At 70.0% G+C, this 453,412-nt stretch carries 421 protein-coding genes, 16 tRNA genes, 3 rRNA genes, 1 other RNA gene, 6 pseudogenes and 1 riboswitch (2 of these 448 running past the window's edge); of the genes and pseudogenes, 219 read left to right on the top strand and 228 right to left on the bottom strand.

Going from position 1 to position 453,412, the window contains the following annotated elements:
• From otsB to OG828_RS27445, 3 genes are all read right to left on the bottom strand, one after another.
• A protein-coding gene (gene otsB / locus OG828_RS27455) for a trehalose-phosphatase (protein ID WP_328502604.1) crosses the window boundary here: on the bottom strand, positions 1–463 show its 5' portion. The gene continues 374 nt to the left of window position 1, outside the view; the window shows 463 of its 837 coding nt (coding positions 1–463); it begins with the start codon at positions 461–463; its stop codon lies off the left edge, out of view.
• A gap of 107 nt (positions 464–570) precedes the next feature.
• Entirely contained in the window at positions 571–798 is a 228-nt protein-coding gene (locus tag OG828_RS27450; RefSeq protein WP_328362349.1) for a DUF3263 domain-containing protein, read from the bottom strand.
• 41 nt (positions 799–839) lie between these two features.
• On the bottom strand, positions 840–2,057 hold the full coding sequence (locus tag OG828_RS27445; RefSeq protein WP_328372211.1) for an extracellular solute-binding protein: 1,218 nt from the start codon (positions 2,055–2,057) through the stop codon (positions 840–842).
• 175 nt (positions 2,058–2,232) lie between these two features.
• Between OG828_RS27445 and OG828_RS27440 the strand changes: the two genes are divergently transcribed.
• The 3 genes from OG828_RS27440 to OG828_RS27430 all read left to right on the top strand — a co-directional run bounded on the left by OG828_RS27440 (position 2,233) and on the right by OG828_RS27430 (position 5,449).
• Positions 2,233–3,177: an ROK family protein gene (locus OG828_RS27440; protein WP_328502603.1), complete on the top strand. Its 945-nt coding sequence runs from the start codon at positions 2,233–2,235 to the stop codon at positions 3,175–3,177.
• Positions 3,177–4,388 (top strand): N-acetylglucosamine-6-phosphate deacetylase, encoded by a 1,212-nt coding sequence (gene nagA / locus OG828_RS27435; RefSeq protein ID WP_328502602.1) that lies wholly within the window; start codon positions 3,177–3,179, stop codon positions 4,386–4,388. Before OG828_RS27440 ends, nagA begins: the two co-directional genes overlap by 1 nt.
• 131 nt (positions 4,389–4,519) lie before the next feature.
• Positions 4,520–5,449 (top strand): 1-phosphofructokinase family hexose kinase, encoded by a 930-nt coding sequence (locus OG828_RS27430; protein ID WP_328502601.1) that lies wholly within the window; start codon positions 4,520–4,522, stop codon positions 5,447–5,449.
• 3 nt (positions 5,450–5,452) lie between these two features.
• On the opposite strand, the gene OG828_RS27425 is transcribed toward OG828_RS27430, so the two are convergent.
• Positions 5,453–6,430 carry a carbohydrate-binding protein gene (locus OG828_RS27425; RefSeq protein WP_328502600.1) on the bottom strand — a complete coding sequence of 326 codons (978 nt, stop codon included), beginning with the start codon at positions 6,428–6,430 and terminating at the stop codon, positions 5,453–5,455.
• 118 nt (positions 6,431–6,548) lie between these two features.
• Positions 6,549–8,207, bottom strand: a complete 1,659-nt coding sequence (gene cdgB / locus OG828_RS27420) for a diguanylate cyclase CdgB (RefSeq protein ID WP_328362336.1) — start codon at positions 8,205–8,207, stop codon at positions 6,549–6,551.
• A gap of 315 nt (positions 8,208–8,522) precedes the next feature.
• Here cdgB and OG828_RS27415 point away from each other — a divergent pair, with 315 nt between their 5' ends.
• Positions 8,523–9,107, top strand: coding sequence for a flavin reductase family protein (locus OG828_RS27415; RefSeq protein WP_362940520.1), 585 nt, complete (start codon positions 8,523–8,525; stop codon positions 9,105–9,107).
• A gap of 27 nt (positions 9,108–9,134) precedes the next feature.
• On the opposite strand, the gene OG828_RS27410 is transcribed toward OG828_RS27415, so the two are convergent.
• Entirely contained in the window at positions 9,135–10,010 is an 876-nt protein-coding gene (locus OG828_RS27410; RefSeq protein ID WP_328504947.1) for a sigma-70 family RNA polymerase sigma factor, read from the bottom strand.
• Between the two features lie 242 nt (positions 10,011–10,252).
• On the bottom strand, positions 10,253–10,681 hold the full coding sequence (gene arfB, locus OG828_RS27405; protein WP_328362334.1) for an alternative ribosome rescue aminoacyl-tRNA hydrolase ArfB: 429 nt from the start codon (positions 10,679–10,681) through the stop codon (positions 10,253–10,255).
• A 171-nt stretch (positions 10,682–10,852) separates the two neighbouring features.
• Between arfB and OG828_RS27400 the strand changes: the two genes are divergently transcribed.
• The gene (locus OG828_RS27400; RefSeq protein ID WP_210577841.1) at positions 10,853–11,428 is read left to right on the top strand and encodes a TerD family protein; all 576 of its coding nucleotides are present in this window, start codon (positions 10,853–10,855) and stop codon (positions 11,426–11,428) included.
• A 135-nt stretch (positions 11,429–11,563) separates the two neighbouring features.
• Here OG828_RS27400 and OG828_RS27395 read toward each other — a convergent pair whose 3' ends face one another.
• Complete coding sequence (locus tag OG828_RS27395; RefSeq protein WP_328502599.1) at positions 11,564–12,433, bottom strand: alpha/beta fold hydrolase; 870 nt, start codon at positions 12,431–12,433, stop codon at positions 11,564–11,566.
• A 70-nt stretch (positions 12,434–12,503) separates the two neighbouring features.
• On the opposite strand from OG828_RS27395, the gene OG828_RS27390 reads away from it, so the two are divergent.
• Complete coding sequence (locus tag OG828_RS27390; RefSeq protein WP_328440015.1) at positions 12,504–13,070, top strand: GNAT family N-acetyltransferase; 567 nt, start codon at positions 12,504–12,506, stop codon at positions 13,068–13,070.
• Here OG828_RS27390 and OG828_RS27385 read toward each other — a convergent pair.
• Together OG828_RS27385 and OG828_RS27380 are read right to left on the bottom strand one after the other, a co-directional pair.
• Complete coding sequence (locus tag OG828_RS27385; RefSeq protein WP_328502598.1) at positions 13,050–13,787, bottom strand: hypothetical protein; 738 nt, start codon at positions 13,785–13,787, stop codon at positions 13,050–13,052. The genes OG828_RS27390 and OG828_RS27385 overlap by 21 nt on opposite strands.
• A gap of 99 nt (positions 13,788–13,886) precedes the next feature.
• Positions 13,887–14,387 carry a hypothetical protein gene (locus OG828_RS27380; RefSeq protein WP_328362321.1) on the bottom strand — a complete coding sequence of 167 codons (501 nt, stop codon included), beginning with the start codon at positions 14,385–14,387 and terminating at the stop codon, positions 13,887–13,889.
• A gap of 38 nt (positions 14,388–14,425) precedes the next feature.
• Between OG828_RS27380 and OG828_RS27375 the strand changes: the two genes are divergently transcribed.
• Positions 14,426–15,835, top strand: coding sequence for a M1 family metallopeptidase (locus OG828_RS27375; protein WP_328502597.1), 1,410 nt, complete (start codon positions 14,426–14,428; stop codon positions 15,833–15,835).
• Between the two features lie 59 nt (positions 15,836–15,894).
• The gene (ku, locus tag OG828_RS27370; RefSeq protein ID WP_443060189.1) at positions 15,895–16,917 is read left to right on the top strand and encodes a non-homologous end joining protein Ku; all 1,023 of its coding nucleotides are present in this window, start codon (positions 15,895–15,897) and stop codon (positions 16,915–16,917) included.
• Between the two features lie 22 nt (positions 16,918–16,939).
• Here the strand turns inward: ku and OG828_RS27365 are convergent, their stop codons facing one another.
• Positions 16,940–17,452: a GNAT family N-acetyltransferase gene (locus tag OG828_RS27365; RefSeq protein WP_328502596.1), complete on the bottom strand. Its 513-nt coding sequence runs from the start codon at positions 17,450–17,452 to the stop codon at positions 16,940–16,942.
• Between the two features lie 74 nt (positions 17,453–17,526).
• Positions 17,527–18,174, bottom strand: coding sequence for a pentapeptide repeat-containing protein (locus tag OG828_RS27360; protein ID WP_328504946.1), 648 nt, complete (start codon positions 18,172–18,174; stop codon positions 17,527–17,529).
• Between the two features lie 219 nt (positions 18,175–18,393).
• Here OG828_RS27360 and OG828_RS27355 point away from each other — a divergent pair, with 219 nt between their 5' ends.
• Positions 18,394–19,557: an NAD(P)-binding protein gene (locus OG828_RS27355; protein ID WP_328502595.1), complete on the top strand. Its 1,164-nt coding sequence runs from the start codon at positions 18,394–18,396 to the stop codon at positions 19,555–19,557.
• A gap of 79 nt (positions 19,558–19,636) precedes the next feature.
• On the top strand, positions 19,637–20,617 hold the full coding sequence (locus OG828_RS27350; RefSeq protein WP_328502594.1) for a zinc-binding dehydrogenase: 981 nt from the start codon (positions 19,637–19,639) through the stop codon (positions 20,615–20,617).
• Positions 20,618–20,708: 91 nt separating this feature from the next.
• On the opposite strand, the gene OG828_RS27345 is transcribed toward OG828_RS27350, so the two are convergent.
• Both OG828_RS27345 and OG828_RS27340 read right to left on the bottom strand, forming a co-directional pair.
• Positions 20,709–23,849 carry a Tat pathway signal protein gene (locus OG828_RS27345; protein ID WP_328502593.1) on the bottom strand — a complete coding sequence of 1,047 codons (3,141 nt, stop codon included), beginning with the start codon at positions 23,847–23,849 and terminating at the stop codon, positions 20,709–20,711.
• Positions 23,850–24,293: 444 nt separating this feature from the next.
• Positions 24,294–25,697, bottom strand: coding sequence for an NAD(P)/FAD-dependent oxidoreductase (locus OG828_RS27340; RefSeq protein ID WP_328502592.1), 1,404 nt, complete (start codon positions 25,695–25,697; stop codon positions 24,294–24,296).
• A gap of 93 nt (positions 25,698–25,790) precedes the next feature.
• Here OG828_RS27340 and OG828_RS27335 point away from each other — a divergent pair, with 93 nt between their 5' ends.
• The 4 genes from OG828_RS27335 (at position 25,791) to OG828_RS27320 (ending at position 28,034) form a co-directional block, all read left to right on the top strand.
• The gene (locus OG828_RS27335; RefSeq protein ID WP_443062517.1) at positions 25,791–26,639 is read left to right on the top strand and encodes an aminoglycoside phosphotransferase family protein; all 849 of its coding nucleotides are present in this window, start codon (positions 25,791–25,793) and stop codon (positions 26,637–26,639) included.
• A 9-nt stretch (positions 26,640–26,648) separates the two neighbouring features.
• Positions 26,649–27,125, top strand: a complete 477-nt coding sequence (locus tag OG828_RS27330) for a GNAT family N-acetyltransferase (protein ID WP_328502590.1) — start codon at positions 26,649–26,651, stop codon at positions 27,123–27,125.
• 135 nt (positions 27,126–27,260) lie between these two features.
• Positions 27,261–27,337: transfer RNA gene (locus OG828_RS27325), tRNA-Thr, on the top strand.
• A 406-nt stretch (positions 27,338–27,743) separates the two neighbouring features.
• Complete coding sequence (locus tag OG828_RS27320; RefSeq protein ID WP_328362291.1) at positions 27,744–28,034, top strand: hypothetical protein; 291 nt, start codon at positions 27,744–27,746, stop codon at positions 28,032–28,034.
• Positions 28,035–28,076: 42 nt separating this feature from the next.
• Here OG828_RS27320 and OG828_RS27315 read toward each other — a convergent pair whose 3' ends face one another.
• Positions 28,077–28,706 (bottom strand): proteophosphoglycan 5, encoded by a 630-nt coding sequence (locus OG828_RS27315; protein ID WP_328502589.1) that lies wholly within the window; start codon positions 28,704–28,706, stop codon positions 28,077–28,079.
• A 105-nt stretch (positions 28,707–28,811) separates the two neighbouring features.
• Complete coding sequence (locus tag OG828_RS27310) at positions 28,812–29,795, bottom strand: helix-turn-helix domain-containing protein (RefSeq protein ID WP_328502588.1); 984 nt, start codon at positions 29,793–29,795, stop codon at positions 28,812–28,814.
• 134 nt (positions 29,796–29,929) lie between these two features.
• Between OG828_RS27310 and OG828_RS27305 the strand changes: the two genes are divergently transcribed.
• Positions 29,930–30,982: a methyltransferase gene (locus OG828_RS27305; protein ID WP_328502587.1), complete on the top strand. Its 1,053-nt coding sequence runs from the start codon at positions 29,930–29,932 to the stop codon at positions 30,980–30,982.
• A gap of 59 nt (positions 30,983–31,041) precedes the next feature.
• Here OG828_RS27305 and OG828_RS27300 read toward each other — a convergent pair whose 3' ends face one another.
• Together OG828_RS27300 and OG828_RS27295 are read right to left on the bottom strand one after the other, a co-directional pair.
• Positions 31,042–31,725, bottom strand: a complete 684-nt coding sequence (locus OG828_RS27300; protein WP_328502586.1) for an SDR family NAD(P)-dependent oxidoreductase — start codon at positions 31,723–31,725, stop codon at positions 31,042–31,044.
• 29 nt (positions 31,726–31,754) lie between these two features.
• A complete protein-coding gene (locus OG828_RS27295) occupies positions 31,755–32,813 on the bottom strand; it encodes a methyltransferase (RefSeq protein ID WP_328502585.1) in 1,059 nt (352 codons plus the stop codon).
• A gap of 336 nt (positions 32,814–33,149) precedes the next feature.
• On the opposite strand from OG828_RS27295, the gene OG828_RS27290 reads away from it, so the two are divergent.
• The 4 genes from OG828_RS27290 to OG828_RS27275 all read left to right on the top strand — a co-directional run bounded on the left by OG828_RS27290 (position 33,150) and on the right by OG828_RS27275 (position 35,308).
• Positions 33,150–33,458 (top strand): hypothetical protein, encoded by a 309-nt coding sequence (locus tag OG828_RS27290; protein WP_155058054.1) that lies wholly within the window; start codon positions 33,150–33,152, stop codon positions 33,456–33,458.
• A gap of 211 nt (positions 33,459–33,669) precedes the next feature.
• On the top strand, positions 33,670–34,035 hold the full coding sequence (locus OG828_RS27285; protein WP_328362273.1) for a hypothetical protein: 366 nt from the start codon (positions 33,670–33,672) through the stop codon (positions 34,033–34,035).
• 323 nt (positions 34,036–34,358) lie between these two features.
• The gene (locus OG828_RS27280) at positions 34,359–34,694 is read left to right on the top strand and encodes a hypothetical protein (protein ID WP_328362270.1); all 336 of its coding nucleotides are present in this window, start codon (positions 34,359–34,361) and stop codon (positions 34,692–34,694) included.
• A gap of 269 nt (positions 34,695–34,963) precedes the next feature.
• On the top strand, positions 34,964–35,308 hold the full coding sequence (locus OG828_RS27275) for a hypothetical protein (protein ID WP_246886026.1): 345 nt from the start codon (positions 34,964–34,966) through the stop codon (positions 35,306–35,308).
• 79 nt (positions 35,309–35,387) lie between these two features.
• Here the strand turns inward: OG828_RS27275 and OG828_RS27270 are convergent, their stop codons facing one another.
• The 3 genes from OG828_RS27270 to OG828_RS27260 form a co-directional block, all read right to left on the bottom strand.
• Positions 35,388–35,729 carry a hypothetical protein gene (locus OG828_RS27270; RefSeq protein WP_328502584.1) on the bottom strand — a complete coding sequence of 114 codons (342 nt, stop codon included), beginning with the start codon at positions 35,727–35,729 and terminating at the stop codon, positions 35,388–35,390.
• 266 nt (positions 35,730–35,995) lie between these two features.
• Positions 35,996–36,289, bottom strand: a complete 294-nt coding sequence (locus tag OG828_RS27265) for a hypothetical protein (protein WP_328362262.1) — start codon at positions 36,287–36,289, stop codon at positions 35,996–35,998.
• Positions 36,290–36,535: 246 nt separating this feature from the next.
• Complete coding sequence (locus OG828_RS27260; RefSeq protein ID WP_328362259.1) at positions 36,536–37,027, bottom strand: hypothetical protein; 492 nt, start codon at positions 37,025–37,027, stop codon at positions 36,536–36,538.
• A gap of 363 nt (positions 37,028–37,390) precedes the next feature.
• Here OG828_RS27260 and OG828_RS27255 point away from each other — a divergent pair, with 363 nt between their 5' ends.
• The 6 genes from OG828_RS27255 (at position 37,391) to OG828_RS27230 (ending at position 42,720) form a co-directional block, all read left to right on the top strand.
• Entirely contained in the window at positions 37,391–38,140 is a 750-nt protein-coding gene (locus tag OG828_RS27255) for a hypothetical protein (protein WP_328362256.1), read from the top strand.
• A gap of 62 nt (positions 38,141–38,202) precedes the next feature.
• A complete protein-coding gene (locus tag OG828_RS27250; RefSeq protein WP_301981997.1) occupies positions 38,203–38,475 on the top strand; it encodes a hypothetical protein in 273 nt (90 codons plus the stop codon).
• Between the two features lie 91 nt (positions 38,476–38,566).
• Entirely contained in the window at positions 38,567–39,808 is a 1,242-nt protein-coding gene (locus OG828_RS27245) for a wax ester/triacylglycerol synthase domain-containing protein (RefSeq protein ID WP_328502583.1), read from the top strand.
• 23 nt (positions 39,809–39,831) lie between these two features.
• Complete coding sequence (locus OG828_RS27240; RefSeq protein ID WP_328502582.1) at positions 39,832–40,110, top strand: acyl carrier protein; 279 nt, start codon at positions 39,832–39,834, stop codon at positions 40,108–40,110.
• Positions 40,107–41,327 carry a beta-ketoacyl-[acyl-carrier-protein] synthase family protein gene (locus OG828_RS27235; RefSeq protein ID WP_328502581.1) on the top strand — a complete coding sequence of 407 codons (1,221 nt, stop codon included), beginning with the start codon at positions 40,107–40,109 and terminating at the stop codon, positions 41,325–41,327. The genes OG828_RS27240 and OG828_RS27235 overlap by 4 nt, the downstream gene beginning before the upstream one ends.
• A gap of 55 nt (positions 41,328–41,382) precedes the next feature.
• Complete coding sequence (locus tag OG828_RS27230; protein WP_328502580.1) at positions 41,383–42,720, top strand: wax ester/triacylglycerol synthase domain-containing protein; 1,338 nt, start codon at positions 41,383–41,385, stop codon at positions 42,718–42,720.
• Here the strand turns inward: OG828_RS27230 and OG828_RS27225 are convergent.
• On the bottom strand, positions 42,656–44,632 hold the full coding sequence (locus OG828_RS27225; protein WP_328502579.1) for a heavy metal translocating P-type ATPase: 1,977 nt from the start codon (positions 44,630–44,632) through the stop codon (positions 42,656–42,658). The two genes, OG828_RS27230 and OG828_RS27225, sit on opposite strands and share 65 nt — an antisense overlap.
• A 134-nt stretch (positions 44,633–44,766) precedes the next feature.
• Here OG828_RS27225 and OG828_RS27220 point away from each other — a divergent pair, with 134 nt between their 5' ends.
• The 4 genes from OG828_RS27220 to OG828_RS27205 all read left to right on the top strand — a co-directional run bounded on the left by OG828_RS27220 (position 44,767) and on the right by OG828_RS27205 (position 47,975).
• Complete coding sequence (locus tag OG828_RS27220; protein ID WP_328362239.1) at positions 44,767–45,201, top strand: ArsR/SmtB family transcription factor; 435 nt, start codon at positions 44,767–44,769, stop codon at positions 45,199–45,201.
• A 110-nt stretch (positions 45,202–45,311) separates the two neighbouring features.
• The gene (locus OG828_RS27215; RefSeq protein WP_328362236.1) at positions 45,312–46,448 is read left to right on the top strand and encodes an ABC transporter ATP-binding protein; all 1,137 of its coding nucleotides are present in this window, start codon (positions 45,312–45,314) and stop codon (positions 46,446–46,448) included.
• 235 nt (positions 46,449–46,683) lie between these two features.
• Complete coding sequence (locus OG828_RS27210; RefSeq protein ID WP_328362233.1) at positions 46,684–47,130, top strand: hypothetical protein; 447 nt, start codon at positions 46,684–46,686, stop codon at positions 47,128–47,130.
• Positions 47,131–47,234: 104 nt separating this feature from the next.
• Complete coding sequence (locus tag OG828_RS27205; protein ID WP_328502578.1) at positions 47,235–47,975, top strand: nucleotidyltransferase family protein; 741 nt, start codon at positions 47,235–47,237, stop codon at positions 47,973–47,975.
• A gap of 134 nt (positions 47,976–48,109) precedes the next feature.
• Here the strand turns inward: OG828_RS27205 and OG828_RS27200 are convergent, their stop codons facing one another.
• From OG828_RS27200 to OG828_RS27175, 6 genes are all read right to left on the bottom strand, one after another.
• Positions 48,110–49,747 carry a DoxX family protein gene (locus OG828_RS27200; RefSeq protein ID WP_328442411.1) on the bottom strand — a complete coding sequence of 546 codons (1,638 nt, stop codon included), beginning with the start codon at positions 49,745–49,747 and terminating at the stop codon, positions 48,110–48,112.
• A 123-nt stretch (positions 49,748–49,870) separates the two neighbouring features.
• Positions 49,871–50,812, bottom strand: a complete 942-nt coding sequence (rlmB, locus tag OG828_RS27195; RefSeq protein ID WP_328439992.1) for a 23S rRNA (guanosine(2251)-2'-O)-methyltransferase RlmB — start codon at positions 50,810–50,812, stop codon at positions 49,871–49,873.
• 100 nt (positions 50,813–50,912) lie between these two features.
• Positions 50,913–52,313 carry a cysteine--tRNA ligase gene (cysS, locus tag OG828_RS27190; protein WP_328439991.1) on the bottom strand — a complete coding sequence of 467 codons (1,401 nt, stop codon included), beginning with the start codon at positions 52,311–52,313 and terminating at the stop codon, positions 50,913–50,915.
• Positions 52,314–52,442: 129 nt separating this feature from the next.
• Positions 52,443–52,934 carry a 2-C-methyl-D-erythritol 2,4-cyclodiphosphate synthase gene (ispF, locus tag OG828_RS27185; RefSeq protein ID WP_328502577.1) on the bottom strand — a complete coding sequence of 164 codons (492 nt, stop codon included), beginning with the start codon at positions 52,932–52,934 and terminating at the stop codon, positions 52,443–52,445.
• Positions 52,924–53,676, bottom strand: coding sequence for a 2-C-methyl-D-erythritol 4-phosphate cytidylyltransferase (gene ispD, locus OG828_RS27180; RefSeq protein ID WP_328502576.1), 753 nt, complete (start codon positions 53,674–53,676; stop codon positions 52,924–52,926). Before ispD ends, ispF begins: the two co-directional genes overlap by 11 nt.
• A 294-nt stretch (positions 53,677–53,970) precedes the next feature.
• Positions 53,971–54,453 carry a CarD family transcriptional regulator gene (locus tag OG828_RS27175; protein WP_003953493.1) on the bottom strand — a complete coding sequence of 161 codons (483 nt, stop codon included), beginning with the start codon at positions 54,451–54,453 and terminating at the stop codon, positions 53,971–53,973.
• A gap of 624 nt (positions 54,454–55,077) precedes the next feature.
• On the opposite strand from OG828_RS27175, the gene OG828_RS27170 reads away from it, so the two are divergent.
• The gene (locus OG828_RS27170; protein WP_328502575.1) at positions 55,078–55,743 is read left to right on the top strand and encodes a copper chaperone PCu(A)C; all 666 of its coding nucleotides are present in this window, start codon (positions 55,078–55,080) and stop codon (positions 55,741–55,743) included.
• Positions 55,744–55,863: 120 nt separating this feature from the next.
• Here the strand turns inward: OG828_RS27170 and OG828_RS27165 are convergent, their stop codons facing one another.
• Both OG828_RS27165 and OG828_RS27160 read right to left on the bottom strand, forming a co-directional pair.
• Positions 55,864–56,544, bottom strand: a complete 681-nt coding sequence (locus OG828_RS27165) for a response regulator transcription factor (RefSeq protein WP_015659563.1) — start codon at positions 56,542–56,544, stop codon at positions 55,864–55,866.
• Complete coding sequence (locus OG828_RS27160; protein ID WP_328439987.1) at positions 56,541–57,821, bottom strand: sensor histidine kinase; 1,281 nt, start codon at positions 57,819–57,821, stop codon at positions 56,541–56,543. Before OG828_RS27160 ends, OG828_RS27165 begins: the two co-directional genes overlap by 4 nt.
• A 235-nt stretch (positions 57,822–58,056) precedes the next feature.
• Between OG828_RS27160 and phoU the strand changes: the two genes are divergently transcribed.
• The 3 genes from phoU to OG828_RS27145 all read left to right on the top strand — a co-directional run bounded on the left by phoU (position 58,057) and on the right by OG828_RS27145 (position 59,418).
• A complete protein-coding gene (gene phoU, locus OG828_RS27155; RefSeq protein WP_328502574.1) occupies positions 58,057–58,758 on the top strand; it encodes a phosphate signaling complex protein PhoU in 702 nt (233 codons plus the stop codon).
• 121 nt (positions 58,759–58,879) lie between these two features.
• A complete protein-coding gene (locus OG828_RS27150) occupies positions 58,880–59,044 on the top strand; it encodes a hypothetical protein (RefSeq protein WP_301982014.1) in 165 nt (54 codons plus the stop codon).
• 125 nt (positions 59,045–59,169) lie between these two features.
• Positions 59,170–59,418, top strand: a complete 249-nt coding sequence (locus tag OG828_RS27145) for an SCO4226 family nickel-binding protein (RefSeq protein ID WP_328502573.1) — start codon at positions 59,170–59,172, stop codon at positions 59,416–59,418.
• Positions 59,419–59,455: 37 nt separating this feature from the next.
• Here OG828_RS27145 and OG828_RS27140 read toward each other — a convergent pair whose 3' ends face one another.
• Positions 59,456–59,902 (bottom strand): VOC family protein, encoded by a 447-nt coding sequence (locus tag OG828_RS27140; protein WP_328502572.1) that lies wholly within the window; start codon positions 59,900–59,902, stop codon positions 59,456–59,458.
• A gap of 165 nt (positions 59,903–60,067) precedes the next feature.
• Here OG828_RS27140 and OG828_RS27135 point away from each other — a divergent pair, with 165 nt between their 5' ends.
• Positions 60,068–60,265 carry a hypothetical protein gene (locus OG828_RS27135; protein WP_328362199.1) on the top strand — a complete coding sequence of 66 codons (198 nt, stop codon included), beginning with the start codon at positions 60,068–60,070 and terminating at the stop codon, positions 60,263–60,265.
• 64 nt (positions 60,266–60,329) lie between these two features.
• Positions 60,330–60,956, top strand: a complete 627-nt coding sequence (locus tag OG828_RS27130; protein WP_328502571.1) for a dihydrofolate reductase family protein — start codon at positions 60,330–60,332, stop codon at positions 60,954–60,956.
• 103 nt (positions 60,957–61,059) lie between these two features.
• Here the strand turns inward: OG828_RS27130 and OG828_RS27125 are convergent, their stop codons facing one another.
• Positions 61,060–61,821, bottom strand: a complete 762-nt coding sequence (locus OG828_RS27125; protein WP_328502570.1) for a phosphoglyceromutase — start codon at positions 61,819–61,821, stop codon at positions 61,060–61,062.
• 190 nt (positions 61,822–62,011) lie between these two features.
• Between OG828_RS27125 and OG828_RS27120 the strand changes: the two genes are divergently transcribed.
• Positions 62,012–63,262 (top strand): MDR family MFS transporter, encoded by a 1,251-nt coding sequence (locus tag OG828_RS27120; protein WP_328502569.1) that lies wholly within the window; start codon positions 62,012–62,014, stop codon positions 63,260–63,262.
• A 181-nt stretch (positions 63,263–63,443) separates the two neighbouring features.
• Positions 63,444–63,710: a hypothetical protein gene (locus OG828_RS27115; RefSeq protein ID WP_328362187.1), complete on the top strand. Its 267-nt coding sequence runs from the start codon at positions 63,444–63,446 to the stop codon at positions 63,708–63,710.
• A gap of 22 nt (positions 63,711–63,732) precedes the next feature.
• On the opposite strand, the gene OG828_RS27110 is transcribed toward OG828_RS27115, so the two are convergent.
• The 4 genes from OG828_RS27110 to OG828_RS27095 all read right to left on the bottom strand — a co-directional run bounded on the left by OG828_RS27110 (position 63,733) and on the right by OG828_RS27095 (position 67,223).
• Positions 63,733–64,590, bottom strand: a complete 858-nt coding sequence (locus OG828_RS27110) for an MBL fold metallo-hydrolase (RefSeq protein WP_328439979.1) — start codon at positions 64,588–64,590, stop codon at positions 63,733–63,735.
• 89 nt (positions 64,591–64,679) lie between these two features.
• Positions 64,680–65,474: an alpha/beta hydrolase gene (locus OG828_RS27105; protein ID WP_328362181.1), complete on the bottom strand. Its 795-nt coding sequence runs from the start codon at positions 65,472–65,474 to the stop codon at positions 64,680–64,682.
• A 14-nt stretch (positions 65,475–65,488) separates the two neighbouring features.
• Complete coding sequence (locus OG828_RS27100) at positions 65,489–66,325, bottom strand: alpha/beta fold hydrolase (protein WP_328502568.1); 837 nt, start codon at positions 66,323–66,325, stop codon at positions 65,489–65,491.
• 76 nt (positions 66,326–66,401) lie between these two features.
• Positions 66,402–67,223 (bottom strand): alpha/beta fold hydrolase, encoded by an 822-nt coding sequence (locus OG828_RS27095; protein ID WP_328502567.1) that lies wholly within the window; start codon positions 67,221–67,223, stop codon positions 66,402–66,404.
• 272 nt (positions 67,224–67,495) lie between these two features.
• On the opposite strand from OG828_RS27095, the gene OG828_RS27090 reads away from it, so the two are divergent.
• Positions 67,496–68,476: a helix-turn-helix domain-containing protein gene (locus tag OG828_RS27090; protein WP_328502566.1), complete on the top strand. Its 981-nt coding sequence runs from the start codon at positions 67,496–67,498 to the stop codon at positions 68,474–68,476.
• Between the two features lie 69 nt (positions 68,477–68,545).
• Here the strand turns inward: OG828_RS27090 and OG828_RS27085 are convergent, their stop codons facing one another.
• Entirely contained in the window at positions 68,546–68,971 is a 426-nt protein-coding gene (locus OG828_RS27085; protein ID WP_328362169.1) for a DUF2000 domain-containing protein, read from the bottom strand.
• A 49-nt stretch (positions 68,972–69,020) separates the two neighbouring features.
• Between OG828_RS27085 and OG828_RS27080 the strand changes: the two genes are divergently transcribed.
• Positions 69,021–69,902 (top strand): helix-turn-helix transcriptional regulator, encoded by an 882-nt coding sequence (locus OG828_RS27080; protein ID WP_328502565.1) that lies wholly within the window; start codon positions 69,021–69,023, stop codon positions 69,900–69,902.
• On the opposite strand, the gene OG828_RS27075 is transcribed toward OG828_RS27080, so the two are convergent.
• From OG828_RS27075 to mshA, 3 genes are all read right to left on the bottom strand, one after another.
• Complete coding sequence (locus OG828_RS27075; RefSeq protein WP_328502564.1) at positions 69,805–71,466, bottom strand: glycosyl hydrolase family 28-related protein; 1,662 nt, start codon at positions 71,464–71,466, stop codon at positions 69,805–69,807. The genes OG828_RS27080 and OG828_RS27075 overlap by 98 nt on opposite strands.
• Positions 71,467–71,597: 131 nt before the next feature.
• Positions 71,598–72,098: a YbjN domain-containing protein gene (locus OG828_RS27070; protein ID WP_328502563.1), complete on the bottom strand. Its 501-nt coding sequence runs from the start codon at positions 72,096–72,098 to the stop codon at positions 71,598–71,600.
• Positions 72,091–73,428, bottom strand: coding sequence for a D-inositol-3-phosphate glycosyltransferase (mshA, locus tag OG828_RS27065; RefSeq protein WP_328362157.1), 1,338 nt, complete (start codon positions 73,426–73,428; stop codon positions 72,091–72,093). The genes OG828_RS27070 and mshA overlap by 8 nt, the downstream gene beginning before the upstream one ends.
• 169 nt (positions 73,429–73,597) lie before the next feature.
• Between mshA and OG828_RS27060 the strand changes: the two genes are divergently transcribed.
• The 3 genes from OG828_RS27060 (at position 73,598) to OG828_RS27050 (ending at position 77,413) form a co-directional block, all read left to right on the top strand.
• A complete protein-coding gene (locus tag OG828_RS27060) occupies positions 73,598–74,446 on the top strand; it encodes a class I SAM-dependent methyltransferase (protein ID WP_443062436.1) in 849 nt (282 codons plus the stop codon).
• Positions 74,447–74,694: 248 nt separating this feature from the next.
• Positions 74,695–75,783, top strand: coding sequence for a C40 family peptidase (locus OG828_RS27055; protein WP_328502562.1), 1,089 nt, complete (start codon positions 74,695–74,697; stop codon positions 75,781–75,783).
• A 319-nt stretch (positions 75,784–76,102) separates the two neighbouring features.
• A complete protein-coding gene (locus OG828_RS27050; RefSeq protein WP_328362151.1) occupies positions 76,103–77,413 on the top strand; it encodes a PP2C family protein-serine/threonine phosphatase in 1,311 nt (436 codons plus the stop codon).
• Between the two features lie 107 nt (positions 77,414–77,520).
• Here the strand turns inward: OG828_RS27050 and OG828_RS27045 are convergent, their stop codons facing one another.
• The 3 genes from OG828_RS27045 to OG828_RS27035 all read right to left on the bottom strand — a co-directional run bounded on the left by OG828_RS27045 (position 77,521) and on the right by OG828_RS27035 (position 79,273).
• Positions 77,521–77,853 carry a DUF2516 family protein gene (locus OG828_RS27045; protein WP_210577780.1) on the bottom strand — a complete coding sequence of 111 codons (333 nt, stop codon included), beginning with the start codon at positions 77,851–77,853 and terminating at the stop codon, positions 77,521–77,523.
• Positions 77,854–77,993: 140 nt separating this feature from the next.
• Complete coding sequence (locus OG828_RS27040) at positions 77,994–78,659, bottom strand: hypothetical protein (protein ID WP_328362148.1); 666 nt, start codon at positions 78,657–78,659, stop codon at positions 77,994–77,996.
• A gap of 74 nt (positions 78,660–78,733) precedes the next feature.
• Positions 78,734–79,273 (bottom strand): helix-turn-helix domain-containing protein, encoded by a 540-nt coding sequence (locus OG828_RS27035; protein ID WP_328502561.1) that lies wholly within the window; start codon positions 79,271–79,273, stop codon positions 78,734–78,736.
• Positions 79,274–79,515: 242 nt separating this feature from the next.
• Between OG828_RS27035 and OG828_RS27030 the strand changes: the two genes are divergently transcribed.
• The 6 genes from OG828_RS27030 (at position 79,516) to OG828_RS27005 (ending at position 87,040) form a co-directional block, all read left to right on the top strand.
• A complete protein-coding gene (locus tag OG828_RS27030; protein ID WP_328439966.1) occupies positions 79,516–79,983 on the top strand; it encodes a GntR family transcriptional regulator in 468 nt (155 codons plus the stop codon).
• A gap of 4 nt (positions 79,984–79,987) precedes the next feature.
• Positions 79,988–80,926 (top strand): ABC transporter ATP-binding protein, encoded by a 939-nt coding sequence (locus tag OG828_RS27025; protein WP_165256977.1) that lies wholly within the window; start codon positions 79,988–79,990, stop codon positions 80,924–80,926.
• Complete coding sequence (locus tag OG828_RS27020) at positions 80,923–81,978, top strand: ABC transporter permease subunit (RefSeq protein WP_328502560.1); 1,056 nt, start codon at positions 80,923–80,925, stop codon at positions 81,976–81,978. Before OG828_RS27025 ends, OG828_RS27020 begins: the two co-directional genes overlap by 4 nt.
• Before the next feature lie 113 nt (positions 81,979–82,091).
• Positions 82,092–83,000 carry a S8 family serine peptidase gene (locus tag OG828_RS27015; RefSeq protein WP_328502559.1) on the top strand — a complete coding sequence of 303 codons (909 nt, stop codon included), beginning with the start codon at positions 82,092–82,094 and terminating at the stop codon, positions 82,998–83,000.
• 11 nt (positions 83,001–83,011) lie between these two features.
• Complete coding sequence (locus OG828_RS27010) at positions 83,012–85,531, top strand: S8 family serine peptidase (protein WP_328502558.1); 2,520 nt, start codon at positions 83,012–83,014, stop codon at positions 85,529–85,531.
• A gap of 132 nt (positions 85,532–85,663) precedes the next feature.
• The gene (locus OG828_RS27005; RefSeq protein WP_328502557.1) at positions 85,664–87,040 is read left to right on the top strand and encodes a VanZ family protein; all 1,377 of its coding nucleotides are present in this window, start codon (positions 85,664–85,666) and stop codon (positions 87,038–87,040) included.
• Here the strand turns inward: OG828_RS27005 and OG828_RS27000 are convergent.
• Together OG828_RS27000 and OG828_RS26995 are read right to left on the bottom strand one after the other, a co-directional pair.
• On the bottom strand, positions 86,928–87,476 hold the full coding sequence (locus OG828_RS27000) for a DUF2269 domain-containing protein (protein ID WP_328502556.1): 549 nt from the start codon (positions 87,474–87,476) through the stop codon (positions 86,928–86,930). The two genes, OG828_RS27005 and OG828_RS27000, sit on opposite strands and share 113 nt — an antisense overlap.
• Positions 87,477–87,644: 168 nt before the next feature.
• Positions 87,645–87,983: a winged helix-turn-helix transcriptional regulator gene (locus OG828_RS26995; protein WP_328362127.1), complete on the bottom strand. Its 339-nt coding sequence runs from the start codon at positions 87,981–87,983 to the stop codon at positions 87,645–87,647.
• 49 nt (positions 87,984–88,032) lie between these two features.
• Here OG828_RS26995 and OG828_RS26990 point away from each other — a divergent pair, with 49 nt between their 5' ends.
• Positions 88,033–88,926 carry an NAD(P)-dependent oxidoreductase gene (locus OG828_RS26990; RefSeq protein ID WP_328502555.1) on the top strand — a complete coding sequence of 298 codons (894 nt, stop codon included), beginning with the start codon at positions 88,033–88,035 and terminating at the stop codon, positions 88,924–88,926.
• Here the strand turns inward: OG828_RS26990 and OG828_RS26985 are convergent.
• Positions 88,895–89,395, bottom strand: a complete 501-nt coding sequence (locus tag OG828_RS26985) for an HAD domain-containing protein (protein ID WP_328439960.1) — start codon at positions 89,393–89,395, stop codon at positions 88,895–88,897. The genes OG828_RS26990 and OG828_RS26985 overlap by 32 nt on opposite strands.
• A gap of 228 nt (positions 89,396–89,623) precedes the next feature.
• Between OG828_RS26985 and OG828_RS26980 the strand changes: the two genes are divergently transcribed.
• Positions 89,624–90,469, top strand: a complete 846-nt coding sequence (locus OG828_RS26980; RefSeq protein WP_328439959.1) for a nitroreductase/quinone reductase family protein — start codon at positions 89,624–89,626, stop codon at positions 90,467–90,469.
• Positions 90,470–90,516: 47 nt separating this feature from the next.
• On the opposite strand, the gene OG828_RS26975 is transcribed toward OG828_RS26980, so the two are convergent.
• From OG828_RS26975 to OG828_RS26960, 4 genes are all read right to left on the bottom strand, one after another.
• Positions 90,517–92,553, bottom strand: coding sequence for a HelD family protein (locus tag OG828_RS26975; protein WP_328502554.1), 2,037 nt, complete (start codon positions 92,551–92,553; stop codon positions 90,517–90,519).
• A gap of 57 nt (positions 92,554–92,610) precedes the next feature.
• Positions 92,611–93,219, bottom strand: a complete 609-nt coding sequence (locus OG828_RS26970) for a TetR family transcriptional regulator (RefSeq protein WP_328502553.1) — start codon at positions 93,217–93,219, stop codon at positions 92,611–92,613.
• A gap of 63 nt (positions 93,220–93,282) precedes the next feature.
• On the bottom strand, positions 93,283–95,481 hold the full coding sequence (locus OG828_RS26965; protein ID WP_443062435.1) for a phosphotransferase family protein: 2,199 nt from the start codon (positions 95,479–95,481) through the stop codon (positions 93,283–93,285).
• A 264-nt stretch (positions 95,482–95,745) separates the two neighbouring features.
• The gene (locus OG828_RS26960; RefSeq protein ID WP_328502552.1) at positions 95,746–96,618 is read right to left on the bottom strand and encodes a winged helix-turn-helix domain-containing protein; all 873 of its coding nucleotides are present in this window, start codon (positions 96,616–96,618) and stop codon (positions 95,746–95,748) included.
• A 194-nt stretch (positions 96,619–96,812) separates the two neighbouring features.
• On the opposite strand from OG828_RS26960, the gene OG828_RS26955 reads away from it, so the two are divergent.
• Positions 96,813–96,986 carry a hypothetical protein gene (locus OG828_RS26955; protein ID WP_328362105.1) on the top strand — a complete coding sequence of 58 codons (174 nt, stop codon included), beginning with the start codon at positions 96,813–96,815 and terminating at the stop codon, positions 96,984–96,986.
• Here OG828_RS26955 and OG828_RS26950 read toward each other — a convergent pair.
• Together OG828_RS26950 and OG828_RS26945 are read right to left on the bottom strand one after the other, a co-directional pair.
• Positions 96,977–97,735, bottom strand: coding sequence for an HAD family hydrolase (locus OG828_RS26950; RefSeq protein WP_443060187.1), 759 nt, complete (start codon positions 97,733–97,735; stop codon positions 96,977–96,979). The two genes, OG828_RS26955 and OG828_RS26950, sit on opposite strands and share 10 nt — an antisense overlap.
• Positions 97,735–98,610 carry a GntR family transcriptional regulator gene (locus OG828_RS26945; RefSeq protein WP_328362099.1) on the bottom strand — a complete coding sequence of 292 codons (876 nt, stop codon included), beginning with the start codon at positions 98,608–98,610 and terminating at the stop codon, positions 97,735–97,737. Before OG828_RS26945 ends, OG828_RS26950 begins: the two co-directional genes overlap by 1 nt.
• Positions 98,611–98,808: 198 nt before the next feature.
• Here OG828_RS26945 and OG828_RS26940 point away from each other — a divergent pair, with 198 nt between their 5' ends.
• Entirely contained in the window at positions 98,809–98,997 is a 189-nt protein-coding gene (locus tag OG828_RS26940; RefSeq protein ID WP_210577753.1) for a hypothetical protein, read from the top strand.
• A 36-nt stretch (positions 98,998–99,033) separates the two neighbouring features.
• Here the strand turns inward: OG828_RS26940 and OG828_RS26935 are convergent, their stop codons facing one another.
• On the bottom strand, positions 99,034–99,942 hold the full coding sequence (locus OG828_RS26935; RefSeq protein ID WP_328439952.1) for a winged helix-turn-helix domain-containing protein: 909 nt from the start codon (positions 99,940–99,942) through the stop codon (positions 99,034–99,036).
• 221 nt (positions 99,943–100,163) lie between these two features.
• Between OG828_RS26935 and OG828_RS26930 the strand changes: the two genes are divergently transcribed.
• Entirely contained in the window at positions 100,164–100,349 is a 186-nt protein-coding gene (locus tag OG828_RS26930; protein WP_210577751.1) for a hypothetical protein, read from the top strand.
• A 241-nt stretch (positions 100,350–100,590) separates the two neighbouring features.
• Here the strand turns inward: OG828_RS26930 and OG828_RS26925 are convergent, their stop codons facing one another.
• Both OG828_RS26925 and OG828_RS26920 read right to left on the bottom strand, forming a co-directional pair.
• Positions 100,591–101,841: a GNAT family N-acetyltransferase gene (locus OG828_RS26925; protein ID WP_328502550.1), complete on the bottom strand. Its 1,251-nt coding sequence runs from the start codon at positions 101,839–101,841 to the stop codon at positions 100,591–100,593.
• A gap of 73 nt (positions 101,842–101,914) precedes the next feature.
• Positions 101,915–102,523 carry an RsiG family protein gene (locus OG828_RS26920; protein ID WP_328502549.1) on the bottom strand — a complete coding sequence of 203 codons (609 nt, stop codon included), beginning with the start codon at positions 102,521–102,523 and terminating at the stop codon, positions 101,915–101,917.
• Positions 102,524–102,691: 168 nt separating this feature from the next.
• Between OG828_RS26920 and dtd the strand changes: the two genes are divergently transcribed.
• The gene (gene dtd / locus OG828_RS26915) at positions 102,692–103,117 is read left to right on the top strand and encodes a D-aminoacyl-tRNA deacylase (RefSeq protein WP_328362084.1); all 426 of its coding nucleotides are present in this window, start codon (positions 102,692–102,694) and stop codon (positions 103,115–103,117) included.
• Here dtd and ygfZ read toward each other — a convergent pair.
• The 6 genes from ygfZ to OG828_RS26885 form a co-directional block, all read right to left on the bottom strand.
• Entirely contained in the window at positions 103,114–104,079 is a 966-nt protein-coding gene (gene ygfZ / locus OG828_RS26910) for a CAF17-like 4Fe-4S cluster assembly/insertion protein YgfZ (protein WP_328502548.1), read from the bottom strand. The genes dtd and ygfZ overlap by 4 nt on opposite strands.
• Positions 104,080–104,097: 18 nt before the next feature.
• On the bottom strand, positions 104,098–104,535 hold the full coding sequence (locus tag OG828_RS26905) for a Fur family transcriptional regulator (protein ID WP_210577745.1): 438 nt from the start codon (positions 104,533–104,535) through the stop codon (positions 104,098–104,100).
• A gap of 32 nt (positions 104,536–104,567) precedes the next feature.
• Positions 104,568–105,143 (bottom strand): FABP family protein, encoded by a 576-nt coding sequence (locus tag OG828_RS26900; RefSeq protein ID WP_210577744.1) that lies wholly within the window; start codon positions 105,141–105,143, stop codon positions 104,568–104,570.
• 226 nt (positions 105,144–105,369) lie between these two features.
• The gene (locus OG828_RS26895; protein WP_328502547.1) at positions 105,370–106,257 is read right to left on the bottom strand and encodes a hypothetical protein; all 888 of its coding nucleotides are present in this window, start codon (positions 106,255–106,257) and stop codon (positions 105,370–105,372) included.
• Complete coding sequence (locus OG828_RS26890; protein WP_328502546.1) at positions 106,254–107,180, bottom strand: hypothetical protein; 927 nt, start codon at positions 107,178–107,180, stop codon at positions 106,254–106,256. The genes OG828_RS26895 and OG828_RS26890 overlap by 4 nt, the downstream gene beginning before the upstream one ends.
• Entirely contained in the window at positions 107,177–107,905 is a 729-nt protein-coding gene (locus tag OG828_RS26885; protein WP_328502545.1) for a hypothetical protein, read from the bottom strand. Before OG828_RS26885 ends, OG828_RS26890 begins: the two co-directional genes overlap by 4 nt.
• Positions 107,906–107,975: 70 nt before the next feature.
• Here OG828_RS26885 and OG828_RS26880 point away from each other — a divergent pair, with 70 nt between their 5' ends.
• On the top strand, positions 107,976–108,338 hold the full coding sequence (locus OG828_RS26880) for a DsrE family protein (protein WP_328362065.1): 363 nt from the start codon (positions 107,976–107,978) through the stop codon (positions 108,336–108,338).
• A gap of 286 nt (positions 108,339–108,624) precedes the next feature.
• Here OG828_RS26880 and OG828_RS26875 read toward each other — a convergent pair whose 3' ends face one another.
• The 8 genes from OG828_RS26875 to OG828_RS26845 all read right to left on the bottom strand — a co-directional run bounded on the left by OG828_RS26875 (position 108,625) and on the right by OG828_RS26845 (position 113,755).
• A complete protein-coding gene (locus OG828_RS26875) occupies positions 108,625–108,885 on the bottom strand; it encodes a DUF3099 domain-containing protein (RefSeq protein WP_301982087.1) in 261 nt (86 codons plus the stop codon).
• Between the two features lie 83 nt (positions 108,886–108,968).
• Positions 108,969–109,259 (bottom strand): DUF1416 domain-containing protein, encoded by a 291-nt coding sequence (locus tag OG828_RS26870; RefSeq protein WP_210577738.1) that lies wholly within the window; start codon positions 109,257–109,259, stop codon positions 108,969–108,971.
• A gap of 31 nt (positions 109,260–109,290) precedes the next feature.
• Positions 109,291–110,130 carry a sulfurtransferase gene (locus OG828_RS26865; RefSeq protein ID WP_328362058.1) on the bottom strand — a complete coding sequence of 280 codons (840 nt, stop codon included), beginning with the start codon at positions 110,128–110,130 and terminating at the stop codon, positions 109,291–109,293.
• 124 nt (positions 110,131–110,254) lie between these two features.
• A complete protein-coding gene (locus OG828_RS49610) occupies positions 110,255–110,335 on the bottom strand; it encodes a putative leader peptide (RefSeq protein WP_355172694.1) in 81 nt (26 codons plus the stop codon).
• Positions 110,336–110,533: 198 nt separating this feature from the next.
• A complete protein-coding gene (locus OG828_RS26860; RefSeq protein WP_210577736.1) occupies positions 110,534–111,274 on the bottom strand; it encodes an LmeA family phospholipid-binding protein in 741 nt (246 codons plus the stop codon).
• 193 nt (positions 111,275–111,467) lie between these two features.
• Positions 111,468–112,577, bottom strand: a complete 1,110-nt coding sequence (locus tag OG828_RS26855) for a hypothetical protein (RefSeq protein ID WP_328502544.1) — start codon at positions 112,575–112,577, stop codon at positions 111,468–111,470.
• Between the two features lies 1 nt (position 112,578).
• Entirely contained in the window at positions 112,579–112,833 is a 255-nt protein-coding gene (locus OG828_RS26850; protein WP_210577734.1) for a MoaD/ThiS family protein, read from the bottom strand.
• A gap of 37 nt (positions 112,834–112,870) precedes the next feature.
• Positions 112,871–113,755: an alpha/beta hydrolase family protein gene (locus tag OG828_RS26845; RefSeq protein ID WP_328502543.1), complete on the bottom strand. Its 885-nt coding sequence runs from the start codon at positions 113,753–113,755 to the stop codon at positions 112,871–112,873.
• 184 nt (positions 113,756–113,939) lie between these two features.
• Between OG828_RS26845 and OG828_RS26840 the strand changes: the two genes are divergently transcribed.
• The 6 genes from OG828_RS26840 (at position 113,940) to OG828_RS26815 (ending at position 119,546) form a co-directional block, all read left to right on the top strand.
• Positions 113,940–114,728 carry a winged helix-turn-helix transcriptional regulator gene (locus tag OG828_RS26840; protein ID WP_328362045.1) on the top strand — a complete coding sequence of 263 codons (789 nt, stop codon included), beginning with the start codon at positions 113,940–113,942 and terminating at the stop codon, positions 114,726–114,728.
• A 95-nt stretch (positions 114,729–114,823) separates the two neighbouring features.
• Complete coding sequence (locus OG828_RS26835; RefSeq protein WP_210577731.1) at positions 114,824–115,849, top strand: LacI family DNA-binding transcriptional regulator; 1,026 nt, start codon at positions 114,824–114,826, stop codon at positions 115,847–115,849.
• Positions 115,850–115,985: 136 nt separating this feature from the next.
• Complete coding sequence (locus tag OG828_RS26830; protein WP_328362039.1) at positions 115,986–117,116, top strand: S1C family serine protease; 1,131 nt, start codon at positions 115,986–115,988, stop codon at positions 117,114–117,116.
• Positions 117,117–117,125: 9 nt separating this feature from the next.
• Positions 117,126–117,308, top strand: coding sequence for a hypothetical protein (locus tag OG828_RS26825; RefSeq protein WP_328362037.1), 183 nt, complete (start codon positions 117,126–117,128; stop codon positions 117,306–117,308).
• 64 nt (positions 117,309–117,372) lie between these two features.
• Complete coding sequence (locus tag OG828_RS26820) at positions 117,373–118,110, top strand: response regulator transcription factor (protein WP_328362034.1); 738 nt, start codon at positions 117,373–117,375, stop codon at positions 118,108–118,110.
• Positions 118,107–119,546, top strand: coding sequence for a sensor histidine kinase (locus OG828_RS26815; RefSeq protein ID WP_328502542.1), 1,440 nt, complete (start codon positions 118,107–118,109; stop codon positions 119,544–119,546). Before OG828_RS26820 ends, OG828_RS26815 begins: the two co-directional genes overlap by 4 nt.
• On the opposite strand, the gene OG828_RS26810 is transcribed toward OG828_RS26815, so the two are convergent.
• Complete coding sequence (locus OG828_RS26810; protein WP_328502541.1) at positions 119,543–121,033, bottom strand: sensor histidine kinase; 1,491 nt, start codon at positions 121,031–121,033, stop codon at positions 119,543–119,545. The two genes, OG828_RS26815 and OG828_RS26810, sit on opposite strands and share 4 nt — an antisense overlap.
• Complete coding sequence (locus OG828_RS26805; RefSeq protein WP_328502540.1) at positions 121,020–121,700, bottom strand: response regulator transcription factor; 681 nt, start codon at positions 121,698–121,700, stop codon at positions 121,020–121,022. The genes OG828_RS26810 and OG828_RS26805 overlap by 14 nt, the downstream gene beginning before the upstream one ends.
• 128 nt (positions 121,701–121,828) lie before the next feature.
• On the opposite strand from OG828_RS26805, the gene OG828_RS26800 reads away from it, so the two are divergent.
• Both OG828_RS26800 and OG828_RS26795 read left to right on the top strand, forming a co-directional pair.
• Positions 121,829–123,295, top strand: coding sequence for a glycosyltransferase family 39 protein (locus OG828_RS26800; protein WP_328502539.1), 1,467 nt, complete (start codon positions 121,829–121,831; stop codon positions 123,293–123,295).
• 416 nt (positions 123,296–123,711) lie between these two features.
• On the top strand, positions 123,712–124,569 hold the full coding sequence (locus OG828_RS26795; RefSeq protein WP_328502538.1) for a hypothetical protein: 858 nt from the start codon (positions 123,712–123,714) through the stop codon (positions 124,567–124,569).
• Positions 124,570–124,646: 77 nt separating this feature from the next.
• Here the strand turns inward: OG828_RS26795 and OG828_RS26790 are convergent, their stop codons facing one another.
• Complete coding sequence (locus tag OG828_RS26790; protein WP_328502537.1) at positions 124,647–127,964, bottom strand: tetratricopeptide repeat protein; 3,318 nt, start codon at positions 127,962–127,964, stop codon at positions 124,647–124,649.
• Positions 127,965–128,125: 161 nt separating this feature from the next.
• Between OG828_RS26790 and OG828_RS26785 the strand changes: the two genes are divergently transcribed.
• Complete coding sequence (locus OG828_RS26785) at positions 128,126–130,189, top strand: pectinesterase family protein (protein WP_328502536.1); 2,064 nt, start codon at positions 128,126–128,128, stop codon at positions 130,187–130,189.
• Between the two features lie 12 nt (positions 130,190–130,201).
• Here the strand turns inward: OG828_RS26785 and OG828_RS26780 are convergent, their stop codons facing one another.
• Together OG828_RS26780 and OG828_RS26775 are read right to left on the bottom strand one after the other, a co-directional pair.
• Positions 130,202–131,404, bottom strand: a complete 1,203-nt coding sequence (locus tag OG828_RS26780; protein WP_328362010.1) for an LmeA family phospholipid-binding protein — start codon at positions 131,402–131,404, stop codon at positions 130,202–130,204.
• Positions 131,405–131,486: 82 nt separating this feature from the next.
• Positions 131,487–133,295: a bifunctional metallophosphatase/5'-nucleotidase gene (locus OG828_RS26775; RefSeq protein WP_328502535.1), complete on the bottom strand. Its 1,809-nt coding sequence runs from the start codon at positions 133,293–133,295 to the stop codon at positions 131,487–131,489.
• 122 nt (positions 133,296–133,417) lie between these two features.
• Between OG828_RS26775 and mshD the strand changes: the two genes are divergently transcribed.
• Complete coding sequence (mshD, locus tag OG828_RS26770) at positions 133,418–134,344, top strand: mycothiol synthase (protein ID WP_328362005.1); 927 nt, start codon at positions 133,418–133,420, stop codon at positions 134,342–134,344.
• A gap of 99 nt (positions 134,345–134,443) precedes the next feature.
• Here mshD and OG828_RS26765 read toward each other — a convergent pair whose 3' ends face one another.
• Genes OG828_RS26765 through OG828_RS26745 form a run of 5 tightly spaced genes read right to left on the bottom strand, consistent with a single transcriptional unit; the run spans position 134,444 to position 138,848 of the window.
• The gene (locus tag OG828_RS26765; protein WP_328502534.1) at positions 134,444–135,079 is read right to left on the bottom strand and encodes an ABC transporter; all 636 of its coding nucleotides are present in this window, start codon (positions 135,077–135,079) and stop codon (positions 134,444–134,446) included.
• On the bottom strand, positions 135,067–136,578 hold the full coding sequence (locus tag OG828_RS26760; protein ID WP_328502533.1) for an ABC transporter permease: 1,512 nt from the start codon (positions 136,576–136,578) through the stop codon (positions 135,067–135,069). The genes OG828_RS26765 and OG828_RS26760 overlap by 13 nt, the downstream gene beginning before the upstream one ends.
• Positions 136,575–137,435: an ABC transporter ATP-binding protein gene (locus OG828_RS26755; RefSeq protein ID WP_328439934.1), complete on the bottom strand. Its 861-nt coding sequence runs from the start codon at positions 137,433–137,435 to the stop codon at positions 136,575–136,577. The genes OG828_RS26760 and OG828_RS26755 overlap by 4 nt, the downstream gene beginning before the upstream one ends.
• On the bottom strand, positions 137,432–138,259 hold the full coding sequence (locus tag OG828_RS26750) for a zf-HC2 domain-containing protein (RefSeq protein WP_328502532.1): 828 nt from the start codon (positions 138,257–138,259) through the stop codon (positions 137,432–137,434). Before OG828_RS26750 ends, OG828_RS26755 begins: the two co-directional genes overlap by 4 nt.
• Before the next feature lie 46 nt (positions 138,260–138,305).
• On the bottom strand, positions 138,306–138,848 hold the full coding sequence (locus OG828_RS26745; RefSeq protein ID WP_210582547.1) for an RNA polymerase sigma factor: 543 nt from the start codon (positions 138,846–138,848) through the stop codon (positions 138,306–138,308).
• A gap of 135 nt (positions 138,849–138,983) precedes the next feature.
• Between OG828_RS26745 and OG828_RS26740 the strand changes: the two genes are divergently transcribed.
• The 10 genes from OG828_RS26740 (at position 138,984) to pstB (ending at position 149,687) form a co-directional block, all read left to right on the top strand.
• Complete coding sequence (locus tag OG828_RS26740) at positions 138,984–139,391, top strand: GntR family transcriptional regulator (RefSeq protein ID WP_328361989.1); 408 nt, start codon at positions 138,984–138,986, stop codon at positions 139,389–139,391.
• Complete coding sequence (locus OG828_RS26735) at positions 139,388–140,254, top strand: ABC transporter ATP-binding protein (RefSeq protein ID WP_328439932.1); 867 nt, start codon at positions 139,388–139,390, stop codon at positions 140,252–140,254. The genes OG828_RS26740 and OG828_RS26735 overlap by 4 nt, the downstream gene beginning before the upstream one ends.
• The gene (locus tag OG828_RS26730) at positions 140,251–141,234 is read left to right on the top strand and encodes an ABC transporter permease (RefSeq protein ID WP_328502531.1); all 984 of its coding nucleotides are present in this window, start codon (positions 140,251–140,253) and stop codon (positions 141,232–141,234) included. The genes OG828_RS26735 and OG828_RS26730 overlap by 4 nt, the downstream gene beginning before the upstream one ends.
• Positions 141,235–141,546: 312 nt before the next feature.
• Entirely contained in the window at positions 141,547–143,778 is a 2,232-nt protein-coding gene (locus tag OG828_RS26725) for an RNA degradosome polyphosphate kinase (protein ID WP_210582543.1), read from the top strand.
• Complete coding sequence (locus tag OG828_RS26720; protein ID WP_328502530.1) at positions 143,759–144,889, top strand: CHAD domain-containing protein; 1,131 nt, start codon at positions 143,759–143,761, stop codon at positions 144,887–144,889. The genes OG828_RS26725 and OG828_RS26720 overlap by 20 nt, the downstream gene beginning before the upstream one ends.
• A gap of 37 nt (positions 144,890–144,926) precedes the next feature.
• Positions 144,927–145,349: an NUDIX hydrolase gene (locus OG828_RS26715; RefSeq protein WP_328502529.1), complete on the top strand. Its 423-nt coding sequence runs from the start codon at positions 144,927–144,929 to the stop codon at positions 145,347–145,349.
• Positions 145,350–145,570: 221 nt separating this feature from the next.
• Positions 145,571–146,695, top strand: coding sequence for a phosphate ABC transporter substrate-binding protein PstS (pstS, locus tag OG828_RS26710; protein WP_328502528.1), 1,125 nt, complete (start codon positions 145,571–145,573; stop codon positions 146,693–146,695).
• A 103-nt stretch (positions 146,696–146,798) separates the two neighbouring features.
• The gene (gene pstC, locus OG828_RS26705; protein WP_328361970.1) at positions 146,799–147,800 is read left to right on the top strand and encodes a phosphate ABC transporter permease subunit PstC; all 1,002 of its coding nucleotides are present in this window, start codon (positions 146,799–146,801) and stop codon (positions 147,798–147,800) included.
• A complete protein-coding gene (gene pstA, locus OG828_RS26700; RefSeq protein WP_328361968.1) occupies positions 147,797–148,858 on the top strand; it encodes a phosphate ABC transporter permease PstA in 1,062 nt (353 codons plus the stop codon). The genes pstC and pstA overlap by 4 nt, the downstream gene beginning before the upstream one ends.
• 52 nt (positions 148,859–148,910) lie before the next feature.
• Positions 148,911–149,687 carry a phosphate ABC transporter ATP-binding protein PstB gene (gene pstB / locus OG828_RS26695; RefSeq protein ID WP_328361965.1) on the top strand — a complete coding sequence of 259 codons (777 nt, stop codon included), beginning with the start codon at positions 148,911–148,913 and terminating at the stop codon, positions 149,685–149,687.
• A gap of 208 nt (positions 149,688–149,895) precedes the next feature.
• Here pstB and OG828_RS26690 read toward each other — a convergent pair whose 3' ends face one another.
• Entirely contained in the window at positions 149,896–150,894 is a 999-nt protein-coding gene (locus OG828_RS26690; RefSeq protein ID WP_328439926.1) for an inorganic phosphate transporter, read from the bottom strand.
• Between the two features lie 9 nt (positions 150,895–150,903).
• A complete protein-coding gene (locus OG828_RS26685) occupies positions 150,904–151,524 on the bottom strand; it encodes a DUF47 domain-containing protein (RefSeq protein WP_210582535.1) in 621 nt (206 codons plus the stop codon).
• Positions 151,525–151,751: 227 nt separating this feature from the next.
• Between OG828_RS26685 and OG828_RS26680 the strand changes: the two genes are divergently transcribed.
• Complete coding sequence (locus tag OG828_RS26680) at positions 151,752–152,108, top strand: metal-sensitive transcriptional regulator (protein ID WP_246886631.1); 357 nt, start codon at positions 151,752–151,754, stop codon at positions 152,106–152,108.
• Positions 152,109–152,204: 96 nt separating this feature from the next.
• Here OG828_RS26680 and OG828_RS26675 read toward each other — a convergent pair whose 3' ends face one another.
• Both OG828_RS26675 and OG828_RS26670 read right to left on the bottom strand, forming a co-directional pair.
• Entirely contained in the window at positions 152,205–152,381 is a 177-nt protein-coding gene (locus OG828_RS26675) for a hypothetical protein (RefSeq protein ID WP_328361954.1), read from the bottom strand.
• Positions 152,382–152,516: 135 nt separating this feature from the next.
• Entirely contained in the window at positions 152,517–153,350 is an 834-nt protein-coding gene (locus OG828_RS26670) for a hypothetical protein (protein ID WP_328439925.1), read from the bottom strand.
• 497 nt (positions 153,351–153,847) lie between these two features.
• On the opposite strand from OG828_RS26670, the gene OG828_RS26665 reads away from it, so the two are divergent.
• On the top strand, positions 153,848–155,413 hold the full coding sequence (locus tag OG828_RS26665) for an FAD-binding oxidoreductase (RefSeq protein ID WP_328502527.1): 1,566 nt from the start codon (positions 153,848–153,850) through the stop codon (positions 155,411–155,413).
• Between the two features lie 114 nt (positions 155,414–155,527).
• On the opposite strand, the gene OG828_RS26660 is transcribed toward OG828_RS26665, so the two are convergent.
• The 6 genes from OG828_RS26660 to OG828_RS26635 all read right to left on the bottom strand — a co-directional run bounded on the left by OG828_RS26660 (position 155,528) and on the right by OG828_RS26635 (position 161,410).
• Positions 155,528–156,238 carry a phosphatase PAP2 family protein gene (locus tag OG828_RS26660; protein ID WP_328502526.1) on the bottom strand — a complete coding sequence of 237 codons (711 nt, stop codon included), beginning with the start codon at positions 156,236–156,238 and terminating at the stop codon, positions 155,528–155,530.
• 280 nt (positions 156,239–156,518) lie between these two features.
• A complete protein-coding gene (locus tag OG828_RS26655) occupies positions 156,519–158,879 on the bottom strand; it encodes an excinuclease ABC subunit UvrA (protein ID WP_328502525.1) in 2,361 nt (786 codons plus the stop codon).
• A 120-nt stretch (positions 158,880–158,999) separates the two neighbouring features.
• Positions 159,000–159,413, bottom strand: a complete 414-nt coding sequence (locus tag OG828_RS26650) for a VOC family protein (RefSeq protein ID WP_328502524.1) — start codon at positions 159,411–159,413, stop codon at positions 159,000–159,002.
• Positions 159,414–159,423: 10 nt separating this feature from the next.
• Entirely contained in the window at positions 159,424–159,870 is a 447-nt protein-coding gene (locus OG828_RS26645) for a helix-turn-helix transcriptional regulator (RefSeq protein ID WP_328502523.1), read from the bottom strand.
• A 19-nt stretch (positions 159,871–159,889) separates the two neighbouring features.
• Positions 159,890–160,903 carry a C40 family peptidase gene (locus OG828_RS26640; protein WP_328372186.1) on the bottom strand — a complete coding sequence of 338 codons (1,014 nt, stop codon included), beginning with the start codon at positions 160,901–160,903 and terminating at the stop codon, positions 159,890–159,892.
• Between the two features lie 63 nt (positions 160,904–160,966).
• A complete protein-coding gene (locus OG828_RS26635) occupies positions 160,967–161,410 on the bottom strand; it encodes an ATP-binding protein (protein ID WP_210582528.1) in 444 nt (147 codons plus the stop codon).
• Between the two features lie 137 nt (positions 161,411–161,547).
• Between OG828_RS26635 and OG828_RS26630 the strand changes: the two genes are divergently transcribed.
• From OG828_RS26630 to OG828_RS26600, 7 genes are all read left to right on the top strand, one after another.
• Positions 161,548–162,402 carry a helix-turn-helix domain-containing protein gene (locus OG828_RS26630; protein WP_328502522.1) on the top strand — a complete coding sequence of 285 codons (855 nt, stop codon included), beginning with the start codon at positions 161,548–161,550 and terminating at the stop codon, positions 162,400–162,402.
• Positions 162,403–162,413: 11 nt separating this feature from the next.
• Complete coding sequence (locus tag OG828_RS26625) at positions 162,414–162,599, top strand: DUF397 domain-containing protein (RefSeq protein WP_328502521.1); 186 nt, start codon at positions 162,414–162,416, stop codon at positions 162,597–162,599.
• On the top strand, positions 162,592–162,825 hold the full coding sequence (locus OG828_RS26620; protein WP_328361930.1) for a DUF397 domain-containing protein: 234 nt from the start codon (positions 162,592–162,594) through the stop codon (positions 162,823–162,825). Before OG828_RS26625 ends, OG828_RS26620 begins: the two co-directional genes overlap by 8 nt.
• A gap of 4 nt (positions 162,826–162,829) precedes the next feature.
• A complete protein-coding gene (locus tag OG828_RS26615) occupies positions 162,830–164,119 on the top strand; it encodes an RNA polymerase subunit sigma-70 (RefSeq protein ID WP_328502520.1) in 1,290 nt (429 codons plus the stop codon).
• A gap of 130 nt (positions 164,120–164,249) precedes the next feature.
• Positions 164,250–165,017: an SDR family NAD(P)-dependent oxidoreductase gene (locus OG828_RS26610; protein ID WP_328439918.1), complete on the top strand. Its 768-nt coding sequence runs from the start codon at positions 164,250–164,252 to the stop codon at positions 165,015–165,017.
• Between the two features lie 85 nt (positions 165,018–165,102).
• Positions 165,103–165,291 carry a toxin-antitoxin system HicB family antitoxin gene (locus OG828_RS26605; protein ID WP_328361919.1) on the top strand — a complete coding sequence of 63 codons (189 nt, stop codon included), beginning with the start codon at positions 165,103–165,105 and terminating at the stop codon, positions 165,289–165,291.
• Positions 165,288–165,593 carry a hypothetical protein gene (locus OG828_RS26600; RefSeq protein ID WP_328502519.1) on the top strand — a complete coding sequence of 102 codons (306 nt, stop codon included), beginning with the start codon at positions 165,288–165,290 and terminating at the stop codon, positions 165,591–165,593. Before OG828_RS26605 ends, OG828_RS26600 begins: the two co-directional genes overlap by 4 nt.
• A gap of 34 nt (positions 165,594–165,627) precedes the next feature.
• Here OG828_RS26600 and OG828_RS26595 read toward each other — a convergent pair whose 3' ends face one another.
• Entirely contained in the window at positions 165,628–166,386 is a 759-nt protein-coding gene (locus OG828_RS26595) for a PIG-L deacetylase family protein (RefSeq protein ID WP_328504944.1), read from the bottom strand.
• Positions 166,387–166,487: 101 nt separating this feature from the next.
• Between OG828_RS26595 and OG828_RS26590 the strand changes: the two genes are divergently transcribed.
• A complete protein-coding gene (locus tag OG828_RS26590; protein ID WP_328361914.1) occupies positions 166,488–166,904 on the top strand; it encodes a hypothetical protein in 417 nt (138 codons plus the stop codon).
• A 25-nt stretch (positions 166,905–166,929) separates the two neighbouring features.
• Here the strand turns inward: OG828_RS26590 and OG828_RS26585 are convergent, their stop codons facing one another.
• Entirely contained in the window at positions 166,930–167,856 is a 927-nt protein-coding gene (locus tag OG828_RS26585; protein ID WP_328502518.1) for an oxidoreductase, read from the bottom strand.
• Positions 167,857–167,945: 89 nt separating this feature from the next.
• On the opposite strand from OG828_RS26585, the gene OG828_RS26580 reads away from it, so the two are divergent.
• The 7 genes from OG828_RS26580 (at position 167,946) to OG828_RS26550 (ending at position 175,973) form a co-directional block, all read left to right on the top strand.
• Positions 167,946–168,551: a TetR/AcrR family transcriptional regulator gene (locus tag OG828_RS26580; RefSeq protein WP_328361908.1), complete on the top strand. Its 606-nt coding sequence runs from the start codon at positions 167,946–167,948 to the stop codon at positions 168,549–168,551.
• Positions 168,552–168,853: 302 nt separating this feature from the next.
• Complete coding sequence (locus OG828_RS26575) at positions 168,854–169,162, top strand: hypothetical protein (protein ID WP_210582519.1); 309 nt, start codon at positions 168,854–168,856, stop codon at positions 169,160–169,162.
• A 191-nt stretch (positions 169,163–169,353) separates the two neighbouring features.
• Entirely contained in the window at positions 169,354–170,193 is an 840-nt protein-coding gene (locus OG828_RS26570; protein ID WP_328439914.1) for a hypothetical protein, read from the top strand.
• Entirely contained in the window at positions 170,183–171,502 is a 1,320-nt protein-coding gene (locus OG828_RS26565; RefSeq protein WP_328439913.1) for a hypothetical protein, read from the top strand. The genes OG828_RS26570 and OG828_RS26565 overlap by 11 nt, the downstream gene beginning before the upstream one ends.
• The gene (locus OG828_RS26560; protein WP_328361899.1) at positions 171,499–173,064 is read left to right on the top strand and encodes an SCO6880 family protein; all 1,566 of its coding nucleotides are present in this window, start codon (positions 171,499–171,501) and stop codon (positions 173,062–173,064) included. The genes OG828_RS26565 and OG828_RS26560 overlap by 4 nt, the downstream gene beginning before the upstream one ends.
• 6 nt (positions 173,065–173,070) lie before the next feature.
• A complete protein-coding gene (locus OG828_RS26555) occupies positions 173,071–174,492 on the top strand; it encodes an ATP-binding protein (RefSeq protein WP_328361896.1) in 1,422 nt (473 codons plus the stop codon).
• Between the two features lie 20 nt (positions 174,493–174,512).
• Positions 174,513–175,973 (top strand): TraM recognition domain-containing protein, encoded by a 1,461-nt coding sequence (locus OG828_RS26550; protein ID WP_328502517.1) that lies wholly within the window; start codon positions 174,513–174,515, stop codon positions 175,971–175,973.
• Between the two features lie 2 nt (positions 175,974–175,975).
• Here the strand turns inward: OG828_RS26550 and OG828_RS26545 are convergent, their stop codons facing one another.
• From OG828_RS26545 to OG828_RS26525, 5 genes are all read right to left on the bottom strand, one after another.
• A complete protein-coding gene (locus OG828_RS26545; protein WP_328439910.1) occupies positions 175,976–176,518 on the bottom strand; it encodes a GNAT family N-acetyltransferase in 543 nt (180 codons plus the stop codon).
• 69 nt (positions 176,519–176,587) lie between these two features.
• Positions 176,588–176,704: ribosomal RNA gene (gene rrf, locus OG828_RS26540) — 5S ribosomal RNA — on the bottom strand.
• Between the two features lie 70 nt (positions 176,705–176,774).
• Positions 176,775–179,898: ribosomal RNA gene (locus tag OG828_RS26535) — 23S ribosomal RNA — on the bottom strand.
• Between the two features lie 277 nt (positions 179,899–180,175).
• Positions 180,176–181,703: ribosomal RNA gene (locus OG828_RS26530) — 16S ribosomal RNA — on the bottom strand.
• The 16S, 23S and 5S rRNA genes sit together here, the layout of an rRNA operon.
• Positions 181,704–182,269: 566 nt before the next feature.
• The gene (locus OG828_RS26525; RefSeq protein WP_328361887.1) at positions 182,270–182,818 is read right to left on the bottom strand and encodes a MarR family winged helix-turn-helix transcriptional regulator; all 549 of its coding nucleotides are present in this window, start codon (positions 182,816–182,818) and stop codon (positions 182,270–182,272) included.
• A gap of 110 nt (positions 182,819–182,928) precedes the next feature.
• Between OG828_RS26525 and OG828_RS26520 the strand changes: the two genes are divergently transcribed.
• On the top strand, positions 182,929–184,212 hold the full coding sequence (locus tag OG828_RS26520) for an MFS transporter (protein ID WP_328502516.1): 1,284 nt from the start codon (positions 182,929–182,931) through the stop codon (positions 184,210–184,212).
• Between the two features lie 87 nt (positions 184,213–184,299).
• On the opposite strand, the gene OG828_RS26515 is transcribed toward OG828_RS26520, so the two are convergent.
• A complete protein-coding gene (locus OG828_RS26515) occupies positions 184,300–185,937 on the bottom strand; it encodes an ATP-binding SpoIIE family protein phosphatase (protein ID WP_328361883.1) in 1,638 nt (545 codons plus the stop codon).
• A gap of 215 nt (positions 185,938–186,152) precedes the next feature.
• Complete coding sequence (locus OG828_RS26510; RefSeq protein WP_328502515.1) at positions 186,153–187,529, bottom strand: NAD(P)/FAD-dependent oxidoreductase; 1,377 nt, start codon at positions 187,527–187,529, stop codon at positions 186,153–186,155.
• 379 nt (positions 187,530–187,908) lie between these two features.
• On the opposite strand from OG828_RS26510, the gene OG828_RS26505 reads away from it, so the two are divergent.
• Both OG828_RS26505 and OG828_RS26500 read left to right on the top strand, forming a co-directional pair.
• The gene (locus tag OG828_RS26505) at positions 187,909–188,664 is read left to right on the top strand and encodes a TetR/AcrR family transcriptional regulator (protein ID WP_328361881.1); all 756 of its coding nucleotides are present in this window, start codon (positions 187,909–187,911) and stop codon (positions 188,662–188,664) included.
• 325 nt (positions 188,665–188,989) lie between these two features.
• On the top strand, positions 188,990–190,927 hold the full coding sequence (locus OG828_RS26500; RefSeq protein ID WP_328502514.1) for a sigma-70 family RNA polymerase sigma factor: 1,938 nt from the start codon (positions 188,990–188,992) through the stop codon (positions 190,925–190,927).
• Between the two features lie 3 nt (positions 190,928–190,930).
• Here the strand turns inward: OG828_RS26500 and OG828_RS26495 are convergent, their stop codons facing one another.
• Both OG828_RS26495 and OG828_RS26490 read right to left on the bottom strand, forming a co-directional pair.
• Positions 190,931–194,557 carry a BTAD domain-containing putative transcriptional regulator gene (locus tag OG828_RS26495; RefSeq protein ID WP_328502513.1) on the bottom strand — a complete coding sequence of 1,209 codons (3,627 nt, stop codon included), beginning with the start codon at positions 194,555–194,557 and terminating at the stop codon, positions 190,931–190,933.
• 629 nt (positions 194,558–195,186) lie between these two features.
• Positions 195,187–197,289 (bottom strand): asparagine synthase-related protein, encoded by a 2,103-nt coding sequence (locus tag OG828_RS26490; RefSeq protein ID WP_328361875.1) that lies wholly within the window; start codon positions 197,287–197,289, stop codon positions 195,187–195,189.
• Positions 197,290–197,971: 682 nt separating this feature from the next.
• Between OG828_RS26490 and OG828_RS26485 the strand changes: the two genes are divergently transcribed.
• The 4 genes from OG828_RS26485 (at position 197,972) to OG828_RS26470 (ending at position 203,359) form a co-directional block, all read left to right on the top strand.
• Positions 197,972–199,396, top strand: a complete 1,425-nt coding sequence (locus OG828_RS26485; RefSeq protein WP_210582409.1) for an MFS transporter — start codon at positions 197,972–197,974, stop codon at positions 199,394–199,396.
• Positions 199,397–199,618: 222 nt separating this feature from the next.
• Positions 199,619–200,830: an L-2-hydroxyglutarate oxidase gene (gene lhgO, locus OG828_RS26480; protein ID WP_328504943.1), complete on the top strand. Its 1,212-nt coding sequence runs from the start codon at positions 199,619–199,621 to the stop codon at positions 200,828–200,830.
• 441 nt (positions 200,831–201,271) lie between these two features.
• Positions 201,272–202,042, top strand: a complete 771-nt coding sequence (gene trmB, locus OG828_RS26475) for a tRNA (guanosine(46)-N7)-methyltransferase TrmB (RefSeq protein ID WP_328361871.1) — start codon at positions 201,272–201,274, stop codon at positions 202,040–202,042.
• A 24-nt stretch (positions 202,043–202,066) separates the two neighbouring features.
• The gene (locus OG828_RS26470; protein WP_328502512.1) at positions 202,067–203,359 is read left to right on the top strand and encodes a PrsW family intramembrane metalloprotease; all 1,293 of its coding nucleotides are present in this window, start codon (positions 202,067–202,069) and stop codon (positions 203,357–203,359) included.
• 330 nt (positions 203,360–203,689) lie between these two features.
• On the opposite strand, the gene OG828_RS26465 is transcribed toward OG828_RS26470, so the two are convergent.
• From OG828_RS26465 to OG828_RS26440, 6 genes are all read right to left on the bottom strand, one after another.
• Positions 203,690–204,733 (bottom strand): M23 family metallopeptidase, encoded by a 1,044-nt coding sequence (locus OG828_RS26465; RefSeq protein ID WP_328439904.1) that lies wholly within the window; start codon positions 204,731–204,733, stop codon positions 203,690–203,692.
• An 11-nt stretch (positions 204,734–204,744) separates the two neighbouring features.
• Positions 204,745–204,902: riboswitch (cyclic di-AMP (ydaO/yuaA leader) on the bottom strand.
• Positions 204,903–205,126: 224 nt separating this feature from the next.
• The gene (locus OG828_RS26460) at positions 205,127–205,435 is read right to left on the bottom strand and encodes a hypothetical protein (RefSeq protein ID WP_328361864.1); all 309 of its coding nucleotides are present in this window, start codon (positions 205,433–205,435) and stop codon (positions 205,127–205,129) included.
• Between the two features lie 121 nt (positions 205,436–205,556).
• A complete protein-coding gene (locus OG828_RS26455) occupies positions 205,557–206,195 on the bottom strand; it encodes a hypothetical protein (protein WP_328502511.1) in 639 nt (212 codons plus the stop codon).
• 234 nt (positions 206,196–206,429) lie between these two features.
• A tRNA-Met gene (locus OG828_RS26450) sits at positions 206,430–206,506 on the bottom strand.
• 55 nt (positions 206,507–206,561) lie between these two features.
• Complete coding sequence (locus OG828_RS26445) at positions 206,562–207,683, bottom strand: alginate lyase family protein (protein ID WP_443062516.1); 1,122 nt, start codon at positions 207,681–207,683, stop codon at positions 206,562–206,564.
• Between the two features lie 199 nt (positions 207,684–207,882).
• Positions 207,883–209,013 carry a dihydrofolate reductase family protein gene (locus OG828_RS26440; protein ID WP_328502509.1) on the bottom strand — a complete coding sequence of 377 codons (1,131 nt, stop codon included), beginning with the start codon at positions 209,011–209,013 and terminating at the stop codon, positions 207,883–207,885.
• A gap of 81 nt (positions 209,014–209,094) precedes the next feature.
• Here OG828_RS26440 and OG828_RS26435 point away from each other — a divergent pair, with 81 nt between their 5' ends.
• The 3 genes from OG828_RS26435 (at position 209,095) to OG828_RS26425 (ending at position 211,460) form a co-directional block, all read left to right on the top strand.
• Positions 209,095–209,607, top strand: coding sequence for a MarR family winged helix-turn-helix transcriptional regulator (locus tag OG828_RS26435; RefSeq protein WP_328361849.1), 513 nt, complete (start codon positions 209,095–209,097; stop codon positions 209,605–209,607).
• 109 nt (positions 209,608–209,716) lie between these two features.
• Positions 209,717–210,352: a GTP cyclohydrolase II gene (locus tag OG828_RS26430; RefSeq protein ID WP_328439900.1), complete on the top strand. Its 636-nt coding sequence runs from the start codon at positions 209,717–209,719 to the stop codon at positions 210,350–210,352.
• Positions 210,353–210,431: 79 nt separating this feature from the next.
• Entirely contained in the window at positions 210,432–211,460 is a 1,029-nt protein-coding gene (locus OG828_RS26425; RefSeq protein ID WP_328502508.1) for a helix-turn-helix domain-containing protein, read from the top strand.
• A 176-nt stretch (positions 211,461–211,636) separates the two neighbouring features.
• Here the strand turns inward: OG828_RS26425 and OG828_RS26420 are convergent, their stop codons facing one another.
• Together OG828_RS26420 and OG828_RS26415 are read right to left on the bottom strand one after the other, a co-directional pair.
• Positions 211,637–211,816, bottom strand: a complete 180-nt coding sequence (locus tag OG828_RS26420) for a hypothetical protein (protein ID WP_328439898.1) — start codon at positions 211,814–211,816, stop codon at positions 211,637–211,639.
• A gap of 123 nt (positions 211,817–211,939) precedes the next feature.
• The gene (locus tag OG828_RS26415) at positions 211,940–212,302 is read right to left on the bottom strand and encodes a hypothetical protein (protein ID WP_328361839.1); all 363 of its coding nucleotides are present in this window, start codon (positions 212,300–212,302) and stop codon (positions 211,940–211,942) included.
• 312 nt (positions 212,303–212,614) lie between these two features.
• Here OG828_RS26415 and OG828_RS26410 point away from each other — a divergent pair.
• Together OG828_RS26410 and OG828_RS26405 are read left to right on the top strand one after the other, a co-directional pair.
• Positions 212,615–213,612: pseudogene (locus tag OG828_RS26410) on the top strand (acyl-CoA desaturase).
• A 111-nt stretch (positions 213,613–213,723) separates the two neighbouring features.
• On the top strand, positions 213,724–214,131 hold the full coding sequence (locus tag OG828_RS26405) for a DUF5994 family protein (protein ID WP_328439896.1): 408 nt from the start codon (positions 213,724–213,726) through the stop codon (positions 214,129–214,131).
• A gap of 38 nt (positions 214,132–214,169) precedes the next feature.
• Here OG828_RS26405 and OG828_RS26400 read toward each other — a convergent pair.
• The 6 genes from OG828_RS26400 to OG828_RS26375 all read right to left on the bottom strand — a co-directional run bounded on the left by OG828_RS26400 (position 214,170) and on the right by OG828_RS26375 (position 222,610).
• A tRNA-Lys gene (locus tag OG828_RS26400) sits at positions 214,170–214,242 on the bottom strand.
• A 109-nt stretch (positions 214,243–214,351) separates the two neighbouring features.
• Entirely contained in the window at positions 214,352–215,887 is a 1,536-nt protein-coding gene (locus tag OG828_RS26395) for an amino acid permease (protein WP_328502507.1), read from the bottom strand.
• A gap of 63 nt (positions 215,888–215,950) precedes the next feature.
• Positions 215,951–219,022, bottom strand: a complete 3,072-nt coding sequence (locus OG828_RS26390; RefSeq protein ID WP_328502506.1) for an FG-GAP repeat domain-containing protein — start codon at positions 219,020–219,022, stop codon at positions 215,951–215,953.
• A gap of 211 nt (positions 219,023–219,233) precedes the next feature.
• Positions 219,234–221,378, bottom strand: coding sequence for a DEAD/DEAH box helicase (locus OG828_RS26385; RefSeq protein ID WP_328502505.1), 2,145 nt, complete (start codon positions 221,376–221,378; stop codon positions 219,234–219,236).
• 216 nt (positions 221,379–221,594) lie between these two features.
• Complete coding sequence (locus tag OG828_RS26380) at positions 221,595–222,149, bottom strand: hypothetical protein (RefSeq protein WP_328502504.1); 555 nt, start codon at positions 222,147–222,149, stop codon at positions 221,595–221,597.
• Positions 222,150–222,259: 110 nt separating this feature from the next.
• Positions 222,260–222,610 carry a metallopeptidase family protein gene (locus tag OG828_RS26375; protein ID WP_210582374.1) on the bottom strand — a complete coding sequence of 117 codons (351 nt, stop codon included), beginning with the start codon at positions 222,608–222,610 and terminating at the stop codon, positions 222,260–222,262.
• A 104-nt stretch (positions 222,611–222,714) separates the two neighbouring features.
• Between OG828_RS26375 and OG828_RS26370 the strand changes: the two genes are divergently transcribed.
• Both OG828_RS26370 and OG828_RS26365 read left to right on the top strand, forming a co-directional pair.
• Positions 222,715–224,301 carry a metallophosphoesterase family protein gene (locus OG828_RS26370; RefSeq protein WP_328439892.1) on the top strand — a complete coding sequence of 529 codons (1,587 nt, stop codon included), beginning with the start codon at positions 222,715–222,717 and terminating at the stop codon, positions 224,299–224,301.
• Between the two features lie 80 nt (positions 224,302–224,381).
• Positions 224,382–224,454, top strand: a tRNA-Glu gene (locus OG828_RS26365).
• A gap of 315 nt (positions 224,455–224,769) precedes the next feature.
• On the opposite strand, the gene OG828_RS26360 is transcribed toward OG828_RS26365, so the two are convergent.
• The 8 genes from OG828_RS26360 to OG828_RS26325 all read right to left on the bottom strand — a co-directional run bounded on the left by OG828_RS26360 (position 224,770) and on the right by OG828_RS26325 (position 235,737).
• Positions 224,770–226,527 carry a class I adenylate-forming enzyme family protein gene (locus tag OG828_RS26360; RefSeq protein WP_328439891.1) on the bottom strand — a complete coding sequence of 586 codons (1,758 nt, stop codon included), beginning with the start codon at positions 226,525–226,527 and terminating at the stop codon, positions 224,770–224,772.
• Positions 226,524–228,338, bottom strand: coding sequence for a CoA transferase (locus tag OG828_RS26355; RefSeq protein ID WP_328439890.1), 1,815 nt, complete (start codon positions 228,336–228,338; stop codon positions 226,524–226,526). Before OG828_RS26355 ends, OG828_RS26360 begins: the two co-directional genes overlap by 4 nt.
• Positions 228,335–229,156 (bottom strand): class I SAM-dependent methyltransferase, encoded by an 822-nt coding sequence (locus OG828_RS26350; RefSeq protein ID WP_328439889.1) that lies wholly within the window; start codon positions 229,154–229,156, stop codon positions 228,335–228,337. The genes OG828_RS26355 and OG828_RS26350 overlap by 4 nt, the downstream gene beginning before the upstream one ends.
• A 323-nt stretch (positions 229,157–229,479) precedes the next feature.
• Positions 229,480–231,048 carry a class I adenylate-forming enzyme family protein gene (locus tag OG828_RS26345; protein WP_443060289.1) on the bottom strand — a complete coding sequence of 523 codons (1,569 nt, stop codon included), beginning with the start codon at positions 231,046–231,048 and terminating at the stop codon, positions 229,480–229,482.
• A gap of 1 nt (position 231,049) precedes the next feature.
• Positions 231,050–232,420: an FAD-dependent oxidoreductase gene (locus OG828_RS26340; RefSeq protein ID WP_328502503.1), complete on the bottom strand. Its 1,371-nt coding sequence runs from the start codon at positions 232,418–232,420 to the stop codon at positions 231,050–231,052.
• Positions 232,417–233,391, bottom strand: coding sequence for a UbiA family prenyltransferase (locus OG828_RS26335; RefSeq protein ID WP_328502502.1), 975 nt, complete (start codon positions 233,389–233,391; stop codon positions 232,417–232,419). The genes OG828_RS26340 and OG828_RS26335 overlap by 4 nt, the downstream gene beginning before the upstream one ends.
• Positions 233,392–233,503: 112 nt before the next feature.
• On the bottom strand, positions 233,504–234,646 hold the full coding sequence (locus tag OG828_RS26330; protein WP_328439884.1) for a DegT/DnrJ/EryC1/StrS family aminotransferase: 1,143 nt from the start codon (positions 234,644–234,646) through the stop codon (positions 233,504–233,506).
• Positions 234,643–235,737 carry a DegT/DnrJ/EryC1/StrS family aminotransferase gene (locus tag OG828_RS26325; RefSeq protein ID WP_328439883.1) on the bottom strand — a complete coding sequence of 365 codons (1,095 nt, stop codon included), beginning with the start codon at positions 235,735–235,737 and terminating at the stop codon, positions 234,643–234,645. The genes OG828_RS26330 and OG828_RS26325 overlap by 4 nt, the downstream gene beginning before the upstream one ends.
• Before the next feature lie 299 nt (positions 235,738–236,036).
• Here OG828_RS26325 and OG828_RS26320 point away from each other — a divergent pair, with 299 nt between their 5' ends.
• The 6 genes from OG828_RS26320 to OG828_RS26295 all read left to right on the top strand — a co-directional run bounded on the left by OG828_RS26320 (position 236,037) and on the right by OG828_RS26295 (position 241,881).
• Positions 236,037–237,113, top strand: a complete 1,077-nt coding sequence (locus OG828_RS26320) for a Gfo/Idh/MocA family protein (protein ID WP_328439882.1) — start codon at positions 236,037–236,039, stop codon at positions 237,111–237,113.
• Position 237,114: 1 nt separating this feature from the next.
• The gene (locus OG828_RS26315; protein ID WP_328502501.1) at positions 237,115–238,020 is read left to right on the top strand and encodes a sugar phosphate isomerase/epimerase family protein; all 906 of its coding nucleotides are present in this window, start codon (positions 237,115–237,117) and stop codon (positions 238,018–238,020) included.
• The gene (locus OG828_RS26310; RefSeq protein WP_328502500.1) at positions 238,017–239,300 is read left to right on the top strand and encodes a M20/M25/M40 family metallo-hydrolase; all 1,284 of its coding nucleotides are present in this window, start codon (positions 238,017–238,019) and stop codon (positions 239,298–239,300) included. The genes OG828_RS26315 and OG828_RS26310 overlap by 4 nt, the downstream gene beginning before the upstream one ends.
• A 63-nt stretch (positions 239,301–239,363) precedes the next feature.
• Positions 239,364–240,491 carry an Ldh family oxidoreductase gene (locus OG828_RS26305; protein ID WP_328502499.1) on the top strand — a complete coding sequence of 376 codons (1,128 nt, stop codon included), beginning with the start codon at positions 239,364–239,366 and terminating at the stop codon, positions 240,489–240,491.
• Positions 240,488–241,438, top strand: a complete 951-nt coding sequence (locus OG828_RS26300) for a Gfo/Idh/MocA family protein (protein ID WP_328361783.1) — start codon at positions 240,488–240,490, stop codon at positions 241,436–241,438. Before OG828_RS26305 ends, OG828_RS26300 begins: the two co-directional genes overlap by 4 nt.
• Complete coding sequence (locus tag OG828_RS26295) at positions 241,435–241,881, top strand: DUF6917 domain-containing protein (protein ID WP_328361780.1); 447 nt, start codon at positions 241,435–241,437, stop codon at positions 241,879–241,881. Before OG828_RS26300 ends, OG828_RS26295 begins: the two co-directional genes overlap by 4 nt.
• Positions 241,882–241,945: 64 nt before the next feature.
• Here the strand turns inward: OG828_RS26295 and OG828_RS26290 are convergent, their stop codons facing one another.
• The 3 genes from OG828_RS26290 to OG828_RS26280 form a co-directional block, all read right to left on the bottom strand.
• Positions 241,946–242,479, bottom strand: a complete 534-nt coding sequence (locus OG828_RS26290) for an EF-hand domain-containing protein (protein WP_328361778.1) — start codon at positions 242,477–242,479, stop codon at positions 241,946–241,948.
• Between the two features lie 195 nt (positions 242,480–242,674).
• Positions 242,675–243,934, bottom strand: a complete 1,260-nt coding sequence (locus OG828_RS26285; protein WP_328439877.1) for a nucleotide sugar dehydrogenase — start codon at positions 243,932–243,934, stop codon at positions 242,675–242,677.
• 49 nt (positions 243,935–243,983) lie between these two features.
• Positions 243,984–244,292, bottom strand: a complete 309-nt coding sequence (locus OG828_RS26280; protein WP_328502498.1) for a hypothetical protein — start codon at positions 244,290–244,292, stop codon at positions 243,984–243,986.
• 221 nt (positions 244,293–244,513) lie between these two features.
• Here OG828_RS26280 and OG828_RS26275 point away from each other — a divergent pair, with 221 nt between their 5' ends.
• The 7 genes from OG828_RS26275 to OG828_RS26245 all read left to right on the top strand — a co-directional run bounded on the left by OG828_RS26275 (position 244,514) and on the right by OG828_RS26245 (position 251,964).
• On the top strand, positions 244,514–245,380 hold the full coding sequence (locus tag OG828_RS26275; protein WP_328502497.1) for a GNAT family N-acetyltransferase: 867 nt from the start codon (positions 244,514–244,516) through the stop codon (positions 245,378–245,380).
• Positions 245,381–245,782: 402 nt separating this feature from the next.
• Positions 245,783–246,463, top strand: coding sequence for a putative adhesin (locus OG828_RS26270; RefSeq protein ID WP_328502496.1), 681 nt, complete (start codon positions 245,783–245,785; stop codon positions 246,461–246,463).
• A 668-nt stretch (positions 246,464–247,131) separates the two neighbouring features.
• Positions 247,132–247,206 (top strand) — tRNA-Asp (locus OG828_RS26265).
• A gap of 25 nt (positions 247,207–247,231) precedes the next feature.
• Positions 247,232–247,305 (top strand) — tRNA-Phe (locus tag OG828_RS26260).
• A gap of 124 nt (positions 247,306–247,429) precedes the next feature.
• Positions 247,430–251,407, top strand: a complete 3,978-nt coding sequence (gene hrpA / locus OG828_RS26255) for an ATP-dependent RNA helicase HrpA (protein ID WP_328502495.1) — start codon at positions 247,430–247,432, stop codon at positions 251,405–251,407.
• Between the two features lie 94 nt (positions 251,408–251,501).
• A tRNA-Asp gene (locus OG828_RS26250) sits at positions 251,502–251,576 on the top strand.
• 196 nt (positions 251,577–251,772) lie between these two features.
• Positions 251,773–251,964 (top strand): DUF6274 family protein, encoded by a 192-nt coding sequence (locus tag OG828_RS26245; protein ID WP_246886582.1) that lies wholly within the window; start codon positions 251,773–251,775, stop codon positions 251,962–251,964.
• Between the two features lie 432 nt (positions 251,965–252,396).
• Here the strand turns inward: OG828_RS26245 and bldC are convergent, their stop codons facing one another.
• Both bldC and OG828_RS26235 read right to left on the bottom strand, forming a co-directional pair.
• Positions 252,397–252,603, bottom strand: a complete 207-nt coding sequence (bldC, locus tag OG828_RS26240) for a developmental transcriptional regulator BldC (RefSeq protein WP_003949541.1) — start codon at positions 252,601–252,603, stop codon at positions 252,397–252,399.
• Between the two features lie 576 nt (positions 252,604–253,179).
• The gene (locus OG828_RS26235) at positions 253,180–254,022 is read right to left on the bottom strand and encodes a hypothetical protein (protein WP_210582362.1); all 843 of its coding nucleotides are present in this window, start codon (positions 254,020–254,022) and stop codon (positions 253,180–253,182) included.
• A gap of 222 nt (positions 254,023–254,244) precedes the next feature.
• On the opposite strand from OG828_RS26235, the gene OG828_RS26230 reads away from it, so the two are divergent.
• Together OG828_RS26230 and OG828_RS26225 are read left to right on the top strand one after the other, a co-directional pair.
• Complete coding sequence (locus tag OG828_RS26230) at positions 254,245–255,342, top strand: Leu/Phe/Val dehydrogenase (protein WP_328361755.1); 1,098 nt, start codon at positions 254,245–254,247, stop codon at positions 255,340–255,342.
• Between the two features lie 303 nt (positions 255,343–255,645).
• A complete protein-coding gene (locus tag OG828_RS26225) occupies positions 255,646–255,897 on the top strand; it encodes a DUF3073 domain-containing protein (protein ID WP_210582359.1) in 252 nt (83 codons plus the stop codon).
• Positions 255,898–255,984: 87 nt separating this feature from the next.
• Here OG828_RS26225 and purM read toward each other — a convergent pair whose 3' ends face one another.
• From purM to purS, 7 genes are all read right to left on the bottom strand, one after another.
• Positions 255,985–257,061 (bottom strand): phosphoribosylformylglycinamidine cyclo-ligase, encoded by a 1,077-nt coding sequence (gene purM / locus OG828_RS26220; protein WP_328361750.1) that lies wholly within the window; start codon positions 257,059–257,061, stop codon positions 255,985–255,987.
• Positions 257,062–257,095: 34 nt separating this feature from the next.
• On the bottom strand, positions 257,096–258,622 hold the full coding sequence (gene purF / locus OG828_RS26215) for an amidophosphoribosyltransferase (protein ID WP_210582355.1): 1,527 nt from the start codon (positions 258,620–258,622) through the stop codon (positions 257,096–257,098).
• A gap of 57 nt (positions 258,623–258,679) precedes the next feature.
• A complete protein-coding gene (locus OG828_RS26210) occupies positions 258,680–259,564 on the bottom strand; it encodes an META domain-containing protein (protein WP_328502494.1) in 885 nt (294 codons plus the stop codon).
• 69 nt (positions 259,565–259,633) lie between these two features.
• Positions 259,634–260,431, bottom strand: coding sequence for a maleylpyruvate isomerase family mycothiol-dependent enzyme (locus OG828_RS26205; RefSeq protein WP_328502493.1), 798 nt, complete (start codon positions 260,429–260,431; stop codon positions 259,634–259,636).
• Between the two features lie 516 nt (positions 260,432–260,947).
• The gene (purL, locus tag OG828_RS26200) at positions 260,948–263,206 is read right to left on the bottom strand and encodes a phosphoribosylformylglycinamidine synthase subunit PurL (RefSeq protein WP_328502492.1); all 2,259 of its coding nucleotides are present in this window, start codon (positions 263,204–263,206) and stop codon (positions 260,948–260,950) included.
• Positions 263,203–263,883 carry a phosphoribosylformylglycinamidine synthase subunit PurQ gene (gene purQ / locus OG828_RS26195; RefSeq protein WP_328361734.1) on the bottom strand — a complete coding sequence of 227 codons (681 nt, stop codon included), beginning with the start codon at positions 263,881–263,883 and terminating at the stop codon, positions 263,203–263,205. The genes purL and purQ overlap by 4 nt, the downstream gene beginning before the upstream one ends.
• Positions 263,880–264,143: a phosphoribosylformylglycinamidine synthase subunit PurS gene (gene purS, locus OG828_RS26190; RefSeq protein ID WP_328361731.1), complete on the bottom strand. Its 264-nt coding sequence runs from the start codon at positions 264,141–264,143 to the stop codon at positions 263,880–263,882. The genes purQ and purS overlap by 4 nt, the downstream gene beginning before the upstream one ends.
• Before the next feature lie 279 nt (positions 264,144–264,422).
• Here purS and OG828_RS26185 point away from each other — a divergent pair, with 279 nt between their 5' ends.
• The 8 genes from OG828_RS26185 to OG828_RS26150 all read left to right on the top strand — a co-directional run bounded on the left by OG828_RS26185 (position 264,423) and on the right by OG828_RS26150 (position 268,903).
• Positions 264,423–264,740 (top strand): histone-like nucleoid-structuring protein Lsr2, encoded by a 318-nt coding sequence (locus OG828_RS26185; protein WP_210582341.1) that lies wholly within the window; start codon positions 264,423–264,425, stop codon positions 264,738–264,740.
• 137 nt (positions 264,741–264,877) lie between these two features.
• A tRNA-Gly gene (locus tag OG828_RS26180) sits at positions 264,878–264,949 on the top strand.
• Positions 264,950–265,029: 80 nt separating this feature from the next.
• Positions 265,030–265,102: transfer RNA gene (locus OG828_RS26175), tRNA-Gly, on the top strand.
• Between the two features lie 129 nt (positions 265,103–265,231).
• Positions 265,232–266,191: an ABC transporter ATP-binding protein gene (locus OG828_RS26170; RefSeq protein WP_328439869.1), complete on the top strand. Its 960-nt coding sequence runs from the start codon at positions 265,232–265,234 to the stop codon at positions 266,189–266,191.
• Positions 266,192–266,217: 26 nt separating this feature from the next.
• Entirely contained in the window at positions 266,218–266,961 is a 744-nt protein-coding gene (locus OG828_RS26165; RefSeq protein ID WP_328372182.1) for an ABC transporter permease, read from the top strand.
• A gap of 17 nt (positions 266,962–266,978) precedes the next feature.
• On the top strand, positions 266,979–268,202 hold the full coding sequence (locus tag OG828_RS26160; protein WP_328502491.1) for a sensor histidine kinase: 1,224 nt from the start codon (positions 266,979–266,981) through the stop codon (positions 268,200–268,202).
• Positions 268,199–268,807 carry a response regulator transcription factor gene (locus tag OG828_RS26155; protein WP_210582251.1) on the top strand — a complete coding sequence of 203 codons (609 nt, stop codon included), beginning with the start codon at positions 268,199–268,201 and terminating at the stop codon, positions 268,805–268,807. Before OG828_RS26160 ends, OG828_RS26155 begins: the two co-directional genes overlap by 4 nt.
• Positions 268,808–268,830: 23 nt before the next feature.
• Positions 268,831–268,903 (top strand) — tRNA-Gly (locus tag OG828_RS26150).
• A 45-nt stretch (positions 268,904–268,948) separates the two neighbouring features.
• Here the strand turns inward: OG828_RS26150 and OG828_RS26145 are convergent.
• The 6 genes from OG828_RS26145 to ffs form a co-directional block, all read right to left on the bottom strand.
• Positions 268,949–269,848: a phosphoribosylaminoimidazolesuccinocarboxamide synthase gene (locus OG828_RS26145; RefSeq protein ID WP_328439867.1), complete on the bottom strand. Its 900-nt coding sequence runs from the start codon at positions 269,846–269,848 to the stop codon at positions 268,949–268,951.
• Positions 269,849–269,919: 71 nt separating this feature from the next.
• Positions 269,920–271,419 carry a N,N-dimethylformamidase beta subunit family domain-containing protein gene (locus OG828_RS26140; protein WP_328502490.1) on the bottom strand — a complete coding sequence of 500 codons (1,500 nt, stop codon included), beginning with the start codon at positions 271,417–271,419 and terminating at the stop codon, positions 269,920–269,922.
• A 214-nt stretch (positions 271,420–271,633) separates the two neighbouring features.
• The gene (locus OG828_RS26135; protein WP_443062515.1) at positions 271,634–273,661 is read right to left on the bottom strand and encodes a hypothetical protein; all 2,028 of its coding nucleotides are present in this window, start codon (positions 273,659–273,661) and stop codon (positions 271,634–271,636) included.
• 363 nt (positions 273,662–274,024) lie between these two features.
• Positions 274,025–275,275, bottom strand: coding sequence for a phosphoribosylamine--glycine ligase (gene purD, locus OG828_RS26130; RefSeq protein WP_328502488.1), 1,251 nt, complete (start codon positions 275,273–275,275; stop codon positions 274,025–274,027).
• Between the two features lie 143 nt (positions 275,276–275,418).
• Positions 275,419–277,776, bottom strand: coding sequence for a DNA polymerase III subunit gamma and tau (locus tag OG828_RS26125; protein ID WP_328502487.1), 2,358 nt, complete (start codon positions 277,774–277,776; stop codon positions 275,419–275,421).
• Between the two features lie 56 nt (positions 277,777–277,832).
• Positions 277,833–277,931: signal recognition particle sRNA small type (ffs, locus tag OG828_RS26120), an RNA gene on the bottom strand.
• A gap of 72 nt (positions 277,932–278,003) precedes the next feature.
• Between ffs and OG828_RS26115 the strand changes: the two genes are divergently transcribed.
• Positions 278,004–278,091 (top strand) — tRNA-Ser (locus OG828_RS26115).
• A 151-nt stretch (positions 278,092–278,242) separates the two neighbouring features.
• On the opposite strand, the gene OG828_RS26110 is transcribed toward OG828_RS26115, so the two are convergent.
• Both OG828_RS26110 and OG828_RS26105 read right to left on the bottom strand, forming a co-directional pair.
• Positions 278,243–278,713: a DUF5990 family protein gene (locus OG828_RS26110; protein ID WP_328361705.1), complete on the bottom strand. Its 471-nt coding sequence runs from the start codon at positions 278,711–278,713 to the stop codon at positions 278,243–278,245.
• A gap of 92 nt (positions 278,714–278,805) precedes the next feature.
• On the bottom strand, positions 278,806–279,000 hold the full coding sequence (locus OG828_RS26105) for a hypothetical protein (RefSeq protein ID WP_328502486.1): 195 nt from the start codon (positions 278,998–279,000) through the stop codon (positions 278,806–278,808).
• 12 nt (positions 279,001–279,012) lie between these two features.
• Between OG828_RS26105 and OG828_RS26100 the strand changes: the two genes are divergently transcribed.
• Entirely contained in the window at positions 279,013–280,542 is a 1,530-nt protein-coding gene (locus tag OG828_RS26100) for an FAD-dependent monooxygenase (RefSeq protein WP_328502485.1), read from the top strand.
• Between the two features lie 51 nt (positions 280,543–280,593).
• Here the strand turns inward: OG828_RS26100 and OG828_RS26095 are convergent, their stop codons facing one another.
• The 6 genes from OG828_RS26095 to OG828_RS26070 all read right to left on the bottom strand — a co-directional run bounded on the left by OG828_RS26095 (position 280,594) and on the right by OG828_RS26070 (position 285,270).
• Positions 280,594–281,256: an arsenate reductase ArsC gene (locus OG828_RS26095; protein WP_328439861.1), complete on the bottom strand. Its 663-nt coding sequence runs from the start codon at positions 281,254–281,256 to the stop codon at positions 280,594–280,596.
• Positions 281,249–281,917 carry an arsenate reductase/protein-tyrosine-phosphatase family protein gene (locus OG828_RS26090; RefSeq protein ID WP_328442406.1) on the bottom strand — a complete coding sequence of 223 codons (669 nt, stop codon included), beginning with the start codon at positions 281,915–281,917 and terminating at the stop codon, positions 281,249–281,251. The genes OG828_RS26095 and OG828_RS26090 overlap by 8 nt, the downstream gene beginning before the upstream one ends.
• An 82-nt stretch (positions 281,918–281,999) precedes the next feature.
• Positions 282,000–283,451, bottom strand: coding sequence for an FAD-dependent oxidoreductase (locus OG828_RS26085; protein ID WP_328502484.1), 1,452 nt, complete (start codon positions 283,449–283,451; stop codon positions 282,000–282,002).
• A 72-nt stretch (positions 283,452–283,523) separates the two neighbouring features.
• A complete protein-coding gene (trxA, locus tag OG828_RS26080; RefSeq protein ID WP_328502483.1) occupies positions 283,524–283,847 on the bottom strand; it encodes a thioredoxin in 324 nt (107 codons plus the stop codon).
• A 17-nt stretch (positions 283,848–283,864) separates the two neighbouring features.
• On the bottom strand, positions 283,865–284,860 hold the full coding sequence (trxB, locus tag OG828_RS26075; RefSeq protein ID WP_328502482.1) for a thioredoxin-disulfide reductase: 996 nt from the start codon (positions 284,858–284,860) through the stop codon (positions 283,865–283,867).
• Entirely contained in the window at positions 284,857–285,270 is a 414-nt protein-coding gene (locus OG828_RS26070; protein WP_328439858.1) for an arsenate reductase ArsC, read from the bottom strand. Before OG828_RS26070 ends, trxB begins: the two co-directional genes overlap by 4 nt.
• A 103-nt stretch (positions 285,271–285,373) precedes the next feature.
• Between OG828_RS26070 and OG828_RS26065 the strand changes: the two genes are divergently transcribed.
• The 3 genes from OG828_RS26065 to OG828_RS26055 are packed head-to-tail and all read left to right on the top strand — an operon-like array spanning position 285,374 to position 287,559.
• Entirely contained in the window at positions 285,374–285,688 is a 315-nt protein-coding gene (locus OG828_RS26065) for an ArsR/SmtB family transcription factor (protein ID WP_328361683.1), read from the top strand.
• Positions 285,689–285,724: 36 nt separating this feature from the next.
• Complete coding sequence (locus tag OG828_RS26060) at positions 285,725–286,507, top strand: aquaporin (RefSeq protein WP_328361680.1); 783 nt, start codon at positions 285,725–285,727, stop codon at positions 286,505–286,507.
• The gene (locus OG828_RS26055; RefSeq protein ID WP_328502481.1) at positions 286,504–287,559 is read left to right on the top strand and encodes an ArsO family NAD(P)H-dependent flavin-containing monooxygenase; all 1,056 of its coding nucleotides are present in this window, start codon (positions 286,504–286,506) and stop codon (positions 287,557–287,559) included. Before OG828_RS26060 ends, OG828_RS26055 begins: the two co-directional genes overlap by 4 nt.
• 60 nt (positions 287,560–287,619) lie before the next feature.
• Here the strand turns inward: OG828_RS26055 and OG828_RS49605 are convergent.
• Both OG828_RS49605 and OG828_RS26050 read right to left on the bottom strand, forming a co-directional pair.
• Positions 287,620–288,228: pseudogene (locus OG828_RS49605) on the bottom strand (TIGR02391 family protein); the annotation flags it as partial.
• A gap of 308 nt (positions 288,229–288,536) precedes the next feature.
• Positions 288,537–288,914 carry an ArsR/SmtB family transcription factor gene (locus tag OG828_RS26050; protein WP_328502480.1) on the bottom strand — a complete coding sequence of 126 codons (378 nt, stop codon included), beginning with the start codon at positions 288,912–288,914 and terminating at the stop codon, positions 288,537–288,539.
• A 107-nt stretch (positions 288,915–289,021) separates the two neighbouring features.
• Between OG828_RS26050 and OG828_RS26045 the strand changes: the two genes are divergently transcribed.
• From OG828_RS26045 to OG828_RS26015, 7 genes are all read left to right on the top strand, one after another.
• Entirely contained in the window at positions 289,022–289,375 is a 354-nt protein-coding gene (locus OG828_RS26045) for an ArsR/SmtB family transcription factor (protein ID WP_328439854.1), read from the top strand.
• A complete protein-coding gene (locus OG828_RS26040) occupies positions 289,375–290,508 on the top strand; it encodes an MFS transporter (protein ID WP_328502479.1) in 1,134 nt (377 codons plus the stop codon). Before OG828_RS26045 ends, OG828_RS26040 begins: the two co-directional genes overlap by 1 nt.
• 141 nt (positions 290,509–290,649) lie before the next feature.
• The gene (locus OG828_RS26035) at positions 290,650–292,023 is read left to right on the top strand and encodes an FAD-dependent oxidoreductase (RefSeq protein ID WP_328502478.1); all 1,374 of its coding nucleotides are present in this window, start codon (positions 290,650–290,652) and stop codon (positions 292,021–292,023) included.
• Positions 292,024–292,051: 28 nt separating this feature from the next.
• A complete protein-coding gene (locus tag OG828_RS26030) occupies positions 292,052–292,525 on the top strand; it encodes an ArsI/CadI family heavy metal resistance metalloenzyme (RefSeq protein ID WP_328502477.1) in 474 nt (157 codons plus the stop codon).
• 7 nt (positions 292,526–292,532) lie between these two features.
• Positions 292,533–293,780, top strand: coding sequence for an MFS transporter (locus OG828_RS26025; protein ID WP_328502476.1), 1,248 nt, complete (start codon positions 292,533–292,535; stop codon positions 293,778–293,780).
• Positions 293,781–294,201: 421 nt separating this feature from the next.
• Positions 294,202–294,675 (top strand): hypothetical protein, encoded by a 474-nt coding sequence (locus tag OG828_RS26020; RefSeq protein WP_328502475.1) that lies wholly within the window; start codon positions 294,202–294,204, stop codon positions 294,673–294,675.
• Between the two features lie 64 nt (positions 294,676–294,739).
• Positions 294,740–296,161, top strand: coding sequence for an ATP-binding protein (locus tag OG828_RS26015; RefSeq protein WP_328502474.1), 1,422 nt, complete (start codon positions 294,740–294,742; stop codon positions 296,159–296,161).
• Between the two features lie 45 nt (positions 296,162–296,206).
• Here OG828_RS26015 and OG828_RS26010 read toward each other — a convergent pair whose 3' ends face one another.
• On the bottom strand, positions 296,207–296,716 hold the full coding sequence (locus OG828_RS26010; protein WP_328502473.1) for a hypothetical protein: 510 nt from the start codon (positions 296,714–296,716) through the stop codon (positions 296,207–296,209).
• Positions 296,717–296,903: 187 nt separating this feature from the next.
• The gene (locus OG828_RS26005) at positions 296,904–297,068 is read right to left on the bottom strand and encodes a hypothetical protein (protein ID WP_328502472.1); all 165 of its coding nucleotides are present in this window, start codon (positions 297,066–297,068) and stop codon (positions 296,904–296,906) included.
• 221 nt (positions 297,069–297,289) lie between these two features.
• Here OG828_RS26005 and OG828_RS26000 point away from each other — a divergent pair, with 221 nt between their 5' ends.
• Positions 297,290–298,093, top strand: coding sequence for a polysaccharide deacetylase family protein (locus OG828_RS26000; RefSeq protein ID WP_328361649.1), 804 nt, complete (start codon positions 297,290–297,292; stop codon positions 298,091–298,093).
• A gap of 37 nt (positions 298,094–298,130) precedes the next feature.
• Here OG828_RS26000 and OG828_RS25995 read toward each other — a convergent pair whose 3' ends face one another.
• The 4 genes from OG828_RS25995 to OG828_RS25980 form a co-directional block, all read right to left on the bottom strand.
• The gene (locus OG828_RS25995) at positions 298,131–300,629 is read right to left on the bottom strand and encodes an Hsp70 family protein (protein WP_328502471.1); all 2,499 of its coding nucleotides are present in this window, start codon (positions 300,627–300,629) and stop codon (positions 298,131–298,133) included.
• Positions 300,626–301,048, bottom strand: coding sequence for a hypothetical protein (locus OG828_RS25990; protein ID WP_328502470.1), 423 nt, complete (start codon positions 301,046–301,048; stop codon positions 300,626–300,628). The genes OG828_RS25995 and OG828_RS25990 overlap by 4 nt, the downstream gene beginning before the upstream one ends.
• Before the next feature lie 4 nt (positions 301,049–301,052).
• Positions 301,053–303,002, bottom strand: coding sequence for a hypothetical protein (locus OG828_RS25985; RefSeq protein ID WP_328502469.1), 1,950 nt, complete (start codon positions 303,000–303,002; stop codon positions 301,053–301,055).
• A gap of 285 nt (positions 303,003–303,287) precedes the next feature.
• Positions 303,288–303,965, bottom strand: coding sequence for an SDR family NAD(P)-dependent oxidoreductase (locus OG828_RS25980; RefSeq protein ID WP_328502468.1), 678 nt, complete (start codon positions 303,963–303,965; stop codon positions 303,288–303,290).
• A gap of 122 nt (positions 303,966–304,087) precedes the next feature.
• Here OG828_RS25980 and OG828_RS25975 point away from each other — a divergent pair, with 122 nt between their 5' ends.
• The 3 genes from OG828_RS25975 (at position 304,088) to OG828_RS25965 (ending at position 306,431) form a co-directional block, all read left to right on the top strand.
• Positions 304,088–304,777, top strand: a complete 690-nt coding sequence (locus OG828_RS25975; protein ID WP_328502467.1) for a TetR/AcrR family transcriptional regulator — start codon at positions 304,088–304,090, stop codon at positions 304,775–304,777.
• A gap of 108 nt (positions 304,778–304,885) precedes the next feature.
• Entirely contained in the window at positions 304,886–305,107 is a 222-nt protein-coding gene (locus OG828_RS25970) for a hypothetical protein (RefSeq protein ID WP_328361632.1), read from the top strand.
• Between the two features lie 310 nt (positions 305,108–305,417).
• A complete protein-coding gene (locus tag OG828_RS25965; RefSeq protein WP_328502466.1) occupies positions 305,418–306,431 on the top strand; it encodes an ABC transporter substrate-binding protein in 1,014 nt (337 codons plus the stop codon).
• Positions 306,432–306,438: 7 nt separating this feature from the next.
• On the opposite strand, the gene OG828_RS25960 is transcribed toward OG828_RS25965, so the two are convergent.
• From OG828_RS25960 to OG828_RS25930, 7 genes are all read right to left on the bottom strand, one after another.
• Entirely contained in the window at positions 306,439–307,452 is a 1,014-nt protein-coding gene (locus OG828_RS25960) for an AraC family transcriptional regulator (protein WP_328502465.1), read from the bottom strand.
• A gap of 271 nt (positions 307,453–307,723) precedes the next feature.
• On the bottom strand, positions 307,724–308,947 hold the full coding sequence (locus OG828_RS25955) for a magnesium and cobalt transport protein CorA (RefSeq protein WP_328502464.1): 1,224 nt from the start codon (positions 308,945–308,947) through the stop codon (positions 307,724–307,726).
• Between the two features lie 86 nt (positions 308,948–309,033).
• Positions 309,034–310,767, bottom strand: a complete 1,734-nt coding sequence (locus tag OG828_RS25950) for a copper resistance CopC/CopD family protein (protein WP_328502463.1) — start codon at positions 310,765–310,767, stop codon at positions 309,034–309,036.
• 103 nt (positions 310,768–310,870) lie between these two features.
• Positions 310,871–311,632 carry an SDR family NAD(P)-dependent oxidoreductase gene (locus OG828_RS25945; protein ID WP_328502462.1) on the bottom strand — a complete coding sequence of 254 codons (762 nt, stop codon included), beginning with the start codon at positions 311,630–311,632 and terminating at the stop codon, positions 310,871–310,873.
• Positions 311,629–312,108, bottom strand: a complete 480-nt coding sequence (locus OG828_RS25940) for a cupin domain-containing protein (protein ID WP_328502461.1) — start codon at positions 312,106–312,108, stop codon at positions 311,629–311,631. Before OG828_RS25940 ends, OG828_RS25945 begins: the two co-directional genes overlap by 4 nt.
• Positions 312,105–312,716: a GNAT family N-acetyltransferase gene (locus OG828_RS25935; protein WP_328502460.1), complete on the bottom strand. Its 612-nt coding sequence runs from the start codon at positions 312,714–312,716 to the stop codon at positions 312,105–312,107. Before OG828_RS25935 ends, OG828_RS25940 begins: the two co-directional genes overlap by 4 nt.
• On the bottom strand, positions 312,709–314,769 hold the full coding sequence (locus tag OG828_RS25930; protein ID WP_328502459.1) for a penicillin acylase family protein: 2,061 nt from the start codon (positions 314,767–314,769) through the stop codon (positions 312,709–312,711). Before OG828_RS25930 ends, OG828_RS25935 begins: the two co-directional genes overlap by 8 nt.
• Positions 314,770–314,847: 78 nt before the next feature.
• On the opposite strand from OG828_RS25930, the gene OG828_RS25925 reads away from it, so the two are divergent.
• The 4 genes from OG828_RS25925 to OG828_RS25910 are packed head-to-tail and all read left to right on the top strand — an operon-like array spanning position 314,848 to position 317,241.
• Complete coding sequence (locus OG828_RS25925) at positions 314,848–315,570, top strand: siderophore-interacting protein (RefSeq protein ID WP_328361609.1); 723 nt, start codon at positions 314,848–314,850, stop codon at positions 315,568–315,570.
• Between the two features lie 24 nt (positions 315,571–315,594).
• A complete protein-coding gene (locus tag OG828_RS25920) occupies positions 315,595–316,221 on the top strand; it encodes an HhH-GPD-type base excision DNA repair protein (protein WP_328502458.1) in 627 nt (208 codons plus the stop codon).
• A gap of 55 nt (positions 316,222–316,276) precedes the next feature.
• The gene (locus OG828_RS25915) at positions 316,277–316,942 is read left to right on the top strand and encodes an HdeD family acid-resistance protein (RefSeq protein WP_328439832.1); all 666 of its coding nucleotides are present in this window, start codon (positions 316,277–316,279) and stop codon (positions 316,940–316,942) included.
• Positions 316,939–317,241, top strand: a complete 303-nt coding sequence (locus OG828_RS25910; protein WP_328502457.1) for a hypothetical protein — start codon at positions 316,939–316,941, stop codon at positions 317,239–317,241. The genes OG828_RS25915 and OG828_RS25910 overlap by 4 nt, the downstream gene beginning before the upstream one ends.
• A 282-nt stretch (positions 317,242–317,523) precedes the next feature.
• On the opposite strand, the pseudogene OG828_RS25905 reads toward OG828_RS25910, so the two are convergent.
• Positions 317,524–317,601: pseudogene (locus tag OG828_RS25905) on the bottom strand (helicase HerA-like domain-containing protein); the annotation flags it as partial.
• Positions 317,602–317,762: 161 nt separating this feature from the next.
• Between OG828_RS25905 and OG828_RS25900 the strand changes: the two are divergent.
• Together OG828_RS25900 and OG828_RS25895 are read left to right on the top strand one after the other, a co-directional pair.
• Entirely contained in the window at positions 317,763–318,059 is a 297-nt protein-coding gene (locus tag OG828_RS25900) for a type II toxin-antitoxin system VapB family antitoxin (protein ID WP_003999914.1), read from the top strand.
• A gap of 89 nt (positions 318,060–318,148) precedes the next feature.
• Complete coding sequence (locus OG828_RS25895) at positions 318,149–318,790, top strand: LytR C-terminal domain-containing protein (protein WP_328361597.1); 642 nt, start codon at positions 318,149–318,151, stop codon at positions 318,788–318,790.
• A 43-nt stretch (positions 318,791–318,833) separates the two neighbouring features.
• On the opposite strand, the gene upp is transcribed toward OG828_RS25895, so the two are convergent.
• Complete coding sequence (gene upp, locus OG828_RS25890) at positions 318,834–319,469, bottom strand: uracil phosphoribosyltransferase (protein WP_210582303.1); 636 nt, start codon at positions 319,467–319,469, stop codon at positions 318,834–318,836.
• Positions 319,470–319,561: 92 nt separating this feature from the next.
• Between upp and OG828_RS25885 the strand changes: the two genes are divergently transcribed.
• The 9 genes from OG828_RS25885 (at position 319,562) to OG828_RS25845 (ending at position 325,056) form a co-directional block, all read left to right on the top strand.
• On the top strand, positions 319,562–319,747 hold the full coding sequence (locus OG828_RS25885) for a hypothetical protein (RefSeq protein WP_210582305.1): 186 nt from the start codon (positions 319,562–319,564) through the stop codon (positions 319,745–319,747).
• Between the two features lie 231 nt (positions 319,748–319,978).
• Entirely contained in the window at positions 319,979–320,518 is a 540-nt protein-coding gene (locus OG828_RS25880) for a tRNA adenosine deaminase-associated protein (RefSeq protein ID WP_328372179.1), read from the top strand.
• A 65-nt stretch (positions 320,519–320,583) separates the two neighbouring features.
• On the top strand, positions 320,584–321,066 hold the full coding sequence (locus OG828_RS25875; RefSeq protein ID WP_328361590.1) for a nucleoside deaminase: 483 nt from the start codon (positions 320,584–320,586) through the stop codon (positions 321,064–321,066).
• An 84-nt stretch (positions 321,067–321,150) separates the two neighbouring features.
• Positions 321,151–321,235, top strand: a tRNA-Ser gene (locus OG828_RS25870).
• A gap of 144 nt (positions 321,236–321,379) precedes the next feature.
• On the top strand, positions 321,380–321,559 hold the full coding sequence (locus OG828_RS25865; RefSeq protein ID WP_328361587.1) for a hypothetical protein: 180 nt from the start codon (positions 321,380–321,382) through the stop codon (positions 321,557–321,559).
• The gene (locus tag OG828_RS25860; protein WP_328361584.1) at positions 321,556–321,849 is read left to right on the top strand and encodes a Dabb family protein; all 294 of its coding nucleotides are present in this window, start codon (positions 321,556–321,558) and stop codon (positions 321,847–321,849) included. The genes OG828_RS25865 and OG828_RS25860 overlap by 4 nt, the downstream gene beginning before the upstream one ends.
• A gap of 205 nt (positions 321,850–322,054) precedes the next feature.
• A complete protein-coding gene (locus tag OG828_RS25855) occupies positions 322,055–322,927 on the top strand; it encodes an RNA polymerase sigma factor SigF (RefSeq protein ID WP_328372178.1) in 873 nt (290 codons plus the stop codon).
• A gap of 278 nt (positions 322,928–323,205) precedes the next feature.
• Positions 323,206–324,108, top strand: a complete 903-nt coding sequence (locus OG828_RS25850; RefSeq protein ID WP_328361581.1) for an RNA polymerase sigma factor SigF — start codon at positions 323,206–323,208, stop codon at positions 324,106–324,108.
• A 192-nt stretch (positions 324,109–324,300) separates the two neighbouring features.
• Complete coding sequence (locus OG828_RS25845; protein WP_328502456.1) at positions 324,301–325,056, top strand: hypothetical protein; 756 nt, start codon at positions 324,301–324,303, stop codon at positions 325,054–325,056.
• A gap of 24 nt (positions 325,057–325,080) precedes the next feature.
• Here the strand turns inward: OG828_RS25845 and OG828_RS25840 are convergent, their stop codons facing one another.
• Entirely contained in the window at positions 325,081–325,275 is a 195-nt protein-coding gene (locus tag OG828_RS25840) for a hypothetical protein (RefSeq protein WP_328361575.1), read from the bottom strand.
• A 196-nt stretch (positions 325,276–325,471) separates the two neighbouring features.
• On the opposite strand from OG828_RS25840, the gene OG828_RS25835 reads away from it, so the two are divergent.
• From OG828_RS25835 to OG828_RS25820, 4 genes are all read left to right on the top strand, one after another.
• Positions 325,472–325,975 carry a MarR family winged helix-turn-helix transcriptional regulator gene (locus OG828_RS25835; RefSeq protein WP_328502455.1) on the top strand — a complete coding sequence of 168 codons (504 nt, stop codon included), beginning with the start codon at positions 325,472–325,474 and terminating at the stop codon, positions 325,973–325,975.
• Positions 325,976–325,988: 13 nt separating this feature from the next.
• Positions 325,989–328,502 (top strand): MFS transporter, encoded by a 2,514-nt coding sequence (locus OG828_RS25830; protein ID WP_328502454.1) that lies wholly within the window; start codon positions 325,989–325,991, stop codon positions 328,500–328,502.
• 107 nt (positions 328,503–328,609) lie between these two features.
• Positions 328,610–329,431: a YceI family protein gene (locus OG828_RS25825; RefSeq protein WP_328361567.1), complete on the top strand. Its 822-nt coding sequence runs from the start codon at positions 328,610–328,612 to the stop codon at positions 329,429–329,431.
• A gap of 95 nt (positions 329,432–329,526) precedes the next feature.
• Positions 329,527–329,997, top strand: a complete 471-nt coding sequence (locus OG828_RS25820) for a PPOX class F420-dependent oxidoreductase (RefSeq protein WP_328361564.1) — start codon at positions 329,527–329,529, stop codon at positions 329,995–329,997.
• Positions 329,998–330,015: 18 nt separating this feature from the next.
• On the opposite strand, the gene OG828_RS25815 is transcribed toward OG828_RS25820, so the two are convergent.
• From OG828_RS25815 to OG828_RS25775, 9 genes are all read right to left on the bottom strand, one after another.
• On the bottom strand, positions 330,016–330,450 hold the full coding sequence (locus OG828_RS25815) for a VOC family protein (protein WP_328361561.1): 435 nt from the start codon (positions 330,448–330,450) through the stop codon (positions 330,016–330,018).
• 45 nt (positions 330,451–330,495) lie between these two features.
• Positions 330,496–331,266 carry a TetR/AcrR family transcriptional regulator gene (locus OG828_RS25810; RefSeq protein ID WP_328502453.1) on the bottom strand — a complete coding sequence of 257 codons (771 nt, stop codon included), beginning with the start codon at positions 331,264–331,266 and terminating at the stop codon, positions 330,496–330,498.
• Between the two features lie 143 nt (positions 331,267–331,409).
• Positions 331,410–332,897: an MFS transporter gene (locus OG828_RS25805; RefSeq protein ID WP_328502452.1), complete on the bottom strand. Its 1,488-nt coding sequence runs from the start codon at positions 332,895–332,897 to the stop codon at positions 331,410–331,412.
• 66 nt (positions 332,898–332,963) lie between these two features.
• Positions 332,964–335,117 (bottom strand): ArnT family glycosyltransferase, encoded by a 2,154-nt coding sequence (locus tag OG828_RS25800; RefSeq protein WP_328502451.1) that lies wholly within the window; start codon positions 335,115–335,117, stop codon positions 332,964–332,966.
• Positions 335,114–336,607, bottom strand: a complete 1,494-nt coding sequence (locus tag OG828_RS25795) for a bifunctional glycosyltransferase family 2/GtrA family protein (protein ID WP_328502450.1) — start codon at positions 336,605–336,607, stop codon at positions 335,114–335,116. Before OG828_RS25795 ends, OG828_RS25800 begins: the two co-directional genes overlap by 4 nt.
• Before the next feature lie 14 nt (positions 336,608–336,621).
• Positions 336,622–338,280: a HAMP domain-containing sensor histidine kinase gene (locus tag OG828_RS25790; protein ID WP_328502449.1), complete on the bottom strand. Its 1,659-nt coding sequence runs from the start codon at positions 338,278–338,280 to the stop codon at positions 336,622–336,624.
• Entirely contained in the window at positions 338,277–339,017 is a 741-nt protein-coding gene (locus OG828_RS25785; RefSeq protein ID WP_185806597.1) for a response regulator transcription factor, read from the bottom strand. The genes OG828_RS25790 and OG828_RS25785 overlap by 4 nt, the downstream gene beginning before the upstream one ends.
• Before the next feature lie 243 nt (positions 339,018–339,260).
• Positions 339,261–340,136 carry a DUF2797 domain-containing protein gene (locus OG828_RS25780; protein ID WP_328502448.1) on the bottom strand — a complete coding sequence of 292 codons (876 nt, stop codon included), beginning with the start codon at positions 340,134–340,136 and terminating at the stop codon, positions 339,261–339,263.
• Between the two features lie 58 nt (positions 340,137–340,194).
• The gene (locus OG828_RS25775; protein WP_328502447.1) at positions 340,195–340,569 is read right to left on the bottom strand and encodes an HGxxPAAW family protein; all 375 of its coding nucleotides are present in this window, start codon (positions 340,567–340,569) and stop codon (positions 340,195–340,197) included.
• A 129-nt stretch (positions 340,570–340,698) separates the two neighbouring features.
• On the opposite strand from OG828_RS25775, the gene OG828_RS25770 reads away from it, so the two are divergent.
• Entirely contained in the window at positions 340,699–341,205 is a 507-nt protein-coding gene (locus OG828_RS25770) for a MarR family winged helix-turn-helix transcriptional regulator (RefSeq protein ID WP_328439818.1), read from the top strand.
• A 202-nt stretch (positions 341,206–341,407) separates the two neighbouring features.
• Complete coding sequence (locus OG828_RS25765; RefSeq protein ID WP_328502446.1) at positions 341,408–341,983, top strand: hypothetical protein; 576 nt, start codon at positions 341,408–341,410, stop codon at positions 341,981–341,983.
• Positions 341,984–343,524: 1,541 nt separating this feature from the next.
• On the opposite strand, the gene OG828_RS25760 is transcribed toward OG828_RS25765, so the two are convergent.
• Positions 343,525–343,597 (bottom strand) — tRNA-Arg (locus OG828_RS25760).
• 193 nt (positions 343,598–343,790) lie between these two features.
• Positions 343,791–343,881 (bottom strand) — tRNA-Ser (locus OG828_RS25755).
• 169 nt (positions 343,882–344,050) lie between these two features.
• Here OG828_RS25755 and OG828_RS25750 point away from each other — a divergent pair.
• Together OG828_RS25750 and OG828_RS25745 are read left to right on the top strand one after the other, a co-directional pair.
• Entirely contained in the window at positions 344,051–344,524 is a 474-nt protein-coding gene (locus OG828_RS25750) for an SSI family serine proteinase inhibitor (protein ID WP_328502445.1), read from the top strand.
• Between the two features lie 330 nt (positions 344,525–344,854).
• Entirely contained in the window at positions 344,855–349,591 is a 4,737-nt protein-coding gene (locus tag OG828_RS25745) for a hybrid sensor histidine kinase/response regulator (RefSeq protein WP_328502444.1), read from the top strand.
• A 114-nt stretch (positions 349,592–349,705) separates the two neighbouring features.
• On the opposite strand, the gene OG828_RS25740 is transcribed toward OG828_RS25745, so the two are convergent.
• Complete coding sequence (locus OG828_RS25740; RefSeq protein ID WP_328502443.1) at positions 349,706–350,284, bottom strand: TetR family transcriptional regulator; 579 nt, start codon at positions 350,282–350,284, stop codon at positions 349,706–349,708.
• 128 nt (positions 350,285–350,412) lie between these two features.
• On the opposite strand from OG828_RS25740, the gene OG828_RS25735 reads away from it, so the two are divergent.
• Complete coding sequence (locus tag OG828_RS25735; protein ID WP_328361516.1) at positions 350,413–351,723, top strand: MFS transporter; 1,311 nt, start codon at positions 350,413–350,415, stop codon at positions 351,721–351,723.
• A 152-nt stretch (positions 351,724–351,875) separates the two neighbouring features.
• Here the strand turns inward: OG828_RS25735 and OG828_RS25730 are convergent, their stop codons facing one another.
• Positions 351,876–352,277, bottom strand: coding sequence for a hypothetical protein (locus tag OG828_RS25730; protein WP_027741163.1), 402 nt, complete (start codon positions 352,275–352,277; stop codon positions 351,876–351,878).
• A 65-nt stretch (positions 352,278–352,342) separates the two neighbouring features.
• Positions 352,343–353,352: pseudogene (locus OG828_RS25725) on the bottom strand (IS5 family transposase).
• A gap of 34 nt (positions 353,353–353,386) precedes the next feature.
• Between OG828_RS25725 and OG828_RS25720 the strand changes: the two are divergent.
• Together OG828_RS25720 and OG828_RS25715 are read left to right on the top strand one after the other, a co-directional pair.
• Positions 353,387–353,764 (top strand): annotated as a pseudogene (locus tag OG828_RS25720) (transposase); the annotation flags it as partial.
• A 79-nt stretch (positions 353,765–353,843) separates the two neighbouring features.
• On the top strand, positions 353,844–354,695 hold the full coding sequence (locus OG828_RS25715) for a maleylpyruvate isomerase family mycothiol-dependent enzyme (protein ID WP_328502441.1): 852 nt from the start codon (positions 353,844–353,846) through the stop codon (positions 354,693–354,695).
• Between the two features lie 335 nt (positions 354,696–355,030).
• Here the strand turns inward: OG828_RS25715 and OG828_RS25710 are convergent, their stop codons facing one another.
• Entirely contained in the window at positions 355,031–355,501 is a 471-nt protein-coding gene (locus OG828_RS25710; RefSeq protein WP_328502440.1) for an AAA family ATPase, read from the bottom strand.
• A 115-nt stretch (positions 355,502–355,616) separates the two neighbouring features.
• Between OG828_RS25710 and OG828_RS25705 the strand changes: the two genes are divergently transcribed.
• The gene (locus tag OG828_RS25705; RefSeq protein WP_328502439.1) at positions 355,617–356,153 is read left to right on the top strand and encodes a GNAT family N-acetyltransferase; all 537 of its coding nucleotides are present in this window, start codon (positions 355,617–355,619) and stop codon (positions 356,151–356,153) included.
• 71 nt (positions 356,154–356,224) lie between these two features.
• Here the strand turns inward: OG828_RS25705 and OG828_RS25700 are convergent, their stop codons facing one another.
• Positions 356,225–357,868: a long-chain fatty acid--CoA ligase gene (locus OG828_RS25700; RefSeq protein ID WP_328504942.1), complete on the bottom strand. Its 1,644-nt coding sequence runs from the start codon at positions 357,866–357,868 to the stop codon at positions 356,225–356,227.
• 332 nt (positions 357,869–358,200) lie between these two features.
• Here OG828_RS25700 and OG828_RS25695 point away from each other — a divergent pair, with 332 nt between their 5' ends.
• Complete coding sequence (locus OG828_RS25695) at positions 358,201–359,322, top strand: IS630 family transposase (RefSeq protein WP_328499797.1); 1,122 nt, start codon at positions 358,201–358,203, stop codon at positions 359,320–359,322.
• On the opposite strand, the gene OG828_RS25690 is transcribed toward OG828_RS25695, so the two are convergent.
• The 7 genes from OG828_RS25690 to OG828_RS25660 all read right to left on the bottom strand — a co-directional run bounded on the left by OG828_RS25690 (position 359,319) and on the right by OG828_RS25660 (position 365,639).
• Positions 359,319–359,867 carry a SigE family RNA polymerase sigma factor gene (locus tag OG828_RS25690; protein ID WP_210573748.1) on the bottom strand — a complete coding sequence of 183 codons (549 nt, stop codon included), beginning with the start codon at positions 359,865–359,867 and terminating at the stop codon, positions 359,319–359,321. The two genes, OG828_RS25695 and OG828_RS25690, sit on opposite strands and share 4 nt — an antisense overlap.
• 274 nt (positions 359,868–360,141) lie before the next feature.
• Positions 360,142–361,305, bottom strand: a complete 1,164-nt coding sequence (locus tag OG828_RS25685; RefSeq protein ID WP_328439800.1) for a lipid-transfer protein — start codon at positions 361,303–361,305, stop codon at positions 360,142–360,144.
• Positions 361,302–361,748, bottom strand: a complete 447-nt coding sequence (locus OG828_RS25680; RefSeq protein ID WP_328439798.1) for a MaoC/PaaZ C-terminal domain-containing protein — start codon at positions 361,746–361,748, stop codon at positions 361,302–361,304. The genes OG828_RS25685 and OG828_RS25680 overlap by 4 nt, the downstream gene beginning before the upstream one ends.
• Positions 361,736–362,962 carry an acyl-CoA dehydrogenase gene (locus tag OG828_RS25675; protein ID WP_328502438.1) on the bottom strand — a complete coding sequence of 409 codons (1,227 nt, stop codon included), beginning with the start codon at positions 362,960–362,962 and terminating at the stop codon, positions 361,736–361,738. The genes OG828_RS25680 and OG828_RS25675 overlap by 13 nt, the downstream gene beginning before the upstream one ends.
• A gap of 1 nt (position 362,963) precedes the next feature.
• Positions 362,964–363,869, bottom strand: coding sequence for a bifunctional MaoC family dehydratase N-terminal/OB-fold nucleic acid binding domain-containing protein (locus OG828_RS25670; protein ID WP_328504941.1), 906 nt, complete (start codon positions 363,867–363,869; stop codon positions 362,964–362,966).
• A gap of 47 nt (positions 363,870–363,916) precedes the next feature.
• Positions 363,917–365,092 carry an acyl-CoA dehydrogenase family protein gene (locus OG828_RS25665; RefSeq protein WP_328502437.1) on the bottom strand — a complete coding sequence of 392 codons (1,176 nt, stop codon included), beginning with the start codon at positions 365,090–365,092 and terminating at the stop codon, positions 363,917–363,919.
• Between the two features lie 223 nt (positions 365,093–365,315).
• Positions 365,316–365,639: a hypothetical protein gene (locus OG828_RS25660; protein WP_328502436.1), complete on the bottom strand. Its 324-nt coding sequence runs from the start codon at positions 365,637–365,639 to the stop codon at positions 365,316–365,318.
• Positions 365,640–366,005: 366 nt separating this feature from the next.
• Between OG828_RS25660 and OG828_RS25655 the strand changes: the two genes are divergently transcribed.
• The 3 genes from OG828_RS25655 to OG828_RS25645 all read left to right on the top strand — a co-directional run bounded on the left by OG828_RS25655 (position 366,006) and on the right by OG828_RS25645 (position 368,825).
• Complete coding sequence (locus OG828_RS25655) at positions 366,006–366,872, top strand: bifunctional DNA primase/polymerase (protein ID WP_328502435.1); 867 nt, start codon at positions 366,006–366,008, stop codon at positions 366,870–366,872.
• A gap of 238 nt (positions 366,873–367,110) precedes the next feature.
• On the top strand, positions 367,111–367,779 hold the full coding sequence (locus tag OG828_RS25650) for an RNA polymerase sigma factor (protein ID WP_328502434.1): 669 nt from the start codon (positions 367,111–367,113) through the stop codon (positions 367,777–367,779).
• On the top strand, positions 367,776–368,825 hold the full coding sequence (locus OG828_RS25645; RefSeq protein ID WP_328502433.1) for a CU044_5270 family protein: 1,050 nt from the start codon (positions 367,776–367,778) through the stop codon (positions 368,823–368,825). Before OG828_RS25650 ends, OG828_RS25645 begins: the two co-directional genes overlap by 4 nt.
• Before the next feature lie 288 nt (positions 368,826–369,113).
• On the opposite strand, the gene OG828_RS25640 is transcribed toward OG828_RS25645, so the two are convergent.
• Entirely contained in the window at positions 369,114–369,572 is a 459-nt protein-coding gene (locus OG828_RS25640) for a hypothetical protein (RefSeq protein ID WP_443062434.1), read from the bottom strand.
• A 173-nt stretch (positions 369,573–369,745) separates the two neighbouring features.
• The gene (locus OG828_RS25635) at positions 369,746–370,300 is read right to left on the bottom strand and encodes a GNAT family N-acetyltransferase (RefSeq protein WP_328502431.1); all 555 of its coding nucleotides are present in this window, start codon (positions 370,298–370,300) and stop codon (positions 369,746–369,748) included.
• Positions 370,301–370,673: 373 nt separating this feature from the next.
• Between OG828_RS25635 and OG828_RS25630 the strand changes: the two genes are divergently transcribed.
• On the top strand, positions 370,674–370,850 hold the full coding sequence (locus OG828_RS25630) for a hypothetical protein (RefSeq protein ID WP_328361303.1): 177 nt from the start codon (positions 370,674–370,676) through the stop codon (positions 370,848–370,850).
• Between the two features lie 136 nt (positions 370,851–370,986).
• Here the strand turns inward: OG828_RS25630 and OG828_RS25625 are convergent, their stop codons facing one another.
• The 4 genes from OG828_RS25625 to OG828_RS25610 form a co-directional block, all read right to left on the bottom strand.
• On the bottom strand, positions 370,987–371,328 hold the full coding sequence (locus tag OG828_RS25625) for a hypothetical protein (RefSeq protein WP_328439786.1): 342 nt from the start codon (positions 371,326–371,328) through the stop codon (positions 370,987–370,989).
• 219 nt (positions 371,329–371,547) lie between these two features.
• A complete protein-coding gene (locus tag OG828_RS25620; protein WP_328439784.1) occupies positions 371,548–371,850 on the bottom strand; it encodes a hypothetical protein in 303 nt (100 codons plus the stop codon).
• A 232-nt stretch (positions 371,851–372,082) separates the two neighbouring features.
• Positions 372,083–372,169, bottom strand: a tRNA-Ser gene (locus OG828_RS25615).
• 63 nt (positions 372,170–372,232) lie between these two features.
• Complete coding sequence (locus tag OG828_RS25610; RefSeq protein WP_328502430.1) at positions 372,233–373,705, bottom strand: S1C family serine protease; 1,473 nt, start codon at positions 373,703–373,705, stop codon at positions 372,233–372,235.
• Between the two features lie 294 nt (positions 373,706–373,999).
• On the opposite strand from OG828_RS25610, the gene OG828_RS25605 reads away from it, so the two are divergent.
• From OG828_RS25605 to OG828_RS25595, 3 genes are all read left to right on the top strand, one after another.
• The gene (locus OG828_RS25605; protein WP_328502429.1) at positions 374,000–374,827 is read left to right on the top strand and encodes a glycerophosphodiester phosphodiesterase; all 828 of its coding nucleotides are present in this window, start codon (positions 374,000–374,002) and stop codon (positions 374,825–374,827) included.
• A gap of 129 nt (positions 374,828–374,956) precedes the next feature.
• Positions 374,957–375,595 (top strand): ATP-binding protein, encoded by a 639-nt coding sequence (locus OG828_RS25600; protein WP_328361288.1) that lies wholly within the window; start codon positions 374,957–374,959, stop codon positions 375,593–375,595.
• Between the two features lie 110 nt (positions 375,596–375,705).
• Entirely contained in the window at positions 375,706–376,671 is a 966-nt protein-coding gene (locus OG828_RS25595) for a DUF5926 family protein (RefSeq protein WP_328502428.1), read from the top strand.
• A 267-nt stretch (positions 376,672–376,938) separates the two neighbouring features.
• Here the strand turns inward: OG828_RS25595 and OG828_RS25590 are convergent, their stop codons facing one another.
• Both OG828_RS25590 and OG828_RS25585 read right to left on the bottom strand, forming a co-directional pair.
• Entirely contained in the window at positions 376,939–377,472 is a 534-nt protein-coding gene (locus tag OG828_RS25590) for a hypothetical protein (protein WP_328502427.1), read from the bottom strand.
• Between the two features lie 56 nt (positions 377,473–377,528).
• Complete coding sequence (locus OG828_RS25585; protein WP_328439780.1) at positions 377,529–378,194, bottom strand: bifunctional DNA primase/polymerase; 666 nt, start codon at positions 378,192–378,194, stop codon at positions 377,529–377,531.
• Between the two features lie 490 nt (positions 378,195–378,684).
• Here OG828_RS25585 and OG828_RS25580 point away from each other — a divergent pair, with 490 nt between their 5' ends.
• The 4 genes and pseudogenes from OG828_RS25580 to OG828_RS25565 all read left to right on the top strand — a co-directional run bounded on the left by OG828_RS25580 (position 378,685) and on the right by OG828_RS25565 (position 384,459).
• The gene (locus tag OG828_RS25580; RefSeq protein WP_328361277.1) at positions 378,685–380,205 is read left to right on the top strand and encodes a PP2C family protein-serine/threonine phosphatase; all 1,521 of its coding nucleotides are present in this window, start codon (positions 378,685–378,687) and stop codon (positions 380,203–380,205) included.
• Positions 380,206–380,287: 82 nt separating this feature from the next.
• The gene (locus OG828_RS25575; protein ID WP_328502426.1) at positions 380,288–381,760 is read left to right on the top strand and encodes an aminopeptidase P family protein; all 1,473 of its coding nucleotides are present in this window, start codon (positions 380,288–380,290) and stop codon (positions 381,758–381,760) included.
• Between the two features lie 21 nt (positions 381,761–381,781).
• Positions 381,782–383,160: pseudogene (pdxR, locus tag OG828_RS25570) on the top strand (MocR-like pyridoxine biosynthesis transcription factor PdxR).
• 69 nt (positions 383,161–383,229) lie between these two features.
• A complete protein-coding gene (locus OG828_RS25565; RefSeq protein WP_328502425.1) occupies positions 383,230–384,459 on the top strand; it encodes an MFS transporter in 1,230 nt (409 codons plus the stop codon).
• Here the strand turns inward: OG828_RS25565 and OG828_RS25560 are convergent.
• The 3 genes from OG828_RS25560 to OG828_RS25550 form a co-directional block, all read right to left on the bottom strand.
• On the bottom strand, positions 384,431–385,267 hold the full coding sequence (locus OG828_RS25560; protein ID WP_328502424.1) for a triphosphoribosyl-dephospho-CoA synthase: 837 nt from the start codon (positions 385,265–385,267) through the stop codon (positions 384,431–384,433). The two genes, OG828_RS25565 and OG828_RS25560, sit on opposite strands and share 29 nt — an antisense overlap.
• Before the next feature lie 8 nt (positions 385,268–385,275).
• Positions 385,276–386,205 carry an intradiol ring-cleavage dioxygenase gene (locus OG828_RS25555; protein ID WP_328502423.1) on the bottom strand — a complete coding sequence of 310 codons (930 nt, stop codon included), beginning with the start codon at positions 386,203–386,205 and terminating at the stop codon, positions 385,276–385,278.
• An 82-nt stretch (positions 386,206–386,287) separates the two neighbouring features.
• Entirely contained in the window at positions 386,288–386,848 is a 561-nt protein-coding gene (locus OG828_RS25550) for a GNAT family N-acetyltransferase (protein WP_328502422.1), read from the bottom strand.
• Between the two features lie 175 nt (positions 386,849–387,023).
• Between OG828_RS25550 and OG828_RS25545 the strand changes: the two genes are divergently transcribed.
• Positions 387,024–388,016, top strand: coding sequence for an esterase/lipase family protein (locus tag OG828_RS25545; RefSeq protein ID WP_328502421.1), 993 nt, complete (start codon positions 387,024–387,026; stop codon positions 388,014–388,016).
• Positions 388,017–388,028: 12 nt separating this feature from the next.
• Here the strand turns inward: OG828_RS25545 and OG828_RS25540 are convergent, their stop codons facing one another.
• Positions 388,029–388,475 carry an ATP-binding protein gene (locus OG828_RS25540; RefSeq protein ID WP_328361253.1) on the bottom strand — a complete coding sequence of 149 codons (447 nt, stop codon included), beginning with the start codon at positions 388,473–388,475 and terminating at the stop codon, positions 388,029–388,031.
• A 237-nt stretch (positions 388,476–388,712) separates the two neighbouring features.
• Between OG828_RS25540 and OG828_RS25535 the strand changes: the two genes are divergently transcribed.
• From OG828_RS25535 to OG828_RS25495, 9 genes are all read left to right on the top strand, one after another.
• Positions 388,713–389,525 (top strand): hypothetical protein, encoded by an 813-nt coding sequence (locus OG828_RS25535; protein ID WP_328502420.1) that lies wholly within the window; start codon positions 388,713–388,715, stop codon positions 389,523–389,525.
• A 182-nt stretch (positions 389,526–389,707) separates the two neighbouring features.
• Complete coding sequence (locus tag OG828_RS25530; RefSeq protein ID WP_328361248.1) at positions 389,708–390,442, top strand: YcnI family copper-binding membrane protein; 735 nt, start codon at positions 389,708–389,710, stop codon at positions 390,440–390,442.
• A 103-nt stretch (positions 390,443–390,545) separates the two neighbouring features.
• Entirely contained in the window at positions 390,546–391,196 is a 651-nt protein-coding gene (locus OG828_RS25525) for an SCO family protein (RefSeq protein WP_328361245.1), read from the top strand.
• The gene (locus OG828_RS25520; protein ID WP_328502419.1) at positions 391,193–391,648 is read left to right on the top strand and encodes a copper chaperone PCu(A)C; all 456 of its coding nucleotides are present in this window, start codon (positions 391,193–391,195) and stop codon (positions 391,646–391,648) included. Before OG828_RS25525 ends, OG828_RS25520 begins: the two co-directional genes overlap by 4 nt.
• Positions 391,649–391,663: 15 nt before the next feature.
• Positions 391,664–393,580: a copper resistance CopC/CopD family protein gene (locus tag OG828_RS25515; RefSeq protein WP_328439758.1), complete on the top strand. Its 1,917-nt coding sequence runs from the start codon at positions 391,664–391,666 to the stop codon at positions 393,578–393,580.
• Between the two features lie 9 nt (positions 393,581–393,589).
• Positions 393,590–394,876: an iron uptake transporter deferrochelatase/peroxidase subunit gene (gene efeB / locus OG828_RS25510; protein WP_328502418.1), complete on the top strand. Its 1,287-nt coding sequence runs from the start codon at positions 393,590–393,592 to the stop codon at positions 394,874–394,876.
• A gap of 70 nt (positions 394,877–394,946) precedes the next feature.
• Positions 394,947–395,879 (top strand): prephenate dehydratase, encoded by a 933-nt coding sequence (pheA, locus tag OG828_RS25505; protein WP_328361233.1) that lies wholly within the window; start codon positions 394,947–394,949, stop codon positions 395,877–395,879.
• Positions 395,880–396,562: 683 nt separating this feature from the next.
• Positions 396,563–397,840, top strand: a complete 1,278-nt coding sequence (gene serS, locus OG828_RS25500) for a serine--tRNA ligase (protein WP_328439754.1) — start codon at positions 396,563–396,565, stop codon at positions 397,838–397,840.
• A complete protein-coding gene (locus OG828_RS25495) occupies positions 397,837–398,640 on the top strand; it encodes an HAD family hydrolase (protein ID WP_328439752.1) in 804 nt (267 codons plus the stop codon). Before serS ends, OG828_RS25495 begins: the two co-directional genes overlap by 4 nt.
• A 120-nt stretch (positions 398,641–398,760) precedes the next feature.
• On the opposite strand, the gene OG828_RS25490 is transcribed toward OG828_RS25495, so the two are convergent.
• The 6 genes from OG828_RS25490 to OG828_RS25465 all read right to left on the bottom strand — a co-directional run bounded on the left by OG828_RS25490 (position 398,761) and on the right by OG828_RS25465 (position 403,013).
• Positions 398,761–398,848, bottom strand: a tRNA-Ser gene (locus OG828_RS25490).
• A gap of 270 nt (positions 398,849–399,118) precedes the next feature.
• Complete coding sequence (locus tag OG828_RS25485) at positions 399,119–399,358, bottom strand: SGM_3592 family protein (protein WP_210573628.1); 240 nt, start codon at positions 399,356–399,358, stop codon at positions 399,119–399,121.
• Positions 399,359–399,495: 137 nt separating this feature from the next.
• Positions 399,496–400,215, bottom strand: coding sequence for an ABC transporter permease (locus OG828_RS25480; protein WP_328439748.1), 720 nt, complete (start codon positions 400,213–400,215; stop codon positions 399,496–399,498).
• Positions 400,216–400,226: 11 nt separating this feature from the next.
• Positions 400,227–401,138 carry an ABC transporter ATP-binding protein gene (locus OG828_RS25475; protein WP_328361217.1) on the bottom strand — a complete coding sequence of 304 codons (912 nt, stop codon included), beginning with the start codon at positions 401,136–401,138 and terminating at the stop codon, positions 400,227–400,229.
• The gene (locus OG828_RS25470; protein WP_328361214.1) at positions 401,135–402,043 is read right to left on the bottom strand and encodes an ABC transporter permease; all 909 of its coding nucleotides are present in this window, start codon (positions 402,041–402,043) and stop codon (positions 401,135–401,137) included. The genes OG828_RS25475 and OG828_RS25470 overlap by 4 nt, the downstream gene beginning before the upstream one ends.
• The gene (locus OG828_RS25465) at positions 402,033–403,013 is read right to left on the bottom strand and encodes an ABC transporter ATP-binding protein (RefSeq protein ID WP_328442401.1); all 981 of its coding nucleotides are present in this window, start codon (positions 403,011–403,013) and stop codon (positions 402,033–402,035) included. The genes OG828_RS25470 and OG828_RS25465 overlap by 11 nt, the downstream gene beginning before the upstream one ends.
• A gap of 257 nt (positions 403,014–403,270) precedes the next feature.
• Here OG828_RS25465 and OG828_RS25460 point away from each other — a divergent pair, with 257 nt between their 5' ends.
• The 8 genes from OG828_RS25460 to OG828_RS25425 all read left to right on the top strand — a co-directional run bounded on the left by OG828_RS25460 (position 403,271) and on the right by OG828_RS25425 (position 410,803).
• Complete coding sequence (locus OG828_RS25460; RefSeq protein ID WP_328502417.1) at positions 403,271–404,113, top strand: M24 family metallopeptidase; 843 nt, start codon at positions 403,271–403,273, stop codon at positions 404,111–404,113.
• Positions 404,110–405,867, top strand: coding sequence for an SDR family oxidoreductase (locus OG828_RS25455; RefSeq protein ID WP_328502416.1), 1,758 nt, complete (start codon positions 404,110–404,112; stop codon positions 405,865–405,867). The genes OG828_RS25460 and OG828_RS25455 overlap by 4 nt, the downstream gene beginning before the upstream one ends.
• Positions 405,864–406,742, top strand: a complete 879-nt coding sequence (locus OG828_RS25450) for a metal-dependent hydrolase (protein ID WP_328502415.1) — start codon at positions 405,864–405,866, stop codon at positions 406,740–406,742. The genes OG828_RS25455 and OG828_RS25450 overlap by 4 nt, the downstream gene beginning before the upstream one ends.
• Positions 406,739–407,725, top strand: coding sequence for a MerR family transcriptional regulator (locus OG828_RS25445; protein ID WP_328502414.1), 987 nt, complete (start codon positions 406,739–406,741; stop codon positions 407,723–407,725). The genes OG828_RS25450 and OG828_RS25445 overlap by 4 nt, the downstream gene beginning before the upstream one ends.
• A 122-nt stretch (positions 407,726–407,847) precedes the next feature.
• Positions 407,848–408,396: an RNA 2'-phosphotransferase gene (locus tag OG828_RS25440; protein ID WP_328361198.1), complete on the top strand. Its 549-nt coding sequence runs from the start codon at positions 407,848–407,850 to the stop codon at positions 408,394–408,396.
• A 13-nt stretch (positions 408,397–408,409) separates the two neighbouring features.
• Positions 408,410–408,868 (top strand): hypothetical protein, encoded by a 459-nt coding sequence (locus OG828_RS25435; RefSeq protein WP_328361195.1) that lies wholly within the window; start codon positions 408,410–408,412, stop codon positions 408,866–408,868.
• A gap of 40 nt (positions 408,869–408,908) precedes the next feature.
• Positions 408,909–409,811 (top strand): LLM class flavin-dependent oxidoreductase, encoded by a 903-nt coding sequence (locus tag OG828_RS25430; protein ID WP_328439739.1) that lies wholly within the window; start codon positions 408,909–408,911, stop codon positions 409,809–409,811.
• 104 nt (positions 409,812–409,915) lie between these two features.
• Positions 409,916–410,803, top strand: a complete 888-nt coding sequence (locus tag OG828_RS25425; protein WP_328502413.1) for an HAD hydrolase family protein — start codon at positions 409,916–409,918, stop codon at positions 410,801–410,803.
• 51 nt (positions 410,804–410,854) lie between these two features.
• Here the strand turns inward: OG828_RS25425 and OG828_RS25420 are convergent, their stop codons facing one another.
• From OG828_RS25420 to OG828_RS25405, 4 genes are all read right to left on the bottom strand, one after another.
• Positions 410,855–411,907, bottom strand: a complete 1,053-nt coding sequence (locus tag OG828_RS25420) for a M23 family metallopeptidase (RefSeq protein WP_328502412.1) — start codon at positions 411,905–411,907, stop codon at positions 410,855–410,857.
• 161 nt (positions 411,908–412,068) lie between these two features.
• Positions 412,069–415,566: a thiol reductant ABC exporter subunit CydD gene (gene cydD / locus OG828_RS25415; protein WP_328502411.1), complete on the bottom strand. Its 3,498-nt coding sequence runs from the start codon at positions 415,564–415,566 to the stop codon at positions 412,069–412,071.
• Between the two features lie 69 nt (positions 415,567–415,635).
• Positions 415,636–416,655 carry a cytochrome d ubiquinol oxidase subunit II gene (gene cydB / locus OG828_RS25410; protein WP_328502410.1) on the bottom strand — a complete coding sequence of 340 codons (1,020 nt, stop codon included), beginning with the start codon at positions 416,653–416,655 and terminating at the stop codon, positions 415,636–415,638.
• Between the two features lie 20 nt (positions 416,656–416,675).
• Positions 416,676–418,184, bottom strand: a complete 1,509-nt coding sequence (locus OG828_RS25405; RefSeq protein WP_328361177.1) for a cytochrome ubiquinol oxidase subunit I — start codon at positions 418,182–418,184, stop codon at positions 416,676–416,678.
• A 324-nt stretch (positions 418,185–418,508) separates the two neighbouring features.
• Here OG828_RS25405 and OG828_RS25400 point away from each other — a divergent pair, with 324 nt between their 5' ends.
• Positions 418,509–419,744, top strand: a complete 1,236-nt coding sequence (locus tag OG828_RS25400; RefSeq protein WP_328502409.1) for an MFS transporter — start codon at positions 418,509–418,511, stop codon at positions 419,742–419,744.
• Between the two features lie 45 nt (positions 419,745–419,789).
• On the opposite strand, the gene hisC is transcribed toward OG828_RS25400, so the two are convergent.
• Positions 419,790–420,869 carry a histidinol-phosphate transaminase gene (gene hisC, locus OG828_RS25395; protein ID WP_328361171.1) on the bottom strand — a complete coding sequence of 360 codons (1,080 nt, stop codon included), beginning with the start codon at positions 420,867–420,869 and terminating at the stop codon, positions 419,790–419,792.
• 442 nt (positions 420,870–421,311) lie between these two features.
• On the opposite strand from hisC, the gene OG828_RS25390 reads away from it, so the two are divergent.
• From OG828_RS25390 to OG828_RS25380, 3 genes are all read left to right on the top strand, one after another.
• Positions 421,312–422,424, top strand: a complete 1,113-nt coding sequence (locus OG828_RS25390; RefSeq protein ID WP_328361168.1) for a LacI family DNA-binding transcriptional regulator — start codon at positions 421,312–421,314, stop codon at positions 422,422–422,424.
• Positions 422,425–422,609: 185 nt separating this feature from the next.
• Positions 422,610–423,707: a metallophosphoesterase gene (locus OG828_RS25385; protein ID WP_328372171.1), complete on the top strand. Its 1,098-nt coding sequence runs from the start codon at positions 422,610–422,612 to the stop codon at positions 423,705–423,707.
• 193 nt (positions 423,708–423,900) lie between these two features.
• Positions 423,901–424,770, top strand: a complete 870-nt coding sequence (locus OG828_RS25380) for a hypothetical protein (RefSeq protein ID WP_328439725.1) — start codon at positions 423,901–423,903, stop codon at positions 424,768–424,770.
• A 95-nt stretch (positions 424,771–424,865) separates the two neighbouring features.
• On the opposite strand, the gene thiC is transcribed toward OG828_RS25380, so the two are convergent.
• Positions 424,866–426,674 carry a phosphomethylpyrimidine synthase ThiC gene (thiC, locus tag OG828_RS25375; RefSeq protein ID WP_328502408.1) on the bottom strand — a complete coding sequence of 603 codons (1,809 nt, stop codon included), beginning with the start codon at positions 426,672–426,674 and terminating at the stop codon, positions 424,866–424,868.
• Between the two features lie 253 nt (positions 426,675–426,927).
• Between thiC and OG828_RS25370 the strand changes: the two genes are divergently transcribed.
• Positions 426,928–428,496, top strand: coding sequence for a YibE/F family protein (locus tag OG828_RS25370; RefSeq protein WP_328502407.1), 1,569 nt, complete (start codon positions 426,928–426,930; stop codon positions 428,494–428,496).
• Between the two features lie 140 nt (positions 428,497–428,636).
• On the opposite strand, the gene OG828_RS25365 is transcribed toward OG828_RS25370, so the two are convergent.
• From OG828_RS25365 to OG828_RS25350, 4 genes are all read right to left on the bottom strand, one after another.
• Positions 428,637–429,074 carry an SsgA family sporulation/cell division regulator gene (locus tag OG828_RS25365; protein ID WP_210573555.1) on the bottom strand — a complete coding sequence of 146 codons (438 nt, stop codon included), beginning with the start codon at positions 429,072–429,074 and terminating at the stop codon, positions 428,637–428,639.
• A gap of 98 nt (positions 429,075–429,172) precedes the next feature.
• Positions 429,173–430,069 carry an IclR family transcriptional regulator gene (locus tag OG828_RS25360; protein ID WP_443062433.1) on the bottom strand — a complete coding sequence of 299 codons (897 nt, stop codon included), beginning with the start codon at positions 430,067–430,069 and terminating at the stop codon, positions 429,173–429,175.
• 199 nt (positions 430,070–430,268) lie between these two features.
• On the bottom strand, positions 430,269–430,481 hold the full coding sequence (locus OG828_RS25355) for a DUF5326 family protein (protein ID WP_030189024.1): 213 nt from the start codon (positions 430,479–430,481) through the stop codon (positions 430,269–430,271).
• A 179-nt stretch (positions 430,482–430,660) separates the two neighbouring features.
• Entirely contained in the window at positions 430,661–430,978 is a 318-nt protein-coding gene (locus OG828_RS25350) for a cupin domain-containing protein (protein WP_095756014.1), read from the bottom strand.
• Positions 430,979–431,038: 60 nt separating this feature from the next.
• Between OG828_RS25350 and OG828_RS25345 the strand changes: the two genes are divergently transcribed.
• From OG828_RS25345 to OG828_RS25325, 5 genes are all read left to right on the top strand, one after another.
• Positions 431,039–431,419 carry a phage holin family protein gene (locus tag OG828_RS25345; RefSeq protein ID WP_328361144.1) on the top strand — a complete coding sequence of 127 codons (381 nt, stop codon included), beginning with the start codon at positions 431,039–431,041 and terminating at the stop codon, positions 431,417–431,419.
• Positions 431,420–431,426: 7 nt separating this feature from the next.
• A complete protein-coding gene (locus OG828_RS25340; RefSeq protein WP_328439719.1) occupies positions 431,427–431,918 on the top strand; it encodes a low molecular weight protein-tyrosine-phosphatase in 492 nt (163 codons plus the stop codon).
• A gap of 11 nt (positions 431,919–431,929) precedes the next feature.
• Positions 431,930–433,069, top strand: coding sequence for a cystathionine gamma-lyase (locus tag OG828_RS25335; RefSeq protein WP_328504939.1), 1,140 nt, complete (start codon positions 431,930–431,932; stop codon positions 433,067–433,069).
• A 230-nt stretch (positions 433,070–433,299) separates the two neighbouring features.
• Positions 433,300–434,205, top strand: a complete 906-nt coding sequence (locus OG828_RS25330) for a LysR family transcriptional regulator (RefSeq protein WP_328439717.1) — start codon at positions 433,300–433,302, stop codon at positions 434,203–434,205.
• 88 nt (positions 434,206–434,293) lie between these two features.
• A complete protein-coding gene (locus OG828_RS25325) occupies positions 434,294–434,776 on the top strand; it encodes an NUDIX hydrolase (protein ID WP_328361135.1) in 483 nt (160 codons plus the stop codon).
• 15 nt (positions 434,777–434,791) lie between these two features.
• On the opposite strand, the gene OG828_RS25320 is transcribed toward OG828_RS25325, so the two are convergent.
• Together OG828_RS25320 and OG828_RS25315 are read right to left on the bottom strand one after the other, a co-directional pair.
• Entirely contained in the window at positions 434,792–436,315 is a 1,524-nt protein-coding gene (locus OG828_RS25320) for a globin domain-containing protein (RefSeq protein WP_443062432.1), read from the bottom strand.
• 396 nt (positions 436,316–436,711) lie between these two features.
• Complete coding sequence (locus OG828_RS25315; protein ID WP_328439714.1) at positions 436,712–437,344, bottom strand: HAD family hydrolase; 633 nt, start codon at positions 437,342–437,344, stop codon at positions 436,712–436,714.
• 221 nt (positions 437,345–437,565) lie between these two features.
• On the opposite strand from OG828_RS25315, the gene OG828_RS25310 reads away from it, so the two are divergent.
• Complete coding sequence (locus OG828_RS25310; protein ID WP_328502405.1) at positions 437,566–438,432, top strand: GNAT family N-acetyltransferase; 867 nt, start codon at positions 437,566–437,568, stop codon at positions 438,430–438,432.
• 64 nt (positions 438,433–438,496) lie between these two features.
• Here OG828_RS25310 and OG828_RS25305 read toward each other — a convergent pair whose 3' ends face one another.
• The gene (locus OG828_RS25305) at positions 438,497–439,705 is read right to left on the bottom strand and encodes an MFS transporter (RefSeq protein ID WP_328502404.1); all 1,209 of its coding nucleotides are present in this window, start codon (positions 439,703–439,705) and stop codon (positions 438,497–438,499) included.
• Between the two features lie 142 nt (positions 439,706–439,847).
• Here OG828_RS25305 and OG828_RS25300 point away from each other — a divergent pair, with 142 nt between their 5' ends.
• Both OG828_RS25300 and OG828_RS25295 read left to right on the top strand, forming a co-directional pair.
• Positions 439,848–440,306: a MarR family winged helix-turn-helix transcriptional regulator gene (locus tag OG828_RS25300; protein ID WP_328502403.1), complete on the top strand. Its 459-nt coding sequence runs from the start codon at positions 439,848–439,850 to the stop codon at positions 440,304–440,306.
• Positions 440,307–440,336: 30 nt separating this feature from the next.
• The gene (locus OG828_RS25295; protein ID WP_328504938.1) at positions 440,337–440,789 is read left to right on the top strand and encodes a GNAT family N-acetyltransferase; all 453 of its coding nucleotides are present in this window, start codon (positions 440,337–440,339) and stop codon (positions 440,787–440,789) included.
• Between the two features lie 60 nt (positions 440,790–440,849).
• Here the strand turns inward: OG828_RS25295 and OG828_RS25290 are convergent, their stop codons facing one another.
• The gene (locus tag OG828_RS25290; protein WP_328502402.1) at positions 440,850–442,235 is read right to left on the bottom strand and encodes a serine hydrolase domain-containing protein; all 1,386 of its coding nucleotides are present in this window, start codon (positions 442,233–442,235) and stop codon (positions 440,850–440,852) included.
• Between the two features lie 70 nt (positions 442,236–442,305).
• The gene (dnaB, locus tag OG828_RS25285) at positions 442,306–443,781 is read right to left on the bottom strand and encodes a replicative DNA helicase (protein ID WP_328361115.1); all 1,476 of its coding nucleotides are present in this window, start codon (positions 443,779–443,781) and stop codon (positions 442,306–442,308) included.
• A 454-nt stretch (positions 443,782–444,235) separates the two neighbouring features.
• On the opposite strand from dnaB, the gene OG828_RS25280 reads away from it, so the two are divergent.
• Positions 444,236–445,579, top strand: a complete 1,344-nt coding sequence (locus OG828_RS25280) for an MATE family efflux transporter (RefSeq protein ID WP_328439705.1) — start codon at positions 444,236–444,238, stop codon at positions 445,577–445,579.
• Between the two features lie 149 nt (positions 445,580–445,728).
• On the opposite strand, the gene rplI is transcribed toward OG828_RS25280, so the two are convergent.
• The 4 genes from rplI to rpsF form a co-directional block, all read right to left on the bottom strand.
• Entirely contained in the window at positions 445,729–446,175 is a 447-nt protein-coding gene (gene rplI, locus OG828_RS25275; protein ID WP_328361109.1) for a 50S ribosomal protein L9, read from the bottom strand.
• 18 nt (positions 446,176–446,193) lie between these two features.
• A complete protein-coding gene (gene rpsR, locus OG828_RS25270; protein WP_003949403.1) occupies positions 446,194–446,430 on the bottom strand; it encodes a 30S ribosomal protein S18 in 237 nt (78 codons plus the stop codon).
• Positions 446,431–446,487: 57 nt separating this feature from the next.
• The gene (locus OG828_RS25265) at positions 446,488–447,090 is read right to left on the bottom strand and encodes a single-stranded DNA-binding protein (protein WP_328502401.1); all 603 of its coding nucleotides are present in this window, start codon (positions 447,088–447,090) and stop codon (positions 446,488–446,490) included.
• Between the two features lie 78 nt (positions 447,091–447,168).
• Positions 447,169–447,459, bottom strand: a complete 291-nt coding sequence (gene rpsF / locus OG828_RS25260) for a 30S ribosomal protein S6 (protein WP_016644628.1) — start codon at positions 447,457–447,459, stop codon at positions 447,169–447,171.
• A gap of 263 nt (positions 447,460–447,722) precedes the next feature.
• On the opposite strand from rpsF, the gene OG828_RS25255 reads away from it, so the two are divergent.
• The 3 genes from OG828_RS25255 to OG828_RS25245 all read left to right on the top strand — a co-directional run bounded on the left by OG828_RS25255 (position 447,723) and on the right by OG828_RS25245 (position 450,420).
• Positions 447,723–448,034, top strand: coding sequence for a hypothetical protein (locus OG828_RS25255; protein ID WP_210573517.1), 312 nt, complete (start codon positions 447,723–447,725; stop codon positions 448,032–448,034).
• Between the two features lie 167 nt (positions 448,035–448,201).
• Complete coding sequence (gene femX, locus OG828_RS25250) at positions 448,202–449,323, top strand: peptidoglycan bridge formation glycyltransferase FemX (RefSeq protein ID WP_328361095.1); 1,122 nt, start codon at positions 448,202–448,204, stop codon at positions 449,321–449,323.
• 65 nt (positions 449,324–449,388) lie between these two features.
• A complete protein-coding gene (locus tag OG828_RS25245) occupies positions 449,389–450,420 on the top strand; it encodes an alanine racemase (RefSeq protein ID WP_328361092.1) in 1,032 nt (343 codons plus the stop codon).
• A 79-nt stretch (positions 450,421–450,499) separates the two neighbouring features.
• Here the strand turns inward: OG828_RS25245 and OG828_RS25240 are convergent, their stop codons facing one another.
• Complete coding sequence (locus tag OG828_RS25240) at positions 450,500–452,017, bottom strand: glycosyltransferase family 87 protein (protein ID WP_328502400.1); 1,518 nt, start codon at positions 452,015–452,017, stop codon at positions 450,500–450,502.
• 121 nt (positions 452,018–452,138) lie between these two features.
• Positions 452,139–453,412, bottom strand: partial view of a transglycosylase domain-containing protein gene (locus tag OG828_RS25235; protein WP_328502399.1) — the final stretch only. The gene runs 1,414 nt beyond the window's last position; the window shows 1,274 of its 2,688 coding nt (coding positions 1,415–2,688); the start codon falls outside the window, past its right edge; the stop codon is at positions 452,139–452,141.

The raw sequence follows: 453,412 nt of genomic DNA, 5'->3' as shown, positions 1-453,412 counted from the left end.
GGCGCGTGTGCACGGCGACGGCCTGGCCACCCTTCTCCTCGACCCAGGCGTTGGTCCCGTCCAGAAGCGGCGGCAGCTCCGCGCGGACGGCGGCGACCCCGGGATGCGCCGGAGGGGCGGTGACGGCATCAGTGACGGCATCCCAGCGCTCGGCACCGTAGTGGCCGAGGACCACGAGATGTTCCAGCCCGGCAACCCCGGAGAAGCCGCCGTACCGGACGGCGACCTCCGCCGGGCGCCCGGTGATCACCGCAACACCGGCCACCTTCGGCGCCAGCGCGGCCAACACCGGCACCGCCCCCGGATGCGCCCGCGCCCGCTCCGGATCCGCCACGATCGGCGCGAGCGTCCCATCGAAGTCAAGAGCGATCATCGCCGCGCCGGGCCGCTGGAGGATAGCGGCGAGACCGGCGCGGCCGGCTTGGGTGACGGGGGTCGACAAGGAATCCGCGGGGCTACCCATAGGGCAACCCTATCCAGAGAGGCCGACTGCAACGCCCCTTTAGGGGCGCGGGGAACTGCGCGACCAGCCCCCACCGCCCCGCAGACGAACACATGCCGACGGACCCCTCACCGTTCCGCCCGCCGCGCATCCCGCACCCGCCGCAGCCGATTCACGGTCACCGGGTCATGAGCAAGCGCCCGAGGGTCATCCAGCAGCGCATTCAACAGCTGGAAATACCGCACCGGCGCCAACCCCAGCTCCTCCCGTATCGCCCGCTCCTTCGCCCCCGGCCCCGGAAAACCCCGGCGCTCGAGCGCAAGGATGTCCCGCTCCCTGCGGCCCAACTGCTCCATACCCCGCACGCTATCCCCCGCCACTGACAGCGGAGCCGGCCTCACTCGGAGCTCGCGGCCGAATCCGCCGTCGCCTGCAACTGCTTCAGCACCGCCGACGGATTGCCGCCGGATGCCACGGCCTGCCCGATCCGCTCCTTGACGGCCGCGCTGACCTCGGCCCAGGAGGTCTTGCCGACGGGATACAGCTCGGAGAGCGGCAACTCGTCGAGGAACGGCTTGAGATCGGCGTCCTGCTTCGCCCCCGTCATCGTCGCGGACGCGTCCGTCGTGACCGGCAGCAGGTCGTACTCACGCGAGAAGTCCAGCACGTTCTTCTCGTCGTACACGAAGTCGAGGAAGTCGCCGACCTCCTCGGCGTGCCCGTTCTTCTTGAACGCCGTCATCCAGTCGGCGACCCCCATCGTGGCGTCGCTCTCACCGTCGACGCCGGGCATCGGCACCATGCCGAACTTCACGCCCTGCTTCCCGGCGATATGCATCAGCGAGGGGTGCCCGTTGAGCATGCCGACGTCCCCCTTGGCGAACGCGGCGAACGCGTCGGCGCGGTTCAGCTCGCCCGGCGCGACGGGCCCGGTCAGGCCCTTGTCGACGAGTTCGTCCTTGAGCCAGGTGAAGGTGTCGACGTTCTGCGCGGAGTCGATGCCGTAGGTGCCGTAGCCGTCGGTGTAGCCGCCCCCGCCGCTGAGCAGCCACTGCATCGTCTCGGCCTGCGCCTCCTCCGGCCCCAGCGGCAGGGCGTACGGGTACTTCACCCCGTCCGCCTTCAGCGCCGCGGCGTCGGCGGCGAGCTCGTCCCAGGTGGTCGGCGGGGTGAGGCCGGCCTTCTTGAAGAGGTCCTTGTTGTAGAACAGCAGCCGGGTGGAGGCGGCGAAGGGCATGCCGTACTGCATCCCGTTCACCTGCCCCGCCTTCGCGAGCTGGGAGGCGAAGCCGGCCTGGGTGGCGATGGAGAGCAGGTCGTCGGCGCGGTAGAGCAGGCCCTTTTCCGCGTAGTCGGCGTACGCGCCGATCTGCGCCATGTCCGGGGCCTTGCCGGCGTCGGCGAGCTCCTTGACCTTGCGGTCGACGTCGTTCCAGGAGTAGACGCTGACCTGGATCTTCACCCCGGGGTGGGCGGCCTCGTACTCCTCGACCAGCTTGCCCCAGTACTTCTCGGAGCTGTTGGCCGCGCTGTCGCCGTAGTCGGCCGCGACCAGCTTCAGGGTCACCTCGTCCGCGTCGTCGCCGAGGCCGCAGCCGCCGAGCACCGCCGTCATGCCCAGAGCGGACACCACCGCGATCGCCCCTGTCCTCTTCCGCCCCTGCACAGCTCTCCTGCCCCACCTTCGCGATCGCGCGTCACCATCGCGAAAACTTTCGATACGTAGCCATAAGGTCTACACCACGCAAGTGGACTAGACCTCTTGCGGGTCCACGGGCCACACTGTCCCCGTGAGACATGTCATCGCCCTCGACGTGGGCGGCACCGGGATGAAGGCCGCCCTGGTAGGGGCGAAGGGCGAGCTGCTGCACCGGGCCCGCCGCGCCACCGGCCGCGAGCGCGGACCCGGGGCCGTCGTCGAGCACATCCTCGACTTCGCCGCGGAGCTACACGCGTACGGCGACCAGGCCTTCGGCGAGCCCGCGGCCGCCGCCGGAGTCGCCGTCCCCGGCATCGTCGACGAGGAACACGGCATCGCCGCCTACTCGGCCAACCTCGGCTGGCGCGACGTACCCCTGCGCGACCTGCTCACCGCCCGCATCGGCAACGTCCCCGTCGCCCTCGGCCACGACGTCCGCACCGGCGGCCTCGCCGAGGGCCGCATCGGCGCGGGCCAGGGCACCGACCGCTTCCTCTTCGTCGCCCTCGGCACCGGCATAGCGGGCGCGATCGGCATCGAGGGCCGCGTGGAGTCGGGCGCGCACGGCTTCGCGGGCGAGATCGGCCACATCGTCGTACGACCGGCAGGGGCCCCCTGTCCATGCGGTCAGTGCGGCTGCCTGGAGCGGTACGCCTCGGCGGCGGCCGTGAGCAGCGCATGGGCCGACGCCTCCGGAAACCCCGACGCGGACGCGGCGGACTGCGCCAAGGCCATGACCTCCGGCGACCCCAAGGCCCTCGCCATCTGGCAGGACGCCATCTCCGCCCTGGCCGACGGCCTGACCACCGCCCTCACCCTGCTGGACCCCCGCACCCTCATCATCGGTGGCGGCCTGGCCGAGGCGGGGGAAACGTTGTTCACACCGCTGCGGGACGCGGTGAAGCAACGCGTGACCTTCCAGAAACTGCCGGAAATCGTCCCCGCGGCCCTTGGGGACACGGCTGGTTGCCTCGGTGCCGGACTCCTGGCCTGGGATCTCCTAGACACAACTGACCGCACGGAGGTAACGACCTGATGGCAACCCCCTCAGGGGCGCGGGGAACTGCGCGACAAGCCCCCACCGGCCCGCAGCCCGCGACGGCGAAGGCCCCCCTCGTCCTGTCCGGTGCCAACGTGGTCATGCCCACAGGAACCGTCAAAGACGGCTCAGTAATCGTCGACGGCACGCGAATCGCCGCAACGGCCCCGGAGAACGCCCAGGTAATCGACGTAACCAACCACTGGCTACTCCCCGGCTTCGTCGACATCCACAACCACGGCGGAGGCGGAGCCTCGTTCACCTCAGGCACCCCGGACGACGTAGTCACCGGCATCCACACCCACCGCCTGCACGGCACCACCACCCTCGTCGCCTCCACCGTCACCGGCGACATGGACTTCCTGGTCCAGCGCGCGGGCCTGCTCAGCGAACTCGCCGAGCAGGGCGACATCGCCGGCATCCACTTCGAGGGCCCGTTCATCTCCCCGTGCCGCAAGGGCGCGCACTCCGAGGAACTGCTGCGGGACCCGGACCCCGCGGAGGTCCGCAAACTGATCGACGCGGCGCGCGGCAAGGCGAAGATGGTCACGCTCGCGACCGAACTCCCGGGCGGCATCGACTCCGTGAGACTGCTGGCCGAGCACGGCGTCATCGCGGCGATCGGCCACACGGACGCGACGTACGAGCAGACGGTGGAGGCGATCGAGGCGGGCGCGACGGTCGCGACGCACCTCTTCAACGCGATGCCGACGCTGGGACACAGGTCGCCGGGCCCGATCGCCGCGCTCCTGGAGGACGACCGCATCACCGTCGAGCTGATCAACGACGGCACGCACCTCCACCCCGCCTCCCTCCAACTCGCCTTCCACCACGCGGGAGCGAGCCGCGTGGCGTTCATCACCGACGCGATGGACGCGGCCGGTTTCGGCGACGGCCGCTACATGCTCGGCCCGCTGGAGGTCGAGGTCAGCGAGGGCGTGGCCCGGCTGGTGGAGGGCGGCTCGATCGCCGGCTCCACCCTCACCCTGGACCGCGCCTTCAAGCGCGCGGTGACGATCGACCGCCTCCCGGTGGAGGACACGGTCACGGCCCTGTCCGCCAACCCGGCCAGGCTGCTTGGGATGTACGACACGATCGGCTCGCTGGAGCCGGGCAAGTACGCCGACCTGGTGATCCTCGACACGGACTTCGAGCTCAAGGGCGTCATGCGCAGGGGCGAATGGGTAGTGAATCCCCAACTGGGCTGATCCGTCCGGCAGTCAGCGAGACGGTGGCCGACCCGGGACTGGGCTCGGCGGCCGTCTCTTTGGCATGATCTGACATCCGGACAGACAGACGGCACGCGGCATTCCGCATCCATCGGGGGAGGTCGGCCCAGGTGATCCTCACGGTCACGCTGAACACCGCTCTCGACATCACCTACCGCGTACGGGCACTACGGCCGCACACCTCGCACCGGGTGACCGAGGTGACCGAACGCCCGGGAGGCAAAGGCCTCAACGTGGCCCGCGTACTCGCCGCCCTCGGCCACGAGGTGACGGTCACCGGCTTCACGGGCGGCGCGACGGGCCGCGTCGTCCAGGACCGACTCACCACCACACCGGGCCTGGTGGACGCCCTCGTCCCGATCTCCGGCCCGACCCGCCGCACGATAGCCGTCGTGGACGAACAGACCGGCGACACGACCCAGCTCAACGAGCCCGGCCCGGTCATCACCCCCGCCGAGTGGTCCGCCTTCCAGGAGGCATACGAGGATCTGCTCCCGTCGGCCTCCGCGGTGGCCCTGTGCGGGAGCCTGCCGCCGGGCGTGCCGGTGGGCGCGTATGCGGGACTGATCCGGGACGCGAGGGCGGCGGGCGTCCCGGTCCTCCTCGACACCAGCGGTGAACCGCTCCGCCGCGGAGTCGCCGCCCGCCCCGATCTGATCAAGCCCAACGCCGACGAACTCGCCGAACTCACCGGCTCCCACGAGCCGTTCCGCGCCACGCAGGACGCCCGCCGTCGCGGCGCCCACGCGGTCGTCGCGTCGCTGGGCCCGGAGGGACTGCTCGCGGTGACTCCGGAGGGCCGCTGGCGCGCGGCCCCGCCCGCCCCGGTGCACGGCAACCCGACCGGCGCGGGCGACTCCGCGGTCGCGGGCCTGCTGTCGGGCCTCGTCGAGCACTTGCCGTGGCCGGACCGACTGGTCCGGGCGATCGCCCTGTCGGCGGCGACCGTCATGGCGCCGGCGGCGGGCGAGTTCGACCGAAGGGCGTACGAGGAGCTGGTGGGGCGGGTGGCGGTGACCGGGGAGGTCAGCGCGGCCTGACGATCAGGACTTGACCCAGCCCTCGACCAGCCACACCTGGTCGAGGAGGGCGTCGCACTGGTTGCCCTGCTCGCAGGAGATCTTGATGGTGTTGGTGCCCTTGTTGAGCTGGACGTAGTTGTACGTCTTCGTCCAGCCCTTCTCGAAGTCGCCCTCTGGAGCGCCTGCCCAGTTCTTCAGCTCGACGCCCGTGGTCGAGGGCGTGCCGTTGACCGTGAGGGTGGCGTTCTGGTCCTTGCCCGGGACGCTGTAGCCCGTGTACAGCGTGTACTTGCCGGACTTCGGGATGCCGTTGACGGTCCACGTGACCGAGGCGCCGACCGCGTTGAAGCCATTGACGTAGACGCCGCCGTCGGCCTTGGCACCCTTGACGTCCGACGCCAAGATCGCTCCGCCGCCCAACTGCAAGGCCTTGGCGTCGCGCGTCGGCAGCTCCACCTCGTTGCCGGCGTCGCCGCTCGCCGACTGGCTCGGCTCCGCGCTCTGCTCGGCGGACGGCGAGCTGGAGGCACCGCCGCCGTCGGCATTGTCGTCGCCGTCGCTGTTCATCATCGCCAGGCTGATCCCGATCACGACCGCGGCGACCACCGCGACCGCGCCGATCAGCAGCCCCTTGGTGTTCGGGCCGCGCCCGCGCCCACCGCCGCCGTCGCTGTACGACGGCTGCTGCGGAGACGTGGGACCCCCACCGCCGGGGAACGTCTCCGGCGCGGCGTAGTGGGCGCTCGGCTGGCCGTACGCGCCCTGCTGCTGGGGCACGGTCTGGCCGTACTGCGCGGTGGGTGCCGTGGGGGCGGGTGCCTGCTGGCCGTAATGGCGCTGGCCGACCGAGCGCGCCGCTCTGTTGACGGAGCCGACGGAGCCGGGGTAGCCGTAACCGCCGGAGGGCGGCTGGGCGCCGTTGGCCTGACCGTCGGCGTAGAGATAGCCGAACGGGTCGTCGTCCTCGGGCGTGCTCGCGCCGTTGTTGCCGGGCGTCATCCCTAGGTCTCCTCAACAGGTGCGGTGCGGATGCAGTGCATGGGTCAGAATGGCGAGCCTACCCGCTCCGCGAGGCCCAAACGGGTGACTCCGGTCGCATCAACTCACTGACCTGGAGTCATCCGGCGCGTCTGTGCTGTTTGGGACGCGATCGTTTCTCGACGTACATCCGCTCGTCAGCGGACTTCAACACCTCGTCCGCCGTCATCCCGCAGTGTGCCCACCCGATTCCGAAGCTGGCGCCGACCCGCATGGCGCGGCCGTCGACCCGGATCGGCTGGATGATTTCGCTGCGCAGCCGGGCCGCGAGGTCCGCCGCGTCCGCGCTCCCGAGGCCGTCGGCGAGGACGACGAACTCGTCACCGCCGAGCCGGGCGACGGTGTCGCCGTCGCGGACGCCGCGGGACAGCCGCCTGGCCACCTCGATGAGCACCGCGTCGCCCGCATTGTGCCCGAACCGGTCGTTGATCGACTTGAAGCCGTCGAGGTCGCAGAAGAGGACCGCGAGCCCCTTGGTGCCGTCGTCGTGCTCGCCCTCGGGGGCGACGGTGTGCACGTGGTGGTCGTAGGCGTCGTAGACATCGATGCCACCGCCCGGGCGGAAGTCGAAGCCGTGGCCGTTGGCGTCGTAGGCGGGATGACCGAAGGCCGCGTCGACGGGTTCGAGGGCGCCGGGGTGGGTGGGGCGCTGGCAGAGGCGGGAGGAGAGCCGGGCGCGCAGCTCGGCGGAGTTCGGCAGGCCGGTGAGGGAGTCGTGGGAGGCGCGGTGGGCGAGCTGGAGCTCGCGGCGCTTGCGCTCCTCGATCTCCTCGACGTGGGTGAGGAGAAAGCGGGGGCCGTCGGCGGCGTCGGCGACGACGGAGTTGCGCAGGGAGACCCAGACGTACGTCCCGTCGCGGCGCCCGAGCCTGAGCTCGGCCCGGCCGCCCTCGGCCGAGGTCCGCAGCAGCGTGCCGATGTCCTCGGGATGGACGAGGTCGGAGAAGGAGTAGCGGCGCATCGCGGAGGCGGGGCGGCCCAGCAGACGGCACAGGGCGTCGTTGGTCCTCAGGATCCGGCCGTGCTGGTCACCGCCCATCTCGGCTATGGCCATGCCGGAGGGGGCGTACTCGAAGGCCTGCCGGAAGCTTTCCTCGCTGGCTCGCAGGGCCTGCTGCTCCCGTTCGAGCCTGACCAATGCCCGCTGCATATTCGCGCGTAGACGTGCGTTGCTGATGGCGATGGCGGCCTGAAAGGCGTACATCTGCAGGGCCTCGCGGCCCCAGGCGCCGGGCCGGCGGCCGTTGCGCGGCCGGTCCACGGAGAGCACGCCGATCAGTTCGCCGCACGAGCCGCCCTGGATACCCGGGGTGTGCATGGGCGCGAAGAGCCGGTCGGAGGGGTGCCACTCGTCCTCGAAGCGGGGCGCGGGCCCGTCGGTGTACCACTGCGGTACGTCGTCGTCATCGAGGACCCAGCCCTCGGTGTGCGGGATGAAGACCAGGTCGCCCCACTGCTCGCCCATGCTGAGGCGGCGCTCCCAGGACTCGCGCGAGCCGACACGGCCGGTGATGAGCGCCTCGGCGGCGGGGTTGCCGGCGAACGCGGCGACGACGAGATCGCCGTCCGGCCGGACCAGGTTGACACACGCCAGCTCATAGCCGAGGCCGGTCACGACGCCGTCGGCGACGGTCTGCAGTGTGTCGGCGAGGCTGCGTGCCGTGTTCATGTCCGCCATGACCTGGTGCAGCTGTCGCAGGGTCGCAAGACGGACGTACGGCTCCGACTCGGTCTCCATGCTCGCCCTCCCCCCGAGACCTCGGCAGCGAATCAAGGGTTCTCTTCGGCGGTTTCTTGATCAGTGGTGCCCTTGCAGCTTCCCGCCACTGAATCACAGCGCGCTGCTCACTCGGTACACAGGGTCAACAATTAATGGCTCTTGTGACTCAAGTCACAGCGAAACATGAACAATTGAGCGGTGTTTCTGCGATTTTCCTGTGCGTTTACCGACCGCAAATTTCGCACCTCTGTGGAGATTAGGTATCTGGTCCTAGGACCTGGTTCGGGCTGACGCCCGATGTGCCCCGCACCGGCCGGAGACTAGCGTTTCCGCGTGCTGAACACTCCCCCTGCCACCACCCCGCCCGTCCCCGTCCCTCGCGCCGGGCATGCTGAGGGGGTGAGCAACGACGAGTTCCGCGCAGCCATGTCCCGGCTGGCCGCGGGCGTGGTCCTGGTGACCGCACAGGAACCCCCGCTCGACCCGGACGACCCCATGTCGCCGAAGGTCGAGGACGTCGGCATGACCGCGACGGCCTTCATGTCGGTGTCCCTCGACCCGCCCCTGGTCCTGGTCAGCCTGCGCGACGGCTCCCGCATGGACGACCTGCTCGCCGAGCAGCCCCTGTGGGCGGTCTCGGTCCTCTCCGAAAGCCAGCGCCACATCGCCGGCCGCTTCGCCATGAAGGGCCGCATCAGCGACCGTCTGCTCTTCGAGGACATCCCGTACGTCCGCGGCGAGGCGACCGGCGCTCCCCTGGTGGGCGGCGCCCTCGCGACCCTGGAGTGCCGTACGGAACAGCGGGTACCCGCGGGCGACCACACGCTGGTGATCGGCCGGGTGCTGACGGCCGCCGTACCGAGCGCGGACGGCGGCCCGCTCGCGTATTTCCGGGGGCGGTACCGGCAGTTGGGGTGACGTCACACGTAACGCAGGTCACACAGCTCACACATCCAGGAGCGTGATGTCGAGGTCGGCGGCGCGGGCGGGGTCGGTCGTGATGTCGATCGCGGTGATCCGGTCGTGTGCGACCGTGAAGCTGAGCGCCCGCACCGGGCGGCCGTCCACGAGGACGACGATGCCGACGTTGCCGCCGATCAGGGCGGGGCGGGTGATCAGGGCGGGCTGTGCCAGGGCGGCCTGCGAGTAACGGGACGCCGAGGAAGCGACCGCCACGGCACCCGAGTTCACGCCGACCTCGGACCGCGCCACGACATCCGGGTCCAGCACCTCCACCAGCGCGTCGAAGTCGCCGTCCCGCGCGGCGGCCAGGAAGGCGTCGACGACCCGCCGCTGCCGTACCAGATCGGTGTCCGGGGCCTCTGCGCCTTGCACCCGCCGCCGGGCGCGACTGGCCAGCTGCCGGGCCGCGGTCGGCGTCCGCCCCACGATCGTGGCCACCTCGTCGAACGGCACCGCGAACAGGTCGTGCAGCACGAACGCCAGCCGCTCCGCGGGCGACAGCGTCTCCAGTACGACCAGCAGCGCGACGCCCACCGAGTCCGCGAGCAGCGCGTCCTGCTCCGGGTCCGGTGCCGTGTCCGCGGGGACGGGCGGGCCGGAGTCCAGTGGCTGTTCGGCGCGGGACTTCCGGGTGCGGAGCATGTCGAGGCAGACCCGGCCCACCACCGTCGTGAGCCAGCCCCGGAGATTGTCGACCCGACTGGTGTCCGACCGGCTCAGCCGCAGCCACGCCTCCTGCACCGCGTCCTCCGCCTCCGCCCGCGAGCCGAGCATGCGGTACGCGACCGCCCGGAGGTGACTCCGGTGCGACTCGAACCGCTCGGCGAGAAACTCGGTGCTGTGCGGCGCGTCGGTCATGGTCGGGGTCCCCTCGTACGGATCGCGGTCGGTCGACACGAACATGACGGAGGGGGTGGGGGAAACGTGACACGGGGAGGGGGAGCTGGTGTGTCACGCCGACCGGCTCGGGACCGGGAGAGCGGCCGACCGGCTCAGGACCGGCCGTGGGCGCCGACGGCTCGGGACCGGCCGGGCGGCTGACCGGCTCGGGACGGGAGAGCGGCCGACCCGGCTCGGGACCGGCCATGCGGCCCGTCGGCTCAGGACCAGTCCCGCCCCGATCGTCCCCGCTTCGTGTCCGACCGTGCCTTCTTCTGCCGCAGCCGCCGCTCGTTGATCCCGCGGGGGATGCGCGTCGGCCGCCGCGGCTTGGGCGGCGGCGCGGTGGCCTCGGCGAGAAGCGCCGCGAGGCGTACGGCCGCGGTCTCGCGGTTGCGCCACTGGGACCGGTGCTCGGAGGACCGTACGGTGATGACCCCGTCGACGAGCCGGGCGGCCAGCCGCTCCAGGGCCCGCTGCTTCCACACCTCGGGCAGCGCCTCGGTCTTCGCCAGGTCGAAGCGCAACTCCACCTGCGAGTCACTCGTGTTGACGTGCTGCCCGCCCGGACCCGAGGACCGCGAGAAACGCCACATGAGCTCGGCCTCGGGAAGCGAGACGGAGCCGCGAATGGGATAGGGACCGGACATGGCTCCATGGTCGCCGCTCTGTCCGGTCCACGTCACCCGAATATCCGGAGCGTTCCGGCCATCCCAGGTAAAGAAAGTAAAGCCACCTGGAACCTCGCGTACGCTCCCGGCGTTGGTAGGGGTAGCTGTAGCGTTCTTGCCGTACGTAAACGAGGGAAGGGACTCCCAACAATGGCTGTAAGCCTGTCCAAGGGTGGCAACGTCTCGCTCACCAAGGAGGCTCCGGGCCTGACCGCCGTCACCGTGGGCCTCGGCTGGGACGTCCGCACCACCACCGGCACGGACTTCGACCTCGACGCCTCGGCGATCGCGGTCAACCCGCAGGGCAAGGTGTATTCCGACGCCCACTTCATCTTCTTCAACAACAAGCAGACGCCGGACAACACCATCGTCCACACCGGCGACAACCGCACGGGCGAGGGCGCGGGCGACGACGAGGCGATCAAGGTCAACCTGGCGGCCCTCCCGGCCGACATCGAGAAGATCGTCTTCCCGGTGTCCATCTACGACGCCGAGAACCGCACGCAGAACTTCGGCCAGGTGCGCAACGCCTACATCCGCATCCTCAACGAGGCCGGCGGCGCCGAGATCGCCCGCTACGACCTCTCGGAGGACGCGGCCACCGAGACGGCCATGGTCTTCGGCGAGCTCTACCGCAACGGCGCGGAGTGGAAGTTCCGCGCCGTCGGCCAGGGCTACGCCTCGGGCCTGGTCGGCATCGCCCAGGACTTCGGCGTGAACGTCTGACGGACGCCCTGTCTTACGGAGCCCCCGGCCTTTCGAGGCCGGGGGCTCCGTCGTCGGCGCGTACGGCGCCCCTCAGCCGAACCGACACTCAGCCCGACCGACCCTCAGCCGACCGACACTCAGCCCGACCCACCCTCAGCCGACCTCGTCGAGGATCTCGCGCAGCTTGCGCGCGAAGGCCTCGGGCTGCCCGGCGTAGCCGAACTCGCCGCCGAGGAAGCCGCCGTGGTGGCTGGGGAACACCGTCGCCTGCTGACCGAGCAGCTCGGCCGTCGCAACCGAGGTGCGTCCGGTGAAGGTGTCCTCGGACTCCTCGCCCACGGCGATCACGATCCGCGTCGGCGCCGCGGTGAGCGCGTCGACGTCGGGCCGGTAACTGCTGACCGCCCAGGACCGGTCGGACAGCAGCGGATCGTCACGAGTGCCGTCATCCTCGGCCGGCATCCCGAAGGCAGCGGGATCCGGCGCGGGCTGGGCGAAGTAGTCGTCGGTGAACTCGCCCTGCCACGACGTCATCACGATGAAGGCCGCCATGCCGGCACCCCAGCCCTTCTCCTGGTACACATCCCGGAAGCCGGCCCGGGCGCGCTCGGCCGCCTTGGCGTCGGGGAGCACCTCAATGAGCGGCGGCTCGTGCGCCACCAGGGTGGTCACGTCCTCGGGGTAGGCCGCCACCAGGGCGAGCGCGGTCACCGCACCGCCGCTGCTCGCGAACATCTCGACCGGGCCCGCGCCGAGCGCCTCGATGACGGCGTGCACATCGGCGGCCTGGATCTGGGGTACGTGGTCGACGCGGCCGTCCCTGCGGGTGCTGCGGCCGAGACCACGCGGGTCGTAAGTGATCACGGTGCGGTCGGGAAAGTGCGACGCCAGCACACCGAACCCGCTGGCGTCCATCGGCTGGCCGATCATGAACAGCGGTGGACGTCCGCCGACGGGCGGCAGCGGTCCGTGGACGTCGTACGCGAGGTCGACCTCGGGAGTCTTGAGCATCTGCGTAGCCATAACCGTGTAGACCCGGTCCGCACCGAGAACTCATCGCCGCCAAGTCCCGCGGCGCTCATACGATGGTCCGGTGCCTGACACGGTCGTACTACACGCTGACGCGACACCGTCGCTGCCCGCCCTCGTGCTGCGCCCCTGGTGCGTCGACGACGTCCCCGCCCTGGTCGAGGCGGGCCGGGATCGCGCCCTGCGGCACTGGACGAGTCTCGCCGTGGAGAACGAGGCCGACGCGCTGAGGTGGGTGCGAGGTCAGGAGCAGGGCTGGGCAGCCGGTGACCAGTTCGGCTTCGCCGTGCTGGAGACGCAACCCGGAGCAGATCAGCGGCAGTTGGCCGGGCATGTGGTGCTCAAGGACGTGGCTGTTGGGAAGCCGTCGGCCGAGGTGGGCTACTGGACCGCGGCGCACGCTCGTGGACGCGGAGTGGCGCCCCGGGCGCTGGAAGCCGTCACCGGGTGGGCGTTCGGGCACCTGGGTACCGACCACCTCGTACGTCTGGAGCTCCTGCACCAGGTGGACAACCTGGCCTCGTGCCGGGTGGCGCACAAGAGCGGCTACGACTTCGACCGGCTGCTGCCCGCCGCGCCGCCGGCCTTCCCGCTCGACGGTCATCTGCACTCACGGGGCAGGGGCGACTGAGAGGCGTTGCAGGCAGTGGCGGTACAGCTGCCAGGCCACGTAGGACATGACCGGGATCACGACGGTGGGCACGAGCCACCAGGGCAGGCCGAGCCACAGGCTGAGGAAGCCCGCGCCGGCGCAGAGGACGCCCAGGGTGATGAGCAGCCACTTGCCGTACGGGCGCCAGGTGAAGGGCTCGGGATCGCGGGGCCGGGTCAGCCGTACCGCGCCGAATCCGAGCGCCACGGCCGCCAGGAGGCCTGCGAACGTGCCGATGGCGGCTGTCATCTGGGCCTCGTCGCGAGGCGCGTCGGCGGTGTTCTGCCGGGCGTCGCCCTTGGTGATCGTCATGATGTCGCCGCGCCAGACGGTGCCCGTGATCCGTTCGCCCGGCCGAAGCCGCTCCAGCACCGGCCCTGGATCACCGAAGGCCACTTCGTGGTTCCAGAACGGAGCGGCGTACAGGATCGCGGTGTAGGAGACCCGCCTTCCGCGGCTGTCGATCTCCGTGTCTTTCACGGTGAAGGTGACCGTACGCAGACAGTCCTCCGCCCGCTGCGTCGCCGCCCGGTCAGGGCACTGCTCGGCCGCCCCGTAGTCCCGGTGGCGCCCGACGTCGGAGGGCAGCCAGACGGCGAAGGCGAGGTAGCAGAACAACGCCGGGATCAGCGAGGCGACGATCAGCGCCCCGCCCTTGCCCGTCCCGTTGATCGTGTCCGTACGCGTTGTTGTCACGAGGCCAAAGCTTCTCTGGCCGGAAGGCGGAAGGCAACGGGCTCAGTGGGCAACCCTCCGCGCTTCTCCTTTCCGTGTTCCGGCAATCGCCGCCGCGGCTCACCCCACCCGCGGGAACTTCGCCTGCAAGGTCCAGATCGCCGGGTTCTCCGCCAGGTCGTCGTGCAGATCGCACAGGTCGGCGATCAGGTCCTGGAGGAAATCGCGGGCCTCGCGCCGCAGCTCGGCGTGGGAGAAGCTCAGGGGTGGCTCCTCCGCCGGCATCCAGTCGGCCTCGATGTCCACCCACCCGAAGCGGCGCTCGAAGAGCAGACGGTCGGTGGACTCGGTGAAGTCGAGTTCCGCCCGCTGGGGGCGGGAGGCCCGGGAGCCGGCCGGATCCCGGTCGATGCGCTCGACGATGTCGCACAGCGCCCACGCGAAGTCGAGCACGGGCACCCATCCCCAGGCTGTGGACAACTCCCGGTCCGCCTTGGTGTCGGCGAGATAGACGTCCCCGCAGAACAGATCGTGCCGCAGCGCCCGGACGTCCGCGCGCCGGTAGTCGGTCTGGGGCGGATCGGGGAAACGGGTGGAAAGGGCGTAGCCGATGTCGAGCACGTACGCGATGGTGTCACGGCCCGCCTAGGATCCTTGACGTGTCCCGATCCGTACCCGTTGTCCCGACCTGCGCACTTGCCCTGCTCGCCCTCGCGTCGACCGCGTGCGGCGGCGGAGTCGTCGGCACCCCCGGCGGCTCGGGCCTCGGCGACCCGTACTTCCCGAAGGCGGGCAACGACGGCTACGACGTCACGCACTACGGCCTGACCCTCGGCTACGTCCCCGAGACGCAGCACCTCACCGGCACCGCCGAGATCACGGCGACGGCCACCCAGGACCTCTCCGCCTTCAACCTCGATTTCGAGGGCCTGGACATCGAATCGCTCACCGTGGACACCGAGCCCGCCCGCTGGAACCGCACCGGCCAGGAACTGACCGTCCGCCCGCGCCACGACCTGGACGACCAGGACACCTTCCGCATCACCGTCCGCTACTCCGGCACCCCCGAGACGATCACCGACCCGGACGGCTCGGAGGAGGGCTGGCTGCCCACCGAGGACGGCGCCCTGGCCCTCGGCGAACCGACGGGCTCCATGGCCTGGTTCCCCGGCAATCACCACCCGTCCGACAAGGCGGCGTACGACATCGAAGTCACCGTGCCGAAAGGGCTGCACGCCGTCTCCAACGGGGAACTGACCGACGAGACGACCAGGGACGGCCGTACGACCTTCACCTGGCACACCGCCGAGCCCGTGCCGAGCCACGCCGCCACGCTCGCCGTCGGCCGCTACGACATCAGCCGCACCACCGTCGCGGACGCCCTGCCGGCGTACACGGCCGTGGACCCCCGCCAGACCAAGGCGAGCCGGGAGGTGCTGGGGCGGCTGCCCGAGATCATGGAGTGGGCCGAGGACACCTTCGGCCCGTACCCGTTCTCCTCCACCGGGGCGATCATCGAGCGCGAGGACGACATCGGCTACGCCCTGGAGACCCAGAACCGGCCCGTCTTCCCCGGCGCCCCCGACACGGAACTCCTCGTCCACGAACTCGCCCACCAGTGGTACGGCGACTCCGTCTCCCCCAAGACCTGGCGGGACATGTGGCTCAACGAGGGCTTCGCGACCTACGCAGAGTGGCTGTGGCAGGAGGACCACGACGGCGAATCCGCCCAGCAGATCTTCGACCAGCTCTACGCCGGCGACTACTACGACGACCCCGAGGACAACGAGGCGATCTGGGCCTTCCCGCCCGGCAAGCCGACCGACGCCGCGCACATCTCCGACCCCCCTGTCTATGTACGCGGCGCGATGGTCCTCCACAAGATCCGGGAGACGGTCGGCGACGACACGTTCTACGAGATCATCCAGGGTTGGGCCGCCACTCACCGCCACGGCAACGCGGACACCGACGACTTCACGGCGTACGTCGAGCGGCGGGCCCCGGGTCAGGACTTCACGCCGGTCTGGGAGGAGTGGCTGTACGGCGAGGGCAGGCCGGACCAGCCCTGACGTCATACGATGGGAATCTCCCGTAAACAGTGACAAAAGGGTGCGGAGGGGTGCTGCACGTGCGATCCATCTGGAACGGCGCCATCTCGTTCGGCCTGGTCAGCATCCCGATCAAGCTGGTGAACGCCACCGAGAGCCACTCGATCTCCTTCCGCCAGATCCATACGGAGGACGGCGGCCGTATCCGCTACCGCAAGGTCTGCGAACTGGAGGACCGCGAGGTCACGCAAGGGGAGATCGGCAAGGCGTACGAGGACGCGGACGGCTCGCTCATCCCGATCACCGACGAGGACCTGTCCCACCTTCCGCTGCCCACCGCCAAGACGATCGAGATCGTGGCGTTCGTGCCGAACGACCGGATCGACCCGCTCCAGATGGACGCCGCGTACTACCTCGCGGCGAGCGGCGCCCCGGCCGCCAAGCCCTACACGCTGCTGCGCGAGGCACTCAAACGGAGCAACAAGGTCGCCATCGCGAAATTCGCCCTGCGCGGGCGGGAGCGGCTGGGCATGCTGCGGGTGGTCGACGACGCGATCGCCATGCACGGGCTGCTGTGGCCGGACGAGGTCCGCGCCCCCGAGGGCGTCGCCCCGGACACCGGAGTCACGGTCCGCGACAAGGAGCTGGACCTCGCGGACGCCCTGATGGACACCCTCGGCGAGGTCGAGCTCGAGGACCTGCACGACGAGTACCGCGAGGCCGTCGAGGAGGTCATCGCCGCGAAGGCCGCCGGCGAGGCGCCGCCCGAGGCCCCCGAGCCCGCGAAGGGCGGCAAGGTCCTGGACCTCATGGCCGCCCTGGAGAAGAGCGTCCGGGACGCGAAGGAGTCCCGCGGCGAGACGGCGGAAGAGGAACCCGCCCAGGTCAAACGCCTCCCGTCCCGCAAGACCGCCCGCGCCGCTCCCAAACAGCCGGCCGGCAAGAAGTCGACAGCGGCCAAGAAGACGGCCGCGAAGAAGACAGCCTCCGCGAAGAAGACGACGGCCAAGTCGACGCAGGGCGCGAAGAAGTCCACGGCCTCGAAGAGCACGGCGAAGAAAACGCAGGCCAAGAAGACGACACCCCGAAAGCGCACGGCCTGAGCGGACCGGACGGCTTGAGGGACTACAACTCCTTGCGCAACACCGCACACGGACGAGCGAGCCGGCGGTCCTCGCGGCGGCCGATGATCTCGTAGCCCAGGGTCGTCCAGAAGGCGAGCGCCTTGGGGTTGTTGTCGAGGACGGCCAGACGTACGCCGCTACGGCCGCCGGTGCGGAAGCGGTCCTCGACGAGGGACGCCAACTGACGTCCATACCCCCGGCGTTGCGCCGACGCGTCCACCATCAGCAGGCCGATCCAGGGGTCCGGGTCCGCCGGGTCGGGATGGTGCGCCAGCGTGATCACCACCCCGACCAGCTTCCCCTCACTCCTCGCCAACAGCACCTCCACGTCCTGATTCGCCAACTCGTCCGCCACGGACGCCGCCACCTGCTCCGGACGGATGTCGTCGGGGTCTGGGAAGTCGCCGCTGAGCGCCTGGAACTCGTGGTTGGAGGCGTACAGGGCGGTGAGTTCGGTGAGGAGGGGGGCGGGGATGTCGTGGTCGGGGGTGAGCGGGAGGGGGGTGAGGATCACGGGCGCAGGGTATCGGCCGCCTCATTCCCCGAAGGGAATCGTCCGGGGAATCGGACGAGATCGCCCCTGTGCCGTCACCCCTCCACCCGGATCCCCAGCTCCCCCGCCAACGCCCCCGCCAGATCCAGCAGTTGACCCGTGCTGATCACCGCCCCCGACAGTTGGCCGATCCCCCGTGCGATGCCCAGCTCCGCCGCTTCCCTCAGGTCGACGTCCAGCAGCGTCGCCGAGGTGAAATCCGCCTCCTTGAGGACGCAGCCGGGGAATTCCACGCGCTCCAGGCGGGCGCCGCCGAAGTCGGGTTCGACCAGGACGCAGTTCTCGAAGACGACGTCTCTGAGGCGGGCGGCGCGCAGGTTCAGGTAGTCGATCTTGCCGCCGCGGATGACGACGCGTTCCAGGACGGCGCCGTGCAGTTGGGTTCCGCCGAGCCGGGCGTCCACTACTTCGACGTCGCGCAGGGTCGACTCCGCGAGGTTCGTGCCGACGCCGCGCGGGGCGGTGAGGACCGCGTCGAGGAAGCGGGCGTGGTGCAGCCGTGTCTCGTCCAGGGCGCAGCCCGTCAGCGCGCAGTCCATGAAACGGGCGCCCCCGCCGTCCTGCCCGGCGAGGTCGGACTCCCGGAAGTCCAGCCCGTCGTAATCCCCGTCCGGCTCCAACTCCCCGTCCCCGAACGGCTCCAGCGCCGGCAACCGCACCTCCGGCCGCCGCGCCCCCTTCACGGCCCCAGCCTTCTTCGCCACGCCCTGCCTCCCGTCACTCACGCACCACACCGCACCGTCCGTACCGCGCCCGTATCACCCCCCATGCTGCACCCGGCCACTGACAATCCTCCCTGACCTGCAAAAACCCCACCCCAGCAGCCTGCCATGTCACATTCCGGCCCCCTCCGACCGTCGTACTCCCAGAAAGGCGACCCAACCAGAGGGAGACCCCCAGCCATGCACCGCATCACCGTCATCGGCGGCGGCTTCGCCGGACTCACCGCGGCCATCACCGCCGCGGAGGCGGGCGCCAAGGTCACCGTGCACGAAGCGCATCACACCCTCGGCGGGAGAGCGCGGACCGCGGAGGGGCCGTACCGGACGAACGAAGGCCCGCACGCCCTCTACAGCGGCGGCCCGCACTGGGCCTGGCTCCGGCAGCGCGACCTGATCGGGCCGCTCGCGCCCATCCCGCCCCTGGAGGCGGCCCGGCTGCGGCTGAAGCACCACGGCGTGCTGCGCCGCACCCCACCGTTCGCGATGCTCAAGCTGCTCCGCCACAGCGCGCAACGGGCGCCTGTCGACGTCGACTTCATGACGTGGGCCGAGCGGGAGGCGGGTGAGGAGGGGGCTCGCGCCGCCGCGCACTACTCCGCCGTCGCGCTCTTCCATCACGACCCCGGCAGTCTGTCGGCCGCCTTCGTGCAGGAGCGGCTGCGGCGTGCCACGAAGCTGCCTCCGGAGGCGCACTATCCGCGCGGCGGCTGGGCCACGCTCATCGACCGGATGGCCTCGCGGGCGTGGAATATGGGTGTGCGGATGGAGACGCTGTCCCGCGTCGACACCCTGCCGACCGACACGCCCGTCGTCGTCGCGACCTCCCTCGACTCCGCTCGCCACCTGCTGAAGGACGACTCCCTGACGTGGACGAGCGGGCGTACGGCTCTGATCGACCTCGCGGTGCGGACCCGGCGCGGGGACGCCTTCGTCGTCTCCGACCTGGACTCCCCCGGCTGGCTGGAGCGGTTCACCGCGCAGGACCGTTCGCTGGCGCCGGCCGGTGAGCAGCTCATCCAGGGGCAGATCCCGATCGCTCCGCACGAGTCCCGGGCCGACGGCATCGCCCGTGCCGAGCGGCTGCTCGACATGGCCTTCGAGGGCTGGCGCGAGCGCGTCACCTGGCGGCGCGAGGCCGTGGCGAACGGCCGTACGGGCGCCGTCGACCTGCCCGGCACCAGCTGGCGCGACCGGCCGGCCGTCGACCGCGGGGCCGGCGTCTATCTCGCGGGCGACCAGGTCGCCGCGCCGGGCGTGCTGTCCGAGGTCTCCTTCAACAGCGCGCTCACCGCGGTGTCACTGGCCCTCGGCCGCCACAACACCCTTGACCTCAAGCAAGCTTGAGGTTGAAGAGTGGGCGCCATACCGAGCGATCGAATCGCCGTACGGGTCGATCACAGAGCGATCACACGAGGAGCGCGCCATGCACGCCATCCGCCTGCACACCTTCGGCCCGGCCGAGAACCTCACCTACGAAGAGGTCCCGGACCCGCTGCCTGGCCCGGGCCAGGTCCGTATCGCCGTGAAAGCGGCCGGAGTCCACCTCCTCGACACCGCCCTGCGCGAGGGCATGCGAGGGCCCGCGCCCGAAGCCTCGTCCCTGCCCACCATCCCCGGCCGCGAGGTCGCCGGTGTCATCGAGTCCCTCGGCGAGGGTGTCGCGGCGCTGTGGCTCGGCAAGCGCGTGGTCGCCCACCTCGGCTTCGCGCCCGGCGGCTACGCCGAACTGGCCGTCACCGATGTCGACCGCGTCCACGAGATCCCCGAGCGCCTGGACTTCGCGCAGGCCGTCGCCATGATCGGCACGGGCCGTACGACGATGGGAATCCTGCAGTTCACCGAGCTCGGCCCCGACTCGGTGGCCGTGATCCCCGCGGCGGCCGGCGGCATCGGCACCCTGCTCGTGCAGTACGCCCGGAACGCCGGCGCCACCGTGATCGGCCTCGCGGGCGGCCCGGAGAAGGCAGCCCGCGTGCAGGCGAACGGCGCCGACCTCGCCGTCGACTACAAGGACCCCGCCTGGCCGGACAAGGTCCGCGCCTACCTCGGGGGAGGATCCGCCACCGTCGTCTTCGACGGAGTCGGCGGCGACGTCGCCCGCGCGGCCGTCGACCTGCTCGGACCCGGCGGACAGCACATCGTCTTCGGCTGGTCCGGCGAGGGACTTCACGACGGCAGCCCGTACATCGTCGAAGGCGTGACCGAGCAGGTCCTCGGGCCCGTGATGATGCAGAAGGCGGGCGGCCCCAACCCCATACACACCCTCGAACTACGCGCCCTCACCGAGGCCGCCGAAGGCCGCCTCATCCCGGCCGTACACCGCTTCCCGCTCGCCGAGGCCATCGCCGCGCACCGCGCGCTGGAGAACCGCGGGACCACCGGGAAGGTCGTACTGGAGCCATGAGCGGGAGGAAATCCGTCGCAGCTGTGTGGGCATGAACGCCGAGGGGCGGCCACGGAGAACCCGGGCCGCCCCCTCATGCCACCGCGTCAGCTCACTTGACGACCGCCTTCGTCGCCTTGCTCACCGCAGACCCGTCCTTGTGACCCGTGCGGTGCGCGATCACCTTCACGGTGATCTTCTTGCCCTTCTGGGCCGACTTCAGCACCAGCGTGGACTTGGTGGCCCCGCTGATCACCTTGCCGTTCGCGTACCACTGATACGAGTAGGAGGTCGGGCTGAGATTCCACGTTCCCTTGGACGTCTTCAGCGTCTTGCCGACCTTCGCCGTCCCGCTGATCACCGGCAGCTTGGTCGCCTTGGGCGCGTCCCCCTTGGCGACGGTCACCGCCCCCGAGGTCGCCGTCCCGCTCTGCCAGCCGCTCCTGACCGCCGTGACGGTCACGGTCAGCTTCTTGGCGACCACCGAGGAGGCGATGGTGTACGTCTTCGCCGTCGCCCCGGATATCGCCTGGCCGTTCGCCTTCCACTGGTACGTGTACGACGTCGGAGCCGCCGACCAACTTCCCGGATCCGCCGTGACCTTGGCGCCCACCTTGGCCGTGCCGGTCACCTTGGGGGCGCCCGTGTTGGTCAGCTGGGGCTCGGTCACCGTGAAGGTGCCGCGCGGGTACTCGCAGCACGTGGTGAACACGCTGACGTTCCAGTCGCCGGCCGCCGCGCCGGTCAGGTCGACGGTCGCCGTCACCGACCGGTTGTCGGCAGCCACCGAGTCGGCGGTGGCGGTGATCGTCTTACCGCTGCGAGTGAGCCTGACCTTGGTGTTCGCGCCGAGCGCGGTACCGGTCACCGTGAGCTTGACCTTGCTCTCGCCGACCCCGGTCGTGGGGCTCAGACCGGTGACGCTCACCCTGTCCGGCCCGCACAGCGTCGAAACGCAGGCCAGCTTGGCGCTGTAGGAGGTGGCGGACGCCGTCTCCGGCAGGCCGAGCACGAACAACGAGGGCGCGGCTCCGCTGGTGCCGCCCCCGGCCGAGCACGCGTAGCCGGAACTCGTCCAGGAACAGCCGTTGTTCCACTTCGCGTTGTAGAGCGCGGGCACCGCCGTCGCGGTAGCGCCCGTGGTGTCCGTGATCTCGGCGTCGAAGCGGTCGAACCCGGCCGTCGGCAGCACCGCGCACACCGCGCTGTGCTGCTCGTCGAGCGTGCCGGTGACCGGCCCGTAGCCGTAGGACACCGACGGGACCTTGGTGCACTCCGGCGCCGGACCGGCCGCGGTCGCGACGCGCAGGGCGTCCAGGCGGTACGCGGGCGCCGCCTTCAAGGTGGCCGGGGTCTGCACGAGAACCTGGTGGGTGGTGGAACCGGTCACCGCGCAGGAGCGGTTGCGGTAGGAGCACTCGGAACTGCCGTCACCGCCGAACACGGCGATGTTGGCGGTGCCCAGGGCGTCCCGGACGTCCATGTGCAGGACGTCGGTGGCCGCGTCGGTGGTGACCTGGTGGCAGTTCACGGTGCCGGGCTCGCCGTACGCGGCGCCGAGGGACGGGCCGCCGACCTTGCCCACGGCGGTCGTCGCGCAGCCCGCCGAGGAGGCGCTCGCGGTCACGTCACGCCGGGCGAGGGTGTACGTGGCGGCCAGGTCCCGGCCGGTGACCAGCACGGTGTGGGCCTGGCCCGGGGTCAGCGAGCAGACGGTCCAGCCGTTGGTGGTGGCCGTACGGTCGCAGACCTTCTTGCCCGTGGCGTCCAGCACGGAGAACTTCGCCGGTACGCCGCCGGAGGCGCCGATCAGCTGGAAGAGCTCCGCCCCCGTGTGGGCGTCCGCGGGAATGGTCAGGCACTGGGAGAAGACACCGTCACCGGTGCCGAAGGCGGCCTCGGCCCCGTCGGCGGTGAAGCTGCCGGCGGGCAGGACCGGGCAGTCGTTCGCCGCGTCGGTGCGGTGGAAGGCGATCGTGTACGGGCCGGTGGCGTCCTCGCCGACGTTGTCGGTGTGCACCAGCGCCCGGTAGGGGGCCGTGCCGGTCAGCGCGCAGTTCCCGTCGGCCAGTTCCGTACCGCTGCACTGCACGGTGCCGTCCCGGTCGACGACCTCCACCTCGGCATCCACACCGGATGCGGCGATCGGGGTGAGCGCGGCGATCCGCGCGCCCTGCGGGGCGTCCAGCGTCAGGCAGTCGTACTGCCCCACCGTGCTCAGCTCACCCCGGTACACGCCGGTCTCAGTGGCCACGCATCCGGCGTCGGAGGCGCGGTCGAGGACGACCAGGTCGTCGCTGTTGTAATCGGGGTAGTCGAAGAGGGGCCTGCCGAGAACCGCGGTGTAGGTGCCTGCGGCAGGCAGCCGGCACGGGTCGGTCTGCTGGCAGGCGATCTTCCCGACCGCGTCGTAGACGAGGACGGGGCCCGCGGAGTACTCGTCGACCTCGTGGACCAGGTACCGGCCGGCCTTGCCGACGGTGAAGGTGAAGCAGGGGTTGGTCTGGAAGTCGAGGCCCTCAGCAGGTCCGAAGGGACGCACGGGCGCGGCCCGGCAGCCCTGCGGGTCGGACAGCGAGCGCACCCTGACCGCGTACCCGGCGGGGAAGCCGTTCTCCGAGTCGGTCACCTTGGAGATCACCCGGTAGGGGCCCTCTCCGGGCAGCACACAGCTGAGGGTGCTCTCGTCGTCAGCCGTGATGCGCGGGCAGATGCGGGCCCCGGTCGAGTCGGTGATCCACGCGACGATGCCGCCGTAGACCTCCGTGGCCCGGTCGAGCAGGACGCGCTCTCCCGGCTCGCCCTCGAAGGCCTGGCAGTCGATCTCCAGCGGGCCCACCGAGGTCCGGCCGGGCGTCGACACGTCCCAGGCGGTGCTGACCGGGTCGTAGCAGCCCTCGGTGGCCGAGCTCAGCGGGACGACGGTGAACTCGGCGTCCGTCAGGTCCGACCAGCCGCTGTTGGCGATCTTGAGGGTGTAGTCGCCGGACGCGGGCACGTCGCAGCGGCCGCCCTCGGAGAACTGCTCGTCGTAACAGTCGACTTCGGTGCCGTCCGCGGCGAAGAGCTGCGCGTTCGGGCTGTCGCCGTAACCGTCGGACAGCAGGTAGCGGCCGGCCGCCGGGGCCGACATGGTGAAGCAGACACTTTCCCCGACCGGGATGGTCGCCTTGTTGACGGCGTCCCCCGGGTCACCGAACGGCGCGAGCACGAGCGGCGCGCAGTCCCCGTCAGCGGCAGCAGCGGGGCTCACCGCTGTCAGGGTCAGAAGTGAAGCGAGCAGCGAGACGAGTGCGGCGAAGACGGCCGGGACGACAGCTGCCCGCCCCCGTCTCGCCGATCGCCGGAAACCGGCGTCGGACAAGGATCCCCCCTGGATCAGTGGTCGTTGGGGCGATAGTGGCACACGCGACTGACAATGCCTCCCTGAGTTTCCCGGGGGCGCCAGAAACCGTTATCTACGCGGCAGAAACCGTTATCGGCAGAACCGCTGCTCCCTCAGTGCCGCCCCACTCGCTGCCCAGCCGCGCAGCCCGCGGGCAGCCGAAGCCGCGCAGCCTGCGGGCATTCGTGCCGCCTAGGGCGGCACGGGTGGGCGCAGGCGGCACCCCGTCAGCGCCGGGCTGCGCGACCCACCCCCGCCCAGCCCCCACGCACGGTCACCGCCCCGCAACCCGCCCCGCACGCCTCCGCCCGCTCACCGCCCCGCAACCCGATCCGCCCACCGAGCCAGCCGCGACGTCTCCCCGCTCCGCATCATCGCCTCCCGCCGATCCGCCGCCCGATACGTCGCGTACATCCCCTGCACCCCCAGCCAACGCAACGGCTCCGGCTCCCACTTGCGCACCTTGTGTCCGACCCACGGCAGATCGGTGAGCTCGGTCCGCCCGCCCTGCCCCGAGTCCTGCTGCACCAGATCCCGCAGTGTCCGCGCCGCGAGATTCGCGGTGGCGACGCCCGAACCGACGTAACCGCCCGCCCAGCCGATCCCCGTCGACCGGTCCAGCGTGACGCCGGCGCACCAGTCGCGCGGCACGCCCAGCACCCCCGACCAGGCATGCTCGATCCGCACTCCGGCCAGCGACGGGAAGAACCGCACGAGGATGTCCCGCAGCGCCTCGATGGTCGTCTCCTGCGTCCGCCCGTCGTTGTCGGTCCGCGATCCGAACCGGTACGGCACCCCACGCCCGCCCAGCGCGATCCGCCCGTCGGCAGTGCGCTGCGCGTACATATAGGCGTGCGCCATGTCGCCCAGCGTCTCCCGCCCGTCCCAGCCGACCGACGCCCACTGCTCGTCGGTGAGCGGCACGGTCGCGATCATCGACGAATTCATCGGCAGCCAGGTCCGCTTCTGACCCTTGAGGCCGGCCGTGAACCCCTCGGTGCAGCGCAGCAGATACGGCGCCCGGACCGTCCCGTACGGCGTCACCGCGTGCTTCGGCCGGATCTCCGTCACCGGCGTCCGCTCGTACACGCTCACCCCGAGCGCCTCGACGGCCGCCGCCAGCCCCTTCACCAGCTTGACCGGATGCACCCGCGCCCCATGGGGCGTCCAGCTCGACCCGACGGCATCCATCACCCGGATCCGCTCGGCGGTCTCGCGGGCGCCGTACAGCTCGCGGTCCTTCTCGCCGTACGACAGCTCGCGCTCGTGGAATGCCTTCAGCCGCGCCAACTGGGCTGGCCCGAGGGCGACTTCGAGGACCCCGCCGCGATGAATGTCCGCGTCGATCCCTTCCGCCGCGGCGACCTCGACGACCTCGCTCACGGTGTCGTTCATGGCCCGCTGCAGTCGTACGGCGCCCTCGTGGCCGTGCAGTTTCGCGTACCGGTCGCGCCCCGCGATCCCGTTGTACAGCCACCCGCCGTTCCGCCCCGAGGCCCCGTACCCGCAGAACTTCTGCTCCAGGACGGTGATACGCAGGAACGGCGCCGCCTTCTTCAAGTAGTACGCCGTCCACAGTCCCGTATAACCGCCGCCGACGATCACGACATCCGCCGACGCGTCACCGGCGAGCGGCTCCCGCACCGCCGGGAGTCCGTCGTCCGCGTACCAGAAGGAGATACCGCCGTTTGTGGCACCGCTCGCCGAGCTGCTCATGGCGAGGACATTAATTCGCGTGAGCCGGTTCCCCCACGCCAGTACGGTCACAAGGTGGTCGACATTCCGCAGGAGCTCGCCGCGTCACAGCAGATGTACAACGGGGAAGCTGGCCGCGCCTTCATCGCCGGACTCCCCGACCTGACGGCCGCCTTCCTGGCCCGCTGGCAGCTGACGGTCGACGGCCGGCCGATGCACGGGGTCGGTGCCCTGGTCGTGCCCGTCGTCCGCGCGGACGGCACGGCAGCCGTCCTGAAGCTGCAACTCCTCGACGAGGAGAGCGAGGGCGAACCGGTCGCGCTGCGCATCTGGGACGGCGACGGGGCGGTACGGCTCCTCGACCACGACCCGGCCACCGGCACGATGCTCCTCGAACGCCTCGACGAGAACCGCATGCTGTCGCACCTCGACGACACCCGCGAGGCCGTGCTGATCATCGCCCGGCTGCTGGCCCACCTGACGTCCGTCCCCGCACCGCACGGCATGCGCCGGCTCGGCGACATCGCGCAGGCCATGCTGGGCCAGACCCCCTGGGCGCTCCAGCGGATCCCCGACCCGGAGGCCCGCCGCCTGGTCGCCGACTGCGCAGCCGCCGTACGCGAGGTCGTGGACGAGCCCGGCGACCGCCTCCTCCACTGGGACCTGCACGACGAGAACGTCCTCGCCTCCGACCGCGCCCCCTGGCTCGCGATCGACCCCAAACCACTGTCCGGCGACCCCGGCTTCGAACTGTGGCCCGCCCTCGACAACCGCTTCGACGCCGACGACATCGTCTGGCGCTTCGACGCGATGACGGACGTCCTCGGCCTGGACCGGGCACGCGCGCGTGCGTGGACCCTGGGCAGGCTGCTCCAGAACGCCCTCTGGGACATCGAGGACGAACGCCCGCTGGAAGAACGGCAGTTGGAAATCGCCAGGCGCCTGCGGAACCACCCTGGCTAACCTCGCCCCATGATTCGCCCCGCGGCACCCGCCGACATCCCCGTCATCCACACCCTGATCCGCGAACTCGCCGAGTACGAGAAGGCCCCGCACGAGGCCAGGGCCACGGAACAGCAGCTCCACGACGCCCTGTTCGGCGACCATCCCGCCGCCCACGCCCACATCGCCGCCGATGACACGACCGGCGCACCGGTGGGCTTCGCCCTCTGGTTCCTCAACTTCTCCACCTGGCGCGGCGTCCACGGCATCTACCTGGAAGACCTCTACGTCCGCCCCACCGCCCGCGGCGCCGGCCACGGCAAGGCCCTGCTCACCGAACTGGCCCACCTGTGCGTGACCCGCGGCTACGGCCGCCTGGAATGGTCCGTCCTCGACTGGAACCGCCCCGCGATCAACTTCTACGAGTCCCTGGGCGCCCGCCCCCAGGACGAGTGGACGGTGTACCGACTGACGGACGAGGCCCTGACGAAGCTGGGCACGGCCTGACCGGCAGATCCCCCGATCGCGGCATCCCGCTACGCAGCGTCCTGACACCGCTACACGCCACGAACCTCGTGGCTTGGAGAAACGCGCTCTGTGTACAGTGGTGCCGCCTTCGCGTACGGCATCGTTGTACGCGATGCCTCCTTAGCTCAGATGGCCAGAGCGGGTCACTTGTAATGATCAGGTCGTCGGTTCGAGTCCGACAGGGGGCTCCATGAAGATGGACAACCAGCCCGCAGGGCTCGAGACCTCGTAGCCTCGGCCACAGGCCCTGCGGGCCGGCCGCCGCAAGGCCGGTGAGCCCCTGGACTCGTCGGCGTCGAAGCGGTTGTCGAGGGCAGGCCACGGGACCCTCTCCCGAGTGCCGCCCCCGGACCCCCGGCCACCGGCACCACGACGACATGGATGGCCGCTCAGAGGGGTCTGGCAGCATCGGGCCCATGGACTACTGGCCCTACCCGCCGGCTGAGGCGGACCGTCTCGATCCCTTCGACAGCGAGCGCACCGAGACGCAGTACATCCTCTTGCGGCCACCGGCCCACATCGGCGTTCACGGATCCCGCCTGGTTCGGCCACCGCGATCTGCACCTGTACATCCCGTGGGGCTACAAGATCCTGCGGATGGCACAGAAGGTGGCCGTCCACCGCCACGGTGACCTCGTACGGGAATGGCCGGTCCTGCACCGCGACTCTCGCGTCGACCCGGTGAACCCGCCCGCCGGCGAGACGCTGTACCTGGACAACTGGCGGCGCGGCGTCTGCGGATACCGGATCCTGACGTCGCCGACCGAGATGACCGCCGCCGAGGACGCGTACGACTACGCCGCCGCGACGGAGATGGCCCGCGCCGCCTCGCGCGCCGAGGGCCGCGCACTGGTGGTGTACATGTACGACGCCGTGGACTGGCACTGAGTACGGGCGACGTCGCCGTCGCCGCACAGGCCCGTGTCACGCTCAGGCAGCCAGGAACTCCCGGGCCGCCGCCGCCCCCGCCGCGGCGTCCCAGCCGCCCTTCCCGATCACGGCCGTCACATGCGCCTCCGTCACGGCGCCGTCTGCCGCGATGAGTGCGTCGATGGCGTCCGTACGAGGCGCCGCCCCGCCGAGTCCCGGCGCGTCCTGGGTGAACTCGACGACGCTCTTGTGGGTGCGGTCGGCATTCAGGGCGGGCAGGCCGACGCTGAGGAAACCGTCCGTGAGGTCGTACTCGGCGCGCTGCCACCGGGTGCCGTCGAAGCCGTAGACAAAGCCCACGTACTCGTCCGTCGCCATCACCTGTGACACCACCGGCCGCCACCAGTCGGGCGCCCCCGCGAGCAGGTCGGTCTCGTCCTCGCCGAAATACTCCGCGGCGGGGCCGTAGTACGTCTCCGAATACTCATGGTCGTTGCCCAGCATGACGGCGCGGCCCTCGCCGACGTGGTGCAGGTCCACCCAGTTGCCGCCGCCGTCGTCGAAGTGCCAGACGGAGCCGCGCGCGTAGCACCCGTCTGCCCACCCTCTGGCCGCCAACAGCGCGGCGAATGCCGCCCAGCGGCCCCGCATCCGTGCCGGCGCGGGCAGGTCGAGCGTCACAAGCCCCATGGTGGAGTCCACCTCTCTCTCCAAGTCTGCCGTCGTCCCGGGAACGGTTCGGCCACGCCCATTCAAGCGCGCACCTCTGACAGTCGCCCTCGGTCCACTGCCGGGTCAGCTTTCGGCCGGGCTGGTCGAGGCCGCGTAATCGGCGGGTGTCCGGCCGTAGTGCTTTTTGAAGGCGCGGATGAAGTGGCTGCTGTCGGCGAAGTGCCAGTGGGCGGCGAGTTCGGAGACGGTCAGCCGCCGACCGGACGGGGCGGAGAGGGCGAGGCGGGCTTCTTCCAGCCGCCGCTCGCGGATGTAGGCGGCCACGGACTCTCCCGAGGCGGCGAACGCCCGCTGCAACGTACGTAGGGAGACGTTGAGTTGGCTCGCCAGCATCGCCGGAGACAGTTCGGGATCGGCGAGATGGCTGTCGGCGAGGTCCTTCGCGGCCTGGGCGAGCGCGGGAGCCAACCGGGGCTCCGCATCGTCGAACTGCCCCTGCACCACCGCCTTGGCCAGCTCGATCAGGGCGCTGTGGGCGGCGTGCACACCGGCCGGGCCGAGGTCGGCGATGTTCTCGTGGACCATGTTCGTGTGGGCCACCAGCAGACGCACCTCGGCCGAGTCCGCCGGCCCGGTGATGATCCGGTCCCCGAGAAGGGGGCTGAGCCTTGCGGCGGGCAGAGCGAGGATCTTCGTCGTCGTGTGCGGCGTCGTCTCGAACGCGTAGGGCCGTACGAAGTGCCGGAGGCGGAACTGCCCGGCCGAAACCGTGTGTCGGCCAGGATCGGGCGGGTCGTCCAATGTCCATCTGCCGCGCCGCACCACGTGCATCACCACCGCATCGTGATCGTCACCCGGGGTGCCCGCGAGGGCCGACACACTGCGGACATCGGCGATGGCCACGTCACGCACCTTGGCGGCGCGGCCCTTGACGCGGAGGTCACCGATCGTGGCCGGACTGAAGCTCGGCAGTTGGAAGACATCGCCGATCTGCGTCTCCCATACGTCCCGTAAGGCGTCGAACCCGCGCGCCCCGACGCCCGCGCTGGTGGAGTCCAGTAAGAACGCCCCGCGCGACCGCTCGGCCTTTGGTGCAGCGTTGTTCATCGTCTACCTCCATGCACCCCGACAACGTTGTCCCGTGGCGCGGATGTTCCGTCCTGATGCCGCTGTGGTTCAAGGTCGTGCCGCGCCGACCTTTCTAAGCTTCGTCGGAAGGAGCAAACCCCGGGAGGTTCCGGGTGCTTCACGCACATGAGGACAAAGAGGAGAGCGCGCTGATGAACCCGCCGATGCCGAAGCCGGTAGACGTCATGTTGCAGATGACGGGAGGCTTTCAGGTCTCCCAGGCCGTCTACGTCGTGGCCAAGCTGGACCTGCCGACGATGCTGGACGAGGCCGGGGGCCCGCTGACGGTGAGCGAACTGGCGGAGAAGTCCGGCGCGCAGGCCGAGCCCCTGCGCCGTCTGCTGCGCACGCTCGCCTCGATGGGGGTGTTCGTCCTCGACGGCGATCGAGTGTCCCTGACGCCCATCGGCGCGACGCTGTCCCGCAACGCCGCCGACTCGGTGCACGCGGTGACGCTCATGTGGATGGAGACCCACTACGCACCGTTCAGCGATCTGCTCCACACGCTCAGAACGGGCGAGCCCGCCTCGGACCACTACCTCGGCAAGCCCTTCTTCGACTGGCTGACCGAAGACCCGGCCCGAACGCAGCAGTTCAGCGAAGCGATGGCCGCGGTCACCAACGGTTTCCGCACCGGCATGTTCGACGACTACGCACTGCCCGCCGGTGAGCTCGTCGCCGACCTCGGGGGAGCCGACGGCACCGTCCTGGCCGAACTCATCAAGGATCTGCCCGACCGCCGGGGGATCGTCTTCGACCTCCCCGCGATGACGCCGGCGGCGCGGTCCAACATCGCCGCCCGGGGGCTCGACGGCCGGGTCGAGGTCGTCGCCGGTGACTTCTTCGACAGCGTGCCGTTCGCGGACATCTACGTACTCAGCTACATCCTTCACGACTGGGACGACGCCGCCGCCGTCCGCCTGCTCCAGTCAGTGGCCAAGGCCGGTGGGCCGGATGCCCGGGTGCTGATCTTCGAGACCGTGATGCCGGACGGCGACGAGCCGCACATGGCCAAGGCGATCGACCTCACCATGCTCGCCATGGGCACCGGTAAGGAACGCACCCGGGCGGAGTACGAGGCGCTGCTGAACGCCGCCGGCATCAGCATCGACAGGGTCGTGCCGACGTCGACTCCCTACTCGATCATCGAGGCGACGATCAGCTGAACACGAGCGCAGCCAGGGCGCGGCGGCCCTGGCTGACGGAACTCCGGGCGGTCAGCACGTCACCACGGGACGACCCCGTCGGCACCGAGAAACTGGCCGGTCGGCCCGTCCGGGCCGAGGAGAGCAACCTTGGCGACGATCGCGGCCGCTTGGGCCGGCGGCTGGCCCACCTGACCGCCCATCATGTCGGTCGCCGTCAGACCGGGGTCGACGCAGTTGATCCGCATAGCCGGATATGCCTTGGCGTACTGGACGGTGAACATGTTCAGGGCCGCCTTGGAAGCGCGGTACACATCCTGCGGGTAGGCGTTGAACTCGTCGTCCGGATCGGCCGATTTGGCCAACGAACCAATGCTGCTGGTCACGTTGACGACCGCCGGCCGCGCCGACTCCGCCAGGAGGGGCAGAAAGGCCGTCGTGACGCGTACGGCACCGAAGACATTCGTGTCGAAAACCTGGTGCACGAGGTCGGACGTGAGGTCCCCGATGTGCGTCGGCGGCTCCAGCAGGCCCGCGTTGTTGACCAGTACGTCGAGTCGGCCGATGGTCGCGGCGGCGGCTCGTGCGGAGGCGTCGTCGGTGACGTCGAGCGATACGAATCGCCCGCCCAACTCGCCGGCGGCGCGCTCGCCTCGGGCCTTGTCCCGACAGCCCATCCATACGGTGTGACCCTCGGCAATAAGTGCTCGGGCGGTCTCGTAGCCGATTCCCCGATTGGCGCCGGTGATGAGGATTGTTGACATGGCATTCCCCTGAACTGTGAACCCGGTGGTCAGACGGCCTCGAGTTCCATGGCGTGGTAGCCACCGCCGACGGGGTAGGTCCTGCCGCGGCGCCAGCCGGTGGCGGCGAAGAGCGCGTCGAACTCGTCCAGGTCTCGTTCGATGCCGCCCGTCACGCACAGCATGGTCACGTCCGCGATGGTGGCGAAGTCGGGCTTGCCGATCTCGTTGTCGACGAGCATTTCCACGACCAGGGCGCGCCCGCCTTCGTGCGCCGCGGAACGGCAGTTGCGCAGGATCGTCGTACAGCGCTCGTCGTCCCAGTCGTGGAGCACGGTCTTGAGGAGGTAGAGATCCGCGCTGGGCACCTCGAGGAAGAAGTCGCCCGGCACACCGGCGAAACGGTCGGACAGGCCCCGCCGTTCGGCCTGCCGGCTCGCATCCTCGATGGCGTGCCGCAGGTCGAGTACCTGGCCGTGCAGAGCGGGATTGGCCTCCATGAGTGCCAGTACGAGGTGTCCGTCCCCGCCACCGACGTCGACGGCGGTGGACAGGCCCTCGGTGTCGGCCTCGGCCAGGATGCCCTGGGTCACCATGCCGGCCAAGTCGCGCATGGAGTCGGCGAACAGCCGGGCCTCGTCGGCTTTCTCCGGCCGCGCGTAGTAGTCGAATACGTCCGCGCCCAATGCCTTCTTCGCCTGGCTCGCGCCCTGCCGCACCGCCTCGGGGAACAGGCTCCAGGGCTGCCAGTGCGACTCACCGGCCTGGATCAGCACCAAGGAGCGCAGGGAGCCCGGCACATCGGTACGCAGCATCTGGCCCCGCCCGGTCAGGCCGAAGCGCCCCGCCCCTTCGTAGCTGAGCACTCCAAGCGACGCGGCGGCGCGCATCAGACGGAAGGTGGATCGCTCATGGCTGCCCTCGCGCTCGGCCACCTCCTTCGCCGTGCGTGCTCCCTCGGCAAGGTGGTCGGCGATGTTGAGTTCGGCAACCGCGTGCAGTGTCTGCAGGATCGCCCCGCCGGCGATCATCTGCATCAGGCTCGCGACATCCGCCGCCGGGTCGCCGGCGGCCTCGTCCGTTGCGGGTGTCGTGGTCAGGTCGGTCATGGAAGTCGTACCTCGTGCCTCTCGTGTCGCAGAGGCCTGCAATTCTGTTCGGGTCGGTGTGGGGGGCGCTTGCAGATGAGCGACACATCAATGGGATTTCCGTGCCTTACGACCCTGTGAACTCCTGGCCGATCTTCAGACCTTCGTCAATTAAGCCCGCGTCAAGCCCTATTGAGCCGACTCGCCACAGCACAAGATCCCTCGCACACCCTTATATCCCCGTCGGGACACGGGATATCACCGGTGTGGAATAGCGTAGATCGCTACTGCTAGTGTTCGTTCAGTCACAGTAGGCAATCAGCCTCGACGTACATGTAGTGAAAGACCGAGGGTTCCATGCGCAAGCTTCAGCAGGTCATGATCGTCGCGGCGGCGGCCGGCAGCCTGACCGCCGTCGGTGCCGGTGCGGGTGCCACTGCCGCCTACGCCGACGGTGGCGGCCACGGCCACAAGTCCGACCGGCCGCACGTGTCCCACAAGCAGGCCCCCACCCGGGCGCAGGTGTCCGTCACCGACCTCTACCGGCCGTACCAGGAGTGCAGCCCGCAGACGGTGGCCGAGGGCGACCTCCCGATCGGCCTGCTCGGTCTCGCCGAGACCTTCGACACCACCTGCGGCCAGTTCAACAACGCCTTCACTGACTGAGGTCGGCGGCACAGTCGTGCGCGACGCCCTCACGGGCCCCGAAGCACCAGTGCCGTCAGCAGGCCGGCCCTTCACTTCGTAAGCGAATTGGACCCCAGCGCCCGGACATCGGCCGGACGCCGGGGTCCGCCTCTCCGACACCCCAGGACCCGGCGCGGCCGGTTCGCGGCGCACGACGCCCGGGGCACCCCTCACCAAGGAGACGCAACACATGTTCAACGGAAAGAAGATCGCGGCCGTCTCGGGGATTCTCGGCGGCCTCGCCATGACCTTCGTCGGCGTCACCCAGGCCCACGCGGCAGGAGGCCCGGGCGTCTGCGCACTCGACGCCGAGGGCAACATCGTCTGCACCCAGCGGATCGTGGGTCAGACGCCCGAGGGTGACGGGTTCACCATCCGTCGGAGCGTGAACTGCCAGCCGACGCAGCCCCTGACCCTGCCCGCTCCCGGCCTGCTGAACAACGGGCAGACACGGATCGGGCCGCACATCACCTGTGCCGACCCGACGTCCGAGGCGCCGGCCGTCGACACCAGCAGCGACAACCGCACGCCGCTGCAACGCCTGCTGGGCGGCTGACGCCCCGTCAGCCTCCTCAACTCCCCTACGGCGGATGGCCGGACCAGGTCGACCTGGTCCGGCCATCCGCCGTTTCGGCAAACGGGTGACCGCGCCCCACCGCCCGTGACTCCCCCTCGGGGAACCGTCGTTGCCCCAACAACACCAGCTCTCTCACCCCTCTCCGAGCGCACGGCAATAGGCGAACGAAAGGGGTGCCTCGGCATGAGCCGACACGACACACAGAAGGGCAATAGATCCCAAATTGCTACGGTTCGCGTGTATATGCTCACACTAAGTAGTCAAGCCAGGGCTTCACGCCCCGGAAAGAAAGGGTCAATTCAATGCGCAAGTTTCAGCGCGTTGCGGTCGTAGCCGCAGCGGTCGCAGGGCTGTCCGCCTTCGGTGCCGGCGCCGGCACGGCCTCCGCCCACGAGGGCGGCTGGGACGGACCGGACATCACCGCGGTGGCCACCTCGCAGGCCAACGCCGTGGCCACGTGGGGCGCTCCGCACGGAAAGCACTCCGCTCCGCACCGGGCTGCCGCGCCGGAGGCCGCTCCCCAGGCCGCCGCTCCCCAGCCTGCTCCGCAGGCCGCCCCCCAGGCCGCTCCGTACGCTCCCCAGTACGCCGCGCCGGAGGGCTTCGGCGAGTACTCCACTCCCTACATCGCCAAGTAAAGAAGCGCCGAGAGTTCGATGCGCGAATTTCAGGGCACTGCGATTGTCGCCGTAGGCCGTTTCCCAGGCATATAGCATCGGAGCGTCACGGCAGGCGCATCGAATTTCATCGGACACTTTATGCACATCACACGATGTGAAGGCAGCCCGGACGCGCGGCAGACCCACCAGGGTGCGCGCCCGGGCTGCAGCAATGCCATCGCCGGACGCAGCTGATATCGCGCCGGGCGATGGCTCTGGCATTTCGGATCCGCAAAGGAACGCAGCACATGATCGGTCGACAGAAGATCGCAACCATCTCGGGGCTCGTCGGAACCCTCGCCGTGATCTACGGCGGCGCCGGGCAGGTGTACGCCGCAGTGCCCTCGAATGATTGCAAGACCTCCGCCCAGGGCGACATCACGTGTGTTCGCAAGAGCGAGAACGTCCACAAGGGCAAGGACGGCACTGTCGTCCAGCAGAAGCACGACTGCTCGACGGTCGAACGGCCGCGCTTGGTGTTCCCCCAGCACGGGGTGGGGAACAGCGGGACCACGAGGGTCGGGCCGGTCGTGGAGTGCTCCAACAATGTGCCGCTGCCCAAGGGGTTCAAGCTGCCTAAATTCGATTTCTGAGGCGCGATCGAAAAATGCCGGACCGGGATGTTCTCCCGGTCCGGCATTTTGCAGGGGAAGGGATCAGCCCTTACTGCCCCTACTTGCCACCGAAGGTGTTGTTGCAGCCCATGGACGAGCCCAGGCCGGTCTCCTGCGCGCCCGGGTTGCCCTCACCGTTCAGCAGGTTGCCGGCCGCACCGTCGAGGATGCCGACCTGGCCGAGGACGCTGACGTTGGCGTCGTGCGACTTGCAGGACGTGCTCTGCGCGACGTTGAGGGTCGGGCTGCTCTTGCGGCCTTCGTGATGCTTGCCGTGGTGGCCCCGGTCACCCGAACTCCAGCCGCCCGGGCCCCCGTCGGCGTGGGCGGTACCGGCGCCCAGGAGCCCGACGCCCCCGAGGGCGGCGACCAGAACGGCGGCCTTGCGGAGCTTGTGCATGTTCATCTCCGATGGAGTGAAGTGGTGCGATCCGTAACAGATCGACTTCGTACGGTTACAGAGGGTAATAAGAAGAATTTTGGAGCACTCAGCGGCACGCCGAATTCAGGCAATTCTCACCACCTTGGCCGATTCCGGTGAATTCCCTTTGCTTAATAATAAATAGCAATTTCACTACTACATGAAAAAGGCCCCGGCACCGAGCCTGAGACTCGATGCCGGGACCTGCTTTCCGGCCGTCGGCCGCCTGTGCGACCGTCGCGCGATTAGAACGCGCTGTTGTTGCAGCCCATGGACGAGCCCAGGTGCGTGTCCTGGCCGCCCGAGTTGCCCTCGCCGTTGAGCGCGTTGCCCAGCAGGCCGTTGAGGACGCCGACCTGGCCGAGGACGTCGAGGTTCAGGTCGTGCGACTTGCAGTTGGAGCTCTGCAGGACGCTGAACTTGCCCCCGTCCTTCTTGCCGTGACCGTCCTGGCCGTTGGCGGCGGCGGTGCCGGCGCTCAGGATCCCGACGCTGCCGAGGGCGACGATCACGACGGCGGCCTTGCGAAGCTTGTGCATGTCATCTCCGGTGGAGTGAGGTGTGGGTGCGATCCGCGAAAGATCGACTTCGTACAGTTACGGGAGGTTAATACGAAGTATCCCGAAATGTCCGGCGACGCGCCGGGTTTCGTGATCGCGCGGCAGAAGCACCCTGACGCCCCATCACATACGAACGGGCCCTTACGAGGTCGATCCTCGAAGGGCCCGTTGCGGGTCGATCAGCTGCCGTTCGGTCTGCTCAGGCGGACGGCCGCCTGTGCTGCCCTATCGCGTGGTGGTGGCGCGGGCGTGAGCGAGGGAGTTCGCCTGGCTGTTGGTCTGGCCGCAGTCGATGCCGCGGTTCTCGGCGGCGGCGAGTACGGCGACCGGGACAGCCGCGTTGAGCAGGGACTGCGGGCTGCACTCCTGGGACGGGCGGAAGAGGTTGGTCTGGCCGACCTCACCCTGCCCCGGGCCCGTGTGCGGAGCTGCCTGCGGGGAGATGTTCGGGCTGAGCTTCGGGTTGAACTGGGGGTTGACCTGCGGGCTGACATCGGCGCCCCGCGTCGGCAGCGCCATCCGCCGCGGGGCCGACGAGCCGGAGTTCTGCGACGTGGCCTGGGCGGAGGTCATCGAGGTGGCCTGGGCGTCCTGCTGCGAAACGGGCGGCGGAGCACCGTTGTACGCCACAGGGGCGGAGTGGCTGGGACCGGCACCGACGGCGGACAGACCTCCGGCTGCTGCGACGACGAGCGCGACCTGCTGAAGCTTGCGCATGAAACCTCGGCCCTTCATTGACCTGTGCACGGAACGTATTGCGTTGCTGATGACCAGTGCGGCTGTTGCTGGAACGAGCCAAGTGCGGCGTCAGTCACGTGAGTCGGGGTGTGGTCACCCATTTGCTGCGGCCCGAAAAACAGAACCGATAATCCGACCGATGGCAAATGAGTGACGGCTTTTCTCACCCCGTGACCAGGCCGGGGGAAATTTCGTTGCCAGCTGAGAGAGGGCAGCGATCATGAATCAGCCCAGGAGTTACCCCTGTTAGGGCGCAGCACGAACATCAGACTGATCGCACGCAAGACTGCACTGAATACAACGGATTTTCCCTGTACAGGTAATGAAGGGCCGAGGGGTTCCATGCGCAAGCTTCACAAGGCCGCGCTCGTCGTAGCAACGGCCGGCGGTCTGTCCGCCATCGGCGCCGGCGTCAGCCACGCCGACTCTCCCGGGTACGGCGGTTACACCGCGGCGCCTCCACCCCCGTACTACCCGGCACCTCAGTACTACGCCCCGGCGCCCGCGCCCCAGTACCAGGCGCCGCCGCCGCAGTACTACGCACCGGCACCCGCCCCGCAGTACCAGGCGCCCCCGCCGCAGTACTACGCGCCCGCGCCCGCCCCGCAGTACCAGGCGCCCCCGCCGCAGGCCACGGCGGTGGCCCGTTCGCAGGGCACGGCGGAGGTCAGCGGTCCGCAGTCCTACGCCCAGCCGGCGCCGCAGTACGCACCGCCGGCGCCCGCCCCGGCCCCGCAGCACAGCGGTCAGGCCTCCGCCGTCGCCACCTCGACCGGCAACGCGCAGGCCTCCAGCTCACCGCACGGCTCGCAGCACGCGCAGCGGCCGGAGGTCGTACCGCAGGTCTCACCGCAGACGGCGCCGCAGGTCACGCCGAAGGTCGCCCCGCAGCTCGACGTACCCCAGGTCTTCGAGCCGGAGCCCGCGCCGCGCGTCGCCCCGCAGGTGAACCCGCAGTTCAACCCCGAGGTGAACCCGCTCATCAACCCGCTGATCGCGCCGACCGGCGGCACACCGCAGGTGCCCGGGCTCGGCCTCGGTCAGGTCGCGGCGCCCCCCGTGGGTCAGTTGGGCCTGCCCCGACTCGGCTGATCGCCGCACCGCAGTTCGTCATTCCGCTCGTTCAGTTCATCCGCTCGTTCAACGGAGAAGAAATGCGCAAGCTTCAGAAGGCCGCTCTCGTGGGCGCCGTCCTCGGCAGTGTCGGCTCCTTCGGTGTCAGCCCTGCCGTCGCCCACGGGCCGGGCAACGACTTCGACGTCAACCAGAGCATCGAGTGCCGCTCGCACGACATGAACATCGACATCCTCGGCAGCATCGGCGCCATCAACGGCGCGCTGGGCAACGCGCTCAACGGCGAGGGGAACCCGGGTGCGCAGCCCACCGACCTCGGTTCGGACATGGGCTGCAACAGCGAAGCGTTCTGAGCAGACGGTTCGAGGCGATCGGCCTCGCAGTCCAACGCCCGCACCGTCACGGTGCGGGCGTTGGACGAGGAAGGGTAGGGCGACCTAGCGCATGAGACTGTCCTGTGCCGACGAGATGCTGCTGTTCAACGGGTGTCCGGGAGTTGTCGGCCTGGCGGCGGTCTTCGCCGGTGAGCAGCCCGATGTGGCGCGGGTGCGGGCGCGCGTCACCGAGCGGTGGGCGCATCTGGAGCGGATGAACTGTGTGCTCGACCGTCCGGAAAGCGGCGGCGGGCGCGCGCGGTGGGTCGTACCGGGACCGTTCGACCCCGACGTCCATGTCGTCCTGGCCCGGCACAAGGTGGACGACCTGTGGGCGCAGAGCGTGGACCGGCCGCTCGTCGGCGGGGTGCCGCCCTGGCGGCTGTACGTGGTCCCGGACGCGGCGTACGGCGGTTTCGCCCTGGCGCTCGTGGCGCAGCATGTGCTGCTGGACGGGCGCTCGCTGGCCACGTTGATGCGTTCGTTGATGGACAGTCCTGGAGCGGTGCGGGCGGCTGCCCGGCCGGCGCCGCTGTCGCGTGCCGGGCTGCGAGCTGTGGGCCGGGAACTCCGGGTGATGACGGCCGCGGGGCAGGCCCTGCCGATGCCGTCGCCGGGGCGGACGTACTCCTCGGTCGCGGTGAGCGCGCTGCCGGCGCAGACGGTCCGGGCCGCCCGTCGGCAGCCTGCCGACGGGCGGGGCTCGACGTTGAACGAGCTGCTGGTGGGCGCGGTGGCCGGGGCGATGCGGGATCAGTACGGTCCGGTACGGCGGTGGCGGCAGCGGGATGAACCCGTGTACACGGCTGTGCCGTGTGATCTGCGCAGCCGGGCCGATCCGGGCGAACTGGGCAATGCCCTCACGGTGATTCGGGTGCCGTTGCCCGTCGATGTGGACGGGCCCCTGGCGCGGCTGCGGGCGGGGCAGGCCGCGCTGGCCGCGGTTCCCGCACGGGCCGCCGTGCACGCCTCGGTGCTGTTTCCCGCCGCGGAAGCGGCACGGCGGACCGGCCCTTGGGTGACCAGACTTCTCACCAGCCGTGGTCGCCACTCCTGCTTCGCGGCGACCGCGACCACCGCCGTCAAGTGGCCCGGCGGCCCCAGCACGTTCCGGGGCCACGCGCTCGTGCGCACTGTGGGGCTGCCGCCCCTGCACCACCCGGGCACCGCCAGCTTCGCCCTGGCCCAGGCAGGGGACGCGGTCACGTTGACCGTGGTGTGCAACCTGCGCCCGGACGACGCGCGACGGCTCGCCGACGCGGTCGTCACGGAGTTTGAGACATGGGCTCGTACCTCGACGCCATCACTGTGAGCACCAGGAAACGGAGACGCTGCATGGACGTGGAACATGTGGACGTATGGGAAGCGCTGCGACCGCTGTGTGCGCGGGTGATGTCGGTGCCGGTGGAGGCGGTCCTGCCGCAGGCCCGGCTGGTGGCCGATCTGGGCGCCGACAGTCTGGACATCACCGAGCTGCAGGCGGCGTCGGAGGACGAGTTCGGGGTGTCCCTGCGCGGAACCGACACCTCCGGGGTGTCCACCGTGGGTGATGTCGCCGACCTCATCGTGAGGCTGCGCACCCACGCCGGCCACGGCCCCCTCGCCGCCCGGTGACGCCCGGCCACGCCGTCGCCGTCACGGGCCTGGGGGTTCGCTGCGCGGCCGGAGCGACGCCGGCCGCGCTGTGGGCGAGTCTGGTGGAGTGCCGTTCGGCGATCTCGCTGCATGCCTTCGACGAGAAGGGAGCAGACGAGGGAGCCGTCGTATACCCGGCGGGTCCGATGACCGACTTCGACCCGAGCGGACAGCTGACGCCCAAGGAGGTGCGGCGGGCGGACCGTTCGGCGCAGTTGGCGGTGTGTGCCGCCGTGGACGCCGTGGAGGATGCCGGGGGGCTGCATGTGCCGGCGGAGCGGCGGGCGGTGGTCACCGGGACCGGCTACGGCGGGGTGATCAGTCAGGAGAACGGCATCGGGCGGCCCGATGTGCTGTACGCGTCGCGGCTGATGCACAACGCGGGGGCGTACTGGGTCAGCGCCAAGCTCGGTATCACCGGCCCCAGTCTGACGGTCTCCACCGCCTGTGCCTCCGGGACGCATGCGGTGGGTGAGGCACTGCAGATGATCCGGGCGGGGGGCGCGGACGTGGTGGTGGCGGGGGGACACGAAGCTCCGCTGACCCCTACGACCGCGCTTGCCTTCGGCCGGTCCGGTGCGATGGTCACGGATTGCGAGGAACCCGCGTCCGCGTCACGGCCGTTCGACGAGGGGCGGCGGGGCTTCGTCCTCGCCGAAGGGGCGGCGTTCCTGGTGCTGGAACGGCTGGACCTGGCCCGCGCGCGGGGCGCCCGGATCTACGCCACGCTCACCGGGTACGGGCGCACCTCCGACGCCTACCACCTCACGGCACCGCATCCCGACGGCGCCGGTGCCCGGGCGTGCATGGAGCAGGCGCTCGCCGACGCGGGGACGACTGCGGACGCCGTCACCCATGTCAACGCGCATGGCACCGGCACCCAGTTGAACGACCTCGCGGAGGCGCAGGCCATCACCGCCCTGTTCGGCCCGGGTGGGGTGCCCGTGACCGCCCCCAAGGCGGTGACCGGGCATGCGCTGGGGGCGGCGGGAGCGGTGGAGGCCGTGATCGCGGCCTGGTCGGTGCGTGAAGGGCTCGCCCCGCCGACCGCCCATCTCACGCGGCTGGACCCCCGATGCGAACTGGACGTGGTCACGGCCGAGCCACGCAAGATCCCGGACGGCCCGGTGATCAGCAGCAGTTTCGCGTTCGGCGGCCACAACGCCTGTGCCGTGTTCGACTCGCCCGACGGTTGATCGACCGAGGCGGGGGCCCGGGCAGCTGCACCACCAAGGAAAGAGGCTGTGGAACATGAGGCTGTCGGCCTTCGACGAGGGGCACCTCCGCAATGGGCTGCCGGGGACGATCGGCATCGCCGCGGTGTTTCCCGGAACGCCGTTCGACCTGGAGCAGGTGCGGTCCCGAGTCCGCGAGCGATGGGGCGAACTGGACCGGATGAGCCAGGTGCTGCGGCCTCCCGCCGGGCCGGCGGCGCTGTCGGGCCACCGGTGGTCGGCCGCCCGGCCCTTCGATCCCGCCGCGCACATCACCGCCACTGACCAGGACCTGGACTCCCTGCTCACCGCGGGCGTCGGGCACCCGCTGCCGCCCGAACGGCCACTGTGGCGACTGCTGGTGGCCCCGCACGCCACCCCGGCGGGCGAGCACGCCATCGTGCTGCTCGCCCATCACGCACTGCTGGACGGCAGATCCCTGGAGACGCTCTTCCGGATGCTGATGGACGACGCCGCACCGCCGTCCGCGCTCGGACCGGCTACGGCAGCGGGGCGCCCGCGCATCAAAGCGGCCACCGTGCTCCGGGAGTTGCACCGCATCGGGGTCCCCAGCCAGCCCCTTCCTCCGACGCCCGCCGACGGCATGCGGCCGTCGGTGGCCATGGTCGGCCTCGACCCGCAGACCATGCGCACGGCCCGCCGCCAGCCGTCCGGCGGGCGCGGAGCGACACTCAACGAACTGCTCCTGAGCGCCTACGCCGGCGCCCTCCGCGCCTGCTACGGGCCCCTGCGCTCCTGGCCCAAGGGGCCGACCCCCCTGTACGCCACGGTGCCGGTCGACCTGCGGACCCGGCACAGCGCGGGGCAACTCGGCAACGGCGTCACCGTGCTGCGCATCCCGCTGCCCGTCGACATCGCCTCCCCGGTGGAACGTCTCCAGGCATGCCAGGACCTGGTCGCCGCGCTGCATCACCGCTGCGACGCCCACCGCGCGATCCTGCCCGCGCTGCAGGCCTCCGCGCGGACCGTGCCGTGGCTGGCCGAGGTGATGGCCAAGCGCCTGGCGCGCCCCGAGATCACCACCAGCCTGTGCACCGCGTTCAAGTGGCGGGACAGCCCCAGCCGGTTGTACGGCCGTCCCCTGGCGCGCATCGTTCCGCTGCCGCAGCTGTCCCCGCCGGGCACGGCGAACCTCTGCCTCGTCCACACCGCCGACGCCTACACCCTGACCGTCGTCAGCCATCTGCGGGCCGGCGACGCCGAGATGATCGGCGCCGCCGTGGCCCAGGAGCTGCAAGCGGTGGCGGCGTCCGGAGCCGCCCCCTCCCCGCGTCGTACGGAGCCGCGGCTCAGCGCCCCGACTCACGCTCCGCCCGCTGCCACGCAGCCTCCCGCAGCAGCCGCAGACCGTTGAGGCCGACCAGCACGGTCGACCCCTCGTGCCCGAGCACACCGAGCGGCAGCGGCAGCGTCCCCGCCAGGTCCCAGGTCACCAGCACCGCGATGAACACACCGGCGACCACCAGGTTCTGCACCACCAGCTGCCGTGCCCGGCGCGAGAGGGCGATCACCGCGGGCACCGTGGTGAGTTCGTCTCGGACGATCACCGCGTCCGCCGTCTCCAGCGCGAGATCCGAACCCGCGCGCCCCATCGCGACGCCGGAGTGAGCGGCGGCGAGAGCGGGGGCGTCGTTGACGCCGTCGCCCACCACCATCACCTTGCGGCCCGCGGCCTCCAGCTCCTTCACCGCGGCGACCTTGTGCTCGGGGAGCAGCCCGGCGCGTACGTCGTCGATGCCGACCTCGGCGGCCACGTGGGCGGCGGCGCGCGGGTTGTCGCCGGTGAGCAGCACGGGCTTGGTTCCGGTGAGGGCCGCGAGGGAGGTGATCGTGGCCGCCGCGTTCGGGCGCAGGCGGTCGGCGATGCCCAGCACTCCGGCCGGGGTGCCGTCGACCGTCACCAGGACCGCCGTACGGCCGTCGTCCTCCAGTCGCGCGACCAGGGCGGCCGTGTCACCTGTGTCGTTCAGCAGGCGTGCGGGGGCGCCCACGGCGACGGTGCGGCCGTCGATCCCGGCGGTCACCCCGACGCCCGGTGTGGAGTCGAAGTTCTCGGTCTCCGGCAGCGTGAGACCGCGTTCGCGGGCCGCGGCCACGATGGCGCGGGCCAGCGGGTGTTCGCTGGGGTGCTCGGCGGCTGCGGCCAGGGTGAGCAGGGCGGATTCGTCGAGGCCGGAAGCCGGCAGGGGGGTTACGTCCGTGACGCGCGGGGTGCCCTCCGTGAGGGTGCCCGTCTTGTCGAGGGCGACGGTGTCGACCTGGCCCAGGCGTTCCATCACCACCGCCGACTTGACCAGGACACCGTGGCGTCCGGCGTTGGCGATCGCGGACAGCAGCGGCGGCATGGTGGAAAGAACGATCGCGCACGGCGAAGCGACGATCATGAAGGTCATCGCCCGCAGCAGTGAGCCGGTGAGCGCGGCGCCGAGGGCGAGCGGTACGAGGAAGACGGCGAGGGTGGCAGCGACCATGCCGACCGAGTAGCGCTGTTCGACCTTCTCGATGAACAGCTGGGTGGGGGCCTTGGTCTCGGAGGCCTCCTCGACCATCCGGACGATCCGGGCGATCACGGAGTCGGAGGCGTCCCGCTCGACGCGGACGCGCAAGGCACCCGTGCCGTTGAGGGTTCCCGCGAAGACCTCGTCGCCGGGCTCCTTGGCGACCGGCAGTGGCTCGCCGGTGATGGTCGCCTGGTCGACCTCGCTGGCTCCGTCGAGCACGCGGCCGTCGGCGCCGACGCGTTCGCCGGGGCGTACGAGGACGATGTCGCCGACCCTCAACTCCTCCACGGCGACGGTCTGTTCGCCGCCGTCGGGGGTGAGGCGGGTCGCCGTGGCGGGGGCCAGGTCGAGCAGGCCGCGGACCGAGTCGGCGGTGCGGGCGGTGGCCAGGGCCTCCAGGGCGCCCGAGGTGGCGAAGATGACGATGAGCAGGGCGCCGTCCATGACCTGGCCGATGGAGGCGGCGCCGAGGGCGGCGACGATCATCAGCAGGTCGACGTCGAGGGTCTTGTCCCTGAGGGCCTTGAGGCCTTCCCAGCCGGGCTCCCAGCCGCCGGTGGCGTACGACAGGGCATAGAGCGGGCCCCAGGTCCAGGCGGGGGCGCCGGCCAGCTGGAGCGGCAGCGCGAGCAGGAAGAAGGCGGTGGCCGCGACGGCCCAGCGGGCCTCGGGGAGGGCGAGGACGCGGGTGCGGCGGCGGATGGCTTCCGGCGGCCGCGGCGGCGCGGTCCGGTCCGCCGTCGGCTGGGTGAGGGTGGAGGGCATGGGCGCGGGTGTCCTTCACGAGGGCATGACGAGGGGGCGGTCGGCCGTGAGTCCGGCGCCGCTGTTTTCACCGTACAGGATTATATGAAGACCCATTCATACGTTCATGGATGGGCGTCCGTAGGATGAAGACCATGGGCCACGGAACGGACGCCAAGACCTCTGCCACGGCACGGGAACGCCTCGAAGCCGTGGGCGCCGCAGACGTCGCCACCACGCTGCAGGCCCTCGCCACCCCGTCACGCCTGCGGATCCTGGCCCGGCTCCAGGAGGGCCCGTGCGCGGCCACCGAGCTCGCGGACGCCGTGGGCATGGAACAGTCCGCCTGCTCGCATCAGCTGCGGCTGCTGCGCAATCTGGGGCTGGTGACGGGTGAGCGGCGCGGCCGGTCCGTGATCTACGCGCTCTACGACAACCACGTGGCCGAATTGCTCGACCAAGCCCTCTATCACGTGGAGCATCTGCGGCTGGGGTTGCGGGACGCTCCGGCGGAGGTCCTCGAAAATTTCGGCGAAGTTCACACCGGTCCAGGTACTGACAGACCAGGTGAACGCCAGGTACCGTCCTGACCCAGTTCACTTATGTGGACTACACCACAACGGAACCACCCGTAGTGGCACCACCTTCCTACAACGGATCGTCCGGCACGTTCCTGCCGGTAGAAGGGGGCCCATTCACCATGGCCACTGTCTCGTTCGAAAAGGCGACCCGGATCTACCCGGGCACCGAGAAGCCCGCCGTCGATGGTCTGGACATCGAGGTCGGCGACGGCGAGTTCCTCGTCCTCGTCGGTCCCTCCGGCTGCGGCAAGTCCACCTCGCTCCGGATGCTCGCGGGGCTCGAGGACGTCAACTCCGGCGCCATCCGCATCGGCGACCGCGACGTCACCCACCTCCCGCCGAAGGACCGGGACATCGCCATGGTGTTCCAGAACTACGCGCTCTACCCGCACATGACGGTCGCCGACAACATGGGCTTCGCGCTCAAGATCGCGGGCGTCAACAAGACGGAGATCCGCCAGAAGGTCGAGGACGCGGCGAAGATCCTCGACCTCACCGAGTACCTCGGCCGCAAGCCGAAGGCCCTCTCCGGTGGTCAGCGCCAGCGTGTCGCCATGGGTCGCGCCATCGTGCGTGAGCCCCAGGTGTTCCTCATGGACGAGCCGCTGTCGAACCTCGACGCCAAGCTCCGTGTCTCCACGCGTACGCAGATCGCGTCGCTGCAGCGCCGTCTCGGCATCACCACCGTCTACGTCACCCACGACCAGGTCGAGGCCATGACGATGGGCGACCGCGTCGCCGTGCTCAAGGACGGTCTGCTCCAGCAGGTCGACTCGCCGCGCAACATGTACGACCGCCCGGCCAACCTCTTCGTCGCCGGCTTCATCGGCTCCCCCGCCATGAACCTGGTCGAGGTCCCGATCACCGACGGCGGTGTGAAGTTCGGCAACAGCGTGGTGCCCGTCAACCGCGAGGCGCTCAGCGCCGCCGCCGACAAGGGTGACACCACCGTGACCGTCGGTGTCCGCCCCGAGCACTTCGACATCGTCGAGCAGAACGGCGGCGCCGCGGCGTCCCTGACGAAGGACAGCGAGGACGCCCCGGCGGGCCTCGCCGTCTCCGTGAACGTCGTCGAGGAGCTGGGCGCCGACGGCTACGTCTACGGCAGCGCCAAGGTCGACGACGTCCTGAAGGACCTGGTCGTCCGTGTCAGCGGGCGTGCGGTGCCGGAGAAGGGCGCAACGCTGCACGTCGTGCCGCGGCCGGGCGAGACCCACGTGTTCTCGACCTCCACGGGCGAGCGTCTCACCGACTGACGCACTGACGGCTCGCGCCGAGGACAGGAAGTACAACCCCGGGTAATTCACCCAGGTTGACGAAGAGGGCCCCGCAGAGCGCTGCGGGGCCCTTCTCGTTGTCGACAAATACCCCGGCAGACCGGTCATTTCGAGTGCCGTACGTCAACGCCGTGCCCGATTCGAGGCGGTTCTCTATCCCCCGAACCGGTGACTGAATGTCGCCAAATCATTACCGGACGCTACCCTCACTCGCGTGAAGCACTCCACTACTCAACAGACGCGACGCGGCCGGGGCCCCGCCCGCCGGATCGGCCGCTCCCTCGCCCTCGTCCTGCCCGTCGTCCTGGTTCTCTCCGGGACCCTCGCGGTCACCCGAGTCAACTGGTCGGGGACCTCCTCGAGCTCGGTGCTCACCGCGTCCTCCGAGGACCTGGCCGCGCCGGCCAAGAAGCGCGCCCCCCAGGAGGTGCTGCGCCGGCAGCTCCTGACCGAACTCCAGGAGAAGGACCCGGGCATCGCGCTCACCCACCTCCAACAGGCGGTCAACGAGCGCCCGTCCCTGGCCAAGCACTGCGCCTCCCTCGCCCGCGAACTCGGCCGCGCCGCGGTCCGCGTCTACGGCGCGAACCGGGCCCAGTCCTTCTCCCGCCCGGTCTGCGACACCTCGTTCGCCTCGGGGGTCGCGGGGGCGCACAGCTGAGAGTCAGTGGTTGCCGCCAGAAGCGGCGCACGGGGAGCCGTAGGGGCGCGCCGGTGTCGAGCAGCGCAAAATAAGGGGCGCGGGACGCGACGTACAGTTCGGTCATGACCGATCCGAACGCCGCGTCTCGCCCTGTCCAGGCCGTCGTCCTGGCCGGGGGCCAGGGCTCCCGGCTGCGCCCCTACACGGACGACCGGCCCAAGCCGATGGTCGAGATCCCCGGAACGGGGACGCCGATCATCGGCCATCAGCTTGTCTGGCTCGCCGAGGAGGGCGTCACGGACGTGGTGGTCAGCTGCGGCCACCTTGCCGACGTCCTGCAGAAGTGGCTGGAGTCGGCGGAGCTTCCCGTGCGGGTCACGACCGTCGTCGAGACCGAGCCGCTCGGGCGCGGCGGGGGCCTGAAGTATGCCGCCGCGCACCTTCCCCATCCGGACCAGCACTGGTACGCCACCAACGGCGACATCTGGACCCGGTTCTCGCTGCGTGACATGGCCGACTTCCACGCCGAGCGGGACGCCATAGCGACGCTCGCGCTGGCCCGGCCGCGGATTCCGTGGGGGGCGGTGCGGACGGACGGGTTCGGTCACATCACGGACTTCATCGAGGCGCCGCCGTCGACGTTCGAGATCAATGCGGGGGTGTACGTGTTCTCTCCCGAGTTCGCCGGGATGTTGCCGGAGCGGGGGGATCATGAGCGGACGACGTTTCCGCGGTTGGCTCGGGAGCGGCGGTTGGCGGGGTTTCCTCTTCCGCAGGGGGCGTATTGGCGGGCCATTGATACGGCGAAGGATTTGACCGAGGCTGCGAAGGAACTCCGTGGGCTGCGGGGTGGGGGCCTCTAGGTCGTTCGTCGGGTGCGGGTTTGTGGGGGCTTGTCGCGCAGTTCCCCGCGCCCCTAAAGGGGCGCTGTAGTCCCCGTATGACGAAGGGGTCCCGCGTATTTCGCGCAGGACCCCTTCTCGTATGACAGGCCTCTCTAGCCCAACAGGCCGCCCACCAAGCCCGGTTCCTCGGGGGTGGTGTCTCCGCCGCCTCCGGTGCCGCCCGGGGTGCCGGTGGTGCCGCCTGAGGTGGGGCCCGTGCTGGTGCTGGGGGCCTCGTCGGCTGGGGAGGACTGTTGGGGTGGGGCCTGGCCGGCGGTGCCCTGGGTTTGGCTGGGGGAGCCGGGGAGGGTGCCGGTGTCTCGGGTGGCGTCGGGGGTGGTCGCGGCGTCGGAGGGGCTGGCCGTGCCTGAAGTGGCGCCCTGGGTGGGTGGGTTGGAGGCGCTCGGGGTGCGTTCCTGGGCGCTGGTGCCGGGCTTCTTCGGGAGCGGGGAGCCCGGGAGTTCGTTGCGGGGTGCCTCGCCGGGGCCGGGGACGACCACGCGGTCGGCGTCGCGGACGGCGCCGCCGAGCAGGGAGCCGACGAGCAGGGTGAGGCCGATGACGACGGTGGCGATGAGGGCGCCGCGGCGCAGGACGTACTGGCGCAGCTCCCAGATGTCGGCGCGGGGGCCGAGACGGCGCCAGGCGCCGCCGGCGAGGCGGCCGTCGATGGAGTAGACGGGGGCGCCGGCGATGATCAGCGGGGACCAGGCGGCGAGGTAGATGATGTCGGGGGCGTCGTAGGCGGGGACGCTCTTCCAGCTGACGGTGACGAGCAGCGCGGCCGACAGCAGCGCCCCGACGACCGCGGCGACCCGCTGCCAGCAGCCCAGGACCGTGAGGACGCCCACGATGACCTGGAAGAAGGCGATGACCAGGCCGGAGCCCACGGGGTGCTCGAGGGCGAACTGGCGCAGCGGCTCGGCGACTTCCCACGGGTGCAGGGTGTTGAGCCACTTGGTCATGGAACCGCGTTTGCCGCCGTCGAAGTAGACGGGGTCGCAGAGCTTGCCCATGCCGGCGTAGATGGAGATGAAGCCGAGGAAGATGCGCAGCGGGAGCAGGACGACGCCGAGGTTCATCCGGCGGCCGGGGTAGTAGGCGTGCCGGGCCGGGTCGTCGCCGTGGCGCTTGCTCGGCGCGTCGGTGTCCGGCTCGTCGTCGTCCTCGTAGCCGTGGTCCTCGTCGAACCGCTCGCGCTGGTAGGCGGGTTCGTCGTAGGCGCTGCCGGCCGAGCGCATCTGGGGCAGGAGCCGGGTCTCGCCGGCGTCGGGGCTGCCGCGCTGGGCGCCGACGATCGGGGTTTCGAGGGTCTGCTCCGTGAGGTCGTCGCCGTAGCCGTGCCGGTAGCCGCCCTCGTCGATGCGCGGGATGACCTGGGTGGCTCCCGCGGCGTCGGAGGCGGGCTCCTCGCCGTGCCGGACGCTGCCGCCGCGCACCGCCTGGAGCAGCCGGTGCGCGCCGGTGTCGTCCGGGTCGGACTTCCCGCTCCAGACGACGGGGGCGCGGCGGCGGGCGCCCGGGGCGGAGGCGGCGGGGATGCGGGCGGTGTCCTCGGTGGCGCTCAAGTGCCGTGCGACCCGCGGGGATTGAGTCCGCCGGGTCGAGGCTCCCAACTGCACGCGGAAGCTCACATGATTGACGATGACCTGCGCCGGATCGCTCGGCACCTTCACCATGCTCAGCGCGGGAGCGTCGTCGTATCCCGACGAGCGGTCCCCCGTGGGTGTGCGGGGTGTTCTGGTGTCCACACTCAACTAACCGAGTGACATGGAGTTAGGACACTGCTTTGACTCGCCGGAAGTGTCCGGACCGCGTCAAGGTTGTCCTGGACGCCGGGATTACCCCGCACGGGCGAGCCCGTGAACGGGTGTTCAGACCCGGCGCCGGGCCGCCTCGTACAGCACGATGCCCGCCGCCACACCGGCGTTGAGCGACTCGGCGCCGCCCGGCATCGGGATCCGTACGCGGAAGTCGCAGGTTTCGCCGACGAGTCGGGACAGGCCCTTGCCCTCGCTGCCGACGACGATGACGACCGGGCCGCCGAGGGCGTCCAGCTCGCCGATCTCCACCTCGCCGTCGGCGGCGAGGCCGACGACCGTGATGCCCGCCTTCTTGTACGACTCCAGGGCGCGGGTGAGGTTCGTGGCGCGGGCGACCGGGGTGCGGGCGGCGGTGCCCGCGGACGTCTTCCAGGCTCCGGCGGTCATGCCGGCCGCGCGGCGCTCCGGTACGACGACGCCGTGGCCGCCGAAGGCGGAGACGGAGCGGACGACGGCACCGAGGTTGCGCGGGTCGGTCACGCCGTCGAGGGCGACGATGAGCGGGTCCGCGCCCGCGTCGGCGGCCGCGGCGGCGAGGTCCTCGGGGTGGGCGTACTCGTACGGCGGGACCTGGAGGACCAGGCCCTGGTGGTTGAGGCCGTTGGTCATGCGGTCCAGTTCGGGGCGCGGCGCCTCCATGAGGTGGATGCCGCCGCGCTCGGCCGCGAGCTGGAGTGCCTCGCGGACGCGCTCGTCGTTGTCGATGAACTGCTGGACGTACAGCGTGGTGGCGGGCACGCCCTCGCGCAGCGCCTCGTAGACGGGGTTGCGGCCGACGACCAGCTCGGACGCCGACTTGCCGCCGCGGCCGCGGGGCGCGGGACGCCGTACCGACTGCTTCGCCTTTGCGGTGGCGACGCGGTTCTTCTTGTGTCCCTTGCGCATCTCGGCGGGCGGGGTGGGGCCCTTGCCTTCCAGGCCCCGGCGCCGCTGGCCGCCACTGCCGACCTGCGCGCCCTTCTTGCCGGACATGCGGCGGTTGTTGGCTGCCATGACCTACCTGTCTGTTCTCGGAGCACGCCGGAGCATGCGTATGTGCGTCTATGCAGTGTGCCGCCCGGACGGCCGGGCGGCACAATCGATCAAGAAAGGCTCAGCGCGGACCGAGCGTCCAGCGCGGGCCCGTCGGGCTGTCCTCGATGACCAGACCCGACTGGTTGAGCTGGTCGCGGATGGCGTCGGCGGTGGCCCAGTCCTTGCGGGAACGGGCCGCTTCACGCTGGTCGAGGACCAGGCGTACGAGGCTGTCGACGACGCCATGGAGATCCTCGCCCCGGTCGCTCTCCCCGGCCCAGTGCGGGTCGAGCGGGTCCAGGCCGAGGACGCCGAGCATGGCGCGGACCTCCGCGAGGCGGGCCACGGCGGCTTCCTTGTCGTCGGCCGCGAGCGCGGAGTTGCCCTGCCGAACGGTGGTGTGGATGACGGCGAGCGCCTGCGGGACGCCCAGGTCGTCGTCCATCGCCTCGGCGAAGGCGAGCGGCACCTCGGGAGCGGGGTCCACGGCTCCCCCGGCCAGGTCGACGACGCGCTGCACGAAGCCCTCGATCCGCGCGAACGCCGACTCGGCCTCGCGCAGGGCCTCCTCGCTGTACTCGATCATCGAGCGGTAGTGCGGGGTGCCGAGGTAGTAGCGCAGGACGATGGGCCGCCACTGCTTGACCATCTCGGAGACCAGCACCGAGTTGCCGAGCGACTTCGACATCTTCTCGCCGCTCATGGTGACCCAGGCGTTGTGCAGCCAGTACCGGGCGAACTCGTCGCCGTAGCCCTTGGCCTGGGCGATCTCGTTCTCGTGGTGCGGGAAGATCAGGTCGATTCCGCCGCCGTGGATGTCGAAGGCGGAGCCCAGGTACTTGTGGGCCATCGCCGAGCACTCCAGGTGCCAGCCGGGGCGGCCCCGTCCCCACGGCGTCTCCCACGACGGCTCGCCGGGCTTCGCCGCCTTCCACATGGCGAAGTCACGCTGGTCCCGCTTGCCGGTCTCGCCCTCGCCGGAGGGCTGGAGCAGGTTGTCCAGCTCCTGGTTCGACAGCTGGAGGTACTCCGGGAACGACCGCACGTCGAAGTAGACGTTGCCGTCGGCCTCGTAGGCGTGTCCACGCTCGATGAGGCCGCGCATCATCTCGACCATCTCGGTGATGTGGCCGGTGGCGCGGGGCTCGTACGTCGGCGGCAGGCAACCGAGGGCGTTGTAGCCGTCGTTGAACGCGCGCTCGTTCTCGTAGCCGATGGACCACCAGGGGCGGCCCTGGTCGGCGGCCTTGGCGATGATCTTGTCGTCGATGTCGGTGACGTTGCGGATGAACGTGACGTCGTAGCCGCGGTACTGGAACCAGCGGCGCAGGATGTCGAAGTTCAGGTAGGAGCGGACGTGTCCGATGTGCGGTGCGGCCTGCACGGTGGCGCCACACAGGTAGATCGAGACACAGCCCGGCGTGAGCGGGGTGAAGTCACGGATCTGCCGGGCGTTGGTGTCGTACAGGCGAATAGTCACGGTGTCCAGAGTAGTAGGCGGTGAGGGGTGTGCGGGAACGTTGTCGGGTGCGGGCCGGTGGGGGCTGGGCGCGCCCACGCGGCGGAGCCGCATATCGATACAGCCCCGCGCCCCTTTAGGTGGGACCAGTCAGCCCCTCTTGACCACCAACGCCGTTGCCACTGCCATCAAGCCCTCGCCCCGACCCGGAAACCCCAGCCCGTCCGTCGTCGCCCCCGACACCGACACCGGTGCACCCGCCGCATCCGACAGGATCTTCTGGGCCTCTTCCCGGCGCTTGCCGATCTTCGGCCTGGTGCCGACCAGCTGGACCGCGATGTTGCCGATCTGGAAGCCGGCGTCGCGGACGATGCGGGCGGCCTCGGCGAGGAGGGTGATTCCGGAGGCGCCGGACCACTCGGGGCGGCCCGTGCCGAAGTGCTGGCCCAAGTCGCCCAGCCCGGCGGCCGAGAACAGCGCGTTGCAGGCCGCGTGGGCGACGACGTCCGCGTCGGAGTGTCCGGCCAGGCCCGGGCCCTCGCCCTCCCACTTCAGGCCGGCGCACCACAGGTCGCGGCCGTTCTCGAAGGCGTGGATGTCGGTGCCGATGCCGACCTGGGGAAACGGTGCCTCAGAAGCCATCGTTCAGCCTCCTGCGGGCGAGGACGGCCTCCGCGAGGACGAGGTCGAGGGGGCGTGTGACCTTGAAGGCCTCCTCGTGGCCGGGCACGACGACGACCCGCGACCCCAGGTGCTCGACCATGCTCGCGTCGTCGGTGACGTCGTCCGTCACCGTCTCGTGTGCCCGGACCAGCGTCGCCCGGTCGAAGCCCTGCGGTGTCTGCACGGCGCGGAGACGGGAGCGGTCCGGCGTGGCGACGACCGGCTCGGGGTCGCCGGGCGCCGGCGCGGGCTCGACCTGCTTGACGGTGTCGGCGAGCGGAAGGGCGGGCACCACGGCCGGCGCGCCTTCGCGGACCGCCTCGATCACGGCGTCCACCGTGTCCACGGGGACGAGCGGCCGGGCCGCGTCATGCACCAGCACGATGTCGTACTCGGGGGGCAGGGCGTCCAGGCCCAGCTTCACCGACTCCTGGCGGGAGTCGCCGCCGGGCACGACGAGGAAGTCCGTCCGCTCCGGCAGCGCATGGGCGTCCAGCATGGACTTGACCTCGCCGGCGCCCTCCGGCGGAGCCACGACGACCACGAGGGAGACAGCACGGGACGCGGCCATCGCGCGCACCGCGTGGATCAGCATGGGGGTGCCGCCCAGCGCACGGAGTGCCTTGGGGGCGCCCGGACCGAGGCGTACACCCCGACCTGCGGCCGGAATCACGGCCGCGGTGCGTGCGGACGCGGGCGAAGGGCGCGAATCGTCAGACATCGGTTCCTGTCAGGTTTGTGTGCTCGGCCTACTTGGGTATGGCCACACCGTGCCGGGCGCGACGCCTTGACCGGAACCCTTCCGTGACCCCGGTCGAGCCAGCTGCCCGGGCCCGGCACGCCAAGTACGGGGGTCCCCTTCCTCGGCGTACGGATTGCGTACGACATCACCGCGCGGTGTCCGCGGCAGCGCTGGGCGCGAACATGCCGCAGCGCCCGGCGACAGAACATACGTCATCGGGCACCGCGGCATTTCCATGTGACTTGAGGCAGTACGGCGTGGTTGTCGCCTGCGTCAGGACGCGAGGACCTCGTCGAGCAGGGCCTCGGCCTTGTCCTCGTTCGTGTTCTCCGCGAGGGCGAGTTCGCTCACCAGGATCTGGCGGGCCTTGGCGAGCATGCGCTTCTCACCGGCGGAGAGTCCACGCTCGCGCTCACGACGCCACAGGTCACGTACGACTTCCGCGACCTTGATGACATCGCCGGAGGCGAGCTTCTCCAGATTTGCCTTGTAACGACGAGACCAGTTCGTGGGCTCCTCGGCGTACGGCGCGCGCAGCACCTCGAAGACCCGGTCCAGCCCGTCCTGACCGACCACATCACGCACGCCGACGAACTCCGCATTGTCCGCTGGCACACGCACCGTCAGGTCACCCTGGGCGACCTTCAGCACCAAGTAGGTCTTGTCCACGCCTTTGATCTGGCGAGTTTCGATGGCCTCGATCAGCGCGGCCCCGTGATGGGGATAGACCACGGTGTCGCCAACCTTGAACGTCATGTGACAGGTACCCCTTCCGTGGCTATCCAGAGTAACACGGAAACGGCGGGTTCTGAATGGCGTTTTCGCAGGTCAGGGCATATCTCGGGGCTTGACAACAGCAACAGGAACGTGCTTCGCGGGCCGAGTGGAAGAAGGTATTCGCAGGTCGGAGCGGCTCTCCGGGGGAAGTGAAACGCGTACGTTACACACATCCGGAGGCCCCTCCAAGTGGACGAACGTCCCCATATGTCCGGTTCCAAGTGCTCGACTTCCGCTACTCCGTTCGGTGCCTGGAGTGGGGTACGCGACGAATCCGGAATTGATCACAGGGGACCGGCGCGGCGGTCGGTGATCAATTCTCTGGGCGGCCGCGCATTCCTTCACGGAAAGTTTGTGCACCGGTGGTTCGACTATGCCGTCGCGATCTCGGCCACTTATGTGAATGGCCGACGAGTGCCGGTGCAAAGTGACTCGTGAGTCACTTCCGCGAGTACGCCGACCGCCGCCCGGTGAGGGAAGCGGGGCTCTTGGGGAGGGTCGGGTGCGGTCGCGCGGGAACGGGTCGGTAGCCTAAGGCCGCTGACAGACACTTAGGGCGGATTTACGCGCCCGCCCCGTTCGAGTCAAGGAGTTGCCGCCGCCGTGAGCAGCAGCCTTCGACGCGGCGCCCTCGCCGCCGCCGCCATCGCGTTCTCGATCGCCTCGCTCTCCGCGTGCGCGGCCGGCAACAACGCCCAGACCCTGGGGGTCAAGCCGGACAACGCCGCCACGACCGTCGGGGACATCAAGATCCAGAACGCCGTGGTCATCACCCAGCCCGCCGAGGAGTCGACCGGCCCGGCGGCGATCTCCGCGACCGTGTTCAACAGCGGCAACACGGCGCAGACGCTCGACTCCATCACCGTGGAGGGCGCCGGCACCGCCGAGCTGACCGCGGCCAAGGGCAAGAACCTCTCGATCCCGGCCGGGGGCTCGCTGCTCCTCGGCGGCGAGAACAACGCCTCCGCCGTCCTCACCGGCAGCCGCGAGGCCATGAAGGACGGCGACGCCCAGAAGGTCACGTTCACCTTCTCCACGACCGGCGACGTGAGCCTGGAGGCCTTCGTCGTCCCGGCCGAGCACTACTTCTCCAGCTGGGGCCCGACCGAGGTCCCGGCAGCGCCGGGCGGCTCCGGGAAGCCCGGCGAGGGTGCCTCGGGCTCGCCCTCCGGGTCGGCCTCCCCCTCCGGCGACGTCACTCCGAGCGACGCCGCCTCCGGGAGCGCCACGCCCACCGGGTCCGCCTCGGACGAGGCCGCCGGCCACTGAGCAGCCGTACGACGATGAAGGGCGGGACCTCGCTGGAGGTCCCGCCCTTCATCGTCGTACGAACGCGGTGGTGCGGCTCGAGTGCGCCGGGGGCCGTCCGTCGGCGCCGGCCACCTCGGTTTACGGCTCGAACTTGTAGCCCAGGCCACGCACCGTCACCAGGTACCTGGGCGCGCCCGGGTCCGGTTCGATCTTGGCGCGGAGGCGCTTGACGTGGACGTCGAGGGTCTTGGTGTCGCCGACGTAGTCGGCGCCCCAGACGCGGTCGATGAGCTGCATGCGGGTGAGGACGCGGCCGGCGTTGCGCAGGAGCATCTCCAGGAGGTCGAACTCCTTGAGGGGGAGGTCGACCTTGGAGCCGGAGACCGTCACGACGTGGCGGTCCACGTCCATACGGACCGGGCCCGCCTCCAGGGCGGCCGGGGTCACCTCCTCCGGCTCGCCGCGGCGGCGCAGGACGGCCCGGATACGGGCGACCAGCTCGCGCGACGAGAAGGGCTTGGTGACGTAGTCGTCGGCTCCTATTTCCAGGCCGACCACCTTGTCGATCTCGCTGTCCTTGGCGGTCACCATGATGACGGGGACGTTGGAGCGTCCGCGCAGCTGACGGCAGACCTCGGTGCCGGGGAGGCCCGGCAGCATCAGGTCGAGGAGGACGAGGTCGGCGCCGTTGCGCTCGAACTCGTCGAGTCCGTCGGGCCCGGTGGTCGCGACGGCGACCTCGAAGCCCTCCTTGCGGAGCATGTACGACAGGGCGTCGGAGAAGGACTCCTCGTCCTCGACGACGAGCACTCGGGTCACGGAAGGACCTCCGGGGCGGGAAGCGGTTCGTACTGGGATGAATCAGGGGAATCAGAGGACGGGACGGCGGGTGCGGACTGTCCGGCCTCGTCGTCGAGGGCGGAGTGCTGCGTCGCACGGTCACGGGCGACACCCGCCTCCGGCAGCCGCAGGGTGAATGTGGAGCCCTGTCCCTCGGAACTCCACACCGAGACCTCCCCACCGTGCGAGGCGGCCACGTGTTTGACGATAGCCAGCCCGAGGCCCGTACCGCCTGTGGCACGGGAGCGGGCGGGGTCGACGCGGTAGAAGCGCTCGAAGACGCGCTCCTTGTCCTTCTCCGAGATACCGATGCCCTGATCGGTCACGGCGATCTCGATATGGGCACCGCCTGACGCGGTCACCTTACGGGCGGCTATGCCGACGCGGGTGCGGGCGGGCGAGTAGTTGACGGCGTTCTCGACGAGGTTGCCGAGGGCCGCGGCGAGCTGGCCGCGGTTGCCCCAGAGGTGCAGGTCGGCGGTCCCGCCGGCGGCCATGGTGATCTGCTTGGTGCCGGCCGCGTGCCGGCAGCGGTCGATGGCCTCGGCGACGAGTTCGTCGACGCGGACCGGCTCGGCGTCCTCCAGCGGGTCGTCGTTCTGCACCCGGGAGAGGTCGATGAGTTCCTGGACCAGGTTGGTCAGGCGGGTCGCCTCTATCTGCATACGGCCGGCGAAGCGCTCCACGGCCTCCGGGTCGTCCGAGGCGTCCATGACGGCCTCGGAGAGGAGGGAGAGAGCGCCCACCGGCGTCTTCAGCTCATGGCTGACGTTCGCGACGAAGTCGCGCCGTACCGCCTCGATGCGTCTGGCCTCGGTGAGGTCCTCGACCAGGAGCAGTACGAGGCGGGAGCCGAGGGGCGCGACGCGCGCGGAGACGGCCAGGGCCTCGCCCCGGCCGGTTCCTCTCCTCGGCAGGTCCAGCTCCACCTGGCGTATCTCTCCGTCCCGCCGGGTGTCGCGGGCCATCTGCAGCATCGGCTCCACGGCGAGCTTGCCGCCGCGGACCAGGCCCAGGGCGTACGCCGCCGAGCTGGCCTTGACCACGGCGTCCCCCTCGTCGAGGACGACGGCCGAGGAGCGCAGCACGGACAGCACCGTGTCGACGCCCGGTGGCAGGACCGGGTCGGTGTGCAGAGAGGTTCTCGTGGGTCGCTTCTGGTCGCGTTCGCTCCAGCGGAACGCCAGCATGGCGATGACACCGGTGAGCACACCGGCGATCGCTGCCGCTGCGGCGACCGCCGCGTTCACGTCCATGCATCCAGGTTAGGCATGGGATAGTCCATGCCCACAGCCATCGGAGTGCGACCTCGAACACTCGTCGCCCAGAGTTCACCTTGGAGCTAGGGTTGGTTCATTTGGGGTGGCGAAAACGGACGCGTACGGGCCGGAACGTGGAAGCGTGGGGTGCGAAGCGCCGGTTTCAGCAGAACCTGATGCACCGGGCCCGGCCCCCGGCTGCCACTGAAACAGACGTACGAGAGGAACCCTGATGCGGGACGCGTACCACGAGGAACTCGACTCGATCGGTGACGGTCTGGTCGAGATGGCCCGGCTGGTCGGATCAGCGATCGGGCGCGCCACGACGGCGATCCTCGACTCCGACCTGAAGCTGGCCGAGAGCGTCATCGAGGGCGACAAGAAGGTCGACGAGCTCCAGCACGACCTCGAGGCCCGGGCCATAGCCCTGCTGGCGCGCCAGCAGCCGGTGGCGACCGACCTGCGCATTGTCGTCACCTCGCTGCGGATGTCGGCCGACCTGGAGCGCTCGGGCGACCTGGCCCAGCACGTGGCCAAGCTGGCCCGGCTGCGCTTCCCGGAGCGCGCGGTCCCCCACGACCTGCACGCCACCATCCTGGAGATGGGCCAGCTCGCCCAGCGCCTGATGGCGAAGGCCGCCGAGGTCATCATCACCAAGGACGTCGACCTGGCGATGCAGCTCGAGCAGGACGACGACGAGATGGACCTGCTGCACCGCACGCTCTTCCAGCACCTCCTGGACGAGAAGTGGAAGCACGGCATCGAGACCGCCGTCGACGTCACCCTGCTCGGCCGCTACTACGAGCGCTACGCCGACCACGCCGTGGCCGTCGCCAAGCGCGTCGTGTTCCTGGTCACCGGCGAGCACGCGGACGAGCTCCAGTCCGACATCCAGCCGGACATCCAGCCGGTGACGGGCGCGGAGGGCTCCTGAGACTCCGCACGGGGGCCTGAGGCTTTCGCACGGGGGCGTGCGTCAGAGCCTCCGTGCGCCGTTGATGCGACCGGCTGGGCGGGCATGGAATGGGCACAGGCTCCAGCCTTGAGGAGGGACCATGGCCGAATCCCCCAGCATCTCCGGTACGACACCCGACCCCACCCAGGAACGTCCGACCGAGCAGCCCGCCGAGATCAAGAGCCTGACCTTGATCGGCGCGTGCGGCTGCGGCTCGGGCTGCCAGTGCGGATGCCAGTCCGGCAATCCGTGCCAGTGCGGCTGACCGACCCGTTCTTCGCAGGGGCCCCGGCATCGCGCCGGGGCCCCTGCGCTGGTTGGTACGGCCGTACGGGCGCAGCATGGAGGAAGAGCACGCGCAGCGCACGGGCGAGAAGGAGGTGCGAGGCCATGGCTCAGTTCATGGACGTACACACCGGGATGAAGGGCATTACGGCCGAACAGCTCAGGGAGGCCCACCAGGCGGACCTCGCCATCGAGAAGGAAGAGGGCGTCCACTTCGAGCGGGCCTGGGCGGACCCGGAGTCCGGCATCGTCTACTGCCTCTCCGAGGCGCCTTCGGCCGAGGCGGTCCAGCGCATTCACGAGCGGGCGGGGCACAAGGCGGACGAGGTCCACAGGGTTCCGCTGTCGATCTGACGGCCAGTGATGTGAGGGGCCGACCTTTGGCGGTCCCTCACATCACCGGCGCCCCGATGGCGAGCAGGTTCCCCTCGCTGTCCCGGAACCACGCACCGCGTTCGCCGCGTGCGCCGGTGCTCGGGTAGTTGCCCTCGACTTCGAGGATGCCGTCCACGGTCCGCCCGCCGCCGTACAGCGCGGGCATCTCGACGTCCTCGAACTCCACGCCGCGCGCCTTGAGTTCGGCGACGACCGCCTCGATGTCGTCGACCTTCCACGCCATCTGGGTGAAGGTGCCGGGTGAGGATCCCGCCGACTCGAACACGATGAACTCCACACCACCGGTCCGGTACTTCAGCCCGCCGGGCCGCTCCTCGACGGGCTCAAGACCGAGCCGCTCGGAGTAGAAGCGCCGCGCCCGCTCCAGATCCCGCGCGGGCAGCCGGGTCGCCGGTGTCGCACCGGCCAGCAGGTTCGTGTGATGCGCGTCCGCTGCGTCCATACGTCCACTGTGCCGCGAGCGGGGCGGGAATGCCGTACGAACGGGGTGGTGCTACCTGCACTCGCGACTCGGTAGGGCACTCCATGGTTCGGGCGTGCGGACGGCGACATCGTAGAACCCAGCAGGTCCCCGAGGCCGGCAGTCCTCCTCCGGAAGGAACCTCCCATGAACTCGCTGCTCTCCACACAGACCAGCCCGACGACGGCCGACCTTCCTGAGGCCCCCGAACTCGCCCTCCTGCTCACCGCCTGGGACCAGGCCCACCCCACCCTCCCCGACCCCGAGTGGCGCCACCTCCTGGACGAGATCGTCCACCCGCGCACCACGGAGGCGTTTCAGCGCTTGGCGGAGGCGGCGGCTTGAGCCCGTACAGCGGCGGCTGCGCCTCCAGCGATGAGTTTGGGCGGTGGCGCGGGTCTGCCCTGGTATGACTCGGATCATCGCTGACATCTCGGTGTCCCTCGACGGCTTCGTCACCGGGCCCGACCCCGGCCCGGACAACGGTCTGGGCACGGGCGGTGAGGCTCTGCACACCTGGGCGTTCTCCGACGACCCCGACGACCGCCGGGTTCTGGGGGAGGCGACCGCCCGATCGGGCGCCGTCGTCCTCGGCCGCAAGCTATTCGACGTGGTCGACGGGCCGGGCGGCTGGGACGACACGATCGGCTATGGCGCCGGCGAGGTCGGCAAGCCCGCGTTCGTCGTCGTGACGAGCTCGCAACCCGAGGCGGTGCGGCTCACCGGCCTCGACTGGACGTTCGTCACCACGGGTCTGCCCGACGCTGTCGCCGTCGCGCGCGAGCGTGCCGAGGCGGCGGCGTCGGACAGCGGCAAGGATCTCGACGTGGTCCTCATGGGCGGCGGCGCCACCGTCCGCTCGGCGCTCGCCGCAGGGCTGGTCGACGTACTGACGCTGCACCTCGCGCCCGTCGTGCTGGGCGCCGGGACGCCACTGTTCACCGGCGGACCACCGCGGATGCTGGCGCAGCGGAGCGTGACAACGACGTCGACCGCGACGCACCTGACCTACGACGTCCTGGAGGTGATCCGCTGACCACCGTCGACGTCGATGAGATCGCCTTGGGCAGCACCGCCGCGCGTGCGATCGGGCCCCCGAATCGCGCCATATGCGCAGGTCGGGGGCATGATCACAAACCCTACTTCTTCTTCCCCTGATTCTTGACCGCCTCGATGGCCGCCGCAGCCGCATCCGGGTCGAGGTACGTGCCGCCGGGGTTCACCGGCTTGAAGTCGGCGTCGAGTTCGTACGACAGCGGGATGCCCGTCGGGATGTTCAGGCCCGCGATGTCCGCGTCGGAGATGCCGTCGAGGTGCTTGACGAGGGCGCGCAGGGAGTTGCCGTGGGCCGCTACCAGGACCGTGCGGCCGGTGAGGAGGTCGGGGACGATGCCGTCGAACCAGTACGGGAGCATGCGGACGACGACGTCCTTGAGGCACTCCGTCTGCGGGCGCAGCTCCGGCGGGAGGGTCGCGTAGCGCGGGTCGTCGAACTGCGAGTACTCGGCGTCGCGGTCCAGCGGCGGCGGGGGCGTGTCGTACGAGCGGCGCCACAGCATGAACTGCTCCTCGCCGAACTCGGCGAGGGTCTGGGCCTTGTCCTTGCCCTGGAGCGCGCCGTAGTGACGCTCGTTCAGGCGCCAGGTGCGGTGGACCGGGATCCAGAGGCGGTCGGCGGCCTCCAGCGCGAGCTGCGCGGTGCGGATCGCGCGCTTCTGGAGGGACGTGTGTACGACGTCGGGCAGCAGACCGGCGTCCTTGAGCAGCTCACCGCCGCGGACTGCCTCCTTCTCGCCCTTCTCGTTGAGGTTGACGTCCACCCAGCCGGTGAACAGGTTCTTCGCGTTCCATTCGCTCTCGCCGTGGCGGAGGAGGATCAGCTTGTACGGTGCGTCGGCCATGCGTCCGAGCGTAATCCAAGGCTTTGATCGCTTGTGCGGCCGCCCGCGGACCGGACGGTTGACGGGATCTGTTAATTGAGTGGCCGCGCGCGACAGCGCCCTCGTAAGTTGTGCTCACCGCCTGAGCCGCTTACAGCCGATACAGCCGATTGCAGCCGCTTACAGTCAGCTGACTTCCGTGGGGGACCCGATGTCGCTCGCCTCTCTGAGACGCGCCGCCCGAGAATCCGTCTCCGGACTCCCCCGCGAGTTCTGGTGGCTGTGGACCAGCACCCTCGTCAACCGGCTCGGCGGCTTCGTCGCCACCTTCATGGCGCTGTACCTCACCCTCGACCGCGGCTACTCCGCCTCGTACGCCGGTCTGGTCGCCGCCCTCCACGGACTCGGCGGCGTCGTCTCCTCCGTCGGCGCCGGCGTGCTGACGGACCGGCTCGGGCGGCGGCCGACCTTGCTCGTGGCGCAGGCGTCCACGGCCGTCTCCGTCGCGCTGCTGGGGTTCATGCACCACCCCCTCGCCATCGCCGCCGTCGCCTTCCTGGTCGGCATGGCCAGCAACGCCTCCCGGCCCGCCGTGCAGGCGATGATGGCCGACATCGTCCGCCCCGAGGACCGGGTGCGGGCCTTCTCCCTCAACTACTGGGCCATCAACCTCGGGTTCGCCGTCTCCTCCATGGCGGCCGGCTTCATCGCCGAGTTCAGCTACCTCGCCGGCTTCCTCATCGAGGCGGGCATGACCATGATCTGCGCCATCGTGGTCTTCCTGAAGCTGCCGGAGTCCCGCCCCGAACGCACCGCGGCCGAGAAGGCGGCGGACGACACCGGCCTCGGCACGGTCCTGCGCGACGGCCGCTTCATGGGCGTCGTCGGCCTGTCCTTCCTGATCGCCCTGATCTTCCAGCAGGGCATGGTGGGCCTGCCGGTGGCGATGGGCGAGGCCGGATTCACGCCGGCCGACTACGGCCTGGCCATCGCCGTCAACGGCGTCCTGATCGTCGTCCTCCAGATCCCGGTCACCCGCTACATCGAACACCGGGACCCCGGACGCCTGCTCGTGATCTCCGCCCTCCTCGCCGGCTACGGCTTCGGCCTCACCGCCTTCGCCGGCTCGGTCGGCGTCTTCGCCCTCACCGTCTGCGTCTGGACCCTCGCCGAGATCGTCAACGCCCCGACCCAGACCAGCCTCGTCGTCCGCCTGTCTCCGGTGCACGGCCGCGGGCGCTACCAGGGCATGTACACCATGTCCTGGGCGGTGGCCTCCCTCGTCGCCCCGCTGATGTCCGGCGTCGTCATCGACCGGTGGGGGGCGGAGTGGTTGTGGGGGCTGTGCGCGGTCATCGGGACGGTGACGGGGCTCGGGTACGGCGTCCTGATGCGGCGGCTTCCGTCCCAGGACCCGGCGCCGGAGGCGTCCGCCGCGAAAACAGAGGTCAGCACGGCCTGACCTCCTCCGTCCGGTAGGCCGTCAGGTGATCACGGCACTACTCTGGCCGCGACGAGCAGGAGCTGTCCTTCAAGTAGAGGTCTACCCCTGCTCGGGATCTTCGGTGCCGACGCCTCGGGGAAGTGCAACGTCCTCGCCGCTCTCGCCGACATGCGCAACGCGGTACTCAACTCTCTACGAGGTGGACTTCGTCGCGGCATACGGCATCCGCTGGACCTACGGCTACGAGCTCGGCACGACCCGCGTGGAGGCCGAGTGGCTGCACGCCTACCCTCGCGGGCGACGTCAGGTCTGGCTCGACCGGGACGCTTCCCGCGATGCGGAGTACGACTTCCCCGGCGGCCGGATCCAGGACCGGGCACGCTTGGCCCGTACGACCCGGGCGAACGCACTCTTCCTCTCCCATGCAGGCACCGACAACCACCCACAACTGACCTCGAGCGCATGAACTCCGCCTGGGCGCAGGACCGTCAGACCACGGTCAGATGTGCACTGCCGCGGGGCAGCCACGTGAACGCCTTTCCGGACTCGGCGGAAGCGGCGGAAGCGGCGGACTCCAGCTTCGCGGTGAGGGCTTCGGGACCCTCTCGGAAGTGCTGCCAGCCTTCGTAGTGGACCGGATGGACGGTGTGGGGGCGGATGGTGTCGCACAGGTCCAGGGCATCGGCGGCGGTCATGGTGTAGCGGGCGGGGCCGGTGAGGGGGAAGCGGACGCCGCCCAGGTGGAGCAGCACGGTGCCGGGGCGCAGGGCTGCGGCGGTCTTGCGGACCGCGGGGTACAGGACCGTATCGCCGGTGATCCACAGCGGCCCGTGATGCTGTCCGGGCCAGGTGAGGGCGAATCCGACGACGGCTCCGGCGACGGGGCGGCTGAAGGGCGGGCCGTGCCGGCAGGGAGTGGCGGTGACGTCGATGGGCGGGCGGTCCGGCGCCTCCAGCCGGGTCGTATGTCCGGCCCTCAAACCCTGTGCGGCTCTCAATCCCCGTACGGGACCCAGCCCTTGTCCGGCTCTCCGTCCCCGTACGGCTCCGTTCAGCCTGCGTGCCCCCGCCCGGGTGGTCACCACGGTGCCGGCACCGGCGAGCATGGCCCGTCCGGCGTCGTCGAGGTTGTCGGCGTGGTGGTCGTGGGTGAGCAGTATCGCGTCGACCGGTCCGACGTCGTCGGGAAGCACGGCCGGGCCGGTGAGTTTGCGGGAGGACGTGCCCCAGCCGAACGCGTACGTGCGACCGGGTGGATCGAACGTCGGGTCGGTCAGCAGCCGCCAGCCGGCGAACTCGATGAGGACGGTGGGGCCGCCGATGTGAGTGAACCGGACTTCCGTCATTGGGCTCCGCCTCCTGTGGCTTGAGCGCTCTGGGCCCCTCCCGCCGCCGACTCCGGACGGACCGCCCGTCCGAAGTCGGCCGGCGTGTGTCAGGAGTGATCGAGGGCCCAGCTCAGGGCATGGTCGGCGATCTCCTCCCAGCCCTTCTGGGCGGGCATCAGGTGGGATCGGCCGGCGTACTCGACGACCTCGGTGACGGTGGTGTTCGACTTGTAGTGCTTGGCATTGGACCGCTGGACCTTCGGTGGCATCAGATGGTCGTTCTCGCCCGCGATGAACAGCAGCGGCGCCCGGTCGTCGTTGTGATAGTTGACGTACGTGTCGGCGTGGCCGGGCTGGATGTTGGCCAGCACGTTGTCCCAGAAGACGTGCCCGGATGCGGGGACGTGGTAGCGCTCGTACAGGGCGCGGGCCTCGTCCTCGGGGAAGGTGTTGGTGAAGGCGTACCGCCACTGGTCGAAGGTGAGTCCGACCGCCTTGTGCCGGTTGGCGGGGTTCTTCAGCACGGGGAAGGCCGCCTTCAGCTGGGAGAACGGGACCGTGACGACGCCTTCGGTGGGTACGGAGTTCATGGCCACGCCGGCGCTGCCGTATCCGTGGTCCAGCAGGATCTGGGTGATCGCCCCGCCGGCGGAGTGGCCCATGATGATCGGCTTGGTGTCGAGGCCGTCGATCAGCTTCTCCAGGGACGCGACGACCGCGGGGACGGAGAGTTCCTCGATCGGGGTGGGGTCGGCGTTGAGGGCCTCCACCTCCGCCTCGAATCCGGGGTAGGCGGGGGCCAGCACCCGGAAGCCCTGGGACTGGTAGCGGGTGATCCAGTGCTCCCAGCTGCGCGGGGTCACCCAGAAGCCGTGGACCAGGACGACGGTGTCGGGTTTCATGAGCCTTCGCTCCTTCAACGGGTCGCGGCGTAGGCCGCGTTGATGATGCGGGCGGCGGCGTCCGGGTGGGACATCATGACCACGTGCGAGGACCGGATCTCGGTCACCCTGCTGCCGGCGCGCTTGGCCATGAACCGCTGGGCGGCGGGCGGGATGACCTTGTCCTGGGTCGGGATCAGGTACCAGGACGGGATCGACTTCCAGGCCGGGGCACCGCTTCCGCCGCTGAGGCCCTCGACGGAGCCGGGACGCTGGGTGGCCGCCATCAGACGGGTCCTGGAAGCGGGCAGATCGGCGGCGAACACCGCGCGGAACTTCTCGGGTGCGATGTAGCCGTCGGTGCCCTCGCCGCCGGGCAGCGGGTAGGGGCGCGGGACGAGAGCGGTGCCCAGCTCACTTCCGGGGAACTGCTGTGCCAGCTGCAGCGCGCTCTCGCCCTCGTCGGGCGCGAACGCCCCCAGATACACCAGGGCCTTGACGTTGGCGTGGCCACGCGCGGCATTGGTGATGACGACGCCGCCGTAGGAGTGGGCGGCCAGGATCACCGGGCCGGGAATGGTGTCGAGGAACCTGGAGATGTAGGCGGCGTCGCCCGCGGTGTCACGTAGCGGGTTGGCCGGGGCGAGGACCGGAAAGCCGGACTTCTGCAGCAGTGCGATGGTGTCGTCGAAGCCGGAGGCGTCGGCGAACGCGCCGTGTACGAGCACGACGGTCGGCTTCGGCCCCTTCGCCCCGGCCTGCTCGGCCTGCGTGGGTCTCTGGGACGTCGCCTGTGCGGAGACCGCCCCGCCCACGATGAGAACGACGGCGGCCAGTGCCGTCAGCAGTCGGCGCAGTGCAGGAACACGCATGAAGAACCCTTTCGAAAAGGAGGGTTGGAGTGCGCTGAGCTGTCCGCGGGTGCCGTGATGTTGCTGGTGGCGGGGATCAGGAGGCCAGGAACGCGAGCAAGTCGGCGTTGAACTCGTCCTTGTACGCGCCCACCAGTCCGTGCGGTGCGCCCGGATAGACCTTCAGCCTCGCGTCTTTGACGATCTTGGCCGACTCCAGGCCGCCGGCCACGATCGGGACGATCTGGTCGTCGTCGCCGTGCGCGATCAGCGTGGGTACGTCGAAACGCTTGAGGTCCTCGGTGAAGTCGGTCTCGGAGAACGCGCGGATGCAGTCCAGGGCGCCCTTGAGTCCGACCTGCATGCTCCACATCCAGAACGAGTCGCGCAGGCCCTGCGAGACCACCGCCCCGGGCCGGTTGAAACCGAAGAAGGGCAGGCTGAGTTCGGCGTAGAACTGCGACCGGTCGGCTGCCACACCCGCGCGGATGCCGTCGAACACCTCGATCGGCAGCCCCTGGGGATTGGCGTCCGTCTTGAGCATGAGGGGCGGGACCGCGCCCAACAGGACCGCTTTGGCGACCCGGGCGGTGCCGTGCCGGCCGATGTAGCGGGTCACCTCGCCGCCGCCGGTCGAGTGTCCGACGAGTACGACGTCGTGCAGGTCGAGGGTCTCGATCAGCCGGGCGAGATCGTCGGCGTACGTGTCCATGTCGTTGCCGTGCCACGGCTGCGCCGACCGGCCATGGCCGCGGCGGTCGTGGGCGATCGCGCGGTAGCCGTGCGAGGCGACGAGGTGCAGCTGGTCGTCCCAGGTGTCGGCGTTCAGTGGCCAGCCGTGGCTGAACACGACCGGCTGTCCGCTGCCCCAGTCCTTGTAGAAGATCTCCGTGCCGTCGTTTGTGGAGATGAAGCCCATGGCAATGCTCCCGACTTCGGGGGGTCTGCGACTCGGGCGATCCTGTCAGCGCCGCAGGAGCGGGTGTTTACCGTGCGCGCCGCGTTCTGTTCCCTGCCCGCCATGCCGCAGGGGGTGCTGCCTGAGCCGCCGGGACCGGGCGACCGTGTTCCAGGCGCATCTCCACGGGTTTGAGGATCCACACATTTCGACCACAAGTAGGGGCGGAACGTGGAGAATTCGAGGAGACGGCCCGGCAGTGCAGATGTCGCTGCGGCCGACCTGGGGGGATCATGCTGGTCCTGGACACGACGCATTTACCGGCCGCCGACCGTATCGACGCCTTTCACGCCGTCGCTGCCGGGGAGAGCGGCAGTTGCTCGATCGAGCACGAGCATCCCGAGGTCGGTATCTGGAAAAAGCTGGAGGTCTGGAGCTTCGGCCCGTTGACCCTGTTCGCCACGCACGGCTCGGGCATGCGTATCTGGCGCACCCCGCGGCACGCCCGATTCGACTCCCTGGACACCGTCTCGATCATCACCCAGAGCCAGGGCACGGGTGCCTTCACCTGGAACGGCCACCAGCAGCGCGTCGGCCGCGACGCTCTGGCGCTGGCCCACAAGACGGCCGGTTACGAGTACGAGTGGGCCGGCAGCGGGCTGTCCGTCGCGTTCATGGTCGACGCCGACCGCCTCGGCCTGCCCGAACAACTGGTCCGCGCCGCGATCCCCCTCCTGCACCACAGCCGGATCGGACCGTTGCTCCTGCAGCACATCCGCGGCCTGCACCACGACGCCGACCGGCTGAGCACCGAACCCGGCGCCGAGGCCCTGGCCTCCGCCACCCTGGACCTCACCCGCGCCGTCATCGCGTCGGTGGCCGCCGACGAACGCACCCGCCGTTCCGTCGCGGAGGACACCCTCCTCACCCGCGTCCTCGCTTACATCCGCGCCCACCTGGCCGATCCCGGCCTCACGCCTCAGCGCATAGCCGCGGCCCACAACATCTCCGTACGGACCCTCTACCGGCTGTGCGAGGACGGCGGTCTCAGCCTGGAGAAATGGATCGTCCGCCGCCGTCTGGAAGGCACGCGCCGAGATCTGGCCGCGCCCGAGCACGCCCACCGCACGATCGGCGCCGTCGCCCGCTCCTGGGGCTTCACGAACCCGTCCTATTTCTCGCGCCGCTTCCACCAGACGTACGGCGCCACACCCCGAGAATGGCGGCAGCTCGCTCACCATCGGGCCGCACTCCCGAGACCTGATGAGCCCTAGACGCAGCCCTGGGCGGCTGGCGCCCCTCCCCCTGAGGGGCGCGGGCAAGGGGACCAGGTCCAGGAGACCTCAGGGATGCATCCGCGCCCCCTTCACCGCCTTGTCCACCGCGTTCCGCGGCCCGTACACCGCCAGCCCCACCAGGTCCAGCTCCCCGGTCGGCACGGCGCGCACCGCCGCCCGGTTGTCGCGGTCGTTGCCGGTGGCGAAGAGGTCGGAGGTGAAGAGCGCGCGTGGGAGGGAACGGGAGAGCACGCGCGCGTGGGCTGCCGTCAGGGTCTCCTTGGTGGCCTCGAAGACCAGGACGGGCTGGCGGAACATCGGCAGGTACCGGACGCCGTCCGCGTCCTCGTAGGGCTCGCCGATCACCTCGGGGACCTGGGTGCCCAGGCCGCTGACCAGGAACGCGGTGACGTTCAGGCGCTGCCAGGGCTCCAGGTCGTCGCGCAGGAGGACGGCGATCTTCGTGTCGAAGCGAATCGGCTCAGTGCTCATGCTTCGAGACTGCCGATCGTCGTACGCCATCGTCTTGTACGTTCTTTGCATGGCCACCCGGCGTGACATCTCCGCCTGGCGTCCGCACATCCCGGGCGTCGTCGAGGTCTTCCACGCGCACTTCACCGAGTACGCCTATCCGATGCACGTCCACGAGGCCTGGACGCTGCTCATCGTGGACGACGGCGCCGTACGGTACGACCTCGACCGGCACGAGCACGGCACCCCGCACGACACGGTGTCCCTGCTGCCGCCGCACGTCCCGCACAACGGCTCCCCCGTCACCCCGCACGGCTTCCGCAAGCGCGTCCTGTACCTCGACGCGACCCATCTCCCCGACGACCTCATCGGGCCCGCCGTCGACTCGCCCGACCTGCGCGACCCCGTGCTCAGGCAGCGTGTGGGCCAACTGCACTCCGCGCTCGCCCATCCCGGCGACGAGCTGGAGGCCGAGAGCAGGCTGACGCTCGTAGGAGACCGGCTGCGGACCCATCTGCGGGCGCGCTCGGCCGTCGGGGAGCGCCGTGACCCCGCCCTCGCCGGCGACCTGCGTCAACTCCTCGACGCCCGCGTCACCGACGGCCTCACCCTCGACGAGGCCGCCCGCCTGCTGCACGCCCACCCCGCCCACCTGGTACGGGCGTTCAGCACCGCCTACGGCATCGCCCCGCACCAGTACCTCAACTCCCGCCGTGTCGACCGCGCCCGCGCCCTGCTGCTGCGTGGCGCGAGCCCGGCCGAGACGGCCACCGCGACCGGGTTCTACGACCAGGCCCATCTGACGCGGCACTTCAAGAAGCTGGTCGGGGTGACCCGGGCCGCTATCGCCTCAGCTACCGCATCAGCGCGCGCTGAGCGTCGTACAGATTGCGCGGCCGTACGGCGTCCGTGGTGCCGTACAACTCAAGGCGGGAGTGCAGGTCGCCGGTGAAGTCGGGAACGTCGATCTGGTCGAACTCGCGCACCTCGTTGATGCCGACCGTGGCGGACCAGGGGGCCAGGCCGTCGATCTTCATCAGGCCCGCGCGGCCGTTGGTCACCCGGATGTTCCAGTGCGTGAAGCGGGCGCCGAACAGCGGGCCCGCGGTCGCGTCGCCGCCGTGCCGGCCGGTGTTGTCGACGGTGATGTCGGTGCGGACGTTCGCGAAGGGCAGGCCGCGGTGGCTGTCGAAGGTGCCCATCCCCATGTCGCCTCGCGACCAGACGTTGTACGACGACAGGCCCTCGACGTTGATGCCGTGCAGCTGGGTTCCTGTCGGGGCGGGGGCGGTGCGCCGGTCGATCGTGAAGTCCTCGACGAGGTTGTCGTGCGAGCCCTCGCGGCAGAAGTACGGGTGATGGGCGCCCCGGCCCGACACGCGCGTGCGGCGAAGTGTGCAGGCGGAGGCCGCCACCAGGCCGAAGCCGTTGTCGACGTGATGGACCGTCACGTCGTCCACCCAGCAGTCGTAGGCGCATTGAAGTACGACGCCGTTGTGCCCGTTGTCCAGCAGGTGCGGCTGCTGCGGGGTGTGCGCCGCCTCCAGGGTGAGGCCCTCGACACCGGCGCCCGTCAACTCCCTTACGTGCGTGGTCAGTCGGGGGTCCCACTCCGGGCGTACGTCGAGAGGGAGCGGGCGTTCGAGGGTGACCTTGTGGCCGCGGACGTGGGCGATGCGGACGGGCCATTCGTAGGGGACGTACGAGGTCAGCTTCGTCTTGTCCTCCCAGGGGTACGCCTCGGGGCCGGGGCCGCCGCCGCACATGTGCTTCAGGAGTGTGTGGTCGGGGTCGTCGGCGAGGCGGAGGAGAACGAGGGTGCCGGGGCGGAGCTTCGACGGGTCCGCCACGGTGACCGTCCAGGAGCCCTGGCGGGCGGGGGCTACGGTCGTCAGCGTCCGCCACTCGTCGCGCTTGTTGCCGGTCCACCCTTCGAAAGGCCAGGTCTTGGCACGGATGGCGGCTGTGAGTGACTCCCAACGGGCCGTCGGGGCAAGCCAGATCAGGCCTCCCGCCCATGACCACGACGACTTGTCGCCGCCGTAGCGCGATCCGTACACGCCGATGAGTTCGGTGAGGTTCTTCGTCGCGTACAGCGTCGTACGGCCGCTGCCGGCGCCGCGGAGGACCACGTTCGAGTGGCCGATGCGGATGACGTCGTCGATGCGGAAGGTGCCGGGCGGGATGGACACCGTGCCACCGCCGGCCCGGCCGGCAGCGGCGATGGCACGGTTGATCGCGGGGGCGGAGTCGGTCGTGCCGTCCGCCACGGCGCCGTACTTCCGGATGTCGGCGACGACCGGGCGGCGCGGGAAGCGGGTCGCTCCGCGGTGGCAACCCGCGCGGCCGATGTACGGGATCTGCGGGTGAGTGAAGGGGGTTCGGGTGAACTCCCGCCAGAGGGCGTGGACTTCGGCGGCTTGTGCCGTGCCGCCGGTGGCGGCGGTGGCTGCCACCGCTGTGGCGGCGGCGAGCAGAGTGCGTCGTGTGACTCCCGTTCCGTGCTGATGGATCATGGCTGATCGTCCTTCCATGCGGCTCTTCATGGATGTGAACGACGTTCAGATCTGCGTCGGCGGTGAGCATGACACGAGACCCCTGCACCGGGAAGAGGTCGTGCAGGGGTTAGTTAGTCCGGACCTTGAGATCAGTCAGTGGGTCGCTGGATCAGATGCATGAACGCATCCAGATTGCGGGTCGACTCGCCGCGCGACACCCGCCACTCGTACTCCTTGCGGATCGCGGACGCGAAACCGAGCTCCAGGAGGGTGTTGAAAGAGCCGTCCGCCGCCTCCAGGACCTGGCCGAGCAGCCGGTCGACCTCGTCCGGGGTGACGGCGGAGAGGGGGAGCTTGGCGGTGACGTAGATGTCGCCGAGCGGGTCGACGGCGTAACTGACGCCGTACAGCTTGAGGTTGCGCTCCAGGAGCCAGCGGTGGACGCCGCCCTCGTTCTCGTCGGGGTGGCGGACGACGAAGGCGTTGAGGGAGAGGGAGTGGCGGCCGACGAGGAGGGAGACGGTCGTGGAGAGCTTGCGGGTGCCGGGGAGTTTCACGACGTAGTTGCCGGGCTCGGGGCTCTCCCACTCGAGTTCGGCGTCTTTCAGGAAACCCTCGATGACCTGCGCTGCCTTCGGTACCTCAGCCATGGTGGGAGCGTACGCGACGGCGGTACGACTGGGTCGCCGCCGTGTAGACGTCCGCCGTGGCGGCCGCCGCGGTGTCCCAGCCGAAGAACTGCGCGTGCCGGGCGGCTGCCGCGCCCATGCGTCCCGACAGCGCGGGGTCGTCGGCGAAATCGCCCAGCACGCGCGCGTAGTCGACGGGGTTGTGTCCCTGGACGAGGAATCCGGTACGTCCGTCCTGTACCGCCACCGGAAGGCCGCCGACCGCTGCCGCGAGCACCGGCGTGCCCGCCGCCTGCGCCTCGATGGCGACCAGGCCGAAGGACTCGCTGTAGGACGGCATGACCAGCACGGAGGCAGCCCGGAACCAGTCCGCGAGCTGGTCCTGGCCGACGGGCGGGCGGAACCGTACGACATCCGCGATCCCGAGCCGGGCGGCCAGCTTCTGCAGGCCCTCCGGCTTGGCGAGCCCGCTGCCGCTGGGGCCGCCGACGACGGGGACGAGGATGCGGGAGCGCAGCTCGGGGCGCTCGTCGAGAAGGACGGCGACCGCGCGCAGCAGTACGTCGGGGGCCTTCAAGGGCTGGATGCGGCCCGCGAAGAGCGGGATCAGGGCGTCCTGCGGGAGGCCGAGGCGGGCGCGGGCGGCGGCGCGGCCACCGGCCGGGCTGAAGCGTTCGAGGTTGACGCCGGGGTGGACCACGGCGACCTTGCCGCGCTCGGCGGCGTAGTGCCGTACCAGCTCCTCGGCCTCTTCCGCGGTGTTGGCGATGAGCCGGTCGGCCGCGGTGACGATCTGGGTCTCGCCGATGACGCGGGCGGCGGGCTCGGGGGTGTCGCCGTCGGCCAGGTTGGCGTTCTTGACCTTGGCCATGGTGTGCATGGCGTGCACCAGGGGGACGCCCCAGCGCTGGGCGGCGAGCCAGCCGACATGGCCGGAGAGCCAGTAGTGCGAGTGCACGAGGTCGTAGTAGCCGGGGCGGTGGCCGGCCCAGGCCTGCATGACGCCGTGGGTGAAGGCGCACAGCTGGGCCGGGAGGTCTTCCTTGGCGAGGCCTTCGTAGGGGCCCGCGTCGACATGGCGGACGAGGACGCCGGGGGCGAGTTCGACGGTCGGGGGGAGGGCGGCGGTGGTGGCGCGCGTGAAGATCTCCACCTCGATGTTGATGGCTGCGAGGCGCTGCGCCAGCTCCACGATGTAGACGTTCATGCCGCCGGCGTCGCCGGTGCCCGGCTGGTGGAGCGGTGAGGTGTGCACGGAGAGCATCGCGACACGGCGGGGACGGCGGTGCAGCCGCAGCCGCGGGTGCGCGGCCGGGGAGCGCCGTCCGAGCCTGCTGACGTACTGGCTCACGTGGCGTTCCTCCTTGTTCCGGGCATGCCTTCGGGAGGACGTGCGGGCCCTCCAGAGGAGGAACACCGGACGATGGCACTCCATTTCCTGTTCCGGGTTCTTTGCCGAATCATTACCGGTGGTCGCTCAACCGTTCGAGGTCGATGTGCGTTCACATACCCTCGTAGCTATGACCTCCCGCGCGACGGCCCTCCCCCACTCTCGACTTCGCTCGAGCGGGGGGACCCCCATCGTGGGAACAGTGACGCGCGGGACCACCAACCCGAACCGGCTCCGCCGCATGGACCGCTGGATCGCGGCCACGCACGGTGCCGCACTGCGCCGCAGCGCCGACGCCGTCGCGGTCGACCTCGGCTACGGCGCGGCCCCCTGGACGGCCGTCGAACTGCTCGGCCGCCTCCGTACGGTCGCCCCACGCGCGCGGGTCGTCGGCGTCGAGATCGAACCGGCGCGGGTCGCGGCGGCACGGCCGTACGAGCGCGAGGGGCTGGTGTTCCGGCACGGCGGGTTCGAAATTCCCATCCCTCAGCGGCCGTTGCTCGTCCGCGCCGCCAACGTGCTGCGCCAGTACGACGAGGACGAGGTCGCGGGGGTCTGGGAGCGGCTGTGCGCCCGGCTCGCGCCCCGGGCGAACGGCTCGGGCGGCGGACTGCTCGTCGAAGGCACCTGCGACGAGATCGGGCGGCGGCATGTGTGGGTGGCGCTCGGTCCGGAGGGGCCGCGCACGGTGACGTTCGCGACCCGACTCGGCTCCCTGGAGCGGCCGTCGGACCTCGCCGAGCGCCTCCCGAAAGCGCTCATCCACCGCAATGTCCCCGGCGAACCGGTCCATGCCTTCCTGCGCGACTTCGACCGCGCCTGGGCGGCTGCCGCGCCCTACGCCTCCTACGGCGCCCGCCAGCGCTGGATGCGCGCGGTCCGGGATCTGACCGCCGACTGGCCGGTGACGGACGGGCCGGTGCGCTGGCGGCAGGGTGAAGTGACCGTGCGCTGGGCGGCGTTGGCGCCCAGGTTCTGACGGTTCCGGGGTGCGGGACCTGACGGCTTGGGGCACAGGACCGGACAGGTTTCCCTCTCGTTTCCCCGCGCGGCCGGACGAGCGGGAACGATCTCCGGGAGTGGTTCGTCTCAAAGGCGGGGAGATCGTCGTAGCAGCGGTTGAACGGGGGGAGAGAGTCCTTGCCTCTGTCGTTTTGTGCCCTCTCGTGGCACGATCCCCCGGGTGTCCGTAAGTTACTGACGGTAAATCAGTTTGGGGGCAGTGGTATGGGTACGGGCAAGCGGGGCCTGATCTCGGCGGCCGTGACCGTGGTCTGTGCGGTCACCGTGCTGGCGGCAGCACCCAGCATGGCATTCGCCGCACCGACCCCCACGCCGACTCCCCCGGCGTCCGCGTCCGCTTCCTCGACTCCCGTCACGAACGCGGAGCTTGAGGTCGTCCGCGAGAAGATCGACAGGCTCTACCGCGAGGCCGCCGCCGCCACGGACGCGTACAACGCCGCGGAGGAGAAGGCCAAGCAGCAGTCCGCGGAGATCGTCGGCCTGGCCAACAAGATCGTCCAGGGCCAGGCGAGGCTGGACGACCTCAAGAAGCGCGCCGGCGCGGCGGCCCGCGCCCAGTACCGCAGCGGCGGGCTGCCGGACGAGGCGCATTTGATGCTCAGTGACAACCCTCAGCAGTTCCTCGACGGCGCGGGCCGTGTACTGCAGGGCGAGCGCGCCACCAAGGCCCTGATCCAGGAAATGACCCGCACCCAGCAGGACTTGGAGCAGTACGCCAAGGACGCCTCCGCCCAGTGGAAGAAGCTGGAGGCCAACCGCAAGGCCAAGGCGACCGCCCAGAAGAAGATCAAGAAGCAGATCGCGGCGGCCGAGAAGCTCGAGTCCGAGCTGGAGAAGGACGAGAAGAAGCGCCTCGCCGAGCTGGAGCGCCAGGCGGCGTACGAGGCGCAGACCGCCTGGCTCGACACCGGCGTCCTCGACGACGTGCAGGGCAAGGCCACCGCGGCGGGCAAGAAGGCGGTCGCGTACGCGACGGCCCAGGTCGGAAAGCCGTACGAGTGGGGCGCCGAGGGCCCTCAGACGTACGACTGCTCGGGCCTCACCTCACAGGCCTGGCTCGCGGCCGGCGATGTGATTCCGCGCACCTCGCAGGAGCAGTGGAAGCAGCTGAAGTCGGTCGACGTCAAGGACATGCTCCCCGGCGACCTCATCATCTACTTCGACGACGCCAGCCATGTCGCGATGTACATCGGCGACGGCGCGATCGTCCACGCCCCGCGGCCGGGGCGGACGGTGACGATCGCGGGCGCCGGGTCGATGCCGATACTCGGGGTGGTGCGGCCGGGGGCGTGAGGTTTCGTCGGGCAAGTCCCTCGCCGCTCACGTACGTACGGATGTGTAACAGTCCGTCCGTTTCGTGACTCGCACCACGTGATCTGGCCCACCCGGCACGGCCGTTCAAACATCCGCGGACGTGACCTTCGTCATCCCCGTCTCGTGGTCGCCCTGTCCAACTGCGGTACGGAAAGCGGCATATGACAGCGGCCGAGTGCCGAGCGGCGTGCGTCACACCATTCCTTTACGGCGTCGACAACCGCTATGGTCCCGGTCGGTGGGAGGACTTCCTCGTCCCCCGGCCATGCCCTCGGGGGGAGGGAAGGAACCCAACACAATGCCCGTACCCGTACCGCGGCAGAGAGCAGTCCCGGCCGTGGAAAGTGGTCAGGCGCCGGCCGCGTCCACAGTGCGCGGCCCCTCCAAGCAAGAGGCCCCGCGCACGGCAGAGCCGGTCGACAACTCGAGCGGCAGTGCCGCGAACCTGACCCTGCTGGTGATCGAGGACGATCCCGGCGGCTCGCCGATCGTGCCCGAACTGCTCGATTCCTCCGGCAAGCCGATCCGCATCCGCACGGCCCGCAATCTCACCGAGGCCGAGCGGCTGCTGACCGACGACGTCCACTGCATCCTGCTCGACCTCGCGCTGCCCGCGCCCGGCCGGGCCGATGACGAGGACGAGCTGGCCGTACTCAAGCACGTCCTCGAGCTCGCGCCCCGGCACGCCGTTCTCGCGCTGACCGCGTCCGGCGACACCGAGCGCGCCACCGAGGCGGTCCGTGTGGGCGCGCAGGACTACCTCTTCCGGGATGAACTGGACGGCCGGCTGCTGAGCCGGGCGATCCGGTACGCCGTGGAGCGGAAACGTTCCGACACGGCCGAGCGGCGGCTCGCCGAGGGCCGGATGCGGGCGCAGGAGAACCGGCGCCTGGAACGCGGCCTGCTGCCGACGCCGCTGCTGGAGGGCTCCTCGCTGCGGTTCGCCGCGCGATACCGCCCGGGGCGCTCGCGGGCGCTGCTCGGCGGTGACTTCTACGACGTCGTCCGCACGCCGGACGGCACGGTGCACGCCATGATCGGCGACGTCTGCGGGCATGGCCCGGATGAGGCGGCGCTCGGCGTGGAGCTGCGGATCGCCTGGCGGGCGCTGACCCTGGCGGGGCTGTGCGGGGATGAGCTGCTCGGCACGTTGCAGCAGGTGCTGGAGCATGAGCGCGCCGACGAGGAGATCTTCGCGACGCTGTGCACGGTGGATATCGCGCCGGACGGGCGGCGGGCGGGGCTGTGCCTTGCGGGGCATCCGGCGCCGCTGGTCGCTCGGCCGGGGCGGCCCGCGCGGTTGCTGCCGCATGACAACAACGGGCCGGCGATCGGGCTGCTGCCCGGTGCGCGGTGGCCGCGGACGCAGGTGGAGCTGGGGCGGGAGTGGAGCCTGATGCTCTACACCGACGGGCTGATCGAGGGGCATGTCGGTGAGGGGCGGGAGCGGCTCGGTCAGGACGGGATGGTGTCGCTTGTCCGTCGGCAGCTGTCCGAGGGGTTGGGTGGGGAGGCGTTGTTGCGGGCGGTCGTCAATGAGGTGCGGGCGCTCAATGGGGGCGAGTTGACTGACGACGTGGCGGTGTTGCTGCTCGACCGGGCGGGGTGAGCGGGGACTCGCCGTTCAGCTCCGCTGGTACGCCGTCTATCGGTCCGTTGTGGCTGGTCGCGCAGTTCCCCGCGCCCCTGACGGGGCGCTCACTCCCCCGGAGCTATTCAGCGGCCGCCGTTGTACGGGCCGTACGGGCCGTCGCTGCTTGAGCCCCTCCTCGGGCGGCCGCCTCCGGGGAGGCTGCGGATTGCCGGGCGGACGTCGACCATGTACACGATCGTGGCGATGAGGCCGATGATCGGCAGGAACGACAGGATGTTGAAGATCAGGTTCACCACGAAGGCGATCCCGAGGATGATCAGCCAGAACGGCTTGGTCTGCTTGTCGGCCGCGCGGTAGGCGTCCTCGCGGCGCGTGACGGCGTCGAAGAGAGCGAAGCCGCTGAAAAGGATCAGGGCGACGCTCAGCAGCCACATGAACCCTGCGAACCCCTGCATCAGCACAACGTCCACCACCCGAATCGGTTAGTCCCTACGCGGTCACCGTACCCGCAACCGGAAAGCCGCTACCCGCAGAACGGGCCGAGCACTCCAGGAGTGCCCGACCCGTTACGACCCGTCCGTCTTCTCCGCCTGCCTTACTTGGCCGGCGGCGTCGTCTTCTTGGCCGTGGTCTTGCGGGCGGCCGGAGCCTTCTTCGCGGCGGGCTTCTTCGCCGGGGCCGGCTCGGCCTTGGCCTCGGCGGGCTTCTCGTCGGCCTTGGGCTGGCCGGCTTCCTTGACCTCGACCGGCTCGGCCTTGGGCTCGACCGCGACGGCGAGCTCCTCGATCTCCTCGGCGGCCTCGCCGCGCCAGGTCTTCACGGCCTGCTCGCCGTGTTCGGCGACCTTCTCGTAGGTCTCGCGGGCCTTGACGGCGTACTCGGCGGCGACGCCGACCGAGCGCAGCGCGATGTCCTGGGCGGTCTCGCCGAGCTTCTTCAGGTCGGCGTCGAGGGTGCTGCCGAGCTTCTTGATGTCGGCGTCCAGCGAGCCGATGAACTCGTTGACCTTGGTCTGGACGTTCTCCTGCGTGCCCTTGACCTTGGCGCCGACCTCCTTGGCGCGGGTGGTGGCCTGCTCCTGGACGGACTTCGGGTCGGTGTTGCGTACGGCCTCGATACGGGCCGGCGCCTCGGAGCGCAGCTGCTCCACCAGGGAGGGCACCTTCTTGGCCTGCTGGAGGGCCAGGTCGGCGGTGCCGGCGGCGAAGTAGAGCGGGGTCGGGTCGCTGAGGGTCTTACGGAGGTCGTCGGTGATGGCCATGGTGATGGTCCTCCCGGGTCGCGTGCTTGAGGGTTTTGGGTCCCGCGGGTCAGTCGGCGTGGTGCTGGGTCACGTCAGCCCGCCGACTGCTGCGGGGCGGCGTCGCTGCCGCCGGCCTTGCGGGTGCCGCGTACGGCGGTGTCACCGTGCGGGGCGTCGTCATCCTGCACGTCGTCGTCCGCTATGTCCTGGAGGTCCGCGTCCATGTCCTGAGGGACCGCGCCGGCCGCCTCGTCGCGGCCTTCCTCCACCGTGGTGCCGGTCTCGAACCCGTTCTCCTTGCGGAAGGACTCGTAGACCTGGAGCAGCACCTGCTTCTGCCGCTCGTTCAGCGTGGGATCGGCGAGGATGACCGCACGGGTCTCCACCTCGTCCCGGTCCCGCTCGGCGTCGAGGATCCCGGCCCGCACGTACAGCGTCTCGGCGGAGATCCGCAGCGCCTTGGCGACCTGCTGCAGCACCTCCGCGCTCGGCTTGCGCAGCCCGCGCTCGATCTGGCTCAGATACGGATTGGACACCCCGGCGGCGTCGGCGAGCTGCCTGAGCGACAGCTGCGCATTGCGCCGCTGCTCGCGCAGGTACTCACCGAGATTGCCGACGTTGAGCGATGCCATGTCCCCACCTTGCACCACCCCCGCTAACTATTGCAAGCACCCGCTTGCAAAAGTGCGCCACACCACGCCCGTTCGGCCGTGTGACTGCTCGCGATTACTCCGTGATCACGGCGTCAGGCACGCTCTGGGCGACCATCAGCAACCAGCGAAAGCAGCCTCCCGCCCGCTTCTCCTCGTCCCCGGTCGGCATTGACAAGCGCCCTCACACCCCTCCATCATCATTCCACTAATCAGATAGTGGAATGATGGTGGTGATCGTGGAGTACCGCATCGACAGGCGGAGCGGGGTCCCCGCCTTCCAGCAGATCGTGCAGCAGACCAAGCAGGCCCTCCGGCTGGGCGTACTCGTGCCGGGTGACCGGCTGCCCACCGCCAAGGAGGTCGCCGCGACCAGCACGGTCAACCCGAACACCACCCTCAAGGCGTACCGCGAGCTGGAGCGCGAGGGCCTGGTCGAACCGCGACCGGGCCAGGGCACCTTCGTACGCCGCACGCTGGGCCGCCCCGAGACGGGCACCGACTCGCCGCTGTACGTGGAGCTGGTGGCGTGGATGTCGAAGGCGGCCGGGGCCGGTCTGGAGCAGGAGGACGTGGCCGCGCTGGTCGCGTCGGCGATGGAGAAGCAGTACGCCGCCGGGAACGTGGCGGCAACGGGGTCCACGACAACGGGGTCCACGGGGGCCACGACAACTAGGAGCACAGGTGAGTGAAGGTATGTACGCGGGGGAACCGGCGATCGAGGCGTACGGGCTGGGGATGCGCTACCGGCGGGGCTGGGCGTTGCGGGACTGCTCCTTCCGGCTCCCGGCGGGACGGATCTGCGGCCTGGTGGGACCCAACGGGGCGGGCAAGACCACGCTGCTGAGCATCGCGGCCCATGTCCTGCAGCCGACGAACGGCTCGATCAGCCTGTTCGGTGAGGCTCCTGGCTCGGTGGAGTCCGGTCGGCGCACAGCGTTCCTCGCCCAGGAGAAGCCCCTGTTCCGCCGCTTTACCGTGGCGGAGACCCTGCGTCTGGGCCGGGAGCTGAACCCCGGCTGGGACCAGCGCGCCGCCGAGGGCATCATCCGCGCGGGCAACGTGCCCTTCGACGCGAAGATCAGCACCCTCTCCGGAGGCCAGCGCACCCGCGTCGCCATCGCCCTCGCCTTCGGAAAGAGCCCCGACCTGCTGATGCTCGACGAGCCGATGTCGGACCTCGACCCGGTCGTGCGCCACGAGATCATGGGCACCCTCCTAGCCGAGGCCGCCGAGCGCGGAACCACCGTGCTGATGTCCACCCACGTCCTCGCCGAACTGGAGAACGTGTGCGACTACCTCGTTGTCGTCTCCGGCGGCGGAGTGCGCCTCGCCGGTGACGTGGACGAGCTGATGTCCGTGCACACCCTGGTCACGGGCGCCAAGGAGGGTGACGGCATGCCTCCCGCCCTCGCCCTCGGGGGCCACACCCTCGTCGAGTCCCGGACCAGCGGACGGCAGTTCACCGCGCTCATCCGCCCCGACGGCCCGGTCACCGGCCCCTGGGACATAAACGCCCCGAACATGGAGGAACTCCTGCTCGCCTATCTCCGCTCACCCGACGCACCACCGCTGATCACCCCCACCGCCCAGGTCCACGGCCAGGGGTTCGGCACCGGGGCGGTGGCGGCATGAGCACTTTCACCCGCGGCTCGACCAGCACCTCGACCGGCTCCACGAGCGACGGCAAGAACGGGACCATGAACGCGACCACCACGGAGGCCAACCGGCGCCCCCGACTCAGCGGTATGACCTGGCTGGTCTGGCGCCAGCACCGGGCCGCGTTCTGGACGATCCTCGCCGCCACCGCGCTCTCCGTGGCCTGGATCGTCTACCAGCGCGGCCAGCTGGTCGACTTCCTCGACGGTTACGGCTATCCCGGCAAGAGCCTCGACGAGGCGGACGGCAGCTTCGAGCAGTACGACGACGCGTTCTCCTTCGTCTCCACGGGTCTCCAGGCGATACCCATCCTGCTCGGTGTCTTCCTCGGCGCCCCGCTCATCGCGGGCGACCTGGAGAACGGCACCTCCAAGCTGGTCGCCGCCCAGTCCATGAGCCGGACCCGCTGGCTCGCCACGAAGCTGGCGCTGGCCGGACTGGTGGTCGTGGTGAGCACGGGCGTGTTGTCGGCGGTGTTCGGCTGGTGGTGGAACCCCGTCAAGTCCGAGATCACGGTCATGGACTGGATCTCGGGCGCCGCGTTCAACACGACGGGTCCAGTGCCTGTCGCCCTCACCCTCTTCTCCGTCTTCGGCGGGGTGGCGATCGGGGTGGTGCTGCGACGCACGCTGACGGCCATGGTGGTCACCTTCGGTTTCACCGTCGTCCTCCAGCTTGTCTGGGGCTACTTCCAGATGTCGCTCGGCAACGTCGTCACGGTCACGACGAACAAGGGTGTCACAGGCGAGAACGCGTACCCGTCGCTCCCCCACGGCGCCTACGAAATCGATCAGTCGTATGTCACCGGCAGCGGGGATCTGGTGAGCTGGGGCACCTGTTCGGAGTCGCAGACCGACGCGGCACGGCAGGTGTGCCTGGACAAGGCCGATGTCGTGGGCTGGTCGGTGGACTACCTCCCGATGTCGCAGATGAACGCCATGCAGTGGTTCGGGGCGTCGATTCTGTTCGCCCTGACCGCCGGTGTCGTGGCGTTCCTCTTCTTCTGGGGTCGTAAGCGGCTCGTCTGAGTTCGTACGCCCCGCGCCCCTTTGCGAAGGGGCGCCTCTTTCCCCCTCTGTTTCCTTGTCCCGTCCGCCGGGCTGCTTCGCCATGCCCGAAGGTCCGGAGAGAAAGGCATGCCTTGAAGCACCGTAAGAGGCGAGCGAGTGAGGCTTCCGCTCTCGCCGCGCTCGTCGCCGCCGCCCTTACCGCGGCCCTGCTCGGTGCCCCGGAATCCGGGGCCGCACAGTCCGCCGGCGGTACGGCAGGTACGGCAGGTACGGCAGGTGCCCTCGGCAAGACCAGGACAGTCACCCTCGTCACCGGTGACCGGGTCACGCTGGACGCCACCGGACAGGTCACCGGTGTGCGGCCCGGCAAGGGTCGGGAAGGCACCGCCTTCCGCATAGCGCGGAGCGCCGACCGCACCTACGTCGTCCCGCGTGACGCCGAGCGGCTCCTCGCGAACGGCACCGCCGACCGGCGGCTGTTCGACGTGACGCAGCTGGTCAAGTGGGGTTACGACGACGCGGCCCGCCCCGACCTCCCGCTGATCGTGACGTACGTCAAGGGCCGCACCCTCACGCCGAGCACGCTGTCCGCCGCCGGCGCCCGGGTCAGCCGGGACCTGTCCAGCGTCAACGGGGACGCGCTGAAGGCCCGTAAGTCCGAGGGTGCCGACCTGTGGGAGACGCTCACCGGCAGCGGGGGGACGGCGCGGGAGAGGTCGGCCGCCGCCGACCGGGTCGAGAAGATCTGGCTCGACGGGAAGGTCGAGGCGGCCCTCGACCGGAGCACCGCCCAGATCGGCGCCCCCGAGGCCTGGGCGGCCGGGTACGACGGCACGGGCGTCAAGGTCGCCGTGCTGGACACCGGGGTCGACGGCACGCACCCGAATCTGAAGGGCCGTATCGACGCGGCGAAGAACTTCTCCGAGGCGGCGGACACCGTCGACCGGGTGGGTCACGGCACGCATGTGGCGTCCACGGTCGCGGGGTCCGGCGCGCACTCCGGGGGAAGTACAAGGGGGTCGCGCCGGGTGCCCGGCTGATCAGCGGCAAGGTGCTCGACGACGAGGGCTTCGGCGAGGAGTCCGGCGTCATCGCCGGTGCGCAGTGGGCCGTCGCGCAGGGCGCCGAGGTGGTCAACCTGAGCCTGGGCGGCCCCGACAGCCCCGGTGACGACCCCCTCGAACAGGCGGTGGACGAGCTGTCCGCCGCCTCCGGCGCCCTCTTCGTGATCGCCGCCGGCAACGATGGCCCCGCCGCCGGCACCGTCGGTTCGCCGGGCAGCGCCGCCGCCGCGCTCACCGTGGGCGCGGTGGACCGCACCGACGCGATGGCCGATTTCTCCAGCCGCGGCCCGACGGCGGACGGTTCCCTCAAGCCCGACCTCACCGCCCCCGGCGTCGACATCGTCGCCGCGAAGGCCGCCGAGGGCACGGAGGGCGACCCGGCCGCCGACGGCTACGTCTCGATGAGCGGTACGTCGATGGCGACCCCGCATGTCGCGGGCGCCGCCGCGATCCTCGCCCAGCGCCACCCCGACTGGACCGGTGAGCGCATCAAGGCCGCGCTCACCGCATCCGCCAAGCCGACCGCCGGTGTCTCGGCGTTCGCGCAGGGCACGGGCCGTACGGACCTCACGCGAGCCCTCGACCAGCAGCTCACCACCAACCCGGCCACCCTCGGCTTCCCCGCCCAGCAGTGGCCGCACACCGACGACCAGCCGGCCACGAAGACGGTCACCTACCGCAACGACGGCGACCGCCCCCTCACCCTCGACCTGAGCACCGAGGCGTACGGCGAGGACGGAAAGCCCGCCGCCGAGGGCATGTTCGAGGTCTCACCGAAGCAGCTCACGGTTCCGGCGGGCGCCACCGCGACCGCCCAGGTCACCGCCGACAGCCGCGCGGGCACGGCCGACGGCTCCTTCGGCGGCGTGCTCACCGCGACGGACGGCGCGGGTACGACCGTACGGACCGGCATCGGCGTACACCGCGAGATCGAGTCGTACGACCTGACGGTCAAGCATCTCGACCTGCAGGGCAAGCCCGCCAGGCGTTCGGAGACCGAGGTGAAGGGCCTGGACAACGAGATCGGGCAGATCTACTCCGACGACACGGACGGCGAGTTCACCGTACGGCTGCCCAAGGGGCGTTACAGCCTCGAAGGCCGGATCGACACGGGCGCGACCCCCGACGCCGACTCCAACGAGCTGGCCCTCCTCCTCAACCCGAAGTTCTCCCTCACCCGTGACACCACCCTCGTCATGGACGCCCGCGAGGCCAAGCCGGTCCGGATCACCGTGCCGGACAGCAGGGCCAAGCACACCGACGCCACCCTCAACTACGGGTTCGAAATCGGCGGGGACCGGTACTTCTCCACGTACACCATGGGCGACTTCGGCAGGCTGCGCGTCGGTCAGTTCGGGGCCCGGCTTCCGGCGGGCGAGGCGTTCGCGCAGTACAACGGCACCTGGACGCGCGGCAGTACGCACTACCGGCCGACCTGGAACCGTACCGGCGACCTGTCGGGCTTCACCGCGAACCTGAAGCGCGGGCAGTTCGCCAAGGTCACGTTCGCCGCCGGTGCGCCCGCCAGGGGCAAGACGGCGACGTTCGTCGCCGCGCCGATGACTCCGGTCGGCCAGTCGGTCGACTTCAACCCCGACACGCGCTCGCTGCCGGGCGCTTTCACCGAGTACGTCCTGCCGGGCGTGCGGTGGCGGTACTCCGTCGCGCAGATCGGAGGCAAGGGCGCGGACGGCGAACCGGTGTGGGAGGCCCGCCAGTGGGTCGCGAAGCCCCGTTCGTACAGCGCGGGCAGGCAGTACACCGAGCGCTTCAACACCGGCGTCTTCGGCCCGCACCTCACCGGCCCGCTGACGGACGGCGCGGACCGCCCCGGCGCGGTCCGCGTCGGCGACACCTTCCTCGCCTACCTCCCCCTCTTCTCCGACGGCGCCGGCCATATCGGCGACTCCCCGTACAGCAGGGCCAGGAGCACCCTGTACGCGGGCGGCACGCAGGTCTTCGCCGTGGACACGCCGCTGACCGGCGTCTCGTACGAACTCCCCGCTGCCAAGCGCTCGTTCCGTCTCACCACGGACGTCTCCCGCCCCACCACGCTGTCCTCGGTCAGCACCCGGGTCACCGCCGAGTGGACCTTCACCTCCGCGCACGTCACCGGTGTCGAGCAGCGGCTGCCGCTGTCGGTGGTCCGCTTCACGCCCCGGCTGTCCACGGAGAGCACGGCCAAGGCGGGTACGCGTTTCTCTGTCCCGTTCACGGTCGAGGGCGCGGCCACCGCGCGCACCGCCCGCAAGTTGGCCTTCTCCGTCTCGTACGACGACGGCCGGACCTGGCACCCGGCGAAGGCGGTCGAACGGCAAGCGCCTCGACCTGCGTCACCCGGCGAAGGCGGGCGCGGTCTCTCTGCGCGTGACGCTCACGGACGCGGCCGGCAACACCCTGAAGCAGACGATCCACCGGGCCTATCGGACCGTCAAGTAGGCCTCTGTACACGTGTGTTGGTTGGACGCCCGGGTCGGCTTCGGCCGGCTCGGGCGCTCTTGCCGTGAACGGGACCCGCTGACCGTCGGAAAGTGAGAGGGGCCGGAGGGGAGGAGGGGAGCAGCGCCCGTATCTACCCCTGCGGCGGCCCGGAAAGCCTCTATACACACGGCGTATAGACGCTGTGTATAGTGCGCGCCATGACGGAGACCTACCTGCTGTCGATCCGCACGGCAGCGCTGCTCTTCCCGGCGATCGCCTTACTGACGTTCGTGCCGACGGCGATCGTCCTCTACCGGCGGCACGGCGTCATGACCCGCTGGCGGGTGCTGTCGGTGTACGGCGGCGCGTACTACGCGCTCTCCGCCTTCTGCATGACGGTCGTGCCGCTGCCATCGCCGTCGGTGGACGTCTGCGCGGCATACCCGTCCTTCCGTGAGCCGCAGTTGACGCCAGGCACCGCCTTCGCCGACATCTGGAAGGAGGCCCACCACCGCGTCACGCTCGACGCGCTCGTGCTGCACAACTCGGCCGTCTGGCAGACCGCGTTCAACCTGCTCCTGCTGCTGCCGCTCGGAGCGTTCGTAAGGATCCACTTCCGGCGCGGGCTCGCCGCGGCCACGATCACCGGATTCGCGGGATCGCTGTGCCTCGAACTGACCCAGTACAGCGGGCTGTGGGGTCTCTACGCGTGCCCGTACCGCCTCTTCGCCGTCGACGATCTCATCGTCAACACGGCGGGCGCGGCCCTCGGCTGGGCGGCCACCGGACCTCTTGCCCGGGCCCTGCCCGACCTGGACAGCCTGGACGACCGCGCGCTCGCCCCGCTCGCCACCGGCAAGGTCCCCTTCGGCCGCCGCCTGGTCGCGCTGCTGCTGGACGTGACGGGCGTCGGCCTGCTCACCAGCGGCGTCGCGGGCGTCGCGTACGTCGTGCTCGGTGCGGAGACCGTGCTGTGGGTGCCACCGGTCGTCCTCGGACTGTGGTTCGTCGTCGTACCGTGGCTAACGGGCGCGACGCCGGGCAAGCACGTACTGCTGCTGCACCTGGTCACGGCCGACGGCGGACGGCCAGGGCCCGCCCGGCTCGTCCTGCGCGCCGCGCTGCTGGGTCCGCCGTTCGCGGTCGTATGGCTCGCCGCGGGGGCGATCCTTCCCGACTACGCGGCCTCCCCTGCCGACGCCTCCGCGCTCATCGAGATCGCGGGCCAGGTCGGCTACCGGGACGTGGCCTACAGCCTGGCCGCGGATCCGGTCGCCGGGCTCGTCCTGCTGCTGTCCCCGGCCGCCTGCCTGGCTGTGATCGGCGCCTACGCGAGGGCGGTACGCCGCCACCCCGAGGGCCTCGGCCTGCACGAGCTCCTCTCCGGCGTCCGCAACCGCGCCCTCCCGCACGCGCGGGCGCGGGAGGGCGCGGGGACCTACCGCAGCGCCGAGATGTCTGCACCGTTTGAGGAACACCGCACTAGGCAGCCTGGCGAGCCCGCTCGGCGCTCACCGGAGGCCGGACGGCCGCCCGCGCATTCCGGCCGCGCTTGGTCAGACCCCACGGCTTCAGGATCGAGATCACGGTCATGAAGACGTAGGCGGACAGGGAGACGATCGGCCCCATCACGATGTCGGTGGTGTCGGGCACGGACCCGGTCTCGGCGACTGCCGTGACCGTGGCGCCCAGGCCGGGGCGCAGGGCGAAGGCGGTGGCGGTGATCGTGGCCAGGGTGAGCCAGAACTTGACGTAGACCCAGCGGTGCCGTGCGAGCCCCCACTGGGTGCCCAGGGACAGCAGCAGGCCGGTGAGGAGCGTGAGGAACGCGGCGGGAAGCAGCAGCCAGTCGGCGAACAGCTTCATGGCCCGGACGGATGCCTCGGCGGTCACCGCGGACCCGGTGGTGATCGCGGTGACCGCCAGCGCGAGCAGCCCGAGCGTGAGCCCGAGCCAGCTCGCCGAGGCGACGACATGGACGACGACGGAAGCCCGGCGTGCGGGACGGCTCAGCTTCAGGCTCTGGTTCATGTGAAACACGGTGCCGGGCGGGGACGGCGAGGTCGTCCGACAGCGGGAGTAACCCCGCGTACTAGCGTCGGCGTACCGGAGAGGCCCCTCCCACCCTGTCCCGGAGTACCCACAAAAAAGTGGGTACTTGGCAGCGCGCGGCCCTCGGGCGAGGCTGAAGTCGCGAGGTCAGGAGGCGCGGAGCCGGTCCAGGCGGCGGTGGCCCCAGTCGGAGAGGGGAGCGAGGAGTTCGGAGAGTTCACGGCCGAAGTCCGTCAGGGAGTAGACCGTCTTCAGCGGGAGTACGTCGTGCACCTCCCGGTGCACCAGACCGTCCGCCTCCATCTCGCGCAGCGCCTGGGTCAGCACCTTCTCGGTGAGCCCGGGCAGCCGGCGCCGCAGTTCGCCGGGCCGCTGCGGGCCTGATTCCAGCAGCCACAGCAGGGTCGGCTTCCACTTGCCGTCGATCACCGCGATCGCGGCGGTCACTCCGCACACATTCGTGTCCTGAGCACGGCTGCGCGTCATCCTCGCCCCCTTTGTCATCAATTACCGCACATTTTACGGGAGTTGAAGCATGTCTACATACGACGACCAGTCCGCCGTCACCGTCCTCGGTCTGGGTCCGATGGGCCGGGCCCTGGCCGGTGCCTTCGTCGACGCCGGTCTGCGGACCACCGTATGGAATCGCACCCCGGGCAGGGAACGGGAGCTGGTCGAGCGCGGGGCGTCGGCGGCCGGGTCGGCGGAAGAGGCGGTGGCCGCGAGCCCGCTCACCGTGGTCTGCGTGGTGAACTACGACGCCTCCGACACGATCCTCCGCGAGGACGCCGTCGCCGCCGCCCTCAAGGGCCGTACCGTCGTGAATCTCACCGCCGACACGCCGGCCCGCGCCCGGGACACGGCGGAGTGGGCCGCCGCGCACGGCATCCGGTACCTGGACGGCGCGATCATGACCGCCACGCCGGACATCGGAACGCCCGAGGGCGTCTTCATCCTCAGCGGCCCGAAGGAGCTCTACGACGAGCACCAGCCCACCCTCTCCGCCCTGGGCGGCACCCACACCCACCTCGGCGAGGACATCGGCCGCGCCGCCGCCTACGACATCGCCCTGCTCGACATCTTCTGGACGGCGATGGCGGGCTACGCGCACGCCCTCGCGGTGGCCCGCGCCGAGGGGATCACCGCCCGTGAGCTGGCGCCCTTCGCGCAGGGCATCGGCGCGATCCAGGGGCCCCTGTTCACCGAGTTCGCCGCCGACGTCGACAACGGCACCTACTCCGGCGAGATCAACCCCATCACCTCCGCCGCCTCCACCATGGCGCACATCGTCCACACCGCCGAGGGGCACGGCATCGACGCGAGCCTGATGCGCGTCACCGAGGGCCTGGCCCGCCGCGTCATCGCCGAAGGGCACGGCACGGACAGCTTCATGCGCGTCACCGAGCTTCTGGGCCGCACCGCCCGCTGACCCACCGCCGCAGCACCCGGAAGTCCGCGTCGGTCAGCCCGTACCGGTGATCCACACGATGCAGCAGCGCCCGTACGGGGTGATGGGCGGCCACCCACTCCCGGTCCACGTCGGTGATCTCGTCGTCGACCCAGACGAAGGGCCGCCCGTCCGCCCACGCGACCAGCGGCCGGGTCTTCCAGTGCAGGCCGCGCGGCTTGCCCTCGCCACCGCCCGGCCAGTCGACCAGCGGCAGCGGGGGCAGGCCGAGCCAGGGCGCCAGGCACTCGTTGGCGTCGTCCATCCAGGTCGTGGCCCACACCAACTCGCAGTCCAGCGCGGTGAGCCGGGCCCCGAGCCCGGGATCGACGCGGGGCAGCAGCGGATGGCCGGCGCCCTCCGGCAGCGCGAACCGTGCCTCGTACTCCGGGTAGGGCCAGGTCGCCCCGAACGGGATCAGCGTCCCGTCCACATCGAGGAAAAGGAGCATCGTTCAACAGGATCGGACAAATGCGCTTGCCGCGCATCCTCTCCCCCGGTTAACGTCCCGTCCATGACTGCCGGGTCGGCCTTGTGCCGTGAGCGAGTTGGGTGCCCGGCCTCTGAGTGAGGCCGGCGCGGGCGAGAGGCCCGCCGCTTCTTTTTCTTCGCCGTATCTCCCGCCCATGCGATCCGCATGGGACATCAGCGATCGAGAAAGAAGTGAGAACACCGACGCATGCCCAATGACTTCAACCAGCAGATCATCGACGAGTTCCGCGCCAACCACGGCGCGGTCGGCGGCTACTTCGAAGGCGCCCGCCTCCTGCTGCTGACCACCACCGGCGCCCGCACCGGCGCCCCGCACACCACCCCCCTCGGCTACCTCCCCGACGGCGCCGAACGCGTCCTGGTCATCGCCTCGGCCGGCGGCTCCTCCCGGCACCCCGCCTGGTACCACAACCTCCGCGCCAACCCCCAAGTCACCGTCGAGAGCGGCGCGTTCACGTATCCCGCGCGGGCCGTCGTCCTGGCGGGCGAGGAACGCGACCAGGCCTTCGCGCGGGCCGTCGAGGCGGAGCCGGGCTGGGCGGCGTACCAGGAGAAGGCGGGCCGCGTGATACCGGTGGTCGCCCTTTACGAGATCGAGCAGGACGGCCCGCCGAACATCAGGGCGGGCTCCCTCGGCGAGGCGATCAAGGTCATCCACGACGGCTTCCGCCGTGAACTCGCCCTGATCCGCAAGGAGATGGCCGACGGCGCCGCCCTCGGCGCCCAGCTCCGCGTCAACTGCCTCACCTTCTGCCACGGCCTGCACTACCACCACACCGCCGAGGACATGGGCATGTTCCCGGTCCTCGCCGACCGGCACCCCGAGGCCGCCCCTGTCCTGGCCCGGCTGCGGGAGGAGCACGAGCGGATCGCCGAGCTGGTGGAGGAACTGCGCGCCGCCGTGTCCGCCGGGTCGGACGCGGGGTCCGCTCACGCGGAGGTGGAGCGGCTGGCGACGGAGCTGGAGGAGCATCTGACGTACGAGGAAGAGGAGTTGATCCCGCTGCTGAGCGCTCCGCTGGAAACGCCGTGATGCGCGCGCGGGCCGGTGGGGGCTGGTCGCGCAGTTCCCCGCGCCCCTTACGGGGCGCACTGCCGACCGGCCTCGAAGGGCAACCGGCGCTCGTGTACCACCTCCAGGCGCGACACCGCCCGGGTCAGGACGACGTACAGCCGGTGCAGGCCCCGCTCCTCCGCCTCCGCTATCGTCGCGGGCTCGACGGCGACGACGTGGTCGTACTCCAGCCCCTTGACGAGGCTCGCGGGTACGACGGAAACCCGGGCATCCTCGATCCCGGCCGCACCGAGCGCCGACCGCACCCGGTCCACGTCCACATCGGCGGCGACGACTCCGATGGACCCTTCGTGGTCGAGCGCGCTCCGTACCGCGTCCACGACTGCCCCCGGACGATCACCGGACGCCGCCTCCCGAAAGCTCAACTCCCCGTCGCCACGCAGCGATCGGGCGGGCGGCAGGTCCACATCCAGCCGTGCCAGGAGCCGGTTCGCCAGGTCTACGACGGCCTGCGGCATCCGGAACCCGGTGGTGAGCGGCACCACGGCGGCGTCCGGTTTTCCGAGGTGTGCGAGGAGCGCGGGCCAGGACCGCGCGGCCCACGGCGTGGTCCCCTGCGCGAGATCCCCGAGCACGGTCAGCGACCCGAAGGACGCCCGGCGGGCGATGGCCCGGCACTCCATCGGGGAGAGGTCCTGCGCCTCGTCGACGACGAGATGGCCGTACCCCTCGGGATGCTCCATGAGCCCGGCGACCTCGTCGAGCAGGACGAGATCGGCGGCCGACCAGCGTGCGCTCTTCCAGGAACGCGGCGGTCGCGCCCACAGCAGTGCCTTCTGCTCGTGGGTGTCGAGCACCCCGTCGGCGGCCCCGGCCAACGCATCGGCGTCGGTGAGGAGTTCGGCGACGACCTCCTCGGGCCGCACCCGCGGCCATACGGCGTCCAGGCACTCGCCGATCGCCCGCGCCCGCTCGATCTTCCGCACCCAGGCGCCCGGCACCGCCCCCGCACGCCGCTCCGCCTGCGCCCGAATACGCTCCACGATCCGCGTCCGCACCCGCTCCCGTCCGATGACGTACGGCGGCTGCTCGGCCCGCACGCCCGCGACGATCCGCTGGAGCTCATCGCCGGACACCCGCCACCGGTACGAACCGTCCGGAACGGCAAGGGAGTCGGCGCTCTCGACCGACACGCGCGCGTACAGCGCCCGCCGCAGGACATCGGCCATCCGGGCGTCGTGCTTGAGGAGGGCGGCGGCCGGCTCGTCCCTGCCGCTCACCGGATGCCGGGCGATCTCCTCGACGAGCGTGGACTGCCGTACGCCGGTCTCGCCGAGGGCCGGCAGCACTTCGGAGATGTAGGAGAGGAAGGTGCGGTTGGGTCCGAGGATGAGCAGCCCGCCGCGCCGGATGCGCTGCGGGTGGGTGTAGAGGAGATAGGCGGCGCGATGGAGGCCGACGGCGGTCTTTCCTGTCCCCGGAGCGCCCTGCACGCACACCGACCGGGCGAGATCACCTCGTACGAGGTCGTCCTGCTCGGGCTGGATGGTCGCCGCGATGTCCCGCATGGGCCCGACGCGGGGGCGCTCTATCTCGCGGGTGACGATGCCGCTGACGCGCTCCTCGCCGCGCCCGAGGTGCTCGTCCTCCAGCCCGGTCAGGTCGGCGGAGTCACCGCGGCTGCCCGGCGCCCAGCCGAACCGCCGCCGGACCAGCACGCCCTGTGGATCACGGCCACTGGCCTGGTAGAAGGCACGCGAGACGGGCGCGCGCCAGTCGACGACGAGGGGCGGGACGGCGGGGTGCTCGGTGATCCGCAACCGCCCGATGTGATAGTGCTGCCCGCCGTGCTCACTGTCGGTCCGGAAATCCAACCGACCGAAGAACAGGGGTCCTTCAGGCAGTTCCCGCATCTCCTTGGCCCGGCTGCGCAGCCGGTACCCGAGCACTTCGGCGTCGGCACCGGAGGCGGAGACGTCCTCGCCGGTGACGACATGGTCCTGGGCGCCGTCGACCATGGCGGCGAGGGCGGTACGGCAGCGGTCGTGGTGGGCGCGTTCGCGGTGGAGGGAGTCCTGGAGGGCTGGGTCGGGTGACGTCATTCCAGGAAGCGGACCGGAATAACGCAACCGAGTAACATTTCTTACTAGGTATCGAACTCAGGCGAGATACGGAAACGCGTCTTCCAACTGCGCGAACGCCCGCTCGGCGGCCGCGACGGCATCCCGCCGCACCTCCTCCACCGGCTCCCCTCCCCTGATCCGCCGCCAGTTCTCCTGCGCGAGGATCCGCCGCACGGCCACGATCTGCCCCGCGGCCAGCCGAGCGTCCAGGTCACCGCCGAGCGCCTCGGCCAGCGCGGCCTCCGCCCGCTCCAGATGGCCGTACATCCCCGCGACCAGGGCCGGAGTCCCGTACAGCAGCGCATGGAACGCCACCACCTGGGGATGGTCGTTCATCCCGGTGATGGGATCACCCCGCTCCAGCCCCTCCAGAAAGTGCCGCCGCAGCGCGGCAAGGGGCGCCTGCTCGCCCTGACCGACAACCCGCGCGGCCTCGTCCTCGTGATCGGCGATCCGGTACAGGACGAGGTCCTCCTTCGCCGGGAAGTACCGGAACAGCGTCGGCTTGGAGATCTCGGCCGCGGCGGCGATCTCCGCCACGGAGACGGCATCGAAGCCCTTCTCCAGGAACAGTCGGATGGCGATGTCCGACACGGACTGATACATCCGCCGCTTCTTGCGCTCACGCAGGCCGATCTCGCTCATGGGGTGAGCCTACGCATCGCGGCGGCGGTGACCTCAGGGCGCGACGCCCTGCCGGGGCGCCTCCTAGACCAGGGCGCGGGCGAGATAGGGGTTCGCCGTCCGGCGGTCGGGCAGGCCCAGCAAGCCCTTGGCGGCAGCCAGTGTCATGGCGTAGGAATCCACGGCACGGCGTACGTTGGGAGCATCCAGGCTCGCTCCGGTGACCAGCCGGTCGAGGTCGATGTACGCGGACCGCACGATCTCGATCCACCGGTACACACGCCAGTCCTTGCGCCAGTCACACGTGTACTCCGGGGGCAACAGGCGCTCCCACAGCCGGAACATCCGGTCGCGGATCTCCGGCCTCGTCGGGGTGAGGTGCATGTGCCGGACGAGGTCGTAGAGCGGATCCCCGACCACCGCCATCTCCCAGTCGATGATGGTCAGCGCCAGGCGGTCGTCGCGGCGGACCAGGTTCCAGGGGTTGAGGTCGCCGTGCAGCAGGGCCGGCTTCCGGTCGGTCACCTCGTGACGGGACAGATTCTGCCGCAGACCATCCGCGTCGGGCAGCCCCAGCTGCCGGGCCAGTTGCTGGGATTCCTTCGGCAACTCACTGACAAGGAAGAGGAGTTGATCGGTCAGCCAGCGGTGGAACCCGCCTTCGCCGGCCGCGGGGTCGACCCGTTTGTAGTCGACCTCCGTCAGCGCGACAAGCTGGCGGACGAGCCCGTCGGCCTCATGGGGCAGCAGGCCGTGCACGGGGTGGCTGGGGGGCCGCCCGATGTCATGGGGCCCGACATACGTGTGAATGATGAAAGGGTCACCGGGATAGCCCCGACCGAGCGCGAGCGCCCTCGGCGCCGCCACCTGCGCGGGCGATTCCTCGATGGCCCGCAGCACGGAGTGCTCGCTGAGAAAGCTGCGTTCCCGGCGGCAGACGCCCCGCAGCCTGCGCCGTACGACGACGGGAAACTCGATGTCCGGCACCCGGACCACCGTGTTCAGATGCGCGGTCCCCTTGAACACCTGGCCCGCCGGAGCGGCCCCTTCCGCCATCAGGGCATCCGTCACGGCGGAATCCGGGAATTCGGGGTGCTCGGGAAGTCGTCGGTCCGGCTCCCAGGTGAAGGCCTGGGCGATCAGGTCCCGGCCCCCACCGACGCGCTGGTTCCGCGACGCCAGCCACCGGAAGAGGGCGCCTTCGATCTCCTCCTTGCTCGGCACCTTGCCGAGCCGGAGCGGTACGGCCGCCGCCTCGAGGGCCCGGTGCACCTCCAGCGTCGCCTCGTCCAGGCTGTTCTGAGTGAAGGATTCCTCCAGCGACCGCGCGGCGCGCATCACGTCCGGGTAGACCGACTGGGCCAGCTCGAAGGCGAGGTAGTTGCGCAGATCCCGGGCCAGGCCGTTGACCGCGGCGGGGCGGGTCTCCTGCATCGCCTCCGCCCAGGCGTCGACCACCTCGGTCCGCTGATGGGACGGGTACCGCATGCGCACTAGATGCGTCGCGAGGTCGTGCAGCGGATCGCCGTAGGTCGCCAGCTCCCAGTCGACGCAGATGAGGGGCGGTTTTTCGGCGGCGGAAGCATACGGAAGGATCAGGTTGTCCCGGTGGAGGTCCGCGTGGAGCAGGCTGTACGGTCGCCGCGCCATCGCGGGGACCCGCTCGGCCAGGCGGACCATGGCGTCCTCAGGGACTCCGAGCGCCGCGAACAGTCCACCGAACTCAGCCCAGTTGGGCCGTCTGATCTGCTGGTCCGCGAGGTGCGCCAGGGTCTGCAGAAAGCCCTGGCTGTCCAGATGGTTGGTGGGCCAGGCTTTCGGCAGCGGCGGCAGGTCAGTGCGCCGCACCTGGGTCATCTGGGCGAGGAGGCCGGCCAGTGCCTTGATGAGCAGTGTGTCGACGGGCTTGCCATTGCCGCAGACGCTGGAGAGTGGAACACCGTCCACATAGCTGTGGATCGCGAAGCCGTCCCGTTTGACGAGGCACTCCGGAACGTGCGGCAGAACCCCTTGGATGGCATTGAGGACCGCTGCCTCGTTCTCCCAGGTCCTGATCACCACGGGCAGCACCTCGGCACGCCGGATCCGCACAGTCACGGACGTACCGGTGTCACGACGCAGCAGCCGCGCCATGGTTTCAGGGAGTGGCAGCACGTAGTTCTTGTTGTGGTGCCCGCTGATGGCCTGCCCTAACTGCGCGGCGTGCTCCACGAGCTGCCCGTACGCAGCGTCGGGCGTGGCACGCTCCCCGAGAAAAGGACGGGGACGAGGCGGTGCGGCCACGGGCTGCTCCGGGTACGAGAGGGAACGTATGGCAAACGGTAAGCACGGTGGTGGCATCGCGCACCACAGAATGACCCCTGTACGGCCATGACGGGCGCAATCCACCCATCTGCACGAGACCTGCACGAGCCCGTTCGGAGCTGGCTGGTTCTGCCTCTTGATACGTAAGAAGGCGAGCGTTTGCTCAGTCGGTGCGGGCATGCTAACAGCACTTGGCGGGAGCCGATCTCGCGCCCCTCTCGAGCGTGCTTCGAGAGCTGACGGTCACTCGGACAGCAGCGTCCAGACCGACTCGAACCAGGACTCCATGCTTTCCACGAACACGGATCCCGGCGAGTTCTGGTCCGTGTCCTTCACGTGGTGGGTCAGCGTGGCTCCGAGACCGAGGACGTCGAGGGCGTCGATTTCTTCGTCGCCGATCACCACCGGACGCCGGGTGATCCCGTACAGGCCGTGCAGCGCCTCCACTCCATTGAGCAGATAGAGCTTGAACGTCGGTGTCAGCGGCGCATGCCGTATCTGCACATCGACGGACGGCACCAGCTGCTCGGCGTGCAGTTCCCTCAGGACGTTGCGCAGCGAGTCCGTGTGCCGCTCCGTGATGGCGCGCAGGCGGGCCTGCAGCCGCGGCGTGTCCTCGTCGACGTCCAAGGCCTTCGGATAGGGCAGTTGCAGGGTCGTGGACGGCAGAAGCATGCGCAGGGCGATGCGTTCGGGACGGATGAAGCCGGCCCGGATCCGCTCCGCCTGAAGGCGAATGTGCGCATCGAGGGACTCTGAGGTCAACGTGTAGACGTCCAGGGTGACTTCGGGCCGTTCGAACGCCTCGCTGATGAAGGGGCCCAGCGTCGCACCGTGTCGCGACCGGGTCGCCTTGGCGGCCGTCGACTGGATGCGCTGTGTGTTGATCACGCGCGTGCCACTGCCCTGTCGCGGGTCGATCCATCGCTCCCCCGCGAGTTCGCGCAGCGCCCGCTGCACGGTGTCCCGGGAGACACCGAATTCCTCGGCGAGATCGCGCTGTGACGGCAGGAAGGACCCAAGGGGGTAGGTCCCGTCCGTTATCCGGCTGCGGAGCTCGTCGGAGACCTTCTGGAACTCCTTGCCGCCACCGTCACCGGTCTGCTGTGCGTCCACATCTGGACCGTACCACTCCCGGTCCGCCGACAAACCATGGTCCGGTCAACTTGGCGGCCACATTAGCCCGTTGGTTAAGGGATCAATCGGACCGGGCAGACCACCTTCAAGTCAACCAGTCCAATTGGATGGCTAGTTGGCGCCAACCTGGAAGTGGAAGGGAGGTGGGGGGCACAATGTCGTTCCATGTGGTCATGGGGCTCTTGGAGTTGTACCTCGGGCAGCGGGCACAGGCGCAGCTCGGCATCGTCGGCGTGCTGCTCCTGTTCCTCGTCGGCGTGGGGATCCGGGCGCGGCGCTTCGGACTGGCCGTCGGGGCCGCGGCCGTGTTCGTGGTGCTGATGACCAGGCCTGACTCTCAGGCCTGATCCCGCACCGCATGCAGCACCGGAAACAGCGACTGCACGATCGACGTGGCTCCGGCCTCCCGTAGCAGCTTCGCCTTGCGGTTGTTACGCGCGTAGCCGAGGAACGGGACGCCGGCGCTGCGGGCGGCGAGGTAGTCCGAGGGGGTGTCGCCGATCATCAGGGCGGCGGACGGGGCCGCGCCCATCACCGTGAGGGCGCGGTTGAGGCAGTCCGGGTCCGGCTTGAGGCGGTGGAGGTCCCGGGTGCGGCCGTAGATGTGGGGGGCGAAACAGGAGGCCAGGTCACGGCCTTGGAGGTACGTGCTGACCACGCGCGGGGAGTTGTTCGTGGCGATGGCCAGGCGGGTGCCCATCGCCGTCCACGTGCGGATCAGCACGTCGGCGTACATGGTGGGCATCGCCGAGGACACGGCCCGCAGTTCCTCCAAGGTGAGACGTTCCTCCAGCTCGGCGACCAGGTCGCTGCCGGGGTGCCGAAGGTCCACGGCGCGCAGGACGACATGCGGGTCCAGCGACTCGCGCTCGGCCTCCGTGACCAGGCCGTGCAGTCCACGGCCCTCCAGCCAGTCCACCAGTTCCACCGCCACGCGTTCCGCCGAGTGCCCGGCGAACAGCCGGCAGACGGGGCCGTCGAAGTCCCAGAGCACGACCCGGGCAGGTTTGATCAGCTCCCGGAGCTCTTCCAGCTGCTCCGCGTCGGTCTCGTTCTCTGCTGCCACCGGATCGGTCTGCGTCGTATCAGAAGTCACTAGGGAAGTGTCAGGTCCGTGGTGATGGTTTCCCAGAGGGCGTCGAACCACTTCTGGGATTCCTCCACGAATGCGGCGTCGCGCTGACCGGCCCGCCGGACGAAGGAGAAGAGGAGGGATTCGGTGCCCAGGGTGTCGTACATGTCGAGGGTGCCGGAGTCCGTGGGCTCCTCGCGGCGCGTGATCATGTAGTACGCGATCAGCGCCTCGGCCTCGTTGAGCAGGTACAGCTTCACCGGCGGGGTGAAGGGCAGCGCGCGGAAGGTGACGTGCACGTCGATGCCGTGCGTGGAGCGCAGGGCCAGCAGGTTGTGCCGCAGGACGTGGCCCTGGGCGTTGCGCATCGACAGCCAGCGGTCGTGCACCGACTCGTCGTCGCCGTCGACCGGCGCCGGGAACGCGAGCGTGATGTCCCGGGAGGGCAGCAGGATGCGCACGTCGATCGACTTTGGGCGCACCCTCCCCTCATGGATCCGGTGCAGCGGCGAGCTCAGGGCCAGCATCAGGGTCTCGGCGGTCAGACATGCCGCGTCGATGCGCACGTGCGGCTGCGAGAACGCGTCCGCCAGACGTGGTGCCAACCCGACCATCGTCGGCTGGGGCTCGCCCAGCACCGGGGCCGGCTCGGCGACACGGGGCGGGCTGCCCTTGCTGACGTTGCTCAGGAGACCGTCGTCCTGGAGCGCCCGGAGGGCCTGGCGCACGGTGCCGCGCTCCACGCCGAACTCCTCGGCGAGGTCGGCCTGGGTGGGCAGGCGGTCGCCCGCCTTGAGTTCTCCGGCGCGGATCCGCTCCCGCAGGGCGTCGGCGATCTCCTGGGGCGACATTCTGTTGCCGTTCACGTTCACTGCCACGTTCTCCTGGGTCACGACCAAACGCTACAACTGCGATCCATCTAGGGGGAGTTGTCTGCGAGTTGTTTATGAGTAGGTACCAACTGGGGACAACATAGTCAGAGATGGTCGCCAACTTAACCAAGTTGGCGGAAGTTTTGCCTCCCCATCCCGGGGACGCCACCCACGCACCCCCCACCGCTCGTCCCGCCGCCCAGGAAGCCCGAAGGGGGAAACACCGTGCCTGCCCTCGCCCTCATCTCCGCAGTGTTCGTCGTCGGCTTCGAACAGATGGTCCAGTGGAAGTACGGCGCCACCGGCATCCTCGGACTGCTGCTGCTCACCATCGGTATCAAGGCCAAGAGCCCGGCGCTCAGCTCCATCGGCGCCGTCATGCTCGCCGTGCTGGTCTCGGGGCCCGCTCTATGAGGTCGGACCACACCGCGGACCATCCTGTGGGAGACGTCAGCTCGTGAGCACCAGCTCCGAACTGATCGTCTCCCACAGTGCGTTGAACCACAGCTGGGACTGCTCCACGAACGTGGTGTCACGTAAGCCGCCGCCCTGCTCGAAGGCGAACAGCATGGACTGGGAGCCCTCGGCGTCGTACATCTCCAGGTGCTCGTGCTCGATCTCCTGCTCGCGTCGCGTGAGCGTGTAGTACGCGAAGAGCGCCTCCGTGTTGTTGAGCAGGTACAGCTTCACGGGCGGGGTGAAGGGCAGGGCGCGGAACGAGACGTCGACGTCGATGCCGTGCGAGGAGCGCAGGGCCAGCAGGTTGTGCTGGAGGACCTGGCCCTGGGCGTTGCGCTGGGAGAGCCAGCGGCGGTGCACGTAGTCGTCGTCGGTGGGATCCACGGGCGCCGGGAAGGCGAGATCGATGTCGCGGCTGGGCAGCAGGACCCGGACGTCGACCTTGGCCGGTTTCAGCTGCCCGGTGTGGATCTGGCGCAGTGGCTCGCCGATGGCGAGGGTGAGGTTGATCGAGGTGAGGCAGAGCGCGTCGATCTCGACATGCGTGCCGGCGAACGCGTCCGCGATGCGGGGGGCCAGCGCCACCATCGTGGGCAGGGGCGGGGCACCCGGGCCGACCAGCACCCTGCTCAGGTCGGGTGCGACGGTGGCCGGGCTGCCCTTGGAGACGTTGGTGAGCAGGTGCTCCGACTGCAGGATGCGCAGCGCCTGCCGTACGGCCCCTCGCTCGACGCCGAACTCGTCGGCCAACCTGGCCTGCGTCGGCATGCGTTGGCCCGGCTGCAGCTCACCCGACCTGATGCGGGCGCGCAGCTCGTCGGCCACCTGTTGATGTGACTTGGGTGGCGCCTGTGACCTCGCCCGTCCATTGACGGCGGCGTGTTTCGGGTCCACGACCAAACAGTACAACTTCTCGCCATCTTACGTCAGTTCAAAGAAAGGTGGTTATGAGACGCTTCCAAGCGGAGATAAGTACAGTGGAGTTGGTCACCAACTTGAGCAACATGGTCAAGACTTCAAGGGGTTGGCCACCAGCGTCGGATCCTTCGACCAGGTGGACGGTCCTCAGCAGGGTTCCGCCTCACCGTCCCAGGGCCACCCGTCCCGAAGGAGGGACCGACATGCCGCTCGCCGCCATCGTCCTCGCCGCTCTCGCCGTCGCCTTCGAGCAGCTCATCGAGTGGAAGTACGGCCCGATGGGAATCATCGGCTTCGTCGCACTGGCCGTAGGGATCAAGGCCAGGAACACCGTCTTCGGCGGTATCGGCGCGGTCATCCTCGTGATGCTGCTCGCCCAGCACGGCTGAGCACCACGCAGGCCGCCCCGTCCAGGATCGACTGACCGGGCTCCCTTCCGGAGGGGAGCCGGGAGCCCGGACAGTCCGCACCAAACGCACAGCCACAACTGAACACCGACAACTGAACAGCAGCGACAGCTGCACACACCAGCACAGCCACAACTGAAGAGCTCCACAGCAGAGGAGCACCCAACAACTGAAGAGCACAGCTACGGATGAACGGTCAGTCGTCGTCGGCAGGAAGGAGACCTCAGAACATGTCCGGGCACCAAGGCCGCCTGGACGTACGCAGCAGGGCGTCGGCCATCTTGGCGGCGCCCGCTCGTTCTTCCTGGACCCGTCCCAGCGCGGCAAGCCGCACGGCGGACTCGTCCCCCAGCCACAGGGCCGCCAACTCGCCGACATCGAGCGCGAGTTCGGCGGAGGCGGTGGTGGGCGCACAGCCGGCCCCGTCCGGCGAGGCATCGAGACGGTACCGCCCGCCGCTGAACCCGCCCGCATCCCGTACGTCGACGACGAGCGACCCCTCCCCCTGGTACGTCCGCGCCTCCAGGGCCCGTACGACATCGAGGATCCGCACCCACAGCCAGTCCGACTGCCCGGCGATCCGGGCGGCACGCGGATCGGGGAGCAGGAACGGAAGCAGATCGTCCGGGGCCCGCCAGCCGCTCTTCACCGTCGTGATCCAGTCGATGGAGCAGAGGTAGCGCCACAGGGCCCGTTCGGCCCCCGGGGTGGTGGTGATCAGCCAGTCCACCTGGGCCGTGTTGTGCGGCTGCTTGTCGTGCCAGTTGTCGTCCGACCGGTACGACACCAGCCCCTCGACCTCGCCGGCCGCCGACCGGTACACGGCGAAGTGGGGCTCGGTCCACGACTCGTCGAAGCGTACGGCGCCGGTGTTGAGCTGCCACCACAGGTCGTCGCGGCTGACGGCACCGGGCTGACTCCGCCGCAGCCGCTCATGCAGCTCGGGGCCCAGCTTGCGGACCTCGTCGCCGTCGACGAGGTCGATACGCCCGCCGTCCTCCGGCCCCGCCCACCGCGGGTCCAGGCCGGCCCGCGCCACATCGACCGTCCACTCGCTCATCCAGGTGGCGGGCCCGAAGCCGTACCGCCCGTAGATCGGATACTCGGCGGCGATCAGGGTCGCCACCACATCGCCCCGCTCCTTCGCCGCGGCGAGATCCCGGGCCATCATCCGGGTCAGCAGACCCCGGCGCCGGTGAGTGGCGGTGACGGTGACGGCCGAGATGGCATCGGCCGGGACCGGCGTACCACCGACCGCCGTCAGCTCCTGCGCGAACGACCGGAACGTGGCGACACACCGGCCCCCGTCGAAGCCCCCGAGAAAACGCCCGGCTTCGAACCGACGGCGACGGACCTCGACCTCCTCCTCCGGCGGCGTAGGCCGCCGCAGGAACCCGGTGTTCACCGCGCGCAGCCAGTCCGGGAACTCGGCTTCGGTGATCGGACGGACGTCGATGTCGGCGCGGCGGGTCATGGGATCACGGTAGGCATACGACGGTGAGGGTGTCGCGGGGTTTTACCCGCGCCCCTTTGCCCGCACCCCCGCGTCACGTCAGCAGGTCGTCCACCTGCGCCTCGCCCTCCCGGTACCGGCGGGCGATCTCGCCGCTGCAGTCGTCGGCGGTGCGCTGGAGGCGCTGCCGGCGGTGCGAGACCTGCTGCTCGTAGCGGACGAGGCGGCCCATGGCCGTGTTGAGTTCGAGGTCGGTGCGGGCGCCGAGGTCGGAGAGTTCGACCTCGGCGAGCATCTCGGCGGCCAGCTGCCGGTACTCCTCGCTGTACGGCGTCCCCAGCGTCACATGGCGGGCGGAGGAGCGGTGGCGGGCCGGAGCGTCGGTGAGGATCTCCGGGAGCCGGTCGACGACGGACGCCTGCCCCGCCGGGCCGCGCCGTGCCAGTTCCGCCCGCAGGATGTCGATGCGGCCCTGCAGCAGCCGCCGTACATAACTCAGGTCCGCCTCGTCCCGCTGGGCGTCGCGGCGCAGTGTGCGCAGCTCCGGCAGGCTCAGCGCGGCCAGCTCGGGCTCGGCCGGCTCGGTGGCCAGCTGCGGCCACAGGCCCGGGCTCGGACTGTCGGTGCGCTGCGTGGGCGGCCGCAGACGCGCGACGTCCGCCGCGCTGACCGTCGGCGGCTGCCCCGTACTCGGTGTGCTCATCTGCCTCAACCGTCCCCTCGACCGGCGTGTGGAAGCATCGTGCCACCCCAAGTGGCCAGTATGTGAACGAGTGCCCCCGATCAGCCCCAGATGGGGGGATTAAGGAGCGATACGCAGGAGCATGCGGCCGCCCGCGGGCCACTCGTGACCGCAGGGCATCATGGGTGCATGCGTGCAGTGGTGCAGAGGGTCGACGGCGCGAGCGTCGTCGTGGACGGCGAGACGGTCGGGGAGATCATCGGCGAGGGACTGTGCGTCCTGGTCGGCGTCACCCACGAGGACACCAAGGAGAAGGCCGCCCAACTCGCCCGCAAGCTCTGGTCGATCCGCATGCTGCAGGACGAGAAGTCGTGCAGCGACATCGACGCCCCGCTCCTCGTCATCAGCCAGTTCACGCTGTACGGCGACGCCCGCAAGGGCCGCCGCCCCACCTGGAACGCCGCCGCCCCCGGCGACATCGCCGAGCCCCTCGTCGACGAGGTCGTCGCCCAGCTGCGCGCCCTGGGCGCGACGGTGCAGACGGGCCGTTTCGGTGCGCGGATGCGGGTGAATCTGACGAACGACGGCCCGTTCACGGTCCTGCTCGAAATCTAGGGCTCTACGACCGCTTCCTGCGCCGCGGCCGTCGTATCCGCCATGAGCCGCGCATCCACCGGCACGTTCCGCTTCACCAGCGCCAGCGCGACCGGCCCCAGCTCGTGATGGCGTACGGACGTGGTCACGAAACCGATCTTGCGCCCGTCGGGCCCGTCGTCCGCGAGCCGGATCTCCGTGCCGTGCGGCGGCAGGTGCACCTCGCTGCCGTCCAGGTGGAGGAAGACCATACGGCGCGGGGGCTTGCCCAGGTTGTGCACACGGGCGACCGTCTCCTGGCCGCGGTAGCAGCCCTTCTGGAGGTGGACGGCCGTGCCGATCCAGCCCAGCTCGTGCGGGATGGTGCGGTGGTCGGTCTCGAAGCCGAGGCGGGGGCGGTGGTGCTCGACGCGGAGGGCCTCGTACGCCAGGATCCCGGCCGCCGGGCCGGCCTTCTCGGCGTACGACTCCAGGTCCGCGCGGGGGAGGAAGAGATCACGGCCGTACGCCGTCTCGCGTACGACGACGCCGTCCGGCACCTCGGCGATCGAACCGGCGGGCACATGGACGACAGCGAACTCGCCCGTGCGGTCGGCGACTTCGACCCGGTAGAAGAACTTCATCGACTCCAGGTACGCGATCAGCGCCTCCTGGGTGCCGGGCTCGACGTGGGCCCAGGTCGTCGATCCGTCGTCGACCAGGTACAGCGCGTGCTCGATATGGCCGTGCGCCGACAGGATCAGCGCTTCGGTCGCCTCGCCCGCGGGCAGGTCGGTGACGTGCTGGGTGAGCAGCAGGTGCAGCCAGCTCAGCCGGTCGTCGCCAGTGACGGTGACGACACCGCGGTGCGAGAGGTCGACGAAGCCTTGGCCGTCGGCGAGGGCGCGCTGCTCGCGGAACAGATCGCCGTAGTGGGCGGCGACGCCTTCGTCCACGCCCTCGGCGGGGACGGCGCCGGGCAGAGTCAGCAGAGGGCTCTTCATAGGACCCAGCCTACGACCCTACGAATTGGTAGTTGAATTCTTGAGCGTGCAGTCGCGGCACCGGCCGAAGATCGCGAAGTGCTTCATGTCCGTGTCGAAGCCGAACGTCTCGCGCAGCTTGGCGGTGAACTCGGCGGCGACGGAGACATCGGCCTCGATGACGTTCGTGCAGTCGCGGCAGACGAGGTGGATGTGGTGGTGCCGGTCGGCGAGGTGGTACGTGGGCGCCCCGTGCCCCAGGTGGGCGTGGCTGACCAGCCCGAGCTCCTCGAGCAGCTCCAAGGTCCGGTACACCGTCGAAATGTTGACCCCCGACGCCGTCTTCCTCACTTCCACGAGGATGTCGTCGGGGGTCGCGTGCTCAAGGGTGTCCACGGCTTCGAGCACGAGTTGCCGCTGCGGGGTCAGCCGGTAGCCGCGCTGCCTCAGATCGCTCTTCCAGTCGGTGCTCACCACACCGTCGAGTCTAGAGCCACTTCGGAGAAGCCCTACTTGAAGAAGGCGATCCCGTCGTCAGGCATGTCGTCCGGGAGGGCCTTGGCCCAGCGTTCGACGTCCTCGGGGGTGACGACCTTCTTCAGGTGCGCCGACATGTAGGGGCGCAGCTCGACCTCGGGGGTCTGCTTCTCGCCGACCCACATGAGGTCGCTCTTCACATAGCCGTAGAGGCGCTTGCCGCCGGTGTACGGGCGGGAGGCGCCGGTCCGTGCCACCGCGTCCGTCACGAGGTCGATCTGGGGCTTCTTCTCGGCCAGGTCGCCGTACCAGATCTCGACGACGCCGTCGTCGCGGACCATCGTGACCTCGACCTTGCGGTCGGCGTCGATGCGCCAGTAGCCGGTCTCGGACTCCAGCGGACGGACCTTGTTCCCGTCGTTGTCCAGCACCCAGGTGTGGGACCGGTACTCCAGGAAGTCCCGGCCGTCATGGCTGAAGGAGACCTCCTGGCCGAAGTTGCACTTCTCGGCGCCCGGGAAGTCGTGCACGCCTGCGCCGGCCCAGTCGCCGAGCAGGAAGGCAAGGGGGACCAGGTCCTTGTGGAGGTCGGACGGGATCTCGATCATGAGCGGGGCAATTCCTCGGTGGGGGTCAGCGCTGGCCCTGGTACAGCTTCTTCACGGTCAGCCCGGCGAAGGCGAGGACGCCGACGCAGACAAGGGCCAGCAGGGCTTCGAAGAAGATCACCACGGAATGCTCCTCAGTGAGCGAGAGTACGCGTTGCACAAGACCGGGCCCCAGCTTACGCGGCCGGGGCCCGGCTCTCTCCGTGAGGTACGCCCCTCGCGGGGATCAGGCGAGCAGCTGGCTCTGCAGCATCACCGTCTGCTGGAACGGAACCGCCTCGGCCCCGCCCTTCCGGGACTGGACGATCACGGCGAGGACGTCACCCGCGGCCAGGTACGCATGCCGGACGTGCTCGGCGCCGTACGGCTTCGTCTCCGTGTACACCGAACGCTGGATCTCGTCGACCGGCTCCACCCGCGGGAAGTCCTCGTCGACGACCGACGCCCCGGCGCCGCGCAACAGACGGTCGTGGCCGCTGGTCGCGAACAGCACGTCCGCCACGGCCGCGGTGTCGAAGCGGAGGAGGTAGATCCGCGTGTGTGTGCCGTCGCCGGTGGTCCAGCCGCGGGCCGCGATGTGCCTCACGCCGTTGTCGGTCAGCTCCTGCGCGAACTCCGCACGCTCCTCCTTCTCGTACGCCGCCAGGAAGTCCTTCGTCGCCAGCCAGCCGTCCTCGCCGCGCAGCGCCTTGTCCTCCTCGGCGCCCCTGGGGGCGGGCAGCACGAGGGTCCGCAGATCGGCGTGGTGCGCGCCGGCCTTGTTGGCCTGGGCGAAGGGCTCGGGGCTGCCGGAGGGCAGCGGCGGTCTCTCCAGCCGCGGGTAGTCCCACCGGCCGTCCGACTCCGTCGCCAGTCCCGGTACGTCCGTCCGCTCCATCCGCGTGATCCCGTACGCCACCGACGCCCCGACCGCCGCGAAGACCACCACGGCGGCGGTCCAGCGCAGTACGGCACGCAGGACCCGGCGGTCCTTGGGAGCGGGGGGTACCGGGGGTGGGCCGTAGGGCTGGAGCGGGGTGAGGGGCGGGGCCGCGGGGGGCGGCGGGGGCAGGAGGGGCTGCGGCTTCTCCATGACGGATTCCGTCGGTTCCGTGGTCCTGGGCTGCTCGGTCATACCGCCTCCCCCGGTTCGGCGATGCGGTCGAGCTGCTCGGCGAGGAGCATCGCGACTCCCTTGGTGTCGAGTGCCTTGACGCCGTCGGCGGTGGCGGTGACCAGGACGTCGCCCTGGTAGGCGGAGCAGTACATGGCCTCGAGGTCCGAGTCGTCGTCCTCGGGCGGCAGGAAGCAGTGGGCGTTCTTGTGGCCCTTGACCTCGGGGCCCTTGCGGAAGATGTCCAGGGCGTCGAGGAACTCGTTCTGGTACGTGGCCAGGTCCCGCACGGCCGCCCGGCTCTCCATCTGCGCCAGCACGATGCTCACTGTGTAGACGTCGAGGTTCTCGCTGTGGGAGTAGGGCTCCTGGCTGAGGTAGCTGCGCATCGCCATGCCCTTGACGCGCTGCCGGTCGATCTCCTTCTCCAGCTGCCTGCGCTGGGTGCGGGGCAGGTCGGCGAGCGCCTCCTTGCGCAGGGCGGTCGCCTGGGCGCCGCCGAGCTCGGCGTCGGAACCGTACTCGCCGAGGTCGGGACCGCGGGTCCAGCTGCCGGTGGTGCCGTACGGCACGAGCAGACCGGCGAGCCCCTTGACGGTGGCCGCCTTATCGTCCCCGGCCGTCGTGGTCTTCGGGAACGTCCAGACGGGGGCGCCTGCGGCACGGTCGGCGTCGTTCACGGTCACCGCGGTGTAGCCGACGCCGGTGACGAGGGCACCGGCGACGACGAGGGAGCCGGTCACCGCGGCGATACGGCCCCGGAGGAAGGGCTTCTTGGCGGGCGACGGTGCGGAGACCTCGTCGGGAGGGCCGGGCTCGACGGGAGGGCCGGACTGGACGGGAAGGCCGGACTCGACGGCCGGCGCGCTCGGAACCGGCTCGTTCTGAACCGGCTCGTTCTGAACCGGCTCGTTCTGAACCGGCTCGTTCTGGTGCTCGGTCACAGCCGCTCCATCTGCCGCTTTGCGAGGTCCATGATCGTCTTCTTGCTGATCGGCTCGGCGCCGTAGACCCACATCTCCATGGCGATGTCGCCGCGCCAGGCGTGGGCCTCCGCGCTGTACACCGGCAGGTAACCGGCCTCGCGCTCGGGCTCGGTGTAGACGTACGCCATGCCGTTCCCGGTGCCGGGGAGGGTCCAGCTCTCGTTGGCGCCCTCGGCGTCCGCCCAGTGCTGGCTGTTGTCCACCGAGCCGGCGGCCGCGAGGGCCTCCTCCTGGCGGAACTGGATCAGCCGGATCTCCACCGTGGTCGTACCGGACTCCCAGCCGGTGACGGCCGCCCGGCGGAACTCCTCGCCGATGAGGTCGCCGAACTTCCGGTCCGGCTTCTCGTAGGTGTCGGCGTAGGCGGCCAGGTCCATCCAGCCGTCGCCGGGCAGCCAGTCGGCGTCCTGCGCGCCGGCCGGCTTCTTCAGCAGCAGCTTGCGCAGGTCGCCGTCGGTCTTCACTCGGCGGTCCTGGGCGGCGGACAGCGGCTCCGGTTCCTCACCCCTCGCCTGCGGCAGCGTCGGCTGGGAGAGCGAGGGCAGTTTCGTCGGCTCGCGGTCCGCCTGCACGAGGTAGCCGGTGCAGGTACCGGCGACCAGGCCGAGGGCGGCGGCGCCTGCGATCAGCAGGGCCGTACGGCGTAATTCCAAGACGTCCCCCCACAGAACGTAAGTGCGCATTCCTTATGCGCGCTCACAGGGACTGTTGGTCAGCCGACGGAGTTGTAAGGGCGTTGATTACGATTCGGGCATGGCGAAGAAGCTCGTGATCAAGGTGACGGCCGGGGCGGATTCCCCCGAGCGGTGCTCGCAGGCGTTCACGGTGGCGGCGGTGGCTGTCGCCAGCGGTGTCGATGTCTCCCTCTGGCTGACCGGGGAGTCCGCGTGGTTCGCCCTCCCCGGCCGCGCCGCCGACTTCGAACTCCCCCACGCCGCCCCACTCCCCGACCTCCTCGACTCCCTCCTCACGGGCGGCCGCGTCACCCTGTGCACCCAGTGCGCCGCCCGCCGGGACATCACGGAGAAGGACGTCATCGAGGGCGTACGGATCGCGGGGGCGCAGGTGTTCGTACAGGAGGCGCTGGGGGAGGAAACACAGGCGCTGGTGTACTGACCTGCATCGATTTCGCCCCCGCCGCCCCTACCCGTCCCATCCCCCAGGGGCTCCGCCCCTTCAACCCCGCCAGGGGGCTCCGCCCCCTGAACCCCCGCGGGGCTCCGCCCCTGCACCCCGCCAAGGGCTCCGCCCCCTGGACCCCCGCGGGGCTCCGCCCCTGCACCCCGTTCGGGGGCCAGCCCCCGGACCCCCGCTCCTCAAACGCCGGAGGGGCTGATTTTCCGCGGCGGGGGCGAGAATCATCGACGTGCGCCACCGCGCCGCGCAGCAACCGACCCCGTTCCTACTGCCGTCGCCGTTTCCCGTCCAACTCGTCCCACCACTCGTCGGACTTCGGATCGCCGGACGGATCGTCCCACCAACGGTCCTCGGGGCCACGGCGGTTGGCGACCATCGCGGCGAGGGGCGGGATGACCATCGCCACCACGCACATGCCCACGGCCACGGGGATCGACCAGAGGCGTACGACTCCCCACGCCAGGACGAAGAGGGCGATGCAGGTCCCCATCATGGCGAAGTAGAGGTGTCGTCGCCGCGCGTACATACGACCAGGGTAGGCCCGGGCACGCGGAAGGGCCGTACCCCCGGTGTCCAACCCGTGGGTACGGCCCTTCCGTCGGTCGTGGTTCAGACCGCGATCGCTACCTCCGCCAGACCGCCCTGCTGGGCGACGACGGTGCGGTCGGCGGTGGCGCCGCCCGGGACCAGGGCGCGGACGGTCCAGGTGCCCTCAGCCGCGTAGAAGCGGAACTGGCCCGTCGCGGAGGTGGGGACCTCCGCAGTGAACTCGCCGGTCGAGTCCAGCAGACGGACGTAGCCCGTCACCGGCTCGCCGTCGCGGGTCACCTGACCCTGGATGGTGGTCTCACCGGGCTTGATCGTCGAGGCGTCGGGGCCGCCGGCCTTCGCTCCACACATGCTGTTCTCCTGAGATCTCGAAGGTCGGGGCTTACTTGTTGGCGCCGAGCTCGATCGGCACGCCGACGAGGGAGCCGTACTCGGTCCAGGAGCCGTCGTAGTTCTTGACGTTCTGCACATCGAGCAGCTCGTGCAGGACGAACCAGGTCAGCGCGGAGCGCTCACCGATACGGCAGTAGGCGATGGTGTCCTTGGCCAGGTCGACGTTCTCCTCGGCGTAGAGCTCCTTGAGCTCCTCGTCCGACTTGAAGGTGCCGTCGTCGTTGGCGTTCTTCGACCACGGGATGTTGCGGGCGGACGGGACGTGGCCCGGACGCTGCGACTGCTCCTGCGGCAGGTGCGCGGGGGCGAGCAGCTTCCCGCTGAACTCGTCGGGCGAGCGGACGTCGACCAGGTTCTGCGAACCGATGGCGGCGACCACGTCGTCACGGAAGGCGCGGATGGACTTGTCCTGCGGCTTGGCCTTGTAGTCGGTCGCCGGACGCACCGGCACCTCCTCGACCAGCTCGCGGGCGTCCAGCTCCCACTTCTTGCGGCCGCCGTCGAGCAGCTTGACGTTCTCGTGGCCGTAGAGCTTGAAGTACCAGTAGGCGTACGAGGCGAACCAGTTGTTGTTGCCGCCGTAGAGGATCACCAGCGTGTCGTTGGCGATGCCCTTCGCCGACAGGAGCTTCTCGAAGCCCTCCTGGTCGATGAAGTCACGGCGTACCGGGTCCTGGAGGTCCTTCGTCCAGTCGATCCGGATGGCGCCTCGGATGTGGTTCTTCTCGTACGCGGACGTGTCCTCGTCGACCTCGACGATCGCGATGTTCGGGCTGTCGAGGTTGGCCTCGACCCAGTCTGCGTCGACCAGGACGTCGCTGCGGCTCATGCTCTTTCTCCTCCGGGGCAGTTGCGGCGGGGCGTGCGAGTGAGAGGGGCGCGCGGTCCAGGAGCCGGACGGCGCACGAATGCCCTGGGCAGGGCGCGGGGAATGCGGAAGTCTGCGCTTCCGCTCAGAAAGCGCGACAGAGCATGGCGGCGACGCGGCACAGGTCTACTGCCCGCCGCTTCGTGAGGTCCGCCTGACGCTTCATGGGCTTGAGCTTAGGGACGGACGGGTGGGCATGTCACCGGTGTGTCGTATTTTGAGACGCGATCGTCCGGGATGTGGGATGCGGTGAGTGAAGGGACGGATCCGGAAGGGATTCCGGGTGCGCGTATCCCTCGTCACATCTGCGGTACGGACGTCCGCGTCTCGCTCTTCGGACGGCCTGGTGATGGCCGCTGACGTCCTACCCGGCGAGCCGGACGTTCGAACCCTTCACCCCGATCTCCACACCGTCCTGCGCGGCCTGGACCCGGTCCAGCTGGATGCCGCCGGGCAGGTCGTCGATCTGCTGCTCGAAGTCGGTGATCTCCCTGACCTCGTTCTCCGCGGTCCGGACGCCGCCGAACGACGGGAGCTTCTCGGCGCGCACCTTCACGGTGTTGTCGCCCTCGACCGTGACGGTGCTGAGGACGGAGACCGGCTCGGGCAGCTTCGTGCCGAGCACGGTCGCCTCGACCGAGACCTTGATCTTGCCGTTGCCGCCGTCGGAGAGGCCGACGATGTTCGCGGTGACGCCGGGGGCGATCTCGGTGGGCTCCGACTGGGCGGTCTTCAGCAGCTCGGCGTAGGAGATGGTCGCGGTGCCGGTGGCGGTGGCCGCGGTGGCGGAGCTGTAGTCGCCGGAGAACTCGACGCCCTTCATGTTCGCCTGGAGATCGCCGATGGTGATCTTCTCGGCGCTGTCGCCCGCCGGGGCCTCGTAGTTCTTGATGCCGATCTCGACATCGTCCAGTTCGCCGCCGAGGACCTGGGTGAGGAAGGGGAAGCCCTTGATGGAGACGTCGGGCTTGGCGGCGAGGTTCTCCGTGGTCTGGAGCTTGCCTGCGGCCTCGTCCTCGGCGAAGTTCACGGCGAGGCGGTCGGCGGCTACGAAGAGGCCGCCGAGGATCACGACGACGATCAGCAGTATTCGCAGTGCGCGCATGTTCGGGGTTCCCCCACCTCGGCGGTCATCAAGGACGACGGTCACGGTCACTGACGACCGGGTGGCCGTCCTGCGCGAGAGTAACCCCCGGGCAAGGGGTGAGCGGGGAATTGTCGATCAGCTGTGACAGTCGGTCAGGTGTGACGGTCACTCAGGCCGGGCAGTCGCTCAGGTCGGACAGGAGCGACGCCGCTCAGCCCAGCGCCCGCCCCAGCAGGTACACCGCCGGTGCCGCCGCCGCCAGCGGCAACGCGACCCCGGCCGTGAAGTGGACGAAGCGGGACGGGTAGTCGTAGCTCGCGACCCGGTGGCCGATCAGGGCGCAGCCGCCCGCGGCCGCGCCGAGGAACGCGCCGTTCGAGCCCAGGCCCGTCATGCCGCCCACCGCGATGCCCGCGCCGGCCGCGGCGAGGAGGGAGACGATGACGGACGCCGGGGTGGGCAGGGGAAGAACCCGGGCCAGGATCGCCACGGCCACCGCCGCGGCGCCGACCGTGACCGCATCCGTGTCGGCCGCGAAGTAACCGGCCGCGATGATCGACAGCGCCGCCGCGGCGACGGTAGCCATCAGGCCGTACATCCGCTCGTCCGGCTCGGCGTGCGACCGCAGTTGCAGAACCAGGGCCAGCAGCACCCACACACCGAGCGTGCCGAGGATCGCCGCGGGCGCGCGGTCGGCCGCCACCAGCGCGACATCCGCGGTCAGCGCCCCCGCGAACGCCAGCGCGATGCCCTGCCGGGCGGGCCACATCCCGTTCAGCCGGAACCAGCCCGCCGCCGTCACCGCTTGCAGCACGACAAGCGGTACGAGCACCGCGTACGACCCGATGGCCGCCGTCCCGGACAGCAGCAGCCCCAGCAACGCCGTCAGCGCCGCCGGCTGCATCCCCGGCTCGATGATCGGCGAACGCCCCTCCAGGCGGGCCCGCTGAGCATCGGTGATACGGGGGTTCCCGACGAGGGTGGCGGGACCGTAGGAGGGCTCTTCGTCGGCGGAGGTCTCGGCGGCACCGACCTCGAGCCCGCCGGGCGCACTCGCGCCACCGCTTTGGGCAGCAGTGCCGGGCTGGGCAGGGCCCGCAGCGCCGGGTGCCGTGTAAGCAGGGGCGTACTGCTCCTGCCCCTGCGGCGGCACGTACGCGCCCGGCACCTGCGTGTCCCAGGTCTGCCCTTGCCACTGCTGCGTGTACTGCTGGCCGGCGTGCGGATCCTCGTACGCCTGCTGCCAGTACGGGTCGTACCCCTGCGGGTACTGCCCCTCGTAGGAACCTTCGTAGGCACCCTCGTGCGGCTGGTTGGTCATCTCACCCTCCTGCGAACGGCGGAAGCACCTCGACCGTCCCGCCGTCGACCAGCCGTACCGTCTCATGCCCGCGGGTGCCTACGGGGTCACCGTCGATGAGGAAGGAGCATCGCCGCAGGACGCGCGCCAGTTCGCCGGGGTGTCGCGCACGCACAGCGGCGAGCGCGTCCGCGAGGGTGTCCGCGTCGTACGGCTCCTCGGCGACCCCGGCCGCGGCCTTCGCGGCGGCCCAGTAGCGCACCGTGACCTTGGGCATGCGGTTCCTCAATCAGTCGGTCGTCAACAACGTCAGGCTAGCCCGCCTTCGCCGCCGCCCAGTCCCCGATCCGGGTCAGCAGTTCGTCCGCCGCCGCGTGCTCGGCGTGGCCCATGCCGGGCTCCAGCCAGAGTTCGCCGTGGTCACCGGCGGCCGCGGCCAGCATGTGGGGGTGGTCGACGGGAAAGTAGCCGTCGATGTCGCCGTGGACGATGAGGAGCGGCGTGGGCGCGATGTGCGGGACCGCCTCGACCGGGGAGAGGGGGACCGGGTCCCAGCCGCCGTGGTAGATCCGCGTCCGGAGTCCGTAGCGGGCGGCCAGCCGGCCCTCGCGGCGGGTCACCAGCCAGTGCACGCGCCGCATCCGGGGCGTGCCCCGGTAGTACCAGCGGGCGGGAGCGCTCACCGAAACCACCGCGTCCGTTCCCGCTTCCGTGCGCCCCTCGTGCTCCAGTCCGGCCGCTGCCGCCGACGTGCCGTACAGCGCCGCGTGCCGCAGCACCACCGAGCCGCCCATCGAGAAGCCGACCGTGACCACGCGCGTGTGCCCGAGCTCGCGGGCCCAGGCGACCGCCGCGGCGAGGTCGTGCACCTCGCGGTCGCCGACGGTGGAGACGCCGCCGGACCGCCCGTGGCCTCGGAAGGAGAAGGTGACGACCGCGCCGTGCTGTGCGAACGCATGTGCCACGCGTCGCACATGCGGCTTGTCCACATCGCCGGTGAAACCGTGCGCGACGACGAACACCACATCACCGGAAGGTGGCGCCCCGGCGTCGTATACGAGCCCGCCCGGCTCGTATACGGCGTCGATCGTCACCCCGTCGAACGTGCGCAGAAACGTACGCAAAGACCCCGCCGTGTCCGTCTCGGATGCCGGACGAACGGTGGAACGTGCCACATGACCTGCCATGCCAGCCCTCATGTGGGCTATTCTGCTGGACACAGGACTCGGGCAGCGTAGCCCCCGGGTCCTTTTGTGCTTTCGGAAGCGTTGTATACGAAGCGGGAAACTCCAGGTGACCGCAGGTGTACGGGGCCTTTCGGGATCGCAGAGCAGGTGACGTACCGCACAACGTCCTCGCAGGGACCGAGGAGGAACCAGACGTATGAGTTCTCTGCTGCTCCTGACCAATGCCCTTCAGCCGTCGACCGAGGTGCTCCCCGCTCTCGGGCTGCTCCTGCACAACGTGCGGGTCGCCCCGGCCGAAGGCCCCGCCCTCGTCGACACCCCAGGTGCCGACGTCATCCTGATCGACGGCCGCCGGGACCTTCCGCAGGTGCGCAGCCTCTGCCAGCTGCTGCGCTCCACCGGCCCCGGCTGCCCCCTCATCCTCGTCGTCACCGAGGGCGGCCTCGCCGCCGTCACCGCCGACTGGGGCATCGACGACGTGCTCCTCGACACCGCCGGTCCGGCGGAGGTCGAGGCGCGGCTGCGGCTCGCCATGGGCCGTCAGCAGATCGTCAACGACGACTCCCCGATGGAGATCCGCAACGGCGATCTGTCGGTGGACGAGGCGACGTACTCCGCCAAGCTCAAGGGCCGGGTGCTCGACCTCACCTTCAAGGAGTTCGAGCTCCTCAAGTACCTCGCGCAGCACCCGGGCCGTGTCTTCACGCGCGCCCAGCTGCTCCAGGAGGTCTGGGGCTACGACTACTTCGGTGGCACCCGGACGGTCGACGTCCACGTACGACGCCTGCGTGCCAAGCTCGGACCCGAGCACGAGTCGCTGATCGGGACCGTCCGGAACGTCGGTTATCGATTCGTTACGCCGGAGAAGGCGGACCGCTCGGAGCGCTCCTCCGACGAGGCGAGGGCCAAGGCGGACCAGTCAAAGCCGGAGGATGCGGACGAGACGGCCTCCCTGGACGCCACCGAGGTCACGGCCGAGGCATAGCGGACCTGTGGGCGGGCTCGCCCGCCCACAGGGACTGCCCGGACAGGCGTCTTTACGCCCTGCCCAGAGCGGGTCCATCCGCGTAGACTCCGCGCGTGGCCAAGGTGACTCGGGATGATGTGGCACGACTGGCGGGTACCTCCACCGCGGTCGTCAGCTATGTCATCAACAACGGACCCCGGCCGGTTGCCCCGGCCACGCGCGAGCGTGTCCTCGCCGCGATCAAGGAGCTGGGCTACCGGCCCGACCGGGTCGCCCAGGCCATGGCGTCGCGGCGCACGGACCTCATAGGCCTGATCGTGCCGGACGCGCGCCAGCCCTTCTTCGGGGAGATGGCGCACGCGGTCGAACAGGCCGCGTCCGAGCGCGGAAAAATGGTGCTCGTCGGGAACTCCGACTACATCGCCGAGCGCGAGGTCCACTATCTGCGGGCCTTCCTCGGCATGCGCGTCTCCGGCCTGATCCTGGTCAGCCACGCGCTGAACGACAACGCGGCCGCCGAGATCGACGCCTGGGACGCCCGGGTCGTGCTGCTGCACGAGCGCCCGGAGGCCATCGACGACGTCGCCGTCGCCACGGACGACCTGGGCGGCGCCCAGCTCGCCGTACGCCACCTCCTGGAGCACGGCTACGAGTACGTCGCCTGTATGGGCGGCACCGCCGAGACCCCCGCGGTCGGCGACCCCGTCTCCGACCACGTCGAGGGCTGGCGGCGCGCGATGGACGACGCCGGGATCTCCACCGAGGGACGGCTGTTCGAAGCGCCGTACAACCGCTACGACGCCTACCACATCTCCCTCGACATCCTCTCCGGGCCCAAGCGCCCGCCCGCGATCTTCTGCTCCACCGACGACCAGGCGCTCGGCCTGCTGCGCGCGGCCCGCGAGCTGCGCATCGACGTGCCGGGCGAGCTGGGCGTCATCGGCTTCGACGACATCAAGGAAGCGGCCTTCGCCGACCCGCCCATGACCACCATCTCCTCGGACCGCCCGGCCATGGCACGGGCTGCGGTGGACCTGCTCCTGGACGACGGCCTGCGGGTGGCGGGTTCGCGCCGCGAGCGGCTGAAGGTGTTCCCTTCGCGGTTGGTGGTACGGCGGTCCTGTGGCTGTGAGGCATGACGGGCCCTTGATGAGGGTTGTCTGAGAGACCTCGCCAAGCTGCGAGAGCGGCCTTTACATCGGGCGAACGAGGTTCTCGCACCGTTCTCAGCAAGCACTCAGCGGGCTCTCATCGAGCGGCGACAAGCTCTGAGACATGACCGAGAGCATCCGCCGCAGCGGCGAGTACGAGAACCCCAGCGAGGGCGACCAGCAGTCGACGTACGCCCAGCAGCACGCCTCCTCCCCCGTCGACCCCGAGTGGCCGCCTCCGCCGGCGTACCAGCCGCCGGTCACGCCGGCGCAGGCCGCGCATGCCTCGGCTCCGGCCGGGTTCGCGGCGGACGGTGCGGGTCAGGGTGGTGACGGCGGGGGCACGGCGGTCTTCACGGCCGTGCCCGCTCCTTCTGCTCCGAGGAAGCGGCGCACCCGCGGCCCCTTCGCCCTCCTCGCCGCCGTGGCGATCGTCGCCGCGGCCATCGGCGGCGGTACGGCATACGGCATTCAGGAGCTGACCGGCACCGACACGGTGACCTCCTCCAGCGCCACGACCAACGTCGTACCGTCCAGCCAGAAGGGCACGGTCGCCGGGGTCGCCTCGGCGGTCAGCCCGAGCATCGTCGAGATCAACGCCACCTCCAACGCCGGTGAGTCCACCGGCTCCGGCGTGATCATCACCAGCGACGGCGAGATCATCACCAACAACCACGTCGTCTCCGGCGCCTCCTCGATCAAGGTGAGCACCAGCGACGGCAAGACCTACACCGCGAAGGTCGTCGGCACCGACAGCAAGAAGGACCTGGCGCTGATCAAGCTGGAGGACGCGTCCGGTCTCAAGGCGGCGACCCTCGGCAACTCGGACGGGGTGCAGGTCGGCGACACGGTCGTGGCGATCGGCTCCCCCGAGGGCCTGACCGGCACGGTCACCAGCGGCATCGTCTCCGCGCTCGACCGGGACGTGACGGTCTCGACGGACGAGAGCCAGGGGCAGCAGGGCGGCGGCAGCGGGCAGTGGCCGTTCGAGTTCGGCGGCCAGCAGTTCAACGGCGACACCGGCTCGTCCACGACGACATACAAGGCGCTCCAGACGGACGCGTCCCTGAACCCCGGGAACTCCGGCGGCGCCCTGATCGACATGAACGGCAACATCATCGGCATCAACTCGGCGATGTACTCCGCCGCGGACGCGACGTCCTCCAGCGCCGGCAGCGTCGGCCTCGGCTTCGCCATCCCGATCAACACCGTCAAGTCCGACCTGGCCACGCTGCGCGCGGGCTCCACCGACTAGGAGTACGGCATGATCAAGCAGGTTTCCCACACGCTGACCGGTGCCGACCCGGCCGGTTTCGCCCTGGCCGTCGAGGTGGCGTACGCGCTGCACGCGCCGGTGCCGCGGGCGCCGGAGGTGGCGGCGAGCGGCGCCCGGACCCGCCGTACGGCGTCCGCGTCCCGCACCCGCCGCCGTACCGTACGGGGCTGAAAGCGTGCGACGCTGAGATCCGTGAGCCCCACGTCCCACCACATCCTCTGAGGAACCCGAGCCCATGAGCCCCGCCGATGGCGACCGTGACCCCCAGCGCATCCTGATCGTCGACGACGAGCCGGCGGTACGCGAAGCACTCCAGCGCAGCCTCGCCTTCGAGGGGTACGGCACGGAGGTCGCGGTCGACGGCGCGGACGCGTTGGAGAAGGCGACGCTGTACAAGCCGGACCTGGTGGTCCTGGACATCCAGATGCCGAGGATGGACGGCTTGACGGCGGCACGTCGCATCCGCGGTGCCGGCGACACGACCCCGATCCTCATGCTCACGGCCCGCGACACGGTCGGCGACCGCGTGACCGGCCTCGACGCCGGCGCCGACGACTACCTCGTCAAGCCCTTCGAACTCGACGAACTCTTCGCCCGCGTCCGCGCGCTGCTGCGCCGCAGCTCGTACGCGGCCGCGGCCGGGGCGGGTGCCGCCCAGGACGACGAGGCGTTGACCTTCGCCGACCTGCGGATGGACCTGGCCACGCGTGAGGTGACGCGGGGTGGGCGGCCGGTGGAGCTGACCCGCACCGAATTCACGCTCCTGGAGATGTTCATGGCACATCCACGCCAGGTGCTGACCCGCGAGCAGATCCTGAAGTCGGTCTGGGGCTTCGACTTCGAGCCGTCGTCCAACTCCCTCGACGTGTACGTGATGTACCTGCGTCGGAAGACCGAGGCGGGCGGCGAGCCCCGGCTCGTGCACACGGTGCGTGGGGTGGGGTATGTGCTGCGCCAGGGTGGCGCCGAGTGAGCAAGGTGGTACGGCGGTTCCGGTCGCTGCCGATCCGAGCGCGACTGGCGATGCTGGTGGCGGCGGCGGTGGCTTTTGGGGTGGCGGCGGTTTCCGTTACTTGCTGGTTCATCGTGCAGGGGAAGTTGTACGAGCAGGTCGACGACGATCTCAGGAAGGCGTCGATGAGGATGCCCGGGCAGCTCCAGGACGCCCTCACCAGCTGCACCGAGACCCCGTATGGCACTGGGGTCTTCCGGAACACCTACTCCCAACTGGTCCAGGAAGACGGGACCGTCTGCATCCTCCAGGACTCCGCGGCAACGGTGAAGGTCGCTGGGGCCGACAAGGACAAGATCAAGGACGGGGACACCGACAAGATCTACTTCCGCAACGGTACCGCCGGGGACGGCACCGATGTGCGTGTGCTGGTCCGCCCGCTGGGCGCCATCACAACCTCCACCGGGGAGCCCGGACCCAACGTCGGGCTCGTCGTTGGCGTATCCCTCAACAGCACCCAGAAGACACTCAACGAGCTCGCCCTGATCCTTCTTCTCGTCTCCGGCGTAGGAGTGGTCGGCGCCGGAGCCGCCGGCCTAGCCGTTGCCCGCGCAGGCCTGCGCCCCGTCGACAAGCTAACCGAAGCCGTCGAACACGTAGCCCGTACCGAAGACCTGACCGTCCGCATCCCCGTGGAGGACGACGCCGAAGACGAAGTCGCCCGCCTCTCCCGCTCCTTCAATTCGATGACGTCCTCCCTGGCCAGCTCCCGCGATCTCCAACAGCAGCTCATCGCGGACGCCGGCCACGAGCTCCGGACCCCCCTCACCTCCCTCCGTACGAACATCGAACTCCTCACCCGCAGCGAGGAAACGGGCCGCCCGATCCCGGAGGCGGACCGCAAGGCGCTGATGTCCTCGGTGAAGGCACAGATGACCGAACTGGCTGCCCTGATAGGCGACTTGCAGGAACTGTCCCGCTCGGAGGGGCAACGGGGCGAGCGCGTACAGGTGATCTCGCTGGAGGACACGGTGGAGTCGGCCCTGCGCCGCGCACGGCTCCGTGGCCCGGAGCTGACGATCACGGCGGACCTTCAGCCCTGGTACGTACGGGCGGAACCGGCCGCCCTGGAACGCGCCGTCGTCAACATCCTCGACAACGCGGTGAAGTTCAGCCCCGAGGGCGGCACGGTCGAGGTCCAGCTCGCGTCCGGCGTCCTCACGGTCCGCGACCACGGCCCCGGCATCCCCGCCGAGGAACTCCCCCACGTCTTCGACCGCTTCTGGCGCTCCCCGAGCGCACGGGCGCTGCCGGGCTCGGGGCTGGGCCTGTCCATCGTGGCACGGACGGTGCAGCAGGCAGGCGGCGAGGTGACGCTGGGCCACGCCGAGGGCGGCGGCACCATCGCGACCGTACGACTGCCGGGGGCACCGACGCCTCCGCCGGAAGTGCCTTAGCCGGTTCTGGAGGCTCGCGGAAGGCGTAGCTCGAAGCATGCTCCGAGGGTCCGGGGGGTGAGAGTGAGGGTGCCTCGGTGGCGGTGGGCCAGGTCGCGGGCGATGGCGAGGCCCAGGCCGGTGCCGCCGTGGTCGCGGGCGCGGGCGTCGTCGAGCCGGACGAAGCGTTCGAAGATGCGCTCGGCGTCCCCGGGGGGCACGCCCGGTCCGTCGTCGTGCACCGTGAGGACGACCCAGTCGTCCTGGTTCCGGACGGTGATCTGGATGCGGTGTGCTGCGTGCCGGGCGGCGTTGTCGATGAGGTTGCGCAGCAGCCGTTCGTATTCGTCGGGGTTTCCGTGTGCGTGTGCGGGGGCGGTGCCGTCGCAGGTGAGGGTCAACGGCCTTTCGCCGAGGGGGTATTGCTCGGTCAGCCGGGAGGCGAGGGCTGTCAGGTCGACGGTTTCGGGGTCGGCTGTGGGGGTGCGGGTGTCGAGGCGGGCGAGGAGCAGCAGGTCTTCGGCGAGGGCCTGGAGGCGGCGGGTCTGTCGTGCGGCGGTGGTGGCCGCGGCGGGCCAGTCGGTGCGGTCCGGGTAGGCGAGCGCGACTTCCAGGCTGGCCAGCAGTGTGGTGAGGGGGCTGCGTAGTTCGTGGGCGGCGTCCGCGACGAAGCGGCGTTGCTGGGCGGCGGCGTCGTCGAGGCGTTGGAGGGTGGTGTTGATGGTGGTGGCCAGGGCGGTGATCTCGTGTCCCGTGGCGGGGACGGTGACGCGTTCGCGGGGGTCGCTCGCGGTGACCGAGGCAGTGAGGACGCGGATGGCTTCGACCGGCCGCAGCGCGATGCGGACGGTGAAGTACGCGATGGCGGCGATCAGTACGAGGCCGACGAGACCGGCCCGCAGCAGCAGGTCGTCGGTGGTGCCGGCGATCTCCTCGGCTGTGTCCGGGAGCACCACCACATAGGCCCGCAGCGTGGCGTCGGCGGTGACGCCCAGGGCGGCGGCCTTGTCCTTGCCCAGTTCACCGGCCCAGATGTCGTTGTACAAGACCAAGTAGGTCTTGCCGGCCAAGTCGTATCCGTACAAGGGGTCGTAGTCGCGGCGCTCCGGTATGCGGAGGGGCCGCATCGTATAGCCCCCGCCGTCACCGTCATCCGGTGTCGGGGCGGAGAGCGCGGGTGGGGCGGGCAGCACATGGCGGGCGCGGGGATCGAAGTCCTGCATGGCTCCGCCGGTGGCGACAGCGGTGCGTCGGCCGGTCGCGACGACCTCGTACGGCGCGGCGCTTCTGGGACCGGGAACCGAACCGTCCCTCAGCTGGTCGACGAGAGCGGCGAGATTCCGCTCGGCACGTTCTTCGGCGATGGCCATGCTCTCGCGGTAGACCTCCTGGTGCACCCACCAGCCGATGCCGACCAGGACAACGGCGGCGGCCAGCGCGGCGGCCAGAGCCGTACGGGCTCGTACCGAACGCGGCCACCAGCGGCGTCGCGGCTCAGTCGCGTTCACGGTCGTCCACCAGTCGGTAGCCGGTACCCCGTACGGTCTGCAGGGACTGCCGGTCGAACGCGGCGTCCACCTTCTTGCGCAGCGCGCTGACGCGCGCCTCCACCAGGTTGGGATCCCAGGCTTCGTCGGGCCACGCGTGATAGAGCAGATCCGATTTGGAGACCGCCTGGCCCGCCCGGCGGGCCAGCAGCTCCAGCACGGCGAACTCCCGGGGGGTGAGGTCCACCCGGGTCCCGGCCCGGCGGCAGACCCGGCCGGCGACATCCAACGACAGGTCGCCCACGGCAAGGACGGGCGGGGCGACCGCGGCGGCTCGTCTGACCAGGGCCCGCAGCCGTGCGACGAGCACCACGTAGGAGAAGGGTTTGGCCAGGTAGTCATCGGCCCCCGTGTCCAGGGCCTCCGCCTGATCCCAGTCCCCGTCCTTGGCGGTGAGTACGAGGACGGGGGTCGCGTTGCCCTCCCGGCGCAGTTGGGCGCAGACCTTGTAGCCGTTGAGTCCGGGCAGCATCAAGTCCAGGACGACCAGGGCGTATTCGCCGGTCCGGGCCATCCACAGTCCCTGCCGGCCGTCATGGGCGAGGTCGACGCTGTAGCCCTCGGCGGTCAGACCGGTGTGCAGGGTGTGGGCAAGGTCCACCTCGTCTTCGACCACCAGGATGCGCATGCCGTGCAGCCTTCCACAGCGCCGGCCCGCCTTCCTGATCGTCCGGTCAGGTTGGATCAGCATCCGGTCAACGAGGTCCCGGCACGCTGGCGGAGTTTTCCCGCCGCTGCTGAAAGGCCCTGTCGCCCATGTCCGTTGATGAACGTGCGCCCGTCCTGGCCAGGACCGTTTCCCCTCCCGTTCTTCCCGCCCGTCGACCATCACCGGGCCCGGCCAAAGCCGTTGTCGTCATCGCGCCCTTCGCGCTGACCGTCGCTCTGGGGCTCTGGGGTATCCGCAGGCAGAACACCATGTGGGGGGACGAGTCCGTCACCTACCAGCTCGCGCACCGCGACCTTTCGCAGATATGGCACACCGCCCAGCACATCGACCTGGTCCATGCCCTCTACTACGCCGTGATGCATGAGGTCTTCGGTCTCTTCGGCGGAGGGCTGCTGACGTTGCGGCTGCCGTCTGTGCTGGCGATGTCCTTGGCAGCGGCCGGAGTCGGGCTTCTGGGGCTCCGCCTGGCGGGACCCCGTGCCGGGCTGCTGGCCGGGCTGGTGTTTCCGCTCCTTCCCCAGGTACAGAAGTTCGCGCAGGAAGGCCGCTCGTACGCGATGGTCTGTGCCCTGGTCACCTGGGCCACCTATGCGCTCGTGGCCGGCGTCTCGCATCGGGCCCGGTGGCGGTGGGCGGTCTACGGCTCCACCATGCTGCTGGCCTGTCTGCTCCATGAGTTCGCGGTCCTCGCCCTGCTCGCGCACGGCGTGACACTGGTCGTCTCCCGTGTTCCACGACCGGTGCTGAGGGCGTGGGCTGTGGCTGCCGCGGGCGTTGTGGCCGGGCTGTTGCCGCTGGCGATCTACAGTGCGGGGCAGTCGGAGCAGGTGTCCTGGATCGGCGTACCGGTACGGCTTGAATATTTCCTGGTGGTGGCGGTGGTGGGCGTGGTGTGTGCCCTGGCACCCCTGGGAGTGAGGGGGCCCATTCGGCTTTCTGTGCTGGCTCTGCCGATTCTTGTGCTTCCGGGCCTTCTGCTGCTGATCGCCTCACTGGTCAAGCCCCTTTTCGTCGACCGGTATGTGCTCTTCAGCAATATCGGAATCGCGTTGCTGCTGGGCGCCTTGATGGATTACTTCCACCGGCGGCAGCTCTCTTCCCGCATCGCGTGGATCGCGGCGGTTGCCGTACTGGCCTCGCTCGTCCAGCCGAGCCTGTCGCTGAGGACGCCCCAGAGCCGAAGCAACAACGTCACCGCCATCGCCGCCGCCGTACGGGAGGAGGGGCGTCCCGGCGACGGGCTGCTCTATCTCTCCGGCCGCCACCGGATCTTGACCGCGGCCAACCCCGAGGACACCCGATTCCTGACAGATCTCGCCCTGGCACAGGACCCCGTCTCGTCGAACACACTTGCAGGTGTCGAGCTTCCCGCCCAGGAAATAGCGGCACGCATGCTGGAGTTCGACCGGATCGTCGCGGTCCGCGCGGCGGGTGCGCACTCGTCGGCCGACCCGCGGGAGGAAGCGAAGACGAGCACCCTGCGGCGCCACTTCCGCGAGTACGGAACAACTCATGTCAACGGGGCGCGAGTCACCGTCTATGTGATGAGGTGACCGCGACTGGTCAGGGCCTGCCGTGCGAGCACTTGACGCCCTCCACGAACGCCGACCAGGACGACGCCGCGAAGACCAAGCGACGCGCTCATGTGGTGATGCAGCCCGGCAGAGAAGGGCAGCACCTGAAGCCTCACGTTGGGCCTGAGGCAGCGGCACGATCGCGACGTTCCGGCTGTCCGGGCACGTCCACGCCGCCACCAGAAACGCCCTGACAGGACGGCCGGGTCCCAGACGGAGACCGCTGATCTCGGGGCTACTTTCGGCCATGCCCCAGCCCTCAGAAGTTGCTAAAGATTCAATCACCCCTGTTATCTTCCGATCGCTTCTGATGCTGCTGGGTCCCCTGTGACGCCTCGTGCTCACTGCTGCCGGCATCGCCCCCACTTCACGATCAGAAGAGCAGGAGCATGCCCATGAGCCGTGCGCTCACGTCTGTCCTGAACAAGGCCGCCCTGACCGCCGCCTCCGCCGCCCTCGCCCTCACCGCCGTCGTCACCGGTGCCGGCACCGCCCAGGCCGGACCGGCCGGTGCGCAGAACGTCCGTGGTGTCGATCCCGGTGACACCGACCTGATGCTGGACCGGCTCTGCGGTCAGGAGGCGAGCCTGACGGGGGTCTATGGCGCCCTCAACGTCGAGACCGGGGAGTTCAAGACGCGGGACGAGTACCTGAACGACGTCATCCCGCTGTGGGAGCCGATCGGTCCGTGGGAGACCTTCCGGGGCTGGTGCGGTTACGGGCAGGCCTCCACCTGGTCCATCAAGGGCGAGCCCGTGCGCACCTCCGAGTGGACCGGCAACCACGGCACGACGGAGGACAAGGTGACCTTCGTCAGCGGCTACAGCACCAAGACGTCCGTCAAGAAGAGCGTCGGCGCCAACATCAGCCTCTCCCTCGCCAAGAGCATCTTCTCCGGCACCGCGGGCGGCAGCTTCAGCTACGAGTGGGGCTGGGAGAAGACCTCGTCCTTCGAGCGGCGGAGTGAGAAGTCCATCCCGCCGTGCACCCAGGTCGCGACGACCTGGACGCCGTACCAGCGCGTCGTCCGCGTCAACCCGGTCTTCTACGTCGAGGACTACGAGTGGAACAAGACCGGCGACGACCGCGTCACCGCCCACACCTGGCGCGGCCGGGACGCGAGCTGGAAGACGGTCTACTCGCACGGCTACTACATCGACGGCATCTCCGACAAGCTCCTCCCCAACGGCCAGCCCGACGGCCGTGAGGACAAATGGCAGGAGAACCTCGACCCCAAGTCCTGCGCCAAGTAAAGGAAACCGACGCGCAGGCAACCAGGGCGGTTCCTCTCATCCATGACGGCGGCCGCGCTGCATCGCGCGGCCGCCGCCTAGTCGGTACGGCCGAGGCGTTCGAGCACCCACCGTCTGCCTTCCTGGAGCCAGGAAGCGTCCGGCGAGGTCTTGAGGCTCTCGTCGTAGCAGGCCAATGACTCCTCCAGGCGTCCGAGTGCCGCCAAGGCGACCCCCTTCATCCCCTCGGCTCTGGCCGCCATGGCGTCATCGGGTGCCGCAGCGAGGGCGCGGTCGGCGCAGGTGAGTGCTTCCTCGTGCCGTTCCAGCTCACTCAGCGCCAAGCACTTCTTGTACCAGCAGGCCGCCGCCCCCGCGTCGAGCGCGATGGCGCGGTCGTAGCAGGGCAGGGCCTCGTCCTGACGGCCGAGCGCACACAGGACGTCGGCCTTGTTCTGCCACGCCTCCGGCAGCTCGGGGTCCAGCTCGATCGCCTGCTCGTAGCAGGCCAGCTCCTCCTCGTCGCGCCCGTGCAGCGCCCGGTGGATCGAGCCCTTGTAGACCAGCACGCCGGCCCAGTCCTCACCCGTCCGCCGAAGTTCCTCGCAGCACTCCCCGGCCCGCTCGTACTGCCCGAGATCGAAGGCGGCCCGCAGGATGTTCCAGCGCACGTCCCGGTCGTCCGGGTCGATCTCGGCTGCCTGCTCCAGAACCTCCATGGCCTCGGCCGGACGTCCCAGCACCAGCAGCACGCATCCCTTCTCCAGGAGGGCCGGGACGTAACGGGGCGCGACGGAGAGAGCTCGGTCCAGGTCCACCAGCGCGTCGGCCTGCCGGTTCTGCCGCCGCCGCAGCAGGGCCCGGCCGAAGAGGCAGTTCTCCGCGCGCGGCCGCAGCTCCAGAGTGCGGGCGTACGCCTGCTCCGCTTCCTCGAGGCGGCCCAGGTCCCGCAGTGCCACCGCCTTGCCGTTCCACAACTTCCCGTCGTCGGGCCAGATCGCCAACCCCTCGCTGTAGCAAGTGAGTTGGTCCTCGCTGCGGCCCAGCTCACCCAGGACCCAGCCGGTGCTCACCCACGCGCCGACATCTGTGGGATCGAGCTCCCGCCATCGCTCGAAGCAGGGCAGGGCCTCCTCCAGGCGGTCGAGCTTGTTCAGGATTCCGCCCTTCTGTTCCCACAGCGTGGGCTCGTCCGGCAGGGCTTGCGTGGCACGGTCGATCCACGCGAGCGCCTCGTCGGGCCGGTCCAGCTCCCGCAGGGTGACGGACTTCCACTTCCAGGCCGCGGTGTAGTCCGGAAGGAGCTCGACGGCACGGTCGTAGCAAGGCAGGGTCTCCTGCAAGCGCCCGAGCGCATACAGGGCCCCGGCCTTGCTGAACCACGCCCAGGACGAGTCCGGATCGAGCTCGAGCGCACGCTCGTAGCAGGCCAGCTCCTTCTCGTCGTTCCCGTGGAGATCGGCGTGTATCGCCCCTTCGTACACCAGCAGGTCGACGGTGTCCCCGCCCAGCAGCCGTGCCTTCTCCATGTACTCCAGGGCCTGCTCGTAGCGCTCCAGCCGGTAGGCCGCGCGCATCAGGTTCGACCAGACACCCGCGTCGTCCGGCTCCATCTCGGCCGCCCGCTTCAGGACCTCGACGGCCTCAGCCGGACGTGACAGATCCAGCAGCGCGACCGCCTTGTTGTAGTGCGCTTTGAAAAAGCGAGGGGCGATGCTCAGCGCCCGGTCGAGGTCCACCAGCGACTCGGCAGGCCGATTCTGCCGACTTCGCAGCAGGGCCCGGTCAAGCAGAAAGTTCTGGTCGCGCGGCCGCAGCTCCAGGGCCCGGCCGAACGCCTCCTCCGCTTCCCCGAAGCGGTCCAGCTCCTGCAGGGCGCCCGCCCTGCCTCCCCAGGCATGAGCCATGTCGGACCGGAGCTCCAGAGCACGGTCGTAGCACGCCAGAGCTTCCTCGCTCCGCTCCAGGCTGCGGAGAAGGTTCCCCCTGTTCAGCCACGCGCTCGGCTCGTCCGGGTTCAGCTCGACGGTGCGGTCGTAGGCGGCCAGCGCTTCGTCGGCCCTGCGCAAGCCGCCCAGGGACATGCCGCGCACCTGCCACAGCTTGCTGCGGACGACGTCGCGGTCCCCGTTCTGCTCGGCCGTCTCCAAGCCCTGCTGCACCGCATCCAATGCCTCGTCGTAGCAGTGCAGTTGGTGCAGCCCCACCGCTTTGGACAGCCAGCCCTCGGCGGTGAGCCGCGCCGGCTTCGAGGGCGCCGGTGCCGGGCGGTCCAGCACCTCCCGGTACACCCCGTCCAGCAGCTCGCGCACCGCGGCGAAGTCCGGCGGTCGGTTCTCCCGTTCCGGCTCGGTGCACGCGCGGATCAGCTGGTAGAGCCGGGTACGGCGGGTGCGCAGGCCGGCGGTGCGGTCGATGTACGCCTTCGCCCGCCCGTTCCCGGGCGGCAGCGCGCCGGTGACCATCTGGAAGAGCACCACGCCGAACGCGTACACGTCGGCACGGGTGTCCAGCACGGCTCGGGGGACGAACTGCTCGGGGGCCATGTAGCGCGGCGTGCCGGCCACCGTCGTGTACAGCGCCTGCGCGTCCGCCGGCAGCTCGCCCAGGCCGGGAAGACCGGCCTCGCCGGACTCGAAGGCACGGGCCAGTCCGAAGTCGGTCACCCACAGCGTCTCGTCGCCGGTCAGCAGGCAGTTCGCCGGTTTAACGTCCCGGTGCACCAGGCCCAGCTGGTCGTGGGCGTGGCGCAGCCCGTCGCACAGGTGCCGGGCGAACCGCAGCGCCTTCGCGGGCGGCAGCGCGCCGTCCGCCAGCAGCCCGGCCAGATCGCCGCCCTCGGCGTATTCGGTGACCACACAGGGCAGGTTCTCGATCCACTCCACGTGGTCGGCAGGGGCGACGTGCCGGTGCGGGGGCAGCCGTACCCAGGTCAGCGCTTCGCGCTCGAACCGGGCCCGGTCCGCGTCGCTCCACAGCAGGCGGGTGTCGTAGGTCTTGAGCACCTTGCGCTCGCCGGTGTCGCTGCTGCGGACCACGTACACGACGCCGAATCCGCCGCGGCGCACGTCCAGCACGGTCCAGTGGCCGACGTGCCGGTGACTGCCGAGGCGCTGGCCGACCCGGAAGTTCTCCCGCGCGTGCTGGTCGGGCCTCATGCCGTGCAGGCCGGCCTCGGCAGCCGCACAGTCCGGGTCGATGGACAGGGCCTGGACGTAGGCGCGGCGCGCCATCCCGGTACGTCCGAGTCCGCGCAAGGCGCCGGCAAGCTCGACGTGCGCCACGGCCCGGTCCGGGCGCAACGCCACGGCCTCCCCCAGCAGCCGCCCGGCCTCCTCGAACCGCCCGGCGGCGAGCGCAGCGCGGCCCAGGGCGACGAAGCGTTCGTAGTCGGGTTCGGCGTCGATGGTGTCCATGGCCCTGTACCCCCGCTGTGCTGTCATGTTTTCCGCGGTCCTGCAAGAGGACCGCACCCCAAGTCCTGTGCCAAGTAAAGGGTTTCGACCCGGCAACCTTTCCCTGCGGGGCGGCAACCGATCTCTCGGACCCCATCCCCCCGCACGGAACGGATCGCCGTATGAGTGAGAAGCACAGCAAGCCTCGTCACCGCAGAAGCCGTAAGGCCTTGGCCGTCGGTGTCCCGCTCGCCCTCACCGCCGCCGGGAGCCTCGCCTACGGAACGGACCTCGGACTCTTCGGTGAGGACGTGCAGAGCACGGCCTCCGCCGCCGCGCCCGCCTGGGCCACCGCTACCGCCGACGGCTTCGCGTCGGTCAACTCCCTCGGACAGAACGGGACTTATGGCGGACGGGACGGCAAGACCGTCACCGTGAAGACGCTTGCGGACCTGGAGAAGTACGCGACCGCCGCCGAGCCGTACGTCATCGTGGTCGCGGCGACCATCACCATGAATCCCGTCGGGAAAGAGATCAAGGTCGCGTCCGACAAGACCATCGTCGGGGCCGGGACCTCGGGGCACATCGTCGGCGGTGGCTTCTTCCTCGGGTCCGGGGTTCACAACGTGATCATCCGGAACCTGACGATCCGGGACGCCTACCAAGGCATCTGGAACGACAAGGACCACGACTTCGACGCCATCCAGATGGACGGCGCCCACCACGTCTGGATCGACCACAACGATCTGCGGCACATGGCCGACGGGCTCATCGACGTCCGCAAGGACAGCACCAACGTCACCGTGTCCTGGAACAAGCTCAGCCAGAACAACAAGACCTTCGGCATCGGCTGGACCGAGAACGTCAAGACGGACATCACGATCCACCACAACTGGATCCGCGAGACCGAGCAGCGCAACCCCTCGACGGACAACGCCGCTCACGCGCACCTCTACAACAACTTCCTGGAGGACGTGGCCGGGACGGACATCAAGTCCTCGTACGGCAACTACGCGCGCGGCGCGACCAAGATGGTCCTGGAGAACTCCTCCTTCCAGGGCGTCAACAACCCCGTCATCAAGGACAGCGCCGCGAGCCTCGTGCAGCGCGGGAACGTCTTCTCCGGGACCAGTGGACGCAACGAGAGCGGAGGCACCGCCTTTGATCCGAAGACCTATTACGGGTACACGCTCGACCAGGCCGCGGACGTACCGAGCCTCCTCAAGTCGGGTGCCGGGCCCCGCAGTTCCATCGGCACGACGAGCGCCTCGACGACCGCTGCCGCGGCGACCACCCTCACCGTCGCCGCCGACGGGTCCGGCCAGTACCGGACCGTCCAGGCCGCCGTGAACGCCGTACCCGCCGACAACGCCTCCCGGGTCGTGATCTCGGTGAAGCCGGGGACGTACCGCGAGGTCGTCAAGGTCCCGGCCGACAAGCCGCACGTCACCATCCAGGGCAGCGGCGGCAGCCGTAAGGACACGGTGATCGTCTACGGCAACGCGGCCGGGATGCAGAAGCCGGACGGGTCGGGGACGTACGGCACTCCGGGCAGCGCGACGCTGTCCGTCCAGTCGGACGACTCCCAGGTCCGCAATCTGACCGTCACCAACGACTTCGACGAGGCCGCGAACCAGTCCCTCTCCGGCCACCAGGCGGTCGCCCTGCTGACCCAGGCCGACAAGGTCGTCCTCGACTCGCTGATCGTCAACGGCGACCAGGACACGCTGGAGCTGGAGACCGCCGCCAAGGACAAGCTCGGCCGGGTCTACGTCAGCAACTCCTACATCAGCGGCAACGTCGACTTCATCTTCGGCCGGGCCACGGTCGTCGTCGACAAGTCCGTCATCACGCTGAAGAAGCGCTGGAACGGTACGTCGGCCGGGTATGTCACCGCCCCGAGCACGCCGGCGAACCGCAAGGGCATCCTCATCAACCGCTCGGCGGTCAACGGCGACGTCTCCGCGGCCTCCTTCTTCCTCGGCCGCAACTGGCACCCGGGCTCAGACACCACCGTCGACCCGCAGACGACCGTACGGAACTCCACGCTGAGCGCCGCGATCAAGTCGGTCCCCTGGTCCGACATGGGCGGCTTCTCCTGGAAGGACGACCGGTTCGCCGAGTACAAGAACACCGGCCCGGGCGCGGGCGCCGCGAGCAGCGACCGGCCGCAGCTGACCGACACCCAGGCCGCCGGCCAGGAGGTCGCGGACTGGCTCGGCGGTTGGACGCCGACCGCATCGTGACCCCCATGGGATTCACCCAGAACTTACCTGGCCGATGGACAGCCCCGACCCCTCCAGCCGCACCCTGATCCCGTCCTCCTCCACCCGCACGTCCCGCAGCCGCAGTTCCCCGCTCGGCGGCTTCGGGAGTTCGAAGCCCAGCGACAGCTGGTCGGCGAGAACCGGGCGGGTCAGGCGGGGCAGGGCGTCCAGGAGGGTGGGGTCGAAGCCCAGCAGCTTCAGGAGCTGAGGGTGGGCGAGGGCGAGGTCGATGAGGTTGAGGCTCATCGCCTGGCGGGCGAAGCGCGCGGAGCCGGTCAGCTCGGCGAGCTTGGAGTCGTCGCTCAGGGCCTCGCGTACGGCGGAGTCCGGCACGCCCAGGCGGCGTACGACCGCCGGGACCGACAGCAGCGCCTTCGCCTTGCGCGTCTCGCGGGTGAGGCGGGCCGCCGCGTCGGAGGTCAGATGCAGGCCCTCCGAGGCGGCGGTGCCCGGGCGGTACGTCGCCAAGTCCCCGATGTCCAGGCGCATTCCGCCGATGTGCGTCGCGATCCCGCGGTCGCCCTCACGCTGGATGCGGGCCTCGGCGCGCAGCCGCAGGTCGTGTCCGGCGACCGGCAGCGTGCCGCGTGCCCGGACGCGGTCGTGGCCCTCACCGGTGAACGTCACCTGGGACGCGCCCAGTTCACGGTTGAGGTCGGCGAACGACAGCAGTACGTCGCCGTCCAGCTCGGGGACGCTCGCGCCGCGCACGGCCGTCGGGCCGTCGGCGTCCAGTCGTACGTCCTTCGCCGTCGCCGACACCTGCGCCAGCGAGACCCGGTCGGCGGCCACGTCGGGCACGGTCACCTTCACCGAGTCCAGGCGCTCGTCGGCGAGTTGGGTGACGAAGGGGAAACCGCTGATCTCGACTTCGGGCGCCGCCGCCAGGTCGAGACGGTCCTTGAGGGCGTCCGCCGCCTGGCGCTCGGCGTACAGCAGGGCCCAGCGGTCGGCGAGGGTGAGGCAGGCGGCGAGGGCGACGATCCCCACCACCGCCTTCATCCCGAGCGAGAGGCCCGCGAAGCGGCCCCGCCTGCGCCGGCCGTTACGGCGGTGGTTGGGCGGGGACCACTCGTCTTCCTCTTTCTCCTCGGGCTCATGGAGGAACTCCTCCATAGGGCCGTCGTCGAGAGCGGCCAGCTCTTCGTACGGGTTTGAACGATAATGCGTCGCTATGTGGTGGGGGGTACGCATCGAGCCATCCGAACATGCGTACCGGCCCCACCCGCAACCTCTACCCCAGGTATGCGATGTACCTCACGATTTACCTCGCGTTCTACTTCACGATCGTGATCCGGTCCGCCTTCGGCGGCTCGATCGGGTCCGTGGCCGAGGAATTGGCCGTCAGGTACTTCTCCAGAGCGGTCAGGTCGTCCGCGCCGACCAGGTCGTTCGTGCCCTGGCCCAGCGTCGGGAACCCGTCGCCGCCGCCCGCGAGGAAGCTGTTCGTCGCGACGCGGTAGGTGGCGGCCGGATCGACAGCCGTGCCATTGAGCTTGATCGAGTCGGTGACGACACGGTCGGCGCCGGTCTTCGTCAGGTCGAGCGTGTACGTCAGCCCGGACGAGGGCTGGAGGATCTTCGGCGACGCGGTGTTCACCCCGCTCACCTGCTCCTTCAGCACCTGGATCAGCTGGGTGCCGGTGAAGTCCTGCAGATTCACGGTGTTCGCGAACGGCTGCACCGTGAAGCCCTCGGCGTACGTCACCACACCGTCGCCCTCGGCGCCCTTGGCCGCATAGGTCAGCGGTGCCCGGACACCGCCCGGGTTCATCAGCGCGAGGTCGGTCTCCGCGTCCAGCTCCTTGCCGTACGCCAGCTGCGCGTCGGCGATGAGGTCGCCGATCGGGGACTCCGTACCGGAGTTGCTGATGTCTGCGGAGATGTGGCCGATCGCGCGGTTGCCGATGGGCGCGGCGAGGGTGTTCCACTTGGCGATCAGCTCGGTCATGTCCGTCGCCTTGGGGACGGTCCGGGTGACCACGTGGTTCGCGGACTTGACGGCCGTACGGGCGATGTCACCCGTCCACCGGTCGTACGTCAGCGTGGTGTCCGTGTAGAGGCGGCCGAAGGACGCGGCCGAGGTGACCGTGCGCGGCTTGCCCGACGGGTCGTTGATCGTGCACGCGTACGCGGCGTGGGTGTGCCCGGTGACCAGCGCGTCCACCTGCGGGGTGATGCTCTTGGCGATGTCGACGATCGGACCGGAGATGCCGTCGCCGGCGCCGGGCGAGTCGCAGTCGTAGTTGTACGCCGACGAGGCCGGGGCCCCGCCCTCGTGGATGAGGGCGACGATGGACTTCACGCCCTGGCGCTGGAGCACCTTGGCGTACTTGTTGATCGTCTCGACCTCGTCCTTGAACTTGAGGCCCTTGACCCCCTCGGCGGAGACGACACCCGGGGTGTCCTCCAGGGTCACGCCGACGAAGCCGACCTTGACGCCGTTCTTCTTCCAGACCCAGTAGGGCTTGAGGATCGGCTTGCCGGTCTTCTCGTCCAGGACGTTCGCCGCGAGGTACGGGAAGTCGGCGCCCTCGAACTCCTCGTCCGCGTAGCAGCCGTCGGTGGGGTGGCAGCCGCCGTTCTGCAGCCGGGCCAGTTCCCTGGCGCCCTCGTCGAACTCGTGGTTGCCGACGCTCGTCACATCGAGCTTCAGCTTGTTCAGCGCCTCGATGGTGGGCTCGTCGTGGAAGAGGCCCGAGATCAGCGGGGAGGCGCCGACCATGTCGCCGCCGGCCGCGGTGATCGAGTACTTGCTGCCCTTGCGCGCGTCCCGCAGATGGGTCGCGAGGTACTCGACGCCGCCCGCGTCGATCGTCGACGTGGTGCCGTCCTCGTGCACCTCGGTGACCCGGCCCGAGGAACCGGACGGCGGCTCCAGGTTGCCGTGCAGGTCGTTGAAGGACAGCAACTGGACGTCCTGGTAGCGGCCGGGCAGATGGTGGCCGGCCCCCTTGCTGTCCGGTGCCGCCCCGGCCGGTATCGCCGCGAGGAGCGCACCGGCGGTCGCCAGTCCCGCCGCTGCTGCGAGAAGGGCGTGGGTACGGCGTCTGCGGCGGTGGTGCGGCTGGGATGTGGCTGGCATGCGCTCCCCTGTGGGTCTGCTGAGGTGAGTGTGGTTCCGTAGGGCGGCAGCCTAAAGTCAACGCGCGTAGCGCGACAGGGTTTTCGGTGTTACAACCTGGTTGCCCCCGTACCCTCGTACTCATGACCAGCGACGACACGGCCTACCCGGCCCTCTCCCGCGCCATCGAGACCTACTCCGTGCTCTCCCCGGAACAGACCGAATCCGTGCTCGCGCTGCTGGCGGAGGCCGCGGACCACGACGGGCGGCAGGCGGTGTCCGAGCAGGGGCGGCTGTATCTGCGCGGAGGAGCCCGTGAGGGCATCGCCCATCTCCTCCTCACCGTCGGCGACGAACTCGTCGGCTACGCCCAGTTGGAGGACACCGATCCGGTGGAGGCGCCGGCCGCCGAACTGGTCGTCCATCCCGCGCACCGCGGGCACGGGCACGGACGCGCGCTGGGCTCGGCGCTGCTTGCCGCGTCCGGGAAGCGGCTACGGGTGTGGGCGCACGGCGGTCACTCGGCGGCGCGGCATCTGGCTCAGGTGCTGGGGCTGACCCTGTTCCGTGAACTGCGCCAGATGCGGCGGCCGTTGACCGATCTCGACCTGCCCGATCCGGTCCTCCCGCCCGGCGTGACCGTCCGCACCTTCGTCCCCGGCCAGGACGACGCCGCCTGGCTCGCCGTCAACGCCGCCGCCTTCGCCCACCATCCCGAGCAGGGCTCCCTCACCCAGCGGGACCTCGACGACCGTAAGGCCGAGCCGTGGTTCGATCCCGCCGGGTTCTTCCTCGCGGAGCGCGAGGGCGAGGTGATCGGCTTCCACTGGACGAAGGTCCACGCGGCCGAAGGGCTGGGCGAGGTGTACGTCGTGGGCGTGCGCCCCGGCGCCCAGGGCGGCGGCCTGGGCAAGGCCCTGACGACGATCGGGCTGCGTCACCTCGCGGCGCAGGCCCTCCCGACCGCGATGCTGTACGTCGACGCCGACAACAAGGCGGCGGTGTCGGTGTACGAGCGGCTGGGCTTCGTCACGCACGAGACGGACTTGATGTACCGCACGGAGACCTGACGTGCGGGGCGCTGTGCCGGTCGGGTGCCGGTGCCGTGAACGGCGTCGGCTCCGTGACCGGCGTCGGTCCCGTGACCGGCGTCGGTCCCGTGACCGGCGTCAGAAAGCGGCCCGCACCCCACGCCTGCGCACCGGCTCCGTCCCGCACAACCCCCACACCACCACCGCACCGGCCAGCACCATCCCCCACCGGTCGTGCGCGGCCGCCCACCGCTCGTCGGTGACGGACACGAACAGGGCCCAGTCGTCCGGCAGGAGGAGCGGGGTCAGGGCGGCGGACGCGAGCAGGGTCGCCGCGACCAGCGTGCCCGGGGTGGGTTCGTCGGTGCGGTGTACCGCTGCCGCCGCCACTGCCAGGGCCACGGCGAACACCGCGCCCGCCTCCAGCGTGACGTCGGCGAGCGGAGGACGGAGCGACCCGGGAACCAGCAGCACCGCTCCCACCCACCACGCCCCCGCCGCCGGTGCGACGAGCACCGCCCGCAGGGCGTGGCGAATCCAGCGGCGGGTCGGCACCGGTGCCGTCGTGTGCCGGGCGGGGTCGTCCAGGACGAACGCGAGCCCGAGGGCGAAGGCCAGGACGGCGCCCCGGAGGAGGAGCAGAGCCCACCAGGCGTTCAGGCCGAACAGCCGGGGCAACCCCGCGAGCAGCAGTCCCGCCGCCGCGGAAGCGCCCAGCACCCGCCACGGCAGCGCGCGCAAGACCGGCACCACCAGCGCCGTCACTCCTCGCACGAGTCCGCGCCCTTCGGTGCGTCGACGCCCAGCAGCTGGGCGACCCGGCTGGTCTTGACGTCCGGTGAGGTCAGTTCGGCCCAGTTCGCCTTCACCTTCGCGGTGACGGTGTCGCGCGGCTGCTCCAGCAGTTCCCGTACGACGTCGGTGTGACCGGACGTCATGGACAGCGGATCGGTCGGCGACAGGACGATCGCGGAGCCGGACACGCTGTCGTCCACGCGGACGTCGCGCAACGACTGCATCGGGTCGTCCGCCCAGCCCAGCGCCAGCCACATGACGGTGACCATGCGGCCGTCGCATATCCCGCCCGCATCCTTCTCGGTGCCCGTCACCAGCACGGAGGCGACCGCCGCCGAGAACTCGGGGACGCGGTTGCCGCCCCAGCGGGTGCCCACGGTGACCTGGTCCGGGGTGGCCGAAGGATCCAGCGCGGAGTCGCCGTCCAGGCCGTAGCGGGCGTCGATCCGCTGCCGTATGAGGAGTTCGCGGTCCTGCGCGCCGGCGCCGGCCAGCGACTTGACGTGGTCCACGACGTCCGCCCAGGTCTCCGTCCGCGGCACCCACTCCGGGAAGGCGCAGTACGTCGAGCCGTCGTGCCGTACGCAGGTCTGTTCCTTCGCCGGCGTCACCGAGACCCGCTCCCGGGCCGCCGTCAGCTCCGGTGAGATGTCCCGTGCCTGGGCGACGGCGCCGGTCAGCGTCAGGAGCACCGCCGCGGCCAAGGCACCGGCGACGATGGCCTTGCGGCCGCCGCTGATCAGCACCGCGGCCAGCACCGCGCACAGGACCAGCCCCGCGAGATACAGCGCGTGCCACGCGGCCGGTCGGCCCAGCAGGTCGGACGGGAGCGTGTTGGTCGTGCTCTCGCCGACCACGGGCGCCAGCCATCGCGTGCCCTGCCCGCTTCCGGTGGGGGCCGCGATCATGACGTAGAAGAAGAGGAAGAAGACCGCCGCCAGCGGGGCCGCCACCACCGACGCCACCAGCCGTGCCATCAGCACCCCGATCGTGCCGAGCAGCAGCACCGTCAGCGGCCCGACGAGGAGTTCCGCCGGAGAACCGTGCCCTATGGCGCCCGGCTTGAGCGCCTGCCAGGTGAACTGGCCTCCTACACAGAGCGCGGTGAGGAGGGCCGCCGGGACCACGGACAGCGCGTGGGCCGCCGTGCGCTGCCAGGGCAGCAGCACCAGCACCCCGAAGTGGCGTTCCGTGTCCTGCCGCCTGGATCTCAGCACCGCCAGGTTCGCCGTCATCAGCACCGCCAGGGCGACCAGCAGCGGTGCGCCCTGCGTGGCGCGGTCGGCGTCCTGGAGCGCGGGGAAGGCCTCGCGGTCGGTGTAGACGATCCAGGCGATGTACGCGGTGAAGGCCAGCAGCACAGGGCTGCTCAGCATCAGTTTCCGCGCCTCGAAGCGGGCGAGGGCGAACACGGCCGCCCAGGTGTGACGCGGCTCGGTGGTCACGGCGGGCGGGGCCGCCTGCAGCACGGTGCTCACGCGGCCACCTCCGCGTGCTCGCCGTCGAGGGAGAGGAGGTAGCCGTCCTCCAGGGTGGGGTCGAGGAGTTCGGCGCCGGGGGGCGGGTCGCCCACATTGCGGTATGTCCCCATCCCCGTCCGCCAGCCCGCCTTCGCGCCCGGCGCGCGCTCCGCGCTGCTCCACACCCGGCCGGCCGCTCGTGCGGTCAGCTCGGCGGGGGTGCCGTCGAAGCGGATGGTGCCGCCCGCCATGACCAGGACCCGGTGGCAGAGCATCGCCACGTCCTCGGTCTGGTGGGTGGAGAGCAGGACCGTACGGCCTTCTCCGGCCGTGGCGATCAACTCCCGGAACCGCATGCGCTGTTCGGGGTCGAGGCCGACGGTCGGCTCGTCGAGGACGAGGAAACCGGGGTCGCCGACGAGCGCGGCGGCCAGTGCGACCCGCTGCCGCATACCGCCGGACAGCTTCTTGATCCGCTTGCCGCGTACGTCGGACAGATCGACGCACTCCAGCACCCGCCGCACCTCCCGGTGCCGTGCGGCGCGGTCGGTGAGCTCCTTGAGGATCGCCACGTAGTCGACGAACTCGAAGGCCGTGAAGTCCTGGTGGAAACCGGGGGTTTGGGGGAGGTAGCCGAGGTTGCGGCGGACCTCCTGGCGGCCGGATGTGGTCGACGGGTCCTGGCCGAGGACCGTGAAGGCGCCGCTGTCGGCGGGGACCGCGGTGGCGAGCACCCGCAACAGGGTGGTCTTTCCCGCGCCGTTGGGGCCCAGCAGGCCCGTCACACCCGGCGTGAGCCGCAGCGCGACGTCGTCCAGGGCGCGTGTGCCGCCGTAGCGGAGGCTGAGCCCGGAGGCGGAGACGGTGGGGGTCATGCGGGGCTCCCGTGGAAGAGGTCGAAGCGGTCACGGAGGAAGAAGAGGAGACCGGCGGCGAGTACGGCGACGGCGGCCGCCGTGCTCTGTCCGGCCGCGGTGAAGGGCGCGAGCGGGCCGTCGGCCGTCGCCTCCGCCACCAGCAGCAGCGCGATCCAGCCCCCGCCGACGAGGGACGGCGCGAGCACCGGCCCCAGCCGCGGGGTCAGCGCGAGACCGGTCGCGGTCAGCGCGAGCGCGGGCAGCAGCCAGGCGAGGGCACGCAGGCCGTATGCCGGGAGGGCGAGCGTCGCCAGTCCGTTGAGGGCGAGTCCGGCGGTGAGCACGGCGACCGTCCGGATCATCAGCAGCCGGAACCCGTGCAACGGGGAGACGACGGCCATCTCGTACGTCGGGTCCAGCGCGGGCCCGTACGACACCGCGACCCCGGCAAGGGGCAGCAGCGGAGCGAGGGCGAGGAACAGCGTGGGCGAGTCGGTGACCGGGGACAGGTTCGTCACCAGCACGGTCAGCACGAGCAGCGCGAGGACCGAGCCCAGCCAGGAGCCGCGCATCACCGGCGTCGCCGTGAGCAGCCGCGCCGTGTGATCGGGCACCCCGAGGCGCACCAGCAGCGCCTCGAACCACCCCGGCCGGGGCACGTCCAGCTCGGCGTCCAGCCGCTCCCAGCCGGCGTCGAGCGCGACCGGGTCGCTGACCTCGGCGAGCACGGCCCGGCAGGGGGAGCAGGCGGTGAGGTGGGTGTCGGTGGACCAGAGGGCGGGGGCGGTCAGCTCGCCGCGGGCGTACGACCGTAGATCTTCTTCAGGTACGTGCCAGGTCATGCGGACACCTCCTCGATTCGTGTGCGGGCGTGCGGGGTTACCTGCGTCATGCCAGCGCCTCCCGCAGTTGCTTGCGGGCACGCATCGCCCGCGTCTTGACCGTGCCGGGCGGAATCCCCAGCACGACGGCGGCCTCGCGGGTGGTCAGCCCGTCGATGACCGTCGCCTGGAGCACCGCGCGCAGCTCCGGTGAGAGCCTCACCAGCGCACCCGCGAGGTCCCCGTGCTCGACCCCCGCGAGCACGCGCTCCTCCGCGGACGCCTCGTCCCGGTGCCGCAGCCGCGTCAGCGCCTGCCGCAGCCGGCCGCGCGCCCCGTCGCCCCGCAGCGCGTCGACCAGCCGCCGCGACCCGATGCGCCACAGCCACCCGGCCACATCCCCGTCCTCCCGGTAGCGGGCCTTGCCCCGCCACACCGCGAGGAACGTCTCCTGCACGACGTCGTCGACTATCCCGGCGTCGGCGCACCGGCCGCGCAGCCGGGCGGCGAGCCAGGGTGCGAACCGCCGGTACAGCTCCTCGAAGGCGCGCCGGTCCCCGTCCGCCGCGATGGCCCGCAGCAGATCCCCGTCGCTTCTCGTTTCGCTCACGTCTCCTCATCGCACCGGCGTCCCGGATCGGTTCACACCCTCGCCCATGACATTCCGGCAGACGTTTCCGGCTTGACTTTCGGGATCACCTTCCACCACCCTTTCACTACTCAATTAGTGAAAGGGGGTTCTCCCATGGTCGAGTACCGCATCGACCGGCACAGCGGCGTGGCCACCTACGTCCAGATCGTCCAGCAGACCAAGCAGGCGCTCCGCCTGGGCCTGCTGGAGCAGGGAGACAAGCTCCCCACGGCCCGCGAGGTCGTCGAAGCCACCGCCATCAACCCCAACACCGTCCTCAAGGCCTACCGCGAACTGGAGCGGGAGGGCCTGGTCGAGGCACGCCGGGGCCTGGGCACCTTTATCCGCCGCGGACTGAGCACCACCCCCGCCGACTCCCCCCTGCGCGGCGAGCTGGACGCCTGGGCGGACCGGGCCCGCGAGGCGGGGCTCGGACGGGAGGACGTGGCCGCACTCTTCACCGCCGTACTCGACTCACACTTCGCCGCAGGCGAGAAGCACCTCCAGGGAGACCCGTCATGACCGACACGGCCATAGAGGCAGCCGGCCTCGGGAAACGCTTCGGCAAACGCTGGGCGCTGCGTGACTGCACCGTCCGGCTGCCCACCGGACGCGTCTGCGCGGTCGTCGGCCCGAACGGCGCCGGCAAGTCGACACTGCTCGCCCTCGCCGCCGGACTACTGGCGCCCACCGAGGGCACCGTGAGCGTCCTCGGCGGAACTCCGGCTGCGGCACGCGCGCGTGTCGGCTACGTCGGCCAGGACAAGCCGCTGTACCCGCAGCTCACGGTCGCCGAGACGCTGCGCATGGGCGCCGACCTCAACCCCGGCCGCTGGGACCTGCCCGCCGCCGAGCGGATCGTGGCCGCCGGCGACCTCGACCCCAAGTCCCGCGTGCGCTCCCTCTCCGGCGGCCAGCGCACCCGTGTCGCGCTCGCTCTCGCGCTGGCCAAGCGGCCCGAACTGCTGCTCCTGGACGAGCCGATGGCCGACCTCGACCCGCTGGCCCGGCACGAGCTGATGGGCGTCCTGATGTCCCAGGCCGCGCAGTACGGCACCACGATCGTGATGTCCTCGCACGTGGTCGCGGAGCTGGAGGACTCCTGCGACCATCTGCTGCTGGTCGGCGGCGGCCGGGTCCGGCTCGCGGGCGAGCTCGACGAGCTGCTTCAGGTGCACACGCGCGTGTCGGGTCCCGCCGACACGTCCCTCGCCGCGCACCACACCGTCGTCGAGTCCCGTACCACCGGCCGCCAGCTCACCGCGCTGCTCCGCCCGTCGGGCCCGCTGCCCGACGACATGCGCGCCAGTGCCCCGTCCCTGGAGGACCTGGTCCTCGCCTACCTCCGCAACCCGCAGGCCGACAGCCAGGAGACCCCCGCGTGACCGCCCTGACCGCCCCCGCCCCGACTCCGGCGCCCGCGCCCCACTTGCTGCGCTGGCTGATACGACTCCACCGGCCCGCCCTGTACATCTGGGCGGCACTCATCGTCGTCACCACCGCCACGCTCCTGTGGCTGGGCGGCCCGCTCACCGACGACGCGGCGGTGGCCTGGCGGGAGTACAGAGCGTGCGGGACACCGCCCTGTGTGACGTACGACCAGGACGCGATCGTCCTCTACAAGGACATCTACAACTTCGCGACCATCGCCGTCCTGGCACTCCCCTTCCTGGTCGCCGCCTGGGCGGGCGCCTCGCTGATCGGCCGTGAACTGGAGAACGGCACCGACCGGCTGGCCTGGACCCAGTCCGTCTCCCCCGCCCGCTGGCTCGCCGCCAAGCTCGCCGCACCGGCCGTCCTGGTCACCGCCGGCACCGGACTGCTCGTCCTCCTGCACCATCTGGCCTGGTCGGCGGGGCGGGGCGAGATCGACACCGCCAAGCCCTGGTACGACTCGGCCACCTTCTACGCAGGCGGCCCCATCAGCGTCGCCCTCGCCCTGGCCGGTCTCCTCGTCGGCGCCCTCGCGGGCCTGGTCCTGCGCCGCTCACTCGCCGCGCTCGGCGCCGGCGCGGTCGCGGTGGCCGCGCTGTGGCTCGCCATCCAGCAGGCGCTGCCGCATCTGTGGCCGCCGGCCACACGGCTCAGCAGCCTGCAGCAAGGCCCGTGGGGTGAGGGCATGGCGGCCGGCCACGGTCTGGTGACCGCGTCCGGCGACCGGATCGCCGACCCCCAGTGCGGCGGCTCGTTCGTCCCGACGTGCAAGGTCACCCTGGAACGCCTCGACGCGACCAGCTACTACAACGACTACCACCCCATTTCCCACTACTGGCCCCTCCAGCTCACCGCGACGTCCATCGTCCTCGTCGTCGCCGCCGCAGCCACCTTGATCGCGTTCCGGCTGGTCAAGCGCCGTACCGGCTGAAGAGCCCCGATGCGCATACGTCCCCGAGAGCGGGTAGGGGACGTATGCGCGGGGCTTCGCGCCGCCCCTCGTACGGAAACCCGGGGGACGTAGACCCCCGGGAGCCGCCCCCCGCTATCCCGCACGTCATGTCGCCGTAACCATTGGTTCAGGCGGGCTTGCGACGCTCAGCGAATGAACCGAGCCGTGCCAGAGCCTTCGACGCCCGAGGAGGGCCGTGCGAGGAACGGGGAGAGCAGACTGGCCGTCGCCGCCCTGCCTCCCGCGTCCTCCGACGCGCCCGTAGCGCTCCCGGCGCGGAACAATGGGTTCATGAGTCAGCCGAACACCCAGGCACAGGTCCAGCACGCCCAGCCGTCCGTGGGTTCCATAGCCGCGCACCGGCCACACACGGTGTCCGCCGCGGTGTCCGACCTGGAACCCGACATCGATGCCGACCTCGACGCCTACGAGGAGGCCCCGTACGACGGGCCGCAGCTGCCCCAGGGCCGCTTCCTCGACCGGGAGCGGAGCTGGCTCGCGTTCAACGAGCGGGTCCTGGAGCTCGCCGAGGACCCGAACACGCCGCTGCTGGAACGGGCCAACTTCCTGGCGATCTTCGCCTCCAACCTGGACGAGTTCTTCATGGTCCGGGTCGCCGGTCTGAAGCGCCGTATCGCCACCGGCGTCGCCACCCGGTCCGCCTCGGGACTCCAGCCCCGCGAGGTGCTGGAGATGATCTGGGCCCGCTCCCGCGAGCTGATGGCCCGGCACGCCGCCTGCTACCACGAGGACGTCGCCCCCGCGCTCGCCGAGGAGGGCATCCACCTGGTCCGCTGGGCCGAGCTGACCGAGAAGGAGCAGGCGCGTCTCTTCACCCTGTTCCGGCACCAGATCTTCCCGGTCCTCACGCCCCTCGCGGTCGACCCGGCGCACCCCTTCCCGTACATCTCCGGCCTCTCGCTGAACCTGGCCGTCGTCGTACGCAACCCCGTCACCGGCCACCGCCACTTCGCGCGCGTGAAGGTGCCGCCGCTGCTGTCCCGCTTCCTGGAGAGCTCCCCCGGCCGGTACGTCCCCATCGAGGACGTCATCGCCGCGCACCTGGAGGAGCTGTTCCCGGGCATGGAGGTCCTGGAGCACCACGCCTTCCGGCTCACCCGGAACGAGGACCTGGAGGTCGAGGAGGACGACGCCGAGAACCTCCTGCAGGCCCTGGAGAAGGAGCTCATGCGGCGCCGCTTCGGGCCTCCGGTGCGCCTGGAGGTCGAGGAGTCCATCGACCGCGAGGTGCTCGACCTGCTGGTGCGGGAGCTGAAGATCAGCGAGGCCGAGGTGTACCCGCTGCCGGGCCCGCTCGACCTCACCGGCCTCTTCCGCATCGGCGGCATCGACCGGCCCGAGCTGAAGTACCGCAAGTTCGTCGCCGGCGTCCACCGCGACCTCGCCGAGGTCGAGTCGGCGTCCGCGGCCGACATCTTCGCCGCGCTGCGCAACCGGGACGTGCTGCTGCACCACCCGTACGACTCCTTCTCCACCTCCGTGCAGGCGTTCCTGGAGCAGGCGGCCGAGGACGACGACGTCCTCGCGATCAAGCAGACCCTGTACCGGACCTCCGGCGACTCCCCGATCGTCAACGCGCTCATAGACGCCGCCGAGGCCGGCAAGCAGGTCCTCGTCCTGGTCGAGATCAAGGCCCGCTTCGACGAGCACGCCAACATCAAGTGGGCGCGCAAGCTGGAGGAGGCCGGCTGCCATGTCGTCTACGGCCTGGTCGGCCTGAAGACGCACTGCAAGCTGTCACTGGTGGTCCGCCAGGAAGGCGACACGCTGCGGCGGTACTGCCACGTCGGCACCGGCAACTACCACCCGAAGACGGCCCGCCTCTACGAGGACCTCGGCCTGCTCACCGCCGACCCCCAGGTCGGCGCGGACCTGTCCGACCTGTTCAACCGGCTGTCGGGATACTCGCGCCGCGAGACCTACCGACGGCTGCTGGTGGCCCCCAAGTCCCTGCGGGACGGCCTGATCGCCCGGATCGACAAGGAGGTCCAGCACCACCGTGCCGGACGCCCCGCGTTCATCCGGATCAAGGTCAACTCGATGGTGGACGAAGCCGTCATCGACGCCCTGTACCGCGCGTCCCAGGCGGGCGTGCCGGTCGACATCTGGGTACGCGGCATCTGCGCGATCCGCCCCGGAGTGGCGGGCCTCTCGGAGAACATCCGGGTCCGCTCGATCCTCGGCCGCTTCCTCGAGCACTCCCGGGTCTTCGCCTACGGCAACGGCGGCGAGCCCGAGGTGTGGATCGGCAGCGCCGACATGATGCACCGCAACCTCGACCGCCGCATCGAGGCCCTGGTGAGGGTCACCGACCCGGCTCACCGCGCCGCGCTCAACCGGCTCCTCGAGAACGGCATGTCCGACACCACCTCGTCCTGGCATCTCGGCCCGGACGGCGAGTGGACCCGGCACGCGCTCGACGCGGACGGCCAGCCCCTGCGGAACATCCAGGAGATGCTCATAGACGCCCGGAGGCGCCGGCGTGGCACAGCAACACCTTGAACCGACGGACCCCACGGCCGGGCTGACCGGGGACGCCCTCGCGGGCTATCTGCGCGCCCAGGCCACGGAGTTCCTCCGTGCGCTGCGGCTGCACCGGGAGACCGGAGGCTCGTCCAACGGATCCAGCGCGGGCTCAGGATCGGAGGAGGCCGTCGACGCGGCGCGCGCCCTGCGCCGCTCGGCCCGCCGCATCAGCGGCAGCCTGCACACCTTCCGCCCCCTGCTCGACCCCGACTGGGCCGAGGCCATCCGCCCCGAACTGGCGTGGCTCTCCGGCACGCTGGCGATGGAACACGCGTACTCGGGCCGCCTGGAGCGGCTGCTGCTGGCGCTGCACCGCCTGTCGGGGGCGGTCGGCCTGCCCGGACAGCCGTCCGACGCCACCAGTGGCGTAGCTGCGGGCAGTCGTGCCGCTGGGGCGGCGCCCGTCCCAAAGAAAGCGGCACATACCGACGCCGGTCCCCCCAGCGGCCAGCCCACAGAACGCGGCAACCTGACGGTAGGCGCCGCCAAAGCAGGCGCCCTGCTGGAACGCCAGCTCACCCTCGCCCGGACCCGGGCCCACTCCACGGCCCTCCAGGCCCTCGGCTCCTCCCGCTTCCACGCGGTCGCCGACCACATCGCCGTACTGGCCAGCGACGTCCCGCTCACGCCGACCGCCCCCACCGCCGACCTCCGCCCCCTCGCCGCCGCGGCCGAGGAGCGCCTCACCGACGCGATCACCGCGCTCCCCCTGGTGACGGCCGGCTGCCCGTACAACGCGGAGGCGCTGATCCACGGCCTCTCACCGGACCCGGCCCCGCACCCGCAGGACGCCCCCTGGCACCAGGTCCGCCTGCTGCTGCGCCTGCACCGCTACGCCCTCGAGGTCCTGCACGGCGAGAAGGCACCCGTGGACGCCCGCCTGCTCACCGCGGGCCAGGCCCTCAACCGGCACCGCGACGCCTCGGAGGCGGCAGCCGCCGCGGCCGCCGCGGCACGCACCCCGCGCATCGCCCCGGCGACGGCGTACGCCCTCGGCGTGCTCCACGCCGACCAGCGGCACGAGGTGGAGGCGGCACGTTTCACGTTCCAGCAGTCATGGCAGAAGCAGGCCGTCGGCACGGCCTGACCCGCACGCGCATCCTCGAGGAGGCGGTGGAGCCCCGGTGACTCACACGAACGACGGCGTCGTCCAGGCGGCCGGCTGCGTCCTGTGGCGCCGTTCGCCGGTGGACGGTGAGCTTGAGATATGCCTCGTGCACCGACCAAAATACGACGACTGGTCCCACCCCAAGGGCAAGCTGAAGCGCGACGAGGAACCGCTCGCGGGCGCCGTACGGGAAGTGGCGGAGGAGACGGGCTACAGCGCGGTGCCGGGCGCCGAGCTGCCCACCGCCCACTACTTCACGGCCGGCCGTCCCAAGCAGGTGCGCTACTGGGCGGCCGAGGCGGGACCCGGCACCTTCACCCCCAACGACGAAGTGGACCGCCTCCTGTGGCTCTCCCCGACGGCAGCCCGCGACCGGCTCACCCAGCCGAGGGATCGCACCCTCGTGGACGCGCTGTTGGACGCCCTTCGCCTGGCATAGTCCGGAATCGCCCCGTGTCCTCAACGTAAGCCTTCCGTGACCTAACCACACCGACGGCAGGGGTTCACCCTCCGTTCATTTTCAGCCATTGGCGGCTTCACCTGATCTGCCTAATTTCGGCCTTACCTGATGACGGGTGCGCCTCGATTACGCACCCGTTTCAACCAGTCTTTCGCACGCCGCCGATTCAGGACGGCGGCTCCTGGAAGGAATTTCCTCAAGTGAAGCTTCAGCGCAAGAACCGGCGGGCTCTCGCTCTCGGCGCGATCGCGTTCTCCGGCGCCCTGGCCCTCACGGCGTGCGGCTCGGACGACACCGGCACCAGCAACGGCGGCGACGCCTCCGCGACCGCCAACGCCGGTTCGATCAAGTGCGAGGGCGCCAAGGGCCAGCTGCTCGCCGATGGCTCGTCCGCGCAGAAGAACGCTATCGACGCGTGGGTCAAGCAGTTCGCGGCCGCCTGCCCCGGCGTCCAGATCAACTACAAGGGCGGCGGCTCCGGCGCCGGCATCACCGCGTTCAACCAGGGCACGGTCGCCTTCGCCGGCTCGGACTCCGCGCTGAAGCCCGAGGAAGTCACCGAGTCCAAGAAGGTCTGCTCCGGCGGCCAGGGCATCGACCTCCCGATGGTCGGCGGCGCGATCGCCCTCGCGTACAACGTCGAGGGCGTCGACGACCTGGTCCTGGACGCGAAGACGATCGCCCAGATCTTCAGCGGCAAGATCAAGACCTGGGACGACGCGGCGATCAAGAAGCTGAACCCCGACGCCCAGCTCCCCAGCACCAAGATCCAGGCGTTCCACCGCTCGGACGAGTCCGGCACCACGGACAACTTCACCAAGTACCTGGGCGCCGCCGCCAAGGCGGACTGGACCTACGGCGACGGCAAGGCGTGGGCCGCTCCGGGCGGCCAGGCCGCGTCCGGTTCCTCCGGTGTCGCGCAGAGCGTCAAGCAGACCTCCGGCGCGATCAGCTACATGGAGGAGTCGTACGCCAAGGAGATGTCGACCGTCGCCATCGACACGGGCGCCGCTGAGCCGGTCAAGCCCAGCTCCGACAGCGCCACGGCCGCCATCGCGGACGCCGAGGTCGTCGGCACGGGCAAGGACCTCGCGCTCGAGATCAACTACAACACCAAGGCCGACGGCGCCTACCCGATCACCCTGGTGACCTACGAGATCGTCTGCGACAAGGGCAACAAGTCCGACACCCTGCCCACCGTCAAGTCGTTCCTCACCTACATCGCCAGCGAGGACGGCCAGGGCATCCTCGCCGACAACTCCTACGCTCCGATCCCCGACGAGATCATCGCCAAGGTCCGCACCACCATCGCGGGCCTGAGCTGACCTGAGCGTGCGGCCCGGTCCCGCCAGGGGCCGGGCCGCACCGTCCGGTGCACCGCCGCCATGGAGCCGTACGCCAGTGTGGCTCCGCAGACCGGAGAACCCGATGGACATAGCCACACAAGACACACCTCCTCCCGCACCCCAGCCGACCGAGGCCGAACGCAAGCGTGCCGCCCGCGGTGCCACTCGCCCCGGAGACCGGGTCTTCCTCGGTCTCGCCCGAGGGTCCGGCATCTTCCTGCTGGCGATCATGGCCGCGATCGCGATCTTCCTGACCTGGCGTGCCGCCATCGCCATCAGCAAGAACGACGGCAACTTCCTCACGACCTTCGAGTGGAACACCGGCACGCAGCCGCCGGTCTTCGGCATCGCGGTCCTGGCCTACGGCACGGTCGTCTCCTCGATCATCGCCATGGCCATCGCGGTCCCGATCGCCGTCGCCATCGCGCTGTTCATCACCCACTACGCCCCGCGCAGGCTCAGCGGCCCCATCGCGTACGTGATCGACCTGCTCGCCGCCGTACCGTCCATCGTGTACGGCCTGTGGGGCGCCCTGATCCTCGTACCGCAGATGGACGGCCTCTTCGGCTGGCTGAACGACTACTTCCGCTGGACCGGCATCTTCTCCTGGGAAGAGGGCCCCGCCCGCTCGATGCTGACCGTCGGCATCCTGCTCGCGATCATGATCCTGCCGATCATCACGAACGTCAGCCGTGAGGTCTTCAACCAGGTCCCGCAGATGCACGAGGAGGCGGCGCTGGCCCTCGGCGCCACGCGCTGGGAGGTCATCCGCATGTCGGTGCTGCCCTTCGGCCGCTCCGGCGTGATCTCCGCCTCGATGCTCGGCCTCGGCCGCGCGCTCGGCGAGACGATGGCCGTCGCCACCGTGCTCTCCCCGGACTTCCTGATCCACGGCAGCCTGCTCGACCCGGGCGGCGGCACCTTCGCCCAGAACATCGCCGCCAAGTTCCCCGAGGCGGACGAGTTCGGCCAGGACGCGCTCATCGCCTCCGGTCTGGTCCTGTTCGTCATCACCCTGCTGGTCAACGGCGCGGCGCGCATGATCATCGCCCGTCGCAAGGAGTTCTCGGGGGCCAACGCATGAGCACCACCGCCATCAACAACAAGCGCCGCGGCTCGCTGCAGGGTGACCGGCTGCCCAAGTGGTTCCCGTGGGCGCTGGCCGCGGGCTCCCTCGCCGTCTCCGTCGGCCTCTCCCTGGCCACCGGGATCGAGAGCAAGATCCAGTGGGGTCTGATCGCCGCGATCCTCTTCGTCCTCGGTACGTTCGTCATCGCCGGACGGGTCGAGGGCAGCCGCCAGGCCAAGGACCGCATCGCGACCTCGCTGGTCTGGGTCGCCTTCCTGCTCGCCGTGGTGCCGCTCGCCTCGCTGATCTGGGCGACCATCGAGCGCGGTACCAAGGTGCTCGACGGATACTTCCTCAGCCACTCGATGGGCGTCGTCGCCGACACCGAGCCGGGCGGCGGCATCTACGCCGCCATCATCGGCACCCTCGAGCAGGTCGGCATCGCCACCCTGATCGCCGTGCCGGTCGGTGTGCTCACCGCGATCTACCTGGTGGAGTACGGGCGCGGCAACCTCGCCCGGGCCGTCACCTTCTTCGTCGACGTGATGACCGGTATCCCGTCGATCGTCGCCGGTCTGTTCATCCTCAGCCTTCTGCTCATCTTCGACATGGGCTTCTCCGGCTTCGCCGGCGCGCTCGCGCTGACGATCCTGATGATGCCGGTCGTGGTCCGCTCCACGGAGGAGATGCTCAAGCTCGTCCCGAACGAGCTGCGCGAGGCATCCCTGGCGCTGGGCATCCCGAAGTGGCGCACCATCCTGAAGGTGGTCCTGCCGACCGCGATCGGCGGTATCACCACCGGCATCATGCTGGCGGTGGCCCGTATCGCCGGTGAGACCGCGCCCGTACTGTTGCTGGTGTTCGGCAACCCGTTCATCAACAACAACCCCTTCGAGGGTGCGCAGGCGTCGCTGCCGCTGTACATCTACCAGCAGTTCAAGAACAGCGCCGGTTCGGGTGCGGCATACGACCGTGCCTGGGCCGCGGCCCTCACGCTGATCGCCTTCGTGATGATCCTGAACCTGGCAGCCCGCGGCATCGCCCGCTGGAAGGCGCCGAAGACCGGTCGCTGACGCGGCCATACAGCGACCGATCTCAGATTTCCCGAAAGAAGCAGTGATACCCATGGCCAAGCGAATCGACGTAAGCGGGCTCAACGCCTACTACGGCTCCTTCCGCGCCATCGAAGACATCTCGATGACCGTCGAGCCCCGTTCCGTAACCGCCTTCATCGGCCCCTCCGGCTGCGGCAAGTCCACGTTCCTGCGCACGCTCAACCGCATGCACGAGGTGACGCCGGGCGGCCGGGTCGAGGGCAAGGTCATGCTCGACGACGAGAACCTGTACGGCGCCGGGGTCGACCCGGTGTCCGTGCGGCGCGAGGTCGGCATGGTCTTCCAGCGTCCGAACCCGTTCCCCACGATGTCGGTGTACGACAACGTGGCGGCCGGCCTGAGGCTCAACGGCTCGTACAAGAAGTCCGCACTGGACGACGTCGTAGAGAAGTCCCTCAAGGGCGCCAACCTCTGGAACGAGGTCAAGGACCGCCTGAACAAGCCGGGGTCGGGCCTGTCGGGTGGTCAGCAGCAGCGTCTGTGCATCGCGCGGGCGATCGCGGTGGAGCCGAACGTGCTGCTGATGGACGAGCCCTGCTCGGCCCTCGACCCGATCTCCACCCTCGCCATCGAGGACCTGATCGGCGAGCTGAAGGAACGCTTCACGATCGTCATCGTGACGCACAACATGCAGCAGGCGGCCCGGGTCTCCGACCGCACCGCCTTCTTCAACCTCGCCGCCGTCGGCCAGCCCGGCAAGCTCATCGAGATCGACGACACGGAGCGCATCTTCTCCAACCCGTCGGTCCAGGCCACCGAGGACTACATCTCCGGCCGCTTCGGCTGACAGACCCCTCGCGGTGCTGCATGGCGGTGCCACCGCGAGGCCGATAAGGGCCCGCTCCCCGGGTTACCGGGGGGCGGGCCCGTCGTCGTTGTTGATTGAGCTGCGGGCATTCGTGCCGCCTGGGGCGGCACGGGTGGGCGCAGGCGGCACCCCGTCAGCGCCGGGCTGGCGCGACCCACCCCCGCCCAGCCCCCACCCACAGGCACCGCTACAGAAACGCCAGGTTCACAACCCCATACGCCCCCGCGGCCACCACCGCGGCCGCCGGCATCGTGATGAACCACCCCAGCACAATGTTCTTGGCGACACCCCACCGCACGGCGTTCACCCGCTTCGTCGCCCCGACCCCCATGATCGCCGACGTGATCACATGCGTCGTGGAAATCGGCGCCCGGAACAAGAACGCCGTAGTGAACATGATCGACGCCCCGGTCGTCTCCGCGGCGAACCCCTGCGGCGGATCCAACTCAATGATCTTCCGCCCCAGCGTCCGCATGATCCGCCACCCCCCGGCATACGTCCCGAGCGACAGCATCACGGCGCACACGATCTTCACCCACACCGGAATCGGATCGCCGTAGTCCTCGACATCGGCGATGACCAGCGCCATCACCACGATGCCCATGGTCTTCTGCGCATCCTGCAGACCGTGCCCCAGGGCCATCCCCGCCGCGGACACCGTCTGCGCTATCCGGAACCCGCGCTTGGCCTTGTGCGGATTCGAGCGCCGGAAGATCCACATGATCGCCGTCATCACCAGATATCCGACCACCAGCCCCACCACCGGCGACACGAACATCGGAATGACGATCTTCTCCAGCACCCCGTCCCAGTAGACGGTCGTCCCACCCGCCAGCGCGGCCCCCACCATGCCGCCGAACAACGCATGCGAGGACGACGAGGGCAGCCCGTAGTACCAGGTGACCAGATTCCAGGTGATCGCCCCGATGAGCGCGGCGAAGAGGATCCCCATCCCCTTCGACCCCTCGGGTGTCTGAATCAGCCCTTCACTCACGGTCTTGGCGACCTCGCTGCCCAGAAAGGCACCGGCGAGATTCATCACGGCCGCCATCGCCAGCGCGGCCTTGGGAGTCAGCGCACGCGTCGACACCGACGTGGCGATGGCGTTGGCCGAATCGTGGAAGCCGTTGGTGTACGTGAAGAAGAGCGCGACCAGGATGGTCACGACCAGTGCGAAGGTGTCCATGGCGTGGGCTCAGGACTCCTTGACGGCGATGGTCTCCACCGTGTTCGCCACATGCTCGAACGCGTCGGCCGCCTCTTCCAGCACATCCACGATCTGCTTGAGCTTCAGCACCTCGATCGCGTCGTACTTGCCGTTGAAGAGATGAGCAAGAAGCTTTCTGTGGATCTGGTCGGCCTGGTTCTCCAGCCGGTTGACCTCGATCCAGTACTCCGTGAGGTTGTCCATCGTCCGCAGACTCGGCATCGCCTCGGCCGTCAGCTCCGCCGCCCGCGCCAGCACCTCGATCTGCTGCTCGACGCCCTTGGGCAGTTCCTCCACGTTGTAGAGGACGACGAGGTCGACGGCCTCCTCCATGAAGTCCATGATGTCGTCGAGGCACGAAGCGAGTTTGTAGATGTCCTCACGGTCGAACGGCGTGATGAACGAGGAGTTCAACTGGTGGAAGATCGCGTGTGTGGCATCGTCACCCGCATGTTCCGCGGCCCGCATACGCTCTGCGATCTCGGCCCGGCCGGCGGTGTCCGCCCCGAGCAGTTCCATCAGGAGCTTCGAGCCCGTCACGATGTTGTCCGCGGACGCGGCGAACATGTCGTAGAAGCTCGTCTCCCTGGGGGTCAGACGAAAGCGCACGTGGGGTCCTCAGGATGCTTCGGTTTCGGACAGGCTGATGCTAGGCACATCATCCGGCCATGGCTAATGGGCCGTCCCCCAGTGTCACCCATCGCGCAAACTGATCCGCACAGGGGCGTACCAAGGCTTCGGTCCTGGCTTCTGCCTGCGGCATTGGCCAACAGCCCTATACCCAGCAAAGTTCGGTACGATATACCCAGTAGGGGTATATGTGTCTGGAGGACGCGATGACGACCACCGAGGCCGGCGCGGGAGTGCCCTCCGAGGCCACCCCGGCCGTGGTCACCGACCACGACCGCGGGATCCACGGCTACCACAAGCAGAAGGACGAGCACCTCAAGCGCCTGCGCCGGATCGAGGGCCAGATCCGCGGCCTGCAGCGCATGGTCGACGAGGACGTCTACTGCATCGACATACTCACGCAGGTGTCCGCCTCCACCAAGGCCCTGCAGTCCTTCGCCCTGCAGCTCCTGGAGGAACACCTGCGCCACTGCGTCGCCGACGCCGCAGTCAAGGGCGGCGAGGAGATCGACGCGAAGGTAGAGGAAGCAACAAAGGCAATCGCCCGCCTGCTACGCACGTGACCTTTGTCGCGTACGTGATGGTTCCCCGCGCCCCAAAGGGGCGCGGGGAACTGCGCGACCAGCCACAACGAACCCGCAGAGAACAACCGCCCCCCGCTACACGCCCCTGTCGCGCTCACGCGCTTCGGCCACTTTCAGCACCTCGTCGATGCTCTCCAGGCTGAGCCGGTCCTCCGCGGCGGACGCCGCGATGATCAGGTCTCCGCACAGCTCGATCTCGGCGAGGGCCACGTGGTCCTGAACTGCCGTACCGCCGACCGGAGCCACGTGCATCACCTCTTCTCTGCCGTCACCGACTTCCTAGAGTAGGGAGCGGCCTACACAACGCGCATGGCACGGAAGGGCTAGTTCTTGACGCCCGTCATGCTTCCGCGCACCTTTCCGCACGGCTTCCCCGTAGGCCCCCGCTCACTCCTCGGCGATCTTCCCGGCGTAGATGTCCCCGGCCGCCGGCAGTTCTACGTCGACGGGGGCCCCGAAGTCGTACAGCAGCGTCGTCGAGGCGACCGCGACGGTGTTCTGCTGCTGTCCGTTGACGAAGCTGAACCGGTGCCGGATCTTGCGGATGCGCCCCTGTTCGTCGAGGTAGACGTCGAACGGCACGGTGGCCCGGGCGAACCCTTTCGCCGCCGCGGTGAGCGCTTCCTGGTTTCCTGCCGAGGCCGCCTGCGCCGCCTGAGCGAGATCGGCGGTGCCCCGGTAGTGCCGTACGGCGGTCCCCGCGACCTCGGTCTCCCCCACATATGTCGCCGTCCGCGTCCCGCGCAGCAGCTCGGCGGCGGCGAACGGGTCCGTGGCGCCGCCGGTGACGAGGTTGCCGTCGGAGAGCGTGGCGGTGTCCACACGCACCCATTTGTCGGCGGGCACCCCGGCCCCCCGGTTCTTCATGAACAGCGCGCCGGGGGCGAGGAGCTCGGTGATCGACCGGTGTTCCCGGCTCCCCGCCGGATCCTGCGGAAGCAGTACCTTCAGCCGCCCGAGCTGGCGGGAGAAGTCGTAGACCCCTTCTCCGCGGATGGTGACGCGGGTCCCGCCGGTGGCCATCTCCATGGATGTACGGGCCTGGGCGCTGCCGGCGTCCACCAGCCGGTCGGCGGCCCGGTGCAGGGCCTCGACGGGATCGGCGGCCGCGCGCGCGTCCTCCGCGGCGGCTCCGCCGGAACACCCGGTGGCGCAGGCGCAGACCATGAGTCCCGCGACCCCCGCCGCTGTCCGCCACTGTCGCCGCTGCCGCTCCGCCATCGCCTGCCTACCCCCAGCCGCTACGTCCGTCCCGGGCCCCTTGTCGTTCCGGATAACGACGCGTCGGTGGCCTCGTCACGCCGGCCGAACGCGGACGGCGAGCAGAGAAACCGTTTACCCAGGCTGGGTACGGTGGAGGACGTGGCGCAGCACGAAGGCCTGAATTCCCGCCAGGCACACCCGGAACATCGGACAACAACGGTTGACCAAGGCAAGTTCTGCACAGCGCGGTGCAGCTGCGGCTGGCGCGGCCCGGCCCGCAGAGCCCGCAGCATGGCCAGGACGGACGCGGAGGGGCACGCGAACGCACCCAGGTAGGAGCGCAACGTGTAGTGACACTGTTGACGCTGTTCCGGCGCGTCGGCCCGTACTCCGGCATCCTGTGACCTGTGACCTGTGACCTGTGACATGACCGCGTTCTTGTCACAGACGGCCCGCTGTGGAACCCGAGACTCCGGGGCCCCGTCTCGCTCCACGGAAGCCGACGGGAGGCGCACATGGAACGGCGTACGTTCATCGGAGGCGGCGCGGCCGCGCTCGCAGGGTTGACGACAGCCGCGTGCAGCGGCGGGGGCACCTCGGGCGCGGCCCGCACCACCAGCGCCGCCACCACGGGCATGTCCACGTCCACCTCCACCGGCGCCGTACCCCCCGCCGCGAAGAACTGGTCCGGCCTGGCCGAGGACCTGGACGGCACCCTGGTCCGCCCCGGCGAACAGCAGTGGAAGGCGGCCCACCAGCTCTACAACACCCGCTTCGACAGCTTGAAGCCGGTCGCGGTGGCGTATGTGGCGCACGCGGACGACGTCCGTACGGCCCTCGCCTACGCCCAGGCCCACGACCTCAAGGTGGCGATCCGCAACGGCGGCCACTCGTACGCGGGCTGGTCGTCCGGCGACGGCCGGCTGATCGTCGACGTGTCGAAGCTCAGCCGGGTCCGCGCGAGCGGCGGTACGGCCGTGGTCGGCGCCGGCGCCAAGCTGATCGACGTCTACCGCGCCCTCACGGCCAAGGGCGTGACGGTCCCCGGCGGCTCGTGCCCGACGGTGGGAATCTCGGGCCTCACCCTGGGCGGCGGCCATGGCGTGGTCTCCCGGGCGTACGGCCTGACCTGCGACAGCCTTACCCGGGCGACGCTGATCACGGCGGACGGCAAGCAGCTGACAGCCAACGCCTCCGAGAACAAGGACCTGTTCTGGGCGCTGCGCGGCGCGGGTAACGGCAACTTCGGTGTCGTGACGGAGCTGGAGTTCAAGACCCACCCGGCGCCGCAGGGCGTGTCGGCGTACATGAGCTGGCCGTGGTCGAAGGCGGCGGCGGTGGTACGAGCCTGGCAGGCGTGGGGTCCCAGCCAACCCGACGAGATCTGGTCCTCCCTGCACCTGGCCAACGCGGCGGGCGGCACCCCGACCATCTCCGTCGCGGCGTTCTCCCTCAGCACCTACGGCGAACTGCAGAACGCGGTGGACCGACTGGCCGACCGAATAGGCTCCCCGGCCACCAGCGTCTCCCTCAAGCGCCGTTCCTACGAGGCCTCGATGGAGCTCTACGCAGGCTGCTCGTCCTTCGCCTCGGACGCCCAGTGCCACCTCCCCGGCTCCACCCCCGGCCGCTCCCCCGAGGGCGCCCTGAACCGCGAGACATACGCGGCGAAGTCGGCCTTCTTCGACGCCTCACTCCCCACGGACGGCATCCAGCAACTCCTCTCCCAACTGACCGCGATCCGAGGAGGCGCCGCCAGCATCCAGCTCACGGCCCTCGGCGGCGCCGTCAACCGCGTCTCCCCCACCACCACAGCCTTCATCCACCGCCGCTCCCGCATGCTGGCCCAGTACGTCGCCTCCTGGCGAGCCGGCACCTCCGGCACAACATCCCAGACCTGGCTAACGGCGGCCCACACGGCAATGCAGCCCTACGCCTCCGGCGCGGCCTACCAGAACTACACAGACGCAAGCTTGAGAAACTGGCGCAAGGCGTACTACGGCGACGCAGCCCCCCGCCTCCAGCAACTGAAGAGGCAGTACGACCCAAAGAGGTTCTTCACATACCCACAGGCGCTCTAGCCAGCCAAGCTGCGGGCATGCGTGCTGCCTGGGGCGGCACGGGTGGGCGCAGGCGGCACCCCGTCAGCGCCGGGCCGCGCGACCCACCCCCGCCCAGCCCCCACGCCGAGGCAGCTACGCAGCGAGGTCCCGCTCAGCCGCGTCCGCCGACTCACTCCGCGCCCCCGGAATCACAGCTTGCTGCTCAGTCCCCGCGGCTCTCCCCCGCCCCCTGATAAGCCAAGACGCCCTGCCCGACCCCTCAGCCGCCTTCATCACCGGCGTAAGCAAAGCCATGGCCAGCGGCGACAGCAAAAGCACCACAGCCGTACCGAGCGCAAACCCACCCACGACGTCCGTCGGATAGTGCACGCCCATAAGAACCCGGCAATACCCCTCGACAAAGGCCAGCAAGATCCCCGCAACACCGAATTTCCGGTTCGCGACGAACAGCCCGACCCCCATGGCCATGGCAATCGTCGCGTGATCGCTCACAAAGGAGAAATCGGTCTTCCCGTCCACCAGAACGTCCAGCCCCTGATGGTCGAGAAACGGCCGACGCCGCTCCACAAATCCCCGTATCGGCACATTCACGAGCACCGCGATCCCCGCAGCGAGCGGCGCCCACACCAACGCGGCGACAGAAGCCGCAGCATCCTCGCCACCCCGCCGCCGCACAGCCCACCAGCACCAGAGCACCAGCAGCACCATCGCGATCAGGAGCCCGAACTCGCCGAGGAATTCCACACCCCGGTCGAACCACCGGGGCGCGTCCTTGGCCAGGCCATTGATGTCGTAAAGCAGCTCGACGTCGGGGTTCGACCCGGATTCGGCGAGTCCAGCCATGGTGCACGGCCCCTTCGTCGTCTCTCCCCGGCGTACCTGTGCGCACGCCGAACCGCCACCCCCGTGGATGTAGATCCGCTTCCGCCAGACGTCCGCTCGGCTACGTCACCAGGAACGCACGGCTCCTGTTAATACGTTCCACACTCCACCGAATGATCACGCAGACGTTATCGAAGAGAGACTCATCACCGCAGCTCAGGGGGGTGGTTGACGCTCAGTTCAGGGATCGGTTCAGGCCAATTCGGCCAGGGCTTCCCATTCCGCTCCGACCGCTCGCCGGTCAGCCTCCGACGTACTCCGCGAGGTGCTCACCAGTGACGGTGGAGCGATCCGCGACGAGATCGGCGGGGGTGCCCTCGAACACGATTCGGCCACCGTCGTGCCCGGCACCGGGTCCGAGGTCGATGATCCAGTCCGCGTGCGCCATGACGGCCTGGTGGTGCTCGATGACGATGACGGACTTGCCGGAGTCGACCAGCCGGTCGAGAAGGCCGAGCAGCTGCTCGACGTCGGCGAGGTGGAGGCCGGTCGTCGGCTCGTCGAGGACGTAGACACCGCCCTTGTCGCCCATGTGCGTGGCCAGCTTGAGCCGCTGCCGCTCGCCGCCGGACAGCGTGGTGAGCGGCTGGCCGAGGGTGAGATAGCCGAGCCCGACGTCGGCGAGCCGGTCGAGGATGGTGTGCGCCGCGGGCGTACGCGCCTCACCGGCGCCGAAGAACTCCTCGGCCTCGGTCACCGACATCGCCAGCACCTCGCTGATGTCCCGCCCGCCGAGCCGGTACTCGAGCACCGACGCGTCGAACCGCTTGCCCTCACAGTCCTCGCAGGGCGTGGCGACGCTCTGCATGATCGCCAGGTCGGTGTAGATGACACCGGCGCCGTTGCAGGTGGGACAGGCGCCCTCGGAGTTGGCGCTGAACAGCGCAGGCTTCACGCCGTTCACCTTGGCGAAGGCCTTGCGGATCGGTTCGAGCAGTCCGGTGTACGTCGCCGGGTTGCTGCGCCGGGAGCCGCGGATCGGCGTCTGGTCGACCGCCACCACACCCTCGTCGGCGGGGACCGAGCCGTGCACGAGCGAGCTCTTGCCGGAGCCGGCGACGCCGGTGACGACGGTCAGCACCCCGAGCGGGATGTCGACGTCGACGCCCTGGAGGTTGTTCGCGGTCGCACCGCGGATCTCCAGCGCGCCCTTCGGCGTCCGCACCGTCTCCTTCAGCGCGGCCCGGTCGTCCAGATGGCGCCCCGTGATGGTGTCGGAGGCCCGCAGCCCGTCGAGGGTGCCCTCGTAACAGACGGTGCCGCCCGCCGTACCGGCGCCGGGGCCGAGGTCGACGACGTGGTCAGCGATCGCGATCGTCTCCGGCTTGTGCTCCACGACGAGCACGGTGTTGCCCTTGTCCCGCAGCCGGAGCAGCAGGTTGTTCATCCGCTGGATGTCATGGGGGTGCAGCCCGATGGTCGGCTCGTCGAAGACATACGTCACATCGGTGAGCGAGGACCCGAGATGGCGGATCATCTTGACGCGCTGCGCCTCACCGCCGGACAGCGTGCCCGCCGGCCGCTCCAGCGAGAGATAGCCGAGGCCGATCTCCACGAACGAGTCGAGGCTCTGCTGCAGCGCGGTGAGCAGCGGCGCCACCGATGGCTCCTTGAGACCGCGAACCCATTCGGCCAGGTCACGGATCTCCATCGCGCAGGCGTCCGCGATGCTGATCTTCCCGATCTTCGACGACCTGGCACCCTCGCTGAGCCGGCTGCCGTCGCACTCGGGGCAGGTGGTGAAGGTGACGGCCCGCTCCACGAACGCCCGGATGTGCGGCTGCATCGCCTCCTTGTCCTTGGACAGGAACGACTTCTGGATCTTGGGGATCAGGCCTTCGTAGGTGAGGTTGACGCCGTTGACCTTCACCTTCCTCGGTTCGCCGTAGAGGAATTCCTGCATCTCCCGCTTGGTGAACGTGCGGATCGGCTTGTTCGGGTCGAGGAGGCCCGACTGGGCGTAGAGCCCCACCGTCCACTGACTGTCCGACTTCCAGCCCGGGATGGTGAACGCGCCCTCGGCCAGCGACTTGGAGTCGTCGTAGAGCTGCGTGAGGTCGATGTCGGTGACCTTGCCCCGGCCCTCGCACCGCGTGCACATCCCGCCCGTGCGCTGGTACGTCGCCTTCTCCGCCTTGGTCTTGCCGCCCCGCTCCACGGTGATCGCGCCGGCCGCCTTGACCGTCGCGGTGTTGAACGAGTAAGCGCTGGGCGGCCCGATGTGCGGCTTCCCGAGCCGGCTGAACAGAATCCGCAGCATCGCGTTCGCATCGGTGGCGGTACCGACCGTGGACCGCGGATCGGCACCCATCCGCTGCTGATCCACGCTGATCACAGTCGTCAGCCCATCGAGCACATCGACCTCGGGCCGCGCCAGATTCGGCATAAAGCCCTGCACGAACGCGCTGTACGTCTCATTGATCAGCCGCTGCGACTCCGCCGCGATCGTGTCGAAAACCAGCGAACTCTTCCCCGACCCGGACACCCCGGTGAACACCGTCAACCGCCGCTTCGGTATCTCAATACTGACGTCCTTGAGATTGTTCTCCCGCGCACCATGCACACGGATCATGTCGTGAAGGTCAGCAGCGTGAGGCGTCATCAGGTCTCCAAATCAAAGGACGGTACGACAAGCGCCCCTTCAGGGGCGCGGGGAACTGCGCGACCAGCCACAACGAAACCCGCAGCCAACCGACAACCAGAGCCCTCAGCTCAACTCACTTCACTTCGATTCCTGGATGCGCACCATGTTCCCCGCGGGATCGCGAAACGCACAGTCCCGAACCCCGTACGGCTGCTCAGTAGGCTCCTGAACAACCTCCGCCGCCTCACTCCCCTGCACCTTCTCAAACGCACCGTCGAGATCGTCCGTAGCCAGCAGAATCCACCCGTACGTCCCCTTGGCCATCATCTCGGCGATGACGCGCCGCTCCTCCTCGGTGATCCCGGGATCGGCGAAAGGCGGCGCCAGCAGAATGCACGTGTCCGGCTGCCCGACAGGCCCCACCGTGATCCACCGCATCGTGCCCTGTCCGACGTCACTGCGGACCTCGAATCCAAGGGCGTCCCGGTAGAAGGCCAGCGCCGCCTCCGGGTCGTCCTGCGGAAGGAAGCTCGTGTGAATGGTGATGTCCATGGACGTCACGCTAGCGGCGGCTCACCGGCGCCGCTTCTCGATTCCTGACAGGCCTGGTCACTTGTTTCGCCACGCACGCCGGCAGCCCTTCCGTCGCGCTCGCGGCGAGCCGCCGGTAGGTGCTGGGCGGCATGCCGACCAACTCGGTGAAGCGCGTACTGAAGGTGCCCAGCGAGGCACAGCCGACCTCGAAGCAGACCTCGGTGACGCTGAGATCGCCGCGGCGCAGCAACGTCATCGCGCGCTCGATGCGCCGGGTCATCAGATAGCTGTACGGCGACTCCCCGTACGCGGCCCGGAACTCCCGGCTCAGATGCCCCGCCGACATGTGCGCACCGCGCGCGAGCGCCTCGACGGCCAGCGGCTGCGCGTACTCGCGGTCGATCCGGTCACGGACCCGGCGCAGCCGCGCGAGATCGCGGAGCCGCTGTTCCGGAACGGGTGGGGGGCTGGTCACATCCGAGAGCCTACGACGCTCATCCCTGCCCCGTCAGCGCCAGCGCCTTCCCGCCGTCCTCGGTGACCCGCGTCGCCCCGAAGTAGTCGGGGGTGTCGATCGGGTCGAACCGGATCACGGCCCCCGGCCGGGGCGCGTCGATCATGTACCCGCCGCCGACATAGATCCCGACGTGCCGGATGGCCCGGGAATTGGTGAGGTCGTCCGAGAAGAACACCAGGTCCCCGGGGAGCAGCTCCGCCCGCGAGGGATGCGGCCCGGCGTTGTACTGATCGTTGGCGACCCGGGGCAGCGTGATCCCGACGCTCTCGTACGCTGCCTTGGTCAGCCCGGAGCAGTCGAACCGCCCTCCCTGGTCGGCGGTCCCGTTGCCGCCCCACAGATAGGGCGTGCCGAGCTTCTTCTGGGCGTAGTAGATGGCGCCGGCGGCCTGCTTGGAGGGGTCCACCCGGGAGACGGGCGCCGCGAAGCTCTCCTCGAGGGTCGTGATGGTCTTCACGTAGTTCTGGGTCTCCGCGTACGGCGGCACACCCCCGTACTTGATGACCGCGTACGCGCCCGCGTTGTAGGCGGCGAGCATGTTCTTCGTCGGGTCGCCCGGCACGTCCTTCACATACTTCGCGAGCGAGCAGTCGTACCTGGCAGCCGACGGAATCGCGTCGTTCGGATCCCACACATCCCGGTCCCCGTCCCCGTCCCCGTCGACGCCGTGCGTGGCCCAGGTCCCGGGGATGAACTGCGCTATCCCCTGCGCCGCCGCATGGCTCTGCGCCTTCGGGTTGAACCCGCTCTCCTGATACAGCTGGGCGGCGAGCAGTGCGGGATTGATCGCGGGGCACATGTTGCCGTACTTCTGCACGAGCGGCTGATAGGCGGCAGGCACGGCCCCCTTGGCGAGCGTCTTCGCGCCCCCACCAACCCCGTTGGCCAGGTTCCCGGCGACGATGTACACGCCGACGACGAGCAGCATGACGAAGCTGAGCCCGGCCGCGAGCGCGGCACCCGCCACGATCCATGCCTTACGCACCGTCAACCGCCCCTCGCCGCCCGGGATTGCGCCCACGTCAGTGTAGAGACTGCCCCGAAGGACGTCCCACTACGTTAGGTCACCCCACTGACACTCGGCCCACAGCAGCTTCCCGCCCTTGGACGCGCCGAGCTCCCGCAACACGGACGCGCCTACGGAGTCGGCACACGCGCGTACGAGGTGCAGGCCGCGTCCGGATTCGGCATCGTCCGGCGGTACGGCGACGGTGGCGCCGTCGGTCGTGAAGCCGGGCGGGACGCGGGGGTCGGTGTCCCATACGGCGACCCGGAGGCGGTCGGATTCCATCGGGCGGACGCGGAGGGCGTAGGGGCCGGTGGTGTGGAGGTGGGCGTTGGTGAGGAGTTCGGAGGCCATGAGTTCGGCGGTGGGGATGACGTGGGTGAGCCCATGGGCGGCGAGGACGGTACGGAGGGTGGCGCGGGCGATGCGAGGGGCGCGGGGATCGTGCGGGAGGTGGAGGGTGTAGGTCCAGGGCGGGGATACGGTGGACATGGAAGTCTCCGATCACTGAGGGGAGTTGGGGCCTCACTACGAAGGTAGCGGGCTCCGGATATATTCTTCTCCGAAACCCGGGGATAATAAAAGCATTCACCCGTGTAGGTGACGGCAGTGCGCAGGGAGAGACGGGGATGCCCGTGAGGACCAACCCGACGGGACGTCAACTCCGGCTTGGCGCCGAGCTGCGCAAGCTGCGCGAGCGCGCGGGCCTGACCTCAACGCAGGCCGCGGAGTTGCTCGGCATGAAGCAGGCGCAGGTCAGCAACATGGAGACCGGCCGACTCGGGGTGAGCGCCGAGCGCGTACGCACGCTGGCCTGCCACTACGACTGCCCGGACAAGGCACTCGTCGAGGCGATCGCCGGAATGACCGGCGACCGGAAGCGCGGCTGGTGGGAGGAGTACCGCGAGCAGCTCTCCCGTCCGCTGCTCGATCTGGCCGAACTGGAGCACCACGCCCGGTCGTTGCGCGACTTCACCACGGCCCGCGTTCCCGGGCTGCTCCAGACACGCGAGTACGCACTCGAGATCTTCCGTCAGGCGGTCACCGAACTCTCCCCGCCCGACATCGAGCACCGCCTGTCGTTCCGCATCAAGCGCCAGGCGATCCTCTTCCGCGAGGAAGAACCGACACCGTACGAGGCGATCATCCACGAGGCCGCTCTGCGCATGAAGGTCGGCGGCCCCACGGTTGCCCGCCAACAGTTGCAGCACCTGCTCGACATGAATGACCGGGACCACGTGACCCTGCGCGCCGTCACCTTCGACGCCGGGGCCTTCCCGGGATCCGGCCAGTCGATCCACTACGCGCGCGGCCCGGTACCGCAGCTGGACACCGTCTATCTCGACCAGGCCCACGGCCTCGCCTTCCTCGATGCCGAGGCACAGTTGCACAAGTACCGCACGCTGTTCGACCGGATCGAGGCTGTCGCGCTCGGCCCGGAGAAGACCCAGGACCTTGTCCACAACGTGATGCGAGAGCTGTGAAGGACATGCCCATGAACCCGCGCTGGCAGAAGTCGTCGTACTGCTCCGAGGGCGCCTCCTGCCTCCACGTCGCCACCGCCACCGAAACGATCCACCTCACCGAAAGCAGCGACCCCACCCGCGCGATACTCACGGCCACCCCCACCGCCTTCGGCGCCCTTCTCCTCGTACTCAAGAAGGAAACCGCCCGTGTCTGACATCCCCCCGAACCTCACCTGGGAACGCGCCGCCCCACCCGACGCCACCGGCCCCGGACCCTGGATCGAGATCGCCTTCGGCGAGGGCGACGACGGTGACGCGCCCGTCTACATCCGTGAGACCAGCGCCCCGGACAACGTGGTCACCACCAACCGCCGCAAGTGGGACGCCTTCGTACTCGGCGTGCAGGCGGGCGAGTTCGACCACTTCGTAGAAGACGCGTAGACGGATGACGGCGCGCTGCCAAGCCTGCGGGCGGACGATCGACAGCACCGGCGGACCGGGGCGGACCGCGTCGTACTGCTCGCAGGCGTGCCGGCAGCGGGCCTACCGCGAGCGGCGGCGGCCGGCCGGTGTTCCCGCGCAGGAGCTGGTGTCGGACATCGGGGAACGGCTGACCCGGCTGCGTCTGGAACCCGCACTCGCGTTCCAGGCCGACGTAGAGGCCCTGTCACCCCGCTTCGCCCAGCTGCGGCGTCTCGCACGCGAGGCCGGCGAGGCGGTCGAAAACGTCACACCCACCGACGTGACGAATTCCGGCGAGGACGACACCCTCACGGCGCTCATCGAGGCCCACCGCCGCGAACTCCGCGTCCACTGTTACCGCCTGCTCGGCTCGTACGACGAGGCCGAAGACCTCACCCAGGAGACGTTCCTACGGGCCTGGCGGGCCCGCGAGACGCTGGACGGCGTCGACAACCCGCGCGCCTGGCTGTACAAGATCGCCACCAACGCCTGCCTCGACTTCCTGCGCAAGCAGAACCGGCGCCCGACGCCGTACGAACCCGTACCCGGCATGGACTCCGGAGACGGCCCGCCACCCCCGCGGCTCCCGTGGCTGCAGCCGTTCCCGGACGATCAGCTGCCCGAGGCCCCCGCGCCGCAGCACGAGCCCGACGAGCAGGCCGTGGCGAGCGAGACGCTCGAACTGGTCTTTCTCACCGCCATCCAGCAGCTCCCGCCCCGCCAACGGGCCGCGGTGATCCTGCGCGACGTCGCCGGATGGTCGGCCCAGGAGACCGCCGAACTGCTGGACACCAGCGTCCCCTCCGCCAACAGCGCGGTCCAGCGCGGCCGTTCGACGCTGCGGCAGGCGTTGCCGGGGCGGCGCGAGGACTGGTCGGCCCCCGCTCCCGGCGCCGAGGACCTGGCGCTGCTCCAGCGCTACCTGGACGCGTTCGCCCGGACCGACATCGACGCCATGGTCGAGCTGGTACGCGAGGACATCGTGCTCACCATGCCGCCGAACCCGTTCTGGTTCACCTCGCGGGACGCGATGTTCGCCTTCGTACGGCCGAACCTCGACCCCGCGTCGCCGATGTTCGCCGGGCATTGGCGGGTCCTGCCGGTGCGGGCCAACGGCCAGTTGGCGGTCGCCGGCTATCTGCAACGGCCCGGGACCACCGTGTTCCGGGCGCAGCTCATCGACGTACTCCGGGTCGCGGACGGTCGTATCGCCCAGATCACCACCTTCGAACCGCATCTGTTCCCCGCGTTCGGACTGCCGATGACGCTCTGATGGCGCTCTGATGGCGCTCTGATGGCGCTCTGAGGATTGATTCCGCGCTGCCGCGATGAGTTTTCCCGGCCCGCACGTCCCACGGAGTGACGGGCGCACCCGGCGCCCTCAGTCACGGAGGCGGAGAACCATGCTGAAGAACAAGGTCGCGGTCGTCTACGGCGGAGCCGGTTCCCTCGGCGCGGGCGTCGCGAAGGCGTACGTACAGGCGGGGGCGCGGGTGTTCCTGGTGGGCCGTACGGAGGACACGCTGCGGAAGGCCGCCGCCGAGGCCGGTGCCGAGTACGACGTGCTCGACGCGCGGGACGAGGACGCCGTCGAGGCCCATGCGACGTCGGTCGTCGAGCGGGCGGGGCGGATCGACATCTCCGTCAACCTGGTGCCGCGGGGCGACTTCCAGGGCGTACCGCTGACCGAGATGTCGGTCGAGGACTACACGCGTCCGGTGACGCAGGGGATCACCTGCCAGTTCATCACCGCGCGGGCCGCGGCACGCCGGATGGCCGCACAGGGCTCGGGCGTGATCCTCTCCCTGGACAGCGGGTCCGCCAACGGCAGCCCGATGATGGGCGGCACCGCCGCGGCCGACGGCGCGATCGACGCGCTGATCCGCCAGCTCGCCCAGGAGGTCGGCCCGGCCGGCGTCCGTGTCTGCGGGATCTGGACGGCGGGCGTCACCGACAGCCTGACCCCCGAGAAACTCACCGCGGCGGGCGCCCCGGCCATGGACGAGGCCGCGGTGGACGGCATCCGCTCCCACCTGGACAGCCTGCGGATGACGAAGCGCTCGCCCCGGATCGCGGACATCGCCGCCCTGGCGACGTTCCTCGCCTCCGACGCCGCTGCCGCCATCACGGGTACCTGGATCAACGCGACCGCCGGAATGTTCGCGAGCTGACCGGGCAACCGAGTCGCCCTGGACTTCGAGCCACACGGCATCGGCGTACGCCGCAGCCTTGGTACGACTCCAGTATGATTCGGGTATGACCACGAAGATCACCGTGTCGCTCTCCGACGAAACCGCAGGTTACGTTCGCGCTTACGCACCCGACGGCAATGTCTCCGCGTTCATAGACCGCCTCATCCGACGGCAGATCACACTGGACGCGGCGAGGCAGCTCGCTGCGGCCGGTTACAGCCCGGACCTGGACGGCGAGGGCGACGCGTGGTGAACAGGGGTGACATCTGGCAGGTCAAGGGCGCCCAAGGTGAACGTGCTGTCTGCGTCGTCAGCCTCGACGGGCTCGACGAGACCTTCGGCGCCTGCCTGGCCATCGCCCTGCATCCGCCTGGTGCCTACCCGGACACGATCATGTCCGTGCATCTGAACGCCCCCGTCGAAGCCGTCGCCGTGGCTCTCAACATCACGCAGCTCAAGACTGCACGCTTCCACGACGGCACTTTCCTGGGAAACATCGGCCCGGACGCCCTGGCCCGCATCGACCAGGCCCTGCGCGCAGTCCTCGATCTCTGACCGGAACCGGCGATGCGGCCGTCAGCTCCGTTGCTCACGCCGTCAGCTCCGTCTGGGCCGGCGCGCTGGAGACGGTGTCGTGGCGGATGTACCACTCGGTGGACAGGAACCGCTCCCGGACGGCCGCCGGGAAACCGGCGAGCAGGCCCGGGGCGGCGCCCCGCTCCACCTCACTGCGATGAGCCAGTACGGCGGCCCACTTCCGCTCCAGCCAGGGGCTCACATCGACGGTCGCGGTGATCAGCTCGTCGGGGACCGTTCTCATGGCCTTGCCGACATGCGCGAACTCGCTGAGCGCCTCGACCGCCGAGTCCGGGTGCGTCGCCAGGTAGAGCGCGCTCGGCCGCCAGGGTTCACCGGCCTCCGGGTAGAGCCGCTCCAGCCCGGCCGCCTGGACCGCGAGCGTGGTCACCCGGTGGGTGTGCACATGGTCCGGGTGGCCGGTCACCCCGCCGTACGCATCGTGGGTGACCACGATCTCCGGGTGGAACTGACGGACATGCGCCACCAGCCGCCCCACCGCCTCGTCGAGCGGCGCATCGCACAGCCGCGCCCGGCCAGGAGCGGACTCCGGCACCCGGGCATCGGCATAGCCGAGCATCCGCGGCTCACCGGCACCCAGGATCCCCAGCGAGTCCGCGAGTTCCGCACCACGCCGGGTGCCCTCGGTCCAGGTCGCCGTCACGACAGCCGTCCGGGCACCCGCGGCCGCATGCCGGGCGAGCACCCCACCGGAGAACAGCGACTCGTCGTCCGGATGAGCGAAGACCCCGAGCAGACTCGGCACCGACACTGTCATGGATCGACCACCTCCCATGAGCACCAATACTCATGTACGACACCACGCGCCCCGGCAGACTGTGGGTTCCGCAACACATCGACAGGGGAGCGAAGTTGAGACGGACGAGTCGTGCGCTGGCCGTGACGGCACTGGTGGCCTGCGGGCTGACGGGGGTGGCGGCGGGTCCGGCCGCCGCGTCGAGCGATGGCCTGCTGCCCCATCCCGGTCCGGAGGGCCTGGTCTGGGTGGAGGAGCGGACGGGAGACGGCGGTGTCGTGTCGGCGGGCGCGTGGAGCGGGCTGCCGACCGTGCTCACGGTGGCCTGCGAGGGCGGCGGCAGCGTGCGGGTGACGATGGAGTCGCAGGACGTGCAGGTCGCCGCGTTCTCGGTCGACTGTCCTGCCGGGACGGCGGGGGTGGGTTCGGTGACCCTGCCCGCCGGCGTGGTCACTGGCTCTTTCGGCGTGGGTGTGGATGCCTCGGCGGACACCCTTCGGTGGGCGCTGACCGTGACGCAGCCGGAGGGCTGACGGCGTAGCGTCGGTCCCCTATCGCTTATCGCTGGGCGGCCGGCTGCTTCAAAGGCCAGGTAACTCCGGTCAGTTCCTCCGACACCGTCCACAGGCGGCGGGCCACCGCCGGATCGCTCGCCGCCTGCGTACGACCCACCAGCGTCGGCGCCCCGCGCATCTCGCCCAACCCGTCCGGTCCGACGTAGCTCGCACCCGGCAGATCCTGCGTCGCCGCGTACAGCGTGGGCAGGGCGCCCGCGCGGTCGTCCTGGGCGAAGAACCTGTTGCCCAGCGCCATCCCGGCGCGGGCGACCGGGTTCGCCGCGTGGCTCTGGAGGTTGGTCGCCGCGTACCCGGGGTGGGCCGCGTACGCCCGTACCGACGAGCCCGACTCCGTCAGCCGCCGCTGCAGTTCCAGCGTGAAGAGCAGGTTCGCCAGCTTGGACTGGGCGTAGGCCCGGCGCGGCGTGTAACCCGCCGTCAGATTCAGGTCGTCGAAGGCTATGGTCACCGCTCCCCAGCGGTGCGCTCCCGACGACAGCGTCACCACGCGGTCCTGGATGTACGGCAGCAGCAGGTTCGTCAGGGCGAAGTGGCCCAGATGGTTCGTGCCGAACTGCATCTCGAAGCCGTCCCGGGTCTGCTGCCGCGGCAGCATCATCACGCCCGCGTTGTTGATCAGGACGTGGATCGGGTCCCGCCATCCGTCCGCGAAGTCACGTACGGACCGCAGATCTGCCAGGTCCAGCCGCCGCACCTCCGTACTCCCGGACACGGTCCCCGCTGCCGCCCGCCCGCGCTCCAGGTCCCGTACGGCGAACACCACATGCGCCCCCACGCGGGCCAGCGCGTCCGCCGCGGTCAGCCCGATGCCGCTGTTGGCGCCGGTGACGACGACGGTGCGGCCGGTGAGGTCGGGGAGGTGCGTGACGTTCCACTTGTGAGTCTGCTTGCTCATTTTCTCAGCCATGCCCTGAATGTAGGCGTCGCCCACAATGATGTCAATGACAACAATGATGGCATCGCCAACAAAGCTGGCGTCGCCTACATCGAGTTACGATGAGCCCCATGCCCGCAGCCACCCGCCCTTACCACCACGGAGACCTCCGCTCCGCCCTGCTCGCCACCGCCGAGCGCACGCTGCGGGAGAGGGGCGTCGCCGAGCTGTCCCTGCGCGAACTGGCCCGCGAGATCGGCGTCAGCCACGCCGCCCCCGGCCGGCACTTCAAGGACAAGCAGGCCCTGCTCAACGCCCTCGCACTCAGCGGATACGAGCGGCTCGCCCAGGCCCTGAGCACCGCCGACGACCCCGAGCTGCCGCTCGAGTCCCGGCTCACCGGGCTCGCCCGCGCCTATCTCCAGTTCTCCATCGACAACGCCGCCCTGCTGGAGCTGATGTACGCCCGCAAGCACGAACCGGACGCCGCCGAGCAGATGGCCGCCGGCGTCGACCGCACGATCGGTGCACTGGCCCGCGTCCTCGCCGACGCCCAGCAGCGCGGCGAGATCATCGAGGCGGACCCCGAGCACCTCACGCTCTTCACCGGCGCCGCACTCCACGGACTCGCCTCCATGACGGCCGCCTGCATGCTCACCCCGGAGGCCGCCCTCGACGGCGTCGACGAGCTGGTCCACCACATGCTGCACGGCCTCAAGCCACGCTGACGGCACGTCACCACACCGGCAGGCCACCGCTGCTGAGCCACGGCCCGTTCGTGCGCCCGGGCCGGCGGAGGATAGCCTTCATCCGGAGGTCAACGACGGAGCCACACGAAGGTTCCGCTCAGGCCTCATTGCCCGGCGTAACCCGCCGTGATACACAGAGTGACCGTACGAGCTATTCGTACGAATCCCGCCCATCAATGGCGCCAAGTCGACATACGACAGCGGAATTGTCGGCGAGAATGAGACCTGACCTCTGCGCACCGCAGGGGATGCGGAACTACCCAACAGGGGCGGTGACTTACATGCTCTTTGCGGCCGACAAGGGAGACATCAACACCATCATCGGCGGGATCGCTCCGGACTGGGGCCCCTTCGGGGCACTGGGGGCCGAAGCGAAGACGATGATCCAGGTCGTCATGGCGGTCGCCATCCTGCTCTGCCTCGGCATCGCCATCTGGGGCGCCGCGAAGCAGCGCATCGGCGCGACAGCGCTGCGCGACACCTTCAGCGCGGAACAGGGCAAGGGCCTCATCGTCGCCGGCCTCACCGGAGTCTTCATCATCGGCTCACTCGGCACACTCTTCACCATCGTGTACGGCATGGCCGTGTAGCGACCTGCCCCTCCGGGCGCCGGTCCGGTTCCCCTCTCCCCTACCCCACCCGCCCGTCGTGCCCCCGGCTGAGGTTGCGTTCCCCTGATGTCCCTGATGTCGAGTCACCACACCGCGCCCGTGCGGGAACCAGCACGGCTACCGTCGTACATCTACGCGGTCCGCTATGACATCAAGGGGGCGTACGGCGCATGAGTCTCGGAGACGAGCACGAGCCCTCCGGGGGTTACGGCGGCACGGGGCACACCCGCACCCGCCTGCCCGAAGGCGACGGCACCGGCGACGTCTACGGCGGCGCAAGACGCGGCCCACGCTCCTCCTCCCGGAGCCTGGTCACGGTCGTCGGGGTCGTGGTCCTCCTCATCGCCGCAATCGCATTCGCCAACCGCGGAGGAGACGATTCCCCAGCGGGCACCGGAGCAAGCGCGGACAAGCCGGAGGCGGGGAGCACGGCGGCGAGCGGGGAACGGCCGGTGGAGTCGACGGCGGGCGGGATTCCGACGGGGTACGCCCACAACCAGCAGGGGGCGGAGAGCGCGGCGGCCAACTACTCGGTCGCGCTGGGATCCGCCGAGATGTTCAGCAAGACCCGGCGCGACGCGATCCTGCAGACCATCATCACGCCGTCCCGCGTCTCATCGTTCGAGGCGACGCTGGATCAGGCGTACACGCCGGCCTTCAACAAGAACGTCGGTCTCAACGAGGACGGCTCCACACCGCAGGGCTACACATTCGTGTCCCGCACGAGCCCGATCGGCACCAAAGTCACCGAGGCCTCCGGCAACAACGCAACCGTGGAGGTCTGGTGCAGCGGCCTCCTGGGCCTCGCCGGCGAGAACTCCACGAACCCAGTCACCAACAAATGGTTCACCATCACCATCAATCTCGAGTGGACCGGCGGCGACTGGAAGATTGTGACGCACTCTCAGAAGGACGGCCCTGCGCCTGTACCCGGCGACGACAGGGCTTCCAGCGCCGACGAGATGGCCAAGGCCGTCGAGGAGTACGGAGGGTTCACGTATGCCCGCTAGCCGCCGCGTACTCACCTTGACCGCTGCCGTCGCAGCCGTGCAGGCGACAGCGGTACTCACGGCCACCCGTGCCTTCGCCGCTCCCACACCTACGCCCAGCAACGACCCGTGCGACCTGATCCACGGTCCCGCCAAGGACTACTGCGAACGCGGCAACAACAGCGGCGACTCCTCCGGCGGATCCACCCTCAACGACCCCACCTCCACCCTCGACCCCCTCTCCTCCCTCGCCAAGGGCTGCGCGGACGCCGCCGCCTGGACCGTCAACAAGCTCAGTGACGCCGTACAGGACACAGCGAACGTCGACTTCACGAACACGAAGTTCCTCCAGCAGTACGCCGTCGTCTTCGCGGCGTCGACGATCCTCACGCTGCTGCTCTGGCTGCTGGCCGTGGCCAAGCGAGCCGTGCGGGGCGTCCCCCTCTCCACGGCGATCGGCGAAGCCATCGGTTTCCTCTGGCTCACCGTGCTGGCGTCCGCGTTCACGCCCCTGATCCTCTACACGGTCGTATCGGCGACGGACGGCGTCACCGACGTCCTCGCAAAGACCACCGGCAACCAGACGGACACCTTCTTCGGCACCTTCTCCGGCGCCCTGGAGAAGGGCGAGGACATCGGCGGCGGCCCGATCATGCTGATCGTCGTCTCGCTCGTGTCGATCCTCGCCGCCGGCGTCCTGTGGCTGGAGCTCGTCATCAGAGCCGCCCTGCTCTACGTCGGCGCCCTCCTCGGCACCGTCGTCTACGCCGGCCTCGTCGACAAGAACCTGTGGGGTCACGTCCGCCGCTGGGCCGGGATCATGATCGCGGTGATCCTCGTGAAGCCGGTGATCGTGATCGTGCTCGGCCTCGCCGGCGCGCTGTCCACCGACGACGGCCCCGACGCCTTCTCCGCCGTCGTCTCCGGCCTCGCCATCATCCTGCTGGCCATCTTCGCGTCGGCGATGATCTACCGCTTCGTCCCCGGCTTCGGCGACGAGATCGCCGGCTCCCGCAACAACCGCATCATGCAGGGCGCCGAAGGCAAGGCAGCCGCGGTCATCAGCTCCCCGGCGACCCTGGTCGCGCAGGGCATCAAGACACACAGCTCAAGAGCCGACAACAACGGCGGCGGCAACCAGGCCGGCACACCCCGCCCCGCGAACCCCGCCTCCGGCGGCGTCGCGGCACACAGCACACGCAACTCGAACGGCGGCGGATCCGTCCCCTCCGCCGCACCCGCCCCCCGTTCGAGCAGCAACGTCAACACACCTCACGCCAGCAACACACGCAACAGCAGTACCAACCGCACGGGAGGTGAAGGGCGTTGACGACTGATTCCCACACGGCCCATTTGTCCCATCCGGTCACGCCCCGCCGTACATATCTGATCGGCCGCGCCCGGCCGAACGCGATCATCGGCCGGAATCGTGAGACCGGTGAGATCGCGCTGATCATCGCGGGCGCGTTCCTCGGCATGATGTGCGGCCTCCTCGTCCCCGTCCTGTCCCTGCGCATCGTGCTGCTGATGGGCTTCCCGCTGCTCGCGCTGGCCGCGGTCTACGTGCCGTTCAAGCGCCGGACGTTCTACAAGTGGTACGAGATCAACCGCTCCTACAAGCGCACCCTCAAGCAGGGCACCGTCTACCGCTCCGGCGTCATCGAGGCCGGCATCCAGCTCGACGGCCGTGAGATCGAGGTGGGCCCGCCGCCGGGCATCGGCCGTATCACCTGGCTGGCCGCTCCGTTCGGCCCCGACGAGATCGCCGTACTGCTGCACGCGGACCGCAAGACCGTCACCGCCGCCATCGAGATCGAGGGCCCCGGCGTCGGCCTGCGCGACAGCGAGGACCAGGAAGCCCTCGTCGACCGCTTCGGCACCCTGCTGAAGCACGTGGCGAACGGCGACGGATTCGTCACCCGGCTGCAGATGCTCGCCCGCACCCTCCCGGCCGACCCGGACGCGCACGCCAAGGACGTCGCCGTACGCGGCGACGACCGCGCACCGGGCTGGCTGGCACAGTCGTACGACCAGCTCCAGTCGATGGTGTCGACGAGCAGCGAGCAGCACCGCGCCTACCTCGTCGCCTGTATGCACTACTCCCGCGAACTCGCCGCCGAGGCGAACGCCATGGCCCGCGCGGCCCGCCCGCACGGCGGCAAGGCGGACCGGGACGCGGGCCTCGCGGTCGTCATGGCCCGCGAGCTGACCGACATCTGCTCCCGGCTCCAGGAAGCCGACATCCGCGTACGACAGCCGCTGGGCCAGGGCCGTCTCGCCTCGCTCATCCACTCCATGTACGACCCGGACCACCCCATCGACCACATCCAGGCGATGACGAAGCGCAACGCCTGGCCGGCCGAGCTGGACGCCATGGAGCCGACGTACCTCCAGGCGAAGACCCGCGAGTCCTCCACCCGCGCGCCCTGGTGCCACGCCACGGCCTGGGTGAAGGAGTGGCCGATGACCCCGGTTGGCGTCAACTTCCTCGCCCCGCTCCTCGTCCACACCCCGGACGTCATCCGAACGGTCGCCGTGACGATGGACCTCGAGCCCACCGAGGTAGCCATTGAACGCATGCTGACCGAAAAGACGAACGACGAGGCCGAGGCATCCCGCCAGGCCAAGATGAACCGCACCGTCGACCCGCGCGACATCGCCTCCCACAACCGTCTCGACCAACGGGGAGAGGACCTCGCGAGCGGCGCGGCCGGGGTCAACCTGGTCGGCTACATCACCGTCTCCTCCCGCAATCCGGAAGCCCTGGCGCGCGACAAGCGGACCATAAGGGCCTCGGCCGGGAAGTCGTACCTGAAGATCGAGTGGTGCGACCGCGAGCACCACCGCGCCTTCGTCAACACACTGCCCTTCGCCACCGGCATCCGGAGGTAGGACCTGATGCGGGATCCGCTGTCCGCCCTCACCGACGCCTTCACGTCCTTCCTCTTCGGCAAGGTCGAGACGACCCGCCTCCCGGTGCGCACCTCCACGGGCCAGGCCCAGGCCGTCTACCTCCCCACCGCCGCCCCCGGCCTCGGCGACTCCGGCGTGATCATCGGCCGCGAGGTCTACTCCGGCAAGGGCTACATCTACGACCCCTTCCAGCTCTACGGCCAGCAGCTCCCCGCCCCCCACTGGCTGGTCCTCGGCGAATCCGGCAACGGCAAGTCGGCCCTGGAGAAGACCTACGTCCTACGACAACTGCGCTTCCGCGACCGCCAGGTCGTCGTCCTCGACGCCCAGGGCGAGGACGGCGTCGGCGAATGGAACCTGATCGCGCAGGAGCTGGGGATAACTCCCATCCGGCTGGACCCGATGGCGGCCCTGGACATGGGTATCCGGCTCAACCCGCTCGACCCGGCGATCACGACGACGGGCCAGCTGGCGCTCCTGCGCACGATCATCGAAGTGGCGATGGGCCACGGCCTGGACGAACGCTCCGGCTTCGCCCTCAAGGTCGCCCACGCCTACGTCAACGAGACCATCGTCGAACGCCAGCCCGTCCTCACCGACATCGTCGACCAGCTACGACACCCCGAGCCGGAGTCGGCCGAGGCGATGAACGTCGACATAGACGACGTACGGGCGTGGGGCCTGGACGTGGCGCTGGTGCTGGACCGCCTCGTCGACGGTGACCTGCGCGGCATGTTCGACGGCCCGACGACGGTCGGCATCGACCTGGACGCCCCGCTCATCGTCTTCGACCTGTCCCACATCGACCGCAACTCCATCGCCATGCCGATCCTCATGGCGATCGTCGGCGTCTGGCTGGAACACACCTGGATCCGCCCCGACCGGAAGAAGCGCATCTTCCTGGTCGAGGAGGCCTGGCACATCATCGCCAGCCCCTTCGTGGCCCAGCTCTTCCAGCGCCTGCTGAAGTTCGGCCGACGGCTCGGCCTGTCCTTCGTGGCCGTGGTCCACCACCTCTCCGACGTGGTGGACGGGGCGGCGGCGAAGGAGGCTGCGGCGATCCTGAAGATGGCGTCGACGCGGACGATCTATGCCCAGAAGGCGGACGAGGCGAGGGCGACAGGCCGGGTGCTCGGTCTGCCGAGGTGGGCCGTCGAGATCATCCCGACGCTCACTCCAGGCATCGCGGTGTGGGACGTCAACGGCAATGTCCAGGTCGTCAAACACCTGGTCACCGAGACGGAACGGCCTCTCGTCTTCACCGACCGCGCGATGACCGAGTCCTCCACCGACCTCACGGACGACGCCCTGCACGCCGCCGAGCTGGAGGCGGAGGAACGGGCGGCGGCCTTCGTGGAACAACACCTGGGTGACCTGGACGGCTCTTCGGAGTCGACGGTGGCGTAAGAGCGTGAGAAGAGCGTGAAATGAGACACGACGACCGCAACCGCCGCCAGGACACCCAGGGCGGCATCCCCGACGGCCTGCTGATCGGCATACTCGCGTTCCTCCTCGGCATGACCCTGCTGATCTGGTCGGCGGCGGGCCTGGCCGGTGTGCTCTCGCACGGCGCCTGGCCGGAAGCGGTCACCTTCACCCGCACCCCTCTCGCCATGCGCCACCTCATCGCCCATCCCCACGACATCACCGGCGCCTGGCCCGACACCCCCGCCGCCCAACTCTCCGGCTACGGCCTCTTCTGGGGCCTGTTCATCGGCCAGCTGATGATCCTGGTCGTCCTCACGGTGTTCGTGATGGGCACGGTGGCGAGATGGCGCGTGGTCCGGGCAAACAGACGAGTGGAACGGACGGCACCGGTGCCGGAACCCGTGGTTCAGGAGGTCCCGATGCCGCGCACGGAGCCCGAGCCGAAGTCGCTGCCCGAGCCGGCGGTCACGCCGCGGGAAACGGTGCCACCGGTGGAACCGGCCCCCTTCCCGGCCAACGGTGAACAGGTGGGCGGATGGGAAAAGATCGTCATCGCCGCCAGGGAAGCCCGCCAGACCACCGCAACCCAAGCCGTACGAGACGCGACAGGCCCCACCCTGGTCGTCACGTCCAACCCCTCCGTCTGGCAGGACACAAAAGACCCCCGAGCCAAGCTCGGCCCCGTCCTCCTCTACGACCCCACACACCTCTGCGACACCCCGGCCCGCCTCCACTGGTCACCCACGGCCGGCTGCGAAGACAAGGCGACGGCGGTCGCGAGAGCCGCGGCCCTGCTCAGCCCGGTCCGGCCGACCGCGAAGATCGACCAGGCCGTGGCCGACACCGCCGAAACGCTCCTGCGAAGTTACCTGCACGCCGCCGCCATCGACGGCCGCACCATCCGCCACGTCCACCGCTGGTCACAGGGCATGCAGGTCCAGGACGCCGTACGAACCCTCCGTACGAACCCGAAGGCGGCCCCCGGAGCCGCCGGCGAACTGGAGGCAACCCTCACGGCACATCCCGAACGCAGGGACATCGCCCAGGAGTTGACCACCAGAGCCCTCGCCGCCCTCTCCACGATCAACGTGCGAGAGACCTGCACACCCAACCGAAGTGACGCTCTCGCCCTGGATTCCTTCGTCGACGAAGGGGGCACGCTTTATGTGGTGGGTGAATCCATCGAGGACCCCAGGACCAGTCCCGGCACGATGCCCTTCCTGACGGCCCTCGTCTCCAGCGTGGTCGAGCGCGGCCGGCGCATGGCCGAACGGTCATCCTCCGGTCGCCTCGACCCACCACTGACGCTCGTCCTGGACGACGTCGCCGCCGTGGCTCCGCTCCCCCAGCTCCCGGAGCTGCTGGCCACCGGAGCGGACCGGGGCCTGCCCACCCTGGCCCTGCTCCGCTCCCGGGAACAGGCCCGCACCCGCTGGCCGCACGACGAACTCCCGGTCTGACATCAATCGCGCTCGATCGCGAACTCCAACTCGCGCTCTTCGTTGGGCCCCAGCGGCACAGTCACTCCGGTCGGGACGAACCCCACCTTCCGGTACAGCCGCTGAGCCCGCTCATTGTCCTCATGCACAATGAGCCGCACCCGCTCGGCACCCTGCGCCCACGCCCACTCCAGGCCGGCGTCGAAGAGCACCTCGGTCAGCCCGATGCCACGGTGGTCAGCCCGCACGAACACCGCGACCACATGCCCCTGCCTGCGCTCGACGGGAAACCCGGCCCAGTCCATCACCCCGGCCTCCTCGATCAGCACGGTCAGCGTCCCCACCCACTCCCCGTCCGGCCCCTCAGCAATGATCTGCTGCGCACCCGACGCTCCCTCGGCGCTCGACGCGGCCCGGTCCTGCCAGAAGGAGTCGGCATGCGCCACGGCTTGCTCGTAGGTCTCCAGGAAGGCGAGATGCGCAACGGGATCCTGCAGGGAGAGAAGCCGCAGGGCCTTCACCGCGGGCCATTCGTCGGCACGTATGGAACGGACCTTGTAGTTCATGCCTGCCACCGTAGCCGAACGCAGAAAACCCCCGTACCGGTTATCGGTACGGGGGTTTTCTCAAGTTTTGTTCGGCGGTGTCCTACTCTCCCACAGGGTCCCCCCTGCAGTACCATCGGCGCTGTAAGGCTTAGCTTCCGGGTTCGAAATGTAACCGGGCGTTTCCCTCACGCTATGACCACCGAAACACTATGAAGTGACGACCGGACACAACACGGTCGTTGCCTCAGAACTAACACAGTGGACGCGAGCAACTGAGGACAAGCCCTCGGCCTATTAGTACCGGTCACCTCCAGCGGTTACCCGCCTTCCAGATCCGGCCTATCAACCCAGTCGTCTCCTGGGAGCCTTAACCCCTCAAAGGGGGTGGGAACACTCATCTCGAAGCAGGCTTCCCGCTTAGATGCTTTCAGCGGTTATCCCTCCCGAACGTAGCCAACCAGCCATGCCCTTGGCAGAACAACTGGCACACCAGAGGTTCGTCCGTCCCGGTCCTCTCGTACTAGGGACAGCCCTTCTCAATGTTCCTGCGCGCGCAGCGGATAGGGACCGAACTGTCTCACGACGTTCTAAACCCAGCTCGCGTACCGCTTTAATGGGCGAACAGCCCAACCCTTGGGACCGACTCCAGCCCCAGGATGCGACGAGCCGACATCGAGGTGCCAAACCATCCCGTCGATATGGACTCTTGGGGAAGATCAGCCTGTTATCCCCGGGGTACCTTTTATCCGTTGAGCGACGGCGCTTCCACAAGCCACCGCCGGATCACTAGTCCCGACTTTCGTCCCTGCTCGACCCGTCGGTCTCACAGTCAAGCTCCCTTGTGCACTTACACTCAACACCTGATTGCCAACCAGGCTGAGGGAACCTTTGGGCGCCTCCGTTACTCTTTAGGAGGCAACCGCCCCAGTTAAACTACCCATCAGACACTGTCCCTGATCCGGATCACGGACCCAGGTTAGACATCCAGCACGACCAGACTGGTATTTCAACGACGACTCCCCCTGAACTGGCGTCCAGAGTTCACAGTCTCCCAGCTATCCTACACAAGCCGAACCGAACACCAATATCAAACTGTAGTAAAGGTCCCGGGGTCTTTCCGTCCTGCTGCGCGAAACGAGCATCTTTACTCGTAGTGCAATTTCACCGGGCCTATGGTTGAGACAGTCGAGAAGTCGTTACGCCATTCGTGCAGGTCGGAACTTACCCGACAAGGAATTTCGCTACCTTAGGATGGTTATAGTTACCACCGCCGTTTACTGGCGCTTAAGTTCTCAGCTTCGCCCGACCGAAATCGGACTAACCGGTCCCCTTAACGTTCCAGCACCGGGCAGGCGTCAGTCCGTATACATCGCCTTACGGCTTCGCACGGACCTGTGTTTTTAGTAAACAGTCGCTTCTCGCTGGTCTCTGCGGCCACCCCCAGCTCACCGAGTAAATCGGATCACCGGTGATGGCCCCCCTTCTCCCGAAGTTACGGGGGCATTTTGCCGAGTTCCTTAACCATAGTTCACCCGAACGCCTCGGTATTCTCTACCTGACCACCTGAGTCGGTTTAGGGTACGGGCCGCCATAAAACTCGCTAGAGGCTTTTCTCGACAGCATAGGATCATCCACTTCACCACAATCGGCTCGGCATCAGGTCTCAGACTCCTGCCAGGCGGATTTACCTACCTGACGTCCTACACCCTTACCCCGGGACAACCACCGCCCGGGATGGACTACCTTCCTGCGTCACCCCATCACTCACCTACTACAGGTCTGGTTCGCCGGCTCCACCACTCCCCCTTGCCCGAAGGCTCCGGGGCGGCTTCACGGACTTAGCATCGCCCGGTTCAGTGTTAGACGCTTTACAGCGGGTACCGGAATATCAACCGGTTATCCATCGACTACGCCTGTCGGCCTCGCCTTAGGTCCCGACTTACCCTGGGCAGATCAGCTTGACCCAGGAACCCTTAGTCAATCGGCGCACACGTTTCCCACGTGTGAATCGCTACTCATGCCTGCATTCTCACTCGTCAACCGTCCACAACTCGCTTCCGCGGCTGCTTCACCCGGCAGACGACGCTCCCCTACCCATCCCAGCCCCCGTTGGGGGTACATGCTGGAATGACACGACTTCGGCGGTACGCTTGAGCCCCGCTACATTGTCGGCGCGGAATCACTAGACCAGTGAGCTATTACGCACTCTTTCAAGGGTGGCTGCTTCTAAGCCAACCTCCTGGTTGTCTGTGCGACTCCACATCCTTTCCCACTTAGCGTACGCTTAGGGGCCTTAGTCGATGCTCTGGGCTGTTTCCCTCTCGACCATGGAGCTTATCCCCCACAGTCTCACTGCCGCGCTCTCACTTACCGGCATTCGGAGTTTGGCTAAGGTCAGTAACCCGGTAGGGCCCATCGCCTATCCAGTGCTCTACCTCCGGCAAGAAACACACGACGCTGCACCTAAATGCATTTCGGGGAGAACCAGCTATCACGGAGTTTGATTGGCCTTTCACCCCTAACCACAGGTCATCCCCCAGGTTTTCAACCCTGGTGGGTTCGGTCCTCCACGACCTCTTACAGCCGCTTCAACCTGCCCATGGCTAGATCACTCCGCTTCGGGTCTTGAGCGCGCTACTCTACCGCCCTGTTCGGACTCGCTTTCGCTACGGCTTCCCCACACGGGTTAACCTCGCAACACACCGCAAACTCGCAGGCTCATTCTTCAAAAGGCACGCAGTCACGACGCACCGAGCAAGCTCGATGCGCGACGCTCCCACGGCTTGTAGGCACACGGTTTCAGGTACTATTTCACTCCGCTCCCGCGGTACTTTTCACCATTCCCTCACGGTACTATCCGCTATCGGTCACCAGGGAATATTTAGGCTTAGCGGGTGGTCCCGCCAGATTCACACGGGATTTCTCGGGCCCCGTGCTACTTGGGTGTCTCTCCAACGAGCCGCTGATGTTTCGACTACGGGGGTCTTACCCTCTACGCCGGACCTTTCGCATGTCCTTCGCCTACATCAACGGTTTCTCACTCGTCTCACGGCCGGCAGACCGTGAAAGAGAGATCCCACAACCCCGTATACGCAACCCCTGCCGGGTCTCACACGCATACGGTTTGGCCTCATCCGGTTTCGCTCGCCACTACTCCCGGAATCACGGTTGTTTTCTCTTCCTGCGGGTACTGAGATGTTTCACTTCCCCGCGTTCCCTCCACATACCCTATGTGTTCAGGTATGGGTGACAGCCCATGACGACTGCCGGGTTTCCCCATTCGGACACCCCCGGATCAAAGCCTGGTTGACGACTCCCCGGGGCCTATCGTGGCCTCCCACGTCCTTCATCGGTTCCTGGTGCCAAGGCATCCACCGTGCGCCCTTAAAAACTTGGCCACAGATGCTCGCGTCCACTGTGCAGTTCTCAAACAACGACCAGCCACCCATCACCCCACCGTCACACGGCGAGTTCACTGGGGCCGGCACCCGAGGAAAAATTCATTCCCTCAGACACCCAACAGCGTGCCCGGCACCCTCGCCACTCGTGATCAGCTTTCCACGCTCCGAAGAGCAGTACTGGCAGCCCGAGATGACTGAGAGTGTCGAATAATCAACGTTCCACCCATGAGCAACCGTGCGAGACATTTGCTCGCAGTCGGCTATTGCTCCTTAGAAAGGAGGTGATCCAGCCGCACCTTCCGGTACGGCTACCTTGTTACGACTTCGTCCCAATCGCCAGTCCCACCTTCGACAGCTCCCTCCCCGCAAGGGGGTTGGGCCACCGGCTTCGGGTGTTACCGACTTTCGTGACGTGACGGGCGGTGTGTACAAGGCCCGGGAACGTATTCACCGCAGCACTGCTGATCTGCGATTACTAGCAACTCCGACTTCATGGGGTCGAGTTGCAGACCCCAATCCGAACTGAGACCGGCTTTTTGAGATTCGCTCCACCTCACGGCATCGCAGCTCATTGTACCGGCCATTGTAGCACGTGTGCAGCCCAAGACATAAGGGGCATGATGACTTGACGTCGTCCCCACCTTCCTCCGAGTTGACCCCGGCGGTCTCCTGTGAGTCCCCATCACCCCGAAGGGCATGCTGGCAACACAGGACAAGGGTTGCGCTCGTTGCGGGACTTAACCCAACATCTCACGACACGAGCTGACGACAGCCATGCACCACCTGTCACCCGGCCACAAGGGGGGCACCATCTCTGATGCTTTCCGGGCGATGTCAAGCCTTGGTAAGGTTCTTCGCGTTGCGTCGAATTAAGCCACATGCTCCGCTGCTTGTGCGGGCCCCCGTCAATTCCTTTGAGTTTTAGCCTTGCGGCCGTACTCCCCAGGCGGGGAACTTAATGCGTTAGCTGCGGCACCGACGACGTGGAATGTCGCCAACACCTAGTTCCCACCGTTTACGGCGTGGACTACCAGGGTATCTAATCCTGTTCGCTCCCCACGCTTTCGCTCCTCAGCGTCAGTAATGGCCCAGAGATCCGCCTTCGCCACCGGTGTTCCTCCTGATATCTGCGCATTTCACCGCTACACCAGGAATTCCGATCTCCCCTACCACACTCTAGCTAGCCCGTATCGAATGCAGACCCGGGGTTAAGCCCCGGGCTTTCACACCCGACGTGACAAGCCGCCTACGAGCTCTTTACGCCCAATAATTCCGGACAACGCTTGCGCCCTACGTATTACCGCGGCTGCTGGCACGTAGTTAGCCGGCGCTTCTTCTGCAGGTACCGTCACTTTCGCTTCTTCCCTGCTGAAAGAGGTTTACAACCCGAAGGCCGTCATCCCTCACGCGGCGTCGCTGCATCAGGCTTGCGCCCATTGTGCAATATTCCCCACTGCTGCCTCCCGTAGGAGTCTGGGCCGTGTCTCAGTCCCAGTGTGGCCGGTCGCCCTCTCAGGCCGGCTACCCGTCGTCGCCTTGGTGAGCCATTACCTCACCAACAAGCTGATAGGCCGCGGGCCCATCCTTCACCGCCGGAGCTTTCAACCCCCACAGATGCCCGTGGAAGTGCTATCCGGTATTAGACCCCGTTTCCAGGGCTTGTCCCAGAGTGAAGGGCAGATTGCCCACGTGTTACTCACCCGTTCGCCACTAATCCCCACCGAAGTGGTTCATCGTTCGACTTGCATGTGTTAAGCACGCCGCCAGCGTTCGTCCTGAGCCAGGATCAAACTCTCCGTGAATGTATTCCCGGTCATCCGGGTCGACACCACGAGAGCGGAACCGCCGAGCGGAATAAGCCCGACCGTTCACAACGTCCTCGCTGTGTATTTCTTCAAAGGAACCACGCCCTCTCAAATTGAGAGAGACGGGGTATCAACATATCTGGCGTTGATTTTTGGCACGCTGTTGAGTTCTCAAGGAACGGACGCTTCCTTCGTACTCACCCGAGAAACACTCTCTCGCGGCTTTCCTCCGGGCGCTTCCCTTCGGTCTTGCGTTTCCGACTCTATCAGATCCTTTCTCGACCTGATCCCCAGTCAGCGGGGTTTGCCTTCCCGGCCGTTGAGCCGTTCCGACGTCTCAAACCTTAGCGGATCCTCTCGGCGATTCCCAATCGGGCCGCCGAGTTCCCATTCGAATTGAAATCGGGCATGCCGAAATCAACCCTGCCGGGAGATCGTGCTGATGGTTTGGTTTGCCGCTTTCGCGGCGGGAGGTGCTGTCGCAGAACCGTTACGGCTCCGCGGCAACCCGAAGAACATTACGGATCGAGGAGGGGGCTGTCAAGCGTCGCCTGTCAAGATCTTTAGTCGAGGTCCGTGAGACGGCCGCCGGCGTCGGGCTGGGCATGCTCCACCCTGCGCAGAAGGCGGGTGAGGACCTCGCCGAGGGCCGTGCGCTCCTCCGGGGACAGGTCCTGGAGGAGGTCCTCCTCGAAGACCGTCGCGAGGCGCATCGCCTCCAGCCACTTCTGGCGGCCCTCGGCGGTCAGCTCCACGATGACGCGGACGCGGTTGGACTCGTCGCGCTCGCGGGTGACCAGACCCTCGGTGACCATGCGGTCGATCCGGTGGGTCATCGCGGCCGGGGTGAGGCCTAGTCGCTTGGCGAGGTCGCCGGGGCCCATGCGGTAGGGGGCGCCGGAGAGGACGAGGGCCTTGAGGACCTCCCACTCGGCGTTGCTGATGCCGAGGGCGGAGGTCTGGCGGCTGTAGGCCACGTTCATACGGCGGTTCAGGCGGGAGAGGGCCGAGACGATCTTCTCGACCTGGGGGTCGAGGTCCTGGAACTCGCGCTGGTAGGCGGCGATCTGTTCTTCGAGCGTCGGCTCGGTGACGCCGGGGGTCTCGGCCATGGGCGCAGTATCGCATGCGGACTCTTTGCTTTGAAGTCCTTCGCTATGTACTCTTTAGCTTCGAACTTTAGTCTTGAAGTCTTCACTCCTAACTAGTGAGAGAGGTGAACGTGACCAGGGCGATGGGCGCAGCGATGCGCCGGATCCACGTGGGCAACGCACTCAGCGCGTTCGGGCTCGGTTTCACCGTCCCCTACCTGTACGTCTATGTGGCGCAGGTGCGGGGGCTGGGGGCGATGACGGCGGGTCTCGTACTCGCCGTGTTCGCCGTGGCCGCGCTGGTCGTGCTGCCGTTCGCCGGGCGGGCCATCGTCCGGCGGGGTCCGCTGCCGGTGCTGCTCGCCGCCCTGATCACCGCCGCGGTCGGTGCGCTGAGCCTTGGGCTCGCCGGCAATGCCACCGCTGTCTTGCTGTCGGCGGCCGGTCTCGGGGCGGGGCAGGCCGTGATGCAGCCGGCGCTCGCGACGATGATCGTGGACTGCTCGTCTGCCGAGACCCGGTCGCGGGCGTTCGCCACGCAGTTCTTTCTGCAGAACCTGGGGCTGGGTGTCGGTGGCCTCATCGGCGGTCATCTCGTCGATGCCACCCGCGTCAGCTCCTTCACTCTGCTGTTCTCGATCGAAGCGGCGATGTTCCTGCTGCTGGTCGTCGTGATGGTGACCGTGCGGATGCCGCATTCGCCGCAGATCGGCAAGGCGCCTGCCGGGTCGGCCAAGGGCAGCTGGAAGCAGTTGCTGTCCAACCGGGCCATGGTGCAGTTGTGCGTGCTGGGCTTTGTGCTGTTCTTCGCGTGCTACGGGCAGTTCGAGTCGGGGCTCAGTGCATACGGGGTCGAGGCGGCCGGTATCTCGACGTCCGCGCTCGGGACCGCGCTGGCCGCGAACACCGGGATGATCGTCGTGGCGCAGTTCCTCGTTCTGAGGTTCGTGGAGCGGCAGAGGCGGTCTCGGGTGATCGCCGCGGTGGGGCTCATCTGGGCCGTGGCCTGGATCGCGGCCGGGTACGCGGGGCTGGGACATGGCAGTCAGGCCATGGCGACGGCCGCGTTCATCTCGACGTACGCGCTGTTCGGGCTGGGTGAGGCGATGTTGTCGCCGACGGTCGCGCCGCTGGTGGCCGATCTTGCGCCGAGTGGGCTGGCCGGGCAGTACAACTCCGCGTTCGCCCTGGTCAAGCAGTTGGCGCTGGCGGTCGGGCCCGCGGTGGGCGGGCCGATGGGGGCGTCGCTGCATGCGCCGTACATCGTGACGTTCCTGCTGTTCTCGCTCGGGATCATCTACCTCGCGGTGCGGTTGGGGCGGCAGCTGACGGACGTACAGGATCAGCCGTCGCTGAGGAAGAGCCGGGTGGTTGCCCAGGGCGGTGGGACGCCAGTGGAGTCCATCACCGCCTAGCGGCAACGCCGACCAAGGGGCGCGGGGAACTGCGCGACCAGCCACAACGCACCCGCAGCCAGAAGCAGCCACGCGCCCCCTACGGCGCTATCCCTTGGGCAGTACGAACTCGCACCAGACCGCCTTCCCGCCCCCAGGCGTCCGACGCGAACCCCAGGTCGAGGCAATCGTCGCCACGATGGCGATACCCCGGCCGGACTCGTCGCCGGGTTCCGCGCGGCGACGCCTGGGCAGATGGTCGTCTCCATCCGTGACCTCGATGATCAGCCGCCGATCAGTACGGCGGAGCCTCAACCGCATGGGTGGGATGCCGTGCTGGAGGGAGTTGGCGACCAGTTCGCTGGTCGCCAGGACGCCCAGGTCGTGGAGTTCGGGCGGGAAGCGCCAGCTGGTCAGGACTCCGGAGGCGAAGGCACGCGCGCGTGGGGCCGCTTCTACGCCGCCCAGGAGTTCCAGGGCGGCGTTGCGGAAGAGGTCGCTGTCGGGGCCCGTGCGGGACGGGTGCTGGAGGACCAGGACCGCGACGTCGTCGTCGTGGTCGGCGGTGACGCCTGCCGTGCGGACCAGGCGGTCGCAGACGACCTGGGGTGTGCCGGTCGCGCCGGCCAGGGCTCGCTCCAGGCTGGCGATGCCCTCGTCGAGGTCTTCGTTGCGTCGTTCCACCAGGCCGTCCGTGTAGAGGACGGCCGTCGAGCCCGGGCTGAGGGCGACCGTGCCCGACGTGTGCATCCAGCCGCCGGTCCCCAGGGGCGGTCCCGTGGGCTCGTCCGCCCGGACGACCTGGCCGTTCTCGTCGCGGATGAGGATCGGCAGGTGGCCGGCCGAGGCGTACACCAGCCGTCCCTCGTTCGGATCGTGGATGGCGTACACGCAGGTGGCGATCTGGTTGGCGTCGATCTCGGTGGCGAGGCCGTCGAGGAGCTGGAGGATCTCGTGCGGGGGGAGGTCGAGGCGGGCGTACGCGCGGACGGCCGTGCGGAGTTGGCCCATGACCGCGGCCGCGCGCACGCCTCTGCCCATGACGTCGCCGATGACGAGGGCCGTGCGGCCGCCGCCGAGGGTGATCACGTCGTACCAGTCGCCGCCCACCGCGGCTTCCGTGCCGCCCGGCTGGTAGGTCGCGGCGACGCGCAGGTCGTCGGGCTGTTCGAGGACCTGGGGCAGGAGGGAGCGCTGGAGGGTGACCGCGGTTTCGCGTTGGCGGCGTTCGCTGGCGCGGAGGCGTTCGGCGGCTTCGGCGTGGTCGGTGACGTCGGTGGCGAAGATCAGTACGCCGCCGTCCTCGGTGTCCGTGACCGGGGTGCAGGCGAAGGTGTAGGAGCGGCCGTCGGGGGCCTTGCGGGACTTGACCGTGCGTGGCTTGCCGCTGCGCAGGACCTGGTCGAGGAGCGGGAACAGGCCGAGTTCGTCGAGTTCCGGGAGGGCCTCGTGGGCCGGGTCGCCGAGGGGGCGGGGGCCGAAGGCCGTCACGTAGGCGTCGTTGACGTAGGCGAGGCGGTGGTCGGGGCCATGGACGAGGGCGACGAGGGCCGGGACGCGGTCGAGGACCTCGCGGACCGGCAGTTCGTCGACGGCGGGCACGGACAGCGCCTCGTCGGTGAGCTGCTCGGCGCGGGCGGCGGGCACGGAGCTCTCGCCCCGCCGGTCCGGGGGGACCGCGTCGGTCCGCGCTGCGGCGCGGCGCTGCGTTCCGGGGAGCCGGGCGCTCCAGCGCGTGAAGTTCACGAATCCTTGCCTCGTGTAGTCGTCTTCGGCCAGCTCCGGACCCGGCCGGGGGTCTGGGGGGTGGCACCCCGGGGTTGCAGCACTGTGGGTGGGCCTCGTGGGTTCGAAGGGCGAGCAGGTGCTCGTCCGTGGGGGCGGGGACCAGTCTGGCAGGGTGGCCGGCCGGGCCGACATCCGTCAGACGCCGGGCCTGGCGGTGGAGTTCCCGGGTTCGGTCAGGTCGACCCCTTCGGGTCGTCCGAGGGCTTACCTGATGACTTTCCACCGGCCGCGAGTTCGAACTCCGCTCGGGGATGTTCGAGCGATCCGAGGGAGACGATCTCCCGCTTGAAGAGCCCCGACAGTGTCCACTCGGCCAGTACGCGGGCCTTGCGGTTGACGGTCGGGACCCTGCTGAGGTGGTAGACGCGGTGCATGAACCAGGCAGGGTAGCCCTTCAGCTTGCGTCCGTAGACGTGTGCGACGCCTTTGTGGAGTCCCAGGGAGGCGACCGAGCCTGCATATTTGTGCGCGTAGGTCTCCAGCGGCTCGCCACGCAGTGAATGGGCGATGTTGTCCCCGAGAACCTTGGCCTGGCGCAGGGCGTGCTGGGCGTTGGGGGCGCACTCCTTGCCGGGTTCGTCGGCGGTGGCGTCGGGGACCGCGGCCGCGTCTCCCGCTGCCCACGCGTGCGTGGTGCCCTCGATCGTCAGCTCGGCGGTGGCTTTCAGCCGTCCGCGGCCGTTGAGGGGGAGGTCGGTGGCGGCGAGGATCGGGTGGGGTTTGACGCCGGCCGTCCAGACGACCGTACGCGTCGGGAAGCGCTGTCCGTCGCTGAGTACGGCGATCCGGCCCTCGCAGGAGTCGAGGCGGGTCCGCAGGAGCACCTGGATGTTGCGGCGGCGCAGCTGGGTGACGGTGTAGCGGCCCATCTCCTCGCCGACCTCGGGCAGGATGCGGTCCGAGGCCTCGACGAGGATCCACTTCATGTCCTCGGGCTTGATGTTGTGGTAGTAGCGCGCGGCGTAGCGGGCCATGTCCTCGAGTTCGCCGAGCGCCTCGACTCCGGCGTATCCGCCCCCTACGAAGACGAAGGTGAGGGCCGCGTCGCGGATCGCGGGGTCGCGGGTGGAGGAGGCGATGTCCATCTGCTCGATGACGTGGTTGCGCAGGCCGATGGCTTCCTCGACGGTCTTGAAGCCGATGCCGTGGTCGGCGAGGCCGGGGATGGGGAGTGTGCGCGAGATCGAGCCGGGTGCGAGGACCAGTTCGTCGTACGACAGCTGCTGCGGGCCCGTGCCCTCCTCCTCGGTGGCGAGGGTGGTGAGCGTCGCGGTGCGTTTGGCGTGGTCGATGGCCGTGGCCTCGCCGATGATGACGTGGCACTGGTCGAGGACGCGGCGCAGCGGTACGACGACATGGCGGGGGGAGATGTTCCCGGCCGCGGCTTCCGGGAGGAACGGCTGGTACGTCATGTACGGGTCGGGGGTGACGACGGTGATCTCGGCGTCGCCCTGACTCAGTTCCCGTTTCAGCTTCCGTTGGAGGCGCAGGGCGGTGTACATCCCGACGTAGCCGCCGCCGACAACGAGAATGCGCGCACGTTCCTTCACCCTCCCATGACGCACCCGGCGCTTCCGTTTGTCCACAGGCTCGGCAATTTGTGTGACCGGGCGCCGGGGACGCCCTTAGTTGGCCGAATTGCCGGAGTGCAGGAGACCTTCGCAGGTCAGCGAGGGTGGGATGGGTAGGGGGTAGGGGCGGAATCAGGACGTATGCGACCCGTACTCCGATCGGGGGGCGCTCCGTGCGGAACCTGCCCCTTCTGAATTGACTCCCTCTCAACTATGTTCGTGTGTCAACGGGGTGTAGGGGGATGCGCCTTCGGGTCGGCCGGAGGGCGGGCCCGTGATCCGGGTTTGTTCCCAGCGCCTCGCGTCCAATGGCGGGGAGAGTCTCCGGGGGGAGACGTCATTAACCGGGGGAACACGTATGCACATTCAGGACAATCATTGGTCGTCTGCTTCCGCCATCGCACCCAGCGGTGCGATCGGCATGGCGGCAGGCAACGGACGCGCGGACGGAGGGCGGTCGACACCGCTGCGCGTGGACGCACAGCGCAATCTGGAACACGTACTGCGTGCGGCCCGTGAGGTCTTCGGCGAGCTGGGGTACGGCGCGCCGATGGAGGACGTGGCGCGGCGCGCGCGGGTCGGTGTCGGCACGGTGTACCGGCGCTTCCCGAGCAAGGACGTCCTGGTGCGGCGGATAGCCGAGGAGGAGACCTCCCGGCTGACCGACCAGGCACGGGCCGCGCTCGGCCAGGAGGACGAGCCCTGGTCGGCGCTCTCGCGCTTCCTGCGGACGTCCGTGGCGTCCGGTGCCGGGCGGCTGCTGCCGCCGCAGGTGCTGCGCGTCGGTGTCGCCGACGACGGCTCCGGCCTCGACGAGGCCCGGGTGCCGCAGCAGCGCACCCAGCCGGGGGCCGGAGAGCTGCGGCTGGTCCAGGAGGAGACGTCGGCGGTCCCCGCGGACGACGCGGGTGCGGCGGCGCTGCTCGAGGTCGTGGGGCAGCTCGTGGAGCGGGCGCGCGCGGCGGGCGAGCTGCGGGCCGATGTGTCGGTGTCGGACGTGCTGCTGGTGATCGCGACGGCGGCGCCCTCGCTGCCGGATGCGGCGCAGCAGGCGGCGGCCTCGGCGCGGCTGCTGGACATTCTGCTGGAGGGGTTGCGGTCGCGTCCGGTGTGAACGCGGGCGGCCTGCTGACCTGATCGACGAGGTGATGCCGGGCGGGGGTGGCGCGCTGGCGCGCTGCCCCTCCTCGGGCGTCCACGGGGGACGTGGCGCTGCCGAGGTGCACTCCGGGACTAGCGCATATGTCGGGCAGAGGGTTCAACTCCTGACCATGAGGCGCCCGTTGACACTTCCCCGTTTGGGTGATGGTTAGTACTGCCTCGCGGCAAGTCGCCACGGACGAGTGGATGGGTCGTACTGCCGGGTCCTGAACAAAAGCCAATATGGCACCCTGGCCCGTGTTCGGGACGGGTTGGGCTGGCGGCGGGGGCTTTCCGCGATGGGCGTTGACGGGCGGGACGAGTCACTCGGTGACGGCGAGGCGGAGCCCAGTGGGCTGACGTCGCCGCAGGTGCCGAGCCAGGGCGGGCGGGCGGGTGTGCCGCCGGTCGGGGACCCCCCGGAAGGCAGCGTTCCGGCGCAGCGCGACTGGCGTGAGGTCGAGTGGCGCGAGGACGCCGTCCTGCCGCCGCCGATCGACTTGCCGCCCTCCGACGCCGACCTGATCGAGCGGATGCGCTCGGGCGACGACACGGCGTACAAGGAGCTGTACCGGCGCCATGCGGACGCGGTGCGCCGGTACGCGCGCACCTGCTGCCGGGACGCCCACACCGCGGACGACCTCACCGCCGAGGTCTTCGCCCGCATGCTGCAGGCGGTGCGGGGCGGCTCCGGGCCCGAGCACGCCGTACGCGCGTATCTGCTCACCTCGGTCCGCCGGGTCGCCGCGAACTGGATGAAGTCGGCGAAGCGGGAGCAACTGGTCGACGATTTCGCGGTGTTCGCCACGCAGGCCGCGCGGGCTTCCGAGGTGTCCGACGACACTCTCGATCTGGGCGCCGATGTGCGCGCCATGCACGAGGCCGAGCAGTCCATGGCGATGCAGGCCTTCCGGTCGCTGCCGGAGCGGTGGCAGGCCGTGCTGTGGCACACCGAGGTCGAGGACGAGTCGCCGAGCGAGGTCGCCACCCTCTTCGGACTGGACGCCAACGGCACGCGCGTGCTCGCCAGCCGTGCCCGCGAGGGCCTCAAGCAGGCCTACCTCCAGGCCCACGTCAGCGCCACCCTCGCCACCGACGAGGAGTGCGCCCGCCATGCCGACCGGCTCGGCGCCTACGCCCGCGGCGGCCTGCGCACCCGGGCCGAACGGGGCCTGCGCAAGCACCTGGAGGAGTGCGCCAAGTGCCGGCTGGCCGCGGGCCAGATCAAGGAAGTCGCCGGTGGCATCCCTGGCGTCGTACCGGTCGCGGTCATCGGTTGGTTCGGCGCCGCGGGCTACGCCAAGGTGGCCGCGCTCATCGCCGGAGGCACCGGAGCGGGCGCGGCGGGAGTCGCCGGTGCGGCCTCGGCGGCGAGCGGCGGTTCGTCCGGCGGGGCAGGGGGCGGTGGCGGTGCGGCGGCCTCCGAAGGGCTGGGCGCCCCGGTCAAGGCCGGTATCGCGGCCGGTGTGGTCGCGGTGGCCGCCGCCGCGGTGGCGCTGGCACTGATCGGCGACGACGAGCCGGCCAAGGAGCCGGTGGCCAAGCCGCCCGTGTCCTCGCCGGCGCTGCAGCCCGGGGCGGAGACACCGGCGCCCCCGAAGCGGGAACCCGTGCCGAATCCCCCGGTGATCGCGTTCGATCCGCCTTCCGACCGCACCGCAACCCCGACTGCCACGCCCACACCTACGCCGACCCCGACCCCGACTCCGACCTCCCCATCGGCGCCCACCCCGAGCCCGACACTCAAGCCCACGCCCACGCCCACACCCACCCCGACGCCGACACCCCCACCGCCTCCGCCTCCGGCCGACTACCAGTGGAGCGAGCTGGCGTACGACGTCAGCGGCGACGGCACCGAGCCGGAGATGCGGCTCCGGGAGAGCAGTTGGGTGTGGCAGCGGTACGGCATCTCGATCGCCGACAAGCGGTACGCGCACGGCGTGACCGTGCACGGCAGGTCCTCCGTGACCATCGACCTCAACCGTGAGTGCACGTCCTACGACGCCAAGGTCGGCGTCGACGACCTGGCGCTGGGGCTCGGCAAGGTCTACTTCTCCGTCCACGCCGACGGGGTCCAGCTGTGGAGGTCCGGCCTGATCAAGGGCGGCGACCAGGCGGTCCCCGTCCATGTCGACCTCACGGGACGCAAGACCGTACGGCTGGTGGTAGAGCCGCACAGCCACGTCGACAACCTCATGCTCGCGGACTGGGCGGAGTCGAAGTTCGCCTGTGCGTAGGGCTTACGGCGCCTGCCCGACGGGGTGGCTGAGCACCGCATCGGCGAGTTCGTCCTGCACCTCGCCTGGGGTGAGGGCGGTTCCCTTGGTGCGCTCGGCCGCGTACCGGCCGGCGCCCAGGGCGGTGCGGGCGACGGCCTCGGTCCGCTCGGCCACCGTGCGCCCCGGCAGGGGACGGGGGTGGCCCTCCCGCCACTCCTCGGAGGCGGCGAGCAGGCGGACGGCGCGGGCGTGGTCGCCGAGCTCGGACACGAGATGCGCCGCGCTTTCGGCAAGCTCTGCCGTGACCCATTCGGCGCACCGCCACTCCACAGCCTGGCGCAGTGTGTCCGCGAGGATCGGCAGTCCGTGCCGCGGGCCGGACTCGGCGGCCGTGACCAGCGCCTCGAGCGAGTTCATTGCCACCGTGAACTGGGGCGGCGGAGTGCCGTGCTCCATCTCAACCCGGGTCGCCTCGCACAGCTCACGCGCGCGTGCGAGATCCTGCGCCTCCAGGGCCATGTGGGCCCGCAGCATCAGGACGAACGCCCGGGCGTCCGCCACTCCGTACCGGTCGGCGGCGGCGCTCGCCTCGTCCAGCGAGACCAGGGCGGCGGCGCGATCTCCCGAGCGGTAGGCGATTTCGGCGAGCCGGGCCAGGAGGAACGGCGACTCGGCGTAGGCGCCCACCTCGTAGGCCAGCCGCAAGCCCTCGGCGTACTCCTTCTCGGCATCCTCGAAACGGCTGCGCGCCATGGCCGCCTCTCCGCTCGCGCTGCATACCTGGGCTCTGATCCAGCGGTCACCGACGCGTCTGCTGAGCATCCGCACTTCCGCCAGGTCGTCGTCGAAGCCCTCGAGCCGGCCGGGTGCGTCGACGACCATGTGCGCACGGAACATCAGCAGCACGGCGAGCTCCCAGTCGCCGCCGTACATACGGCAGTTGGCGACCGCCCGGTCCATGCCGGTCCGGGCGTCCACCGAGTTCCGCAGGTAGAAGGCGGTCAAGGGCCAGGCCAGGCCCGGCATCCGGGCAGCCTCCGGGCCGCCCGGCTCGTAGTAGGCCCGCACGCGCGCGATGTACTCCCGGTACCGCGGATCCTCCACCGCCCGCTTCGGCTCGGCCTCGGTCATCAGGAAGAGATACATCATCCTGAGATCCATCCGCAGGGCACGCAGCGGATGCCGGGCCTCTCCGTCGGGGTCGGCGAGGAAGGCCTCGACGGGGTCAGGAGCGCGGAGGCGCACAGCGGCGCGCTCTTCGCGGACGCGGCCCGGGTCGCGGCCTGGGCGATCGGGGTGAGCCGGGTGGTTGTGGTGATCGCGGTGAGCCGGGTGATCGGGGTGATCGGGGTGATCGGGGTGATCGCGGTGATCGCGGTGATCGCGGTGATCGGGGTGATCGCGGTGATCGCGGTGATCGGCAGTGTCCCCGCCGACCCGATCGGCCGGCCCGCTGTCCGACCGACCTGCCGGGCCGCTGTCGGACCGACCTGCCAGGTCGCTGTCCGCCCGACCTGCCCGGCTGTCGGATCGACCCGTCGGCCCCCCGTTGCTCGAGCGACCCACCGGACCGTCCCCGCTGCTCACCGCATTCAGATCCGCATCCAGGCCCAGGGCCAGGCCTGAATCCAGAGCCGCACCCAGGCGCAGCACGCGCTCGATCCACTCCGCGCCCTCGCGGCGGTAGTTGCGCAGGAACCAGAACCAGCCCAGGGCTAGGGCGATGGCACCGGCCTCTGCCTCCTCCCCCGCCACGAGGCCGCGGTGGAGGGCCGCGCGGATGTTGTCCAGCTCGGTCTCCAGGCGGGAGATCCAAGGGAGTTGACCGGCGGAACGGAGCAGGGGCTCGGCCTGCTCGACGAGGGCGCGCGCCCATGCGCGGTGTCGGCGCTCGGCGGCCATGCGGGCCCCGGGGACCTCGGCGGCGCGCTCGACGGCGTATTCGTGGATCGTCTCCAGCAGGCGATACCGCATGTCGTCGCCGCCGTCCCGCTCGCAAGGGGCCGCCACGATCAGGGACTTGTCGACGAGGGCCCCGAGGAGATCCGAGACCGGACCGGTGCACACGGCCTCCGCCGCCGAGAGGTCCCAGCCGCCCGCGAACACGGACACCTCACGCAGCACCGTCCGCTCCCGCTCGTCGAGCAGCTCCCAGGACCAGTCGACGACCGCGCGCAGGGTCTGCTGGCGGGGCAGGACGGTGCGGCTTCCGGAGGTGAGCAGGCGGAAGCGGTCGTCGAGACGGTCGGCGATCTGCCGGGGCGTGAGCAGCCGCAGCCGGGCGGCGGCCAGCTCGATGGCGAGCGGCAGCCCGTCGAGACGGCGGCAGATCTCCGCCACCGCCTCCGTGTCCTGGAGCACGGCGGCCGCGTCGGGACGGACGGCGGCGGCGCGCTCCGCGAAGAGGCGGTGCGCCTGGTCGGGGACGAGAGGTTCGACCGGGCGCACCGACTCGCCGGGTACGCCCAGGGGTTCACGGCTGGTGGCGAGGATCGTGAGCCCCGGGCAGCGGGTCAGCAGCGTTTCGGCGAGGTCGGCGGCGGTGCCGATGACATGTTCGCAGTTGTCAAGGATCAGGAGCTGACTGCGCGAGGCGCAGTGCTCTATGAGCAGGGCGACCGGGTCGTCCTGCGGGGTCGCCATCTCGGTGGTCATGAGCACGGTCTCGCGCAGACCGAGCGCGCTGACCACCGCGCCTGGCACCGCCTCCGGCCGGTCGAGCGGGGCCAGCTCGACCAGCCATGCCTGCGGGAGCCCGGCGGCGGCTTCCTCGGCGAGACGGGTCTTTCCAGAGCCGCCCGGTCCGGTGAGGGTGACGAGGCGGGCTCTGTGTAATTCGAAACGGATGGCGTCGAGTTCGGGTTCCCGGCCCACGAAAGAGGTAAGGCGTGGACGCAGGTTGCCCTTGCGGGGCGCCGGGGCCGGGACCGTCGGCTGATCGAGCAACGCCTGGTGCAAGGCGCGGAGTTCCGGGCCGGGATCGGTGCCGAGGCCGTCGGCGAGGGCGCGGCGTGCGGTCTCGTACGCGGCGAGGGCGTCCGCGGAGCGGCCCGTGTCGCGCAGGGCGCGGATGAGGAGGGCGTGCAGCGGTTCGTCGTACGGGTGCGCCGTGGTCAGTTCCGTCAGCTCCGGTACGGCGTCCTGAGCCTGCCCGAGCCGCAGCCGTGCCTCGGCGTGGGCGCGGGTCGCCTCCATGCGCAGGGCCTCCGGGCGGGCGGCGGCGGTCCGGTCCGGGAGGTCGGCGAGGGCGGGGCCGCGCCACAGGGCGAGGGCGTCGTCAAGATCTCCGGCGGCGGAGCGAGGATCGTCACGGTCGAGTGCGGCCGTGCCCTGTCGTACGAGCCGCTCGAAGACGTACAGGTCTACGTCGTTCTGCGTTGCCGTGAGGCGGTAGCCGCCGGGGTGGGAGGTGATGGCGTTCTTGCCGACGGTGCGGCGGAGACGGCCGACGAGGGCCTGGAGGGCGGCCGGGGCGTCCTGCGGTGGGTCGGCCGCCCATACGTCGTCGATCAGGGTGTCGGGGGTGATGATGCGGCCGGGGCGTAGGGCGAGGGCGGTCAGCAGGGCGCGGAGGCGGGGGCCGCCGATGGATACGGGTTTCCCGTCATCGTCTTCCGCCAGCGCAACGCCCAGAATTCTGTACCGCACCGGGCCATTGTCGCCGGGACTGCTGTGCGGGGCACGGGCTTTGTGGCGCGGGGCGCTGTCGCGTCACCGGAGCCGGTGCTGACGCCGACGCCGACGCCGACGTTCAGGATGAGTCGCACCCGGCGCGGTGGCTGGGGTGGGGGTGGGTCGCGCAGCCCGGCGCTGACGGGGTGCCGCCTGCGCCCACCCGTGCCGCCCCAGGCGGCACGCATGCCCGCAGCTACGGCAGAGGTACGCAGTCCGCAGCTGGGCGCGACGGCAGGCCCCAGATGGGCGGGCTCGGACGCAGGTCCCCGCGTACCGCGTAAGCGACCACGCACGCGCAGCCGCCCACGCGCCTGACGGCCCGGCGTCCTGCAGCGCACGCGACCGCGTACCCGCAGTCGCCCACGGCGGGAAGGGGCCGCGGTGGGGGTGTCCGCCCGCAGCGGTTGTCGCGTCAACACCGGCACCTCATCAGCAGACCGAGCCGCGACGTTCCGAGGACGGACACCCCCACCGCGGCCCCGACCCACCCCACACCGAAGGCGCTACGCGCACCCCCACCCGCCCGCACCCCCCGCCGGGAGGCATCCCACCGAACCCCGCCGCACGCACCCCACAACCCCGCCGAGAGGCCCACCCACCACTCACGCCTGCCGAGCCGCCGCCCCCGCCCCCAGCGCGCGCCCCTGAGGTGCGATCCCGGCCGGTACCGCGCGCGTGCGGGCCGGGGTTCCGGTCCAGCAGGTTCCTCTTCGGGCGAGCAGGCGGCGGAGCCAGAGTTCCAGGGAGACCAGGTCGGCGAGGCCGTCCAAGGGCAGCGGCTCGCCCTCGGCCGCCGCGCGGATGGCCTTGCGGACGACGCGGGCCTCGACCAGGCCGGCCTCGGCGAGGAGGGGCGTACCGAAGAGGGACATCAGGGTGTCCGCGGAGACCCGCAGCCCCATGCGGGCGGCGGCCGCCGAGGAGGCCTGCGAGGGGGCGCCCCAGCCCGGCGGGAGATCGGTGACGCCCGCGCCCTCCAGCACCGTACGGAGAATCGCGGCCCGCGCACCGGGCCGTACCCGCAGAGCCTCGGGAAGGGCGCGGGAGGCGCGGACCACCTGGTTGTCGAGGAACGGCGCGTGCAGCCGCTGGAAGCGGATCTCCGCGGCCTGCTCCAGGACCCGGAGGTTCGTGGCCTGACGGGAGAGCGCGGCACGCGCGCGGTAGTCGCCGGGACGCTGCCCGGGCCCGACGCCCGAGCGATTCGTCGCCCCCTGCAGGAGAACCGATACTTCAGCGAGCGCCTCCCCGGTCAGCCACCGAGCGGCAGGCCCCGGTCTGCCCCAGGTGAGCGCGGCGAGGGACGCCCCCACCGCACCTCCGGGTTCGTCGAAGCGCCGCCGCAGCAGCCGCTCGGCGAGGTTCTCCAGCCCCGCCCGGTACGGCGTACGGGCCAGCCGCCGGGCGGCGCCGTACACACGCGCGGGGACCAGCACGGACCCTCCGTCCGCCTTCGCCAGCGCAGCGACGGGCCGCACCAGATACCGCCGCTTGCGGTCCATCAGCAGATCGGCCAGCCGCGCCGGATGCGCGTCCAGGACCTGCCGGGCGCCGTACCCGGTGAAGTGGTCCGCGCTGCCGGAGGCGAGCCGCGCGCGATGCCGGGCCGCCGTCACCAGACAAGACCCGGGCTCATCCGTCAACGGCCCGTCCAGATCGGCGTACGGCAGCGTCTCCTCGCCCCCGGCCACCACCACATGGTGCAGCCGGGGATTCGCAGCCAGCGCCCCCGCACGCTCCAGCTCGGCCTCCCGACCGCCCACCGCCAGGTCGTTGAAGGTCACGGCCAGCAGCCGCTCCCCCGCCCCCGTCCCGTGCCCGAGCACGGTGCCCGGCATCCCCGGCAGCCCCGCTGCCAGCAGCGCCAGCGTCCCCGACGCCGGCCCCCCGGACAGGTCCGCCCCGATCCCCGGAACCGGCATCCCGCGCGCGGCACGCCGTTCGGCGGGCCCCATCCCCGGCACCGGCCCGGGGTCTATGTCGGCGCCGGGCACATGCCGGGGCGCGGACAGACGCGCGCGTACCGCCTCGATGAGCGCGTCGCGCACCGCGTCGACCGCGCGGTCCGGGTCGGCCGAGGGCGCGGCGACGGCGAGGGAGGCGACCTGCTCGTACCCGGCGATCTCCCGCGCCCCGGCGCGCAGGATCAGCGCATGCCCCGGCGGAATACGCCGTACGCCGTCATAAGGGGTGGAGTCGTGCAGCGCGGCCGGCACATCGGGGGCCGCCAACAGCGCCGCCAAGTGCCCGAAATCAAGGTTGGCCTCAATGAGGTCGGCCAGCGGCAGCGCGGCTGTGGCATACGCCGTACCGCCCGCCCAGGGCGTGTAGAACACCGGCCTGGCGCCCGCCAGATCGCCGCAGACCATGATGCGCCGCCCGACCTGGACGACGGCCGTGTAGCTGCCCGGCCAGGCCGTCAGATGCCGAAGTGCGCCTCCGCGCGCGGCGAACAGCCCGACCCGCAGCTCCTCGTCCGTCGCCCCGCAGGTGCCGAGCACCGCGATCCGGTTCTGCGGGTCGGCCTTCACTACCCGCACCTCGTCCGGGCGCCAGTCGCCGACCGCCCACAACGGATCGGGGTCGCCCCACAGGAGTTGGGAGCCCACCGGGTGCAGCGTCTCGCCCTCGTGACCGGTCGCGCCGGCCGAGCCGGGCTCGACGGCACCCGCGGCGGTGCTGCTCCATCCCACCAACCACCGCATCGACGCCTCCACATGCTGTGGACAACCAGTGCACCGTACGAACCGGAGCACCATGCTGCCATGAAGGACGCGCCCCAGCAGGGCGGCGGTACCGCTTGTGCTCGGGGAGCGCGCCTCTGAGGAGATACCCGGAATCGCGCGAACACCCGCACGGAAGAAGGCATCTGCGACGCGAATGCGCCCCCGATACGCTCCCCCAGAACACCGGATGCGCCCTCAACTCCCATGGTGGGAGCGGTAATCGCCCACAGAGCGAGGGGTCGGTTTTCGGCCAAATCGCCGACGCGGAGACACGCGTGCACACGCTCCGTACATGCCCTGCCCATCACCGGGCGGGCGCACAGTCCGGGAGGCGGAGTTCGCCTCCCGGACCGGTCCGCCGCCCGCGGGGATGTAGGCGGCGGTGTCCCCCAGCCCGCTGGATCCAGTACAGCGGGCCGACCCACGCACCGTTCATGGAACCGCTCCCCCGATGGCCGGAGAAGAGCGCACGGGCGGGCGCACAGCCACACAGCGGGAGCACATCACAACAGTCCGTACCTGAACCGCACTTCAGTACGGACCACAATCCCGCCATCCGGAAGAATGCCCCTTAACGCTTGGGATGCGGCGAACTACGCTGGGTTTACGAATGCCGCGTGGTTATGCCAGCGCGGCAGCCGTCTGTGTCGAGGGGTGGCGCATGTCCAGGGAGCAACGCGGGCCGAACGAAAAACTCGGCACCGTTCTCGCCCTCGCGGGAATCAGCAACGCAGGACTCGCCCGACGCGTCAACGATCTTGGCGCTCAACGCGGGTTGACTCTTCGCTACGACAAGACGTCGGTGGCGCGCTGGGTGTCGAAGGGCATGGTGCCGCAGGGCGCGGCGCCGCACCTCATCGCCGCCGCCATCGGCCAGAAGCTCGGCCGCCCGGTGCCGCTCCACGAGATAGGCCTGGCGGACGCGGATCCCGCACCAGAGGTGGGCCTCGCCTTTCCCAGGGACGTTGGACAGGCCGTGAAGTCGGCGACCGAGCTGTACCGCCTCGACCTCGCCGGGCGCCGGGCCGGCTCCGGCGGCATCTGGCAGTCGCTGGCCGGGTCGTTCGCAGTCAGCGCATACGCAACGCCCGCCTCACGGTGGCTGATAACCCCGGCCGACAGCTCGGTGGCACGCGACGCGAGCCCGTCCGAGGGCTCCGGGTCACCGCTCAAAGTCGGCCACAGCGATGTGCTGAAGCTGCGGGAGGCCGCGGAGGACGCCAGGCGCTGGGACTCCAAGTACGGGGGCGGCGACTGGCGTTCGTCGATGGTGCCGGAGTGTTTACGGGTGGAGGCGGCGCCGCTGCTGCTCGGCTCGTACTCGGACGAGGTCGGCAGGGCGCTGTTCGGGGCGAGCGCCGAACTCACCCGCCTCGCCGGATGGATGGCCTTCGACACGGGCCAGCAGGAGGCCGCGCAGCGGTACTACATCCAGGCCCTGCGGCTCGCCCGCGCGGCAGCGGACGTACCCCTCGGGGGGTACGTGTTGGCGTCCATGTCGCTCCAGGCGACGTACCGCGGCTTCGGCGACGAGGGCGTCGATCTCGCGCAGGCCGCACTGGAACGCAACCGCGGCCTGGCCACGGCCCGCACCATGAGCTTCTTCCGTCTGGTGGAGGCACGCGCGCACGCACGCGCGGGTGACGCGCAGGCCGCCGGCGCGGCCCTGAAAGCCGCCGAGGGGTGGCTGGAGCGGTCCCGGGAGGGGGACAACGATCCGTCCTGGCTCGGCTTCTACTCGTACGACCGTTTCGCCGCGGACGCGGCGGAGTGCTACCGCGATCTGAAGGCGCCGCGGCAGGTACGCCGCTTCACCGAGCAGGCGCTGTCGAAGCCGACGGAGGAGTTCGTACGGTCGCATGGGCTGCGGCTCGTTGTCTCGGCGGTCGCCGAGCTGGAGTCGGGCAATCTCGATGCCGCGTGTGAGCAGGGCGTGCGGGCGGTGGAGGTGGCGGGGCGCATCTCCTCGGCGCGTACCACCGAGTATGTGAAGGATCTTCTGCACCGGCTGGAGCCGTATGGGGACGAGCCGCGGGTGGTGGAGCTTCGGGAGCGGGCTCGGCCCCTGCTCATGGCTCCCGCGTAGGGCCAGTTCCTTCGCGTCTGCCTGGTTTCTGCGGATTTCGGGCTGCGGGTGATCTGTGGCTTGTCGCTCCCCCACTCTCGGCTCCGCTCGAGCGGGGGGACCCCCATCGCGGCGGAGCCGCATGTGTGATACAGCCCCGCGCCCCTGACGGCGCTGCAGTCCTCCGCGTTTGAATGCGCTGTCAGTGGCGCAGTGCACTATCGGGAGTGGGAGGTGGTGCAGGTGCGGCGCGGGAGTGGTTACGACTGTGACGTGCTCGTGGTCGGTGGTGGGATCGTCGGGCTGTCGACGGCGTATGCGATCACGCGGGCCGCGCCGGGGACACGGGTGACCGTGCTGGAGAAGGAGGCGGGACCGGCCCGGCACCAGACGGGGCGCAACAGCGGCGTCATCCACAGCGGGATCTACTACAAGCCGGGCTCGCTCAAGGCGCGGTACGCGGTGCGGGGCGCCGCCGAGATGGTGAAGTTCTGCGCGGAGTACGGCATCGCGCACGCCGTCACCGGCAAGCTCATCGTCGCCACCGACCGCGAGGAGCTGCCCCGGCTGCACGCGCTCGTGCAGCGCGGCCGGGAGAACTCCATCCCGGTGCGCGAGCTGGGCCCCGCACAGGTCACGGAGTACGAGCCGGAGGTGCGCTCGGTCGCCGCGATACACGTCGGGACGACCGGCGTCTGCGACTTCGTGGGCGTCGCCCGGCTGCTGGCCGAGGCGTCCGGGGCGGAGATCCGGTACGGCGCGGAGGTCGTGCAGGTGGACCGGCGCGCGACGCTCGGCGTGGCCGTACGGACGCGGGACGGGGCGGTCGTACGGGGGCGGGTGCTGGTCAACTGCGCCGGGCTGTACTGCGACGAGGTGGCGCGGCTGACCGGGGACGAGCCCGGGATGCGGATCGTGCCGTTCCGTGGGGAGTACTTCTCGCTGGCGCGGCCGGAGCTGGTGCGGGGGCTGGTGTATCCGGTGCCGGATCCGGCGTTTCCGTTCCTCGGGGTGCATCTCACGCGCGGGATCGACGGGGGTGTGCACATCGGGCCGAACGCGGTGCCCGCGCTGGCCCGCGAGGGGTACGGGTGGGGGACCGTGCGGGTGCGGGAGCTCGGTGGGGTGCTGGCCTGGCCGGGGGTGTGGCGGATGGCTGGGCGGCACTGGCGGTACGGGGCCGGGGAGCTGCGGCGGTCGGTGTCGAAGGAAGCGTTCGCGCGGGCCGTGCGGAGGCTGGTGCCGGCGGTGACGCGGGACGATCTGGTGCCGGCTGCGGCGGGGGTGCGGGCGCAGGCGGTGTTGCGGGACGGGACGCTGGTGGATGACTTCATGATCCGGGAGGGGGAGCGGGCGGTGCATGTACTGAACGCGCCCTCGCCTGCGGCGACGGCCTCGCTGCCGATCGGGCGGGAGGTGGCGCGGAGGGCGTTGGCTGTGCTGGGCGGGGTGTAGCCGGGGGTGGGGTGGCTGGGGCGCGCGGAAGGCGTTGGCTGCGCTGGGCGGGGTGCAGCTGTGCGCGGGGTTGCTGCGGGGGGGGTGGGCGGAAGGCGTTGGCTGCGCTGGGCGGGGTACAGCCGTGCGCGGGGTTGCTGCCCGGGGGGTGGGTCGCGCAGCCCGACGCTGACGGGGTGCCGCCTGCGTCCACCCGTGCCGCCCCAGGCGGCACGACTGCCCGCAGCTGGGCGGGACGGTGCGGGCGTCTGCTTGGCGGGACGGTGCGGCCCTCTGCTGGGTGGGCGCTGCCCTGTCGCACGAATGCCCGCAGCTTGGCGGGACGGCGTCAGGTGGCACTGCTGCCCGTAGCCGAGGCGCAGGCCCGTAAGGCAGGCCAGTAAAATCGACTCCACTGTGTCTGAGACTCACCATGCCCCCGAAGCCGATCACTCAGTCGGCATGTCCATTCGTCACCGCCGGGCCAAGGGGGAGCCGCGGTTTCCTGATGGGCCGAAGGCTGATCCCGCGGGGTCGCATTTTGAGCGGCGGATTCGGAGTTTTCAGCCGCGGCGGAGCAGGGTGACGGCGGGGCAGGCGGATGCGTTGCAGCGGCTGTGGCCCCAGTGGGGGCTGGATATCGACGGGCAGCGGGTCGTCGACCTGACCGAGCTGTTCGGGAACGCGAACCCGGTCGTGCTGGAGATCGGGTTCGGGATGGGGGAGGCGACCGCCCAGATGGCGGCGGCGGACCCCGGTACCAACATCCTCGCCGTCGACGTGCACACCCCCGGCCAGGGCAATCTGCTCAACCTGGCCGACCACCACGGCCTGTCCAACATCCGCGTGGGCAACGGCGACGCGATCATCCTGCTCCGCGAGATGCTCGCCCCCGACTCCCTCGACGGGCTGCGCGTCTTCTTCCCCGACCCCTGGCCGAAGAAGCGGCACCACAAGCGCCGGCTGATCCAGCCGGAGTTCCTCAGCCTCGCCGCGACCCGGCTGAAGCCGGGGGCGACCGTGCACTGCGCGACGGACTGGGAGCCGTACGCCGAACAGATGCTCGAGGTGCTGAGCGCGCACCCGGACTTCGAGAACACGCAGCCCGACGGCGGTTTCGCGCCGCGTCCCGACTTCCGGCCGCTCACCCGTTTCGAGGGCCAGGGGCTGGACAAGGGACATGTCGTGAACGACCTGCTCTTCCGTCGCGTACTGCACGAAGGTCCCCAGTAACCTTCCCTCGTTAGGGTCAAAGCCGTGGCCACCAGTCCCCCGTTCCCCCCATACGCCGGTGATCCCGCCGGTGGCGCACGGCGGCACGCGCACTGGTGGCAGAAGCGATGGGTGCGGTACGGCGCCCTGATCACGCTCCTCGCGCTGTCCGGGCTCGTCATCCTCGCCCTGGTCCGCGAACAGACCGGCACGGAGGGATTCCTGGTCGGGCTCGGCCTCTCGGTGTTCCCCGTGCCACTGCTGATAGCCGCCTTCCGCTGGCTGGACCGGGTCGAACCCGGCCCCTGGCGCAACCTCCTCTTCGCCTTCTCCTGGGGCGCCTGCGCGGCGGCGCTGATAGCGATCGTCGCCAACAGCTTCGCGACCAGATGGATAGCGACGGCGACCGCGGATCCGTCCAGCGCGGACACCCTCGGGGCGACGGTGATAGCGCCGATCGTGGAGGAGTCCGCCAAGGCGGCGGCCGTACTGCTCGTCTTCCTCTTCCGGCGACGCGACTTCACCGGGATCGTCGACGGGGTGGTGATAGCGGGGGTCACCGCGACCGGCTTCGCGTTCACCGAGAACATCCTCTACCTCGGTACGGCCTTCGGGACCGACCAGCTCACCGGCGACCGCGGCATCGCCTCCGTGACCGCGGCGACCTTCTTCGTGCGCATCATCATGTCGCCGTTCGCCCACCCGCTCTTCACCGTCCTCACCGGCATCGGCTTCGGTGTCGCCGCGCTCTCGGCGGACCGGCAGCATGTCCGGCGCGTGCTCGTGCCGTTGTCCGGGCTGCTGCTGGCGATGGGCATGCACGCGATGTGGAACGGCTCGTCGAGCTTCGGCGAGTACGGGTTCTTCGCTGTGTACGCCGTCTTCATGGTGCCCGCGTTCGGGCTGCTGACCTGGCTGGTGATCTGGACGCGGCAGCGGGAGCTGAGGACCGTACGGGCCGAGCTGCCGGCGTATGTCGCCGCGGGCTGGATGGGGCCGGCCGCGCCCTTTGTGCTGGGGTCGATGCGGGCGCGGCGACTGGCCCGGGAGCACGCCCGGCGTCACTTCGGCAAGTCGGCGGGGCGGGCGGTGGCGCAGTACGAGGCGTACGCGACGTCGCTGGCGTTTCTGCGGCATCGGGGGCGGCGGGGGCGGGCCGGGGCCGACTTCGTCGTACGGGAGCGGGAGTTGCTGCGTGAGCTGTGGCAGCGGCGGGGGGTTGCTGGGCCGGCGCTGGAGCATGCGGCGCGGGTGGCTGCGCCGCCTTTGCCGGTGTACGGGGCGTATGGGAATGCGGTGCCGTATCCGTATCCGGCGTACAACCCGTATCGGACCTAGCCGGCGTTGCGAGTGGCCCGGCGTGGGGGCTGGGCGGGGGTGGGTCACGCAGCCCGGCGCTGACGGGGCGCCGCCTGCGCCCACCCGTGCCGCCCTAGGCGGCACGAATGCCCGCAGCTTGGCAGGACGACGACGCAGCGCCGCCTGCCGGGTGGGCGCCGACCCTGCGGCACGAATGCTCGCAGCTTGACTGGACGACGACGCAGCGCCGCCTGCCGGGTGGGCACCGCCCCAGGCCGCGCGAATGCCCGCGGCCGAGACCGCCCATGCGAATGCCCGCAGCCCAGACGGCGGCGGGCGGTCCGACAGCCCCCGCCGCAGAGCCCTACCTCAGGGGTTCAGCCCCTTGCTTCGCAGCCAGGCCATCGGGTCGATGCCGCCGCTGTCGGAGCTGCCGGTGTGGACCTCGAGGTGGAGGTGGGCGCCGGTGACGTTGCCGGTGGCGCCGACGCGGCCGATGACGTCGCCGGTGGCTACCTTCTGGCCGACGCTGACGCTGATCGAGGACTGGTGGGCGTACCAGAGCTCGGTGCCGTCGTCGAGGGTGAGGACGGTCTTGTAGCCGTAGGAGCCGTCCCAGCCGGCCTCGGTGATCGTGCCGCTGTGGATGGCCTTGATGAGCGTGCCGGTGGGGGCGGCGAAGTCGAGGCCGGTGTGGTAGCCGGAGGACCAGAGGGAACCGGCCTGACCGAAGGTCGAGGTGATGGTGTACGAGGAGGTCGGCAGCGCGAACTGCTTGGCCAGCTGGGCGAGCCGCTCGGCCTCCGCCTTGGCCGCGGCCTCCTCCTCCGCCTTCTTCTTCGCGGCGGCGGCCTTGGCCTTGGCCTCCTGCTCCGCCTTGGCGGCCGCTTCGGCGGCCTCCTTCTGCGCGGCGGCCTGCACGGCCTGCGCGGCCTTGCTGTCGACCTGGTCCTGCTGCCGCTCGGCCTGGGCGAGGATCCGGGAGCGCAGCGTCTCACCGGCGTCGGCGGCGGACTGCTCGCTCTCGGTGGAGGCCACGCTGACAGTGCTGAGCGCGGTCGCGGTGTCCGCCGAGTCCTCGGCGGCGTCGTCCGAGATGATCGAGCCCACGGACGGCAGGTCGGGCAGGGAGATGGACACCGGCGGCTTGCCGGTGTTGGCGCTGGCCATACCGCCCGCGCCGACGGCGGCTATGACGCCGACGCCGAGAACCGTGGAGCTACGGGCGAATGCACCGTTGCGCTGCTTGCTGACGCGGTGCCGGCCACGTATGGGACGAATGGACTCCTCGGTGGGGTTCCACTCCTCCAGCGGGCCCTCGTCGTCGGTGCGGAAGCCGCTGTACACAAAGGTGTCGGGCTCGCGCTGACTCGGCACGAAGGGGGCCTCGGGGGCAGGCCGGTTGGACGCCACGTAGGCGTACTCCTTTCCTTCCTTCTCGCCTACCGGGTTAGCTGACGGGTTCGGAGCAGGAAGGTCTCCTACGCGCGTATACCCTCCGTGCTTCCACGGTGGCATCCGCGCGATTCACCCCAAGGTGGTGGTTCCCCGGTTCCCTTGCGGAATTCGGCGCGTGCGCACGGAGCCGACTCTTGTGACGGCTGGGACGACCGCGCTGCGTTATCGAACGTTAATAGACGCGGGGGCCGGATTCCAAGCGGTTCCGCTTGATCGTTAACGTTTTTGCGCAGGACGTACAGGCCATGACCGGTGAAAATCGGGCGAGTTGACCACGCCGCGGCAGCAACTCAGCAGTCACATCAGTTCTGACGTTGCGTCAGTTGTTACCGGAACGAGGCCGTCCACTCACGCGGGGTGACGACGATCGAGCCCGCGGCGCGCGCGCTCGACGATCTCGTCCTCCGTGAGCGGCACATCGTGGTGACTGAGGCAGATAGGCACCTCGGTCTTGCTGAAGCCGGTCCCCTCGGTCGCGGCGTTGAACTGGCCGCTCCGAAGACCACCGAGGTTGTCGAGGGTCGCGTTGCGCGCCTCCGCCATGGTCTCGACGGCGTTGATCTGAGCGGGAACGGTAAGGCGGCCGATGAACTGGTTCACCGTGTTGCCCAGCGCCTGATTGTGGATCCCCCTGGGCGTCTGCGAGGCGAGGACCATCCCGAGTCCGTATTGAGGACCATCCCGAGTCCGTATTTCCGTATCTGGCGGATGAGTTCGACCGTGCTCTCCGTACTCGGATTCGCCGCACCGGACGGCACGAAGTTCTGCGCCTCGTCCATCACCAGCAGCCCGCCCAGCGCACGGTCGCCGACCGGGTGCGCCCGGAACCACGAGAACAAGGTCGCCTGGAGGCGGCTGACGAACTGGGCCGGTCCGTCGCCGGACAGGCCGAGGAGGTGGTGGCCAGGTTCACGATGCCCCGGTCCACGCCGATCCAGCCGACCGGCTCGTACTCCTCGGGATCCGGAATGTCGCAGGTGGCGATCAGGAACCACTTCCCGCCACGCCGGACGAGATCGCTCTCGCCCCTGCGGCAGGCCACAAGGATCTTGAGCTGGTCGGGCGAACAGGCGAAGCGGATACCCCTCATCCGCCCGTCCACGGTCCAGATGGAGACGGTGCGTGCGTCGTACTGCCAGGACAGGCAACGGTCGTCGAACGGCTGGGCCGCCTCCGGGCGGAAGAACATCGGAGTACTGACAGCCTTGCGGTGCCGCCTGGAGGTGGGCGGGCCGAGGTTCCCGGCCCGCAGGTTGGCCTTCAGAGTCGTGTACACCTCTTTCTGCAGGCGGTTGCGGTCCTTGAGGTTCTTGGCGAAGGCAACCTGCGAGGCGTATGTGGCTGCCCGGTTGCAGGCATGCAGGGTCGCCTGAAGGGCCGACGCCTGCTCGGGCGTTGGCAGCAGTTTCACCGCCATTCGCACGACGATCACCACAACCGGTGACATGTAGGGCAGTTGTTCGCATTCCCCGGCTCCGCCGGACAGCCGTGTGAACGCCCCGCGCCGGGCAGCAAGCAGAGCCTCAGGAGGGGACCCTCCCCAGCGTGAACCTCGGGGCATCCTCGCCAGAATCAGGCGGACCTTTGGACAGTCCCGAACACAGCAAGAGGCTCTTCGGACAAATCCGAAGAGCCTCTTGAACTGCATTTTTGGTAGCGGGGACAGGATTTGAACCTGCGACCTCTGGGTTATGAGCCCAGCGAGCTACCGAGCTGCTCCACCCCGCGTCGTTGTGTTCACTAGTCTACGCCATCCGCGGGACACCCATGACCACACGTTGATTCACCCTGCGGGTTTGCGCGCGTGGGTGAGCGTCTCCCAGGCGACGAAGAGCCCGTCGGTACCGGCCGGGCGGGTGCGCTCGGCGAGTGTGCGGGCGGCGGGGACGGTGACGTGAAGCCGGTCTTCCAGATGGTTCAGTACGACTTCCAGGTCGGGGCCCATGGTTCTGGAGACCTTGCCGCCGCACAGCCAGGCAGGCGCGGGCTCGCCCAGCTGGTGCCGGGCGTGGAGGGACAGGGCGGCCTTGAGCCGGTCCTTGACCTCGCCGTACAGGTCGACGCCCTGGTGCCAGGCCGTCTCGGCGATGTGGGCGGTGGCGGCGAGGGAGTGGCCGACGTGCTCGAAGTCACGGCAGGTCTCCTGGGTGACGCCGTCCTTGTACGTCGACTGCTGGAACCAGTACGACCGCAGCCGCTGCGGGGTGTCCATGCCGGAGCCGGGCGCGGTGAGCGGGTGGCGGCCGTCCTTGCGCAGGTAGAAGTAGGCGGGGACACGGTCGCGGAAGCGTCGCAGGGCGTGATTGAAGGTCTTGTGGTCGTCGAGGAAGACGGCGATCCCGATGGCCGCGTCGGTCGAGGCGAGATCCCGGTTTCCGTTGACGTCCAGGACCCGGCGGGTGACGCGGGGGAGGTAGACGGTGCGGAGCATGGTCTCGAAGCGCTGTACGCGGTCGGCGGGCCAGTCGGCGCCGGGTGTGTGCCGCACGATCTCGGCGGCCCGCGCCCAGGTCGATCCGGCCCAGGCCGCCTGGAGTCCGGCGTTCTGCCCGGTGTGCCGCTTCAGCTTCGCCGACCAGCCGTCCATGATCTCCCGGGCCTTGACGGCGTGCTGCCGCTTGCCGGTGACCGTGAACAGCAGGGCCTGGGTGTAGGCGGCGATGGCGTCCGTACGCTCCTGGATGCAGCCCCGGCCCGCCATGGCACCGGCCGGGCAGTTCACGGTCCGGTACGGCTCGGCCCGGTACTTGTACGCCCCGTATCTGCTGTCCCGCATGTCGAGGAACGCCTTCAGCCACGGCTGCCTGCCCGCCAGGACGTTCTCTCGTACGGCGTCCAGCTGGTCCTTGCCGACGAGGACGCCGGGGTGGGTGAACTCGGCGTCCGACGGGAGGGTGCGGGCCATGGTGCGCGAACCGTCGTCCGTCCCGCAGGAGGCGAGGAGCGCCGCGGCCAGGGGCGGGATCAGCAAAGCCGTCGTCCGTCTGCGCACCGACCCCATCGCCGCCTCCGTACCGTGATCCACACCCGCTCATTCGCAGCGTGCCCGGTACGGCGACGGGGCGCAGGATCTGATGGGCCGAAGGGGAGTTGAGGCCGGTCCGTCATGCCGACAGATGACGGTTCGGTGCCTTCGCGCGTTCCTCGTACTCCGGCAGTACGACGACGTCCACGCCGGCCGCTTCCAGCATCCCGCTGCCGTCGGCGGCCACCACGAAGGTGTCCGGCTCGCGCCACGCCGTCACCACGCGCCGTACTCCGGCGTCCAGAATCAGCCGGGCGCACGGCGCGGGGCGGGATGCGCGGTGGGCGCATGGTTCCAGGCTGCTGTACACCGTGGCGGTGGCCAGCCGGGGGTCGGTCGGGTCGAGCTTCGCCAGCGCGGCCTCCTCGGCGTGGACGACGAGGTCGCCGCCCTCGCGGGAGTGGCCCCGCGCCAGCTCGGTCCCGTCGGCCGCGACCACGACCGCGCCCACGCTGAACGCGGTCCGCGAGGGAGGGCACTGCGTGGCCAGTTCGCAGGCCAGGGCGAGCCAGTGGTGGTCGGCGGCGGAGTCCAGCGGGCCGGCGCCGGGTGCGGTGGGCTCGTAGCGCATGAGCACGACGTCCTCGATCCGCCGTGTCTCCAGCAGGCGGAGGCGGCCGCCCTGGTATCCGCCGGGGCCGAACAGCCGCGGCGCCTTCGGGTCGCCCACGAACAGCGGCGCCAGGACCAGCTGCACCTCGTCGGCCAGCCCCCGCTGGAGCAGCTGGGTGTGGATGAGCCCGCCGCCCTCGACCATGAGGCGCCGCACGCCGCGCACCTCGTGCAGGTGTTCCAGCAGCCGGCGCCAGTCCAGTTCCGGGCCCAGCGGGACGACGTCGGCGTCGACCGGCGTCGCGTGGAGGCGCTGGGCGCCCCGGTCCGTCGTATAGACGACCTTGTCGCCTCCTGTGTGCCAGAACTTCGCCGCCGGGTCGAGGTCGCCGGAGCCGCTTACCGTGACCTTGAGGGGGTAGGCGGGCTTGCCCGCGGCCTCTCGTGCCGTTCGGCGCTCGGGGGAGTTCACCAGGAGGCGGGGGTTGTCGGCGCGGATGGTGCCGGCGCCGACGAGGATGGCGTCGACGGAGGCCCGTACCTCGTCGACGCGGTCGAAGTCGGCCGGGCTGGACAGGAGCAGGCGGTCGGGGCCGGTGTCGTCCAGGTAGCCGTCGAGGGAGACGGCGGCGGACAGCAGGACGTAGGGGAAGGGCATCTGCGTACTCCACCTCGGCGACGGGCGGGCTTGGTTCAAGTCGGGCTTGGTTCAAGTTTGAAACAAACCTACACTGGTTGCATGACGACCCGCTGGCTCACCCCCGAGGAGCAGCGCGCCTGGCGCGCGTACATCGGCGCCGTCCTCCTGGTGGAGGACGCGCTCGACCGGCAACTCCAGCAGGAAGCCGGCATGCCGCACATGTACTACTCCATCCTCTCCGTCCTGTCCGAGGCCCCGGAGCGCAAGCTGCGTATGACCGACCTCGCGGCGCGGCTGAAGATCACCCGCAGCCGGCTGACGTATGCCGTGACACGCCTGGAGAAGGACGGGCTGGTGGGGCGCGAGAACTGTCGCTGGGACAAGCGCGGCAGCATCGCGGCGCTGACGGACGAGGGGATGACGGTCCTGGAGCGGGCGGCGCCGGGGCATGTGGAGACCGTACGGGCACTGCTGTTCGACCGGCTGACCCCGGAGCAGGTCGGGCAGATGGAGGAGATCTTCGGCACGATCGCCGAGGGGTTCGAGGGGGACGCGGCGCAGGCGGCGCCCGATGACGTGCCGTGGCGGCGGCGGTCGGCCAAGCCCTGTTGATGACGCGGGTCACAAATCCGTTGCTTCAAAATTGAAGCATGGGGTAATGTCCGGGATCGAGGATCTGCTTCAAATCTGAAGCAGCGTGCCCGAGGACCGGAGTACCCGCATGACCGACTTCCCCGCCGCCACCCAGCGCTCCCGCGTCCGCGTGCCGCTGCGCTTCGGAGACGGCTACAGCGTCGATGCCGAACTGGTCACCTTCCACGGACTGACCGACGGCCAGGAGCATGTGGCCGTCGTCCTCGGCGACCCGGGGCCCGTCCCCTTGGTGCGCCTGCACTCCGAGTGCCTCACCGGCGATGTCTTCGGCTCGGCCCGCTGCGACTGCGGCCCGCAGCTGCGCGAGGCCGTCGAGCGGATCGCCGACCGCGGCGGCGTCCTGCTCTACCTCCGCCAGGAAGGCCGCGGCATCGGCCTCTACAACAAGCTCGACGCGTACGCCCTTCAGGACCAGGGACTCGACACCTACGCGGCGAACACCGCGCTGGGCCTGCCCGAGGACGCCCGCGACTACACGGCGGCCGCGCAGATGCTGGCCGGCCTCGGCATCGGCGAGCTCGACCTGCTCTCCAACAACCCGGACAAGGCCGGCCAGTTGCGGGACCTCGGCATCAGCGTCCGCGACCGCGTGCCGACCGGTGTGTTCACCACCGCCCACAACGTCCGCTACCTGCGGGCGAAGGTGCTCCAGACCCAGCACACCCTGCCGCTGGGCGAGCTGACGGAGCGTACGGCGGGCTGAGGACGGGCTGACGGCGCTACTGGGGGAGCCTTACGGGCGCCCTTCTCGGATGACGTCCGCGGCGGGCAGTATCGACTCCATGTCCATCGCCGACATCCCCGACGGCCCCGATGACTCGTTCCTGACGATGGGGTCCGACTCCGTGCCGGAGCCGGACCGGTTCAGCTGGTGGGCCGAGGTTGTCGACGAGCTGATGCCGGTGTCGATCAGCAGCGCGCACGCGCCCCGCTTCGAGGGCCGACTGGAAGCCGTGGGGATGCTGCCGCGCAGCCAGGTCACGACCTTCACGTTCTCCCCGATGACCGCCCGCCGTTCCCTGGCCCAGATCCGCCGCCAGGATCCCGAGGACTACTTCATGATCCTCGTCGGGGGTCGCAGCTCCATACGGCTGGAACAGTCCAGGAACGTCGCCTGCCTCGGCTCCGGCGAAATGACCCTGTACTCGAGTTCCCGCCCGCTGATCAGCGATTTCCACGACCCCGAGCAGCGGTGTCGGATGACGGTGCTGCGGCTGCCGCGTACCGCGCTGCCCCTGGCCGACGGCCGGGCGGACCGGCTGCTGGCCGAGCCGCTGCCCACCGGGACCGGTTCCGCGGCGCTGCTCGCCCCGTATCTCACGGGCCTGCCGGACGCCGCCCGCAACTGCGGCCCGGCGGAGCTGGCCCGGCTCGGCTCCGTCGCCGTCGACCTGGCCGCCTCCTTGCTGGCCGCGCGGCTCGGCGAGCAGGACGCGCTGCCCGTCGAGACCCGTAGGGCCGCGCTGCTCGCCCGCATCAACGCCTTCATCGACCACAACCTGGCCGACCCGTGGCTCCGCCCGGCGGCCATCGCCGCCCACCACCACATCTCCGTACGCACCCTGCACACCCTGTTCCGCGACGCACCGGAACCCGTGGCCGCCACGGTCCGGCGTCGCCGCCTGCAACGCAGCCACGCCGATCTGACCGACCCCGCCCTCCGCCACCGCACCATCGGCGAGACCGCGGCCCGCTGGGGATTCCGCAACCCGGCCGACTTCAGCCGGGCCTTCCGCGCGGCCTACGGAGTCTCCCCGAGTGAGGCCCGGGAACGCGCACAGAATGCCAAGGATCTCGGCACGGGCTGCTAAAGACGCGACTGACCAGCACGGGCGACAGTTGGATCACAGCATCCCAGTGACTTCAGGACCGGATCCGGACCCCATCGGGCACACCCTCGATGCGGGGGAGGACCGCGGGGGGACCTGGAGGCACTGGGGTGCTTCTTGGGGTGGTTTCTTGAGGTGCTTCCTTGAGGTGCTTCCGGCTACGACTCCTGGTCACGCCGCTCGTACACCGTGACCCGCCGCCCGCGGACCCGCTCGTCCGCCACCACCTCGAAGTACTCCCGCAGAACGACGTCCTTCACGATGTCCCGCTTCGCGGAGATGGGCCGGGCCACCGCGGGCACGTCCGTGACCAGCACGATGCGCTGCTGTTCGAGCATCGCCGCCCTGATCCGCTCCGGGCTCCTCAACGACCATCAGGCAGCACTGATCCCCCGCCTACCTGCCGTAGGCGGGGTTCCGGGGTTCAGCTCGCGCCGAGAACGACCTGCGTCGTTCGTCGTTCAGAGGCGGAGCAGGCGCTGGGTGATCTCCCGGTACTGCCTCAGCGCGAGGTGGAGTTCGGCGGATTCCTTTTCGGCGTCCTGGCCTTCGGGGTCCTGGTCCTGCCAGCCCGCGCGGAGGATACGCCGCTGTTCGGCGAGGGCCTCCATGAGCTGGGCGGTGGCCTCGTCGAAGGCGCCCTCGGCTTCCTCCAGCGAATCACGCGGAGCGTCGGGGAACGTGTTGACGGCCCGCCCGAGACGCCGGACGATCTTGTCCCGCTCGCCCGGCGGGAACAGCGGTGCCGGGCCGGACGCGCGGCGTCCTGTGTCGCCACGGGGCTGGTCCGCGGACTGTTGGGCGCGTGTCTGGTCGTACATCATCAAGTGCCGCTTTCCTGTGTGTTGTGCCGGATTTCCTTCAGCGGCATGGCTCTGAGCCGTGCCGCCAGTCAACGTCCGGGGTCGGCCCGTGTCAACGCGATGCCGCCGGTGAGCAGACGCGGTTGTTACACGGGCAGGAGTACGGTGAGAACCCGAGGGCCTTTCACATAGCGGAATTCGGACCGGCTCCGGCCCGTCATCTCATGGTCCGGTGAGTCCACCGGACCACATTCCCTTCTACAGCCGTCACGCGTCCTCAGGGCAGCCCGTGACCCCCGGCCGCGCCATCCGCATCCAGCCGAGGAGCCACGTGTGCCACGCAGTCCGACCACGCCCACGACCGCCTCACCATCGGCCCCCGCCCCACCACAGGACTACGACGGTACGTCCCCCTTCCCGCCGGACGGCCCGGCGCCCCCGCGTGACGGCGGTGAACGTCTCTACGTCACGGTGACGGCGGTGATCGTCGTCCTGCCGTTCTGGCGATCGGCCTCGCCGGCTGGCTGCTGTGGGGCAGCCTCGTCCACCCCGCCGACATCGTGCTCGCGCTCGTCCTCTACACGGTCACGGGTCTGGGCGTCACCGTCGGCTTCCACCGCGGTCTCACCCACGGCAGCTACCGGGCCGTCCGCCCCGTGCGCATCGCGCTAGCGGTGGCCGGGTCGTTGAGCTTCCAGGGCGACGTGATCACCTGGGTCGCCACCCACCGCCGCCATCACGCCTTCACCGACCGGCCGGGGGACCCGCACTCGCCGTACCGATACGGCACGCATCTACGCGGCCAGTTGCGCGGACTGCTGCACGCGCACGTCGGCTGGCTGTTCCGCAACGACCGTACGCCGCCCGACCGTTACGCCCCCGATCTGCTGGCAGACCCCGACATCCGCCGTGTCGCTCGCGCCTTCCCGGAGCTGTGCGTCCTCACGCTGGCTCTGCCCTTCACCGCGGGCCGGCTCATCAGAGGTACGTGGCTGCACGGCGTAACCGCCTTGCTGTGGGCGGGACTTGTGCGCATCGCGCTGCTCCACCACGTCACCTGGAGCGTGAACTCCCTCTGCCACATGATCGGCGACCGCCCGTTCCGCACCCGGCGCCACGACCGGGCCACCAACCTGTGGCCGCTCGCCCTGCTCTCCTTCGGCGAGAGCTGGCACAACCTCCACCACGCCGACCCCACCAGCGCCCGCCACGGCGTCGACCGCGGCCAGCTCGACCCGTCGGCCGCCGTCATCCGCCTCCTCGAACGCCTCGGCTGGGTGTACGACGTGCGCTGGCCCACCCAGGCCCGCGTCGCCGCCCACCGCACCTGACACCGAGCACTCGCCCCCTCCACCACCCCGACACCGAGCACCCGCCTCCTCCGCCGCACCTGACATCGAGCACCCGCCTCGTCCTCCGCACGGCGATCGACAGGAGCTTCAGTGACCACCGCCATGCAACCCCCGATTCCCTCCCAACCCCTCCTGCGCCTGCGCCTGGCACCCCACGGCCGCATGCCCCGCCCCATCGACGGAGCGTGGTGGCCCCGTTCGTACGACCTGCTCGCCGAACTCCCCTGGCTGCTGGCCGGGTTGCCGCGCGCGTGGGGTCACATCACCAGCGTCACCGTCAACGGGGCGACATGGTCCGCGGTGCCCGGCCGGATGCTCGTCTCCAACCAGGTCGTACGACTGCGCCGGACCCCCACGGCATCCGCCGCCCACACCATCGTCCTGCTCTCACCCGGCCAAGGACGCTGGGACCTGCTGGTCGTGCCGCCCGACACGACCGAGGAGGCCGCGGAACCCCTCATGGCAGCCGCGGCGGACGCTCTTGATCAAACGCCGTGAGCCCCAGTTCAGATGTGGTCTGAACTGGGGCTCTGTCGTAGGCCCTGTGGGACTCGAACCCACAACCAATGGATTAAAAGTCCACTGCTCTGCCAATTGAGCTAAGGGCCCAGGCGATGTTGCCTCCCCGAGCATAGCCGGACACGGGCGGGACTCCGATCGGGTATCGGGGTCCCGGCCGTGCCGCGCCGGCGGAGCGGGCCGGGAGTGTCCTAGGGTGTTACGGATCGACCGGTTCGGGCGTGCCCTTGCGGGACGCCTCGCGGGCGATGGTCCGTTCGTGGTCGGGGTTGAGGAACCAGTGCCGGGCCGAGGCCAGCCACCAGGTCGCGGCGAAGCCGAGGACGACGAGGACGGCGACCGGAGCGTAGTTGAAGGTCTCCGAGGTGACCGGGGAGACCTGCGGCAGCATGAAGAGGACGGTGATCACGCCGACCCACACCACCGCCACCACGCCGATCGGCCGCGACCAGCGCCCCAGGTGCCACGGCCCGCGTTCGAAGTCCTCGCCCTTCCGCAGCCGCAGCAGCGTCGGGATGGCGTAGGCGATGTACAGGCCGATCACGGCGATCGACGTCACCGCCGCGTAGGCCGTGACATTGATCAGATACGGCAGCCCGAGCACCAGCGCGCCCAGCGCCGCCAGCCACACGGCCGCGACGGGGGTGCGGGTGCGCGGGTTCACCGTGTGCCAGACGTGGGAGAAGGGCAGCGCGCCGTCCCGGGAGAACGCGTAGATCATCCGGCTGTTGGCCGTCACCGACGCCATCCCGCAGAACAGCTGCGCCCCGATCACGACCAGGAGCAGCAGCTTGCCCGCCGTCGCGCCCAGCGCGTCGAGCAGGATCTGCGCGGGCGGTGCGCCCGTCGGGGACGTGAGGGCACCCTCGTACGACTGGATGGCGAAAGTGAAGCCCAGCAGCAGCACGAACCCGGCTATCCATGACGTCCAGATGGACCGCACGATCCCCTTCGGGCCCGCCGTCGACGCGTCGTGCGTCTCCTCCGTCATGTGGGCGGAGGCGTCGTAGCCGGTGAAGGTGTACTGGGCCATGAGCAGGCCGAGCGCGACGACGTACACGCTGCTGCCCCAGCCCGTGTTGTTCACGAACTCGCCGAACACGAAGGACGCGGACTGGTGCTGGTCCGGGGAGAAGGTGAGCGCGCCGACGATCACCGCCACACCGAGCACGTGCCACCACACGCTCACGCTGTTGAGCAGGCCCACCACCCGCACCCCGAAGGTGTTCAGCAGGCCGTGCAGCACCAGGATTCCCGCGAAGAGGAGGATCGTGCGGCCGGGAGTCACCTCGAAGTCAAACTGCAGGTTCAGATACGCGCCGAGGAAGGACGCCGCCCCGAAGTCGATGCCCGCGGTCACCGCGACCTGGCCGAGCACGTTGAACCAGCCCGTGAACCAGGCCCAGGCGGCGGCCGTACGCGGGGGCGCGAGCCGGTGGGCCCAGAAGTACAGGCCCGCCGACGTCGGATACGCCGAGCAGATCTCGGCCATCGCCAGGCCCACGAACAGCGTCATCAGTCCGACCGCGACCCAGCCCCAGGTGATCACGGCGGGACCGCCGGTGTTCATGCCGAACAGATACAGCGTCAGACATCCCGACAGGACCGAGATGATCGTGAAGGAGACCGCGTAGTTGGAGAACGCCGACATGCGGCGGGCAAGGACCTGCGTATAGCCGAGCTGGGCCAATCGCTCTTCGTCAGACAGCCCACTCACTTTGGCGTCATCTGTCATGCCCCCAGCGATTCCCTCGCCGGGGGCATGACACACGTCACAACTTGGCTAGAAATTGGCCCTCTAGTAAAGGCCCTTGTAGTGCTGCCACCCGGTCCCGATCTTCACGCGCGCGGCGAACGACCCCTTGCCGGTCCCGGTCTGGCGGTACAGGTTCCCGGCCGTGTCCCGCATCACCAGGTCGCTCTTCCCGTCGCCGGTGATGTCCCCGACACCGATCACCGCGTTGTACGAGGCTCCCCACCCGGTGGCGATCCGCACCCGGGTGCCGAAGCGGCCGTTGCCGGCGCCGTAGTAGCGGTACAGGTTGTTCGCCTTGTCCTGCGCGAGCAGATCGCCGATCCCGTCACCGTTCAGATCACCGGCGCCCACGACCTTCTTGTACGTCTTCCAGTTGTCGACGAGCTTGATCCGGGAGGCCAGCTTGCCTGTGCTGGTGCCCTTGTAGAGATAGACCGCGCCGGTGGCAGCGTGGCGGGCGATCAGGTCGGGTCGGCCGTCCTTGGTGAGGTCCCCGGGTGCGGTCAGCACGTCGTACTGGTTCCAGCCGCTGGTGCCGAGCGTCGTGTGCGACGTCGACGGCCGCAGCGGGGCATCGCAGCGCGGCTTGTACAGGTGCAGGGCGCCGCCGCCCGTCTTGAGCAGGACGTCGTTGCAGTTGTCGCCGTTCAGATCTCCGAGGGGCACCGCTCTGTACGCCGGTGAGTTCCATCCGTCGCCAATCAGGGACGTGCGGACCGTGCCGTCGCCCCCGCCGTGGAAGGTCATCTCGCCGCCCTTGAAGGTGAGCAGGTCACCCGTGCCGTCACCGAGGCCGACGTAGTCGCGGTGCACCACTCGGCCCTTCAGCAGCCGGACCGTGCCCTGGATCGACAGCGGAGCGCCCACGCCGTCGGCAGGCGTGACCGACAGCGTCCAGTCGTACGGGCCGCTGGGGAGAAGCCCGTGCGCGCCGCGGCCGTCCCAGCCGACCTTCAGTTCGCCGCGCACCGCGCCGCCGTCCGTGTTGTCGACGACCTTGCCGGTCGCCTTGTCGCGCACCGTCAGCACCCAGCCCGCGGCCGGCTTCGACAGCAGTGCCGTGGTAAGGGTGGGGTAGAACTCGTCCTCCTCACTCACCTCGACCTTCGCTGCCTTCACCACCGGCGCCAGCGGCCGCAACGGCTGCTGCGGCACACCGGACGGGACGAGGTGCACCTGCTCCTTGGCGTCCACATAGGCGGCGTTCCCGCCGGACTCGTCCACCGTCCAGCGCACGTCCCGCTGCGAGACGCCGGTGTCGGGCAGCTCCCCGATGACCCGGCTCGCGGGCGCCCCGTTCGCCACCGTGGTGAGCGTCAGCTTGCCGGCCTGCTTGTCGTGCGTGACGACATACCCGTCACCGAGCTTGGCCTCGCCGACCGGCACGGCGACGGACTTCTTCGCCGTACGGTCGTAGACGCCGGCCCTGCTGCCACAGGTCCAGTAGAGGTAGCGGCCGTTGGCCTGGAGGTCGGTCGGGTCACAGCCGGCGTCCATCGCGAAACCGACAGAGGTCTCCTCCGCGAGGTCGTGGGCCGTGAAGCTGTGCTCGTCCGCCGTCCACAGGGTGTCGCCGTCCAGAGCGGCGGCACCTGGGGTGCGCGTGACGACCGGCCTTTGGTTCCCATCAATCTCGTATACGGACTGCTGGGCCGCGGCCGTGTGGATCAGATACCGGCTCGAGACATCGGTGATCCGGCCGCCCCGGGGAAGGTCGTGTTCCCAGTACCTGCCGGAACTCGCGACGGCGACCCGGTCGGTGTCCGCCGACACATGAGTCAGCCAGGCGACCCGCCCGTCGGCCGTACCGCGGATCGGGGCGCAGGAGGAGTCGTCCGCCGGGCAGTTGGCGAGGCTGGACGCCATACCGAGAAACCGAGACGACTCACCGAACTTGGGTGTACCGGCCGCGGCGACCGTCCGGGTATGAGTGATGCGCTCGCCCCGGGTCTCATAACTGGTCCCGTAGTCCGCGACGACGAACCGGCCCTGGTCCAGCGACAGACCCTGGATCTTGTACGGCGGTTTCGGCAGCGCCTTGAGCTGGGCGACCGTCGGCTCGCCGGCCGGCCCCGGCTGGATGCGCTGGACGCCCCAGTCGTCCCGGGCGGCACCGGTGCGGCCCACCGCTAAGGCGCCGCCGTCGGGGGCGGCGGAGATACCGGGCTCCGAGACGGGCAGCAGAGTCTTCGAGGGACCGCCGGCGATCGGCTTGGCCATCACCGCCGTGCCGGGTTGGGTCAGCAGCCAGTCACCGACGACCGCGAGGCCGAGCGCGGGGCTCGTGCCGCCGCCGTCCAGCGTGACGGCGACCGGGGCGGCGGACAGATCGGTGCGGGAGTACACCTGAACCGTGGGCTCGTTCCTGTTGAAGAGGACGACATGGTCGGCCGTGACCTGCGCGTTGCGGTAGATCTTGGAGACGGGCGGAGTCCAGCTCTGCACCCGTCCCGTGTGCCGGTCGACCATGACCGACGCGTAGGGCCCACCCGACTGGCCGGCGAGGAACAGCAGCGCGTCCGCGTCGCCGCCTTGGGCCTGCGCGAGGCTGTACCCGCCGGGCACCCCGGTCACCGGCACGTCGCGTGTGCTGCCGTCGTCCTGCGGGAGCAGCAGGTGCATCTCCCGGTCGGTCGTCGTGCCGTTCTCGTCCGTCACCTCCCGGTACGCGATCGCCAGATCGGCGTAGACGGCGAGCAGCGTCAGCCCCTCCGGCGTCCGGATCGTACGGGTGGTGTTGTCGGCGGCGTTCCACAGGTCGACCCGGCCGTCGGCGTACCGGTAGGCGAGCACGTCACCGCCGGTCGCCTGGTAGTAGCTGTAGCCAGTCGGGTGGACCACCTTCACCGAGGTGCCGTCCGAGTACCGCGTCCAGACCAGCCCGGAGCCCTCCAGGCTGTGGAACACGCCCTGCGCACCGGCGCCGTCGCGCCCGGCATAGGTCGAACTCGTGTAGAGCCAGCCCGAGGTGTACGTGCCGCGCAGCCTCGCCGGCACCACCGTCTCCTGCGGCACATCCGCGACCGCGGTCGACGGCAGCAGCGGTGCCAGCCCGGCCGCCAGTACGGCGGAGGCGGCGAGCACGCGCAGGCGTGCGTAGGCATGACGAGCCAAGGAGTCCCTCCCCGAAACGTGAGGCGGGACGCACACCGCTTCTCGATAACCAGGCCCCCCGGCCGTCGCATCCGCCTCTCAAGTCGGCTGATCTTACAGGGACTTCACAGTCTCGAGGTGAGAGATTTCGGGCCGCCCGGTTACGCGGGCGGAAACGGCGGAAGGGCCCGCACGACCGAAGTCGTACGGGCCCTTCTCACGTCAGTCGGCGTCAGCCGTTGCGCTTCCAGCGCGGCTTGTCGTCCCGGCGGCCGAAGGAGCCGGTGCCGGTACCGGTGCTGCCGCCGCGGTGGTCGTCACGGCGGCCGTAGGGGCGCTCGTGGCCGCCGGAGCGGAAGCCCGGGCGGTCGCCCTGGCGGTCGCGGTTGAAGGGGCGGTCGCTGCCGCGGTGACCACCACGGTCGTCACGACGCTCGAAGGAACGGCCCGCCGGGCGGTCGGCAGGACGGTCGGCCGGACGGTCGTCGCGACGGAAACCGCCGCGGTCGTTGTCACGACGCTCGAACGAACGACCACCACGGTCATCCCGACGGTCATCGCGACGGAACCCACCACGGTCGTTGTCACGACGCTCGAAGGAACGGCCGCCCCGGTCGGCCGGGCGGTCGTCGCGACGGAACCCACCACGGTCATTGTCACGACGCTCGAACGAACGACCACCACGGTCATCCCGACGGTCATCGCGACGGAACCCACCACGGTCATTGTCACGACGCTCGAACGAACGACCACCACGGTCATCCCGACGGTCGTCACGGCGGAAACCGCCACGGTCGTTGTCACGACGCTCGTCGCGACGGAAGCCACCCCGGTCGTTGTCCCGGCGCTCACGACGCTCGTACGGCGCCGGAGCCTCGGCCCGGTCCACATCCTGGGCGACCGGCTGCTCGGGGACGGACGCCTCAAGCGCGGCCTCCACGACCGCGGCCTGCGCCTCGGCGACAGCGGTCTCCGGGTCCTCGCCGCGCTCGCGGGCGGCCCGGGCGACCAGGCGGTCGGCCTCCTCGCGCAGCTCGGTCGCGCGCCGCTGCGCACGCTCAAGCTGCTTGCTGAGGTGGGTGACCTCACGCTCGGCCTGCTGCGCGGCGTTACCCGCGGACTCGGCCTGGACCTCGGTCATCGAACGGGCGCCGGTGATCTCGGCGACCTCGGGCTCGAACGCCGTACCGGAGTTGATGATGTGACGGCCGGCGTCGACGCCCGCGTCCTCCATCAGCCGGAAGATCTGGCGGCGCTGGTGCGGGAGCGAGAGGGAGACGACCGTGCCGGTGCGGCCGGCTCGGGCGGTACGGCCCGCGCGGTGCAGGTAGTCCTTGTGGTCACCGGCGGGGTCGACGTTCAGGACGAGGTCGATGCCGTCGACGTGGATACCGCGGGCGGCGACGTCGGTGGCGACGAGCGCGTTGACGTAACCCTCCTTGAAGTCGGCCAGCGTCCGCGTCCGCGCGCCCTGCGTCATACCGCCGTGCAGCGCGTCGGCCTTCACGCCCGCGTCACGGAGCTGCTCGGCGATACGGTCGGCGCCCAGCTGCGTACGGACGAAGATGATCGTGCGGCCCTTGCGGGAGGCGATCGCGGCCGTGACCGGCGCCTTGTCCTTGGGCTTCACGACGAGGATGTGGTGGGACATCGTCGTGACGTTGCCCTGGGCGCTGTCGACCTCGTGCGTGACCGGGTTGGTCAGGTAGCGCTTGACCAGCGTGGAGATCTCGTTCTCCATCGTGGCCGAGAACAGCATGCGCTGGCCGCCGCCCGGGATCTGGTCGAGCAGCTCGGTGACCTCGGGCAGGAAGCCCAGGTCGGACATCTGGTCGGCCTCGTCGAGGACCGCGACCTGGACGTTCTCCAGGGAGCAGGCGCCGCGGTTGATGATGTCGCGCAGCCGGCCCGGGGTGGCGACGAGGACGTCGACACCGCGCTCCAGGGCGTAGATCTGGTTGCCCATCGACGTACCGCCGCAGACGACCTTCATCTTCAGGCCGAGCACGTCGCCGTACGGCTGGAGGGCGTCCGCGACCTGCATCGCGAGCTCACGCGTCGGCGTGAGGATGATGCCGCGGGGCTTCTTCTTCTCGGTGTGGCCGCCGGAGAGCTGCGTGAGCATCGGCAGGCCGAAGGAGAGGGTCTTGCCGGAGCCGGTGCGGCCACGGCCGAGGATGTCCTTGCCGGCCAGGGCGTCCGGGATGGTCGCGGCCTGGATCGGGAAGGGGCTGGTCACGCCGTTCTGCGCGAGCTTGCGCACGACGCCCTCGGGGAGACCGAGGTCCGCGAAGCTGAGCTCGGGAGCCTCAACGGTCGCTACGGTCTCGTCCCCGTTCTCGGGCACGACGACGTGATCAGTACTGGAAATGGACATGCGAATGCGAAACCTTCCGGAGTCTCGTCGGCACGCGCCCGTCAACTCCGTGATTTCGCAATACGACCGCCTCTATGCGGTCAGCCACGGCAAGGGAGAGAACGCGCCACACGGCGCGCTCTTCTATGGCGCCGGGCAAATGATTCAAACGATCTATAACCATACGCACCCACCGGCCCCCCTGGCAAACCGCATCCCCGAGAGACAGGTCACACCTCACGCCGGTGACCCCGCGGTCGGCGCCGGCTCCCGCTGGGCCAGCTGCGGTGCCGTCTCGCCATGCGCCGACGACGACGGCTCGGCGACGGTCGGATCCGGCGAGACGGTGGGCGACGGCGGCGTGGGCGTCGGCTCCGGCGCGACCGTCCGCGTAGGCGTCGGCTGCGGCTTGGTCGGCACGGGCTCGCCCGCCCCGCCCGTCCCGCCGGGCCCACCCGGATGCACCGGCGCCGAGGGAGCCCCGCTCCCGGGCGCGGAAGCCGGAGCCGAAGGCCCCCCGGACTTCTCCCCCGCCTTGCCCTTGCCCTTGCCGTCCCGCTTCTTCCCGTCGCCCTTCCCGTCCCGCTTGCCGCCCGTCGCCGCCCCGTACCCGGAGCCACCGCCCGACACGGCCGATCCCCCGTCGGGCGCCTCACCACCCCGCTGCCCGGCGGAATGGGACGGCTTGGCGCTCCCGCCCGGCCCGTCGTCACCCACGCTCATACAGCCGGCGGCAGCGGCGACGGCCACGACCGTGGCGGCCAGGCGAACGGGTACGTACAAGGGGCGCACGGGCAGCCACCTCCGGGGAGGGCGAAGAAGTCAACCTGCCCAACTCCCGCCGCCCACAAGAGGACACGCGCCAGACGACACGTGACGCGTCACATCGGACGAACGGCGCCTCAGCCGTAGCCCAGCGCGTGCAGCCGGGCGTCGTCGATCCCGAAGTGATGCGCGATCTCATGCACCACCGTCACCTCGGTCTCCTCCACGACCTCCGCCCGCGACTCGCACATCCGCAGCGTCGGCCCCCGGTAGATCGTGATCCGGTCCGGCAGCACCCCGGCGTACCACTCCCCGCGATCGGTCAGCGGAGTCCCCTCGTACAGGCCGAGGAGCTCGGGATCGTCCGCGGGCGGTTCGTCCTCGACGAACACCGCGACGTTGTCCATCAGCCGCGTCAGCTCCGGCGGGATTCGGTCCAGCGCCTCGGCGACCAGTTCCTCGAACTCCTCGCGTGTCATCTCCAGCACAGGGCCATTGTCCGGTACGGAACGGTCGTAGGAGAGTCACTGCGACGGTGTGAGAGTCACCGCCGCCCCGCATATCCGCTACCGGACTTGGGCATACGGGACCAATGGCCGCCCGCGTCCCCAACGTCGCCGCCCTGAACCGCGTACGCCGGGCATCGCGTGCGCTCGCCCGCCGCTACCGCTCCCGCCGCCCGCACCCCGCCGTCGAACTCGTCCCCCAGCCCCACCCCTGGACCCGCGCCCTGGGGCTGGTCGCGGTCGTGCTGCTGGGCGCCTGGCTGGGCCTGCTGATCGTCGGGAACGTCCGGGTTCCCGTCGGGCCCATGGACACCACCATGACGCTGCGCCCCTCACTGGCCGGCGGCACGAAGATCAACGTCTCGCCGCTCGGCGCGCTGGAACTGGACAGCCATGTCGCCCCGGTCCGCCTGGACGTGAACGTCGACCAGCTCGACCCGGCCCGCTCGCAGGCCCTCGTCGACCACCCCGAACGCCTCTCCGGCCTCCAGGACGAAGTCGCCGAGGACGTCGGCCACGGCACGCTCGACCTCGCCGTACGCTCCTGTGTCGCGGTTGTCGCCGGCGCCACCGCCCTCGGCCTCGCGGTCTACCGCCGCCCCCGCCGCGCCCTCGCCGCCGGCGGCCTCGCCCTCACCCTCCTCGCCGCGTCCGGCGGCACGGCCTTCGCCACCTGGAACCCGAACTCGGTCCTCGAGCCCAAATTCTCCGGCCTGCTCTCCTCCGCACCCTCCCTGGTCGGCGACGCACGCAGCATCGTCACCGAATTCGACGTCTACCAGAAGGAGTTGGCACGCCTCGTCACCAACGTGACGAAGCTGTACGACGCCACGTCCACGCTCCCGGCCTACCAGCCCGACCCGACCACGATCCGGGTCCTGCACGTCTCGGACATCCATCTCAACCCGGCGAGCTGGAAGATCATCGCGTCGCTGGTGGAGCAGTACGAGGTGAACGTGATCGTCGACTCCGGCGACACGATGGACCACGGCACGGCAGCCGAGAACGGCTTCCTGGACCCGATCGAGGATCTGGGCGCCCCGTACGTCTGGGTCCGGGGCAACCACGACTCCATGATCACGCAGCAGTATCTGGAGCGCATGAAGAACGTCCACGTCCTCGACGACGGCCGCGCGGTGTCCGTCGCGGGCCTGCGCTTCGCGGGCATCGGCGATCCCCAGTTCACCCCCGACCGCACGAACGAGGTGGGCGCCGAGCAGTCGCAGGAACTGGCGGGCGCCCGGCTGGCCTCCGCCCTGCGCGACCAGAAGGCCGCCGGAAAACCGGTCGACGTGGCCATGGCCCATGAGCCGTCCGCGGCCCGCGAGACGGACGGCCAGGTGCCGCTGGTCCTGGCGGGCCACCTCCACCACTCCGAGATGGAGGTCATGCCGTTCGGCACCCGTCTGCGCATCGAGGGCTCCACTGGCGGCAGCGGCCTGCGCGCGATCGAGGGCAAGTACCCCGACCCGATCGAGACGTCGATCCTCTACTTCGACCGCGACACCCGCCGCCTCCAGGCCTGGGACGAGATCAGACTGGGCGGCCTGGGCCTGACGACGGCGGAGGTGGCTCGCCACCTCCCGGAGGAGAACCAGCCGGGAGCCGCCCCGTCACCCACCCCGACACCGTCCCCGTCGCCCTCCCCCACCCCCGCGACCACGTCCCCGTAAACCGTTTTGGCGATACCTCCCGCCATCCCATATGCTTCTCTCGTCCCCGACGCGCTGAGAGGCGCCCAGGCGGGCCGATAGCCCTCATCGTCTAGCGGCCTAGGACGCCGCCCTTTCAAGGCGGTAGCACGGGTTCGAATCCCGTTGGGGGCACGTAACCGCTCTGCCTTATCGCAGGTCAGAGGGTGAATGAACGGGCGACATGAGATGTGCGGGTTCGAACCCCACTTATGTCCCTGATGACCGACGGATCTCGACGCCGCTCCCCGCGAGTCGGCCTCGCCGCGACACGCTGACCTCGTCGCTCGCCCCGTCACACGAACCACAACGGCATGGCCCGGCCGACTCTCGTCCAGTCAACGGCCGCATCCGGCGGACGGTGAAGTCGTAGAGGAAGCAGCCGTCATACAGGTCGACGGCGACGAATCCGGCCCGCGGTGGTGGGCATCCCACCTGCCGAGAAGTCCCTTACGCCGGCTCCGCAGGTGGCAGTCCGGGGGATCTGCCCCGGCTGCTCTCGTCAGCCTCGCGAGAGCTCTGCGGTCTTTCCCGGGCTGAGCGTGCGGTCGCTCGGGACATCAGGGTGCGGTAGCAGACCTTCCCGCTGTGGCCGAGGGGCATCTCGTCCACCACCAGGAGACGTTCGGGGTGTTTGCGGCGGGCCAGGCCACGGCGCTCCAAGTGGGTCGCCAGGTCGGACAGTGTGGGAACGGGTGTGCCCGGGGCCGGGCGGATGCAGGCGCACAGTCGTTCCCCGAGGTCCGGGTCGGGCACCGGGACGCAGACCGCTTCGGCCACCGCTGGATGGGTGCCCAGTTCGCGTTCGACCTCGGCGAGACTGATGTTGAGACCGCCGCGCAGGGCGATGCGTTTGAGCCGGCCCAGGACGTGCAGCCTTCCGCGCTCGTCCAGCCGGCCGAGGTCGCCTGTGCGCACCCAGCCGTCGGAGGTGCGGTAACGGGCGTCCAGTTCGGGCGCGTTGACGTAGCACAGCGGCGTCATGGGGCCCAAGGCCTCGATCTGACCGGTCCGCCCGGTGGGGAGCGGCGCGCCGTCGGGTCCGGTGATCCGGATGCGGGCCACCGCAGGGTCCGGAGTGCCGGCGCTGTCGCCCGGCGGGTGACGTTCTCCGGCCGTGTGGCAGTTCACGCCGTCCGACGAGCCGTACACGGTCACCACCGTGCGGCCGAACCGTTCACGGCATGCCTGGGCGGTGGCCGCCGGCAGAGGGGCGCCGCTGGAGACGACAGCACGCAACGACGATGTGTCCTCGTCCGGCCGCGCCGGGAGGTCGGCGATGCGCCGGAGCATGGTGGGCACCGCGAAGAGGTGGGTCGGACGATGCTCGGTGACCGTCCGCAGCGCTCCGGCCGGGTCGAAGGCCGACTGGACGATGAGGGTGCCGCCGAGGGCGGCGAGGGTGACCGGTGTGCCCAGGGAACCGAAAGATGAGGCCAGCGGGACGAGGACCAGGTGGCGGGGCGGCAGCGTGGTGTCGGGGTGCAGGCTCCGGACGTACCGCGCACGGCCGCCGGCCAGGGCGTGATGGCTGTAGGCGACCATCTTCGGCTCGGCTTCGGAACCGGACGACACCAGGATGCGGGCGGGCCCGTACGGGTCGGCCTGCCGCGGCCGCCAGGGATGCCGGGCCGGGGTGGGCAGGGAGTTCAGTCCGTGCGTCCGTCCGTCGCCCGAGCCTGAGGTGAACACGGTGCGCAGGTGCGGAAGATCCGCGACGGCCTGTGCCCGGCGGGCCGATGCGAGGACGGCGCCCCGGGCCCGCGAGCGGGCGAGCAGCGCCCGGACGTCCCGGTCGTCGCCGCCCGCGGGGATGGGGAGGGCCACCGAGCCGATCGCGTAGACGGCGAGTTCCGCGGCCACGGCGTCGCGTCCGTTGGGCAGCAGGAGCGCCACGACGTCCCCGTCTCCCAGGTCCTCCTGGGCGAACAGGGCGGCGATCCGGCGGACTTCGGCGTCCAGCGCCGCGTAGGACAGCACTCCCGTGTCGTCCACCAGCGCCTGGCGGTCCGGGTGTTCGCGGACCCGGCCGGTGAACAGTGCGTAGAGGTCGGTGTCCGGGCACAGGCCCGCCGTCACCCAGGCACGTCGTCGGGCGCGGGGCACCAGATCCGGGAAGGGCACTCCGGCGCGTGAGGTCCACACCGGTTGCCCGTCCCGAGTCGCGGGTGGGGCGGTACGGTGCCGGGTCGCGGGGGCGGCCGTCATGCGAACTCCCAGGGAGCGTAAGGGCGTGCGTGGCCGGTGACCGGGTCGGGCGGTGCCACGGCTGCCCGGAAGGCCGGGTCGCGGGCCAGAGCCGCCAGGTCGGTGCGTACGGGGGTCGCGGTCAGACCGGCCTCGGCCAGCCGTGCCGTCCACTCCTCGGTGGTGCGGCGGGCGACGCGGGCCGCGAGGTCCTCGGCGGCCATGGGGCCGGCGCCGTCCAGCAGGCGGAGCACCGCCTCGGGGCGCGCCCGGGCCTCGGGACCGAGGCACAGATGGCCGTCCGCCGTGCGCAGCGGCCGGTCCAGCGCCGTCCAGCGGACCCGGTGCGGGGGACGGGGGACGAGAGCGGCCGCCGAGACCAAGGAGGAGTCGACGCGGCTGCCCCGGCCTGTCGCCTCCCGAGCGGCCAGCGCGGCCAGCACCCCCAGGGCGCACACCAGCCCGCCGAGCACGTCGGTGAGGGTCATCAGGGAGGGGGCCGGGGGCTGGTCCGCCGGCCGTACCGCCGCGGCGAGGCCGCTGTGCACCTGGGCGAGGTAGTCGGTGCCCAGGGGCGGCGGCCGGTCGCCGAAGGCGTCCCCGAAGCCGGACGCCCAGGCGTATACGAGGGCTGGGTGGCCGGGCAGCAGGTCGGACGCGTCCAGGCCGAGCCCCGCGGCTTTCCCGGGGGCCCAGTTGTGCAGGAAGACGTCGGCCTCGGCGGCCAGCGCGCGAACCGTGTCCCGGCCCCGCGCGGTGGTGAGGTCGGCCTCGACCACCGGCTTGCCCGCGTTGAGAGCCGAGAACCGGGCCGAGCAGTCACCCGACAGCGGAGGGAGCCAGCGCATCGGGTCGCCGCCGGGCGGTTCGATCCGGACCACCTCGGCACCCAGCATCCGCAGGACGTGCCCGGCGAGCGGGCCCTGCACCCTGCGGGTGGACTCCACCACCCGCAGGCCCGTCAGCGGCAGGACGGCACCGGAGACAGGGGCCGCCGGGCGTGGGCCGGGCCCTGCGGTTTCCGGGTGCGCCCGGGCCTTGGGGAACGGTGCCGGTCCCGGAATGAGGCACCAAGGTGCCGGGCGGACGGCGGGAGCCGGGTCGGAGCCGACCGTGAGGAGGCTGACGCCGGTACGGTGCGCGGCGGCCCGCAGCTCCGCCAGCGTGCGGCGGCGGGCGGCCCGGCGTAGTTCGTCGGGCAGCGGGCAGACGGCGGTGGCGAACCGCTGCTGGAACGGCAGCCAGCCACGGCCGGCGAGCGCGGGGACCACGCCGAGCCGGACCCAGAACTCCCGCCACGCCAGGGCGTCGAGGGTCTCGACCTCTACTCGGGCGTCGTCGGACGTCTCCAGGGTCGCCAGGCCGTCTGCCTGGGGTACGTCGGATGGGGCCACCGGCACGTCCGGCTCGGGCGAGCGGGAGTTGTCGCGGGCCGTCGCGGCGGCGAGGTACTGGCCGACCGCCAGCAGCGCACCCTGCGCCACCGACGTCCGCACCTCGCACAGGTCCAGGCCGCGGGCCCGCGCGACACGGAGAGCGGTGGCGCCCTGGGCGGCGAGCACCCCCGCCACCACCGAGGCGTAGTCGACGGCCAGTGGGAGCGGCCCGCCCGTCGCCCGGCCGTGAACCTGCATGAGACCGCAGGCGGCCTGTACGGCGCGCTCGTCCGGCAGGTCCGCGTCGACCGGACCGGCCCAGTCGACGATGTACCGCACCGCGTTCAGGCCTGGGCCGGTCGCAACCCTCGGGCCCGGCGCGGCGTGCCGCAGCAGCCGGTCGGCGATCGCGGCGGCGACGGCCGGCCGGGCCGCGGCGCGCAGGCGCGGTGTCACGATCGCTCCCGGCCGGGCCGGCGGCCCTGAACCGAGTACAGGACGCTGGATGCGGCGCGGAAGTCCGGGTCCCGCATCAGCCGTCCCACCCGGTCCAGGTCCTCCCGGGTCATGCCCTGTTCCATCAGCCGGTCCCGGAGGTTGCGGGTGTGGTTCAACTGGAGCCCGAGGCCGGGGTCCTGGGCGTGCCGTACGCCGATGTGGAGGTGGACGTCGATGGCGGTCAGCCCCGCCGCCCGCAGGGCCGCCGGCACTTTCCGCCCCCAGTGCGGATCGCCGCCGGCGGCGCGCAGCGCGGCCGTCTTGGCCCGCAGGAACCGGACATAGAGCGCCTCCGTCTCCGCGTCCGGGGTCAGCAGCGGTGGCTCGTAGGAGGCGTCGAGCTCGTCGATCTGCAGCAGACCGCCGGGCTTGAGAGCACGTACCAGCTTGTGCAGGACGGCGTCGCGGGTGGGCACGTGCTGCAGGACCAAGCGGGCCACCACCACGTCGTAGGCCGCCTCCGGAAGCGGGGCACGGGCCACGTCAAGGGCGGCGACCTCCAGGCCCGGGGCGGGTGTCAGGTCGCGCGGGTCGAGGTCGGTGGCGAGCACCGAGCCGCCCGGTGCCACCCGGCCCGCCAGCCAGCGCGCGATGCTGCCGCCGCCCGCGCCGACCTCCAGGCAGTGCCAGCCCGGGCCGACACCGGCGGCGGCCAGGCGCGGCAGGGTCACCGGGTCGTAGGCGGCGGCTAGGCAGCGGTGCTGGTCGCGGCTGTGCGCGGTGCCGTTGCCGAAGACCGCGTGGGTGCCCTCCCGGGCGGGAGCGGGCTGGGACACGGTGTGGCTCCTCTCGTGGGATGCTGCCTGGTCAGGCCCGGCGTCGTCAGGTGCGGCCCGAACGGGGCCGTGCGGCCGGCACCGGCGGGTTCGACACCGTCGGCATGCGCCCGGTGGGCGAACGCCGGTGGGCGGACGCCGATCGGGGCGGGAGCCGGTCGGAGCGGGAGCCGGTCGGAGCGGGAGCCGGCCGGAGCGGGAGTCGGCCGCTCCGCCGAGACCTGTCATCGAAGCGGCCCGACAGCCGCCGCCGAACAGCGCCCCCGGCAGCCCGGCGCCGTCGAACGGCCCGGACCTGTCGGCAGCGTCGAACGGCGCCCCGGTCACGTCCACCGGCCGGTGCCGGCAGGTGCGGCGCCGGTGAGCTGCCGGGCCAGGGCCGCGCGGCGGACCTTGCCGGTGCCGGTGCGGGGCACCTCGTCCCAGGTGAGGACGGTCGGGTCGCGCAGCGCGGGCAGTCCATGCGTGGCCTGCTTCCAGGCATCCGGGTCCAGTCGGCCGTCGGCGGTGACCACGACGGGCAGCGGATCACCGTCCGGCGCGCCGAGGATCACGCATTCCAGGGCCTGCGGCAGTCGCTGCTCCAGTACGTCCTCGGTCCGCAGGCAGCTCATACCGGGCAGGGTGTCGGCGGCGCGGTCCAGGATGCTGACGCTGCCGTCACGGTGGTGGACGCCCATGTCGCCTGTGGACCACCAGTCGCCGACGCGTTTGGCGTCCCAGCGGTCCTCTTCGCCGACGTAGCCCAGGGCGAGGGCGGGGGTGCGGACGAGGAGCAGGCCCGGACGGCCGCGCGGCACCGGGCGCAGCGTGTCCGGGTCCACCGCGCGCAACCGGGTCCGGCCCGGCACGGGACGGCCGAGCCGGCGCGCCGTGGTCTCCGCGTCCGGGGCGAGCTCGGAGCGCCGCGTGTGGAAGCGGAAGGTCAGCGGTCCGGTCTCGGTCTGGCCCCAGCCCTGCATCCACAGCGGGCGGGCGCGGCGGCTGGCGGTCAGGTACGCGCGCAGGGCCGGCGGGTGCACGGCGTCGTAGGTGCTGATGTAGAGGCGGACGCGCCGGAAGGGGTTGTCCAGCCGGGTGGTGAGCGGCCGCAGCCGGATGTAGGAGGCGGGCAGGGCCTCGACGACAGTCGGCGGGTGGGCCCGTAGCAACGGGTCGGCGGCCTCCGGGTCGTCGCCGGTGAGGATCACGATCCCGGTGGGCGCGAGCGACACGACGACGGCCGTCCAGCAGAAGGTGCGTCCATGTCCGTACGCGCTGGCGTTGGCCAGGACATCGTCCGGGCGGATGCCGATGCCCGGATAGCGCACCGCTTCGAAGCGGGCCAGCTTGTGCACGAGTGTCCGCGTGGAGTGGACCACCAGCTTGGGCACGCCGGTCGTCCCCGAGGTGTGGTGGACGACGAGGGGTTCGTCGTCGTGGCGCCGCACCGGTGCGCAGGAGCGGGACGCGTCCAGCGCGGCCAGGTGGACCGCGCCGGGCGCGGCGGAGTCGACGGTGACGACGAACGGGGCCGGTTCGCCGGCAGCGGTGTCCCGGCAACGGGCCAGCACCGCAGCGGTGGTGACCAACGCGGCGGGCCGCAGCCGCTCCAGCAGGGTGACGAGGTTCGCGGTGTCGAGGCGGGCGGACAGCAGCGCGGGTACGGCGCCGAGGCGGACCGCGGCGCAGGCGAGCAGGTCGTAGTCCCAGTGGTTGTCCTTCACGATCGCCACGCGGTCCCCGGGCCCGACACCTGCGTCGGCGAGGCGGGCCGCGGTGGCGCGGACCAGGCCGGCGAGTTCGGTGACGGTCCACCGGGTGCCGGAGTGCGGGGCGATGTCGAAGGGTCGGTCCAGGTGGACCACGGTCCGGGCGCCGCCTGCCGCCGCCTCGTCGAACAGGGTGCCCATGTCATGCGGTCGCAACGGTCTCCTCCGATCGGTCGGGGTCGGCCGGGGTGTTCCGTCCGAGCCTGCTGAGGACGCGGGAAGCTGCCAGCGCGCCCGCCCGCACGGCTCCTTCGGAGGCGGGCCGCAGCATGAGCCAGTCGCCGGCGTACTCCACGGCGCGCGCCGGCCGGGACAGGAAGCCGGCGCGTTCGCGCAGGGCCTGGGGTGTGGCTTCCGGCAGGCCGTGGCGGAAGGCGTGCACGAGACGATGGCGGCAAGCGCCGGCGATACCCGGGACATAGCGTTCCGCCGCGCGGACGAGGAGGTCGGCGGTCTCGTCGGGAGGGGCGTCCAGCAGCGCGCGGACTCGGCCTGGAGCGGCCACGAGGGTGACCAGGCCCCGGCCTGCGGGGGCCCGGCCGGGGTCCTTGGCGTGGTCGACGACGACGCCGGAGAGTACGTCCTCCTCGGCGGCCGGGGTGAGCAGGATGTGCACCGGCCGCCGGGCGACCGGTGCGAGGGGGCGGTCCAGCAGGCAGCTGACCTTCAGCATGGGCGTGAAGGTGCAGGAGGTGAGGAAGGGCTGCTCGTCGGCGGGGGCGTCCGGGCGGAGGGCCGCCGCGACGGGTGCCGGTACGGCGAGCACGGCGGCCCGCGCGGTGACCTGCCCGTCGTCGAACCGCAGTACGGCGTGCCCGCCCGCGTCGGTGACCTCGCGTACGGCCCGGTGGGTGACGACCTCGGTGCCGGTGGCCAGGCGGCGGGCCAGGAAGTCCATGCCGTCGCGGTAGGTGCGCCATGCGGCGGTGGAACCGGCCTCCAGCAGCAGGCTGACCATGGGAGCGGCCGTCGACCGGGCGGTGTCCCAGCCGAAGAAGCAGCCGGCGACCGGCTGGAAGAGGTAGTCGTGCAGGTCGCGGTGGTAGCGGGCGGCCACCTCCCGCACGGTGGCTGCGCCCAGCGGGCTGTGCTCGGGACGGTCGCCGTCGAATCCGGCGCGGCGGCGGCCGGTCCAGGCGGAGAAGGCGGCCAGGTCGAGCCGCGCCCGGGGGGACAGGCCCGCTCCGGTGACCACGGCCGTGCTCTCGCCGACGCCCAGGTGGGCGCGTCCGCCGCGCCAGACGGCCACCCCGCCGCCGACCCGGGGCACGTCCGCGGGGGCGACGCGCAGCCGGCGCAGCAGCTCCCAGGTCGCGCGGTAACCACGGGAAGGGACCTGCTCGGCGCCCGTGTCCACCGTCCAGCCCTCCTGGCGGATGCTGCGCATCCGGCCGCCGACGTCCGGCAGTTGCTCGTACACCCGGACGGCCAGCCCGGCGCGGCGCAGTTCGTGCGCGGCGGTCAGACCTGCGATGCCCGCGCCGACGACGGCGACGTCGAGATCGGGCTTCATACGGCGGCTCCCGTTCCGACGACGACGTTGGCCACGGTCATCAGCACCACGCTCAGCCGGTGCACCGCGAAGCCCGTCCGGCGGGCGGTCATGATGTCGCCGCGGACGAACCCGGTCAGGTACTGACGGGCCCGCAGCGCGGTCGCCGGCAGCATCAACAGCACGAACCACCAGGGGGCCACCCCGGTGGCCGAGGCGACCGCGCCGATGAGGAACTCGGCGACCGACAGGGCTCCGATGAAGAGGGCGTTGCCCCGCTCGGAGACCAGGGCGGCCACGGTCGGACGGCCCACGGCCCGGTCGCCGGCCACGTCGTTGGTGTTGGAGTAGACGCCGAACATCAGCGGCCCGAACCCGAACAGCACCGCCTGCACCATCAGGAAACCGGAGAAGCCCCCCGTCACCAGGCCGTACGGAACGATCACCAGCACGGCGCCGAGGACGACCAGGAACACCTCCTGGAAACCGTGGTAACTGATCTTCAGGCCGTACGAGTACTGCAGCGACACCGCGAACAGCGCGCCCGCGGTCACCAGCGCCCACAGCGGGTGGTGCGGCGCGAGCGCGGCGGCGCCAGCCCACAGCACCGCCCCGGCCGCCGCGCAGGCCCAGGCGAAGCGCAGCGCCTGGGGCACCGTGAGTGCCCCGGCGACCAGGGGTTTGCGTGCCTTGCTGCGCAGCGGGTTGTCGGGGCCGTAGTTGGCGAGGTCGCTGCCGTCCCGGAACCCGGTGACGTCGTCCAGGGCGACCATCGCCATGAGGACCGCGACTTCGCCGGCCAGGAACACCGCCAGCACCAGTGCCTGCCGGGCGGTGAAGGCGCCGGCCGGGAACAGCGCGGCGGTCAGGGCGAGGAAGATGCCGAGGTAGTAGTCGTACACGTCCAGCTTGCCGAGCCGCGCGTACGCGCGCAGCCGGCTGTGGCCGTGGGCGGTCGCGGCGGGACGGCCGGCCGCGATGCTTTCCGTCATGGGTGACCTCTTGGGGTGTCGGCGTCCGAAGGGGGGTGCCGCTCGCCCGGGCAGCGGGATGGGCGAGGCGGGCGGTCGCGGGTCGACGGTGTTGGAGGCGGGCGGGCGCGGGTCAGCTGCGCTCGGTGGCGAAGGCGCACACGAGGTCGGCGACGTGCTCGACCTGTGTGTCGGTCAGCAGGTGGTGCACCGGAAGGGCGAGATGGCGGCGGGCGGCCTGTTCGGCGCGCGGCCAGCGGGCACCGGGCGAGGCGTAGGGGGCGAAGGCACGGTGGGCGGGCAGGGGCTGCGGATAGTAGACGTGCGTGGCCACGCCCCACTCGGCCAGGTGGGCGCCGAGAGCGTCCCGGTCCTCGGCGAGGACCGTGTACACGTAGAAGCACCGGCCGTCCGGGCCGGGCGGCGGCGGTGCCACACCGTGGCCGGCCAGCGGCGTGAAGCGTTCGGTGTAGTACGCGGCGATCTCCGCCCGCCGCCCCAGCCGCGCCGGGAAGCCGGGGTAGCGGTACGTCTGGAAGGCGGCCTGGATCTCGTCGAAGCGGCTGTTGAGTCCGACGGCGTGGTGGACGAACCGGCGACCGGCGTACTGGCCGTGGTTGCGCAGCGTCCGCACTTTCTCGCCCAGTGCCGGGTCCCGGGTGACGACCACGCCGCCCTCTCCGGGCATGCCGCAGGTCTTGACCTGCACGAAGGAGTAGAGCCCCGCGTCGCCCCACAGCCCGGCCGGGACGCCCCGCAGTACGCCGCCCTGGGCGACCGCCGAGTCCTCCAGCAGGCGCAGTCCGTGCCGCCGGGCCAGTTCGGCGAAGCGTGGCATGTCGGCCATGACGGAGAACATGTGGGCCGGCATCACCACCTTGGTCCGTTCGGTGACGAGCCGCTCCGCCTCGTCCGGGTCCATGGTCATGGTGTCCGGCCGGATGTCGGCGAAGACCGGCGTGGCCCCGACACCGACCACCGAGGCGGCGAGGGGCGCGCAGCCGAACGCCGGCACGATCACCTCGTCACCGGGACCCACGTCCATGGCCCGCAGCACCAGCGAGAGCGCCGAGGTGCCGCTGGAGCAGGCGACCACGTCGGCGGCCCCCAGGTCCTCGCGCAGCAGGTCCTCGAAGGCGGCGGTGCGCCTGCCCAGGATGAACCGCTGCTCCGGGTCGAGGCCCACCTCGCGAACCAGCCCGATCAGTGCGGAGCGGTCGGCTTCGAAGAGGGCGGGAGGGAAGAACGGGACGGCGGGAGGGAGCGATGCGGTCATGCGGTCGTCCTCGTTCCGGCGAGGAAGGAGCGGATGGTGTCGCAGACGCGGTCCAGGTCGTCGGCTCCGAGATCGGGGTGGAAGGGCAGGGCGACGGCGTGCCGGGCCGCCGCTTCGGCGTGGGGGAACTCGCCCTGTCGGTCGCCCAGGTGCGCCAGCGCGGGCTGGTGGGGCAGCGGTACCGGGTAGTAGACCTCGGTGCCGATGCCGTGCCGGCCGAGGTGGTCGACGAGGGCGTCCCGGTGCTCGGTCTCGATCAGGTAGACGTAGTGCACGTCGCGGTCGTCCGGTGTTCCGGCGGTGGTCCGCGGCAGGCGGATGATCCCCGGCGCGTCCCGCAGACGGGCGGTGTACGCGTCCGCCAGTTCGGCCCGGCGCGCGATGTGCTCCTCGAGGAGGGACAGCTTGGCGAGCAGGACGGCCGCCTGGATGTCGTCCATCTTGCTGTTCGCGCCGGGCAGAGCGCTTTCGGTGGAGATGGCCGGGAAGTTGTTCAGCGTGCGGCCCGTCCTGCCGTGGTGGCGCAGCGCCGCGACGGTGGCCGCCACCTCCGGGTCGTCGGTGAGCACGGCTCCCGCGTCGCCGAGCGCGCCGAGTGTCTTGGAGGGGAAGAAGGACAGGACGCCGCCGACCCCGTGCAGGCCGGCGTGCACTCCGCTTCGGCGCATGCCGATCGCCTCGGCGCTGTCCTCGACGACTGTCAGGCCGTGCTGCCGGGCGACGGCGGTGACGGCCGCCATGTCCGCCATCGTGTGGAACAGATGCACCGGCATCACGAACCGGCTCCGCGGAGTGACGGCCGCCTTCAGCGCCGCGGGGTCGATCGCGTACGTCTTCGGATCGATGTCGACGAACTGCGGTGTCCCGCCTGCCAGTACGACGGCCGAGGCGGTGGCGAAGAACGAGTACGCCGGCACCAGGACACCGTCGCCTGGGCGCAGTCCGCAGGCGCGCAGCAGCAACATCAGCGCGTCCGTGCCGCTGTTGACGCCGATCACATGCCGGGCGCCGGTGTAGTCCGCGAGCGCCGCCTCGAGCTGCCCGACCTGTTTTCCGTGGGAGAACTTGCCGCTGTGGAAAACGCCATCCAAAGCCTTTTCGATGGATGGCCACAGTCGTTCGAAAGTCGCGGCCTGTGAGAAGAAGGGAATTCGATCGGCCGAAGGCAATCTCTCACCTGTCTCCGTCGTGTCAGTGGAATGTCCACGCTAATCGGACTTCCGGTCGACGGAGAAAGGAAAGGATCATCTTCACACGTTCTGGGGAATGACGTTCCGGACGTCTTGACCATTTCCGCACAGTGCCTCAACAGTGGTGCGGCCCACCGGAGTTGTGCGGCGCAGCGAATTGCACCCGCCCGTTTCCTTCCCGTCCCCTCTCAGGAGGCCCTGTGCTGCAGCCCCTCGTGGTCGGGCTCGGCCGGTCCGGATCAGGACTGCACCTGAACACGCTCGGCAGTCTGGCCCGGCGGACCGCGGCCACGGGAGATCCGCTCGTCGCCCTGCCCGCGGTCGGCTGCGACCCGCGCGCCGACAGTCTGCGGCTCCTGGGCACGCCAGGCGACGTCACGGCCGTCACCACGCTGGAACAGGCCCTGCGGTACGTGGACCCCGCCACCGCGGTGGTCCACGTGTGCACACCGCCCCGGCTGCGCCACGACCTCCTCGCGGAGCTGGCCGGACACGGCTTCCGCCGAATGATCGTGGAGAAACCCCTCGCCGCGTCCCTGGACGAACTCGACGCCCTGATCCGGCTCCGTCAGGAGGCCGGGCTCGATCTCGTGACCGTCGCCCACTGGATCACCTCCCGGCTCGCCGGCCGGTTACGCCGGCTGGTGAGCGGCGGACGGCTCGGCTCCCTGCGCCGTATCACCGTCGACCAGCACAAGCCCCGCTTCCTGCGGTCCCTGGCGACCGACGGGCATCCGTCCGCCCTGGACGTGGAGATCCCCCACTCCCTGGCGCTCGCGCTCGATCTGGCCGGACCGGCCGAACTCCGGGCCGCGCGCTGCTGGGACCTGCGCTGCGAAGACCGCGGACTGCCCCGCCTCGGCGGCGCGCACGTCGAACTGGAGCACCGTTCGGGCGTGGTGACGCTGCTGCGCTCCGACCTCGGCGCACCGGTCCGGCAGCGCAGCGTCGTCTGCGAGTTCGACGGCGGGACGGCCACGGCCCACTTTCCACTCAGCGAGGACGACGACCACGCGCAGTTGGTCGTCGACTCCTTCGACCGCGGTACGGCTGCCCCGTCGTCCGGAGTCCTCGACGCGGACGGAGTGCCCGGGATCGGACACCACGTCTTCCGGGACGACGCCCTGACCGACTTCCTGGACGTCGCCTACCGCGGCTTCTCCTCCGGCGCCGGAGGCGTCGGGAACTTCCCGCTCGCCTGCGCGACCGCCCGGCTGCTGTGCGCGGCCCGGGAACACTGCGCCGTCACACCGCGCGCCGGCGCCGGGAGCCGCTGACATGTCTCGGCACTGCGCCGCCGGATCCGGCGTCCGGGGGTTCGGGCCGCTCACCGGCATCGGCGACGAGGCGGCACCCGGCATCGACGGGCAACTGGCAGCGCTGCGAAGGCTCGGCTGGCACACCATCGAACTGCGCACGGTCGACGGCACAGCTCTCGCCGACCTCTCCGCGGCCGCCTTCGGCACGCTGGCCCGGCGGCTCGCGGACCAAGGTGTCACCGTGACCGCCGTCGCCTCCCGGATCGGCAACTGGTCCCGACCCATCACCGGCGACCTCGGCCAGGACCTGGCGGAACTCGACGTCCTGGCCGAGCGCTGCGCCACCCTCGGCTGCCGTCTGGTGCGGATCATGTCGTACCCCAACGACGGTCTGACGGAGACCGAGTGGGCCGACCGCGTCCTGACCCGCACGGCCGTCCTGGCGGACCGCGCCGAGCGTGCGGGCCTGGTGCTGATGCACGAGAACTGCGCGGGCTGGGCCGGTGACCGGGCCGACCGCGCGCTACGACTGCTGCGCGCCGTGGACAGCCCCGCCCTGCGGCTGCTGTTCGACACCGGCAACGGCGTCCCGTACGGCTACCGCGCCCCGGACATGCTCCGCGACCTCACCCCGTACGTCGTCCACGTCCACATCAAGGACGCCGTCCGCACCCCGGACGGCGGCACCGCCTACACCCTGCCCGGCGAGGGTGCGGCCGGGGTGGTGGAATGCCTGGAGTTGCTGGCCGCCCACGGCTACACCGGAGCACTGTCCCTCGAACCCCATCTCGCGGTTCGCCCCCACGAGGGGCCGGCCCGGGCCGGTGAGGACGCCGCCGACCTGTTCGTCCGGGCCGGACAGGCGCTCGCCGGGCTGCTGGACGCCGGACAGCCGGTCACCGGCCCGCTGGACGGCCCGGTGTGAGCGGCCTGTTCACCGGCCGGCACCGGGAATTGCTCCTGGACCTGCTGCGCCTGCCGAGCGTCAACCCCCTGGAGGCCGGCCCGGACGATCCGCCGTCCCGGATGCCCGAGATCCTCCAGCGGTACGCGACAACCGCCGCCGAGGCGGGATTCCGCACCGTGCGTCTTGCCAGTCCACCCGCCGCCTGCCTGGACCGCCCGGGTGTGCCGTCCACGGTCCGCGCCGCCGCCCGCGATCCGCGTTTCCTCGCGGACCAGCCCAGTCTGCTGCTGCGGCTGGGACCCGAGCGTCCCCCTGCGCACACCGTGATGTTCAACGTCCACCTGGACACCGTCGCCGGGTACACCCCACCCGCCTTCGACGGCGCGCGGTTCACCGGCCGTGGCGCGGTCGACGCCAAGGGACCCGCCGTGGCCCTGCTCGCCGGGCTGCGGGCCGCCGCGTCCCACCCCGCCGTCGGACGGGACGTCACCGTGCTGCTCCAGGCCGTCGCCGGGGAGGAGGGCGGCGCCCTGGGCACCTACGGCACCCGCCCGCTGCTGGAGGCCGGGCACCACGGCCGCCTCAACGTGTTCTGCGAGCCGACCGGACTGCGCGCGCTGCCCCGGGCCACCGCCGCGATGACCGCGCGGATCACCGTCGCAGGCGAGGACGCGGTGGACGACCATCCGGACGCCGGACACAACGCCACCGTGCTGCTGGGATTCCTGTCCCAGCACCTCGCCGCCCGCCTCGACGGGGCCGTACCCGGTACGCGGGTGTGCGTCGCCGGACTGCACACCGGCCGTACGCACAACCGCGTCCACGGCGCCGGCACGCTGCTGATGAACCTGTCGTACCGCCGCACCGCCGACGGCGACCGGCTGAGGACCGAGGTCACCCGGCACGTCGCCGACGGCCTGCGCCACTTCACCGAACGCTTCGCCGGTACCCGGGAGTTCGCCCGCACGGCGCGGGACGCGGCACGGATCACCCGGCTCGGCTGGGACAAGCACAGCCTGCCCGCGCTGGACGACGCCGACCCGTGGGCCGAGGAACTCCTGGCCCGCGCGGGAGCCCGGCCGGCGGCCGGCGACCCCGGCTTCACGTGCGACGCCATCTGGGCGGCCGGTCTGGACGACGCCTTCACCACCGTCCTCGGACCCGGCTGTCTCGCCGCCAACCGCGCCCATGCGCCCGGTGAGTTCGTCGACCTCGCCGACCTGGCGGAGTTCGCCGACGTGGTCCGCCGACTCGTCACGTTCTTCGCCGAAGCGGTGCCGGCGCAGCGACCTCCGTAGCGCACCACACCCCCAACCGAACGACGTACGAAGACAACTGGACCGCCCCGTAAGGAATCCCGTATGACGGCACCCACCGCCCCGCGAGCGGCGGCCGAGCGCACAACCGTCCTCGTCGACCACGCTGAGCTGCATGCCTCGCTCACCGGCCTCTTCACCGGTCACGGCATCCCTGACGCGCGGGCACGGCTCGCCGCGGACGCGCTGTGTCACGGCGACCTGACCGGGCTCGACTCGCACGGCGTGTTCAACCTCACCCGGCTCTACCTGCCGTTGCTGGAGTCCGGCCGTTGCGACCCCCGCGCCGAACCAGAGGCCCTCACCGACCTGGGCGCCTGCGCGGTCGTCGACGCTCGACGCGCCCTGGGCCTATGGGGCGCGGCCGAGGCCATGGACGACGCCGTGGCACGGGCCGGCCGGCACGGGGTCGGGCTGGTGTCGGTGCGCGGGGCGACCCACTTCGGGTGCGCCGGCTTCCACGCCGTGCGCGCCGCGCACGCCGGGATGATCGGCGTGGTCGCGAGCAACTGCGGCGGCCAGCGCATCGCACGGCCCCCGGGCGGCGTGGTGGCGATGCTCGGCACCAACCCGCTGAGTGTCGCCGCGCCGGCCCTCGACGGACACCCGTTCCTGCTGGACATGAGCACCACCGTCGCGCCCACCGGGCGGGTCCGCGTCGCCGCCCGCCGCGGCACCCCGGTGCCCGCCGGCTGGCTGGAGGACGCGGCGGGCGCCCCGGTGACCGACCCGGCGGCCTTCGACCGCGGCGAGGCCTTCCTGCGCTGGCTGGGCGGCACGGTCGAGGCCGGCGTCCACAAGGGCTACGGGCTCGGCATCGCCGTGGAACTGCTGGCCGCCGTCGTGTCCGGCGCGGCCGTGGGCCCCGCGCCCGCCGCACTGGAAGGCGACGGTCGGCCGCACGGCAGCGACGACGGCATCGGCTTCTTCCTCCTCGCCATCGCCCCGGAGGTGCTGCGCCCCGGCGCGGACGTGGCCGCCGCGACCCGGTCCCTGTTCGGCGCACTCGTCGACTGCCCACCGGTACCCGGCGGCGAGCCGGTGCGCTATCCGGGCTGGCGGGAGGCGGAACTCGCCACCGAGCGCCGCCGCCACGGCATCCCCCTGCCCCCGCACCTCCACGCGGAACTGACCGCCCTCGGTCTCCTCGGCGGTCCCGGGAGTCCGCGATGACCGGACCCTTGCGGCTCGGCGTCGTAGGTCTCGGCGCCATCTCCCCCTACTACCTGGCCGCCGCGGAACGGCTGCCCGAGTGGCGGCTGACCGCCGTGTGCGACGCCCGCGCCCAGACCCTGGAGCAGTTCCCCGGCCCGGTGGCACGCTTCAGCGACCACCGCACGCTGCTGGACCGGGCACGACCGGACGCCCTCGTCGTGGCCGTGCCCAACGACGTTCACCTGCCCCTGTGCCGGGACGCCCTGGCCGCCGGCGTCGCCGTCTGTGTCGAGAAGCCCCTCGCCCTGACCGCGGCCGAGGGGTCCGCGCTGGTGGATCTGGCGCGGCGCTACGAAGTCCCGCTGATGACGGCGTTCCACCGCCGCTACAACGAAGCCGTCCGCGCACTGGCACGCCGGACGACGGGCCGGGAGATCCGATCCGTCCGGGTGCGCTATCTGGAGCGCATCGAGGAGCATCTCGGCGGCGAGGACTGGTACCTGGACCCGGCCCGCTGCGGCGGCGGCTGTGTGGCGGACAACGGCCCCAACGCCCTAGACCTGGTGCGGCTCCTGCTCGGTGAACTCGCCGTCACCGGCTGCGAGATCCACCGCGACGGCTCCGGCGTCGACCGTCAGGCGGTGATCCGCCTGCGGGGCCGTACGGGAACCACGGCCTCGGTCGAGCTGGACTGGTCGTACCCGGGAGAACGCAAGGACATCGAGGTGGAGCTGGCCGGCGGAGAGGTGCTGCACGCCGACATGCTGGCCGGACACACCGGCTTCAAGGCATCGCTGTGGCACGAGTACGAGGCGATCCTCACCGAGTTCGCCACGCTGGTCCGTACCGGTGCCCCGGCCGGCCCGGGGGCGCACGGCGGCCTGGCCGCGCTGGAACTGGTGGAGGCGGCCTACCGCTGCGCCCGGCCCGCGTTGGATACGACCGCAGCGGACGCGGACCGGTGAATCCGGCGGAGGACGGCCCGAAGCGTGTGGTGCGCGGATCACTGGTCAAGGTGCTCGTGCACCGCCGCACGGACCGCGGCATGCGGCTTGAGGAGCACGCGGCACGTTGCGTGCGCCGGGGCGAGGTGCACGAACTGGTCACCACCGACCAGTGGGACCCGCGCCCGGGCGCCCGGATCGACCGGGTGGGTTTCCTGGGCTTCGCCGAGCTGTTGTGCGGTGGTGTGATCGACCGGGGTGACCTGGTGCGGATCGGGGACACGACCGTCGGCACGGTGCTCGGCTTCGACGCCTGCCACCTGCCGAACCACTACAACATCCTGATCCACGCGGCGCGTCCGGTCAGCGGCCGGGACCTTGGCCTCGGGCCGGAGACCACCGTCACCTTCGTCCAGGGCCGGCCCGGGAACCACGGCACGGTTCCCGCGCCGCCCGGTGCCTGAAGGGCATCTGGCCGTGGAACCCGGGTGGTTGCCCACCCGGGTCACAGCTGCCGCTTCGGGCAGGTCAGCCGAGCAGGTCGACCTCCAGGCGACCGAAGTGGAAGTCACGGACGACCTGCAGCAGTTCGTCCTCGGACAGCCTTCCGTCGCCGTTCGTGTCCACCTTCTGGAACATCTTCCCGGCCTGGGAGGCCGGCACGCCGACGGCGGACAGCCAGGCCTGGAACTCACGGGCGTCGATCTCGCCGTCGTGGTTGTCGTCGCACAGGCGGATCAGCGCCTTCACGACGGGAGAGAGCGCGCGGTTGAAGCTCGCCTCACCCTCCTTGAACAGCATCTCCCCCGTGGCGTCGAGGAACTGCTCCCGGCTGATGGCGCCACCGGCCGGGACGCCGGCCTTCTGGGCCAGATGCTGGTACAGCCCCTGGAACGCGCTGTGGAGCTCCTGCGCTTCCGGGGATTCGGCGCTCTTGCCGAGGTTCTGGGCGATCCGGGCGGCCTCGCCCTGGAAGTCGCTCGCCTCCAGGACGCCGTTGCCGTCGGTGTCCCACTTCTCGAAGCGCTTCACCAGACGGTCGTTGGCGACAGCGGTGCTCATGTGTCTCTCCTAGTCTCGGACGGTGTCCGATGGTGTCGAGTGGTGTCGGGTGGATGACGGACCGCGGCACCTGGGCAGGGCCGCGACCGCGCAGGGCGGTACCGCTGCGCGGGCTCTGGGGCCGGCGACGGCCGGCAGGGGGAGACGCCGGCTCAGGCCGGCGCGAGGAGGCACCGGCTCAGGCCGGCGCGGGGATCAGAGAAGGGTGACCCGGCTGCCCACGGCTTTGCCGCGGGTGTCGAGCAGGGCGCAGCGAGCCTGGCCCAGTGCTTCCCTGGCGTAACAGGCGTGGTCCTGCAACAGGATCGCCACATCGGCCTGGGCCATGGCTTCCTGGAGGTTTTCGGTGCGCGGCAACGACCGTCCGCCGACAGTGAACTCGGCTATGTACGGGTCGTGGTAGGACACCTCGGCACCGGCAGCGAGCAGTCCTGCCGCCACGGGGTGCGCCGGCGTCTCCCGGACGTCGGCCACATCCGCTTTGTAGGTGATGCCGAGCAGCAGGGCGCGAGCGCCCTCAGGGCCGCCCCGGACGTCGGTGAGCAGGGCCAACGCCCGGTCCACGACATGGTTCGGCATACGGCCGAGGACCTCGTGGGCGGCTGCCAGCGTGCGGAAGGCGAAGCCCTGGGATTCGGCCCGCGCGGCGAGATAGCGGGGGTCGACGGGAATGCAGTGTCCGCCGACGCCGGGTCCGGGCCTGAAGGGTGCGAAGCCGAACGGCTTGGATGCGGCGCAGTGCAGCACGTCCCAGATGTCGATGCCGGTCTCGTGGCAGAACAGTGCCACTTCGTCGACCAGGGCCATGTTGACGTACCGGTAGGTGTTTTCCAGGAGTTTGGCCATCTCCGCCTCCCGCGTACCGCGAGCCACGACGAGGTGGTCCACGAACCGGGAGTAGAACGCGACGGCGTACTTGGCGCACAGAGCGCTGCAACCGCTCACGACCTTGGGCGTGTTGCGGATGGTCCACGTCTCGTTGCCGGGGTCGATGCGCTGCGGCGAATAGGCCAGGTGGAAGTCCTCGCCCGCCTGCAGCCCGCTGCCGTGCTCCAGCAGCGGCCGCACGACGTCCTCCGTGGTGCCGGGATAGCTGGTGGACTCCAGGACGACGAGCATGCCGGGGCGCAGCCGGGCGGCGACGACCCGGGCTGCGTCCTCGACCGCGGACAGGTCGGGTAAGCCTTCCGGTGTGAGTCCGGTCGGCACACAGATCACCACGGTCTGCGCGCCGTCCAGCACCGCTGGGTCGGTCGTGGCATGAAAGCCCGCGTCCAGCATGACCGCGACCTCGGCGTCCAAGACGCCGCCGACATGGGAGCGTCCTGCGGCGAGTCCCGACACCACCGTGCCGGACACGTCGTACCCCACGGTCGCCAGACCTGCCGAGACGGCGGCTCTGGACAGCGGCAGCCCGACATGCCCCAGCCCGATGACGACGAGATCGGTGGCCATGTGCGTACGTTCTCCTGAGGGTGTGGGGGTGAGCGGAAACAGGAGGGGCTCAGGCGGAGAAACTGCCGCTGCCGGGCGCCACGTGCGAGCCGTGTCCGGGCTCCACGGCGAGGCCGGGGGTCAGACAGAACGGGTCGGCGTGGACGGTGACCGGACGATCGGCGTGGTTCGTCAGCACATGCGCGTCGGGCGGAAGCTTCTGGCACCCTTGCGGATCGCGATAAACAGTCAGCGGCGTCGCCTCGGTGGTGAACACCACCACATCTCCCTGCTCCGCCGCGGCAGCCGTGCCGGTGGCGGCGCTTGCCGCGAGCAGCGCACCGGCGGCGGCGAACATGAAGACAGTGGCGCAGCGCATGTATTGGTCCTTTCGGCAGCGTGTTGTCGAAATGATTCTTTTCGGGAGATGCACCCGCTAAGCACGGCCCACCCCGATACGCCCGAACCAGTGACACAGTCAAGCGGAGTTGACGTTTTGCGATTTCTCGCGGACAGAAGCTCTGTCGGGCCGTCGCGGGAGCGGCGGTCGGCCCGGTTAATCGGTTGCGGACCTTCGGGATGGCGTGTCTGATCCCGGCTATGACGATTGCGCTGGGTACGCCGACCGTCGACGGGGTACGCGAGGCCATGGCCGCGCTGCGGGAGTGGCAGTACGACGAAGCGCCGATGCAGTTGCATTCCGGGGACATCGGCTGGAACTACCGGTTCGGAACGGCCGAGACAGCCGCGGTGGTCCGGACCTGGAGTCGGGACGGGCGGATTCTCGCGGTCGGGATGCTCGACTCGCCGACACTGCTGCGGATGACGGTCGCTCCGGACGCTTTCCAGGATGAGGACTTGGCACGGCGGCTTGTCGAGGACTTCTCGCTGCCTGAGCGCGGCGTGCTGCCGGAAGGAACGGTGTCCATCGAGGCGCCGCCGGGCCTGCTGCTCCACGACCTGCTGAGCAAGGAGGGCTGGGGCGTCGACGAGCCGTGGACGCCGCTCTTCCGCGACCTCACCGAGGCGGTGGAGGACCCGGGCGTGCGGATCAAGTCGATCGGCCCGGAGCAGGCGCAGGACTTCGCCGACGTCCTGCGGTCGGCGTTCAACACTGCGCGGCCTACGCGCGAGTACTGGCACGCGATGTCGGCGGGACCGTTCTACCCCGACGCCCGCTGCCTGGGCGCTTATGACGACCAGGGCAGCATGGCGGCGGTGGTGACGGTGTGGTCGGCCGGCCCGGGGAAGCCGGGGCTGGTCGAGCCGATGGGCGTCCACGAGGACCACCGTGGTCGCGGCTACGGTCGGGCGATCACCGTGGCCGGGGCGGCCGCGCTGCGGGAGATGGGCTCGTCGAGCGCACGTGTCTGCACGCCGAGTTCCAACGTCGGCGGCGTCGCCACGTACAAGGCGGCCGGGTTCGAGGCGCGGCCGGAGGTACGGGACCGGATCCGGCCGGCCTGACGCCGGGGCTGCTCAGCAAGGCGGCAGTCTGGGGCGTAGATCGTCTGGCAGGTGCGGGTTTTACGGTTCCTCATCCGCCGTCTCGGGTTGCGCTCGTTTGCTCCGGCGCATGGTGGACCGCCGGCTCCGGCGACCACTGCGGCACAAGCGGCCCCAGGCTTGGTGGAGCCCGAGGGGCAGGTCGCGTTGCCCCCGAGTGTGCCCGTGGTGCTCTGCTGTCGCCGGGCGCGCCCCCCTAACATCGCCACTCCACCGTGCTCGTGTGGATCTCGTACCGAAGGGGAGTGACTGATGCGCGCGCATGAAGAGGCGCAGGAAGGCCACCGGCCCCACGCGACCCCACGTCCGGCCTCTCCCACCGCGCTCACGTCATCCGCAGCAGCACAGGGGACCAGTGCCCTGATGGGGCTTCAGCGCTCCGCCGGCAACGCCGCAGTCTGCCGGATACTCGCCGGCGGGGCGATGCCCGTGCAGCGGATGCCGGACGACACCTCCCAGGACCAGGACGTGGCCGTGCTCAGCGGACACGGGCGGTTCGGCGACAACCAGCGCCTGCCCAGGAATCCCGACAACCCGCGCAGCCGCGCGCTCAAGGCCACCTTCACCGTGCCCGAGGGCATCGAACTCGTCGTCTACGCTCCGCCCGGCGCATGGCTGGAGAACGAGGTGGCCAAGCTCGTGGAGTCCGGTACTCCGCCGACGGCGGACGACCTCGAACTGGTCGGCCCCACCAACAAGCGCAAACCCCTGCCTCCCGGCTATCCCAAGACCTTCGGCCCGGGCGAGGAGGTCATCAACTACAAGCTGATGCCGCTGGAGGCCAGGCATCTGGCCGAGGGCGCGACCTCGGTCGAGGGGGGCACTCTGCAGGACAAAGTGCAGGCACTTGCCACGGCCCGCCAAAACCAGGAAGACGACGCCCCACCGCTGACCATCCATTACGCCTGCTGCGGTGTGGGCTCCTCCAGCGTCCCGGAGATCGACAAGCTCTTCGTGCACCGCAACTACACAGTCATGCTGCGCACCACGCCCAGGACGCCGACCCCGGAGCCTGCGCAACCGTCCAAGCGCAGGAAGAAGTAGCGACGCACGCCAACGAACGACCGCCGGGCCGCACGCCCTGCCACCGCAGCACACACTCGCCGACCTGGCCCGTCGGCAGGACAACCTCCTGCGCCAGGCCCAGGACTGCCCGGCACATTCTCACCGCGCTCACGGACCTCGATACGGGCCGTTCCGCCGCGCCCGCCGGGACACCCAGCTCACCGTGCGCCTCCACCCGGACCGGCATACGCTGCGACCGCCGCAACCCTTACGGCACATCCCCGGCGGACCCACACCTCCAGGCCAAGGCCTCCGCCCGGCCCCGTCCGGCAGCCCTTCAACGGCTGCCAGAGGGTACTCATCGCAGTCCACCCGCCGCCTCGACGGCGTACAGCAGCATGATCAGGCAGCAGATCCACTGACCGCTCGACCTTCGAACCCCCTGTCCAGGGACGCCGTGGGGCCGCCCGGCACGCGCGCAGAGCACGCCCCGAGGTCTGATACGCTTTTCCAGCGACATCGGCCCGCCAGCCAGCCTCCAACCGGTCACTGGGAATCACCAGTCCGGCGACGACGGCGAGGCAGTCCGACAGTCGCGGTGAGCGTCAGCTCACGACGGGATGATGACTTTCGCGGACGTGTCGCGGCTGCACTAATCCCGTTGGGGGCACGTAACACCGTGTGCGACACTGTCGTACGCATCGCATGGTCCTGTGGAGCAGTTTGGAGTGCTCGCCACCCTGTCAAGGTGGAGGCCGCGGGTTCAAATCCCGTCAGGACCGCTGAGGTTCCTTTTTGGAATCTCGTGGCTGGGTAGCTCAGTTGGTACGAGCGATCGCCTGAAAAGCGATAGGTCGCCGGTTCGACCCCGGCCCCAGCCACAGCCCAAGGGCCCCGCTCAGTGAGCGGGGCCCTTGATCATTCTCGGGCCACTCTCTGTGACCGGTCCGCCGACGGCAAAAGCGTTCGCCATCGATTTCCCCGGGATGAGATCCTGGACCGCGTATGTCTACGCACCCCGCCCCCGGCTCCCCCGCCCTCGGCGCCCTCGCCCCCCGTCTGGCCGAACTCTCGCTGCGCGACGCGCACCGGCTCGGCCGGCGGCTCGAAGGTGCCCGCAAGATCCGCAAGACGGAGGCCCGCGCCGCCGTTCTCACCGAGATCGAGGCCGAGGTCGCCAAGGCCGAACAGCGGATGGGCGAGCGGCGGGCCCGGGTACCCGCCGTCACCTACCCCCCGCAGCTTCCCGTCAGCCAGAAGCGCGACGACATCGCCGACGCCATCCGCGACCACCAGGTCGTGATCGTCGCCGGTGAGACCGGCTCCGGGAAGACCACGCAGATCCCGAAGATCTGCATGGAGCTCGGCCGGGGCGTGCGCGGCATGATCGGGCACACGCAGCCCCGGCGGATCGCCGCCCGTACCGTCGCCGAGCGGGTGGCGGAAGAGCTGGACACCCCGCTCGGCGAGGCCGTCGGCTGGAAGGTGCGGTTCACCGACCAGGTCAACCCGGACGCCACCTTCATCAAGCTGATGACCGACGGCATCCTGCTCGCCGAGATCCAGACCGACCGCGAGCTGCGCGCCTACGACACGATCATCATCGACGAGGCCCACGAGCGGTCTCTCAACATCGACTTCCTGCTCGGGTATCTCGCGCAGTTGCTGCCGAAGCGGCCCGATCTCAAGGTCGTCATCACCTCGGCCACCATCGACCCCGAGCGCTTCTCCCGGCACTTCGGCGACGCCCCGATCATCGAGGTCAGCGGGCGTACGTATCCCGTCGAGGTGCGTTACCGGCCGCTCCTGGAAGAAGAGGGCGACGACTCCGACCGCGACCAGATCACCGCGATCTGTGATGCCGTCGAGGAGCTTCAGGGGGAAGGCAAGGGCGACATCCTCGTCTTTCTCTCGGGGGAGAGGGAGATCCGCGACACCGCGGACGCGCTCGTGAAGAAGAACTACCGGTTCACGGAGGTACTCCCCCTCTACGCCCGGCTGTCCCACGCCGAGCAGCATCGCGTCTTCCAGCCGCACACCGGCCGCAGGATCGTTCTGGCGACGAACGTCGCCGAGACCTCCCTCACCGTCCCGGGCATCAAGTACGTCATCGACCCCGGCTTCGCCCGGATCAGCCGGTACAGCCATCGCACGAAGGTGCAGCGGCTCCCCATCGAGCCGATCTCCCAGGCCAGCGCCAACCAGCGCAAGGGCCGCTGCGGCCGTACGTCCGACGGCATCTGCATCCGCCTCTACAGCGAGGACGACTTCGAGGCCCGCTCGGAATTCACGGACGCGGAGATCCTGCGTACGAACCTCGCGTCCGTCATCCTGCAGATGACCGCCGCCGGACTGGGCGAGATCGAGAAGTTCCCCTTCATCGACCCGCCGGACCACCGCAACATCCGCGACGGCGTCCAACTCCTCCAGGAACTGGGCGCGTTGGACCCCACGCAGAAGGACTCGCGCAAGCGCCTCACCGACACCGGCCGCAAGCTCGCCCAGCTGCCCGTCGACCCCCGCCTGGCCCGCATGGTCCTGGAGGCCGACAAGAACGGCTGTGTCCGCGAGGTCATGGTCATAGCCGCCGCCCTGTCCATCCAGGACCCGCGCGAGCGCCCGGCCGACAAGCAGACGCAGGCCGACCAGCAGCACGCCCGCTTCAAGGACGAGACCAGCGACTTCCTCGCCTATCTCAACCTGTGGCGGTACATCCGCGAGCAGCAGAAGGAACGCGGCTCGTCGTCCTTCCGCCGGATGTGCAAGCAGGAGTACCTGAACTTCCTGCGCATCCGCGAATGGCAGGACATCTATACGCAGTTGAGAACGGTCGCGAAGCAGATGGGCATCCATCTGAACGAGGAGGACGCGCCCGAGCAGAGGGTCCACGTCTCCCTCCTCGCGGGGCTGCTCTCCCACATCGGCATGAAGGATGTGAAGGACGCCGGGGGGGAGGGCGGGAGAAACACAGCCAAGAACGAATATCTCGGCGCCCGGAGCGCCAAGTTCGCGATCTTCCCGGGCTCGGCCCTCTTCAAGAAGCCCCCGCGTTTCGTGATGTCCGCCGAACTGGTGGAGACCTCCCGTCTCTGGGCCCGCGTCAACGCCCGCATCGAGCCCGAGTGGGTCGAACCCCTCGCCGAGCACCTGCTCAAGCGGACGTACAGCGAACCGCACTGGGAGAAGGACCAGGCCGCGGTGATGGCGTACGAGAAGGTCACGCTCTACGGCGTCCCGATCATCGCCGACCGCAAGGTCAACTACGGCCGGATCGACCCGGAGGCGTCCCGCGAGCTGTTCATCCGCAACGCGCTCGTCGAGGGCGACTGGCGCACGCACCACAAGTTCTTCGCCGACAACCGCAAGCTCCTCAGCGAGGTCGAGGAGCTGGAGCACCGCGCCCGGCGCCGGAACATCCTCGTCGACGACGAGACGCTCTTCGACTTCTACGACGAGAGGGTCCCCGAACATGTCGTCTCCGGCGCCCACTTCGACTCCTGGTGGAAGCACAAGCGGCACGAGCAGCCCGACTTCCTCGACTTCGAGCGCGAGATGCTCATCCGGGAGTCCGCGGAGGCGGTCACCAAGGCCGACTATCCGGACTCCTGGCGGCAGGGGAACCTGAAGTTCCGGGTGACGTACCAGTTCGAGCCGGGCGCGGACGCTGACGGTGTGACCGTCCACGTCCCGCTCCAGGTCCTGAACCAGGTCACGGACGAGGGCTTCGACTGGCAGATCCCGGGGTTGCGGGAGGAAGTCGTCACCGAGCTGATCCGCTCCCTCCCGAAGCCGATCCGCCGCAACTACGTACCGGCGCCGAACTTCGCGAAGCGCTTCCTGGACACGGCCATCCCGCTCCAGGAGCCCCTCACCACCACCATGGCCCGCGAGCTGAAGCGCATGGTGGGCGTCCCGTTCACCGCGGACGACTTCGACTGGTCCAAGGTCCCCGACCACCTCCGCATCACCTTCCGGATCGTCGACGAGCGGCGCCGCAAGCTGGCCGAGGACAAGGATCTGGAGGCCCTGAAGCTCCAGCTGAAGCCGAAGGCGAGGAAAGCCCTCTCGCAGGCCGCGGCGGCCACGGCCGAACGCCAGGGCGGCGAGTCCCTGGAACGCAAGGGCCTGACCGACTGGACGATCGGCTCCCTCACCCGCGTCTTCGAGACCCGGCGGGCGGGGCAGCCCGTGAAGGCGTACCCGGCGCTGGTGGACGACGGCGACACCGTCTCCGTACGCCTCTTCGACACGGAGGCGGAGCAGCAGCAGGCCATGTGGAAGGGCACGCGGCGGCTGATCCTCCGCAACATCCCGGTGAACCCGGCGAAGTTCGCGTCCGAGAAGCTGACGAACGCCCAGAAGCTCGCCCTGTCCGCCAATCCGCACGGCTCCATCCAGGCCCTGTTCGACGACTGCGCAATGGCTGCGGCGGACAAGCTGATCGGCGACTTCGGCGGGCCGGTCTGGGACGAGGAGTCGTACCGGAAGCTCTACGACAAGGTCCGCGCCGAGATCGTCGACACGACGGTCCGTACGGTGGACCAGGTGCAGCAGGTCCTCGCCGCGTGGCAGGCCTGTGAGCGCCGTCTGAAGGCCGTACGGAGCCCCGCGCTGCTGCCGAACCTGGCGGACGTACGGGCGCAGCTGGACGGCCTCGTGAAGCCGGGGTTCGTGACGGAGGCGGGGACGCGGCGGCTGCCGGATCTGATGCGGTATCTGGTGGCCGCGGACCGCCGACTCCAGCAGATGCCGACGAACGTCCAGCGGGACACCACGCGTATGGAGAAGGTCCACGAGATGCGGGACGAGTACGCGTGGCTGCTGGAGCAGATGCCGCAGGGCCGGCCGGTGCCTTCCTCCGTCCTGGACATCCGCTGGATGATCGAGGAGCTCCGGGTCAGCTACTTCGCCCACGCGCTCGGCACGGCGTACCCCGTCTCCGACAAGCGCATCGTGAAGGCGATCGACGCGGCGGCACCGTAACCGGCCCCGCACCCTAAGTGAGTTCGACCAGGCGGCGCCCCTCCTGTACAGTCTCTTCTCGCAGCACAACGCACCACCAAGTGCCGCGAAACCAGGTCCTGTGGAGCAGTTTGGAGTGCTCGCCACCCTGTCAAGGTGGAGGCCGCGGGTTCAAATCCCGTCAGGACCGCAGCGAGAAAGATGAAGGCCCGCACCCGTCAAGGTGCGGGCCTTCTTCGTGCGCACGGAGCCTGCGTCTTTGGAGCCGGGGCCGCTGCGCTCCCGCCCTGCTTCCCGGCGCCCCCTCACGCCGTCTTGACGGCGTGTCCATCCCTCGGTACCCAGAGACCAAGGGTGCTTCCCGGGCGGTCGTGTGGAGGTGGGGTATGGCGGCATCGGTCAGGCATGAGACGCGGGCGTTGCTTCGTGCACATCTGGCGGCCGCCTCTTCCTATCGCCATCTGACGCGCCACTGCCCGATCTGCCACCATCTTCTGCGGCTGGCCATGGACACGGCCCCACGGACCGCCCGGGATCCGCAGGAGGCCGTGGAGGACGAGAGCACCACGCCCGCATGACGAGCGCCCGGCGCTCAATAGCGCACGGGAGACAGGGGCGACAAGGACTCTGGCATGTGACGGGTGTCACCGGGTGAGTTTTTCAAACCTCGGTTCTTACCCGGTTCCTACAACTGTTCAATTTAATATGTGCAATTGCACCTGCCTGAGGCATCTCCCCGAGCCAGCACACAGGAGATCCGACAGCCCTCCCCAGACTCCGACAAGGCCACTCACAGAGCCGGCCGGACCAGCCACGACAGGGCACAAAAAAGATCGCGCTGGACCCGGCGGAGTCCAGCGCGATCGACGACGCACCCTGTGATGTGCTTCAAAAGCTCTGTAGAGCTCGGGCGTGGGCTCCGTTGGGGCAGAACCCGCGTCGTGTGGAGCTAGGTTTCCGAACGCCTCGGCCAGTGGGGGACCAGCCGGTTTGCCCGGTTTATTCAGTTGTCAGGCTTCGCTGCGCTGCTGCGGAATGCCCGCCAGCAGAGCACGGACCTCCGCCTCGCGGTAGCGGCGGTGCCCGCCGAGCGTGCGGATCGATGTAAGCTTCCCGGCCTTCGCCCACCGCGTGACCGTCTTCGGGTCCACACGGAACATGGTGGCGACCTCAGCCGGGGTCAGCAGCGGCTCGGCATCAGGGGTGCGAGCGGTCATGAGCGGCCTCCTCGGGAGAACCGAACCTTCTCGGTTCTTTCCTCTAAATTCTGCACCTTGACCCGCGTTGCCCGAAATGGCGGACGCGGGTCGAGTCGGTTATAGGACGAACGGCTTGTCCTCGGCACTACAACTACACCATCTGTCCAGCCGCGTCGGCCAAACCGATGGAATTGCCCCCCAGGTGTTCATCGGCGACGGAAGCCGATGGACCATGCCATAGCGGACAGTCACGCCGTTGTGACGATCAGTCACAGGGCGATCAGGAGTCACAAGACCCCCCAAAGCAGGCAATGCTGAGATTCCGCCCACAGTGGAGCACAGTAGGGCGGAGGAGTCCTCCCCGGACTCCTTGTCCTATTTTGACATGAGGAGGGGCAAGGGAGGCAAGGGCCGCGTACGTGCGGTCCGTCACGCTTGAGACATAAGCCCGGATCGTGACCAACGCCCCATGTTGACGAAACCTCAGGAACCTCAGGACGAGGACGAAACCCCAAAACGGGCGTCAGGTCAAACGTCAGTTCCCCGACCGCAGGTCAGGCGTCATATCGCCGAACGACGATCAAACTCCGGATGTCAGTTCGCCGACCGCCGGTCCCGCACCGACCGCCACCGCTCCACGAGCCGGCCGTACGCCTCGCCCGCCGCCTCGCCGTCCCCCTCACGCAGCGCCGCGATCCCCTCGGCCACGTCGGCGGCCGAATGGTCGTCCTCCAGCTCGCCGGGCGGCAGGGTGTGCACCAGGCCGCCGTAGTCCAGCTCGACCAGCGAGCGCGGATGGAACTCCTCCAGCCAGCGCCCCACGTCCAGCAGGCCGTCGATCAGCGGCCCCTCGTCGATGGTGTCCTTCAGGGTCCTGAGCGCCCGCGCCACCCGCCGCCGGGCCTGCACCATCGGCGTCCGGTAGCGCAGCATCGGCGGAGCGTCGCCGGAGCCCTTGTCGAAACGCCGCTCCTCGTCCGCGACCAGCACGAACCAGTGCAGCGGCACCTGCCAGGTCGAGGTGCGGATCCACGGCCGGGCGTCGGGGTTGCGGGCCAGCCAGCGCTCGTAGTCCTGGGCCGCCTGGCGCCGTACGACGGGCGGCAGCACCGCGTCCAGGACGGGCGGCGGCAGCTCCTCGGCGAGATCGCCGAGCGCCTGCCAGCCGCGCAGCCGGGTGCGCCAGGGGCAGACGCAGACCACTCCGTCGACCTCGAGCACGAAGGCGTCACGGCTCTCGTGCACCGGTACCGGGACGGGCGGCGTGGGCAGCAAGTCGGCCAGCGCGCGGCGGAGTTCGTCCTGGTACGTGGGACGGTCGGGGCGCCGGGCGTACCGCTCCCAGTGGTCGCGCTCCCGCTTCGGGAAGGCGGCCAGCGGTTCGTACACACGCAGATAGGTCGCGTACGGGACGATCAGCGAGGACACCTTGGGCACGCCTGCTCCCTCCCCCGCCCTCTGCCAGGAAAACCTGCGAAACCCGCTCACAAACGTGCGGGAAAACTATGCAAATCGTCGCACGGGCGTACTCCGGCAGTAGGTGATCCTGAGCACGTCGCGGTCGGCGGGGCGTACAGGCTCTAATCTCGTGCTAGCTGCCTCCCGCCACCCTTACGGGAGCTCGTCCCAACCGCCGCTACTTACCCAGGAGTCACCACCGTGACCGACGTAACCGGCGCGCCTGCTGATGTACTGCACACCCTGTTCCATTCGGATCAGGGGGGTCATGAGCAAGTCGTGCTCTGCCAGGACCGAGCCAGCGGCCTCAAGGCCGTCATCGCCATCCACTCCACCGCCCTGGGCCCCGCACTCGGCGGTACGCGCTTCTACCCGTACGCCAGCGAGGAGGAGGCCGTCGCCGACGCGCTCAACCTCTCGCGCGGCATGTCGTACAAGAACGCCATGGCCGGGCTCGACCACGGCGGCGGCAAGGCCGTGATCATCGGTGACCCGGAGCGCGACAAGACCGAGGAACTGCTGCTCGCCTACGGGCGTTTCGTGGCCTCGCTCGGCGGCCGGTACGTCACCGCGTGCGACGTCGGCACCTACGTCGCCGACATGGACGTCGTCCACCGCGCATGCCCCTGGACCACCGGCCGCTCGCCCGAGAACGGCGGCGCCGGCGACTCCTCCGTCCTCACCGCGTACGGCGTCTACCAGGGCATGCGGGCCAGCGCCCAGCATCTGTGGGGCGACCCCTCGCTGCGGGCCAGGCGCATCGGCATCGCGGGCGTCGGCAAGGTCGGCCGCCACCTGGTGGAGCACCTGGTCGCGGAGGGCGCCGAGGTCTTCGTGACCGACGTGCGCGAGGAGGCCGTACGGCAGGTGACCGAGCGGTACGACACCGTGCTGGCCGTTCCGGACACCGAGGCGCTGATCCGCGTCGACGGGCTCGGCATCTACGCCCCCTGCGCGCTGGGCGGCGCGCTGAACGACGACACCGTGCCCGTGCTCACCGCCGAGATCGTGTGCGGCGCCGCCAACAACCAGCTGGCCCACCCGGGCGTCGAGAAGGACCTGGCCGACCGCCACATCCTGTACGCGCCCGACTACGTGGTGAACGCGGGCGGTGTCATCCAGGTCGCCGACGAGCTGCACGGCTTCGACTTCGAGCGGTGCAAGGCGAAGGCGGCGAAGATCTACGACACCACGCTGGCAATATTCGCACGTGCGAAGGCGGACGGCATTCCGCCGGCCGCCGCGGCCGACCGGATCGCCGAGCAGCGGATGCACGAGGCGGCGGCGCGCGGACGGTGAGTGCGCCCGGACCGGTCCGGGAGGTTTGGCCGGTACCCGCCGGTGGGCACTTAGAGAGAACTCTCACTTCCATCGGCGGGTCGACCGCCAGGAAGTGGTTAAAATCGCGGTTGACCAGCGAGGACGGGGCGCCTCAAAGGTCCTGTGCACACGCGGCTGCTGCGGGCGACGTACCGTATGGGCGCGGGCTCAGGTACCGTGGAAGCCCTACGGACCGGCCTCTCCACGGAGAGTCCGTTCCAGATCATGAACGCGTGTCGAGACTCTGGGGCCGTCGAGCCCCGTCACCGAGGGGGTCGAGCCATGGGGCGCGGCCGGGCCAAGGCCAAGCAGACGAAGGTCGCCCGCCAGCTGAAGTACAACAGCGGCGGGACTGACCTGTCGCGTCTGGCCAACGAGCTGGGCGCTTCGACTTCGCAACAGCCGCCGAATGGCGAGCCGTTCGAGGACGATGACGAGGAAGATGACCCGTACGCCCAGTACGCGGATCTCTATAACGACGAGGACGAGGACGACGAGTCCGGTCCCGCGTCGCAACAACGCCGCGGCGCTTGACTGTCGAGCAGTGCCTGACCCGGTCCTGAGCGGTTACCCGTAGGACCGGGTTTTGCGCTGCTTTCGCAAGCGCCGACCGGGACTCAGTCAGTGTGCATACGCGCCGACCAGCTCCGCACCCGTGGCGTGGTCGCCGCGGTCCGTGATCTCGCCGGCCACCCATGCCTCGACACCGCGGTCGGCCAGGGTCGCCAGGGCCACGTCCGACGCTTCCTCCGGGATGATCGCGATCATGCCGACGCCCATGTTGAGGGTCTTCTCCAGCTCCAGCAGCTCGACGTCGCCGGTCTTGCCGACGAGGTCGAACACCGGGGCCGGGGTCCAGGTGGAGCGGTCGACGATCGCGTGCAGGCCGTCCGGGATGACACGGGCGAGGTTGGCCGCCAGTCCACCGCCGGTGACATGGCTGAACGCGTGCACATCCGTCGTCCGGGTCAGCGCCAGGCAGTCCAGCGAGTAGATCTTGGTGGGCTCCAGGAGCTCCTCACCGAGGGTGCGGCCGAACTCGGCGACCTGGGTGTCCAGCGCCATGCCCGCGCGGTCCAGCAGGACATGCCGGACGAGCGAGTACCCGTTCGAGTGAAGGCCGGAGGCCGCCATGGCGATCACCGCGTCACCCGTACGGATACGATCCGGGCCGAGCAGCCGGTCGGCCTCCACCACGCCCGTGCCGGCGCCGGCCACGTCGAAGTCGTCCGGGCCGAGCAGACCGGGGTGCTCGGCGGTCTCGCCGCCGACCAGAGCGGTGCCGGCGAGGACGCAGCCCTCGGCGATGCCCTTCACGATGGCGGCCACCCGCTCGGGGTGGACCTTGCCGACGCAGATGTAGTCGGTCATGAACAGCGGCTCGGCGCCGCACACCACGATGTCGTCCATCACCATGGCGACCAGGTCGTGGCCGATGGTGTCGTAGACGCCCATCTGGCGCGCGATGTCGACCTTGGTGCCGACGCCGTCGGTGGCGGACGCGAGCAGCGGACGCTCGTAGCGCTTGAGGGCGGAGGCGTCGAAGAGGCCGGCGAAACCGCCGAGGCCGCCGAGGACCTCGGGGCGCTGCGTCTTCTTCACCCACTCCTTCATCAGCTCGACGGCGCGGTCGCCCGCTTCGATGTCGACGCCGGCAGCCGCGTAGGAAGCACCGGAAGCAGCATGAGTCTCAGACATTGCCTGGGATCTTTCGGGTTGGGTTCTACGTGGCTTACGGGCGACGGATCGCGTCGGCCGCGGCCGTGGCGGCGGGCCCCGCGGCCAGCTCGGTCTCCAGGAGCTGCTTGCCCAGCAGCTCGGGGTCCGGGAGCTCCATCGGGTACTCGCCGTCGAAGCAGGCGCGGCAGAGGTTCGGCTTGGCGATGGTGGTCGCCTCGATCATGCCGTCGAGGGAGATGTACGCCAGGGAGTCGGCGCCCAGCGAGGTGCCGATCTCGTCGATGGTCATGCCGTTGGCGATGAGCTCGGCGCGGGTGGCGAAGTCGATGCCGAAGAAGCAGGGCCACTTCACGGGCGGCGAGGAGATCCGGATGTGGACCTCGGCGGCGCCCGCCTCGCGGAGCATGCGGACCAGGGCCCGCTGGGTGTTGCCGCGCACGATCGAGTCGTCGACGACGACCAGGCGCTTGCCCTTGATGACTTCCTTCAGCGGATTCAGCTTCAGCCGGATGCCGAGCTGGCGGATCGTCTGGGAGGGCTGGATGAACGTACGGCCGACGTATGCGTTCTTCACAAGACCGGCACCGAAGGGGATGCCGGACGCTTCGGCGTAGCCGATGGCGGCCGGGGTGCCGGACTCCGGGGTCGCTATGACGAGGTCGGCGTCGACGGGCGCTTCCTTCGCGAGGCGGCGGCCCATCTCGACCCGGCTGAGGTAGACGTTCCGGCCGGCGATGTCGGTGTCCGGGCGGGCGAGGTAGACGTACTCGAAGACACAGCCCTTGGGCTTCGCTTCCGCGAATCGGGACGTTCGCAGGCCGTTCTCGTCGATGGCGACGAACTCGCCCGGCTCGATCTCGCGGACGTAGGCGGCGCCGCAGATGTCGAGGGCGGCGGACTCGGAGGCGACGACCCAGCCGCGCTCCAGGCGGCCGAGGACCAGCGGGCGGATGCCCTGCGGGTCGCGGGCGGCGTAGAGCGTGTTCTCGTCCATGAAGACGAGGGAGAAGGCGCCGAGGACCTGCGGGAGGACCGAGTGGGCGGCCTCCTCGATGGTCAGCGGCTTGCCGTCCTCGTCGACCTGGGCGGCGAGCAGCGCCGTGAGCAGGTCGGTGTCGTTGGTGGCCGCGACGCGCGGGGTGCGGCCCTCCTGCTTGGGCAGGTCGGCGACCATCTCGGCGAGCTGGGCCGTGTTGACCAGGTTGCCGTTGTGGCCGAGCGCGATGGAGCCGTGCGCGGTGGCTCGGAACGTCGGCTGGGCGTTCTCCCACACGGAGGCGCCGGTGGTCGAGTAGCGGGCGTGACCGACCGCGATGTGACCCTGGAGCGAACCGAGCGAGGTTTCGTCGAAGACCTGGGAGACCAGGCCCATGTCCTTGAAGACGAGGATCTGGGAGCCGTTGCTGACCGCGATTCCCGCGGATTCCTGACCTCGATGCTGGAGGGCGTAGAGCCCGAAGTAAGTGAGCTTGGCGACCTCTTCGCCGGGAGCCCAGACACCGAAGACGCCGCAAGCGTCCTGGGGGCCTTTCTCACCGGGGAGCAGATCATGACTTAGTCGACCGTCACCACGTGGCACGCCACCGAGTGTAGGCGAGATCGACCACTGGTCCGAATTCGTGAAGAGTGGGCTTGCTTACTTCGCCCGTGCCACGAGGCCCTCGCCGGAGGCCGCGGTGATCGTCAGGGACTTGTGTTTCTGCTGGTAGGAGACCTTGCCGGAGAGGATTTCGGTGAGTTCGCGCTCGGTCTTCATGACGGGCTCCGAGCACACCATCCGTGTGGTCGCGAGAGGGCCGATCTCGATGGTGCCGTCCTTGACGGTGGCCTTGGCGTTGAAGGTGTTGCAGCCGAGGCTGCCGGTGACGGTGTTGTTCTTGGTGAGGGTGAGGTGGGCCTTCGCCTTTTCGGGCAGGGACACGGCGGTCGAGTCGTCGCTCTTGCCCGACAGCAGGGTGTCGATCGTCCACCGGGTGCCCTTGAGGGCGGGGGCGGTCTCGGCGGTGCCTTCGCGAAGGGTGATGCGGTCGCCGTTGCCGCTGGTCAGGGTGAGGGTCTTGGTGCCGTCGCGCTCTTGTACGGCGGCTTTGAGGTTGCCCTCGAAGACGCCCACGAACTTCTCCTCGAACTCCCCGACGGCTCCCTCGCAGCCGATCATCGTCCTCGCGAGGTCGGTGACCTTCACGGTGTCGCCCTCGATGTCGACGTCGGCGCCGAAGTGGTTGCAGCCCACCGTGCCGCCGGACTCGCCTCCGCCGACGTCGGGCTCGGCCGCGCCGGGTTTGAAGGTGATGTGGGCGTCCTCGAGGTCGAAGGAGTCGCCCTTGGGCAGGTCGTACTTCTTGCCGTCGACGGTCACGCTCTGGGGCAGCCAGGAGGTGTCCGCGATGGTGGAGATGTCCTTGGTGGTGTCGCCCTCGCCGACCCTGCCGCTGCCGGACTCCGTGCCGCAGGCGGCCAGGACGGCCGTGCCGGCCAAGGCCGCGGCGGCGTACGTCATGTTCTTCGTCGTCCGCTTCATGGCTCTTTGACGCACGGGACGGGCGATGGGTTCGGCCCCGTTATGACTCTGTTGTCATGTGCCCGTCCGTCAACGAAGCAGCGGCAGCAACGGCCCGAGATCGGCCCGCTCCCCGCTGGCGCTGACCTTGGCGTCATGGACAGCATGCTTCCACTCCACCCGCCCGGTCGCGAGCCGGATCCAGGTGAGCGGGTCGGTCTCGACGACGTTGGGCGGGGTGCCGCGCGTATGCCGCGGCCCCTCCACGCACTGCACCACGGCGTACGGCGGGATCCGCACCTCCGTCGAGCCGCCGGGCGCCTTGGCGGCGAGCGCGTCGGCGAGGAGGCGGGTGCAGGCGGCGAGGGCCTGGCGGTCGTACGGGATGTCCAGGCCGGGGACGGCGGCGTTCAGGTCGTCGGTGTGGACGACGAGTTCCACGGTGCGGGTGACGAGGTAGTCGGCCAGGGTCAGGGCGCCCGCGCTGGTGGGGAGCAGGCGGCTGCCGGGCTCGTCGGCGATGCGGGCGGTGAACTCCCGCTCGATGTCCGCGAGATGGCTGTCCAGATCCGTGTGCTGCTCGGCCCTCAGCCGGGCCGTGTCGGCGATGTCGTCGGCTGCGTCGGCGATCGCGGGGAGCCAGTCCAATAGCGCCGCGTCCTGCCGCGCCGGTTCCGGCTCGTCGAGCAGCCGCACCACGGCCGCCGGCGCCATCCCGGTGTGCGCCACCAACTCCCGTACGGTCCAGTGCCCGAGGCGCGTCGGCAACGCGAGCTGTTCGGGCGTCAACGTGCGTACGGCGTCCCGTACATGCCCGAACTGCGCGAGCACGGCGGCGCGGATCTTGGCGGGGTCGTAGGTTCGGGGGCGTTTTCTGGCCGGGGGCATGGGGGCAGCCTATGCGGGGGTGCGCTTGCCTCCGGCGGTTGGGCGGGGGGTGCCTGCGGCGACCTGTGCGGGTTCGGCGGGGGGTGCCTGCGGCGGCCTGTGCGGGTTCGGCGGGGGGTGCCTGCGGCGGCCTGTGCGGGTTCGGCGGGGGGTGCCTGCGGCGGCCTGTGCGGGTTCGGCGGGGGGTGCCTGCGGCGGCCTGTGCGGGTTCGGTGGGGGGTGCCTGCGGCGGCCTGTGCGGGTTCGGTGGGGGGTGCCTGCGGCGGCCTGTGCGGGTTCGGTGGGGGTGCGCGTAGCGCCTGACGGTGCGGTGTGGGTCGGGGCCGCGCCGGGGGGTGTCCGTCCTCGGTCCGGCGGGTGCCGTTGGTCAGGAGGGGCTGTGTCTTGACGCCGGCCGCTGCGGGCGGACACCCCCCGGCACGTCCCCTTCCCGCCGTGCGCGGCTGCGGGGTCGTGGGGGTGCGCCTACGGCGAAGCCCCCGCCCGGTGACCGGGCGGGGGCTTCGGAGCCGGTGCCTACTTGAGCAGGGCCGGGATGGTGTTCTCGTGCGCCTCGCGCAGCTCGTCGAGGCTGAGGGTGAACTCGCCCTGGAGTTCCACGGCGTCGCCGTCCACGACACCGATCCGCGTGACCGGCAGGCCCCGCGCGCCGCACATGTCGTTGAAGCGGACCTCCTCGGAGCGCGGTACGGCGACGAGCGCGCGGCCCGCCGACTCGGAGAGGAGGAAGGTGAAGGCGTCGAGCCCGTCGGGGACGATGAGTCGCGCGCCCTTGCCGCCGAGCAGCGCGGACTCGACCACGGCCTGGATGAGGCCGCCGTCGGACAGGTCGTGCGCGGAGTCGATCATGCCGTCGCGGGAGGCGGAGATCAGGATCTCGGCCAGGAGGCGTTCCCGCTCCAGGTCGACCTGGGGCGGCAGACCGCCCAGGTGGTCGTGGACGACCTGCGACCAGGCCGAGCCGCCGAACTCCTCACGCGTGTCGCCAAGGAGGTACAGCAGCTGGCCCTCCTCCTGGAAGGCGACCGGCGTGCGGCGCGCGACGTCGTCGATCACGCCGAGGACCGCGACCACCGGGGTCGGGTGGATGGCCACCTCGCCCGTCTGGTTGTAGAGGGAGACGTTGCCACCCGTCACCGGGGTGCCGAGCTGCTGGCAGGCGTCCGCGAGACCTCGTACCGCCTCCGCGAACTGCCACATCACCGCCGGGTCCTCGGGCGAACCGAAGTTCAGGCAGTCGGACACGGCGAGCGGCTTGGCGCCGGTGGTGGCGACATTGCGGTACGCCTCCGCCAGCGCCAGCTGCGCGCCCGCGTACGGGTCCAGCTTGGCGTACCGCCCGTTGCCGTCCGTCGCGATCGCTACGCCGAGGCCGCTCGCCTCGTCGATGCGGATCATCCCGGAGTCCTCGGGCTGGGCCAGCACCGTGTTGCCCTGCACGAAGTGGTCGTACTGGGAGGTGATCCAGGACTTGGAGGCCTGGTTCGGGGAGGCGACCAGCTTCAGGACCTGGTCCTTCAGCTCGTCCGAGCTCTTCGGCCGCGGCAGCTTGTTCGCGTCGTCCGCCTGGAGGGCGTCCTGCCAGGACGGGCGGGCGTACGAGCGCTCGTAGACCGGGCCCTCGTGCGCGACCGTGCGCGGGTCGACGTCGACGATCTTGCCGCCGTGCCAGTAGATCTCCAGGCGGTCGCCGTCCGTCACCTCACCGATGACGGTCGCGATGACGTCCCACTTGTCGCAGATCTCCAGGAAACGGTCGACCTTCCCCGGCTCGACGACCGCGCACATGCGTTCCTGCGACTCGCTCATGAGGATTTCCTCGGGCGAGAGGGTCGAGTCGCGCAGGGGTACGTCGTCCAGGGTGACGCGCATGCCGCCCGAGCCGTTCGACGCCAGCTCGGACGTGGCGCAGGACAGGCCCGCCGCGCCGAGGTCCTGGATGCCGACCACCAGCTTCTCGGCGAACGCCTCCAGGGTGCACTCGATGAGCAGCTTCTCCTGGAAGGGGTCGCCGACCTGGACGGCGGGGCGCTTGGAGGGCTTGGCGTCGTCGAAGGTCTCCGAGGCGAGGATGGACGCGCCACCGATGCCGTCGCCGCCCGTGCGGGCGCCGTACAGGATGACCTTGTTGCCCGCGCCGGACGCCTTCGCGAGGTGGATGTCCTCGTGCCGCATGACGCCGATGGCACCGGCGTTGACCAGCGGGTTCCCCTGGTAGCAGGCGTCGAAGACGACCTCGCCGCCGATGTTGGGGAGGCCGAGGCAGTTGCCGTAGCCGCCGATGCCGGCGACGACGCCGGGGAGTACGCGCTTGGTGTCGGGGTGATCGGCCGCACCGAAGCGGAGGGGGTCCACGACGGCTACCGGCCTGGCGCCCATCGCGATGATGTCGCGCACGATGCCGCCGACGCCCGTGGCCGCGCCCTGGTAGGGCTCGACGTAGGAGGGGTGGTTGTGCGACTCGACCTTGAAGGTGACCGCGTAGCCCTGGCCGACGTCCACCACGCCCGCGTTCTCGCCGATGCCGACGAGCATCGCGTCGGACTCGGGGGCCTTCTCGCCGAACTGGCGCAGATGGACCTTGGAGGACTTGTACGAGCAGTGCTCGGACCACATGACGGAGTACATGGCCAGCTCGGCACCGGTGGGCCGGCGGCCGAGGATCTCCACGACCCTCTCGTACTCGTCCTTCTTCAGGCCGAGTTCGGCCCAGGGCAGCTCGACGTCGGGGGTCGCGGTCGCGTGCTCGACCGTGTCGAGAGGCGTCCGGCTCATGCGTTGACCAGCTTCTTGAGGATCGAGGTGAAGAAGGGGAGGCCGTCGGTGCGGCCGGTGCCGATGAGCGGCTCCACGGCGTGCTCCGGGTGCGGCATCAGGCCTACGACGTTCCCGGCTTCGTTGCTGATGCCGGCGATGTCGTTGAGCGAGCCGTTGGGGTTGAAGTCCAGGTACCGGAAGGCGACGCGGCCCTCGGCCTCCAGCTTGTCCAGCGTGTACTGGTCGGCGACGTACCGGCCGTCCATGTTCTTCAGCGGGATGTGGATCTCCTGGCCCGCCGAGTAGTCGGTCGTCCAGGCCGTCTCCGCGTTCTCCACCCGCAGCTTCTGGTCGCGGCAGATGAAGTGGAGGTGGTCGTTGCCGAGCATCCCGCCCGGGAGCAGGTGGGCCTCGGTGAGGATCTGGAAGCCGTTGCAGATGCCGAGGACCGGGAGGCCCGCCTTCGCCTGCTCGATGAGGGGCTCCATCACCGGCGAGAAGCGCGCGATGGCACCGGCGCGCAGATAGTCGCCGTAGGAGAAACCACCGCACAGCACCACGGCGTCGACCTGGTGGAGGTCCTTGTCCTTGTGCCAGAGGGCGACCGGTTCGGCGCCCGCGAGGCGGATCGCGCGCTGGGTGTCCCGGTCGTCGAGGCTGCCCGGGAAAGTGACGACGCCAATACGAGCGGTCACTTCACGGCCTCCGCGACTTCCTCGACCCGGACGGTGAAGTTCTCGATCACGGTGTTGGCGAGGAAGGATTCCGCGAGTTCGTGGATGCGGGCGAGCGCGGCATCGTCGACCGGCCCGTCAACTTCCAGTTCGAATCGCTTTCCCTGACGTACGTCCGAGATGCCTTCGAAACCCAGTCGCGGCAGTGCGCGCTGCACCGCCTGGCCCTGGGGGTCGAGGATCTCCGGCTTGAGCATGACGTCGACTACGACGCGTGCCACTGGCACTCCCGGTGTTGTGGTGCTGAGCAGGTTCCTACAGTGCCTTCAGACTACCCGCACGAAATTTCTACGCGCGTCGACTTGTAGGTTCCTACGTGACCGCTGTCACGATCCGGCATCGGAAGCCGCCTTCACGAAAATTTCCGGGAAAGATCCCCGATCGACACCCGGATACCCATTGCGCTCGGACACGCGGACAGATTTAGTCGGTCTTCACAATGCATTGCCGGGCACTGTACAAATGAATTGGCAAAGTGCCGCATGAAGGGACCGATATTCGTGGCGCAGAAGGTCGTGGTCACCCTCTTTGACGACATCGACGGTTCAGAAGCGGCGGAGACGATCGCTTTCGGACTCGACGGCAAGTCGTACGAGATCGACCTGAATCAAGCCAATGCCAAGAAACTGCGTAAGGCGCTCGCGCCGTACGTGGAGGCCGGCCGGAAGCGGTCGCGGTCCGGCAAGGCGTACCGGCAGACCGAGGTCGCCCCCGACCCGGCAGCAGTCCGGGCCTGGGCCCAGGCCCACAAGATGGAGGTGCCGGCGCGCGGCCGGATCCCCAAGAAGGTCTACGAGGCGTTCGCCGCCGCCCAGTGAGGTGCCGACCGCCGTTGTCCTCAGGATGCGCCAGCGGGCCCTGAGGGCAACCGACTTGCGCTGCACCCCTCCAGATCAGTTAGAGTCTGGAGCACGCCGCCGGGCAGGGCCGAAAAGGTCCAGCTCACGGAGTACATGCGGGTGTAGTTCAGTAGTAGAACATCCCCCTTCCAGGGGGAAGGCGCAGTGTGCAATTCCTGTCACCCGCTCCGCACCGCCGTCCGGACCACAGTTGTGGATCAGGTAGGCTGGTGCTCGCGCCGATCGGTGAGAGCCGGTCGGATGCAATGCGGACGTAGCTCAGTTGGTAGAGCGCAACCTTGCCAAGGTTGAGGTCGCGAGTTCGAGCCTCGTCGTCCGCTCTCTTTCGAAGACCCCGGTCGATCCGACCGGGGTTTTTTCGCATCCTCGAGCGCTCGCCTGACATTTGTCATGCCGAGTGATGACAGCGTGCACTGCTTCCGGGCCCGGTCCGACGGGACGCTGAAGGCATGGACTCAAAAGAACACGAGCACGTGATCGAGGTCACCGACCTGCGGCGTGTGTACGGGGGCGGGTTCGAGGCCGTGCGCGGTGTCACCTTCTCCGTGGCCCGCGGCGAGCTCTTCGCACTCCTCGGCACCAACGGAGCCGGCAAGACCTCGACCGTCGAACTGCTGGAGGGCCTCGCCGCGCCCGCCGGGGGCCGGGTGCGGGTGCTGGGCCACGACCCGTACGCCGATCGGGCCGTCGTACGACCGCGCACCGGGGTGATGCTGCAGGAGGGCGGGTTTCCGTCCGAGCTGACCGTCGCCGAGACCGCGCGGATGTGGGCGGCCTGCACGAGCGGGGCGCGGCCGGTGGACGAGGCGCTGGGACTGGTCGGGCTGTCGCGGCGGACCGGCGTACGGGTGAAGCAGCTGTCCGGGGGTGAGCGGCGGCGCCTGGATCTCGCGCTGGCACTGCTCGGCGACCCGGAGGTGCTGTTCCTGGACGAGCCGACGACCGGGATGGATGCCGAAGGGCGCCGGGACACCTGGGAGTTGGTGCGGTCGCTGCGCGAGGGCGGTACGACCGTCCTGCTGACCACGCACTACCTGGAGGAGGCCGAGCAGCTCGCCGACGGGCTGGCGATCATGCACGAGGGGCGGATCGCGGCGGCCGGCACGCCCGAGGAGGTGACGGCGTCCCAGCCGTCCCGGATCTCCTTCGAGCTGCCCCTGGGGTACTTCGTCGGAGACCTGCCGCCGCTCGGTGAGCTGGGGGTGAGCGGGCACGAGGTGGACGGACGCGTCGTACGGCTGCGGACCCAGGAGCTGCAGCGGACCGCCACCGGAGTGCTGATGTGGGCCGCGCAGGCCGGAGTCGAGCTGCACCGCCTCGATGTGCGCCCGGCCTCGCTGGAAGAGGCGTTTCTGGGGATCGCCCGGAAGGCGCACGACGCACCCGCCGCCCAGAAGGAGTACGTGTGAGTACCGTGACCACTCCCGCGGGGCGCATGGCCGCCCTCGCCCGCGCCGAGCTGACGCTGCTCGGGCGCAGCAAGGCCACGCTCGTCTCGGCGCTGTTCGTACCGCTGGTGATACCGATCAGTGTGCGGTCGGCGTTTCCGGAGTCGGAGCTCGAGGACGTCGGGCTCACCGTCGGGCTGGTGATGCTGAACGCCGCGATCGGTTTCTCGCTGCTGTTCGCCGTGTACTCGGCGCTGGTCGGCGTCTTCACCGCGCGGCGTGAGGAACTCGTCCTCAAGCGGCTGCGCACGGGGGAGCTGCGGGACACGGAGATCCTGGCGGGTGCCGCGACGCCGGCCGCGGTGATCGGGCTGGCGCAGTGCCTGCTGCTGGCGGCCGGCTGCACGGCTCTGCTCGACATCCCGGCGCCCAAGGCCGTGTATCTCGCCGTCCTGGGCGTGCTGTTGGGCGTGGTGATGTGTGTGGCGCTCGCGGCCGTCACCGCCAGCTACTCGCGGACCGTGGAGAGCGCGCAGGTCACCACGCTGCCCCTGCTGTTCATCTCGATGCTCGGCTCCGGCATCGCCATTCCGCTGGAAATGCTGCCCGACCGGCTGGCCTCCGTCCTGGAGCTGCTGCCGCTGTCGCCGGTGATGAAGCTGGTGCAGGGCGGCTGGAGCGGGGACCTCTCGGCGAGCGAGGCGCTCAGCTCCATGACGCTCGCGCTGGCCTGGACCCTGGTCGCGGTGTTTGCTGTACGGCGGTGGTTCCGGTGGGAGCCGCGGCACTGACGGACGGGAGCGTGGGTATGCGGGGGCCGGAGGGCTGGTGGCGGGGGAAGAGCACGCCGGCGAAGGTGGAGACGTATACGCGGTGGTCCTACCACAGCCTCCCGATGGTCGAGGTCGCGACCGTCGGGCTGGCCGTCTTCGGCAACGCGGGGCTCCAGCTGGCGGGGTTGCTGTTCGCGGCGGTGTGCGCGCACGCCCTGCTCTGCACGGTCACCGTCGCCCGGGCACTCGACTGGACGCGCGAGCGCCGCCCGCAACCCCTGCGGCTGATGTGGGCGCTGGGGGTGGTCACGGCTTTGATCGCGGCCGGCGCGCTGCTCCTCGCCGATCGCAGCCCGGGCGACTCCGACGCCGACTCCGCGGCCGGCGGCCTCTTCGCCACGGTGGTGATCTTCGGTGTCGGCATCATGGCGCTCGGCATCCGCGGCCGGCGGCGGGTGCTGATGCTGGTGGCGGGTTTCACCGCGGGCGCCGGTCTTGTGGCGCTCCTGCTGGGTGCCCCCGCGGGCGCCGCGCTGGCCACGGCCGTCGCGGTCCTGGCCGGGTCCGGCTTCATGTCCTTCGCGTCCGTCTTCTCCGTCTGGCTGCTCAACGCCGTCTACGCACTCGGCGATGCCCGGGAGACCCGCGCCCGGCTCGCCGTCGCCGAGGAGCGGCTCCGCTTCGGGCGGGATCTGCATGACGTGATGGGGCGGAATCTCGCGGTGATCGCGTTGAAGAGCGAGCTGGCGGTGCAGCTGTCGCGGCGCGGGCGGCCGGAGGCCGTGGATCAGATGATCGAGGTGCAGCGGATCGCGCATGAGACGCAGCGGGAGGTGCGGGATGTCGTACGGGGGTATCGGGAGGCCGACCTGTCGGTCGAACTCGCCGGTGCGCGGGGGGTGTTGACCGCGGCCGGGATCGACTGCGAGGTGTCCGGCTCGACCGAGGGGCTGCCGGTCGATGTGCAGTCGGCGCTCGGGTGGGTGGTGCGTGAGGCGACGACGAATGTGCTGCGGCACGGGGACGCACGGCGCTGTGAGGTGTCCGTGCGGAGGAGGGAGGGGCGGGTGGTACTGACCGTGGAGAACGACGGGGCCCGTACGGCGTCCGGCACCGGTGGTTCGGGGCTGGCGGGGCTGCGGGAGCGGCTGGCGGCGGTGGCCGGGACGCTGGAGGCGGGACCGGTGCGGCAGGGCGTGTTCCGGTTGGTGGCCGAGGTGCCGGTGACTGCGGCCGTGGTCAGTGAGGTCGCTTCATGACCGTCCGGCTGCTGCTCGCCGACGACGAGCACCTCATCCGGGGTGCGCTCGCCGCGCTGCTCGCGCTGGAGGACGATCTCCTGATCGTCGCCGAGGCGGCCACGGGACCGGAGGCGCTGGCGATGGCCCGGGCGCATGCGCCGGACGTCGCCGTGCTCGATCTTCAGATGCCTGGCGCCGACGGTGTGAAGGTCGCCACATCGCTACGGACCGAACTGCCTCAGTGCCAGGTGCTGATCGTGACCAGTCATGGCCGGCCGGGGCATCTGAAGCGGGCGCTCGCGGCCGGTGTGCGGGGGTTCGTGCCGAAGACGGTGAGCGCGCGGCGGCTCGCGGAGGTCATCCGGACCGTGCACGCCGGGAACCGTTACGTCGACCCGGAGTTGGCCGCCGACGCGATCTCCGCCGGGGACTCGCCGCTGACCGCGCGCGAGGCCGAGGTGCTGGAACTCGCCGCCGACGGGGCGCCCGTATCGGAGATCGCGGAGCGGGCGGCGCTGTCGCAGGGGACCGTACGGAACTATCTGTCGTCGGCCGTCTCCAAGCTCGGGGCGGAGAACCGGCATGCAGCGGTACGGCTCGCACGTGAGCGAGGTTGGGTATAGTTGCTCTCGCGCCACGGCGCAGTGCGGACGTAGCTCAGTTGGTAGAGCGCAACCTTGCCAAGGTTGAGGTCGCGAGTTCGAGCCTCGTCGTCCGCTCTGTGTGAGACCCCGGTCGGTTCCTCCGACCGGGGTCTTCCGCGTTCACGCCCAGCTCGTGCCCGTCAGCCGCTCGTACGCCTCCACGTACTTGGCGCGGGTCGCGTCCACCACGTGCTGCGGCAGCGCGGGCGGCGGCTGCTCGCTCTTCCGGTCCCAGCCGGACTCCGCCGAGGTCAGCCAGTCACGCACGAACTGCTTGTCGTACGACGGCTGCGGGCGCCCCGGCTGCCACTGGTCGGCCGGCCAGAAGCGGGAGGAGTCCGGGGTGAGGACCTCGTCGGCGAGGACCAGGTCGCCGTTGTCGAAGCCGAACTCGAACTTGGTGTCCGCCAGGATGATCCCGCGGTCACGGGCGATGGCGCGGCCGCGGGCGTAGACGGCGAGGGTGGCCTGGCGCAGCCGGGCGGCGGTGTCGGCGCCGACCTGGCGGGCGACCTCCTCGTACGACACGTTCTCGTCGTGCTCGCCGACGGCCGCCTTGGTGGCCGGGGTGAAGATCGGGGCGGGGAGCTCCGAGCCGTCGCTCAGCCCCTCGGGGAGGGCGAGGCCGCAGACGGTGCGGGACTCGTTGTACTCGGCGAGGCCCGAGCCGGTGAGGTAGCCGCGGGCCACGCTCTCGACGGGGATCATCTGGAGGGCCTTGCAGACGAGGGTGCGGCCTTCCCATGCGGCGGGGGCGCCGGCGGGCAGGTCGGTGCTCAGGACGTGGTTGGGGATCAGGTCGGCGACCTGGTCGAACCACCACAGGGAGAGCTGGGTGAGGACACGGCCCTTGTCGGGGATCTCTGTCGGCAGCACCCAGTCGTACGCGGAGATGCGGTCGCTGGCGACCATCACGAGGTCGCCCGCGTCGTTCTGGTACAGGTCGCGCACCTTGCCGGTGTGCAGATGCACCAGACCCGGAACCTGGAGGGGCTCGGGCTTTTCAACGAATCCGGACACGGTTCCTCCCCGTGGTGATGTCCAAGTGAGCTGATTCTCCCGTATGCGGGAGTGACCTTGGACAAGGGGGTTCAGTCACGTTTGCAGATGCGGTCCAGGAGGTTGGCCGTGGCCCGCTGGATACGGGGGTCCACGTGGCCGGGGCGGTCGAGAGCCGGGGACCAGGCGAACGTTCCGGACGCGAAGACCAGGGAGCCCGAAGGGGCGCGGTAGAGGGAGGTCTCCTGGTGGCGTAAGGCGCCGTCACTGTCGCTGTACGGGGAGTGGGCGAGCAGGATGCGGTTCTCGTGCTCGGGGAGCGGGGTGCGCGGGAAGTAGCGGTCGGCCTCGCCCGCGACCAGGCCGTCGATCTCGTCGCCCTCGTGCGCGCCGGTCGCCTCCCACAGCCAGTGCTCGGCGTTGCGGACGATCAGGGGGTGCGGCTCGGGGACGCGGCCCGCGTACTGGATGCCGACGAGTTGCTGCTCGGGGCGGTCGATCTCGCGCCAGAGGACCGGCCTGCCCGGTCCTTTCCGTTTCCGGCAGGTGAGCAGGCGGTCGGGGACGCCGGACGGGGACGGGCCCAACTCCACTTGCCAGTACATGGTGTTGGCGGAGAGGAAGACCAGGGAGGTGCCGTGCTCGCGGGCCAGTTCCGTGGTGCGGCGCATGGCCGGCGACCAGTACTCGTCGTGGCCGGGGAAGACCAGGCCCCGGTAGCGGGCGGGGTCGACGAGGCCGGCGTGCAGGTCGCCGGCGTTGGCGTAGGCCAGGTCGTAGCCGTAGCGCTCGGCCCAGCGGATGAAGTCGTAGGCGTGGCCTACGTGGAGGGGGAGGCCCGCGCCGGCGTACGGGCGGTCGAAGGAGACCGTGGTCGCGGCGTCGGCCTCGCCCAGCAGCCGGCCCTGCTCGTCCCAGGCGTGGTAGAGGCTGGCGCCGGTGCGGCCGTCCTCCGGGTAGAGGTTGTAGGCCTGCCAGGTGATGTCGGGCAGGAGGAGCAGCAGGTCAGCTGGGTGGTTGTCGCGGACGGTGAACGGCACGTGGGAGCGGTAGCCGTCGGCGGTGGTGAGGACGGCGACGTAGGCGCCGATGCTCCAGTAGGAGGGGATCTGCAGCCGCCAGGACAGCCACCAGTGGTGACAGGAGACGGTCCGGTCGGCGGTGAGCGGGGGTGGCTGGACGATGCCGGACAGGCGGGGGCTGGTGGTGATCTTGGCTGCGCCGTCGCCGCCGTAGTGGCCGATGCGGTAGACGTCGACGCTGAATTCCTGGGGCGGGTCGACGGTGATATGGAAGTCGATGGCCTCGCCGGGGGCGGCCGCGCCGGTGGAGGCGAAGCCCTTGATCTGGCGCTTGACGTCGTCGGCGGCGCGCGGGCCGCCGCCGGTGGAGGATCGGGGGGCTGGGACGCGGGGGTTCTCGCCGGTCGACTGCGCGGGGCTGGGATCGACGTACCAGGGGACGACCTGGCCGGTGTCGTCGAAGTAGGTCTCGCTGCCGCGCAGCCAGGGGACGGGGCCCTGGCCGAAGGGGTCCGTCACCGCGTGCGCCAGCGCGCCCGACTCCCAGCGGCGAATCTGCTGCGACGCCATGATCGCTCCCCTCCCTTGTGCCCCCGTGTTCGTACGTCCTGTGCGTGCCTCGTGTGCCTGTCTTATGTCGCAAGCCCTTGCCATGTGCGCGATCGGTCCCAGCACATCACATAACGCACGCAGGCTGTCACTATTCGTTGCGAATTGGCCGAAAGTGGAATCCGAGCTTCCGGCCGGGATTTCGGTTTGGAGTGCGGTGGGGTCCGGGGGCCTGTCAGACGAGGCGGACCGGCTTCTCCGGGCGTATGCCCGACTCCACCAGCCAGGTCCGCAGCGGGGCCGGGTCGCCGTCCTCGATCAGGCTGAGGACTCGGGGGGTCAGATCGGCGGCGCGCTCTCCGTTGACGATGAGGGACGGGCCGTCGAGCCAGTCGAGGCCGGGAGTCGCCCCCGCGGTGTCCATCGCGGCGCAGCACACCATCGCCGTGACGTGGTCGGCGAGCAGTTCGCGGGCGGTGCGGGGCGGCTGCAGCGGGAAGAGCGGGAGCGTGCCGTCGTCCCAGAGGGTGGTGTCCGGTCCCTGGCCGGCGGCGGCCGAGGACGCCTTTCGGTCGGCGGGGGTCGCGGCTTCCTCCCGGGCCAGTTCGGCGGTGAGGCCTGCGGCCAGGGCGGAGGTGCGGTCGTTGTCCGCGGGGGTGTCGGTGTCAGCGTCGGCGTCTATGTCGGGGCGGGGGTGGGGGTTGAGGCCGGGGCGGGCGTGAGGGTTGAGGCCGGGGCTGACGTCGGTGTCGGAGCGGGAGCCGGCGTCAAGACCGCGACCGGCGTCGGTGTCGGAGCGGGAGCCGGCGTCAAGACCGCGACCGGCGTCGGCGTCGGGCCGGGAGCCGGCGTCAAGACCGCGACCGGCGTCGGCGCCGGGCCGGGAGCCGGCGTCAAGACCGCGACCGGCGTCGGCGCCGGGCCGGGAGCCGGCGTCAAGACCGCGACCGGCGTCGGCGCCGGGCCGGGAGCCGGCGTCGGTGGTCGGGGTGGTCGACAGGTGGTCGAGGACGCGGGCCAGGGTGGGGCCGTGGGCTTCCGGGGTGGTGTGGCCGGGGGTGCGGCGGACGCCGAGGGCGTCGAGGACGCGGTGGAGGCGGGCCGCGTCGGTGCGCCATTTGCGGTCGACGACCTCCTCCGGATACTCCTGCCAGTCCACGGGGGACCAGTCCGGGCCGGGCTCGGCGGGGCCGCCGTGGAAGAGGCGGGCGGCGAGGAGTGAGGCGGCCTCGTCCACCGCGCCGGGCTCTTCGAGCAGGTCACAGGCGGGGCGCTCGCCCAGCCGCGAGGCGAAGCCCTCGGCCAGCCGGTCGCGGCGGGACAGCTCGGTCAGCGCGGCCACGACGCCCGCGTCCAGCCGGGACGGCCAGCGCCCCATCCGCCAGGCAGGCAGCGCGACCCGGGTCAGCAGCCGGTCCCAGCCCGCGTACGCCAGCCCCACCTGCTCCTGCGCGACGATCCGCAGTCCGTAATCCACAGCCTGTGCACGCTCGGCGGCCGCGGCGGCCACGCCCCGCTCCATCTCGGCCGCATGCCCCCGGCAGCTCCGCAGCAGCACGCGCGCCACCCAGCCGACACCCGCCAGCACCGTGCGTGCCACGGGCCCGCGATGGGGTGCCGAGGTGACGGCCACCGCCGCGTCCAGACCCCGTACGAAACGGCGGGCCGCCGCTATGTCGGGGTGTGCCGACGGTCCCGTACCGGCGACGACCGGGGCGAGGACCGCGCGCAGCTCGCCGACGCGCATCCACCACAGGAATGGAGAGCCGATGACGAGGACGGGGGCTGTGGCGCTGCGGCGGTGGGCGTGTCTGCCCAGGCCCGCTATCTCGTCGCCGTCCTCCGGCGGAGGCGGGCCGTGGGACAGATGTGCACGGTCCTCCAGCCAGCTGTCGCAGTCCGGTGTGAGCGCTATGGCGGAGGGGGCCGGGACGTCGAGGCGGTCGGCGAGGTCGCGCACCATGCGATACAGATCCGGCGCCGATTCCTCGCCGATCGGGACCGTCGGGCTCACCGCGGGGCGGGAACGGGCGACGACCAGCGCGATGCCGCCGGCCGCGAGCAGCACCAGCACGGCGAGCGGTGTCACGACCCAGCGCGTGGTGTGCCAGCCCGCGCCCACGAGATGGCCGGTGGACGCGCCGGCCAGCAACACCACGGCGAGAGCCGCGGGCAGCAGTGCGACGGCCAGCGCCCGGCTGCGGATGTGCAGCACGGCGAGAGCCCTGGAGCGCGCGGACTGTGTGCCCGCCTCCCCACCCATACCGGTCATGATCGGTCGTCACCCCCTCCCTGCTGTCCCGAACGGCGGCAAGCGCGGCGCCCGCCGTGACGGTGCCCGTCACCGTGGTCGCCGCCCACTGCCCTGGCGTTGCTCACTCCCCCACTGTGGCACCCACCACTGACATCGCAATGCCGGTGGGCCAAGTGCCGGAACGCTTGCGCCGCACCCTAGTTGGGGCCCCGGCCCTCGTCAGCGGTATGGGCTACCGGTCACTCGATGGAATGGCTTTGGGGAAAGGTGGATGACGGACAGCGAGGATCAGGCCCCGAATCCATAGACGGATTCGAGGCCCGAGGGGTTGGTCGCCGACCAGGTTTTGGGTGCCCGGCCGCCGCTGGTGGCTTACGCGCCCGCCACCTTCGCCGCGATGTCCGTGCGGTGCTGGGAGCCGTCGAGGTGGATGCGGGAGACGGCCTGGTAGGCGCGGTCGCGGGCCTCGGTGAGGTTCGTGCCGGTGGCCGTGACGGAGAGGACGCGGCCGCCCGCGCTGACGATCGCGTCGCCGGCGCGCTTCGTCCCGGCGTGCAGGACGTACGCGTGCGGGGCGTCCTGGGTGGCCACCTCGTCGAGGCCGGTGATCGGGTCGCCGGTGCGCGGGGTCGCGGGGTAGTTGTGCGAGGCGACGACCACGGTGACCGCGGCGTCGTCGCTCCAGCGCAGGGGCTCGAGGACGTCGAGGGTGCCGTTCGCCGCGGCGAGCAGGACACCGGCCAGCGGGGTCTTGAGGCGGGCGAGGACGACCTGGGTCTCGGGGTCGCCGAAGCGGGCGTTGAACTCGATGACCCGTACGCCCCGGCCGGTGATCGCGAGACCGGCGTACAGCAGGCCGGAGAAGGGGGTACCGCGCCGGCGCATCTCGTCGACGGTGGGCTGGAGCACGGTCTGCATGACCTCGTCGACCAGCTTCGGGTCGGCCCAGGGCAGCGGGGAGTACGCCCCCATGCCGCCGGTGTTCGGGCCCTCGTCGCCGTCCAGGGCGCGTTTGAAGTCCTGGGCGGGCTGCAGCGGGACGACCGTCACACCGTCGGTGACCGCGAAGAGGGAGACCTCGGGGCCGTCCAGGTACTCCTCGATGACGACGCGCTCACAGGCGTTGGCGTGCGCCGCGGCCGCCTCGATGTCGCCGGTGACGACGACGCCCTTGCCGGCCGCGAGCCCGTCGTCCTTCACGACGTACGGTGCGCCGAAGGCGTCGAGGGCCTCGTCGACCTCCGCGGGCGTGGTGCACACGTACGACCTGGCCGTAGGCACCCCGGCCGCCGCCATGACCTCCTTCGCGAAGGCCTTGGAGCCCTCCAGCTGCGCGGCCTCCTTGGACGGGCCGAAGACCGGAATCCCCGCCTCGCGCACAGCATCGGCGACCCCCGCGACAAGCGGCGCCTCCGGGCCTACGACGACCAGGTCGGCGCCGAGCTCGGTGGCCAGCGCGTATACGGCCGTGCCGTCCAGGGCGTCCACCTGGTGCAGCTCGGCGACCTCGGCGATACCGGCGTTGCCGGGGGCGCAGTGCAGCGCGGTGACGTCGGGATCGAGGGACAGGGAACGGCACAGGGCGTGTTCGCGGGCGCCGTTTCCGATGACGAGGACCTTCACGGGGTCAGCCTAACCGGCGGGGGGCTGCGTGAATTGTGCGGGTTGCTGAGGGGCGGGGGTTGTTCGGGTTGGAGGATCCTCCGAGGTACCGGTGCGTGCCCGTCCTGACCGTCGGTCTCCGGGAGACGGCCCCGACTCGTTCCCTACTCGTTGGTGAACTCCTCCACCACTGTCGCCCCCAGCTCCTTCACGATGAGTTCGTGGCCGGAGAGGGCCGACTCGTCGAGGTCCGGGTCGTCGTCCTCCGGGGTGTCGTCCTCGGGGGAGACGGGGGGTGGCTCCGGAGTGGACGACGCGGGCGAGGGTGAGGACGAGGACCGTGGTGCGGGGGCGGCGGGAGCCGGGGTGGGCCCGGGTGAGGTGGGCGGGGGCTGGGGGGATGCCGGGCGCGGGGGCGTCGTAGCTCCGCTGCCGCCGTGGCCACTTCCACCAGTGCTGCCTCCACCCCCGTAGCCACCGCCGCCGTTGAAGCCGGAGGAGCCGGAGGATTGTGGGGGTGCCGAGCCGCCCGACGGGTCGACGACGGCCTCGATCTTCCACTGGACGTTGAACTGCTCGGCCAGCGCCTGTCGCAGCACGTCCTCGCTGCCGCTGCTCGCGAAGTTGTCCCGCGCACCGGCGTTGACGAAGCCGAGTTGGAGGGTGGTGCCGTCGAAGCCGACCACCTGGGCGTTCTGGCTGAGCAGGATCCAGGTGAAGCGACGGCGGTTCTTGACGGTCTCGAGGATGTTGGGCCAGAGCATGCGGGGATCGAGGCCGCCGGGTGCCGGGGTGGATGGGGGGGTGGGGGTGGCGGCGTGTGGGGCGGGCGGTGGCGCGGGTGCAGGGGCGGGTGTGTCGGCGGCTGCGGGCCGGCCACCGCCCGCCGGGGTCGTCGTCGGCCAGCCGCCGGGGCGTCGGCCGCCGCCGGCGGGGGTGGCGGTGGGCCAGGCGCCGGGGGTGGAGCCGGGGGCAGAGCTGGTTGAGCCCTGGCCGGGCTGGGGCTGCTGAGGCTGTTGGCTGTGCTGTGGTTGTTGCTGGGCCTGCTGCGGCTGACCGCCACCAGAAGGTCCGCCGCCCGGGCCGGCGGCGGCAGGCGGAACCGACCCAGCCGCCGACGTCGTACCACTGTCCGGGTCGGTCGCACCCCCCGAACCCGCCCCAGAACCACCGGGCCCGGAGCCGGAGCCCCGCACGGCAGCCCGAGCCGCAGCGGCCCCGCCCCCTGGAGGAACCGAAGGAGCCGGAGGAGCCGATGCACTCATGGCCCCCATCCCCGCCGCCGCACCCGCACCCGCACCGCCGTGCGCCTCGGGCCCGGGCACATACCCCATCGCGGGTGCCCCGCCCCCGGCCGAGAAGTTCACGCCGCGCTCGAGCCGGTCGAGGCGGGCCATGACCGACCGCTCGTCCCCGTACGCGGCGGGCAGCATCACGCGCGCGCAGATCAGTTCGAGCTGGAGTCGGGGGGAGGTGGCGCCCCGCATCTCGGTCAGGCCTTCATTGACGAGGTCGGCTGCGCGGCTGAGTTCGGCGGCGCCGAAGGTGCCGGCCTGGGCCTGCATCCGCTCGAGCACGTCGGCGGGGGCATCGATGAGCCCCTTCTCCACCGCGTCCGGAACGGCGGCGAGGATCACCAGGTCCCGTAGCCGCTCCAGCAGATCGGCGACGAAGCGACGCGGGTCGTTGCCGCCCTCGATGATGCGGTCGACGACCTCGAAGGCGGCGGCGCCGTCACCTGTGGCGAAGGCCTCGACGACGGAGTCGAGCAGCGAGGTGTCCGTGTAGCCGAGCAGCGAGATGGCCATGGCATACGTCACACCGTCGGCACCGGCCGCGGCGAGCAGCTGGTCCATGACGGACATGGAGTCACGCACGGACCCCGCCCCGGCGCGCACCACCAGCGGCAGCACACCGTCCTCGACAGGGATGTTCTCCCGCCCGCACACCTCGCCGAGGTACTCCCTCAGCGTCCCCGGCGGAACGAGCCGGAACGGGTAGTGATGGGTCCGCGACCGGATCGTCCCGATGACCTTCTCGGGCTCGGTGGTGGCGAAGATGAACTTGAGGTGCTCCGGCGGCTCCTCGACGACCTTCAGCAGCGCGTTGAAACCGGCCGACGTGACCATGTGGGCCTCGTCGATGATGTAGATCTTGTAGCGGCTGCCTGCGGGCCCGAAGAAGGCCTTTTCCCGCAGGTCACGCGCGTCATCGACACCACCGTGCGAAGCGGCGTCGATCTCGATGACATCGATCGAACCGGGCCCGTTCCGAGCGAGATCCCGGCAGGACTGGCACTCACCGCACGGGGTGGGCGTGGGCCCCTGCTCGCAGTTCAGACACCGCGCCAGAATCCGCGCGCTCGTCGTCTTGCCGCATCCGCGCGGACCGCTGAACAGGTACGCGTGATTGACCCGGTTGTTCCGCAGCGCCTGCTGCAGCGGGTCGGTTACATGCTCCTGCCCGATGACCTCGGCGAACGACTCCGGGCGATAGCGGCGGTACAGCGCAAGAGACGACACGCATACGAGGTTATAGGCGCCCACTGACATCGGGCTCCGCCCGCCGGTCACCCGGCAACGCAAGCGCCCCCCACGCACCCGCCAGAGCCAACCTACCCTTGCTGCCTTCCGGCCCTGGGGGAGTTCAGTCAGATAGCGCCGCGTGAGGGGCTGCGCCCACAGTACCCGATGCCGGCCAGCGGGAACGAGTTCGCTAGCACTCCTCAACGTCTTGTATTGTTTGCGGCGGAGGATTCGCCTAGAGGCCTAGGGCGCACGCTTGGAAAGCGTGTTGGGGGCAACCCCTCACGAGTTCGAATCTCGTATCCTCCGCCAGTGCCTCACCGGGCACGATGTCGAAGGGCCCCACCGTTCGCGGTGGGGCCCTTCGTCGTGTGTGGTCTCAGTGTTGGTCTCAGTTGTTGTGATGGGACGGGTACGGATCTCGGCGAACAGTGATCCGGTTCACGGTGACGGTCGGTCCTCGTCAGGCGGATTCGGCGGTCCAGGTGATGCGCGGTGGCACGACGCGTGCGCACAGAGGCCCGCCGCGCGCGTCAGTCAGTCCGAGGCGTCCCACCAGCAGGCCGGTGAGGGTGGCAGCCTCGAGTTCCTCGGCGGGCACGGCGTCGAGCATGAGCTTGGCGCGACGGAACATCGTGAAAGTGCCGGAGTCTTCGACGGTGCCCCACGACAGGTAGATGAACCGGCCTCCTGGACGGCCCTGAACGTAGGGCCCTTTCACATCGGTGCCGCCAGGTGAGGCCGTCGTGGTGCACTCCAGGGTCCAAGCCGCCGAGGCGGCGTCGCCGGGCTTGGGATCGAGAAGTTCAGCCGGACGGTCGCGGCGTTGCACGGCGACGTGGATGTTGCGGTACGCCGGAACGTCGTCGTCGGCGAATGCTCCGGGTGGGCAGGTCAGACCGGGTAGGTCGACGGCGTCGATGCGGATGCGCATGTCGACCATCATCCGCGCTCTGTCCCCGGGTGAGTCTGGAGGGCGTCCAAAACGGCCACGTGCGCCGCATCAACTTCGATGTCCAGGCGGATCTACTCCGAGCCGGCACGGACGGTGATGGTGAAGAACGAGCAGCAGCCGCTCTCGCGGGCCACCAGGTCGCGAACGTTGCCCTCGATGCCCGGCCCGCCGGTGAGCACCAAGCGCAGCCGCAGCGGCTGCTCGGTGGTGGGCAGCGTACCGATTGCAAGTCGGGCTGCCCGAAACCATTCGGCGGCCCCGGGCACTACCGTGGATTCATGACGGCGCCGTTGGACGTGCTGGTGGTCGGTGCAGGACCCACAGGGCTTGCGCTCGCCGCGCAACTGCGCAGCTATGGAACCACTTTCAGGATCCTGGACCGGTCCCTCGACCGGGTGCGTGAATCGCGCGCACTGGCCATCCAGCCGCGCACCCTGGAGGCGCTGGCCGGCTTCGGTGTAACAGAGGAACTGGTCGCACGCGGCAACCCCGCGATGCAGATCAGGATGCATCTGCCGCGGCGGGTGGTGCAGCTGGCGTTGTTCGACATCGGGCTGGCCGACACCGCGTATCCCTTCCTGCTGTTCCTCTCGCAGGCGGAAACAGAGAGCATCCTTGCGGAGCATCTCGCGGGGCAGGACGTGGTCATCGAGCGGGGCACGGAGCTGGTCCGGCTGGAGCGAGAGGGGGCTGCCGTCACCTGCCGGCTTCGGCGCGGCGACGGTGCCGAGGAGACCGTGGAGGCACGGTACGTCGTGGGTTGCGACGGGGCGCACAGCACCGTCCGCACGCAGGCGGGCATCGGCTTCGAGGGGTATGCCTATCCGCAGACCTTCCTGCTGGCCGACCTGGAGGTCGACGGCCTGGAGCCGGGTGCGGTGCACACGTACATGACCGGTTCCGGGATGGTGTTCTTCTTCCCGCTCGGCTCGCCGGCGACCTGGCGGATGCTCGCGATGCGTCCGCCGGGGACCCCGGACACGGAGGTGAAGCTCGGGCTCCTGCAGAAGATCACCGACGAGTACACCTCCGACCGGCTGGTCCTGCGGGACCCGGTCTGGATGACGGACTTCCGGCTCAACAACCGCGGCGCCGCCCACTACCGCTCGGGCCCCTTCTTCCTTGCCGGCGACGCGGCGCACATCCACAGTCCGGCCGGCGCCCAGGGTATGAACACCGGCATCCAGGACGCCCTCAACCTGGGCTGGAAACTCGCCCTCGTCTGCTCGGGCAGGGCACCGACGGAGCTTCTGGACACGTACGAGATCGAGCGCGCCCCGGTCGGCCGCAGCGTGCTGCGCTTCACCGACCGCGCCTTCACGATCGGCACCAGCCGCAACCCGCTCTTCCGCCTTGCCCGCACCCGGCTCGCCCCGCGCCTGGCCCCGTTGGCGCTGCGCGCGACAGGACCGCGCGGGCGGGTTTTCCGTACGGTCTCCGAGCTGGGCATCCACTATCGGCGAAGCCCCGCCTCCAGTGCGGGCTCGCGGCCACCGAGGAAGGGGCCGCGAGCGGGCGACAGGCTGCCCGACCTGCCGCGCGGGCTCCAAGCGCGAAGTGCGGGGCCGGGCTGGCACCTGCTTCTGTCCGGACCGCCCGCGCTGTGGCCCGACGAACGTTTCGCCTCGGTCCTGCGCGGACGGGACGACCTGGTCAGCGTGCACCGGCTTGGCGGGGAGAGCCCGTGGCCGGACGCGGTGCAGGGGCTCGTACGCCCTGACGGCTACCTCGGTTACGTCGCGCGCGGTGCAGACCTCGAAGGGCTCCGCGCTTACCTCGATCGTTGGCTGCCCGCACAGCACGGTTGATTCGTACGGCGACCGAGCTGTGCGGGTCCGGCCTCCGTGCGCCCTGGGCGGTCAGGACTGTGCCGGGACACCGAGTTCGTCGAGGAGTCCGCGGACGCGGCGCTCGATTTCGTCGCGAATGGGGCGGACGTCGTCGACGTCCCTGCCTGCGGGGTCGTCCAGCGTCCAGTCGAGGTAGCGCTTGCCGGGGAAGACCGGGCAGGCGTCGCCGCAGCCCATGGTGACGACGACGTCGGCGGCGCGGACGATCTCGTCGGTCCAGGGTTTGGCGAATTCGCGGGAGATGTCGATGCCGCGCTCGCTCATCGCGTCGATGGCTGCCGGGTTGATCTCGTTTCCCGGCTCGGAGCCACCCGACCAGGCGACGGCGCCCTCGCCGGCCAGGTGCTGGAAGAAGCCCATGGCCATCTGGCTGCGCCCGGCGTTGTGGACACAGAGGAAGAGCACGACGGGCTTGCCGTCAGTGATGTGGCCCTCGACCTTGGCCAGGGCGTGCAGCCGCTGGCGCGCGAACCGTTCGGCCAGCAGCGGCAGGTAGTTGGGGATGGTGCTGCGGCCGGCGAACTGGTCGTAACTGGAGTTCAGGAAGCGTTCGATGGTCTCCTCGCCGAATGTGCCGTCGAACTGGCGGCGCAGGTGGGTGGCGGCGGTGCGCAGGGCGAGTTGCTGGTCGATGCTCAGGTTGCGGTGCGGGACGGGCGCGGTCTCAGTCATCGCTGCCTCCAGGAGGCTGTACGGCGGGTGCCAGCCGGTCGACCCGGTCGGCGAGATCACTCAGGGCGTCGGCGAAGGCGTCGTCGGTGCCGGTGCGGGTGGGGTCGGGGACCGACCAGTGCAGGCGGTCGGGGGCCCGGGGGCCGAGCTGTTCGTGGGCGTTGTCGCAGACGGCGACCACGAGGTCGTCCGGGCGTAGCGTCTCGTCGATGTGGGAGGTGCGGGCGTGGGCCAGGGACAGGCCGTGTTTGCGTGCGGTTGCGACGGCGCGGGGGTGGACGCGTGACGCGGGCTGGGTTCCCGCCGAGGTGGCGGGCACGGTGCTGTGGCGCTTCCACAGGGCCGCGGCGAGGTGGGAGCGGGCGGAGTTGTGGGTGCAGACGAAGACCACGCGGGGCGCCGTCCGCAGGGGTGTCGGCATGGTGTCGGCCAGGGCTTGCGTGTGCAGGCGCAGGTAGGTGCGCCGTCGGTCTCCTTCGGAGCGGGATCGCTCGATCAGGCCGACCTGCTCGAGCAGCTTGAGGTGGTGGGCCAGGAGGTTGCTGGGCAGGCCCAGTTCCTGGCCGAGTTCGCCGGGCGATGCATCGCCCAGCAGCAGCCGATCGATGATCGCCAAGCGGGCGGGTTCTCCTAGTGCCGCGTGCCGTTGTGCTCGCGCCATCACCGACTCAGACCACTCAACGTTCATTGAGTCAATTTTCATTGAGCTAATGACCGCTGTCAATGCAGTCGGCGAAGGTCAATCACGAGGGCTGGCTGCCGGGTAGGTCTGCGACCATGCGGCGCTGGACGTCGAGGTGGTGCTCGTTCATCCATGCCTGTGCCGCGACCTGGACGGCGTCCCAGGGAGAGCCCAGGGGCGGGGTGTAGGAGAGGTCGAGTTCGCTCATGCCGTCGACCGGCATGCCGTGGAAGAGGGCGGTGGCGTACGTGTCCACGCGCTTGGAGATCTCCGCGCCGCGCCGTCCGACGAGCTGGGCGCCGAGCAGGAGGCCGCTGGAGGTGTCGCCGGTGATGCGGATGGAGATCGGGGTGGCGCCGGGGTAGTACGCCTTGTGGTCGTCGGGGTGGCTGGCGGTGGTTGCCGCTGTCCAGCCCCTTCCGGCGGCTGCGGCTTCGTGGTCGCGCAGGCCGGTGCGGGCGGCGACGACGTCGAAGACCTTGACCACCTGGGTACCGAGGCTGCCCGCGAACCAGCGGTGGCCGCCGAGGGCGTTCTCGCCGGCGATGCGGCCCTGCTTGTGGGCGGTCGTCCCGAGCGGTAGCCAGGTTCTGCCGAGGAGACGGTGGTGGGTGACCGCACAGTCGCCGGCCGCGTACACGCCGGGCAGTGAGGTGCGCATGTACTCGTCGACCTCGATCGCACCCTTCGCGCCGAGGTTGGCTCCGGCGTCGGCCGCGAGGGCGGTGTCGGGGCGTACGCCGACGACGACCAGGACAAGGTCGGTACTACGGGTGAAGACCGTGCCGTCGGGGCTGGTGGCCTGGACGTTGAGGACGTTGCCGGGGGCGGCACGGGCGATCGCTGAGACGGTGGTGCTGGTGAGCACCTCGACGCCGTGGTCCGTGAGTTCGGCGTGGACGAAGGCGCCGAGTTCCGGGTCAACGGTGGGCAGGACCTCGGGCAGGGCCTCGATCTGGGTGACGTGGATACCGCGGGTGGTGAGGGCTTCGGCCATCTCCAGTCCGATGTAGCCGGCGCCGACGACGACGGCCGTCTTCGGGCGGCGGGCGGCCAGGCTCTGCATCACGGCGAAGGTGTCGCCCATGCTGTGCAGCAGGTGGACGCCGTCGGCCGGGCCGAGCCCGTCGGGTCCTGTAAGGCCCTCGATCGGCGGGCGGGCGCTGACGGCGCCGGTGCCCACGATAAGTGCGTCGTACGGCAGTTCCTCGGTGCGGCCGTCGGCGTCGCGCACGACCAGCTGCTTGCTGGCCACATCGATGCCGGTGGCGAGGGTGTCGGTGCGCACCTGCATGCCGGTGGCCTTCAGGTCGGCGAGGGTGCGGTGGGCGAGGTCGCTCCAGTGGCCGACCTCGCCGGAGACGTAGTACGGGATGCCACAGATGGAGAAGTTCGGGTAGGCGTCGGCCACCACCACGGTGACCTCGCTGTTGGGATCCAGCTCGCGGGCGCGCAGAGCCGCGCTGATGCCGGCGTCGCTGCCGCCGATGGCGACGATGCGTTTGCTGGCCACCGGGATACCTCCGTCGGAGATCGGAGAAAGAGGGCGCCGGTGGGCGCTACGGGTGCCCACCGGCGTCGCGTGTCAGGCGAGGTGGTCGGCGAGTTCGCGTTCGAGTGCGGCCTTCGGCTTGGCGCCCACGATGGTCTGCACGACCTCGCCACCCCTGTAGAGGTGCAGCGTCGGGATCGACATGACGCCGTATCGGGCGGCGACGGCCGGGTTTTCGTCGATGTTGAGCTTGACGATCTCGATCTTGTCGCCGTGCTCGGCGGCGATCGCCTCAAGTGAGGGGGCGAGCTGTCGGCAGGGGCCGCACCAGGCGGCCCAGAAGTCGACCAGGACCGGCTTGTCGCTGGTGAGGACGTCCTGCTCGAAGGAGTCCTCGGTGACACTCTTGAGAGCCATGATGTTGCTCCAGCTGGTCAGACGGCGGCTACGACCGGTTCGTCCGCGGCGTCGATGTCACTCAGGGCGGCGAGGTACCGCTCGGCATCGAGGGCTGCCGCACAGCCGGCGCCGGCCGCAGTGATGGCCTGCCGGTAGGTGTGGTCGACCACGTCACCGGCACCGAAGACGCCGGGGATGTTCGTGCGCGTGGAGGGGGAGGCGACCTTGAGGTAGCCCTCGTCGTCCAGGTCCAGCTGGCCGGTGACCAGGTCGGTGCGCGGGTCGTGGCCGATGGCGACGAACAGGCCGGTGGCGGCGAGTTCGGAGGTCTCGCCGGTGACGGTGTCGCGCAGGGTGAGCCCGGCGAGCTTGCCGCCGTCCTCATGGATTGCGGCGACCTCGCGGTTCCACGCGAAGGAGATCTTCGGGTCGGCGAACGCCCGGTCCTGCATGGTCTTGGAGGCCCGAAGGGTGTCGCGCCTGTGGACGATGGTCACCGACTTGGCGAAGCGGGAGAGGAAGGTGGCTTCCTCCATCGCCGTGTCGCCGCCGCCGACCACCACGATGTCGTGCTCGCGGAAGAAGAAGCCGTCGCAGGTCGCGCAGTACGACACGCCACGGCCGGACAGCGCGTCCTCGCCAGGCAGGCCCAGCTTGCGGTGCTGCGAGCCGGTCGCCACGATGACGGCCTTGGCCCGGTGGACCGTACCGGCGCTGTCGGTGACGGTCTTGACGGTGCCGGTGAGGTCGGCCTCGACGATGTCGTCGGGGACGAGTTCGGCGCCGAAGCGCTCGGCCTGGGCCCGCATGTTGTCCATCAGGTCCGGGCCCATGATGCCGTCGCGGAAGCCGGGGAAGTTCTCCACCTCGGTCGTCTGCACCAGCGCACCGCCGGCCGTGACCGCGCCCTCGAAGACCAGTGGCTTCAGCGAGGCGCGGGCGGTGTAGAGGGCGGCGGTGTATCCAGCGGGGCCGGAGCCGATGACGATGACGTTGCGTATGTCCGCGGTCGTGTCGGTCGCCGTGCTCATGCCTGGGGCTCCGGCGCGATCTCCTTGATCAGGCCCTCGACCAGCACCTTGATCTCATCACGGATCGGGCGGACCGCCTCGACGCCCTGGCCCGCCGGGTCCTCCAGCTGCCAGTCCAGGTACCGCTTGCCGGGGAAGACCGGGCAGGTGTCGCCGCAGCCCATGGTGATGCAGACGTTCGACTCCTTCACTGCGTCGACGGTGAGCATCTTGGGGACCTCGGCGGAGATGTCGATGCCGACCTCGGCCATGGCCGCGACGGCGGCCGGGTTGACGCCGTCGCCCGGGTTGGAACCGGCAGAGCGGACCTCGACACGGTCCCCGGCCAGGTGGGTCAGCCACGCGGCGGCCATCTGGGAACGGCCGGCGTTGTGGACACAGACGAAGAGCACGGAGGGCTTGTCGGACATCAGGAGGTCTCTCTTGATCTCGCGCCTGGCAGGCGACAGAAGAGGGCACAAGCACATCAGCACCCGATGGTGTCAGTCACCACTGATGTGAGAGTATCAGCGCATGATGACGTCAGTCGACACTGATCTGATGCGGGTCCTGGCGGACCCGCTCCGCCTCCAGATCGTCACCCTGCTCGCCAAGGAGACGCTCTGCAGCACGCACCTGATCGAGGAGACGGGGGCCAGACAGACCAACCTCTCCAACCATCTGAAGGTGCTGCGCGAGGCCGGGGTCGTGGAGACAGAGCCCTGCGGCCGGTTCACCTACTACCGGCTCAAGCCCGACGTCATCGCCACCCTCGCCGGTCAGTTCGCCGACCTCGCGGAGACCGCGCGCGCCACCGCCGAGAACAACGTCAAGCGGTCCTGCCCCTGATACCCGCCGCTTCGGCGACTGCACCGAGGAGTCCTGTTGACCGCCACCGAGGCCACCGAGCACGACAGAGCCGGGGAGGCCGCCATAGCCGCCGGCATCGAGCCGCAGCCCGCGCCGGGAGCCACCCCGCCGCGTAACCCCCTGGTCGCCCGCGCCGCTGCCGAACTCATAGGCACCGCGCTGCTGGTGGCGGTCGTGGTCGGTTCCGGCATCCAGGCCACCGAACTGACCAAGGACGTCGGCCTGCAGCTGCTGGCCAACTCCACGGCCACCGTCTTCGGCCTCGGCATCCTGATCCTCCTGCTCGGCCCGGTCTCCGGCGCGCACTTCAACCCGGTCGTCACCCTGGCCGAGTGGTGGACGGCGCGACGCGGAGGCGCCGGGGTCACGCTGCGCGAGGCCGCGGTGTACGTGCCCGCGCAGATCGTCGGCGCGATCGCGGGCGCCATCCTGGCGGACGCGATGTTCGGCAAGCCGCTGGTGGAGTGGTCCACGCACGACCGCTCCGCGGGACACCTGCTGCTGGGCGAGGTCGTCGCCACGGCCGGCCTGATCCTGCTGATCTTCGGCCTGGCCCGCACCGACCAGCTGCGCTTCGCCCCGGTGGCCGTCGCCTCATACATCGGCGCCGCGTACTGGTTCACCTCGTCAACGTCCTTCGCCAACCCGGCGGTGACCATCGGCCGCGCATTCACCGACACCTTCGCTGGCATCGCGCCGGGTTCCCTGCTGGGCTTCATCGGCATGCAACTCGTGGGTGGCGTGGTCGGGCTGGTGTTGGTGGCCCTCATCTTCATGCGCGGACGATCGGCCAAATGAGCCGCAGGACGCAGGTGGTGGTGATCGGCGGCGGCCAGGCGGGGCTTGCGGCCGGCTACCACCTGCGCCGCCTCAGCCTCGACTTCGTCATCCTCGACGCCCAGACCACGCCAGGCGGCGCCTGGCAGCACACCTGGGACTCACTACGCCTGTTCTCCCCGGCCGCGTACTCCTCGCTGCCTGGCCGCCTCATGCCGACGCAGAGCGGCGAGACCTACCCCGACGCGCAGCACGTGGTGGAGTACCTCACCGAATACGAGAAGCGCTACGAACTCCCCGTCGAGCGGCCGGTACGAGTCCTGGGCGTCCACCGGGACGGTGGGCTCCTGCGGGTGGAGACCGACTCCGGCACGTGGCACACCCTCGCCGTGATCAGCGCGACGGGCACCTGGTGGCGGCCCTTCCTCCCCGCCGTTCCCGGCCGCGCGGCCTTCCGGGGCCGCCAGCTGCACACGGTGGAATACCGCAGTCCCGCCGACTTCGCGGGCCGCCGTGTGATCGTGGTGGGCGGGGGCAACTCCGGCGCCCAGATCGCCGCCGACCTCGCCTACGACACGGAACTGACCTGGGTCACCCGGCGCCCACCGCGCTTCCTCGCCGACGACATCGACGGGCGTGCGCTGTTCGACGCGGCCACCGCCCGCCGCCGCGCCCTGGACGAGGGGCGCACGGACACGGGCGGCGTCGCCTCACTTGGGGACATCGTCGCTGTCCCACTCGTACGCGAGGCCCGAGACCGCGGCCTACTCGGCGTCAGCCCGATGTTCACGCGCGTCATCCCCGGCGGCGTCGAGTGGGCAGACGGCACCCGCGCCGCAGCCGACGCGATCATCTGGTGCACCGGCTTTCGGCCCGCACTTTCCCACCTCGCCCCGCTCCGACTTCGCGGCCGACGCGGCCACATCGCCACCGAGGGCACCCAGGCCGTGGACGAACCGCGCCTGCACCTGCTCGGCTACGGCGACTGGACGGGTCCGGCCTCCGCCACGCTCATCGGAGTGGGACGGCCGGCCCGGGACATGGCCCGCCAGATCGCTGAACTCCTGTCCTGAGCGCCTCGGTCTGCGGTCACGTGGCGAGCGTGGCCGTGTCCACCCAGCGAGCCAGGACGCTGAAAGCAGCCAGTTGTTCGAGCGCCTCGTGCTGGGGCAGCTCCGGCAGGCCGTCCTCGGGCTGTTGGGGTTCCGGATGCCGGCGTCGCAGCCTTCGGCGAAGGTGGCAGCGCCGCGCTGGAGGCTACGGAAGGTGTCGCTGCCGTCGTCGATCATCAAACGCAGCCGCGGCTGCCCTGGCTTGGGGTCGTCCTTCGAGAAGATGCTCTGGAACAGGGCGGTCTCGGTTACGTCCCGGCGGCCGACCTTGTTCTGCGCTTCGCGGTTGACCTTCTTCGCCGCAGCGGTGACTGCCTCCCGGAAGTGGCCGTCCCGCCACAGCGCCTTCGCCGCAGACCAGACCCAAGGGTGCAGGCTCGCAGCGCTCAGTCGCGGCGCGGCATCGCCCAGGCGCTCCCGGATCTCAGCGTCCCGCTGAAGGGCGGCATCGGCGCGCTGGGCGGCTTCGCGGTGCTGATACCAGCGGTTGATCCGCTGGTTTCCGCTGGTGGAGATCTCGGTACGCCAGTCCGGCAGGACACGGTCGAGGATCTGCTCGACCGCGTGGGCACTCGCGATGATGTCCGCCGACTTGCCGCGGTTGGACTTCCTGGTACTGAAGACGACCATGCCAGGCGGGTCCGGCGGGCGGTACAGCTCGGTGAGCTCCAAGAAACGCGTCAGCTCGCCGCGCGCCCACTCGACGTCGATACTCATCGCCCCATCATCCACGCGGGCACTGACAACGGCCCCGGCATTTGGGAGCTCTGCAAGCAGGCAGCAGGGAAGCGCCCTTCAAGGAGGACCACGTCGCGTCGGCGGCAATGGTGTCGTCCGATGCGTTCACACCCGCCGATTGCACGGATGCCGACGCATGGCGGTCGCGTAGACGCGGCAGGCGGAATGGACGCGGTTTTGCCCCAGGTTCCTGATCGTGGTCAGGCTGCAGCCGATGCGCTCGTCAGCAGCTTGCCCATGGCCGCCAGCACGGACGGCTCGACCCGGTAGTACACCCAGGTGCCGCGCCGCTCGGAGGTGAGCAGCCCGGCCTCCTTGAGCTTCTTCAGGTGATGGGAAACGGTCGGCTGGGACACGCCCACGTCGGAGATGTCGCACACGCACGCCTCGCCACCCTCGTGGGAGGCCACGGCGGAGAACAGCCGCAGCCGCACCGGATCGCCGAGCGCTTTGAACATCTTCGCCGTCCGCTCGGCCTCTTCGGCGGTGAAGGGGCGCTCGGTCAGCGGCGGGCAGCACGGTGCCACAGCCTCGGGGACCTCCGGCTCCAGCAGCGGCAGCACCTTCGTATTCGACATGCATCTATGTTGACATACGTCGAACCAGTGAGCGAGGGGCAGAGGGCCCGGGGGCGCGGTCCTACCCTCTGTCCCATTGCCAGCTCATCGGTTATCGTCGATTACCGATGAGCAAACTTCTGGAACGTTCCGAGGCCGAGCAGTACGCCACCTGGTTCAAGGCGCTGGCCGATGCCACCCGCATTCAGATCGTGACGCTGCTCGCGCGCAGCGGTGAGCCACTGACGGTGGGCCAGATCGTCGAGGAGGTGGAGGTGGGGCAGTCGACGGTCTCCCATCACCTGAAGGGGCTGGCGGAGGTGGGCTTCGTGCTGGTCGAGCGGGAAGGCTCGTTCAGCCGGTACCGGCTGAACGAGGAGTGCGTCGAAGCCTTCCCCTCGGCCGCCGATGTCGTCATGGGGCGCCCCGCACCCGCTCGGAGCGGAAGCAGTGCGGCGCGCGGACGACGGCGAGGCGGCTGATGAGCACGGATGCCGGAGCGGTTGAGCGGGCACCGATCCGTTCCGGTGCCGTCTATGCGCTGCTGCTGGGGCTGGGCGCGCTGGACGCGGCCGGGTACAGCCTGATCGCACCGGTGCTTCCCGGCCTGGCCGCGCAGACCGGGGCCGGCGCCACGGCGATGGGAATGCTGGTCGCCATGTTCCCGCTGGGGATGGTCGCAGGTTTCGCGCTGGGCGGGGTTGTCGTCCAGCGCAGCAGTCCGGCACAGCTGGTTCTGGTGGGACTGCTGCTGGTCGCTGCGGGCAGCCTCGGGTTCGTCTTCGGCACCGGTCTTGCCGTCTTCGCCGTCTCCCGTCTGGTGATGGGCCTGGGCTCGGGGTGCCTATGGCTGGGGATCACCTTCGCCACCCTGGCCGCCTGGCCCGGCCAGGAGTACGTGTGCATGAGCCGCATCTACGCCGCCTACTCTGCAGGCGGCCTTCTGGGCCCGCTGCTCGGGGCGATCCAAGGGGTGAGGGGCCCCTTCGCCGCCTACCTCGCCCTCGTCCTCCTTGCGGTCGCGCCCGTGCTGACGCTCCGGCTTCCCGCGTCGACGGGCGCCTTCACCACCGACCGGCGCGCTCTGCGCTCACCCGGATTCCGGGCGGCCGGCGTCGGAATCGCCTTCGCCGTGATGTCGCTCGGCACGCTCGAAGGGGTACTGCCGCTGCACTTCGGCACCAGGCTGGGCCAGTCCCAGATCGGGGCGATGTATGCGGCGACGTCGGTACTGGTGGCGGTGGCCGGAGTCGTGGCGGCCCGGTGGCAGCCGCGGCGGGTGCTGCCGGCCTCCACCGTGCTGGTGGTTGCCGGGTTCGCGGCCGCCGGAGCCAGTTCAGCTGTACCGGTGTGGATCGCGGCACTCGCCATAGCGGGGGCCGGCATCGGCCTGGCCAACACCGGAGCCACCGGCGTCCTCCTCGACGCCGTGCCGGCACAGCGCATCGTGACAGCCATGGTGCTGTGGTCCCAGATCGGCATCCTGGGCTACCTGCTCGCTCCGCTGCTCGGCGGGCCCGTGGCCGACGCCTTCGGATACGGGGCAGTCGCTGCCGTCGTTGCGCTGATGGCGACGGGACTCGTCGCGACGCTCGTCCGGCGCAACCGGGCGTGAGCCGCGAAGCCGCCGCTCACAAGGACGTCGACTCGCTGCACGGGCGACTGAATTCGACGGATGTCTATGTTGACGCTTGTCGAATCAGGTGCCATGCTTGCCCGTAGGACATCGACAGGTGTCGAAATAAAGGGGAACATTGTGAACGCGCCCACCACCACCGACCAGCTGCCCGTCGTGGTCATCGGAGCAGGCCCCATCGGCCTGGCCGCCGCCGCCCATCTCACCGAGCGCGGCCTCGAACCGCTGGTCCTGGAAGCCGGACCATCCGCCGGCACAGCCGTACGAGACTGGGCGCACGTCCGGCTGTTCTCCCCCTGGTCCGAGGTCACCGACCCCGCCGCCGAGAAGCTGCTCGCCCCGACCGGCTGGGTCCGCCCCGACGGGTCGGTGTATCCCACTGGCGGCGACTGGGCCGAGCAGTACCTCCAGCCGCTCGCCGACACCCTCGGCGACAAGATCCGCTACGGCGCCACAGTGACCGGGGTGGCCCGCGCCGGCCGCGACCGGATCGTCGACTCGGGCCGTGCCGAGCAGCCCTTCACCGTGCACGTCACACACGCGGACGGCCGCGAGGAGCGGATCACCGCCCGCGCCGTCATTGATGCCTCCGGTACGTGGTCCGTGCCCAGCCCGATCGGCGCGGACGGCCTGTCCGCCCTCGGGGAGAAGGCAGCCGCCGAGCACATCTCCTATCGCGTCCCGGACCTGAAGGACCCGGCGGTCCGCTCTCGCTATGCCGGCAAGCGCACCGCGGTGGTCGGCTCCGGGGCCTCCGCCTTCACGGCGCTGGCCTATCTCGCAGACCTGGCGAAGGAGGAGGCGGGCACGCACGCGGTGTGGATCCTGCGTCGCGGGATCACCGGCTCCACGTACGGCGGCGGCGAGGCCGACGAGCTTCCGGCCCGCGGTGCCCTCGGCCTGCGTGCCAAGGCCGCTGTCGAGAGCGGCCACGCGTCGGCCGCCACGGGGTTCCGCACCGAGGCCGTAGAGCGCGACGTCGACGGCCGCCTGGTGCTCGTCGCAGAAGACGGCCGCCGCCTCGACCCCGTCGACGAGATCATCGTGCTGACCGGCTTCCGCCCCGACCTGTCCTTCCTCTCCGAGGTTCGCCTCGGCCTGGACGAGCGCCTCCAGGCGCCGACCGCGCTGGCCCCGCTCATCGACCCGAACGTGCACTCCTGCGGCACGGTGTATCCGCACGGCGTGAACGAGCTGTCCCATCCGGAGATGGGCATCTACCTGGTCGGGATGAAGTCCTACGGCCGCGCGCCCACGTTCTTGGCGATGACCGGTTACGAGCAGGTCCGCTCCATCGCCGCGTCACTCGCCGGAGACCAGGAGGCCGCCGAGCGCGTCGAGCTGACCCTGCCGGAGACCGGAGTGTGCGGTGGGGCGGGCCTGTTCGACGACCCCGACGCCGCGCAGAGCAGCGACGGCGGCGGATGCTGCGCGGCCCCCGCCACCCTCCAGATCGGCCTCGGCGCCCCGGCCACCACCTCTGGCAGCTGCTGAACTCCACACCCATCCAAGGAGGTTCGCCATGTCGTCCCGCGTACAGCTCGCCCTCCGCGTCCCCGATCTCGACGCGTCCATCGCGTTCTACACCAAGCTCCTCGGCACCGAGCCCGCCAAACTCCGCGACGGCTACGCCAACTTCGCCGTCGCCGAGCCCCCGCTCAAGCTCGTCCTGATTGAGGCCGCGGCGGGTGAGGAAACGCGTATGGACCACCTCGGCGTCGAGGTCGACAGCACCGAGGCCGTCCACGCCGCCACCTCCCGCCTGAGCGAGGCCGGCCTCGCCACCGACGTGGAGAACGACACCACCTGCTGCTACGCCCTCCAGGACAAGGTCTGGGTCCACGGCCCCGGCCAGGAACCCTGGGAGGTGTACGTCGTCAAGGCCGACGCCGACTCCCTGGCCAAGCAACAGGGCAGCACCTGCTGCACCGGCCCGGCCGACACCGACACCGACGCCGGCGCGAAGGAACCGTCCGTCGCGGGCGGCTGCTGCTGATCCGCCGATGACCAACCTCCACACCAGCGAGGCCGTGACCGGAACGGGAGACCGGTCACGGCCTCGCGCCGCCCTGCCCGCCCTGTGCGCCACCCAGATCACCAGCTGGGGAATCGTCTACTACGCCTTCCCCGTGCTGAACCCCCAGATCACCGCGGCCACGGGCTGGTCGGCGACCGCGACCACCGGAGCCTTCTCGGGCGCGCTCCTCGTGTCCGCCCTCACCGGCATCCCCGTCGGCCGCATCCTCGACCGCCGAGGCCCGCGCGCCGTGATGACCACCGGCTCCGTCCTGGGCGTCGTCGCCGTCCTGGCCATCGCCTACGCACCCAACCTCGCGGTCTTCACCGCCGCCTGGCTGCTGGCCGGCGTGGCCATGGCCGCCACCTTCTACCAACCCGCCTTCGCCGCCCTCACCCGCTGGTGGGGCGAAGACCGCATCCGCGCCCTCACCGTCGTCACCCTCGCCGGGGGCCTGGCCTCCACCGCCTTCGCACCCTTCACCGCCACGCTCGCCGAGCACCTGAGCTGGCGCACCACGTACGCCGTACTCGCGGTGATCCTGGCCCTCGTGACCATCCCCGCTCACGCCTTCGCGCTACGAGCACCCTGGCCGCCCGCGCCAACGTCGCCCTCCCAACGGGACACCCCCAACAGCTCGGTGATCCGCAGCCGCCCGTTCCTGATGCTCGCCACCGCGCTCACACTGAACAGCTTCGCCATGTATGCCGTCGTCATCGCCCTCGTGCCCCTGCTGATCGAACGTGGGGCCAGCCCGACGGCCGCCGCCTGGGCCCTCGGTCTGGGCGGCGCAGGACAGACCCTCGGCCGCACTCTGTACACCACCCTCGCCCGCCGTACCGGCGTCACGACTCGCACCGTCCTCCTGATCGGTCTGGGCGGGATCACCACCGCCGCATTCGCGATGGTCTCCGGCCCTTTCCCTCTCCTTGTCGGCATCGCGATCGTGGCCGGCATGGTGCGAGGCAACCTCACCCTGCTCCAGGCCACGGCCGTCACCGACCGGTGGGGCACGACGCACTACGGGCGCCTGTCCGGGCTGCTGGCCGCCCCGGCCACCATCGCTTCTGCCCTGGCACCGTTCGCGGGAGCCGCATTGGCCGGACCGCTCGGCGGCTATCCCGGCCTGTTCATCGCCCTCGCGCTGGCCTCCACCGCCGCGGCCCTCTTCGCGGCGGGAGGCACACCGAGCAGTCCTCAACACCACGCCGACGGCCCGTCTACGGGCCCGTAACGAGCAGTGGGCTGCCACCGTTCCCGGTGCAGCCCACCCACTTCAATGGCGACTAGCGCCCGTCGCCGTCGCCGTACTTACCTGGATCCTTCGCGCGATCCACAGCCTGTGCGCAAGCCGCAGCAAAGGCCGCCGCCACAGCTCCTTCATCTGTACCGCTCGCCCGAACGTCGATTTCCCTCTCGTATCCTCCGCCAGTGCCTCACCGGGCACGATGTCGAACGGCCCCACCGCTTGCGATGGGGCCCTTCGGCGTGCTTATCGAACCTCGTTGTTCTTGTTTCTGCCCACAGGGGATGCTTCCGGGGCTCAGTTGGCATCGGCGACCTTCCGGGCGAGCCAGGAAGAGCGATAGAACTTGGCTCCGCGCATTGGTGGGCGATCGTCTGGCTTCGTCCAACTTCGGGGGGCCTCGATGACCATGACCAAATGGCGTGTCGCCCTCTGGCCTCTGGCGATCTTCAGCTCCGGGTATGTCGCGCTGCTGCTCTTCTGGAGCTTCGGGGACCATCCATCAGGGCTTCCCGGCCTCTTTGTCTTCCGGAGTGCCACATGGGGTGACGGGCTGCTGCTCCCCCTGCTGGCGCTCTGCCTGCGGGTGCTGACCCTGCGGCTGCGAGCGGCCGAACCGACGCTACCGAGCAGACGCGGAACCATCGCGGCCGTGGCCGTGGTGGGCGCTGTCCTCGGCTGCGCGGTGGTCCCACACGTCTCCTCGCACGAGCACGAGCCCGGTGTGGACGGTCAGGAGCCGAACGCCGACGTCTTCTTAGTGCGGCTCAGCGGGCACACCGCCGCCCAGAACTCGATCGCCCTGCTGCTCGCACTTGTCTCCCTGGTCGGAGCCGTAGGGATGACAGCCGGTTTCACGGGCGAGAAGGAGCAGGGACACTGAGTAGGGGGATGGTATCGATCACGATAGTATCTCTGTCGATACCATCTTCAACGGGAGGCTCGCCATGCGTCGTTTCATCGGGCGGGACCGCGAGCTGAACGTGCTCGGCAACGCCTTGCAGGCGGTTCGCGATGCCGTCGGGTCGGCGAAGCCGGGCCAGTGCGTTCTCATGCGGGGGAGGCGGCGGGTCGGCAAGTCCAGCCTCGTCGAGGAGTTCCTCCGGCGCACCGGGACGCCGTACCTCTTCTTCACCGCCGCGGGCGGCACGGCTCAGGACGAACTGACGGAGTTGCTCGACGCCGTCGCCAGATCGACGCTGCCGGAGCGGGAACTGTTTGCGGAGGAGACCCCGGAGCAGTGGAATGCGGCATTCAGGCTGCTCGCGGAGATCCTGCCCGATGACAGCCCGAGCGTGGTCGTCATAGACGAGGTTCCGTATCTCATGGACCGCATCGACGCCTTCGAGGGCATGCTCCAGCGGGCATGGGACCGGCTGCTCAGCCGCAAGCCGGTACTCCTCCTCCTGGTCGGATCCGACCTGTCGATGATGGAGGCTCTGAACAGCTACGACCGCCCCTATCATCAACGGGGGAGGGAAATGGTCGTGGGGCCTCTGAACCCGGCCGATATCGGCGAGATGCTCGGGCTTGAGCCCGCCGACGCCTTCGACGCCGCTCTCATCACGGGCGGTCTCCCGCTGATCTGCGCGGAGTGGCGGGCCGGAGCGGATGTCTGGGAGTTCCTCCGCGACTCGCTGGACAACCCGATCTCGGCGCTGCTGGTCTCCGCCGAGCGCTCACTGGCCGCTGAGTTCCCACCACAGGCGATGAGCCGGGAAGTGCTGCGGGCCATCGGAAGCGGAGAGCGAACGTTCACCAACATCGCGCGCGCCGCCGGCGGCATCTCACACACCACCCTCACCCGAGCCACGGATGTCCTGACCGGGAAACGGGTGGTGGCGGCCGAGCTGCCGCTCTCGATGCGGCCGTCGAAGGAACGTCGCTACCGGGTGGCCGACCCCTACCTGCGGTTCTGGCTCGCGTTCCTGGATCCGCACATGGCGGAGATCGAGCGAATGCGAGGAGATCTCACTCTGGCCCGGATCAAGGAGCAGTGGACGAGCTGGCGGGGCCGAGCGATCGAACCGCTGGTCCGGGAATCCCTCGCTCGTCTCCTGCCGGACGGGCTCCTGCCCGCCGCCCCGGTGATCGGCGGGTACTGGACCCGCAGCAACGACGTCGAGATCGACCTCGTGGGCGCCGACCGGCAACCGGTGGCCAAGCAACTGCTCTTCCTCGGCTCGGTCAAGTGGCTGGAGACTTCCGTGTTCGACAGCCACGATCTGGCCGCGCTGCAGAAGCACCGCGCCGCAATCACCGACGAGCCCGTTCCGCTCGTGGCGGTCTCCCGCAACGGGATCAGCTGTTCCGGGCTCCAAGCGGTGTACGGCCCCGAGGAATTGCTCAGCGCTTGGCGGAGGGCGTGAGCAGTACCGGCCTCGCTGGATGCGGTTCGTGACCGTGCCCCCGGGTCATGGACTGGCGGAACAGGCCGCGGGTCGCGTCGTCGGGAACGAGGCCGATGACGTCCCAGAGGAGGGTGCCGAGGAGGACAGAGGCGCAGTAGTAGGTGTAGACGCTGGGTCCAGGAGGATGCGGGCGTTGGTGCCGAGGAGGATGACGGCGGGCCAGCGGCCTCGGCGGACGGCGATGCAGCCCAGCGTGAGGCCCAGGGCGGCCTGTGCGGGGCGGTCCCAGGGAGGGTTTGGGGGTCGTCGATACCGGGCCGGCGTAGGGCGGACGCCGGCTGGTTGGGGATGGTGAACTCGGCTGGCCGCGGCGAACGACTGCGGGGTGCCGAGGAAGAACGGCAGCCAGACGAGTGCGACCAGGCCCGCGCACCACAGGCCCGCGCGCAGCCACTGCGTTCTCGCCAGGGCTAGCAGCAGCGGCAGGAAGACGAGTGCGGTCGGTTTGGAGTCGACGGCCAGGGCCAAGAAGATGCCGGTCGCGGCCGGGTTGCGTCGGGTGAGGGCGCCCACGGCCAACGTCGTGAAGACGTGAAGAAGAGGGCCAGGACGTCGTTGAGGTGACCGAAGCGGACCGCGACCTCGATCCACATCGGAATGAAGGCCAGGCCCGCGATCAGCACGCACTGCCGCAGCCGCTGGTGATTGGTCCCCGTGCCCAGGAAGTACTGGGCGGCGCTGCGTCCGGCCACCACCAGGATCACCAGGTGAACAGGCCCGCCACCAGGAAGCTGACGGGTCCCATCTGCAGTTCGGGGTGGTGGGCGTACAGGTTCAGCCCTCCGTGCGGCTCGACCACCGCGAACCACAGGACGGTCCGGGCCGCGAGCAGCACCAGGTGCACCCGCTGACTGATGACCGGCACGCCTCGGCCCTTTCCCCTTGGTCCTTGTCGTCGCCGACCCCTCCTTCAGATGGCCGGACGGCAGCGCGGGTTCTGTCTTCGGCCCAGATCGGGGCTTACGACACAGGAGGGCCGTATGCCTGCGGAATTGTCCGCGACCGGTAACAGGCGGATCCCTCGGCGGACTTCCTCCCTCTTCACGGACGCAACCGGCTCCACAGCGACGGCGAGGGACAGCGGACATGAGGCGAAGTGGCGGACGAGGGTGGTACGGCAAGGTGCTCGCGGCGGCGGTCGGGGTGACCGCGGTGGCCGCCATGGCCTCGGTCTGGGACGCACAACTCGGTTCCACCGAGGGGCGGCCGGGCAGCGCAGACGTCTCGACGCCCGCCGACTCGTCCCGGCCGAGCGCCCAGTCACCGGGCCGTAAGAAGGTGGCGTCCGTGTCGCCGGAGATCGCGCACGCCTCGGACGGAGGTGCCCGCAGCGTCAACATCACCATCGACGACGGGCCGGACCCCACCTGGACACCGGAGGCGCTGCAGGTACTGCGGGACAACAGTGTGAAGGCCACGTTCTGCATGGTGGGCGCGCAGGCTCGCGCCCATCCGGACCTGGTCAAGGAGGTGGTGGCGGCCGGGCACCGGCTCTGTGACCACACGGTGTCGCACGACGTCACCATGGACAAGAAGTCCGAGGCCTATCAGTCACAGCAGATACTCGACGCCGAGCGCATGATCACAGAGGCGTCCGGGGGCGTACGGCCGATGTACTACCGGGCCCCGGGCGGTGCCTTCACCCCGTACAGCCGCCACCTCGCCGCGTCCCACGGCATGCGCCCGCTCGGCTGGAACGTCGACACCATGGACTGGGAGCGTCCCGGTACGGAGGCCATCGTCGCCACCGTCAAGAACGAGATCTCCAACGGCCCGACCCTGCTCTTCCACGACGCGGGCGGAGACCGCTCCCAGACCGTGGCCGCCCTGCGTGAAGTCCTGCCGTGGTTGAAGGGGCAGGGGTATTCGTTCGGGTTCCCCGTGCGCTGAACCCGAAGTTCCCGTGCACTGAACCCCCGCGCGCTTCTCAGGTGGCCCGCACCGTGCTCGCGAAGTCCGGCGGTGGCGGGGGCTCGGGCAGCAGGGACTGGAGCTCGATGTTGATGGAGCGGAGGCGTTCCTGCTCGCCGGCGTCGCGGGCGCGTTCGCCGTCGCGAATGAGGCGGTCGGCTCTGGACGGGTGGCGCATCCGGTCGCGGTAGCGGGCCAGGTTGTCGAAGACGAGTGGCTGCAGCACCCCGGCACGGTCCAGGACACGCGCGGCGTGCTCGCGCAGCCGGTCGGTACGGCGGCGCAGCAGGTCGGCGTCGCGGGACTCCACGGCGTCGGCGATGTCGCGCTCGTAGACCGGCAGGTCCTCGCGGTCGGAGGGGCTGCCGTGCGCGGCGACCAGGTCGCGGACCTCGGTGAGCAACGACTCGGCCGCGCGGACGAGTTCGGGCCAGGTCAGTTCGTCTTCTACGGCGTCCAGGGCGACCCGCAGATCGAGCAGGCACTTGGCGGCACGGCCCGCCTCGTCGGGGTCGTGCCGGGCCGCCTCGACCGCCCGGTCCAGCTCGTCGAGCAGGTCCTCGTCGTCCACGCGCTGGAGCAGCAGGGCGGCGACGGGGCCGGCCAAGGAGGCGCAGCGGGTGCGCAGTTCGGCGAGCCTGGACTGTTCCGCGTCGGCGTCCAGGCGCAGTTCGGCGTGGTCGACGGCGGGTTCGCCGACCAGGTTGACGGTGGTCTCGAACGCCTCGTCCAGCAGCGGCACGAAGGCGCTGACCTTCACCAGCCGGGAGGCGTCGATCTCGACGGTGAGCCGGACCTCGCTGCCGGCCGGCACGGTCCGGCTGACCCGGTCGGCGCCGACCTCGATGCGGCCGATGGTGCGGTTGCGGTCGGCCCGGGGGCGCTCGCCCTCCAGGACGGGGATGCGGATCAGTCCGCCGCTCGCGCCCCGCTCGACGGTGACGGTGGTGCGCAGGGGTGCTGTGCGCCGTACGGGAAGACGCGCGCCCCGTTCGACGAGGGGGCGCACCTGGTTGTCGGCGAGGCCGACGCCGAGGGCGTGGGTGAGCATGGGGTCGGTCTCGACGGCGCCGACGGTGTAGGTGAGCAGGTCGGGGGTGAGGCGCCGCCGGGTTCCTGCGGTGTCCGTCAGGACGACGGCGAAGGTGTTGCGCCGGCCGGGCTCGGCGCGCAGCGTGCTGGTGAACTCGCCGCGCGCCGACAGGGCGATACGGCCGCTGTGCCAGGGCGGGTCCGACTCCTCGTTGAGCAGTTCCACGGACATTCCGTGGGCGGCTGTGCCGTCGGCGGCACTCACCCGGCCGACCACCACCGGGTCCAGGTCGGGGCTGACCCGCGGGTATTCGCAGCGCAGCGTGAAGGCGCCCGGCTCCGCCACGGGTGTGCCGTTCCAGTCGTCGGGGAGCGGCTGGGCACCGGCGAAGATCGCGGCGCCGCGGGCCACCACGGTCATCGGGTCGTGCCCGAAGTCCATCGGGATGCCGAGTCCGTGGCGCGGGTCGGCGAGGCGCTCGCGCAGGAAGGGCATGGCGGTCTGCCCACCCACCATGATCACCTTCTCGATGTCGCCGGGTCCCGCGCCGAGTTCGTCGAGCACCGTGCGGCACAGGTTGACCGACCGGGTGACGAAGGGCTCGGCGAGCCGTTCCACGTCGGCGCGGCGCAGCTCGTGGAAGAACTCGTACCGGCCGCCCGTGTCATCGACCAGTTCTACGTCGATGTCGGCGGCGTGCGCGCGGGACAGCCGTATCTTCGCGGTCTCGGCGGCCTGCTTCAGCGTGGCGACGGCGGCCCGCCACCGCGGGTTGCCGCGGGCCAGGTCGGCCAGCTGCGGGAGCTGTCGGACGGCGGCCGGGATCAGCAGCTCCTCCACGATCCGCCAGTCGACCAGCTTTCCGCCGAGGAAGTTGTCGCCGCAGTGGCCGACGACCGAGAACTCCCCGTCCCGCAGCCGGATCACGGCCGCGTCGAAGGTGCCCCCGCCGAAGTCGTACACCAGCCACATCGCGTTCTCGTCGGTGGCCTGGAAGCCGTATGCGTGGGCGGCCGCCGCGGGCTCCTGGAGCAGCCGGGTGAACTCCAGGCCCCCCAGTCCGGCCGCCCGCCGGGTGGCCTCGCAGGCGTTCAGGTCGAACGCGGCCGGTACGGTGATCACCGCCGCGCGGATCTCCTCGTCCAGCCGCGCCGCGACGTCCCCCCGCAGCGCGGTGAGCACCTCGGCCGACATCTGTTCCGGCGTCAGGGTGCGGCCGGAGGCCGGGAAGTGCTTGTCCTGGCCGGACATGCCCATGCGCAGCTTGAACTCGACTCCGGTGTTGTCCGGGTCGCGCTCGCACCGCTCCCGGGCCGGGCGGCCGACGAAGAGCCGGTCCCGGCGGTCGATCCAGATCGCCGACGGGGTGGTCTCGTCGCCGTCGTTGTTCTTGATCACTTCCGTCTGCACGCCGCGCAGTACGGCGACCGCGCTGTTGGTGGTGCCGAGGTCGATCCCGATGTCGATGGTGGTCCTGCTCACTGTCCCGCTCCCCCTTCCGCTTCGGGCTCCTCTTCGGGCTCCTCCGGCGGCGTGCCCACGATGACCTCGCCCAGCGCGAGGGGCGTACCGCGCAGGTACACGGCGGGCCGGACGGTCTCCACGACCTCGTCGCGTTCCAGGTCGGGCATCGGCTGGTAGGCCAGCACCCGCATCCGCAGCCCGGGGTCGAAGACGGTGCCGTCGTACGACCGGGTCTGTACGCCGCTCTCCACGAGGGCGTCCACGACCGCGTCGAGGTGGCGGCGCACCCCTGCGGAGGTGCCGTCGGCGGTCTCGACCTTGTTGCGCAGCCGCCATACGGCCGTGGCGAGCTCGACGAGGGCGTCGGCTTCCAGGGCGACGGGGGCGGTGAGGGGGGTGGGGGTGGGGGTCTCGGTGCCGGGTGGGGTGGACGACATCTGATCACTTCTCCCTGTTCAACAGATCGATGAGGCCGAACACCAGGCCGAACCCGCCCACTGCGGCGGCGCCGCCGGCGAACCACGTCCCGGCGGTGGTCTCACGGCCGCCCGCGAGCGCAGAGGCGAAGACCAAGGCCAGCGATGTCAGCCCGAGAACGAGCCCGGGGAGCCTGCCGAACCATGACTCGTCCCCGCCCGACCGTGCGGACGGCCTGCGGTATGTGGCGGGCCGGCGGTACGCGGCGCGCGGCCGGTACCCGGTCGTGGGCGGCAGGTACGGGTCCGGTGACAGCCGGGTCTGCCCCCGCAGCACCCGCGCCTCGGACCGGCAGTCGGCGCAGTACGGGATCCTGATGCTCCGCGAGCCCCCGATGCCGTCCCGGGTGACGGTCACCACCTCAGCCGCACCCACGGACCGGCCACAGCGGAAGCACTGCTCCGCGATTCCGGCGATCGCCGGAGCCGTATCGAACGAAGACTCGACGGCCGCCGCCCGCTCGAGCGTGTCGATGTTCCTCCGGATCACCGACCGGCCCTCCTCGCTCACGGCGAGCGGCAGCACCCTGCGGTAGCCGACGAGGGCCGTGACGCGGTCGTGGGTGGCGTTGACGTACTCGGTGAACAGCTTGCACGCTGCCGCCGCCACCGCGTCGCGGACCTGGTCGGTCTCGGGGGCGTGCGGGCGGAGTTCTCGCAGCTCACGCAGGCGCGGTTCGACGGTGTCCAGCAGCCCGGACGCCCGCTCGGCGGCACGCCCCGGCGACCGCTCGCCGCGCTCCACGGTCTCCTTGCATTCCAGGAGGATGTCGTTGCTCAGCAGCACGGCGAGGTTCTTCTCGACGAGGGTGCGTACGTCGCCGCTCGCGGCGAGCCCGCGCGCCGATCGCAGGTGTGCGGCGGCCCGGTTGAGGAGGGGGTCGTGGGCGGTGGACACGTCGGCGGAGAGACTGTTCGCGCAGGCCACCGCGCAGGCGTTGACCGCGCCCGCCACCTCGTCGGTCGCGTCGGCCACCACGGCGTGCTTCTTGCCCAGTACGGCACGCAGCACCTGGACGTCCGTCTTCGTCTCGGCCAGCAGCGAGTCTGCGGCCCGCTCCAGCGCCGCCGGGTCCGCACCGGGGCCGGGTACGGTCTCCGTCCGGTCCCGGATGGCGACGGCGAGCGGCGCGGTGACCCGGCGGAGGGCGGCGTCCACGGCGTCGTCGTGTGCCTTCAGGCTCCGCATCAGCGTCACGTGCTGCCGGGCGGCGTCCTCGCCCCCGCGCTGCCGGGCCGCGTCCACCGCGACCTGCGCGTGAAGGTCGAACAGCACCGCGGGCAGGGCCTCCCGGAAGGCGGTGCCGTCCACCGTGCGCAGCCGGGGGTCGTCGAGTACGCGGATCCGCTCGTCCAGCCACCGCCAGCAGCCGTCGTCCGCCAGCACCAGCCGCCAGTACAGGTAGGCCCGCTCCCACAGCGTCCGGAGCGTGCCGGCTCCCAGGAACGCCTTCGCCTCCAGGGCCTCGGCGTGGTGGAGGACGGCGAGGTTGTGGACGGCGATGCTGCGAGGGCTCGGGGTGGACGGGTCGGCTGCGGCGTCGGCTGGACCGGCCAACCGGGTCCACACCTTCCGGGCCCGCGCCAACTCCGTCCCGTCTGTCTTCGCCAGCGGCCAGAACCAGAAGAACTCGTCCACCACCCGCCGTACCGGATCCTCCAGCCGCCGCAGGGCCTCCCGTACGGCGATGTGGTCGGGCACGGGATCCGGCGCCAGCCACCGCGCCTCCCCCGCCGCCGGCCCCCCGGTCCGTTCAGCCCCCAGCGCCTCGGCCGCCCGCGCCTCGGAGACCCGACGCCGCACCGCCCGCGGCGTCGCCGTGACCGCCAGTCCGCTGACCCGGAACGCATTGCGCCGGTACAGCTCCCGGTCCATGGCGTCCCCGAGCCACGTCGGCACCTCCACCCGAGCCATGGGACCCCTCCGACCGCTGCCCGCCGCCAACGACGACGGCCAGCATGCAGCCGCCCCGTCGGGACCGGTCCCCGATCCACCCCGGGTCTCCCGTGGGTGGGCTCCTCGCCGATCGCCCTCGCGGTAACAGCCCTCGCCCCTCCGGCACTTACCGCCCGCGGCACCCGACTCCTTGTCGCCGAGGGTGACTGCGGCGGGCCGTCCGAGGATCGCGTCGCGACCGGTCGGCCGCGACGCGACCGGAACTCCCGTGGAAGGCCGGGTAGTACGAGCCCCGGCGAGGTGTCAGCCGCTGAAGACGCGTTCGGCCTCGTCGCGGTGGGTGGTGTGGAGCTCCCAGTAGACCGGGGAGATCTCCTCGGGCTTGGCCGTCGGGAACCCGGGAATGACCGACGTGCCGATCGAGACGTCGATGGCGACGTGGGCGGCCTGGATGCCGGTGCCGGCCAGTTCCTTGTGGAGGTTGATCACCCAGTTGCGCAGCGCGGCAGCGGCGGCGTTGACGTTGCCGACCTGCGGCACAGGGTCTACGGACCCGGCGCCGGTGGTGTAGAGCAGGGTGCCGGCGCCCGCCTCGCGCATCGCGGGCAGGACCGCCTGCGTGGCGGCGATCGCGCCGTAGAGCTGGAACTCCATCTCGTGCTGCACGTGCGACGGTTCGGTCGTGCTCGGAGTGGTCAGTACGGTCGAGTCGAACCCGCCGACCGGGGAGTATTCCAGGACGTCGATGCCGCCGAACCGTACGGCGGCGTCCTTGAGCGCCCGGGTGAGCGCGTCGCGGTCGAGTACGTCCGCGGGGAACGCGGCGGCGGAGATGCCTTCGGCGGCGAGCGTGCCGACGAGGGCGTCGAGCTTGCCGGGGTTGCGCGAGATCAGGGCGACGTCGAAGCCGCGGGAACCGAAGGTGCGCGCGATGGCCAGGCCCAGCTGGGGGCCGGCTCCGATGATGGCGATGCTGGTCACAGCGATCCTTTCGTGCAGTTGGGCACAGTTCACACAAGGGGAAACGGAAAGGCCTATCCGGTTACCTCCGACACCGTAACACCAAAAATGGATAGGGCACTCCGATTGATAGGGTGACCGGCATGACCCCGGACCCCCGGCAGCCCGATGCCCACTCCCTGCGCAGTGACGCCGAGCGCAACCGCGGGCGGATCGTCGCTGCCGCGCGCACCGTGTTCGAGCGGGACGGTCTGGGTGGGTCGATGGCGTCCGTGGCTCGGGAAGCCGGGGTGGGGATCGCCACCCTCTTCCGGCACTTCCGCACCAAGGAAGACCTGATCGCCGCCGTGTTCGCCGACCGCATGGACGCGTACGTCGCCGCCGTCAATGACGCTCTCGACGCCCCCGACCCATGGGACGGCTTCAGCGGGTTCCTCGAGGCCATCTGCGCCATGCAGGCCGCCGACCGGGGTTTCGCCGACGTGCTGACCGCGACCTTCCCCGCCTCCGAGGCCCTGCAGTCGCGCCACGACGCGGCGTACCACGGCTTCCTGGAACTGATCGGCCGGGCCAAGGACAGCGGGCGCCTGCGGGAGGACTTCGCGAGCCAGGACCTCGTTCTCCTGCTCGTCGCCAACGCGGGCGTGGTCAATTTCGCCGGCGACACCCTCCCTGACGCCTGGCGCCGCCTCGTCGCCCTGATGATCCAGTCATTCGAGGCCCCCGCGTCGGGGCCGCTGCCGGACCCGCCGGAGGATGACGCCCTCTACGAGGCCATGCGCCGCGCCGGGCAGGCGAACACGCCCTCGCGTGAGCGGAAGAGCAACGACTGACCGCGGCCCGGCATGCGGCGCACGCCGAATTGCGATCGTTATCAGCGTGCCGGTCTCTTCCTGGACGGCCGGGGCGAGCCGAAGGGCGGCTGACGCATACTGGAGTCAATGACAAAGCCCAGTGCACCGAAGCGGCACCTGCCTACCAGTCCCTTCAAGAAGCCGGTCGCGCCAGCTCCCAAGCACTTCGCTGTGGGCGACCAGGTCACACATGACATGTACGGCCTCGGCCGGGTCATCGGTATCGAGGACGGGATCGCGGTACTCGTGGACTTCGGTTCGACGCAAGTGCGGGTCCTGAGCCCGTACTCGAAGATGACCAAGCTGTAGGGCCACTGTGCCCCGTCACCGAAAGGGAGACCTCTCATCGATCTGACCTCGCTGTTCTCCGCCCCGGAAGGGGCGGCACCGCGCTCTGCCGTCGCGGCATCGCCGACTCCGGCGACGGACCCCTTCCAGGCACCTGACTTCGGGGAGAACGAGGCTCTCCTGTTCGACTCGGGGCAAGCCGACTTCGACCAGTGACAGGGACGTCGACAGTTCGGCGACCACCATCCAGCCGCCTGGCCGCCTTCCCGGACCAGGTTACTTAGGTTAGGTTTCCCTTACCTACTTGGAACGGCTGGAAAGAAGTCCTCTCATGGCCCCCTCCCCCTCCCGTCGCCGCCTCCTCACAGCAGCCGGTGCGCTCGCCTTCGGGCCTCTGCTCGCCGCCTGCGGCAGTGGGGACACGAAGGCGAGCGACACCGGGGCGGACAAGGGTGAGCCCTGGTCGTTCAAGGACGACCGTGGCCGTACGGTCCGTACCGACGCGACGCCGAAGAACATCGTCGCGTTCGTCAGCGCCGCCGCCGCGCTCCACGACTACGGCATCACGTGCACAGGCGTCTTCGGTCCCACCGAGCCCGTGGCCGGGAAGCCGAATCCGCAGGCCGGTGACATGGACGTGAGTGAACTGACCAGCCTCGGCACCGCCTGGGGGCAGTTCAGCGTCGAGAAGTACGCCGCGCTCAAGCCGGACCTACTGATCAGCAACATGTTCCCGGCGCCGGATCTCTGGTTCGTTCCCGAGGAGAGCCGGGCGAAGATCGAGGCCCTCGCACCGACCGTCGGGATCAGCGTCGCCCGCACCTCGCTGCTGAACCCGCTGAAGCGGACCGCCGAACTGGCGGGGTCGCTCGGCGCCGACCTGAGCGCGAAGAAGGTCACCGACGCCAAGGCCCGCTTCGAGCGGGCCGCCGAGACGCTGCGCGCTGCCGCGCGGGCCAACGGCGGGCTCAAGGTCATGGCGATCACCGGGGACAGCGAGAACTTCTACGTCGCCGTGCCGGACTCGTACAGCGACCTGAACTACTTCAAGGATCTCGGCGTGGACTTCGTCGAGGGCAAGAAGTCCGACGAGTGGGGCTTCTGGGAGTTCCTCAGCTGGGAGAACGTCGACAAGTACGACGCCGATCTCATCATGGTCGACAACCGCTCCACCGCGATGACCCTCGACCAGCTCGACGCGAAGGCCACCTGGCGCCAGCTCCCCGCGGTCAAGGCCGGCCAGACCACCCCCTGGTCGATGGAGGAGCGCTTCAGCTACGCCGGTTTCGCCCCCGTCGTCGAACGCCTCGCCGCCGCCGTGGAGAAGGCGAAGAAGGTCACCTGAACCGCGCTCAGCCACCCAGCGTCCGCGACGGCGGATGCCCGTAGCGCTGCCGGTACTGCGCCGCGAACCGGCCCAGATTGCCGAACCCCCAGCGGTAGGCGATCTCGGAGACGGTCGCCGAGCCGTCCCGGGCGGCCGCCATCAGATCCTGATGGGCGCGCTCGAGGCGGACCTGGCGGAGGTAGCCGAGGGGAGTGGTCTCGAGGTGCCGACGGAAGGCCTCCTGCAGGGCGCGCGGGCTGACCCGGGCCCTCCTCGCCAGGTCGGCGAGCGTGTGCGGACGGTCGGGCTCCTCCTCGACCAGCGTCATCGCACGGCGTACGGCGGCGTGCGAGACGGTGCCGGTGCGGCGGGCGTCGACGCCCGGGGTGATCAGGCGCTGGGTGGCGACCAGCAGCCCGGCCGCGGTCTGCGTCAGCTGCGCGGCGACGAGCGGGTTGGTGCGGGCGATGCCGTCGCCGAGCACCTCGCGGCGTACGGTCTCGGAGATACCGGCCCAGGTGCGGCCGGCCTCCGGTGAGACGGGACCGCCGAGTGCGAACCGGGCCCGTACCGGGGCGTCCAGGCCCAGTGCGTCGGCCGCGGCCTGCTCCACCGTCTCCTTCGCGAGCCGCACGGTGACCATCTGCGCGCCGGGCGACCAGTGCACCTGGAAGCTGCGGTACGGATCCAGCACATAGGTCTCGCCGGGGCCGACGCACGCCTCCTCACGGCCGGGCGAGCTCACCGTGACCCGGCCGCGGACGACCTCGCACATCAGCAGGTAGGTGCCGAGCGGCTGAGGCCGGATCAGGGTCTCCGCGTAGAGGCCCGGGGAGCCGTACGACAGTCCGGAGACCGTGATCCCGGGGAAGCCGCTCTCCGCGTACCACGCCGAGAACTCGCGTGGATCGCCCAGGCACCGCAGCTCGTACGGGCTGTACGCCTGGCTGATGATCTCCCGGATCTCCTCGAGGTCGCCGCTGCGCACGAGAGTGGTCAGCCTGCTCAGTTCGCCGGATACGGCACTGAGCGGTGCCATCAGGACAATCTCCCTCTCCCCGCGTTTTCCGGCCGGGGGCCGCGTTTGGCGAGTAGCCGCCCGGACGCTCCGTTAGTAGCGTCGTCCCTGTCCGTAGTCAAGGCGCCACCGATTCCGCACAGCGGTTTCGGGACAGCCGCGCCGCGCGGACACCGCCCTGAACCACGGGGGACGTTCAGGGCGGTTCTTCGTGGAGGACCCCGTCGCGCGAGTACACCGCGCACGGGGTTCCTCTCACATCCGGGATCGTCCGTGATCGCCCGTGACGGGTCTACAGCCAGCCCTTTCGCTTGAAGCCGCGGTGGGTGACGAAGCAGGCCGTCGCGATGACCGCCATGACGAGCGGGTAGCCGAATTTCCAGTGGAGTTCGGGCATGTGCTGGAAGTTCATGCCGTAGACGCCGCACACCATCGTCGGTACGGCGATGATCGCGGCCCAGGCGGTGATCTTGCGCATGTCCTCGTTCTGGGCGACGGTCACCTGCGCGAGATGGGCCTGGAGGATGGAGTCGAGGAGGCCGTCGAAGGCGTGTATCTGCTCGGTGACGCGGGTGAGGTGGTCGGAGACGTCCCGGAAGTAGGGCCGTATCCCGGGGGCGACCGAGCAGGCCGGGTCGGTCGCGAGCCGGTTCATGGGGCGGTCCAGCGGAACCACCGCCCGTTTGAATTCGAGCAGTTCGCGCTTGAGCTGGTAGATCCGGCCGGCGTCGCCGCCGCGGCCGTCCTGCGGGGAGAAGACAGCGCTCTCGACGTGGTCGATGTCGTTCTGGAGGGCGTCGGTGACGGTCAGGTAGTCGTCGACGACATGGTCGGCGATGGCATGCAGGACGGCCGCCGGACCCTGGGCGAGCTGCCGCGGGTCGGCTTCCAGGTCCTCGCGCAGCAGGCCGAGGGAGCCGTGGCGGCCGTGGCGCACGGTGACGACGAAGTCGGGGCCCGCGAACACCATGATCTCGCCGGTGTCCACCACCTCGCTGGTGGCGGTGAGTTCGGCGTGCTCGACGTACGTCACCGTCTTAAAGACGGCGAACAGGACGTCGCCGTACTGCTCGACCTTGGGCCGCTGATGGGCGTGGACGGCGTCCTCGACGGCGAGCGGGTGCAGGCCGAACAGCTCGGCGACCCGCGCGAACTCCAGCTCTGTGGGCTCGTGCAGACCTAGCCAGACAAAGCCGTGGTGGCTCTGCCGGGCCCCGGGAGGGGAGTGCCGCGAATTCTCGGTGGTCGGCTGCGGCAGCGTCGTGGTTGATCGCGCAGTTCCCCGCGCCCCTTTTCGGCGCTGCAGAGCCGTAACCGATTCTGCCAGGGTCGCTTTGCGGACCCGGGCGAGGGATTCCTCGATCGTGTCGGCGGCCTTCTCGCGGATGCCGTCGCGGTAGACGACGCAGTTGACCACGGCGGTGCCGAGCGGGGAGCGGGCCGGGTGGCTCAGGTCCACGCGTCGCACGCGCCGCGCGAGGCGGGCGACTTTGCGCAGGCTGTCGGCCATCGACATGCGGCACTCTCCGGGTCCTCGGTGGGTCCGGACAGTGTGCCAGGTGGGGGTAAGAGCACCATGAGGCCGACCCCGGCCCGCGACCCCTACGACTCGATCCGCACCGGCCGGATCTCACTCACCTGATCGATGTCGGACACCCGCACCGTCACCTTCATCTCCCACTCCCCGGCCACCGGCAGCGTGAACGAACCGTTCCCCCAGTAGCCCCCCTTGTCCGTCACCTCAGCGTCGATCGGGCCGATGTCCTGGGCGGGGAGGGTGAAGGAGATACGGAGTTCGGGGACGATGGCCAGGCCGCCGTCGGCGCCGTAGACGACGGCCTCCACGGTGTTGTCGCCGGTGCGGCCCGGGTCGAGGGTGACCTGCACCGTGCCCCGGCCCGCGGCGCCGGCGTCGAAGGGGACGGTGGTGACGGACGCGGCGGGCAGCGCGCCGGCCGGTGCCGTCTGCGCCGCCTCGGCCTCCGCCCGGCCCGGCAGGGTCCCGGTGAGCACGGTCGTGATCAGCAGCACCACGGCGGCGACGCCGACTTCGGCCAGCACCGACCGGCGCAGCAGACGGTGGTCCGGAGCGGCCGGTGGCGTGGAGTCCGGCGGCTCAGGGAGGGACGGCGGGCCGCCGACCGGCTCCGGCACCCGTTCCCGTACGACCGTCTCCGCGTCGACCACGAGTGCCTTCGTCGTCCACCGCCGCGAGAACCCGGCCGCCGCCAGCAACAACGCCACCGCGACCAGCTTGACGATCAGGGTCCGCCCGTACGACGTGTCGGTGAAGGCGCTCCAGGAGCCCAGCCCGCGCCAGGACTGGTAGACGCCGGTGACGGCCAGGACGGTCACGGAGGTGAAGGCGAGCCGGGAGAAGCGGGCGACCGTCGCGGCGGAGGACGAGCCCCGGCGCAGGGTGATGAGCAGGGCGGCAAGACCGCCCAGCCAGACCGCCGTCGCCAGCAGATGCAGCGCGGACGAGGTGATCGCCACCGGCACCTGGATCCCGGCCGACGCGTGCTCGGCCGCCGCCCAGGTCAGCGCGAGGCCGACGGCGAGGGCGGCGCCGGGCACGTGCGCGAGGCGCCGCCGCGGCAGCGCGGACAGGCCCCTGCGCAGCAGGACCGCCGCGACCGCCAGCAGCCCGAGCCGCGCGAGCAGCAGCGCACCGGGCCGGCCGGACAGCGTCCCGCTCAGCGCGGATGTGTCGAAGGCGGTCGCCGGTCCCGTGCCCGTCTCGTACGGGGCGCGCAGCACCAGCAGGGCGAGGGTGGCGCCGAGCAGGGTCCACCAGGCGGCCCACAGGGGCTTGTGCAGGCGCTCGGGGTCCGGCGGGCGGCAGGCCACGACGAACACGGCCGCGCCGATGAGCAGGGCGCCGGCGAGATAGGCGAGGTAGCGGGCGAGGTCCCAGAGGCTGCCGGTCACCGGATCCTCGACCGGGCCGGTGTCCACCGACGCGGCTGTCGCGGAGGGCTTGCCCACGGAGAAGGTGAAGGCGCCCGACACCGGATGGCTGTCCGCCGACACCACGCGCCACGCCACCGTGAACGTCCCGGTGTCCGCCTTCGCGGGCAGGCTCACCCGCACCGCGTCCGAACGCCCCGGCACATGCTCCGCCTCACCGAGGCGCAGCCGGTGGCCGCTGGGGTCCAGGATGCGGACGGAGTCGTCGAGCAGACCGACCGACTCCGTGAAGGTCAGGGTGAGGTCACGGGGGGCTGACTTGAGGACGCTTCCGTCGGCCGGGTCGGTGGAGCGGAGTGCGGCATGCGCCGACGCCGTTCCCGCGCCACCGAGGACGAGCAGGACCAGCACGGCGCATAGCAGCACCAGCCCTTGAACTCCTCGCCTGCGGACCAATTCGCTTCTCCGTCGCTCAACTCTTCTGACGTCTCGGCCACTCCGATACGTACGTAAGAAGGCGCCGCGCTGCTCACCACCTGGGCCGCGCGGACACCCCTCCGTCCACGACCAGGTCGTGCCCGGTGATCCAGGACGCGAGGGGAGAGGCCAGGAACGCGCACGCGTCGCCGACGTCCTCGGGCCGCCCGAGCCGCCCGGCGGGCGCTGCCCGTTCCCAGCGTCGCACCCCTTCCGGCCAGTCTTCCGCCAGCCCCTCCCGCTCGATCAGCCCGGGCGAGACCGTGTTGACGCGGATCCCGAGCGGCCCGTACTCCAGGGCCGCCGCCCGCGCGTGCATGACCACACCGGCCTTGGACGCGGAGTAGTGCGCGTGCAGCGGAGCCGGCTGGTGGGCCTCGATGGAGGCGATGTGCGTCACACTGCCGCCCCCGCTCTCCCGCATGAGCTCCGCGGCGGCCTGCGTACAGGCGAAGACACTCGACAGGTTGGTGTCCACGACCGCCCGCCACTCCTGAGCCGTCATCCCGGGCAGCGGCTGCGTCGGCTGTACGCCCGCGTTGTTGACCAGCGCGGTCAGCGGCCCGGAGGCCCACGCGGCGGCCTCGCGCACGACCCGCCGGCAGTCGTCCGCGTCGGACAGATCGCCCTCCAGGACGACGGCCCGACGGCCCAGCTCCTCGATCCGGTCCGCCACCGCGCGCGCCGCCTCCACGGCCGTACGGCAGTGCAGCGCGACCGCCGCGCCCTCCTCGGCGAACCGCAGGGCGATCCCGCGTCCGATGCCGCCGGACGCGCCCGTGACAAGGGCGGTCTGTCCTTCGAGCAGAGTCATGGACGGCACAGTTCCACGATGCGGGCGGCCTCGGCCGGGTAGCGCGCCGTGAGGTCGGCCACGTCCCCGTGCTCGTAGTCCTGGTAGGTGAAGCCGGGCGCCATGGTGCAGCCGAAGAGGGCCCAGGCGCCGCCCGCGGCCACCCGCGCGCCCATCCAGGTGCCGGCCGGGACGGTGAACTGGAGGTGCTGCCCGCCGAGTACGTCCGGACCCAGCACGACCGTCCGCGAGGTGCCGTCCGGGGCGAGCAGCAGCAGCTGGAGCGGATCGCCGAGATAGAAGTGCCAGATCTCGTCGGTGGGCAGCCGGTGCAGGGCCGAGAAGTCGTCCGGTGCGGCCGTCAGCAGGGCGACTATGGCCGTGCCGACGGGCCGCCCGTCCGCCCGCTCGGGCCCGGCCCAGGTCTGCCGGAACAGCCCGCCCTCGCGCGGTATGGGCTGCAGTCCGTAGTGGGCGATCAGGTCTTCCGGGGTCACCCGGGGAAGGCTACCTCCCGGCGGAGGAAGGCCAGTTGGGCGTGCTTCTCGGGCAGATACACGTCCGGGAGGTCGACCTCCGGCAGGACGACGGCGGGTCCGGCCGTGAAGCCCAGCTTCAGGAAGCGGGCGACCGCCTTCTCGTTGCGCACGTCGGGATCGACCACGATCCGCCGCCGGTCCAGGCCGAGCAGCACATAGGAGAGAAGGACACCGACCAGCGCCGCGGTCCAGCCGGGCCGCGTGCCCTGTGCTCCGGCGGGCGCGAGCAGCAGATGCACCCCGATGTCGCCGGGCCGGACCTCGTAGCAGTGGCCGACCCGGTCGGCGTCCGGCTCGTACGTCTGGAGCACCGCGACCGGTTCCGCGTCCCGCACCACCAGGAAGGCGTGGTGGGTGTCGAGCGTCTCCATGTGGGCGTAGATCTCGGCCACCTGGTCCCGGGTGAGCCCGTTCATGCCCCAGAAGGAGGCCCGCTCCTCGCTCGCCCAGCCGTGCACCACCTCGGCGTCGGCGTGGGCGTCGAGGGGCAGCACGCGGACGGTCCCGAGGCCGTCGACCTGCTGCTCGTAGACGGCATGGCGAGTGGGGGCATGGATCTCAGACATCGGTTTCCTTGATGAGCACGTCGAAGTCGGTGACGACCGGGACCAGATCTCCCCTGGTCCACAGCGGGAGCTGGTCCCGGTGGTGGGCCGAGCCCGGCACCCCGGAGGCACCGAACGGCACCGCCCAGCCGCTGTCCTCCCGGCGGGCCAGATCCCACACATAACGGGCGGCCGGACCGCGCGCGGCCAGATCGGTGGTGCCGGGCACGGAGGAGGTGCACAGCACGCAGTCGTGATCGCCGGACAGGCCCGGTTCGTCGTACGAGGTGCCGGGCAGCGCCCGCCAGGGGGCCAGGCGGTGGGACTCACCCCACGTGCCCGGCGGCCGGCCGGCGACTTCCTCGACGGCCGCGCGGACGGTCGCGGGGCGGTCGATGCCGTACAACTCCTCGGCACACAGGAGATGTTCGAGGGCGAAGCCGATGCGCGGGCCGAGGGCGAGCCAGGGGAGGAAGGCCTCCGGGTAGGCGGGCGGGACGGCGAGGGCGGCGAACGCGGGGTGCTCGGCGAGACGCCGTACGACGGCTCCGCGCACCGCCGCGTAGGCGGCCGCCTCCGCGCTGTCCGCGTCCATGCGCCGGTCCCAGGCGAGGAGACGTTTCCGCAGGTCGAAGGCCTCGGGGGTGAGGTCGTCGAGGGCGGCGAGGTGGTCCAACAGGGCCGCGGCGGAGCCGAGATGGGTGTCCATGTGGATCGCGGGCATGTCCCCCGCCGTCCACTTCTCCTTCTCCTTCAGGAGGGCGGCGATGCGGTCGGCGCGGTGCGGCGCGGCGAACTCGACGCCGAGGGGCGTGGAGGGGCCGCGCTGGTTCGCCATCACCGCTGTGCCGTCGGTGAGTTCGCCGTACGGCATCTCGTGCCAGCCCTGCCACTCGTGGCCGGGTTCCCAGGCGGGCACGAGGCGGGTGCGGTTGGCGGTGCCGCGCACGGGCACCCTGCCCGCCACGCGATGCAGCAGGCCGCCCTCGGTGTCGGCGGCCATGACGACGTTCACGGGCTCGGCCCAGCGGTCGAAGGCGCGGTCCACGTCGGCGACCCGGCGGGCGCGCAGGAGGGGGAGGAGGGCGCCGAAGCCGAGGTCGCCGGTGACGCGGGGCGGGTAGCGGAGGCTGACGGCCTCGGGCGTCCCGTCGTCGAGCCCCTCGGGGCCGCCGATGATCACCGGTCCGCGCTCGGTCTCGATCACCTCGACCGGGACCGGATCCTCGCCCGCGACCTCGATGACCTCCGTGTGCCGGGGAGCCCGCACCCAGGTGCCGTCCGGTCCGAGCGCCTCGACGCCCGCGCCCGTCCGCCGCAGCCGCTCCCGGTACAGGTCCTGGTAGTCGGCCATCGCGTTGGTGATGGCCCAGGCGACGGTGCCGGTGTGGCCGAAGTGGGCGATGCCGGGGACGCCGGGGACGGCGATGCCGACCACGTCGAACTCGGGGCAGGAGAGGTGGAGCTGCTGATAGATGCCGGGGTCTTCGATGAACCGGTGCGGGTCCCCGGCGATGACGGCGGCACCGGTCGCCGTCCGCTCACCGCTCACCAGCCAGCCGTTGCTGCCGGAGGTACCGGGCCCGTCGGCGGCGAACAGACCGACCGCGTCCTCGCCGAGCTCCCGGACGACCTGCTCCCGCCAGAGCTTGGCCGGGAACCCGGCGAACAGGATGTGGACGGCGAGCCAGACGCCCAGGGGGGTCCAGGGCTCCCAGCGACCGGGCGTAAGACCCACGCGAGCGAACTCGGGGGCGCGTCGGGCCCCTTCCACCAGCCCCTCGTTGACGCCGTCCACGTACGCCCGTACCCAGTCCGCCGTCTCGGAGTCCAGGGCGTCGAAGCACCGTCTCGCGGTGTCGTCGATGCGGGCCCGTCTCGCGAGGAGGTCCCAGGGGAGGGCGCCGGCGCCGAGGAAGGCGGCGGAGGTGCCCTGTGCGCGGTGCCGTTCGACCTCCAGCTGCCAGGCCCGGTCGAGTGCGGTGACGCGGCCCTGCGCACGGGCGAGGTCGGCCACGCCGCCGGCTCGCAGATGCGGGATTCCCCAGGCGTCGCGGTAGATCTCGGCGGTCACGCTGTGGCCCTTCTGTGCTTTAGGTTAGCCTTACCTAAGTAAGTTCTGGCGGAATCGTACGCGAGGGGTGGAGAAGCGATGGGGCAGGGGCACGGCTGGGAGGGTGCGGTCCTCAAACTGCTGCGCGCGAAGGACTTCGTGTTCACGGTGACCGGCGCCGAGGACGTCACCGAGCACTACCGGCGGCTCCACCTCAGCGACGGCGGCATGCTCGCGACGACCGGCGTCCACCCCACCATGTGGGTACGCCTGTGGTTCGACAACGGGGGCAAGGCGCACCAGCGGGCGTACACCCTCGTCGACCCGGACCCCGCGGCCGGCACCTTCAGCCTGGAGTTCGCCCTGCACGAGGGCGTCGCCAGCGACTGGGCCCGGACGGCGCAGCCCGGCGACACCATCGAGGCGACCGTCCACGGCACCGGGTTCGAGGAGCCGAGCCCCACCCCGACCCACGTCTTCGCGATCGGCGACCCCGCCTCGCTGCCCGCCCTCAACTCCCTGCTCGACGCGCTCGGTTCGGCCCCGGCCACCATCTGGTTCGAGGGCGGCGCCGAGGGCCTGCCCTGCCGCGCCGACCCGTCCCGCCACGAGCTGCGCCAGGTGCTGCGGCTCGACTCCGGCACGCATCTCGTCGAGCGGGTGAAGACGGACCTGCCGGACCTGCTCAAGGGCACGCCGGACCCGTATGTCTGGATCGCCTGCGACACGGCGACGACGCGCAGGCTGAGCGCATACGTCCGCAAGGAACTCGGTGTCCCCAAGGAGCGGATGCACGCACTGGGGTACTGGCGCGCGTCCTGAGGGCGCAGACGGCATCATCGACCCATGGACGTCACCCTGCATCTCGCCCAGGACCCCGAGGCCGACGCACTCCTCGGGCGCAGTCCGCTCGCCGCGCTCACCGGGATGCTGCTGGACCAGCAGATCCCGATGGAGTGGGCGTTCAAGGGCCCGGCGACGATCGCCCAGCGCATGGGCGCCGACGACCTCGACGCCCGCGACATCGCCGCCCGCGACCCCGAGGCCTTCGCCGCGCTGCTCTCCGAGAAGCCGGCGGTGCACCGCTATCCGGGGTCGATGGCGGGGCGCATCCAGCAGCTGTGCCAGTACCTCGTCGAGCACTACGACGGTGACGCCGAGGCCGTCTGGAAGGGCGTCGACAGCGGCACCGAACTGCTCAAGCGGCTCCAGGACCTGCCCGGGTTCGGCAAGCAGAAGGCCCAGATCTTCCTCGCCCTGCTGGGCAAGCAGCTCGGCGTACAGCCGAAGGGATGGCGCGAGGCCGCCGGGGCCTACGGCGAGGAGAAGTCCTTCCGCTCCGTCGCCGACATCACCGGTCCGGAGTCACTGGCCAAGGTCCGCGCCCACAAGCAGGAGATGAAGGCGGCGGCGAAGGCGGCGAAGACAGCGGGGAAGTCCTCCGGAACCGCGGGGAAGTCCTCCGGAAATTAAGCCGATCGGCCCCTATCAGGTGGCAATCGGGTCCAATCAGGTCAAAGCATGAAGCATGACCGAGGCACCGAGCGGTCCCCCCTGGGGCCCGGACTACGACGACCGCCGGGTGCATGCCGCCGTGCGCGAGCCCCGCCCGGGTGGCGCCGAACCGCCGCTCGAAGGCCCCCTGCACGTCCTGGCCCGCACCGCCTGGCAGGCCGTCCTCCTCACCGGCATCGCCTCCCTGGTCCTCGGCGTCCTGGTCCTCGTCTGGCCGGGCGCGTCCCTGTGGGCGGCCGGCGTCCTGTTCGGCCTCTACCTCCTGGTCAGCGGCGTACTCCAGCTCGCCGCCGCCTTCGGCACCCATCGGACGACCTCGCTGCGCGTCCTGGCCTTCATCAGCGGCACCCTGTCGATCCTGCTCGGCCTGTTCTGCTTCCGCGGCGCCATGCAGTCGATCCTGCTGCTGGCCCTGTGGATCGGCATCGGCTGGCTGATCCGCGGCATCACCCAGACGCTGGCCGCCGCCCACGACCCGTCGATGCCCGCGCGCGGCTGGCAGATCTTCCTCGGCGTCCTCACCTTCATCGCCGGCGTCGTGCTGATCGACTCCCCCTTCGAGTCGGTCGCCGTGCTCACCCTGGTCGGCGGCTGGTGGCTGGTCGCGGTCGGCGTCGTAGAGATCATCACGGCGCTGCGCATCCGCGGCCGCGCGAGTCGGGTGCCACGCGAGCTGTGAACGCCGTGCGCGTCTGGTCGCGGGTCCTCGTCCTGCTCCTCGCCCTCCTCGTGCCGGGCGAGCACACGGCACACGCGGTGACGGTCACGGCCGAGACCCCCGCCGCGGTCGCCGAGTACGACGACACCGTCCTACGGTCCACAGCCCGCGCCGGCCACAACCGTCCCACCGCACCCCCGCGCCCCGCACCCCGCCCGCACCCCCGGCCCGCCCCACCCCCGGCCGCCCCACCACTCCCGGCACCACCCCACCCCGAACCCGTCCTCCACACCCTCCGCACGGTGATCCTGCGCTGCTGACAGGGGCTCCACCTCCGCCCCCCTCCCACCCATCAGCCAACGCAAGGACGACACAGCCATGCCCAACGACCCGTACGCGGTCCTACGCGCCCTCCTCCGCGCAGAGGCCATCCGAAACGCCCCCAAGCCCAAGCCCCAACAGCAACAACAGCCGGCGAAGAAGCCTGAACGCGCCTAGCTCAGCGGAACCGGTGAGGGCTGGTGCGCACAGCGCCCCGTAAGGGGCGCGGGGCTGTATCCATATGCGGCTCCACCGCGCGGGCGCGATCAGCCCCCACCGTGCTGTTCGGCGATCAACTGGAGGGTCTTCGTCTTGCCGGTGCCGGTGGCGCCCGCGATCAGGCCGTGCCGGTTGAGCATCGCTGTCGCTCATATCAGGCCCCTGCTTCCATTTCTGGCCCCTTGCTTCCGGCATAGTCGGACCGATGCTTCCGGTTTGCCCAGATTTACGGCGCCTTTTGCAGCGTCGCACTCCCCTTCCATGGCTGCGCCCGGAAGGTCTTGACCGGTAGGCTTTCCGTGTGATCTTCAAGCGCATCGGAAACGGCCGGCCGTACCCCGACCACGGCCGGGAAAGCACCCGGCAGTGGGCGGACGTCGCGCCGCGCCCGGTCCGCCTCGATCAGCTCGTGACGACGAAGGGCCAACTCGACCTGGAGACACTCCTGGCCGAGGACTCGACCTTCTACGGCGACCTGTTCGCACACGTCGTCAAGTGGCAGGGCGACCTGTACCTGGAGGACGGTCTGCACCGAGCGGTCAGGGCGGCCCTCCAGCAGCGCCAAGTGCTGCACGCGCGCGTGCTCGAACTGGACTAACGGCGAACTGGTTCCCCTAACGGGTTGAACTGCACGCCGGCAATGATCATCTAGTAGGAATCGTCGCCCGCGCGCACTACGCTGCGCTCATGAGCATGCTGACTCCCCCCGGCATGGGCGGCCAGTACCGGATCAAGGGTGACAAATACCCCCGGATGCGCCGGCCCCGGCGGCGCGGCAGGCTCGTGGCCGGGGTCGTGGCCTCAGTCGCCGCTCTCGGGCTGGTCGGCTACGGCACGCTGCAGCTCATCGACCTCTTCTCGGGCGGCGGCGACTCCGCCTCGGCGGTCGGTGCCAAGTCGGACTGCTCGTCCAAGGCGAGCCCTTCACCGAGCACCACCGCCGCCGTTCCCGCGCCCGCCAAGATCACCGTCAACGTGCTCAACGCCACGACCCGCAGCGGGCTGGCCAAGCAGACGGCGGACGAGCTGAAGAAGCGTGGCTTCCGGATCGGCGACGTGGGCAACGCGACCGCGGAGTTCGACAAGAAGGTCAAGGGCACCGGGCTGCTGCTCGGCCCCGCCTCCTCCCTCAACACCTCACTGCCGGTGCTCGCCACCCAGCTGAGCACCGCCGAGCGCCGCACGGACGCCGCCCGCAAGGGCACGGCCGTCGACCTGATCATCGGCAACGGCTTCAAGGCGCTGACCACGAAGAAGGACGCCGACAAGGCCCTGGCCGCACTGACCGGGCCTCAGCCGACGCCCACTTCGTCGAAGCAGAACTGCTGAAGAAGACCTGCTGAAACAGACCTAAGGCGTACTGCCCAGCGGCCTACTCGGCGGCCCCGTACATCCGGTCCCCCGCGTCGCCCAGGCCCGGGACGATGTAGCCGTGCTCGTTGAGGCGCTCGTCGACCGACGCCGTCACGACCGTCACCGGCGTGCCCGCGAGCTCGCGCTCCATGAGCTCGACGCCTTCCGGCGCGGCGAGCAGCACCACGGCGGTCACATCGTCGGCGCCGCGCTTGATCAGCTCCTGGATCGCCGCGACCAGGGTGCCGCCGGTGGCCAGCATCGGGTCGAGGACGTACACCTGGCGCCCGGAGAGGTCCTCCGGCATTCGGGTGGCGTACGTGGACGCCTGGAGCGTCTCCTCGTCACGCACCATGCCCATGAAGCCCACCTCGGCTGTCGGCAGCAGCCGGACCATGCCGTCCAGCATGCCGAGACCGGCCCGCAGGATCGGCACCACCAGCGGGCGCGGGTGGGACAGCTTGACGCCGGTGGTCGAGGCGACCGGCGTGGTGATGTCGACCTGCTCGGTGCGCACGTCGCGCGTGGCCTCGTAGGCGAGCAGGGTGACCAGTTCGTCGGCGAGCCGCCGGAAGGTCGCGGAGTCGGTGCGCTGGTCGCGCAACGCGGTGAGCTTGTGGGCGACCAGAGGGTGGTCGACGACGTGGAGACGCATGGCCTAACAGTAACCGGGCCGCCGTAACCGTCGTGCTGGCATCAAACCGCCCATCAGAGGGAAAGTGGGAGGGACGTACGGGGGTGTTGCCGATGTCCGATCGTGAGTCCGGAACGGACCCGTCGCCGCGCGAGACCGACGCCGAGCGCAGGCGGCGCCGCGCGGTCTTCCTGCGCGAACTCGCCGAGGCCCGCGAGCTGCGCGACCGCGTCCAGCCCCGCCGCGCCAAGACGGCCCGCCTGCGACACGCGATGCGCATGCGCACCTTCCGCTGGTAACGCGACCCGCCTCATGGCCGCCCTCGTACGAATGCGATGCCATGGCCGCGTACGATCCCGCTGGTGGACGAGCAAAACGTGCGGACACAGGGAGCCGAAGACATCCCCTGAACGCCTTGTTTCTGCCACGATTCCGAGTGGGCGGGGGCTCGGAGTTCCGCACTCCCCGCCCGCAAACCTCCGCCGGGGGGACCCCCAACCGGCACGCCTATGACCAGTGGGAGAGTCACGGTGTACTTCGCCGCACTGCTCGCGCGCACCGAAGACGGGTGGGAAGCGAGCGACACAGAGCTCGACGATGTGGAGACCCTGTCGGATCTCGCCGACCTGGCCCGGGAGTCCTCGACCGACGACGACACGGTGCTCGTCCTGATCGAGCAGGAGGACGCCTGGTTCGGCGTCGTCCGCGTCGACGGTGAGGACGACCCTCGTATCTACGTCTCGGACGCCGCCGCCGCTGCCCGCAGCAGCTACGGCGAGATCCTGCTCACCGACGAACTGCTCGGCCGGGACCCGGGTGACGACGACGTCGCCGACCTGGACTCCCTCGATCTCGACGGCACCGAGGACGGCGAGTCGGAGGACGACGCCGACGGCGAGGACGACAGCCCCTCCGCCGCCGAGGCCGTGCCGCACGGCCCGGTCGGTGACGTACGGGTCCTCGACGACCTGGGCGTCAGCGAGAAGGAGTTGCTGACCCTGTCGGACGACGCGCTCACCGAGATCGCCGACGCGCTGGGCGCCTCGGACATCCTGGAGGCCGTCCGCTGACCGGCCGGGCCGGGGAGTCCGCCCCAGGTCCGCCGGACCCGGTACGCGACCGCTGGCGGGCCGCGATGCGGCTCGCCCTGGACGAGGCGGCACACGCGGTCCGGGGCGGAGACGTCCCCGTCGGCGCGCTGGTGCTGTCCCCGGACGGTACGACCGTGCTCGCGACCGGCCACAACGAACGCGAGGCCACCGGCGATCCGACGGCCCACGCCGAGGTGCTCGCGATCCGGCGGGCGGCGGCGAAATTGAGAGGTGCGGCGCGAAGCGCCTCCGGCAAGGGTGGTGGTGGGCGGCGGGCGGGAGAGTGGCGCCTGACGGGCTGCACGCTCGTCGTGACCCTCGAGCCCTGCACGATGTGCGCGGGCGCGATCGTCCAGTCCCGCGTGGACCGGGTCGTCTACGGCGCCCGGGACGACAAGGCGGGTGCGGCCGGCTCCCTCTGGGACGTCGTCCGCGACCGACGGCTCAACCACCGGCCCGAGGTGATCGAGGGCGTGCTCGCCGAGGAATGCGCCCGGATCCTCACCGACTTCTTCCGCGACCGCTGAGGCCGGGAATGAGGCCGGCCGCACCGTCCGGACCGGCGCATACCGATTTCAAACCACACCCCACCGTGCTGTAAGGTCTTCCCCGGTAGCGTGTCCGAGCGGCCGAAGGAGCTCGCCTCGAAAGCGAGTGTGGCGCAAGTCACCGAGGGTTCAAATCCCTCCGCTACCGCCGAAGAAGGGCCCCGTCGAGAGACGGGGCCCTTCCTGCGTCCGGAGCGTAACCCCGCAGTGATCCCCGAGCAGAGCGCGGAGGTTACACTCGCCGCCGTCAACAGGGGGCCCGCAGGGCACAGCAGGCACAGAGGAGGCCGCGGTGGCGGTGAATTCGAAGAAGGTCGCCGTCTATGTCCTCGTGGTCTTCGTGCTCTACGTGATCATCACGGATCCGTCGAAGGCCGCCGACTATGTCCAGATAGGCTTCGAGGGCATATCGGACGCCGCGAAGGCCCTCGGCGACTTCGCGTCCTGGGTCGCCAACGGAGGAGATTCATGATCCGTCATCTGGTCCTCTTCAAGCTCAACGAGGGCGTCGAGCGCGACGACCCGCGCGTGGTGAAGGGCGTGGAGATCTTCCGGGCACTCGACGGCAAGATCCCCGAGATCCGCTCCTGGGAGCTGGGCTGGAACTTCAGTGACCGGCCCATCGCGTACGACTTCGCGATCAACTCGGCGTTCGAGGACCGCGCGGCCCTGCGGACGTACGCCACGCACCCGGAGCATCAGGCGGGCGTCGCGCTGTGGGGCGAGTTCGCCACGTGGGTGATCGCCGACTATGAGTTCTGACTCTGAGTTCTGAGCCGCCGGTTCGTTTCTGAACCACCGTCTTTGAAGCCCTCCGCCGTTCCGGCGGAGGGCTTTCGTGCGTCTTATGTGCCACTTTGCCGTCAACACGTGGTTATGCGGTGCTTGCATGCAATGCACATGTCTTGTGATGCTATGACAGCTTTTGACGGATGAGACGGATGAGTTGACCGAGGAAGAGGTGGCGTTGACCGTGTCGGCCAGTACCGCGCCGCCCCAGGACGAGGCTCCCGCTCAGGCCGAGACGCCGGCTACCGAACCCGAGATCCAGGACCAGCCCCCCGCCCCCGAGAGACGCCGCGGCGCCGACACCCGGGCGCTCACGCAGGTGCTTTTCGGCGAGCTCAAGGAGCTGGAGCCGGGCACGCCGGAGCACAACCGGGTGCGCGGGGCGCTGATCGAGGCCAACCTTCCGCTCGTGCGCTACGCGGCCGCCCGCTTCCGCTCCCGCAACGAGCCCATGGAGGACGTCGTCCAGGTCGGCACCATCGGGCTCATCAACGCCATCGACCGCTTCGACCCGGACCGGGGCGTGCAGTTCCCGACCTTCGCGATGCCGACGGTCGTCGGCGAGATCAAGCGGTACTTCCGCGACAACGTCCGCACGGTCCATGTCCCGCGCCGACTGCACGAGCTGTGGGTGCAGGTCAACAGCGCGACCGAGGATCTGACGACAGCCTTCGGGCGCTCCCCGAGCACCGCCGAGATCGCCGAGCGGCTGCGCATCACGGAGGAGGAGGTGCTGTCCTGCATCGAGGCGGGACGGTCGTACCACGCCACCTCCCTGGAGGCGGCCCAGGAGGGCGACGGCCTGCCCGGACTCCTCGACCGGCTCGGCTACGAGGACCCGGCGCTGGACGGCGTCGAGCACCGCGACCTCGTCCGGCATCTGCTGGTCCAACTCCCCGAACGCGAACAGCGCATCCTGCTGCTGCGCTACTACAGCAATCTCACCCAGTCGCAAATCAGTGCGGAACTCGGCGTCTCCCAGATGCATGTTTCGCGGCTACTCGCGCGTAGCTTCCAGCGGCTGCGTTCGGCGAACAGGATCGACGCCTGAGCGGCACCGAACCGCATAGAGGATCGAGCCGTCACCGTCGCGAGCGAATCGCTCACCAGGGCGGATCCCGACAGTTCTGTGCCGAAAAACCGTCAGACCCCCTTTATCCAGGGCGGATTCGAGTCTCACATGTCGACATGTCACTACAGCGTGTTGCCGACATGTGACATTCTGCGGGAAGCGCGTTTGGCGGGGCTGCGGCTCCGGTATTCAGGTGAAGGCTGGCGTTCCTCGATGGAGCGTTCGCCACGACCGTCCCGCGACCCAAAGGGGGTGGCATGTCCGCAGACAAGGGCAGCTCGAAGGTGCTCACGCTCACAAAGAGCGAGGTAGTGCCCGAGGCGCGCGCCGCGCTCGGCCCCATCGACCAGGTGGAGATCATTCCGGCCCCGCCGGTCCCGGAGGTCCCGGCCTCGGAGACCATCGACACCCGCACCCTGTCCCGCTCCCTTTTCCTGCGGCTCGCCGCACTGGACGAGAACAGCCCCGAGCGTGCATACGTCCGGGACACGCTGATCGAGCTCAACCTCCCGCTCGTGCGGTACGCGGCGGCCCGCTTCCGCTCGCGCAACGAGCCGATGGAGGACATCGTCCAGGTCGGCACCATCGGCCTGATCAAGGCGATCGACCGCTTCGACTGCGAACGGGGCGTGGAGTTCCCGACGTTCGCGATGCCGACGGTCGTCGGCGAGATCAAGCGGTTCTTCCGTGACACGTCCTGGTCGGTCCGGGTGCCCAGGCGGCTGCAGGAGCTGCGGCTGGCCCTCACCAAGGCCAGCGACGAGCTGTCCCAGAAGCTGGACCGCTCCCCGACGGTCACCGAACTCGCCGCGGTCCTGGGCGTGTCCGAGGAGGACGTCGTCGACGGCCTCGCGGTCGGCAACGCCTACACGGCCTCCTCCCTCGACTCCCCGGCCCCCGAGGACGACGGCGGCGAGGGCTCCCTCGCGGACCGCCTCGGCTACGAGGACACCGCGCTGGAGGGCGTGGAGTACCGCGAGTCCCTCAAGCCCCTGCTCGCCAAGCTGCCGCCCCGCGAGCGCCGGATCATCATGCTGCGCTTCTTCGCCAACATGACCCAGTCGCAGATCGGCGAGGAGGTCGGCATCTCCCAGATGCACGTCTCCCGGCTGCTGACCCGGACGCTGGCACAGCTGCGCGAGGGCCTCATCTCCGACTGAGCGCTCCGCTGGTCACGCGGTTCGTTTGCCGCGGGCCGGTGGGGGCTGATCGCGCCCGCGCGGCGGAGCCGCATATAGATACAGCCCCGCGCCCCTTACGGGGCGCGGGTTCCGCAGCCGGCTTCACCAGGCGCCACCTTCAAGGGCTGTGCAGGGCTTCCTATTTGACGGAGCGTCAGCCACCATGGCGCGATGCTTCGATCGACGTGGGCGACATGGACACATGGCCGTCGGCACGCCGCCATCGGCGCGTCGGCGGCCGTCGTCTGCCTTGGCGGGATGCTGGCCGCATGCGGGGCCCAGGGCGACGGCGACGGGTACGTGGCGACCGGTTCGGCACCTCAGGCGCCCGGAAAGCCCGTGCAGCCGACCGGCGGTGTGAGCCTGGTGCCGCTCGACGACGAGACGTCCGCGCCACCCTCGAAGGGACCGGCCGACTCCCCGGGCGCGGACGGAAGTTCGAGCGCCCCCTCGTCTGAGGAACGGGAAGGGGCCACGGCGGACAGCCCCACCCCGTCCACGGAGACGGAGACAGAAGCCGAGGCCGAGGGTGAGACCGAGACCGAGGGCGCCAAGTCCCCCCGTACCCCTGCCACTTCACCGCCACCATCCAGCGGCAGCAGTCCTACGACACCCCCCGCACCCGCCGCGCTCACCTGGTCCGAGCCGGAGCGGGAGCCCACGGACAAGCGCTGGTGCGAGAAGGTGACCGTCGGCTTCCACAACTCGGGCGGAACCGCGGTGCGTTCGGGCACGGTGACTTTCGGGACGCACATCATCGGCGCGCTCGGCATCGACTGGGGGACCGTCGAGTCGGCCGAGAAGCTTCCGGCGCCGGTCGGGGCCGGCGCCCGGAAGGAGAAGACCTGGACGGTGTGCGTCGACGCCTGGCGCGTGCCGCTGGGCATGCACATCGAGACGCGGGACGTGGCCGTCCGGTGGAAGTAGGCGGTGCCCCGCCTGTGTGAAGCCCTACTTCAGCGCGAGCCACGCGACGGCGGCCACGACGGCCACCGCGACGACGACACCGAGGATCAGGCCGATGCGGGGGCCCGAGGAGGCCGCCGCCTGCCGCCGGCCCTGCGGGGCCTCGTCGACGAACGCGCGGAACATCTGGGTGTTGCCTGCGGGGTCGTGGTTGCCCTGGGGGCCCTGCGTGTTAGCCATGCCCCGAGACCCTAGCGAATCGAGGGTGGCCGCCCAAGCGGGGGCTCCGTTCCTCCCACAGAACCTTTGCGACCTGCACATTTACAGCCGCAATACTTGCCTTTGCCAAGTTTTTATGCCGGACTGACGCCGTTTCGTTTGCCTGTAGCAACCAACGTATCTATGGTTGCCCTAAGCAACGAATGCGGGAGGTGTGATGGCCGAGCAGGCGCAGTACGAGGAGCTGGCGCGCCAGTTCAGTGCCTTCGGGGCCGTGAAGCGGGAGATGGGGCGGAATCTGCCGTCCGAGTGTCCCAGCGGCTCCGCCGCCGTACTGACGCTGCTCGGACGCCACGGCGACATGCGGATGAGCAGGCTCGCCGAGCTGCTCGCCGTGGACATGTCGGTGACCAGCCGCCATGTCGCGCACGTCGCCGGGCGCGGCTGGATCGAGCGCTCCCCGGACCCGACGGACAAGCGCTCCCGCATCCTGCGCCTCACCCCCGCAGGCCAGGCACTGCTCGACGAGCTGTCCCTACGGACCGCCGAACTGCTCGCCCACCGCCTGCACGACTGGTCCGACGACGAGGTCGGCCAGCTCACCCGGCTGATGGCCCGGCTCAGGGACAGCTTCGGCGACTGCCGGACCACGTCCCGGCCGCAGGCCCCGCCCGGCCCTCCCGCACTCGACGAGACCACCCGTACACCCGCAAGCACATAAGAGAAGGAAGCTCATGGCAACGACCACACCAGCCGGTGTGCGGGCCCACGCCAAGCACGGGGGAGGCTCCGCCGACGGCGCTCCGATGACGCACTGGCAGATCATGGAGGCCCTGACGGGCCTGCTGCTCGGCATGTTCGTCGCGATCCTGTCGTCGACGATCGTCTCCAACGCCCTGCCCGACATCATCAAGGACCTCGGCGGCGGCCAGAGCGCCTACACCTGGGTCGTGACCGCGTCGCTGCTGGCGATGACCGCGTCCACCCCGCTGTGGGGCAAGCTCGCCGACCTGTTCTCCAAGAAGCTGCTGATCCAGCTGGCGCTGGTGATCTTCGTGGTGGGTTCGGCGGCGGCCGGTCTGTCGCAGAACCCGGCGATGCTGATCTCCTTCCGCGCCGTCCAGGGCATCGGCATGGGCGGTCTGTCGTCGCTGGCCCAGATCATCCTGGCGGCGATGATCTCTCCACGTGAGCGCGGGCGCTACAACGGCTACCTCGGCGCCACGTTCGCGACCGCGATGGTCGGCGGCCCGCTGATCGGCGGTGTCATCACGGACACCGACTGGCTGGGCTGGCGCTGGTGCTTCTACGTCGGTGTGCCCTTCGCCGTGATAGCCCTGATCGTGCTGCAGCGGACCCTGCATCTGCCGGTGGTCAAGCGGCGGGTCAAGGTCGACTGGGCCGGCGCCTTCTTCATCACGGCCGCGGTCTGCCTGCTGCTGGTCTGGGTCACCTTCGCCGGTGACAAGTACGACTGGGTGTCCTGGCAGACGTACGCCATGGTCGGCGGCACGCTGGCGCTGCTCGCGATCTTCATGCTGATCGAGACGAAGGCGACCGAGCCGATCATCCCGCTGCGGCTGTTCCGCAACCGTACGATCACGCTGACCTCGCTCGCCTCGCTGTTCGTCGGTATCGCGATGTTCGCCGGCACGATCTTCTTCAGCCAGTACTTCCAGCTGGCCCGGGACAAGTCGCCGACCATGTCCGGCGTCATGACCATCCCGATGATCGCCGGGCTGTTCGTCTCCTCCACCGTCTCCGGCCGGGTCATCACCCGCACCGGACGCTGGAAGGCGTGGCTGCTGGTCGGTGGCGTGCTGGTGACGGCGGGCCTGGGCCTGCTCGGCACGATCCGGTACGACACCGAGTACTGGCACGTGGGGATCTTCATGGCCATGCTGGGGCTCGGCGTCGGCATGATGATGCAGAACCTGGTGCTGGCCACGCAGAACCAGGTGGAACCGAGCGATCTCGGCGTCGCCAGCTCGGTGGTGAACTTCTTCCGCTCCCTCGGCGGTGCGGTGGGTGTCTCGGCCCTCGGCGCGGTCCTCAGCCACCGGATCACGCACTACGTCGAGAAGGGCGCCGCCGCCCTCGACCCGCAGTCCGCCGCCGCGCTCGCCGGTTCCTCCTCCACCGGCAGCATCCCGGACATGGACGCGCTGCCCGCCCCGATCCGCACGCTCATGGAGAGCTCCTACGGCCACGGCATCGCGGACGTGTTCATGTACGCGGCGCCGGTCGCGCTGCTGGCCCTGCTGTTCTCGCTGTTCATCAAGGAGGTTCCGCTGAGGACGAAGGGCGCGATGGCACAGGCGGCCGAGTCCGAGTCCGTGTCCGTGCCCGAGGAGCCTGCGACGGATCGGGCTCAGTCCGACGAGAAGGTGCCGAGCTGGGCCGTCACCGCGGACACCGAGGCCGGCCCCGACGGCACGCAGCGGCTCGCGTCCGTCGCGACGGTGGCGCCTGCGCGGGAGGGTTCCGGCGGCATCCCGGTCCGCGGCCATGTCCGCGGCGCCGAGAGCGCGCCCGTCCCGCAGGCCGCTGTCACGCTGATCTCCCTCGCCGGGCGCCAGCTGGGCCGCTCGGTCGCGCAGGGCGACGGCTCCTACGCGGTGGATGCGCCGGGCGCGGGCTCGTACGTCCTGATCGCCTCCGCCGACGGGTTCCAGCCGCAGGCGTCCACGATCATGGTGAACGGCGAGCCGGTGTCGTACGACATCCTGCTCAGCGGCACCAGCGGGCTGAACGGTGTCGTGCGGGCGGCTCAGACCACGCTCCCGGTCAAGGACGCGATGGTGATCGTCACCGATGTGCGCGGGGATCTGCTGGCCACCGGGACCACCGGTGAGCAGGGCGAGTTCGCCTTCGGCGAGCTGGTGCCGGGTGCCGTGACCGTCGCGGTGAACGCCGCCGGGTTCCGGCCGCGCGCCCTGCCCGTCGAGGTGGGCGGCACCGGGGTCACCCGGATCGAGGTCGACCTGGACGCGGGTGCCCAGCTCCAGGGTGTCGTACGGGCGCCGCACGGTCCGCTGGCCGACGCCCGCGTGACGCTGGTCGACGCGGCGGGCAACGTGGTCGGCACGGCCACGACCGGCGCGGACGGGGCGTACGCCTTCACCGACCTCGACAGCGGCGAGTACACCGTCATCGCGACGGGCTACCCGCCGGTCGCGACGGCGCTGACCGTCACCGGTCGTGGAGCCGACGCCCACGACATCGAACTCGCCCACCCGGGCGAGTAGTTCAACCCCGGCCCGCGACGGGCGCGCGCTCTGAGCGGAGGTGCGCGTTCGTCACGGGCCGGTTCGTTTGATGACCAATGTGCAAGGTTTTGCAGGGAGTTGACGGGATGGGACTGACCGCGAAGATCCGTACGCGGGACGGATGGGCCGTGTCGCACGCGGTCGTCACGGTGACCGACATGACCGGGGCGCAGGTGGTGCGGGCCGAGGCGGACGGCGAGGGGGTCGTACGGGACGCGACCGCGCTTACTCCCGGTGCGTACACCGTCATCGTCACGGCCGTCGGCTACGCGCCCGCCGCCGCGAGCGCGATCGTCACCGCGAGCGGCCGTGCCGACGTGGGCACGGTGACACTGGCGCGGCAGGGCGGCACCGAGCTGCCGCCGCCCGGGCCGTGGACCATCGACCCGGCGCACTCCAGCATCGGCGCCGTCGCCCAGCACCTGGGGATCTCCAGTGTGCACGGCCGGTTCACCGAGTTCGCGGGCCTGATCGAGGTCGCGCCCGACGACGTCTCCAAGTCCCGCGTGGAGGCGGTGATCCGGGCCGCGTCCATCGACACGGGGAACGCGATGCGGGACGGCCATCTGAAGTCCGCCGACTTCCTGGACGTGACGACGTACCCCGAGATCACCTACCGCTCGACCGGCCTGACGACGGCAGGCCCGGACCGCTGGACAGTCCACGGCGAACTGGGCCTGCACGGCGTCATACGCCCCGTCGACCTCGACCTCGCCTACCTCGGCACCGGCGCGGACCCCTGGGGCGGCACCCGAGCCGCCTTCCGCGCCACGACCCGACTCCAGCGCGAGGACTTCGCCATGTACTACAACGAGGTGGTCCAGGCGGGCATAGCGGCGATCGGCACGACCCTGAAGGTGGAGCTGGACATCCAGGCGGTACAGGGCGAGTCACTGCCGCAGCTGTAAGCGCCCCGAAGGGGCGCGGGGAACTGCGCGACAAGCCCCCACCGGCCCGCAGCCGAACGAGCCGCCCACCCAGCGGAACCCCTAGGCTGCGCCTCATGGCACCGAACATCGCGACCAACACCCCCGTATCACTCGAAGACCTCCTCGAGTTCGTACGCCCCCGCCACCGCGCCATCCTCCTGACCCGCCGAGCCGACGGCAGTCCCCAGGCCTCGCCGCTGACCTGCGGTGTCGACGACTCGGGCCGGATCGTCGTGTCGACCTACCCCGAGCGGGCCAAGACCCGTAACGCCAAGCGGGACGAGCGGGTCAGCCTCCTCGTCCTGTCCGACGACTGGAACGGACCCTGGGTCCAGATCGACGGCACCGCGGAAGTGATCGACTCCCCCGACTCCGTCGAGCCGCTCGTCGAGTACTACCGCAACATCGCCGGCGAGCACCCCGACTGGGACGAGTACCGGGCGGCCATGATCAAGCAGGGCAAGTCGATCATCCGGGTCACACCGGTGCGGTGGGGTCCGGTGGCGACGGGCGGCTTCCCGGCGCGGCTGGTCAGCGAGGAGTAGGACTCACAGACTTGCGGCTCACTCGGAGGTCGCGGCGACGCAGAACTCGTTGCCCTCCGGGTCGGCCATCACTATGTGGTGACCCTCGAACTCCTCCTGCACGCTCCCGCCCGCCTTCACCAGCCGCTCGGCCTCGGCTCTGATCCGGGCCCAGCGCTCCTCGGGGCTGCCGTGTCCCGGTACCCGGATGTCCATGTGCAGGCGGTTCTTGGCCGTCTTCGGCTCGGGAACCTTGAGGATGGAGAGGTGAGGGCCGACACCGTCCGGATCGCAGAGCCACGCGCCGTCGTCCACGGACTCGTCCTCCGGAAGCTCGAAGCTCGCGAACCACTCCTCGCGGGTGGCGAAGGGAGCGGGCGGCGGCTCATCCACATAGCCCAGCGCCGTCTTCCAGAACTCGGCGAGAAGCCGCGCGTCCGCGCAGTCGAGCGTCAGAGTGATTCGGGCTGCCATGAAAAGACCGTACTGCCCACCACTGACAACGGCGTCCAGGTCCGTCTAGCTCCTGTCCGCCGCCTTGACCATTGCCTCGATCCCCGCAATCAGCAGATCCAGCGCGAACGCGAAGTCCCGCTCCCGCATCTCCTCCACGGTGTCGCCCCCGCGGGCCGCCATGATGTCCTCGGACTCCTTGATGACCTCGGCGGCCTCCGGGGCCTGGGTCACCGCGCTCATCGCGTGCCGGAAGTAGTCGTCCTGGGTCATGCCGGCGTCCGCGCAACGGGCGATGAAGTGGCCCTCGATCGTGCCGTAGCCGTACACGAACTGGAAGACGGCGGAGATGGCGCCGGTGAGTCCCCGCGGGGGCAGCCCGGTCCTGCGGATGACGCGCTGGATGACCCGGGAGAACGCGAGCGAGTTGGGGCCGATGTTGAGGAACGTCCCGGCGAGCGGCGACAGCCACGGATGCCGCACCAGCAGCCCCCGGTACTCCCGGGCCAACGTCCGCAGCTGATCCCGCCAGTCCTCGTCCTCGGCATCCGCGTCGGGCAGCCGCAACTCACCGAAGGCCGCGTCCAGGGCGAGTTCGAGCAGGTCGTCCTTGGTGTCGACGTACCAGTACACCGACATCGCCGTGACATTCAGCTCCCCGGCCAGCCGCCGCATGGAGAACTTGCCCAGCCCTTCGGCATCCAGCAGCCGCACGGTGACCTCGGTGATCCGCTCCCGGTCGAGCCCAGAGGGCTGCCTCCCGCCCCGCCCACCCCGGCGTGCCTTCCCCTCCAGCCAGACACTGGTCCGAGCCGAACGCTGGACGGACTTAGCCATGGAGCACCTTCCTGAGCTTCTTGCTGCCGGTCGCGCTGAAGCGCCCCTTCAGGGGCGCGGGGCTGTGTCGATATGCGGCTCCGCCGCGCGGGCGCGATCAACCACGTACAACCCGCACTCGCGAGACGACCGCACCGCCCGGGCTAATGCGCACCCACCACCTCCGAGTCTGCCCTTTCCGCACGTCGCAACAACGCAGCCGCGACCACCCCACCCAGCAACACAGCCAACGCCCCCACCAACTGGCTGGTCTCCAGCCCAGAAGAAAACGCCTCCGTAATACGCGCTCTCTCCTCCCCAGACCCCGCCGAAGCCAACGCCGCCGGCAACGAGGACCCGGCCACAGAAATCAACGCGGCAAAGCGCGAGTTGAGCACGGCCCCGAGCACAGCCACCCCGAGCCCGTTCCCGAACTCCGCGAGCGTGCCGTTGATCCCCGCACCGACTCCCGCCTTCTCCCGGGGAATCGCACTCATGATGGCGTGCGCCATCACCGGGTTGGCCACCGCACACCCCGCCCCGATCAGCAGCAACCCGAGCAACGTCCCGGCATAACCGCCGGAGGCCAACGTGGCGATGGACACCAGTCCCGCCGACATCAGCACCATCCCCAGCAGGATGGACACCGGCGTCCCCAGCTTCGCCGTCCACTTCGCCGACAGCCCGGTGAAGTTCAGCGCCACCACGGTCAGCGCGAGCGGCGCCGTACGCAGCCCCGCCTCCAGCGCGTCGTACCCCAGCACGAACTGCAGATGCTGCGTCAGCAGGAACAGCGCCCCGCCCATCCCGAAGGTGATCAGCACCGCCCCCGCGACCGCGCCCGTGAACCGCCGGTCCCGGAAGAAGTGCAGGTCGAGCATCGGGTACGGGATCTTGCTCTCCCAGTACGCGAACACGGCCAGCACCACCACGGCCAGCGCACCCGTGCCCAGCACCCGCCCGGACGTCCACCCGTGCTCGGGCCCGGAGATGATCGCGAACACCAGCGAGGACATACCGATCGTGGACAGCAGCGCACCCAGCAGGTCGGGCCGGTCGCCGCGCGGATTCTTTGACTCGGGGACCAGTGCGATCACGGCGGCGAGGCCCAGCGCGGCGACCGGCAGGTTGATCAGGAAGATCGCGCCCCACCAGAAGTGGTTCAGCATGAACCCGCCCAGCAGCGGTCCCACCGCGAATCCGAGCGCGTTGACGGCGCTCCAGATGCCGATCGCCTTGGGGTGCTCCTCCGGCGCGAAGATCTGCATGGCCACGGCGAGGGTCGTGGTCAGCAGCAGCGCACCGCCCACGCCCATGCCGGCCCGCGCCGCGATCAACTGCTCGGTGGAATCGGCGAGTCCGGCCGCCAGCGAGCCGATGCCGAACAGGGTCAGTCCCGCGATCAGCATCTTCTTACGGCCGTAGCGGTCGGCCGCGCTGCCCGCGGTCAGCAGCAGGCCCGACTGCACGAGCGAGTAGGCGTTGATCATCCACTGGATGTCGGAGGTGGCGGCGCCCAGCTCCGTGGTGAGCGAGGGGATCGCCACGTTCAGCACGGTGTTGTCGAGCAGCACGGTGAGCTGGGCGAGACAGATGACGCCGAGGATCAGCCAGCGCTGGGGATGGCCCTGAGGGGACGGGGACGTGGTCATGCTTTACACCGTAGAACAGTTCCTATACGGCGTACAACATGACCACGTCCCAGCCGAGCGTCAGCGTCAGCTGCTGCTCGCCGCCTGCGTCAGGTCGTACAAGGTCGACGAACCGGCCGTCACCTTCGTGAAGTTGGCCTCGACCCACTCCGTGATCTGCGAGGACGTACCGCTGCTGCTGCCGCCCATGCCACCGCCGCCGGAGCCGCTGGAGATGAAGTAGTGGATCTTGCCGTCGGTCACGTACTGCTTGAACTGGGCCAGCGTCGGCGACGGGTCCGTGCCGTTGAAGCCGCCGATCGCCATGACGGGTTCGCCGGTGGAGAGCTGGTAACTCGCCGCGTTCTGGGCGCCGATGGCCGCGGCGGCCCAGGTGTAGTCCCCGGCGTTCGTCGCCAGCAGCTTCTTGGCCTCGGCGGAGACGCTGGCGCCGTTGAGCAGGCCACCGGCGCCGCCGCCACCGCCCATGCCGCCCTCGCCCGTCTGCCCGCCGGGCATGCCGCCCTGCTGGTTCTGGCCCTGCGTGTTGCCGTTGCCGTTCTGGCCCGGCATGCCGCCGGTCGGGGGCCGGCCCATGCCGCCGCCCTGCTGACCCTGGCCCTGGCCCTGCGTGTTGCCGTTGCCGTTCTGGCCCGGCATCCCGCCGCCCATGCCGCCGCCACCGCGACCTCCGCCGCCGCCCATCATGCTCGCCCCGGCCGGACCGGCCGTGACGATGGAGCCGGTGTGGCCCTCCTGGAGCGTGCTGATGGTGTACGCCGTCGGACCGGCGACGGCCGCGACGAAGCTCAACCCGGCTGCCGCGAGGGCCAGTTGACGGCCCAGCTTGGCGACGAAGATCAGGCCGAGGGCGCCGACGAGGCCGCCGACCAGGACCAGCCACTTCAGCCACGGGAGGTAGTCCGGCGTGCGGTTGAGCAGGACGTAACCCCAGGCGGCACTCGCCACGACCGCGGACGCGAGGGCGAGCGAGGCCCACATCTCGCGCCGCTTCTCCCACAGGGTCGCCGCGCCCATGCCGATCACGGCCGCCATGTAGGGGGCGAGGGCCACCGTGTAGTACTGGTGGAAGATGCCGGCCATGTAGCTGAAGACGGCCATGGTGATCAGCAGCGAGCCGCCCCAGACCAGGAACGAACCACGGGTCACGGACGTGCGCTTGAGTTTGCGTGTGGCCACCAGGCCCGCGATCAGCAGGATCAGGGCTGCCGGGAGCAGCCAGGAGATCTGGCCGCCGATCTCGGAGTTGAACATCCGGTCCCAGCCGGTCTCACCCCACTGTCCGGTGCCGCCTCCTCCGCCACCGCCGCCGACGCTGCCGGTCTCCTCGCCGTTCAGCCGGCCGAGGCCGTTGTAGCCGAAGGTCAGCTCGAGGAAGCTGTTGTTCTGCGAGCCGCCGATGTACGGGCGCGAGGACGCGGGCCACAGCTCGACGATCGCGACCCACCAGCCGCCGGAGACGACGATCGCGACCGTCGCCAGCGCCAGCTGGACGAGCCGCTTCCTCACCTTCACCGGCGCGCAGACCGCGTAGACGATCGCGAGCGGCGGCAGGATCAGGAAGGCCTGCAACGTCTTGGCCAGGAACGCGAAGCCGATCGCGACTCCCGCCCACATCAGCCACTTCGTACGGCCGTCCTCCAGCGCCCGCACGACGAAGTAGCAGGCGACCGCCATCAGCAGCGCCAGCATCGCGTCCGGGTTGTTGAACCGGAACATCAGCGCCGCTACGGGGGTGAGCGCGAGCACGACGCCCGCGATCAGACCGGCCGCAGGGCTGAACCGGCGGCGTACGGACGCGTAGACGACGGCGACCGTGCCGACGCCCATGAGGACCTCGGGGGCCAGGATCGCCCACGAGCTGAGGCCGAAGAGGCGGACCGACAGGGCCATCGGCCACAGCGCGGCCGGGGGCTTGTCGACGGTGATGGCGTTGGCCGCGTCCAGCGAGCCGAAGAAGAAGGCCTTCCAGGACTGGCTGCCGGCCTGGACGGCCGCGGAGTAGAAGGAGTTGGCGTAGCCGGAGGAGCTCAGGTTGTAGAAGTAGAGCGCCGCGGTGGCGAGCAGCAGGCCCCAGAACGCCGGGCGCACCCAGCGGGGGTCCTCGGGCCGGCCGCGCCACAGTCTCCGTACGAACGGCTGCTTCGGTTCACCGGCCGCCGGCACCGGTGGAGCGATGGGCTCCGTGACGGCCGTATCGGCTGTGTAGTAGGTGGTCATCGTCGGTTCCTCGGATCGGTGTCGGTGGGACGGAGGGGCTGCAGTTGGAGGGTCGCGTCCCTCCAGGAGCGGTCCGCGGCTTCACCGGCGCGGAACTGGGTGGCGTCGTACGGGGTGCCGTACGGGTTGTCGTACGGGTTGTCGTACGGGTTGTCGTACGGGTTGTCGTACGAGGTATCGAACGGAATGTCGTACGGGGTGTTCGGTGCCGGCGTGTGCGAGGCGACCACGGTCGACGGGCGGTCGTCGTCGCGCCGGTCCGGGAAGACCCACGCGCGGAAGAGCAGGAAGCGCAGCACCGTCGCCGCGAGGTTGGCGGCGACGAGGACCGCCAGTTCGGTGGTGTGCCCGGGGTCGCTGGACGCCGCGTTCAGGGCGGCGAGCGAACCGCTGGTCAGGATCAGGCCGATACCGAAGACGACCAGGCCCTGCGCCTGGTGCTTGACGGCGTCGCCACGGCCGCGCACCCCGAAGGTCAGCCGGCGGTTGGCCGCCGTGTTGGCGATCGCGGAGACCAACAGGGCCAGCGCGTTGGCGATCTGTGAGCCGGAGAACTGCCGGAACACGGTGTAGAGGAGGAGGTAGAAGAGCGTCGACAGACCGCCCACGACGCAGAAGCCGACGAGCTGGCGGGCCAGCCCCTTGGGTACGTCCTGGATCTCACGGTCCCGCGGGTCGTCGCCGAACGGCCGGGCGAGCCGGTCCAGCGGCAGCGAACCGCCGGCCAGGGCCTTGCCCACCCGCCACACGCCCTTGAGGTCGTCGGTCGCCGTCTTCACGATGTGCACGGTGGAGTCGGGATCGTCGACCCAGTCGACGGGCACTTCGTGGATACGGAGGCCCGCGCGCTCGGCGAGCACCAGCATCTCGGTGTCGAAGAACCAGCCGGTGTCCTCGACGAGGGGCAGCAGCACCTGGGCCACATCCCGCCGGATCGCCTTGAACCCGCACTGGGCGTCGGAGAAGCGGGCCTGGAGCGAGCCGCGGAGGATGAGGTTGTACGTGCGGCTGATGAACTCCCGCTTGGCGCCGCGCACGACGCGGGAACTCCGGCTGAGCCGGGAGCCGATCGCGAGGTCCGAGTGACCCGAGATCAGCGGCGCCACCAGCGGAAGCAGCGCGTTGAGGTCGGTGGACAGGTCGACGTCCATGTAGGCGAGGATCGGCGCGTCCGAGGCGGACCACACGGTGCGCAGGGCCCGACCACGGCCCTTCTGCTCCAGCCGGAACGACCGCACTTCCGCGAGCTCCGCCTCCAGCCGGGACGCCACCTGCGGGGTGGTGTCGGTGGAGGCGTTGTCCGCGATCGTGATGCGGAAGGCGTACGGGAAGGTGCTCTTGAGGTGCTGATGGAGTCTCAGCACACACGGCTGGAGGTCCTTCTCCTCGTTGTAGACGGGGATCACTACGTCCAGGACAGGCGTACCGGCATCTCCGGCCGGGAGGTGCTCCCGCGCCGGCAGGGAGCCGGGAGAAGAGTCGGTTCGCATGGAACCGACTCTTCTCAAGCCCGCTGTTGCATCGGTGTGGTGGGACTGTGCTGTGCCTGTGAGTGCAGTTGCCAGTTCGTTTCGGGCGACGGACGGGGCGTCTGCGGGGCGAGCGCCGGCAGATGCACCGTGAAGACCGTGCGTCCCGGGACGCTGTCCACGGTCACCGCACCCTCGTGCGCGGTGGCGACGGCCTGCACGATGGCGAGCCCCAGACCGGTCGAGCCGGAGGCACGGGAGCGCGACGAGTCACCGCGCGCGAACCGTTCGAAGACACGCGGCAGCAAATCGGACGGGATGCCCTGGCCGTTGTCCTCGACGTCCACACACATCCAGGGCCCGCGCCGCTGAATCCGCGCGGTGACCGTCGTACCCGGCGGGGTGTGCTTGCGCGCGTTGCCGAGCAGGTTGATGAGCACCTGCTGGAGCCGCGCCGCGTCCCCGGAGACGAGGGCGGGTTCGTCGGGCAGGTCGAGCCGCCAGTTGTGGTCCATGCCGGCCGCGCGGGCGTCGCTGATGGTGTCGACGACCAGCGGGATGAGGTCGGTCTGCTCGAACTGCAACGGCCGTCCGGCATCCAGACGCGCGAGCAGCAGCAGGTCTTCGACGAGCAGGGTCATCCGGCCAGCCTCGGACTCGATCCGTCCAAGCGCGTGCCGGGTGTCCGGCCCGACCTCTTCCCTGCCGCGTCTGGTCAGCTCGGCGTACCCCCGGATGGAGGCGAGCGGCGTCCTGAGCTCATGGCTGGCGTCCGCGACGAACTGCCGCACCCGCATCTCACTCTGCTGCCGTGAGTGCAACGCCCCATGCACATGGTTCAGCATCCTGTTGAGCGCCGCCCCGACCTGCCCGACCTCGGTATGCGGGTCCGTCTCCGACTCGGGGACACGCTCGCTGAGGTTGACCTCGCCGGTGTGGAGGGGGAGTTCGGAGACGCGGGTGGCTGTGGCGGCTACCTTGCGGAGGGGGCGGGTGGCTACGCCGACGAGGACGGAGCTCGCTATGCCGGCAGCTATGAGGCCGGCGCCGGTGACGCTGACTTCGACGAGGATGAGCGTGTTGACGGTGCTGGTGACCGTGTCGGTCGGCAGGGCGACGTAGTAGGAAGCGGAGCCGTCGACGCTCTTGACGTACTGCACGCGGTAGTCACCGAGGTCGGGAAGGGTCACGGTGTGCGGCTTGCCGTCCTGGGAAACCTCGTTGAGCACGGTCATCTGGGCATCGTTGAGCGCGACGTCGTCCATGTCCCTGAGGTAGTCGCCATCGTCGGAGGAGACCTGCTCGGCGATGACCGCTCGGGTGACCGTGCCGTTGGTGCCGACCTGGGCGGCGATGGTGTTCGCCTGCGTCGGCCCTTTGGTGACGAACTCCTCGAGCCGGTCCGTCGTCGAGGAACTGTCCGCTCCCGAGCCGTTCGCCCCCTGATCGCCCGCGCCCGGCCCCGCACCGGGCAGCTTCTTGGGCGCCGAGATGCGCTTGCTGGCCTCGTTCACCTGCCCGTCCAGCTCCTGGTACAGATGCGAACGCAGAGCCAGCGTCGTCACGGTCCCGATCACCGCACACACCACCGCGATCAACACCACGGACGCGACGACAAGCCGCGTCCGCAGGGTGCGCGGCTGCCCCATCCGCCGCTGCCGCTTCTGCGCACGCGGCCGTCGTCGCCCGCTCATGAAGCCGCGGGCTTGATCAGATAACCGGCACCGCGCCGGGTGTGGATCATCGGCTCCCGCCCGGCGTCTATCTTCCGCCGCAGATACGAGATGTACAGCTCGACGACGTTCGCCTGCCCGCCGAAGTCGTACGACCAGACCCGGTCAAGGATCTGCGCCTTGCTGAGCACCCGCCGGGGATTGCGCATGAGGAACCGCAGCAGCTCGAACTCGGTGGCCGTGAGATGGATGTTGTCGCCGGCCCGGCTCACCTCGTGGCTGTCCTCGTCGAGCGTGAGGTCCCCGACGACGAGCACGGAGTCGGAGCGGCGGTCGGCGGCACCGGAGCGGCGGATCAGCCCCCGCAGCCGGGCGACGACCTCCTCCAGACTGAACGGCTTGGTGACGTAGTCGTCCCCGCCCGCGGTGAGCCCGGCGATCCGGTCCTCGACCGCGTCCTTCGCGGTCAGGAACAGAACGGGAACGTCCGGCAGCTCCCGCCGCAACCGCCCGAGCACGGCGAGCCCGTCCATGTCGGGCAGCATCATGTCGAGAACGACGGCGTCCGGCCGGAACTCCCGCGCGGTCTGAACGGCACCCTGGCCGTCCCCCGCACTGCGGATCTGCCAGCCTTCATAGCGAAGAGCCATGGACAACAGCTCGGTGATCGACAGCTCGTCGTCCACCACAAGCACTCGGACGGGGCTCCCGTCCGGCCTCAGCAGTTCGGTGCGCCCCTGGGGCGAGGTCGTGGTCATAGCAGGTACCTTGTCGGGCCCCTCTTAGAGCACCCTTTCTGGAACCTGTGATTTTCCTGAGAAACGCACAGGTACCTCTCAGGGAGCGCCTGGGAATCTCCAGAGGACCCCAGCAACGGCTGAGCGTCACCGCGGGCAGCCACTGAGCCTCACACCCGGCGGGGTCACACACCGACACCGCCCGACACCCACCGACACCGCCCTTCAGAACAACGAGTCAGAACAACCCGTCAGAACAACCCCTTAGAACAACCCGTCCTGGACAGTCACCTCCACCGTCTTGAACTCCCTGACCGGCACGGTGAGTTCATCACTCGCCACCGGCACCAGCTGCCACCCGGTCATCACCCGCGTGTCCAGCACGACGACCCGGCCCCCGTTCTCCAGATGCAGATCGGGCCCCGCGGCTGCCACGAGCCGCCCGCTGACGACCCCGCCCGGGACGAGCTCGCGCACCTCACCGACAGGATCCGGAAGGCCGACGAGCCCGAACACCTCGGTGTGGTCGACGGGCCGATACGGCTCACGGACCAGCGACTCCGGCCACCCGCCCAGCGCCACCGCCCGCGCATGCAACTCGCCGAGCTCGGCGGCCCGCTCCTCGGCCGTCCCCGGCAGGCCCGACCGCACGGCCCGCTTGTCGCCGTACGGAATCCGATCCGGCACCCGGAGTGCGGCGCGCAGCAGCTCCTCAGTACGCCGCGCGGCCATCAGCGGCCCGAGCCCCAGCCAGCTGAAGCACACGGCCCCCTGCTCCAACAGCCGCGCGGACCCACGCTCTTCGGCGGTGATCCCGACCTTCACCATCCCTGGCCCGAACCAGGCCAGATATACGTGATACGGCCGCGGATCGTCGGCCATCGTGTCGGCGGCCACGGAGTGCGCCCGGTCCAGCCGCGCACACTCCTCGCACCGTGCCCCCGTACTCCGCCCCGGCACGCCCGCCCGTACCGGACACGCATTCCCCCGTGCTCCCACACACTCCCGAACACCCCCGTCCGCGACCCCGAAGGCCACCCGTTTCCCCCTGGTCAGCGCACTACGCCACCCACCGTCCCACACGAGCACGGGACCACCCGCCGCCCACCGCAGCCCCGAGCACTTCCATGCTTGTGCCATCGCCTACGACTGTAAGGGCAGCCACTGACAACGCCGTTCGGCCAAGATCCGACCGCGCTCAGCCCACGGACTCGACAGCGGCGGCACCCTCGGGCTCCCCGACCGCGGCAACAGGCGTGGCCACTGCAGCGGTACGCCGCCCCCGCCCCGCCAGCCGGCACCCCAGGCACCCGGCGTGCCCCTCACGCGCCGCCGAATCCCGAACCCGCATCCCCCACTGCTCCCGGGGCCTGCGCCCGGGCGGCTTGCCCCACCCGGCGAGATGCAGCACCCAGGTGACAAGGACGCTCACGACCCCAACCGCCAGCCCGACCGCCATCAAAGCGGCCGAGACCGCACACACCCCCACCCCCACCACAACCGCCCCGACGGACGCGACGCCGAATCCGGTCCATCCCGCGACCGTATGGCCCTCGTCATACTGTGCGCTCACGTACCTGCCTCCTTCTTGGGCAGCGGACGTCCGCTGTATGGGCGAGGATGGATCCTCATGAAATATCCCTCACCCCGTAAGAAATTTAGCACCTAAACATCTCACGCACTAAGGAAACAGGGAACTGCGATGTCAGCCAAGCCGCGCCCGACCGCCACCCCGGCCCAGGCCCTGTCAGCGATGGACTCCCTGATCGCCACCCACCTGCTGGGTCAGCAGGAAATGGCCCAGCGGCTGGGCCTGAACGTCACCGACCTCCTCTGCTTCGCCTGCGTCCTCAAGGCCGGCGACAACCTCCTCACCGCGGGCGACCTCGCAGAACACGCCCACGTCACCACCGGCGCCGCCACCGGCATCATCAACCGCCTGGAACGCGCCGGCTTCATCACCCGCCGCCCCGACCCCACCGACCGCCGCCGCGTCCGCCTGGCCGCGGTCCCCGCCGCCGTCACCCGCGTCGAGGCCCTCTACGGCCCCTACTACGCCCGCCTCCACACCCTCTTCGCCGACTACTCCGCCGCCGAAATCGCCGTACTGAACGACTGGTTCACCCGCACGACCGGTCTGGCGCTGGAGTACATCGAGGAGCTGCGCGAACTCCACGGCTCACCACCGCCCCAACGCCCGCGGTCATGATTGGCGGCATCGCACGGTGTCACGGCTCGCGCGGAATGACCTGACGAGGGCAGGCGTCGTACGGCGAACCGCACCCCGTTGGTAGGGCTGGCTACACCTTCGATACGGGAGGCTGCGTCCTCGTTTCGCGGAGCCTCTGACGGGATCGTTGACGCAGCTGATCACCGAGTCTCAACGGTCCCTGCCCGGAAGGAACTTCCCCATGAAGTCGCTGCGTTCGCCGAACCAGGAGATGGCGTACGAGCCGAGCGCCGCGAAGCTGGGGCCGACGGGCGAGGAGGAGAGCGCAATCCGCATCGCGGGCGCCCCCGGTCCGTTCGCATCCTTCGTCCGTTTCGTGGTGTGCGGAGGCGGCGTCGGCGTCCTTTCCAGCGCGGCGGTGCCGCTGACGGCAACACTCATGCCCTGGACACTGGCGAACGCGCTCATCACAGTCGCCTCAACCCTCCTCTGCACCGAACTCCACGCCCTGTTCACGTTCGGCACCGGACACCGCCCCGGCCTGCGCCGCCACCTCCAGTCAGCAGGCTCAGCCACGGCCGCGTACGCGGTGACGTCCACCGCGATACTCACCCTCCACACGGTCCAGCCCTCACCCACGCTCCTCTGGGAACAGACCATCTACCTGACCGCCGCCGGCCTCGCCGGAATCGGCCGCTTCTTGGTGCTGCGCCTGTTCGTCTTCAACCCGGCCCGGAGGAACCCGAGTCCGGCCCAGCACGCCGCACCAAACACGAACCGACGCACCACCCCACTGCCTTACTGCACAGCAGCCTGATCCCGTAACCGTCGTAGCTCTACGCGCGCGGCCGTGATCGATCCGAACGTGACTGCCTGTGTGCTCTTCCCTCCGGACGCCGAGCCCCCGCCGCAGCCCAGCTGACTAGGGAAGCAAGGTTTTCACAAGGTGCCCGTCCACCTGCGCGCCCCATCGTGGGCGACGACCAGTGGCACCGAGGGGACGGGGGGCCCTTTTGACTTCCCTATCCACCCAGCGGATCCGGCCAGTGGGCCGTTCGACCACGAACGGAGCTCGGGAGACCCGAAGGGAAGGAATCAATCATGCGTAGATTCATAAGGCCACGGCATGGTGCCGCGTTGGCTTCTGTCGCGGCTGTCGGTGCGGCACTGCTCTCAGGTCCTCCGGCAGCCGCAGCGCAGCCGGTCAACACCGTCCTGAACACAGGAACGGTCCCCATCGGGGCCCTCAGGTCCTTGAGTGGCCCTCACCAGCACGGGACCTACGACGACCTGATTCCAGCCGGGATGTATTCGGGCTACCCGTTCACCGCGGGCGTCTGGATCGGAGATGGGTACTGCGTGAGGTTTCGCCACGTGGACTCTGATGGGGATACTTCTGATCCCTATCTCAGGCAGGGTCCACGGACGGAACCCCTTGCCAGTGGCGTCAGGTACGAAATGAGGGCAATACGGAAACCCAATTCCCTCTGTGACCACCCGTAGTCGAGCGCCAAGGCCAAGTTGTTCTTTCTTGGCCTCGAACGCCACGCTGAATAGGGGCCCCTCCGCCCTGTCCAGTCCTGGCTGCCCTGTGTTCCCACGGTCCCCGCCGTATCAGGCACGGATGGGGCACGGGCAGCTCATGGTCCGTACTGCAATGCGGTGTGCGCCAGGCGGTCAGGCGCGGCGCCAGGCTTCGAAGAATCGCCCACGGTCCTGTGACCTTTCGAACTGTCGCCGACGGTTGCGTCCAGGGAAGTGGTGTACGGGTTCGACCTGATCCGGGGGTTTGCTCCGGCGTTGGGATGGTGCCACGGTCACGAACTGAGCCGATGACCTCTGCCACGGCCCTGCGCTGAGATGGCGTCAGCTCCTCCAGGAAGCTCAGGCCCGGGAGGCGACGCCGCCCTCGTTGCCGCCACGGACGCGGCGGAAGAAGGGCCCGCCTATGTTGGCAGGGTGGATGTTCCAGGCTGCGCTGCCTCCGGTGCCGCGGATGCGCTCCCAGAAGTCCTTCCCTTCTGTGGTTCCCGGTAACGGAAGCGCTGCGAAGAGGTCGATCAAGTGACCGTTGGCAGCTTGGCTGTACGCGGTGTCACAGGTTGCAGCAGCAGCAGCAGCGATTTCGGCGACGTGGCAGGCTGTTCGCTGCCGACACGCCGGTTCACGATCACGCTGTCCCCCTCGAGCCGCGGTCCGATACTCGGACCTGCCAGCATGCCGGCGCCGGGAGCCTTGGCGTGGGCGGGTTTCGGACGACTCGGGCCCCATCGCCAGCATCACCCCGAGCTGTACTTCACTGCGGTACGCCCATGAAACGCCAAAGGCCCCGGATCTCTCCGGGGCCTTTCACCTATGTGCACTCGGCAGGATTCGAACCTGCAACCTTCTGATCCGTAGTCAGATGCTCTATCCGTTAAGCTACGAGTGCTTGTGTTCTTTTGTTTTTGTCGCTGTTCTGGGCCCTGCTGGGCCGCTCGCGGCGACAGGAAGAACATTACATGACTGCCGCCGCCATGTGAAATCCGTTTGCTGTAGCCCTTGTGACCTGCGGAAACGAGGTTCAGGGGGGCCGGGACGGGCGAAGCCCCGGTCGGGTGGACCGGGGCTTCGGTGATCTTGCGCGGAGGCGGAGGGATTTGAACCCTCGATGGGCTTTAAGGCCCAAACCGCATTAGCAGTGCGGCGCCATAGACCGGACTAGGCGACGCCTCCCGCACAGCCGCTCGCGCGAGCGCGAGTGGTGCGTGCAGATGATGACACAGTCGAGCGTGGTGTCACCAATCGCCCCCCACGGTACTAGGCAGGCAGGCCGCAGGGCAAAGGGCTTGAGGTGCGGCGGGGCGGGGCGCAACCGTGGGGGCCGTACGGCGTTAGTCAGGTCATGTTGCAGGTCAACCGGGCCACCCGGATTCTCCTTACCGCCGTCGCCTCCGTCGCCGCGGCCGGTTTGCCGGCGGCGCCGTCGTCCGCCGCCGGTCATGTCGAGGCCGCTCCTCCGCCCGTCCGCGACGAGGACCGGAGCGGCGATCACCTGACCGTCTCCGTGCGGCACGCGGGCGGTGATGCGGACGGGACGTATGAGCTGTACTGCCATCCCGTCGGTGGCAGCCACCCCGAGGCGAGCGGTGCGTGTGCGGCCGTGGATCGGAGTACGCGGTGGGGGCGGGAGACCTTCGCTCCCGTGCCCGACGGCACCATCTGCACGATGCAGTACGGCGGCGACGCGACCGCCCATGTCACCGGAACGTGGGGCCGGCGGCCCGTCGACGCGACGTACAGCCGCAGTGACGGGTGCCAGATCGCCCGGTGGGACCGGCTAGTGCCGCTCTTGCCCGATCTCGCTCGGTCGTCCTGAGGTCGTGCCGCGACGTCGTCTTGAGTCGGCGGCGCGTCAACCTCGTGAGCGCCTCAACGCCTGCCTCATAGGCACTTCATTACGGAATCAGAGGCGCCGTAAAAGTCCCGCGAAGGTCTCGCGACGTGACGGTGGGGCGAAAACGCAGGGTGACGCGTTCTGGGTCGTCTTCCGCGTCACGTCGTCGTCACTTCGTCGTGCGACCTCCCTCTCATCCGGCGTCGCGAGCGCAACCGCAGCCCTTAGACTCCCTCGCGTGACACACCGCGGGCGGGTTGGCAAGATGGCCGGAGCGGTGGGCAAGGTGCGGTAACAGGGAGGAAGCGTCTCGTGAGCAGCAGGCCATCCCGAGGCGCTGCTCGCCTCGCAGCCATACTGGACGCGCTTCCCGACGCGTTGGTCCTGGTCAACGCCAATGGGACCGTCGTAAATGCCAACACCATCGCGCTCGAGGCGTTCGAAACGCCGGGGACCGCGCTCGTCGGGCGGGGACTGCTCGACCTGCTGCCGGAGTTCGACTCCAAGCTCATTCCCGGGTCCATGCGGCGGCCCGATCACATGGACCCGCGCGGGCGGACCAAGCCGACGCGGATGACCGCCCGCCGGACAGACGGCACCGAATTCCCCGTCGAGGTCACCAGCGCGAACCTGGAGAACGGGCAGCAGGCCTACGACGGCTACGGCTACACCTCCGACGAGCTGCTGATGCTCGTCGTACGGGATCTGTCGGGGACTGTCGACACCGAGGCCGAGCTGGCTCGGTCACAGCGGCAGACCGAGATGATTCTGCGGGCCGCCTCCGAGGGTGTGGTGGGGACGGACACCGACGGGCGGATCGTGCTCGTCAATCCGGCGGCCGCTCAGATACTGGGTTATCGAGCCAGCGATCTCGGTGGACGCGAACTGCACGACCTCATGCTGCACTCGCGCGCCGACGGCACGCCGTTCCCGTACGCGGAGTCCCCGCTCGCCGACACCCTGCGCTCCGGGCGCAAGCACCGGGTGCGCGGGCAGGTGTTGTGGTCGAAGAAGGGCGAGAAGGTCCCGGTCGACCTGACGACCGCGCCGGTGCGCGACGGTGACCAGCTCGTCGGCGCGGTGCTGACCTTCACCGACCGGCGGCCGTACGACAGCCTCGCCGAGGAGAAGGCCGCCGCCGACAAGAGCCACGCTCAGGAACTGGAGCGGCTCGGTGAAGAGCACGCCTCCGATCTCACCGCGCTGCGCCAGCAGCACGTCACCGAGCTCGAGGAGCTGCGCGAGCAGCACGAAGAAGAGCTCGCGGCCGGCGAGGACCGGTATGCCGCGCTCGCCGAGCGCGAGAAGGACCGGTTCGAGGCGCTCGCCGGGCGGCATGAGCAGCTGCTGACGCTGCTCGGGCGGTCCCTGCGCGGGCCGCTCGACGAGTTGCGGCGGGAGATTTCGGCCCTTGCCGCCGATGACGCCGGGCAGCTGTGGCCCGAGGCCAACCAGGTGCTCCATCATCTGTCCGCCGGGTACTCGCGGATCACCCAGCTCATCGACAACGTCCTCGCGTATCAGCTGATCGACGCGGGCAGTGAGCAGATCGTCCGTACGAAGGTGATGCTCGACGCCGTCGTCGCCGCCGGTGTCGACGGGGCCGTCGAGCTGATCGGACCGGGGCGCGTGCAGTTCGCCGTCCACGCGCCGCCCATCGAGGCCGAGGTCGATGCGGCCCGCCTGGCCACCGCGCTCGCGCATCTCGTCGCGGATGTCGCCGGGGTCGACGCGACCGGCAACTCGCCCGTGTCCGCGGGCGGTTATATGGACAACACCGTTGTGGTGGCGGCGGCGCAGCGCGGTGAGGTCGTACGGATCGAGGTGCGCGGGCCGTACGCCGGGGGAGACCCCGTGCACGAGCCGATCGTCCGCGGGATCGTACGGGCGCACGGCGGTGTGCTGCAGACGCATGAGGTGCCGGGGATGAGCGGGAGCGCGTTCGTCCTGGAGGTACCGATCGGCGGCGGGGCGGGTGCGGTGCCGGCTTCGGACGCCGCGGCTGCTGAGCCGCAGGAGGCCGAGCAGACCTCCGTCGGCGGACGGCGGCGGGCCCGGCGGTCCTCCGTGGACGCCTTCCTGGAGAGTGAGGTGCCGGGCGGCGGCGGTGAGTCCGGTGGCTCCGGGGGGTCCGAGGGTTCGGCGCCCACCGGACGGCGGCGGAGGCGTGCGGTCGAGGGGGCGAGTGCGGCCGCGGGTACGGCCGTTGTTCCGGCTCAGGCTCAGGCTTCGGGTGACGGGTCCGGCGGTACCGGGCGGCGGCGGGGGCGGCCTGCCGAGGGTTCGGTTGCGGGTACGGCGCCCGGTGCGGGCCTCGAGCTCGCTGCCGGTGTGTCCGAGGGTGCCGTCGTCACGGCCGCCGAGCATGCCGCCGGGGCCGCGGCCTCCGGGTCCGGCCTGGGCGGTACGGTGCCGCCGCAGGGCGTGCCCACGTCCGACGGTGGTGGTGGTGCCTTGCCCGCGGGGCAGCGAGCCCAGCAGGCGTTGCCGGCCGCGCTGCCCGCCGCTCCCAACGGTGCCGCCGCGGAGAACGCGCAGCCGACCGGGCGACGCCGGCGTGCCCTGGCCGCCGCCAACGAACGTGCCGCCGCTCAGGAAGCGGCCCCGCGCGCGGTGTTCGCCCTGCCGCCCGCCGACGCCGACCGGGCGCCCGTAAGCGCCGAGGGGCAGGCGCCCGTACAGATGCCCGCTCCCGGTGCGGCCGGGGACGCACAGATCGACGACGGCCGGCACGACGCCGTAGCGCACGATCAGTCCGACGACCACACCCCGCCGCAGCCGCATCCCACGAACGCGCCCACGGGACGTCGGCGGAGGGCGGTCGCCCAGCCTGCGGCTGCGGAGCCGACGGGGGCTCCGGTGCAGCAGGGTGCCGGGCAGGGTGTGCCTGTGCAGGCGGGGCAGGCCGTGGCCGGTCAGGCCGGTGCGAACGTGCCTCCCCAGGGCACCGGGGTTCCGGGCCATGGGCAGGGGCCTCACGGACAGGGGCCGGGGCAGGCCGTGCAGGTGCCACCCGGGCAGCCGATTCCGGCGACGCCGACAGCGCACGCGGCACCCGGGCAACCGGTTCCGCAACTCACGCCCCAAGGGCAACCGGTTTCCGGACACGCGCCCCAAGGGCAACCGGTTCCGGCAACACACGCGATCGAAGGCGCAGCCGCCCCAGGGCAGCCAGTCCCCGGTCAGCCCGGCGTGAGTCCGTTGGCCCCGTCGACGCAAGCCGGTGTTCCTGGCACGCCGCAGCCAGGACAGGCAGCAGCCGTACCCGGTCAGCCGGCCGTGGGCCCGCCCGCCGTGGGTCAGCCCGCCGTGAACGTGCCCCCGCAGGGTGCCGCGGCTCAGCCGCAGGCCGTACCGACGGCGGGCCCCGGTCAGCCCGTACAGGCGAGCCCGGCGACGCAGCAGCCGGTCCCCGCGCAGGCGGGTCCCGCACCTGCGGCCCAGGCTGCTGCCTCGGCTGCCCAAGTCGCCCCAGGCGCCCCAGGCACCCCCGCGCAGAACTCCCCCGCACAGCAGCCCGGCCTCCCCGCTCCGCAGCCCGGCCTCCCCGCTCCGCAGCCCGGCCTCCCCGCTCCGCAGCCCGCCCTCCCCGCTCCGCAGCCCGCCCTCCCTGCTCCGCAGGCCACCGGCGTCCAGCCGTCAGGCTCTGGCCCGCACACCGCCCCCGGTCAGCCACTCCCCGCGGAGGCCGCGCCCGGCGTGCAGACCGGTGCACCTCAGGGCACGCCCGCCCAGCCGTGGCCCGGCGCCGACAGCAGCTCCGGCGCGGGCGCCCCCGCACCGGCGAACGGGGCCGCCCCCGCGCCGATGCCGCCGAACCCGACCGGCGCCGCCGTGCCTCCCAACGGCGCCGCCACCCCCGTACCGCCGAACGCGCCCCTGCCCCCCGAGAACGCCGCGGCGCCGCAGCGGGCCGCTCAGCCGCTGCCCGCCGAGGCGACCGCCGCCGCTCCCGTGGACCCCAACTCCACGCAGGGGCGGGCGATCAGTGTGCGGACGTTGGGGCAGGGGGTGCCGTTCAGCAGGCAGGCGGCGCAGGTGCAGCAGGCGGCGTCCGCGCCGGCCCCGCCGCAGACGAGCGGCGGTCGGCGACGGAAGCTGGGTACGCCACCCGACCGGCCCGACCAGGCGGCCCGGCCGCATCCCTCGGGCGAGCAGACGTCGGCGCGCGGTTCCCGGCTGGCGCAGTCCACCGAGGCCGCCGGACGGTCGTACGCCATAGGCGCACCGGACGAGAACGCCGCCGAGGGGCCCGAGCCGCTGGACGGTCCCGGTGGGGCCGTCGAGGTGAAGGAACCGCCGCGACCGCAGCCGATGGACGACGAGCTGCCGCCGGAGCCGCTGGACAATCCGCGCCGGCTGCTGGTGTGGCCCGCGCCGGACGTGACCACGCAGCAGGCGCTGAGCGATCGCGGGTACCGGCCGGTCATCGTGAACTCGCGCGAGGAGGTCGACGCGCAGATCGCGGCCTTCCCCGCCGCGCTGTTCGTCGATCCGCTGACCGGGCCGATCACACGGACGGCACTCCAGTCGTTGCGGCAGGCGGCGGGGGCCGCGCAGGTGCCGGTGATGGTAACGGCCGGACTCGGGCAGGCGACGCGGGAGGCGGCGTACGGCGCCGATCCGGCCGTACTCCTGAAGGCGCTCGCGCCTCGCGACAGTGAGCAGCATCCGCCGCGTGTGCTGCTGATCGAGGAGCATGCGGAGATCGCGCTGGCGCTGACCGCGACGCTGGAGCGGCGCGGGATGCAGGTGGCACGGGCGGCGAGTGATGCCGACGCGGTGACGCTGGCGGGGCAGTTCCGGCCGAATCTCGTCGTGATGGATCTGATGCAGGTGCATCGGCGGCAGGCCGGGATCGTCGACTGGCTGCGCGCGAACGGGCAGCTCAACCGCACCCCGCTCGTCGTCTACACCGCCGCCGTCGACCAGGCCGATCTGCCGCGGCTGGCGTCGGGCGAGACCGTGCTGTTCCTCGCCGAGCGCTCCACCAGTACGGAGGTCCAGAGCCGGATCGTGGACCTGCTCGCGCGGATCGGGACGAACTAACGAACCAGGGCGTGCGGCAGGGGCAAGGCAGGCAGGCGCTGCTGATGCGCCGGACAGGTCCTATGGGCCTATCGGTCGTCCTATAGCCCTACAGGTCCTGCCGGTCTGCAGGTCCTAGGGGGCCGTCAGTCTCCGCGCCGCTTCCTTGATCGACGTGCGCAGGCGGTCGCGGTCGGTGTCCTCGCCGCCGGCCAGGATGCGCCTCATCTGGGGGACGACCACGGCCCAGTTGGCCAAGGCTGTCAGGAGGAACAGCAGGTCGCGGGCCGGGATGGCGTTGGTGACGACACTTCGGTCCTGGCCGTCCTGGAGGGCGGCGACCTTGCGGGCGTAATGGTCCTGGCGTTCGGATTCGTCGGGCAGCTCCGCGGTGCCGTACTCCAGGCCCTCCCAGAAGAGCAGGCGCAGCAGCTCGGGGTGGGCGGCGTGGTAGTCCATCAGGCGGTCGATCCAGCCCTCGAGGTCGTCCGGGTCGACCGGGACGGATTCGGCGAGGTCCAGCATCTTCTTCTCGAGGACGCGCGCGAACAGCTCGGCCTTGTTGCCGAAGTAGGCGTAGATCAGCTGCTTGTTGGCCCTGGCCGCGGTGGCGATGCGGTCCATGCGGGCGCCCGCGATGCCGTACCGGGCGAACTCGGCGACCGCCGCGTCGAAGATCCGGGCCCTGGTGGCTTCGGGGTCTCTTGCTGCCATGGGGACAGGGTAGCGGGGGAGTAACCAACTGTTTGGTTGACGGGAATTCGGGGGTGGCGCATGCTGTTGGGCCTGACATCAACCAACTAGTTGGTTGCTAGAGCCCACTCGAAGGAGTCCCTCCGCTCATGCCGTCAGCCGTCCCCAGCCAGAACACGGCCGTCGCCTCGCCGGGCCACCAGAAGGATCGGAGCCAGCAGGCCCAGCAGGGCATTCAAGGCCAGCAGGGCGATCAGGCACATCAGGGCCAGCAGGCTCATCAGGGTCAGCAGGCCACCCAAGGCCGGGAATCCAAGGCCCCCACCCTCTTCCTCGTCCTCATCGCCGTCTGCACCGCCGTCACGGCCGCCAACATCTACATCGCCGCCCCACTGCTCCCCCTCATCGCCCGCGACTTCGGCACGACGCCCTCGGCCGTGGCCTGGATCGCCTCGGTCGCGCAGTTCGGCTACGCCGCCGGCCTGCTCTTCTTCGCCCCGCTCGGCGACAGCGTGAACCGGCGCCGTCTGGTCGCCCTGCTCTCCCTGGCCACCACGCTGGCGCTGCTCGCGGGTGCCGCGGCCTCCGGCACGGACGCCCTCGCGGCCGCCGTGTTCATCGCCTCCGCCGCGACGGTCATACCCCAGCTACTCGTTCCGCTGGTCGCGGCCCGTGCCCCTGCCGCACGCCGTGCCCGCCATGTCGCGGCCGTCATCGCGGGGCTGTTCACCGGGATCGTCGCCGCGAGGGTTCTCGGCGGGCTGGTCGGACAGGCCTTCGGCTGGCGGGTGGTGTTCATCGGGGCCGCGGTCCTGACCGCCGTACTCGGTCTGGCCACCGCGCTCGTCCTGCCGGATGAGGGGCGGCGCCGGCGCATGGGTCCGCTGTTCGCCGGGCTCGTCTCGCTGCCGGGGGTCGTGCGCGGCTCGCCCGACCTGTGGCGCGCATGCCTGCGGCAGGCCGGGATGTTCGGTGCCTGGAGCGCGCTGTGGACCTCGCTGGCCCTGCTGCTGACCGGGGAGTCGTACGACCTGACCACCGCCACCGCCGGGCTCTTCGGCCTCTTCGGTCTCACGGCCAGCGCGGTCGCGCCGCTGGCGGGCGGCCTCGTCGACCGCTTCGGCGCCGCCAGGGTCGTACGGTCCGCGTTTCTCCTCGCCGCCGTGTCCGTGCCGCTCTTCTGGCTCGGCGGGCAGGTGATGTGGGCCCTGTTCGTCGCCGCCATCGTGATCCACGCGGCCCTGGTCGCGTCCCACGTCGCCAACCAGACGCTCGCCCTGACCACCACCTCCACCCCGGCCACCGCCAACACCGCGTATGTCGTCGCAGGTTTCGCGGGCGGCGCGATCGCGTCCGCGCTCGCCGGGAGCGCCTTCAGCCACTGGGGCTGGGGCGGGGTGTGCGCGGTGGCGGGGGTGTGGCTGGTGTTGGGGTGGGTGACTACTTCGATACGACGGTGAGGCGGGCGTCCGCCGGGAAGGGAACGTGGGTGCCCTGCCCGGCGCACGCTCCGTACGTCAAAAAATCCCTGAGGGCAGATCCAAAGAATGGTCGCCCCTCCAGCTCGGGCAGGCCGGGCCAGCGATCGCCAGAATGCTCGCTTGCGAGCGCCTTACAAGGAACTCAGAGCGTCCAGCGACGCCACGGGAACGATGCCGTCCGCCCGACGAGCCAATGCCTCATCGATCGTGACCAGCGCATCAGCCTGAAGCCGCGTCACGGCGAGGTATTCGGCGTCCCCGATAGTGTCCCACCCCTGCTCCCGGGCGATCCGCCAGGCTGTGCGACGGGAGACCCGGTCGCCCAGCAGCCGCATCTTCACCTCGGTCAGGCGCTCGTGCATTCGCAACGCCTCGACCTCGTCGAGCTCGCCGCATCTGACCCGTTCGAAGAGCAGCGAAAGTGCCTGCGACCGCACGGGATTTGGTGCGACAAGCTGATGATCGGGACTGATCTGCACACCGGTCGACACGATGTGCAGCAAGGTCCTGGCATCGACCACATAGCGCGTCATGGCTCGCAGAATACGGCAGGGCATCCCCCGCCCTCCCGAACCTGTCGATGCAGATTGAGTCGTGATCAACGGGTCGTTCGGGTGAGATCTTTGATCCAGATCATCGAGGCACGAAGGTGTAGGCCCGCGAGGTAGCTGTCTGGGGTCTTGTCGTATCGGGTGGCGACACCCCGCCAAGCCTTAAGCTTGTTGATCAGGCGCTCGACGATGTTCCTCTCCCGGTAGAGGTCGGCGTCGTGGCTGACCGGCCGGCCGCCCCCGGAGCCCTTCTTCCTCCGGTTGGCAGCCTGGTCCTTCTTCTCCGAGATCACTGCCTTGATGCCGCGCCTGCGCAGGTGGGTCCGGTTGCCGCGGGAGGAGTAGGCCTTGTCTCCGGCGACCGCGTCCGGCCGGGTGCGGGGGCGCCCGACGAGGCCGCGGACCCGTAACTTCTTGAGGACGGGGATGAACTGCGGGCTGTCCGCAGCCTGGCCCGCGGTCAGCACGAACGCCAGCGGGCGGCACTGGCGGTCGGCGGCGAGGTGAACCTTGCTGGTCTGCCCGCCCCTAGAGCGTCCCAGGAGGGCGGCCTTCAGCCGGAGTTTTCGCCGACGCCGGATACGTCGCCGCTCTTCACGCCCGGGATCGGTCTCGGTGTCCTGTCCGTCTTGTTCTTCGAGGCCGCCCCTTTTGACTTGGCCTTTTCCGCCTCGACGGCAGCCTTCTCCAGGGCGGCGAGGACGTCCTCGCCCAGGTGCATCCCAGCTGCATCGTGGTGAGCGCGCGCGGTGGTGGAGTCGATACTGACCAGGGACAGATCCACTGCACCCCGCTTCGCGGCTTCCGCGATCAGACCCTCCAGCGAGGCCTCGAAGACGCCGGCGTCACGCCCACGCCACTGCCGGAAGCGGTTGTGAACGGTCGACCAGGCGCCGAACTCCTGCGGCATCTCCCGCCACTGTCCACCGGTCTTGAACCGCCAGATCACGCCCTCGAATTGCTGCCGCAGCCGCTCGGGATATGGGCCGTACCTGCCGATCGGCAGGTACGGCCCTATGAACTCCCACTCCGCGTCAGTCAGTTGCACTCGCGTCACGCACGAAGGTCTACCGGTCCAATACGCGCCCTAGTACCGGGGCCGCCGGGGACAGCCGAAGGGCTTCGGCTGGCGGGACCTGCGCGACCGGGTGGTGCGGGCCCGCATCCAGCTCGGCGGGCCCATCGTGCTCGTCCGGGACAACGTGCGCCTCCATCTCACCGCAGGGATGCCGGAGTTCATCGCTGCGAACGCCACGTGGCTCACCGTCTTCCAACTGCCCGCCTACGCACCCGGCCTGAACCCGCAAGGGGGCATTTGGTCGCTGATCAAACGCGACCTCGGCAACCTCGCCGCAGCCGACCTCGCCCAGATCGCCCGGGCCGTGCAGCGCAGACTCAAGCAGATCCAGTGCCGGCCCGCCCTGGTCGACGGCTGTCTGGCCGGCACTGGCCTGATGATGAGCGACTGACCGACATGCCCCCCTCCCGTCTGTGAGGTGAGGGGGTATTCGATGGAAGACCGAGCCTCCCGGCTGACAGGCTTTGACCATGAGTCTCCAGCCCAACGACGTATCCGACCCCACTTGGCTGGGTAAGCCGATCGACACTCGCCCGCTGTTCGGGCCGGAGCTGGCGTCGCTCCTCGACGTGCTACGCGGTCTGCGGCGCGATGAGTGGAGCAGGGCCGCGGTCCCGGGCTGGACCGTGCACGATCTTGCCGCCCACATCCTCGGCGACTACCACGGCCGTCTCGGCTGGAGCACAGAGAGCCACCAGCGCGCCGTGGCGGCCGGAGAGACGCTGGAAGGGTTCATCCACCGGATCAACCAGGAATGGATCGACCTCCATGCCGATCACAGCCCCGCCCAGCTCATCGAGGCGCTGGAACTGGCCGGGACCCAGGTCACCCGTCAGTTCGAGGGCACCGACCTCGACGCAACGGGCCTGGGAGTGTCCTGGGCAGGGGCCGACCCGGCGCCCAAGTGGCTGGACGTCGCTCGGGAGTTCACCGAGTACTGGACCCACCGCCAGCAGATCCGCCACGCCACCGGCCAGGACACTGACCCGGAGCCCCACGCTCTGGCCACGGTCCTGGACACCTTCATGAGGGCACTGCCCCACACACTGCGTCACACGCCCGCACCCGCCGGGACACAACTCCAGGTGGCCATCGATGAGCCGGCCATGGGCACCTGGACCGTGACCGCCACCGCGGACCGCTGGTCACTGGCCGAAACGCCCACCGGTCGGCCGGCCGCATCAGTACGGCTGGACCCAGAGACCGCCTGGCGACTCTGCACCCGCGGCATCGAGCCTGGCACTGCCCTCGCCCGAGCCCACATCAGCGGAGAACGCCAACTCACCGAAGCCGCCTGCCAGATCGTGTCCATCGTCTACTGATGGACGCTGCCGCGACGAGGGCCATTGCCCCGGCGTGTCACCGGCTGTCACAGCTGGCGGACCGACATCACACATTCAAGTTCAGTAGCAAAGCGCGGAATCGGCTTCAAGGTGATCACCGGTGCTCTCAGCACCGTGGACACCACGTCTGCGGATGGGCGCCCGTTCTTCCCGATCATCGGTGCCGTGGCCGAGTTGAGCGGTCCCTGATCAAGGACCGGCCCACGTGGGTCTGGAAGCGGCCAAGGCTCAGGGCCGGACAGGCGGCAGTCCGTCTGTTAGTAGTGTGGACGATCACGCAATTCCCCAGACGCCGGGTGCTGCTTGTTCCGAGGTCAGGGCATTGTGAGTTCTTCCAGCTGTTGAACGACGCGCTCGATGGATGCGGTGGCGTCGATCTCGACGGTCGCGGTCGCACGCAGCAGCGGTTCGACGGTGGCCAGGTGGTGGAGTACGGCGGCCCGTTCTTCGGGCCGCTTGCCGTAGGGGTTGGTGGTCCGGGCTGCGATGCGGGCCAGCAGCACATCGGCAGGTGCGCTCAGCAGCACGATCTGGTCGAACAGTGGATAGAACCGGCCTTGGTTGGTCTTGCATCCGGCAACGAAGAGGCTGCCCTCGCCGTGGCTGCTGAGCAGGTCGGTGATGGCCTGCTCACGCCATATCCAGTCGGCAGAACCGTCCGGCAGTGTCGCCCAATGACTCCAGGCGTCGGCATCGGTGTCCACCGTCCTGTGGCCTCGCCTGCGCAAGTGATGGAGTGCCGTCGACTTGCCGGTGCCAGACATCCCGGTGATCAAGACCTTCACGGAGCGAGCCTATGTTGAAGGAAAGAGGGAAGGTGGCGAGCATGAGCACGTGTGCGGTTCGCTCTTGAAGACGACATGCTGAAGTGGACATGATCTTCTTATGAGTCGGCCCTCGGTGACCCTAGGCAAGATCGCTTTGGAGGACTGGGCGGCCATTCACTCATGGGCGTGTCTGGGAGAGGCATGTCGCTATCAGCCGTGGGGGCCGAACACAGAGAATGAGACGCGGGACTTCGTGGAAGGCGCGGTCAAAGCCTGGTCGGACAGCCCCCAGCGCCGGTTCCCCTACGTGGCCCGCTTCGGGCGGAACGTGGTGGGCATGGGTGAACTGCATGTTCGCAGTGACATCCAGCGTCAGGGCGAGATCTCTTACATCGTGCATCCGCGTGTCTGGGGGCAGGGCATCGGGGCAGAGATCGGGCGGCGGCTTCTTGCTTATGGCTTCGGCGAGTTGGGGCTCCATCGGATCTATGCCACTTGTGACCCGCGGAATGTCGGCTCGTCTCGGGTGCTGGCCAAGCTCGGTATGACGCATGAGGGACGCCTGCGTCACACCCAGTTGATCCGCGACGGTTGGCGAGACTCCCTGATCTTCAGCATTCTCGAGGATGAATGGCGCTCCGCCGCGCAGAGCACTGCACCGGCTGAGTGATCGGCGCTGAAGCGAGCGTGAACGACAAGAGCCCCCGACGGCGGCCAGGGGCCCTACGCAGCTCAGCAGAGTCAGCTGAGCTTGGTCACGTCGAGCTTCCCCAACCGATGCGCTTCGCGAATCTTCTTCTTGTCGAACTTGCCGACACTCGTCTTGGGGACGGCCTCGATGATGGTCCAGCGCTCCGGGAGCTGCCACTTGGCGATCTTGCCCTCGCCGGCGAGGAAGGTGCGCAGGGTCTCGAAGTCGGCGATGGCGCCCTCCTTGAGGACGACTGTGGCGAGCGGGCGTTCGCCCCACTTGTCGTCGGGGACGGCGACTACGGCGGCCTCGGCGACGTCCGGGTGGGACATCAGCGCGTTCTCCAACTCGACCGAGGAGATCCACTCGCCGCCGGACTTGATGACGTCCTTGGCGCGGTCGGTGAGGGTGAGGAAGCCGTCGGCGGAGATCGTGCCGACGTCGCCGGTCTTCAGCCAGCCGTCCTCGCTGAACTTGTCGGCGGGGCGCAGGGGTTCGGCCCCCGGGCCGTTGTAGTAGGCGCCCGCGATCCACGGGCCGCGTACCTCCAGCTCACCCGCGGACTCGCCGTCCCAGGGGAGACGCTCGCCGCCGGGGCCGGTGAGGCGGGCCTCGACGCTCGCGGGGAAACGGCCCTGGGTGAGGCGGTAGGCGAACTCCTCCTCCGTGCCGACCGCGTGGGCCGGCGGGCGGGCGATGGTGCCGAGCGGGGAGGTCTCCGTCATGCCCCAGGCGTGGCAGACCCGCATGCCGAGCTTGTCGAACGCCTCCATGAGCGAGGGCGGACAGGCCGAGCCGCCGATGGTGACCTGGGTGAGGGAGGAGACGTCACGCGGGTGGGCGGTCAGCTCGGCGAGCAGGCCCTGCCAGATGGTCGGGACGGCAGCCGCGTGTGTCGGCTTCTCGCGCTCGATCATCTCGGCGAGCGGGGCGGGCTGCAGGAAGCGGTCCGGCATCAGCACGTTCACGCCGGTCATGAAGGTCGCGTGCGGCAGGCCCCAGGCGTTGACGTGGAACTGGGGGACCACCGCCAGCGAGATGTCCTGGTCGGTCAGGCCCATCGACTGGGCCATGTTGACCTGCATGGAGTGCAGGTAGATCGAACGGTGGCTGTACACCACGCCCTTGGGGTCGCCCGTCGTCCCGGACGTGTAGCACATGGCCGCGGCTTGGCGCTCGTCCAGCTCCGGCCACTCGTACGTCGTCGGCTTCCCGGCGATCAGCTCCTCGTACGCGTGCACCTGCGGGGCGGCGTCCGCGAGCAGCGACAGGTCGCCGGGGCCGGACACCACCACGTGCTCGATCGTCTTGAGGTGCGGCAGCAGCGGGGCGAGCAGCGGCAGCAGCGAACCGTTGACGATCACCACCCGGTCGGCGGCGTGGTTCACGATCCAGGCGAGCTGCTCGGCCGGGAGGCGCAGGTTCAGCGTGTGCAGGACCGCGCCCATGGAGGGGATCGCGAAGTACGCCTCGACGTGCTCGGCGTTGTTCCACATCAGCGTCGCCACGCGCTCGTCGTCCGCGACCCCGAGGTCGTCGCGCAGGGCGTGCGCCAGCTGGGCCGTGCGGGCTCCGATCTCGGCGAAGGAACGCCGCTGGGGCTCCTCGCCGGTCCAGGTGATCACCTGTGATGTGCCGTGGATCGTCGACCCGTGGGTCAGGATCCTCGAGATCAGCAGCGGTACGTCCTGCATGGTGCTCAGCACGGCGTCCTCCCGGGGGCGACATTGCCTACGCGGTAGTAAGGGTTGCGCTGATTCTGCTCACATACCGCGCGGTATGTCACTAGGCGCGGACGATCGATCACGTCGATCACGTCACGTTGCGTCCACCGTGAGGGGACGGTACGGCCCACCAGACGACCTTGGCGCTCCGACCACCGGAACACCGGGCAGGCGGACAGGCGGACAGGCGGACCAACTGGTCCGGCCGGACCGGCCGACCGCCCGCCGGGCCACCGGACAGCCAGAGTGCCGCCCGCGGGGGCCCTAGTGTCCTGCGCCAGTAGTTGATCGTTAGTTGGTGTGTGACTTCTACTGCTGGTGCGTCAGTTCCTCGTCGGGGCCCGAAGCTGCAGCCGTTGCTGCTGTCTGATGACGAGCGGGCGGTGTTGGAGCGGTGGACGCGTCGGGCAACATCGGCCCAGGCCCTGGCCCTGCGAGCGCGGATCGTGCTGGCGTGCGCGGGGCCGGAAGTACCGCCGATTGTCGCGGTCGCCCGCGAGTTGCGGGTGGCCGCGGACACGGTCCGCAAGTGGCGGCGGCGCTTCCTCACCCAGCGGCTGGACGGACTGGTCGACGAGCCCCGACCGGGCCGGCCGCCCACCATCAGCGTCGATCAGGTGGAAGCCGTCGTGGTCACCACGCTGGAACAACTGCCCAAGAACGCCACCCACTGGTCGCGGAAATCGATGGCGCAACACAGCGGCCTGTCGAAGTCCACGGTCGGCCGGATCTGGCGGCAGTTCCAGCTCAAGCCGCATCTGGCGGACACCTTCAAGTTGTCGACCGACCCGTTGTTCGTGGAGAAGGTCTACGACGTCGTGGGCCTGTACTTCAACCCGCCCGAGGGGGCGGTGGTGCTCTCGGTGGACGAGAAGTCGCAGATCCAGGCCCTGGACCGGTCCCAGCCGGTGCTGCCGATAATGCCGGGCATGCCCGAGCGGCGCACCCATGACTACGTGCGCAACGGGCTGACCACCCTCTTCGCTGCCTTCGACGTCGCCACCGGTGAAGTCATCACCGCCCTGCACCGTCGGCACCGGGCTGCGGAGTTCAAGAAGTTCCTGATCCGGATCGACAAGGAGGTGCCCGCACAGCTGCAGGTCCACCTGATCGTGGACAACTACGGCACCCACAAGACTCCAGCGATCAAGGCCTGGCTGGCGAGACACCCGCGCTTCGAGCTGCACTTCACCCCGACCGGCTCCTCCTGGATCAACCAGGTCGAGCGGTGGTTCGGCTACCTCGCGCACCAGATGATCCGCCGCGGCGCACACAAGAACATCCAAGCCCTCGAGGCCGACATCCGCGCCTGGGTCAAGGACTGGAACGAAGACCCTAAACCGTTCATCTGGACCAAGACCGCCGAAGAGATCCTCGACTCCCTCGCCCGCCTCTGCCGACGGATCTCTGGCGCAGGACACTAGCGAACCAGCAACAGCTCCGCGTCCTCGCGCAGCTTGCCGAGGGCGCGGGACACCGCTGACTTGACCGTGCCCACCGAGACTCCGAGCACCTCGGCCGTCTGGGCTTCGCTGAGGTCCTCGTAGTACCTCAGGACGACCATCGCGCGCTGCCGTGCGGGCAGTTTGGAGATCGCCCGCCACATCGCGTCGTGCAGCGCCTGCTGTTCGGCCGGGTCGTCCCCGCCGGGGACCGGCTCGGGCTCCGGCAGCTCGTCGCAGGCGAACTCGTCCACCTTGCGCTTACGCCACTGGGATGTCCGGGTGTTCAGCAGCGCCCGGCGCACATAGCCGTCGAGCGCGCGGTGGTCCTCGATCCGCTCCCAGGCGACATACGTCTTGGTCAGCGCCGTCTGCAGCAGATCCTCCGCGTCGCTCGGGTTCGCGGTGAGCGACCGGGCGGTACGCAGCAGCACCGGCTGGCGGGCCTTGACGTACGACGAGAACGACGGGTACGTCAGCGACCGCGTCGCGGCTTGGGAAGCGCTGGTGCAGACGGTTGTGGTCATGGCTCCACGCTATGAGCGACCCCCTCTCCAGCGGATCGGCCGCAGGTCCCGAAGCGCACTCCCCCTCAGGTTGTAGGGGTGGTGCCGACTGCACCTCCTGAAGGTGGACCGGAGGAGGACACCTACTGCGGGTTTACCCCTGGGGGCTACGACCAGGGTGCCGGGTCCTGTGCCTTTGCGGCCGGCATGGGGCCCGGCATGGCGGCGGTCCCCTGACGCCGGTCCCCGGTCCCCGTGCGGCAGCCCCGGCCCGGGTTCCCCCACGGCACCTGCCTCACGCTCCCTCCAGGACCAGCCCCGACGTCGGCACACCTGTCCCCGCGGTCACCAGGACCCGGCCGGCCCCCGGTATCTGGTTGACGGATGTACCCCGCAGCTGCCGTACCCCCTCGGCGATCCCGTTCATCCCGTGCAGATACGCCTCGCCCAACTGTCCCCCGTGCGTATTGACCGGCAGCCGCTCCTCCGCCATGAAGTCAGCGGCCTCACCCTTTCCGCAGAACCCGAACTCCTCCAACTGCATGAGCACGAACGGTGTGAAGTGGTCGTACAGGATCCCCACATCGATGTCGGCCGGGGTGAGCCCGGAGCTGCCCCACAGCCGGCGGGCCACCACGCCCATCTCCGGCAGGCCGGTCAGGTCGTCCCGGTAGAAGCTGGTCATCTGCTCCTGAGCACGCCCCGCCCCCTGGGCGGCGGCTGCGACGACCGCTGGGGGGTTCGGCAGGTCGCGGGCCCGCTCCACGGAGGTGACGACGATGGCCTGACCGCCGTCCGTCTCCTGGCAGCAGTCCAGCAGCCTGAGCGGTTCGGCGATCCAGCGCGAGGCCGCGTGGTCGGCGAGGGTGATCGGTCTGCCGTGGAAGTACGCCGCCGGGTTGGTGGCCGCGTACTTGCGGTCCACGACGGCCACATGCCCGAACACCTCCGGGGTCAGCCCATAGGTGTGCAGATACCGCTGAGCCACCATCGCCACCCAGGAGGCCGGGGTGAGCAGCCCGAACGGCAGGGACCAGCCCAGCGCCGCGCCCTCCGCCGACGGCTCCCGGTGCTGCACACCCGAGCCGAACCTCCGGCCCGACCGCTCGTTGAACGCGCGGTAGCAGACCACCACCTCGGCCACGCCCGTGGCGATGGCGAGTGCCGCCTGCTGAACGGTCGCGCAGGCCGCTCCGCCGCCGTAGTGCACCCGGGAGAAGAAGGACAGCTCGCCCATCCCGCAGGCCTGCGCCACCGTGATCTCCGGGCTGGTGTCCATCGTGAACGTGACCATCCCGTCCACATCCCCCGGTGTCAGCCCCGCGTCGTCCAGCGCCGCCCGCACCGCCTCCACGGCCAGCCGGAGCTCACTGCGGCCCGAGTCCTTGGAGAACTCGGTGGCGCCGATCCCGACGATCGCGGCGCGCCCGCCGAGGGTGTCCGGGGTTCGGGTGCTCATCGCGCACCCCCCGTCGGTACGGTGACCGTCACCGTGCCGGTCACATGTCTGCCGATGCCGTTGTCCCCCACGACCCGTACCGTCGCGGTGTCGCCGTCGAGCTCGTCCACCGTCCCCGTCAACACCATCGTGTCTCCCGGGTAGTTGGGTGCGCCCAGCCTGATCGCCACCTTGCGCAGGACGGCTGTCGGGCCGAAGTGGTCCGTGATGTAGCGGCCCACCAGGCCGTTGGTGGTCAGGATGTTCATGAAGATGTCGGGGGAGCCCTTCTGGCGGGCCAGTTCCGCATCGTGGTGCACGTCCTGGTAGTCCCGGGAGGCGATCGCTCCGGCCACGATGAGCGTGCGGGTGATCTCGATCTCCAGCGGCGGCAGTCGGTCGCCGACCCTCGGCAGTCGGTCGTCGACCCTCGGCAGTCGGTCGCCGGTCCTCATCGATCCCATGCCTCGCCCTCCTCCCCTTCCTTGATCAACTCGCCCAGTTCCTGCAGTAGTTCGTCGCCGCATCCCAGATATGCGTCCAACTGCCGGCCCCACAGGAAGTGCCGGTGCACCGGATGGTCCAGGTCGGCTCCCGCGCCGCCGTGCAGATGCTGGCCCGCGTGGACGACGCGGCTGCCCGCCTCGGACGCCCACCAGGCGGCGGCCAGCGCATGCGAGGCGTAGGGGAGCCCGGTGTCGCGCCGCCACGCCGCCTCGTACGCCGTCACCCTTATCGCCTCCGTGTCCATATACGCGTCCGCTGCCCGGAGTTGGACGGCCTGCTTGGTGGCGAGCGGTCGCCCGAACTGCTCCCGGCTGTTCGTGTGCGCCACGGCCCGCGCAAGGGAACCGGCGCAGACACCGGCCTGGAGACCGGCGAAGGCGGTGCGGGCAATGGCGAGGACGTCGGCGTAGGCGTCGGGTCCGGCGGGGTGTTCGGCGCCTACGCCGCCGATCTGTCCGGCGCCAACGCCGCTGAGGCGTTGGGCAGTGGGGCCGCTGAGGTGCTCGGTGCCGCCGAGCCGATCAGCACCGGGCCCGCCGAGCCGTTCGACACCGGGGGCGCTGAAGTGCTCGGTGCCGCCGAGCCGTTCGGCACCAGGCCCGCCGAGCAGCTCGGCGTCGGTTCCCTCCAGTACGAGTCGCCCCGCCGCCCAGGGCGCCGATAGTTCGACCGGCTGCCACTCCACGTGGCTGGCGGTCGGCACCAGCCATAGATTCCGGTCCGCGTCGGCCACCAGGACATGCGTGGCGTCCCGCAGCCAGGGCACGACGGGGACCGTGCCGGTCAGCTCGCCGTCCGCAGCCGCCCGTACCCCTCCCTGTGCCGGAAATGCCCCGCTGACCACCACCGAGCCGTCGATGATCCCCGGCAGCAACCGCTCGCGCTGCTCCGCCGTGCCGTGGGACGACACCGCCAGCAGTCCGTACACACATGTGGCCGCAAAAGGCACCTGGGCCGTCGTCCGGCCCTGCTCCTCCAGGAGGAGGACGAGGCCCAGGAGGCCCACCTCCTGGACGGCGCCGATGAGTCCGGCGGCGCACAGGGCCTTCCACAGCTCCGGGTCGCTGTCTGTTCCGGCGGCCGTCAGCCGTTCGTGCGTGGCGAGGTCGCCGAAGATCCGCGCGGCCAGTTCCTGGGCGGCGGCCTGCTCCTGGGTGGGCGTGAAGTCCATGTCAGACCTCACCCTCCGGGACCCGGAAGACGGGCAGGACCAAGGCACCGCCCGGATCCTCGTACCGCTGGAATTCGAGCCGTACCGGCAGGCCGATGCGGACCTTGTCGTACGGCACCCCCACCACGTTGCTGATCATCCGCACGCCTTCCGCCAGCTCGATCAGGCCGACGGCATACGGAGGATCGAGGGCCGGGAACGGCGGGTGGTGCATCACGACGTACGAATAGACCGTGCCCTCGCCGCTTGCCTCCACCGTGTCCCAGTCCAGGCCGCCGCATGCGTTGCACCCCGGCAGCCAGGGGAAACGCAGGGTCGTGCAGCCCGTGCAGCGCTGGATGAGGAGCTGATGCCGGTCCACTCCTTCCCAGAAGCCGGCGTTGTCGCGGTTGATCACCGGCCGGGGGCGGGGGGCTTTCGGCGTCTTCCGCACGGGGGCGTATTTGAGGATGCGGAAGCGGTGGGTGCCGACCAGGTCCTGTCCCACCCGGACGTCCATGCGGGTCGTGACGAAATACCCCGTGCCCAGCTTGGTCGTCTTGCGGTCCGACACCGACTCGATCACCGCGTCGAAGGTGATCTCGTCGCCGGGTCGCAGGGGACGCAGATACTCCTGCTCGCAGTCGGTGGCGACGACCGAGGTGCAGCCCGCCTCGTCGAGGAGGGTGAGCAGGTCGTCGTACGCCTGGGAGCGTCCCGTATGCCCGGAGAGGCCGCCCATGGTCCATGCCTGGAACATGGTGGGCGGGGCGATGGCGTCCGGCCCCGAATACGCCGGGTTGGTGTCGCCCAGCGCCTCGCACCAGTGCCGGATCATCGGTTCGTTGACCGGATCCTTGCCCGCGCGCGCGACGGCGGTCGCCCGCCCCTCGAACGCCTTCAGCCGCGCCCCCAACTCGTCCTGCACCTCGCTCACCCCCGTCCCCTGTCCGCTCACCGCCGTCCCTTGTCCGCTCACCGCCGCCCCCTCGTCATCCCGAGCCGCATCGTCGCGACGATCTCCCGCTGCACCTCGCTCACCCCGCCCCCGAACGTGTTGATCTGCGCCGCCCTGTTCAGCCGCTCCAGCTCGCCGTCCCCGAACGCCCCCGGCGACCCCGAACGAACCAGCCCTGCCAGCCCGTCCGTCCCGATCGCGTGCTGACATATTCGGTACACCGCCACCGCCGATTCGGTTCCCGCGACTTTCACCCCGCTCGCGTCGCCGGGCGCGAGGCGGCCCGCCCCCACATCCCCCACCAGACGCCAGCTGAGCAGACGCGATGCCGCCAGCCGGGCATGTGCCTCGGCCAGCCGCGAGCGCACCCACGGCTCGTCAACCCGGCGCCTCCCCGTCACCGGATCGGGGGTGCGTACGGCGTTCAGCGCGGCCGTGTAGAAGTCCTCGGCCTGCATGCCGAGCGCGGCGAGGGCGACCCGCTCGTGGTTGAGCTGGTTGGTGATGAGCGTCCAGCCCTCGTTCTCCGCGCCGACGAGGTTGCCGGCCGGGACGCGGACGGCGTCGTAGTACGTGGCTGTCGTGGTCTGCCCGCCGACCGTCTCGATCGGCGTCCAGGAGAAGCCGGGGGCGTCGGTGGGGATGAGGAGGATCGAGATGCCACGGTGTTTGGGGGCGTCAGGGTCGGTGCGGCAGGCCAGCCAGATCCAGTCGGCGTGCTGGGCGCCGGAGGTGAAGATCTTCTGCCCGTCGACGAGCCAGTCGCCCGCGCCGTCCCGTACCGCCCGGGTCCGCAGCGACGCCAGGTCGGTCCCCGCCGACGGCTCGCTGTAGCCGATCGCGAAGACGAGTTCCCCGCGCAGGATGCCCGGCAGGAAGGCGGCCTTCTGCTCCTCGCTGCCGTACTTCATCAGGGTCGGCCCGACCGTGTTCAGGGTGACCATCGAGACGGGCGCGCCCGCGCGGTACGCCTCGTCGAAGAAGACGAACTGCTCGTCCGCGCCCCGGCCCTGACCGCCGTACTCGACGGGCCATCCGAGCCCCAGCCAGCCGTCCGCGCCGATACGACGTCGCAGTGCGCGCACGCGCGCGTGCTCCTCAACAGGGGGCGGTCCGTCCGGCATGAGGGCCCGGAAGTACGTACGCAGCTCGGCGCGCAGCCGCCGCTGGCGCTCGGTGGGGGCGAGGTGCACGGTGACGGCCCTCCGGGACGTCGTACGGGCTGAGGGTTTCTGACTGTCCGTCAGATACCGTGCTCTGTCAAGGTCGTCGCCCGCGCCCGGAAAGCGCCTGTCTCACGCGGAAAACGCCTGCGCGGCGGTGCCGAAGCACCGCCGCGCGGACGTGTGACCACCCCACAGAGCACACCCCACAAGGGAGTTCAGGACCGGCGCCCGAGGGCCGGCCCTCCCGGTCTCACCAGAGGGGCGCGAAGCCGACGGCGACGTTCTCGTTGCCCTGGTTGATGGCCGTGAAGGCGGAGCCGTCGACCTGGGCGGTGTTGCTCTGGTTCGAGGCGCCGTCGCCCACCGCCTGCTGCTGTGTGGTGGACGAGTTGCCGTTGTTGTCGTCGCCGACGCCGCTGCCGATGATGCCGGCGGAGGCATTGGTGGCGGTCGCGTTCGATCCGTCGCCCGCGAGGGCGCCGGTGTCCGCCGTCGCGACGCCGGCGAAGAGAGCCGCGGCGAGCGGAAGGGCGGAAACGGCGGCGATGACGCGGGCGGTACGGATGCTTGCCATGTTGTTCCTCCAGAACAAGGTGCGCATCGGCCGTCGGGCCGAAAGTGCGCGTGGTACGTGAAGTACGGCTTGATCCAAGGCAGTTGGCCATCCGCCTCAGTGCTGTGCACGACGTCGCAAGATCAGAGTTGCCCACCGAATCCCTGGCGAACCACCCCGGAAGCCCCTATTCGCCCTGAAGCGTGATGACAAGTCGATAAACCCCTTTGGTTGCCTTCAGTAACAGGCCCGGGCGGGCCGGACACCTCCACCCCAAGCGCCACAAGGGGTGAAGCGCTCCTGCGTATATCCGGCCAACATGCGGTTCCCGGCGAGTCGCGCTCGACCTCTCTTCCCTTTTTCGAACACCTGTACGAACATGGAGGCATGGCCACCACCGATCGGCAGGCCACGATGCTGGCCCTCGCACACGCCCTGTCAGCCGCGGAGCGCGGACTGGCCGTCATCCCCCTGTCCCGGACGAAACTCCCGGCCCTGCGCTCCCCCCACCGCGACGACCCCACCGCACCCCTCTGCCACGGCGAATGCGGCCGCTTCGGCCATGGGGTGTACGACGCCTCGACCGACCCGGCACGTATCCGCGAACTGTTCGCCGCCGCCCCCTGGGCCACCGGCTACGGCATCGCCTGCGGCCTCCCTCCGCATCACCTGATCGGCATCGACCTGGACACCAAGTCGGGCACCGACTCCTCGGCGGCCCTGCGCGAACTGGCCCTGCGGCATCTGTTCACGATCCCCGCCACCGTCGTCGTCCTGACCCCCAGCGGCGGCCGCCACCTCTGGCTCAGCGGCCCGCCGGACGTCGTCGTCCCCAACTCCGCGGGCCGCCTGGCCCCCGGCATCGACATCCGCGGCGCCGGCGGCTACCTCGTCGGCCCAGGCTCCCGCACCGAGCACGGCGTCTACAGCACCGCCCCCGGCACCGCCCACCTCGCCCCCGCGGCCTGCCCGGCCGCCCTCCTACGCCTCCTGCTCCCACCGCCCCGTACCCAGCACCCCGCACCCCCGTCGACCGGCGGGCACGGCCAGGGCCTCGTCCAGTTCGTCCTCGCTGCCCACGAGGGACAGCGCAACACCCGCCTGTTCTGGGCGGCTTGCCGCGCCTACGAGGACGGCATCGGCCCCGACCTCGTCGAACCGTTCGTCGAGGCAGCCCTCAACACCGGCCTCACCGAACGCGAGGCCCGCGCCACGATCGCGTCGGCGGCGCGCATGACGGGGCACCAACCGTGAGGATGCGCCGGGGCGCGCAACCGTGCGCCCCGGCGGAAGGCGACACTGGGAGGCGCCTGCGCTGAGGCAGTGTCGGCAGGGCGACGGCAGTGTCGGCAGTGCGGTGGCAGTGTCGGCGTGCGTGCGGGCCATGCGTGGAGGCCGTGCGGGCAGGCCATGGGTGCGGGCCATGCGCGCAGGCCGTGCGCCGAACGGCCCCCGGCTGGGCCGCAGTGTGGCGCAGGCCACTGGAACCCCCATGGAACCGCGGAGAGTTACGAGTGTGAGGGAAACGGAACGAGGAGAGTCAGTACGTACGCGCATACGCGCCGGGGACCGTGAGGCCTTCGCCGAGCTGTACGACCAGCACGCGCGCGCGGTGTACAACCATGCCCTGCGGCTGACCGGTGACTGGTCGGAGGCCGAGGAGGCGATGTCGGAGACCTTCCTCGCCGCTTGGCGTACCCGGGAAACCGTGGACCTGGAGGGCGGATCGCTCAAGCCGTGGCTGCTCGGCATCGCCACGCACAAGGCCCGCAACGCCAACCGCGGTCTGCGCCGCCGGCTCGCCTTCCTGGCCCGTAGCCCGGCCCCGCCGCCGGTCGAGGACTTCGCGGACGAGACGGCCGGCCGGATCGACGACGCGCGCCGTCTCGCGGTGGTCCATCGCGCACTGAGCCAACTGCGCCGCCAGGACCGGGAGGTGCTCGCCCTGTGCGTGGCCTCCGGGCTGGACTATCAGCAGGCTGCCCAGGCGCTCGGCGTCCCGGTCGGCACCGTGCGTTCGCGACTGTCCCGCGCCCGCGCGCGGCTTGCCAAGCTGAGTTCCGGCCCACCCGACGACGGGGCGGAACTGCCCGACCGTCGCGGAGAGGTAGAGGGTGAGGCCGCGTTCGCGGCCATGTTTCTGCAGGAGGAAACCCCATGAACGCTGACAAGCCGCCGAGCGCCGGCTCCACCCGGAGCGAGGCCGAGGAGTTGCTGTCGGCCCCTGCCGAATGGGACCTCCCGCCGAGCAGACACCTCCACTTCAAGGACGTTCTGATGCAGCGGATCGACCGCGACAGCTCCCGTTCCACCCAGTCGCCTCCGGCACCGCGTCGCCGATTCCCGCGTACGGCCGTGGTGTTGCCCGTTGCGGCGATGGCACTGGCCGGCGCACTGGTCGTCACACTCTCCGGAGGCGGAAACGGTTCCGCGCCGGCAGCGGGGACCAAGACCGCGGAGGCCGGGCCGAACAAGGCGTCCGTCACACTCGACCGCATCGCCGCCGCGTCCATGGCCACCGACGCGACGCCGGTGAACGACGGCCAGTTCGTGTACGTCGAGAGCCTGGTCCGCGCGAACAAGGGCACCTTCGGAGGACCCGTGCGGCTCGGTGCCGTGCACAAGCGGGAGGCCTGGTTCTCGCAGGACCCCGACCCGGTCAAGATCACCGGGTGGCTCCGCGACTCCGGGAAGGACGCCATCATGCCCGGTCAGACCATTCCCATCGAGTCCCCCAGCGCCTACCCGGTGGGCATCGACCGCCCCACGTACAAGTGGCTGGCCTCGCTGCCCACCGACCCCGACGCCCTGCTCGAACTGCTCTATGCCCAGACCCAGGTGGGCGACGACGAGTCGAAGGAGCAGGCCGTCTTCTTCAAGATCGGCGATCTGCTGAACGAAACGATCATGCCGCCGGAGAATGCCGCCGCGTTCTACAAGGCGACCGCGAGGATTCCCGGCGTGACCGTCATCCCCGACGTGGTCGACACCGCCGGGCGTCACGGCATCGGCATCACCCGAGAGGACCCGGCCTCCGCGGTGCGCGACGAGTGGATCTTCGACAAGCAGAAGCTCACCTACATCGGCTCGCGTTCGTACATGACCAAGGACAAGGAGAAGGGCACCGAAGCCGAGACCCTGATCGGCACCGGCGCCGTCATGCGCCGCACGGTCGTCGACACGCACCCCACCACGACCGCCGGCTGACCCACACCGCTCCGGCACACACAAAAGGGGTGCCCCTCCTACGAGGGGCACCCCTTCCGCCTGCGTTCCTACGCCGACCTGCGGTGGGTGTGGGATTTGAACCCACGGTCACATCGCTGCGACGACGGTTTTTAAGGACCTTTCGCCGATCGAGGGCGGGGAGGTCTCCGCCGCAGGTCAGGCAGGTACGAGCACCCTGGCGGAGCCGTTGTGATCGTCACCGTGCCCGCTACGTGCCCCAGGACCGCGATCGTGCCCGCTGAGCTAGGAGCCCCATAGGGCTGTCTGTCAGTTCACCAGCGAGGACCGGATGCGCTCGATGGCCCGCAAGACTTCGGCTCGGTTCTTCGCGCTCTTGATCCACGACGGCAGTCTGGCAACGAGCGTCATCTTCCGCTTCCGCCCCGTCGAGTCCCAAGGAGGTCGTTCGCGCAGTGGCGCCTGAACGAACTGCCTTATCAGGTCCAGATGCTCGGGGTTGTAAGCCCACACCCAGCCGTGACGCGTCTCGGCCTGCAACCACAGCGGCAGACCGAAGAACGGATCTACGGCCTCCCCGGTACCCCGGAAGAGGCGAAGACCGCCAGCTGCATAACGGGTCAAACCACAGGCACGGCAGACAAGGTGGCGATGCGTGAACAGCGAGGGACTCGCCTCCCCGGACACGAGTGCTGCCGGGGCAACGTGCGCGATGCCAGTGCACTTCGGGCAGCGCACGAGCACATGATCAACGAAGTCGTACTTCATGTGCCGGGAGTCCCGGAATCGCTGCGGCGAGGGCATGACGGCAGTATGCGGCGTGTCCTGGTCGTATCGGTGGCGGAAGGGACGCGCGCAGTGAAAGCCTTCGACCGACCTCGCTGGTCAGAGGCTTTGTCCGGTTCGGCGGGGGCGAAGTCCGCGCCGAACTCCCCCGCGCCTCAGCCCGACGATGCTGCTCGGGTCTCAAGACGCCAGATCACCGTTACGCCCACCTCGCCGGGAGCGTCCGGGCCATCGGGCTCCCTCACGCGCTCCACCTCGGCGAAACCCAGTCGGCGCGCGACCGCTCCGCTTGCGGAATTGGCCTCATCGTGACGTATCTCGATCCGATCGACGTCCGGAATGCCCTTACCCGCATCCACCAGCGCCGCAGCAGCCATGGTCGCGAAGCCCTTGCCAGTCCGTGCGGGATGGAGCCAGTACCCGATTTCCAGCACCCTGGGTTCGGCCCGGCGATGGAGGCCACAACTGCCGATCACCGCTCCAAGAGCTGTGATCGCGAAGGTGTAGTCCTGGCCGGCCTCCCACTCCTCATTGCTGCGTGCCAAGAAGCCCTCGTACTGCTTTCGATCATGGTTCGCCGCCCAGGGCATCCACGGTCGGAGGTGATCGAGCGACTCAGTGGCCACCTGATACAGAGTCTCAAGGTCGTTCGCGCGCCAGCGGCGAAGCTCGACTTCACCGTGACGGAGGATCTCGGGTGGCTGCTCCATGTGCGGGATGCTGCCTCAGTCCGAACGGCCACGACAACGCATTTAGCCACAGGACGCAGCACGCGTGATCTTTGCCATCGAGGGATGCGTGGTCTGGGGCACTCGCCTCGCGCGACCGCGCTCAAACTCCGGTGGCACGACCTTTCTGATCATCAATCTTCGAGGATAACGATCAAGGTTCGACGGCAGGGGACAGCAGTGGCCAACTGTCACTGCGAACAGGCGAGACTGTGATTCGCAGTGATAGTTGGCCCTCTTCAGCGTGGCTGTCTGTCGGTGGGCGAACACACTCGCGCCTCCTCCGCACCGCGCTCTCGCCCTGGCTGCGGTCGAGGGAGGAGCATGGGAGTTGAGCGAGCAAGGGAGGCCCGCAATGAAGACCGGAGCCTCGGATTACGACCGCTGGCTGTACTCTCACACGCCCTCCCAGGCCGAGGGCGAGCGTGACGAACCGGCTGAGAGCGCGGCCATGGAACAGCACCCGGACGTCCCCAGGACCGAGCCGTCTCAAGCGGAGGGCGAGCGGGTGGACGACACCAGGACCAGCTGACCGTCGATAAGCGATCAATGAACGGCGCGCACGGCACCCGCCCCGGCCCACGTTCCCGGGCGGGGCGGCGTAGTTGCGAGAGGTCCCTGCTCAGGTCCTGAGCGCATACGCAGGAGCCGCTACCCACTGTTGCTGATCACGTATCTGTACGCCGCACACCAGTACACGCCACCAAGCCGCTGCCGTCCTCGGTGAGGAAGAGCATGAAGACCCAGACACCATCGGCAGCCCTGATCTGGCCGAGGCGCACCGGTTGGTCATACTGGCCGAGGGACTGCACGGCGCGTTCCAGGCCTGAGGTCTCGATGCCCCTTCGGCGCGTGTGCCTGAGCCGACGTTCATAGACTCGGGCGAGCGACTCGGCAGAAGCGGCTCCGTCCCAGACAACGTAAGAGGCGTCGCTGCGGAGGGCCGCCAGGGCAGCGAAGTACGTCTCGTCCTCACCGGCCAGCAGGCGTTCGAGCAGTTCTCGCTCCACACGTCACCTCCAGCACGGATGCTGCTGTACAGCAGCCAGGCACAACAACCCCAGCAACCGTCACCGCCCAGCGATGTCCCGCAGCGTCCTCGAAGCGACCCCTATGACCGCCACTGACCGATCCACAGAGAGCTACGGATCAAGAAGGGTTCGGGGCGTGGTGGCAGTGCACCACACCCCGCACCACAAGCGCACCGGCACGAGAGTGGAAGAGCCCTTTCACGAGTGGTGAGAATCGCCCACTGACAAGAGGAGCCCTCGGCTCGTCGCGACGCGGAGCACGTCCTGCAAGGCTTCGGTCAGCTTCCTCGTCAGAGGGCGCAGCTCTCCCAGATCAGCGTCCTCAGCGCCGAGAACTTCCTGTGCCTGATCCAACAGTTCGGCTGCCATCCCGAGTTGGACCGCCTCAACGTTGTCCGCCAAGCGGGACATGTAACCATCGCGGTCGTCGGTGCTGAGATAACAGGGCTTGCCATCCGGCCCCGACCACGGGAGAAGCCGCAACTCACCCTTGTCCGTCATCCCTGTCTCCCCGGCTCGGTGCCCGCCGCCCACTGCGAGATCGTCTACGAGATTCCGATCAACCGTTAGCCAGCCAACTCATGTCGCAGTCATCTCGCGGCTCATCCGTGCCCCTGCCCGTGCCCCATCGCACGGGAAACCACGGGAAGACACGGCCACGAGCGGGCATCGCACAGCACAACGGCCCCCGACCATATGACCTGGTCAGGGGCCGTTCTCACTGCTCATCGTGCGGTGGGTGTGGGATTTGAACCCACGGTCACATCGCTGCGACGACGGTTTTCAAGACCGTTCCCTTAGGCCGCTCGGGCAACCCACCCCGCGCTGCCGTTGATCGGCGGCGCGGGAACAAGGGTAACCGGTTGGCACGCGGGTGTGCGGGTCAGTTGTCTCCGACGCGGGAGCCGAGGGTGAGGTCCACGGTGCGGGTCTGGCCGTCGCGTTCGTAGGTGATCTTGACCTTGTCGCCGGGCTGGTGGGTCCAGATCTCGCCGATGAGGGTCGGGCCGGAGTCGATCACCCGGTCGTCGAGCTTGGTGATGACATCGCCGGGCTTGAGGCCGGCCTTGGCCGCGGGGCCGCCGGCCTCGACGGCTTCGGAGCCGCTGGCACCCTGCTCGGTGATCTTCGCCCCGTCCGTGGTGTCCTCCAGGGAGACGGAGGCACCGATCTTGGCGTAGACCGGCTTGCCGGTCTTGATCAGCTGCTGGGCGACGTACTTGGCCTGGTTGATCGGGATGGCGAAGCCCAGCCCTATCGAGCCGGACTGGCTGGTGCCGCCCAGGCCGCCGTTGCTGGTGGACTGGATCGCGGAGTTGATGCCGATGACGTTGCCCTGGGCGTCCAGCAGCGGGCCGCCGGAGTTGCCCGGGTTGATCGAGGCGTCGGTCTGCAGGGCGCTCATGTAGGACGCGTTGCTGCCGGTGCCGTCGCTGGAGGCCACGGGGCGGTTCTTGGCGCTGATGATGCCTGTCGTCACCGTGTTGGACAGGCCGAAGGGGGCGCCGATGGCGATGGTGGAGTCGCCGACGGCCACCTTGTCGGAGTCGCCCAGGGTCAGGGGCTTCAGGTTCGACGGGGCGTTCTCGAGCTTGATGACCGCGACGTCGTAGCCCGCCGCGTGGCCCACGACCTGGGCGTCGTACTTCTTGCCGTCCGGGAAGGTGGCCGTCAGCTTGCCGCCGTCGACCGCCTCGGCCACCACGTGGTTGTTGGTGACGATGTGGCCCTCTTTGTCGAAGACGAAGCCGGTGCCGGTGCCGCCCTCGCCGCTGGAGGACTCGGCCTGGATGGTGACCGTGCTCGGCAGGGCCTTGTCCGCCACGCCCGCGATGGTGCCCGCGTCGCGCTTGACGGTGCCGCCGCTGTCGGAGGCGGAGACGGTCGTGGAGTCGCCGCTGTCGTTGTTCCTGGCCAGGGTGTAGCCGAGGCCGCCGCCCAGGCCGCCCGCGACCAGGGCGGCGGTCAGGATCGCGGCGACCAGGCCACCGCGCCTGCTACGGGGCTTGGGAGCGGGCGCCGGGAAGCCGGCACCCCAGCCGGAGCCCGCGTCTCCAGAGCCCCCGTCGGCGTACGAGCCGGCTCCCGAGCCACCTGCGTCCCCGTACGACGGAGTGGCCGGCGGCGGGGGCGGCCAGGAGGCGTCCGGTGCGGACCCGCCGCCCTGGCCCGGGGATCCGGCCGACGCGTAGGCGGGCGCGGTGCGGGCCGGTTCATGGTCCGGGGCGCCCGCGGGCACCGACGGTATGGGAGCCGTCGGCGCGGCCGGCCGCGTGGAAGCTGCGGGAGATTCCACCGGCACGGGAGGTGCGGACGGGGCCGGGGGTACCGCAGTGCCCTCGTTCTCGGTGCTCACAGCTTTTCTCCTCGATCCACGGCTGTTCTTCTCGGTCGCACTCGGTCACGCGCGCTCACGCTTGTCGTCGGTCCGGCGCGATTCAGCTGTGCATGTGCTTCTTTTGTCTGCTGACAGCTTTTCCCACGGGCCGTCAGAGCACCATAAGCGGTTGCTGTGGGTGCGGGACCATCCCTTATATAGGACCTTTCGGGCAGGATGGGCGCATCTCGACGCTCCCGCCCGCCACGCGCGCGTGTCCGACGCAGGGGTATCGCCGTCACGCCTACCCCCTCGCGGTGGCACCATGACGCGGTGACCCCTGCACGGCAGCACCGGATTCAAGTCGTCGCCCACCGCGGGGCCTCCGAAGAGGCTCCCGAGCACACCCTGGCCGCGTACAAGAAGGCGATCGAGGACGGTGCGGACGCCCTCGAGTGCGATGTACGGCTGACCGCCGACGGCCATCTCGTCTGTGTCCACGACCGCCGCGTCAACCGCACCTCCAACGGCCGCGGAGCGGTCTCCGCACTGGAGCTCGCCGAGCTGGCGGCCCTGGACTTCGGCTCCTGGAAGCACCGGAACTCCTTGCGGATGCGGGACGAGGAGCCCGACTGGGAGCATCTGCCCGAGGACCCGGAGGACACCTCCGTCCTGACCCTGGAGCGACTGCTCGAACTCATCGCCGACACCGGCCGCCGGATCGAGCTCGCCGTCGAGACCAAGCACCCCACCCGCTGGGCGGGCCAGGTCGAGGAGCGGCTGCTGCTGCTCCTGAAGCGCTTCGGGCTGGACGCGCCCGCCACGCCGGCGGAGTCCCAGGTGCGGATCATGAGCTTCTCGGCCCGCTCGCTGCACCGCGTCCGAGCCACCTCGCCGACCCTGCCGACGGTCTATCTGATGCAGTTCGTCTCCCCCCGGCTGCGCGACGGACGGCTGCCCGCCGGTGTCCGGATCGCGGGCCCCTCGATCCGGATCGTGCGCAACCATCCGGCCTACGTCGAGCGCCTGAAGCGAGCCGGCCACCAGGTGCACGTCTGGACCGTGAACGAGCCGCAGGACGTGGATCTCTGCGTCGAGCTGGGCATCGACGCCATCATCACCAACCGCCCGGGCGAGGTGCTGCGCCGACTCGGTCGGTGAACCATGAAACCAAGCTTGACCCCCACAGCCCGCGTACAGCATCCTCCGATCTCGGCCACACCGGCGAAATCAAGCCACATCGTCACAGGGAGTGCACCGGCGCGTTCGATGCGTATTCGATCGTTGCGAATGCGTCAGCGAACGTTCTCTGGCCGGTTTCCGGTTCAGGCCAATGGGGCATCCACACCGTGGCGTGGGGCAAAGGAGGTCTCGGGGGTGGCGTTGGTGGTGGCACAGGAGGTGCCCACGTCGTCGAGCATGGCCGTACCCCATGGCCCTGCGGGCGTGGGGAAAGCGAGACACCGTATGCGCGCTCAGCTGCGCACGGGTGGTGTGGCGGAATCGGTCATCGACGATGCCGTATTGATTCTTTCCGAACTCTTGAGCAACGCGTGCAAACACGGTCGGCCGCTGGGTGACGCCCTGGCCGGGGACGGCGACGTCCGGGCCGCGTGGCGGGTGGACCGGCGCGGCAGACTCACGGTCGAGGTGACGGACGGCGGTGGACCCACCCGCCCGGCTCCGGCCACGCCCTCGGTCACCGCACACGGTGGCCGCGGGCTGAACATCATCACCGCACTGGCCGACGACTGGGGCGTCCGGGACGACGCCCGCGGCGAGGTCACGGTGTGGGTCGTGGTCCACGACGACGTGCACGACCCCGATGCCGGTCGCCGACGCGACGACTTCGCTACGCGTGTCGCCGCTCCGCGGGTGTCCGCGATGGCCGACCTGGACTTCGGACACGCCTTCGACGACCTGGACTGAAGCCCCCGTCGCACCGGGTCGGCCACGTTGTCCACAGGGTTCCCGTCGGCCGTGGTGTGAACGGCTAGGCTCCCGCCGTACGACACGAGCCGTAACCGGGAGACACCACGATGGCCAAGAAGCGACCCCAGACGAAGGCCCCGCGGCCGCAGCTCACAGATGCTGAGATCCCGGTCGTCGGTGCCCGTGAACCCTGCCCCTGCGGCAGCGGCCGCCGCTACAAGGCGTGCCACGGCCGGGCCGCCGCGCACGCGGTGACCGAACTGGTGCAGCGCCCGTTCGAGGGCCTGCCGGGCGAGTGCGACTGGGTGGCTCTGCGTGAGCTGGTCCCGGCCGCGACCGTGGAGCTGACGCTCAAGGACGGTCTGCCCGAGGACGTTCCGTCGGTCACGCTCGCCACGGTCCTGCCGATGGCCTGGCCCGCCCTGCGCCGCGACGACGGCTCCGTCCTGCTCGGCCTGCAGAACGACACGGCGTCCGGCGACATCAGCCGCGACCTCGCCGACACCCTCCAGCACGCCCTCACCGCCAAGCCGGGCACGCCCGTGCAGGGGCGCCGGGCGCCCAGCGACGGTCCGCGGCTGCAGGATCTGCTCGCCCCGGAAGGTCCGTTCGAGCCAGTGGTGCACTCGGGCTTCGAGTTCTGGGTCTCGGACGCGGACAACGCCGCTCCGGAGGTGGCCGCCTCCCTGGAGCGGGCCAACGCGGCGGCCATCCCGACCGTGAAGCTGACCGGCGTGGATGCCGCGTACTGGTGCGAGACGCCGGAGAAGAACCATTTGCGGTGGGTCATGCCGCACCCGGAGGAGCAGCTTCTGGACGCTCTCGCGCGGCTGCACGCGGCCGGGAGGTCGAGCCTCGGGGAAGGCACCCGGCTGGTGGGCTCCTTCCGTGCTCACGGGCTCACCGTCCCGGTCTGGGACCTGCCGAGCGAGGTCACCGCGCAGGACATCGAGAAGCCGGCCGCCGAGTTCACCGAGCGCCTCGCCACCGCGCTGGCCACGGACGCCCCGCTCACCGCCGACGAACGTCGCGCGCGCGGCGGACTCACCAACCGGCAGGTCACGCTCAGCTGACACACAGCTCCGGCTGACCGGTCGGTCAGCCGGAGCGAGCCTTGCCGGAACGGCCGGCTCCGTCCACAACTCCCCGTTTCGGCAGGCGAGTCGGTGTCCGAATAGCCGAGCAAAACGAGAGATCGAATTTGCGAACAGCCGATCTCTTGTTACCGTTCCAATAGCCCGGTTGCTGGTGCATCCCCCGTCGCCAGCAACCGGGTCTTTCCATGCGGCCGCCTCGCCGAGAGTGTGAAGAGGCGCGCGAGGGAGAAGACCCGTAGCGCGTCAACCGCCCGCAGGCGCCCCGGAGTTGCTCCCCGACCGCAGCAGCAGCGGCCCCTCGCCCGCCCGGGACGCGAACTCCGCGACCGCCGTGTAGGCACCCAAGTCGCCCCGCGTCCCCTCCCGCGGCGTCTCACACGTGGCCGGCTCGTCGTCGGCGCCGATCGCGCAGCGCATCTGCATCGTGCGGCCACCGGGCCCCATGAGGCTCAGCACCGAGTCCAGCGCGTCCCCGCTCGCATTGCGGTAGTAGGTGCGCGCCCAGGTGTCCTCACCCTGGGTCATCACACAGGTCTGTGCCTCGATGCCGTCGGGCGAGGTGAGTTCGGGTCCGCAGCGGGCGGCGGTGGCCAGGCCCAGGCCGAGCAGCCCAGGGGCGTCGACGGGTTCGGGGGAGGGCGCTTTGGCGTCCGGCTGACGGGACGGTCGTACGGCCTCGGGGTCCTGGTCGCCCACGGGCCCCGCGGACGCAACAGCCAGTGGCAGCGCGATCGCGCATGCCACCACGCCCGCGAGGGCGATCAGGCGAATATTCATGAAGGGGACGATATCGACCGGATTGGGGCGCTCGGTCCGGTGCGCGCCCGACACCCCTACAACTCGGGCGCGCTCACACCCGTACGAGTGAGGGCCTCGACCACGGCGTCCACCACGGCCTCGACGTCGGGCACCCACGGGGAGGCCGAGCCGGGCAGCGGCGCGCGCTCCCAGCGGGTCTGCCCCTGGCCGGTCTCGGACGGCGGCAGCGCCAGGTAGCCGCCCTCGCCGTGGAAGCGGAGCGAGCCCGGGACGAAGTCCTGGGCGTACAGCAGTTCGCCCAACTGCTCCAGGGAGTACGGCTTCACCAGCAGCGCCCACCGGGTGGGCGAGGCCACGACCGGGCCGAGGCGCATGCCCATGCGGTCGAGGGCGCCCAGCGCGCGGGCGGCCGGCAGGGCGGGCAGCGACACCGCGCACGGAGCCTTGCCGCCGGTGGCCAGGACGATCGGCGCGGCGGGCCGGTTGGTCCACCACCAGCGCACCATGCGGGCGTCGGTGGTGGCCGTGAGGAGGCCGGGGTCGAAGGGGTGTGCGCCGGGAACCGTGCAGTCCGGGTCCGGGCAGGCGCAGCGGGAGCGCCCCTGAGGGTCTGCCGCCACACCCGGGAGTACGGGCCACTGCCATTCCGTCGCGAAGGTCAGGGCCGCGCTGATCATGTCAGGCCCCCCGTCACTGCGCTGGGACAGGAGCCTGCGTCGCCTTCCGAGGATCTCGCGCATGAGCGCTCGTTCCTTTCCGTTGCACCGCTGGCAACACCGTGGACCACTCACACCATGTGTCGATCACTTCACTGTGCGTACCTATTGGCGCATCACACCCCAGCCTCAGGCATGGGGAACCCCTATGGGCCGAGCGTTGCAGCTTCCGCGGCAGCCTCGTCCATACTGCGTCTATCAAAAGCACGGGCGTGGCGTGGGGTGGCGAAGTCTGGCGTTTTGCTGTCGCGCGTGTTTCTCTTCGCCTCCGCCACGGGAGGATGGGGCACGGTCGTCAGTGGCTAAGACGCCCGGGTCCGTCGCCAGGTTCCGGGTGATTCCCAACCACCCCTGGCCTTCACCGAGTACGTACCCATCACGACCGCTGTGACGCTCCGTGGAGCAAGGCCAGTCGACCGCAATAGGCTGTTACCCGAGGCAGTTTTGAGCCAACTTCGCTTTTACGCAAGAGGTCTACTGAAATCCCACGGACACCAGGAATCCCAGCAGGACAATGCTGGACATCCCCTCACGAGTGCGTGTACATGTGGAGACACTGCTAGCGGCGCAGAATGACATGGGGGTTTGCGATGCTATCGAGCAATACGCACCGGTCGGAAAGCCGGACACCATGAACGCCCCTCACGCTCCGAAAGTGGCTGGAATCGATTCAACGGTTCCCTCGCCCGCACACACTGTCGCGCCCGCGCCCGCGGCCTCCGAAAACACAGCCGGCCCAGCCGTCCCCGCCCCGAACGCGCCCGGCGCACTCCTCACGGACCGCCTGGCCGGCTGGGTCTCGGACCTCACGACCCTCCACGAACTCACCGAACGCCTGGCCCGCACAGCCGCACTGGCGGACGCCCTCCAGGAAGTGCTGCGCGCCGGAGCCGCCCTCGTGGGCGCCCGGCGCGGTCTCGTCGCGCTGGAGCCCGGCGACGGGCTGGGACCGGACACGACCATCGGCCTCGGCCTGGCGCGAGCCGATCTCGGCCACATCGAGACCGTGCCGCGCGGTGCGATGCCCTTCGGCCGGATCCTCGACGGCCTGCCCGGCGCCGAGGACGGCATCGTCCAGCCCGATCTGTTCGCCGAGGACGGCCTCGACCCCCGACACCGCGAGGTCGCCGCGCGCCTCGGCTACGCCGCCAGCTACACGCTCCCCCTGTCCACGCCCGCCGCCGGCCGCCTCGGTGCCGCCGTATGGCTCTACGACGAGCCCGCCGAGCCGGTCGAACGTCAGCGCCACCTCGTCGGTCTGTACGTCCGTTACGCCACCGAGCACCTGGCCCGGCTGCTCGAAGTCGAGCGCACGCGCGCGTGCATGGCGACGATGGCCGAGGAGCTGCTCCCCTCACGGCTGCCGCGGGTGGCCGGCATGCAGCTCGCCGTCCGGCACCGCACCGGCCCGCGCGGGGGCGGCGACTGGTACGACGCGCTGCCGCTGCCGGACGCCGCGCTCGGCCTGGCCGTGGGCTCGGTGACCGGCTCCGGACCCAGCGCCGTCGCCGCGATGGGGCGGCTGCGGGCGTCCCTGCGGGCGTACGCCGTGATGGAGGGCGAGGACCCCGTCGCCGTCCTGTCCGACCTGGAGCTGCTCCTGAGGCTGACCGAACCGGCCCGGTCCGCCACCGCGCTGTTCGCCTACTGCGAGCCGGCGCTGCGCAAGATCACGCTGGCCGGCGCGGGACACACCCCGCCGCTGCTGATCGGTGAGCGGCGCACGGAGTTCGTGGAGACGTCCGTGTCCGCGCCGCTGGGGATGCTCGCCTGTTGGGAGGCGCCCAGCGTGGAACTGGAGGTGGGAGCCGGGGAGACGGTGCTGCTGTACACCGACGGGCTGCTGCACCGCACCGGCGACCCCACCGACCGCTCCTTCGCCCGGCTGCACGCCGCGGCGGCCGGCGTACCCCGGAGCCTGCGCCGGGACCCGGACGCGATCGCCGACCACATCCTGCGGACCGTACTGCCGGACGGGCGGGACGAAACGGACTCCGCGGAGGACGTCGTACTACTGGCCGCTCGCTTCGAGTAGCAGCCGGTAACAGGTCTTCCGGCCCTGGGCCCCCTTCCTCGCGACCGTACGATGGACGGGGTCCAGTGCCGTATCTAGGAGGATGACCGTGGCCGACGAGCTCACACCGGAGACCCCGGACGAGACCGAGAAGCCGATCAAGAAGCGGAAGAACGGCCTGTACCCGGGCGTGTCCGACGAGTTGGCCGAGAACATGAAGTCCGGCTGGGCCGACACGGAGCTGCGCGACCTGGAGCCGATCGCCCAGGCCGCCGAGACCGCCGCGCGGCGTGCCGCCCTGTCGGCGCGTTTCCCGGGCGAGCGGCTGGTGATCCCCGCGGGCAACCTGAAGACCCGCTCGAACGACACGGAGTACCCCTTCCGCGCGTCGGTCGAGTACGCGTACCTCACCGGCAACCAGACAGAAGACGGGGTGCTCGTCCTGGAGCCGGCCGGCGACGGTCACAAGGCGACGCTCTACCTCCTGCCGCGCTCCGACCGCGAGAACGGCGAGTTCTGGCTCTCCGGCCAGGGCGAGCTGTGGGTCGGCCGCCGGCACTCGCTGAGCGAGGCGGAGAAGCTGTACGGCATCCCGGCCGCGGACGTACGCGGGCTGGCGGACGCGCTCGCGGAGGCCACGGGTCCGGTCCGGGTCGTACGGGGCTACGACGCCGGCATCGAGGCCGCGCTCACCGACAAGGTCACCGCCGAGCGGGACGAGGAGCTGCGGGTCTTCCTGTCCGAGGCGCGGCTGGTCAAGGACGCGTTCGAGATCGGCGAGCTGCAGAAGGCCGTCGACTCGACCGTGCGTGGCTTCGAGGACGTGGTGAGGGTCCTCGACAAGGCCGAGGCGACCTCCGAGCGGTACATCGAGGGCACGTTCTTCCTCCGCGCGCGCATCGAGGGCAACGACATCGGCTACGGCTCCATCTGCGCGGCCGGACCGCACGCCTGCACGCTGCACTGGGTGCGCAATGACGGACCCGTGCGCTCCGGTGAGCTGCTGCTGCTGGACGCGGGCGTCGAGACGCACACCCTGTACACCGCCGACGTCACGCGGACACTGCCGATCAACGGGCGGTTCAGCGAGATCCAGAAGAAGATCTACGACGCCGTGTACGAGGCTCAGGAGGCCGGGATCGCGGCGGTGAAGCCGGGTGCGAAGTACCGGGACTTCCATGACGCCGCGCAGCGGGTGCTGACCGAGAAGCTGGTCGAGTGGGGGCTCGTCGAGGGGCCCGTGGAGCGGGTGCTGGAGCTGGGGCTGCAGCGACGGTGGACGCTGCATGGCACGGGGCACATGCTCGGGCTGGACGTGCATGACTGTGCGGTTGCGCGGACCGAGACGTATGTCGACGGGACGTTGGAGCCGGGGATGTGTCTGACCGTTGAGCCGGGGCTGTACTTCCAGGCCGACGATCTGACGGTGCCGGAGGAGTACCGGGGGATCGGTGTGCGGATCGAGGACGACATTCTGGTGACGGAGAGTGGGAACCGGAATCTGTCGGGTGGGCTTCCTCGGCGGTCTGATGAGGTTGAGGTGTGGATGGCGGGTCTCAAGGGGGACAACGGCTGATCTCCCGACTGCGGGTCGTCGGTGGTTGATCGCGCAGTTCCCCGCGCCCCTGGCGGCGTGGGTGTGGACCTGCACATAGAGGCCGACTCTGCTGAAGGGCGTCGCGCGGGACTTGAACGTGCCCTGCGCGACGCCGTTCGGGATGGGCGGCTTGCTCCCGGGGCCCGGTTGCCCGCTACTCGGCGGCTCGCGGCTGAGTTGGGGGTTTCCGGGGGACCGTGAAAGCCGCTTACGACCAGCTCGTCGCCGAGGGGTATCTCACCGCTCGGCAAGGTGCCGGTACGCAGGTCGCGCCGCTGCCCTCCGCCACCACCGAGCCGCCGGAGGCCGCCGCACGCGCGCGTGCGCCCATGTTCGATCTGCGGCCGGGGAGTCCGGACGTGGGGGCGTTTCCGGCTGCCGCCTGGCTGCGCGCGCTGCGGCGGGCCATCGCCATGGCGCCCTCCGCGGCGTACGACTACGGGGATCCGCGGGGGCGTATCGAACTGCGGACCGCGCTGTCGGGATACCTGGGACGCGCGCGGGGGGTCATCGCGCCGCCGGAGCGGATCGTGATCACCTCCGGGTATGTGCAGGGACTCTCGCTGCTGACGCGTGTGCTGGAGGGCGGCACCTTCGGGATGGAGGATCCCGGGCTGCCCTTTCACCGGGAGGTGGTGCGGCGTGGCGGCGGGCGCGTGGTGCCCGTCCCGGTCGATGAAGGGGGAGCCTGCGTCGAGGGGTTCGGGGATGCGGCCGCCGTGGTCGTCACGCCGGCGCATCAGTATCCGACGGGTGTCACGCTGCGTCCCGAGCGGCGGCGGGCGCTCACCGACTGGGCACGCGCGCGTGGTGGGCTGATCGTCGAGGACGACTACGACGGGGAGTTCCGTTACGACCGGCAGCCCGTCGGTGCCCTTCAAGGGATGGCACCGGCGCAGGTGGTCTATCTGGGCACCGCCTCCAAGACGCTGGGGCCCGCGCTGCGGCTCGGCTGGATGGTGTTGCCGCCGGACCTGGTCGACGCGGTGGCCGACACCAAGCTGCACAGCGACCATCACACCGAGTCCATCGGCCAGTTGGCGCTCGCCGAGCTGATCGACAGCCATGCGTACGACCGTCATGTGCGCGCGTGCCGGTTGCGGTACCGGCGGCGCCGGGACCGGCTCGTGGAACGGCTGGGGGCGCGGCGGCACGTGCGGGGGATCGCGGCCGGGTTGCACGCGCTGGTGGAGGTCGAGGACGAGGCGGCGGCCCTGGAGCGGGCGGAGGCCGCGGGGCTCGCTGTCGGTCATCTGGGCGAGCACTGGCACGCATCCGGCGATGGGCGGCCGCAGGGACTGGTCGTGGGGTACGGGACGCCTCGGGAGCGGGTGTATCCGGAGGCGTTGGAGGTGTTGGGGAAGGTGCTGGACCGCTGAGATTGGGCCACTGAAGGGGCGGTTGATTGGGCCTTCTGAGGGGTCCAGTGCGTTTCTAGTGTCGTCGGCATGCCGAACTCCCTCGTCCCACCCGCAGGCCCGCAGCGTGTCCTGGCCCTGGCTCAGCTGACCAACTCGGTCGGCGACGGCGCCTTCTACGTGACGTCCGCCCTGTACTTCACCCATGTCGTCGGCCTCGACCCCGCGCGCGTGGGACTCGGGCTCACCCTCGCGTGGGGCGTGGGGTCGCTGGCGGGCGTACCGCTGGGGCGGCTCGCGGACCGGCGTGGGCCGCGCGGTACGGCCGTGCTGCTGGCGTTGGCGACGGGGCTCGCGGTGGCGTCGTTCCTTGTCGTACGGGGCTTTGTGCCGTTCGTTGTCGCGGCGTGTGCGTACGCCACCGCGCAGTCCGGGCTCGCGGCGGCCCGGCAGGCGCTGCTGGCCGGGCTGGTGTCCGCCGGGGAGCGGACCGGGCTGCTGGCGCATCTGCAGGCGACGCTCAACGCCGGTCTGGCGGTGGGCGCCGGTCTTGGCGGGCTCGCGCTGCAGGCCGGGACCAGGACGGCGTACCTCGGGGTGTTCGCGTTGGACGCGGCGAGCTTCGTGGTGTGTGCGGGGCTGCTGCTGAGGCTGCCGGCCGTCGCCCACGCGCGCGTGGAGCGTGCCGAGCGGCTCGGTGTCCTGCGTGACCGGCCGTATGCCGTCGTCACGCTGCTCAACACCGTCCTGCTGCTGCGGATGCCCTTGCTCAGCCTCGGGATACCGCTGTGGATCACTGAGCGGACGGATGCTCCGGCCTGGCTGGTGGCAGTGCTGTTCGTGCTCAACACCGGGGCGGTGATGGCCCTTCAGGTACGGACGGCGCGCGGGATCACGGGGCTCGCGACGGCCACGCGCGCGGTGCGGTGGTCGGGCTGGGTGATGCTGGCCGCGTGTGCGGTGTTCGCGCTGTCGGCGGGCGTTTCGTCGTGGGTGGCCGTGACTGTCCTGGTGATCGGCGCGGTACTGCAGGTCGTCGCCGAGATGGGGCAGTCGGCGGGGTCCTGGCAGCTGTCGTTCGACCTCGCGCCGGCCGACCGGGTCGGTGAGTACCAAGGCTTCTTCGGCACCGGCGTGACCGTCGCCCGCACCGCCGGTCCGCTCGTCCTGACGACGCTGCTCGTGGGGTGGGGGACGGCGGGCTGGCTGCTGCTGGGCGCGGCGACGCTGGCGGCGTCGTATGCGATGGGACCGGCGGCCCGGGTGGCCGCCGGCCGGATGCAACGTGACGTCAGGCCGCTGCCGGTACGCGTGCGCTGACCGGCAGCGAGTCCAGGAACAGCGCGCCCGCCAGCAGCCCCGCACTCCCCCGTGGGCTCCACGCGCGCGCGTGCAGGTCGGCGTCGAGGGCGGTCAGGGCTTCGCGGCCCGCCTCCGTCGCCGTACCGCCCGCCTCCAGGACACCGCGGGCGCCGGCCTGGACATGGCGCAGTCCCAGTGGGCCCGCCGTGTACAGCAGTTCGGTGTCCTGGAGGGTGGACATCACGGTGAGCAGGGCGTCGAGCTGGGCTTCGCCCTCCGCGGCGCCGGCCGAGCGGGCCGTGGTGAGCGTGTCCAACGCCCGCCGTACGTGCGGGAATCCGGCGCGGGCCTCGCCACGGGCGCCCGCGGCGCCGTATTTGGCGGACACCGAGGAGCCCCGGGAGGGCCTGCGCGGGGCGCGCTTGTCGGGATGGGCGGCGATGCGCTTGGCGGTCGCGGCCACGTCGCGCGCGCCGGCCCGGGGGTCCAGGGCGGCCGCCGCTACCAGCAGGCCGAGCGCCCACAGGGCACCGCGGTGGCCGCCGCCCGCGAGGCCCACCGAGTGCTCGGTGCAGCGCCCGATCGCGCCCAGTTCGGCACGGAGGCCGGGCGTGGGCTCGCCGGTGCGGCGGGCCGCCGCGGCCATCGCCGCGAGGCCGGGCGCCAGCGCCTTCGCCGACCAGCGCAGGGCACGGTGGTCCTGGCGCGTGGAGCGGGCGCCCAGGTCACGCGGGTCGGGCAGGCCGGGCTTGGGAGCGAGCGCCAGCTGTCCGGTCAGCGCGGTCACGGCGGCCTGCGCCAGCATCTCGTCCTCGCGGCTCGTCATCGTCGTACCTACAAGGCCGTGGACGCCGAAGCCGACGGGGCGTCGCTCGGCGGGGTGCCCGTGGGCGGCGTACCGCCCTCGCCGCTTCCGCCGCTGCCCGCGCCGGTGTTCTCGGCGTCCGGGTCTACGCCGAGGGTGAGGAAGCCCTTGTAGCCCTTGGAGGGGTCGGCCTTCCTGACCGGTTTGAGGGTGAGCAGGCCGCTGGACGCGCCGCCGCCGTCGTACACCATGTCGTTGTCGAGGGTGGTGTAGCTGCCGGAGTGCTGGGCGTAGGGCTCCAGGGTGAAGATCTCCTGGGCGATGTCGTCGTCGAAGAAGAACTGGCCGGTGTAGTTGACCTTGCCGCCCTCATAGGTGCCGTCCTCCTTCTCGCCGCCGGTGTGCACCTTCACGTGGATGTGGCAGGTGCGCGGGGTGTACCAGCCCGGGAAGATCGTCTCAAACTTGACGACCCCGTTGGCATTGGCGATCTGGTAGCCGCGCAGATAAGTCTTGTCGTCGGCCGTCGAGCCGTCCTCGCTCTCGGCGGGGGCCGAGCCGCCGGGGTTGGCGGTGGTATAGCCGGAGTAGTAGCCCCAGGCGTCGCAGTGCCAGATCTCCACGGCCGCGCCGGGGACCGGGGTGCAGCCGTCGGTGGCGTCGACGACGGTGAGGCGCAGGGTCAGCGGGACGCCGCTCTTGCCCTCGGTGATGTCCTTCCGTACCAGGGCACCGTCGAGGTAATAGGGGCCTTCCGTGACGCTCGACATCAGCGTCATGCAGGCGCTGCCGCTGGTGGCGCTCGCCGAGGCGGTCGCGGTCGCTTCGGCGGTCGTCGTCTCGTCGGCGAAGGCCGTCTGGTAGCCGGCGACGGCGAGGCCGCCCGCCGCGACCGTGCCACCGGTCACCGCGAGGGCGCGGCGCCGGGTGATCGTGGTGTTCCTGTGGTTTCCCGTCATGGCCGGGAATCTATGGACGCCGTCCGTCAGGGAGATGGGGCAGCGCTGTGCTCCGGCTGTGAATGCCGAGGAGCCTGAAGCCTCACAGCCGCGGGTCCTCGTCGTGCAGGATCCGCTGGAACATCCGGTGGTCGCGCCACTGGCCGTCGACGTGGAGGTAGCGCGGGGCGGTGCCGATCGGCTCGAACCCGCACTTCTCCAGCACGCGTTGGGACCCCGTGTTGTGCAGCAGGGTGGTGGCCTCGATCCGGTGCAGTCCGACGCGGTCGCGGGCGATGCGGCACACGTGCTGTACGGCGGCGGTCGCCAGGCCCCGTTTCTGGTGGTCGGCGGCGACCCAGTAGCCGAGGTAGGCGCTGCAGAAGGGCCCCAGGGTGATGCCGGTCAGCGTGATCGTCCCGACGATCCGGGCGCCGGATACCAGCACCCAGGGCACGAGTCGGCCCTCGGTGAACTCCCGCATCCGTGCGTCGAGGCGTTCGGCCTGTCCCTCGACGGTAAAGAAGCTCTCAGGGCGGCGCGGCTCCCAGGGGGCGAGGAAGTCCCGGTTCTCGACGTAGGCCGCACAGAGCGCGGACGCGTCGGACGGCGCGGTGAGCCGGAGTGTCACCCCGCCCGGCAGCTCTTCGGTTCCGATCTCCATCCGCCCACCCTATGGACCCTGAAGACCGAGGTGACGGGGCTGGGCAGAGCCGCACGTATGAAAAGCGCTGCTCCAACGGGGGTGGGTGCGGTGCGGGTCGGCCATGGGTCTGACGACCGCTCCTTGATGATCTTGGGCGTCTGCGTGTGACCAGGACTCTGACTAGGAGCAGTAAATGTCACATAGCACCGTCCGGCCCGCCCCGCGCTCCCGTCTGATGACTTGGCTGGCAGCCCTCGGCGCGATCACGGCCCTGCTACTCGGCTCCCCGGCTACGTCGGTCGCCGCCGACACCCCGAAACCGCCCGCGGGGCCGACCGTCTCGGGCCCCGAGGCCCTGATCCGCGGAACCCTCCAGCCGGATGCCTCACCACCAGGGGCGAACGACTGGCAGTGCCGGCCGACCGCCGCTCACCCCCGCCCTGTCGTCCTGCTGCACGCCACCTGGTCGAACGCCAACCTGAACTGGATCACGCTGTCCACCTGGCTGAAGAACGCCGGATACTGCGTCTTCGCGCCGAACTACGGCGGGGAACCGGGCGTTCCATTCAAGGCCACACGCCACATCCCCGACTCCGCCCGCGAGATCGCCCGCTACGTCGACCGGGTGCTGGAGACCACCGGCGCCAAGCAGGTCGACCTGGTCGGCCACTCGCAGGGCGGCGGCGTGCTGCCCCGCTGGTACCTGCGGTTCGAGGGCGGTACGAACCCGGCGGACCCGGCGCACAACAAGGTCCGCCGGCTCATCGGCCTGGCCCCGTCCAACCACGGCGCCACCGCGTCCGGTCTGGGCACCCTCACCACCGAACTCGGTCTCAATCAGACGGTGTCCCTCGTCGCGGGGCAGGCGTACGCGGACCAGATGGTCGGGTCCCAGGTGCACACCACGCTCGACCGGGACGGCGACACACAGCAGGGCGTCGACTACACGGTGATCACCACGCGATACGACGAGGTCGTCACGCCGTACCACCACCAGTTCCTCAAGGCGGGGCCGGGCGCGACCGTACGCAACATCCTTCTCCAAGAGGTCTGTCCCCAGGACCGCTCCGAACACGTGTCGATCGCCTACGACTCCAACGCCCTGCAACTCGTCGGCAACGCCCTCGACCCCGCCCATGCCCAGCCCGTGAGCTGCCGCTTCTCGGCTCCCCTCATCGGCGGCTGACCGCCGCAGGCGTCACACCGCCACCAGAGGGGCGTCAGTCCGCCACTTGAGGATCTTGTCGAAGCTGACCACCGCGCCGCCACGTCCCGGTTTGTTGCCGATCTGGACGTGGTCGGCGAGTTCCCTGATGAGGTACAGGCCGCGGCCGTGTTCGGCTTCGCTGTGGGAGGGACGCAGGCTCTGCCGGCCGGTGAAACCCGGTCCTGAGTCGGCCACTTCGATACGGCACTTCTCGCCGTCGAGGTACGCGGTGACGCGGAAGGCCTCCGCCGAGCCGCCGTGCCCGGTGTCGCCGCCGTGCTCCACGGCGTTCGCGCAGGCCTCGGTGAGGGCGACGGAGAGGTCGTAGGAGATGTCGGGGTCGACGCCCGCGCTCTCCATCGTGCCGAGCAGCAGCCGCCGGGCGAGGGGAACGCTCGCAGCCTCGCGCCGCAGATGGAGTGACCACCAGATGCTCATGCTCCAGCCTCCCGGCCCGCGGCTCGACATACCGTTACGTATTGCCGCAAGCGCCCGGGCGTAAGCGCATCGTTGACGTGATGCCGCCCATACGGCCGATGCGCCGGGGGCATCGATCGGTGTATGTGGGGTGGGCATCTATGGGCGAGACACACCAGAAGGTGAGCTTCCGGTCGTAGGCCATCTTGCGGACCTGCCGTATGGGACCCGTCGGGCCAGTGCGATGATTGGCCCGCCATGACTGCCCCCCACCAGCGCTGGGTGCGCTCCGGACGGGATCTCCGGGTGCTGCGGGCCGCGGTGTTCGCCGCGGTCTGCGTCGTGCTGGCCGCTGCCGGGCACGCCCTCGCCTCCTGCGCCACGGTGCCGCTGTGGACGCTGGGCGCGGGATTCCTGGGGGTCTTCGGGGTGGCGGCGCCGCTCGCCGGGCGGGCGCGCTCGCTGCCGGGGATCGCGGGACTGCTCGCGGTCGGGCAGGTGGTCCTGCACTCGGTGTTCGGGCTCGGACAGCACGCCGCGACGGCCTCGGCCGGCTCGACGACGGGCGCCGCAAGTGATGCCACGCTGGTCGCGCAGGCCGCCCGGCTGCTGTGCGGGTCCGCCGCGGCGGCGATCAGCCCCGCACAGGCGCACCGGATCCTCACCGACGCACGGATCAGCCCGGCCTCGTCGGGTACGCACACCCACCATGCGTCGCCCCCCGTGTCCGCGGACTCGGGGTCAGCCCTGTTGCCGTCCCTGCCGATGCTGCTCGGCCATGCCCTCGCAGCGATCGCCGCCGGGTGGCTGCTGCGCCGGGGGGACCTGGCGCTGCTGCGGCTCGTGGAACTGTCGGCGCATGGGGTTGCCGAAGGGGCGCTCGTACGATCCCTGCGCGGGGCGCTCGCGCTGGCGCGTGCCCTGTGCGCCGGGCTGCCCGCCGCGCCGGAAGCCGGTCCGCGTCCGACGCTCACCGTGCCGCTCGCGCCGCCGCGGCCCCGCACCACCGCACTCCAGCACACGGTGATCAGACGCGGTCCGCCGGTCGCCCCGCTCGTTCTCGCCGCCTGACGCGACGCGCGCCCGCCCCTTCACGACGTACTGAGTCGACGCTCTGAGTTACGGATCCGTAAGAGGCCGCCGTCGCGCGGCACACGCGCGTGCCGGTTCTCGTGCCGAACGGCACCCACGCGCGCGTGTACCCCTCTTCACCACCGGAATCCGCGATATCTCACTCGAAGTGGAGTGCCCGTATGAAGGCCTCTCGTCTCGCCGCCGCCGGCGCCGTCGCCGCCTCGGCCGTCGTCGTCCTGTCCTCCCCCGCGTTCGCGCACGTCACCGTGCAGCCCGAAGGGACCGCCGCCAAGGGCGGTTACGCCGTCGTCGACTTCAAGGTCCCCAACGAGCAGGACGACGCCTCGACGACCAAGCTCGAGGTCAGCTTCCCGACGGACCACCCGCTGGCCTCCGTGATGCCGGAACCGGTCGAGGGGTGGAGCATCAAGACCACCAAGTCCACGCTGGACAAGCCCGTCGAGTCGCACGGCGAGAAGCTCACCCAGGCGATCACCAAGGTCACCTGGACCGCCACCGGCGACGGCATCAAGCCCGGCTTCTTCCAGAAGTTCCCGGTCTCTATCGGCGCACTGCCCGAGGACACCGACGACCTCACCTTCAAGGCGCTCCAGACCTACTCCAACGGCGACGTCGTCCGCTGGATCGAGGAGCAGCAGGAGGGCCAGGAGGAGCCCGAGAACCCGGCTCCGGTGCTCACCCTGTCCGCCGCCGAGGAGGGCCACCACGGCTCGGGGGCGAGCGAGGAGCCCGCCGACGACGCCTCGGCGGCCGCCGCGACCACCACCGCCGACGCCGAGACCGACAGCAGCGACACCACCGCCCGCGTGCTCGGCATCGTCGGCATCGTCATCGGCGCGGTGGGCGTGGCCTACGGCGTGCTCGCCGGCCGCCGACGCACCGACAACGCCTGAGCCCGCAACCCGCGGTGCGCGCCGGGAGCGCGTACAGCGCATCTCATAGGCCTCTGTACGCCCCCGGCGCGCGCCGGAGTTCACACATCTGGGACATTTCTCTATGCGCAAGAAGACGTTCGCGGCGGCCGCGCTGCTCGCCGCCGCCACCCTGACCCTCTCCGCCTGCGGCAGCAGCGACGGCGACGACTCGCCCGTCGCCGTGGTCTCCGAGGAGGCCGGCTCCGACAAGGCAGCCACCGTCCTCGACCAGCCGTTCGAGAAGCCGGACCTCGTCCTCACCGACACCGGCGGCAAGCCGTACGACTTCCGCAAGGAGACCAAGGGCCACCCGACCCTGCTCTACTTCGGCTACACCAACTGCCCCGACGTCTGCCCGCTGACGATGAACAACATCGCCGTCGCCAAGAAGCAGCTGCCCAAGGCCGAACAGGACGAGCTGCGGGTCGTGTTCGTCACCACCGACCCCGACCGGGACACCGCGAAGGCGCTCGGCAAGTGGCTCAAGGGCATCGACACGCAGGTGGTCGGCCTGACCGGCGACTTCGCCACCATCCAGGCCGGCGCCCGCACCCTGGGCATCTCCATCGAGCCGCCGCACAAGGAGAAGGGCAAGATCGTCTCCACGCACGGCACCCAGGTCATCGCCTTCTCCCCGAAGACCGACGGGGGCTACGTCCTCTACGGCGAGGACGCCACCGTCGACGACTACACCGCCGACCTCCCCAAGCTCATCAAGGGTGAGAACCCGTGAAGCGGATCGCCCTGACCAGCACGGCCCTGGTGAGCACACTGGCCCTGGCCGGCTGCGGCGGCTCGGCCTCCGCGGACAGCGAACCCGAACTGTCCGTCCGCGCCGCCTACATGCCCCAGCCGGTCTCGGACTCCATGGCGGCGGGCTTCCTCACCATCGCCAACAAGGGCGGCACCAAGGACGAGCTGACCTCCGCCACCAGCGACGCCGGCACGGTCACCGTCCACGAGACCGCCGGTTCGGCGATGCGGGAGGTCGCCTCCCTCGACGTACCCGCACACGGTCAACTCGTGTTCAAGAGCGGCGGAAACCACCTGATGTTCGAGAAGCTGAAGCGGAAGCCGAAGCAAGGCGAGACGGTCTCCGTGGAACTGCACTTCGCCGAGTCCGGCCCGATCACGGTTGAGATGCCGGTGAAGCCGGCGACGTACAACCCCAAGACCGGGCACTGAGGGAGGGACCCACCTGTGACACAGACCATCGCCCCCCGCGTCCGGACCCTGGTGCTGCTGCTCCTGGCCGCGACCGGGCTGCTCCTCACCGGGGCCGGACAGGCCTCCGCGCATGCCGCGCTGAGCGGCAGCGACCCCCAGCAGGGGGCGGTGGTCGACAAGGCCCCGGCCCAGATATCGCTGACCTTCACCGAGCAGGTCTCGATGTCCGACGACTCGCTGCGCGTGCTCGATCCCAAGGGCAAGCAGGTCACCAGCGGCGCCCCGTCCAACGTGAGCGGCACGACATACACCGTGAAGCTGCACAGCGGCCTGCCCGACGGCACGTACACCGTCTCCTACCAGGTCGTCTCCGCGGACAGCCATCCCGTCGCCGGCGCCTACACCTTCTCCATCGGCGCCCCCTCCGCCACCTCCGTCTCGGTGGCCGACGAGACCGTGGGCGGCGGGGTCGTCGGCTGGCTGTACGGGTTCGGGCGGTACATGTCGTACGCCGGTTTCATCGTGCTGGTCGGCGGCGCCGCCTTCGTCCTGGCCTGCTGGCAGCGCGGCTCCGGAGTCCGCGCTCTGCAACGGCTCGTCGTCTCCGGATGGATCACGCTCACCGCGGCCACCCTCGGGCTGCTCCTCCTGCGCGGCGCCTACACCAGCAGCGGGAAAGTCGGCGACATCTTCGACCTGGACCTGCTCGGGCAGGTCCTCCAGACCAAGACGGGCGCGGCCCTCGTCTCCCGGCTCCTGCTGCTCGCCGCGGCGGCGCTGTTCATCGCGGTGCTCTTCGGGGCTTACGACAAGCGGGAAGAAGAGGAGGAGAAGCGGGACCTGACCTTCGGGCTCGCGGTCGGCGGGGTCGTCGTGGCCGCCGGGCTCGCGGCGAGCTGGGCGATGTCCGAGCACGCCTCCGTCGGCATCCAGGCCGGGATCGCGATGCCGGTCGACGTCCTCCACCTGCTCGCCGTCGCCGCCTGGCTCGGCGGACTCACCGCACTGCTCCTCGCGCTGTACCGGGCGCCCGCGGACAACCCGCTCGACTCCACCGCCGTACGCCGCTTCTCGACCGTCGCCTTCAGCAGCGTCGTCGCGCTGGTCGCCACCGGGATCTACCAGTCCTGGCGCCAGCTCGGCTCCTGGTCGGCGTTCGCCGACACGACGTACGGCCAGCTGCTGCTCGTCAAGATCGGACTCGTGGTGCTGCTCGTCGGCGTCGCGTACCTCTCCCGACGGTGGACGGCCCGGCTGGCGGAGACCGTGCCCGCGGCGGCCGAGGTCGTAGCGAAGGAGCCTGCCGGCGCCCGGGCCGGCACCGGCTCGAAGCAGACCGGCACCGGCTCGAAGCAGGCCGACGGCGACTCGGAGCGGGCCGCGCAGCTCGCCCGGCAGCAGGCCGCGATGGACGCGGCGCGGCAGAAGCGGTCACGGGACGCCGATCCGAACCGGTTCGGGCTACGGCGCTCCGTGCTCGCGGAGGCAGGCGTCGCCGTCGTCCTGCTCGCCGTCACCACCGTGCTGACGCAGACCGAGCCGGGACGCACCGAGGAGGACGCCAAGGCCGCGTCCTCGTCCGCCGCTTCCGCCTCGGACTCGGCGTCCGGGGCGCTGACCCTGGACATGCCGTTCGACACGGGCGGCGAGGACGGCAAGGGCCTCGTACGGATCGACCTGGACCCCGCGCGCGTGGGGGGCAACGAGATGCACGTCTACGTGCAGCGGCCCAACGGCCGGGCCTTCGACATCCCCGAGGTGAAGGTCGCCTTCACCCTCGAGGCCAAGGACCTCGGGCCCCTGCCCGTCACCCCCGACCACATCACCACCGGCCACTGGACGGCGACCGGAGTGCAGATCCCCATGGCCGGCGAGTGGAACATCGCCGTGACCGTACGGACCTCCGACATCGACCAAGTGACCGTCGACAAGAACGCGCAGATCGGCTGAACGACCAACATGGCTGAGCACACGTCCATCCCTGGGGCCCGTACGCCTGACGCCCCTGACGCGGTTCCCGTCGCGCACGAGGGCATTTCGCGGCGGAAGCTCCTCGGCACCGCCGGTGCCACCGGGCTCGTCCTCGGCGCGGCGGGCGGTGCCGTGGGGTACACGGCGGCGCCCTCGGAGGCCACGCCGCTGACCTCGCTCGGCGACGGGCAGGCGATGTTTCACGGGAAACATCAGCCCGGCATCACCGAGGGGCTGCAGGCTCGCGGGCACCTGGTCGCCTTCGACCTGACGGCGGGCGCGGGACGCAAGGAAGCCGCCGCGCTGCTGCGGCGCTGGTCGGAGACGGCCCGGCGGCTGATGGCGGGGGAGGCGGCGAAGCAGGACGACACGGATGTGGCGCGGGACGCCGGGCCGTCCTCGCTGACGGTCACCTTCGGCTTCGGGCACAGCTTCTTCGCCCGTACCGGCCTGGAGAAACAGCGGCCGGTCTCCCTCGACCCGCTGCCCGACTTCTCCTCCGACCACCTCGACAAGAACCGCAGCAACGGCGACCTGTGGGTCCAGATCGGCGCCGACGACGCCCTGGTCGCCTTCCACGCGCTGCGCGCCATCCAGAAGGACGCGGGCAGCGCGGCCCGCATCCGCTGGCAGATGAACGGCTTCAACCGCTCGCCCGGCGCCACCGCCCACCCCATGACGGCACGCAACCTCATGGGCCAGATCGACGGCACCCGCAACCCCAAGCCGAGCGAGTCCGACTTCGACCGGCGGATCTTCGTGCCGGCGTCCCCGTCGAAGGACCCGGAGTGGATGGCCAACGGCTCCTACGCCGTCGTACGACGCATCCGCATGCTCCTCGACGACTGGGAGCAGCTCTCCATCAAGGCCCAGGAGGACGTCATCGGGCGCCGCAAGTCCGACGGGGCGCCGCTGTCCGGGGGCGGCGAGACGACCGAGATGGACCTGGAGAAGACGGACGCGCAAGGGAATCTCGTCGTCCCGATCAATGCCCATGCGCGTATCACCCGGCCCGACCAGAACGGCGGGGCCGCGATGCTGCGGCGGCCCTTCTCGTACCACGACGGTTTCGACACGGACGGCGTGCCGGACGCGGGGCTGCTGTTCGTCTGCTGGCAGGCCGATCCGCTGCGCGGCTTCGTGACCGTGCAGCGGAAGCTGGACCGGGGTGACGCGCTGTCGAAGTTCATCCGGCACGAGGCGAGCGGGCTGTTCGCGGTGCCGGGCGGGGCCGCGGAGGGGGAGTACGTGGGGCAGCGGTTGCTGGAGGGGTGAAAGTGGCTTGCCCGTGGGGCTCCGGTGGGATGCGTGGGCCGTGTCACCGGGGGCCCATTAGGGTGAGGTCATGCCAGCCAGCTATGCGTATCTCGGCCCTGAAGGCACCTTCACCGAAGTCGCCCTGCGCACCCTTCCCGAGACGGCCACCCGGGAACTGATCCCCTACGTGTCCGTGCAGTCCGCGCTCGACGCGGTCCGCGGCGGTGAGGCCGAGGCCGCGTTCGTACCGATCGAGAACTCCGTCGAGGGCGGCATCACGACCACGCTCGACGAACTGGTCGCGGGCGCCCCGCTGATGATCTACCGCGAGGTGCTGCTGTCCATCACCTTCGCCCTTCTGGTCCGGCCGGGCACGAAGCTGTCGGACATCAAGACGGTCTCCGCGCATCCGGCGGCCCAGCCGCAGGTCCGGAACTGGCTGAAGAACAACCTCCCCGACGCGCACTGGGAGTCGGCCGCCTCGAACGCGGACGCCGCACGTCTGGTCCAGGAGGGCCAGTACGACGCCGCCTTCGCCGGCGAGTTCGCCGCCGCCCGGTACGGCCTCGAGGCCCTGGAGACCGGGATCCACGACGCCGAGAACGCCCAGACCCGGTTCGTGCTGGTGGGCAGGCCCGCCCGGCCCGCGGCGCCGACCGGCGCGGACAAGACGTCCGTCGTGCTGTGGCAGCGCGACGACCACCCCGGCGGGCTGCGCGATCTGCTGGGCGAGTTCGGCACCCGGGGCATCAACCTGATGCTGCTCCAGTCCCGGCCCACCGGCGCCGGCATCGGCAACTACTGCTTCTGCATCGACGCCGAGGGCCATATCTCGGACCGCAGGGTCGCCGAGGCCCTGATGGGGCTCAAGCGGATCTGCCTCCAGGTGCGCTTCCTCGGCTCGTATCCGCGCGCCGATGTGCAGCCCGGGGATGTACGGGCTCCGCTGACGGGGACCTCGGACGAGGAGTTCGTGTCGGCGTCGGAGTGGGTGGCGCGCTGCCAGGACGGGCGGTTCTGAGCCGGCGTTGCGGGCGGCTGGGCATCGGATTCGGTTCGGCTGAGGCTCGGTTCCGGGCGGCTGCGCCATGGTTCCGCTCGGCTGCGCCTTGGTTCCGGGCAGGCAGACGGCACGTGACGTGTGGGTTGCGGGCTGGTTTCGGCCGGTCCTACCTGCTGATTTACGTTATCCACAGGAGTTATCCACAGGCTGTCATCTCGACCTGGGGACAAGTCGACAACGGAGCGCGACTCAGTCGACAAATCCCCGTACAGCGGGCAAGTTCGTCCACAGCCCCTGCGGTCACCCTTCGTCCACTCGTTTCCTTGGGTCAATCCTTTGGGGCGACCCATTTCCACCCGAAAGTGAGCCTGGGGATGGTTTGGCTTGGGAATTCTTCGGTCAGCCTTCGTTCGGCGGAGACGATTCGGAATGATCACTTGCGACATCCACAGATCTTTCGCACAGCCTGTGGATAACTTTTCGGGGCGGTGGAGCCCTGTGGACAACAGGTCCCCCAAGTCCCGTTCCCCACAAGGAAATCGAGTCAACCAGGCGCCTGACCGGTGACCCGTTCCAGGGAGTGGGGCGGCTTTTATTGACACAGGGGGCAATTCACTCATAACGCAACGTAAGGATCGGTTCGGACACCGCTCGGAATAGTGAGTCGTGTGCCGTCAGTCCGCACCGGTAGCCTTGGCCGCGTGATTGACCTTCGCCTGCTCCGTGAGGACCCCGACCGTGTGCGTGCGTCGCAGCGCGCCCGTGGAGAGGACGTCGCGCTCGTCGACTCCCTCCTGTCTGCCGACGAGCGGCGCAGGTCGTCCGGCGTCCGCTACGACGAGCTGCGCGCCGAGCAGAAGGCGCTCGGCAAGCTGATCCCCAAGGCCTCGGGGGACGAGAAGGCCGAGCTGCTGAAGAAGGCGAGCCAGCTCGCCGCCGACGTCAAGACGGCCGACGCCGAGCGCGACGCCGCCGCCGCCGAAACCCAGGAGCTGCTGCTCCGGCTGGGCAACCTCGTCCACCCCGACGTCCCCGTGGGCGGCGAGGAGGACTTCGTCGAGCTGGAGACGCACGGCACGATCCGTGACTTCGGCGCCGAGGGCTTCGAACCCAAGGACCACCTGGAGCTCGGCCAGCTGCTCGGCGCGATCGACGTCGAGCGCGGCGCGAAGGTCTCCGGCTCGCGCTTCTACTTCCTGACGGGTGTGGGCGCGCTCCTGGAACTGGCGCTGGTCAACGCGGCGATCGCGCAGGCCACGGCCGCCGGATTCACGCCGATGCTGACCCCGGCGCTGGTCCGCCCGCAGTCGATGGCCGGCACCGGCTTCCTCGGTCAGGCCGCCCAGGACGTCTACCACCTCGCCAACGACGACCTCTACCTGGTCGGCACCTCCGAGGTCCCCCTCGCCGCGTACCACATGGACGAGATCATCGACGCCGACCGCCTCCCGCTGCGCTACGCGGGCTTCTCGCCCTGCTTCCGCCGCGAGGCCGGTTCGCACGGCAAGGACACGCGGGGCATCTTCCGGGTCCACCAGTTCGACAAGGTCGAGATGTTCTCGTACGTCGCCCCGGAGGACTCGCAGGCCGAGCACCAGCGCCTGCTGGAGTGGGAGAAGCAGTGGCTGACGTCGCTGGAGCTGCCGTTCCGCGTCATCGACGTCGCGACCGGTGATCTGGGCTCCTCGGCCGCCCGCAAGTTCGACTGCGAGGCGTGGATCCCGACCCAGGGCAAGTACCGCGAGCTGACGTCGACCTCGGACTGCACCGAGTTCCAGTCCCGCCGTCTGTCGATCCGTTTCCGCGACGGCAAGCAGGTCAAGCCGCTGGCGACGTTGAACGGCACGCTGTGCGCCGTACCGCGCACGATCGTGGCGATCCTGGAGAACCACCAGCAGGCCGACGGCTCGGTCCACGTGCCCGAGGTGCTGCGTCCCTACCTCGGCGGCCGAGAGGTCCTGGAGCCGGTGGCCAAGTGAGCGCCGGTTTCCCGTATCGGCTCATCGCGACCGACCTCGACGGCACGCTCCTGCGGTCCGACGAGTCGGTCTCCCGGCGCACCCGTGAGGCGCTCGCCGCGGCCACGGAGGCCGGTGCCGCGCACATCGTGGTGACCGGCCGCGCCGTCCCGTGGACGCGGCACATTCTCGACGACCTCGGCTACGAGGGCCTCGCGGTCTGCGGCCAGGGCGCGCAGGTGTACGACGCCGGGCAGCACCGTCTGCTGACGTCGGTGACGCTGGACCGGCAGCTGGCCGGGGTGGCCCTGGCGAAGATCGAGGCGGAGGTCGGGCCGCTGTATCTGGCGGCGAGCCGGGACGGGCTGGACGGCGATGTCCTGGTCGGTCCGGGCTACGCGGTCACGGGGGCGCTGCCGTCGATCCCGTTCACGGACGCGTCGGATCTGTGGACGGCGCCGCTGAACAAGATCTACATCCAGCACCCTGAGCTGTCGGACGACGACCTCGCGGAAGCCTCACGGCAGGCGGCCGGTGGTTTCGTCACCGTCGCCATGGCCGGCGAGGGCATCGTCGAGTTGCTGCCGCTGGGATTGTCGAAGGCGACGGGGCTGTCGCTCGCCGCGCGCCGGCTGGGTGTGAAGGCCGCGGAGACGATCGCCTTCGGCGACATGCCGAATGACGTGCCGATGTTCGGCTGGGCGTCGTACGGGGTGGCGATGGCCAACGCGCATGAGGAGCTGAAGGCCGTGGCCGATGAGGTGACCGCGTCCAACGAGGAGGACGGGATCGCGGTGGTCGTGGAGCGCCTACTCGGTTAGCTGACCGCCGTGGGCAGTCGTTCCGCAGGGCGGAACGGGTGGGCACGGCCTGCAGCGCCGGGCGCCTCTCGACGTACCCCGAGCCCTGCACATCGGCCAAGTCACAGTGGCAACGTCTCGCGGAGGATGCACGGATCGAACGTGCGCGGGCTTTTCAGGCCCGACCATGGCTTAGCAAGCCAGTGCCTTACCACTCGGCCAATCCTCCGGGAGGGCGGCCCACGCGAGAGCGACGTCGCGTGCTCGAAGCGGCCGCCCCGGGCAGCTCCCCGTGCGGAGCGGGTTCGACGGTGGGGTAACTACACCGGAACTCGCCGCGGGCTGCCCTGTCGGGAGCTGTGCGTACTGTCGTGCATGGACATCGCGCAGCTCCTCTCCCAGAACGTGGCGCCGAACTCACCGCCCGGCGTCGTGGACATAACCACTGTGCCTGTACGACGAGTTGGGCGCCACTGAATTAGGGGCGGCCGTGGGACCGCTACCGTCGCCGCCGCCTGCGCCGACGGGACTTGCTGAAGAACCACCCCGCGGGCGGCTCGTCGGACCGCCATGGCTGGGGCTCGGGCTTCTCCTTGCGCCACCGGGCGGCGAGCATCCGGGCTCGGGCGGACGGCTCGGAGGTCTCGGCGGAGCGTATGAAGTCGTCGTCCAGGACCAACTCGTCCCAGGTGTCCCCCGACTCCGGCTGTCCGCCGCCCTGCGTCGACTCTCCTGCCATCCCCGGTGCCTCCCAACCGTGCGTCCCCGTTGTGCCCAGTGTGTCCCGACAGGGGTGAAGTCCCCGTCAAAAATCCCTGTCGATACGTCCCTGTCGGTACGCCCCTGTCGATACGTCCCTCTCAATGAGCGGGGCGGCTACTCCTCGCCCGCCAGCGTCAGCGACCGCAGCTTCTGCCCGGCGTACCAGGTGGCGAGGATCGTCACCACGACCAGCAGCACCGTGGCCGTCGTCAGTCCGACGTCCGAGGTCACCATGTCTCCGCCGGCGACCTTGTGGGCGACGGCCAGCGCCCACTGCTGGACGCTGAGCGTGCGCGCGCCGGAGACCAGGGAGCCGAACAGAGCCTCCCAGACCAGGGCGTAGACGAGTCCGAAGACCACCGCGTGCCGGGACACCGTGCCCAGCAGAAGGAAGAGCGCGGCGTACGCGATGGAGGCGACCAGTGCGGCGACCGTGTAGGCGACGGCGATCTGCTGGCCGTTGCCGTTGAGGATGAAGCCGGCGATCAGGGTCGGCACCGCCGAGAACACCATGGTCACGGCGATCGCGACGATCAGCTTGGTGAAGATGATCGTGGGGCGTTTCACCGGCTTGGACAGCAGATAGACCACGGAGCCGTCATCGATCTCCGGGCCGATCGCTCCGGTGCCGGCGATGACGCCGATGATCGGCACCATGGTGGCGAGCGCGAGGCCGCCCAGCAGATCCGCCGCGGTCTGATCGTCCGTGCCGACCAGGGCGCGCACGATCACGGAGATCGCGATGAGCAGTAGGGGCAGGGCGCCCAGGATGAGGGCCCGGCGCCGGCCGAGCAGGGCCCGGTAGGTGAGTCGGGCGACTGTGGGGTCGTACATCTTTCGGCCTCCTACGCCGCGACCAGATACGAGAACACGGACTCGAGGGACTCGTCGGACGGCGAGACCGTCAGCAGCCGGATGCCGTGGTCGCGGGCGACCTTGGGCAGCAGCGCGGTGAAGCGGCCGAAGTCGACGGCCTGGATGCGCAACGCGCCTTCCGCCAGGTCGACTTCGATGCCGGACGTCGACGAGTCGGAGATCAGCGCGGCCGCGAGCGCGCGGTCGTCGCTGGAGCGCACCAGGTAGCGGTGCGGGCGGTCGGTCATCAGGCGGCGGATCTTGCGGAAGTCGCCGCTGGCCGCGTGCCGTCCGGCGACGACGACCTCGATGTGGCGGGCGAGTTGCTCGACCTCTTCGAGGATGTGGGACGAGAACAGGACCGTTCGGCCCTCGTCGCCCATTTTCCGCAGCAGGTCCATCAGCTGCATGCGCTGACGCGGGTCCATGCCGTTGAAGGGTTCGTCGAGGAGCAGGAGCGAGGGGTTGTGGACCAGGGCGCTGGCCATCTTCACGCGCTGCCGCATGCCCTTGGAGTACGTGGAGATCTTGCGGTCCTGCGCGTACTCCATCTCGACGGTGGCCAGGGCCTTCTGGGCGGCCTTGGCGCCGAGGCCGTGCAATTCGGCGTTGGCGACGACGAATTCGCGGCCGGTGAGGAAGTCGTACATCGCCTCGCGTTCGGGGACGATGCCGATCTGCTTGTAGATCTGCTCGTTGCGCCAGGTCGGCTGGCCGTCGAGGGTGACGGTGCCCGTCGAGGGGGCCAGGAAGCCGGCCATCATGTTGATGAGGGTGGACTTTCCGGCGCCGTTGGGGCCGAGGAGGCCGGTGACGCCGGGGCCGATCGTCATGGTGATGTCGTTGACGGCGACCACGTTGCCGAACCAGCGGGAGACGTGGTCGATGGAGAGCGTGGTCACAGTCCGACCTTTCGGTAGCGGCGCATCAGGAGGCCGTAGCAGGCGGCGATCAGGCCCACGGTGACGAGGACGTAGACCACGCCCTCGCCGTTGGACGGGCCGACGGCACCTGGGAAGGCCGATGAGGCTCCGAGGAACGCCGACTGCACTCCGTCGATGAGCGTGATCGGCGAGAACAGGCCGATCCAGGCGATGGCGTCGGTCGTGCCCTGTGCGTCGGCGATGGCCTGGAGCGTGGAGACGGCGCCGTAGGAGATGGTCAGGACGGCGATCACGGCGGCGATGCCGAAGCCGCGGCGCGGGGTGACCGAGGCGATGACGAGGCCGATGCCGGCGAAGAGCAGTGAGAGCAGAGCCACGGCGACGAGTCCCTGGCCGAATCCCTTGGTCTGGTCGGCGAAGTCGAGTTTCGCCAGCAGCGCGCCCACATAGAGCACGATCAGCGGGGCGGCGGTGAGGATGAACAGGGCCGAGGCGAGCGCCGCGTACTTGGCGCGGACGTAGTCGGCGGTTTCGATGGGCCGTGAGAAGTACAGCGGTACGGTCTTGAAGCGCAGGTCGCGGGAGACGGACTGGGGTGCCTGCGAGGCGACGTACAGGCTGATGACGGCCTGCATGATGATCGCGTAGCGGGTGTAGTCGACGGGCAGGTCGTTCGCCTTGGTGGCGACCGCGACGGCGACCATGATGGCCGCGGGTACGCACATCACCACGAACAGCAGCATCGGCAGCACCTTGGACTTCACCGAGCGGCCGAGGCCGTAGGAGCCGCGCAGGGACTGCGAGTACAGCGAGCGGGTGGCGTAGGAGCGGCCGAGGCGGGGGCCGTCGTAGTTGCGGTAGCCGATGTTGTGGATGCGGGTCTGGTCGCCCGGGGGTGCCGCTACGGGGTGCTCAACTGCCATGGCCGACGGCCTCCTTCCGCTGTGCGTCGGTGTCCTTTGAGGCCTCGTCCGTGAAGACCTCGGAGATGTGGTGCCTGCGCTGTTCCATGCGGATCAGGCCGAGGCCGAGGTCGGCCACCACGTCGCGGACGAGGTCGTAGGTCTCCTCGCCCTGCGCGGTGAGCAGCAGGATGTGACCGGCGCCCGGCAGGCCGCTCGCCGAGTCGAGGAGCTCCACCCCGCGCGCGTGCAGCGCCTCGCGCAGCGCGCGGGTGCCGTCCGGGTGTGCGTCGGTGTCGGTGACCTCGACGGCGAGCGTCGTCGTGGTCTGGGTGAAGTCCGTGGTGGAGCTGGAGCGCAGGAGCTTGCCGCCGTCGACCACGACGACGTGGTCGCAGGTGCGCTCCAGTTCGCCCAGCAGGTGCGAGGTGACCAGGACGGAGATGCCGAAGTCGGTGTAGATCCGGCGGATCAGGCCGAGCATCTCGTCGCGGCCGACCGGGTCGAGGCCGTTGGTCGGCTCGTCCAGGAAGACCAGTTGCGGGTCGTGCACCAGGGCCTGGGCCAGCTTCACGCGCTGCTTCATGCCGGTCGAGTAGCCGCCGATGGGGCGGTAGCGCTCCTCGTACAGACCGACATGGCGCAGGGTGTCCGCGGTGCGCTCGCGCGCGGCGGCAGGCGGGAGGCCGGACATGCGTGCCATGTGGACGACGAACTCGGTGGCCGAGACGTCCGGCGGCAGACAGTCGTGTTCCGGCATGTAGCCGACTCGCTCGCGGATCGCGGCGCCCTTGGTGGCGACGTCGAGTCCGAGCACTTCGGCACGGCCTTCGGTGGCGGGGGACAGACCCAGCAGGATCTTGATCAGTGTGGACTTGCCGGCTCCATTGGCTCCGACGAGTCCGGTCACACCGGGCCCGACGTCCACGGAGAGCCGGTCAAGCGCGGTCACCCGGGGGAACCGCTTGCTCAGGCTTTCGGTCGCGATCACAGTCACGTGTAAGACGGTAGTGACGCGAACCACTCCGGTCGTCAGACCGGAGAGCCGTCTTGGCCTCCCTCTCGAGTATTACGGGGCCCTAAGGGTCACCCTGAGGTCGAACAACGCCGCCGTCTTTTCCACATGGGCGGCGTTGTCCACAGGCCCGCACAGGCCTATTGACGCAGCCTCCAACAACTGTCACATTCGCCAGTGTCAAGTTACGGACACGTACCGCGGTCAGCGTGGACAGGGTGGGGCGGTGTCGGATGACGACGGCTGTTGCAGATGAACGCGCCGCGGAGCTGCGGAAGTTCCGGAGGGTGCAGCGCCTGGCGTACGAGTGCGCGGAGGCGGTCGCGGCCCGGTTGCAGCCGGGGGTGACCGAGCGCGAGGCGGCGCGGATGCAACGCGAGTGGCTGCGTGAGCGGGGTGTGCGGGACTGGTTCCATCTGCCCTTCGCCTGGTTCGGCGACCGTACGGCGTTCGTGAACTTCCGCGTTCCGCTGCAGTTCTTCCCCACCAACCGCCGGCTCGAGCCCGGCATGCCGTTCATCCTGGACCTGGCCCCGGTCTTCGAGGGCTGCACGGCGGACATCGGCTACTCCGGCTCGCTCGGCCTCAACCCGGTGCAGGACAAGCTGATGGCCGACCTGGAGGCGCACCGTGAGCTGATCCTGCGCGAGGTGCGCGAGCGCCGCCCGCTCAGGGAGATCTACGAGGACGTGGACCGGCTCATGGCCCGCCAGGGCTACGCCAACCGGCACCGCGCCTACCCGTTCGGCGTGATCGCCCACAAGGTGGACCGGGTCAGGGAGCGCCGCTGGTCGCCGCATGTCTTCGGGTTCGGCACCCAGTCCCTGAAGGGCCTGGCGAGCGACGCGCTGCACGGTCACCGCGAGGGCTGGTCGCCGCTGTGGTCGCCGTACCGCTTCTCCGACCACCCGCCGCAGCCGGGCCTGTGGGCGGTCGAACCCCATCTCGGCTTCCGGGGTACGGGCGCGAAGTTCGAGGAGATCCTGGTCGTCACCGACTCCAAGGATCCCGAGGAGAGCGCCTTCTGGCTGGACGACGATCTGCCGCATGTGCGGCGCTGGGCGGAGGACAGGTGACGGTACTTAAGGGGGCGTGGGAGCGCCGGGTGCGGACCGGCGGTGTCGAGCTGTGCGTCGCCGAGCTGGGGGACCCGGACCGGCCGACGGTCGTCCTCGTGCACGGCTACCCCGACAGCAAGGAGGTGTGGTCCGAGGTCGCCGTCGGCCTCGCCGACCGCTTCCATGTCGTGGCGTACGACGTCCGGGGCCACGGCCGGTCCACGGCACCGCGGCCGCTGCGCGGTGGGTTCACGCTGGAGAAGCTGACGGACGACTTTGTGGCGGTCGTGGACGCGGTCAGCCCGGACCGGCCGGTGCATCTGGTGGGGCACGACTGGGGCTCGGTGCAGTCCTGGGAGTTCGTCACCGTCCAGCGCACCGAGGGACGCATCGCGTCCTTCACCTCGATGTCCGGACCCTCCCTGGACCACTTCGGGCACTGGATCCACACGCGCGTGAAGCGCCCCACCCCGCGCCGGGTCGGCCAGTTGCTGGGCCAGGGCGCCAAGTCCTGGTACGTGTATCTGCTGCACACGCCGGTCCTGCCCGAACTGGCCTGGCGCGGCCCCCTCGGCAAGAGCTGGCCGCGGATCCTGGAACGCGTCGAGCGCGTACCTCGCGACGGCTACCCGACCTCCTCGCTCCCCAGGGACGCGGCCCACGGGGCATGGCTGTACCGGGACAACGTACGGCCGAGGCTGCGCAGACCCCGCACGGACGCCTACGCGCACGCGCCCGTGCAGCTCATCACGCCCCTGGGGGACGCGTTCCTGTCGCAGAAGTTGTGCGACGGGCTGGAGGAGTGGGTTCCGCAGTTGACCCGCCGCACGCTCCCCGCCAAGCACTGGGTCCCGCGTTCCCGGCCCGACCAACTGACGGCGTGGATCTCCGAGTTCGTGACCGCCGTCGAGGGCGGCAGACCGCGGATGAGCGCCACGGGCAGGCACGCCGACCGGTTCGGCGGACAGCTCGTCCTGGTCACCGGCGCGGGCAGCGGCATCGGGCGGGCCACCGCGTTCGCGTTCGCCGAGGCGGGCGCGCGCGTGGTGGCCGTCGACCGGGACGCGGAGGCCGCGGCGCGCACCGCCGAGCTGTCCCGGCTGATCGGCGCCCCCGAGGCGTGGGCGGAGACCGTCGACGTCTGTGACGAGCAGGCCATGGAGAAGCTCGCCGAGAAGGTCGCCGCCGAGTACGGCGTGGTGGACGTGCTGGTGAACAACGCCGGGATCGGCCTGTCCGGCTCCTTCCTCAACACCAGCCCGGAGGACTGGAAGAAGGTCCTCGACGTCAACCTGTGGGGCGTGATCCACGGCTGCCGCCTCTTCGGGAGGCAGATGGCCGAGCGCGGACAGGGCGGCCACATCGTCAACACCGCGTCGGCGGCGGCGTACCAGCCCTCCAAGGCGCTGCCCGCCTACAGCACCTCCAAAGCGGCCGTGCTGATGCTGAGCCAGTGCCTGCGCGCGGAGCTGGCCGGACAGGGCATCGGCGTGACGGCGATCTGCCCCGGCTTCGTCAACACCAACATCACCTCGACCGCGCGCTTCGCCGGGGTCGACGCCGCCGAGGAGAAGCGGCGCCAGAAGAAGACCGCCCGTCTGTACGGGCTGCGGAACTATCCACCGGAGAAGGTCGCCGACGCGATCCTGCGGGCGGTGGTGAAGAACCAAGCCGTCGTCCCGGTGACACCCGAGGCGCGCGGCACCCTCCTCATGTCCCGGTTCACGCCCCGCGCACTGCGGGCCGTCGCCCGGCTGGAGCCACCGCTATGAGCGATCACCGGTACGCAATCACCCCGCGCCGCGTGTCCTTCGACTGGGCCCGCACACCCCTGCACTGGATCCCGGGCGAGCCGACCGCGACCCACGTCATCAACGTGCTGCATCTGCTGCTGCCGGCGGGGGAGCGGTGGTTCGTGAAGGTCTTCAAGGAGGGTCTGCCGCTGGTGCGGGATCCCGAACTCCTGGCGGACGTCAAGGGGTTCATGGGCCAGGAGGCCACCCACAGCGTGCAGCACGCGCATGTGCTCGACCACCTCGAGGCACAGCGGCTGGACACCGCGGAGTTCACCAAGTACGTCGACTTCCTCTTCGAGCGGCTGCTCGGCGAGCGTCCACCGCTCGGCGCACCCATACCGCAGCCGGAGTGGCTGCGCTGGCGGCTGGCCGTCGTCGCGGCGATCGAGCAGTTCACGGCGGTGCTCGGCGACTGGGTGCTGGCCGCCGACGCCCTGGACCGGGCCGACGCCGACGAGGTCATGCTCGATCTGCTGCGCTGGCACGGCGCGGAGGAGGTCGAGCACCGCGCGGTCGCCTTCGACATGTACCAGCACTGCGCCGGCCCCGGCACACCCCGCTACGCCCGCCGCCTCGCCGCGATGGCCGTCACCGCGCCGGTGATGCTCTACGTGTGGGTATGGGGCACTGCGTACCTGATACGTCACGACCCGCAGCTCGCCGGCCGCCTGCGCTACTCCCTCGCCGGAGACAACGCGGCGGTCCGCAAGGGCCTGCTGCCGACGTGGCGGGAGCTGGGTGCCGCGATACCCCGCTACTTCAAGCGGTCGTACCACCCCTCGCAGGAAGGGTCGCTGAGCCGGGCGGTCGAGTATCTGCGGAGGTCACCGGCGGCGAGGGCGGCGGCATGAGCGAGGAGGTGGCCGGAGTCCCGGGGCTTCGCGCCGCAGCCGGGGCGGGGACCGCGCCCGCCTACCGGATCGAGGACCTCGCGCACCTCAGCGGTGCCACGGTCCGCACCATCCGTGCCTACCAGGACCGCGGTCTGCTCCCCCGCCCCGAGCGCCGCGGCCGGGCGAACGTGTACGGCGACGCGCATCTCGCCCGGCTGCGCCAGATCGCCGATCTCCTGGACCGCGGCTACACCCTGGCCTCCATCAAGGAGCTCCTGGAGGCCTGGGACGCCGGGCGGGGGCTCGGCGGTGTGCTCGGGCTGGTCGCCGAGGTGGACGGTCCGTGGACCGACGAGGAGGCGGTACGGATCTCTCGCGCCGAGCTGGACGAGCGGTTCGGCGGCTCCCCGGACGACGCGGCGGTCGCCGAGGCGGTCGCACTCGGTGTGCTGGAGCCGGTGCCGGGCGACGACGACTCGTTCCTCGTGCCGAGCCCCCAAGAGCTCGCCGTGGCCGTCGAGTTGCACGCGGCCGGGGTGCCTCTGTCCGCGATCTCGGGGCATCTACGGGAGTTGAGGGGTCAGGTCGAGCACATCGCGGCCCGTTTCCTGGAGTTCACCACCGAGCACATCTTCGCCCGCTACCTGGACGGACCGCACCGTCCGACCGACGCGGACGCCGCCGAGGCAGCCTCGCTCGTACGACGTCTGCGGCCGCTGGCCCGCCAGTCCGTGGACGCCGAACTCGCCCGCGCGATGCGCCTGTTCGCGGTGCGGCACCTGCGGCAACACCTCGGCACGGGCGAGGCCCCGCACAGGAGCGAGGAGTCACGGTCCGTGACGATTCCGGCAGAGACAATGTGGGCCGTGGAGAAGCTCGTTGGTCCGGGGAGGGCGGCCGAGTTCATCGCGCTGGCCGCCGAACGCGAGGTGCGGGCCCGCGCCTTGGACGAGCTTGCCGCAAGTCCGGTCACGCCAGTGGATCTTGACGAAACCCCTTGAATCGATGGCTCGTTGTCCACAGAGTCGCCAATTCCCCTGTGGATAACCTGACTTGGCTGTGGATCAAACATCCGGAGTCAATTCATTCGCGTGATCCACGTCTCTCGCGGCACCCTGAAGGCATGGATGAAAGACGCACCGTGAAGGTGTCGAAGTACCTCTCCAAGCATCTGCGTCATCAGCCCGAGCGGATCGGGCTCGTACTCGACGAGGGCGGCTGGGTCGAGATCGAGACGCTGATGGCCGCGGCAGCCGAGCACGGCTTCCGTTTCACGCGGGACGCGCTGGACCACGTGGTCGCCGCCAACGACAAGAAACGCTTCGAGATCGAAGGCTCGCGGATCCGCGCCAGCCAGGGCCACAGCGTCGAGGTCGACCTCGGACTGCCCCCGGCCACCCCGCCGCCGTACCTGTACCACGGGACCGTGGCCCGGAACCTGGACGCGATCCGCGCCGAGGGGCTCCGCTCGATGAACCGGCACGACGTGCATCTCTCGGCCGACCGTGAGACGGCGACCCGCGTCGGCGCCCGCCGCGGCCGCCCCGTCGTCCTGGCCGTGGACGCCGGCGCCATGCACCGGGACGGCCATGTCTTCCAGGTGAGCGCGAACGGGGTGTGGCTGACGAAGGCCGTACCACCGGAGTACCTGAGATTTCCGGAGCGGCACTGACCTCCCTTCCGGCATGATCAATGGTATGGACCACCTCCCCAGCACCGAGGCCGCCGTCACCGCGCTCCGAGAGATCGCCGCCGAGTACGCGCGCGAGATCGAGGTGAGCCATGACATCGGCGCCGACCAGACCTCGCGCCGCACGGCGGCGGGCATAGGCGTCGCGACCGACTCGGACGGCTCCCTGCCCCACGAGGCCTACGTCGAGTTCGGCGGCTCGCCCCGGGTGAGTGTCCGCCTCTTCCCCGAGGACGACGCGCTGATCACGGTCGAGGGCGTCGAGTGCCCCGACATTCCGCGCGACGACGTCCCGGCCTTTCTCCGCTCCGTCTTCGGTGGGCTCGCGTACGTCACCGCGCGCCGCTTTCCGCCCGGCTACCGCCTGGTCGTGCCGCTGCCCGGAGACCGGGTGCACAAGGAGTGGACGGAGATGATCTCCCTCCCGCCGTGGCTGAGCAGCCGCGTGCGATGACCGTTTCACGTGAAACCCCGCCGCCGCTTAGGCTCGACGCATGAGTCTGCGTCTGAGCACTGTGATCCTCCCCTACCGTCGCTGGCACGAAGGCGGCCGTTCGGCATGGCAGCGCGCTGAGCAGCTCGGCTTCCACACCGGGTACACCTACGACCATCTGTCCTGGCGCAGCTTCCGGGACGGCCCCTGGTTCGGTGCCGTGCCGACGCTGACCGCTGCCGCGGCCGTGACCGATCGGCTGCGACTGGGCACCCTGGTCACCTCGCCGAACTTCCGGCACCCGGTGACTCTCGCCAAGGAGCTCATCTCCCTCGACGACATCTCGGGTGGGCGCGTCACGCTCGGCATCGGTGCCGGCGGTACCGGCTTCGACGCCACTGCGCTCGGCCAGGAGCCGTGGACGCCGCGCGAGCGTGCCGACCGGTTCGCCGAGTTCGTACCGCTGCTCGACCGGCTGCTGACCGAGGACACGGTGTCGTACGAGGGCGACTTCTACGCGGCGCACGAGGCGCGCAACATCCCGGGCTGTGTGCAGCGGCCCCGGCTGCCGTTCGCGGTGGCTGCCACCGGGCCGCGTGGGCTGCGGCTCGCCGCGCGGCACGGGCAGGCCTGGGTGACCACCGGCGACCCCAAGCTGTACGAGAGCGGCACTTCTGAACAGTCGATTCAAGCCATTCGTGGACAGGTGGAGAAGCTCGCCGACGCATGCGCCGTCCTCGGCCGTGATGTGTCCGGGCTGGACAAGATCCTGCTCACCGGTTTCACGCCGGACCGTGGCCGCCCGCTGCAGTCGCTCGACGCGTTCGTGGACTTCGCGGGCCGGCACCTGGAACTGGGCTTCACCGAGATCGTGATCCACTGGCCGATCCCTGACTCGGACTTCGCCGCCGACGAGAAGGTCTTCGAGCAGATCGCCATGGAGGCGCCCGCACAGCTCAGCTGAGCCGTCGCCGCGACAGCGAGGGCTCGTGGACGCAGGGGCGCTGGGGTGCAGGTGAGAGCCGTCACCACTCACATGTGCGGAGTCCCGCACGGCCGTGCAGGCATATGCGGGAGAATGGCCGGGTGACCTCAGCGACCAGACAGCCCGAGACCCCGGCCACCACCGTCCCGCCGCGCCTGATCGCAACCGATCTCGACGGCACCCTGCTGCGCGACGACAAGTCGGTCTCCCCGCGTACGGTCGCCGCTCTGGCCGCCGCCGAGGAGGCGGGCATCGAGGTCTTCTTCGTCACCGGCCGCCCGGCCCGCTGGATGGACGTCGTCAGTGACCACGTCCATGGCCACGGACTGGCGATCTGCGGAAACGGCGCCGCGGTGGTCGACCTGCACGGCGGCCCGGGCGCCCACCGGTTCGTGAAGGTGCGGGAGCTGACGCGGCCCGACGCGCTGGACGCCGTACGACTGCTGCGTGAGGCGGCACCCGGCACGGTGTACGCGGTCGAACAGACGTATGGCTTCCACCAGGAGCCGGACTATCCGAAGCTGCACATGGAGGTCCCGGACAACCTGGCGCCGGCTGAGCTGCTGCTGGCCGCGGACGGTCCCGGTGCCGATGAGCCGGTCCTCAAGATCCTCGCGTACCACCCCCAGATCGATCCGGATGCTTTCCTGAGCCTCGCCCGCCTCGCCGTCGGCGACCGTGCCAACGTCACCCGGTCCAGCCCCAGCGCCCTGCTGGAACTCAGCGGCCCGGGTGTCTCCAAGGCCAGCACGCTCGCCCTGTGCTGTGCCGAGCGCGGTATCTCGCACGAGGAGGTCGTCGCATTCGGTGACATGCCGAACGACGTCGAGATGCTCACCTGGGCGGGGCAGTCGTATGCGATGGGCAATGCGCACCCGGATGTGATCGCGGCCGCGTCGGGGCGGACGGTCGCCAACAACGAGGACGGGGTGGCGGTCGTGATCGAGCGGATGCTGGCGGAGCGGCTGTAACAGGCGTCGTCCAGGCGCACGCCCCTTACGTGCGCTCCGCGCGAGCGGCGGTCACAGCCGGACCCCGCGCGCTTCCAGCCACGGCACCGGATCCACCGACGACCCGAGTTCCGGTGTGATCCGTACCTCGAAGTGCAGATGCGGGCCGGTGGAGTTGCCGGTGCTGCCGGACTGCCCGATCCACTGCCCGGGGGAGACTCGCTCGCCCTGGTCGACGGTGACGGACGCGAGGTGTCCGTACTGCGAGTAGTAGCCGCCGGGATGCTCGATCACGACCTGCATGCCGAAGGCGCCGCCGCACGACACCCTGACCACCCGTCCCCTACCGACCGACCGGACCGGTGTGCCGATCGGCACCGCGAAGTCCTGCCCGGTGTGCCGGTGCGCCCACCGCTCTCCGCCGCTGCCGAAGCTCGCGGACATCTCGTACGTCTCCACGGGCGCGACCCACGCGCGCGTGCCCCGCACCTGTGGCTGGTCGATTCGGGCGGCACCGCCGCAGCTGCCTGCGGCGACCGACGCGTCCGCCTGGCCCTGCAACTGCCGCCGCGCCTCGTCCAGCTTCCGCTCGATGTCCTCCTTCAACTGCGCGAGTTGGGCGTTGCGTCGCTCCAGGTCCTGCCATGCCGCCGCTGCCGTGGCCTCGTCCGCGGCCAGCCGCGTCTCGGCCCGGCGGCTCTTGTCGAGGGCGTTGCCGACGGCCAGTTGCGCTTGCGAGAAGACGCGCTGACCGCGCATCAGCTCGTCCGGGCTGTCGGCGAGGATGATCTGCGCGGTCAGCGGCACCCCGCCGCCCGTGCGGTACTGGGCGCGTGCGATACGGCCCAGGCCCTTGTGGAGCACGGCGATCTCCCGCCGCTCGCGGTCGAGAAGCGCCTCGTACCGCTCGGCCTTGTCCCGCTGCGCCTCAGCCTTCTGCCGCACCGCCTCGTACTGCCGCGTCGCCACCGCCGCTTCCTCGTACAGCCGCGCCACCTGAGCGCTGATGCCGGAGGAGCCGTCGCCCGTCGCGTGATCCGCGGCGCCGGTGGGGCGGGCCACGAGGGCCGCGAGTGCGCACAGCAGCACCAGAACGACCAGCGGATGACGGCGAGATGAGCGCATGTCAGCGATCGTGACGCGCCCCCGCGGCTGTGGGCCTGTTCACGTCGTACGCATGGGGGACGTGTTGCTGCGGACGGAGCACACCGGCCCACGCACGGCCGGGGCAACGGCCTCTCAGCGCGGCGCCACCGTCGTACAGCCGCCGGCGGAGCAGCTCTCCGCTAGTGAACGCCGACCAGCAGCTCCGACTCCGCCTCCCGCTCCGCCATCCTCCGCAGCGGCCCTTTCACCACGGCCAGCTCCGCATATGTGCCCCGCTGCGCCACGCGCCCCTCCTCCAGCACGATCACCTCGTCCACCGTCTCCAGACCGGCCAGCCGATGCGTGATGAGCAGTGTCGTACGGCCCTCGGTGGCGGCCAGCAGATCGGCGGTGAGCGCGTCCGCCGTCGGCAGGTCGAGATGCTCGGCGGGCTCGTCGAGCACCAGGACCGGGAAGTCGGCGAGCAGTGCACGGGCCAGCGCGAGCCGCTGCCACTGCCCGCCGGACAGCCGCGCCCCGTGCTCGCCGACCAGGGTGTCGAGTCCGTCGGGCAGGCTGTCGGCCCAGTCCAGCAGCCGGGCCCGCTTCAGGGCGTCGCGCAGTTCGCCCTCGGTGGCGTCCTTCCTGGCGAGCAGCAGGTTCTCCCGCACCGAGCTGTCGAAGAGGTGTGCGTCCTGGGCACACAGCCCGACGAGCCGCCGTACGTCGTCGCCGTCCAGTGCGCCCGCATCCACGCCGCCCAACGTGTACGAGCCCGCGTCCGCATCCAGGAAGCGCAGCAGCACCTGCGCGAGCGTCGTCTTGCCGGACCCGGACGGGCCGACCACGGCGATCCGGCGGCCCTCCGCCAGCGTCAGGTCGAGGCCGGCGAGGGCATCCCGGTCCTGCCCCGTGTGACGGGCGGCCAGGCCCTTGACGACGACTGGGAACGGCGATGCGGGCGCCTGCCGGGGCTGCTCCGGCTCTTGTACGGGCTCGGGCGCGTCCAGTACGTCGTACACGCGCTCCGCGCTCCTGCGCACCCGCTGCCGGAACCGCACGGCCAGCGGCATGCCGAGCACGGCCTCGAAGGCGGCCAGCGGCGTAAGGACGACGACGGCCATCGCGATGCCACCGAGGCGACCGTCGGCGACCGCCTGGGCGCCCACGAGGGCGGTGGCGGCGACGGTCAGGCCGGAGACGAGCGCGGTGAGCCCGTCACCCAGCGCGGTGGCGGTGGCGGCGCGCGAGGCGATCCGGGTGAGCATGCCGTCGGCGCGCCGTACCTCGGCGGTACGTGCGGGCAGCGCGCCGGCGACGGTCAACTCGGCGGTACCGGTGAGCAGATCGGCCACCCGGGTCGCCAGTACTCCACGAGCGGGGGCCAGTCTGCGCTCCGCTCGCCGGGCGACGGCTCCGGTGAGCAGCGGGACACCGGCTCCGGCCGCCAACAGCCCGACGGCGAGCGCGACACCGGCCTCGGGCAGCAGCCAGGCTGTGAATCCGACCGAGGCGGCGGACACGGCGACGGCGGCACCGGCGGGCAGCAGCCAGCGCAGCCAGTAGTCCTGCAGGGCGTCCACGTCGGAGACGAGCCGCGACAGCAGGTCGCCCCGCCGGGTCCGGCGCAGTCCCGCGGGCGCCAGCCGCTCCAGCCGCCGGTACACGGCGACCCGCGTATCGGCCAGCATCCGCAGCACGGCGTCGTGCGACACCAGCCGCTCGGCATACCGGAAAACGGCGCGCCCGATGCCGAAGGCCCGTGTCGCCGTCACCGCGACCATCAGATACAGCACCGGCGGCTGCTGCGAGGCCCGAGAGATGAGCCATCCGGAGGTGGCCATGAGCCCGACGGCACTCCCGAGAGCGAGGCTTCCGAGCAGCAGGGCGAGGGCGAGACGTCCACGGTGGGCGCGGGCCATGGCGCGGACGCGGGCGAGTACGCCGCCGGCGGTCGTCGGGACCTCCGTCTCCGGCTCGGCGACGAGGTCGTCCGCCGCTGCTTCCTCGATGCGGTGAGCCACCGCTCCCTTGGACACGACCTCGGCGTCCACAGAAGCGCAGGCCGTGACTTCTTCCAACCGCACGACCCGATCCGCGACGCTCAGCAACGCCGGCCGATGCACCACGAGCAGCACTGTCCGTCCCACGGCCAGGCGCCGCACCGCCTCCACGACCTCGCCCTCGGTCTCCCCGTCCAGCGCGGCCGTCGGCTCGTCGAGCAACAGCACAGGCCGGTCCGCGAGGAAGGCACGGGCGAGCGCGAGCCGCTGCCGCTGACCGGCGGACAGCCCGGCCCCGTCCTCGCCGAGCAAGGTGTCCAGACCTTCGGGCAGCGCGTCCACGAACTGCAGGGCTCCTGCATCCCGAAGCGCCTGCCGTACGTCTGTGTCGTCCGCGTCGGGACGCGCCAGCCGTACGTTCTCGGCGATCGTCCCGGCGTACAGATGGGGCCGCTGCGGCACCCAGGCGATCCGCGACCGCCACTCCTCGAGGTCGACCTCGGTGAGATCGACTCCCCCGAGCAACACACGTCCCTCAGTGGGTCGTACGAACGCCAGCAGGACGTGCAGCAGCGTCGACTTGCCCGCGCCGCTCGGCCCGACGAGTGCGACCGTCTCTCCGGACTCGACGGCGAAGGACGCCTCGGACACGGCGTCCATGGACCGGCCGGGGTACCGGACGGTGACGCCCTCGAAGCGCAATGGCCCGGTCGGCACGGCAGCGGTTCCCGACGCCGGCACCGGCGTCTCCAGCACCGCAAAGATCTCCTCGGCGGCCGCAAGCCCCTCCGCCGCCGCGTGGTACTGCGCCCCCACCTGTCGCAGCGGCAGATAGGCCTCAGGTGCGAGCACCAGGATGACCAGACCGATGTAGAGGTCCATCTCGCCGTGGACGAGCCGCATGCCGATCGTCACCGCGACCAGGGCCACGGAGATCGTGGCGAGCAACTCCAGAGCGAAGGAGGAGAGGAAGGCGATCCGCAGGGTGCGCATGGTCGCCTGCCGGTACTCGCCGGTGATGCGCCGGATCGAGTCGGCCTGCACCTTGGCCCGCCCGAACACCTTCAGGGTGGGCAGCCCCGCGACGACGTCCAGGAAGTGCCCGGACAGCCGGGACAGTAGCTGCCACTGACGGTCCATCCGGGACTGCGTGGCCCAGCCGATCAGCATCATGAAGATCGGGATGAGCGGCAGGGTGCCGACGATGATCGCGGCAGAGACCCAGTCTTCGGTGACGATGCGGGCCAGCACCGCTACAGGGACGACAACGGCCAACCCCAACTGCGGTAGATAGCGCGAGAAGTAGTCGTCGAGGGCGTCGACTCCACGGGTGGCAAGGGCGACCAGCGAGCCGGTCCGCTGTCCGCTCAGCCAGCCAGGACCCAACGCCCCGGCCCGTTCCAGCAGCCGCCGCCGCAGCTCCGATTTCACCGCCGCACTCGCCCGATGGGCGGCCAGCTCCGTGAGCCAGGCGACAGTGGCGCGACCGAGAGCGACGGCCACCAACAGCAGCAAGGGAGTGCTGAGTTCACCGACCGACAGCCTGTGCTGGAACGCACCGACCACTACCTCGGCGATGAGCATGGCCTGCGCGATGACCAGCACCGCTCCGACAGCGCCCAGGCCGACGACAGACAGCAGAAAGAGCCGGGTGGCGCGGGCGTAGCGGAGCAGTCGCGGATCGATCGGTTTCACGTGAAACACACCCTCTTCTCACGAGGTCTCATGGGGCATGTTTCACGTGAAACATGCCCCAATGCGGACTCAGTGCGCTGCCCCGGCAGCAGCGTCGCCGGCGATGTGCTGCGTACCGATCCGCTTGCGGAACACCCAGTACGTCCACGACTGGTAGAGGACCACGATCGGCGTCGCGATCGCCGCGCACCAAGTCATGATCTTCAGCGTGTACGGGCTCGACGAGGCGTTCGTGACCGTGAGGCTCCAGTCCTCATTGAGGGAGGACGGCATGACGTCCGGGAAAAGCGACAGGAAGAGCATCGCCACAGTGGCCACGATCGTGATCCCCGACAGGGCGAACGACCAGCCTTCACGACCCGCCTGATTCGCCATCAGCGCCGCGACCAGCGAGGCGAGTGCCACGATCAGAGCGACCAGGCTCTGACCGTCACCACTGTCGACCTGCGTCCAGAGCAGGAAGACGGACGCCAACACAGCGGTGACGAGGCCGACTTGCAGCGCCAGCTTCCGTGCCCGCACCCGGATGTCCCCGACCGTCTTGAGTGCCGTGAACACCGCACCGTGGAAGGTGAACAGGGTCAGGGTCACCAGACCGCCGAGCAGGGCGTACGGGTTGAGCAGGTCCCAGACGGTACCGGCGTAGTTGAAGTCCTGGTCGATCTTCACGCCCCCCACGATGTTGCCGAAGGCCACTCCCCACAGGAACGCGGGAATCAGAGAGGTCCAGAAGATCGCGGTCTCCCAGTTGCGCTGCCAGTACTCCTCGGGCCGCTTCGCCCGGTACTCGAAGGCGACGCCTCGCACGATCAGGCAGACCAGAATGAGCAGCAGCGGCAGATAGAAGCCGGAGAAGAGCGTGGCGTACCACTCGGGGAAGGCGGCGAAGGTCGCGCCGCCCGCCGTGAGCAGCCACACCTCGTTGCCGTCCCAGACGGGCCCGATGGTGTTGATCAGCACCCGCCGCTCGGGCCGGTCCCGGGCCAGCAGCTTGGTGAGGATGCCGACCCCGAAGTCGAACCCCTCCAGGAAGAAGTAGCCGGTCCACAGGACGGCGATGAGGACGAACCAGACGTCGTGAAGTTCCATGACTGTGCAGCTCCCTCGGCCTAGTACGAGAAGGCCATCGGCTTGTCGGCGTCACGGGAGTCGCCGCCGATCTTCGTGGGCGGGTTCAGGTCGGCCTCGGTGAGTTCGGGCGGGCCGGCCTTGATGTACTTCGCGAGCAGCTTGACCTCGATGACGGCGAGAATCGCGTACAGGGTGGTGAAGACGACCATCGAGGTGATGACCTCGCCCTGGGAGACGCCGGGGGAGACCGCGTCACGGGTCTGCAGGACGCCGTACACGACCCATGGTTGGCGGCCCATCTCGGTGAAGATCCAGCCCCAGGAGTTGGCGATCAGCGGGAAGGCCAGGGTCCAGATGGCGATGCGCCAGTACCACTTGGTGAGCGTCGGGCCGAGCGGCTTCTTCCGGAACAGCACGAGATGCGGCACCTCGTCATCGCCCACCCGCAGGTGCTTTGGCAGCAGGAACTTCTTGCGGGTCAGCCACAGTCCGATCAGGCCGATGGTGAAGGAGGTCATGCCGAACCCGATCATCCAGCGGAAGCCCCAGTAGGCGACCGGGATGTTGGGCCGGTAGTCGCCGGGCCCGAACTGCTCCTGCTCGGCCTTCTGGACGTCGTTGATGCCGGGGACGTACGAGGTGAAGTCGTCCTTGGCCAGGAAGGACAGCAGGCCCGGGATCTCGATGGCGACCTTGTTGTGGCCCTTCTCCACATCGCCGTAGGCGAAGACCGAGAAGGGGGCCGGCGCCTCGCCGTCCCACAGCGCCTCGGCCGCGGCCATCTTCATCGGCTGCTGCTCGTACATGATCTTGCCGAGCGTGTCGCCGCTGATGGCGGTGAGCAGACCGCCGATCGCGACGGTGACCAGGCCGAGCCGCAGCGAGGTCTTCATCTCACGGATGTGCTTCTTGCGTAGCAGATGGAAGGCGGAGATGCCGACCATGAAGGCACCGCCGGTGAGGAAGGCGGCGGAGAGCGTGTGGAAGGCCTGGGCGAGCGCGGTGTTCTGGGTCAGCACCAGCCAGAAGTCGGTGAGCTCGGCCCGTCCCTTCGCCTCGTTGATCTTGTAGCCGACCGGGTGCTGCATCCAGGAGTTGGCCGCGAGGATGAAGTACGCGGACAGGATGGTGCCGATCGAGACCATCCACATGCAGGCCAGGTGGATCTTCTTCGGAAGCTTGTCCCAGCCGAAGATCCACAGGCCGATGAAGGTCGACTCGAAGAAGAACGCGATCAGGGCCTCAAAGGCGAGTGGGGCGCCGAAGACGTCACCGACGAAGCGGGAGTAGTCGGACCAGTTCATGCCGAACTGGAACTCCTGCACGATGCCGGTGACCACCCCCATCGCGATGTTGATCAGGAAGAGCTTTCCCCAGAACTTGGTCGCCCTGAGATACTTCTCCTTCTCCGTGCGCACCCAGGCGGTCTGCAGTCCGGCCGTGAGGGCGGCCAGCGAGATTGTCAGGGGGACGAACAGGAAGTGGTAGACGGTGGTGATGCCGAACTGCCATCGCGCCAAAGTCTCCGGCGCCAGAGCCAGGTCCACGTCGTCAGTCTCCTTACGTCGCCGTGGTCACAGCGGCAGCTTGCCCCGCTTGTTCCGTACATCTCGGGTTGAACTGGGACACGCTTGTGAACGCGTTCACATTCACAAGCAATTATGACGCACCCACTTTCGATCTCCGCAAGGGGGTCCCCTCTCGCCGTCTCTGTTCCACGTGAAACACCCACACCGATCTCGCGGGCCGACGTAGGAGTGGCCGACAGGCGACAGTCGTTGACTATCTCGTTTGCCCACCCGTCGGCCCCACGCTTGGATGGCGCCGGTCAAGGCGAGGCCGTTCGAGCCTCGAGCGAGGAGGTCCGGGGCATGCTCGATCGGCGGTTCGAGTGGCTCTGGGCGTCCTACGCGGTCAGCACCTTCGGCACCTTCTTCGCCTTCGACGCCTTCCGCCTGATCGCCATCCTCGTCCTGGACGCCGGTCCGACGGAGGTGGCGCTGCTGGCTGCCGCGGGGCTGGCCGTGGGGGCGGTCGTAGCGGTCCCGCTCGGTCCCTGGGTGGAGTTCCGCCGCAAACGGCCGGTGATGATCGCGATGGACCTGGTGCGGTTCACCGCGCTGTTGAGCATCCCCGCCGCGTACGCGCTCGGCCTGCTCACCTTCGCCCAGCTCGTGGTGGTGTCGGTCGTCGTCGCAGTGGCCGACATCGCCTTCATCTCGGCGAGCGGGGCCTTCCTGAAGAGCCTCGTACAGCCACAGGACCTGCTGGTTGCGAACGGCCGCTTCGAGTCCACGACCTGGACCGCCACCATGCTGGGCCCACCACTCGGCGGGGCCGCGGTGGGCCTGTTCGGGCCGGTGACGACCGTGACGGCCGATGCGGTGAGCTACCTGCTCTCCGCACTGGGGATCCGCGCGGTGGGCGGCAAGGAGCCCCGCCCCGTACGTGAGGAGGGACCACGGCTGCGCGCAGGCGACCTCCTCGACGGCTGGCGCTACATCCTCGGCCACTCCACGCTGCGCCCACTGTTCTTCAACTCGGTCCTGGTCAACAGCCTGATCATGGCGCCGGCGCCGCTTCTGGCCGTCCTCATGCTCGGCCCGCTCGGCTTCGCACCGTGGCAGTACGCCCTCGCTTTCGCGGTGCCCTGCACCGGCGGCCTGATCGGCTCGCGGCTGGCCCGCCCGTTGGTCGCCCGGTTCGGCCGACACCGGATCATGCTCACCGCCGGGGCGCTGCGCGCCTGCTGGCCGCTCGGACTGGCCTTCGTCGGCCCTGGCACAGCCGGGCTCGTCCTCGTCATGGTCGTCGAGTTCGGGCTGATCATCTGCATCGGGGTGTTCAGCCCGGTGGTCGCCACCTACCGGCTCGACCGGACCCCCAAGGACCGCGTCGCCCGCACCCTGATGGCGTGGTCGATCACCGGCAAGGCCACCACCGCGACCATGACCGCCGTATGGGGCCTGCTGGCCGCCGTCACCGGCACCCGCACCGCGATCGCCATCGCCGGTCTCCTGCTGCTGGCCACCCCGCTCCTGCTGCCACGACGCGACGACGCGCCGCAGCAGCTCGAGCCGGACGAGGCGGCCAGCACCCGTATCTGACACGACACAGCCGGCCGCGACGCGGCCGGCGCTCCCTGTGTCCCGCTACAGCTCCTTGCGGAACCCTTCGGCCACCTTCAGAAAGATGTCGTTCCCCTCGGTCTCGCCGACCGTCACCCGCACGCCCTCGCCCGGGAACGGCCGGACGACGACACCCGCCTGCTCACACGCCGCCGCGAACGCGACCGTGCGCTCCCCCAGCCGCAACCACACGAAGTTGGCCTGAGTCTCGGGCACGGTCCAGCCCTGGGCGCGCAGCCCGTCGACCACACGCGTGCGCTCGCACACCAGCGAGCCGACCCGGCCGAGCAGTTCGTCCTCGGCACGCAGTGAGGCGATCGCCGCGTCCTGCGCGATCTGGCTCACACCGAACGGCACGGCCGTCTTGCGCAGCGCCGCCGCCACCGGCTCATGCGCGATCGCGAACCCGACACGCAGCCCGGCCAGACCGTACGCCTTCGAGAACGTCCGCAGCACACAGACATTCGGCCGGTGACGGTACAGCTCCACACCGTCCGGCACCTCGGCATCACGGATGAACTCCCGGTACGCCTCGTCCAGCACCACGAGCACATCGCTCGGCACCCGGTCCAGGAAGCGCTCCAGCTCGGCCCGCCGTACGACCGTGCCCGTCGGGTTGTTGGGATTGCAGACGAAGACCAGCCGCGTCCGGTCGGTGATGGCGTCCGCCATCGCGTCCAGGTCGTGCACATCGCCCGGCGTGAGCGGCACCTGCACCGAGGTGGCGCCGCTGACCTGCGTGATGATCGGGTACGCCTCGAAGGACCGCCAGGCGTAGATCACCTCGTCGCCGGGGCCGGCGGTGGACTGGATCAGCTGCTGGGCGACGCCGACCGAGCCGGTGCCGGTGGCCAGATGGGTGACGGGGACCGCGAACCGATCGGACAGCTCGTTCATCAGGCCCGTGCAGGCCATGTCCGGGTAGCGGTTGAACGACGAGGCGGCGGCCGTCACGCTCTCCATCACACCGGGCAGCGGCGGATAGGGGTTCTCGTTGGAGGACAGCTTGTACGCCACCGGACCGCCGGCGGCAGCAGCCCGCCCCGGCTTGTAGGTGGGGATACCCTCCAGCTCGGCGCGCAGCTTGGGGCTGGTCTCGCTCACCGCAGTCCTCCTCGCGACCACCGGCGGCCTCTGACCGCCGCCGGCTTCCAATGCTTCTCACCTTATGAGGATTCGGCGCCGCTGCGTATGGGGTGGCGGCCACCTCGTACCGCCGGGAGGCGCTGATCCCATCTGCCCCACTGACATCAGGGGCATCACTGTACGAAGGTGTGCGAATTTCTGGGGCGCTCACACATATATCTATGCGCCGGTGGCTCGCGCGGTGGCGCGCATCACCCGTGAAGGTGAGTTGAGACCTCTTCGAAACATCGGCTACTTGGCAGGTATGCACACCCCGACAAGTTACGTGCTGGCGTGGAAGCGCCCAACCCCCTTCCTTTCCAAGGAAATTGACGGCCTATGACCTTGCAGAAACGTGCCTGTCAACGGGTGCATATGCGTCCGCACTACCCCACCGCATGAGCCCTACTATCGGCTCGCCATGACAGCAGCAGGGAAGCACCAGGTGAGCCGCGCGGAAACCTCACGTCGAGGCAGTCGGCCGGGCCGGGCAGGCATCAGAGACGTAGCCGCCGCCGCCGGAGTCTCCATCACGACCGTCTCCGATGCCCTCAACGGCAAGGGCCGGCTCCCGGACGCCACCCGACGCCATGTCCGCGAGGTCGCCGACCGACTGGGTTATCGCCCATCGGCCGCGGCCCGAACCCTCCGTACCGGCAAGTCCGGACTGATCGGCCTGACCGTGACGACATACGGGGATGAACCTTTCACCTTCACCGAGTTCGCGTACTTCGCCGAGATGGCCAGAGCCGCCACCTCGGCCGCGCTCGCCCGCGGCTACGCCCTCGTGATCCTCCCCGCGACCTCCCGCCACGACGTGTGGTCGAACGTCGCCCTGGACGGCACGGTCGTGATCGATCCGTCCGACCAGGACCCGGTCGTCAGCGAGCTGGTCCGGCAGGGTTTACCGGTCGTCTCCGACGGCCGCCCGGCCGGGTCGCTGCCGGTCACCGCGTGGGTGGACAACGACCACGAGGCCGCGGTCATGGGCATCCTCGACCACCTGGCCGACGCCGGCGCCCGCCGCATCGGCCTGCTGACCGGGACGTCGACGGACACGTACACCCATCTGTCGACGACGGCGTATCTGCGCTGGTGTGAACGGGTCGGACAGGATCCGGTGTACGAGGCCTACCCGGCGCACGATCCCTGCGCGGGCGCCGTCGCCGCCGACCGGCTGCTCGCCCGCCCCGATCGGCCCGACGCCGTCTACGGCCTGTTCGACCCGAACGGCACCGACCTGCTCGCCGCCGCCCGGCGCTACGGGTTGCGCGTACCGGACGACCTGCTTCTGGTCTGCTGCAGCGAGTCCACCGTGTACGCCAACACCGAGCCGCCCGTCACCACGCTCTCCCTGAAGCCGCGCCGCATCGGCACGGCGGTGGTCCAGCTCCTCATCGACGCCATCGAGGGGGCCGAGTCGGACCAACCGGTCGAGCAGGTGATACCGACCGAGCTGATCGTGCGCACTTCGTCCCAGCGACGGCCGCCGCGGACGACCGTCAGCCCGCCGCGGTCGCCCAAGAAGGAGTAGGACAAGGGCGGTCGCCCAGCGGGCAAAGCCCGGCCCAATCGGGGCGAAAGCCGCGATGAACTGGAGTCTTGCGCTGATTCACCACCCCTGGGTCATCACATGGCGCGATCCGCATTCCTATGATGGGCCCACGACACCGCGGGCCGCTGCGACCAGGCAGTCCGATGCGGTGCAGCTGCGGCGCGATGGTGGAGGGGTCGATGACTCAGGGGGCCGGTCAGGGACCCGAGGTGGAGCGGACGGCGACGTTGCGCGACTTCCGGGTACCCGCGTATGTCCACGAGACCGGTCTGTACGTCCACAACATGCACCCCGGCGAGGCCGTCAGCCCCGTCGAGGAGCCTGTGGACCACCCGGACGGCTACACACCCACGCAACGCGACCTGCCCGTGATCAACCGCGGTGACACGCTTCAGGTGACCGTCGACCCCGTACCCGAGCCGGCCCCGCAGTCGACTGCCGGGCCCGGTGCGCTGTACGTCGTCGGAGACGTCCACGGCTATCTCGACGAGTTGGTGGCCGCCCTCCGGGAGAAGGGCCTCATCGACACCGGGGGCAACTGGTGCGCCGGCACCACCCGGCTGTGGTTCCTCGGCGACTTCACCGACCGCGGCCCGGACGGCATCGGCGTCATCGACCTGGTGATGCGGCTGTCCGCCGAGGCCGCCGCGGCGGGCGGCTACTGCAAGGCCCTCATGGGCAACCACGAGCTGCTCCTCATCGGCGCCAAGCGGTTCGGCGACACTCCCGTCAACTCCGGCGCGGGCACGGCCACCTTCCAGGCCGCCTGGCTGCTCAACGGCGGCCAGAAGACCGACATGGACCGTCTCCAGGACCATCACCTGCAGTGGATGGCCCGGCTGGACGCCATGGAAGAGGTCGACGGCCATCTGCTCGTCCACTCGGACACCACCGCCTATCTCGACTACGGCGACTCGATCGAGGCGGTCAACGACACCGTCCGCGAGACGCTCACACGCAACGACGCCGACGAAGTCTGGGATCTCTTCCGCAAGTTCACCAAGCGCTTCTCCTTCCGCGACGAGGGCGGCGCCGACCATGTGCGTTCACTGCTCGATACGTACGGCGGCACCCGCATCGTTCACGGCCACAGCCCCATTCCGTACCTCCTCGGCGAAGTCGGCTCCGAGGACGGCGAGGACGAGACCGGTCCCCATGTCGAGGGACCGCACGTCTACGCCGACGGGCTCGCCATCGCGATGGACGGCGGAGTGACCATGGCCGGAAAGCTGCTGGTCCAGCAACTTCCGCTGGATATCTGAACGTTCACAGGGCAGGCGTCCCGGCACGGAGGTACTGCCGGAGACGGCGCAGGCCAAGTGGCAATTTTTGGAAACCCCCTGTCACCGTGTGCCGTCACCGCTCTACCATCGGCTTATCCGTAGCAGGCTCCCCTCCGTTTCTGCCATACGGCTCGTCAGCGTGCGAGCCCCAAGCCCTACGGAGCATCGGGGGATGCACATGAACAGCGTTCCGCAGCACCTGCTGAGCGAGGACCGCCAGGAATACGAGCGGATCCTCGATGAGGCGCTGCGCTCCGCCCCACACCGCCCTGAACTGACCGCTGTCGGACAGCGGCTCAACCCCGAACAGCTGCGCACCATGGCTCTCAACGCCTCCGCACTCATCACCGCGGCGGCGGCCACCGAGTACCAGCACTACGTGAAGGTCCGCGAGGAACTGCGCCAGCCGGCGCCGTCCACCCCGTCGTCCGTCCGCGAGTCCGGTTCCACGGAGCCGGCCACGAACACGGTGGGGCTCGCCGCCACCATGGGCGAGGTCGCCGAGACCGCCGGCGCGGGCGCCGTCGCCGTCGTCGCGGTCCTGGCACCCGTCCTCGCCGGAACCGCAGCGGCGATCTTCCTGCTCGTGGGCTACATCCTGAAGATGCTGGACCCCGTACCGAAGTTCGCCCAGACCATGCTGACCACCGGATGGGTGTTCGGCGCCGTGACGGCGGTCGCGATCCTTGTCGCCGCCGTCGGGCTGCTGATCACTGCCCTGCGCAACAGGCCCTCGCTCGAAACCGGCCCTCACGGCAAGCTGGGCGGGGAGGTGGCCAGGGCCAGGGAAGCCTGGCGCGAGGCCCTGCTGGAACGCGGCATCCTGCCGTTCCTGCGAGAAGCACTGGCCGAGCCCGGCGCCGCCGCGGCACTGCACCGCACGGCACCCCAGGCGACCCCCAGCCGCATGCCGCATCTCGGCTACAACCGCCCGGGCTTCAGCAGCCCCGACGAAGGCTCCGCCCCGGGCCATCGCCCGAGCTTCAGCAGCCCGGACTACACCAGCCCGGATTTCGGAGGCCCGGAGCACCAGCCGGAGTAGGCCCGCTCCGGCCTGACGCCCCTCGGCTTGCGCCCCCACGGAGGGGAGCGCAAGCCGAACACGGGGCTGCGGACGGCCTGTTCCGGACGCCGACGTCAGTTCGCGATCGGCAGATACACACGGTTGCCCGCGTCAGCGAACTCCTTCGACTTCTGCGCCATACCCTCCTCGATCTCCGACTTGGTGCTGCCGTGCTCGCGGCGGATGTCTTGTGAGATCTTCATCGAGCAGAACTTCGGCCCGCACATCGAGCAGAAGTGAGCCGTCTTGGCCGGCTCGGCCGGCAAGGTCTCGTCGTGGAACTCCCGGGCCGTGTCCGGGTCGAGGGCGAGGTTGAACTGGTCCTCCCACCGGAACTCGAAGCGCGCGTCGGACAGCGCGTCGTCCCACTCCTGTGCACCGGGGTGCCCCTTGGCGAGGTCGGCTGCGTGGGCGGCGATCTTGTAGGTGATGACGCCGGTCTTGACGTCGTCACGGTTGGGCAGGCCCAAGTGCTCCTTGGGCGTGACATAGCAGAGCATGGCCGTGCCCCACCAGGCGATCATCGCGGCACCGATGCCGGAAGTGATGTGGTCGTACGCCGGCGCGACGTCCGTCGTCAGCGGGCCGAGCGTATAGAACGGAGCTTCATCGCAGATCTCCTGCTGAAGGTCGATGTTCTCCTTGATCTTGTGCATCGGGACATGCCCCGGGCCCTCGATCATGGTCTGTACGTTGAAACGCTTCGCGATCTGGTTGAGTTCCCCGAGAGTCCGGAGTTCCGCGAACTGCGCCTCGTCGTTGGCGTCCGCGATGGAGCCGGGCCGCAGTCCGTCGCCCAGCGAGTACGTGACGTCGTAGGCGGCGAGGATTTCGCAGAGTTCCTCGAAGTTCTCGTAGAGGAACGATTCCTTGTGGTGCGCCAGGCACCACGCCGCCATGATCGAGCCGCCGCGCGAGACGATGCCGGTCTTGCGGTTGGCGGTGAGCGGTACGAACGGCAGGCGGACGCCGGCGTGGACGGTCATGTAGTCCACGCCCTGTTCGGCCTGTTCGATGACCGTGTCCTTGTAGATCTCCCAGGTCAGCTCCTCGGCGCGGCCGTCGACCTTCTCCAGGGCCTGGTAGAGGGGGACCGTGCCGATGGGGACGGGGGAGTTGCGCAGTACCCACTCACGGGTCGTGTGGATATTGCGGCCGGTGGACAGGTCCATGACCGTGTCGGCGCCCCAGCGGGTCGCCCAGGTCATCTTCTCGACCTCCTCCTCGATGGAGGACGTCACCGCGGAGTTGCCGATGTTGGCGTTGACCTTCACCAGGAATCGCTTGCCGATGATCATCGGCTCGATCTCCGGGTGGTTGACGTTCGCGGGCAGCACGGCCCGGCCCGCCGCGATCTCCTCACGGACCACCTCGGGCGAAACCCCCTCCCGGACGGCCACGAACTCCATCTCGGGCGTGATCTCGCCCCGGCGCGCGTAGGCGAGTTGGGTGACGGCCTTGTCGTCGCGGCTGCGGCGCGGCTGACGTGGCCGTCCGGGGAAGACCGCGTCGAGGTTGCGCAGGCCGCCGCGCGGTGAGGTGTGCTTGATGCCGTCGTCCTCGGGACGGACGGGACGGCCCGCGTACTCCTCGGTGTCGCCGCGGGCGATGATCCAGTTCTCTCGCAGCGGGGCCAGTCCCCGGCGGACGTCGGTGTCGACGAGCGGATCGGTGTACGGGCCGGAGGTGTCGTACAGCGTGACCGACTGCCCGTTGGTGAGATGCACCTGGCGGACCGGCACGCGCAGATCAGGGCGTGAGCCCTCGATGTACGCCTTGTGCCAGCCGATGGACTTCCCGGCCTCCCCGTTGGTCGGAGTCGGCGACGGAGTGTCCGTCGCGTTCTGCGTGGAGGCAGGCGTGCGTGTGTCCTTGATGGTCATGAGACCTACTCCCTACGCCGGCATTACCCGGTAACAGGTTCAGCGGTCGACGCAGCGGTTTCCGTCTGTCGACGTTTCATGGGGAACATCACTCGATTCCGATGACGTTCCACGTGAAACATTGCGAAGACGGAGGTCAGCGCCCTCTCAGCCCGGTGCTCCGAGCTCCCGCGTGTACAAAGGTGCCTACACGCTAGCGTCAATTCGGGCGCGCTGAACAGTGGGCCCCGGCCGTTCTTGCGATGATCGGGCGGTGACCACGACACATCAGTCCCCGTACCCACCGCCCGAGCCGCCTCGCGGCCCCGGCTCCGGAGGCGGCCCCGCGAACGGCAACAGCCGTGGAAGCGGACCTGTTTCCGGCGGCGGTCGCGAGACTGGAGCCGGCACCAGATCGGGCGACTGGCATGAGCACGGGCCCGCCTCCGCCGCCGGACCCGACCAGAGTTCGGGTGCCGGTGGCGGCCACGGTCACGGCGGCGGGGGCGGACACGGACCCGGGGGCGGCGGCGGTGGCGAGCATGGCCACTCGCACAGTCACGGTCCCGCGGCGCCCGTCTCCCAGCATCTGCGCAAGATCATCGCGGCGATCCTCATCCCGTTCGCCGCGGCCGTGGTCGTAGGCCTCGCAGTGCTGTGGCCCGGCGGAGCGCCGCCGCACGAGCGCACCGGGGTCGGCTTCGACCGGCAGACCCAACAGGCCACGGTCACCAAGGTGGTCGAGGTCAGCTGCAAGGACGTCAACGCCTCGGGTGAGACCCCCACCGGTGACACCTCCACCGCGGAGGGTTCCTCGGCGCAGCAGCAGGCGAACGGCACCTGCAAGAAGGCGACGATCCGGGTCGACACGGGCAAGGACAAGGGCCGTACGTTCACCGAGATCGTGCAGCCGGACCAGTCGCGGCAGCTGGACGAGGGCCAGAAGGTCGTCGTCGCCTACGAGCCTTCCGCACCCAAGGACTTGCAGTACTCGGTCACCGATGTGAACCGTCGTCTTCCGATGATGGTCCTTGCCGGGATCTTCGCCCTCGCCGTCGTGGTCGTCGGACGGTTGCGGGGTGTCATGGCACTGGTCGCGCTGGCCATCAGCTTCCTGGTGCTGAACTTCTTCATCCTGCCCGCCATCCTGCAGGGCTCGAACCCACTGGTCGTGGCGGTGATCGGGTCGAGCGCCATCATGCTGGTCGCCCTGTACCTGTGCCACGGCCTGTCCGCGAGAACCTCGGTGGCGGTGCTCGGCACCCTCATCTCGCTGTTGCTGATCGGCATCCTGGGCTCACTGTTCATCGACTGGGCCGCGCTCACCGGCAACACGGATGACAACACCGGTCTGATCCACGGCCTCTATCCGTCGATCGACATGAGTGGTCTCCTGCTCGCCGGCATCATCATCGGTTCACTCGGTGTGCTCGACGACGTGACGGTCACGCAGACGTCAGCGGTCTGGGAGCTGCACGAGGCCAACCCGACGATGGGCTGGCGCGGGCTGTACCGCGCGGGCATCCGCATCGGCCGCGACCACATCGCATCGGTGGTCAACACGCTCGTTCTCGCCTATGCGGGCGCCGCGCTGCCGCTGCTGCTGCTCTTCTCGATCGCGCAGAGCAGCGTCGGCACCGTCGCCAACAGCGAGTTGGTCGCGGAGGAGATCGTACGCACGCTGGTGGGCTCGATCGGCCTGGTCGCGTCGGTGCCGGTCACCACGGCGCTCGCGGCGCTGATGGTCTCGGCTGACCGCCAGGGAGAAGAGCAGGCCGCTCCGTCCGGCGCGACTGTCGCGGCTCCGGCACGAGGCGGGAAGGGGCGACGCCGCAAGCGGTGAGGGGAGCGGCCACTGGGAGCCGCTCACCACTGGCGACATCCGAACCCGCAATCGCTCGCTTCGGCCCGCCTCGCAAAAGCGTTCCTGCAAGGCTGCCCAGCCCCGGCGAACCGTTGCATCACCGCCGCCCCCCGCACCCTTCACCCCGCGCTCTGCTCCTCCGCCAGGATGCGGTCCAGCGCCTCGTCGAGGTGGGCGTCGAAGTCGGCGAGGGCGCCCTCCTGGCCCAGCGGCACCAGCTTGTCGGTGCGGTCGAGAAAGGCCACGAGCGGTGCCGCTGAAGAACGGAACACGGCCTGATCGCCCCCGACCTGAAGCCGGATCAGGACGTCGCCGAGCGTGTCGTGTTCGGCGGGTGAGACACGAACGTCCCCCTCTCCGCACGGCCGACCCACCCCGTCGATCAGCAGCTCCCGCCCGAACGCCCAGGTCACGGGGGCGTCGCCGGGCAGATGGAACGTCAGCCGCACGGCATAGGGATCATCGGTCTCGTAGCGCAACTCCACCGGGATACGGAAGGAGAGCTCCTCGGACACGAGAAAGCTCATCATGACCTCTGCCTGTACGGACTCGCGCATCGCCTGTCCCGTCATTTGCCATCGTCCGGCCGGGAATGGCCCCCCGGCACTGAAGGCATCTTGCTGAACGTACACGACAGATCACAAGGAGTGAGTTTTCAGATGCTGATAGAGATCGCCAGCGAGCCCAGGAGCCGCCCGATCTCACCCTGCAACTGCCGCACCGCGGGCAGCAGCCGATCGGCTTGATGGGAGGGCAGCGAGATGGCCATCGTCGCGGCCGTGGTGCCCACGGTGATCGGAATCGCCGCACACACGGTCCCCAGCGCGTACTCCTGCCGCTCCGTCACCGGCTGCGTCCGCCGCGTGCGTTCCAGCCGCCGCAGCAGCGTGTGGTCGTCCCGCACGGTGTACGGGGTGATGGGCTGCACGGGATAGCGATCGAGATGGTCGCGGCGGGCGCCCTCGTCGAGTTGGGACAGCAGGCACTGCCCGATGGCGTGCGCATGCCCGGTCTCGCGGAAGTCGGCCCACTCCTCGACCGCCGGATTGCCCGGGGTGTCGGAGACACACATGACTTCGATCTCGCCGTCCTGGTACATCGCGTAGTACACGGGTACGCCGATGGCGTCGCGCCAGGTCGCGAGTGTCTCGACGACCGTGCTGCGACGTTTCTGCCGGGCCCCGCTGCTGCTCAGCCGCTCAGCGGCCTCCCCGAGGAAGAACAACCCTTTGTCGCGGCGCAGATAGCCCTCGTGCACGAGGGTGCGCAGCAGGTGGTAGGCCGTGGGCAGCGCCAGGCCGGTCTCGCGGGCCAGCTGCTTGGCGGGGGCGCCGTGCGGATGCTCGGCGACCGATTCGAGGAGGCGCATGGCGCGCTGAACGGATCCGATGAGCGTCGCGGAGTGCGGCTGCTCCTCAGGAGCCGCTGTCTGCTGCCGGGGCTGTCGCTCCCGGGGGCCGGGCTGTTCCGGGGGTCTGATGCGGGTGCCCGGGGTCAGGACGGCTGTGGGAGGTGCGTGGGGGTCTGCCGGTGCGGTGTCAGCCGTGGCCAAGGGTTACTCCCGATGCGAGGGGGCAGCCCGTGCGGGGGGAACACGGGAGGGGGTGTGCGCCGCTCGCGGGGTTCGTACGCCCCGCGTCGAATTCCGGACTTTAACCGTCTGCCACCGCTCACAGTCGGCCCGTCCGGAAAACTTCCCTCGCCCGAGGGAACCGGTGATTCCTGTTACCGCTCACCGGCTCCCACCGTGCTCACCAGTCGCTGCGTGAGGACGAGCTCGAGGTGAACTTGCGTACGACGTAGATGAGTCCACCGACCAGTGCCACGAAGACCAGCAGCTTGAACAGCAGCCCGATGACGAAGCCGACGACGCTGGCTATCAGCCCGCCGAACACGACCAGGGCGATGACAGGCACCGCGATCCACTTCACCCACCACGGCAGCCCCGTGAAGATCTCTCGCATCGCCCTTGTCCTTACTGCTTCGCCCGCCGCTGTGCCGGGTCCGTCGATGTCCGGTCCTGTCGGTACCGGATCCTTCTGATGTCCTGCACTCGATGCTAGGGCCGCGAGGGGGCGCAGCGGGGGCCTCGCAGCCCTTGTCCTCCCCTGATCGATCCCCTAGGGAATCCCGGGGTGCCAGGTCAGCTCTCGGGCGGAGAGAACACCACCAGCACCCGCAGGTCCTCGCTGATGTGGTGGAACTTGTGGGCGACGCCGGCCGGCACGTACACCACGCTGCCACGCGCCACCTGCGTGGTCTCCAGGCCGACGGTGATCGCGGCACGGCCGCTCACAATGAAGTAGACCTCGTCCTGGTTGTGCGGCTTCTGTGGATCATGCTCGCCCGCGTCGAGCGCGTACAGGCCGACCGACATGTTCCGCTCGCGCAGAAACTGCAGGTAGGCGCCCTCATTGGCGGCGCGCTCCGCCTCCAGTTCATCCAGCCGGAATGCCTTCATCGCCCTCGTCCGCCCTTGTCCCACTGCTGGTAACCGATCTCGTCTGCCACGATCAGACACATGAAGAATTTCGTAGTCAAGACGATCGCCAACGCGGGCGCCCTGGCGGTCGCCGTATGGCTGCTCGACAAGATCACCCTGACCGGGGACAGCACGGGCAAGAAGATCTGGACGCTCATCCTCGTCGCCCTGGTCTTCGGCCTGGTGAACTTCCTGGTCAAGCCCATTGTGACGCTGTTCAGCCTGCCGCTGCTCATCCTGACGCTCGGCCTGTTCACCCTGGTCGTCAACGCGTTGATGCTGCTGCTCACCTCATGGCTCGCCGACAAGCTAGACCTGAGCTTCCACGTCGAGGGCTTCTGGACAGCGGTCCTGGGCGGCCTGATCATCTCGATCGTGTCCTGGGCACTTCACATGGCCCTGCCCGACGGCAAGGACTGAGGACGACATGCCCTACCGCGTCTGCTTCGTCTGCACCGGCAACATCTGCCGCTCCCCGATGGCCGAGTCCGTCTTCCACGCGCGCGTGGCAGAGGCTGGGCTGGACGAACTCGTCGAGGTGGACAGCGCCGGCACGGGCGGCTGGCACGAGGGCGACGGAGCCGACCCGCGCACCGTCGCCGTCCTCGCGGAGCACGGCTACGACAGCGAGCACACGGCCCGCCAGTTCCAGGCGACCTGGTTCTCCCACCTCGACCTCGTCATCGCCCTCGACACCGGCCACCTCAAGGCCCTACGCCGCCTCGCGCCCACCGAGCAGGACGCGGAGAAGGTGCGGCTGTTGCGCTCGTACGACCCCGCCGCGGGCCACGACGTCGACGTCCCGGACCCGTACTACGGGGGGATGGACGGCTTCGAGGAGTGTCTTGAGATGGTGGAGGCAGCGAGCGCAGGGCTGCTCGCCGCGGTCCGCGCGCAGGTGGAGGGGGAGGCAGCGTGAACGATTCCGCAATGGGCAAGGGCGGTCCGGGCACCGGCGAGGGCACGCGCGCGGTGCGGGCCGGCCTCCCTGAGCCGGTCAAGTACGAGCCGACGCTGCCCGGTCCGGTGTTCGCCGCGCACTACCACCTGCCGGGTGACCCGACGGGCTCGTACACCTACGGACGCGACGAGAACCCGACCTGGACGCATCTGGAGCGCGCGATCGGCGAGCTGGAGGCTCCCGGGCAGGACGGCATCGAGACGCTGGTCTTCGCCTCCGGCATGGCCGCCGTCTCCTCCGTCGTCTTCTCCCAGCTGCGCTCCGGCGACACGGTCGTCCTGCCCAGTGACGGCTACCAGGCGCTGCCGCTGCTGCGCACGCAGCTGGAGTCGTACGGCATCGAGGTGCGCACCGCTCCCACCGGAGGCGACGCCCAACTGGACGTCCTCGACGGCGCCAGGCTGCTGTGGATCGAGACCCCGTCGAACCCCGGGCTGGACGTGTGCGACATCCGGCGGCTCGCCGAGGCGGCACACGCGCGTGGGGCCCTCGTCGCCGTCGACAACACGCTCGCGACGCCGCTCGGGCAGCGTCCGCTGGAGCTGGGCGCCGATTTCTGCGTGGCCAGCGGCACCAAGCAGCTCACCGGGCACGGAGACGTCCTCCTGGGCTACGTCGTCGGCCGCGACGCCGAGGCCATGGCGGCCGTACGCCGCTGGCGCAAGATCGTCGGGGCGATCCCGGGGCCCATGGAGGCCTGGCTCGCGCACCGTTCCGTCGCGACGCTCCAGCTGCGGGTGGACCGGCAGAACGCCACCGCCCTCGCGGTCGCCGAAGCGCTGCGCGACTGGCCCGAAGAGCTCGGGGTGCGCTACCCGGGACTGGTGAGCGACCCCTCGTACAAGATCGCCTCACAGCAGATGCATCGCTACGGGTGCGTCGTCTCCTTCACGCTGCCCACGCGCGCGCGTGCCGACCGTTTTCTCGACGTCCTGCAGCTCGTCGACGATGCGACGAGTTTCGGCGGGGTGCGCTCCACGGCCGAGCGCCGGGGACGCTGGGGTGGGGATGCGGTGCCGGAGGGCTTCATCCGCCTCTCCGTCGGCGCGGAGGATCCCGAGGATCTGGTGGCCGATGTGCTGCGCGCGCTCGACGAGTCGGCGGGCTGACCGCTTCTCACCGGCCCGGACGGGGTCCGGATACGTACGACGGACGGTCCGAGCCTCCCCCCTCGTGGCTCGGACCGTCCTCGGTTCCGCGCGCGAAGAACCGCGCGAACAAGGCTAGTTGACTCTGTGTCAGTGTCCAATCACAGTAGCGACAGCGACCTATCGACTTATTTATAGTTGGGCGCGACCGGGGGGTCAGCAGGGAGAAGCAGAGAAGGGGAGGGTGCGCCATGGATCTGGCCTTGCTGCGCACCTTTGTGACCGTGCACAGGGCCGGCTCCTTCACCCGCGCCGCCGCGCTGCTCGGACTGTCGCAGCCGGCCGTCACCTCCCAGATCCGCACCTTGGAGCGGCAGCTGGGCCGCCCCCTGTTCCTGCGACAGGCGCGCGGTGTGACACCTACGACCATCGGCGACGAGCTTGCGCACAAGGCCGCGCCGCATCTCGACGCGCTGGTCGAGATCGCCGAGACAGGGATCGACGACGAGTCCTCCCTACGCACCCTGCATCTCGCCGGACCCCCCGAGTTCACCGCCGAGCGAGCGCTGCCCGTGCTCACCGAACTGACCGGCGAGGACGGCCAGGGCTTCGCGCTGCGCGCCTCCTTCGGGAACGCCGAGGAAACCTTGGAAGGGCTCGCCGCCGGGCATCACGATCTGGCCATCAGTACGGCACGTCCACGCGGTGCTCTCCTCACGGCGACTGCGCTCTGCGACGAAGAGCACGTCCTGGTCGCCGCCCCGCGCTGGGCCGAGCAGATCGACTCCGGGAAGCTGCGCCACATGGGGGCGCCCGTCCTGGAGAACCTTCCCGTCGTCGAGGTGCACGAGTCACTGCCCTTCGTCTCCCGCTATTGGGCCTCCGTCTTCGACTCCCGCCCGGCGGCCTCCGGCGCCGTCATCGTTCCCGATCTGCGCGCGGTGCTCGCCTGCGCGTCCGCGGGCGCCGGGCTCGCGGTGCTGCCTCGCTATCTCTGTGCGCTCGCGCTGGAGCGCGGGGAGGTCGTGGCCCTGCACGAGCCCGCGGTCCCGCCGCTGCGGACGTACTTCCTGGTGGTGCGGACCGGCACGCTGGCGATGCCGCACATCGCCCGGGCCCATGAGTGGCTGCACCAGGCCGCCGCGGACTGGTGTTGAGGCTCCGACCACCAGGCATCACGCCCCGAGCCCATGCGGTGACATGCCGCGATGTTTCACGTGGAACATGGCGGGCCACATTTCTCCCATGACCGTCCGACCCGTGGTCAAGCGCACCGCCCGAGCCGTTCTCCTGGACGGTGACGACCTGATCCTCATCAAGCGCACCAAGCCGGGCGTCGATCCCTACTGGATCACGCCCGGTGGTGGGGTGGAACCGGAGGACACGACCGTCGTCGAAGCCTTGCACCGCGAGGTCTACGAGGAACTCGGGGCCAAGATCATCGATGTGGTGCCCTGCTTCGTGGACACCGTGGAGCACATCGGCGAGGACGGCGGCGCGACCGGAGTGAAGGTGCAGCACTTCTTCGTCTGCCGTCTGGGGTCCATGGACCCGGCCCTGCGGCACGGACCCGAGGTGGACGAGCCAGAGGGCGAGTACGAGATCGTCCGCGTGCCGTTCACCCGCGTCGGCATCGCCTCCGTGCACCTCGTCCCGTTGTCACTGCGGCACTACCTGGACGGGAACATCGAGGGCGTACGCGCGATGCACGCCCCGGACCTGGGCTGATATCGCGTGGGGGCATCAGTCGCCGGCGGCGACGAGCTCCTCCACCGAGTCATGCCGTATGCGCTCCGACGGGATGCCGACGTCCCTCAGGGCGTCCACGCCGCTGCGGATCATTCCGGGCGGGCCCGAGAGATAGGCGTCGTACTCGGTCCAAGGCCCGTACTCGCGTACGGCGTCAGGGAGCTGGAGATGCGCCTTCTGGTCGACGATCGCGCGGACCGAGAGCCAGGGGTGGGACTGCTGGAGTCTGAGCATCGTGTCGATGTCATACAGGTCGTGATCGGTGCGGGCGCCGTAGAACACCTCGACCGGTCGCCGCTCGCCGTGCTCGGCGACGTCCTCGACGAGGGCCTTGATGGGCGCTATTCCGGTGCCGCCGCCCAGACAGAGCAGCCCGCTGTCCGTCGTGTGGTCCACCGTCATCGAACCGGCGGGCGGGCCGAGCCGGATGATGTCGCCGGGCCGGGCACGGTGCACCAGAGCGTTGGAGACCCAGCCGGCGGGGACAGCCTTCACATGGAACGACAGCAGGCCGTCGGAGCGGGGCGCCGACGCGAAGGAGTAGTGCCGCCATATTCGCGGCCACCACGGCGTCTCCAGGCTCGCGTACTGACCGGCGAGGAACGGATAGGGCTGGTCCGGGCGGACGGTGACCACCGCGACGTCCGGCGTCCTCAGATCGTGCGACACGACCTCCGCGTACCACCAGGCCGGGGCGCGCAGTTCGTCCGCGGCCGCCGCGTCGATCATCACCTGCGAGATCGTCGTGTACGTCCGGACCCAGGCCGCCTCCGTCTCCGCGTCCCAGATGGGCTCGGCGTATCGGCTCAGGGCGCCGATGAGGCACTCGCCGACGGCCGGGTAGTGCTCGGGGCGAGTGCCGTACTTGCGGTGGCCGCGTCCGAGGTTCTGCAGATACTCGACGAGGACCGGGGTGTTGTCGATGTGCTCGGCCGCGGTGAGCAGCGCCTTGAGCAGCCGGTCCCGCTGGGTGTCCATCGCGGCCGGGAACAGCGACCGCAGGTCGGGATGGCGGACGAAGAGCAGCGCGTAGAAGTACGAGGTGACCTTGTCGGCTACCGGGCCGACCTCGGCCATGGTCCGGCGGACGAGAACGGCGTCCGGGGAGGCGGCGTCCTCGGGCGGCTCCGAACGCTGGACGGGCACGCGCTGCTCGGAGGGCGGAGGATCTGCCGTGACGGCTTGCGGCGGCGGGGGAGCAGCCGGGCCGCCTGCCGGGGAGGACGGCGGTGCTGCGGGACCTGCCTCGACGTCAGGGGGTGGCGTGGCAGCGCGTGCGGGGGCGGGCGCAGACGGCTCCTCGGTGGCCGTCTCCGGCGTGTTCTCCGGGGCTGTGACGGAGGCGGATCTGCCCATCGGCCGCATTCCGGCCAGGCGGCTGCCCTCCGCCGCGTCCTGCTCGCCGCCCGGAGTCGCCGGCGGCTTGCGCGGCGTGAACCAGCCGCCACCGCCGCCGGAAGTGCCATTGTCGGCCGACGTGGTGGTCGGAGCGTCCATCGTGTGCCTCGCCTCGAACATCTTTCGGTCGGTCTGCGCACTTCCCCAGTCGGAAGGTGCCTGCTTTCCCCCGCAGACGGTTGTGCTGTCCCGTTCGGCGCCGCGGCCAATGCGGCCACATTCAACCCGCATTCGTGCTGCGTACGGACAAGTAAGGCGAGAGTGTGACATTGGCCGCAGTGCTGTGACCGCAGCATCCCACCCCGCGTGGAAGCCTCAGCCGTATAACCCGGAATGCGGGTCTTCGATCTCTCCGTCCCGTTAGGCTGCATTGCCCTGCTCTCGGCCCGGACCAAGAGCTGTGTGCCCCGCCCCGGAAGCGAACCGGAGTCGACCATACCGGCCGCCGCCCCGATCACAAGTCCCCCCTCGCTCCCCCACGAATAGGGCGAGAGGGCGAACCAGCAATTCCCTCAATTACCGGGCGTGACGCACCAATTCATAGGCTTCCCACAGATCTCTGCCCTTGTAGGAATGCGTCGCGAGACCGGAGAGGACATGGTCCGCGTTGACCGCGACGGAGACCGGCACCACGCCGAACAGAGCCGTGTCCGACGATGAGTCGCCATAGGCGATGCAGTCGCCGCGGGTCACTCCGAACGTCTCGCACAGCATGTCCGCGATCTCGACCTTGGCTGCGGCACTGAGCACTCCGGCAGGGTCCACGGGCTCGGTGAACGGGAGGGCGGGAAAGCGGGATCCATATGCCGCGTGGGCGCCCCAGGCGGTGAGGCGTTCGACGAAGAACGACGGCGAGAGCGAGACGACGGCGCAGTAGTCGCCCCGCGCCGTGATCTCCGCCCAGACGTCACGGATGCGCGTCAGCCACGGTGCACCCTCGAAGGCGGCGGACACATGCGCCTCGGTGAGATCCGCCCACAACCCGTGCACTCTCGTCGCATACTCCGGCGGCCCGATGCGCCCCGCCGAAATCGCCTGCTCCAGCAGCACCGTCTCGGCCTCGAGTCCGAGCTGCCGTGAGATCTCCATAGGAGCGGAGGTGCCGTGCAGCAATGTGCCGTCGAGGTCGAAGAGATGAAGTCTCGCCATGGGCCTTGAGGCTAACGGGAGGCGTATGCGGAACTCTGCGCGAGTACAGTCCGGACGAGGCGAGTCCGAGCGTCCGATGCCCGCCGTTCGCCCATGTTTCACGTGAAACATCCGGCCACACATGGAGGCGCTGTGCACGTCGCTATGACATGGCCAAAAGGTCGTACAACTCCCCGGAAACAGGTGGACGCAGAGGGTATCCGTCGGACAGCCTGACCTGCGTGCCGACTCCTTTCCTCACCGCTCTGCCCATCCGCCGTCTGACGCCCAGCGATCTCACCGCCTGCGCCGACTTGTCCGAGGACCGGGGGTGGCCACGCGAGGAGCACAAGTGGAGCTTCCTCCTCACAGCCGGAAAGGGCTACGGCATCGACGACCCCGACGGAGGACTCGTCTGCGCCTGTGTCGTCACCGAGTACGGTCCCCGGGAGCGTCCCGACCTCGGCGCCATCGGCATGGTCCTGGTCGCCGAGCGGTACGCCCGCCAGGGCATCGGCCGCCGGTTGATGCGGCATGTCGTGTCCGAACTGGGCACCACGCCGCTGACACTGCACGCCACGCCGAACGGCCGCCCGCTGTACGAGGAAATCGGCTTCAAGGTCACCGGCCGGGCCGAGATGCTGCGTGGGCACTTCACGCCCGGCGGTCGCACGCCCGAGGTCACCACCCGCGCCGCCACCGCCGAGGACCTCACGGCGATTGTCCGGCTCGACGAGGAGGTGTTCGGCGCCGATCGCACACACATCATCACCCGGCTGCCTGCCTTCGCCGATCGGCTGCGTGTGGCCGAGGAGCACGGCCGGATCGTCGGATACGCGGCCGCCTGGCCCAACATGGACACACATGTCGTGGGCCCGCTGATCGCCCAGGACACGGAGACCGCCAAGGCACTCATCGCCTCTCTGGCCGCCCATACGGACCGCCCGCTGCGCACGGACATCGATGTGCGCCATGAGGAGCTGCTCACGTGGGCGAAGGAGCGGGGTCTGGCCTCCATCTCCTTCAACGCGGTCATGACGCACGGCATCTCGGAACTGCCCGGCGACTGGGCCCGGCGGTTCGCCCCGCTCACGGTGGCCGCCGGCTGAGACCCTCCGACATGCCGAGACCGGCCCCCGCGGATGGCAGGGACCGGCGCGGCCTTGGGGCAGATCAGTTGTGTACGGCGCTCTGCCGCTCGGCGGGCACCGCACCGGCCACAACGGCACTGGGTGCGCTCTCGCGGCGCTCCAGAGCGGCTGAAAGGACTGCCAGGACCAGCGCCGCCGCAGCCAGGATGGCGCCCACCCAGTTGGGCGCGGTGTAGCCGAGACCGCCCGCGATGACGAGGCCGCCGAGCCAGGCGGACAGCGCGTTGCCGAGGTTGAAGGCACCGATGTTCACGGCCGAGGCCAGGGTCGGGGCGCCGTGCGCCTGGTCGAGGACACGCTTCTGCAGGGGCGGGACGGTGGCGAAGCCCAGGGCACCGATGAGGGCGATCGTGACAGCCGCGAGGACCTTGTTGTGCGCGGTGAGCGTGAACAGCGCGAGGACAACCGCCAGGGCGCCCAGTGAGACGTACAGCATGGGCATCAGGGCTCGGTCCGCGTACCTGCCGCCGATGAGGTTGCCGCCCACCATGCCGAGGCCGAAGAGGACCAGCAGCCAGGTGACAGAGCCGTCGGCGAAGCCGGCGACGTGGGTCATCATCGGCGCGATGTAGGTGATGGCCGCGAAGACGCCGCCGAAGCCGAGGACGGTCATCGCCATGGCGAGCAGGACCTGGGCGTTCTTGAAGGCGGCCAGTTCATGGCGCAGGTGCACGCCTTCGGGCTTGGGCAGGTCGGGGACGAGCTTGGCGATGCCGGCCAGGCCGACGACGCCGAGAGCGGCGACGATGCCGAAGGTGACACGCCAGCCGACGGACTGTCCGACCAGCGTGCCCAGCGGAACGCCGACGACATTGGCGACCGTGAGCCCGGTGAACATCATCGCGATGGCTCCGGCCTTCCTGTCCGGAGCGACCAGGTCGGCCGCGACGACCGAACCGATGCCGAAGAAGGCGCCGTGGGCGAGCGAGGCGATCACCCGTCCGGCCAGCATGACGCCGAAGGCCGGGGCGAGGGCGGAGAGCAGGTTGCCGGCGATGAACAGGCCCATCAGCAGCATCAGCATCCGCTTGCGGGAGATCTTGGTGCCGAGCACGGTCATCAGCGGTGCGCCGAACATGACGCCGAGCGCGTAGCCCGTCACCAGGAAGCCGGCCGTGGGGATCGAGACGCCGAAGTCTGCGGCGACCTCGGGCAGCAAGCCCATGATCACGAACTCGGTCGTTCCGATCCCGAAGGCCCCGATCGCGAGGGCCAGAAGCGCGAGAGGCATGGGGTGGTACACCTTCCAGACGATTGCAGGAGCGCTTTGCGCACGCCCACAATAATTGCATACGCCTGATACTTGCAACCGCAGGCTATTGCGAACCTGGTCTATCCTGGTGTCAGCCGCTCCGGGACGGAGGAACACGCCAATGACAGCGACGGACCCCGCGCTCACCGCCCTTGCCCAGGGCTGGTGCGCGCTCTCCCTGTTGCACGGGAGAATCGAGGCCCACGTCGAGCGGGCCCTGCAGGCCAAGCACGACCTGAGCGTGCGCGAGTACTCCCTGCTCGACGTTCTCAGCCGCCAGCACGACGGAGACGGAGGCCATCTGCAGATGAAGCAGGTCGCCGACGCCGTCGTCCTCAGCCAGAGCGCCACCACGCGGCTGGTCACACGGCTCGAGGACCGCGGTCTGCTCACCCGCTACCTCTGCCCCACCGACCGCCGCGGCATCTACACCAACGTCACCGAGGCGGGGCTCAAGCTCCTCGCGGAGGCGCGGCCGACCAACGACGCCGCCCTGCGCGAAGCCCTCGACGAGGCAGCCAGAAACCCCGAGCTGGCTCCGCTGGTACGGGTCGTGGAGTCGCTGAACGTGCCCGCGTAGGCTGCGGACATGGGAGATCTTGAAACGGGCATGGGAGACCTCGACATACGCCCTGCCACCAAGGACGACGTCCCGGCGATCGTGGCCATGCTCGCCGACGACCCCTTGGGCGCCCAGCGCGAGTCCCCGGACGACCTGACCCCTTATCTGACGGCTCTCGAACGCCTCAGCGCTGATCCGAACCAGCACGTGGTCGTGGCCGTAAGGGAGAGCCGGATCGTCGGGACCCTGCAGCTCACGATCATCCCCGGGCTGTCCCGCAAGGGAGCGACCCGCTCGATCATCGAGGCCGTACGCATCCACGCGGACGAGCGCGGCAGCGGCCTCGGCACTCAGCTCATCCAGTGGGCAGTCGACGAATCCCGGCGCCAGGACTGCCAGTTGGCGCAGTTGACCTCCGACGCGTCCCGGACCGACGCGCACCGCTTCTATGAGCGGCTCGGCTTCGAGGCCTCGCATGTGGGCTTCAAGCTCACGCTGTGACGGAGGGGCCTGTTTCACGTGAAACAGGCCCCTCACCTGTCGTACGCACCGAACCGGTGGTTACCGAAGGCCCCGCCAGCCTTCCCGATCGACGCCACCCGGCACAGAAGCCCCCTCGTCGTACGGCTGACGCGTGAACACGAACGACCCGAGGTCCAGATGGTCCACCGTCCCGTCCACGCGCCGTACGGCCCGTAGAAGCTCTCCGGCGTAGTAGCCCTCCAGGCCGGTCCAGGTGCCGTCTCCGTTCGACCGGAAGCGAGAACGACGGCCGGTGCCCGACAGCGGCTCCAGTGAGACGCCCTCGGCGGCTGTGAGCCGCAGTGCGAAAGCGTGCGTCCCCCAGTACCACTGGCCCGTCAGCTGCAGTGCGGACCGGTCGACTTCGGGCAAGGGACGCCACGGTTCGGGAATGCGCGGCTCAGCGTCGGCGACGATGCGTACGAGGTCGGCGCCGACCGAGCCCAGCAGGGGCCCGGAGGTGCAGTTGGCCAGCACCACCGCCGCGACGTCGTCCTCCACGCTCATGGTGAGGTTCGCCAGGAAGCCCGGCAGCGAGCCCGAATGCCCCACGAGCAACCGACCGTCCCGGCTCTGGAGCTGCATGCCGAGACCATAGGTCACACCGTCCACGACATCGGCGGCCTCAGCGGGTGCCGCCGGAGTCCGCATCTCCCGTACCGTCTCCGCACTCAGCACCCGGCTGTCCCCCTTGTTCAGGAAGACCGCGAATCGCGCCAAGTCCTCAGTGGTGGACCAGAGTTGGCCCGCCGGAGCCATCCGCCCCAGGCCCTCGGTCGGCTCGGGCAGCATCACATCGGCCCAGGGATGCACGGCCCAGCCGCCGGCATGCGGTGCCTCGGGTTGAGCACTCGTACGGTTCAAGCCCAGAGGTTCGAGCACTTCACGCCGAAGTACGTCCTCCCAGGCAGCCCCCCGCAGCTTCTCGACGAGAGCGCCCAGCATCGTGTAGCCGGGGTTCGAGTAGTGGAAGCGGCGGCCTACGGGATGCACCAAGGGCTGCTTGCCGAGCACGTCGGCGAGTTCGGGGCGCAGGGTCCCCGGCGTCCGCTCCCACCACGGCGCGGGCGACTCGGCGGCCAACCCGCCGGTGTGCGCGAGCAGTTCGGCGATGGTGGCCTCCCCCGCGCCCGTACCCGGCAGATGCTTCTCCAGTTGGTCACCGAGGTCGAGCACTCCCTCGTCGTGCAGCCTCAGCACGAGAACGGCCGTGAAGGTCTTGGTGATCGAGCCGATTCTGTACTGCACGTTCTCGTCGGGCGCGTGCCCGTCCACCGAGGTCCGGGCACCGTGCCACACCGTCCGGCCGTCCCGTACCACTGCGGCGACCAGCGACGGCGCACGCCCTTCGGACTGGGCAACTGCGATCCGGTGCAGCAGCGCCCGGCGCGTGCCGGGAAGAAGCTCATTCTGAGTTGTCGTCATGCTCCCCAGTCCATCCGGCGGGACGGCACACGTCGAGCGCATTTCCGCGTGCCCGCCCGTCGGCGTCGGATCAGGTCTGCGCCATGTCCACGAAACGGGAGTAGTGCCCCTGGAAGGCGACCGTGATCGTCGCTGTCGGGCCGTTACGGTGCTTGGCCACGATCAGATCGGCCTCTCCCGCGCGGGGCGACTCCTTCTCATAGGCATCCTCGCGATGCAGCAGGATGACCATGTCGGCGTCCTGCTCGATGGAGCCGGACTCACGCAGGTCGGAGACCATCGGCTTCTTGTCGGTCCGCTGCTCGGGACCACGGTTCAGCTGGGAGAGCGCGATGACCGGGAGCTCCAGCTCCTTGGCCAGCAGCTTGAGGTTACGGGACATGTCCGAGACCTCCTGCTGACGGCTCTCGGCTCGCTTGGAGCCGCCGGACTGCATCAGCTGGAGGTAGTCGATGACCACCAGCTTGAGGTCGTTGCGCTGCTTCAGTCGACGGCACTTGGCGCGGATCTCCATCATCGACAGGTTCGGAGAGTCGTCGATGTAGAGCGGGGCGGCCGAGACGTCCGGCATCCTGCGGGCCAGCCGCGTCCAGTCCTCGTCGGTCATCGTGCCGGACCGCATGTGGTGCAGGGCGACACGGGCCTCGGCGGACAGCAGCCGCATCGCGATCTCGTTGCGGCCCATTTCCAGGGAGAAGATGACGCTCGGCAGATTGTTCTTGATCGACGCGGCGCGCGCGAAGTCCAGCGCGAGCGTGGACTTACCCATGGCGGGACGCGCGGCGATGACGACCATCTGCCCCGGGTGCAGGCCGTTGGTCAGCGAGTCGAAGTCGGTGAATCCCGTGGGCACACCGGTCATCTCGCCGCTGCGCGAACCGATCGCCTCGATCTCGTCGAGCGCGCCCTCCATGATGTCGCCGAGCGGCAGGTAGTCCTCGCTGGTGCGCTGCTCGGTGACCGCGTAGATCTCGGCCTGGGCGCGGTTGACGATCTCGTCGACGTCGTCGTCGGCCGCATATCCCATCTGGGTGATACGGGTGCCCGCCTCCACCAGGCGGCGCAGGACAGCCCGCTCGTGCACGATCTCGGCGTAGTACTCGGCGTTCGCCGCCGTCGGCACCGTCTGGACGAGGCCGTGGAGATACGACGCGCCGCCGACCTTGTTGATCTCGCCGCGCTTGGTGAGCTCGGCGGCGATCGTGATCGGGTCGGCCGGCTCCCCCTTCGCATAGACGTCGAGGATCGCCTGGAAGATCGTTTCGTGCGCGGGCTTATAGAAGTCGTGGCCCTTGAGGATTTCGACGACGTCGGCGATGGCGTCCTTGGACAGAAGCATGCCGCCGAGGACGGACTGCTCGGCGTCGAGATCCTGCGGCGGCACACGCTCGAAGGACGTCCCCCCGCCGTCCCATGCGCTCTCCCGGCCGCGATCGTGCTGTTCGTCGCGGCCACGGCCGCCGTCACCGCGTCGGCGAGACGCGGGGAGACGATCACCTGGACCGCTGTCGGCCCACGGGTCGTCCAAGGGCTCGGAAATACTCACCGAGCCACCTCCTCCCGTCCGCCCAGCGGACCTCGCCGCGCCCCATCTTTTCTACGGCACGGCACTGACAAATAAGAGGCCCAACTCCGGTTCTGACGCGTCGGATTTGTGATGGTTTCCAAGCCGACGGGCGGGGCAGGCGTCGGACCACCGTAGGCCCCTCGGCACCGTCAGCCAATCTGGTTATCCACAGGCCATGTGGACGACGGGCCCGATGCTGTGGAGAACTCCCCAAAACCTGTGCACGACACGGTGGACAGGCCTGTGAACAAGCCCCCACCTCCGCCCCCGAAGCCGCTTTGACCTGCACCTTTCCCATCCACCGGCTGTGCAGAAGAAAAACTTTCCCTGCCGGGCCAAGATCACTTCAAACTGTGTACGAGTACGCAGGGGCCGAGACGGCAAGTAAGGGTCCTATCCCCATTGCATCTCTTACCTGTGGACGATTAGATTGATGCTCATGACACAGGCTCCCGCGACCCCCAAGGCCGCCCGGCGACAGCACGATCGAGAGATCGTCGCACTGGCCGTCCCGGCTTTTGGCGCACTCGTCGCCGAGCCTCTCTTCGTCATGGCCGACAGCGCGATCGTCGGCCACCTCGGCACGGCGCAGCTCGCCGGACTCGGGGTCGCCTCCGCCCTCCTCATGACAGCCGTCAGCGTCTTCGTCTTCCTGGCCTACGCCACCACGGCGGCTGTTGCCCGACGCGTCGGCGCCGACGACCTCCAGTCCGCCATCCGCCAAGGCGTGGACGGCATCTGGCTCGCTCTACTCCTCGGCGCAGCAGTCGTGGCCGTCGTCCTGCCGACGGCACCAGCCCTCGTGGACCTCTTCGGCGCCTCAGACACCGCGGCACCGTATGCAACCACTTATCTGCGGATCTCGGCCCTCGGCATACCGGCCATGCTCGTCGTACTCGCCGCGACAGGAGTCCTGCGCGGACTCCAGGACACCAAGACGCCTCTGTACGTCGCGCTCGCGGGCTTCATCGCCAACGGCGCCCTGAACGTGGGACTCGTCTACGGCGCCGACCTCGGCATCGCCGGATCCGCCTGGGGCACCGTCATCGCCCAGTGCGGTATGGCGACGGCCTACCTGGTGGTGGTCGTCCGGGGCGCCCGCAGTCACGGCGCTTCGCTGCGCCCCGACATCGCCGGGATCCGGGCTTCCGCTCAAGCAGGCCTGCCCCTGCTGGTCCGCACGCTCTCCCTGCGGGCGATCCTGATGATCGCCACGGCTGTAGCAGCCCGCCTCGGCGATGCCGATGTCGCAGCGCACCAGATCATCCTGTCCTTGTGGAGCCTGCTCGCCTTCGCGCTGGATGCCATAGCGATCGCCGGGCAGGCCATCATCGGACGCTATCTGGGCGCCGGAGACGCCGAAGGTGCCCGAGCCGCATGCCGACGCATGGTGGAGTGGGGTATCGCCACCGGACTCGTACTGGGACTGCTGGTGATGCTCACCCGCCCACTGTTCCTGCCACTGTTCACCAGCGACTCCGTGGTCAAGGACGCCGCGCTGCCGGCTCTGCTGATGGTGGCCCTCTCGCAGCCGATCTGCGGCATCGTGTTCGTCCTGGACGGCGTCCTGATGGGCGCGGGAGACGGACCCTATCTGGCGTGGGCGATGGTGGTCACTCTCGCGGTCTTCGTCCCCGTCGCGCTACTCATCCCCGCGCTCGGCGGAGGGCTCACCGCGGTCTGGGCCGCCATGACACTGATGATGACCGTCCGGATGCTGACCTTGTGGCTGCGCACCCGCTCGGGCCGCTGGATCGTCACTGGCGCGACGCGCTGAGTGTTTCAGACGCACTGAGCGTTTCACGTGAAACATGCGGGGTCGGCGTCTCATGCGGTTCGCGGTGTTTCACGTGAAACACCGGCAAGCAGTGTGGGGCCGCACCCCGAAGGGTGCGGCCCCACACACCGCTCTCGCGAGCGCAGCGCTTACGCCGGGACAACCTCGATGTTGACCTTGGCGGCAACCTCGGGGTGCAGACGAACGGACGTCTCGTGAGCGCCGAGGGTCTTGATCGGCGAACCGAGCTCGATACGGCGCTTGTCGACCTCGGGGCCACCGGAAGCCTTGATCGCGGAAGCGATGTCGGCCGGGGTGACGGAACCGAAGAGACGACCGGCGTCGCCGGAGCGGACGGCCAGACGGACCTTGACGCCCTCGAGCTGGGCCTTCACAGCGTTGGCCTGCTCGATGGTCTGGATCTCGTGGATCTTGCGAGCACGACGGATCTGCTCGACGTCCTTCTCGCCACCCTTGGTCCAACGGATCGCGAAGTTCCGCGGGATCAGGTAGTTGCGAGCGTAACCGTCCTTGACGTCGACGACGTCGCCCGCGGCACCGAGGCCGGAGACCTCGTGGGTGAGGATGATCTTCATGTGTCGGTCACCCTTCCCTTATCGCGCGGTGGAGGTGTAGGGCAGCAGCGCCATCTCACGGCTGTTCTTCACGGCCGTGGCGACGTCACGCTGGTGCTGCGTGCAGTTGCCGGTCACGCGGCGGGCACGGATCTTGCCGCGGTCGGAAATGAACTTCCGCAGCATGTTCGTGTCCTTGTAGTCCACGTACGTGACCTTGTCCTTGCAGAAAGCGCAGACCTTCTTCTTAGGCTTGCGCACAGGCGGCTTCGCCATGGTGTTTCTCCTGTGTGATCAAGAAGTGTGGGTACGACCCACCCTCGGCCCTGAGGCCTAGAAGGGGGGCTCGTCCGAGTAGCCGCCGCCCTGCTGACCGCCGCCGGAGTTTCCACCCCAGCCGCCGCCACCGCCGCCGCCCTGCTGGCCACCGGCGGGAGCGCCGGTCGCCCACGGGTCGTCGGCGGGAGCACCGCCACCGCCCTGCTGCTGACCGCCGCCGGGGCCACCGCCCCAGCCGCCGCCACCCTGGGCGCCACCGCCACCGCCGCTGTAACCACCCTGGCCACCGCGGCCGGCGGTCTTGGTGACCTTGGCTGTGGCGTTGCGCAGGCTGGCGCCGACTTCCTCGACGTCCAGCTCGTAGACCGTGCGCTTGACGCCCTCACGGTCCTCGTAGGACCGCTGCTTCAGCCGGCCCTGCACGATGACGCGCATGCCTCGCTGAAGCGACTCGGCGACGTTCTCCGCCGCCTGACGCCAGACCGAGCAGGTGAGGAAGAGGCTTTCGCCGTCCTTCCACTCGTTCGTCTGGCGGTCGAAGGTGCGGGGAGTGGACGCGACACGGAACTTCGCGACCGCCGCACCGGAAGGGGTGAAGCGCAGCTCGGGGTCGTCGACAAGATTGCCGACGACCGTGATGACGGTCTCGCCTGCCATGGGGGAACCTCTCGGCGGGTTTGCTGCTGGCTGCTTGGTGCTGCTACTCGAATCCCGAAATCAGCTGAGCGGGAGTGCTCAGTGCATCTCGGGGCGGAGGACCTTGGTCCGGAGGACCGACTCGTTCAGGTTCATCTGGCGGTCGAGCTCCTTGACGACCGCAGGCTCGGCCTGCAGGTCGATGACCGAGTAGATGCCCTCGGGCTTCTTCTTGATCTCGTACGAGAGACGACGACGGCCCCAGGTGTCGACCTTCTCGACCTTGCCGTTGCCCTCACGGACGACGGAGAGGAAGTTCTCGATCAGGGGGGAGACAGCGCGCTCCTCCAGATCGGGGTCGAGGATGACCATCACCTCGTAGTGACGCATGTGGAACCCACCTCCTTTGGACTCAACGGCCACGGTCGTTCCGTGGCAGGAGGGTTGTGATGCGTACGCAACGGTATCGGCCACCACTGACAATCGGGGTTCCCCTCGGGATTCCGAGCCGTGGCATGGGCAGACACCAGTGCAGAGGGTACAGAGTACCCGCACACCGGCTTCCGGTTGAAATCCGGCCGCCGACACCGACAATCTGTACACATCGGGTGTGTATGGCGCTACGATGCGCCGTCTTCCGCAGGAGGTGCCCTATGGCACAAGCATTGCGACCCAACACCGTCGGAGGCCTGTTCGCCACCGACGGCAAACCCCACCCGCTCCAGGACACGCTTCTCGCGGTGACCCTGGTGCTGGGCATCATCTCCTTCGTCACAGCGATGTTCCACAGCCTGCACCTGCTGAGCTCCTGGACAGGCTTGGTGGGGATCATCACCGGCGCCTACGGGCAGTGGATCTCGGAGACGACCCGCGAACGCTTCGGTCTGATCCTGGGCCTCGGCGCCTCAGGGGTCGGCTTCTTCCTCGGCATGGCGCACGGCGGTCTCTTCGGCGGGGTCTTCTGACGCCACCGCCACTGTCTCCTCAACACCGCACCACGCGCCGGCGGCCAACAGGCCGGTGCGAAGCTTCCGTAGGCCCAGTCGGGGCGCCCGCAAGGCGCAGTAGGCTTCGGCGCTAGAGCCGGAGCCCCTGTACCCATGGGGACACACCAGCCCGAGGAGCGCCCCGAATGAGCCTGACCCTGAGGACGATCAGTCGCGAGCAGCATCTGGCATACATCCAGAGCCTGCCGGCGGCGAGCCACATGCAGGTCCCGGCCTGGGCCGAGGTCAAGGCGGAGTGGCGCTCCGAGAGCCTCGGATGGTTCGACGACCGCACGGGTGAATTGGTCGGCGCGGGGCTCGTCCTCTATCGGCAACTGCCCAAGATCAAGCGCTACTTGGCCTATCTGCCCGAGGGCCCGGTCATCAACTGGTTCACGCCGAATCTCACCGAGTGGCTGGAACCGATGCTCGCGCACCTCAAGCAGCAGGGTGCCTTCTCCGTGAAGATGGGCCCGCCGGTGATCATCCGGCGCTGGGAGGCCGGCTCCATCAAGCAGGGCATCCAGAACCCGGATGTGAAGCGCCTGCGCGACATCGAGGCCGACTTCATCGAACCGCGCGCCTTCGAGGTCGCCGACAAGCTCCGCCGTATGGGCTGGCAGCAGGGGGAGGACGGGGGCGCCGGCTTCGGTGACGTACAGCCCCGATACGTCTTTCAGGTGCCGCTGGCCAACCGCTCCCTGGAAGACGTCCACAAGAACTTCAACCAGCTCTGGCGCCGCAACATCAAGAAGGCCGAGAAGGCCGGCGTCGAGGTCGTCCAGGGCGGCTATCACGATCTCGAGGAATGGCAGCGGCTGTACGAGATCACCGCTGTGCGCGACCACTTCCGGCCCCGCCCGCTGTCGTACTTCCAGCGCATGTGGACGGCCCTCAACACCGAAGACCCCAACCGCATGCGGCTGTACTTCGCGCGCCACAACGGTGTGAACCTGTCGGCCGCGACCATGCTGATCGTCGGCGGGCACGTCTGGTACTCCTACGGCGCGTCCGACAACATCGGCCGCGAGGTCCGGCCCTCGAACGCGATGCAGTGGACGATGCTGCGCGACGCCTATGCGCTTGGCGCCACCGTCTACGACCTGCGCGGTATCTCCGACTCGCTGGACGAGACCGACCACCTCTTCGGCCTGATCCAGTTCAAGGTGGGCACGGGCGGCCAGGCCGCCGAATACCTCGGTGAATGGGACTTCCCGCTCAACAAGCTGCTCCACAAGGCGCTCGACATCTACATGTCCCGCCGCTGACGCACCACAATTTGCTTTCACATCTCTGATACACCGCAGCCACGAGAAAGGTTCCAGGTCCGGCCATGGCGCTCACGCTTTACGTCGACACCGCGCGCTGGCGGGCGCATCACAAGCACGTGCAGGAGCAGTTCCCGGGCCTTGTCCCGGTCTGCAAAGGCAACGGCTACGGCTTCGGACACGAACGGCTCGCCGAGGAGGCCACGCGGCTGGGCTCGGAGGTCCTCGCTGTCGGCACGACGTACGAGGCCGCGCGCATAAAGGACTGGTTCGGCGGTGACCTGCTGGTGCTGACGCCGTACCGGCGTGGCGAGGAGCCCGTTCCGCTGCCCGACCGGGTCATCCGCTCCGTCTCGTCGATCGACGGCGTGTACGGCCTCGTGGGCGCCCGGGTGGTCATCGAGGTGATGTCCTCGATGAAGCGGCACGGCGTGAACGAGCAGGACCTGCCGCAGTTGCACGCCGCCATCGAGAACGTCCGCCTGGAGGGCTTCGCCATCCATCTGCCGCTGGACCGCACCGACGGCTCGGACGCCGTCGAGGAAGTCATCGGCTGGATGGACCGGCTACGGGCGGCCCGTCTGCCGCTGCACACGATGTTCGTCAGCCACCTCAAGGCCGAGGAACTCGCCCGCCTCCAGCAGCAGTTCCCGCAGACCCGCTTCCGTGCCCGCATCGGCACCCGGCTGTGGCTGGGCGACCACGAGGCCACCGAGTACCGGGGCGCGGTCCTGGACGTCACCCGCGTCTCCAAGGGCGACCGCTTCGGCTACCGGCAGCAGAAGGCGGCCTCGGACGGCTACCTGGTGGTCGTGGCGGGCGGTACGTCGCACGGGGTGGGTCTGGAAGCCCCGAAGGCGCTGCACGGCGTCATGCCCCGCGCCAAGGGCGTCGCCCGCGCCGGCCTCGCCACCGTCAACCGGAACCTCTCGCCGTTCGTCTGGGGCGGCAAGCAGCGGTGGTTCGCCGAGCCGCCGCACATGCAGGTCTCCATCCTGTTCGTGCCCGCGGACGCCCCGGAGCCGACGGTCGGCGACGAGCTGGTGGCCCATCTACGGCACACCACCACACAGTTCGACCGGCTCGTCGATCGCTGAGCAACGGCGCCGCAGCAGAAAAGGCCGTACACGGAATCACCGTGTACGGCCTTTTGCGTAGTCCGCGTCCGCCGTTCGCTCAGAGCGAACGCCCCTCCGGTGGCCCGGGGCGCGCGCTGCCCCACTCCACCTGAGCTCCTTCGAACTGAGCGGCGTGCCGCGGTGGATGGGCTGCAGCCCCGAGCACGAAGACGTCCTCAGCACCGTCGAGAACGCCTCCCGAGGGGTCGTCGTCGCCGGCCCTGCGCACCACGTCGCGTTCCGGCATGAGGATGTCGCGCACGATCACCGCGCACAGGTACAGCGTCCCCAGCAAGTGCACGCCGATGGCCCAGTGGTAGCCGTCGGTCGGAAGGCCCTTGTGGGCGTCTCCGCTGGTCGTGTAGGCGAGGTACAGCCAGATGCCCAGGAAGTACGCCACCTCGCAGGCCTGCCAGATCAAGAAGTCCCGCCACTTCGGCCGGGCCAGGGCGGCCAGCGGGATCAGCCACAGGACGTACTGCGGCGAGTAGACCTTGTTGGTGAGGATGAAGGCCGCGACGATCAGGAAGGCGAGTTGAGCGAAGCGCGGCCGGCGCGGTGCGGTCAGCGTGAGCGCCGCGATGCCCGCGCAGCACACCAGCATGAGCAGCGTGGCGAGCGTGTTGACGGTGTCGGTGCTGAGCGGGTTGGACGTGTTCTGGGCCATGATCAGCCAGAAGGAGCCGAAGTCGACGCCCCGCTCCTGGCTGAACTCGTAGAACTTCGACCAGCCGTCGAAGGCGAACAGCATCACCGGCAGGTTCACGACCAGCCAGGCGACGACCGCCCCTCCCAGTGCCGTGCCGAACTCCCGCCATTTGCCCGCGCGCCAGCAGAGCACAAGCAGCGGCCCGAGCAGCAGGAAGGGATAGAGCTTGGCGGCCGTGGCAAGCCCCAGGAGGACGCCGAAGGCGAGCGAGCGGCCCCGCGACCACATCAGCATCGCCGCGGCCGTCAGAGCGACCGCCAGAAGGTCCCAGTTGATAGTGGCGGTCAGCGCGAAGGCAGGCGCCAGAGCGACCAGCAGACCGTCCCAGGGCCGCCGGGCGTGCGTACGGGTCACACAGACGGCGATGACGACGGCGCACACCATCAGCAGCCCGGAGTTGACCATCCAGTACCACTGCTCCTGGTCCTGGATGGTGCCGCTGCCGGGCGTGAGCCAGGCGGCCACCTCCATGAACACTCCGGTCAGCACCGGGTACTCGAGGTACTGCATATCGCCGGAGAGCTCGTCGAAGTACGGCACGAGCCCGTCGGCGAAGCCGCGCCCCTGGTAGAGGTGCGGGATGTCCGAGTAGCACGCGTGCGTGTACTGCGAGCTGGCGCCGAAGAACCAGGCGCCGTTGTAGCAGGGCGCCTTCTGGACCAGGCCGAGGGCGAACATGCCGATCGCCACCAGCGCGACGATCCGCACGGGGGTCCACCAAGACGTCCCGAGGAGGGCGCGTCGGCCGATGGGGCCGCCGATCAGCTCACTGCCGGTGGCCGCGACCTCATCGGTCTTGGTCGGCGGGACCGGGTCCGGCTCGTGCACGCTCGCTTGCGTCGATTCTGCGCTGGGCATAGGGCACATCCTGCCGTACCGACCTAGGAATACGCCGAGGGCCGCCGCACCTCGTGGGTGCGGCGGCCCTCGTTTCACGTGAAACATCCGGGTGTTTCACGTGAAACAGTCACACCGGACGATCCGGTGGCTAACCCGTTGAGCCTCCGAGAAAGCCCCCGTTGCCATTGCCGTTGTTTCCGCCCTCGTCGCCCGTATCTGTGGGCGTCGGTGAGGCCGTCACACCACCATCCACGCCTCCGTTGTTCGCACCGCCCGTCTCGGTGCCGCCGTCCTCACAGCCGAAGAAGCCACAGGTCTCGCTCTCCGTGGGCGTGGGCGACGGCAAGGGCTGACTGGGCGTCGGAGTCGGCGTCGGGCTCTCCTCCTGCGTTTCCGTGATGGTGGGAGTGGGGGTCGGCGTCGGCTCGTTGATGACCTTGCCGATGGGCTTGGGCGTCGGGAAGTCGATCGCAGGCTCCCCCTTCAGCGCCGCTTCCATGTAGTCGTGCCAGATCTCGGCCGGGAACGAGGCACCGTGGATCGACTCCTGGTCACCTGTGCCGTACATCTCCAGGAACGTGCGGTTCTTCTTGGACTCATCGTCGTCGTACCGGAACATGGTGATCGACGTGGACAGCTGCGGTGTGTAGCCGACGAACCAGGCGGACTTGTTGCCGTCGGTGGTACCGGTCTTGCCGGCCACATCGCGCCCGGTCAGCTGAGCCTTGGTACCCGTTCCGCCATCGACGACCGTCTTCAGGACGTCGGTGACGTTGTCGGCGACGTCCTCGGTGAACGCCTCCTCGGTCTTCGTCTCGTGCGTGAAGATCGTGCCGTCCTTGCTCGTCACCTTCTCCACGGAGAACGGTTCACGCTGCTTGCCGCTGGCCGCGAACGTGGCGTACGCACCCGCCATACGGATCGCACTGGGGTCGGAGGTACCGATGGAGAACGTCGGGTAGTTGGTGCCGGCCAGGCTGTCCTCCTTGAGGCCCGCGTTCATGGAGGCCTCCTTCACCTTGTCCAGGCCGACGTCCATGCCGAGCTGCACAAAAGCGGAGTTCACCGACTCCCGCATCGCCTCACGGAGATCGATCTGGTAGTCGGGCGGAGTGCCGTACGACTCGTCGCCGTCATTGACCTGCAGCCACTCCTTGCCCTTCTCGTTCTTCCAGACCTCTCCGGTGTAATCCTCGATCTTCAGCTTGTTCTTGCCGCTGAACAGGCTCTTCGGGGACACCTGGGTCCGCTCGTCCTGCGCCTGGGTCGGACCCAGATCCGGATCCCGTACACCCCACGTCATCGCTGCCGCAAGCACGAACGGCTTGAACGTCGAACCGACCTGGGCGCCGGTGACGTCGGCGTTGTTGGTGAAGTGCTTGGTCGCGTCCTCACCGCCGTAGATGGCCTTGATCGCGCCGG

The sequence above is a fragment of the Streptomyces sp. NBC_00457 genome (assembly GCF_036014015.1).
GTDB lineage: Bacteria > Actinomycetota > Actinomycetes > Streptomycetales > Streptomycetaceae > Streptomyces.
Note: the sequence above shows the minus strand (reverse complement) of the source record. Positions and strands in the feature narration are given on the sequence as shown.

Excerpts from the sequence above, each read along its gene's own strand:
- OG828_RS27450 (WP_328362349.1), bottom strand. The coding sequence starts at position 798 with ATGGAGCAGTTGGGCCGCAGGGAGCGGGACATCCTTGCGCTCGAGCGC.
- OG828_RS27445 (WP_328372211.1), bottom strand. The coding sequence starts at position 2,057 with ATGACGGCGGTGCTCGGCGGCTGCGGCCTCGGCGACGACGCGGACGAG.
- nagA (WP_328502602.1), top strand. The coding sequence starts at position 3,177 with ATGGCAACCCCCTCAGGGGCGCGGGGAACTGCGCGACAAGCCCCCACC.
- OG828_RS27425 (WP_328502600.1), bottom strand. The coding sequence starts at position 6,430 with ATGACGCCCGGCAACAACGGCGCGAGCACGCCCGAGGACGACGACCCG.
- cdgB (WP_328362336.1), bottom strand. The coding sequence starts at position 8,207 with ATGGAGACCGAGTCGGAGCCGTACGTCCGTCTTGCGACCCTGCGACAG.
- OG828_RS27410 (WP_328504947.1), bottom strand. The coding sequence starts at position 10,010 with ATGACCGACGCGCCGCACAGCACCGAGTTTCTCGCCGAGCGGTTCGAG.
- arfB (WP_328362334.1), bottom strand. The coding sequence starts at position 10,681 with ATGTCCGGTCCCTATCCCATTCGCGGCTCCGTCTCGCTTCCCGAGGCC.
- OG828_RS27400 (WP_210577841.1), top strand. The coding sequence starts at position 10,853 with ATGGCTGTAAGCCTGTCCAAGGGTGGCAACGTCTCGCTCACCAAGGAG.
- OG828_RS27395 (WP_328502599.1), bottom strand. The coding sequence starts at position 12,433 with ATGGCTACGCAGATGCTCAAGACTCCCGAGGTCGACCTCGCGTACGAC.
- OG828_RS27355 (WP_328502595.1), top strand. The coding sequence starts at position 18,394 with ATGCACCGCATCACCGTCATCGGCGGCGGCTTCGCCGGACTCACCGCG.
- OG828_RS27350 (WP_328502594.1), top strand. The coding sequence starts at position 19,637 with ATGCACGCCATCCGCCTGCACACCTTCGGCCCGGCCGAGAACCTCACC.
- OG828_RS27340 (WP_328502592.1), bottom strand. The coding sequence starts at position 25,697 with ATGAGCAGCTCGGCGAGCGGTGCCACAAACGGCGGTATCTCCTTCTGG.
- OG828_RS27335 (WP_443062517.1), top strand. The coding sequence starts at position 25,791 with ATGTACAACGGGGAAGCTGGCCGCGCCTTCATCGCCGGACTCCCCGAC.
- OG828_RS27330 (WP_328502590.1), top strand. The coding sequence starts at position 26,649 with ATGATTCGCCCCGCGGCACCCGCCGACATCCCCGTCATCCACACCCTG.
- OG828_RS27320 (WP_328362291.1), top strand. The coding sequence starts at position 27,744 with ATGGCACAGAAGGTGGCCGTCCACCGCCACGGTGACCTCGTACGGGAA.
- OG828_RS27315 (WP_328502589.1), bottom strand. The coding sequence starts at position 28,706 with ATGGGGCTTGTGACGCTCGACCTGCCCGCGCCGGCACGGATGCGGGGC.
- OG828_RS27310 (WP_328502588.1), bottom strand. The coding sequence starts at position 29,795 with ATGAACAACGCTGCACCAAAGGCCGAGCGGTCGCGCGGGGCGTTCTTA.
- OG828_RS27300 (WP_328502586.1), bottom strand. The coding sequence starts at position 31,725 with ATGTCAACAATCCTCATCACCGGCGCCAATCGGGGAATCGGCTACGAG.
- OG828_RS27295 (WP_328502585.1), bottom strand. The coding sequence starts at position 32,813 with ATGACCGACCTGACCACGACACCCGCAACGGACGAGGCCGCCGGCGAC.
- OG828_RS27290 (WP_155058054.1), top strand. The coding sequence starts at position 33,150 with ATGCGCAAGCTTCAGCAGGTCATGATCGTCGCGGCGGCGGCCGGCAGC.
- OG828_RS27285 (WP_328362273.1), top strand. The coding sequence starts at position 33,670 with ATGTTCAACGGAAAGAAGATCGCGGCCGTCTCGGGGATTCTCGGCGGC.
- OG828_RS27280 (WP_328362270.1), top strand. The coding sequence starts at position 34,359 with ATGCGCAAGTTTCAGCGCGTTGCGGTCGTAGCCGCAGCGGTCGCAGGG.
- OG828_RS27275 (WP_246886026.1), top strand. The coding sequence starts at position 34,964 with ATGATCGGTCGACAGAAGATCGCAACCATCTCGGGGCTCGTCGGAACC.
- OG828_RS27270 (WP_328502584.1), bottom strand. The coding sequence starts at position 35,729 with ATGCACAAGCTCCGCAAGGCCGCCGTTCTGGTCGCCGCCCTCGGGGGC.
- OG828_RS27265 (WP_328362262.1), bottom strand. The coding sequence starts at position 36,289 with ATGCACAAGCTTCGCAAGGCCGCCGTCGTGATCGTCGCCCTCGGCAGC.
- OG828_RS27260 (WP_328362259.1), bottom strand. The coding sequence starts at position 37,027 with ATGCGCAAGCTTCAGCAGGTCGCGCTCGTCGTCGCAGCAGCCGGAGGT.
- OG828_RS27255 (WP_328362256.1), top strand. The coding sequence starts at position 37,391 with ATGCGCAAGCTTCACAAGGCCGCGCTCGTCGTAGCAACGGCCGGCGGT.
- OG828_RS27250 (WP_301981997.1), top strand. The coding sequence starts at position 38,203 with ATGCGCAAGCTTCAGAAGGCCGCTCTCGTGGGCGCCGTCCTCGGCAGT.
- OG828_RS27245 (WP_328502583.1), top strand. The coding sequence starts at position 38,567 with ATGAGACTGTCCTGTGCCGACGAGATGCTGCTGTTCAACGGGTGTCCG.
- OG828_RS27240 (WP_328502582.1), top strand. The coding sequence starts at position 39,832 with ATGGACGTGGAACATGTGGACGTATGGGAAGCGCTGCGACCGCTGTGT.
- OG828_RS27230 (WP_328502580.1), top strand. The coding sequence starts at position 41,383 with ATGAGGCTGTCGGCCTTCGACGAGGGGCACCTCCGCAATGGGCTGCCG.
- OG828_RS27225 (WP_328502579.1), bottom strand. The coding sequence starts at position 44,632 with ATGCCCTCCACCCTCACCCAGCCGACGGCGGACCGGACCGCGCCGCCG.
- OG828_RS27220 (WP_328362239.1), top strand. The coding sequence starts at position 44,767 with ATGGGCCACGGAACGGACGCCAAGACCTCTGCCACGGCACGGGAACGC.
- OG828_RS27215 (WP_328362236.1), top strand. The coding sequence starts at position 45,312 with ATGGCCACTGTCTCGTTCGAAAAGGCGACCCGGATCTACCCGGGCACC.
- OG828_RS27205 (WP_328502578.1), top strand. The coding sequence starts at position 47,235 with ATGACCGATCCGAACGCCGCGTCTCGCCCTGTCCAGGCCGTCGTCCTG.
- rlmB (WP_328439992.1), bottom strand. The coding sequence starts at position 50,812 with ATGGCAGCCAACAACCGCCGCATGTCCGGCAAGAAGGGCGCGCAGGTC.
- ispF (WP_328502577.1), bottom strand. The coding sequence starts at position 52,934 with ATGGCTTCTGAGGCACCGTTTCCCCAGGTCGGCATCGGCACCGACATC.
- ispD (WP_328502576.1), bottom strand. The coding sequence starts at position 53,676 with ATGTCTGACGATTCGCGCCCTTCGCCCGCGTCCGCACGCACCGCGGCC.
- OG828_RS27175 (WP_003953493.1), bottom strand. The coding sequence starts at position 54,453 with ATGACGTTCAAGGTTGGCGACACCGTGGTCTATCCCCATCACGGGGCC.
- OG828_RS27160 (WP_328439987.1), bottom strand. The coding sequence starts at position 57,821 with ATGGACGTGAACGCGGCGGTCGCCGCAGCGGCAGCGATCGCCGGTGTG.
- phoU (WP_328502574.1), top strand. The coding sequence starts at position 58,057 with ATGCGGGACGCGTACCACGAGGAACTCGACTCGATCGGTGACGGTCTG.
- OG828_RS27150 (WP_301982014.1), top strand. The coding sequence starts at position 58,880 with ATGGCCGAATCCCCCAGCATCTCCGGTACGACACCCGACCCCACCCAG.
- OG828_RS27145 (WP_328502573.1), top strand. The coding sequence starts at position 59,170 with ATGGCTCAGTTCATGGACGTACACACCGGGATGAAGGGCATTACGGCC.
- OG828_RS27140 (WP_328502572.1), bottom strand. The coding sequence starts at position 59,902 with ATGGACGCAGCGGACGCGCATCACACGAACCTGCTGGCCGGTGCGACA.
- OG828_RS27135 (WP_328362199.1), top strand. The coding sequence starts at position 60,068 with ATGAACTCGCTGCTCTCCACACAGACCAGCCCGACGACGGCCGACCTT.
- OG828_RS27130 (WP_328502571.1), top strand. The coding sequence starts at position 60,330 with ATGACTCGGATCATCGCTGACATCTCGGTGTCCCTCGACGGCTTCGTC.
- OG828_RS27125 (WP_328502570.1), bottom strand. The coding sequence starts at position 61,821 with ATGGCCGACGCACCGTACAAGCTGATCCTCCTCCGCCACGGCGAGAGC.
- OG828_RS27120 (WP_328502569.1), top strand. The coding sequence starts at position 62,012 with ATGTCGCTCGCCTCTCTGAGACGCGCCGCCCGAGAATCCGTCTCCGGA.
- OG828_RS27110 (WP_328439979.1), bottom strand. The coding sequence starts at position 64,590 with ATGACGGAAGTCCGGTTCACTCACATCGGCGGCCCCACCGTCCTCATC.
- OG828_RS27105 (WP_328362181.1), bottom strand. The coding sequence starts at position 65,474 with ATGAAACCCGACACCGTCGTCCTGGTCCACGGCTTCTGGGTGACCCCG.
- OG828_RS27100 (WP_328502568.1), bottom strand. The coding sequence starts at position 66,325 with ATGCGTGTTCCTGCACTGCGCCGACTGCTGACGGCACTGGCCGCCGTC.
- OG828_RS27095 (WP_328502567.1), bottom strand. The coding sequence starts at position 67,223 with ATGGGCTTCATCTCCACAAACGACGGCACGGAGATCTTCTACAAGGAC.
- OG828_RS27090 (WP_328502566.1), top strand. The coding sequence starts at position 67,496 with ATGCTGGTCCTGGACACGACGCATTTACCGGCCGCCGACCGTATCGAC.
- OG828_RS27085 (WP_328362169.1), bottom strand. The coding sequence starts at position 68,971 with ATGAGCACTGAGCCGATTCGCTTCGACACGAAGATCGCCGTCCTCCTG.
- OG828_RS27080 (WP_328502565.1), top strand. The coding sequence starts at position 69,021 with ATGGCCACCCGGCGTGACATCTCCGCCTGGCGTCCGCACATCCCGGGC.
- OG828_RS27075 (WP_328502564.1), bottom strand. The coding sequence starts at position 71,466 with ATGATCCATCAGCACGGAACGGGAGTCACACGACGCACTCTGCTCGCC.
- OG828_RS27070 (WP_328502563.1), bottom strand. The coding sequence starts at position 72,098 with ATGGCTGAGGTACCGAAGGCAGCGCAGGTCATCGAGGGTTTCCTGAAA.
- OG828_RS27060 (WP_443062436.1), top strand. The coding sequence starts at position 73,598 with ATGACCTCCCGCGCGACGGCCCTCCCCCACTCTCGACTTCGCTCGAGC.
- OG828_RS27055 (WP_328502562.1), top strand. The coding sequence starts at position 74,695 with ATGGGTACGGGCAAGCGGGGCCTGATCTCGGCGGCCGTGACCGTGGTC.
- OG828_RS27050 (WP_328362151.1), top strand. The coding sequence starts at position 76,103 with ATGCCCGTACCCGTACCGCGGCAGAGAGCAGTCCCGGCCGTGGAAAGT.
- OG828_RS27045 (WP_210577780.1), bottom strand. The coding sequence starts at position 77,853 with ATGCAGGGGTTCGCAGGGTTCATGTGGCTGCTGAGCGTCGCCCTGATC.
- OG828_RS27040 (WP_328362148.1), bottom strand. The coding sequence starts at position 78,659 with ATGGCCATCACCGACGACCTCCGTAAGACCCTCAGCGACCCGACCCCG.
- OG828_RS27035 (WP_328502561.1), bottom strand. The coding sequence starts at position 79,273 with ATGGCATCGCTCAACGTCGGCAATCTCGGTGAGTACCTGCGCGAGCAG.
- OG828_RS27030 (WP_328439966.1), top strand. The coding sequence starts at position 79,516 with ATGATGGTGGTGATCGTGGAGTACCGCATCGACAGGCGGAGCGGGGTC.
- OG828_RS27025 (WP_165256977.1), top strand. The coding sequence starts at position 79,988 with ATGTACGCGGGGGAACCGGCGATCGAGGCGTACGGGCTGGGGATGCGC.
- OG828_RS27020 (WP_328502560.1), top strand. The coding sequence starts at position 80,923 with ATGAGCACTTTCACCCGCGGCTCGACCAGCACCTCGACCGGCTCCACG.
- OG828_RS27005 (WP_328502557.1), top strand. The coding sequence starts at position 85,664 with ATGACGGAGACCTACCTGCTGTCGATCCGCACGGCAGCGCTGCTCTTC.
- OG828_RS27000 (WP_328502556.1), bottom strand. The coding sequence starts at position 87,476 with ATGAACCAGAGCCTGAAGCTGAGCCGTCCCGCACGCCGGGCTTCCGTC.
- OG828_RS26995 (WP_328362127.1), bottom strand. The coding sequence starts at position 87,983 with ATGACGCGCAGCCGTGCTCAGGACACGAATGTGTGCGGAGTGACCGCC.
- OG828_RS26990 (WP_328502555.1), top strand. The coding sequence starts at position 88,033 with ATGTCTACATACGACGACCAGTCCGCCGTCACCGTCCTCGGTCTGGGT.
- OG828_RS26985 (WP_328439960.1), bottom strand. The coding sequence starts at position 89,395 with ATGCTCCTTTTCCTCGATGTGGACGGGACGCTGATCCCGTTCGGGGCG.
- OG828_RS26980 (WP_328439959.1), top strand. The coding sequence starts at position 89,624 with ATGCCCAATGACTTCAACCAGCAGATCATCGACGAGTTCCGCGCCAAC.
- OG828_RS26975 (WP_328502554.1), bottom strand. The coding sequence starts at position 92,553 with ATGACGTCACCCGACCCAGCCCTCCAGGACTCCCTCCACCGCGAACGC.
- OG828_RS26970 (WP_328502553.1), bottom strand. The coding sequence starts at position 93,219 with ATGAGCGAGATCGGCCTGCGTGAGCGCAAGAAGCGGCGGATGTATCAG.
- OG828_RS26955 (WP_328362105.1), top strand. The coding sequence starts at position 96,813 with ATGGGGCTCTTGGAGTTGTACCTCGGGCAGCGGGCACAGGCGCAGCTC.
- OG828_RS26930 (WP_210577751.1), top strand. The coding sequence starts at position 100,164 with ATGCCGCTCGCCGCCATCGTCCTCGCCGCTCTCGCCGTCGCCTTCGAG.
- OG828_RS26925 (WP_328502550.1), bottom strand. The coding sequence starts at position 101,841 with ATGACCCGCCGCGCCGACATCGACGTCCGTCCGATCACCGAAGCCGAG.
- OG828_RS26920 (WP_328502549.1), bottom strand. The coding sequence starts at position 102,523 with ATGAGCACACCGAGTACGGGGCAGCCGCCGACGGTCAGCGCGGCGGAC.
- dtd (WP_328362084.1), top strand. The coding sequence starts at position 102,692 with ATGCGTGCAGTGGTGCAGAGGGTCGACGGCGCGAGCGTCGTCGTGGAC.
- ygfZ (WP_328502548.1), bottom strand. The coding sequence starts at position 104,079 with ATGAAGAGCCCTCTGCTGACTCTGCCCGGCGCCGTCCCCGCCGAGGGC.
- OG828_RS26900 (WP_210577744.1), bottom strand. The coding sequence starts at position 105,143 with ATGATCGAGATCCCGTCCGACCTCCACAAGGACCTGGTCCCCCTTGCC.
- OG828_RS26895 (WP_328502547.1), bottom strand. The coding sequence starts at position 106,257 with ATGACCGAGCAGCCCAGGACCACGGAACCGACGGAATCCGTCATGGAG.
- OG828_RS26885 (WP_328502545.1), bottom strand. The coding sequence starts at position 107,905 with ATGCGCACTTACGTTCTGTGGGGGGACGTCTTGGAATTACGCCGTACG.
- OG828_RS26880 (WP_328362065.1), top strand. The coding sequence starts at position 107,976 with ATGGCGAAGAAGCTCGTGATCAAGGTGACGGCCGGGGCGGATTCCCCC.
- OG828_RS26875 (WP_301982087.1), bottom strand. The coding sequence starts at position 108,885 with ATGTACGCGCGGCGACGACACCTCTACTTCGCCATGATGGGGACCTGC.
- OG828_RS26870 (WP_210577738.1), bottom strand. The coding sequence starts at position 109,259 with ATGTGTGGAGCGAAGGCCGGCGGCCCCGACGCCTCGACGATCAAGCCC.
- OG828_RS26865 (WP_328362058.1), bottom strand. The coding sequence starts at position 110,130 with ATGAGCCGCAGCGACGTCCTGGTCGACGCAGACTGGGTCGAGGCCAAC.
- OG828_RS49610 (WP_355172694.1), bottom strand. The coding sequence starts at position 110,335 with ATGAAGCGTCAGGCGGACCTCACGAAGCGGCGGGCAGTAGACCTGTGC.
- OG828_RS26860 (WP_210577736.1), bottom strand. The coding sequence starts at position 111,274 with ATGCGCGCACTGCGAATACTGCTGATCGTCGTCGTGATCCTCGGCGGC.
- OG828_RS26855 (WP_328502544.1), bottom strand. The coding sequence starts at position 112,577 with ATGACCAACCAGCCGCACGAGGGTGCCTACGAAGGTTCCTACGAGGGG.
- OG828_RS26850 (WP_210577734.1), bottom strand. The coding sequence starts at position 112,833 with ATGCCCAAGGTCACGGTGCGCTACTGGGCCGCCGCGAAGGCCGCGGCC.
- OG828_RS26845 (WP_328502543.1), bottom strand. The coding sequence starts at position 113,755 with ATGAGGGCTGGCATGGCAGGTCATGTGGCACGTTCCACCGTTCGTCCG.
- OG828_RS26840 (WP_328362045.1), top strand. The coding sequence starts at position 113,940 with ATGAGTTCTCTGCTGCTCCTGACCAATGCCCTTCAGCCGTCGACCGAG.
- OG828_RS26830 (WP_328362039.1), top strand. The coding sequence starts at position 115,986 with ATGACCGAGAGCATCCGCCGCAGCGGCGAGTACGAGAACCCCAGCGAG.
- OG828_RS26825 (WP_328362037.1), top strand. The coding sequence starts at position 117,126 with ATGATCAAGCAGGTTTCCCACACGCTGACCGGTGCCGACCCGGCCGGT.
- OG828_RS26820 (WP_328362034.1), top strand. The coding sequence starts at position 117,373 with ATGAGCCCCGCCGATGGCGACCGTGACCCCCAGCGCATCCTGATCGTC.
- OG828_RS26805 (WP_328502540.1), bottom strand. The coding sequence starts at position 121,700 with ATGCGCATCCTGGTGGTCGAAGACGAGGTGGACCTTGCCCACACCCTG.
- OG828_RS26800 (WP_328502539.1), top strand. The coding sequence starts at position 121,829 with ATGTCCGTTGATGAACGTGCGCCCGTCCTGGCCAGGACCGTTTCCCCT.
- OG828_RS26795 (WP_328502538.1), top strand. The coding sequence starts at position 123,712 with ATGAGCCGTGCGCTCACGTCTGTCCTGAACAAGGCCGCCCTGACCGCC.
- OG828_RS26790 (WP_328502537.1), bottom strand. The coding sequence starts at position 127,964 with ATGGACACCATCGACGCCGAACCCGACTACGAACGCTTCGTCGCCCTG.
- OG828_RS26785 (WP_328502536.1), top strand. The coding sequence starts at position 128,126 with ATGAGTGAGAAGCACAGCAAGCCTCGTCACCGCAGAAGCCGTAAGGCC.
- OG828_RS26780 (WP_328362010.1), bottom strand. The coding sequence starts at position 131,404 with ATGCGTACCCCCCACCACATAGCGACGCATTATCGTTCAAACCCGTAC.
- OG828_RS26775 (WP_328502535.1), bottom strand. The coding sequence starts at position 133,295 with ATGCCAGCCACATCCCAGCCGCACCACCGCCGCAGACGCCGTACCCAC.
- mshD (WP_328362005.1), top strand. The coding sequence starts at position 133,418 with ATGACCAGCGACGACACGGCCTACCCGGCCCTCTCCCGCGCCATCGAG.
- OG828_RS26755 (WP_328439934.1), bottom strand. The coding sequence starts at position 137,435 with ATGACCCCCACCGTCTCCGCCTCCGGGCTCAGCCTCCGCTACGGCGGC.
- OG828_RS26750 (WP_328502532.1), bottom strand. The coding sequence starts at position 138,259 with ATGACCTGGCACGTACCTGAAGAAGATCTACGGTCGTACGCCCGCGGC.
- OG828_RS26740 (WP_328361989.1), top strand. The coding sequence starts at position 138,984 with ATGGTCGAGTACCGCATCGACCGGCACAGCGGCGTGGCCACCTACGTC.
- OG828_RS26735 (WP_328439932.1), top strand. The coding sequence starts at position 139,388 with ATGACCGACACGGCCATAGAGGCAGCCGGCCTCGGGAAACGCTTCGGC.
- OG828_RS26725 (WP_210582543.1), top strand. The coding sequence starts at position 141,547 with ATGAGTCAGCCGAACACCCAGGCACAGGTCCAGCACGCCCAGCCGTCC.
- pstC (WP_328361970.1), top strand. The coding sequence starts at position 146,799 with ATGGACATAGCCACACAAGACACACCTCCTCCCGCACCCCAGCCGACC.
- pstA (WP_328361968.1), top strand. The coding sequence starts at position 147,797 with ATGAGCACCACCGCCATCAACAACAAGCGCCGCGGCTCGCTGCAGGGT.
- pstB (WP_328361965.1), top strand. The coding sequence starts at position 148,911 with ATGGCCAAGCGAATCGACGTAAGCGGGCTCAACGCCTACTACGGCTCC.
- OG828_RS26690 (WP_328439926.1), bottom strand. The coding sequence starts at position 150,894 with ATGGACACCTTCGCACTGGTCGTGACCATCCTGGTCGCGCTCTTCTTC.
- OG828_RS26680 (WP_246886631.1), top strand. The coding sequence starts at position 151,752 with ATGACGACCACCGAGGCCGGCGCGGGAGTGCCCTCCGAGGCCACCCCG.
- OG828_RS26675 (WP_328361954.1), bottom strand. The coding sequence starts at position 152,381 with ATGCACGTGGCTCCGGTCGGCGGTACGGCAGTTCAGGACCACGTGGCC.
- OG828_RS26670 (WP_328439925.1), bottom strand. The coding sequence starts at position 153,350 with ATGGCGGAGCGGCAGCGGCGACAGTGGCGGACAGCGGCGGGGGTCGCG.
- OG828_RS26665 (WP_328502527.1), top strand. The coding sequence starts at position 153,848 with ATGGAACGGCGTACGTTCATCGGAGGCGGCGCGGCCGCGCTCGCAGGG.
- OG828_RS26660 (WP_328502526.1), bottom strand. The coding sequence starts at position 156,238 with ATGGCTGGACTCGCCGAATCCGGGTCGAACCCCGACGTCGAGCTGCTT.
- OG828_RS26655 (WP_328502525.1), bottom strand. The coding sequence starts at position 158,879 with ATGACGCCTCACGCTGCTGACCTTCACGACATGATCCGTGTGCATGGT.
- OG828_RS26650 (WP_328502524.1), bottom strand. The coding sequence starts at position 159,413 with ATGGACATCACCATTCACACGAGCTTCCTTCCGCAGGACGACCCGGAG.
- OG828_RS26635 (WP_210582528.1), bottom strand. The coding sequence starts at position 161,410 with ATGTCCACCGTATCCCCGCCCTGGACCTACACCCTCCACCTCCCGCAC.
- OG828_RS26630 (WP_328502522.1), top strand. The coding sequence starts at position 161,548 with ATGCCCGTGAGGACCAACCCGACGGGACGTCAACTCCGGCTTGGCGCC.
- OG828_RS26625 (WP_328502521.1), top strand. The coding sequence starts at position 162,414 with ATGAACCCGCGCTGGCAGAAGTCGTCGTACTGCTCCGAGGGCGCCTCC.
- OG828_RS26615 (WP_328502520.1), top strand. The coding sequence starts at position 162,830 with ATGACGGCGCGCTGCCAAGCCTGCGGGCGGACGATCGACAGCACCGGC.
- OG828_RS26610 (WP_328439918.1), top strand. The coding sequence starts at position 164,250 with ATGCTGAAGAACAAGGTCGCGGTCGTCTACGGCGGAGCCGGTTCCCTC.
- OG828_RS26605 (WP_328361919.1), top strand. The coding sequence starts at position 165,103 with ATGACCACGAAGATCACCGTGTCGCTCTCCGACGAAACCGCAGGTTAC.
- OG828_RS26585 (WP_328502518.1), bottom strand. The coding sequence starts at position 167,856 with ATGGCTGAGAAAATGAGCAAGCAGACTCACAAGTGGAACGTCACGCAC.
- OG828_RS26580 (WP_328361908.1), top strand. The coding sequence starts at position 167,946 with ATGAGCCCCATGCCCGCAGCCACCCGCCCTTACCACCACGGAGACCTC.
- OG828_RS26575 (WP_210582519.1), top strand. The coding sequence starts at position 168,854 with ATGCTCTTTGCGGCCGACAAGGGAGACATCAACACCATCATCGGCGGG.
- OG828_RS26570 (WP_328439914.1), top strand. The coding sequence starts at position 169,354 with ATGAGTCTCGGAGACGAGCACGAGCCCTCCGGGGGTTACGGCGGCACG.
- OG828_RS26565 (WP_328439913.1), top strand. The coding sequence starts at position 170,183 with ATGCCCGCTAGCCGCCGCGTACTCACCTTGACCGCTGCCGTCGCAGCC.
- OG828_RS26555 (WP_328361896.1), top strand. The coding sequence starts at position 173,071 with ATGCGGGATCCGCTGTCCGCCCTCACCGACGCCTTCACGTCCTTCCTC.
- OG828_RS26550 (WP_328502517.1), top strand. The coding sequence starts at position 174,513 with ATGAGACACGACGACCGCAACCGCCGCCAGGACACCCAGGGCGGCATC.
- OG828_RS26545 (WP_328439910.1), bottom strand. The coding sequence starts at position 176,518 with ATGAACTACAAGGTCCGTTCCATACGTGCCGACGAATGGCCCGCGGTG.
- OG828_RS26525 (WP_328361887.1), bottom strand. The coding sequence starts at position 182,818 with ATGGCCGAGACCCCCGGCGTCACCGAGCCGACGCTCGAAGAACAGATC.
- OG828_RS26505 (WP_328361881.1), top strand. The coding sequence starts at position 187,909 with ATGCACATTCAGGACAATCATTGGTCGTCTGCTTCCGCCATCGCACCC.
- OG828_RS26500 (WP_328502514.1), top strand. The coding sequence starts at position 188,990 with ATGGGCGTTGACGGGCGGGACGAGTCACTCGGTGACGGCGAGGCGGAG.
- OG828_RS26490 (WP_328361875.1), bottom strand. The coding sequence starts at position 197,289 with ATGCGGTGGTTGGTGGGATGGAGCAGCACCGCCGCGGGTGCCGTCGAG.
- OG828_RS26485 (WP_210582409.1), top strand. The coding sequence starts at position 197,972 with ATGTCCAGGGAGCAACGCGGGCCGAACGAAAAACTCGGCACCGTTCTC.
- trmB (WP_328361871.1), top strand. The coding sequence starts at position 201,272 with ATGTCCATTCGTCACCGCCGGGCCAAGGGGGAGCCGCGGTTTCCTGAT.
- OG828_RS26460 (WP_328361864.1), bottom strand. The coding sequence starts at position 205,435 with ATGGTCCTCGCCTCGCAGACGCCCAGGGGGATCCACAATCAGGCGCTG.
- OG828_RS26455 (WP_328502511.1), bottom strand. The coding sequence starts at position 206,195 with ATGGCGGTGAAACTGCTGCCAACGCCCGAGCAGGCGTCGGCCCTTCAG.
- OG828_RS26445 (WP_443062516.1), bottom strand. The coding sequence starts at position 207,683 with ATGGCCCGCACCCTCCCGTCGGACGCCGAGTTCACCCACCCCGGCGTC.
- OG828_RS26440 (WP_328502509.1), bottom strand. The coding sequence starts at position 209,013 with ATGCCCTTCCCCTACGTCCTGCTGTCCGCCGCCGTCTCCCTCGACGGC.
- OG828_RS26435 (WP_328361849.1), top strand. The coding sequence starts at position 209,095 with ATGACGACCCGCTGGCTCACCCCCGAGGAGCAGCGCGCCTGGCGCGCG.
- OG828_RS26430 (WP_328439900.1), top strand. The coding sequence starts at position 209,717 with ATGACCGACTTCCCCGCCGCCACCCAGCGCTCCCGCGTCCGCGTGCCG.
- OG828_RS26425 (WP_328502508.1), top strand. The coding sequence starts at position 210,432 with ATGTCCATCGCCGACATCCCCGACGGCCCCGATGACTCGTTCCTGACG.
- OG828_RS26420 (WP_328439898.1), bottom strand. The coding sequence starts at position 211,816 with ATGCTCGAACAGCAGCGCATCGTGCTGGTCACGGACGTGCCCGCGGTG.
- OG828_RS26415 (WP_328361839.1), bottom strand. The coding sequence starts at position 212,302 with ATGATGTACGACCAGACACGCGCCCAACAGTCCGCGGACCAGCCCCGT.
- OG828_RS26395 (WP_328502507.1), bottom strand. The coding sequence starts at position 215,887 with ATGACAGATGACGCCAAAGTGAGTGGGCTGTCTGACGAAGAGCGATTG.
- OG828_RS26385 (WP_328502505.1), bottom strand. The coding sequence starts at position 221,378 with ATGTCCATTTCCAGTACTGATCACGTCGTCGTGCCCGAGAACGGGGAC.
- OG828_RS26370 (WP_328439892.1), top strand. The coding sequence starts at position 222,715 with ATGGCCGCCCGCGTCCCCAACGTCGCCGCCCTGAACCGCGTACGCCGG.
- OG828_RS26360 (WP_328439891.1), bottom strand. The coding sequence starts at position 226,527 with ATGACGGCCGCCCCCGCGACCCGGCACCGTACCGCCCCACCCGCGACT.
- OG828_RS26345 (WP_443060289.1), bottom strand. The coding sequence starts at position 231,048 with ATGGGCACCCTGTTCGACGAGGCGGCGGCAGGCGGCGCCCGGACCGTG.
- OG828_RS26340 (WP_328502503.1), bottom strand. The coding sequence starts at position 232,420 with ATGAAGCCCGATCTCGACGTCGCCGTCGTCGGCGCGGGCATCGCAGGT.
- OG828_RS26335 (WP_328502502.1), bottom strand. The coding sequence starts at position 233,391 with ATGACGGAAAGCATCGCGGCCGGCCGTCCCGCCGCGACCGCCCACGGC.
- OG828_RS26330 (WP_328439884.1), bottom strand. The coding sequence starts at position 234,646 with ATGACCGCATCGCTCCCTCCCGCCGTCCCGTTCTTCCCTCCCGCCCTC.
- OG828_RS26315 (WP_328502501.1), top strand. The coding sequence starts at position 237,115 with ATGTCTCGGCACTGCGCCGCCGGATCCGGCGTCCGGGGGTTCGGGCCG.
- OG828_RS26305 (WP_328502499.1), top strand. The coding sequence starts at position 239,364 with ATGACGGCACCCACCGCCCCGCGAGCGGCGGCCGAGCGCACAACCGTC.
- OG828_RS26300 (WP_328361783.1), top strand. The coding sequence starts at position 240,488 with ATGACCGGACCCTTGCGGCTCGGCGTCGTAGGTCTCGGCGCCATCTCC.
- OG828_RS26290 (WP_328361778.1), bottom strand. The coding sequence starts at position 242,479 with ATGAGCACCGCTGTCGCCAACGACCGTCTGGTGAAGCGCTTCGAGAAG.
- OG828_RS26285 (WP_328439877.1), bottom strand. The coding sequence starts at position 243,934 with ATGGCCACCGATCTCGTCGTCATCGGGCTGGGGCATGTCGGGCTGCCG.
- OG828_RS26280 (WP_328502498.1), bottom strand. The coding sequence starts at position 244,292 with ATGCGCTGCGCCACTGTCTTCATGTTCGCCGCCGCCGGTGCGCTGCTC.
- OG828_RS26275 (WP_328502497.1), top strand. The coding sequence starts at position 244,514 with ATGACGATTGCGCTGGGTACGCCGACCGTCGACGGGGTACGCGAGGCC.
- OG828_RS26270 (WP_328502496.1), top strand. The coding sequence starts at position 245,783 with ATGGGGCTTCAGCGCTCCGCCGGCAACGCCGCAGTCTGCCGGATACTC.
- hrpA (WP_328502495.1), top strand. The coding sequence starts at position 247,430 with ATGTCTACGCACCCCGCCCCCGGCTCCCCCGCCCTCGGCGCCCTCGCC.
- OG828_RS26245 (WP_246886582.1), top strand. The coding sequence starts at position 251,773 with ATGGCGGCATCGGTCAGGCATGAGACGCGGGCGTTGCTTCGTGCACAT.
- bldC (WP_003949541.1), bottom strand. The coding sequence starts at position 252,603 with ATGACCGCTCGCACCCCTGATGCCGAGCCGCTGCTGACCCCGGCTGAG.
- OG828_RS26225 (WP_210582359.1), top strand. The coding sequence starts at position 255,646 with ATGGGGCGCGGCCGGGCCAAGGCCAAGCAGACGAAGGTCGCCCGCCAG.
- purM (WP_328361750.1), bottom strand. The coding sequence starts at position 257,061 with ATGTCTGAGACTCATGCTGCTTCCGGTGCTTCCTACGCGGCTGCCGGC.
- OG828_RS26210 (WP_328502494.1), bottom strand. The coding sequence starts at position 259,564 with ATGAAGCGGACGACGAAGAACATGACGTACGCCGCCGCGGCCTTGGCC.
- OG828_RS26205 (WP_328502493.1), bottom strand. The coding sequence starts at position 260,431 with ATGCCCCCGGCCAGAAAACGCCCCCGAACCTACGACCCCGCCAAGATC.
- purL (WP_328502492.1), bottom strand. The coding sequence starts at position 263,206 with ATGAGCCGGACGCCTCTCGACACGGTCGAGCACGCGACCGCGACCCCC.
- OG828_RS26170 (WP_328439869.1), top strand. The coding sequence starts at position 265,232 with ATGGACTCAAAAGAACACGAGCACGTGATCGAGGTCACCGACCTGCGG.
- OG828_RS26165 (WP_328372182.1), top strand. The coding sequence starts at position 266,218 with ATGGCCGCCCTCGCCCGCGCCGAGCTGACGCTGCTCGGGCGCAGCAAG.
- OG828_RS26160 (WP_328502491.1), top strand. The coding sequence starts at position 266,979 with ATGCGGGGGCCGGAGGGCTGGTGGCGGGGGAAGAGCACGCCGGCGAAG.
- OG828_RS26155 (WP_210582251.1), top strand. The coding sequence starts at position 268,199 with ATGACCGTCCGGCTGCTGCTCGCCGACGACGAGCACCTCATCCGGGGT.
- OG828_RS26140 (WP_328502490.1), bottom strand. The coding sequence starts at position 271,419 with ATGGCGTCGCAGCAGATTCGCCGCTGGGAGTCGGGCGCGCTGGCGCAC.
- OG828_RS26135 (WP_443062515.1), bottom strand. The coding sequence starts at position 273,661 with ATGGGTGGGGAGGCGGGCACACAGTCCGCGCGCTCCAGGGCTCTCGCC.
- OG828_RS26110 (WP_328361705.1), bottom strand. The coding sequence starts at position 278,713 with ATGCGCATCCGCATCGACGCCGTCGACCTACCCGGTCTGACCTGCCCA.
- OG828_RS26100 (WP_328502485.1), top strand. The coding sequence starts at position 279,013 with ATGACGGCGCCGTTGGACGTGCTGGTGGTCGGTGCAGGACCCACAGGG.
- OG828_RS26095 (WP_328439861.1), bottom strand. The coding sequence starts at position 281,256 with ATGACTGAGACCGCGCCCGTCCCGCACCGCAACCTGAGCATCGACCAG.
- OG828_RS26090 (WP_328442406.1), bottom strand. The coding sequence starts at position 281,917 with ATGGCGCGAGCACAACGGCACGCGGCACTAGGAGAACCCGCCCGCTTG.
- trxA (WP_328502483.1), bottom strand. The coding sequence starts at position 283,847 with ATGGCTCTCAAGAGTGTCACCGAGGACTCCTTCGAGCAGGACGTCCTC.
- trxB (WP_328502482.1), bottom strand. The coding sequence starts at position 284,860 with ATGAGCACGGCGACCGACACGACCGCGGACATACGCAACGTCATCGTC.
- OG828_RS26070 (WP_328439858.1), bottom strand. The coding sequence starts at position 285,270 with ATGTCCGACAAGCCCTCCGTGCTCTTCGTCTGTGTCCACAACGCCGGC.
- OG828_RS26065 (WP_328361683.1), top strand. The coding sequence starts at position 285,374 with ATGATGACGTCAGTCGACACTGATCTGATGCGGGTCCTGGCGGACCCG.
- OG828_RS26055 (WP_328502481.1), top strand. The coding sequence starts at position 286,504 with ATGAGCCGCAGGACGCAGGTGGTGGTGATCGGCGGCGGCCAGGCGGGG.
- OG828_RS26050 (WP_328502480.1), bottom strand. The coding sequence starts at position 288,914 with ATGTCGAATACGAAGGTGCTGCCGCTGCTGGAGCCGGAGGTCCCCGAG.
- OG828_RS26045 (WP_328439854.1), top strand. The coding sequence starts at position 289,022 with ATGAGCAAACTTCTGGAACGTTCCGAGGCCGAGCAGTACGCCACCTGG.
- OG828_RS26040 (WP_328502479.1), top strand. The coding sequence starts at position 289,375 with ATGAGCACGGATGCCGGAGCGGTTGAGCGGGCACCGATCCGTTCCGGT.
- OG828_RS26030 (WP_328502477.1), top strand. The coding sequence starts at position 292,052 with ATGTCGTCCCGCGTACAGCTCGCCCTCCGCGTCCCCGATCTCGACGCG.
- OG828_RS26025 (WP_328502476.1), top strand. The coding sequence starts at position 292,533 with ATGACCAACCTCCACACCAGCGAGGCCGTGACCGGAACGGGAGACCGG.
- OG828_RS26020 (WP_328502475.1), top strand. The coding sequence starts at position 294,202 with ATGACCAAATGGCGTGTCGCCCTCTGGCCTCTGGCGATCTTCAGCTCC.
- OG828_RS26015 (WP_328502474.1), top strand. The coding sequence starts at position 294,740 with ATGCGTCGTTTCATCGGGCGGGACCGCGAGCTGAACGTGCTCGGCAAC.
- OG828_RS26000 (WP_328361649.1), top strand. The coding sequence starts at position 297,290 with ATGAGGCGAAGTGGCGGACGAGGGTGGTACGGCAAGGTGCTCGCGGCG.
- OG828_RS25990 (WP_328502470.1), bottom strand. The coding sequence starts at position 301,048 with ATGTCGTCCACCCCACCCGGCACCGAGACCCCCACCCCCACCCCCCTC.
- OG828_RS25985 (WP_328502469.1), bottom strand. The coding sequence starts at position 303,002 with ATGGCTCGGGTGGAGGTGCCGACGTGGCTCGGGGACGCCATGGACCGG.
- OG828_RS25975 (WP_328502467.1), top strand. The coding sequence starts at position 304,088 with ATGACCCCGGACCCCCGGCAGCCCGATGCCCACTCCCTGCGCAGTGAC.
- OG828_RS25970 (WP_328361632.1), top strand. The coding sequence starts at position 304,886 with ATGACAAAGCCCAGTGCACCGAAGCGGCACCTGCCTACCAGTCCCTTC.
- OG828_RS25965 (WP_328502466.1), top strand. The coding sequence starts at position 305,418 with ATGGCCCCCTCCCCCTCCCGTCGCCGCCTCCTCACAGCAGCCGGTGCG.
- OG828_RS25960 (WP_328502465.1), bottom strand. The coding sequence starts at position 307,452 with ATGGCACCGCTCAGTGCCGTATCCGGCGAACTGAGCAGGCTGACCACT.
- OG828_RS25955 (WP_328502464.1), bottom strand. The coding sequence starts at position 308,947 with ATGTCGATGGCCGACAGCCTGCGCAAAGTCGCCCGCCTCGCGCGGCGC.
- OG828_RS25945 (WP_328502462.1), bottom strand. The coding sequence starts at position 311,632 with ATGACTCTGCTCGAAGGACAGACCGCCCTTGTCACGGGCGCGTCCGGC.
- OG828_RS25935 (WP_328502460.1), bottom strand. The coding sequence starts at position 312,716 with ATGTCTGAGATCCATGCCCCCACTCGCCATGCCGTCTACGAGCAGCAG.
- OG828_RS25925 (WP_328361609.1), top strand. The coding sequence starts at position 314,848 with ATGGGGCAGGGGCACGGCTGGGAGGGTGCGGTCCTCAAACTGCTGCGC.
- OG828_RS25920 (WP_328502458.1), top strand. The coding sequence starts at position 315,595 with ATGGACGTCACCCTGCATCTCGCCCAGGACCCCGAGGCCGACGCACTC.
- OG828_RS25915 (WP_328439832.1), top strand. The coding sequence starts at position 316,277 with ATGACCGAGGCACCGAGCGGTCCCCCCTGGGGCCCGGACTACGACGAC.
- OG828_RS25895 (WP_328361597.1), top strand. The coding sequence starts at position 318,149 with ATGAGCATGCTGACTCCCCCCGGCATGGGCGGCCAGTACCGGATCAAG.
- upp (WP_210582303.1), bottom strand. The coding sequence starts at position 319,469 with ATGCGTCTCCACGTCGTCGACCACCCTCTGGTCGCCCACAAGCTCACC.
- OG828_RS25885 (WP_210582305.1), top strand. The coding sequence starts at position 319,562 with ATGTCCGATCGTGAGTCCGGAACGGACCCGTCGCCGCGCGAGACCGAC.
- OG828_RS25875 (WP_328361590.1), top strand. The coding sequence starts at position 320,584 with ATGCGGCTCGCCCTGGACGAGGCGGCACACGCGGTCCGGGGCGGAGAC.
- OG828_RS25860 (WP_328361584.1), top strand. The coding sequence starts at position 321,556 with ATGATCCGTCATCTGGTCCTCTTCAAGCTCAACGAGGGCGTCGAGCGC.
- OG828_RS25850 (WP_328361581.1), top strand. The coding sequence starts at position 323,206 with ATGTCCGCAGACAAGGGCAGCTCGAAGGTGCTCACGCTCACAAAGAGC.
- OG828_RS25845 (WP_328502456.1), top strand. The coding sequence starts at position 324,301 with ATGCTTCGATCGACGTGGGCGACATGGACACATGGCCGTCGGCACGCC.
- OG828_RS25840 (WP_328361575.1), bottom strand. The coding sequence starts at position 325,275 with ATGGCTAACACGCAGGGCCCCCAGGGCAACCACGACCCCGCAGGCAAC.
- OG828_RS25835 (WP_328502455.1), top strand. The coding sequence starts at position 325,472 with ATGGCCGAGCAGGCGCAGTACGAGGAGCTGGCGCGCCAGTTCAGTGCC.
- OG828_RS25830 (WP_328502454.1), top strand. The coding sequence starts at position 325,989 with ATGGCAACGACCACACCAGCCGGTGTGCGGGCCCACGCCAAGCACGGG.
- OG828_RS25825 (WP_328361567.1), top strand. The coding sequence starts at position 328,610 with ATGGGACTGACCGCGAAGATCCGTACGCGGGACGGATGGGCCGTGTCG.
- OG828_RS25820 (WP_328361564.1), top strand. The coding sequence starts at position 329,527 with ATGGCACCGAACATCGCGACCAACACCCCCGTATCACTCGAAGACCTC.
- OG828_RS25815 (WP_328361561.1), bottom strand. The coding sequence starts at position 330,450 with ATGGCAGCCCGAATCACTCTGACGCTCGACTGCGCGGACGCGCGGCTT.
- OG828_RS25810 (WP_328502453.1), bottom strand. The coding sequence starts at position 331,266 with ATGGCTAAGTCCGTCCAGCGTTCGGCTCGGACCAGTGTCTGGCTGGAG.
- OG828_RS25805 (WP_328502452.1), bottom strand. The coding sequence starts at position 332,897 with ATGACCACGTCCCCGTCCCCTCAGGGCCATCCCCAGCGCTGGCTGATC.
- OG828_RS25800 (WP_328502451.1), bottom strand. The coding sequence starts at position 335,117 with ATGACCACCTACTACACAGCCGATACGGCCGTCACGGAGCCCATCGCT.
- OG828_RS25795 (WP_328502450.1), bottom strand. The coding sequence starts at position 336,607 with ATGCGAACCGACTCTTCTCCCGGCTCCCTGCCGGCGCGGGAGCACCTC.
- OG828_RS25790 (WP_328502449.1), bottom strand. The coding sequence starts at position 338,280 with ATGAGCGGGCGACGACGGCCGCGTGCGCAGAAGCGGCAGCGGCGGATG.
- OG828_RS25785 (WP_185806597.1), bottom strand. The coding sequence starts at position 339,017 with ATGACCACGACCTCGCCCCAGGGGCGCACCGAACTGCTGAGGCCGGAC.
- OG828_RS25780 (WP_328502448.1), bottom strand. The coding sequence starts at position 340,136 with ATGGCACAAGCATGGAAGTGCTCGGGGCTGCGGTGGGCGGCGGGTGGT.
- OG828_RS25770 (WP_328439818.1), top strand. The coding sequence starts at position 340,699 with ATGTCAGCCAAGCCGCGCCCGACCGCCACCCCGGCCCAGGCCCTGTCA.
- OG828_RS25765 (WP_328502446.1), top strand. The coding sequence starts at position 341,408 with ATGAAGTCGCTGCGTTCGCCGAACCAGGAGATGGCGTACGAGCCGAGC.
- OG828_RS25750 (WP_328502445.1), top strand. The coding sequence starts at position 344,051 with ATGTTGCAGGTCAACCGGGCCACCCGGATTCTCCTTACCGCCGTCGCC.
- OG828_RS25740 (WP_328502443.1), bottom strand. The coding sequence starts at position 350,284 with ATGGCAGCAAGAGACCCCGAAGCCACCAGGGCCCGGATCTTCGACGCG.
- OG828_RS25735 (WP_328361516.1), top strand. The coding sequence starts at position 350,413 with ATGCCGTCAGCCGTCCCCAGCCAGAACACGGCCGTCGCCTCGCCGGGC.
- OG828_RS25730 (WP_027741163.1), bottom strand. The coding sequence starts at position 352,277 with ATGACGCGCTATGTGGTCGATGCCAGGACCTTGCTGCACATCGTGTCG.
- OG828_RS25715 (WP_328502441.1), top strand. The coding sequence starts at position 353,844 with ATGAGTCTCCAGCCCAACGACGTATCCGACCCCACTTGGCTGGGTAAG.
- OG828_RS25700 (WP_328504942.1), bottom strand. The coding sequence starts at position 357,868 with ATGCAGGACGTACCGCTGCTGATCTCGAGGATCCTGACCCACGGGTCG.
- OG828_RS25690 (WP_210573748.1), bottom strand. The coding sequence starts at position 359,867 with ATGACCACAACCGTCTGCACCAGCGCTTCCCAAGCCGCGACGCGGTCG.
- OG828_RS25685 (WP_328439800.1), bottom strand. The coding sequence starts at position 361,305 with ATGAGCACCCGAACCCCGGACACCCTCGGCGGGCGCGCCGCGATCGTC.
- OG828_RS25680 (WP_328439798.1), bottom strand. The coding sequence starts at position 361,748 with ATGGGATCGATGAGGACCGGCGACCGACTGCCGAGGGTCGACGACCGA.
- OG828_RS25675 (WP_328502438.1), bottom strand. The coding sequence starts at position 362,962 with ATGGACTTCACGCCCACCCAGGAGCAGGCCGCCGCCCAGGAACTGGCC.
- OG828_RS25660 (WP_328502436.1), bottom strand. The coding sequence starts at position 365,639 with ATGGCAAGCATCCGTACCGCCCGCGTCATCGCCGCCGTTTCCGCCCTT.
- OG828_RS25655 (WP_328502435.1), top strand. The coding sequence starts at position 366,006 with ATGGCCACCACCGATCGGCAGGCCACGATGCTGGCCCTCGCACACGCC.
- OG828_RS25650 (WP_328502434.1), top strand. The coding sequence starts at position 367,111 with ATGGAACCGCGGAGAGTTACGAGTGTGAGGGAAACGGAACGAGGAGAG.
- OG828_RS25645 (WP_328502433.1), top strand. The coding sequence starts at position 367,776 with ATGAACGCTGACAAGCCGCCGAGCGCCGGCTCCACCCGGAGCGAGGCC.
- OG828_RS25640 (WP_443062434.1), bottom strand. The coding sequence starts at position 369,572 with ATGAAGTACGACTTCGTTGATCATGTGCTCGTGCGCTGCCCGAAGTGC.
- OG828_RS25635 (WP_328502431.1), bottom strand. The coding sequence starts at position 370,300 with ATGGAGCAGCCACCCGAGATCCTCCGTCACGGTGAAGTCGAGCTTCGC.
- OG828_RS25630 (WP_328361303.1), top strand. The coding sequence starts at position 370,674 with ATGAAGACCGGAGCCTCGGATTACGACCGCTGGCTGTACTCTCACACG.
- OG828_RS25620 (WP_328439784.1), bottom strand. The coding sequence starts at position 371,850 with ATGACGGACAAGGGTGAGTTGCGGCTTCTCCCGTGGTCGGGGCCGGAT.
- OG828_RS25600 (WP_328361288.1), top strand. The coding sequence starts at position 374,957 with ATGCGTCAGCGAACGTTCTCTGGCCGGTTTCCGGTTCAGGCCAATGGG.
- OG828_RS25595 (WP_328502428.1), top strand. The coding sequence starts at position 375,706 with ATGGCCAAGAAGCGACCCCAGACGAAGGCCCCGCGGCCGCAGCTCACA.
- OG828_RS25590 (WP_328502427.1), bottom strand. The coding sequence starts at position 377,472 with ATGAATATTCGCCTGATCGCCCTCGCGGGCGTGGTGGCATGCGCGATC.
- OG828_RS25585 (WP_328439780.1), bottom strand. The coding sequence starts at position 378,194 with ATGCGCGAGATCCTCGGAAGGCGACGCAGGCTCCTGTCCCAGCGCAGT.
- OG828_RS25580 (WP_328361277.1), top strand. The coding sequence starts at position 378,685 with ATGCTGGACATCCCCTCACGAGTGCGTGTACATGTGGAGACACTGCTA.
- OG828_RS25575 (WP_328502426.1), top strand. The coding sequence starts at position 380,288 with ATGACCGTGGCCGACGAGCTCACACCGGAGACCCCGGACGAGACCGAG.
- OG828_RS25565 (WP_328502425.1), top strand. The coding sequence starts at position 383,230 with ATGCCGAACTCCCTCGTCCCACCCGCAGGCCCGCAGCGTGTCCTGGCC.
- OG828_RS25560 (WP_328502424.1), bottom strand. The coding sequence starts at position 385,267 with ATGACGAGCCGCGAGGACGAGATGCTGGCGCAGGCCGCCGTGACCGCG.
- OG828_RS25555 (WP_328502423.1), bottom strand. The coding sequence starts at position 386,205 with ATGACGGGAAACCACAGGAACACCACGATCACCCGGCGCCGCGCCCTC.
- OG828_RS25550 (WP_328502422.1), bottom strand. The coding sequence starts at position 386,848 with ATGGAGATCGGAACCGAAGAGCTGCCGGGCGGGGTGACACTCCGGCTC.
- OG828_RS25545 (WP_328502421.1), top strand. The coding sequence starts at position 387,024 with ATGTCACATAGCACCGTCCGGCCCGCCCCGCGCTCCCGTCTGATGACT.
- OG828_RS25540 (WP_328361253.1), bottom strand. The coding sequence starts at position 388,475 with ATGAGCATCTGGTGGTCACTCCATCTGCGGCGCGAGGCTGCGAGCGTT.
- OG828_RS25535 (WP_328502420.1), top strand. The coding sequence starts at position 388,713 with ATGACTGCCCCCCACCAGCGCTGGGTGCGCTCCGGACGGGATCTCCGG.
- OG828_RS25530 (WP_328361248.1), top strand. The coding sequence starts at position 389,708 with ATGAAGGCCTCTCGTCTCGCCGCCGCCGGCGCCGTCGCCGCCTCGGCC.
- OG828_RS25525 (WP_328361245.1), top strand. The coding sequence starts at position 390,546 with ATGCGCAAGAAGACGTTCGCGGCGGCCGCGCTGCTCGCCGCCGCCACC.
- efeB (WP_328502418.1), top strand. The coding sequence starts at position 393,590 with ATGGCTGAGCACACGTCCATCCCTGGGGCCCGTACGCCTGACGCCCCT.
- pheA (WP_328361233.1), top strand. The coding sequence starts at position 394,947 with ATGCCAGCCAGCTATGCGTATCTCGGCCCTGAAGGCACCTTCACCGAA.
- OG828_RS25485 (WP_210573628.1), bottom strand. The coding sequence starts at position 399,358 with ATGGCAGGAGAGTCGACGCAGGGCGGCGGACAGCCGGAGTCGGGGGAC.
- OG828_RS25480 (WP_328439748.1), bottom strand. The coding sequence starts at position 400,215 with ATGTACGACCCCACAGTCGCCCGACTCACCTACCGGGCCCTGCTCGGC.
- OG828_RS25470 (WP_328361214.1), bottom strand. The coding sequence starts at position 402,043 with ATGGCAGTTGAGCACCCCGTAGCGGCACCCCCGGGCGACCAGACCCGC.
- OG828_RS25460 (WP_328502417.1), top strand. The coding sequence starts at position 403,271 with ATGACGACGGCTGTTGCAGATGAACGCGCCGCGGAGCTGCGGAAGTTC.
- OG828_RS25450 (WP_328502415.1), top strand. The coding sequence starts at position 405,864 with ATGAGCGATCACCGGTACGCAATCACCCCGCGCCGCGTGTCCTTCGAC.
- OG828_RS25445 (WP_328502414.1), top strand. The coding sequence starts at position 406,739 with ATGAGCGAGGAGGTGGCCGGAGTCCCGGGGCTTCGCGCCGCAGCCGGG.
- OG828_RS25440 (WP_328361198.1), top strand. The coding sequence starts at position 407,848 with ATGGATGAAAGACGCACCGTGAAGGTGTCGAAGTACCTCTCCAAGCAT.
- OG828_RS25435 (WP_328361195.1), top strand. The coding sequence starts at position 408,410 with ATGATCAATGGTATGGACCACCTCCCCAGCACCGAGGCCGCCGTCACC.
- OG828_RS25430 (WP_328439739.1), top strand. The coding sequence starts at position 408,909 with ATGAGTCTGCGTCTGAGCACTGTGATCCTCCCCTACCGTCGCTGGCAC.
- OG828_RS25425 (WP_328502413.1), top strand. The coding sequence starts at position 409,916 with ATGCGGGAGAATGGCCGGGTGACCTCAGCGACCAGACAGCCCGAGACC.
- OG828_RS25420 (WP_328502412.1), bottom strand. The coding sequence starts at position 411,907 with ATGCGCTCATCTCGCCGTCATCCGCTGGTCGTTCTGGTGCTGCTGTGC.
- cydB (WP_328502410.1), bottom strand. The coding sequence starts at position 416,655 with ATGGAACTTCACGACGTCTGGTTCGTCCTCATCGCCGTCCTGTGGACC.
- OG828_RS25400 (WP_328502409.1), top strand. The coding sequence starts at position 418,509 with ATGCTCGATCGGCGGTTCGAGTGGCTCTGGGCGTCCTACGCGGTCAGC.
- OG828_RS25390 (WP_328361168.1), top strand. The coding sequence starts at position 421,312 with ATGACAGCAGCAGGGAAGCACCAGGTGAGCCGCGCGGAAACCTCACGT.
- OG828_RS25385 (WP_328372171.1), top strand. The coding sequence starts at position 422,610 with ATGGTGGAGGGGTCGATGACTCAGGGGGCCGGTCAGGGACCCGAGGTG.
- OG828_RS25380 (WP_328439725.1), top strand. The coding sequence starts at position 423,901 with ATGCACATGAACAGCGTTCCGCAGCACCTGCTGAGCGAGGACCGCCAG.
- thiC (WP_328502408.1), bottom strand. The coding sequence starts at position 426,674 with ATGACCATCAAGGACACACGCACGCCTGCCTCCACGCAGAACGCGACG.
- OG828_RS25365 (WP_210573555.1), bottom strand. The coding sequence starts at position 429,074 with ATGCGCGAGTCCGTACAGGCAGAGGTCATGATGAGCTTTCTCGTGTCC.
- OG828_RS25355 (WP_030189024.1), bottom strand. The coding sequence starts at position 430,481 with ATGCGAGAGATCTTCACGGGGCTGCCGTGGTGGGTGAAGTGGATCGCG.
- OG828_RS25350 (WP_095756014.1), bottom strand. The coding sequence starts at position 430,978 with ATGAAGGCATTCCGGCTGGATGAACTGGAGGCGGAGCGCGCCGCCAAT.
- OG828_RS25345 (WP_328361144.1), top strand. The coding sequence starts at position 431,039 with ATGAAGAATTTCGTAGTCAAGACGATCGCCAACGCGGGCGCCCTGGCG.
- OG828_RS25340 (WP_328439719.1), top strand. The coding sequence starts at position 431,427 with ATGCCCTACCGCGTCTGCTTCGTCTGCACCGGCAACATCTGCCGCTCC.
- OG828_RS25335 (WP_328504939.1), top strand. The coding sequence starts at position 431,930 with ATGGGCAAGGGCGGTCCGGGCACCGGCGAGGGCACGCGCGCGGTGCGG.
- OG828_RS25330 (WP_328439717.1), top strand. The coding sequence starts at position 433,300 with ATGGATCTGGCCTTGCTGCGCACCTTTGTGACCGTGCACAGGGCCGGC.
- OG828_RS25325 (WP_328361135.1), top strand. The coding sequence starts at position 434,294 with ATGACCGTCCGACCCGTGGTCAAGCGCACCGCCCGAGCCGTTCTCCTG.
- OG828_RS25320 (WP_443062432.1), bottom strand. The coding sequence starts at position 436,315 with ATGTTCGAGGCGAGGCACACGATGGACGCTCCGACCACCACGTCGGCC.
- OG828_RS25315 (WP_328439714.1), bottom strand. The coding sequence starts at position 437,344 with ATGGCGAGACTTCATCTCTTCGACCTCGACGGCACATTGCTGCACGGC.
- OG828_RS25305 (WP_328502404.1), bottom strand. The coding sequence starts at position 439,705 with ATGCCTCTCGCGCTTCTGGCCCTCGCGATCGGGGCCTTCGGGATCGGA.
- OG828_RS25300 (WP_328502403.1), top strand. The coding sequence starts at position 439,848 with ATGACAGCGACGGACCCCGCGCTCACCGCCCTTGCCCAGGGCTGGTGC.
- OG828_RS25295 (WP_328504938.1), top strand. The coding sequence starts at position 440,337 with ATGGGAGACCTCGACATACGCCCTGCCACCAAGGACGACGTCCCGGCG.
- OG828_RS25290 (WP_328502402.1), bottom strand. The coding sequence starts at position 442,235 with ATGACGACAACTCAGAATGAGCTTCTTCCCGGCACGCGCCGGGCGCTG.
- OG828_RS25280 (WP_328439705.1), top strand. The coding sequence starts at position 444,236 with ATGCTCATGACACAGGCTCCCGCGACCCCCAAGGCCGCCCGGCGACAG.
- rplI (WP_328361109.1), bottom strand. The coding sequence starts at position 446,175 with ATGAAGATCATCCTCACCCACGAGGTCTCCGGCCTCGGTGCCGCGGGC.
- rpsR (WP_003949403.1), bottom strand. The coding sequence starts at position 446,430 with ATGGCGAAGCCGCCTGTGCGCAAGCCTAAGAAGAAGGTCTGCGCTTTC.
- OG828_RS25265 (WP_328502401.1), bottom strand. The coding sequence starts at position 447,090 with ATGGCAGGCGAGACCGTCATCACGGTCGTCGGCAATCTTGTCGACGAC.
- rpsF (WP_016644628.1), bottom strand. The coding sequence starts at position 447,459 with ATGCGTCACTACGAGGTGATGGTCATCCTCGACCCCGATCTGGAGGAG.
- OG828_RS25255 (WP_210573517.1), top strand. The coding sequence starts at position 447,723 with ATGGCACAAGCATTGCGACCCAACACCGTCGGAGGCCTGTTCGCCACC.
- femX (WP_328361095.1), top strand. The coding sequence starts at position 448,202 with ATGAGCCTGACCCTGAGGACGATCAGTCGCGAGCAGCATCTGGCATAC.
- OG828_RS25245 (WP_328361092.1), top strand. The coding sequence starts at position 449,389 with ATGGCGCTCACGCTTTACGTCGACACCGCGCGCTGGCGGGCGCATCAC.
- OG828_RS25240 (WP_328502400.1), bottom strand. The coding sequence starts at position 452,017 with ATGTGCCCTATGCCCAGCGCAGAATCGACGCAAGCGAGCGTGCACGAG.